The sequence below is a fragment of the Chitinophaga sp. YR627 genome, from assembly GCF_900114995.1.
Lineage (GTDB): Bacteria > Bacteroidota > Bacteroidia > Chitinophagales > Chitinophagaceae > Chitinophaga.
This window is the reverse complement of the sequence record NZ_FOUX01000001.1, coordinates 1,672,470-2,133,842: the sequence shown is the minus strand read 5'-3', so window position 1 is coordinate 2,133,842 and position 461,373 is coordinate 1,672,470. Positions and strand designations below refer to the sequence as shown.

352 protein-coding genes, 4 tRNA genes, 1 pseudogene and 3 riboswitches (2 of these 360 running past the window's edge) are annotated in these 461,373 nt (G+C 46.3%); of the genes and pseudogenes, 184 read left to right on the top strand and 173 right to left on the bottom strand.

What is annotated here, in order from left to right; genetic code table 11:
- From BMZ72_RS07980 to BMZ72_RS07960, 5 genes are all read right to left on the bottom strand, one after another.
- Positions 1-317 carry the 5' portion of an anti-sigma regulatory factor gene (locus tag BMZ72_RS07980; RefSeq protein WP_089806895.1) on the bottom strand. Its footprint begins 97 nt before the window's first position, so the window shows 317 of its 414 coding nt (coding positions 1-317); it begins with the start codon at positions 315-317; its stop codon lies off the left edge, out of view.
- A complete protein-coding gene (locus BMZ72_RS07975; protein WP_089806893.1) occupies positions 314-697 on the bottom strand; it encodes an STAS domain-containing protein in 384 nt (127 codons plus the stop codon). Before BMZ72_RS07975 ends, BMZ72_RS07980 begins: the two co-directional genes overlap by 4 nt.
- 13 nt (positions 698-710) lie before the next feature.
- Positions 711-1,565 (bottom strand): STAS domain-containing protein, encoded by an 855-nt coding sequence (locus tag BMZ72_RS07970; protein WP_089806891.1) that lies wholly within the window; start codon positions 1,563-1,565, stop codon positions 711-713.
- A gap of 84 nt (positions 1,566-1,649) precedes the next feature.
- Entirely contained in the window at positions 1,650-2,261 is a 612-nt protein-coding gene (locus BMZ72_RS07965; RefSeq protein WP_089806889.1) for a rhomboid family intramembrane serine protease, read from the bottom strand.
- Positions 2,262-2,307: 46 nt separating this feature from the next.
- Positions 2,308-2,781: a 23S rRNA (pseudouridine(1915)-N(3))-methyltransferase RlmH gene (locus tag BMZ72_RS07960; protein ID WP_089806887.1), complete on the bottom strand. Its 474-nt coding sequence runs from the start codon at positions 2,779-2,781 to the stop codon at positions 2,308-2,310.
- Between the two features lie 146 nt (positions 2,782-2,927).
- Here BMZ72_RS07960 and BMZ72_RS07955 point away from each other — a divergent pair.
- Positions 2,928-3,001, top strand: a tRNA-Arg gene (locus BMZ72_RS07955).
- A gap of 99 nt (positions 3,002-3,100) precedes the next feature.
- Here the strand turns inward: BMZ72_RS07955 and BMZ72_RS07950 are convergent.
- The 4 genes from BMZ72_RS07950 to BMZ72_RS07935 form a co-directional block, all read right to left on the bottom strand.
- Positions 3,101-3,727, bottom strand: a complete 627-nt coding sequence (locus tag BMZ72_RS07950; protein WP_089806885.1) for an NAD(P)-dependent oxidoreductase — start codon at positions 3,725-3,727, stop codon at positions 3,101-3,103.
- A gap of 12 nt (positions 3,728-3,739) precedes the next feature.
- Positions 3,740-4,540 (bottom strand): inositol monophosphatase family protein, encoded by an 801-nt coding sequence (locus BMZ72_RS07945; RefSeq protein ID WP_089806883.1) that lies wholly within the window; start codon positions 4,538-4,540, stop codon positions 3,740-3,742.
- Positions 4,541-4,623: 83 nt separating this feature from the next.
- Positions 4,624-5,481 (bottom strand): AraC family transcriptional regulator, encoded by an 858-nt coding sequence (locus BMZ72_RS07940; protein WP_089806881.1) that lies wholly within the window; start codon positions 5,479-5,481, stop codon positions 4,624-4,626.
- A 133-nt stretch (positions 5,482-5,614) separates the two neighbouring features.
- A complete protein-coding gene (locus tag BMZ72_RS07935; RefSeq protein ID WP_089806878.1) occupies positions 5,615-6,334 on the bottom strand; it encodes a hypothetical protein in 720 nt (239 codons plus the stop codon).
- 308 nt (positions 6,335-6,642) lie between these two features.
- Here BMZ72_RS07935 and BMZ72_RS07930 point away from each other — a divergent pair, with 308 nt between their 5' ends.
- The 11 genes and pseudogenes from BMZ72_RS07930 (at position 6,643) to BMZ72_RS07885 (ending at position 16,983) form a co-directional block, all read left to right on the top strand.
- Positions 6,643-7,704, top strand: a complete 1,062-nt coding sequence (locus BMZ72_RS07930) for a GlxA family transcriptional regulator (RefSeq protein WP_089806876.1) — start codon at positions 6,643-6,645, stop codon at positions 7,702-7,704.
- Between the two features lie 154 nt (positions 7,705-7,858).
- Positions 7,859-8,281, top strand: a complete 423-nt coding sequence (locus tag BMZ72_RS07925; protein ID WP_255373137.1) for a hypothetical protein — start codon at positions 7,859-7,861, stop codon at positions 8,279-8,281.
- A gap of 9 nt (positions 8,282-8,290) precedes the next feature.
- Positions 8,291-8,617: a DUF3817 domain-containing protein gene (locus tag BMZ72_RS07920; protein ID WP_089806872.1), complete on the top strand. Its 327-nt coding sequence runs from the start codon at positions 8,291-8,293 to the stop codon at positions 8,615-8,617.
- Between the two features lie 174 nt (positions 8,618-8,791).
- On the top strand, positions 8,792-10,753 hold the full coding sequence (locus tag BMZ72_RS07915) for a cbb3-type cytochrome c oxidase subunit I (protein WP_255373136.1): 1,962 nt from the start codon (positions 8,792-8,794) through the stop codon (positions 10,751-10,753).
- A 5-nt stretch (positions 10,754-10,758) separates the two neighbouring features.
- Positions 10,759-11,206: pseudogene (locus tag BMZ72_RS37160) on the top strand (cbb3-type cytochrome c oxidase subunit II); the annotation flags it as partial.
- Complete coding sequence (locus BMZ72_RS37155) at positions 11,185-11,757, top strand: c-type cytochrome (RefSeq protein ID WP_410492754.1); 573 nt, start codon at positions 11,185-11,187, stop codon at positions 11,755-11,757. The pseudogene BMZ72_RS37160 and the gene BMZ72_RS37155, both read left to right, overlap by 22 nt.
- A 7-nt stretch (positions 11,758-11,764) precedes the next feature.
- Positions 11,765-12,022 carry a hypothetical protein gene (locus BMZ72_RS07905; RefSeq protein ID WP_089806866.1) on the top strand — a complete coding sequence of 86 codons (258 nt, stop codon included), beginning with the start codon at positions 11,765-11,767 and terminating at the stop codon, positions 12,020-12,022.
- 4 nt (positions 12,023-12,026) lie between these two features.
- A complete protein-coding gene (locus BMZ72_RS07900; protein WP_089806864.1) occupies positions 12,027-12,437 on the top strand; it encodes a cytochrome C in 411 nt (136 codons plus the stop codon).
- Between the two features lie 215 nt (positions 12,438-12,652).
- Positions 12,653-15,790 (top strand): c-type cytochrome biogenesis protein CcsB, encoded by a 3,138-nt coding sequence (ccsB, locus tag BMZ72_RS07895; RefSeq protein ID WP_089806862.1) that lies wholly within the window; start codon positions 12,653-12,655, stop codon positions 15,788-15,790.
- Between the two features lie 37 nt (positions 15,791-15,827).
- Entirely contained in the window at positions 15,828-16,304 is a 477-nt protein-coding gene (locus BMZ72_RS07890; RefSeq protein WP_089806860.1) for a nuclear transport factor 2 family protein, read from the top strand.
- 124 nt (positions 16,305-16,428) lie between these two features.
- Positions 16,429-16,983 (top strand): dihydrofolate reductase family protein, encoded by a 555-nt coding sequence (locus BMZ72_RS07885; protein ID WP_089807303.1) that lies wholly within the window; start codon positions 16,429-16,431, stop codon positions 16,981-16,983.
- A gap of 100 nt (positions 16,984-17,083) precedes the next feature.
- Here the strand turns inward: BMZ72_RS07885 and BMZ72_RS07880 are convergent, their stop codons facing one another.
- Positions 17,084-17,866 (bottom strand): SDR family NAD(P)-dependent oxidoreductase, encoded by a 783-nt coding sequence (locus tag BMZ72_RS07880; RefSeq protein ID WP_089806858.1) that lies wholly within the window; start codon positions 17,864-17,866, stop codon positions 17,084-17,086.
- 86 nt (positions 17,867-17,952) lie between these two features.
- Positions 17,953-18,342 (bottom strand): helix-turn-helix domain-containing protein, encoded by a 390-nt coding sequence (locus BMZ72_RS07875; RefSeq protein ID WP_089806856.1) that lies wholly within the window; start codon positions 18,340-18,342, stop codon positions 17,953-17,955.
- Positions 18,343-18,449: 107 nt separating this feature from the next.
- Here BMZ72_RS07875 and BMZ72_RS07870 point away from each other — a divergent pair, with 107 nt between their 5' ends.
- From BMZ72_RS07870 to BMZ72_RS07825, 10 genes are all read left to right on the top strand, one after another.
- Positions 18,450-19,004, top strand: coding sequence for a TetR/AcrR family transcriptional regulator (locus BMZ72_RS07870; RefSeq protein ID WP_089806854.1), 555 nt, complete (start codon positions 18,450-18,452; stop codon positions 19,002-19,004).
- Positions 19,005-19,037: 33 nt separating this feature from the next.
- The gene (locus BMZ72_RS07865; protein WP_089806852.1) at positions 19,038-19,880 is read left to right on the top strand and encodes a sialate O-acetylesterase; all 843 of its coding nucleotides are present in this window, start codon (positions 19,038-19,040) and stop codon (positions 19,878-19,880) included.
- A 113-nt stretch (positions 19,881-19,993) separates the two neighbouring features.
- Positions 19,994-20,067: transfer RNA gene (locus tag BMZ72_RS07860), tRNA-Arg, on the top strand.
- Positions 20,068-20,287: 220 nt separating this feature from the next.
- Positions 20,288-21,343: a sensor histidine kinase gene (locus tag BMZ72_RS07855; RefSeq protein ID WP_089806850.1), complete on the top strand. Its 1,056-nt coding sequence runs from the start codon at positions 20,288-20,290 to the stop codon at positions 21,341-21,343.
- Positions 21,344-21,356: 13 nt separating this feature from the next.
- Complete coding sequence (locus tag BMZ72_RS07850; RefSeq protein ID WP_089806848.1) at positions 21,357-22,079, top strand: LytR/AlgR family response regulator transcription factor; 723 nt, start codon at positions 21,357-21,359, stop codon at positions 22,077-22,079.
- Positions 22,080-22,268: 189 nt separating this feature from the next.
- A complete protein-coding gene (locus tag BMZ72_RS07845) occupies positions 22,269-22,748 on the top strand; it encodes a cupin domain-containing protein (protein WP_089806846.1) in 480 nt (159 codons plus the stop codon).
- A 231-nt stretch (positions 22,749-22,979) separates the two neighbouring features.
- Entirely contained in the window at positions 22,980-23,372 is a 393-nt protein-coding gene (locus BMZ72_RS07840) for a winged helix-turn-helix transcriptional regulator (protein WP_218155212.1), read from the top strand.
- A 44-nt stretch (positions 23,373-23,416) separates the two neighbouring features.
- Positions 23,417-23,929, top strand: a complete 513-nt coding sequence (locus BMZ72_RS07835; protein WP_089806842.1) for a methylated-DNA--[protein]-cysteine S-methyltransferase — start codon at positions 23,417-23,419, stop codon at positions 23,927-23,929.
- Positions 23,930-23,943: 14 nt separating this feature from the next.
- A complete protein-coding gene (locus BMZ72_RS07830; RefSeq protein ID WP_089806840.1) occupies positions 23,944-24,621 on the top strand; it encodes a DNA-3-methyladenine glycosylase family protein in 678 nt (225 codons plus the stop codon).
- A 78-nt stretch (positions 24,622-24,699) separates the two neighbouring features.
- The gene (locus tag BMZ72_RS07825) at positions 24,700-25,020 is read left to right on the top strand and encodes a hypothetical protein (protein ID WP_089806838.1); all 321 of its coding nucleotides are present in this window, start codon (positions 24,700-24,702) and stop codon (positions 25,018-25,020) included.
- Positions 25,021-25,125: 105 nt separating this feature from the next.
- On the opposite strand, the gene BMZ72_RS07820 is transcribed toward BMZ72_RS07825, so the two are convergent.
- Both BMZ72_RS07820 and BMZ72_RS07815 read right to left on the bottom strand, forming a co-directional pair.
- Positions 25,126-25,503 (bottom strand): carbohydrate-binding protein, encoded by a 378-nt coding sequence (locus tag BMZ72_RS07820; RefSeq protein WP_089806836.1) that lies wholly within the window; start codon positions 25,501-25,503, stop codon positions 25,126-25,128.
- Between the two features lie 324 nt (positions 25,504-25,827).
- Entirely contained in the window at positions 25,828-26,577 is a 750-nt protein-coding gene (locus tag BMZ72_RS07815) for a hypothetical protein (RefSeq protein ID WP_143087638.1), read from the bottom strand.
- Positions 26,578-26,785: 208 nt separating this feature from the next.
- On the opposite strand from BMZ72_RS07815, the gene BMZ72_RS07810 reads away from it, so the two are divergent.
- Positions 26,786-27,124, top strand: coding sequence for a nuclear transport factor 2 family protein (locus BMZ72_RS07810; protein WP_089807301.1), 339 nt, complete (start codon positions 26,786-26,788; stop codon positions 27,122-27,124).
- Between the two features lie 106 nt (positions 27,125-27,230).
- A tRNA-Arg gene (locus tag BMZ72_RS07805) sits at positions 27,231-27,304 on the top strand.
- Between the two features lie 46 nt (positions 27,305-27,350).
- Here BMZ72_RS07805 and BMZ72_RS07800 read toward each other — a convergent pair.
- The 9 genes from BMZ72_RS07800 to BMZ72_RS07765 form a co-directional block, all read right to left on the bottom strand.
- Positions 27,351-29,177 (bottom strand): glycoside hydrolase family 2 protein, encoded by a 1,827-nt coding sequence (locus tag BMZ72_RS07800; RefSeq protein WP_089807300.1) that lies wholly within the window; start codon positions 29,175-29,177, stop codon positions 27,351-27,353.
- Between the two features lie 91 nt (positions 29,178-29,268).
- Positions 29,269-29,823, bottom strand: a complete 555-nt coding sequence (locus BMZ72_RS07795; protein WP_089806832.1) for a hypothetical protein — start codon at positions 29,821-29,823, stop codon at positions 29,269-29,271.
- A 151-nt stretch (positions 29,824-29,974) separates the two neighbouring features.
- Positions 29,975-30,154: a hypothetical protein gene (locus BMZ72_RS07790; RefSeq protein WP_089806830.1), complete on the bottom strand. Its 180-nt coding sequence runs from the start codon at positions 30,152-30,154 to the stop codon at positions 29,975-29,977.
- A gap of 140 nt (positions 30,155-30,294) precedes the next feature.
- Positions 30,295-30,714, bottom strand: coding sequence for an energy transducer TonB (locus BMZ72_RS07785; protein ID WP_089806828.1), 420 nt, complete (start codon positions 30,712-30,714; stop codon positions 30,295-30,297).
- Positions 30,715-30,859: 145 nt separating this feature from the next.
- Entirely contained in the window at positions 30,860-31,021 is a 162-nt protein-coding gene (locus BMZ72_RS36505; RefSeq protein ID WP_177222720.1) for a nuclear transport factor 2-like protein, read from the bottom strand.
- Between the two features lie 85 nt (positions 31,022-31,106).
- Positions 31,107-31,952 (bottom strand): oxidoreductase, encoded by an 846-nt coding sequence (locus BMZ72_RS07780; protein WP_089806826.1) that lies wholly within the window; start codon positions 31,950-31,952, stop codon positions 31,107-31,109.
- Positions 31,953-32,052: 100 nt separating this feature from the next.
- Complete coding sequence (locus BMZ72_RS07775; protein ID WP_089806823.1) at positions 32,053-32,658, bottom strand: SDR family NAD(P)-dependent oxidoreductase; 606 nt, start codon at positions 32,656-32,658, stop codon at positions 32,053-32,055.
- Between the two features lie 226 nt (positions 32,659-32,884).
- Entirely contained in the window at positions 32,885-33,799 is a 915-nt protein-coding gene (locus BMZ72_RS07770) for a helix-turn-helix domain-containing protein (protein WP_089806822.1), read from the bottom strand.
- Between the two features lie 167 nt (positions 33,800-33,966).
- Positions 33,967-34,329 (bottom strand): winged helix-turn-helix transcriptional regulator, encoded by a 363-nt coding sequence (locus BMZ72_RS07765; RefSeq protein ID WP_089806820.1) that lies wholly within the window; start codon positions 34,327-34,329, stop codon positions 33,967-33,969.
- Positions 34,330-34,433: 104 nt separating this feature from the next.
- Here BMZ72_RS07765 and BMZ72_RS07760 point away from each other — a divergent pair, with 104 nt between their 5' ends.
- Genes BMZ72_RS07760 through BMZ72_RS07750 form a run of 3 tightly spaced genes read left to right on the top strand, consistent with a single transcriptional unit; the run spans position 34,434 to position 36,601 of the window.
- Positions 34,434-35,186 (top strand): glucose 1-dehydrogenase, encoded by a 753-nt coding sequence (locus BMZ72_RS07760; protein WP_089806818.1) that lies wholly within the window; start codon positions 34,434-34,436, stop codon positions 35,184-35,186.
- 14 nt (positions 35,187-35,200) lie between these two features.
- Positions 35,201-35,830, top strand: coding sequence for an NADPH-dependent F420 reductase (locus tag BMZ72_RS07755; protein WP_089806815.1), 630 nt, complete (start codon positions 35,201-35,203; stop codon positions 35,828-35,830).
- A 12-nt stretch (positions 35,831-35,842) separates the two neighbouring features.
- Entirely contained in the window at positions 35,843-36,601 is a 759-nt protein-coding gene (locus tag BMZ72_RS07750) for an SDR family NAD(P)-dependent oxidoreductase (RefSeq protein ID WP_089806813.1), read from the top strand.
- Positions 36,602-36,965: 364 nt separating this feature from the next.
- Here BMZ72_RS07750 and BMZ72_RS07745 read toward each other — a convergent pair whose 3' ends face one another.
- Positions 36,966-37,889 carry an alpha/beta fold hydrolase gene (locus tag BMZ72_RS07745; protein WP_089806811.1) on the bottom strand — a complete coding sequence of 308 codons (924 nt, stop codon included), beginning with the start codon at positions 37,887-37,889 and terminating at the stop codon, positions 36,966-36,968.
- Positions 37,890-38,093: 204 nt separating this feature from the next.
- Between BMZ72_RS07745 and BMZ72_RS07740 the strand changes: the two genes are divergently transcribed.
- Positions 38,094-39,332, top strand: coding sequence for a hypothetical protein (locus tag BMZ72_RS07740; protein WP_089806809.1), 1,239 nt, complete (start codon positions 38,094-38,096; stop codon positions 39,330-39,332).
- A gap of 7 nt (positions 39,333-39,339) precedes the next feature.
- Here BMZ72_RS07740 and BMZ72_RS07735 read toward each other — a convergent pair whose 3' ends face one another.
- Complete coding sequence (locus BMZ72_RS07735; protein ID WP_089806807.1) at positions 39,340-40,701, bottom strand: sulfatase-like hydrolase/transferase; 1,362 nt, start codon at positions 40,699-40,701, stop codon at positions 39,340-39,342.
- A 17-nt stretch (positions 40,702-40,718) separates the two neighbouring features.
- Complete coding sequence (locus BMZ72_RS07730; protein WP_089806804.1) at positions 40,719-42,089, bottom strand: hypothetical protein; 1,371 nt, start codon at positions 42,087-42,089, stop codon at positions 40,719-40,721.
- Positions 42,090-42,323: 234 nt separating this feature from the next.
- On the opposite strand from BMZ72_RS07730, the gene BMZ72_RS07725 reads away from it, so the two are divergent.
- Positions 42,324-42,397 (top strand) — tRNA-Arg (locus BMZ72_RS07725).
- A gap of 102 nt (positions 42,398-42,499) precedes the next feature.
- Here the strand turns inward: BMZ72_RS07725 and BMZ72_RS07720 are convergent.
- Both BMZ72_RS07720 and BMZ72_RS07715 read right to left on the bottom strand, forming a co-directional pair.
- On the bottom strand, positions 42,500-43,300 hold the full coding sequence (locus BMZ72_RS07720) for an aldo/keto reductase (RefSeq protein ID WP_255373135.1): 801 nt from the start codon (positions 43,298-43,300) through the stop codon (positions 42,500-42,502).
- Between the two features lie 25 nt (positions 43,301-43,325).
- Entirely contained in the window at positions 43,326-44,309 is a 984-nt protein-coding gene (locus BMZ72_RS07715; RefSeq protein WP_089806800.1) for an aldo/keto reductase, read from the bottom strand.
- A gap of 149 nt (positions 44,310-44,458) precedes the next feature.
- Between BMZ72_RS07715 and BMZ72_RS07710 the strand changes: the two genes are divergently transcribed.
- Positions 44,459-45,355: a helix-turn-helix domain-containing protein gene (locus BMZ72_RS07710; protein WP_089806798.1), complete on the top strand. Its 897-nt coding sequence runs from the start codon at positions 44,459-44,461 to the stop codon at positions 45,353-45,355.
- A gap of 221 nt (positions 45,356-45,576) precedes the next feature.
- Here the strand turns inward: BMZ72_RS07710 and BMZ72_RS07705 are convergent, their stop codons facing one another.
- The 3 genes from BMZ72_RS07705 to BMZ72_RS07690 all read right to left on the bottom strand — a co-directional run bounded on the left by BMZ72_RS07705 (position 45,577) and on the right by BMZ72_RS07690 (position 50,385).
- Positions 45,577-47,982: a discoidin domain-containing protein gene (locus BMZ72_RS07705; protein ID WP_089806797.1), complete on the bottom strand. Its 2,406-nt coding sequence runs from the start codon at positions 47,980-47,982 to the stop codon at positions 45,577-45,579.
- Between the two features lie 697 nt (positions 47,983-48,679).
- A complete protein-coding gene (locus tag BMZ72_RS07695) occupies positions 48,680-49,798 on the bottom strand; it encodes a FecR family protein (RefSeq protein WP_089806793.1) in 1,119 nt (372 codons plus the stop codon).
- Between the two features lie 53 nt (positions 49,799-49,851).
- Positions 49,852-50,385, bottom strand: coding sequence for an RNA polymerase sigma factor (locus BMZ72_RS07690; protein WP_177222719.1), 534 nt, complete (start codon positions 50,383-50,385; stop codon positions 49,852-49,854).
- Positions 50,386-50,934: 549 nt separating this feature from the next.
- Between BMZ72_RS07690 and BMZ72_RS07685 the strand changes: the two genes are divergently transcribed.
- Positions 50,935-54,318, top strand: a complete 3,384-nt coding sequence (locus BMZ72_RS07685) for a SusC/RagA family TonB-linked outer membrane protein (RefSeq protein ID WP_089806790.1) — start codon at positions 50,935-50,937, stop codon at positions 54,316-54,318.
- Between the two features lie 12 nt (positions 54,319-54,330).
- Positions 54,331-55,740 carry a RagB/SusD family nutrient uptake outer membrane protein gene (locus tag BMZ72_RS07680; protein ID WP_089806788.1) on the top strand — a complete coding sequence of 470 codons (1,410 nt, stop codon included), beginning with the start codon at positions 54,331-54,333 and terminating at the stop codon, positions 55,738-55,740.
- 393 nt (positions 55,741-56,133) lie between these two features.
- On the opposite strand, the gene BMZ72_RS07675 is transcribed toward BMZ72_RS07680, so the two are convergent.
- Entirely contained in the window at positions 56,134-56,385 is a 252-nt protein-coding gene (locus tag BMZ72_RS07675; RefSeq protein WP_089806786.1) for a hypothetical protein, read from the bottom strand.
- Positions 56,386-56,577: 192 nt separating this feature from the next.
- Positions 56,578-57,024 (bottom strand): MauE/DoxX family redox-associated membrane protein, encoded by a 447-nt coding sequence (locus BMZ72_RS07670; RefSeq protein ID WP_089806784.1) that lies wholly within the window; start codon positions 57,022-57,024, stop codon positions 56,578-56,580.
- Positions 57,025-57,518: 494 nt separating this feature from the next.
- Here BMZ72_RS07670 and BMZ72_RS07665 point away from each other — a divergent pair, with 494 nt between their 5' ends.
- A complete protein-coding gene (locus tag BMZ72_RS07665; protein ID WP_089806783.1) occupies positions 57,519-58,238 on the top strand; it encodes a nuclear transport factor 2 family protein in 720 nt (239 codons plus the stop codon).
- A 203-nt stretch (positions 58,239-58,441) separates the two neighbouring features.
- Here the strand turns inward: BMZ72_RS07665 and BMZ72_RS07660 are convergent, their stop codons facing one another.
- From BMZ72_RS07660 to BMZ72_RS07590, 15 genes are all read right to left on the bottom strand, one after another.
- Positions 58,442-59,881, bottom strand: coding sequence for an NADH-quinone oxidoreductase subunit N (locus tag BMZ72_RS07660; protein WP_089806781.1), 1,440 nt, complete (start codon positions 59,879-59,881; stop codon positions 58,442-58,444).
- A complete protein-coding gene (locus BMZ72_RS07655) occupies positions 59,874-61,331 on the bottom strand; it encodes a complex I subunit 4 family protein (RefSeq protein WP_255373134.1) in 1,458 nt (485 codons plus the stop codon). Before BMZ72_RS07655 ends, BMZ72_RS07660 begins: the two co-directional genes overlap by 8 nt.
- 11 nt (positions 61,332-61,342) lie before the next feature.
- Positions 61,343-63,199: an NADH-quinone oxidoreductase subunit L gene (gene nuoL, locus BMZ72_RS07650; protein WP_089806777.1), complete on the bottom strand. Its 1,857-nt coding sequence runs from the start codon at positions 63,197-63,199 to the stop codon at positions 61,343-61,345.
- 3 nt (positions 63,200-63,202) lie between these two features.
- Positions 63,203-63,511 (bottom strand): NADH-quinone oxidoreductase subunit NuoK, encoded by a 309-nt coding sequence (gene nuoK / locus BMZ72_RS07645; RefSeq protein WP_012791451.1) that lies wholly within the window; start codon positions 63,509-63,511, stop codon positions 63,203-63,205.
- A 3-nt stretch (positions 63,512-63,514) separates the two neighbouring features.
- On the bottom strand, positions 63,515-64,033 hold the full coding sequence (gene nuoJ / locus BMZ72_RS07640) for an NADH-quinone oxidoreductase subunit J (RefSeq protein ID WP_089806775.1): 519 nt from the start codon (positions 64,031-64,033) through the stop codon (positions 63,515-63,517).
- Positions 64,034-64,046: 13 nt separating this feature from the next.
- A complete protein-coding gene (gene nuoI / locus BMZ72_RS07635) occupies positions 64,047-64,562 on the bottom strand; it encodes an NADH-quinone oxidoreductase subunit NuoI (RefSeq protein ID WP_089806773.1) in 516 nt (171 codons plus the stop codon).
- A 25-nt stretch (positions 64,563-64,587) separates the two neighbouring features.
- The gene (gene nuoH / locus BMZ72_RS07630) at positions 64,588-65,544 is read right to left on the bottom strand and encodes an NADH-quinone oxidoreductase subunit NuoH (RefSeq protein WP_089806771.1); all 957 of its coding nucleotides are present in this window, start codon (positions 65,542-65,544) and stop codon (positions 64,588-64,590) included.
- A 6-nt stretch (positions 65,545-65,550) separates the two neighbouring features.
- Positions 65,551-68,250, bottom strand: a complete 2,700-nt coding sequence (gene nuoG / locus BMZ72_RS07625; RefSeq protein WP_089806769.1) for an NADH-quinone oxidoreductase subunit NuoG — start codon at positions 68,248-68,250, stop codon at positions 65,551-65,553.
- Positions 68,251-68,261: 11 nt separating this feature from the next.
- Positions 68,262-69,542, bottom strand: a complete 1,281-nt coding sequence (gene nuoF, locus BMZ72_RS07620; protein WP_089806767.1) for an NADH-quinone oxidoreductase subunit NuoF — start codon at positions 69,540-69,542, stop codon at positions 68,262-68,264.
- Entirely contained in the window at positions 69,539-70,003 is a 465-nt protein-coding gene (nuoE, locus tag BMZ72_RS07615; RefSeq protein WP_089806765.1) for an NADH-quinone oxidoreductase subunit NuoE, read from the bottom strand. The genes nuoF and nuoE overlap by 4 nt, the downstream gene beginning before the upstream one ends.
- Positions 70,004-70,018: 15 nt before the next feature.
- Complete coding sequence (nuoC, locus tag BMZ72_RS07610; RefSeq protein WP_255373151.1) at positions 70,019-71,770, bottom strand: NADH-quinone oxidoreductase subunit C/D; 1,752 nt, start codon at positions 71,768-71,770, stop codon at positions 70,019-70,021.
- Positions 71,771-71,868: 98 nt separating this feature from the next.
- Positions 71,869-72,507, bottom strand: a complete 639-nt coding sequence (locus BMZ72_RS07605; RefSeq protein ID WP_089806761.1) for an NADH-quinone oxidoreductase subunit B — start codon at positions 72,505-72,507, stop codon at positions 71,869-71,871.
- The gene (locus tag BMZ72_RS07600; RefSeq protein ID WP_089806758.1) at positions 72,479-72,925 is read right to left on the bottom strand and encodes an NADH-quinone oxidoreductase subunit A; all 447 of its coding nucleotides are present in this window, start codon (positions 72,923-72,925) and stop codon (positions 72,479-72,481) included. The genes BMZ72_RS07605 and BMZ72_RS07600 overlap by 29 nt, the downstream gene beginning before the upstream one ends.
- A 203-nt stretch (positions 72,926-73,128) precedes the next feature.
- A complete protein-coding gene (locus BMZ72_RS07595) occupies positions 73,129-73,560 on the bottom strand; it encodes a CBS domain-containing protein (RefSeq protein ID WP_177222718.1) in 432 nt (143 codons plus the stop codon).
- A 159-nt stretch (positions 73,561-73,719) separates the two neighbouring features.
- Positions 73,720-74,181 (bottom strand): PepSY-like domain-containing protein, encoded by a 462-nt coding sequence (locus tag BMZ72_RS07590; RefSeq protein ID WP_089806756.1) that lies wholly within the window; start codon positions 74,179-74,181, stop codon positions 73,720-73,722.
- Between the two features lie 174 nt (positions 74,182-74,355).
- Between BMZ72_RS07590 and BMZ72_RS07585 the strand changes: the two genes are divergently transcribed.
- Positions 74,356-74,655, top strand: coding sequence for a hypothetical protein (locus BMZ72_RS07585; protein WP_143087637.1), 300 nt, complete (start codon positions 74,356-74,358; stop codon positions 74,653-74,655).
- Between the two features lie 56 nt (positions 74,656-74,711).
- Positions 74,712-75,317 carry an eCIS core domain-containing protein gene (locus BMZ72_RS07580; RefSeq protein ID WP_089806753.1) on the top strand — a complete coding sequence of 202 codons (606 nt, stop codon included), beginning with the start codon at positions 74,712-74,714 and terminating at the stop codon, positions 75,315-75,317.
- 116 nt (positions 75,318-75,433) lie between these two features.
- On the opposite strand, the gene BMZ72_RS07575 is transcribed toward BMZ72_RS07580, so the two are convergent.
- Positions 75,434-77,488 (bottom strand): glycosyl hydrolase family 18 protein, encoded by a 2,055-nt coding sequence (locus BMZ72_RS07575; RefSeq protein WP_177222717.1) that lies wholly within the window; start codon positions 77,486-77,488, stop codon positions 75,434-75,436.
- 337 nt (positions 77,489-77,825) lie between these two features.
- Between BMZ72_RS07575 and BMZ72_RS07570 the strand changes: the two genes are divergently transcribed.
- The 16 genes from BMZ72_RS07570 (at position 77,826) to BMZ72_RS07500 (ending at position 98,029) form a co-directional block, all read left to right on the top strand.
- Complete coding sequence (locus BMZ72_RS07570) at positions 77,826-78,398, top strand: Pvc16 family protein (RefSeq protein WP_012791555.1); 573 nt, start codon at positions 77,826-77,828, stop codon at positions 78,396-78,398.
- Positions 78,399-78,410: 12 nt separating this feature from the next.
- Complete coding sequence (locus tag BMZ72_RS07565; protein ID WP_089806749.1) at positions 78,411-79,220, top strand: hypothetical protein; 810 nt, start codon at positions 78,411-78,413, stop codon at positions 79,218-79,220.
- An 18-nt stretch (positions 79,221-79,238) separates the two neighbouring features.
- Positions 79,239-80,741 (top strand): phage tail sheath family protein, encoded by a 1,503-nt coding sequence (locus BMZ72_RS07560; RefSeq protein ID WP_089806747.1) that lies wholly within the window; start codon positions 79,239-79,241, stop codon positions 80,739-80,741.
- Between the two features lie 48 nt (positions 80,742-80,789).
- Positions 80,790-81,245 carry a phage tail protein gene (locus BMZ72_RS07555; protein WP_012791558.1) on the top strand — a complete coding sequence of 152 codons (456 nt, stop codon included), beginning with the start codon at positions 80,790-80,792 and terminating at the stop codon, positions 81,243-81,245.
- Between the two features lie 6 nt (positions 81,246-81,251).
- Positions 81,252-81,695 (top strand): phage tail protein, encoded by a 444-nt coding sequence (locus tag BMZ72_RS07550; RefSeq protein WP_089806745.1) that lies wholly within the window; start codon positions 81,252-81,254, stop codon positions 81,693-81,695.
- A 6-nt stretch (positions 81,696-81,701) separates the two neighbouring features.
- Positions 81,702-81,872 carry a DUF5908 family protein gene (locus tag BMZ72_RS36500; protein ID WP_177222716.1) on the top strand — a complete coding sequence of 57 codons (171 nt, stop codon included), beginning with the start codon at positions 81,702-81,704 and terminating at the stop codon, positions 81,870-81,872.
- Between the two features lie 3 nt (positions 81,873-81,875).
- Positions 81,876-82,544: a CIS tube protein gene (locus tag BMZ72_RS07545; RefSeq protein WP_089806743.1), complete on the top strand. Its 669-nt coding sequence runs from the start codon at positions 81,876-81,878 to the stop codon at positions 82,542-82,544.
- A gap of 1 nt (position 82,545) precedes the next feature.
- Complete coding sequence (vgrG, locus tag BMZ72_RS07540) at positions 82,546-84,357, top strand: type VI secretion system tip protein VgrG (protein WP_089806742.1); 1,812 nt, start codon at positions 82,546-82,548, stop codon at positions 84,355-84,357.
- Between the two features lie 10 nt (positions 84,358-84,367).
- Positions 84,368-84,670, top strand: coding sequence for a PAAR domain-containing protein (locus tag BMZ72_RS07535; protein WP_089806740.1), 303 nt, complete (start codon positions 84,368-84,370; stop codon positions 84,668-84,670).
- A gap of 12 nt (positions 84,671-84,682) precedes the next feature.
- Positions 84,683-85,111: a GPW/gp25 family protein gene (locus BMZ72_RS07530; RefSeq protein ID WP_089806738.1), complete on the top strand. Its 429-nt coding sequence runs from the start codon at positions 84,683-84,685 to the stop codon at positions 85,109-85,111.
- A gap of 33 nt (positions 85,112-85,144) precedes the next feature.
- Entirely contained in the window at positions 85,145-88,885 is a 3,741-nt protein-coding gene (locus tag BMZ72_RS07525) for a hypothetical protein (protein WP_089806736.1), read from the top strand.
- 6 nt (positions 88,886-88,891) lie between these two features.
- Positions 88,892-89,680: a hypothetical protein gene (locus BMZ72_RS07520; protein ID WP_089806734.1), complete on the top strand. Its 789-nt coding sequence runs from the start codon at positions 88,892-88,894 to the stop codon at positions 89,678-89,680.
- Between the two features lie 9 nt (positions 89,681-89,689).
- Positions 89,690-92,455: a hypothetical protein gene (locus BMZ72_RS07515; protein WP_089806732.1), complete on the top strand. Its 2,766-nt coding sequence runs from the start codon at positions 89,690-89,692 to the stop codon at positions 92,453-92,455.
- Between the two features lies 1 nt (position 92,456).
- Positions 92,457-94,985, top strand: coding sequence for a contractile injection system tape measure protein (locus tag BMZ72_RS07510; protein ID WP_089806730.1), 2,529 nt, complete (start codon positions 92,457-92,459; stop codon positions 94,983-94,985).
- On the top strand, positions 94,970-96,322 hold the full coding sequence (locus tag BMZ72_RS07505) for an ATP-binding protein (protein WP_089806728.1): 1,353 nt from the start codon (positions 94,970-94,972) through the stop codon (positions 96,320-96,322). The genes BMZ72_RS07510 and BMZ72_RS07505 overlap by 16 nt, the downstream gene beginning before the upstream one ends.
- A 102-nt stretch (positions 96,323-96,424) precedes the next feature.
- On the top strand, positions 96,425-98,029 hold the full coding sequence (locus BMZ72_RS07500) for a L,D-transpeptidase family protein (RefSeq protein ID WP_089806727.1): 1,605 nt from the start codon (positions 96,425-96,427) through the stop codon (positions 98,027-98,029).
- A gap of 229 nt (positions 98,030-98,258) precedes the next feature.
- Here the strand turns inward: BMZ72_RS07500 and BMZ72_RS07495 are convergent, their stop codons facing one another.
- The 6 genes from BMZ72_RS07495 to BMZ72_RS07470 all read right to left on the bottom strand — a co-directional run bounded on the left by BMZ72_RS07495 (position 98,259) and on the right by BMZ72_RS07470 (position 108,724).
- On the bottom strand, positions 98,259-99,014 hold the full coding sequence (locus BMZ72_RS07495; RefSeq protein ID WP_089806724.1) for a murein L,D-transpeptidase catalytic domain family protein: 756 nt from the start codon (positions 99,012-99,014) through the stop codon (positions 98,259-98,261).
- A 235-nt stretch (positions 99,015-99,249) separates the two neighbouring features.
- Positions 99,250-101,703: a DUF7017 domain-containing protein gene (locus BMZ72_RS07490; protein ID WP_143087636.1), complete on the bottom strand. Its 2,454-nt coding sequence runs from the start codon at positions 101,701-101,703 to the stop codon at positions 99,250-99,252.
- A gap of 132 nt (positions 101,704-101,835) precedes the next feature.
- Positions 101,836-104,121 carry an ATP-dependent DNA helicase gene (locus BMZ72_RS07485; protein WP_089806720.1) on the bottom strand — a complete coding sequence of 762 codons (2,286 nt, stop codon included), beginning with the start codon at positions 104,119-104,121 and terminating at the stop codon, positions 101,836-101,838.
- A 674-nt stretch (positions 104,122-104,795) separates the two neighbouring features.
- Positions 104,796-105,842: an agmatine deiminase family protein gene (locus tag BMZ72_RS07480; protein WP_089806719.1), complete on the bottom strand. Its 1,047-nt coding sequence runs from the start codon at positions 105,840-105,842 to the stop codon at positions 104,796-104,798.
- On the bottom strand, positions 105,842-106,717 hold the full coding sequence (locus BMZ72_RS07475; protein ID WP_089806717.1) for a carbon-nitrogen hydrolase: 876 nt from the start codon (positions 106,715-106,717) through the stop codon (positions 105,842-105,844). Before BMZ72_RS07475 ends, BMZ72_RS07480 begins: the two co-directional genes overlap by 1 nt.
- 57 nt (positions 106,718-106,774) lie before the next feature.
- The gene (locus BMZ72_RS07470) at positions 106,775-108,724 is read right to left on the bottom strand and encodes a peptidase associated/transthyretin-like domain-containing protein (RefSeq protein ID WP_089806715.1); all 1,950 of its coding nucleotides are present in this window, start codon (positions 108,722-108,724) and stop codon (positions 106,775-106,777) included.
- A gap of 68 nt (positions 108,725-108,792) precedes the next feature.
- A riboswitch (cobalamin riboswitch) is annotated at positions 108,793-109,005 on the top strand.
- A gap of 160 nt (positions 109,006-109,165) precedes the next feature.
- Between BMZ72_RS07470 and BMZ72_RS07465 the strand changes: the two genes are divergently transcribed.
- From BMZ72_RS07465 to BMZ72_RS07435, 7 genes are all read left to right on the top strand, one after another.
- A complete protein-coding gene (locus tag BMZ72_RS07465) occupies positions 109,166-110,221 on the top strand; it encodes a DUF5074 domain-containing protein (RefSeq protein WP_089806713.1) in 1,056 nt (351 codons plus the stop codon).
- Between the two features lie 159 nt (positions 110,222-110,380).
- Positions 110,381-112,393 (top strand): TonB-dependent receptor, encoded by a 2,013-nt coding sequence (locus tag BMZ72_RS07460; RefSeq protein ID WP_089806712.1) that lies wholly within the window; start codon positions 110,381-110,383, stop codon positions 112,391-112,393.
- A 2-nt stretch (positions 112,394-112,395) separates the two neighbouring features.
- Positions 112,396-113,547 carry a YncE family protein gene (locus tag BMZ72_RS07455; RefSeq protein ID WP_089806710.1) on the top strand — a complete coding sequence of 384 codons (1,152 nt, stop codon included), beginning with the start codon at positions 112,396-112,398 and terminating at the stop codon, positions 113,545-113,547.
- Positions 113,548-113,561: 14 nt separating this feature from the next.
- On the top strand, positions 113,562-114,461 hold the full coding sequence (locus BMZ72_RS07450) for a hypothetical protein (RefSeq protein WP_218155211.1): 900 nt from the start codon (positions 113,562-113,564) through the stop codon (positions 114,459-114,461).
- Positions 114,462-114,568: 107 nt separating this feature from the next.
- Positions 114,569-115,720: a family 20 glycosylhydrolase gene (locus BMZ72_RS07445; RefSeq protein WP_255373133.1), complete on the top strand. Its 1,152-nt coding sequence runs from the start codon at positions 114,569-114,571 to the stop codon at positions 115,718-115,720.
- Positions 115,721-115,858: 138 nt separating this feature from the next.
- Positions 115,859-116,062, top strand: a complete 204-nt coding sequence (locus BMZ72_RS07440) for a cold-shock protein (RefSeq protein ID WP_089807294.1) — start codon at positions 115,859-115,861, stop codon at positions 116,060-116,062.
- Between the two features lie 177 nt (positions 116,063-116,239).
- Complete coding sequence (locus BMZ72_RS07435; RefSeq protein ID WP_089806706.1) at positions 116,240-117,325, top strand: NADH:flavin oxidoreductase/NADH oxidase; 1,086 nt, start codon at positions 116,240-116,242, stop codon at positions 117,323-117,325.
- 214 nt (positions 117,326-117,539) lie between these two features.
- Here the strand turns inward: BMZ72_RS07435 and BMZ72_RS07430 are convergent, their stop codons facing one another.
- From BMZ72_RS07430 to BMZ72_RS07410, 5 genes are all read right to left on the bottom strand, one after another.
- Entirely contained in the window at positions 117,540-117,977 is a 438-nt protein-coding gene (locus BMZ72_RS07430) for a bactofilin family protein (RefSeq protein ID WP_177222715.1), read from the bottom strand.
- A gap of 10 nt (positions 117,978-117,987) precedes the next feature.
- Positions 117,988-119,049: a ParM/StbA family protein gene (locus BMZ72_RS07425; protein WP_089806702.1), complete on the bottom strand. Its 1,062-nt coding sequence runs from the start codon at positions 119,047-119,049 to the stop codon at positions 117,988-117,990.
- A 386-nt stretch (positions 119,050-119,435) separates the two neighbouring features.
- Positions 119,436-120,410: a terpene synthase family protein gene (locus BMZ72_RS07420; RefSeq protein WP_143087635.1), complete on the bottom strand. Its 975-nt coding sequence runs from the start codon at positions 120,408-120,410 to the stop codon at positions 119,436-119,438.
- Positions 120,411-120,590: 180 nt separating this feature from the next.
- Entirely contained in the window at positions 120,591-122,351 is a 1,761-nt protein-coding gene (locus tag BMZ72_RS07415) for an ATP-binding response regulator (protein ID WP_177222714.1), read from the bottom strand.
- Between the two features lie 220 nt (positions 122,352-122,571).
- Positions 122,572-125,169, bottom strand: a complete 2,598-nt coding sequence (locus tag BMZ72_RS07410) for a M1 family metallopeptidase (protein WP_177222713.1) — start codon at positions 125,167-125,169, stop codon at positions 122,572-122,574.
- Between the two features lie 149 nt (positions 125,170-125,318).
- On the opposite strand from BMZ72_RS07410, the gene BMZ72_RS07405 reads away from it, so the two are divergent.
- The 4 genes from BMZ72_RS07405 (at position 125,319) to BMZ72_RS07390 (ending at position 129,678) form a co-directional block, all read left to right on the top strand.
- Positions 125,319-126,971, top strand: a complete 1,653-nt coding sequence (locus tag BMZ72_RS07405) for a hypothetical protein (RefSeq protein WP_143087634.1) — start codon at positions 125,319-125,321, stop codon at positions 126,969-126,971.
- A gap of 72 nt (positions 126,972-127,043) precedes the next feature.
- Complete coding sequence (locus BMZ72_RS07400; RefSeq protein ID WP_089806695.1) at positions 127,044-127,580, top strand: carboxymuconolactone decarboxylase family protein; 537 nt, start codon at positions 127,044-127,046, stop codon at positions 127,578-127,580.
- Between the two features lie 12 nt (positions 127,581-127,592).
- Positions 127,593-128,399 (top strand): mycofactocin-coupled SDR family oxidoreductase, encoded by an 807-nt coding sequence (locus BMZ72_RS07395; protein WP_089806694.1) that lies wholly within the window; start codon positions 127,593-127,595, stop codon positions 128,397-128,399.
- Between the two features lie 37 nt (positions 128,400-128,436).
- Positions 128,437-129,678 carry a dicarboxylate/amino acid:cation symporter gene (locus BMZ72_RS07390; protein ID WP_089806691.1) on the top strand — a complete coding sequence of 414 codons (1,242 nt, stop codon included), beginning with the start codon at positions 128,437-128,439 and terminating at the stop codon, positions 129,676-129,678.
- Positions 129,679-129,822: 144 nt separating this feature from the next.
- Here BMZ72_RS07390 and BMZ72_RS07385 read toward each other — a convergent pair whose 3' ends face one another.
- Positions 129,823-130,197: a DUF1304 domain-containing protein gene (locus BMZ72_RS07385; protein ID WP_089806689.1), complete on the bottom strand. Its 375-nt coding sequence runs from the start codon at positions 130,195-130,197 to the stop codon at positions 129,823-129,825.
- A gap of 55 nt (positions 130,198-130,252) precedes the next feature.
- Here BMZ72_RS07385 and BMZ72_RS07380 point away from each other — a divergent pair, with 55 nt between their 5' ends.
- From BMZ72_RS07380 to BMZ72_RS07370, 3 genes are all read left to right on the top strand, one after another.
- Positions 130,253-131,752 carry an OmpA family protein gene (locus tag BMZ72_RS07380; RefSeq protein ID WP_177222712.1) on the top strand — a complete coding sequence of 500 codons (1,500 nt, stop codon included), beginning with the start codon at positions 130,253-130,255 and terminating at the stop codon, positions 131,750-131,752.
- Positions 131,753-132,098: 346 nt separating this feature from the next.
- Positions 132,099-135,233, top strand: a complete 3,135-nt coding sequence (locus BMZ72_RS07375; protein ID WP_089806685.1) for a SusC/RagA family TonB-linked outer membrane protein — start codon at positions 132,099-132,101, stop codon at positions 135,231-135,233.
- Between the two features lie 11 nt (positions 135,234-135,244).
- Complete coding sequence (locus tag BMZ72_RS07370) at positions 135,245-136,669, top strand: SusD/RagB family nutrient-binding outer membrane lipoprotein (protein WP_089806683.1); 1,425 nt, start codon at positions 135,245-135,247, stop codon at positions 136,667-136,669.
- 187 nt (positions 136,670-136,856) lie between these two features.
- On the opposite strand, the gene BMZ72_RS07365 is transcribed toward BMZ72_RS07370, so the two are convergent.
- On the bottom strand, positions 136,857-138,203 hold the full coding sequence (locus tag BMZ72_RS07365; RefSeq protein WP_177222711.1) for a sensor histidine kinase: 1,347 nt from the start codon (positions 138,201-138,203) through the stop codon (positions 136,857-136,859).
- Between the two features lie 151 nt (positions 138,204-138,354).
- Between BMZ72_RS07365 and BMZ72_RS07360 the strand changes: the two genes are divergently transcribed.
- From BMZ72_RS07360 to BMZ72_RS07340, 5 genes are all read left to right on the top strand, one after another.
- Positions 138,355-138,858 carry a DUF4251 domain-containing protein gene (locus BMZ72_RS07360; protein WP_089806679.1) on the top strand — a complete coding sequence of 168 codons (504 nt, stop codon included), beginning with the start codon at positions 138,355-138,357 and terminating at the stop codon, positions 138,856-138,858.
- 93 nt (positions 138,859-138,951) lie between these two features.
- Entirely contained in the window at positions 138,952-139,218 is a 267-nt protein-coding gene (locus BMZ72_RS07355; protein ID WP_089806677.1) for a hypothetical protein, read from the top strand.
- A gap of 125 nt (positions 139,219-139,343) precedes the next feature.
- Positions 139,344-140,216, top strand: a complete 873-nt coding sequence (locus BMZ72_RS07350; protein ID WP_089806675.1) for a class I SAM-dependent methyltransferase — start codon at positions 139,344-139,346, stop codon at positions 140,214-140,216.
- Positions 140,217-140,273: 57 nt separating this feature from the next.
- Complete coding sequence (locus BMZ72_RS07345; protein ID WP_255373132.1) at positions 140,274-140,705, top strand: nuclear transport factor 2 family protein; 432 nt, start codon at positions 140,274-140,276, stop codon at positions 140,703-140,705.
- A gap of 159 nt (positions 140,706-140,864) precedes the next feature.
- Positions 140,865-141,320 carry a PA2169 family four-helix-bundle protein gene (locus BMZ72_RS07340; protein ID WP_089806672.1) on the top strand — a complete coding sequence of 152 codons (456 nt, stop codon included), beginning with the start codon at positions 140,865-140,867 and terminating at the stop codon, positions 141,318-141,320.
- Between the two features lie 87 nt (positions 141,321-141,407).
- Here the strand turns inward: BMZ72_RS07340 and BMZ72_RS07335 are convergent, their stop codons facing one another.
- The 5 genes from BMZ72_RS07335 to BMZ72_RS07315 form a co-directional block, all read right to left on the bottom strand.
- Entirely contained in the window at positions 141,408-141,773 is a 366-nt protein-coding gene (locus BMZ72_RS07335) for an Hpt domain-containing protein (protein ID WP_089806671.1), read from the bottom strand.
- 14 nt (positions 141,774-141,787) lie between these two features.
- A complete protein-coding gene (locus BMZ72_RS07330; protein WP_089806670.1) occupies positions 141,788-143,146 on the bottom strand; it encodes a sigma-54-dependent transcriptional regulator in 1,359 nt (452 codons plus the stop codon).
- Between the two features lie 1,664 nt (positions 143,147-144,810).
- The gene (locus BMZ72_RS07325) at positions 144,811-145,983 is read right to left on the bottom strand and encodes a glycosyltransferase family 4 protein (protein WP_089806669.1); all 1,173 of its coding nucleotides are present in this window, start codon (positions 145,981-145,983) and stop codon (positions 144,811-144,813) included.
- Between the two features lie 114 nt (positions 145,984-146,097).
- Positions 146,098-146,586, bottom strand: a complete 489-nt coding sequence (locus BMZ72_RS07320) for a response regulator (RefSeq protein ID WP_089806668.1) — start codon at positions 146,584-146,586, stop codon at positions 146,098-146,100.
- A 215-nt stretch (positions 146,587-146,801) separates the two neighbouring features.
- Entirely contained in the window at positions 146,802-148,148 is a 1,347-nt protein-coding gene (locus BMZ72_RS07315) for a DEAD/DEAH box helicase (RefSeq protein ID WP_177222710.1), read from the bottom strand.
- 112 nt (positions 148,149-148,260) lie between these two features.
- On the opposite strand from BMZ72_RS07315, the gene BMZ72_RS07310 reads away from it, so the two are divergent.
- Entirely contained in the window at positions 148,261-149,352 is a 1,092-nt protein-coding gene (locus BMZ72_RS07310; protein WP_089806667.1) for a mechanosensitive ion channel family protein, read from the top strand.
- Here BMZ72_RS07310 and BMZ72_RS07305 read toward each other — a convergent pair.
- The 3 genes from BMZ72_RS07305 to BMZ72_RS07295 are packed head-to-tail and all read right to left on the bottom strand — an operon-like array spanning position 149,343 to position 153,457.
- Positions 149,343-149,807, bottom strand: coding sequence for a VOC family protein (locus BMZ72_RS07305; protein WP_255373131.1), 465 nt, complete (start codon positions 149,805-149,807; stop codon positions 149,343-149,345). The genes BMZ72_RS07310 and BMZ72_RS07305 overlap by 10 nt on opposite strands.
- A 15-nt stretch (positions 149,808-149,822) precedes the next feature.
- Positions 149,823-150,386, bottom strand: coding sequence for a T9SS type A sorting domain-containing protein (locus BMZ72_RS07300; RefSeq protein WP_089806666.1), 564 nt, complete (start codon positions 150,384-150,386; stop codon positions 149,823-149,825).
- 2 nt (positions 150,387-150,388) lie between these two features.
- Positions 150,389-153,457 carry an OmpA family protein gene (locus BMZ72_RS07295; protein WP_089806665.1) on the bottom strand — a complete coding sequence of 1,023 codons (3,069 nt, stop codon included), beginning with the start codon at positions 153,455-153,457 and terminating at the stop codon, positions 150,389-150,391.
- Positions 153,458-153,945: 488 nt separating this feature from the next.
- Here BMZ72_RS07295 and BMZ72_RS07290 point away from each other — a divergent pair, with 488 nt between their 5' ends.
- Positions 153,946-156,231, top strand: coding sequence for a GH92 family glycosyl hydrolase (locus BMZ72_RS07290; protein ID WP_089806664.1), 2,286 nt, complete (start codon positions 153,946-153,948; stop codon positions 156,229-156,231).
- A 552-nt stretch (positions 156,232-156,783) separates the two neighbouring features.
- Positions 156,784-157,944, top strand: coding sequence for a FecR family protein (locus BMZ72_RS07285; RefSeq protein WP_089806663.1), 1,161 nt, complete (start codon positions 156,784-156,786; stop codon positions 157,942-157,944).
- Positions 157,945-157,949: 5 nt separating this feature from the next.
- Here BMZ72_RS07285 and BMZ72_RS07280 read toward each other — a convergent pair whose 3' ends face one another.
- Together BMZ72_RS07280 and BMZ72_RS07275 are read right to left on the bottom strand one after the other, a co-directional pair.
- The gene (locus tag BMZ72_RS07280) at positions 157,950-159,563 is read right to left on the bottom strand and encodes a Na+/H+ antiporter (protein WP_089806662.1); all 1,614 of its coding nucleotides are present in this window, start codon (positions 159,561-159,563) and stop codon (positions 157,950-157,952) included.
- A gap of 43 nt (positions 159,564-159,606) precedes the next feature.
- The gene (locus BMZ72_RS07275) at positions 159,607-160,269 is read right to left on the bottom strand and encodes a response regulator transcription factor (RefSeq protein ID WP_089806661.1); all 663 of its coding nucleotides are present in this window, start codon (positions 160,267-160,269) and stop codon (positions 159,607-159,609) included.
- An 838-nt stretch (positions 160,270-161,107) separates the two neighbouring features.
- Between BMZ72_RS07275 and BMZ72_RS07270 the strand changes: the two genes are divergently transcribed.
- A complete protein-coding gene (locus BMZ72_RS07270; protein WP_089806660.1) occupies positions 161,108-161,893 on the top strand; it encodes an SGNH/GDSL hydrolase family protein in 786 nt (261 codons plus the stop codon).
- A 191-nt stretch (positions 161,894-162,084) separates the two neighbouring features.
- Here the strand turns inward: BMZ72_RS07270 and BMZ72_RS07265 are convergent, their stop codons facing one another.
- The 4 genes from BMZ72_RS07265 to BMZ72_RS07250 all read right to left on the bottom strand — a co-directional run bounded on the left by BMZ72_RS07265 (position 162,085) and on the right by BMZ72_RS07250 (position 168,411).
- Positions 162,085-165,141, bottom strand: a complete 3,057-nt coding sequence (locus BMZ72_RS07265; protein ID WP_089806659.1) for an efflux RND transporter permease subunit — start codon at positions 165,139-165,141, stop codon at positions 162,085-162,087.
- 40 nt (positions 165,142-165,181) lie between these two features.
- The gene (locus BMZ72_RS07260) at positions 165,182-166,252 is read right to left on the bottom strand and encodes an efflux RND transporter periplasmic adaptor subunit (protein WP_089806658.1); all 1,071 of its coding nucleotides are present in this window, start codon (positions 166,250-166,252) and stop codon (positions 165,182-165,184) included.
- A gap of 25 nt (positions 166,253-166,277) precedes the next feature.
- A complete protein-coding gene (locus BMZ72_RS07255; RefSeq protein WP_177222709.1) occupies positions 166,278-167,630 on the bottom strand; it encodes a TolC family protein in 1,353 nt (450 codons plus the stop codon).
- Between the two features lie 178 nt (positions 167,631-167,808).
- Entirely contained in the window at positions 167,809-168,411 is a 603-nt protein-coding gene (locus BMZ72_RS07250) for a TetR/AcrR family transcriptional regulator (RefSeq protein WP_089806656.1), read from the bottom strand.
- A 99-nt stretch (positions 168,412-168,510) separates the two neighbouring features.
- Here BMZ72_RS07250 and BMZ72_RS07245 point away from each other — a divergent pair, with 99 nt between their 5' ends.
- From BMZ72_RS07245 to BMZ72_RS07230, 4 genes are all read left to right on the top strand, one after another.
- Entirely contained in the window at positions 168,511-169,470 is a 960-nt protein-coding gene (locus BMZ72_RS07245) for an NAD-dependent epimerase/dehydratase family protein (RefSeq protein WP_089806655.1), read from the top strand.
- Between the two features lie 58 nt (positions 169,471-169,528).
- Positions 169,529-169,639, top strand: a riboswitch (SAM riboswitch).
- Positions 169,640-169,803: 164 nt separating this feature from the next.
- Positions 169,804-170,976, top strand: coding sequence for a trans-sulfuration enzyme family protein (locus BMZ72_RS07240; RefSeq protein WP_089806654.1), 1,173 nt, complete (start codon positions 169,804-169,806; stop codon positions 170,974-170,976).
- A gap of 143 nt (positions 170,977-171,119) precedes the next feature.
- Entirely contained in the window at positions 171,120-172,343 is a 1,224-nt protein-coding gene (locus BMZ72_RS07235; RefSeq protein ID WP_177222708.1) for an amidohydrolase family protein, read from the top strand.
- Between the two features lie 38 nt (positions 172,344-172,381).
- Complete coding sequence (locus BMZ72_RS07230; RefSeq protein WP_089806652.1) at positions 172,382-173,683, top strand: YdcF family protein; 1,302 nt, start codon at positions 172,382-172,384, stop codon at positions 173,681-173,683.
- Here the strand turns inward: BMZ72_RS07230 and BMZ72_RS07225 are convergent.
- The gene (locus BMZ72_RS07225) at positions 173,628-174,890 is read right to left on the bottom strand and encodes a dicarboxylate/amino acid:cation symporter (RefSeq protein ID WP_089806651.1); all 1,263 of its coding nucleotides are present in this window, start codon (positions 174,888-174,890) and stop codon (positions 173,628-173,630) included. The genes BMZ72_RS07230 and BMZ72_RS07225 overlap by 56 nt on opposite strands.
- Before the next feature lie 801 nt (positions 174,891-175,691).
- Here BMZ72_RS07225 and BMZ72_RS36790 point away from each other — a divergent pair.
- A complete protein-coding gene (locus tag BMZ72_RS36790; protein ID WP_218155210.1) occupies positions 175,692-175,838 on the top strand; it encodes a hypothetical protein in 147 nt (48 codons plus the stop codon).
- Between the two features lie 11 nt (positions 175,839-175,849).
- Positions 175,850-176,341 carry a CPCC family cysteine-rich protein gene (locus tag BMZ72_RS07220; RefSeq protein WP_089806650.1) on the top strand — a complete coding sequence of 164 codons (492 nt, stop codon included), beginning with the start codon at positions 175,850-175,852 and terminating at the stop codon, positions 176,339-176,341.
- Positions 176,342-176,851: 510 nt separating this feature from the next.
- Here BMZ72_RS07220 and BMZ72_RS07215 read toward each other — a convergent pair.
- Positions 176,852-177,607 carry a hypothetical protein gene (locus BMZ72_RS07215; protein ID WP_089806649.1) on the bottom strand — a complete coding sequence of 252 codons (756 nt, stop codon included), beginning with the start codon at positions 177,605-177,607 and terminating at the stop codon, positions 176,852-176,854.
- Positions 177,608-177,786: 179 nt separating this feature from the next.
- Between BMZ72_RS07215 and BMZ72_RS07210 the strand changes: the two genes are divergently transcribed.
- The 5 genes from BMZ72_RS07210 (at position 177,787) to araA (ending at position 183,621) form a co-directional block, all read left to right on the top strand.
- Positions 177,787-178,443 (top strand): HAD family hydrolase, encoded by a 657-nt coding sequence (locus BMZ72_RS07210; protein ID WP_089806648.1) that lies wholly within the window; start codon positions 177,787-177,789, stop codon positions 178,441-178,443.
- A gap of 425 nt (positions 178,444-178,868) precedes the next feature.
- On the top strand, positions 178,869-179,573 hold the full coding sequence (locus BMZ72_RS07205) for an NUDIX hydrolase (RefSeq protein ID WP_012791627.1): 705 nt from the start codon (positions 178,869-178,871) through the stop codon (positions 179,571-179,573).
- Between the two features lie 170 nt (positions 179,574-179,743).
- On the top strand, positions 179,744-181,387 hold the full coding sequence (locus BMZ72_RS07200) for a ribulokinase (RefSeq protein WP_089806647.1): 1,644 nt from the start codon (positions 179,744-179,746) through the stop codon (positions 181,385-181,387).
- Positions 181,384-182,085: an L-ribulose-5-phosphate 4-epimerase gene (locus BMZ72_RS07195; RefSeq protein ID WP_089806646.1), complete on the top strand. Its 702-nt coding sequence runs from the start codon at positions 181,384-181,386 to the stop codon at positions 182,083-182,085. Before BMZ72_RS07200 ends, BMZ72_RS07195 begins: the two co-directional genes overlap by 4 nt.
- A 30-nt stretch (positions 182,086-182,115) precedes the next feature.
- Complete coding sequence (araA, locus tag BMZ72_RS07190) at positions 182,116-183,621, top strand: L-arabinose isomerase (protein ID WP_089806645.1); 1,506 nt, start codon at positions 182,116-182,118, stop codon at positions 183,619-183,621.
- 517 nt (positions 183,622-184,138) lie between these two features.
- Here araA and BMZ72_RS07185 read toward each other — a convergent pair.
- Together BMZ72_RS07185 and queG are read right to left on the bottom strand one after the other, a co-directional pair.
- Complete coding sequence (locus tag BMZ72_RS07185; RefSeq protein ID WP_089806643.1) at positions 184,139-184,681, bottom strand: RBBP9/YdeN family alpha/beta hydrolase; 543 nt, start codon at positions 184,679-184,681, stop codon at positions 184,139-184,141.
- A gap of 102 nt (positions 184,682-184,783) precedes the next feature.
- Positions 184,784-185,710, bottom strand: coding sequence for a tRNA epoxyqueuosine(34) reductase QueG (gene queG / locus BMZ72_RS07180; RefSeq protein ID WP_089806641.1), 927 nt, complete (start codon positions 185,708-185,710; stop codon positions 184,784-184,786).
- Between the two features lie 97 nt (positions 185,711-185,807).
- On the opposite strand from queG, the gene BMZ72_RS07175 reads away from it, so the two are divergent.
- The 7 genes from BMZ72_RS07175 (at position 185,808) to BMZ72_RS07145 (ending at position 194,940) form a co-directional block, all read left to right on the top strand.
- Entirely contained in the window at positions 185,808-187,826 is a 2,019-nt protein-coding gene (locus BMZ72_RS07175; RefSeq protein ID WP_089806639.1) for a DUF3858 domain-containing protein, read from the top strand.
- A 3-nt stretch (positions 187,827-187,829) separates the two neighbouring features.
- On the top strand, positions 187,830-189,758 hold the full coding sequence (locus tag BMZ72_RS07170; RefSeq protein ID WP_089806636.1) for a DUF3857 domain-containing transglutaminase family protein: 1,929 nt from the start codon (positions 187,830-187,832) through the stop codon (positions 189,756-189,758).
- A gap of 152 nt (positions 189,759-189,910) precedes the next feature.
- The gene (gene clpB / locus BMZ72_RS07165; protein WP_089807288.1) at positions 189,911-192,526 is read left to right on the top strand and encodes an ATP-dependent chaperone ClpB; all 2,616 of its coding nucleotides are present in this window, start codon (positions 189,911-189,913) and stop codon (positions 192,524-192,526) included.
- 123 nt (positions 192,527-192,649) lie between these two features.
- Positions 192,650-193,213, top strand: coding sequence for a Crp/Fnr family transcriptional regulator (locus BMZ72_RS07160; RefSeq protein WP_089806635.1), 564 nt, complete (start codon positions 192,650-192,652; stop codon positions 193,211-193,213).
- A 67-nt stretch (positions 193,214-193,280) separates the two neighbouring features.
- Positions 193,281-193,610 (top strand): DMT family transporter, encoded by a 330-nt coding sequence (locus BMZ72_RS07155; RefSeq protein ID WP_089806633.1) that lies wholly within the window; start codon positions 193,281-193,283, stop codon positions 193,608-193,610.
- A 192-nt stretch (positions 193,611-193,802) separates the two neighbouring features.
- Positions 193,803-194,282 (top strand): nucleoside deaminase, encoded by a 480-nt coding sequence (locus BMZ72_RS07150; protein WP_089806631.1) that lies wholly within the window; start codon positions 193,803-193,805, stop codon positions 194,280-194,282.
- Between the two features lie 124 nt (positions 194,283-194,406).
- The gene (locus tag BMZ72_RS07145; protein ID WP_089806629.1) at positions 194,407-194,940 is read left to right on the top strand and encodes a hypothetical protein; all 534 of its coding nucleotides are present in this window, start codon (positions 194,407-194,409) and stop codon (positions 194,938-194,940) included.
- Between the two features lie 154 nt (positions 194,941-195,094).
- On the opposite strand, the gene BMZ72_RS07140 is transcribed toward BMZ72_RS07145, so the two are convergent.
- From BMZ72_RS07140 to BMZ72_RS07130, 3 genes are all read right to left on the bottom strand, one after another.
- Positions 195,095-195,277, bottom strand: a complete 183-nt coding sequence (locus BMZ72_RS07140) for a hypothetical protein (RefSeq protein ID WP_089806627.1) — start codon at positions 195,275-195,277, stop codon at positions 195,095-195,097.
- Positions 195,278-195,419: 142 nt separating this feature from the next.
- Complete coding sequence (locus BMZ72_RS07135; RefSeq protein WP_089806625.1) at positions 195,420-197,630, bottom strand: hybrid sensor histidine kinase/response regulator; 2,211 nt, start codon at positions 197,628-197,630, stop codon at positions 195,420-195,422.
- Between the two features lie 200 nt (positions 197,631-197,830).
- A complete protein-coding gene (locus BMZ72_RS07130; protein WP_089806622.1) occupies positions 197,831-198,067 on the bottom strand; it encodes a hypothetical protein in 237 nt (78 codons plus the stop codon).
- Between the two features lie 301 nt (positions 198,068-198,368).
- Here BMZ72_RS07130 and BMZ72_RS07125 point away from each other — a divergent pair, with 301 nt between their 5' ends.
- A complete protein-coding gene (locus BMZ72_RS07125; protein WP_089806620.1) occupies positions 198,369-200,600 on the top strand; it encodes a transferrin receptor-like dimerization domain-containing protein in 2,232 nt (743 codons plus the stop codon).
- 251 nt (positions 200,601-200,851) lie between these two features.
- Here BMZ72_RS07125 and BMZ72_RS07120 read toward each other — a convergent pair whose 3' ends face one another.
- Positions 200,852-201,547: a LytR/AlgR family response regulator transcription factor gene (locus tag BMZ72_RS07120; RefSeq protein WP_089806618.1), complete on the bottom strand. Its 696-nt coding sequence runs from the start codon at positions 201,545-201,547 to the stop codon at positions 200,852-200,854.
- Between the two features lie 127 nt (positions 201,548-201,674).
- On the opposite strand from BMZ72_RS07120, the gene BMZ72_RS07115 reads away from it, so the two are divergent.
- The 5 genes from BMZ72_RS07115 (at position 201,675) to BMZ72_RS07095 (ending at position 208,114) form a co-directional block, all read left to right on the top strand.
- Complete coding sequence (locus tag BMZ72_RS07115; RefSeq protein WP_143087631.1) at positions 201,675-202,034, top strand: hypothetical protein; 360 nt, start codon at positions 201,675-201,677, stop codon at positions 202,032-202,034.
- A gap of 79 nt (positions 202,035-202,113) precedes the next feature.
- Entirely contained in the window at positions 202,114-203,535 is a 1,422-nt protein-coding gene (locus BMZ72_RS07110; RefSeq protein WP_177222707.1) for a TolC family protein, read from the top strand.
- Positions 203,536-203,553: 18 nt separating this feature from the next.
- Complete coding sequence (locus BMZ72_RS07105; RefSeq protein ID WP_089806613.1) at positions 203,554-206,712, top strand: efflux RND transporter permease subunit; 3,159 nt, start codon at positions 203,554-203,556, stop codon at positions 206,710-206,712.
- Complete coding sequence (locus tag BMZ72_RS07100) at positions 206,705-207,793, top strand: efflux RND transporter periplasmic adaptor subunit (RefSeq protein ID WP_177222706.1); 1,089 nt, start codon at positions 206,705-206,707, stop codon at positions 207,791-207,793. Before BMZ72_RS07105 ends, BMZ72_RS07100 begins: the two co-directional genes overlap by 8 nt.
- A 126-nt stretch (positions 207,794-207,919) precedes the next feature.
- Positions 207,920-208,114 (top strand): hypothetical protein, encoded by a 195-nt coding sequence (locus BMZ72_RS07095; RefSeq protein WP_089806607.1) that lies wholly within the window; start codon positions 207,920-207,922, stop codon positions 208,112-208,114.
- Here the strand turns inward: BMZ72_RS07095 and BMZ72_RS07090 are convergent.
- Both BMZ72_RS07090 and BMZ72_RS07085 read right to left on the bottom strand, forming a co-directional pair.
- On the bottom strand, positions 208,111-209,052 hold the full coding sequence (locus BMZ72_RS07090; RefSeq protein WP_089806604.1) for a metallophosphoesterase family protein: 942 nt from the start codon (positions 209,050-209,052) through the stop codon (positions 208,111-208,113). The two genes, BMZ72_RS07095 and BMZ72_RS07090, sit on opposite strands and share 4 nt — an antisense overlap.
- Positions 209,053-209,327: 275 nt before the next feature.
- Positions 209,328-210,200 (bottom strand): phosphatase PAP2 family protein, encoded by an 873-nt coding sequence (locus tag BMZ72_RS07085; RefSeq protein WP_089806602.1) that lies wholly within the window; start codon positions 210,198-210,200, stop codon positions 209,328-209,330.
- Between the two features lie 158 nt (positions 210,201-210,358).
- Positions 210,359-210,444: riboswitch (Fluoride riboswitch) on the top strand.
- A gap of 58 nt (positions 210,445-210,502) precedes the next feature.
- Here BMZ72_RS07085 and BMZ72_RS07080 point away from each other — a divergent pair.
- Entirely contained in the window at positions 210,503-211,789 is a 1,287-nt protein-coding gene (locus BMZ72_RS07080; protein WP_255373130.1) for a voltage-gated chloride channel family protein, read from the top strand.
- Between the two features lie 22 nt (positions 211,790-211,811).
- Positions 211,812-212,765, top strand: coding sequence for an NADP-dependent oxidoreductase (locus BMZ72_RS07075; protein ID WP_089806599.1), 954 nt, complete (start codon positions 211,812-211,814; stop codon positions 212,763-212,765).
- 836 nt (positions 212,766-213,601) lie between these two features.
- Here BMZ72_RS07075 and BMZ72_RS07070 read toward each other — a convergent pair.
- The gene (locus BMZ72_RS07070) at positions 213,602-214,549 is read right to left on the bottom strand and encodes an aldo/keto reductase (RefSeq protein WP_089806596.1); all 948 of its coding nucleotides are present in this window, start codon (positions 214,547-214,549) and stop codon (positions 213,602-213,604) included.
- A gap of 593 nt (positions 214,550-215,142) precedes the next feature.
- On the opposite strand from BMZ72_RS07070, the gene BMZ72_RS07065 reads away from it, so the two are divergent.
- Positions 215,143-217,317: a bifunctional alpha,alpha-trehalose-phosphate synthase (UDP-forming)/trehalose-phosphatase gene (locus tag BMZ72_RS07065; protein WP_089806594.1), complete on the top strand. Its 2,175-nt coding sequence runs from the start codon at positions 215,143-215,145 to the stop codon at positions 217,315-217,317.
- 151 nt (positions 217,318-217,468) lie between these two features.
- On the opposite strand, the gene BMZ72_RS07060 is transcribed toward BMZ72_RS07065, so the two are convergent.
- Positions 217,469-219,271, bottom strand: coding sequence for a glycoside hydrolase family 15 protein (locus tag BMZ72_RS07060; protein WP_255373149.1), 1,803 nt, complete (start codon positions 219,269-219,271; stop codon positions 217,469-217,471).
- A gap of 78 nt (positions 219,272-219,349) precedes the next feature.
- Between BMZ72_RS07060 and BMZ72_RS07055 the strand changes: the two genes are divergently transcribed.
- The 3 genes from BMZ72_RS07055 to BMZ72_RS07045 all read left to right on the top strand — a co-directional run bounded on the left by BMZ72_RS07055 (position 219,350) and on the right by BMZ72_RS07045 (position 223,265).
- Positions 219,350-221,803: an AsmA family protein gene (locus BMZ72_RS07055; RefSeq protein WP_089806590.1), complete on the top strand. Its 2,454-nt coding sequence runs from the start codon at positions 219,350-219,352 to the stop codon at positions 221,801-221,803.
- 57 nt (positions 221,804-221,860) lie between these two features.
- A complete protein-coding gene (locus BMZ72_RS07050; RefSeq protein WP_089806588.1) occupies positions 221,861-222,286 on the top strand; it encodes a hypothetical protein in 426 nt (141 codons plus the stop codon).
- A gap of 70 nt (positions 222,287-222,356) precedes the next feature.
- Entirely contained in the window at positions 222,357-223,265 is a 909-nt protein-coding gene (locus BMZ72_RS07045; RefSeq protein ID WP_089806587.1) for a YihY/virulence factor BrkB family protein, read from the top strand.
- Here the strand turns inward: BMZ72_RS07045 and BMZ72_RS07040 are convergent, their stop codons facing one another.
- On the bottom strand, positions 223,266-223,508 hold the full coding sequence (locus BMZ72_RS07040; RefSeq protein WP_012791660.1) for a hypothetical protein: 243 nt from the start codon (positions 223,506-223,508) through the stop codon (positions 223,266-223,268). It lies immediately after the preceding gene.
- Positions 223,509-223,756: 248 nt separating this feature from the next.
- Between BMZ72_RS07040 and BMZ72_RS07035 the strand changes: the two genes are divergently transcribed.
- Positions 223,757-225,955 (top strand): S9 family peptidase, encoded by a 2,199-nt coding sequence (locus tag BMZ72_RS07035; RefSeq protein WP_089806584.1) that lies wholly within the window; start codon positions 223,757-223,759, stop codon positions 225,953-225,955.
- A gap of 9 nt (positions 225,956-225,964) precedes the next feature.
- Complete coding sequence (locus BMZ72_RS07030; RefSeq protein ID WP_012791662.1) at positions 225,965-226,345, top strand: hypothetical protein; 381 nt, start codon at positions 225,965-225,967, stop codon at positions 226,343-226,345.
- Between the two features lie 74 nt (positions 226,346-226,419).
- On the opposite strand, the gene BMZ72_RS07025 is transcribed toward BMZ72_RS07030, so the two are convergent.
- The 3 genes from BMZ72_RS07025 to BMZ72_RS07015 are packed head-to-tail and all read right to left on the bottom strand — an operon-like array spanning position 226,420 to position 228,615.
- Positions 226,420-227,064: a VIT1/CCC1 transporter family protein gene (locus BMZ72_RS07025; RefSeq protein ID WP_089806583.1), complete on the bottom strand. Its 645-nt coding sequence runs from the start codon at positions 227,062-227,064 to the stop codon at positions 226,420-226,422.
- A gap of 6 nt (positions 227,065-227,070) precedes the next feature.
- Positions 227,071-228,303 carry an ornithine--oxo-acid transaminase gene (gene rocD / locus BMZ72_RS07020; protein WP_089806581.1) on the bottom strand — a complete coding sequence of 411 codons (1,233 nt, stop codon included), beginning with the start codon at positions 228,301-228,303 and terminating at the stop codon, positions 227,071-227,073.
- 54 nt (positions 228,304-228,357) lie between these two features.
- On the bottom strand, positions 228,358-228,615 hold the full coding sequence (locus BMZ72_RS07015) for an acyl-CoA-binding protein (RefSeq protein WP_089806579.1): 258 nt from the start codon (positions 228,613-228,615) through the stop codon (positions 228,358-228,360).
- 130 nt (positions 228,616-228,745) lie between these two features.
- Here BMZ72_RS07015 and lepA point away from each other — a divergent pair, with 130 nt between their 5' ends.
- Positions 228,746-230,533, top strand: coding sequence for a translation elongation factor 4 (gene lepA, locus BMZ72_RS07010; protein WP_012791666.1), 1,788 nt, complete (start codon positions 228,746-228,748; stop codon positions 230,531-230,533).
- Between the two features lie 195 nt (positions 230,534-230,728).
- Here lepA and BMZ72_RS07005 read toward each other — a convergent pair whose 3' ends face one another.
- From BMZ72_RS07005 to manA, 3 genes are all read right to left on the bottom strand, one after another.
- Positions 230,729-230,914, bottom strand: a complete 186-nt coding sequence (locus tag BMZ72_RS07005) for a hypothetical protein (protein WP_089806577.1) — start codon at positions 230,912-230,914, stop codon at positions 230,729-230,731.
- 252 nt (positions 230,915-231,166) lie between these two features.
- On the bottom strand, positions 231,167-231,763 hold the full coding sequence (locus BMZ72_RS07000; protein ID WP_089806575.1) for a DUF6580 family putative transport protein: 597 nt from the start codon (positions 231,761-231,763) through the stop codon (positions 231,167-231,169).
- 35 nt (positions 231,764-231,798) lie between these two features.
- The gene (gene manA, locus BMZ72_RS06995) at positions 231,799-233,025 is read right to left on the bottom strand and encodes a mannose-6-phosphate isomerase, class I (protein WP_089806573.1); all 1,227 of its coding nucleotides are present in this window, start codon (positions 233,023-233,025) and stop codon (positions 231,799-231,801) included.
- 75 nt (positions 233,026-233,100) lie between these two features.
- Here manA and BMZ72_RS06990 point away from each other — a divergent pair, with 75 nt between their 5' ends.
- Positions 233,101-233,457, top strand: coding sequence for a YraN family protein (locus BMZ72_RS06990; protein WP_089806571.1), 357 nt, complete (start codon positions 233,101-233,103; stop codon positions 233,455-233,457).
- Positions 233,458-234,019: 562 nt separating this feature from the next.
- Here the strand turns inward: BMZ72_RS06990 and purB are convergent.
- Positions 234,020-235,360, bottom strand: a complete 1,341-nt coding sequence (purB, locus tag BMZ72_RS06985; protein ID WP_089806569.1) for an adenylosuccinate lyase — start codon at positions 235,358-235,360, stop codon at positions 234,020-234,022.
- Between the two features lie 64 nt (positions 235,361-235,424).
- Here purB and BMZ72_RS06980 point away from each other — a divergent pair, with 64 nt between their 5' ends.
- The gene (locus BMZ72_RS06980; protein ID WP_089806567.1) at positions 235,425-236,168 is read left to right on the top strand and encodes a menaquinone biosynthetic enzyme MqnA/MqnD family protein; all 744 of its coding nucleotides are present in this window, start codon (positions 235,425-235,427) and stop codon (positions 236,166-236,168) included.
- Positions 236,169-236,407: 239 nt separating this feature from the next.
- Positions 236,408-237,067 carry an NADPH-dependent F420 reductase gene (locus tag BMZ72_RS06975; RefSeq protein ID WP_089806565.1) on the top strand — a complete coding sequence of 220 codons (660 nt, stop codon included), beginning with the start codon at positions 236,408-236,410 and terminating at the stop codon, positions 237,065-237,067.
- 618 nt (positions 237,068-237,685) lie between these two features.
- On the opposite strand, the gene BMZ72_RS06970 is transcribed toward BMZ72_RS06975, so the two are convergent.
- On the bottom strand, positions 237,686-239,326 hold the full coding sequence (locus BMZ72_RS06970; protein WP_089806564.1) for a M1 family metallopeptidase: 1,641 nt from the start codon (positions 239,324-239,326) through the stop codon (positions 237,686-237,688).
- Between the two features lie 93 nt (positions 239,327-239,419).
- Between BMZ72_RS06970 and BMZ72_RS06965 the strand changes: the two genes are divergently transcribed.
- The 3 genes from BMZ72_RS06965 to BMZ72_RS06955 all read left to right on the top strand — a co-directional run bounded on the left by BMZ72_RS06965 (position 239,420) and on the right by BMZ72_RS06955 (position 243,139).
- Positions 239,420-241,096: an ABC transporter substrate-binding protein gene (locus BMZ72_RS06965; RefSeq protein WP_255373129.1), complete on the top strand. Its 1,677-nt coding sequence runs from the start codon at positions 239,420-239,422 to the stop codon at positions 241,094-241,096.
- 58 nt (positions 241,097-241,154) lie between these two features.
- On the top strand, positions 241,155-242,042 hold the full coding sequence (locus tag BMZ72_RS06960; protein WP_089806560.1) for a helix-turn-helix domain-containing protein: 888 nt from the start codon (positions 241,155-241,157) through the stop codon (positions 242,040-242,042).
- Between the two features lie 77 nt (positions 242,043-242,119).
- Positions 242,120-243,139: an oxidoreductase gene (locus tag BMZ72_RS06955; RefSeq protein WP_089806558.1), complete on the top strand. Its 1,020-nt coding sequence runs from the start codon at positions 242,120-242,122 to the stop codon at positions 243,137-243,139.
- Between the two features lie 1,453 nt (positions 243,140-244,592).
- Here BMZ72_RS06955 and tyrS read toward each other — a convergent pair.
- Positions 244,593-245,789, bottom strand: coding sequence for a tyrosine--tRNA ligase (tyrS, locus tag BMZ72_RS06945; RefSeq protein ID WP_089806554.1), 1,197 nt, complete (start codon positions 245,787-245,789; stop codon positions 244,593-244,595).
- A gap of 295 nt (positions 245,790-246,084) precedes the next feature.
- On the opposite strand from tyrS, the gene BMZ72_RS06940 reads away from it, so the two are divergent.
- The 4 genes from BMZ72_RS06940 to BMZ72_RS06925 all read left to right on the top strand — a co-directional run bounded on the left by BMZ72_RS06940 (position 246,085) and on the right by BMZ72_RS06925 (position 250,717).
- Positions 246,085-248,100, top strand: coding sequence for a TonB-dependent receptor plug domain-containing protein (locus BMZ72_RS06940; RefSeq protein ID WP_089806552.1), 2,016 nt, complete (start codon positions 246,085-246,087; stop codon positions 248,098-248,100).
- A gap of 2 nt (positions 248,101-248,102) precedes the next feature.
- Entirely contained in the window at positions 248,103-249,188 is a 1,086-nt protein-coding gene (locus BMZ72_RS06935; protein ID WP_089806550.1) for a cytochrome-c peroxidase, read from the top strand.
- A gap of 104 nt (positions 249,189-249,292) precedes the next feature.
- Positions 249,293-249,790, top strand: a complete 498-nt coding sequence (locus BMZ72_RS06930; RefSeq protein ID WP_089806548.1) for a molybdopterin-dependent oxidoreductase — start codon at positions 249,293-249,295, stop codon at positions 249,788-249,790.
- Between the two features lie 156 nt (positions 249,791-249,946).
- Positions 249,947-250,717 (top strand): acyl-CoA desaturase, encoded by a 771-nt coding sequence (locus BMZ72_RS06925; RefSeq protein ID WP_089806546.1) that lies wholly within the window; start codon positions 249,947-249,949, stop codon positions 250,715-250,717.
- Positions 250,718-250,799: 82 nt separating this feature from the next.
- Here BMZ72_RS06925 and BMZ72_RS06920 read toward each other — a convergent pair whose 3' ends face one another.
- Genes BMZ72_RS06920 through BMZ72_RS06905 form a run of 4 tightly spaced genes read right to left on the bottom strand, consistent with a single transcriptional unit; the run spans position 250,800 to position 254,371 of the window.
- Entirely contained in the window at positions 250,800-251,390 is a 591-nt protein-coding gene (locus BMZ72_RS06920) for an HAD family hydrolase (RefSeq protein ID WP_089806544.1), read from the bottom strand.
- Positions 251,387-252,118, bottom strand: coding sequence for an SDR family oxidoreductase (locus tag BMZ72_RS06915; protein WP_089806543.1), 732 nt, complete (start codon positions 252,116-252,118; stop codon positions 251,387-251,389). The genes BMZ72_RS06920 and BMZ72_RS06915 overlap by 4 nt, the downstream gene beginning before the upstream one ends.
- A gap of 34 nt (positions 252,119-252,152) precedes the next feature.
- Entirely contained in the window at positions 252,153-253,484 is a 1,332-nt protein-coding gene (locus BMZ72_RS06910) for an FAD-binding oxidoreductase (RefSeq protein WP_089806541.1), read from the bottom strand.
- Positions 253,484-254,371 carry a decaprenyl-phosphate phosphoribosyltransferase gene (locus tag BMZ72_RS06905; RefSeq protein WP_089806538.1) on the bottom strand — a complete coding sequence of 296 codons (888 nt, stop codon included), beginning with the start codon at positions 254,369-254,371 and terminating at the stop codon, positions 253,484-253,486. Before BMZ72_RS06905 ends, BMZ72_RS06910 begins: the two co-directional genes overlap by 1 nt.
- 145 nt (positions 254,372-254,516) lie before the next feature.
- On the opposite strand from BMZ72_RS06905, the gene BMZ72_RS06900 reads away from it, so the two are divergent.
- The 5 genes from BMZ72_RS06900 (at position 254,517) to BMZ72_RS06880 (ending at position 260,693) form a co-directional block, all read left to right on the top strand.
- On the top strand, positions 254,517-256,214 hold the full coding sequence (locus tag BMZ72_RS06900) for a hypothetical protein (protein ID WP_089806536.1): 1,698 nt from the start codon (positions 254,517-254,519) through the stop codon (positions 256,212-256,214).
- Between the two features lie 70 nt (positions 256,215-256,284).
- Positions 256,285-257,187 (top strand): EamA family transporter, encoded by a 903-nt coding sequence (locus BMZ72_RS06895; RefSeq protein ID WP_177222705.1) that lies wholly within the window; start codon positions 256,285-256,287, stop codon positions 257,185-257,187.
- Between the two features lie 230 nt (positions 257,188-257,417).
- Complete coding sequence (locus BMZ72_RS36300; RefSeq protein ID WP_143087630.1) at positions 257,418-257,600, top strand: hypothetical protein; 183 nt, start codon at positions 257,418-257,420, stop codon at positions 257,598-257,600.
- 942 nt (positions 257,601-258,542) lie between these two features.
- A complete protein-coding gene (locus BMZ72_RS06885; RefSeq protein ID WP_089806530.1) occupies positions 258,543-259,799 on the top strand; it encodes a putative DNA modification/repair radical SAM protein in 1,257 nt (418 codons plus the stop codon).
- 123 nt (positions 259,800-259,922) lie between these two features.
- A complete protein-coding gene (locus tag BMZ72_RS06880; protein ID WP_089806528.1) occupies positions 259,923-260,693 on the top strand; it encodes a TIGR03915 family putative DNA repair protein in 771 nt (256 codons plus the stop codon).
- Positions 260,694-260,718: 25 nt separating this feature from the next.
- Here BMZ72_RS06880 and nfi read toward each other — a convergent pair whose 3' ends face one another.
- Both nfi and BMZ72_RS06870 read right to left on the bottom strand, forming a co-directional pair.
- A complete protein-coding gene (nfi, locus tag BMZ72_RS06875) occupies positions 260,719-261,417 on the bottom strand; it encodes a deoxyribonuclease V (protein WP_089806526.1) in 699 nt (232 codons plus the stop codon).
- Positions 261,418-261,501: 84 nt separating this feature from the next.
- On the bottom strand, positions 261,502-263,547 hold the full coding sequence (locus BMZ72_RS06870; protein WP_089806524.1) for a hypothetical protein: 2,046 nt from the start codon (positions 263,545-263,547) through the stop codon (positions 261,502-261,504).
- Positions 263,548-263,729: 182 nt separating this feature from the next.
- On the opposite strand from BMZ72_RS06870, the gene BMZ72_RS06865 reads away from it, so the two are divergent.
- Complete coding sequence (locus BMZ72_RS06865) at positions 263,730-264,422, top strand: type 1 glutamine amidotransferase domain-containing protein (RefSeq protein WP_089806523.1); 693 nt, start codon at positions 263,730-263,732, stop codon at positions 264,420-264,422.
- A 111-nt stretch (positions 264,423-264,533) separates the two neighbouring features.
- Here the strand turns inward: BMZ72_RS06865 and BMZ72_RS06860 are convergent, their stop codons facing one another.
- Positions 264,534-267,245, bottom strand: a complete 2,712-nt coding sequence (locus BMZ72_RS06860; protein WP_177222704.1) for a patatin-like phospholipase family protein — start codon at positions 267,243-267,245, stop codon at positions 264,534-264,536.
- A 127-nt stretch (positions 267,246-267,372) separates the two neighbouring features.
- Positions 267,373-267,888 carry a hypothetical protein gene (locus tag BMZ72_RS06855; protein WP_089806520.1) on the bottom strand — a complete coding sequence of 172 codons (516 nt, stop codon included), beginning with the start codon at positions 267,886-267,888 and terminating at the stop codon, positions 267,373-267,375.
- Positions 267,889-268,407: 519 nt separating this feature from the next.
- On the opposite strand from BMZ72_RS06855, the gene BMZ72_RS06850 reads away from it, so the two are divergent.
- Positions 268,408-269,685 (top strand): Na+/H+ antiporter, encoded by a 1,278-nt coding sequence (locus tag BMZ72_RS06850; protein ID WP_089806518.1) that lies wholly within the window; start codon positions 268,408-268,410, stop codon positions 269,683-269,685.
- On the opposite strand, the gene BMZ72_RS06845 is transcribed toward BMZ72_RS06850, so the two are convergent.
- Entirely contained in the window at positions 269,667-270,869 is a 1,203-nt protein-coding gene (locus BMZ72_RS06845; RefSeq protein WP_089806516.1) for a DUF763 domain-containing protein, read from the bottom strand. The two genes, BMZ72_RS06850 and BMZ72_RS06845, sit on opposite strands and share 19 nt — an antisense overlap.
- Before the next feature lie 14 nt (positions 270,870-270,883).
- On the bottom strand, positions 270,884-271,552 hold the full coding sequence (locus BMZ72_RS06840; protein ID WP_177222703.1) for an MgtC/SapB family protein: 669 nt from the start codon (positions 271,550-271,552) through the stop codon (positions 270,884-270,886).
- 120 nt (positions 271,553-271,672) lie between these two features.
- On the opposite strand from BMZ72_RS06840, the gene BMZ72_RS06835 reads away from it, so the two are divergent.
- From BMZ72_RS06835 to BMZ72_RS06825, 3 genes are all read left to right on the top strand, one after another.
- A complete protein-coding gene (locus BMZ72_RS06835) occupies positions 271,673-271,924 on the top strand; it encodes a hypothetical protein (protein ID WP_089806512.1) in 252 nt (83 codons plus the stop codon).
- 100 nt (positions 271,925-272,024) lie between these two features.
- Entirely contained in the window at positions 272,025-272,282 is a 258-nt protein-coding gene (locus BMZ72_RS06830; protein WP_089806510.1) for a hypothetical protein, read from the top strand.
- Between the two features lie 392 nt (positions 272,283-272,674).
- Entirely contained in the window at positions 272,675-274,465 is a 1,791-nt protein-coding gene (locus tag BMZ72_RS06825; protein WP_089806508.1) for an ABC transporter ATP-binding protein, read from the top strand.
- Positions 274,466-274,548: 83 nt separating this feature from the next.
- Here the strand turns inward: BMZ72_RS06825 and BMZ72_RS06820 are convergent, their stop codons facing one another.
- Together BMZ72_RS06820 and BMZ72_RS06815 are read right to left on the bottom strand one after the other, a co-directional pair.
- Positions 274,549-275,025, bottom strand: coding sequence for an acyl-CoA thioesterase (locus BMZ72_RS06820; RefSeq protein WP_012791700.1), 477 nt, complete (start codon positions 275,023-275,025; stop codon positions 274,549-274,551).
- Positions 275,026-275,051: 26 nt separating this feature from the next.
- A complete protein-coding gene (locus BMZ72_RS06815; protein WP_089806506.1) occupies positions 275,052-277,526 on the bottom strand; it encodes a TonB-dependent receptor in 2,475 nt (824 codons plus the stop codon).
- Between the two features lie 84 nt (positions 277,527-277,610).
- Here BMZ72_RS06815 and BMZ72_RS06810 point away from each other — a divergent pair, with 84 nt between their 5' ends.
- Positions 277,611-278,432, top strand: coding sequence for a DUF695 domain-containing protein (locus tag BMZ72_RS06810; protein WP_089806504.1), 822 nt, complete (start codon positions 277,611-277,613; stop codon positions 278,430-278,432).
- A gap of 186 nt (positions 278,433-278,618) precedes the next feature.
- Positions 278,619-280,583 carry a BamA/TamA family outer membrane protein gene (locus tag BMZ72_RS06805; protein ID WP_143087629.1) on the top strand — a complete coding sequence of 655 codons (1,965 nt, stop codon included), beginning with the start codon at positions 278,619-278,621 and terminating at the stop codon, positions 280,581-280,583.
- Here the strand turns inward: BMZ72_RS06805 and BMZ72_RS06800 are convergent.
- From BMZ72_RS06800 to BMZ72_RS06790, 3 genes are all read right to left on the bottom strand, one after another.
- On the bottom strand, positions 280,569-282,878 hold the full coding sequence (locus tag BMZ72_RS06800; RefSeq protein WP_089806501.1) for an FdhF/YdeP family oxidoreductase: 2,310 nt from the start codon (positions 282,876-282,878) through the stop codon (positions 280,569-280,571). The two genes, BMZ72_RS06805 and BMZ72_RS06800, sit on opposite strands and share 15 nt — an antisense overlap.
- A gap of 60 nt (positions 282,879-282,938) precedes the next feature.
- The gene (fdhD, locus tag BMZ72_RS06795) at positions 282,939-283,781 is read right to left on the bottom strand and encodes a formate dehydrogenase accessory sulfurtransferase FdhD (RefSeq protein ID WP_089806499.1); all 843 of its coding nucleotides are present in this window, start codon (positions 283,779-283,781) and stop codon (positions 282,939-282,941) included.
- Between the two features lie 1,611 nt (positions 283,782-285,392).
- Complete coding sequence (locus tag BMZ72_RS06790) at positions 285,393-286,259, bottom strand: KPN_02809 family neutral zinc metallopeptidase (protein ID WP_089806497.1); 867 nt, start codon at positions 286,257-286,259, stop codon at positions 285,393-285,395.
- Between the two features lie 171 nt (positions 286,260-286,430).
- On the opposite strand from BMZ72_RS06790, the gene BMZ72_RS06785 reads away from it, so the two are divergent.
- Positions 286,431-288,290: a DUF4132 domain-containing protein gene (locus BMZ72_RS06785; protein ID WP_143087628.1), complete on the top strand. Its 1,860-nt coding sequence runs from the start codon at positions 286,431-286,433 to the stop codon at positions 288,288-288,290.
- Here BMZ72_RS06785 and BMZ72_RS06780 read toward each other — a convergent pair.
- Positions 288,287-290,290 carry a tetratricopeptide repeat-containing sensor histidine kinase gene (locus tag BMZ72_RS06780; RefSeq protein ID WP_089806494.1) on the bottom strand — a complete coding sequence of 668 codons (2,004 nt, stop codon included), beginning with the start codon at positions 290,288-290,290 and terminating at the stop codon, positions 288,287-288,289. The genes BMZ72_RS06785 and BMZ72_RS06780 overlap by 4 nt on opposite strands.
- Positions 290,291-290,531: 241 nt before the next feature.
- Here BMZ72_RS06780 and BMZ72_RS06775 point away from each other — a divergent pair, with 241 nt between their 5' ends.
- The 3 genes from BMZ72_RS06775 (at position 290,532) to BMZ72_RS06765 (ending at position 293,084) form a co-directional block, all read left to right on the top strand.
- A complete protein-coding gene (locus BMZ72_RS06775) occupies positions 290,532-290,810 on the top strand; it encodes an Rdx family protein (RefSeq protein WP_089806492.1) in 279 nt (92 codons plus the stop codon).
- A 33-nt stretch (positions 290,811-290,843) separates the two neighbouring features.
- Positions 290,844-292,010, top strand: coding sequence for a BamA/TamA family outer membrane protein (locus tag BMZ72_RS06770; protein WP_177222701.1), 1,167 nt, complete (start codon positions 290,844-290,846; stop codon positions 292,008-292,010).
- Positions 292,011-292,082: 72 nt separating this feature from the next.
- Positions 292,083-293,084, top strand: coding sequence for an outer membrane beta-barrel protein (locus BMZ72_RS06765; RefSeq protein WP_089806488.1), 1,002 nt, complete (start codon positions 292,083-292,085; stop codon positions 293,082-293,084).
- Here the strand turns inward: BMZ72_RS06765 and BMZ72_RS06760 are convergent.
- Entirely contained in the window at positions 293,056-293,616 is a 561-nt protein-coding gene (locus BMZ72_RS06760; RefSeq protein ID WP_089806486.1) for an NADPH-dependent FMN reductase, read from the bottom strand. The genes BMZ72_RS06765 and BMZ72_RS06760 overlap by 29 nt on opposite strands.
- 450 nt (positions 293,617-294,066) lie before the next feature.
- On the opposite strand from BMZ72_RS06760, the gene BMZ72_RS06755 reads away from it, so the two are divergent.
- Both BMZ72_RS06755 and BMZ72_RS06750 read left to right on the top strand, forming a co-directional pair.
- Positions 294,067-294,621, top strand: coding sequence for a hypothetical protein (locus BMZ72_RS06755; protein WP_089806484.1), 555 nt, complete (start codon positions 294,067-294,069; stop codon positions 294,619-294,621).
- A gap of 1,116 nt (positions 294,622-295,737) precedes the next feature.
- Positions 295,738-296,373: a class I SAM-dependent methyltransferase gene (locus tag BMZ72_RS06750; RefSeq protein ID WP_089806482.1), complete on the top strand. Its 636-nt coding sequence runs from the start codon at positions 295,738-295,740 to the stop codon at positions 296,371-296,373.
- 123 nt (positions 296,374-296,496) lie between these two features.
- Here BMZ72_RS06750 and BMZ72_RS06745 read toward each other — a convergent pair whose 3' ends face one another.
- Both BMZ72_RS06745 and BMZ72_RS06740 read right to left on the bottom strand, forming a co-directional pair.
- Positions 296,497-297,234 (bottom strand): LytR/AlgR family response regulator transcription factor, encoded by a 738-nt coding sequence (locus BMZ72_RS06745; RefSeq protein ID WP_177222699.1) that lies wholly within the window; start codon positions 297,232-297,234, stop codon positions 296,497-296,499.
- Between the two features lie 18 nt (positions 297,235-297,252).
- The gene (locus tag BMZ72_RS06740; RefSeq protein WP_089807284.1) at positions 297,253-298,380 is read right to left on the bottom strand and encodes a sensor histidine kinase; all 1,128 of its coding nucleotides are present in this window, start codon (positions 298,378-298,380) and stop codon (positions 297,253-297,255) included.
- 307 nt (positions 298,381-298,687) lie between these two features.
- Here BMZ72_RS06740 and BMZ72_RS06735 point away from each other — a divergent pair, with 307 nt between their 5' ends.
- The gene (locus BMZ72_RS06735) at positions 298,688-301,150 is read left to right on the top strand and encodes a TonB-dependent receptor (protein ID WP_089806480.1); all 2,463 of its coding nucleotides are present in this window, start codon (positions 298,688-298,690) and stop codon (positions 301,148-301,150) included.
- A 29-nt stretch (positions 301,151-301,179) separates the two neighbouring features.
- Here BMZ72_RS06735 and BMZ72_RS06730 read toward each other — a convergent pair whose 3' ends face one another.
- From BMZ72_RS06730 to BMZ72_RS06715, 4 genes are all read right to left on the bottom strand, one after another.
- The gene (locus BMZ72_RS06730) at positions 301,180-301,866 is read right to left on the bottom strand and encodes a hypothetical protein (protein WP_089806477.1); all 687 of its coding nucleotides are present in this window, start codon (positions 301,864-301,866) and stop codon (positions 301,180-301,182) included.
- A 21-nt stretch (positions 301,867-301,887) separates the two neighbouring features.
- Positions 301,888-304,431, bottom strand: coding sequence for an outer membrane beta-barrel protein (locus tag BMZ72_RS06725; protein WP_089806475.1), 2,544 nt, complete (start codon positions 304,429-304,431; stop codon positions 301,888-301,890).
- 89 nt (positions 304,432-304,520) lie between these two features.
- The gene (locus tag BMZ72_RS06720; RefSeq protein WP_089806473.1) at positions 304,521-305,213 is read right to left on the bottom strand and encodes a response regulator transcription factor; all 693 of its coding nucleotides are present in this window, start codon (positions 305,211-305,213) and stop codon (positions 304,521-304,523) included.
- On the bottom strand, positions 305,185-306,639 hold the full coding sequence (locus BMZ72_RS06715; protein WP_089806472.1) for a sensor histidine kinase: 1,455 nt from the start codon (positions 306,637-306,639) through the stop codon (positions 305,185-305,187). The genes BMZ72_RS06720 and BMZ72_RS06715 overlap by 29 nt, the downstream gene beginning before the upstream one ends.
- 104 nt (positions 306,640-306,743) lie before the next feature.
- Here BMZ72_RS06715 and BMZ72_RS06710 point away from each other — a divergent pair, with 104 nt between their 5' ends.
- Complete coding sequence (locus BMZ72_RS06710) at positions 306,744-307,199, top strand: NanQ anomerase/TabA/YiaL family protein (protein WP_089806470.1); 456 nt, start codon at positions 306,744-306,746, stop codon at positions 307,197-307,199.
- 97 nt (positions 307,200-307,296) lie between these two features.
- On the opposite strand, the gene BMZ72_RS06705 is transcribed toward BMZ72_RS06710, so the two are convergent.
- A complete protein-coding gene (locus tag BMZ72_RS06705; RefSeq protein WP_089806468.1) occupies positions 307,297-308,235 on the bottom strand; it encodes a polysaccharide deacetylase family protein in 939 nt (312 codons plus the stop codon).
- A gap of 3 nt (positions 308,236-308,238) precedes the next feature.
- Positions 308,239-308,637, bottom strand: coding sequence for a DoxX family membrane protein (locus BMZ72_RS06700; protein ID WP_089806466.1), 399 nt, complete (start codon positions 308,635-308,637; stop codon positions 308,239-308,241).
- A 170-nt stretch (positions 308,638-308,807) separates the two neighbouring features.
- Between BMZ72_RS06700 and BMZ72_RS06695 the strand changes: the two genes are divergently transcribed.
- From BMZ72_RS06695 to BMZ72_RS06685, 3 genes are all read left to right on the top strand, one after another.
- Positions 308,808-312,026, top strand: coding sequence for a hypothetical protein (locus BMZ72_RS06695; protein WP_143087627.1), 3,219 nt, complete (start codon positions 308,808-308,810; stop codon positions 312,024-312,026).
- A gap of 10 nt (positions 312,027-312,036) precedes the next feature.
- Positions 312,037-313,695, top strand: coding sequence for an SWIM zinc finger family protein (locus BMZ72_RS06690; RefSeq protein ID WP_089806462.1), 1,659 nt, complete (start codon positions 312,037-312,039; stop codon positions 313,693-313,695).
- Positions 313,696-314,142: 447 nt separating this feature from the next.
- Positions 314,143-315,654: a reverse transcriptase family protein gene (locus tag BMZ72_RS06685; RefSeq protein WP_089806460.1), complete on the top strand. Its 1,512-nt coding sequence runs from the start codon at positions 314,143-314,145 to the stop codon at positions 315,652-315,654.
- A gap of 96 nt (positions 315,655-315,750) precedes the next feature.
- Here the strand turns inward: BMZ72_RS06685 and BMZ72_RS06680 are convergent, their stop codons facing one another.
- Positions 315,751-316,116 carry a toxin-antitoxin system YwqK family antitoxin gene (locus BMZ72_RS06680; protein ID WP_089806458.1) on the bottom strand — a complete coding sequence of 122 codons (366 nt, stop codon included), beginning with the start codon at positions 316,114-316,116 and terminating at the stop codon, positions 315,751-315,753.
- A gap of 261 nt (positions 316,117-316,377) precedes the next feature.
- Between BMZ72_RS06680 and BMZ72_RS06675 the strand changes: the two genes are divergently transcribed.
- Positions 316,378-317,496, top strand: coding sequence for a cytochrome P450 (locus tag BMZ72_RS06675; RefSeq protein WP_177222698.1), 1,119 nt, complete (start codon positions 316,378-316,380; stop codon positions 317,494-317,496).
- Between the two features lie 230 nt (positions 317,497-317,726).
- Complete coding sequence (locus BMZ72_RS06670; protein ID WP_089806453.1) at positions 317,727-319,523, top strand: ATP-binding protein; 1,797 nt, start codon at positions 317,727-317,729, stop codon at positions 319,521-319,523.
- A gap of 31 nt (positions 319,524-319,554) precedes the next feature.
- On the opposite strand, the gene BMZ72_RS06665 is transcribed toward BMZ72_RS06670, so the two are convergent.
- Both BMZ72_RS06665 and BMZ72_RS06660 read right to left on the bottom strand, forming a co-directional pair.
- A complete protein-coding gene (locus BMZ72_RS06665) occupies positions 319,555-320,532 on the bottom strand; it encodes a terpene synthase family protein (protein WP_177222697.1) in 978 nt (325 codons plus the stop codon).
- Between the two features lie 223 nt (positions 320,533-320,755).
- A complete protein-coding gene (locus tag BMZ72_RS06660; protein ID WP_089806448.1) occupies positions 320,756-321,499 on the bottom strand; it encodes an SDR family NAD(P)-dependent oxidoreductase in 744 nt (247 codons plus the stop codon).
- 96 nt (positions 321,500-321,595) lie between these two features.
- Between BMZ72_RS06660 and BMZ72_RS06655 the strand changes: the two genes are divergently transcribed.
- The 5 genes from BMZ72_RS06655 (at position 321,596) to BMZ72_RS06635 (ending at position 327,970) form a co-directional block, all read left to right on the top strand.
- Positions 321,596-321,952, top strand: coding sequence for a winged helix-turn-helix transcriptional regulator (locus BMZ72_RS06655; RefSeq protein WP_012791734.1), 357 nt, complete (start codon positions 321,596-321,598; stop codon positions 321,950-321,952).
- A 43-nt stretch (positions 321,953-321,995) separates the two neighbouring features.
- The gene (locus BMZ72_RS06650) at positions 321,996-323,318 is read left to right on the top strand and encodes a hemolysin family protein (protein ID WP_089806446.1); all 1,323 of its coding nucleotides are present in this window, start codon (positions 321,996-321,998) and stop codon (positions 323,316-323,318) included.
- A gap of 101 nt (positions 323,319-323,419) precedes the next feature.
- Complete coding sequence (locus BMZ72_RS06645) at positions 323,420-325,939, top strand: YfhO family protein (protein WP_089806444.1); 2,520 nt, start codon at positions 323,420-323,422, stop codon at positions 325,937-325,939.
- A gap of 1,083 nt (positions 325,940-327,022) precedes the next feature.
- On the top strand, positions 327,023-327,448 hold the full coding sequence (locus tag BMZ72_RS06640; protein WP_089806442.1) for a hypothetical protein: 426 nt from the start codon (positions 327,023-327,025) through the stop codon (positions 327,446-327,448).
- Positions 327,449-327,658: 210 nt separating this feature from the next.
- Positions 327,659-327,970, top strand: coding sequence for a hypothetical protein (locus tag BMZ72_RS06635; RefSeq protein WP_089806440.1), 312 nt, complete (start codon positions 327,659-327,661; stop codon positions 327,968-327,970).
- A gap of 152 nt (positions 327,971-328,122) precedes the next feature.
- On the opposite strand, the gene BMZ72_RS06630 is transcribed toward BMZ72_RS06635, so the two are convergent.
- The 7 genes from BMZ72_RS06630 to BMZ72_RS06600 form a co-directional block, all read right to left on the bottom strand.
- A complete protein-coding gene (locus tag BMZ72_RS06630) occupies positions 328,123-329,889 on the bottom strand; it encodes a M23 family metallopeptidase (RefSeq protein ID WP_089806438.1) in 1,767 nt (588 codons plus the stop codon).
- Positions 329,890-330,186: 297 nt separating this feature from the next.
- A complete protein-coding gene (locus BMZ72_RS06625; RefSeq protein WP_089806436.1) occupies positions 330,187-331,104 on the bottom strand; it encodes a helix-turn-helix domain-containing protein in 918 nt (305 codons plus the stop codon).
- 33 nt (positions 331,105-331,137) lie between these two features.
- Complete coding sequence (locus BMZ72_RS06620) at positions 331,138-331,947, bottom strand: SDR family NAD(P)-dependent oxidoreductase (protein ID WP_089806434.1); 810 nt, start codon at positions 331,945-331,947, stop codon at positions 331,138-331,140.
- A gap of 145 nt (positions 331,948-332,092) precedes the next feature.
- Positions 332,093-333,067 carry a sugar phosphate isomerase/epimerase family protein gene (locus BMZ72_RS06615; RefSeq protein WP_089806432.1) on the bottom strand — a complete coding sequence of 325 codons (975 nt, stop codon included), beginning with the start codon at positions 333,065-333,067 and terminating at the stop codon, positions 332,093-332,095.
- A gap of 148 nt (positions 333,068-333,215) precedes the next feature.
- Positions 333,216-333,527: a hypothetical protein gene (locus BMZ72_RS06610; protein WP_089806430.1), complete on the bottom strand. Its 312-nt coding sequence runs from the start codon at positions 333,525-333,527 to the stop codon at positions 333,216-333,218.
- A 145-nt stretch (positions 333,528-333,672) separates the two neighbouring features.
- Positions 333,673-334,803, bottom strand: coding sequence for a type IX secretion system outer membrane channel protein PorV (porV, locus tag BMZ72_RS06605; protein ID WP_089806428.1), 1,131 nt, complete (start codon positions 334,801-334,803; stop codon positions 333,673-333,675).
- 51 nt (positions 334,804-334,854) lie between these two features.
- Positions 334,855-347,166 carry an Ig-like domain-containing protein gene (locus tag BMZ72_RS06600; protein WP_177222696.1) on the bottom strand — a complete coding sequence of 4,104 codons (12,312 nt, stop codon included), beginning with the start codon at positions 347,164-347,166 and terminating at the stop codon, positions 334,855-334,857.
- A 250-nt stretch (positions 347,167-347,416) separates the two neighbouring features.
- On the opposite strand from BMZ72_RS06600, the gene BMZ72_RS06595 reads away from it, so the two are divergent.
- The 4 genes from BMZ72_RS06595 (at position 347,417) to BMZ72_RS06580 (ending at position 350,955) form a co-directional block, all read left to right on the top strand.
- The gene (locus BMZ72_RS06595) at positions 347,417-348,043 is read left to right on the top strand and encodes a response regulator (RefSeq protein WP_012791746.1); all 627 of its coding nucleotides are present in this window, start codon (positions 347,417-347,419) and stop codon (positions 348,041-348,043) included.
- 100 nt (positions 348,044-348,143) lie between these two features.
- Positions 348,144-349,325 carry a TlpA disulfide reductase family protein gene (locus tag BMZ72_RS06590; protein ID WP_089806424.1) on the top strand — a complete coding sequence of 394 codons (1,182 nt, stop codon included), beginning with the start codon at positions 348,144-348,146 and terminating at the stop codon, positions 349,323-349,325.
- A gap of 182 nt (positions 349,326-349,507) precedes the next feature.
- Entirely contained in the window at positions 349,508-350,590 is a 1,083-nt protein-coding gene (locus BMZ72_RS06585; RefSeq protein WP_089806422.1) for an AI-2E family transporter, read from the top strand.
- An 83-nt stretch (positions 350,591-350,673) separates the two neighbouring features.
- Positions 350,674-350,955 (top strand): hypothetical protein, encoded by a 282-nt coding sequence (locus tag BMZ72_RS06580; RefSeq protein ID WP_143087625.1) that lies wholly within the window; start codon positions 350,674-350,676, stop codon positions 350,953-350,955.
- A gap of 61 nt (positions 350,956-351,016) precedes the next feature.
- Here the strand turns inward: BMZ72_RS06580 and BMZ72_RS06575 are convergent, their stop codons facing one another.
- The gene (locus BMZ72_RS06575) at positions 351,017-353,743 is read right to left on the bottom strand and encodes an exo-rhamnogalacturonan lyase family protein (RefSeq protein ID WP_089806418.1); all 2,727 of its coding nucleotides are present in this window, start codon (positions 353,741-353,743) and stop codon (positions 351,017-351,019) included.
- A gap of 450 nt (positions 353,744-354,193) precedes the next feature.
- On the opposite strand from BMZ72_RS06575, the gene cysC reads away from it, so the two are divergent.
- The 3 genes from cysC to BMZ72_RS06560 all read left to right on the top strand — a co-directional run bounded on the left by cysC (position 354,194) and on the right by BMZ72_RS06560 (position 358,042).
- Positions 354,194-354,754 carry an adenylyl-sulfate kinase gene (gene cysC, locus BMZ72_RS06570; RefSeq protein ID WP_089806416.1) on the top strand — a complete coding sequence of 187 codons (561 nt, stop codon included), beginning with the start codon at positions 354,194-354,196 and terminating at the stop codon, positions 354,752-354,754.
- Positions 354,755-354,766: 12 nt separating this feature from the next.
- Positions 354,767-355,591, top strand: a complete 825-nt coding sequence (locus BMZ72_RS06565; RefSeq protein WP_089806414.1) for a sulfotransferase — start codon at positions 354,767-354,769, stop codon at positions 355,589-355,591.
- Positions 355,592-355,675: 84 nt separating this feature from the next.
- Positions 355,676-358,042 (top strand): ABC transporter permease, encoded by a 2,367-nt coding sequence (locus BMZ72_RS06560; RefSeq protein ID WP_089806412.1) that lies wholly within the window; start codon positions 355,676-355,678, stop codon positions 358,040-358,042.
- A gap of 97 nt (positions 358,043-358,139) precedes the next feature.
- Here BMZ72_RS06560 and BMZ72_RS06555 read toward each other — a convergent pair whose 3' ends face one another.
- A complete protein-coding gene (locus BMZ72_RS06555; RefSeq protein WP_089806410.1) occupies positions 358,140-358,646 on the bottom strand; it encodes a hypothetical protein in 507 nt (168 codons plus the stop codon).
- Positions 358,647-358,727: 81 nt separating this feature from the next.
- Here BMZ72_RS06555 and BMZ72_RS06550 point away from each other — a divergent pair, with 81 nt between their 5' ends.
- Positions 358,728-359,276 (top strand): putative glycolipid-binding domain-containing protein, encoded by a 549-nt coding sequence (locus BMZ72_RS06550; protein WP_089806408.1) that lies wholly within the window; start codon positions 358,728-358,730, stop codon positions 359,274-359,276.
- Between the two features lie 75 nt (positions 359,277-359,351).
- A complete protein-coding gene (locus BMZ72_RS06545; protein ID WP_177222695.1) occupies positions 359,352-360,158 on the top strand; it encodes a phosphodiester glycosidase family protein in 807 nt (268 codons plus the stop codon).
- Between the two features lie 25 nt (positions 360,159-360,183).
- Here BMZ72_RS06545 and BMZ72_RS06540 read toward each other — a convergent pair whose 3' ends face one another.
- Both BMZ72_RS06540 and BMZ72_RS06535 read right to left on the bottom strand, forming a co-directional pair.
- A complete protein-coding gene (locus BMZ72_RS06540; protein WP_089806405.1) occupies positions 360,184-360,753 on the bottom strand; it encodes a hypothetical protein in 570 nt (189 codons plus the stop codon).
- A 405-nt stretch (positions 360,754-361,158) separates the two neighbouring features.
- Entirely contained in the window at positions 361,159-362,004 is an 846-nt protein-coding gene (locus BMZ72_RS06535) for a glycoside hydrolase family 16 protein (RefSeq protein WP_089806403.1), read from the bottom strand.
- A gap of 238 nt (positions 362,005-362,242) precedes the next feature.
- Here BMZ72_RS06535 and BMZ72_RS06530 point away from each other — a divergent pair, with 238 nt between their 5' ends.
- Positions 362,243-364,474 (top strand): ATP-binding protein, encoded by a 2,232-nt coding sequence (locus BMZ72_RS06530; protein WP_089806401.1) that lies wholly within the window; start codon positions 362,243-362,245, stop codon positions 364,472-364,474.
- 42 nt (positions 364,475-364,516) lie between these two features.
- Entirely contained in the window at positions 364,517-364,735 is a 219-nt protein-coding gene (locus BMZ72_RS06525; RefSeq protein WP_012791759.1) for a YwbE family protein, read from the top strand.
- On the opposite strand, the gene BMZ72_RS06520 is transcribed toward BMZ72_RS06525, so the two are convergent.
- Both BMZ72_RS06520 and BMZ72_RS06515 read right to left on the bottom strand, forming a co-directional pair.
- Complete coding sequence (locus BMZ72_RS06520; protein ID WP_089806398.1) at positions 364,725-369,752, bottom strand: DUF4132 domain-containing protein; 5,028 nt, start codon at positions 369,750-369,752, stop codon at positions 364,725-364,727. The genes BMZ72_RS06525 and BMZ72_RS06520 overlap by 11 nt on opposite strands.
- 23 nt (positions 369,753-369,775) lie before the next feature.
- Positions 369,776-370,201, bottom strand: a complete 426-nt coding sequence (locus tag BMZ72_RS06515; RefSeq protein WP_089806396.1) for a hypothetical protein — start codon at positions 370,199-370,201, stop codon at positions 369,776-369,778.
- 77 nt (positions 370,202-370,278) lie between these two features.
- On the opposite strand from BMZ72_RS06515, the gene BMZ72_RS06510 reads away from it, so the two are divergent.
- Entirely contained in the window at positions 370,279-370,512 is a 234-nt protein-coding gene (locus tag BMZ72_RS06510) for a DUF6965 family protein (RefSeq protein WP_089806394.1), read from the top strand.
- On the opposite strand, the gene BMZ72_RS06505 is transcribed toward BMZ72_RS06510, so the two are convergent.
- From BMZ72_RS06505 to BMZ72_RS06450, 12 genes are all read right to left on the bottom strand, one after another.
- Entirely contained in the window at positions 370,509-371,408 is a 900-nt protein-coding gene (locus BMZ72_RS06505) for a helix-turn-helix domain-containing protein (protein ID WP_089806392.1), read from the bottom strand. The genes BMZ72_RS06510 and BMZ72_RS06505 overlap by 4 nt on opposite strands.
- A gap of 129 nt (positions 371,409-371,537) precedes the next feature.
- The gene (locus BMZ72_RS06500; protein ID WP_089806390.1) at positions 371,538-374,090 is read right to left on the bottom strand and encodes a TonB-dependent receptor; all 2,553 of its coding nucleotides are present in this window, start codon (positions 374,088-374,090) and stop codon (positions 371,538-371,540) included.
- A gap of 83 nt (positions 374,091-374,173) precedes the next feature.
- Positions 374,174-374,539 carry a winged helix-turn-helix domain-containing protein gene (locus BMZ72_RS06495; protein ID WP_089806388.1) on the bottom strand — a complete coding sequence of 122 codons (366 nt, stop codon included), beginning with the start codon at positions 374,537-374,539 and terminating at the stop codon, positions 374,174-374,176.
- Positions 374,540-374,630: 91 nt separating this feature from the next.
- A complete protein-coding gene (gene moaA, locus BMZ72_RS06490; RefSeq protein WP_089806386.1) occupies positions 374,631-375,611 on the bottom strand; it encodes a GTP 3',8-cyclase MoaA in 981 nt (326 codons plus the stop codon).
- Complete coding sequence (locus BMZ72_RS06485) at positions 375,611-376,210, bottom strand: nucleotidyltransferase family protein (RefSeq protein ID WP_089807282.1); 600 nt, start codon at positions 376,208-376,210, stop codon at positions 375,611-375,613. The genes moaA and BMZ72_RS06485 overlap by 1 nt, the downstream gene beginning before the upstream one ends.
- Positions 376,211-376,221: 11 nt before the next feature.
- Positions 376,222-377,340 carry an XdhC family protein gene (locus BMZ72_RS06480; RefSeq protein ID WP_089806384.1) on the bottom strand — a complete coding sequence of 373 codons (1,119 nt, stop codon included), beginning with the start codon at positions 377,338-377,340 and terminating at the stop codon, positions 376,222-376,224.
- A gap of 3 nt (positions 377,341-377,343) precedes the next feature.
- Entirely contained in the window at positions 377,344-378,003 is a 660-nt protein-coding gene (locus BMZ72_RS06475) for a hypothetical protein (RefSeq protein WP_089806382.1), read from the bottom strand.
- A 36-nt stretch (positions 378,004-378,039) separates the two neighbouring features.
- The gene (locus BMZ72_RS06470) at positions 378,040-380,226 is read right to left on the bottom strand and encodes a xanthine dehydrogenase family protein molybdopterin-binding subunit (protein WP_089806380.1); all 2,187 of its coding nucleotides are present in this window, start codon (positions 380,224-380,226) and stop codon (positions 378,040-378,042) included.
- Complete coding sequence (locus tag BMZ72_RS06465; protein ID WP_012791771.1) at positions 380,223-380,696, bottom strand: (2Fe-2S)-binding protein; 474 nt, start codon at positions 380,694-380,696, stop codon at positions 380,223-380,225. The genes BMZ72_RS06470 and BMZ72_RS06465 overlap by 4 nt, the downstream gene beginning before the upstream one ends.
- 473 nt (positions 380,697-381,169) lie before the next feature.
- The gene (locus tag BMZ72_RS06460; RefSeq protein ID WP_089806378.1) at positions 381,170-381,508 is read right to left on the bottom strand and encodes a hypothetical protein; all 339 of its coding nucleotides are present in this window, start codon (positions 381,506-381,508) and stop codon (positions 381,170-381,172) included.
- Complete coding sequence (locus tag BMZ72_RS06455; protein ID WP_143087624.1) at positions 381,505-385,794, bottom strand: DUF6443 domain-containing protein; 4,290 nt, start codon at positions 385,792-385,794, stop codon at positions 381,505-381,507. Before BMZ72_RS06455 ends, BMZ72_RS06460 begins: the two co-directional genes overlap by 4 nt.
- Positions 385,795-386,001: 207 nt before the next feature.
- A complete protein-coding gene (locus BMZ72_RS06450) occupies positions 386,002-386,679 on the bottom strand; it encodes an NAD-dependent epimerase/dehydratase family protein (protein WP_089806373.1) in 678 nt (225 codons plus the stop codon).
- 520 nt (positions 386,680-387,199) lie between these two features.
- On the opposite strand from BMZ72_RS06450, the gene BMZ72_RS06445 reads away from it, so the two are divergent.
- Entirely contained in the window at positions 387,200-390,427 is a 3,228-nt protein-coding gene (locus BMZ72_RS06445) for an RHS repeat protein (RefSeq protein ID WP_089806371.1), read from the top strand.
- An 820-nt stretch (positions 390,428-391,247) separates the two neighbouring features.
- Here BMZ72_RS06445 and BMZ72_RS06440 read toward each other — a convergent pair.
- Positions 391,248-392,057 (bottom strand): tyrosine-protein phosphatase, encoded by an 810-nt coding sequence (locus BMZ72_RS06440; protein ID WP_089806369.1) that lies wholly within the window; start codon positions 392,055-392,057, stop codon positions 391,248-391,250.
- A 30-nt stretch (positions 392,058-392,087) separates the two neighbouring features.
- Positions 392,088-394,973: a TonB-dependent receptor gene (locus BMZ72_RS06435; protein WP_089806366.1), complete on the bottom strand. Its 2,886-nt coding sequence runs from the start codon at positions 394,971-394,973 to the stop codon at positions 392,088-392,090.
- A 704-nt stretch (positions 394,974-395,677) separates the two neighbouring features.
- Here BMZ72_RS06435 and BMZ72_RS06425 point away from each other — a divergent pair.
- From BMZ72_RS06425 to BMZ72_RS06415, 3 genes are all read left to right on the top strand, one after another.
- The gene (locus BMZ72_RS06425) at positions 395,678-396,850 is read left to right on the top strand and encodes an AraC family transcriptional regulator (protein WP_177222694.1); all 1,173 of its coding nucleotides are present in this window, start codon (positions 395,678-395,680) and stop codon (positions 396,848-396,850) included.
- A 20-nt stretch (positions 396,851-396,870) separates the two neighbouring features.
- Positions 396,871-397,275, top strand: a complete 405-nt coding sequence (locus tag BMZ72_RS06420; RefSeq protein WP_089806361.1) for a ribosomal maturation YjgA family protein — start codon at positions 396,871-396,873, stop codon at positions 397,273-397,275.
- Positions 397,276-397,346: 71 nt separating this feature from the next.
- Complete coding sequence (locus tag BMZ72_RS06415) at positions 397,347-399,119, top strand: cellulase family glycosylhydrolase (RefSeq protein WP_089807280.1); 1,773 nt, start codon at positions 397,347-397,349, stop codon at positions 399,117-399,119.
- 101 nt (positions 399,120-399,220) lie between these two features.
- Here the strand turns inward: BMZ72_RS06415 and BMZ72_RS06410 are convergent, their stop codons facing one another.
- Both BMZ72_RS06410 and BMZ72_RS06405 read right to left on the bottom strand, forming a co-directional pair.
- Positions 399,221-399,589 carry a DUF779 domain-containing protein gene (locus tag BMZ72_RS06410; protein WP_089806359.1) on the bottom strand — a complete coding sequence of 123 codons (369 nt, stop codon included), beginning with the start codon at positions 399,587-399,589 and terminating at the stop codon, positions 399,221-399,223.
- A gap of 179 nt (positions 399,590-399,768) precedes the next feature.
- A complete protein-coding gene (locus BMZ72_RS06405) occupies positions 399,769-401,298 on the bottom strand; it encodes an aldehyde dehydrogenase family protein (protein ID WP_089806357.1) in 1,530 nt (509 codons plus the stop codon).
- Positions 401,299-401,455: 157 nt separating this feature from the next.
- On the opposite strand from BMZ72_RS06405, the gene BMZ72_RS06400 reads away from it, so the two are divergent.
- Positions 401,456-402,382, top strand: coding sequence for an AraC family transcriptional regulator (locus tag BMZ72_RS06400; RefSeq protein WP_089806355.1), 927 nt, complete (start codon positions 401,456-401,458; stop codon positions 402,380-402,382).
- Positions 402,383-402,455: 73 nt separating this feature from the next.
- Here BMZ72_RS06400 and BMZ72_RS06395 read toward each other — a convergent pair whose 3' ends face one another.
- The gene (locus BMZ72_RS06395; protein WP_089806353.1) at positions 402,456-404,333 is read right to left on the bottom strand and encodes a M1 family metallopeptidase; all 1,878 of its coding nucleotides are present in this window, start codon (positions 404,331-404,333) and stop codon (positions 402,456-402,458) included.
- A 98-nt stretch (positions 404,334-404,431) separates the two neighbouring features.
- Between BMZ72_RS06395 and BMZ72_RS06390 the strand changes: the two genes are divergently transcribed.
- From BMZ72_RS06390 to BMZ72_RS06360, 7 genes are all read left to right on the top strand, one after another.
- The gene (locus BMZ72_RS06390; protein WP_089806351.1) at positions 404,432-404,650 is read left to right on the top strand and encodes a hypothetical protein; all 219 of its coding nucleotides are present in this window, start codon (positions 404,432-404,434) and stop codon (positions 404,648-404,650) included.
- Between the two features lie 80 nt (positions 404,651-404,730).
- A complete protein-coding gene (locus BMZ72_RS06385) occupies positions 404,731-405,195 on the top strand; it encodes a peroxiredoxin (RefSeq protein WP_089806350.1) in 465 nt (154 codons plus the stop codon).
- A gap of 143 nt (positions 405,196-405,338) precedes the next feature.
- The gene (locus BMZ72_RS06380) at positions 405,339-405,908 is read left to right on the top strand and encodes an RNA polymerase sigma factor (protein WP_089806348.1); all 570 of its coding nucleotides are present in this window, start codon (positions 405,339-405,341) and stop codon (positions 405,906-405,908) included.
- Between the two features lie 99 nt (positions 405,909-406,007).
- Positions 406,008-406,946 (top strand): FecR family protein, encoded by a 939-nt coding sequence (locus tag BMZ72_RS06375; protein ID WP_089806346.1) that lies wholly within the window; start codon positions 406,008-406,010, stop codon positions 406,944-406,946.
- 124 nt (positions 406,947-407,070) lie between these two features.
- Positions 407,071-410,403: a TonB-dependent receptor gene (locus tag BMZ72_RS06370; RefSeq protein WP_089806344.1), complete on the top strand. Its 3,333-nt coding sequence runs from the start codon at positions 407,071-407,073 to the stop codon at positions 410,401-410,403.
- A 19-nt stretch (positions 410,404-410,422) separates the two neighbouring features.
- Complete coding sequence (locus BMZ72_RS06365) at positions 410,423-411,958, top strand: RagB/SusD family nutrient uptake outer membrane protein (protein WP_089806342.1); 1,536 nt, start codon at positions 410,423-410,425, stop codon at positions 411,956-411,958.
- A gap of 26 nt (positions 411,959-411,984) precedes the next feature.
- Positions 411,985-412,854 (top strand): glycerophosphodiester phosphodiesterase family protein, encoded by an 870-nt coding sequence (locus tag BMZ72_RS06360; RefSeq protein WP_089806340.1) that lies wholly within the window; start codon positions 411,985-411,987, stop codon positions 412,852-412,854.
- Between the two features lie 169 nt (positions 412,855-413,023).
- Here the strand turns inward: BMZ72_RS06360 and BMZ72_RS06355 are convergent, their stop codons facing one another.
- A complete protein-coding gene (locus BMZ72_RS06355; protein WP_089806338.1) occupies positions 413,024-413,527 on the bottom strand; it encodes a 2'-5' RNA ligase family protein in 504 nt (167 codons plus the stop codon).
- A 213-nt stretch (positions 413,528-413,740) separates the two neighbouring features.
- Here BMZ72_RS06355 and BMZ72_RS06350 point away from each other — a divergent pair, with 213 nt between their 5' ends.
- Together BMZ72_RS06350 and BMZ72_RS06345 are read left to right on the top strand one after the other, a co-directional pair.
- Entirely contained in the window at positions 413,741-416,794 is a 3,054-nt protein-coding gene (locus BMZ72_RS06350; protein WP_089806336.1) for a sensor histidine kinase, read from the top strand.
- 31 nt (positions 416,795-416,825) lie between these two features.
- Positions 416,826-417,473 (top strand): response regulator, encoded by a 648-nt coding sequence (locus tag BMZ72_RS06345; RefSeq protein ID WP_089806334.1) that lies wholly within the window; start codon positions 416,826-416,828, stop codon positions 417,471-417,473.
- Between the two features lie 272 nt (positions 417,474-417,745).
- On the opposite strand, the gene BMZ72_RS06340 is transcribed toward BMZ72_RS06345, so the two are convergent.
- From BMZ72_RS06340 to BMZ72_RS06330, 3 genes are all read right to left on the bottom strand, one after another.
- The gene (locus tag BMZ72_RS06340; RefSeq protein ID WP_089806332.1) at positions 417,746-419,542 is read right to left on the bottom strand and encodes a cytochrome-c peroxidase; all 1,797 of its coding nucleotides are present in this window, start codon (positions 419,540-419,542) and stop codon (positions 417,746-417,748) included.
- 74 nt (positions 419,543-419,616) lie between these two features.
- Positions 419,617-421,092 carry a PhoX family protein gene (locus BMZ72_RS06335; protein ID WP_089806330.1) on the bottom strand — a complete coding sequence of 492 codons (1,476 nt, stop codon included), beginning with the start codon at positions 421,090-421,092 and terminating at the stop codon, positions 419,617-419,619.
- Between the two features lie 84 nt (positions 421,093-421,176).
- On the bottom strand, positions 421,177-421,854 hold the full coding sequence (locus BMZ72_RS06330; RefSeq protein WP_089806328.1) for a flavin reductase family protein: 678 nt from the start codon (positions 421,852-421,854) through the stop codon (positions 421,177-421,179).
- 238 nt (positions 421,855-422,092) lie between these two features.
- Here BMZ72_RS06330 and BMZ72_RS06325 point away from each other — a divergent pair, with 238 nt between their 5' ends.
- Positions 422,093-423,751 carry a lectin gene (locus tag BMZ72_RS06325; protein ID WP_089806326.1) on the top strand — a complete coding sequence of 553 codons (1,659 nt, stop codon included), beginning with the start codon at positions 422,093-422,095 and terminating at the stop codon, positions 423,749-423,751.
- 109 nt (positions 423,752-423,860) lie between these two features.
- Here the strand turns inward: BMZ72_RS06325 and BMZ72_RS06320 are convergent, their stop codons facing one another.
- Together BMZ72_RS06320 and BMZ72_RS06315 are read right to left on the bottom strand one after the other, a co-directional pair.
- Entirely contained in the window at positions 423,861-424,409 is a 549-nt protein-coding gene (locus BMZ72_RS06320) for a class I SAM-dependent methyltransferase (protein ID WP_177222693.1), read from the bottom strand.
- A 133-nt stretch (positions 424,410-424,542) separates the two neighbouring features.
- A complete protein-coding gene (locus BMZ72_RS06315; protein ID WP_089806322.1) occupies positions 424,543-433,044 on the bottom strand; it encodes a gliding motility-associated C-terminal domain-containing protein in 8,502 nt (2,833 codons plus the stop codon).
- A gap of 578 nt (positions 433,045-433,622) precedes the next feature.
- Between BMZ72_RS06315 and BMZ72_RS06310 the strand changes: the two genes are divergently transcribed.
- A complete protein-coding gene (locus tag BMZ72_RS06310; RefSeq protein WP_089806320.1) occupies positions 433,623-434,123 on the top strand; it encodes a DinB family protein in 501 nt (166 codons plus the stop codon).
- 101 nt (positions 434,124-434,224) lie between these two features.
- The gene (locus tag BMZ72_RS06305; protein WP_089806318.1) at positions 434,225-434,647 is read left to right on the top strand and encodes a VOC family protein; all 423 of its coding nucleotides are present in this window, start codon (positions 434,225-434,227) and stop codon (positions 434,645-434,647) included.
- A gap of 86 nt (positions 434,648-434,733) precedes the next feature.
- Here BMZ72_RS06305 and BMZ72_RS06300 read toward each other — a convergent pair whose 3' ends face one another.
- Both BMZ72_RS06300 and BMZ72_RS06295 read right to left on the bottom strand, forming a co-directional pair.
- Positions 434,734-436,071: an alkaline phosphatase family protein gene (locus tag BMZ72_RS06300; RefSeq protein WP_089806316.1), complete on the bottom strand. Its 1,338-nt coding sequence runs from the start codon at positions 436,069-436,071 to the stop codon at positions 434,734-434,736.
- Positions 436,072-436,195: 124 nt separating this feature from the next.
- Positions 436,196-437,296, bottom strand: a complete 1,101-nt coding sequence (locus BMZ72_RS06295; RefSeq protein WP_089806314.1) for a PQQ-binding-like beta-propeller repeat protein — start codon at positions 437,294-437,296, stop codon at positions 436,196-436,198.
- Positions 437,297-437,488: 192 nt separating this feature from the next.
- Here BMZ72_RS06295 and BMZ72_RS06290 point away from each other — a divergent pair, with 192 nt between their 5' ends.
- Genes BMZ72_RS06290 through BMZ72_RS06280 form a run of 3 tightly spaced genes read left to right on the top strand, consistent with a single transcriptional unit; the run spans position 437,489 to position 442,748 of the window.
- A complete protein-coding gene (locus tag BMZ72_RS06290) occupies positions 437,489-439,288 on the top strand; it encodes a tellurite resistance TerB C-terminal domain-containing protein (protein WP_089806312.1) in 1,800 nt (599 codons plus the stop codon).
- Positions 439,285-440,598 carry an ATP-binding protein gene (locus BMZ72_RS06285; protein WP_089806310.1) on the top strand — a complete coding sequence of 438 codons (1,314 nt, stop codon included), beginning with the start codon at positions 439,285-439,287 and terminating at the stop codon, positions 440,596-440,598. Before BMZ72_RS06290 ends, BMZ72_RS06285 begins: the two co-directional genes overlap by 4 nt.
- Positions 440,595-442,748: a DEAD/DEAH box helicase gene (locus BMZ72_RS06280; protein ID WP_089806308.1), complete on the top strand. Its 2,154-nt coding sequence runs from the start codon at positions 440,595-440,597 to the stop codon at positions 442,746-442,748. The genes BMZ72_RS06285 and BMZ72_RS06280 overlap by 4 nt, the downstream gene beginning before the upstream one ends.
- 41 nt (positions 442,749-442,789) lie before the next feature.
- On the opposite strand, the gene BMZ72_RS06275 is transcribed toward BMZ72_RS06280, so the two are convergent.
- From BMZ72_RS06275 to BMZ72_RS06250, 6 genes are all read right to left on the bottom strand, one after another.
- On the bottom strand, positions 442,790-443,839 hold the full coding sequence (locus BMZ72_RS06275; RefSeq protein WP_089806306.1) for an acyltransferase family protein: 1,050 nt from the start codon (positions 443,837-443,839) through the stop codon (positions 442,790-442,792).
- 152 nt (positions 443,840-443,991) lie between these two features.
- Positions 443,992-444,846, bottom strand: coding sequence for a PKD domain-containing protein (locus BMZ72_RS06270; protein WP_089806304.1), 855 nt, complete (start codon positions 444,844-444,846; stop codon positions 443,992-443,994).
- A gap of 24 nt (positions 444,847-444,870) precedes the next feature.
- On the bottom strand, positions 444,871-446,385 hold the full coding sequence (locus BMZ72_RS06265; protein WP_089806302.1) for a RagB/SusD family nutrient uptake outer membrane protein: 1,515 nt from the start codon (positions 446,383-446,385) through the stop codon (positions 444,871-444,873).
- 14 nt (positions 446,386-446,399) lie between these two features.
- Positions 446,400-449,660, bottom strand: a complete 3,261-nt coding sequence (locus tag BMZ72_RS06260; RefSeq protein ID WP_089807278.1) for a SusC/RagA family TonB-linked outer membrane protein — start codon at positions 449,658-449,660, stop codon at positions 446,400-446,402.
- Between the two features lie 190 nt (positions 449,661-449,850).
- Positions 449,851-450,999: a FecR family protein gene (locus tag BMZ72_RS06255; RefSeq protein WP_177222692.1), complete on the bottom strand. Its 1,149-nt coding sequence runs from the start codon at positions 450,997-450,999 to the stop codon at positions 449,851-449,853.
- 56 nt (positions 451,000-451,055) lie between these two features.
- Positions 451,056-451,601 carry an RNA polymerase sigma factor gene (locus BMZ72_RS06250; protein WP_177222691.1) on the bottom strand — a complete coding sequence of 182 codons (546 nt, stop codon included), beginning with the start codon at positions 451,599-451,601 and terminating at the stop codon, positions 451,056-451,058.
- 120 nt (positions 451,602-451,721) lie between these two features.
- On the opposite strand from BMZ72_RS06250, the gene BMZ72_RS06245 reads away from it, so the two are divergent.
- Positions 451,722-452,636 (top strand): hypothetical protein, encoded by a 915-nt coding sequence (locus BMZ72_RS06245; protein WP_143087623.1) that lies wholly within the window; start codon positions 451,722-451,724, stop codon positions 452,634-452,636.
- Between the two features lie 71 nt (positions 452,637-452,707).
- On the opposite strand, the gene BMZ72_RS06240 is transcribed toward BMZ72_RS06245, so the two are convergent.
- A complete protein-coding gene (locus tag BMZ72_RS06240; protein ID WP_089807274.1) occupies positions 452,708-454,246 on the bottom strand; it encodes a right-handed parallel beta-helix repeat-containing protein in 1,539 nt (512 codons plus the stop codon).
- 219 nt (positions 454,247-454,465) lie between these two features.
- Here BMZ72_RS06240 and BMZ72_RS06235 point away from each other — a divergent pair, with 219 nt between their 5' ends.
- The 3 genes from BMZ72_RS06235 (at position 454,466) to BMZ72_RS06225 (ending at position 456,740) form a co-directional block, all read left to right on the top strand.
- Positions 454,466-454,942: a YMGG-like glycine zipper-containing protein gene (locus BMZ72_RS06235; protein WP_089806296.1), complete on the top strand. Its 477-nt coding sequence runs from the start codon at positions 454,466-454,468 to the stop codon at positions 454,940-454,942.
- 181 nt (positions 454,943-455,123) lie between these two features.
- The gene (locus tag BMZ72_RS06230) at positions 455,124-456,200 is read left to right on the top strand and encodes an alpha/beta fold hydrolase (protein ID WP_089806293.1); all 1,077 of its coding nucleotides are present in this window, start codon (positions 455,124-455,126) and stop codon (positions 456,198-456,200) included.
- Positions 456,201-456,254: 54 nt separating this feature from the next.
- Complete coding sequence (locus tag BMZ72_RS06225) at positions 456,255-456,740, top strand: PPC domain-containing DNA-binding protein (RefSeq protein ID WP_089806291.1); 486 nt, start codon at positions 456,255-456,257, stop codon at positions 456,738-456,740.
- A 7-nt stretch (positions 456,741-456,747) separates the two neighbouring features.
- On the opposite strand, the gene BMZ72_RS06220 is transcribed toward BMZ72_RS06225, so the two are convergent.
- The 3 genes from BMZ72_RS06220 to BMZ72_RS06210 all read right to left on the bottom strand — a co-directional run bounded on the left by BMZ72_RS06220 (position 456,748) and on the right by BMZ72_RS06210 (position 460,745).
- The gene (locus BMZ72_RS06220) at positions 456,748-457,128 is read right to left on the bottom strand and encodes a hypothetical protein (RefSeq protein ID WP_143087622.1); all 381 of its coding nucleotides are present in this window, start codon (positions 457,126-457,128) and stop codon (positions 456,748-456,750) included.
- Between the two features lie 50 nt (positions 457,129-457,178).
- Entirely contained in the window at positions 457,179-458,390 is a 1,212-nt protein-coding gene (locus tag BMZ72_RS06215) for an MFS transporter (protein ID WP_255373127.1), read from the bottom strand.
- Between the two features lie 147 nt (positions 458,391-458,537).
- Positions 458,538-460,745, bottom strand: coding sequence for a hypothetical protein (locus tag BMZ72_RS06210; protein WP_089806285.1), 2,208 nt, complete (start codon positions 460,743-460,745; stop codon positions 458,538-458,540).
- Positions 460,746-461,104: 359 nt separating this feature from the next.
- On the opposite strand from BMZ72_RS06210, the gene BMZ72_RS06205 reads away from it, so the two are divergent.
- Positions 461,105-461,373, top strand: partial view of a glycoside hydrolase family 78 protein gene (locus tag BMZ72_RS06205; RefSeq protein ID WP_089806283.1) — the 5' end (the start) only. 2,461 nt of this gene lie beyond the right edge of the window; 269 of the gene's 2,730 nt are visible here — the first part of the coding sequence; its start codon is at positions 461,105-461,107; its stop codon lies off the right edge, out of view.

The following is a 461,373-nucleotide window of genomic DNA, read 5'->3' as shown; positions in this document are numbered from 1 at the left end:
CCGAGTCCCAGACTTTTGCCGGTGGAAAACCCATCTTTCATGGCTTGCTCTATATTGGGAATACCGGGACCGTTATCTGAGAAAGTGACGCGGACACCGTTCTGACGTTGTGGACCGTTGACTATTTCGATAAGGACAGTACCTCCTCCGGCGTACCGGAGCATATTTCTGGAAAGTTCGCTGGCTGCTGTGATCAGTTTAGTCTGATTGACAAGGCCCATGCCTATTTTAACGGCAAATTCCTTCAGTCTGTTTCTGAAAACCACCATATCCAACTCTTTCAGTATGCGCATGTTGTCGCTGGATAGTACTATCATTCCTCAGATTCTTCTTCTCCGGTGATCTGCAGTTTTTGTTGTAATAATTCCATGCCCTTCTCTACGTTCAGTGCTGTCTGGACTCCTTTTAGCGGAAGGCCCAGTTCTACCAGCGTAATAGCCACGGCGGGCTGCATACCAACAATTACAGTATCTGCATCCAGAACTTTACTCATGCCTGCGATGTTTCCGAGTATTCTACCCATAAAGGAGTCTACAATGGAAACAGCAGATATATCTATTAACACTCCTCTGGCGCCGGTCTTGCTGACAGCCTGTACGAGATCAGCTTCGAGATTCAGCGCAAGGCGGTCATACAGATCGACCTGTATGGCAACCATCAGGAAATGCCCAATTTTAAGGATAGGTATTTTATCCATCAACAAATAACTTTTACTTTGCTACTACTTTTTTCACTTCCAGTTGCAAGAGCGCATACGCATGCCTGAGGGCACTTGCGAGCGAAGCTTTGGTCACTATACCAGACAGGTCGATACCGAGGTGAACGACTGTCTGCGCTATTTCAGGACGGATACCACTGATAATACATTCAGCTCCCATGAGGCGGGTGGCGCTGACGGTCTTGATAAGGTGCTGAGCTACCAGGGAGTCAACAGCAGGAACACCGGAGATGTCGAGGATCGCGATGCTGCTGGATGTATCTACAATTTCCTGGAGCAGGTTTTCCATTACCACCTGGGTACGGGAACTGTCGAGGGTGCCAATGATAGGCATTGCAACGATACCATCCCACACGCGGATAACAGGGGTGGAGATTTCGGTTATCTCGTCGGTCTGACGTAGAATCACTTCCTCTCTTCCTTTAATAAATGTTTCAAAGGTAATGATGCCCAGGCTGTCAATAAGTTTGCTGACTTTCAAACTTTCATCCAGGAGCTGGACAGGATCATTTTTGATTTCCTGTGCCAGGATAGACAATAATGCATCTTTCAGGCTGAAAACAAACATACCAGTTTCCCTTGGAGAATAACCCTGTTTGGCTCGTGAGATCGAAATGCCCTCCAGTACTTCATGCACCGCTTCCAACGAAGAAGCCTGTAGATCTTCCAGATTGTTGCCACTTAAAGTCTGTAGTAATACGTCTACAAGTTCTTCAGACTGCACTGTCAGTTCATCGTTCGACATAAGGTCCTCCCGTAGAGAAAAATCCACTAATTGGTTCTTCATCCACAATTCGAGAATCTGTTTTTTCCTTTTCTGTAAAATTTTAGCTGTGTCTAGCTTCATATGTGTGGCTTGTTTAGCTTTGATGGCGCATATTGTCCAGCATACACCAAGCAAAAAGCAAACCGGAAAAGGAAGAAGCCGCTATTAGAAGTGGTGTGTCAGTTGGTAGAGGAACAGTTGTCCGATCCTTGGTTCAAAGATCAAAGGGAACAGAATTCCGAATACAGCGCCCCAGAGGTGAGCGTCGTGATTAATACCAGTACCTTCCTGGCGGGACATATAAATCGTATAGCCGAGATAAACAACACCATAAACGATAGAGGGCATAGGGATCACAAATACGTATATGGTTGCCCATGGATTGAAGAGAATAGCTGCAAATACTACAGCGGAGACAGCGCCGGAAGCACCCAAGGTCCGGTAATCCGGATTGTCTTTATGTTTAAGGTAAGTAGGAATATCGGAAAGTACCAGAGCCAATACGTAGAATAATAAATAGTAGATCTTACTATGAAAAATCTGTTCAAACATACGTTCAATAAAGCTACCAAAGAAATAGAGCGTAAACATATTGAAGCCGAGATGCATGAAATTCTCATGTATGAGACCCGAAGTGATAAAGCGGTAGAACTGTTTTTTTTCTTTGACCAGGTATGGCCACATAATAAGGTCGTCCTTACGTCTTTCATTTTCGAAAGAGGTAAATGAGATAATACAGGTGATGACAATAATTGATATGCTAAGTGTCAATTCCATTCGAAACGGGTAATTTAATTGATGAGAATGTAATTATACTGAATTTTTACTGATGATGATATTTCTCCCGGTTAATGACTGTATAAGCCCGGTAGAGTTGTTCGGTCATGATCAGTCTCACCAGCTGGTGGGGGAAGGTGAGGGGGGACAGGGACAATTTGAGCTGTGCTCTTTCCAGGACGGCAGTATCCAGTCCGAAAGCCCCGCCGATCAGGAATATCACCTGTCGTGTAGCGGCATTGGCCCGTTGTTGAATGAAGTCTGCCAGTTGCATGGTCGTCTGCATTTTCCCGTATTCATCTAATGCTACGAGGTAATCCTGCGGTTGCAGCATATCCAGTATCATTTTACCTTCCTGTTTTTTCAGTTCGGGCACGGAGAGGCTGGCCGCCTGTTTCACAGTAGGGATCAGCTTTAGTTCAAAGTCGACATAGTGTTGCAGCCGCTTTTGAAAGATGGCGATACCGTCCTTTATATATGGGTCATTCTCTTTTCCTATGCTCCAGAGTTGTATTTTCACTGTACAAATATTTGATCATCTAACCGTCCTGAAAGACGGGTGGTAAATGTACGTAACCTGTATGTTATGAATCAAACAAAAAAAATATTTCAAATATTTGGTGGATATGAAAATATTCTTACCTTTGCAATCCCAACAACGGGAATGGCTTCGTAGCTCAACTGAATAGAGCATCTGACTACGGATCAGAAGGTTTCTGGTTTGAATCCAGACGAGGTCACAGAGAGGGGAACTACTTAAGTAGTTCCCCTTTTTTCTTTTTACCAATTCCTTCCTGTAATTTATTTCAGATACGTGTAACCATGCATCACCGCAGTTACTAATAAGAAAGTGCCACATACCTGCCTAAATACTGTTGTTTTTCAGCTTCCTCTATCAGAAAATGAGCGACATCTTCCCTGGAAATCTTTCCAACCTTCATTCCTTTTTTAAGTTCAGGTAATGCCTTGTACGATCCTGTCAAAGCACCGTTAGTAAGCATTCCGGGTCTGACGATCTCCCATTTGACCTTGCTGGATGCAAAAATTTCTTCCATCAGCGTTTTATTGATGTACTGATCTTTTAAGAAAAGCGTAATAATAGCTTTCATAAAGAAGCTAAGGTGATTTTTACTTTCTCCTGCACCAAACCCGGTAATGGTGATCACTGGTGCGGAAAGATTCAATTCATTTGTTAGTTGAACAACAGTCCGTGCAATATCTGAGAATAAATGGGTCGCTTTTTTATTTTTAGTACCGACTGTTATCAACACAGCATCGGCATCTACCATGGCTTTTTTTACATCTGCTGCAACGGTGGCACTACCTTTTATGATGGTCAGCAATGGATGATCCGGCATTGCTGTAAAGTTGGTTGATAGTGCGATCACTGTATGTCCTTTTTGTAAAGCCTGCATGACTGTCACTAAGCCGATCCCGGCACCGGCACCTATAATTGCAATCTTCATTTCTTTCTTATATTAAGTTAAAGACGTTAAATACAACGCTGCGATTTCTTTTCCGGCAACCAGGAGGTTGTCAGTTCCCCAAATCCAGGGCTGTCCGTCTGAGGTCAGCACCTCTGCTCCGGCTTCCTGCGCAATAAGGATTCCTGCCAGCCAGTTATGCGTATCCAGATCTTCCTGCAGGAATAAGTCAATCCTGCCTGCGCCTACGTAAGCTAACTGTAAGGCATGAGGACCGTAGTTTCTGACCACGCCAAAGTTTTTGATAAGGTGCGCTACAGAACCAGCTATTTTCTGTTCGAAGTTGGCTGTTTTTTTAGCCTGGTGGCCGTATTCAAAAACCGCCACCATGACATCGGTATCTGCTTTTAGTCCGGCTTTGATCCGTGATCCGTTTAGATAGGCGCCTTCCGTTTGTTTGGCGGAAAAAACTTCGTCGGCAACCGGATCGTACACCACAGCAAAGTATGGCTGTCCATTGCGTATAAGTACCAGGTTGATGGTCCAGCCTGGCAAATGCTGGATATATTGTACTGCGCCATCCATGGTATCACAAAGCCAGTATTGCCCGTAATCCGCAGGTTGTAGTTGGGCGTCCGGATCAAATTCATCGTCGGCTACCCAGGGAATATCGGGGTAATGCTGATTTATAAGTGGTTTTAAGAAGTTGAAACAGGTTGTTTCAATCTCTTCGAGCTGTACAAGAAAGGCTTCTTTGGTTGTGGGGATCTCTTTCTTTTTATAACTATCGAGAAACTGTTTGCCAATTTGTTTGACGGCATCTATAATCAGTGTTGTATTGATTTCGTTTTGCATCACCTTGATTTTAGTAATTATTGTGTTGCAAAACTATCGTCCGTTTACTGCGTAGAATAGGCCAAAAGCGGGAAATGATAGTCTTAATCGCGGAATTGCTTTCGGAACGCTAAACAGGTAGTTTGAGTGACTTTTTTGAATAGCTTTCCAAAGTAGACGCCATCATCATAACCGAGTTTAAAGGCGATTTCCCGAACTTCCAGATCGGTAAAGTACAGCAGCCGTTTAGCTTCTAATATATTGTGCTGTTGAATATGCGTCGACGTGGAAAGTCCTGTTGTCGCCCTCAGGATATCATTCAGATGTGAGGTACTAACAGATAGTGCTGATGCGTATTGTCCGGGTTTTTTCCAATCTTTATAATGTTTTTTTAGCAGCTGGAGGAAGTCCTGTTCGATGATATGTCCTCTGGTTTCTTTTGTATCCGGTACTTCCTTATTCTCAGACGTTGATATCAGCAGGCAGAAGAGTGAGTTGATCAGGAATAATATTGATTTGTGGGTAAACACATCAGGGGAATGACTTTGCAGATCAAACGCCAGTTCCATAATCGTTTGAATCCGGGTTAGCAGATCATGTGAATCTTTTAGCAATAAAGGACGGGATAATCCCGTCAGCAGATAGTGTTGTAATTCGGGTTCCAGTATGAACTCTTCTATAGCCAGTACCCACCCGCTTTGATCACTGACTTCAATGAGTTGATGCACCTGGCCGGAGGCGATCTTTAAAACAAATGGGCCTTTCAGCATAACGTCTTCGAAATCTATCCTGAAATGGTAATTGCCCTTGAAGGCAAACATCAGGCTATAATGATCATCCCGGTGTATATCGGTGATGTTATGTCCGGCTGTAATGCCTTCGTGCATGGGGGCAATCAGGACACCTGTAGCTGTATCCGCGGCGAGCTTGAATTGCCTGATATGTTCCTGTTGTTCTTTCAAAGTAAATAATCAGCGTTGATATGACCTGCTGGTCAATATATTTGAAGCACTTTATTGATATCGTGCAAGTTAAAATTAACACGATATCAATAAAGTGCTTCAAATATATTAACAAGTCCTGTTATTCCCCTTTTTATTCCGACTTTAAGGCAGGGTGTAGGAATAGCGTTGTCCAAACGTTTGGCAGGACGGTGCTTTTAATTGCATAATCTTCTGCACTCCAGTTCACCTTTGCAGCTTCTTCGCTTTCTAAAATCGAGGTATACACGATATCGTCGCTTTGGTTGCCATATTTATCTGACATTGGCATATATGCACAGACTGATACCGATTTGATCGGCAGGTTGCTTTTGTATAATTTGAGGTATAAATCGCTCATCTTACTTTTGATGCCGCTCCGTATCATATTCGTCGTAAGATTGTCATTGGCATTAAAATTTATGGTAACAGCTGCAGCCTGGTTTTCCATTGCTACATTGATATCCCGTAAGTATGGTTTGTCATTATTGTTCTCGCCTTTTAGTTCTTCCCTGATGACTGTCTTAATCTTTTCTTCTGGTGATTGTTCGGCCTCCTGGGGCTTAGCTGGCGCAGCTGTCTCGGTCACTGCTGGTTTATCCGTGTTTTTCGCGGCATCTTCGAGTTTCGCCTTTGCCTTCTCTTCCGCTGTTAAGGGCTTAACTACAATGGCAAATAGAATAAAGGAAGCGAGCATTATTCCGGCAAATGTGAGCGAGACTGTTTTCCTGGAGGTCTTTGCTTTAAAGAGCCCCTTAAATGCAGATGGTTTAATCAATCCAATGATAAGGCAGATAAATGCCGTCAGGCATAGCAATACTGAAAATTTTTCCATAGTGGATAAGTTTTGGTGTTAGGTGTCAGTTAATGAATTAAGATTAAGTTTAATGTTTTTGAAGATACTGTTACACCCCATTTTCGTTATTGGGATAAACGTTACCCTTCACGGTAATACTTTTTTTCCATAGTATAACCGGAAGCGTGGCTTATTGTTTACGGATGTTTCAGTTGGATTGCTGGTTTGATTCGATTTTTTTGATTAGTGGTCTTCCATTTTCGCGGTATATCCCCATCTTCCTCCATGTCTCAAAATGTATAATTAATGTCCTTTGAGACAACTGATCCCATACCTAATTTTGCATCATGGACGTTAGTAAAGACAAAGGAAACGCAGCAGGGCAGCGGAAACTGATAGTGATCGTGGCGATGACCAGGCATATGCTGCTCGATTTTACCGGGCCTTCGGATGTATTTACCAATGCTGACAGATTTTTACAGGTTATGGGCGCCAATAATGGGTATGAGGTAAAGGTAGTAGCGCCCACCTATGATAAGAAAGTGACCACTTCCGCCGGTATTGAGGTCAATTGTCAATACTGTGCCATGGATATACAGACGCCGATCGACACCCTGATCATTGCGGGGGATGATTATTGTCAGCTGGCCCTTGATGAGTTCGGACCATTTTATGAGTGGTTATCGGGTATCAATGAACAAAACACCCGTCGTATCGGGTCGGTGTGTGCCGGTACGTTTGCGTTGGCAAAGGCTGGTCTGCTGAATGGGCGTAAGGCGACTACACACTGGGAGGTTACGGAGAAATTAAAAGCGCAGTATCCGTCAATAGATGTTCATGGGAATGCGTTCTTTATCCAGGATGGCTATGTGTATACCTCTGCGGGGGTGTCTTCGGGAATAGATCTCTCACTGGCACTGGTGGAAGAGGATTATGGGAAGGAGATCGCTGTAAGGGTGGCACGACAGCTGGTATTTTATCTGAGGAGGCCGGGTGTGCAGGCGCAATTTGGTAATCTGCTGCCTGTTTATGACAATACCAATATCGGACAAAAGCTGAAGGTCTGGCTGAATGAGCGGCTTCATGAGCCGGTTGATCTCAATAAGATCGCTGAGAACTTCAATATGAGCGTCCGGAATCTGACGCGGGTGTTACAAAAGCATACGGGTATGCCTCCGGCGAAATTTATTGAGAAGCTCCGTGTAGAGAAAGCACGTGTGTATCTTGAGGATACAGATATGCTGCTGGAGAGGATCGTTGAGCAATGTGGGTTTGGTAACCTGGTGACCATGCGACGCATATTTCTGCGACAACTTGCGATTACACCTTCAGATTATCGCCGTGCTTTTCGCACTTCACTGAAAGATGCCGATGACCATGAGGCGTTGCAACTTGAATACTCAGCTTAAGCTATAATTTATCGGCGGCAAGCATCGCTTGTTATTGATGCGCACGGATACCTGTGCGTGCAGGATTCCCTTAGCCTTTTAGATTGTTTCTAAAATAAAATCTCAATACATGTATTTCGTTTTCTTAATACTGCATTCGCTACTCCGGTGGCTGATGTTAGGAAGTCTTTGCTATGCCATTTACACTGCCTGGCGCGGCGTCACTCAAAGGAGGCTTTTTACTGAAAAAGTGAATGCTATCCGCCACTGGACAACAACCATTTCCCATATTCAGCTTGTGATCGGCATGACGATTTATGTTCTAAGTCCGCTGGTAAATATGAAGGTCACCGGTATCCAGGTGGCATCCTTTCCTGAGTATACTTTTTTCAAATACGTGCATATAGCGCTTATGATCCTTGCGATTGTTCTGATCACTATCGGATCGGCAAAGGCAAAAAGAGTAACAGGTGATCAGGAGAAGTATAAGCTACTATTAAAATGGTTTCTGATGGCATTAGGCGTCCTGTTAATTGCTATCCCGTGGCCGTTCTCTCCACTTGCGCAGCGACCCTGGCTGAGATTTTTTCACATTTAAACAGCCGTTATGGAATCTTTATTTAAAACATCATTGGGCCGTCTCCGGCTTGTTAGTTATATGGAGGGCATATCCTTACTGGTATTAGCCGGTATTGCTGTTCCGCTGAAATATTGGGCTGGTAATCCGTTGCTGGTCCGCGTCATCGGACCGGTACATGGTATATTGTTTCTCTTGTTTATTGTGCTGACCCTAAGTGCCGGGGTGGAGCGACAATGGAGCTTCACAAAAACAACTTTTAAGATTTTAATCTCCTGTATCATTCCTTTTGCAACATTTTACGTTGACAAACACATCCTAAAAAAAGAAGCGGAGGCAGCGTCAAAAGATAAATAAATGAAACAACATTGGTTAAAGCGAATCATGCTGACGGTAGCGGTGTTAATAGTCAGCATATATTATGCAGCGGCGCAGACAAAGGGAAAGGCTTTTTTTGCGATGAATTCCACAGCCGGTTTATGGACATGCTGTTTATTACTTCTCGCGGTAATACTGCAATTAGCATTGTATATGAAGTACCGGTTGCAACATGTGATCAGGTTACGGCAGGTAAGACGCCGGCAGGCGCAGGATGAAAGTATTACTGTGCACATCCCACAATTGAACAGGCATCAACTTGAAACATTGCTGAAGGTTAAACAACAGACCAAAATAAAAGTGCTGGTATTAATCGGGCTGGGGTGCAGTTTGTCTGCAGGTGCGCAGGATCTCAAGCCCACTAAATTAATGAATCAGACAGGCATTCTGATCACTATCATCCTGATATTGATACCGGTGCTGGTGGGTATCGCCCTGATGATCTTCAAACTGAGAAGAGTGATTGGTCATTATCGCCGTAAGGTGCATCAGGAGGAGTCTGGTCAACTGGCATCTTATCTGGATGAGATGAATGATACAGAGACATTGCATGCATTGTCGCAACGTAAAATAGCACTCGATTATTCATTGAATGATGATGAACTGGCAGGAACGCAGGCGGCGGATGATAATAAAGGTTTGCTAAGTGATATCAGCAATGCGCCTGACATCAATTTTATCACGCGCAAAAAAGTTGCCGTGGCACGTCCGCCTATTGATCCTGCGCTGGCGAAGCTGGTGCTTTGGTTCCTGGGTACTGCGACTTTCTGGCTTTTGTTTGGTACAACAGTAGGGGAGTATGTCGGTATAAAATTCATCAGTCCTGACGTAGACCATTTAAGTTGGTTGAGTTTTGGCAGATTACGGCCGGTGCATACCAATGCTGTTTTCTGGGGTTGGGCATCACTGGCCATGCTGGGGCTGGGTTATTATATTGTTCCCAGGGTCAGCAATATGCCTATTGCCAGTCTGAAAAAAGGATGGTATACCCTTGTACTTGTCAACGCTGCCGTTGTATCGGGTACTATTACGCTGATGGCTGGTATTAATAATGCGGGAGGAGAGTACAGGGAATATGTCTGGCCGGTGATGGCATTGTTTGCAGCCGGGTTGTGTATTACACTCAGGAACTTTCTTCAGACTATTGCCAGCAGGAAATCCAAAGAGATCTATATATCTAACTGGTATATTGTTTCAGCAGTCATATTTGCTATTGTCATTGTATTGGTAGCGTACTTGCCTTTCTGGCAGGATGGTCTCGGAGAGACGATCGTACAGGGGTATTATATGCATCAGGGAGTGGGGATGTGGTTTATGCTCTTTGTATTGGGTGTTACTTATTACTTCCTGCCACAGCAACTTAACCGGCCTATCTATTCCTATAGCCTGGGTATACTGGCTTTCTGGTCGCAGATCTTTTTCTATACCGTAATTGGTACGCACCACTTCGTATTCAGTTCTATTCCCTGGTGGTTGCAGACAGTCGCAATCGTTGGCAGCGTGGGTATGCTGATTCCGGTAACATCAGGAAGTACCAACTTTTTTATGACTTTCCGTAACGGTTGGCATAAGCTGGCCGGCAGTTATACGCTTCCTTTCTTCCTGGTGGGCCTGGTGTTTTACTTTACCGGCTCTATGCAGGGTACTGCTGAGGCATTCCGTTACACGAATCTGATCTGGCATTTTACGGACTTTACGGTAGCGCATTCGCATATTACGATGTATGGTATCATCACGTTTTTGTTATGGGCCGCTATTTATACGGTTGTACCGCGGTTAACAGGCAAAGAACCGCCGCAGATCACTGTCGGCATTCATTTCTGGTTAGCGCTGATCGGGTTGTTATTCTATACCGTCCCATTGATGTATGGCGCTACCTACAGGGGGATCATGTGGCAATCGGGTAAACCATTTATAGATAGTGTGGTATTTATGGCGCCGTACTGGTTATGGCGTGCAATAGGCGGCAGCCTGATGTGGACAGCCCACATCGTATTTGCCTACAACATGTATAAGATGTTGCTGGCAACTACAATCCCTGATATCAAAGAAGCTGCTTTGAAAAAATTAAGTGAGCAGTATTTAAAGGGCTCCATTTCATCTCCGAATCAATAAACGCTATGGAACTGTTCGATAATCATAAGACATTATACAGCACTGCATTGGGATTGTTTTTAGTACTCACGCTGGGAGTGGCCATATTACCTGCTATTTCCAATGAAAAGAATAATGCGCCGTTACCAGAAGCACCGGTGCTTAGCGAAGACGCAGTAAAAGGAAAGGCTTTGTTTGTTGCCAACGGATGTGTGGCATGTCATACGCAGCAGGTACGTAATGTAGAAATGGACAAGATATGGGGTGACCGGCCAGGTATTGCTGCTGACTATGCTGACAATCATCGTACAGACCTTCTACATAATACCGCTACGTTGATGGGAACTGAACGTACCGGACCTGATCTTACGAATGTGGGGAATCGTCAGCCTTCGCGGGACTGGCATCTTGTACACCTTTTTAATCCGAGGACGGTTGTTGAGCAGTCGATCATGCCAGCTTACACCTGGTTGTTCGAGATAAAGGATTCAGTGCAGGAAGGGGATGTGGTCGTCAATGTGCCAGAAGCCTTTCTTGCGTCAACACATCAGAAAGTAGTGGCTTCCAGGGAGGCCCTGCAACTGGTCGCCTATCTGCAATCATTAAAACAGGTGAAGCTGCCGGGAGAAAAGAGTCCGCTGTTTCTCTATAAACGTGAGCAACCTGCGGCTGCCGGTGATGGGGCTTCTCCTGTACTCAATGGTGCGGAATTATATGCCAATAATTGTCAGAGTTGCCATCAGCCTAATGGTGAAGGACTGAAAGGCGCTTTCCCTCCTTTAAAAGGGAGTAAAATCGTTTTAAATGATGATCCGGAGTTAATGGTGGATATCATTATGAATGGTTATACCGGCAGGATGCAGGAAGGCTTTGGAGAAATGCCGGCTGTTGGTACACTGAATAAATTGACTCCCGGTGAAGTGGCGGCTATCATGAACCATGAAAGAAGTTCGTGGGGAAATAACAGCCGCAAAGTGACCGAAGAACAGGTGAAAGTGATCATGGAAAAGGTAAAAAAACAATAACACGCATATGAAAAGAACTTATCTCTTTATACTGTTGCTGTTCTCCACTTACGCAGCAATGGCATGTCCGGCATGTGAAAAGCAGCAGCCGAAATTATTACGGGGTATCACCCATGGTACAGGACCTGACAGTCAGTGGGACTATGTGATCATTGCAGTGACGGTGGCGTTTGTATTACTAACCTTGTTTTACTCTGTGAAATGGCTGATCCGTCCGGATGAGTCTATGGAAAATCATATTAAAACAAGTATCATAAATCATTGATCCTATGAAAGATCATAGTACTGTCGTCATCTTCATCGATGATGATCAAACACCGGCAGCACAGTTACAGACGCCTGTTCAGTTTAAACTGGACACCAATAAACTGCCAGACGGCATGCATACGCTGAAAATTGTGAGTAAAGATCCTGCTGGTAAGGAAGGCATAAGGCTGATACCTTTTGAAGTACGGAACGGTCCGGCGGTGGCTGTTGAGGGGATTAAAGAGAATGCTGTTGTTGATGGTATAGTACCGCTGATGATAAATGCTTATGGAAAAGGGGATCAGCAATCTTTTATTATAACGGGAAGTGAAACGCCGCAAAGCATCCCTTTCTGGATATATGTGCTGATCATCAGCTTTAGTGGCTGGGCCATCTATTATCTGATCACTTCTGTTTCAATAAAGCTTGTGTAAAGAACGACAGGATAGTTATGTGAATTATAGTTAAAACATGGTCTAAGCTTGATTAGATACATTGAATGACTCAGCCCGAAACCGGGCAGGTTCTCCTGCCTGGTGCTATTTTATATACATCCGGCTACATGGGTCGAAGAGTATTGCATATTCTCTGAAGAACGTAGATAGGTCAGCGGTGTATATAGTTTTATTTGAGGTTTTAGAAATAGCGTATGTTAAAGAAAGTCTTTTTTTCGACGAGGACGATGGGTTTGTTGCTGATCGTATCTGCTTTTGCAATGGCATGGGCAACCTTCATTGAGAACGATTATGGTACACCAACTGCAAAGGAACTCGTATATAATTCCTGGTGGTTTGAGTTGGTGATGTTCTTGCTGGTGAGTAACTTTTTGGGCAATATTGTACGATATAAACTGTATAGAATAACGAAGTGGCCGTTGCTTGTTTTTCATATTGCCTTTTTATTCCTATTCCTGGGTGGAGCGATTACCCGTTATCTGAGTTTTGAGGGAACAATGCATATCCGGGAGGGTGAGCTGGAGAATAAGGTCATCTCCGAAGCGACCTTTTTCAAGGTGCAGATATCCAGGGGAAATCAGATAAAGGAATATCCACTGGCAAAGGCCGCGTTCCTGCCTGCTAATATCCCAGGCTTCTTTAAGTTGTTCCGGCGTCCTTTTGAAGCGGCGTATGACTTTTACGGGGAAGCAATTACGATGCGTATGCTGCATTTTATTCCGAGAGCGCAGGACTCTGTAATGCCGGTTAACGATGCATCAATGATTTTGCACCTCGTTACGATAGAAGACGGTATCCGCAGAAATATTTATATACCAGCCGGTGAGACCCGGTCTTTACAGGGAGTGGAAGTTGGATTTGGAAGGTCTGTGCCTGACGGTGTAGCTATAAGTATGGACAGCGGACGTTTATACATTCATTCTGCACTGGCCGCACGTTATCGTGTGATGGCGACAGGGCAGACTGATTCCGTCAGAATGGTTGAAGGCAGAGACACGTTTCAGTTACGCGCGCTATATAACTTTAGTACGGGCTTATTGATGGTTGTGCCAGAAATGCCGCGGGAAGGCAGAATTGTATATTATGAAGGAGATCTGAAAAAGAATGCGTCAGATCCTGATCTGACAGTGATGGAGATTGCCAGCAGGGAAGGGCGTGATACCGTTTCATTTTATGGCGGCAGGGGATATACAGGTTTTCAGGCAAGCCTTATGTTGCAGGATATGAAGATTGATATAGGATATGGATCCCGGTATTATTATACGCCATTCTTTATTCATCTGGACAAATTTGTACTTGGAAAGTACCCTGGGAGTAATGCGCCTTCTTCCTTTTCGTCGCAGGTCACGGTCAATGATGCTGGTAGTCTGATACCTTATAATATCTACATGAATCATACGCTGGATCATGGCGGCTTCCGTTTCTTTCAAAGCAGTTATGATACTGATGAGAAAGGGACGATATTATCCGTGAATCACGATGTTACGGGTACGAGCCTGACCTATATTGGTTATGTAATGTTATTTGCGGGTATGTTCTTTACCCTGTTCTGGCGAGGGACGAGGTTTCATCTTTTAGGGCAACAGTTGCGGACTACTTTAAAGAAAGTATTGATCGTATTGGGTATTGGTCTGTTATGCGGAAGCTCTGGTTATGCACAGCAGGTACCGGAGCATGTACCGGATAAGGCGCATGCTACTTCTTTTGGAGATCTACCGGTTCAGAATATTGAGGGCAGGATAGAGCCGGCGAATACCCTGGCGCTGGAGATCCTCAGGAAGCTTTACCGTCATGACAGTTATTATACATTTGATGCCAATCAATTTTTACTGGCAGTGACGACTAATCCTGCTGAATGGTTAAATGTGCCGCTGATAAAGGTAAGTGACAGGGGCGGAAAGGCACTGTTGAGTCACACAAAGGCAAATGTGGAAGGCCTGACAACTATTATGCATCTGTTGACGATTGATACTGCAGGTGATGCACATTTTTTACTGGAACAGGAGTATAACAGTGCATTCGCCAGAAGGGCTGCTGATCAGGATAATTACGATAAGGAAGTCATTGAGTTGAACGATAAGATGCAGGTGGTGCAGATGTTATTAAACGGGATGTATCTGCGAGTATTGCCTGTTCGCGGAGATAGTAATAATACCTGGACATCTGTTAGTCTGATGCAAGTGCCGCAGAACAGGGATGAAGAATTAGTCATGCGCTATTTCCAGGCGGTTCAGCATGCGCGGAGAGATGGTAACTGGGAGAAGGCTGACCAGGCGTTACAAACGCTCAAGGCTTTACAACGTTCTGCGGGTGCTGAGGTAATGCCTTCACAGGCAAAACTGAACTGGGAGGTCAGATTTAACTCATGGAATCTGTTTTTTAAACTGATGTTACTGTATGCTATAGCTGGAAGCGTGCTGTTGTTCGCTTCGTTTGCTGCCATGTTTAAGCGCAATAAGGTGTTGCAATATCTGATCCGGATGCTGATAGCACTATTAGTGCTGGCAGCCTTACTGCAAACAGCTGGTCTTATTGTCAGATGGTATATTTCGGGTCATGCACCCTGGAGCAATGGCTATGAAGCTGTCATGTTTATCAGTCTTATCGGTCTTGTGTCGGGATTGCTTTTATATCGTAATGGTAACTCCTATATTCCTGCTGCGGGCGCATTGATTGCTGTTATTTTAATGGGTTTTGCCCATGGCGGCGCTCAGATGAATCCACAGATCACGCCGCTGGTACCCGTTCTGAAATCTTACTGGCTGATGATCCATGTGGCTATCATTACTGCCAGTTATGGTTTTCTGGGACTCAGCGCATTACTGGGTATGTTTGTATTACTGCTGCATGTAATCAATAATCCTGCAAGGCGATCCTTTATGGAAAAGTCATTACGGGAGCTTACTGTTGTCAATGAGCTGTCAATGATCATCGGCATATTTATGCTTACCTGTGGCACCTTTTTAGGGGGGATGTGGGCTAACGAAAGCTGGGGGCGTTACTGGAGTTGGGATCCCAAGGAAACCTGGGCCTTCATATCCGTTATAGTATATGCATTTGTGCTGCATGTGAGACTTATACCGGGTATGCAAAGTAAATTCCTGTTCAATTTTCTGTCGGTAGTATCATTCTCCACCGTGATCATGACCTACTTTGGTGTAAACTACTATCTGTCAGGTTTGCATTCCTATGCCAAAGGTGATCCGATGCCTATACCTGCCTGGATCTATATATCGTTGGCGACTGTATCGCTTGTATCGCTGGCGGCTTTGTTCAGGTATAAGCGTTTAAATAATATCCTGGGGAGGATGCAGCAAGATAAGTCCGCTTAAAACGCTAAATCAATATTTACAATTAAAAATAAACAGCATGAGAAAACTTTTCATCATGGCATTGTGCCTTGCTGGTACGGCATCATTTGCACAAAACCGAAATGGTAAGACGTCTGCACAACAGCTTGCGGCGCCAAATAAGAATCCGAACGAGATTGCCGATTATAAGGCGATTACGGCAGTCATAGACGGATATGTAGAAGGGCTGCGTCTGGGAGATGTAGCGAAATTGAAAAAGGCCTTTCACAAGGATGCGATCATGTATGGATTCATGGGAGTGGGTACTTTGGAAGGAAGTGTCGATAACCTGTATGACTTCGCTGCGAAACATGGTCCGGCTGCTGGCATTACATCGTACATCAGTATCATGCATAAGACTGCTAACACCGCTATGGTACTTGTTGAACTGGAAGGCGTATCGCCTACAGAAAATTCCACCGACTATCTCTCTTTGATGTATAAAGATGGTGAGTGGAAGATTATTTCGAAAGTCTTTCATCTCTGGGTAAAGTAGTTTACAGGGGGATAATTACCAAGGTAGTTATCCCCTTTTTATCTAGTTGTATTTGTTGAAGAATGGAAGTGCCCGGAGCATGTTTCGAAGTGATAAAATTGCTAATTTCATAAAAAGCAATCAAATGGGAAAAGTGATCTTTTCAATCAATATGACATTGGATGGCTGTGTTGACCATACCAAAGGAAACAGTAATGAAGAAGTACATGACTATTTTACGGAGCTACTGAAGGGGATGGACCTGCTTTTTTATGGTCGTAAAACTTATGAATTAATGGTGCCCTTCTGGCCGGATATTGCAAAAAGTCAGTCGGGGGGAACAAGATCGATGAATGATTTTGCACAGACTTTTGATGCTATTGACAGGGTTGTTGTCTCACGATCATTGACACACGTTGACGATCCCAAAACGAGGATCGTTCGGGCGAATCCTGGAGATGAAATACGTAAGCTGAAGCAGGAGTCAGACAAACGGATTGCGCTGGGTGGTGTGGATCTGCCTTCCCAGCTGATCGCACAGGATCTCGTTGATGAGTATTATTTCGTGATTCATCCGGTCATTGCCGGAGAAGGGAGAAGATTGCTTGATCTTACCCATCTGCAAGCGCAATTGCAGTTAAATCTTGTTTCGTCCACAAACCTTGGATCAGGAACTGTTGCACTTCATTTTACAAGATAACTTATAGCACAATTTAGTCAGCGCTGCTGGAGGCGTCCTTGATAGGACCATGGTTGCTAACTGTATGCACGAAAGCATTGTTTCATTCCTTTGGTTGTGATTAATCCTGGAATGGACTGTCCGCGTAGGTTGTTACAGGAAATCCGGAAGAACGGGCTTCAAAGAGGTCATTGACTGGTTGTCCGGAGAGTTCAGGTATTAATTGCGCTGTTGGTCCGAAACCTACAGTAGTTGTTCCTTCTGCTATCAATTTTGGAAAGACGGCGCTGCAGAATGTTTCAGTTGTTGTACCATGTGCGCTGGCCGGATCTGTTAGCGTTGTCCGGACGGCTGGTGGAATTAATTCAACTACGTTGCAGGAGGTACCTTTGAGCGAGTGACGCAGGCTCATCGTATAGCTATGTAATGCGGCTTTACAGGCACTATAGACCGGGGCAAAGATCTGTGGGATATATGCTCCTCCAGAAGTAACGTTGATTATCAGGCTGGGATTTCCATGTGCCAGCAGGAGAGGGATCAACAGGTGATTGAGGTGCACAGGTCCTGAAAGAAGAATATCGATCTCCTGCTGCCGCGTATGCCAGTCGGCGGTTTCCTGTGCCAACGCAATTCTTCGCTGAATACCGGCATTGTTAATTACTATATTGATACCGGGCATTGTTGTTTTTATATGAGCGGCCAGCATTTCTCTTTGTGCGGGGTCGCCTATGTCGTTGACGAAGGTTTTGAGTCCGGGAAGCGCTGTTGCAGCCTTTTCAAGTTTTTGTGCGTTACGACCAGTGATAAGCACTTCGCTACCTGCCTTCCTGAATAGTGTTGCAAGGCCATAACCAATTCCCTCACTACCGCCTGTAATAAGTACCCGAGTTTTTGTCAGCTCCATAAAAAGTCAATTTCAGATGATGATTCTTTATTGTTATGACAAAGCTATTGCAGGAAACCGGGGCAAAATGGTCTTGATTTCAGTATTTATTTGTCAGTATTTAGTTTCAACTGTTTTCTGTATTGCTGAGGCGTACACCCGGCGAGCCGTTTAAACCATTTCGTAAACTGTGAGGGCTCGAATGTTAATAGCAGGGCTGTATCACGGACCGGAAGTGAAGAATCTGACAATAACTTTTTTGCTACCTCCAATATTTTTACCTGATATATTCCACAGGGAGAAGTGCCGGTTATTGTTTTTATGGTGTTACTCAGATGTGTCGGATGAATAAACATTAAACGGGCAAAATCTTCAATTTCAAACATCTCTTCGGCCAGTCCGTTGACAAGGTCATTTAAGTGGCGATCTATCAAAAGACAGTACTGTTCTTTGATCTGTTCGGGTCTTTTGGGAATATCTGTGTTTGATTGAATCATAGATAAAGCCTCGTTTAGTGGTACTTATAACATGATGTAAAGTACAGCATCCGGACTTTTTATACTAAAATGTCACATTATTGTGACATTATTCCTATTTTTGCGTCATGGATACGCGGCAAAAGATAATTGATGCAACCATTACTGTCTTAAATGAAGACTTTTCTGCTCCGCTGGACAGGATTGCAGAAAAGACCGGTTTAAGCCGCCGGACCTTACACCGGTACTTTACAGACCGGGGCGATCTGATAGACGCCTGTCGGGAAGATATGATGCAAACCTGGCAAACAGCCATGTTACAGGCTTGTGATAGTACCCAGGATCCATTGATACAACTGGAGAGGATGCTGTATGCCGGTATAGACTGTGGTGTGCGATATGTCTTCCTGCATAAGTTATTAAGTCATCCGGATGAAGACAAAGCAGGCTATTCCCGGCAAAACCCTTCTTATGAAACTACCCGGGATAACTGGTTTCAGCTGATCCCTGCATTACAGCGTCGGCAGCTGATCAGTGAACATGTCAATGCAACCTGGATAAGGCTTCTGTTTATCCAGATGATTTCAGTCACGGTGCAGGCGTACCAGTCGGGAGATATTGCACAAAATGATATTAAAAAACTAGCGTGGTATTCCTTCCGCAGAAGTATTGGTATGGAGTAGCACCTGCATATCACCAATAATATATTAACACAAATGATCGCTTCTTTTTTACTGATAGGACAGTCGAATATGGCTGGACGTGGATATAGTCATGAGGTTCCTTCTATTATCAATGAGGGTATAAAAGTACTCCGGAATGGGCGATGGCAGCTAATGGCAGAGCCTATCCATAACGACCGCTCCAGTGCCGGAATAGGTTTGGCAGGGAGTTTTGGCGCTGCATGGCGGATGGATCATCCTGATGCGGAGATTGGTTTTATCCCTTGTGCAGATGGCGGTACCAGTCTGGATGACTGGGCGGTTGGTGGTCCGCTGTTTGACCATGCCCTTGCACAGGCCAGGCTGTCACAACGTAGCAGCACCTTAACGGGTATACTATGGCACCAGGGAGAAAGTGATTGTTTTCCTGAAAAGGCAGCAGAATATGAACGTAAGCTACAGGTGCTGATGGATACTTTGCGACAGGAGTTACATGCAGGGGATGTTCCGCTTATTATTGGTGGCCTGGGAGATTTTCTGACCAGTGGTATTTATGGAAAGTATTTTGGTGCTTATCCGCTTATTAATGAGGCTTTGTTACATTATGCACAGACACAGGCGCATTGTTATTTTGCCACTGCTGAAGGGTTAACAGGTAATCCGGACGGGCTGCATTTTAATGCTGCATCTTTACGTATACTGGGTGTGAGGTACTATCAGGCGTTTCGCATGCGACAGTCTGTTACAAAACCTTGGGCAGAAGAGCATCAGTTGCTGGCGGATATTTATAACAGGGCACATACGCAGAAAGAGCGACTCTTTCAGCTGGAGCATCGCTTTGCGACCGGGAAGATAGGTGTGGAGGAGTTTCAAAGTGAATTGGGGAATATGCAATGATGTTCAACCGTGCGAGATTGTCACACATTTATGAGATATTTTTATACAAAAAAGTAAAACTCTTTTTGGAAGTTTGATTTTTTTTCGCACATTTGCAATCCCGAAACGGGAATGGCTTCGTAGCTCAACTGAATAGAGCATCTGACTACGGATCAGAAGGTTTCTGGTTTGAATCCAGACGAGGTCACAGAAAAGAGGGTAATTACCAACAGGTGGTTATCCTCTTTGTTATTTAGCCCATCATGGTTGCTGATAAAGATAGTGCCGCCGATCCCCGGCGCGAGGAACAGAAAAACAGTAAATCAAAATAGATAAGCTATGTTATTTGTCGACCCTGACGGGTCGTTGATCGACAAAGCGTGTAAAATATCGGCGGATGCATATATTTGACTGTAATATTCCAGGTAATGAAGGCTACATATCTCCGGCATTTACTTTTTTGGATTGTCAACATTGCATTGATCACTCTGATATTTGGTGCTCAGCTGCATGGACATTACCTGATTGCGCTGCCAGCAGTGCTTATGGTGGTTCCGGTGCATGCGTTTTATTTCTATGGATTGTCCTACTATATTATTCCCCGATATTTTTTCCGACAGCAGTTTGTCCGCTTATTTATTGCCTGTGTGGTCTGTACGGTCCTTGCGACCTTGTTGTTCCGCGCTGCGGATATTCTTTTCGTAGATCCATTTTTTCTTTCTGTCAGTAATGATCCGGCGAATGATTTCAAATGGCCTGTTGTGCAGGGGGCGTTTGTAGAAAAGCTTTTTCAGCCTGCGGACATTGCGTCTGCGTTTATTGGCAGTAATTCAGTCGTCTGGATAGGGGTTTCGATCAAGTTCATCAAAATGTGGTATGAGAAGCGGGAGACTGCCACCCAGGCGGAGTTAAATTTTCTTAAAAGTCAGATACACCCGCATTTTCTGTTTAATACGCTAAATAATCTTTACGCGTTGTCGTTAGCTCAATCTGCACAAACACCTGCGGTGATATTGGGTTTATCAAGTATCCTTCGTTATATGCTATATGAATGTAATACGGCATTTGTTTCATTGAGAAAAGATATTGAAATACTGAACAGTTATATTGCATTGGAGAAGATCAGGTATGAATCCCGGCTGGAGCTTAATGTTAATATGCACCTGGACGAAGGTGTACAGCAAATTGCGCCATTATTGCTACTGCCACTGGTAGAAAATGCGTTTAAGCATGGGGTGAGTGAGACGGAGGAGTATCCCTGGATTAATATTGAACTGAAAACAAAAGGAGATAAGCTTACTTTTAATGTGTCGAACAGTAAGCCTGAAACAACCCCGGAGAAATCTGCTATACATTATTCAAAAATCGGACTGGCCAATGTGCGTAAACGGCTTGAACTGTTATATCCCGGACGCCATACACTGCAGGCGTACGATGAAGAAGACTGTTTTATTTCAATACTGGAAATTGAATTAACTGACTAGTGCATAAGCGACCATGATGAAGATCAAAACACTTATCATCGATGATGAACCACATGCGATAGCGATTATTCAGCAATATGCTGCTGAGTTCACAGAACTGGAGGTGATCGCCTGTTGCCATTCGGCCTTACAGGCTTTTCGCGTTATGCAGTCGGAGCCGGTAGACCTGGTTTTTCTGGATGTTAAAATGCCCGGTATCAATGGGATTGATTTTATTAAAAGTCTGCCTAGTCCGCCGAAGGTTATTTTCACAACGGCTTACCAGGAATTTGCAATTGATGGTTTTGATTTGAATGCAGTCGATTATTTACTAAAGCCTATTCCGTTTGAACGTTTCTTTAAGGCAATAGGGAAGGTTGTCAACGTATTTAAAGGACCGGTATTGGAGGAGCGTAGTGTTACAGAAGCGTCTCCGGTTGATCCATCACCTCATTATCTCTACCTGCGTATCGATCGTAGGGTAGTAAAGATTGATACGAACGATATTATCTGGATTGAAAGCTTTAAGGATTATGTGAAGGTGGTATTGAAAGACCAGGTACTGTCTGCAAAGCAAAAGATCAGCGTAATTGAAAAGTTGCTTCCTATAGACGGTTTTATGAGAATTCACCGGTCCTTTATAGTGCCGGTCAGTAAAATTGAAAGTTATAATGCCAGTTATGTAAAGGTGATGGGTAAAGAATTTCCTATCGGCCGGCATTATAAAGCGGATTGCCAGCAGCGCCTCAGATTATAATTTCTATCTCTTCTTTGTTAAATAATTTAATGTTGTTAGGCTATTTAAATGTGTTGTTTATCGATACAAACTGTTGTCTATCGACACAGTTTGCGTTTACCGATTTAGGTTGCGAAGTTTGCTGCCGACTTAACAGTTGATAACAATCATCAACTTGTATTGAACCCCAAACCGGATAAATTAAATCGTATGAACGACACAAACTCCATTGAGCCTGTAACGGCTGCCACTGTATATCGTGCATATAATGGCGGATATTTTAAAACCCTGGTTTCTCCTGAACAGACGGACGGAAGCTTTGCTTTGCTGGAAATGGTGTTGCCGCAGGGCGCTGAACCGCCTTCTCATCTGCATGAGCATGAAGATGAGACATTTTACATACTGGATGGTACCGTCAACTTTCGTATTGGCAATAAGATGCACACCGCGGGACCAGGAGAAGCTATTTTTGCGCCCCGCATGATTGCACACGAATTCACGATCACCAGTAGCCAATTGCATTTTATTACACTGCTTACCCCCGGAAGCTTCTGGGGTTATTTCATGGAATTTAGCACTGCTTCTGCCACTGTGCCTGTTGTAAAAGCTCCCGCCGAAGTTCCCCCTGCCGATTTTCTCATGCATTTGATCAACCGTCTCAATAACCAATACGGCGTAAAGTTGGTCTGAAGCGTCTGCTATACCGATCACCACATCACAGCATTTTTTGAAGGCCTTTTCATTCACGAACCCCAAAGCAAGTTGAATAGCCTCTCCTATATAAATAGGGGAGGCTTTTTTGTTTGATAAGATGAAGTTGTTAAAGTAGTATCGATTTGATACTGCTTTTTTGTAACTTTGCAATATTGATTTAATGTTTTATTCTACTATAAAGAATGATGAGATATGAAAGCGACTACCATGAGATCGGACTGTCCTATTAGTTGTACGCTGGACGTGTTGGGAGATAAGTGGAGTCTGCTGATCATGCGGGATCTGTTATTCTTTGAGATCAACTCTTTTGGTGAGTTTCTGCTGTCGGATGAAAAAATAGCAAGGACTATTCTTGCTGACAGACTGGAGGACCTGGTTGAAAATGGTTTTATTGTCAAGGAAGTATCACCGGTTAATAAGTCGAAGTTTTTGTATTATCCAACGCAAAAGGGTGTCGATCTGGTGCCGTTGTTATTGCAATTGGCTGACTGGAGTGAAAAGTATCAAACAGCAGTTGTCAATCCCAAGATGGAGGTAGCAGCGTTTAAGAACAGCAAAGGCAAGGCGATGCAACAGCTCAGAATGAGGATCAGGAATTAGGTAAGATAATCTGTATATAAGAATATTGGCATAATTACAATAAGATGGAAGCGCATAAACAACTTGTATATAAGGATATGTCATCGCCCGTCGGTGCAATCAGGATGATCGCCAGTGAGACCGGTCTTGCGGCGATATTATGGGAAGGAGAGGATTACAAAAGAACAAAGCTATCTTCTCCAGTGAAAGATGACAATGCACCGATATTGTTGCAGGCTGAGGAGCAGTTAAAGGAATATTTTGCAAAGCAGCGAATCGTCTTTGACGTACCGCTTGATTTTAAGGGAACGCCCTTTCAGGTCAGGGTTTGGGAAGCACTGCTGCAAATACCGTATGGCGTAACAAAAACATATGGAGAACTTGCCCGCCTGCTCGGAGATATAAAGACCGTTCGCGCGGTTGGCGGTGCTTTAAATAAGAATCCGATATCTATCATCGTTCCCTGCCACAGGGTGGTAGGAGCATCCGGGAAGCTGGTAGGCTTTGCAGGTGGACTGGAAAATAAATCTATCCTGCTTGACCTTGAAAATGCTCACAAAATGCCCACTCTTTTCTGATCTATATGACACAAATGAAAAAGACAAATACTGCACTTCCCCATAATATACCGACCACTTTCAATGCTGAAAACTATCATCAGTTATGTGACCACCTGGCAGGAGCTGATCATGATCTGAAAGCGATTCTGGATACTTATAGCTACCCACCAATGTGGACAAGGGCAAACACCTTTGAGGCACTGGTGCATATCATCCTGGAACAGCAAGTTTCGCTTGCTTCTGCACTGGCTGCTTTGAATAAATTGAGAGAAAGAACAATTCAACTCACGCCGGATGCGGTTCTTAGTCTGAGTGATGAGGAAATGAGGGCGTGTTTTGTAAGCCGTCAAAAGACCGTTTATATCAGGGGACTGGCCCAGGCCATAAGAGGAGGAGAGATCAATCTTGAGATGCTGAAGCAGCTATCCGATGATGAAGTACGCAGTAAGCTGATCAGTCTGAAAGGAATTGGCAACTGGACTATTGATGTTTATCTCATGTTTGTATTACAGCGGGTGGATATCTTTCCGGTTGGCGACCTTGCGGCAGTCAATGCCTTGAAACGTCTGAAACAACTGCCCGTTTCCACCACAAGAGAACAGGTGCTTGAAATCAGTGAGGGATGGGCGCCTTTCAGGTCCGTTGCTACCATGATGCTGTGGCATTATTATTTATCGAATACTGCTAAGAAGATTGCACCAGTAGATTGACCCACCCCGCTTTCCTGGATTCCGATTTTAGTCCCACAGCTTTAGCTACAACTCCGTAGCTGCTCACCCTTCCTTACGATGAACAAAAGCAGTTCTCAGTATGATCAGTCGGTTGATCTGATCATCCACAAATTCAGGCAGCACAATGGGCAGATTGTGAAATTCTTTGCGGCGTATGATGAGCATTTCTATCAACAGGAGGTTACGTCCGGTAAAAACAGGGCCAGTTATTTGTTGGGGCACCTGGTGGTTGCCAATGACGAGTTGTTCCCGTTTCTGGGTCCTGGTGACATGAGATACCCTCATCTGCTCCCGCTGTATTTCAGCGTGGACAGGGCATATCCTGATAGTGAGTTGCTTACAGTGCAGGCGTTACTGGGAGTGTCCCGGCAGATTTAATCGCGTCTTATCTGGGCATATCATCCGCAGCATTAACACGACTTTCCGATAAAACATAGGCCAGTGTTACTTGTGTCATCTGACCAGCAGCGTACAGGGAGATGATCAGCAATAGCCGAGATCTTCCCATGGACCATCAGGCCAGATACCAAATCCGCGTGGGGTATCTCCCTGTGTCCAGTGTCTGGCACGAAAGAGCTTTCCATTGTATTTCACATAACTGCCACTTGCATAAGCAGTAGCTGATGCCCATTCGGATGCGGTGTCACAAGGTCCGATGTCAGTTTTTGAGGAAAGCAGATCAGTGCCGGTGTAGTAAGTCTGCCAGGAGATCCATTCAGGTGTTTTGTCATAAAGTGGTGTGGCCGGGCTTTTGGTGTTATAGGCTTCTACTGGCTTACTTTCGGGTGATGCTGTAAAGCTTTGTTGTGAGAATAACGTGGTAGCAATCGCATATGCGATAATTGGCATTTTGAGGGGCATGGCAAGAGGATTTTTAATGAAGTTACAGCTATCCACTGCGGCCACCTTGCAATGAAGGATGCCTATAAAATGGGCGATAGGTAGTCGGGGAGGTAACGGAATGATACTATATACATGCTGTATAACTGGTAGAGAGGTGGACTTGATCAGGGAATGCTTTCCTGGCTGATTTTTATGATATTACTGATAATTGTGGGTGCGCTGGAGCATAAGGGCAATACGGGTACGGCAACAGAAGGGATCTGTAGTAGTAGGCATCTAACGGTATTGTTGGTATTCAATGGATAGGGTGGTGCACCAAAATAGATTTCGCTGGCATGGGATTTATTCCCGTTGAATGGTGGTCAGGGGAATGTAAGCGGGAACAAATGCTTTAGCAGCTTTGTATCTGGTCCGTTTTGGATAGGTACGCGTATAACGGCTTTTTGGGCGTTCCTGGTCCATTACGGCGACGATATCGGCTGCCAGATATCGCCGGTTATTGCTTGCACCGTCCTGGTGGATACCTCTGACCTGTAAGGTAACGATTAGGGTGCCGTTGCCGGGTACGTCCAGTGGTATGTCTGTGCCGTTGAAGGGTACTGAAGGATCAATTGTCATAACTATTGCATCAGTGCCGGTAACCTGACGGGTAACGAAATTGACGCGGACGGCTATTACTTTTACCTCCAGCGCTGTAATGCCCTGATAACAGGCGATATACTGTGAGGGAAGGTGTAATCTGCCATCCCGGAACAATTTAGGCGCCACGCTGAAGAAGCGGTTTATGCTGGTATGCTGATTAAACCTGAAGCCGGTTATGTCGCCTGTGTTACCGGCAGCCCTGATGAGCAGTTTATTGAGACGGTTGACATGATTGCTGTCATTGCGGATATCAAGATGAGAGTAGACAGCATGGCGGATGAGCGCTGCTCTCTGGCTGGCGATGCCGAAACGTTTTGCTGCCTGCTGGGTAGCGATGGTCTGGTGTACGATTTCAGGCATACGACGCAGGAAATATTCGCCCCTGCGCTGGTAGCCGATCACATTACCGAGTTTACCGGTAAAGGTCATGATGGATGTTTGTTTTGCCATAGAAATATTTTGGTGCTTTGTAAATATAAGATAATCTACTGCTGAGGGATGGCTGTGCTTTTGTGCACTTTCAGTCCTACCAATATGGATACAAACTTTGCCAGTCCGGCGAATCGGATCTTCTTCAAAAGGGGCAATTTTGTTCTGTCGCGATGAGATGCAACTTGTTGCAGTAAGCACCTGGCGGCATATACAAAAAAAGAAACTTATGGACATTAGAAAACTGATAGCACGCTGGATAGCGGCAGCAAATGCATATGATACCGCTCAATACCTGGACTTTTACCTCCCGGATGCAGTATTGGACGATCCCTCTGTTGGAAGGAGGTTTGAGGGGCATAAAGGTATCGGTAATTATTTTGACAGCTACTTCATCGGCTACAATACGCAGACTGCGTTAGTGGACGTCGTTATTTTGGATGCAACACATGCATATGTGGAAGTTGCTTTTGCGGGTGATTTTCCTGAAGGCAATATCGGAGGGACCTTTGACCTTACCTTCAAAGCAGGTAAAATAGCTTTTGTAAAGGCTGATCTTCTACATTAGAAACGGGGCGCATCACTATATACTACGACTACACGCCAGATCTATTTTTAAATTATTTTTGGAAGTTTAAATTTTTTGTGCATCTTTGCAATCCCAAAACGGGAATGGCTTCGTAGCTCAACTGAATAGAGCATCTGACTACGGATCAGAAGGTTTCTGGTTTGAATCCAGACGAGGTCACAAAAAGAGGATAATTACATTGTAATTATCCTCTTTTCATTTATGGTTACTTTGAACGCGGTTGATTTAATTCATTCCCTGCTTTGATGACTGCTTCGTTTACTGCCTTCACTCTCTCAATATCCATTTTTTCAAAGGCTCTGTCGTAGGTCAGCATACCATTCACTTCATGTTCCACATCGGTGGTTTGTGTATATACTGCAATGCTTAGACCTTTATATCTCATCAGTTGCTCGACCTGGTCCATGAGGAGTACATATCTGTCGGTTAATCTGTCTTTAGTAGGTTCGTATGCATAAGCATTATTTTCAACCGGCCACATATGTCCGCGGACGAACAATCCGACACCACCAAACTCACCTAATGAAGCTGCACGTTTACCATCAGGTTGGGAGGCATCATAAGGACCGACATAAATATGTGTATCTACGAAGTCTCCATTGCCCGGATCTCCTGCTGCCTTTTGGTAACCGGGGTTGTTGTTAAAGCCGGAATTACCATTTACCAGTCTTGACGGATCGAGTTGCTTTACCCAATCGGTGATCTCTTTTACGTCAAAAGCACCCCAGTTCTCATTGAATGGTACCCAGGTAACGATAGATGGCGAATTATAAAGATCGTCGATCATAGCATGTAATTCCTTCCGGAAAGTACTTCTGTTCCTTGCTGTGTCTTCATTTTGATACCAGATAGCGGGCATGTCCTGCCATACCAGCAAACCAAGTTTATCTGCCCAATAGTAGAATCGTTTGGGCTCTGTTTTCATGTGTTTTCTGATCAGGTTAAAGCCGGCTTTTTTGGTAAACTCAATATCGTATTTGAGAGCTTCCTCAGTGGGTGCTGTGAGGATACCGTCGGGCCAGTAGCCCTGATCCAGTAAGCCTACCTGCATCACAAATTTGTTATTCAACAAAGGTCTTACCACACCGTTCACGTTACCCAGCTTAATATCGCGCATACCAAAATAGCTGCTGATCTCGTCGGTGACATTGCCTTTGCTGTCGGTCAGTGCTATTTTCAGATCGTATAGGAACGGGTCTTCCGGCGACCATAGTTTTGGGTCTTTTATTGGAATAAATAGTTTCGTTCCGGTTTTTCCTGTTGCTTCTGCTACTACTTTTTTACCATCCAGGGCAGTCGCTTTTACCTGTGCAGGTGCTGCATCGACCCATACTTCGAGTCTGTTGTTAACGAGATCGGGGAGCAGGCGGATGTTTTTGATGTACTGTTCGCTGACAGGTTCCAGCCATACGCTTTGCCAGATACCTGAGGTAAAGGTATAATCTCCGCGCGGGCCATTCTTACCAGATGGCGTTCTGCCATCATTGGGGTCATGTGCCGCAACGATGATGGTATTGGTACCTGCTTTGAGGAATCTGGTAATATTTAAATGAAAAGAGGTATAACCACCGGCGTGTGTACCGGCTTTTTCTCCATTGACAAATACTGTGGCATCATGATCTACCGCATCAAAGTTGAGGATTACCTGTTTACCGTTCCAGGTTGAAGGAAGGTCGAAGGTTCGGTGGTACCACATGTTTGTTTCCAGGTCACGCCCGATTCCTGAAAGTACGGACTCCGGACAGTAAGGGACCAGGATCTTTTCTGTCTTATCACTAAAAACAATCGGTTTAGCGGGGTTGAGGGCACTGGCAGTCTGTTTGCCACCTATGTAGTCCCATTTCCCGTTTAAACTCATCCATTGTTTTCGCTCCAGCTGCGGCCGGGGATATTCCGGGAATGGTGTGGCAGATGCCATTGCAGCCTTTGTCCATTGGGTTGGTAGCTTAGGGTCCTGGGCGAAGGATTGCTTAACAAGGACTCCATGGAACAGCATGGCGCCTAAAAAAAGCAGGCAGTTTCTTGTTTTCATTATAAATATATGTTTGTCAAGGTTATGCTCCTGACAAAATACATTTTTTTCCTTCAAAATTTAATTGCGTTTGATCGCTGCTACGAGCTCTTTAATATTCAGATGCATGGATCTTATATTCGAAGTTCGTATCTGCTGTATACGCTGGTTCTGAGGCCACTGCGCGGATCATAAACTCAAGGGTAGGTTCCATACCGTTGTCCTGTTTTGACTCGCCTCCGAGGATGGATACTTCATACCAGCCATTGGGTAGGGATAGCTTTGTGCTTCTGTGCAGCACGAGTTTATCAAGTGTTTCTGCTGTGAACTTTCGGATATATGGTATGGTGAAAAGGTAGATCGTACCATATTTTACCAATAGTTTATAACCGTCTTGTCTCAGTTGGAGGCGATTACCTTCCTTCAGCAGTTCAGGAGTGCCGGTCTGGTTAAAGTATACCGTATAAGGGTAGTTTTCAATGCGTGCCAGGGGGATCATCACACCATCTTCTACTATACGGTCTCCGTCAGTACTGATCGTAAAATGTGTGATCAGGTCATCTGGCAAATGGAGTTCGTTCTTGAAGTCCATCAGCAGGAATGGATCTCCTAACAGAAAATAATCTACCAGGTCATTGAGGACTTCATCAAATTTTATCAGGCTCATAATTTATTGAAATATTGATTAAAAAGGCAGGATAACTGCTTACCGTGAATCTTCAACGAAACCGTCTACTTTGAAGTTGAAGGAATCAATATCGATAGCAGGTATCTCCGGCAAGATAGTTACCTTTTGTAAAAGAAACTCATAACCACAGTTAAACGGGTATGATGATCCCTTGTGATATTGCTTTATTACCTGTTTCTGGGTATTCGTTGAAGTATTGTAAGAGGTCCTGGTCAGTGATGCCGTTATCTGTTACAAACTGGTTCAGCACCTGCGGGTTAAAAAGGACGAGTCCCCCGAGGTTGAGGGTGATCTTAGTTTTACTTATCATACAGGGTGTTTATCATTTTTTGACCGGGTTAAAGCGTACGGTAAAAATAGGTATTCCCATTTACAGGACCTTTGTGAGGTGTTTGAACAATAGCGATAGCATCAGTGGCTGGAGCTGGTGATATTGAGGAAATCATACAGCTATTCTCTGATCCGGTAATCGATAGGTATGTATAATAAAGTGCGTACTGTTTTTTTATTGTTCCTGCCTGGTGTCCATCGCGGCATGCGATTGAACATCTTTCTTACTTCGCGCTCAAATGGATCCAATTGAAAGTTAGTGATCTTTACGTTGGATGGCCGGCCATTTTCTTCTATAACAAATGATACGATCAATCTACCCTCGAAGCAGATATCTGCCTGTGGCCAGCTAAGATTTTTGTCGATGAATGTCTGCAGAGCCTGACTTCCTCCCGGATATTCCGGGAGCTCGTCTACGTGGAGAAAAGAGATCGCTTTGGGCGTGTCGATACGATTTTCGCAGCTCGTATAGGGGGATATATTGGTCACGGCAGGTTGATCACTGCTGAGGACTGCAAACAATAACAATGTAGCCAACATCTTTGCGTTGTTTCCTGTGAAGGTAGGATAGTTTCGCCGGTGTATGATACATAATAAAAAAGAAATCTGGCCAATCACAAAGTGTTGACCAGATTCCGGCCGTAATGGCCTGTTATCACGGATGGGAAAGATTCCCGTTTATCATTTATTCCTGCGGGGTAACCAGCTTCATGACGTTTGCGAATTTGATATTATCCAGGAAGGCGGTGACTTTTGTTATCTTACCGTCATGCATTTCCATAAACCAGGCATAAGTTGCGTTATATGGTGTGTTTTCAATGGTTGTCGCCTGTCCATCCCAGAGCACGATGACGATATCTCCGTCGGCATATATACCTCTTACGGTGGGCGTGATCCTTTTGTGTGTACCATTGGTTGTTTTCCGGTTTGAACTATTTTACATCATCATGGTCGGTGCTGGTGATGACCTCATGCCATTCTTCAATCTCTGCGTTGAATTTCTCCATTTTCTGATTGAAGTAGAACAGGGTATCCTTACCCAATGGCAGGTGTACCGGCGGATTTTTAGCAGCAGCCAGTTTAATAATTGCCTGTGCCAGTTTAACCGGATCGCCGGGCTGGTTGTAGCTAACCTGTGGTACGATGTCACGCATTTTACCGGATGTTTCACTATAGTCAGTGATCACTTTTGCGGCGCTGGTCAGGGAGGTGCCATCCAGGAAGTTGGTACGGAAATAACCTGGTTCTACTGCTGTAGCGAAGATGCCCAGTGGTCTCAGTTCATCAGCGAGTGCTTCGTTGATACCTTCTACTGCAAATTTGGTGGACGCGTAGAGACCCCAGCCGGCAGCTGATGCGAGTCCGCCGACGGAAGTAATGTTAATGATATGACCAGCTTTCTGCTGACGCATGTAAGGCAGGAATGCACGTGTTACATGCAGGAGACCGAATACGTTGGTATCGTACATATGACGTACCTCTTTATCGGTACCTTCTTCAACAGCGCTGAGGAGGCCGAATCCTGCATTGTTTACGAGGACATCTATTCTGCCAAACAGTTCGATCGTTTTGCCGGCGGCTTCTATTGCCTGTGCTTCGTTTGTTACGTCAAGTATTACTGCCTGGAAGTTGGGGTGGTTCAGTTCAGCAGACAGTTTTTCCGGCTGACTGCGAACGGTGCCAACAACTTTATCTCCGGCTGCTAATGCTGCTTTTGTGATTTCCAGACCGAAGCCTCTTGATGCTCCGGTGATAAACCATACTTTGTTTGTGCTCATTGTTTTTGAATTTATTTTATACAAATTTCGGTGTCGTTTGTCAGGGCGTCCTTATTGAGAATAAAGGACTATTTATGAATTTCAAAGACGCGTATTGCCTTTAGTTTACAAGTTCATCTCCCAGGGAAAGTAATTCGGAAGGGACCGTTGGTATACCGGTGAATAGCGAACCTGGTGCTACCAGGGTGGATCTTATACCGATGTCCTGTGTATACTGGCCGAGGATATTACAGAAGTGATCGAGTACGGATGTCCTGATGATCTCTATTGGTAGCAGCGCCATTTCATTTTCTGTCTTTAATGAAGAGAAGTTAATGATGTGTGCATTGCTATTGTGACGCATCAGCGGTAATACCTGCCGGATCATGTTTAATGTGGTATTGACGTGTTGTTTCCCGATCTGTGACACTTCTTTCATGCTGAGTTGCTTTGGTATGTTGAGCAGGCCAAAGTCTGCGTTGTTGATCATTACGTCGATGCCGGTATACTTTGCTGCGATGTGTCTGATCACTTTTTGTACGTCTTCTTCTCTGTCTGGATTGAGTTCGATCACTTCCAGACCGGGATTGGATCGCGTTGCATGATCATAGCCATTACTGTCTCCGGAGAGGACGATCACCTGTTGTTTTTTTGATAGCAGGTACCTGATGGTCATATGCACCAGTCCCTGTGCTACACCTGTTATCAGCCAGACTTTCTTTCCCATTTTGTTTGTGTTTATAAGATCACATTTTCAAAGATCACTGGTTACTGTGCGAGTTATTCGTTGTATAACCTGCCTGCGATACAAAGGTAATATGGGGCCGGATGGTGGTTGTTATGCGCAGTAAAGGTCTTTTTATGAATATCAAAGGTGCCTGTCATCATGCCGTAAAAGTAGCAGGGCTGTCCGCTTATAACGGACAGCCCTGCTACTTTTAGTGATCGTCGTATTACACCCGTTCTGCGTAGTGCTTTCTGAAGTCTCTTGGCGTTAAACCAATACTCTTTTTAAAAAACTGGGTAAAGTTTGCCTGATCGGCAAATCCGATACAATAGCCAATGTTTTGTAATGGCCAGTCTGTTTGTAGAAGCAAAGCCTTGCTCTCTTCCAGCAATCGTGTTTTGATATGTGTGCTGATGTTTTGTCCGGTATGTCTTTTCAGCAGTGCATTCAGGTGATTGGGATGGAGGGAGAGGAGGTCGGCAAATTCTTTAGCTGTTTTGATGCGTACGGGTGTATCAATATTGATATTGGAAGCTTCCTGTTCCAGGAGCTGGAAGAAGGTATGTACATGTCTGTACTCGTTGGAGACGCTTTCCGGTTCGGGGAAGTTAGCTTCTCCTGCACTTTCTACCATAATCAGCTGAAGATAAGCCTGAGCGGCATCTTCCGCCAGTGCGCCTCCTTTTTCTACCTGACGGTGCATTTGCATAAAGAAGTTGTCAATAGCATTGGCGGTGTCTTTGCTTAGGTGAATGATGCTATTGGAGCTACTATGAAATAGCTGGTGTTTTTCAATAGCGGCTTTTAATGCCGGGTGTGCCTCAACATATCTTTTCTTGAAGAGAGAATAGTATCCTGTGGAGGGGCCGGAGAGATTTTTCCAGGTGATGATCTCGTTTGGATGCAGGAACAGGATTGTTGGCTGATCGATATAATAGTTGTTTACGCCGATGCTGAAGATACCTGAGCCGCTATTAATGAACAGTATTTTGTAGAAGTCTCTCCGGTTGGGGGAGAGGTAGTTGCTACAATCGATCATACTTCTGTTGACCACCTTGATGTTCCAGGATTCAAAAGACTCGTGGGTGACGGGAGTCGGGATGTCCTGTAGCAGAACGATCTGTTTTATATCGATGTCCATCCTTGATAGTTCTTTAATCAGGTATAAAATTAAGTCGGGATGGGGTAGCCTGTTTTATCGAAATCAAAGGGTTTTTTATGAAAATCAAAGATTGGGTTGCTGAGCAGGGTGATACAGATGAAAGGAGCGTCGCCTTTAACTTTGTATTGTCAGCTTTCGATCTTACACTATTTGGAATAAGTTATTCTATCATTTTCTTTAGGTGTTAAAGCAACCTCATATTTAAGGTTCCATTCCTTGATACTTTCCAGGATTGGTAAAAACGCCAATCCCTTTTCAGACAACCGGTAATCCACCCTTGGTGGCAGTTCCTTATAGGCTATTCTAGTTAGCAGCCCGTCCTCTTCCAGCTCTTTAAGTTGTTCGGTCAGTACTTTTCTTGAAATATGCGGAATAATTGAATCCATCTGACCAAAACGTACGGTACGGGTACCGATTACATTGATGATAATCGGTTTCCATTTATTCCCTATTGTGCCAATTGCTCTCGTAAAGGAGCAGTTCGAAGCGCAAAATCTCTCGTCTCTCATGATTTTAATTTTGTAGTTACCTCGCAGTAACCAGATTCGATCCTATTGGTTACAAATATAAACTATCGATGGTAACTTTGTGAAACAATTAAAGGATAAATAAAATGAGCAGATTAAAAAATAAAGTAGCGGTGATTACAGGCGGTAATAGTGGCATAGGTTTGGGCATTGCGTTGGAATTTAAGAAGGAAGGTGCAATGGGAGTTATTGTCGGCAGAAATCAGGAAACGTTGGACAACGCAGCAGCGAAACTTGGGAATGGTTTTATCGCCATTAACGCCGATGTGACCAAGGTGGCTGACCTGGAAAAAGTATTTGCAGAAACCGCTGAAAAATTCGGCAGGATAGATACCGTCGTTGCCAATGCAGGTGCCGGAGCGGTGGGAACAGTAGCTACTTTTGATGAAAATGCGTTTGATCAGGCTATTGATATAAACCTGAAAAGTGTATACTTCACGATCCAAAAAGCACTGCCCTACATGAATGACGGTGGTTCGATCATTTTAATTGGATCTAATGCTGCCCACCGTGCCTATGCGAATTTTACGCTGTATGGCGCTGCAAAAGCGGCGGTAATATATTTGGCCAAAGGTTTCTCTAGCGATCTTTTGAATAGGCAGATCCGAGCAAATGTAATCACACCGGGCACCACGGATACCCCTGCATTTGACAAGTTTGTTCCCGCAGAGCAAATGGAAGCGGTAAAAAAACATTTTGCTGATCAAATGCCAATCGGCAGGATCGGGCAACCATCTGATATTGGTAAAACAGCAGTTTTTTTAGCCTCTGAAGATTCTTCGTTTATGTTGGGTGCCGAACTCGTGGTGGATGGTGGCATGACTTATTTATCTAAATAATATAAAATTCTCAAATGAATAATCCAGAAAACAATGTAGTAAAAAGCTATGCCATTATCGGCTTTGGCAAGATCGGCAGGGCCTTGGCTAAAGCATTTGTTCGTAAAGGCATCGAAGTCTCTGTTGCTACCACACGTACCCCGGAAAGCTTTGCAGCCGAGGCGGCCGCGATCGGAAAAGAGATCATTCCAGCAACACTGGGGGATGCCGTTAAGGCGGACGTTATCTTTTTGGCGGTACGTTTCGAGTCGCACCCGGACGTTGCGAGAGCGCTGCCCGACTGGGGCGGAAAGATCATCATTGATGTTACCAATGCCTATGGAGTGCCACCCCAGGATTTGGGAGGGTTGGCCTCTGCCAAATTTGTAGCGCAGGCTTTCACCAGCGGGAAAGTCATTAAAGGCTTTAACCATTTGGGCGCTGGTGTTCTTGAAAAGGACCCGGCCGTACATGGCGGCAATAGGGTCGTGTTCCTGGCCGGAGACGATGAAGGCGCGACTTCGGAGGTCGCAACGCTTGCAGAAAAGCTTGGTTTCGCGCCAGTCAAATTAGGCAAACTTACCGATGGTGGACTGCTGGTGCAAGCGCAAGGAAATACCTGGGGACAGCTGATCTTCCAAGACCTGATCAAATTTAAATCTTAAATAACAGGAACGATGAAAAAATTAGAAAATAAAGTAGCGGTAGTGACCGGCGCATCAAAAGGAATAGGCGCAGCGATTGCCAGACATTTTGCAGCAGCAGGCGCAAAAGTTGTAGTTAATTATGCCACCAATAAAGAAAGCGCTGACAAAGTAATTAAGGAAATTACGGATAATGGAGGCACGGCTATTGCTGTACAGGCCGATGTGTCGAATGAAGCGGATGTAAAAAGCTTATTTGAAAATACCCAAAAGACTTTCGGCACACTGGACATTTTAGTAAATAATGCGGTAGCTCAAGGATACGCACCTATTGAACAGATTTCGGTGGAGGCATTTCACCAAAGTTTTAATGTAAATGTTTTAGGGCCGGTATTGACTATCCAGGCGGCACTGAAACTTTTCAGCGATAAGGGTGGAAACATTATTAATATTAGTTCCGGTGCAAGTAAATATCCGCTGCCGAATGCATCGTTATACTCTTCAACTAAAGCAGCACTTGACGCGTTCACTATCGCTTTATCCAAGGAATTGGGTGTTAAAAACGTTAGGATCAATTCTATTCTACCGGGCGCTACGGACACAGAAGGTGCTGCCGCCGCAGGCGTCACTGCCGGCAGCGAATATGAAAAGATGTTTGTTGAAAAAACACCGCTTGGCCGAAGGGGCCAGCCTTCAGATATCGCGAAGGCTGCTGTTTTTCTGGCCTCCGATGAGGCTGCCTGGATCACCGGTGAGCAAATTTCTGTTTCGGGTGGTATGTATGGTTTTTAAATTCATATGCCTGCAAAATGAAAGACCATGGAACCTAATAATTTGTTGACGGTTGTTTCACCCAACAATGCACTAAAGCAATTTTTCAAAGAATAAGTTTCTTTCAACCCCTGTTTCGGAAGATACAGGGGTTTTATTGCTTCAAATGGCTTAATGCTGAGATGGAATTAGTTTTAGAATAGCTTCAGACAATACCTCCTACTGGTATTGCTTATCATAATACTACCAATATTGCACAATGCCATACATAGCTATGTTTTTGAAAATGAAAAAGTTGGCTTCCAAAGCAACTTTGCTCAATCACTACGTTTTCTTTTGACGCAGGTAAATTACGACGAAGCCTTAATTGAAAGTATTATTCCTGTCAGAACATTGGCGGTGCCGGATTCAGATCGGAATCCAGGAAATCGGTGACCATTGGGATGAGCCAGTCTGTCCGCAGCATCATGCCTATATGCGTGGTTCCAGGCAGGATAGCGAGCCGGGATTTCGGGAGTCCATGCATGTCGCCCATTTTACCGCCTCCTTTGGCCCGGAAGAGTGCTAAAGCGTGTTCATACCTTACACCGTCTGCATCGCCGATGGCCATGAATATCGGGGCTTTTATGTTTTTCGCTTCTTTAGACCAGTCGTATGATTTCACGTCCATACTGAGCACTTTTTTTATATAGTCGTCGAAATGGGCGGGATCATTACCAAGGCTGTCGTACTGTTTTTCTATCGGAGAGCCTCTGAACATATCTGCGTTCATCGTACTGAAACTGGCTTCTGCATCCGGCCACCAGCCATCGTGCGCATAAGTACCTGAGAGGATCACGAGGCGGCGTATCTGTTCGGGGTGCCGTATAGCCATCTGGAATGCTACACCGCCACCCATGCTATAGCCCAGTACATCTGCGCTATCAATTTTAAGCTGTTTCAGCAGGGCAGATACATCATCGGCCATGCCTTCGTAGCTAAGCGCCCTGGGGATATCTCTGGTACGACCGTGCGCCTGCATTTCTGCTACGATCACTTTTCGGTTGCCGGCCAGCAGGGGAATGATATGTGACCAGTTCATTGGTATATTCATAAAAGAGCCGTGCAGGAGTACAATGGGTTTACCCTGTCCATATACTTCGTAATACATCTTTAGTCCGTTTACGGCTGCATAGCCACTGTCAACTGGTTTTATCTGCTGATGGGTGGTGGTATCCTCTGATGTTGCTGCATTGATCCGGCTATCTTTGGGATTCGGTTGACAGGACGCCAGTGCGGCGATAAAGGCAATAATGAGGTATCTGGTCATATTGTGTGTTTTGTGACAGGACAAAGCTCGTGAACAATCGCTGGTTGGTGGAGGGGTAGATCCGACATCTACAGGGTTAAAAGCGACATTTCGTGCCGATGGATGTACCCTAAACGAAAAAATACAGGGTATTAACCCCGGCGTTAACCCTTACATTAATGCCAGATCCTTTTCTTGCAATGATTATAGTAACTGATCAACATCATGAGAATTCTTTTTATTGCCATGTTATGTGTGCAGTTGTTGCCAATCGCCGGCGCTGCACAAAAGAAATCCTATCAATTTGGTAAAGCGGGTATATCCAGGGAGGTACTGGAAAATTATCTTGACCGCGCTATTACGATGGTTTATCTGTTGATCCCGGATCGTCCGGAAGGCAGACGTCCTTATTCCTATCATGCAGATGATGTTCGTATGGTAAAGGATATTGGGGCGAAGTTTATCGGACGTGCCATCTATCGCTGGGGAGGTGAAAGTCTGCTGAATAAGGCGGCCTTCTGGGATAGTGCGCGTACCATTATGAAGCGTTTACATGCCAGTGATCCGGAGATGGTTTTTCAGGGGTGTTTATTCGAAATCGTTACGGAGGAGGTGAACGAGGTGCCCGTGCCGGCATGGGTCTTTAAAGATTATGGCTTGCCGGTACAGAGGCGTAATTTTTCTTACCGGGCGATGTTGAACAAGGGAGGAAAGTTTGTTGATCACTGGCGGAAAGGGAGTAGTGTGCCGGATATCAGTGAACAGGAGACGCAGTTATGGTTTTATTTCCTGGCCTGCTCTTATATGAATATTGGTTGTGAGGCATTTCATCTGGGGCAGATAGAGCTGATCGGTATGAATGATCCGGGGAAGAAGGCCTGGGCGGGACTTATCCATAAAATCCGCGCATATGCGGGAAAGCATGCACGCAGGCATTGGGTGATACTGGATGCGCATGTGCCATATGGTGGTATGTTGTATGAGGGGAGTAGTCTGCTGGACTTTAATTCATTTCCCCTGCGTGTGAAGGAGCTCCCTGAAAAGCCGTATGAAGGTGTGCTGGCGGTTAATTTCCTGGATGGTATTTATAATAAAAGCAAGGGCGGTATTACCCCGAGTGGCTGGAAATGTGATCATTTACCGTATCTGGTAGAGTTTGATAATTTTGGCAGAGGGAAGGCGCCTAATGTAGCGGATACGACTGATCATTTTGTATGGGGATGGGATGAGATATCCTGGTTTTCCCTGCAGCCGGCAGACTACCGCAATAGCTGGCTGGCTTATGCGCATCGCTGGTTGCAACAAACAGATCCGAATGGGCATTTACAAATGCCGGGGAATAGAATGATCACTTGTCCGAATGAATCGGAGGGGAGTTACAGGGCGAATACGAAAAGTGCTTCCTGTCCGATTGGCTACGGACAGGAAGAGACGATTAAAGTATTGTGGGATTCCGGGAAATAATGTGTTGTTATTTGAGTTTTGGCATGGCCGTCCACCAGTTCATGAGATCAGTAGACAGCTGTTTGACCATACCGGGGTTGATGGCACTCATGTCGCGTGTTTCTCCCGGATCTAGCTTCAGGTTGTACAAGGCCGGTTCACTATGATCGGCGTTCATCAGGAATTTCCAGTCTCCTGAGCGAATGGCGAGCTGCGGACTTCTGTTCCATGCCACGTCTTTGGGATAGGCGTAGGCGATATTATTACGGCCGTATTCCCAGTACATGTCTTTGTTACGGGGAGATGCTTTTCCGGTAAAGACGGCGGAACGATCAATGCCATCGCTATGGTAGTCGTCCGGTAACTTAATACCTGCCATGCCGGTAAGTGTCGTCAGGAGGTCCAGTCCTGTGAGCATAGAGGTACTGTCGATACTACCCGGTTTGATATGTCCGGTCCAGTTGATGATGAACGGCATTCTTGTACCGCCGTCGTAGAGCGATAGTTTAGAACCGCGTAATTTCAATGTACGGCTATTGTTGAAAGTAGGTAGCGGACCATTATCGCTTGTGAAGATGACGATGGTATTTTTATCGAGACCAGATCTTTTTAGTTCGGCGAGGAAGCGGCCAATCTGTACATCATATTCTTTCAGGACTTTTCTCAGGGCGGCTTCTTCTTCTGGTTTTAAGCGGGTGGTGTCGCCGTCTGACCGGCGGGGTACCCAGGGCGTATGCACATCGTCGGGCCAGAGATTGACAAAGCAGGGCTGGCCGGTATGGTTACGGAGAAAGCTAAGTGCTTTGTCTACAAAATAGGCCGTGCGGTCCCAGCGTTTGATGCTGTCTTTATCAGACCAGATCCAGTTGGTGGCTGTGAGTAGCGGATCCGGGTCCGGGCTTTCATAGGTGCTGGCATGTTCATCGAAGCCATATTGTTCAAAGCCTGGCGCGTTCGTTACATCACGACCTCCGCCGAGGTGCCATTTGCCGAAATGGCCGGTGGCATATCCAGCATTTTTAAAGAAGCGTGCGATGGAGGGTGCTTTCGGGTCCAGGTAATCTGTTTGTTCTGCTGCTTTATTATGTTTTTTGTTGTCCAGATAGGTACTGAAGTTCCAGCGGGCGGGATACATCCCGGTGAGGATGCCAGCGCGGGAAGGTGAGCAGATCGGTGCTGCGCTGTAGTATTGGGTGCAACGCATACCGTTTTTCGCCATGCTGTCGATGTGAGGTGTGGAGATCACGTTACCACCATAACAGCTGATATCGCCGTATCCCATGTCATCGGTCAGTATGATCACCACATTGGGCGGAACGGGCTTTTGACAGTAAGCCAGGTGCGTGTTGGCCAGTAATAAGATCATTAGATAGAAATAGCTTGCCTTCATCTGATTCCGGGTTTTATTTAATGATTCAGGTCTGGCCAGATTTCTTTGAAATCTTCATCAGCCAGTACAAAGCTGTGTTCGTATTCGTGGTAGTCTGTTGTAAAGACTTTTTTGCATTCGGCTAAGATATCAAGACATTGTTGTTTGTTACCCAGTTTGAGTGCCACTTTTGCGAGTCCGCGGTAGGGCTGGTCGTAAAAACCATTACCCAGTTGTTTGGCCGACAGCAATTTCTCTTCTGCTTCCTTCAGGATGTCCGGCGCCTGGAAATTATAGGCCTGTCTGGCGTATTCGATGAGGAATTTGCCCCAATAGTGCATTAGGGTGAAGTCTGGTCCATAAGTGTAGGTGAGGGCAAATAAGGCCTTCCCCTGCTCAAATAAAGGGATCACCTTGTCGGGTGTATCTATACGGGCCATTTCCATTAAGACGTTGGTCGCATAGACCGGGAAAGTCCAGGCAGCAGGGTTGATCTGTTGTCCCTGGGTAAAGAAAGAGAGGGCGGCACGATAGAAATTGAGTCTGGTGGTATGATCTTCTATGCCTTCTGCTACTTTTTCAAATGCCTGTCCGAGGTGGTTCAGGCGTTGTTCGCTTTCCGTTTCATAATCTTTGAGCGGTTCCAGCAGGGCGATGATCTTTTTGTGCAGAACGGTTTTGTAGTCCGCAGGTATTTGATACAGCTCATTTTCCAGTAATCTGCGCAGGATATTGACATATTCCAGGTAGATATATGGGTCTACGGCTGCGAAGGCTTTGAGGTCAGTTTCCAGTTGAGCGAAAAAGCGGTGATGCCAGCTGTTATTTTCATCAAAAGGAAAGTTCAGCAGGCGGAAAGTGCCATGTAGAAAATAGATCAGGATCAGTTCTGAATACGAGATAAAGGCGGTTTGAAATAAATGCAGGATCCCGGTCAGGTCTTTTTCGTTATAGTCCTGTGTGTGCTGCATTTTATTCAGCAAGGCTTCTGCCAGTTTGGCCTGCATTTCCGGGTTTGTGCGTTGTTGCAGTCCGGCGGTATATTCGTCAATTCCTCTTTGGATATAGGCGAGTTTTTCAACCGGAGCTGTCTGCTGATCGGCTATCTGCTCATATAACAGCGCCCGCATGAGGTGATGAGGTGTTTCCGGTTGCACTATTTCCAGCGCCTGTATCAGTTCTGCCAGCATTGCGGTGACGGCGTCCTGGTCTTCCTGTCTTATTTTCCCGAGCTGGAGATCGGTCAGCCAGATGTAAAATACGCTTTCACTGGCTTCTGATAAGGCAGTTTGATGTTGTTGAAGCTGGTCTGGAGGTAGTTGGCGGATCAGCCGGATCAGGCCGTCTGCGTCTTCGTTATCATTCAGTCTGGCAATCTGATCGTTCAGGGTTTCATTCATTTGTTCCATATTGTTTTCCTGGTTGGCAGGATGGAGGGTTATTATCTGGCGCAAATAAGTTAAAAGAATCGAATGGGCCAAAGATTGTCTGGAAGAGGCTGGTTGTATTGTTAAGATCTTTGGTGCTGAGTAGCGGAAAGGTTATCTTTATAGTGGGAAGCAGTGGTATTTTTGAAAAAAAGCTGAGATAGTTTTTGGTGTTTTCGATTTTTTGTCTACTTTTGCAATCCCAACATGGGAAATGGCTTCGTAGCTCAACTGAATAGAGCATCTGACTACGGATCAGAAGGTTTCTGGTTTGAATCCAGACGAGGTCACAACATCTTTCTCCTATCTGGAGGAAATTGTAAAAAGCCGGAGATGATCTCTCCGGCTTTTTTGTTTTGAAGCGTAAGCCAAGCCTGGGTAGGTCCCTCTTTTTAAACGTGATAGATAAGTCCACCACCTCTATCCAGCGATTTCATAGTTATCATATCATCCGCACACAACTCAAAGTCAAATACATTGAAATTTTCAATGATCCTTTTCTCATTTGCTGATTTCGGAATAACTACGATTTCTTTTTGAATTAACCATCGCAGCACCACCTGTGCAATGCTCTTATTATACTTTTCTGAAAGTGTTTTTAAAAGTTCATTATTAAAAAGATTGTTTTTACCCTGAGCAAACGGGGCCCAGGATTCCAGCTGAATGCCTTGTGATTTTAAGGCTTTCTGCATGTCTGTTTTTTGGGAGAATGGATGTGTCTCCACCTGGTTGACTGCTGGTATTATACTATGTTGCTTCATTAAATCCTGCACCTGATCTATATTGAAATTGCTTACACCTATAGCCCTTACTTTATCTTCTTTATACAATTCTTCCATTGCTGTCCAGGAGGCATTTACGTCTCCCTGTGGGAGATGGATCAGGTATAGATCAATATAGTCAAGCCCCAGATTTTTTAGCGATGTTTCAAAGGCGCGCTTTGCTTTTTCATATCCTGCATCTGCCGGCAAAAATTTTGTGGTCACAAAGATCTCTTCCCGTTTGACCTTACTTTTTTTAATCGCGTTGCCCACTGATTCCTCATTATGGTATGCCGCAGCGGTGTCGATCAGTCTGTAGCCGGTATTCAAGGCATGCAGCACAGCATGTTCGCACGCTGAACCGTCCCGAAGCAAATAGGTACCAAAACCAAGCAGCGGCATTTTTATGCCGTTATTTAATGTTATGTTCATCACTTTGTAACTATCTGTATGTTATTTACCGACCTTGCAGGTTTGCGAGGCTTGCAGGGTAACGTTCTCCCTGAAGACTGATATTGTCCAGTGCCTTATTGATGATGGCTAAATCATCGTTGCCTAAGGAGATGTCTGCACCGCCTATATTTTCTTCCAGGCGAGTCATTTTTGTGGTTCCCGGAATCGGTGCGATCCATGGCTTTTGCGCCAGCAGCCATGCCAGTGCAATCTGTGCTGGTGTTGCGTTATGTTCTCCCGCAATCTTTGTTACAAGGTCAACAATGGTTTGATTGACTTTACGGTTTTCTTTGGTAAAACGAGGCATTACATTTCTCCAGTCAGTCTTGTCAAATTCGGTGTCTGCATTCATCTTACCAGTTAAAAATCCTTTGCCCAACGGGCTAAACGGAACGAAGCCAATGCCCAGTTCTTCAAGTAATGGAATGATCTCATTTTCAGGTTCGCGCCAGAACATGGAGTACTCGCTTTGCAGGGCTGCCACGGGTTGCACGGCATGCGCCCTGCGTATACTCCGGATGCCGGCTTCACTCATACCGAAGTGTTTTACTTTACCTTCGGCGATCAAATCTTTTACGGTGCCGGCAACTTCTTCAACAGGCACATCAGGGTCTACGCGGTGTTGATAAAATAAGTCGATATAGTCGGTTCGCAGATACCGGAGCGAGTTTTCCGCCACCTCTCTGATGCGTTCCGGGCGGCTATCCAAACCGTCTGTATTCCTGCCGTTCTTAAAGCCAAACTTGGTAGCGATAATTACTTTATCACGTACATGATGTAATGCTTTTCCTACCAGCTGTTCATTGGCGCCTTGTCCATATACTTCTGCGGTATCAAAGAATGTAGTGCCCGATTCATAGGCTTTTTGAATGAGTGCAATGGCATCATTTTCATTTGTAGCCGGACCGTAGCCATGGCTTAATCCCATGCAGCCGAATCCGAGTTCGGAGACTTCTAATCCTGAGGTTCCTAATTGTCGTGTTTTCATTTTGTATGTTTGTACTGCAAAATTGTAAAGAAAGGGGGAGCCGTTTTGTATACAGATTACAGGGATCCCTACCAATATTACTTATTGGGGGACCGGTATGAAAAAGGATCTATGGAAGCTGTATTTTTGTAGCGATAAAAGAATAGGGTATGGAAGAGATCGTAAAAATCGCCAGCATTGCGCAATACAATACTATGCGGGGCGTAGCTACCAAACATCCGCTGGTTACAGTGATCGACCTTTCGACGGCGCAACCGATGCCCGCCAGATCATTCAATTTTGGTTTGTATGCGGTGGGTCTGAAAGAACTGAACTGTGGTAAATTGCGCTATGGCAGAAAGGACTATGACTATCAGGAGGGGAGTCTGATATTTGTAGCGCCAGGACAGGTAGTAGGTGTGCAACCCGGTGTTGAACCATTTGCGCTGAAAGGCTGGGTATTGCTCTTTCATCCCGACCTGATCAATGGCACTCCATTGGGCAGACACATTCAGGATTATTCTTTCTTTTCGTATGATGTAAATGAGGCGCTTCACCTGTCGGATAAAGAGAAAAGTATTGTGATTGATTGCTTCTCAAAGATCGAGTATGAACTAGCGCAAAATATAGACAAGCACAGTAAAATGCTGATTGCATCCAACATCGAGTTGCTGCTCAATTATTGTATCCGTTTTTATGATCGCCAGTTCATTACGCGCGACAATGCAAACAAAGGAATCCTGGAACGGTTTGAATACTTATTAAAAAGCTATTTTTCATCCGATAAACCGCAGCACGAAGGCTTACCTTCCGTAGCTTATTGTGCCGAAGCCCTGCATTTATCCCCCAATTATTTTGGTGACCTGGTGAAGAAAGAAACCGGCAGATCTGCGCAGGAATACATTCAGGCAAAGGTCATAGATGTGGCGAAAGAGAGAGTGTTTGATACGAATAGATCTGTGAGTGAAATCGCTTATGAACTAGGCTTTAAATACCCGCAGCATTTCACCCGTTTATTCAAGCAAAAAACAGGCGTTACACCGCATGATTACCGGACGATGAATTAAATGAATTTATTTACATTTACCTGATATCCTGCTGGTATTGCAACCGCCTGCATTTAACTATGATAAGGTTAGGATGGGAGAAGATGTACAGCTGACATTGGAGCCTGTTATGCCGGGATACTGGTGTTTACCTCTGCAGATCATCCCCGGACAATCCATGTAGCGAAACCGGACAAGATCAACTGATCTTGTCCGGCGATCTTAATAATTAATCTTCACTCTTATTCTACTACTACTTTCTTTCTGCTATCACCCACTTCGATAACATAGATACCTTTAGGCCATCCGGAGACGTTTACCTGTACCTGGTTTGCACCATTTACTTTAGACTGATAAACCACTCTGCCATCGATGCTGTATGCTTTTAATACTGCCAGTGGCGCTGCGCCTTTGGTCTGTACTGTTAATACATCTGATGCAGGGTTTGGCCAGATGTTTACGGCAAATAATGCTGGTTTTGCAGTGACTGCTTTTTCCGGATTGATAGCAGCAATGGTTTGTCTGCCGGCTGCCGGAGCAGGATATACTTCAAATTCCCAGATAGAGTAGCCGTATGGTGTACCTCGTTTAACACCATGCATTCTTACATAGCGTGCGTTAACAGCAGGGAAGCTGATAGTAGCTGTTCCCACTGCGCCGTCTGTTACTTCTTTCTGTACGGACCAGTTGCTGTTATCCAGCGATGTTTCTATACGATAAGCGCTTGCAAATGCATTTTCCCATTTGAGCACTACTTTAGAAACGCTCTGCGTTGTACCCAGATCAACCGCTATCCATTCACTGTCTGTATAGGCAGAAGACCAGCGTGTGGTAGTGGCATCACCATCGAAAGCCTTAATAGCAGAGAAATCCGTTTCAGGTTCTACAGAAGATGCGCTGACTGTTTTATTAGCCGCGATGTTGTCGGACTGCAAGGTGAAATTGAGCCAGTTGATGTTGAACTCAGCAGCATCAACTACCAGTCGTAATACTTTGGTACCGGTAGTGAGGGCTGGAGTTGTGACATTGACAGTGGTCCATGTCTGCCAGTCACCTGTATTAGGAATAGCAATCGGACCAGAGATGTTTTGTCCGTCCAGTTCTATGTGGAATGATTTACCCGCAGCATTGGTTGCTACCCTGGCCTGTAAGGTGTATACACCGGCAGTGTTTACATTTACGGTGTATTCAAACCATTCACCGTTCTGCACATAACTGAGGTTGTAGCCACCTTCGTTACATGTTTCGATGTCAACCGCTTCAGCAGTACGATACTGACCACCCTGATTAGCAGGTGTCAGGTCATGATAAGCAACACCTTCTCCACCGTTATCGTAGTTTTCCGCTTCTATTTTACCAGGAATTGCCCAGTTGGAACCACCATATGGTGTCTGAGATACGACTGCATTACCGTATACTTCCAGTTCGTAGATAGAATAACCATAGGCAGTTGCTCTTGTTGTACCATTGATACGTACATAACGGCCGGTACCAGCGAGTCCGGTCACATCATTTACGAGTGTGGTATTACCGGTGATTGATCTCAGCGGAGACCAGTTGATGGAGTCAGCAGAGATCTGGATATCATAGGCGCTGGCATAGGCAGCTTCCCAGGTGATCTTCACCCTGTTGACGTTGTAAGTGGCGCCCAGATCAACATATAACCATTGTGGATCAGAGAACGTGGAAGACCAGCGTGTACCGTAGTTACCATCTGTTGCATTGGAGGCTACAGTGCTGGTAGTAGTGCTGACTTCAGTGGAGGATACTACTACGCGTTTGTTAGAGGCAAGGTTCTGTGGTACCGGATTGACATCTCCTTTACAGATGGTGCCAAGCGTGTTGTAGATCGCGTTGATATCGCCGTATTCAGATGCGATATCCCAGATCATGATACCACCGCCGGTAGTTTTCGCCATATTGGCTTTTCTAACGTGTTCCGCGCTGTTATTGTCGGAGCTGTAGAAAGGAACGCCCAGCATTCTTTTGTTCTGCGGTACGCCGCGGGAGGTCCAGTAAGACATCGCGCTGCTGGCCAGGGCATCGTTACCGTAACACATGATGTTTACCAGGTCCAGCATGGTGACGTTATCATAGTTGTTACCATTGTTGTTACCGCTTTCTGATACAGCGGCGGTAAACAGTTTACCCATGCTATGGAGCCGGTTACCTAATGGAACTGCGACAGCGTTCCACCTGGTTTTGGATGTTGGGTATTCCCAATCCAGATCGATACCATCCAGGTTATAGGTGGTGACCATGTTTGCACAGGCGTTAACGAAATTGTTGATCGCTGTGGCATTTGTTGAAATTGCCTCAAATGGCGTGTTGGATGGTGAGGAGGTCAGCCAGCCACCAACGGATAATAGTACTTTTACGTTTGCTGCGTGTCCACGGCTGACAAGGTCTCTCAATGCGGAGGCGTTGTCAACGGACGACATATTTCCGTTCCCGTCGGGGATGGAAAAGGCGTAGCAAATGTGCGTGTACCTGCTGTAGTCAATTTTCGAAGGACTATTGATATAATAGTTCCCACCGGCTACCCAGGAGGGGTAGTAGCCTACTACGTTGTAGCAGGACTGTTGTGCAAATGTTTTCATCGAAAACATCGAGAAAGCTGCAAGAAACAGTAGCTTCAGTTTTTGCATAGTCAAACTGTTGTTTAAATGATTATATGAAGGAAATCTTCCGGATGGATATGGTTATTGCTGGTTGGTACAGACAATAACTATCAGGCTCCCGGAAAGCGCTCAGGGAGGATTTTGTAATGGAATCTATGGCTGTACAATAGTTTGGTACAGGTGCTGCTACGTGGCAGTTGTAAATTGATGGCTTTTCAAATCGGTTATTTTGAGTATAAAAAAATGTAATGGAATAAAAGTTGTATTAATGGCTGCAACACGGATCGGTCAATGGAACTGACAAGGCTTAGATCAGGCTTTGATATTTGTTATCCTACGTTAATCTTACGTTCATGAACGTAGGATTAACGTAGGATAACAAATATCTAAACGGCATCAAATAGTATTTAAAGGATACTTTACCGTATATGGCGTACTTCACGAAGTGTGAAATTATGCAAATCGTAGTATTTGCAATAGGAATTTATTTAATATGGATAGAGGTGAAGGTTAAATGGGTGATTATCAGTGAAAGAGATTGGGATTTGCGGTGTATATACTCAAAAAAGAAGCCGGTAAGAAACTTACCGGCTATAAGATTACTAGCTAAATAAAACTGAGGTTAACAATACAATGGCCCGATGAAAAATCATTATTCATTATAATGGCTTTTTCGAGGGGAATAGAGTTTTCAAGGAATTATATGTACATCATGGGAATAAACTTATTGAACGTGCAGGATACCGTCATCACTGGGCGTTTCTTTGAGATCATGCGGCAGCTGATCTATGAACTCACTTTCTTTTTCACTACGCACAATGTTGATTCTGCCCATGCCTCCCGGAAAATCCCTGTCGATTGACAGTTTTTTACCGTAGTAAATCTCGAAGGCGCTTTCCACCTCCTGTTTACTGGCGTTTGGAAAGAAAACGATGTTTTTCTTCCAGGCGGTGACTACGTCGACATCAAATCTGGCTACTTTGTACCGGCCCTTTATGTAGGTCGCTTTTTGTCCTTCAGAAAGGATGGTAGTAGCGCCTTTGTTGTCGACTCTCACCCGGCCCTCTACGACGGCGACACTGGGCGTTTCGTTATCGTAGGTACGGACGTTGAAAGCAGTGCCTAAAACTTCGACTTTGCCGGTTGGGTAAGTCACAATGAATGGATGGCCGGCGCGGGAGGCGATATCGCAGTATGCTTCACCGCTGATGAATACTTTTCTTTCTTTGTCGGCAAATCGTTTCGGCAATCTGATTGTTGATCCTGCATTTGCGACAATACTGCTGCCGTCGGCCAGTCTGATACTGAGCGTTTTTCTACGGCCTACCTGTATTGCTGCATTGGATCTGGTGAACATTTTTTCCGGTGTGTTCAGCCGGGTATTATTACTGTAGAGTTGTCCATCTTTGGTGATATTCAGTTCTCCATCTTTAATAGACATCCATCGGTTGCCATCAAACAGATAGGTACTTTCGTCGTCTGCCTGTCTGGCCAGTTCGGGAATCTTACTCAGGTAAGACTCATATCCTTTTGTCGCCAGCATGTAAACGCCGAATAGGCTGGCTGCTGCGATGACTGGGATGCGAAGCATGACCAATACGCTTCTGCGTTTATATATTTTACCGGTGTTTGCCCGTGCAATGATACGGCGGACGGACTCTTCAATCTCTTCATTTGTCTTTTTATGAAGTCCACCCAACTGCCCGTATAATCTATCGGATAGTACCTGTATGGCAGGATCATTATCTCTGAGTTCATTCAGGTGCGCCTGCTCTTCAGGTGTGATAGCCTGTGCTATCTCTGCTATTATGAGGGTTTCAATTTCCAGGGGCATATTTTCCATGGTTGTGTATTTAAAAGACAGAACTAAAAATGAAAAATGATCAAGAAACCCGATTATTTTTTAAATATTTTTCTCAATGCTTTGCCAGACCTGACGATAACGCCTCTTAAAGTTGGCAATGAGATATTTAATTCGTCTGCCACTTCCTGTTGTTTACGTCCTTCGAGATAGACCTGCTTCATAATATTTGAATCGGCGGCAGGCAGGTATTTATCCATAGCTATTACTACTTCGCTTGAGAGAGAATCCTTGTGCGCCGACGGATCATCAAAAGGGGGAGCCTCCCGGGAATATTTCTGCTCCCGGTGATAGTCTGTTTTTCTTTTGCTGAGTTTATTGTTGGCGCGGTTAATGGCTGCTCTCATCAGATAGCCGCGGCAGTCCGTATGTACGTTTATCCGCTCTCTTTTTTCCCAGAAGTCGACAAAGAGATCCTGTACGACTTCCTCAGCCTCAATATTATCCCCGAAGAGGTAAGTGATCTTGGCCCTGAGAAATCTTTCGTATCTACTATAAAGTGTGCCGAATGCCTTTTGACACCCATTTTTGATGTCTGAAAGCAATCTGGCATCCTCGATATTCTCCATAGATGTCATATGGTTTAGTGAGTACTAGTAAACACACTATTACTGGAGTTTACCCGATTTTCATTAAAAGAGGAAACAGAAAGGTCAGCATGAGGGGGAGATATCCATACAGCCCTCAAATTGGCATTTCGATATATCTTTCGAAAAATCCCGGCAGTACGCTCATATTTCAATCTAATCGTTATTTCCCAACGTGTACTATACATTTTTCTTCTACTGTTTTGGATGCTAGTAATATAAATTTAGGGGTTCCATAGGAAGTAACAATTGGTTACTTTAGAGGGGACAGTTTTGATATTAAGACAAACCCAAAATCCGATTTCGATCAAAAAAATAATTTTTTTATCAGACTAAAGAATACATGTTAAATTTGACACTAAGATTGTAAGCAGTACTAACCTGTAAGCGGGGAACACTGTGAAGAGAATTGTAATATATGAACCATTAGAGGTCAACAACCGATTGCAACCCCAACGCTTCTTTTTAATTAATGTACATCATCGATACACTGCTATAGTTATGTCTTAAATCATGGGGAATATTTTTTGAATGAAGCATTTTTATGTACGTCATATGCGACTTCAGGAGAAATATGCCAGCATCCTATATCTCGTGCTGCTGTTTTTGTCATTGTTGCTTACTGAAGGTGTTCGTGCACAGCATAGCCCTATGCTGGACGGCAAACTTGTGTCCGTTACAATGAAACGGCAGCCGCTGTCTGTTATTCTGGACACATTACAGGCCCAAACGAGCGTTTTACTCAATAGTTCATTTGAGGGGAAAGAGATATATAGTATAGATGTACATAATAAATCATTACGCTTTACCCTGGAAAAGCTATTTAGGAAAAAACAGCTGAAACTGGAGCCGCTGGAACACCTGAATATGGTGAAGATCCAGCCGCTGGAGGAAAAAGATAAAATGGACAAAAAACCGGAGGCAGATAAAGCTTCTTCATCAGAGATAACCGTTAGTGTTTCACATTATCGTATAACGGGAAAGGTGATCGATGAGGATGGATCATCATTGCCAGGCACGACCATACAGGTGAAGGGAAAGAAGGAAGGCGCCAGCTCGGATACTGCGGGGAATTTCAGTTTTCTCTCCACAGAAGCGAAACCACATGTACTGATTACTTTTATGGGATATGAAGGGCAGGAGCGGCTGTTGCAGTCCGGTCAGAAAGAGGTGATCATTCTCAGACAGGCTGATAACAGCCTTGATGGGGTAACGGTAGTGGGATATATGGGTAACTCAAACCGATACTCGTCGGGTTCTGTATCCAAGGTAACAGCGAAGGAAATTGAAGGCCGTCCTACCGGAAATCCGCTTTTATCATTACAGGGCCGCATACCCGGTATGGTGATCACACAATCAAGTGGTGTTACGGGCGCAGCGATTAAAGTAAATCTCCGGGGCATCAACTCCCTGTTCAATGGATCCGATCCATTATATATAGTAAATGGTACACAGTTGCCCGGTTATGGTGAACGGATCAATCAGCTGCCTTCCATAGCCTCCCAGAGTGAAGAAGGTGGTATCAGTCCTTTTACCATTTTCGGGTTGTATGATATTGAATCCATGTACATCCTGAAAGATGCGGTGGCGACTGCCGCCTATGGCAGCCGGGGTGCTAACGGAGTGGTGATCATCAATACGAAAAAAGGAGAAAAAGGGAAACTGAAGGTGACATTGGATTATATGTATGGGATAAACGCTGTATCCAGCAAACTATCTCTCCTGAATACCCGGCAGTATATCAGTATGCGTAAGGAGGCTTTCCGGAATGATACGATCGATCCCAACGACATACCGGGAACACCCGGCTATGCGCCTGATCTTACTTTGTGGGACACAACCCGGTATACGGACTGGCAGAAAATGCTGAGGGGAAGACTGGCGGGTATGAATGACCTGAATATCAGTATTTCCGGTGGTACAAAGTATACGAGACTATTACTGAGTACGGGGATTTACCGGGAAGGGACAGTCTATTCGAAAGATATGTCCTATCTGCGCAGCACCATCAATCTGGCAGCCGACCATCAGTCGAAAGATGCAAGATTTAAGCTGGGTGTGTATGCTAATTATTCAGTAGATAACAACCAGTTGTTCAGTCCTGCGTCTTCGGGAGAAATGCTGCCTCCGAATGCGCCAAAGCCCTACGATGCGCATCATAACCTGGTGTGGCAGGAAGGAGGAGAATCCTTCGCAAATCCGATGGCGGAAAGACTGAAGCGCTATTCTATGGTCAAGAATAACCTGATCGTTAATGTAACGCCTTCTTACGAGATCCTGCCTGATCTCCGGCTGAAAGCGAATATCGGCCTGACAGGCGTCAATGTATACGAAAACAGCTTATTACCTATTGCGTCCCAGAATCCTTACACCGATAGTACAGTTACCGGTAGCTCATCTTTTGCTACCGGTAAATATAAAAGTCTGATGTTCGACCCGGTACTGCAGTTTGCAAAACATATCAAACAAGGTGATTTTACCTTGCTGGGGGGCTATTCGTTCCAGTACGCCACCTCTAATATATCGTCTGTAACCGGATATGGATATACCGACGATCTATACCTTCGCTTTCCTGACAAGGCGCCGCTGAAGAACAATAATTTTACACCCGAATCGAGTCAGTACAGGTATGGCGCATTCTTCACACAGTTCAACTATAAATATAATCAGAAGTATATCCTTGATATGACCTTCCGCCGGGATGGGAGTAGTAAGTTCAGTCCCGAGCGGCGCTTTGGTAATTTCTGGGCAACCGGTGTGGCCTGGATCTTTTCAAAAGAAAAGTTCTTCCAGCCGCTGAATGGCTTTGTACGTTATGGTAAGCTGCGCAGCAGTATCGGGGTGACCGGCAACGATAAAATTGAAAACTATAAATACCTTGATACCTGGTCGCCGGTATCCGGCGGACCTTATCAGGGTACATCCGGATTGAGACCCGATGCATTGTATAATCCGGCCTATTCCTGGGAAACCTGCCGGAAAATAGAATTCGGACTGGACCTCGAGTTTACGCCGGCGGATATGTATGCTTCACTTGTTTATTTTACGAATCGCAGCTCTAATCAGCTGGTGCGCTATAATCTGCCTTCACAGACCGGTTTTAACGACATTCTCAAAAATATAGATGCTGCTATCAGAAACAGTGGATGGGAGTTTACATTCGATGCGACAATCATCAAAAGCGGCGATTTTAAGCTGTTTACAGGCGTTAATCTGACTGTTCCGAAGAGCAGACTACTCCGCTTTGAGAAACTGTCTACATCTGCTTATTATGGCTCTTATGTGGTGGGTGAGTCCGTGAAAGTGCTGAATAAATTACATGTAGCCGGTGTCGATCCTGCAACGGGACTTTTTGTCATCCAGGATAAGGACGGGGTCAGTGGTTACAGTGTTAATGATTACCAGGTAATAGGTCACCTGGACCCTTCCTGGTTTGGCGGATTCCGTCTGGGATTGAGCTGGAAGGCATTAGAACTGACCCTGCTGGGGGACTTCAGAAAACAGCTGGCGCCCAATTATCTGTATGCCACTTATATCAGAAATGCACTGCCGGGAGCACCGGTAAATCAGGCAGTTGAAGTACTGGACCGCTGGGGCCAATATGGCGATAATGCCATCTATCCAAGATTTTCCACGATGTCGGGCGGAGATGTATACAGCGATCGTACCCGTATTATTAATTCTGACAAGGCTTATTCTGATGCGAGTTTTATGAAACTGAGAAACGTGTACATCTATTATACGCTGCCTCCTCATCTGTTTACCAGGCTTAAACTGGACAACATCAGGATCTATTGCAAAGCACAGAATCTTTTTACCATCACGCGGTATCAGGCAGGCGATCCTGAAACTGCGAGTCCGTTTGCGTTGCCTCCATTAAGAACGGTGGCATTGGGCGTAAGGGCTTCTTTTTAAATACGCGGTTATATGAAAAGAACAGTCATTAAAAGCATTACAGCGAAATATCTCTTATATGTCCTTTTGGGAGTGGTTTGTCTGACCGCCTGCTCAAAGATGCTGGATGTACCTGTACCCGATAATAAGACGATCGGGAAACAGGTATTCGGTAATAAGGATTCTGCGGTCGCAGCGGTAGCCGGTATTTACTCAGGACTTTCATTGTCTACGAATCTGATATCCGGTGCTACCAGCGTTTATACAGGCGTGTATTGTGATGAACTGGCATATACGGCAACACAGCCTTCGATCGTTGAATTTTATAATTCGACATTGTCCTCCGATAATACCACCGTCCGGGAATTTTTCTGGAATGCCGCCTACCGGTATATCTATAGCGTCAATGCCTGTGTAGAAGGATTAGAAGACAGTAAAGAGTTACCTGCTGCACTAAAGAACCAGTTGCTGGGAGAATGCCACTTTCTCCGGGCGTTGATCTACTTTCATCTGAGCAATTGTTTTGGCGCCGTTCCCCTTGTAAAAGTGACGTCTTACCTGGAAAACGAAAAGATGCCCAGGACGGCTATCACGACCGTAGAAGCTTTTATAGAAACAGAACTGATCACCGCAAAGACATTGTTAAGTATAGGATATCCGTCAACAGACAGGGCCAGGGCCAATAAGTGGTCAGCAGGAGCGTTGCTGGCAACCTATTATCTGCATAGGAAACAATGGGCCGCTGCTGAGCGGGAGGCGACAGATGTGATTAATGCGGGTTATTACAGACTGGAAGCATTAAAGGATGTATTTCTGGCAGTTAGTAACGAGGCTATTTTCCAGTTACAGCCGGTATTGACGGGCTATAATACCATGGAAGGTAACTGGTTGATCCCTGCGGGCTCCGGACGGCCGAGTTTTGCATTAACAGATTCATTGCTGGCTGCATTTGAACCCGGTGATAAGCGGCTGACGGAATGGGTGCGTAATAAGGTGGTCGCCGGTAAAGTGTATTATTATCCTTTTAAGTATAAGAAACGGAGTGATTTTTCACCCGGGTTTGTTCCTACGGAGTATACGACGGTGCTAAGGCTTGCCGAAATGTATCTTATCAGGGCTGAATGTCGCTTAGCCGCCGGACAACTACCCGGTGCAATAGAGGACATTGATATGGTACGCAGGAGGGCGGAACTACCGCTGATTGCAGATATACAACCGCTTATTACTGCTGAGGAGCTGTCAGTAAAAATAATGCATGAGCGGAGGATAGAGTTGTTTGCTGAGTGGGGGCATCGTTGGTACGATCTTAAAAGGAGTGGAAAGGTAAATGAGGTGATGAAGGCTATAAAGCCGTATTGGCAGGATACGGATAGTTTATGGCCAATTCCGGTTTCGCAGATCTTGCTGAATCCTGCATTGGAGCAGAATCCGGGGTATAATTGAGGTTGACTGCCTTATGAAGTACAGAAATGCGTTGCTCTATTATCTATTCAGAGAAAGCAAAATAGTCGTCTGTGCGATTTGAAGATGTGCAATAACAATCATAGATAGTTTGCAATACAAGTGTTAGTTGTTTTGCAATGTAGCGTTTAAGAAGATTAAACAGATATTCCGGTAATCATCTCTTATGTCGCTAAGAGATACATCACCGGAATATTCAAAAATGATATAGTAAAAGCAAAAAGAAAAGCAATTCAGGAATAAAAAAATCTTTTCACAACGCGGCCAATCCTGGCTACGTCATGTATACATAAGCTGTTATAAATTATTTAAGAAAGGTTCAGGTACATCAGGGGATGATCAGCTCCCTGATGTATGAAAATGGTTACAGCAAACTCAAGGTAAATATCCATTTGTATGAATATATACATTGTCCTGTGCTCTCAGACAAATGTCTATTGACGATGCGCAGTAAAGGTCTGCAACTGATTTTGGTACGTTTACTAACACGAGGTCGTCATTCCAGTCAATCCAGTTGCGGTTTACTTCCACGGCAGCGGAAGCGCCAGGTTTTCCGGTAGTAGCAATAGCGGTGCCTGCACCTGCTAACACCGCAGTGAGTGCAAATAAGAGTTTGATTCTTTTCATAAGAAGCAATTGACGATTTTTAAGAGGAATGTTTCAGGAAAAAAAAGTGTGACTTACTGCAAAAAAGCTAATGATAGACTATAACATGCTGCTGTTTTAGCCGGCTCTGGGTGGACATGACCCTACCGGGGCCTTGCCGGTGGCAAGACAAAGCGTAGATTGTCCCATAGTGTGAATTTTAGATCAGTAGATTTATTTAGCTAGATGTACGTTCTGTTGTAATGATTCTGCTCGTCGTTCGAGATAGATGCCAAGAAAGCCAATAGCAACAAAGAATAAGTTGAATAATAGGTGCTGCGTCCACGATAGTTTTGATATCGCGCCACCACAGCTACAGGGAATCTTCCCATAGTAATGGAACTGTACCAGTACGATATAACCGGTAAAACAGATCATTAAGGAAGTCGACAGATAAAGCCCAAGTTTACGAAAAGCAGTTGTTACCATCATTATTGCAAACAGTATCTCTGCGGCCGGAATTGCCCACGTCAGAAATTTGCCATATGCATCCGAGAACGGCTGACGTTGCATCTGCACCACAAAAACCTGGTACGTCATTAATTTGGAAACTGCAGCATAAAGAAACATGCTCGTAAACAGAAAATAGCACGCAAGCAAAATAATGTCCCTGGCTTTCATAGCGTAGGTATTGTTACATTGTCCTGAAGTATGAGTTGTTTAATACCTAATTGATAGCCTGATCTTAGCTAAATAAAATAGAACAGTCCCCTGACTTAATTTTTCCTGATAAAGTTCAATGCTTTTTGCGAATGCATAATACAAAAACTATGATCGGCAGTTGTTAATGAATGGTTAAATAAATAAAAAAAGTCTGCGCTACACTTATTCAGTAATTTTTTTGGTGAAAAAGACTGCATGGTCTAAATTTGTTCGATAGAATTAAATTTATCGATCTATTTACAGGACAGCATCCCTGCTGTTTTTTTAAGGCTTTATAAAAGACCAGATAGTCTATTATTGGCCTGAATAACAAACAGTATCACCATGATGTTGGCCTGTCGCCAACGCCATACCAGCAAGGGGATGCTCGAAAGACAGTGTGTTTTTTGGATTGCCGATTTGTAGTTTCATGGGCTCCGGTTCTGGCCGGAGCTCATTCAATAGCCCGCCGGATGCAGAATTTAGAACTATCGAAGAAGGAGAAAGTAGCTGTGCTGCTGACCAGTATGGGTACGGGTATGAAAACGCCGCTGACTTACATAGACGCACAACATTATGTACAACACAACCAGCGCATAGGTAAAGGCTTACAGGGGTTTAAACACTACCTGAAAGAATGGCCCAGGAATGCTTTTGTGCGCATTGTCAGACTCATGGAAGACGGTGACTTTGTATTTGCACATGTTGAATATCATTTTGAAATTGTGATGATCGGATTCAGTGTTTTCAGATTTGAACACGACAGAATAGTAGAGCACTGGGATCATCTGCAGATCTCATCTGCTGAAGATAATATAAGACCATTAAACGCCCGCTCAGTAAATATCACAGAATATCAGCGGACAGCAGAAAACAAACAGCTGGCGAAATGTACCGTGGAAGACGTGCTGGTGAAGAAAGGGGATAACACTGTTTGCTCCCGCTATTTTAGCGAGCAGGCGAAATTTCAGCACTACTCCTGTGCCTGGATACAGGATCAGACCACACCACCCGCTATTCAATATGATAAGATCCACCGTGTACTGGGCGAAGGGAACTTCGCACTTGTAGTCAGTGAAGGCAGACAGTCAGATTGTGAAGCGGCCTTCTATGACCTCTTCAGACTTGAAAACGGTAAGGTCGCCGAGCACTGGAATACCACAGAAGAGATTTCTGCGATGGGAACCTCATAAAACGACAACACCGTACATTGAAATAAAACCGGCCATAATAATATATGCAGTCAGCCGCCCTTTCAAAAGGACGGCTGTGCTGTTTGTATCCCATACCCTAAGTCAATACAATATTAAGAAGCTGCGTATACGCTGGCGTATCATCCCTGGAAAGATGCCTTGTGAGCAAAGAGGGAATATGCTGTACATCTCCCATATTCCAGTTAATGCAATAATAAAAAGCTGCGTATGCCCTGCAAGACCATTCCCGGAAAGACCCCCAGCCAGCAAAGTGCGCCAGCCAGTACTACCAGCGCCGCATAAGTAGAGAAATAAAAGAATGGATGCCTCGGCCCCGGTATATTAACCGGACGGTCAGCTGTGGCGAACAATGTACTGATGATCCGGAGATAGTAGTATAAACCAATAACACTTGTCAGTACCAGCACAATCAGCAATGGCCACTGAGATTGTTGCACTCCTGCTGATAACACCATGAACTTCGCCAGAAATCCTGCCGTTAATGGAATGCCTGCCAGTGAGAATAACGCGACCGTCAGTATTGTACCCAAAACAGGTTTACGCCATATCAGTCCCTGGTAATTCTCTATACGATCTGCCTCTTCATCACCGGTTGATAATAGCACGATTACGCCAAAGGCAGCCAGTAAAGTGATAGAATAAGCCGCCAGATAGAAAATAGTAGCCTCAGTGCCGGCCTTGCTACCTGTTAGAAAAGCGACCAGCAGATAACCAAAATGTGCGATCGAAGAATAAGCTAATAGTCTTTTCAGATTCTGCTGACGTAAAGCCAGCACATTACCCATCACCATAGACGCAACAGCGATCACGGAAAATACCGTTATCATCAGGGGATACTCATGCAGGTTCACGGTTTGCGCAAAGCGAAGTAATACCGCAAAGGCGCCGATCTTTGAGGTGGTGGCAATAAAAGCGGTTACAGGGGAAGGGGAACCCTGATATACATCTGCTATCCAGAGATGAAAAGGGACAAGTCCGAGTTTAAACCCGATCGCTACAATCATCGCTCCTGTACCAAACAGAAACAACGGAGAGGAAATACCGTCTGTCAGCTTCTCTGCAATACCGGGAAACGTCATTGTACCCGTTTCCATATAGATCAGTGCCATGCCGAATAACAGAAAAGCAGATGACATGGCTGCCAGTACGAGGTATTTCATGCCAGCTTCTACCGCATGATTGCGGGTACGCAGATAAGCGATCAGTGCATATAAACTCACACTAAGCAATTCGAGTCCGATAAAGAAGGAAATGAAATGCTGACTGATCGTGAGAATCGCGCCGCCCAGGGTAGCCAGGAATAAAAGGATATAGTATTCCTTCGGATTCTCTTCGCGTTCCTCAAAGTAGATGTAAGATAGCAAACCCACCACCAGGACACTGAAAATGATCAGTCCTGTAAAGAGTGCTGCCTGTCCGTCTACAATAAACAGCGGCGGCACCAGTCTGGGTAAGGTATCTTTCACGTACCAGGTGGCCAGTACAACGAGACACATCATGATAAACCCCGTCACCTGGATCACCGTATGGCTGGCCCGGAATGCGATCAGCAGTATGACGACCAGCGAAGCGACAGCCAGTACCATGAAAGGCAGTAGCGATAGTAATTGCAGTTCACTCATGTAATAAAGGCTGAAGGGTGAACGATAAATGATGTACTGTATCTATGACCGGCTGCGGATATAATCCCAGTGCCACAATACTGACACTTAAGGCAGCCATGATCAGCATCTCCCGGGTACTGAGGTCTCTCACCGGATTGGTGACGACTATCGCCCCCATAAATACGCGCTGTAATAAACGTAAGCCGTACAGGGCGGATAGGACCAATCCGACGGAAGCCAGCACACTAAACAGTACATTCACCGTAAATGTGCCCAGCAGTATAAACAGTTCCGCGATGAAGTTGCCTAACAAAGGCAATCCGGAAGAGGCCATCGTAAACAGAATAGCCGCTCCTCCCATGGCCGGCATGGAAGTCCATAAACCGCCCATTTTTGTAATATCCCTGGTATGCAGCCTTTCTTTCAGCATCCCCGCCATTACGAAAAGCGCTCCTGTACTCAGACCATGGGTCAGCATCTGCATCACAACACCCTGCATCGCGATCTCGCTGAAAGAGAAGATGCCTGTCAGCACAAATCCCATATGACTGACGGATGTATACGCGATCAGCCGTTTGATATCTGTCTGTGAAAAAGCCAGGAAAGCGCCATAAATGATACCGATCACACCGAATAACATCGCCCACCAGGAAATGGCTACAGATGCTTCAGGAAGCAGTGGTAATACGAATCTGATAATTCCATAAGCCCCCGTTTTTAACAGCAGGCCAGCCAGTAAAAGACTACCGGCTGTCGGGGCTTCACTGTGCGCATCGGGCAACCAGTTATGAAACGGCACCATGGGTAATTTGATGGTGAACGCGATCATAAAACCAGCCATGATCCACCATGCGGTACCTGACTGGAATGTTGTACGCAGTAGTTCAAAATAGTCGAAAGTGTATAGCCCGGTTTGTTGACCATGGATGAAATATACCGCGAGGATAGATAACAACATCAGCAGACTACCCGCCTGCGTGAACAGAAAGAACTTATAGGCCGCATAACGACGACGGCTGTCACCCCAGAGAATGATCAGCAGATACATGGGGATCAGCATCACTTCCCAGCAGAAATAAAACAGGAAGAGGTCCATCGCGACAAATACACCACTGATACCTGCCAGTGTCCATAAGAGGTTGAAATAATAGAATCCCGCTCTTTCCCGGATTTCATTCCAGGAACACAGGACTGCCAGGATGCCTAAGAAGAATGTTAGTAATAGCAGCACCATACCGAAACCATCCAGCGCAACGTGCAGACTGACACCCATAGAGGGTATCCAGTTGATCTGATAGTTGATGAACCAGGAGCTTTTATCCGGGAATTCATGATATAACCAGCATAGACAGCAGGCCAGTACCATATCGGCGCTGACTGTCAGCAATGCGGTCCATCTGGCATACCCGGCAGATTGTCTCCCGAGTAACCAGCATAACAGTCCGCCTGCCAGCAATACAATTATCATCCATAGCAGTATCATCGTAGTATTTGTAAAGTGATGATGAATAAGATACCTATCAGCACACCTGCCACATACCAGCGAAGAGAACCATTCTGAGAAACAGAAAGGAATCTGTTCAGCTGCAGATGTATGGTGGCAATGCCACTGTAAATCTTGTCAGTCACATCATTTCTGTTCACCTGTGTGATAAAGACAAACGGTCTGACAAACAGTACATCATACAACTGATCGAATTTCCAGCCGGCATAAAAGAAGTTCCTCACAGACATTAAGCCTTCAGACTCCTTCCAGCCCCTGATCGTATGTGGATAGAGATAGTACAGCATATATCCCGTCATGATGCCCAGTAAAGTGGAGAATATGGCGATGAACTGGAAGATGATCTCTTCGGGATGTGCAGGTTTCAAAACTGTTTCGGGTAATACCTGTGTCAGATGTGGTAAATGGATCCATCCGGCGCCGATGGAGAAGATCGCCAGTATCACCAGTGGAATATTCATAGCGCTGGATGGTAGTTTTCCGGGCGTAGTTTGCCTTTCTCCCCAGAATACGACTAAGATCAGCCGGGTGGAATAGAAAGCGGTTATAAAGGCCCCTAACAGCCCTGTAACCCATAGTAAAGGATGCCCACCCGCTGCGCTCCAGGCAAACCAGAGTATTTCATCTTTACTGAAAAAGCCCGCGGTAACAAAAGGTACTGCCGCCAGTGCTGCCGCACCGATGATGAAGGTGCGGAAGATCAAAGGCATGTCTTTTCTGAGTCCACCCATCTTAAAGATGTTGTGCTCATGATGCAGGGTTTCTATAACCGCACCGGCAGCAAGGAATAAGAGGGCTTTGAAAAAGGCATGCGTAAAGAAATGGAAGATGGCAGCACTCCAGGCACCTACGCCAAGGGCCAGGAACATATAGCCGATCTGACTGATCGTTGAATAAGCCAGTATTCTTTTGATATCTGTCTGTACCATGGCACTACAGCCAGCCACCAATAGTGTCAGCGCCCCAATAATTGCCGTAAGATGCATGGTAAAAGGAGATAGTTCGAAAATGGTATGCATCCTGGCAATGAGGTATACGCCAGCTGTTACCATCGTAGCCGCGTGGATCAGTGCACTGACAGGAGAGGGACCAGCCATGGCATCGGGTAACCAGGTCTGTAAGGGTAGCTGAGCTGATTTACCCATACCTCCCGCCAGTAACAGGAGGGCAATCCAGGTGACAGTTGTATTACCTGTTGTAAAGTATTGTGGCGCGAGCGCCAGTATCTCCCGGATATTCAGCGTACCCAGTTCCCTGAATAACAGGAACAAACCAATGATCATCGCTGTATCTCCGATACGGGTGATCACAAATGCTTTTCGGGCTGCCATGCAGTTGGCCTCACTTTCATACCAGAACCCGATCAGCAGAAAACTGCATAAGCCTACGCCTTCCCAGCCCAGGTATAACAACACCAGGTTGTTAGCCATGACCAGCAGCAGCATGGAACATACAAAAAGGTTCATTGATGCAAAAAAACGCGCATAGTCCCGGTCATGTTCCATAAAGGCAATGGAGTAGATATGTATCAACGCGCCTATAAACGTGATGATGCAGACAAAAACCAGCGACATTGCATCCAGCTGGAGGCCAATATCTGCATGTAGTTTTCCGATATTGAACCAGTGCCATAACTGCTGATGATATACGCCTTCCAGGGGCGGATATAGTAAGAACTGCGCACCCATTGTGATCGCGATGATGGCAGACACGCATATGCTGCCGGCCCCAATCATAGCGGTAACATACCGGGGGAACTGTGCGCCCCCTGTTATCAGTAACAGGAAGCCGATCAGCGGCATTGCCGGAATAAGATAAAGATACTGTTGCATGGCTTAGTCTTTTAATTCTCTCAGATCTTCCACATCCAGCGTCTTATGCTGATGATGGATCTGTAAGACCATCGCCAGCGCCACAGATACTTCTGCAGCTGCCATTGCCAGAATGAACAGGTACATGATCTGTCCGTCGGGCTGCTGCCACCTGGAACCGGCAGCAATGAAGGCAAGTCCGGCGGCATTTAACATGATCTCTATCGAGATCAGCATAAAGATGATGTTCTTCCGGGTGAGCACGCCGGCGAGTCCCAGTACAAACAGGATGGCGGCGACAATAAGGACCGTATGTGCAGAGATGGGTGCCATATGTTATGCTTGTAAAAATCTGTGCAGACTTTTCTTCTTTTGTTTGCCGATATGCGCAGCGCCTACAATTCCCGTCGTTAGTAAAAAGCCGATCAGTTCAACGGCAATAATGTACTCTCCGTATAGTGAAAGCGCCACCTGTTTAGGTGTCACTACGGCTACGGCGACATTTCTTTGCGGAGGCGCCAACAGGAGTATGCTCATTTCCATCAGCAATACCAGCGTGAGTACGCCCGGTCCGATCCATACGGCAGGACGCAGCCAGTCTTTCTCCTGAGCAGCGGTCTCTTTTCCGAGATTCAGCATCATCACCACGAAAATGAACAATACCATAATCGCGCCTGCATACACGATCACTTCTAATGCTGCTGCGAATGGTGCGCCCAGGGAAAGAAAGACCATCGCAATAGCCAGGAAGGATACCACGAGATACAGCAATGCGTGTATAGGATGGTAACGCGTGATGACCATAATCGTAGCAATGATCGCTACCGCTGACGAGAGATAGAAGAGTATCGGCATGGCAATACATTTTTCAGGGTAATAAGCTTTTGATATCTACCGGCGCTTCTTCATTTTCTCCCTTGCCCTTTTCTTTTACGCCGGCACTGAGTCCTGCCATTTTATAGAAATTGTAACCAGGGTATTTGCCCTGACTATCTATCAGCAGGTCTTCTTTTTCGTAAACGAGGTCCTGTCTTCTGTATTCTGCCATTTCAAAGTCCGGGGTGAGCTGAATGGCGTAAGTCGGACAAGCCTCTTCGCAATAACCACAGAAGATGCAACGGGAAAAATTGATCCGGAAGAACTCCGGATAGCGACGTCCGTTTTCGTCTTCTGCCGCCTGAAGGGCGATACAGTCCACCGGACAGGCGGCAGCGCAGAGATAACATCCTACACAGCGTTCTCCACCGTCAGGATCTTTTGTCAATACGATACGTCCGCGCCAGCGGGGACGCATGGCTACTTTTTCTTCCGGATATTGAATGGTTTCCCTTTTGTGAAAGAGATGCAGAAAGACTAACCACATGGTGCGCAGATGACTGATCATTGTTACAGGTTTTTATGTTTATCTGCTAATGTTTCATCCAGAGTGCGATAGCGCCTGTTACCAGTAGATTGACCAATACCAGGGGTAACAGCAGTTTCCAGCCGTATTCCAGTAACTGATCATATCGTGGCCGGGGCAATGAAGCTCTCAGCAGAATGAATAATCCGATGAATACAAATGTTTTCAGAAAGAACCACACAACGGGTGGCAGGAACGCAGGGCCTAACCATCCGCCAAAAAACAGGGTCACTGTCATGGCAGATATGAGCGTAATACCCAGGTATTCCCCGATGAAGAACATACCGAATTTCATCCCGGAATACTCTGCGTGGAAACCGGCGATCAGTTCACTTTCTGACTCCGGAATATCAAAGGGTAAGCGGTGGGTTTCTGCTAGTCCGGCGATAAAAAAGATCACAAATCCGACTGGCTGCAGAAAAACGAACCATACCTTCTCCTGTGCAGCAACAATCTCCGCCAGGTTGAAAGAACGGCTCAGCATAACGACGCCCATGAGTGAAAGGCCCATAAAGACCTCATAGGCGATCATCTGGGAAGCTCCTCTCAGGGCCCCTAACAGCGAATATTTATTATTGGAAGCCCATCCCCCCAGTACAATGCTGTACACACCGAGGGATGACATGGCAAGAAAGAAGAGTAAGCCGACGTTGAGATCGGCCACGAGAATGCCGGGTGCAAAGGGGATGATCACAAAACTCATCAGCACACTGGCCACGACAATAGCGGGCGCGAAGATGAATACCCATTTATCGGCAAAAGGAGGGATCCAGTCCTCTTTAAAGAACAACTTGAGGGTATCTGCCAGCACGATCATCAAACCTAAAGGACCGGCCCTGTTAGGCCCTAATCTGTCCTGCCACATGGCAAGCAGTCTGCGTTCTACCCATATCAGTCCTGCCGCTATATTCAGGAATACGAAAAGTACGCCCAATACGATCCAGATATGTTGCATTACTGTCATGTCGCGTTATTTAAAAAGATTTACCCATGTGCCCCAACTCAATGCGTCCATCCCTTTTAGTCCTGCCGTGAGTATGACGATGCCATCCTGCAGATCATCTCTTGTTTCCAGTGGAAACTGGTAGGTTCTGTTATCTGTCTGTACAGAGAGCAGGTCTCCTGTTGCCATGTTCAGCGAGGCGGCATCCCGTGCAGAAAGAATGGCCCGGGGTTCCGGAGAAAGGGCTGCTATACCTTTGGTATAGATACTGAGTTCGCCTGAGCCGAATAACTGATATTGTGGTAACAGGAACCATTTTCCCTGCCGGGGACTGAAAGCGTCCGGTATATCCTGGAAATAGGCAGGTATAGCACCAGTTTCTCTGAATAAGCGGATACCCGGATCCCCCCCTTTTAAAGCACCCCCTGTTTCCTGCTGGTATTTGTTCACTGCCTGACCAGAATTCCATCCCGGCGCCCAGAAATAAGGGATCAGCGGGGCAGGTGGCATTCCCCGGTAGCCTTCCATGGTAAATGACAGGGGAGAATCATCATCCTGGAGTGGTTTTGGTTCGCTGACGGCTTTATTGGCCTGCATGGCAGTGCGTCCACTGTAACGCTGCGATTCCCGGGGAATACGCGATCCGTGTATACGAAATGCATGTGAGGGGACCACATCGGCAATACCTTTGAACTGCGGATAAGCCCTTTCCAATCCTGCCAGCATTTCGTCCGGATGTACGTCATGACCATTTGAAATGGCTCTGCGTATCACCTTCATCTCAAAAAGCCATTTAAAGGCCTCTTTCAGCACTTTATCGGGAGACATGAATACCTGGTAGCTCCGTTGGGCCCGTCCCTCATTATTGATGAATGTGCCATCGCCTTCTGCGAAGGTGGCTACCGGTATCAATACATCCGCCTTTTCAGTGGTGCGGTTGTGGAGTGTATCCAGTACAACCACCTGCCGGCATTTACTGAAGAAGGTGTCTACCAGATCGGCCGGGATATTCCTGTAGAGGTCATTTTCCAGGATGACAGCGGTGACGTCCGGGTTCTTTTGTACGATCGCCAGCGCTTTTTCAAAAGAAGATGCGCCGGTCATGGCGAGCCCCATGCTATTGCAATCGGGTAATACAAAGGCAAGTCCGGGGTGTCGCTCCTCGTTTTGAAGCGCCGCCGCGATATCATAAGCTGCCCTGATCAGTGCTTCGCTACCCGAAGAGGTACCTGTGATAATTACCGGGTGTCTGGCCAGCAGTAACTGCTGGCTGATCATTGTAGCATTGTGTAGCAGCGTGTCAGCTGCATTGTCAACTGCCGGTAGTGTATTATTCAGCAGGTGTGCGATCTGGAAGCCCAGACGAGCCATATCATCAGGTGTGCCATGTACCTGAACGGCGGCTATCTCATCCAGCGGAGAAGAAAGTATACTCATATTCGCCAGAAAACCCTTGCTTTCCTGGGCCAGTTCTTTTAAGGCGGCATCATGCCAGCCAGGGACGGGTACCTGTTCCTGTACGTGTGCGGCGGCTGTTCTCATAACGGACTGGCGTACTGCCAGTGCCATGATGGGAGCCGTATTCCAGATGTCTTCTCCTAGTACCAGTACGGCGTCCGCCTGTTCGATCTCTTTTAGAGAAGGGGTATGAATAGTGCCTGCTGAAAGGATGTCAGCGATCTTTTGTTCCAGAAATACCTGGTTATCGGGTAATCCCTGGTAAAAACATTCTTTGCCTGCCAGTTCCATCAGGGCATAATTACTCTCGATAGAGGCTCTCGGCGAACCAATACCGATCACCGTATGACCAGTCAGGATATGCGGCAGATGATTCATCAGGGTCTGTTCATCTACCGCTTCCGCTGCACGATGACGGATCAGTGTTTGTGTAATACGGTTTTCACTGTTGACGAATTCATAGCCAAAGCGGCCTTTATCGCACAGGAAATAACCATTGACCTCGCTGTTATAACGGTTGACGATACTACGTAGCTGACCGTAACGTTCTCCGGCAATGATATTACATCCCAGACTGCAATGCTGACAAATGGCGGGTGCATTGGTCAGATCCCATTTACGGGTATAATGCTCTTTGAGTGTTTTATCTGTAAATACGCCGGTAGGACAGACCTCTGCCAGGTTACCGCTAAAAGGACTTTGCAGCACGCCGTCCTTTTCTCTGCCGAAATACACATGATTATGTGCGGAGAATACATTCAGGTCTTTACCACCGGCATAATCCCTGTAGAATCGTACACAACGATAGCACTGTATACAGCGGTTCATTTCATGGTTGATCAGCGGACCAAGATATTGATTGGTATAGGTACGTTTTTTAAATTCATAACGCCGGTAATCGTGTCCGGTCATAACGGTGACATCCTGCAGGTGGCAACTGCCGCCTTCATCACATACCGGACAGTCATGCGGGTGATTGGTCATCAGCCATTCTATTACCTGTGCGCGGAATGCCTTTGCGCCGGGATCACAGACAGAAATACGCAGGTCGTCCTTTACACTTTCCATACAGCTCATCATGATACGCCCTTTGGTATCTTCAGCGTCTTTGTACACTTTGACAGCACATTGCCGGCAGGCGCCGATACTGCCCATGGCAGGATGCCAGCAGAAGTAGGGAAGGTCAATGCCCAGGCTCAGGCAGACCTCCAGCAGGTTCTTACCTGCTTTCACTTCGAAAGGCATATTATCTATGTATATGCGTGGCATTGTTTAGCTATTTAGTCATATGGGCACTTTTTATGCTCCACATGTTTCTCAAAATCCTCCATGAAATATTTTAGTGCGCTTTGTAATGGTTCCATAGCACCGGGAGCCAGTGCGCAGAACGTATTACCCGGCCCCAGGAACTGTGTATGCATCTGTAAGAGTTCAATATCTTCGGGTTTGCCATCACCTTTTTCAAGGGCCAGCAGGATCTTTTCTACCCAGGGTAGTCCCTCGCGACAGGGGGTACACCATCCGCAGCTTTCCTGTGCAAAGAAATGCTGCAGGTTGTGCACGAAACCTACCGGACAGGTACCGGAGTCCAGTACGATCATGGTACCTGTACCGAGGCGGCTGCCTGCAGCTGCGACGGACTTATAATCCATTTTAATATCAAGATGCTGTGTGGTCAGAAAGTCGGTAGACGCGCCGCCCGGTAATACGCCTTTTAACTCATATCCAGATTTCATACCACCGGCATGTTCTTCTATCAGTTCGCGCATCGTCACACCCATAGGAAGCTCCCATGCGCCGGGTCTTTTTACTTTACCACTGACGCCATATACCTTGGTGCCGCCATCTTCGCTGTAGCTGAGTCCCTTAAACCATGCTGCGCCGTTATTGACGATATGCGGTACGCAGCACAGCGTTTCGACATTGTTGACAATGGTGGGTTTTCCAAAGAGTCCGCTGATCTGCGGGAAAGGCGGTTTCGCTCTGGGCGTAGCCCGTTTACCTTCCAGCGCATTGAGCAGGGCAGTCTCTTCGCCACACATATAGCGGCCCACACCTGTATGGAGGTACATTTCGAGATGAAAGCCACTGCCCAGTATATCCGTTCCCAGATAACCTGCGTCGTAAGCTTCCTGGATACTCTTGCGGATCAGTGCAGCTGCTTCATGATAGGCCCAGCGGAGGAATACATAGGCAATATCTGCCTGGATGGCATACGCGGCGAGTATCATGCCTTCTATCAGCTGGTGAGGATTGCCTTCCAGTAACAGGCGGTCTTTGAAGGTACCGGGTTCCATTTCGTCTGCATTGGCGATCAGGTATTTGGGACGTGCTGCTTTATCGTCCATGGGAATCAGACTCCATTTCATACCCGTACTGAAGCCAGCACCACCACGGCCCTTGAGGTTACTGTCCTGCACCAGTTTTTGTAAGGCAGCAGGGTCCATACTACTGCATACTTTTCTGAGGGCCGCATATCCACCGGTTTGCTCGTACTCCTTCAGATTCATCGGAGGACGATCAGGATATATATTTCTTGTAAGCGGGCGTTCTGTCATCATGCATATTTTTTCAGGATATCATCCAGCTGTTCAATCGTAATATCTCTGTAGAGGTCTTTGTCTATCATCATGGCAGGCGCATGATCACAGCAACCCAGACAGGCATTGGGTAAAAGTGTGAAACGGTTATCCGGACATGTTTGTCCGAAACTGATGTGTAGTTTGTGTTGTAAAGCGGCATAGAGACCTTTATATCCCATGACGTAGCAGGAGATGCTGTCGCAGAGTAAGATGACATGTCGTCCGACAGGCTTGCGGAAGATGAGATTATAGAAGGTAGCTACGCTGTCCACCTCGGCCGGACTGATACCGAGGTAGTCAGCAATTTCTTCTACGCTGTCATCGCTGATCCATCCGCGATGTTGTTGTACGATCTTCAGTGCCTCGATGACAGTGGCTCTTTTATGAGGCACCAGTCCGATCTCATGATCGATCGCTTCCTTTTCAGTAGTACTAAGCATAAGCATTTGATTTGACTATCTGTCAATATCTGCCAGCACATAGTCCACGCTTCCCAGTATAGACAGCAGGTCGGCTACCGTATATCCTTTGCTGATATAGGGGACCATCTGCATATGAGGGAACGAGGGCGTTCGTATACGCGTTCTGTAAGAGGAGGTATTGCCGTCACTGATCAGGTAGTAACTGGTAGCGCCTTTAGTGGCCTCCACACAGCTCATGGCTTCTCCCGGCGGAATAACCGGACCCCAGCTGACATTGAGAAAATGGGTGATCAGTGTTTCAATATCCTGCATTGTATGTTTTTTGATAGGAGGTGTGGTGAGCGGATGATCTGCCTTGTAATTGCCCGAAGGCATATTATTCAGACACTGCTCGATGATGCGCAGACTTTGTCTCATTTCTTCTACTCTCACGACAGATCTGTCATAGCAATCGCCATGCTGCGCAATGGGGATATCAAAATCAAACATTTCATAACCGGAGTAAGGACGTTTCTTACGGAAGTCCCAGTCGAAGCCACAGGCACGTAAACCGGGGCCGGTTACACCCCATTCGATCGCTTCTTCCAGCGTATATACGCCGATGCCTTTTGTACGCGCTTTAATAAGGCTATTGCGCAGTACCATGTCATTAAATTCTTTCAGTTTGGCAGGGAAGCGGTTTACAAAATCACGTACCAGTGTATCCCATCCATTGGGGAGGTCCTGTGCCACACCACCGATACGGAACCAGTTAGGATGCATTCTGCCACCGCAGACTGCTTCTATCACATCAAATATCTTTTCCCTTTCGGTGAACATATAGAATACAGGGGATAGTTGTCCGAGGTCCTGTGCAAAGGTGCCGAACCATACCAGGTGACTATTGATGCGGAACAATTCGCAGAGCATCACCCTGATGACTTGCGCGCGGTCGGGGATAGTGATACCTGCCAGCTGTTCTACGGCGAGCAGATAGGAGAGATTATTCATGACACCTCCCAGATAGTCAATACGGTCGGTATAAGGGATGTACGTGTGCCAGCTCTGGCGTTCTCCCATTTTCTCTGCACCCCGGTGGTGGAAGCCAATCTCAGGGACAGCGTCTACAATTTCTTCACCATCCAGTTGTAGTATGATGCGTAATACACCGTGTGTGCCGGGGTGTTGCGGACCGATATTCAGGAACATAAAATCGGCATCATCGCTATGCGTTTGCATACCCCATTCTTCCGGTTTGAAGCGAAGGGCTTCCTGTTCAGCGTCCTGCTTTTCATCCCAGAGACGGAACGGGCCGATTTCAGTGGCACGGGCGGGGTGTTCTTTACGTAAGGGATGTCCCTGCCAGCTTTGCGGCATCAGCAGACGTTGCAGATGTGGATGGCCATCGAAGCGGATGCCAAACATATCGTAGATTTCGCGTTCGTACCAGTTTGCATTTGGGAAGATAGCAGTGATGGAGGGGAGGGAGGGATATTCACCGGTCAGTGGCACTTTGAGTCGGATGAAGTTGTTGTCTTTGAATGAGAAGAGCAGGTAGACTACCGAGAAGTCTGCGACAGGGAGCTGCTCTTTGCGGGCCCTGTCGCGTTCGTCAATACCACAGAGATCGTATAACGACAGGTAAGCGTTTTGTTGCAGGAACTGCACGGTACTGACAATATCGGCTTTGCGAACCCATAAGGTGAGCAGACCATCAGCTGTGTTTTGTTGGTGCAAAGCATCCTGTGCGAGGCATTGCTGGAGAAGTGTTAGTATGTTGTTGTCGGCAGTCTGCATGAGGTCTATTAGTTTAGTGCCTGTATTCTTTTCAATTAGGAATTAACAATTATTAATGCAGCGGAGATCTTCGCGTTAATTCTTAATTCTTAATTCTTAATTGATATTCATATCTCATCAACTCCCCTGAACGTGGTCATCTTCGCACGTTCTTCCCGTTTCTGTTCTTTCATGGAAGGCTGTGCGGGTTTGATCACACCCTGTTCTCCGATCATCCAGCTAAGCGGCCGGGTTTCTTTTCCGACAGCGTCGCCAAGTAATACGAGTCCCTGCATAAATGCATCTGGTCGTGGTGGGCAGCCAGGTACATATACATCCACCGGCAGGAATTTATCTACGCCCTGCACAACACTGTAGATATCATACATGCCTCCGCTGTTGGCGCAGCTACCCATGGAGATGACCCAACGGGGTTCCATCATCTGTTCGTGCAGGCGTTTGATGATGGGCACCATTTTAATAAATACGGTACCCGCAATGACCATGACGTCTGCTTCACGCGGCGTGCCACGGATCACTTCTGCACCGAATCGGGCGACATCATATTTGCTGGTAATACTGGTGGCCATTTCCACGAAACAGCAACTCAGTCCGAAGTGAAAAGGCCACATGGAATTTTTACGACCCCATGCCAGGAGGTCCTGTACGGTTGTCAGCATGATACTTCTGCTGACAGCTTCTTCCATGCTGCCATTGCCTGAAAGATGTCCGGACTGATCACCCGGTTTGCTTAACCACCATTTCATTCTTCTCTTGTTTTTGTTTGTGGAATTTTAAGATCTTTTTGGCGTCAGCGCCGATGTTCAGCGCACCGATACCCCATTCATAGATCAGTACAACGGCCAGCTGACCTATAAATATAGCGGCGCCGATGTAACCTGGCCATCCGAGTTCATAGAACCCGAGTGCCCATAACATAATGAACACGGCCTCCACGTCGAAGATGACGAAGAGCATAGCGACTAGGTAAAATTGTGCGGAGAAGCGGATGCGGGCGCTGCCTGTCTGTTCTATACCTCCCTCATAGGGCCGGTTGGTCGCACGGTCATTGTGATGCTGTCCCAGTATATAGGACAACGTTAGAATGGCGGCGAGCAATACGACTACCAGGCAGGCATATAGCAACAGGGGCCATAAGGGAACACTGACTGATTCGTTTCCCATAACATAAAAATTTTCCCTGAAGATGAATACAATGTATGCTGTCTTTTAACTGAAGAGAAAGGTGATTTTCCAATCATAAAATTTCCCCTGAAGATGAATACAATGTATTCTGTCTTTTAATTGAAAAGAAAGATGATTTTCCAATCTCTTAATAAAACCAATTGACCTTAATAGCGCAGAATGAGTTGTTTTTCGTAACGTGCTTAGCTTACGATGTAATGTTCCAGGTGTTGAATGATGAAGTCTTTGTTGCTGATGACATGCTTAACGATGTCACCGATGGAGATAATGCCGGTCAGTTCATTGTTTTCAATAACGGGGAGATGGCGGATGAACTTATTCGTCATCAATTGCATGCAATATTCAATGTCAGTGTCAGGAGAAACAAATACCGGACTATCCGTCATGATGTCCCTTACGTAAGTTTCTTTTGAGGACCGACCCTTCAGGACGACTTTGCGTGCGTAATCCCGTTCAGTGAATATGCCAATCAATTTTCCACTTTCGTCCACAACTACGAGTGCGCCAAGATTTTTTTCTTCAAGAACTTCCAAAGCTTCGTACACAGTGCAGGTAATGCAGATTGTGTAAATCAGGTTTCCTTTCATCTGCAGGATATCTCTAACTTTATCCATGACAAAAAGATTTAAGGAATGCATTCTACTATTAAGTTATGCCTTTTTTAGCAAAAAACATGAGGTACCCCTGAAAACAATATTATTCGCTCCCGGGGGGACGAAAACAGAAAAGCCGCCTTATGGAGGAGGCGGCTTGTAGTCATATCGGTGAGGGGCTTACTTTTTCCCTTCTTTTTTGTCTTTCTTATCTTTCTTATCCAGTACGTTTTCCAGCACTTTACCATCAGGGCTGAAAGTTACCTTTCTTTCCTCCGGTTTCTTTTGCAGTTCTACTTTATAGGTAACAGCAGTACCGGCAGTGTGTTTGTCAACGTCATGGATAGTATATCCGGCAAATTGCTGCTGAACGGCCTGTTTAACGGCAGCAGGCAGATCTGCGTCTTTGATATCTTCCTTCTGTTTTACCAGTTTACCGCTGGCATCATACCAAACGTCGTGTTTGTGGAATTCGGCCTTGTACTGGTTATCTTTCAACTTCCATTTAACACCTGTGGCAGCGGGAAACTGCTGCTGAAAACTTTTGGTAACGGCGGCAGGTACATTTACCGGTTGATCGCTTTTCTGCGCGTAAGTGGCGATACCGGTTCCCAATAAGAAAATGAAAATGAGATGTTTCATGAATGAGTGTTTTAATTAACACAACAAAATTAATGAAAGAATCAGCACAGCGGCAAAAAGACCGCAGATTCACAACAAAATCCGTCATTTATAAAAGTAAATCCCTGTTTCCTGCTAATTGCCCGGATCTCCGTAACTTTACAGTATCGTTTTTTCTCCCCATAATATAGGTTTATGATACAATTCCGCGCAATTAAAAGGTCGCTTGTACCTGACAACACTATGGCCGACTACATTAACAATCTTCCTGCCCGCTTTAACAACTCGAAAGCAGAGAGAATAGCCGCCTACCTGACCCACCAGTTCAGCCAGGAATGCTGTAAATCGCATCCTGACCATCTGGTGGAAATGAACATCGAATCCCGGTCAGAGGATGGAGACGTAGTGCTTTATTCTTATAGCAAAAGCTGCTGCGATACCTTTACCCTTCGTTTGAAGCAGATCATTGACAAGAGTAAAGATTTATTTCCCTGATCGTATACAATGCGGCGAAAAAGCCGTAACTTTTCCCGATCCTTAACCCTTTATTTATGACACAAACTTATCATAGCGAGCGCGAACAATCAGCTACCCGCGCGAATGCCGCTAATCTGTCTTCACAGGGTATCCAGCGTAAAGCAGTGGAAGCCCGCCTGAAAAGCGAGCCTGTTCAGCAACAGTCACTTCCGGAAGAAGAAATGCCTGCCCAGCTGGCGGGAATAGAAGAGGAGTTGCCGGCACAGATGGCCTCCATGGAGGACGAATTGCCTGCGCAGCTGGCTGCTATTGATGAAGAAGAATTACCGGTACAGGCTAAATCAGCCGTTCAGCTGAAAGCCAATGAAACGGGTATGCCTGACCAGCTCAAGTCCGGCGTAGAAAGTTTGTCAGGTATCGATATGTCAGATGTGAAAGTGCATTATAACTCTTCCCAGCCCGCACAGCTGAATGCCCACGCTTACGCACAGGGTAAGGATATACACGTAGCTCCCGGACAGGAACAGCACCTGCCGCATGAAGCCTGGCATGTTGTACAACAGAAACAGGGCAGGGTACAGGCCACTACCCAGTTAAAGGAAAGTGTACCTGTCAATGATGATCCCGGACTGGAAACAGAAGCCGACGTCATGGGACAGAAAAGCCTTCAGCAGGGTTAAGGTGTAGCTCGTGTGTCAATAAAGAAGTATCAATCATCTTATCATCAATATACCCGGTCCCATGACAGCTGCAGAACAATAGCCGCCGTCATGGGACCGAACACCTTTAAACAGGGTTAAGGCTTATCCTCGTGTGTGAGCATAGGACGGATCAGCAGCCTGGTAATGATCACTCCCAGTATAATACCGACTGAAAATATCAATAGCGCGTCGAGAATTGGGATCGTCACGCACTTCGAGGTTTTATCCAGTTTAGGTGTAATACCAAATGGTACTTCCCGGTTGAGGAATGCTGCCACTATACCAAAGAATGCCGTTACGAATACCGCCCCAACCAAGATCCGCAATACTGTCTTCCGCCATGGCCATGTGGTGCCCTGCATACGGAGATTATATCCGTAGAGAAAACCAATCAGTAAAGTGATAAGCAAACAGCATAAGGCTACATAGAAATAGAAGTCATCATCCTTGTGTCCGTGTCCGTTTTCTTCTTCGTCCAGCTGACACGGATCGGTGAACATCAGTTTCAATACATGCGCTTCATGACCCAGCTTCTGCATTAAGCGTCCCCACCAGCCTAAGGCAGGCTCCGTTACTGGCACGAGTGGAACAGTTGCCAGGAAGGTAGTATCGATGCGCACGAATTTATCTGTCAGCACATCCCATAATTCTCCATAACCATCATCAGCGCCCAGTGGCCAGACTGCCACACCTCCCAGACCTGTATTCAGGATAAGGTCATATTTCACATCCAGGGTGCTGGCATCGTCAAACCATATTTCGGATGTTATAGTACCTGTTGCGTCTCTCTCCCGGATGACAGCAGCTACGGCATCCTCGTCATAATTAACCGAGGTGTCGGAAGGGAAACGTTTTTTGATATCGCTATAAGATACATAGCGGGTGAACAGGTCTCTGCCGTCAGCGCCTTTTTTCCATTCTGTGCCATAATAAGATAACAGCAGGATAAATTTGGAAGGCGGGATCTGCTGATTGAGCAGCCGGGAAATAACTGGTTCGATCGCCTTTCTGGCGTCTCCTTTTATGGGAGATAAAGGACCCGCACTTGTTCCGCTGGCTTTTGTAAAGTCTACCAGGAAATGGGTGGTAAAGTTGTTCAGCGCCCGAAGATCATAAGCCGCCGCATCATCAAATGGAGGTACTGTTACGGTTAAACGGTATTGCGGATTGGCGCTGATCAGGTTATTATATAACAGACCGATAAAGCTTGTAAAGGCGGTTCTTTGTTTACTATTCAATGCACTAAGCCATACATTCACGCCTTCCGCCTGATATTGTCTTAGCAAAAGCAGGAGGGAGTCTACACAATGTAAACGGGATGTTTCATCCTTTAATAATGCATCTATATGGGCCGCATCGGTTTCGTAAAAAGTAAAGGTACGATTGTTCGCCAGGTTGAAGAACTGTATTGAATCCGGTATACGGGCTGTATTTACAGCAGTCGTATAACCGTAATAGTTTGCTTCACTGATGGTCGTATAATTATAGTGCAGGAACTTATCGCTCATCCAGTGAGGATGGATACCGATAACAGCGGCTTTATGTCCCAGTTGCAGGGTATAGGTTTTACCGATAGAATCATTGACAGGCAGTGTGTCTATCTTGTTGGGGTCGCGACCATACAGTTCGCGGACCTTCTGTAATCGTTGCTGCTGGGCGGCGCTGTTCCTTTCTTCCACTTCTTTTTGCTGGAGAATCGGAATGATCTTATTAATGAGCGCTGTTACATCTGCTTCAGAGACGGGCGCAACGGGCGTATCGATCACTTCCTCTTCCGGATTGTCAGGAGTGGGCGCTGGTTCGGGCCGAGACATGATCTTATCGATCAGTGCGTGCAGTGAATCAAAATGCTGATTCTGTTGTAATGATAACTCGGCATTGAGCTTTTTAATATCTGCGGAAGTGGCGACCATAGAATCTGCCATCACTGTTCTGATGATAGCGATCACACGTTGCTGTTCACGCGCCCGGGCATTTCGCCTGAACTGTAAAGCGGAAACAATTTTCTGCAGCAGCTTTACCTTTCCTGTGGTGTCTTTCTGGAAGGCTGGCAGATTGATCGTCTTTGGTTGCGTAGTATCATACCTGGAAGTATGTACATCATTAGCGTATATTTTCGTCCCGGTAAATAAAAAAATAAAGAGGAACAAAAATATCCCAGTGATATTTTTGAAAAGGGAGTACATAAGAATTGAGATTTACCTGACAACGCAAGCGCAAGAGTAATAATAATTTTTAAAAAATAGCTAATTATTCAGTTAAATAAAATTTTTTTCATTTCATTTAACTACTATCTTGTGCCTCAATAGGAAAAACATTATCCGTTAAAAGATCCTGGCACCCTAACTATCCGCCCGGTATATCCGGAGATCAGACCAACGTAAAAAACTAACGTTGCATCATTTATAAAGAAAACATTGTGCATTGCCTCTGGTAACACGTGTGCGCCTCAGCTGAGCTGAGAACTTCCTGAGAAAATTTAGCCATATGATTTACGAAACCCTTTCATGCATCACTGAAGTGATCAACAATCACTTTCGCAGGCAGTTGCATGTAAACGAGGACAAAGTCATACTATCCGGTATAGTAAACCAGGATGGTAGTGTCGCTGTGCAGGGTGAAAACAAGGTACTTGTAACGCTGATCAACATTGAGAAGGAGGCGTTAGGGAAAAGTGTGCCCGGTTACAATGCAGGACTGGTACAGGCAAAGACAACGCCGCCTGTATGCATCAACCTGTATGTGCTGTTTTCGGCATATTTTACCGCGAACAACTATGCGGAAGCATTGCGGTTTATCTCCTTTATCATGGCTTATTTCCAGTCGCGCAATGTGCTTACATCCGACAACACGCCATCGCTGGATCCACGTATCGATAAGCTTGTCTTTGAGATGGAGAGTATGGGTACAGATCGCTTAAACAATCTGTGGGCCACACTTGGCGCAAAGTATATGCCTTCGGTCGTATACAAAATGCGTATGCTCACTTTCGACGACAGTATTATCAGAGAATACAGGCCATCTGTATCGGATATTTCAACTAACGATAAACTTCTGTAAACACTTACAGTAATGGGATTTGCTTTGCTGACGGAGATCTGTTTCCGTCACAGCTACTTTGCTGATAATTGTTTCAGGGACCTACGCTTGCTGCTGCCACAACAAACAGTAACAGAAATGCGGCGTTATGGGTTACTATTCCGCAGATTGCCGGACAGGATCGTCGTGCTCTTCAATGCCGCCGGGACTGATCGGCAGACCCTTTTACAGGAGCGTATTACGCTGCTTTTCGAGTTACATCTACAGGATCAGTATTTCTATAACTACACCGCATTACAGCAAACGGACGTTCCCGGAACAATGCTATTGTTCAGCAATCAGCGTGAATATGCTTCGGGTAAATTGCACAGGCAGGCGCTTGTTTCTGCGGATGATCTCATCCCCGCATCAACAACTGATGGAGGTATCTCTGCCCGTCCGTTTGCCAGGATTGTCTTAACACTCACGCCTGATCTGCTGCCGGTATATGAAATCAGCTTCGCCGCAAAGGCAACAAGGTGGTCTTACTTCCTGATGAGCAACGATCTTGCATCGCTTGCCAAACCATCCATTGTAGATGCCCGTGGTACTATACAATTTGCTGCACCGCAACAGATAACGCTGCCAGACGGAAAACGTGTCTATACACTTATTTCCGAGCAGGCGTTGACGTTATCACAACGGTCAGCCTATACCTTTCAGCTCGTAGAGGGCGGAGGTGACAGTGAGCAATACCGGACCATCATCCAGGCATTACCATCTCCTGATATCACCGCCGTATCCGGCGCAGGTATAGCTGTATATGACCGCACTCAGGCATACTCTGAAATCTTTTTATACTAAACTCAAATCCGCACAGCTATGGCTTCAACACTCATGACTCCGGGCGTTTATATAGAGGAAAAAAACGCCTTCCCCAGTTCTGCCGTCGCCGTCGAAACAGCAGTTCCCGTATTTATCGGCTACACACAGAAAGCCGAACGGTTTGGTAAATCGCTTCTGCAAAAACCAACCCGTGTAACTTCCTTCGCGGAATTCGTGGAACTCTTCGGCGCAGGCTTCCAACCAAAGTTCAGCATCGCTGATCCTGCTGCTGACTATAAAGGCGAGACCTTTATCATCAATGGCGCGTCAAAAGTTGTACAGATCAAGGAAAAGAACACCTTCTATCTGTACAACAGTATCCGTCTGTTCTACGCCAACGGCGGCAGTAACTGTTACATCGTTTCTGTAGGCACCTACGGCGATAAGCCGGATGGTCTGGAAATCTCTCTGGACGACTTTATCGGGTCTGACACCAAACCGGACATCCTGCTGTTGCTGGAAAAAGAGTTTGAGCCGACCCTGGTGGCGATCCCTGACGCTATCGCGCTGGGTGAAGCAGCCTACAACACCATCTACACAAAAGTACTGGCACACTGTGCTAAAACACAGAGCCGTTTCGGCATCTTTGATCTTGCGAAACAAGGGCCGACCGACACGACTGACACCGTTGTAGCCAGCTTCAGAGACAAGATCGGTATCAACGCACTGAACTACGGCGCAGCTTACTATCCATGGTTGAAAACAGCGATCGTACAGAATACGGAAGTTGATTTCGAAAACCTGGATGCAGCTGTTGATCTGGGTGCTTTGTTACCGGAAGATCTGGCGAAACAGGTTGTGAAAGCTTATAAGGCGATTGCTACACCTGACGCCAATGCAAAGAAGAATTATCATCAGTCACTGAAAGCATCCAGTCCGGTATACAACAGTATCCTGGAAGAGATCCGTTCTACACTGAATGAGTTGCCGCCAAGTGGCGCCATCGCCGGTATCTATACACTGGTAGACAGCTCCCGCGGCGTATGGAAATCACCCGCCAACGTATCTATCAGCATGGTGAATGCACCTGCAGTGAACATTTCTGCCGATGAACAGAAACAACTGAACGTAGACGTACTCGCGGGTAAATCCATCAATGTGATCCGTCCTTTCCCGGGTATCGGCACACTGATCTGGGGTGGCAGAACACTGGATGGTAACAGCCAGGACTGGCGTTATATCAACGTACGCCGTACCCTCATCATGATCGAACAGTCCATTAAACTGGCTGCCCGTACTTATGTATTCGAGCCAAATGATGCGACTACCTGGGTAACTGTAAAAGCCATGATCGATAACTTCCTGAACAACCTCTGGAAACAGGGCGCACTGGCAGGAGCTGCTCCGGAACAGGCTTATGACGTACAACTGGGTCTTGGTTCTACCATGACGCCGCAGGACATTCTGGATGGTAAAATGCTGATCACCGTAAGAGTAGCGATCGTAAGACCTGCCGAGTTTATCGTGATCACGTTCCAGCAGATGATGCAGCAATCTTAATCTGACAATCTGAATAACCTATTATTTTACTATTAAAAGCTTATAACTATGGCAGATGACGGCTCTACCCAGGCCCAGTCCACGTGGCCTCTTGTCAAATTTTCGTTCAAGGTCATGTGGGACGGTGCTGAACTGATATTCCAGGAAGTAACCGGATTATCTTCAGAAACCCAGATCATAGAATACCGTGGTGGCAGCAGCCCTGTTTATTCAACGGTGAAAATGCCCGGTATCCAGAAATTCTCCAACGTTACTCTCAAGAAAGGTATTTTCAAAGGAGACAAAGCGCTGTGGGATAAGTATAAAGGTATCACCATGAATACCTACAAACGTATCAATATCGTTGTGAGCCTGCTCGATGAGAAACAGGATATCGCAATGAGCTGGACGCTGAAGAATGCATTCCCATGCAAGATCACAGTAACTGATATGAAATCTGACGCTAACGAAATAGCTGTAGAAACTATGGAAGTAGCGCATGAAGGTTTAACCATTTCTGAATAATAGTCTATGGATCCCGCATACCCACCGGTGGGGTTTTACTACAAAGTAAACTTCATCAGCTATCCAGGTAAGCAGGAAGGCAATTTTCAGGATGTTACCGGTATTTCCGTCAGCATAACGCCGGAAGAGGTCAGGGAAGGGGGAGAAAACCAATTCGTTTATAAACTCCCTTCCCCTCCTAAATACAGTAATCTGGTATTGCGGAGAGGAATGCTTATTGGCTCGGTCGTAACAGAATGGGTCACAAAGAGCCTCTCCACTTTTACCTTCAAGCCGACCACCGTTGTGGTGATGCTGCTTGATGAAAAGGGCAAACCGCTTTCTTCCTGGAAATTCTACGGCGTATACCCGGTTAAAATGGAAGTCTCCGGCTTAAAGGCCATGGGTGCCGGGGAGATCGTGATAGAGACGCTTGAACTGGCGTATAAATATTTTGAAACGACTAAATGATCTGCCATGCCGCTTGAAATAAGGGAATTGGTCATCAAGGTGACTATCTCTTCAGACGCCGCAAAAACAGGGTCTGTGCTACCTGATGAAAAAAGCCTCCGCCACTGGAAAGAAGGCATTATCAAAGAGTGTGTAGAAAATATCCTGAACAGGATGAAAACCGAAGCCGAACGATAAACTATGGGACAGATCAAAAAACTGCAGATAGCGGCTTATGCTGATGCTGCAGGTGTGAACCAGCTGCTCGGTACTATCGCCGCAACAATCAATCCGTCCAGCTACTCGCTGAGTTATTCCGCCCAGTACGAGTTGTCAAAAGAAGACGGATCCAGTAGTCCTACCCAGATCTTTAAGGGGATGGGACAGTCTGATTTTAACCTGGACCTCCTGGTGGATGGTACAGGTATTATTCCTATTCCGGATGGGATGTCGGTGGACCGATATATCGACCGCCTGAAATACCTGATGTTTTCCTATCAGGGAACCGTGCATCGGCCGAATTATCTGAAAATAACCTGGGGGAACCTGGTATACCGGGGTGTATGCACCAGTTTTACAACCAACTATAAACTCTTTAACGCTGATGGCACGGCCCTCCGGGCAGAGGTGAAACTGGTCGTTGCCCAGTCTACGGACTTCAAAGGCAAAAAGCAGAAAGCTGCCAAAGAATCGCCCGACCTGACGCATATAAGAACAGTGAAAGCCGGTGATACCCTGCCTATGATGGCTTATCGTATCTACGGAGATGCTTCCTATTACATGGAAGTAGCAAGGGTGAATGGCCTGAACAGTATTCATGCCATCCGTCCGGGAGATGAGTTGTATTTTCCACCTTTAAAGAAAGTATAATATGCCCGTAAGCCCGACTAACATTACTGATCCTACATTGAAATTCACGGTCTCTGTGGAAGGCACTGCCGTCCAGGAGGCTGTTTTTATATCTTCCATCCAGGTCACGCATGAGATCAACAGGATCTCTTTTGCGGAGATCGTTTTTGTGGAAGGCACCGGTGATATCGGCGCTGCCGGTGATGCCGGTGATTTTCCCGCCAGCGGACGTAAGGATTTTGTTCCCGGTGGCAAGATCGCCGTCACCGCCGGATATGGCGATGACACGGAGCAATCCATTTTTAAAGGTATTATCGTAAAACAGGCACTACGTATTAACAGGTCCACCGGGTTTGAACTGGTGCTTACCTGTAAACACGAAGCGGTGAAGATGACACTTGGACAGAAGGAAGGAGAGTTCGCCGAAACGACCGACAGCGACGTGATGACCAAAGTGATGGGTGTTTATGGCCTGAGCAGCAAGGTGGATAGCACCTCGGCACAACAGGAGATGCTTTTTCAGAAGATGGCGACAGACTGGGACTTTGTCCTGGCCCGCGCAGCATTCAATGGTTTTATCACCACAACGGGTGACGACGGGGTCACGATCGGAAAACCGAATTTCAGTGCTGCTCCCGTGTTGAATATTACTTACGGCGATTCGATCATTTCGTTTAATGCAGAGATCAATGCGGAAAAACAGGCGCCTTCCCTGGAAGCCTATGCCTGGGACCCGCAAACGCTCGCGTTGATCTCTTCAGCAGCAGCTGAACCTACCCTTAATGAACAGGGAGAGATCACAGCCACAACCCTGTCGGGAAAACTGGGACAGACCGCGCTCAAACTGATTTCCAGCGCCCCGCTTGCACAGACTGATCTGAAGATCTGGGCGGATAGTACCTTGCTTCGGATGCGTATGAATGCGATTAAAGGCAACGTATCCTTTATCGGAAACGCTCTGGCATTACCAGGTAAGACCATAAAGCTGGAAGGTGTAGGTCCGCAGTTTGATGGGACGGCATTTGTCAATAAAGTAAGGCACGTCCTGGAGGATGGTCAGTGGACCACACACGTGCAGTTTGGTGTGCCGGACAAACCGATCTTCGAAAAGGAACAGTTTTCCAACACGGTAGCCAACGGACAGATGCCAGCTATCCACGGATTGCAATTAGCCACCGTTGCCAAGATCTCAGAAGATCCTTCGTCAGTATACAGAATACAGGTAAAGCCGGCTTCTAATGCGGAAGGACAAAAAGGTATCTGGGCCAGACTGGCCAGCTTTTACGCTACTGCTGGTGCAGGCGGGGTGTTTTGTCCGGAGGTGGGTGATGAAGTCATCCTCGGTTTCCTGGAAAGCGATCCACGTTTTCCTGTGGTATTGGGTAGCCTGTTCAGTAAGAGCAAAACGCCCCCGGTGACACAGGCCGATGAGAAGAATAATACCAAGGCATTCTATAGCCGTAGTAAACTGGAGATCAATTTTGACGACGATAAAAAGATCCTGAAGATCACGACACCAGGCAATAATATGATCACTCTGAGTGACGATGGAAAGTCGATAGAAATAAAAGATCAGAATAATAATAGCATAAAACTCGACGATAGCGGTATATTGCTGAATTCTCCGAAAGATATTACCCTGAAAGCGACCGGTAATATTACCTTAAATGCGACTGGTAAGGCAGAACTGAAAGCCACACAGGATATGGAGATCAGTGGCATGAATATCAAACAGACCGCCCAGGTGGGCTTTACGGCTAAAGGGACAGCCAATGCTGAACTTTCCGCCTCCGGCCAGACAGTTGTCAAGGGCGGTATGGTGATGATCAACTAAAATTTGTACAATGGGAACACCAGCAGCAAGACTGACTGATATGCATACCTGTCCGATGCAGACGCCAGGACTACCACCTATACCACATGTCGGCGGACCGATAGTTGGTCCGGGCGTTCCAACGGTATTAATAGGGAAGATGCCTGCCGCTGTGCTGGGCGATAACTGTGTTTGTGTAGGTCCTCCTGATGCGATCGTTAAAGGTTCCGCGACAGTTATGATAGGAGGAAAGCCGGCAGCCCGTATGGGCGATACCACCGCACATGGTGGCAGTATAGTACTCGGTTGCCCCACCGTATTGATAGGAGGTTAAACATTCGTAAAAATGGCGATTCACTCTTTTCTCGGCACGGGATGGTCATTCCCCCCGTCATTCGATAAAGCCGGCAGCAGCGCTCTGATGAGCCATGCCGTGATTGATATAGAAGAAAGCATCCGTATCATTCTGGGTACCATTCCGGGAGAACGGTTGATGCAACCTACTTTTGGCTGTAATCTGCACCGGCTGGTATTTGAGCCTGCTGACACGGAAATGATGACAGAGATCAATGACCTGATCTCGCATGCCCTGCTCGACTTCGAACCCAGGGTTCACGTCTCCGGCGCCGATATACTGATGCAGGATCAGGCAGCCGGTATGCTGCACCTTCAGATACATTACACCATCATTGCCACCAACACCAGACATAATATGGTTTATCCGTTTTATTTCCTGGAAGGCACCAACATTGCGTCTCCCAATCTGCTGCCGTAGCGCGTACAAGCGATGAATAAACTATTCGATTATATGAGGGATGGCATCAGCCAGTCAGAGCGCAAACTGGAAGCGCTGCTGCCGTCCTATGTGAAGATTGATGAACGCAGTCGGGAAGACCTGTTGCTATTTCTCTCCGAACTGGCAACGCAATTCAATTACTATAATTTTCAGGATGAGATAGATGGCGACTGGCGGGAGTTCCTCCAGGCCGATATGCTCATTATGATCACGGCTATTTCCCGCCTCGATTTTACCCGCTGGCAGGAAAGACAGTCACGTATACAGGAGTCACTGGAATCTGTGAGCGGAGACGCTAAATTATACGCTTTACTGGCCGAGCTGTTTAACCTGATCTTTACGATTGCCAATCAGCTGGCCGTACACCTGCAACAGCTTAAGAAATCTGACCAGCAGGCCCTGACCTGGATCTACACCGACCAGATCATGGAAAGCATTACGGAAGACGTACTGAAAATGCTGCAGTTTGAAGAACAGGCCATTCTGCTGTTTACACCTGCCACACATTTCCGTACCATCGCCGTCACAGATGAACTGGCGGCTAATTTTCCGTCATTAGCAAAAAAGACAAACAGGATACCTGCCGTTTTCCTGGGTTATCAGTCCCTGAATGAAGTCTATAACGATCTGCGGACGAAATTCTATCAGGTGACCAGCGCCGCACAGTTTTATCTGCGCAGGCGTCCGGACTCCCTGCAACACCATCCGCATATCGGTATGCTGATGGCGTTTACGCAATTGTACGGGCATTTACAGGACAAGCTGAATAAACTGACCGGCCAGCACCAGGATTACTACTACCGCAATGTACTGGGACTGAAACAGAAACCTGCCATTCCCGATCAGGTACATATCTTCCTGGATGCGCAGCCACAGAGTATGCCGGTCACCGTTCCTAAGGGAACCGCGATGGTGGTGGAAACAGGTGCAGGTGCTGCTCCGGTAACCTACCGTATGGCACATGACCTCCGCGTCAGCCATACCAGTATCCGCTCACTCCGGACTGTCTACGTCAATAAATACCGGCAGATAGCCACCGAAGATCCGCACCTGTCAGATATTATGGAAGCACAGGTCTATTCCGCGACACACACTGTGCCGCCGCCTGCTGCTTATATACCAGGCGCATTGCCGGTAGGCTCCTGGCCGATGCTGGGAGAACCGCAACAGGACCAGCCGCGGGATAAACGTACGATGGAAGAAACAGAGATGGGTATGATACTGGCCTCTCCGTTGCTGTACCTGACAGAAGGACAACGTACCGTTGAACTGGACTTTTACTTTGAACCGGCGTCTTATGAAAAGCTGCTGGCGTATATACAGAATTTCGCAGCCGTGACCAATAAACAGGAAACGCTGGTGATGAATGAACTGTTATCGTCTGCATTTGTCATTTCTTACACAACGGCTACCGGCTGGCATAAGCTACCCAAACACAGCATTCGCAGCAGTAACCGTGCAGGTGGGGCAAACGCCTTTTTTATCACCCTGCTGTATGATGTTAATGCACCGGCGGCGGCACTCTATGACCCTGCAATTCATGGCGGCGCTTATCAGAGTCAGCTGCCTTTATTGCGGCTGATGCTTAACAATAACAGTTTCCATCACCCTTATTCCTACCTGCCGATGTTATGGCTGGAAAGAGTGAGTCTGCGGGCACAGGTGAAAGGCTATCGTTCAGTGAAACTGTTTAACAACGCCGGACCACTGAGTCCGGCTAATCCGTTTCAGCTGTTTGGTCCGCAGCCTACTATTGGTTCCTTCCTCGACATTCGCGACAGCAACGTTTTTAACGCCTATACAAAGACTTTCCGTATCCAGCTGGAATGGCTGGAGCTCCCACATGTAGAAAACGGTTTTGATGAGCATTATGCCGCTTATAATGCCGGTATGACCAACGACTCTTTTGTAGCTGGTATCAGTGCATTTGAAAACGGGGAAATACATCCGGAGAGAAATCAGCAGCAACTATTACCGCTGTTTAAAACATATACCGACGAAAAAGGAAGGGTTATCCTTTCCGATAAGTCAACGCTTAAAAATATCGATCTCAGAAAGATCCATTTTCCGAACAGGCCTTTAATGGATAAAGAGCCTTTTATCGCAGATGGATTCTATAATGATGGCGCTATCAGGTTAGAACTGGCAGGGCCGCAGGACGCGTTCGGACATAAAGCCTACATGAAGCTGTTCCCTGAAGTGATGGCCCATAATGCCAGCAGATGGGGCAGAAAGAAGCCTATTCCGAATATGCCCTATACGCCGCTGGTCAAGTCTATTTCCATCGACTATGTGCTGGAACAGGCAGAGATCCTGAAGCCGGAAAAAGCAGGTGAGGAGGCGCAGACACTACAGATCTTCCACCTGTATCCTTTTGGACACCGGCAGGCCTATCCCTCCTCTTTTCAGGGTGATTTTACGCTGTTGCCCACCTTTGAAGACAGGTCCAGTCTGTATATAGGGCTGGATGGTATGCAGCCACAGGAGGAAATCTCCCTGCTTTTCCAACTGGAAGAAAAGCACCGCAATCATACACGTATCAATAAAAAGCCTGACCTGCACTGGAGTTACCTTTATAATGACCGTTGGGTGCCTTTTAACAGTTCGCATATACTGACAGATACGACACAGCTATTTCTCAATAGTGGTATCGTAAGTCTGAAAACGCCTCCGATCAATTCTGCCGGTAACACCCGGCTGGATAAACAGCTTCAATGGCTACGGTTGTCCTCCCCGGAGGAAATGCAGTTTCGTCCGATGATCAAAGGACTCTTCGTCAATGCTGCGATTGCCTGTCGTGACCAGTCAGATACGATTGTATCCACTTCATTGCCTTCCATGTCGATCAAGGCATTGCAGCACGAATTAAAGGGCATACAGCGCGTATGGCAGTTGTTCCCTTCCTTTGGCGGCAGACCAGCAGAGACCACAGAAGAGTATTATGTGCGTGTCAGTGAGCGCCTGCGACACAAGAACCGGCCGATGTATGCTATGGATATCATTCAGCTGATCCTCGAAGCCTTCCCGGAGATCCTGATCGTAAAATGTGCCACTAATATCGCCGCGTCAGATGTACAACTGGTGATAGTACCAAAGCCATTTAACGGTAAATACGAGAATACAGAGCCACATGTAGATATTGTAACGCTTTATCGCATCCATGGATTCATTGCCAACCTGCTGCCTCCCTTTATCAAAGTGACCGTCCACCACCCGGTATATGAAAAAGTGAAGATCATATGTGATGTGCGCTTTATTGATAAGGCAAGTCTGACAGACAAAAACTACTATCTTACCCAGTTACAGAACGATATCAGCCGTTATCTCACGCCCTGGCTGTTTGATACACATACAGAAGTAAAAATGGGCGGTACGCTGTATACGGCCGACGTATTGAGTTATATCAAAAAGTTGCCTTACATCTCCTATGTAACCGGTTTCTCGATGGTGCATTTTTTTGAAGAAGACGATCCTAATGGCGATTATATCCATTGCATGCTGGATACGGCTGTCAGCAATACGGAATATGTCAGGGCTTCTACTGCTGAAGCTGTGCTGATTCCTGCGCCGCATCATTCCATCCGGGTGATAGACGAATGGGGGTACCGCGAACCGGAACCGATCGGTATCAGCGGTGTGATCACCGGGGAAGAGATGATCGTCGGACAACATGAAAGGAATAGCTATAAGGATGATGACGATTCTCATTATGCAGACGGAGAAATTATTTCACTCACCATACAACCTAAATAACCGACTATGGCGACGAAAAATAACACCAAAATATATGGCAGGGAAGAGCTGAAGGAGCATTTCCGTAATGGAAGACTGCCAACAGAACACCACTTCGCACACCTCATTGACTCTACCATCAATAAACAGGAAGACGGTTTTTCAAAGGATGAGGAGAACGGGATGCTGGTGGCTGCCCTGGGTAGTTCCAAACGCCTGGTGTCTTTCTATCGTACCAACGATGACCTGGAACCTTTCTTTCTGATGGAGAAAGACGAGCGGGAGAATCCGGGCTTCCGTATGCAGCCGCATACCAATGGCGCGGACGAACCTTCCACCGATGCAAAGAGTTTTTTCCTGCATCAGAATGGAAATATGGGCGTAGGTACCCGGTGTAACCCCTGTTATAAAATGGAAGTGACGGGTTTCATCGCCATGGAAGGAAGGGTGGGAACCTACCGGATAGGGAAAGTGCCTGCGGATGGTAAATGGCATGAGATCATCGGCGGACTGGATAACTGTCAGGCCTTTGAAGTGATTGCCAGGACTGGCAGACGCAATTCCGGCCGTTTTGCGATTATGCATGCCTATGCCGTGAGCGCTTTCAATAAATGGTCCTGGGGAAGGATCAGAAAGACCTCCGCACACTATGGCTTCTTCTGGAACCGCCTGCGTTTGCGCTGGAAAGGAAGTACCCATCATTATGGCTTACAGCTGCGTACGAACAGCAACTATGGACCTGATGTAGAGATCTATTATCGTATCACCCGTCTCTGGGATGATACCGCGTTTATGCCGAAGGAATACTACCACTAAGTTTTGTCAATGAAGCATATTCCCCTACAGATCAGCCGTGACAAAGAAAGGGATAATACCCTTGACTTTACCAGACTCAGAGCGGAAGCCCTGACCCTGGTACAGGAACTATCCGGCCATGTCTGGACAGATTATAACCTGCATGATCCCGGTGTCACGATACTGGAACAGCTTTGTTTTGCCCTGACCGATCTGGCGTATAAGACAGATTTTCCTATCAATGAAATTCTGGCCGATAAAGAAGGCCGTATCAGTGCGCGGCATAACGTATTCTTCAGCAAATCAGATATACTGAATTCCGGTCCGATCAGCGTATCCGACTTCCGGAAGCTGGTACTTGACCAGATAGATCGTGTGGAGAATGTCTGGATCGAACCCATTACATCCGACTATACACCCGGCGCTTCCAAAGGCGTATTCAGGGTATTGATCCAGCCAGATGATTCGCTGACCAGGGAACTGGAAACCAATATCGCTGCCGCGGAGAAAATGGTAGAGGTGGTGCGGAACTGTCTGATGCGGAACAGGAACCTCGGCGAGAATTTCGAAGAGATCTCCATCCTGAAGGCACAGCATATCTCTATCAAGGCCACGATCATGGTAGATGCGCATTACCCGGTAAAGGAGACGCTGGCTCATATATGCAATGCTATAGAACAGGTTGTACATCCGCCGGTGCGGTTTATTTCAGAAGCAGAGCTGCTGGAAGCCGGTTATGCCACAGAAGATATTTATCAGGGACCGGAACTGAGCAAAGGATTTGTGCCGGATGAAGACCTGCGGGAAAGAAAACTCCAGGTAGATCCTTCTGAAATGGTAAAGGCCATTTCTCAGTTAGCCGGCGTTATCCAGGTGAAATTCTTACATGTTTCTTCCGATGGGGTGAACTTCAGCAGTAAACCTATCATCATACAACCTGGTTATTATCCTTATGTCGATATCACTGATACAAGGAATGATATCGGGATCTTTAGTGATCAGTTTGAACAGCATTCACGTGATGCTGTGTTCTGGAATGTGTTCCGTAAGATCAGAGAGACGCGGAAGCGGCATTATACGGCACAGGAAAAAGGACTGACAGATCATTCACTGGAAGGTGCTTATCGTAACAGTACCCAGTATTATTCATTACAACATTTCTTTCCGGCGATTTATGGTACGGGAGAGGAACAGCTGTCCAGTCATGAACCCCCGCTGCGAATCGCACAGGCGAAGCAACTGAAAGCTTATCTGTTGTTCTTCGAACAGATCCTGGCCGACTATCTGGCGCAGCTGGGTAATCTTGCTGCTGTCTTTTCTCCGGATATAGACAGTGTGCCCGCTTCGACTTATTTCTCGCAACCGCTATATGATGTGCCGCATGTAAAACATCTGCTGAAAGCATTTACGGAAAGCGGTAAGACATGGGAAGATTTCAAGAAAGATAAAGACAATGATTATGTAAGCGCCCTGCGGGAAATGTCCGAAGGTGACGCCTTATACCAACAAAGAAAGATCCGCATCTTTGATCACCTGCTGGCACGTTTCAATATCGTGGTGCCGAGATATCCTGTCAGTCTGTATGATCTCCTGTATCATCCACCGGATGAAAAGCTCCGCATCAATTGTGAGTTACGCTGGAAGGCCGGTATCCTGCAACAGTTACCGGTATTGCTGAAAGGAAAGATCCAGGGTTATAACTATATGATGGACCCTGAGATGAGTGGTGTGTTTTCCGGTTATCAGCAATGGATCTATAAGATGCTGCATATCGAACGTGATGTGAAACAACCGCTGACGGCAGTATTCGACAGGGATCATCTGGATATGAGTGTATCCGGTGCCTGGCATCCGGTGCCGATTGCCAAACAATTGCAGGTAAACGGTGAAAGCATCTGGTTCAATGATGATATTCCGGATACGGCGATCGATACAAAGCAATATCACTTTGGTCATCAGCCGATCTCTCTGTTGAAGTTTGGGGCCGATCAGTCTAACTACCGGATCGTTGAAGATGAGGCTAATGGCTATTATGTCGTATTATACAAAGCACCCGGTCAGCATACCTGGCATGCTGCTGCCAAACACAGGGACCGTGAAGGCGCTATCGCAGCGCTGCATCAGATGATCCGGCATTTGCAGGTGATCAGTGCCGATTCGGAAGGTTTTTATATTGTAGAACATACCCTGCTGAAACCGACGCTGCGTATGAGAGCTTACGGTTTCAGACTTTTGTCCTTTGGTGGCAGATTACTGCTGGAACTACGGCTGATGCGTACGTTCGAAGAGCGGGAAAGTATCCTTAAACGCCTGCTGGAAACAAACTGGGAGGCGATGTCTCCTGCGGATATGTACCAGCAGCTGACCACTGAATGTCTGTTGTATACGCAAACGGCCAGTTTTGACAACGATATGCAGGAGATTGCACGTTGTTTGTCGATGATCGCTGCAGGACATGATGCACAGTATCCGAAGATGGAATACTATGTCGATTCCGGAAACGGACAGGCCTTACCCGATTCATTTTACCGCCCTGCTATTACGATCGTGCTGCCTTCCTGGCCGGCAAGATTTCAATATGCGGAGTTCAGAAAATTCACGGAAGACCTGATCCGCGAACAAACACCTGTTTACTATAAAGTATCCTTCCGCTGGCTGGGGATTGCCGATATGCGTCATTTCGAAAATATCTATTTCCCCTGGCTGAAAGCAGTACCTGATCTCTACCTGCGTGGAACGATCCCTGCACAACGCTCCAGGATGCTGGACTTTCTGACCAAAAACAGAAAACCATAGGATGGCGGATGCAGAACATATCATCCGCCGCTGGACATTTGATATCCAGTACGCTGACAAGGACAGCGCAAAGGGCTTACAGGATAAAGTCAGCAGCCTGTTCAATCTTCACTTATCTGCCGCAGCAGAAAAGGTCATAGACGCGGTGTTATCTCCCGGAGAGAGTATCCTGGTACATCAGTTGGAACTGGACCTGGGAACATTGCCTTACACCAATTTTGAACAGGACCTCCTCCGTTTATTGCCGGAGGCCCTGGAAAAAGCATTACGTGAGCGTATCGCACAATCAGGGCAATATAATAATACTGAGGGGCGCCCTTTGTACTTCAGGACAGAGCAGGAACGGCATTATGCTTTACTGGGCCATTATCTGTTGAGTGGGAGTATGCCCTGGTGGTCTACACTGGAAGAAAGTAATACACTGGAAGCGATCCTCCTGCAACTGATCGCAGCTTCACCTTCACAGTTTGCTACCTTCATTGTACAGGTTGCACAACAGGAGTATGTACTGCGAAGGATTGCCTGGCATTTCTCCAGACAGGCGGTACAACAGATCATTACTTCCCTGGAAGAAGAACAGGCGACTTTTATATTAGGTTACATTACCGGGGTGATAACCCTGCATCATAAACAGGCGCTGGTAACACATGCACAGAATGAGTTTGAACGCGCGGTGTGGTTGTTTGTACTAACTTACCTGGTGACAGACAACAGCGGACAATTCAACCGTAAACAGTTCATCCGGCGTCATCTCGAAAGACTGGCGCGTCACTTCAACGCTGACTATATACACCTCCTGTATATTTTCCGGAGAGCGATAGACCTTTACAGACAATACATTCCTTCCGATTCTTTCGTCACCTTCATCCAGGTACTGTATGAAGAGAATGCGGCTTTGGGGATTCACCCGGAGAATGCGCAGGACTTTGCCGTATTGCCCTATAGCGGTAATGAAAACGTCAATGTGCCAAGACTGCTTCCTTTGAGAGGGGTGCCGCATACGGATGTGCCGCTGCCTTTATTATGGATCAACTATGATACAATTCCTATAAGAGAGGACAGGGAGGAGGTATGGCAACAGGCAGTGAATCTGTTTCGCTCTTTTATCGTCGGACAACCCTTACCCGTATGGTTCAGCAGACTACAAAAAGGCCGGCAGGATATATTGCTGAAACAGGCCGTTATCCTGCTTTTCCGTAAGCGGCCCATGTTACTGGCCGACCTGTGGGACCAGAAGCCTCCACTGATACAGGCCCGTTTACATGTACATCAGTTATTTGATAAACCGGTTACACCGCTGGAAGAGAACATCCGGCATCAGCTGCAACGCTATACAGAACAGGATACCATCCAGTTCCTGCAACAGGCCTTACCACATACCTTCATTCACCACAGGGATAGTTTCCGGGAAATCTGGCTACAGTATAAACAGCGTTCTCATAGCGAGAGACTGGCTTTTTACCGAAATGTATTGTCTCCGGTCGCAGTACTGCAACAGGTTGCCATTCACACGACAGAAGACGATTTCTGGACAATGATGCGTGACGCAATGCCTTTATTGTGGGGGAATCACACGATTGTCGCGCTACAACAGTGGCAGCAGTTACTGGAGACGCTGGTAAGCGATAACCTGGAAAGAGAACGGGTAAAACTACTGTTCCGCCGTTTCAATCTTTTATGGTTATCCGGCAGGATCCAGATCAACAATAGTGAATCTTATATCAGTCAGCTGGCGCAGTTTCTGACCGGTTACGGCGAAACTACCGTGCAGAAACTGTTACAGAATATCGTGCAGTATGATATGGCGACTGTGACTTCATTGACACAGATCCGGAGTGCATTGCCGGTTCTGCAACAGGTCACTGTCGCTCTTATCAAATCAGAAAAACAAACGGTCTTACCTGCACAGACGGAAACCGCCAGTCCGGCAGTGGTTCAGCCTGAAAGGGCGTTGTCACCAACTGCACCACAACCCTATGAAAGCCTGTTTGGCCGCCCTTTGCAGCCAGCTGCTTCAGAGCTGGAGGCGATTACAGTACAGAATGCAGGTCTGGTGTTGTTACATCCTTTCTTTTCTACTTATTTCTCCCGGCTGGAACTGCTGACGAAGGGTAAATTTAATGATGAAAAGGCCCGTCAGAAGGCAATCCGTTTGTTACAATTGCTCGTAGACGGACAGACCGGACATGCGGAACACACGTTGATGCTGAACCGCGTATTATGTGAAGCTTCCTGGGAACAACCATTAGACCCGGATATCGAAATCACTGATGCAGATAAACAGATGGCGCAGGGGCTTTTAGGAGCTGCTATGCAGCAATGGCCCAAGATGCGTAACAGTAGTGTGGAGGGTTTCCAGGCATCCTTTCTGCAAAGAGAGGGGCAGTTATGGCAGACAGATGAAGCCTGGATACTGCGGGTAAAACAACGCAGTTACGATATTATTTTACAGACATTACCATGGAGCTATGGACAGATGCGATTCTCCTGGCTTGCTAAACCTTTATATACGGAATGGACACTCACCTGATAGCCAATAATGCGGCGGCATTACATGATGAACTGCTGTGGTTTGCACAGATCCTGCAATTGCGGATGAAACAGTATTTTGAAGAAGCGCATACGCAGGTGGAAGAGGAGCCGGCTCCACCGGCATTGAATAACGATGCCGTCTACTCTCAGATTGTAAGACACTACAATATGCAGGTCCCCGAACGGCTTGTGCTGTTGCTGGCACTATGTCCGCACCTGCAACCACAGTTACTGGATATCTTCTTTGTGAAAAACAGTACCTATGATCGTGGCTTCACAGAGTTTGGCGGTATCAAGGGTAATCAGCACGGCGGCTTTCTCCCTACAGGGGAAACAGCCGCATTTTTACTGGCGGCAAACGATCTGCAGCAACGTTTGCAATTGCAGAAAATGTTCACGCCGGATCATTTCTTTGTAAGGGATAATATCCTGAAGCTTGCTTCTGTACATGCAGATGAACCTTTGCTGAGCGGCGGGTTACAACTGACGTCGGAATACCTGAGTTATTTTACTACAGGAAAAGCTTATCAGCCACAATATAGTACACAGTTTCCCGCTAAACAGATACGTACCGCACTGAATTGGAGTGATCTTGTATTGGATCCGCATACGATGCAGGAGGTGGAAGAGATCCGTACATGGATAGAGCATGGTCCCGCATTATTGCGTGACTGGAAAATGGAGAACAGGATCAAGCCTGGCTACAGGGCCTTGTTTTATGGCCCTCCGGGAACCGGTAAGTCATTCACGGCTTGTTTGCTGGGAAAGACTTTTAACATGGATGTCTATCGTATCGATCTATCCATGATCGTATCCAAATATATTGGTGAAACAGAGAAAAATCTGGCGGGGGTATTTGATCAGGCAGCCAATAAGAACTGGATCTTATTCTTTGATGAAGCAGATGCACTATTCGGCAAAAGAAGTGCGACCAACTCCTCCAATGACCGCTATGCAAATCAGGAAGTAGCTTATCTCTTACAACGTATAGAAGACTTTCCTGGTCTGGTGATCCTGGCAACGAATCTGAAAGCAAATATTGATGAGGCATTCGGAAGAAGGTTTCAGTCCATGATCTATTTTCCGGTACCAGCTCCGGCACAACGTCAGCGTTTATGGCAACAGTCATTTCCACAGGAAGCTGCGCTGGATCAGGATGTCAGTCTCGAAGAGATTGCCAGGAAACATGAGCTGGCAGGCGGAGCGATTATCAATGTGGTGCAGTATAGTTGTTTGTCTGCTTTAAAACGTAATAGCCGGACAATTCTCCTGAAAGACATACAGACGGGCATTCGCAAGGAATTTAACAAAGAAGGAAAGACATTGAATCTATAATTTGTTGCGCTTTGTGTGAAGTTTTTTCTACAAAAAAGCGGATTTGCAGTCCGGTCTGCCTAGTATAAATGCAGAGGCACGTGTTTTGCAACCGGGGTTAGCATGAAGAATAATGTTTTATTGATCTTAACTGCTTTTATTATAGCTGCCTTTTCTTATAGCTGTGAAACGAGTACCAGGCGGACAGAAAAGGAGGCCATTGTTATTACTCCCAGAAATACAGAGATAACAGCAGCGAATGCTTACAATAATCTCTTTCTTGATACAAGCGACGTCAATAAATTCATTACTACACAGAAACTGAATGATACACTGGCAGCGAGACTGCGTAGTTTCTATAACGCACGTAATTTCCAGTTTGCCTGGTTTGATAATACCGGTCTCAACGAACAGGCTTATGGTTTTCGTAGTCTGTATGATTATAGTGTAGATACGAGCGAAGGCAACAAATCATTAGAATATCGTCTTAACGCATTGATGAACGGAGATGTAGATTCTGCTGTTTCTCCGAAGGATGCCAATATCGTAAAAACAGAATTACAGTTAACACAGCGTTTTATAGATTATTATCTGCATAATAGTGAAGGTAACATTGAAGAGCTGGAACATGCGGTGCCACTGACTAAATCAGAAGTGCTGAAAAAGGCGGCGGCTGTATTGGCAGATAAAGAAACGACCATGCGTGGGCAAAGTTATTCTGCACTGCACAAATCGCTGCAACAATATGTTGATATTGCAGAGAAAAGTGCCTGGGACACGATCACTGTAGAAAAGAAAAAGCGATATAAGAAGGGAGATAGTACGGCTGTGATAGCATGGGTAAAGCGCCGTTTACAGGCAACAGGAGAGTATACCGATAAGGATACCTCTACGGTCTTCAATGACGCGCTGGAAACTGCTGTAACCGCTTTTGAAGCAACCCATGGTCATACGCCCAAAGGAGTGATCACAGATACCTTACTGCGCGAAATGAATGTGCCTGCTATAAAACTGGTACAGCGCATATTGATCAACCTGGAAAGAATGCGCTGGGCGCCGGCTAATCCGGAAGGACGGCTTATCCTGGTGAATATTCCTGAATTCGGTTTACATGTCTGGAATGGCGGTAAGAAAGAGTTTGATATGCCGGTGGTAGTAGGTAAGGAGGGTAAGAGTACCACGATGTTCTCCGGTAAACTGGATCAGATCGTATTCAGTCCTTACTGGAACCTGCCAAACAGTATTGTGAAGGAGGAAATATTGCCGGCAATAGCACGTAATAAAAGCTATATTGCCAGCAAGAATATGGAGATCACCGGTGAGCGTAATGGTTTGCCGATAGTACGTCAGAAACCGGGTAAGGACAATCCTTTAGGAAAGGTGAAGTTTCTTTTCCCAAACAGCTTCAATATCTACTTCCACGATACCAATCAGAAATATCTTTTTGACAGGGATCAGCGGGCATTCAGCCATGGTTGTATTCGTCTGGGAGATCCGGTGAAGATGGCCAATTACCTGCTGGCAGATAATCAGAACTGGTCAGCCGAGCGTATTGACAGTGCCATGAATAGTGGAAAGGAAAAGTATGTGAGAGTGAAAGATCCCGTGCCGGTGTTAATCACGTATTATACGACCTGGGTAGATGAGGCAGGAAAACTGCAGTTCAGGGAAGACATTTATGATCATGATACCTATATGGCGGGTAAGCTGTTTACAGACGCTAAGTAATTCATATAAAGGGGCAATTTGACATCCTCCTTGCCCTTTTCGGTACGCGCGTTATCTCCATGCAGAGGCGATAATGTTATGAGCGTGAGAATTTATTTAATTGAGCGCATTTTGTGTGTATTGAAAGGGGGCCAGGAGGAGTTGGGGCCACAAAACGAAAGGGCGTTCACCATGGTGAACGCCCTTTGCTTATAACAATATTTTTATCAAATCAATTCCTTATTCAACTTTACACGATCGTCGTATCGATCTCCGGTGTGGCCAGCATCTTAGAATTGGCCATGTACGCCTTATCCGGACTATATAAAAACAGGCAGGTACCGTTTTTTATCACCTCAATGATCTGACGATGTATCTTCTCAGGAATCGCAGGGCATCCCAGGCTACGACCGATATACCCCTGTAATTTTGCGATCTGTTCGTTCACATATGCTGCGCTGTGCATCACGATGCCGCGGCTCATTGCATTGTCATTGATACCTTTTTCTTCACCTTCCAGGCGCAGGGAGTAACCATGCTCACCTTTGTAGGTAGCGCCGGTTACATAAAATCCAAGACTGCTTTTAAAGCTCTCCGGAGCATTGGAAAAGTTGGTGGCCAACCCGGTACCGGAATTTCTTCCGTGTGATACCAGGGTGTTGAACAGTACTTCTCCTTTTGCCAGGTCAATCACAAACAGTCTTTTCCTGCTGGAGGGTAAACTAAAGTCAGCAATGGTGAGTAGGTCCGGATTGCTGAGTTTACCTTCTCTTTCGAGTTTTTCCATACCAGCCAGCGCAAAAGCAAAAGCTTCTTTAGACAATCCCAGGGAGTCAAGTTTCAGCTGAGAGAACAGGGCCATTCTGGCGCCTAGTTTATTCTCTGTCAATGCGACTACTCTGGTACGATTGCCCGCGGTGGGGGATGCAACTGCGAAAAGAATGCCTGAAAACAGGCCAGCGGCAAGTGTGAGTCTGAATACGGTCTTAAAAACAGGTTTCTTCATCAATGGAAATGGCTAGGTTTTTACTTAAAAATATGCCGGGCTGATGGTTAGTCCGGCGTTTGCTTCTTTTGAAATACTGATGCAAATTTAACCCGGAAAATGCTAAAGAAATGTGAAAGGGGGCAATTTAAGCTCGTCTGTTGCGGGTATTTTAACAGTTTCATGACACTTAATCGATTGAGTAGCAGACGCTGCTGTGTAAATCTCAGATAGATAACCAGGAAGGGCCCGGTACTTAACCGATTTTTTCCAGGTATATGATTTTCCATTTCTCACCGGAATAGATAGCAGTGGCCTTTACGCTACAATCACTCGTAATGTTGTGTTTGTCCAGCAAATATCTGGGAACGTAATAATCACCGACAAAGGCAAAGTCTGCTTTAGCATGTTCAAATTCATCATTATCAAGTTCGGTCATTTCAAATGTCTGGCCCCGAAGCTTGAATTTTAACTTCAAATTGCCTGTCAAATTTTTTTTTAGGGCATTGTTTTTCTCGTCAGTAGGTGTAACGTGTAATATTCGTAGCCGCAGCTTCTTGTCTTTGTCAGTCCGGGTTACATAAGACAATCTGATAAAATCTCCCTCCTGAGGCCTTATGTCAGTCTCGACATACCTGATGACACCTTGTAATGATTGATTGATGACAAAGTGAAAGACTTGTTTTTGATCATTTATGCTATCTATGATGGCTAATTTATGCTGGAAATGTTGAATTATTTCTTGTTTCTGCACCTGCTGGATGTCCTGTAGTTCGATCCTGTTTTCCTCTTTTACTTTTTTGGTGTAAAACCTGGCTTTAATAAAAGACCCAGCTTCCAGTGGCTCTTTTGTTTGGGGGAAAAAAACCTCTTTATTGGTATGTGTCAATGCATGGATGATATTTCGTTCTTTATTTACGTAGTCAACAACAGCAAATGTAGTTTCTAAGATTGACCAGGGAGTCTTATCTGTTCTTTCCGCCATTAGCGGAATATATTTATGATTTTTAAATTTAACATCACCTAACCAGGAATATTCATAATTAAGATCTTCATCGTCTGTTTCCTGTATATGTAGTCTAAATTTAAGTACCTCACCACGTTCAGCTTCTCTTAATATAATAAAGCGATGTGCACCTGTTGTGAAGTGAATTGACTGACCATTTGATAGTGCGGCTTTTTCCCGTCCTTTCTCATCTTTCCATTTGTTGATAACGACAAGATCGGTCCAGGCAATATGGCTGTATGCAAAATTTTCCGCCAGCGGAATATATTCTCTGTAAAGTGATTTGTTATTCGTAAATCCATTCTGAGAGGAGCGGCATTTTTCATATAGTGATTCAAAATCAGCGGAGAGCCGCCAACCTTTGAGCTCGCGATGTTTTTTATAAGTTTCAAGTTCAATAATTGCGTTGCCGGGTAAATTCTCCCGAATCAGATGTCTGGCCAGATCAATACGTATCTCCCCCAGGAAGTCTTCGTTTTTTTCCAGACTTAATGCCTTTGACAACATGCCTATTTTGATACGGGTGTCAGTAGCAAAACAGCTGGAAAACTCCTGCCATATATAATGTTTATCTCCTAATTCCAGTACCAGTTCCCTGTAAATACCAATTGCAGCGTCTATTTGTTTACAGCGCATATGTAATAAAGCTTTTTCGCGCCTCAACCATTCATCCGCAGCATCCAGCGTAATTGCTTTTTCGTAAAGTGGAAATAACCATGTGATGTCTGTGTCCTGCCCCTTGGTTTTAATGATATCGAAGGTTTTTTTTATTGATTTTATAGCCAGGGACTTATAGGTGTTGCCATCACGGGCCACTTCTTGCCAATCCCCGTCCATAAAGCATTGTGGGTCCCAGTTTTGTAAGAATTCCCAGAAGCGCCATTCGTCATTTTCTTTCATAAATCGTTCTGCGAGACTCAGGATATCTGAATGCCATTTGGACTTACCATATTTTGCATAACGTGCGCAGTATTCTTCAAACATTTTCCACAGATCGGAAAAGCGGTTTTCTTTATGTGCATTATAAAGCGTCCAGAAAACAGGTTCTCTAAAGAAATCGAGGATCTGTTCTCGTGGTAGGGCTATATGTCTGATGATCGCTTCATCTATTTCAACTGCAACATTTGAAATGGCTATTTCTCTACAAATTCTTGAAATAAGAGAAGGAATAGTACTTCCTTCTTTATTTCTGTTATCATAGAGATCGTCCAATCGGAGGTTTTTAGGATTCCAGAGCAGGAAGAAGTTATAGAAATTGAAATCAGGATGATTTTTTGAATAATTAAGCGCAAAGTTAAGAAACATGGAATGAAGAAGGGAAGGCCGCTCATTGGCCAACTGCATATAATCTCTTAAAAAGGTTCGTATTTCAACAGATGACAGATTACTCTCATTTGCCTTGATGCACCTGTAAATTATCCACCCATATGACTCATGATGCAACGTCGCTAACTGACCGGCGGAAATCATACTACTGATCAGTGTCAATGCCTGTTGATGTTCACCTGTCTTACTCAGCTGATCTGCCTGGTGGATGATAGAGAAATGAGGATCTATTTTAGGTTTAAGATAGATGATCTGTTTTTTGATCGTCTCAACAAAGTCATCCTGCCAGGAAAATTCTATAGCGGATAACTGTTGATGAAATACCTGCGCTTCGTCAAACCTGTTTTCTGAAATTTTCTTTTTACAGATATCGATCAATGTCCAGGAATATGCCTTTTTAACATTTTCGTCAGTTGGAGAAAGCTTGTATAACTGAAATGAGTAGTCATAAGCCTCTTCGATCTTTCCGGCTTTTCTGAGTGCATATACCTGGGATGTAGTCATAACTTGTTATTTGGATAATAGTGCATTTATTTCATCTGTCAGCCCTGTCGTCCTTGCCGGGATAATTTCCGTTCTTGTGAAAATATTTTTACCGTCATACCAGAATTTATAGGTAGCTGTATGCCCATTTTTCTTTATCTCATATATCTCGTGATATTGCTGGTGTTCAATTTTGGTGATATGTAAGTTTGCCGTTGCCAGTTTGGTGCTTATAATGTCATAAAACTCTTTCATGAATGGCTGCTTAAATTCAAAGACAACCGGTGGTTGCAGGAATTCCTGCTCTTCAATGATAATCGTTTTATGCTGAAGTGGTGTGAGCTTTAAAAAGATATCCCTGATAAATTCTGTATCGTCAACTGGTTTTTCGATCCTGGTTATTTTATATTGGCCATTGTAATGTACTTTGAAGGTAGCTTTATCAATACCTCTTATAAACGTGTAATGCTCCAGGTACTTAGTGTGTCTGATAGTATCTATGAGGACATTTTCGTCTTTGAGATATTCTGTTATCGCCAGATAAATATTTCTGATGGCAGATTCCTGTTCAGAGAAGTCAAAAGGCATTTCCTGTTCCAGGAGTTCATTGTTTAGTATAATGATATCCTGGTTTAATGAAACGTTATCGACTTTTGGAGGCCTGAGATTACTATCAATTGTGAAATGAGGAGTATTGACTACAAAAAGATTTTCTTTAGATCGTGTAATACCAGTATAGAGCCAACGGAAATAGCTTGCATTCAGATAGCCCATATTGGTACGGCAATTTAAAAAAACGTTGTTCCATTCACCGCCCTGGGCCTTATGACACGTAACGGCGTATCCAAATTTTATCCGCAAAGCATTAAAATATGGATCAGACCTCAGGGCATCTTTAAGTATAAAAATTGATATTTCTCTGATCCTTTGTGCGTCCGGCTGCTGAAAATATTCTTTCTGAAGCCACTTTATCTTTTTCATCGCGTCTGCGGTTATCTCTTCCGGAGATAACTGACTAATCAGCTCATTCAGTTTATCGTAATTGGTCGATTTGGCATAGAGTAATTGTCTTATCTGATTTAACTTCGGATTTCTAATCCAGAAGTCGATATACATCGCCTTTTGCTCATACGGCGAAATATCCCTGTGACTAGAGTAAAGAATATTTTCGGTGATTTTACAGCTAATAATATGCGGTTTTCCGTCAATATCTTTGAATTCAATTTTGACATCTTTATAAGAGACCGACACAGGAATCTCTCTTGTTTTTTTATCCTTATCAGCAATCTTAAGTGTTGTCGTTCTTGTTTCCTGTTTTTCAGAAACTTCTTTAATCATCCCGAAGTCTCCGTTCAATAATTCAATTACATGGTTATAATTATTATTGACAAGGAGAATTTTATCGCCTTCTGTAATATGCGGTTTGTCAGGAAAGAAATGTGTTCGGATAAGGTCATTGTACTGCCTGACGTCTGCATTTGAGTAGGCAATAACAATCGTTTCTTCATCAATAGTGTTGTTGCAGGTCCGAAGATATTTCTTCAGAAAATCTTCGTGTTCGAAAGTATGGATATCCTCAAAATTGACATTAATGTCGATCTTATTATAAAGATTAGCCTTTAATGAGTCTCTGATTCTTCCTGCATTGTATAATATACCACTTTCGCTTTTTTGTCTTAAGACCTCCGTGAGTTCAAATTGTTTTGGCGTAAGTCCATAATTCGCTTGCAAATATTCAGCACTCGTGGCAGGAGAGAAGCTCATGTTAACAGGGGGCAACTGTGCATCGTCTCCAATAAAGATTAACTTTCTATTATTGTAATTGTTGAAATCTATATATTCAAGTAGATCCCGCAAGAGAAACCCACTACCAAATCGGAAAAACTCACTCTCAGAATAGACGTCTGAAAGCATAGAAGCCTCATCTACGATGTATACGGTATCAGCTGCATCCGAGTTGTTTCGGAGTTCATAGAAGAATTTAAAGCTTTCTGTTCCATCTTCATCTTCGGTCTTATACTCCTTCAGGTCCTTAGTGGAGTAGATTGTTTTGTGTATTGTATAGGCGTTAAGTTTTGTCTTCCTGGAAATAATTCTCGCTGCTCTTCCTGTGGGGGCAGCAATTCTGAATTCTCTTCTACTGTTGACCAGGAAGTTTGTTAGTCCCTGCGTCATGAAAGTTTTGCCAGTGCCCGCATATCCTTTCAGAAGAAAGCAATTTGAATCGTTTGAGAGAAAGTTTTCTAAATCGTCTAATAATGCACTTTGTCCAGAAGTAAGCGTATACGCGGAGAAGAATGCCTTTAATGTCATTAGTGGTAGTGGTTTAACAGTCCAGGTCCTCTTAGTTGATATATAAATTTAAATTAAACTTTGGAAAATATAAGTTTCCACGCGTAATATTTATTTCCCAATCAATTTGTAGTCAGTTGATTAGCGTACCGATGTCTTAGGGAGCATTCTTAGGTGTTGGTAAACAAATGATTATATTTTATTGGGGGTGCCCCTATATTATAACTGTGAAATATTAAACAGGACTATCCAACAATTGTATAATCCTTATGACACTATACGTTACAAGGTCTTTATCAGGGCTGTGTCTGGAACATTATCCACAGATAAGCAGTAGATAATTCGTAGATAAGCCGTAGATAACCCGTATCTATAAGAATGGCTCATATACGGGTTATCTACGGCTTATCTACGGGACACCTACAGCTTGTGTTCCTGATAAAGCAACGTTGAAGCCGGTTTCGGACTAGTCCTGATATAAGTTTACACTGTCTGCCCCAACGTATGGTAGCTATAAACAGGGCGTATACATGCTTCATACACGACGCATCCGTGGACTTGATACATAGAAGTCTCTTTGGCAGCGGTTTTCAGGGTGGTTTTACCCATATATTGCGCTGATAGTATATGCCAATAAAAAAACCAGCACCATTGAAAATGATGCTGGTTTATATAAAAAGTAAACTTTAATCGTTTTACACCGCAGGTTCCTGCTGGCTCAGGCAATGGAAGCTGCCCAATCCCCAGATAATCTCGGTAGAATCGATACCTACCACCTCGCGGTCTTTGAAACACTCGCTGATGATACGCAGCGCCTTGTCATCATTTTTACAGTTGAAAACAGGCACGATCACGTGTTTATTGCTGATGTAGAAGTTCGCATAGGAAGCCGGCAGACGCTGGTCTTCATAGACCACAGCATCCGGCATCGGCAGTTCTACCACGTTCAGCTGTTTACCATTCAGCAGGCGCATTTGTTTCAGCTGCTGAAGGTTCTGCTGTAACAGGTCGTAGTTTTCGTCCTGTTTGTTGTCTTCTATGACAGTCAGGACGGTATCTTCATTGACGAAGCGTACGGTATCATCGATATGACCGTCGGTATCATCACCGATGATGCCTTCGTCTACCCATAATACCTGGTCAACGCCGTAGAAGTCCTGCAGGTAACCTTCGATCTGCTCCCTGTTCAGGTGCGGATTACGGTTTTCATTCAGGAGGCAGCAACCGGAGGTCAGTACGGTACCTTTACCGTTGAACTCTACGGAACCACCTTCCATGATGATGCCGGGGTGATATACCGGCAGATTGAAATGTTCTGCGATACGGGTAGGTACTACGTCGTCCTTGTCAAAAGGAGGGTATTTACCGCCCCAGGCGTTGTAATTCCAGTCTACGATCACTTTTTTCTGTGTGGCCGGGTTGATCAGGAACGCCGGACCGTGGTCACGGCACCAGGCATCGTTGGTCGGGTTGAAATAAAATTCAACTTTGTCCAGATTGACGCCTGCTTTCTGCAGGTGACCGGTTGCGAAAGCCTTCATGGCTTCATCATTCACATTGATACGGACGATTTCACTTTCCGCCAGGTATTTGATGAACTGGCTGTAATAAGGATAGATCGTATGGATCTTTCCGGGCCAGCTGGCTTCTTTATGCGGCCAGCTCAGCCAGGTGGCGACATGCGGATGGAATTCGGCAGGGAAAAAGTATCCCTGCTGTTTCAGAGTAGGTTGTCCGTTCATTATGCTTCGTCGATAAATCTTTTGGTGATGGGAGCGTAAGAATCAATTCTTCTGTCACGCATGAACGGCCAGTGTGTACGGTATCTGTCGGTCTGACCCAGGTCCAGTTCCTGTACGAACACTTCTTCGTTTTCGTGGGAAGCCTGGTAGATGATCGTGCCGAATGGATTGGCGATGAATGAACCACCCCAGAATTTCATAGCACCTTCCTGCTCGAAACCTACACGGTTTACGCTTACCACGTGAATACCGTTGGCAACGGCGTGGCTACGCTGGATGGTTTGCCATGCGTTGTATTGCTCAACGTTGGTTGCCTCATCCTGGCTGGTTGCCCAACCAATAGCAGTTGGATAGAAGAGGATTTCTGCTCCCATGAGGGCGGTGATCCTTGCTGCTTCCGGATACCACTGATCCCAACAGATCAGCACACCGAAAGTGGCGAATTTTGTTTTGAAAACTTTATAGCCAAGGTCACCGGGAGTGAAGTAGAATTTCTCGTAGTATGCCGGATCATCAGGAATATGCATCTTACGGTATTTACCCAGGTAACTGCCGTCGGCATCCAGCACGGCGGTAGTGTTGTGATAAAGACCCTGTGCACGCTTCTCAAACAGAGAGGCGATGATCACAACGCCCAGTTCTCCCGCCACTTTCTGCAAAGCATCGGTAGATGGACCAGGAATAGGTTCTGCCAGGGAGAAATTATCATAATCCTCCACGTCACAGAAATAAAGGGAAGTAAACAATTCCTGCAAACATACAATCTGTGCACCTTTGGCAGCAGCTTCACGTATACGCTCCGTAGCCTTGGCAAGGTTTTCAGCCTTATTGCCGCTACAGGACATTTGCACAAAACCTACTTTAACTTTTGACATTACCTGAGTTTAGTTTAACCGTTTTTAAAAATGAAGCTGCAAAATTACCAAAATATCCTAGAAAAACCCGACGCCTATATGCCAGCCGAACCAGGCGGTCACTCCGCCGCCTAAAGTAAACGGACTGTAATGCGCCGGTACCTTCGCATCGTACTTCGGATCTACCACGTCCAGCTTGTCGCTGTAGTAGATAGTAAAGGATGGGCCGGCAAACAGTGTTATGTTTTTCAGGAGTTTGTAATTCCAGGCGGTTTGTAGTCTGACCATGGAGTTAGTAGAGTTCCAGTTGCCCACATACAGGAACTGTGAGGTGAGTTCTGTTGTGATCTCTGAGCGGTCTGACATCGGAAACGGATGTCCGATACCGTAGCCCAGGCCGTAAGCTTTCTTCGGACCGAGTTTCATCCCTGCCAGCAGCAGACTGTATAACTTCCTGTTGCCAGATTTATAGGCAATATTGAGGTCGAGCATTTCATTATTATAGATCAGGACCTGGTGATAGCCTTTTCTGACGATATTGATCAGGCCAAGGCTGTAGCCATCGGAGGAATCGGCATAGTTGAGGAGACCGATCTGCACACCTTTCAGCACTTTGGTATAGTTGGCTAAACCGGCGATCTGCGCACCGGTGGTGGTATCCAGACTGACATTGAGTGCCCCTGCTATTTGCGCACCGCCCATTTCCTGCTTACTGATGTTCACTCCACCCGCGATCTGCGCACCTTTTATATGCTGCCAGCCAACATTCACCGCACCACCGATCTGTATCCCGTCAACCGTGTCCCGTCCGAAGTTAATAGCCCCGGAGATCTGTGCGCCTTTAACAACTCCCAGCGTACTACTGAGAACACCGCCAATTTGTGCACCTTTCATATTTCCCTGAACAAGATTAATAGCGCCGGCGATCTGGGCACCTTTAACAGGGCCACCTGTATTATTTAATATCCCGCCGATCTGCATCCCTTTACCACCATCACCGGACTGATTGTAGATACCACCTATCTGTGCGCCGCGGAAATCATATTTCAGGATATTACTGATCCCACCTATCTGCAGGCCTTTCAGGGAATCCATAATGTGATTATGTATACCTGCCACCTGTACGCCGCTGAGGTGTCCGCCTACGATATTAAAAACACCTGCTACCTGTACCCACCTGACCGCTTTCTGGTCAATATTGAAGATACCCGCTATTTCAACACCATTCAGACCGGCGGTATAACCGCCTATCAGATTCATGGAAAATTTATTGACCACCTGCGACCCCAACTTTCCATGTGTACCTAAAGCAGGTAGCAGGGAGTACTGATAGGGTTGGCGGGTAAAGAAATCACTCAGGTTCAAACTCTGCATCCGCTGTTTGGAAGAGAGAAAGAAACGGCCAAAGAATGTCTGCTCTACGTGTGTATGCTGGTTGACGTCTACTATTGATAACTGAATAGGGGCAGCGGGTTTGATAGTGGCATTCATTTCCTGATCATGCCCGCCAGGCACCAGCATGATGGTGTCGCGGTACAGTTCCTTGCTGACAGTCAGCAGGGCTGCGGTTCTTTCCTTCTCACGGAGCCGCAGCCTGAAATATCCCTGATCATCGGTCAGGGTAGAGATCAGCTGTACGCCTTCATAAACGCTGGCATTTGCGATGGGACGCCCGGTGGCAGCGTCTTTGATTTGTCCGCTGACCACATACCATTTCTCTTTTGAAGAGGTCCCGGGTTGTATAATGATCTGATTACCGATCTCGCGAAACTGGAAATTGCCCTGAAACAGGATGTCAAGTACCTGTTTGACAGAGCGCTTGCTGACATTGACGGTAACCAGGCTATCATCATGAATAAACTCCTTCACATAAGAGAAATGGAACTCGCCCTGCATACTGATATCGTCCAGTACAGCGGCCAGGGGTTTGCGGTCTGCGCTAACTGAGACGGTTTTATTAAGCGGGCTTTGGGCATAGCTGGAGTAACTTCCGAAGAGGAATACTACTATCAGAAATAGTTGTTTCAACAGAACAGTTTTGAATTTGCGGCAAGATACTACCTATTTTTCTTTTTGGATATTTAGTACTCATACAGTAGGTTTGTGCCGCATTTGGTTTCGCCGGAAGGCGAATTAATAGGGAATCCGGTGTAATTCCGGAGCTATCCCCGTAGCTGTAATCCTGTATCGCGATATGCGTTCGTTTTTTCCGGTATCACTCTTCAATGCCACTGTCCGCCGCAGGCGGAACGGGAAGGCCCGGGAAAAGCAGGAGAGCCAGAAGACCTGCCAGCTGCAACAGCTATATCGTGTCTTCGGGTGAAAAGCGCTGATGTTGTAATAGCCGACAGGCTTATTCAAATTGTTTACAAGTCCGCTGGTGAGATATGCCCCAAAGACGGTTTGACGGCCGTTTAGTAAAATTTATTGTCCTGATTAAACTTATCTATTGTAACAAAAATTCGATGTATGTATAAAAATTTACGCCTCTGGTTATTAGGTGGTCTGATGCTGGCCGCCGCTTCCTGTAAAACAGATGATGAAGTGGTTGTCCCTACAAAGTACGGCACCGGCTTCCTGATGGTATCAGAAGGTAACTATGGTAAAAATGCGGGGGATCTTAACTACTATGATTACAACAGGGATACTGTATTGCCATATGTCTACAGTGCTGAAAATCCGGGTAAAACATTAGGCCCTAATACCAGCACGATGGAATTCGGTACCATCTATAACAACAAGATCTACCTCGTTGGTAAATATGGCGCTCCGTTCGTAGTACTGGATGCCAGCACACTAAAAGAAACCAATCGTATTGACGCTTTACCGGGTGACGATGGCCGTGCATTTGTAGGGATAGATGAAACAAGAGGATTGTTAAGTACCAGTACCGGCGTTTTTCCCGTAAACCTGACCAATCTTACGCTCGGCGCAGCTGTCTCCGGTGTGACAGGAGAAGTAACAGATATGTTCAGAAGTGGCAATCACATTTTTCTGCTGTCCATTAAAGATGGTATCGTTGTACTCAACGCAAATGATTACAGCATAGCGAAGAAACTTGGTACGGCAGTATCTGGTTTCGTACAGAGCCAGGATGGTAATGTATGGGCTGCCTCCAAAACACAACTCAAGAAGATCAATGCAAGCTCCCTGGCTGTAGACAGTATCACGACCAACTTCCCGGTGTACTTTAATGAATTTACCTATAACAGCAGCTCTATGGTCGCATCTCCGGCAGAAAATGCGATCTATATTATATCCGGCGCCAATAAGGTCTATAAATACCTTCCCGGACAGGCATCATCGCTGAACACACCGTTTATTACATTACCTGCAGGACAGTATTTCTACGGAAAAGGTATCTGGTTTGACCGTATCAGAAATATACTGGTGCTGAATAGTAATACGAATATGTACGGCGCTGATATCAATAATCAGCTGTATTTGTACAGTGCAACGAGTGGCGCGCTGCTGCATTCGTCAACTTATAAGGGTTATTTCTTCCCAGGCATGATCCTCAATTAGGAATGAGGAATTTAAAATTAAACATTAAGAATTGGAATGCCGGGGAGATCGGTGCGACTGACAAATGTGGTGGGTAGCAGGTTACGGGAATAATTCTTAATTCTTAATTTTTAATTCTTAATTGCCTTCTATGTCTTTTGTAGTTAAAACAAGGTTTAATTGACTTACCGTCTTCTCATATTACTTTCATGTCTACCGCTTTCCCTGTTTGCACAGGATAAAGCAAAACCTGTATCCCCGGCAGTGGTATCAAAAGATACTGCTGCCACCCGGATGTTACAGGGTGTTACCATCTTTTCAAGTAAGAATAATTCCGTTTCTCCCGTACAAACATTGAGCGGAGTGGCACTGGAGAAGATGAACAGCTTATCTGTGGCAGATGCAGTGCGTTTCTTTTCGGGGGTGCAGCTAAAAGATTATGGCGGATTGGGAGGGCTGAAGACCCTGAACGTACGCAGTATGGGAACAAACCATGTGGGCGTATTTTATGATGGTATACAATTAGGTAATGCGCAGAATGGCACGGTCGATCTGGGTCGTTTTTCGCTGGATAATATTGAGCAGATCGACCTTTATAATGCGCAGAAAGGCGCGATCCTTCAACCTGCAAAAGGGTTCTCTGCAGCCTCCTCTATTTACCTGCAATCCCGGAAACCTACTTTTCATGAAGGCGAAACCACACATGGAAAAGTAGCTATTAAAACGGGTTCTTTTGGGATGGTTAACCCATCTGTCAGACTCGAACAAAAGATCACCAATAGCCTGTCGGCAGTTATCAGCAGTGAATGGCTGCATGGTAACGGGAAATATAAATTCAGGTACACCAATGGTACTTATGATACCACCGCTGTCAGGGAAAATGCTGGTATAGATGCCACCCGTGTGGAAGGAGGTCTCTACGGACAGTTTAAAGACAGCAGCAGCTGGCACGCGAAAGTCTATTATTATAATTCTACCCGCGGACTGCCCGGCGCCATTGTCAGTAATAAGTTCTACAATGGACAACACCAGTGGGACAGGAACCTGTTTGTACAAACCTCTTACAATAAGAAATTCGGCAAGCGGTACACTATGTTGCTGAATGCCAAGTATATGTATGACTACGTACGTTATCTAGATACGTCGATCATCACGGATTACGGTCCACTCATGAACCGCTATCGCCAGCATGAATATTATCTTTCCTCCGCGAATCAGTATAAACTGACTTCTTTCTGGGATGTGGCCCTGTCGGCTGACTTCCAGCTGAATGAAATGACGGCTGTTAACCTCGACCATTTTGCGATTCCCACCCGTTATACCACCCTGGCCGCAGCAGCTACACAACTGCACCTCGGACAGGTGGAAATGCAGGGAAACCTGTTGGCGACCTTTATCAATGAAAAGACGAAACTATATAATTCCGGACATGATTACAGTGCACTCAGACCAACGATCCTGGTGTCCTGGCAGCCATTCCGGCAGGAAGATCTGAAACTCCGTGCCTTTTACAAGAGCATCTTCCGGATGCCTACCTTCAATGATATGTACTATAGTACGGTAGGGAATCCTGATCTGAAACCGGAGCATACCCGGCAATACAATGCCGGAATAGGGTATACCCACAATTCCAAAGGCTTCCTGCAATTCTTCTCCTTACAAACAGACGTGTATTACAGCCATGTAAAGGATAAGATCGTAGCAGCGCCGGGCCGTAACTTCCAGTGGATGATGCAGAACATCGGCGGGGTTGATATTTATGGAGTAGATGCCAGTGTGCAGTTGTCGCCCAGATTGCTACAACAGGTTCAGACGGACTTTTCCGTGAAATATACCTACCAGAAAGCACTGGATGTCACCGATCCGCAGGAAGTCAATTATAAAGACCAGATCGCCTATGTACCCGTACACAGCGGTTCCTTTATCGCACACGCTTCCTGGAATAAATGGGATATTAATTATAGCTTTATATACGTCGGGGAACGTTATTTCCTCAATACCAATGTGCCATTATATTACCTGGAACCATGGTATACCAGCGATCTGTCAGTATCCACCAGCTTTCTTTGTCAACATAAGCTGATCAAACTAACAGGAGAACTTAACAATGTTTTTAACCAGTATTATGACGTTGTGATCAACTACCCGATGCCGGGTCGTTATTACCGTCTGACCGCGAGCGTAAATTTCTGATAATGCGAATTTTATCCAGGCTTATATCATGTCGTAATTTATTGCTGCTGTTGTCGGCAGCTATTATCGGACTGAGTGCCTGCCGTAAAGGCAACGGGATCATTCCCGGAGAAGAGACACAGGTAGGGCAACCGGATACCCTGCGAAATGGATTCTACCTGCTGAATGAGGGGAACATGGGCATGAACCTGTCCACACTGGATTACTACGACAGAAGTACGGGTATCTATAAAAGCAATATTTATAGTCAGATCAACCCCGGTGCAACCAAGGAACTGGGCGATGTGGGCAATGATATCGGGATCTATGGCAGTAAGTTGTATGCCGTGATCAATATGTCAGATAAAGTAGACGTACTGGACACACATTCTGCTAAACGCATTGGTCAGATCAGTATCCGAAATTGTCGCTATGTCACTTTTTATAAAGGAAAGGCATATGTAAGTTCTTATGCTGCTACTATAGGCGATGCGAGTGCCGGTGCCGGTTATATCGCAGAAGTGGATACAGCAACTTTACAGATACTGCGTACCGTAACCGTCGGCCGTCAGCCGGAGGAGATGGCGATAGTAGGAGATAAGCTGTATATCGCGAATTCGGGAGGGTATAGTCCGCCGAGATATGAGCGGACCGTTTCCGTGGTAGATATGAATACCTTCAAAGAAATAAAGCGCATCGATGTAGCGATCAACCTGCATCGCGTAAAAGCAGATAAATACGGAGATGTGTATGTAACCTCCAGGGGAGATTACTATAACATCCACTCTAAGTTATATGTGATCGATACGCAGAAGGATATTGTGAAGGATTCGTTTAACCTGGCGGCCAGCAATCTGGCAATAGCAGGTGATTCGGCCTATGTCTATAGTGCGGAGTGGAGTTATATTACGAACAAGAATACGGTGAGCTACGCGATTATCAATGTAAAAGATGAAACAAAGGTAACGGATAACTTTATTACGGACGGTATAGACAAGGAGATCAGGACGCCGTATGGCATCGCTATTGATCCGGAAAACGGCGATATTTATGTAACGGATGCAAAAAACTACCTGCTTCCGGGCACGCTTTATTGCTTCAGCAAAGCGGGCAAAAAGCGCTGGAGCGTAACGGCAGGTAATATACCCGCACATTTTGCGTTCATACCAAGATAAATTAACCCATGACCATGCGACTGAAAAAGCTATTATTTCCTGTTGTATTTGCCGTTGTCTGCTTTTCCTGTAAAAAGGACGAAGAAGGGGATAAGGGACCTAAGATCAGGCCTGTGACCGGCAGCAGCAGCCGTTTTATAAATAAGATATTTGAATATTCTCCGGCTCCGGGACAATTTATCGGAGAATCAACAGGAACGCCGGAAGGAGCTAACAGTATTGTTGGTACCAGAAGCGGTCTGGTATCACTGGGCGCCTATGGCGGTTATATCGTGTTTGGCTTTGATCACTCGATCCTGAATCAGACCGGCGCCGATCTGGCTATTTATGGTAATCCGATCCCTGAACCAAAGGCCTGGTCAGAACCAGGCGTAGTGATGGTGAGTCAGGATGAGAACGGGAATGGTTTGCCTGATGACAACTGGTATGAACTGGCGGGTTCCGCATATGTGAGTCCTGTTACGATCCGCAACTATAAGATCACCTACTATAATCCGAAAGGTATTAGCCGGGTGGCCTGGAAAGACAGCAAAGGTCAGACGGGCGCTGTAGAGATCAATGCGTTTCACGACCATTCTTACTACCCATCTTTTGCAGCTAACCAGGATTCCCTCACGTTTGAAGGTACGCTGTTAGTGCCGACATTCGGAGAGCAGGATGGTATTTACGTTAACCAGGCGCTGGTCTGGGGCTATGCCGATAACTACAGCACGGATGACACGAAGGATCCGTATGCGAAGAATCAGTACAACTCTTTTGATCTCTCCTGGGCCATTGATAAAAATGGTGTGCCGGTTACACTGAAAGCCATTGACTTCGTAAAGGTCTATACAGGGCAGAATAGCGTGGGTTCTGACATTATGGGAGAAGTATCTACAGAGATCGGCGGCGCCGCTGATCTGAATATGAAATAATTTACAGCATATTTTTATTACTTTTCAGGGGCTATCCGCAACACGGATGGCCCTTTCTTATCTAGTTCACGTCTTAAACGATTTATTCCATGCTTAAAGCCACATTTATGAGAAATGTGCTCCTGCTTTGCCTGTTAGGAGCAGCGTTGACTGCCTTCAGGTCATCATCATTTCAGCAGACGACCCTCAGTAATGCACCTGTACCTGACAGCATTTTGCCTGTAAGAGGATTCTGTATTGGAGCACCCCGTAAACCAGCCCTCGATGCTTTTATCAAATTTATCAAAGAGGAACTGGCGCCGCGCAAGGTAAACACCCTGGTGCTGAGAATAGAGTACAACTATCAGTATGAAAGTTATCCGGAGCTGCGCGACTCAGCTGCATTGTCAAAAGCTGATATCAAGAAGCTGGTACAGGTATGCCGTCAGAACGGTATTAGTCTGATCCCGCAGTTGAACCTTCTTGGACATCAGTCGTGGGCGAGCCACACCAACAACCTGCTGGTGAAATATCCGCAGTTTGACGAAACACCCTGGGTGAAGATGCCGGAAAAGTATGAATGGCCTAATGCGGATGGTCTGTATTGTAAAAGTTATTGTCCGCTGCATCCGGATGTACACGCTGTTGTGTTCAAGCTGATGGATGAACTGTGTGACGTATTTGAGAGCAAGGCGTATCACGCCGGACTGGATGAGGTGTTTTACATCGGAGAATCCAAATGTCCCCGCTGTGGTGGCAGAGACAAGGCGGAGTTGTTCGCCGGAGAGGTGACATTGTTACGCAATCACCTGGCAGAAAAGGGCAGAAGCCTCTGGATCTGGGGTGATCGTCTGATCGATGGTAAGACGACCGGTATCGGTATGTGGGAAGGAAGTCTGAATAATACTTACCGTGCGATCGATATGATCCCTAAAGACGTAACGATCTGCGACTGGCATTATGATCGTCCTGACAAAACGCCTGTTTATTTCGCTATGAAAGGACTGAAAGTGATCACCTGTCCATGGAGAAAACCGGAGTTTGCGTCTATACAATTGAAAGATATGCTGGATTTCAGAGCAACATCTACCCCAATTATGAAAGATCGTTATCAGGGAATGATGCAGACAATCTGGTCAGGAGCGGAAGATTTCATGGATGAATACTACGGCAGGAAGGCACCAGGAGTTGAACAGCCAGGAAAGCCTGTAGATACGCTTCATACTCAAAGTCGTTGCTTTAAGCAATTATATGACGACATCGCTAAAGCCACTTTATGATTTTAGTTGACAGTAGCAAATATTGCATATGTAAAGCACTGAAAATTGCGGGAAATATTGAAAGTTAGAGAGTTTTATTTGGAAGGGCAGTCTTTTAAGACTATCTTTGGTTTTTACAAATTTTCACAATTTTCACAAATGACAACAAAATACCAGGGAACTGTAAAGTTCTTCAACGAGACAAAAGGATTTGGATTCATCATTCACGAAGAGTCTGATAAAGAAACTTTTGTTCACGTTAATGGTCTGATTCACGAAATCCAGGCTGACGACAGAGTAGAGTTTGAACTGCAGGAAGGTCGTAAAGGTATGAACGCCGTTAACGTTAGACGTATCGACTAAGCTTGCTTTTTCTATACAATTAGCAAAACCCCCAGGCAATGTCTGGGGGTTTTTGTTTTTATTACGGCATTGTATGTCAAAACCCTCACTATCTGCTTCTTCTGACATATCGAAGGATTTCAATTTGCCCTGATTTGCTTACCTTTTGACCCGAAACGTAATTTAAACAGCAGACCGATGGCAGTATTATTCTCACCCTTACAGATAAGAAACATCACATTCAGGAACAGGATCACGATTTCACCCATGTGTGAATACAGTGCTGAAAACGGCTTTAGTAATGACTGGCACCTGGTACACCTGGGCAGCCGTGCGGTAGGCGGGGCTGGTCTGATCATTACAGAAGCTGTAGCAGTAAGCGCGGAAGGCAGGATATCCCCCAGGGATCTGGGCATATGGGATGATGCGCATATTGCAGGGCTGAAAAGGATCACAGATTTCATTTCCGGACAGGGAACAGTACCAGGTGTCCAACTGGCACACGCAGGCCGGAAATCGAGTACGGAAGTGCCCTGGAAAGGCATTCATCTGGTAGCTCCGGAAGATGGTGGCTGGAAAGAGATCTATGCGCCCAGCGCAATCCCGTTTTCTGACAAATACGGACTTCCCATCGCACTTACTAAAGAAGATATCAAAAACGTTATACAGGACTTTAAAACGGCCGCGTCCCGGGCTTTGGCTGCCGGGTTTAAGGTAGTCGAACTACACGGTGCGCATGGTTACCTGATCCATCAGTTCCTCTCACCACTCAGTAACCAGCGTACCGATGAATATGGGGGCGATTTTACCAACAGGGTCCGTTTCCTGCTGGAGATCGTAGCTGCTGTACGTGAAGTATGGCCGGCAGAACTTCCTTTGTTTGTCAGATTGTCGGCGACTGACTGGGCAGATGGCGGCTGGAATCTGGAAGAATCAACTACGTTGGCGCTTCTCCTGAAAGACAGGGGAGTGGACCTGATAGATACTTCTTCCGGTGGTCTTACACCTGCACAGAAGATCGTTCTGGGACCATTATACCAGACGCCATTTGCGGAGCATATCCGTAAGGAAACAGGCATGATGACCGGCGCCGTAGGACTGATCACTACACCGGAAGAAGCGGAATCGATCGTGGCAGAAGGGAAGGCGGATTTGGTGCTGATAGCAAGGGAGTCTTTGCGTGATCCGTATTTTCCGATGCATGCAGCGCATGCGTTAAAGGATGAGTCGCATGTGTGGCCCGTGCAGTATGAGCGGGCGAAACCCAAAACAATTAAGAATTAAGAATTAAAAATTAAGAATTGTAGTTGGTCAAAGCTACTGCGTAACTTCTTTTCTGAAATAGATAAGGTCCTTAACTAAAACAAAGGGCGTCCGCTTGTAGTGGACGCCCTTCTTATAAAATCAATTATTGAATGACTGAGACGATGAAGATCGCATTCCCACCGATCTACGCTGTATTACAATTCTTAATACTTAATTTTTAATTCTTAATTTATTAAAACCAGCTGCTTGCCTTTTCCTCATCCTCCTCCGGCGCGGGTTTCACCTCATCTTCTTCTACCGGTGGCGGTATTACATCATCTGCCTCAGTAGGATGTTTACGGATCGCGCCTTCTATCACGGCATCCTGTTCCACCTCTAAAACCAAAGCCGTCACGTCGCCTTTGATATATGCCTTGTTGCTGATAATAGCTTTATTACTTACAAAAACATCCCCATATACTTTTCCGAAAGCTTCGAGATCGGTCGCATAGATATTTCCGCGGATAGTGGCGGTTTTACCGATCACGAGTGTACCTTCCGTACGCACATCACCTCTCACATTACCATCGATACGCCCGGGGATGGTAGATTCAATAGCGCCCTGTACGGACACCTGGCCTGGGATCAGGAACATGTCCTTTCCAAAGGCCTTTTTAATTAAGTCTTTCAAGGGAAGCACATCACAGATTTGGTCCAGCAGATAAGATTTCTTTTTCGTCTTCAAACACGGAAATGATCGAAGAGGCATTGCCCAGATCAAGTCCTACGCTACGCTGATGTTTATCGTCTGAAATTCTTAAAGAGTTGTATAAATAACCGATGCTGACAAGATTTTCAGGGTTTGGCGCTACTTCTACAGGAATGAAGTCTTTGAATTCTTCCAGGAAAGCATCTGCCAGTTCGCGGTAATGTGCACCGCCACCCATCAGGTAGATCTTGCTGCAGTTTTCAAAGTCCTGATCGGTAAAGTAATTCCTCATCAGCGGAGACACGACTTCCTTGTAATACTGGGTCAGCAGTGCCTTACGGATATCCTTGAGGTCAAGGCGTTTTCTGTTGGTAAAGATAGACCCTTTCATGAAGGCATCATCCAGCTGATGCTCATTTTTCATGTCCAGGTAGTATTGTTTATTCAGTTCACGGGCCAGGTTGTTGATGGCATATTTGATACCATGGGAACTGAAGCAGGTACGGTGGATGAGACCATCCGCCGTTGCCATGCCACCTTCGATGGTGCCAAAGCCAAAGCTGACAGCGATGAAGTTTTCTGTTTTAGGATCATTGACAGTCTTTTTCAGACCGATAATACCTCCTACGATCTCCGGAATTACCTCAAAACGTTCGATATCCAGCATCCCTTTTTTGACAGCGCCCTTGTTATTGAAAGTATGTGTATCGTATTCTATCAGGAAATGGCGTTTGTTGAGGAACTGCTCTGCCGCGCCTTTATAGATGTTATAGGTGGAAAAAGGGAATCCCATGGTAAGGGATAAAGGTTGTTGTACCTTATCCAGCACATTGACCATGGCAGCCTTGAAGAGGATTTCGTAATCATCTTCCTGCGGAGCAGCATTCGTGACACGTCCGGGATTGATACCCCCACGTCTCGCCAGGTTTCCGACAATATACCAGTTTTCGTCTTTTTTGATCTTCAGGCCATTCAATAGGTCTTTTGAGGAATTCTCCGTGTTACCATACGCAGTTTCGAAAACACTCGGAAAGCTGATAGGTGATACTTTCATGATCGCAGGATTATATATGTATGATTAAAATTTCGATTTGAGTTTTCAATAATTCGGCTCGGTCACAAAGCAAACAGGGTATAAAGAGATTCAATCGGGAAGGGTTTTGAGTAACTCCCGCACTACAACTGCATTTAAATATATAAAATAATATTAAACATTACCAAACACAAAATGCCAGCTTTTCAAATATATTGATAATCAGCAACTACGGGTATTAAGAAATTGTCAATAGGTGTGCTTTGTAAGGGTTTATCCGCCATAACCGATCACAACAGAAATGCCTGTTATAACGGCTATCATCAGGAGTGCTAATCAGTGTGCGGCCTTTGTTTTTGAAAGGTGTGAGCCTGACAGGAACCCCTTCCTGTCAGGCATAAGTGACATCAGCTGGCGGTATAATTAAACTCATACCGTGCGGTGTCATAAATAGACCAGTCCATAAATCCCCGTACCATAGTGCCCAGGGCGTCCAGGTGCCGCTGGATGGCCAGATCGATGTGCATACCAAAGGATGGCAGCTGACTTCTCAGTTCGTTGAACTGTGCGATCTCGCGGTTGTGAATAGCCGCCGTCTGTGCAATGGCTTCATCCAGGGTGATCTGCTGTTCATGCCCGATCACCATGACCAGGTTGTGTTCATCACCATGTGCCAGTTCCTTGGATAAGGAGAAGAGGTCATTGGCCCAGCATACGGCTCTGCGGGCCAGGTCCACCAGTTTCTGGAACTGTTCATTCTGGAGGACGAACACGGGCAGATAGGTACCTGCGGCTACTTCCAGCATGTCAGTACCCAGGTTGGCCCCGCTAAAGAAAGGACGCATCTGCATGTACTGGAAAACGGAAGGATGCCTGTGTTGTTTGGCATTTTCGGCTTCCCATACGGCGGCTTCGAAAGTGGCCTTCAGACTGAGCGTAAACTGGCACTGCCAGGAGGCCGTACTCAGCTGGCGCATCTTGTTCCAGAAGTCGCTGAGGGCTGCCAGTACAGGATTGCTGACCCTGTCAATAGAACGGTCATACCGAAGCACACTGACGAAATCAGTAATGACCTGCTGTAGCCATGCCTGTTCGCGGTAATTCGCTGTTTCCGGTTTTACGTGGTCCAGCAGATCGTCCAGTACAAACAGCCAGGTGTTAAGGTCATTGGCCGTACAGAGGAAGGCCAGGTCAGCATCCGGGTAAGTACGGGCCGTCATCCAGGCAAATTTGTACTTACGAAACCGGTCATACGCTTCCTCTGTTTGCAGCAGATTGAATTCATGCAGCCAGGAGGATGTGTGCTGGTCAATCTCATTCACAAATGGACTGATCTTCGCCTCAAACGGGCAATGGAGAGTTGGGACAGTAATTTGTCGCATAAAAATGGATTTTAAAATGAGAGGAGAAAAAACTAATTAAGACAAAAATGTAATACGATGATGCGACATCTCCGCAGGTAAACCGGCGGAGAATATGGAGAATAAGTGCTTATGCTGTTATCAGGGGACGAAAACAGGCAACAATGGAACAATAAGGACAAGAAGGACGGGTAACTACAATTATAACAGCGCAGGGCTGTTCAGGCATTTGGTTAGCGTGATATTCAGCAGCTTGAAGTCAATGGGTTTGATCAGGTAAGCAGTGGCGCCGGCTTCGAGCGTGGCGACTTTGTCTTCTTCAAATACATCACCGGAAATGACGATCACCGGTACACGCTGTAGCAACGCTGCGCTTTTTACATAAGTGAGGATTTCCTCTGCATCCATGTCAGGTAGATGCCTGTCGGCAAGAATGATATCAGGAATAAAATGTTGCAGTAATTCCAGGCTTTCGATACCCGTGCCGGAAGACTCCACTTCGCAGCCCAGACGGCTCAGGTATTTTGTCAGATAGATACGGCTCATATCATCGTCTTCAATGATCATGACTTTCACGCCCGCATAAAGTGATTCATCTGCGCGCGTTTCTTCCAGCTCCGTCTGTACCGGCATGGCACAAGCCTGCAGCGGGAAGTTAAAACTGAAGATGGTGCCTTTTCCAACAACGCTTTCCACAGAGATCATACCTCCCAGTAAGGTGGCCAGGTGTTGCGCAATGTGCAGCCCCAGTCCTGTACCGCCGGAAAAGCTGTTCCATTCGGTAATGAAAGGGTCAAAGATGGGCGCGATTTTCTCACTGCTGATGCCGGCTCCCTGGTCTCTTACACTAATGCGGCACTGGTCGTTCTCTACGTTGGCAGAAAGTGTTACGGTGCTGTTATTCGCAGTAAATTTCACGGCATTGAACAGCAGGTTATTGATGATCTGTGTCAGTTTGATCTTGTCTGAGACCAGATGAGAAGGCAGCTGTCTTCTGTTGTAGTCCAGTACAATACGGACGCCTTTGGTCTTGGCGATGTATTGTCCGGTGCCCACAATATTCTCCAGCAGGTCCCTGATGGCAAATGCTTCGTTGTGGACCTCATGCAGTTTGCCGGCCTCAATACGTGAGAGTTCCAGCACATTGTTGATCACATCCAGGGTCTGGTGACTGGCGGCACAGAGATGTTCTGCATGTTTGATATATGCGGTATCATTATTCCGTTCGGCATCCATCAGTAACAGCTGACTGATAGAGTGGATGGCATTGAGTGGCACACGGATCTCATGATTTGTTTCGCGGAGGAAAATACTTTTATAATGATTCGCTTTTTCCAGTTCGCCGGTCCTGTTCTGCACCTGCTGCTCCAGGTTTTCGGCATGTTCCCGCTGCGCTTTCAGTAAGGTGTCATTATGTTTGACATAAAACATGATGATGAGTATATTCAGCGAAACGATCACCATAATAGCGGAATAGTGGATCACTACCGTAGTGAGTGGATTGAAATCGTAAGGAGGGATGATACCGGCAAAACGGTTCACTTCCAGTAATACCAATGTAATGAGCGCTACCACGATACAGGTAGTGCGGAATAATTTATCTTTTACAATGAGTAAAGAGGTACCAATGAGGAATATGGCCAGCAGACTGGCTTCTACAACATTTGCGAGTATACAGCCGAAATAGAGGGTAGCCGTATTGTGTATCATCTGCAGATAGAAGGCAGAGATATCGTACTTCCGTTGTTTGTTGAGATAGATGACATAGAAACATGCGCTTCCTTCCACCAAAGTGCCAAGAAAGATGCTGAGTTTACCTGAGATGATATAGAATAATGTCCCAAAGAAAAATGCCATAACACCTGTAACACAGGCGAGTATGTTTACTTTGATGATTCGGCTCCTTTCATTCCGTTCAATGTTGTCTGCACCGGTCAGGGTAATTGCTCTAAATATCCCCATTGTTGTCATTCGCGTTGGGTTTAAAGGAATTGCTTCCGGGGTTGTTAGTGTTGTTATAGGTTCGAGATATAGAAAGTTGTCCTGATTAGTTATGTCTGCTGATTCAGCCACAATATAGACATTTACTCCCAAAAAAGAACAAAGGAGAAGCCCTCCTGCCGATATTGGAACATATCAACAGGAGGGCTTCTCCTTCAACAAATTATCTTTTCTCTATACGTTATTTAAAATCAGCATCTGTCAGACCGCTGTTCACTTTAATATCGTCTACCTTGAAATCAATCTGTTGTCCGCTAATGGTATTTTTCAGCAGGAATGGGAATTTCACGCCACCTACCTCTTTATACTCACTGGTTTCAATAGCGCCGGTGATCTGGTCGCCGTTGTAACTGATCTTCTTTGAAAGCAATCCGGTCGTTACATCGTAGTACAGTTCAGTCCGGGTTGTTTCATCTTCTTTTACAATCACCAGGTAGTTGTCTTTGCCATTATCGTCTGTAACGATTTCCGGAGACAGCTGTAAGTCAACGCCACCTTTCAGGTAGTCCAGTTCAGGTATCAGCACCATGTTCGCTTTTACGCGTTCTTTAGCTGCTGCATCCAGCGGCACCGGGGTACCCATCTGGATAGCAGTGATGCTATCACCATTGATAATCAGTTTGCTTGCGTGTACATTCATCATCGGGATGAATACATCCAGCAGGTATTTGTTGGGTGATTTGATCTTCTTGGTCATCTTGATATCGGTACCCTGTACGGATCCGGTAGCAGCGATGGTCTGGTCTTTAATTGCCTGGATCTTATCGGTACCGCCGATTGCCTGTAAGTATTTTTTCAGTACTTCATTGGCAGTCAGGCCGGCAGGTGCTTTCTTGCTGGAACCGCTCCAAACGTTGTTGGAAGGATCAACATCAGGGAACGCTTTATCCGGATCGATCACTACTTTGGTCAGTTTGGAATCTGAATCAAATTTGAACGTCCAGGTACCACCACGTTGCCATACTTCTGCCGGCAGTTTTACGGTATCAGTTTTACCCTTGCTGTCAGTGATTGCCAGGATCACCGGTAATGCCATCTGCTCCAGGTTTTCTACGGTGATCAGTGCGCCTTTGGAAGGGTCATTGCTTACGTATTTTACATCTTTCACTGCCTGGTCTAATTTCCAGGAGTTCAGGTACCAACCTCTCCAGAACCAGCTCAGGTCTTCACCTGCCACGTTTTCCATGGTACGGAAGAAATCCCAGGGTGTTGGATGTTTGAATGCCCAGCGGTCGATATAGGTACGGAACGCGTATTCAAAACGCTCTTTACCCAGGATATAGTCACGCAGGATCATCAGACCCATAGAAGGTTTGTAGTATGCCGCGATACCCAGGTAGCTGCTCTGGATCACGTCTGGTGTACTCATGATCGGATCACCGCTCATCGCACGGCCCATAGACTGTCCCTGCTGTTTCTGATAGTATTCGCCGTTATTGAATGCTTTGCTGGAACCATCGTTGATGAAAGTATTGAAGCCTTCATCCATCCAGGCATATTTTCTTTCGTTGGAACCAACGATCATCGGGAACCAGTTGTGACCGAATTCGTGATCGGTTACACCCCATAATCCGCCGCCGGTGCTTCTGTAAGAACAGAATACGATACCCGGATATTCCATACCACCTACGATACCCGCTACGTTAGTTGCTACGGGATAGGTGTATTCAAACCATTGTTTGGAATAGAACTCAATACAGCCTTTTACGTATTCGGTAGAACGCTGCCAGGCATTGCTGGTCTGCATGCTTTCCACCGGGTATATGGACTGCGCCAGGCATTTTTTGCCACTTGGCAGGTTAATGCGGGCTGCATCCCAGATAAACGCGGTAGAAGCCGCCCAGGATACGTCACGTGCATTTTTACACTGGAAATGCCAGGACTGCATACCAGTACCTGGTTTTGCAGCAGCCACTTCTGCGCTATCTTTGATCATTACGGTCTGGTCGCTGTTACGCGCCTTCGCCAGCTGTGCCTGTTGTTTTGCGGTCAGTACCTGCGCCTCGTTCACGAGTGCACCGGAACCAGCCACCACCATACCGGCAGGAGCCGTTACGGTATAATCGAAGTCGCCGTATTCCAGGTAGAACTCTGCAGCACCCTGGTAAGGGATAGAGTTCCAGCCCAGTACATCGTCATATACTTCCATACGCGGGTACCACTGCGCAATTTCATAAACCCAGCCATATTTCGTTTTCAGACGGCCGGTACGGTCTGTACCATACTGTGGCACTTCGTAGGAATAATCCACGTATATTTTCACTACGCCACCTTCTGCTTTCAGGGCTTCCGGCAGGATCACCTGCATACGGGTGTCGGTAACAGTGTATTTAACTTCGGTTTTCTTTCCGCCGATGGCAACGCTTACAGACTTGATCTTGTATCCTTCTGTAAAACTACGGTTGGCAAAACGGCCACCTGTAACAACGCTGGTGGCAGCTCCTCTGGAATCTTCCTTATAAATATTCTGGTCCATCTGCAGCCAAACAAAAGGTAATTTGTCAGGGCTGCTGTTTTTGTAGGTGATGGCAACGGAACCATCTATGCGGTGACTGGCAGTGTCGAGTACGACATTGATCGTGTAGTCAGCCCGGTTCTGCCAGTATTTATGGCCAGGGGCGCCGGATGCACTGCGATACTCGTTACCGTTGGCAGGGTAAAACAGGGGGCCGAAAACTTCATGCTGATCGTACTTCGAAGTAGCGGTCTGTCCCACAGCGACGTTCCCGAGGGAAGCCAGCAGGACGCCTGAACAAAGCAGGATTTTGTTGATTGTCATTAGCGTTTCAATTTGGAAATAGCCATAAATATAGCAAAAGCGCTTTAAGCACAAAGCGGAAAAAAGGATAAAGGGTTTCATTTTGGGTAGGAGTCCGGCACACATTTAAAAATTATTATATCTTTACGGGTAGATCGATACTTTAACCTATGAAATACTTACGGACAGGCATGGGCCTGTTTTTCCTGCTATTTGCCAGTCAGACATATGCACAGACTCCTGCACAAGCCCCTTCCGTACAGCTTAGCGCCACATTTCCGGAACCGGGAGAAGGTTTTGATAAAATTCTGCTATTGCCCAATGGTAATACCTGTTACCTGCATTTTGACAAGAAACAGGGTATCGTTACCAGTCTGTATGATGCAAAGCGCGCTCCACTCGCCACGGAAGCTGTAAAAGGTCAGTTGTGGGACGCTTCCGGTCTGAATGACACGGAAATTGACGGTATTTTCGTTATCAATGACCAGGTGGTGGTTTTCCTCCAGCAGCTGGTAAAATATAAGCCGAATCTGTACCGCCTTGTACTGGACGGCAGCACCGGAAAGCTGGTGAAAGAAGATAAACTGGGCGAATTACCTACCGTATTACACAGAGATGTAGCGGTACAGGATAACTTCGCTTCGCACGACTTTCACGTATCCGTAGACGCCGGCACCGGTTATTATGCCGTAGCGGCTTTCGCTGGTGGTGAGTTACAGCGGAAGGAATCTCCGGCCGAAAGAGTACAGATCTCTCATTATAGTCCTGATCATCAGCTGATCAGACAGCGTTATTTTACCGTTGCTGAAAATGACTATCCTTACCTCGCTTACCTGGATATGCTGGTAAGTGGTGGCGATAAAATATACCTGGCTACGGCCGCATTGAACAACAGCCGTAAAAGCACGAAGGATACCAGTGCGCTTGTAGCCCTGTCTGTATGGGGTAAAGGCGATGCTAACTTCAGTCATATCACGCTGCCTTATACGACTAACTTCACAGACCTCCATGCCACCCTGCAATATGTACCAGGTACCAGTACCTTACAGGCCCTGATCACTACTGCGAATAACCAGACTGCAAAAGCACCGGTACCTGCCGCCTATATCAACTACCTGGATGCCGGTACGCTGGCACTGAACAGTTATACCGCGCTGCACAGCGACAAGATCACTGCTTTTGCACAGGAGAAAATGAAATATACCAGTCCTTTCAGCGGACAGCCACAGGCATTGATCGCACATGCGGATGGCAGCAGTACCGTACTGATGGAGTCTATGTCCATTTTTGCTTCAACCGGCAGCAATTCCTGGAATAAGATGCATACCAATCTGAATGATATCGGTGTGACCGAACTGGACGCGCGTGGCCGCGAACAATCAGGTTACGGACTGACTAAAATGCAGATAGCAAACGGTACTTATGAGCCGCTTTATTTTCAGCGCAGAAAGAAAGGTCAGTGGATCTTCCGTAACCGTATCCAGGTGCTGAATACCACCCCTTACCTGTCATATGAATACCTGCCAACTGCTAAAGCGACTTACATCATCTTCAACGATTATCTCGCTTACCTGGACCAGGGTGGTACCTTCACCGACAAGAAGCCAATGCGTTATCTGACAGAAGCAAATACCGTTTGCTACAGATGTACACCAACAGGCCAGGAAAGACTCTTCCTGTTTGGTACACCTGAGACTTTCAAAGGATATTATTGTATGCTGGGTGCGTCTGATTTCGATGAAAAAAAGGGCACTTATGCAACGTTGATGATCACCCGGAAAGGAGAAGAGAAGAAGGCTTGTGTAGCCTGGGTGAAATTCTGATGACTAAATTCTGATTTCTCTACTGGATTTGTAGGTTATTTTCGTATTTTCAGTTAATAACCTACAAATCTTATGGCACGTATTAACCCGCTTTCCCCACAGGACACCCCTGTTCCCCTGCAGTCAGCTTATTCGCTGCATACCACTACCTGGAACGCACGTATTACAAATATGAAAGCCACGCTGGGGCATTCCCAGACCGCTTTTGAAGTATATATGGAATGGTACCGCTTATATGACAGTATTAAGCGTTTCCTGGGCCTCCGGCCTGCCTATCTGTTTGCGTACACCGTCTCTGTGGGTAGTAACTGTCCGCTCTGCACCACCTTTTTCCGTAAGATCATCATCGACAATGGCGAAGATCCTGCCGCTATCGTTTTCAATGAGCAGGAGCAATTGCTGATGGATTTCGGCAGCGCCATTGCACAACAGCAGGGTAGGATAGAAGATGCGTTATTTGCCAGGATAAGTGCAGTGTATACAACGCAGCAACTGGTAGAGCTGATCGCTTTCGCCGGACAAATGATCGCTACCAATATCTTCAATAACGTCGTGGAAACTGAGATCGATGAATATCTGTATAATTATCTACCCCTTACCCAAAAATAATCATACCCATTTATGACACAGGATCTGAAAAACAAGACCGCTTTTATTACAGGCGCTGCTCACGGACAGGGACGCGCTGCTGCGCTTGCACTGGCAAAAGAAGGCGTGCACATCGCCGCTTTTGATATTGCCCGTCAGCTGGATTATCCCGGTTATACGCTGGGCTCTTCATCTGAACTGGATTCCCTGAAAACAGCCTGCGAAGAGCTGGGGGTACAGTGCCTGACCTTTACCGGCGATGTGCGGGACAATGCCGCCGTAAAACAGGCGGTAACAGCTACTGCGGACGCCTTTGGGCGGATCGATATCCTGTTTAACAATGCAGGGATCTGTGCTTATGGGCTAACGCATGAAATGCCGGAGGAGGAATGGGATGCTATGATCGATATTAACCTTAAAGGCGCCTGGATTGCCGGCAGACATGTCATTCCGGTGATGATCGCGCAGCGGAGCGGGGTGATTATCAATAACTCCTCTATCGCCGGATTGAGAGGGATGAACCGCCTGAGTCATTATGCAGCCTCTAAATGGGGGCTGACAGGACTAACCAAGTCCTGGGCCATCGAACTGGCGCCCCATAATATCCGGTCTGTCGCCATACATCCAACTGGTGTGAATACCCCTATGAACGACGGACTGGCCGCATTAGAAGGCGCGACCCCGCAGGAAATAGCCGAACGGTCTGCCGGAAACCTCATCGATGTACCCTGGGTAGAAGCAGAAGACGTAGCCCATATGGTGGTATTTCTTGCTTCGGATAAAGCCCGCTACGTTACCGGGGCCTCTTTTGTACTGGATGCAGGTCTGCTCACCAGATAGGCCCCTATCCCCGTTCTTATCACTACAAATCGCAGGTATGACCCCATCTACCGGACAACACTTTTTCCGGCATTACCGGGATATTATTTTCTTATTATCGGGTATTATTGCAGGTTCTCTGGCAGGGCTCCTGTTACAGGAGCAGGTACTGGTGTTAAAGCCGATAGGAGATATCTTTCTGAACCTGCTATTTACTGCGGTAGTGCCCATGGTTTTCTTTGCCATCTCTTCAGCGGTAGCCATACTGGATAACACCGGCGTAACCGCCCGGCTGGTATCTGCCACGATCACTGTCTTTATCATCACGGTATTACTGGCAGCGATCATCGCTGTTATAGGCGTCCGTTTGTTTCCTGTTACCCAGCACCTGGAAAGTATCGCTACAACAGTAGAAAAGACGGAACCGCTGGGAGAGCAACTGGTCAAACTGGTATCTGTGGGAGAATTCTATGAATTGTTATCCAGAAAGAACATGCTGGCATTGATCATTTTTTCCCTGCTGACCGGTATTGCCGCCAGAAAAGCCGCGCTTAGCGGAGAATCCTTTAGGCGTTTATTACACTCAGGTAACGAAGTGATGAAACAATTGCTGGGGCTGATCATGTTACTGTCCCCCGTGGGACTGGGCGTTTATTTCGCCTGCCAGGTAGCGGTAACGGGGCCTCAGTTATTTGGCGACTACGCGCAATCACTCGCTACGGGACATATCATCTCCGTTTTCTACTACCTGATCGTCTTTACCGCATATGCTTTATTATCCGGGGGATGGTCAGCCGTACAACGATACTGGCGTAACAACCTGCTGCCATCTGCCACTGCCCTGGGTACCTGCAGCAGTGTGGCCACCATTCCCGCTAATCTGAAAGCGGCAAAGGATATGGGGCTGCCTGCCCCTGTAACAGATATGGTCATCCCTTTAGGCGCTTCCCTGCATAAGGAAGGATCGGCTATCGCTGCCGTTATTAAGGTGGCAGTCGCACTGGCATTGGCTGGTCGTGCTATCGAAGGGATTGATACGATACTGCTGGCTATGCTGATTGCGGTATTGGTGAGTATTATCGAAGGAGGTATTCCCAATGGAGGCTATGTCGGACAGTTACTGATCGTATCTGCCTATCAGTTGCCCGCTACGGTATTACCGGCTATTATGATCATTGGGACCTTGCTGGACCCTGTTGCGACCTTATTGAATGCTACAGGGGATACAGTGGCGGGGTTGATGATCAACAGGCTGGTGACGGGGAATCCGGCGAAGCTGGAAAGACTTAATAGAAATTAAGAATTAAAAATTAAGAATTGCCGTTTAAATGCCATCATAGTTAGCATATGTTGCTTATTTATTTAACGGGAAGAGGCGCTTCAGTTGATAGGGCGCCTCTTCCCTTTGTCAGTCAACAAATTCTTAATTTTTAATTTTTAATTCTCAATTGAATATGCTTCTGAGCACAATTAACAACAACGTCACCATCGCTGGCAGTGCCTGTACGAAAAATATACGCTTACCTGCTGTCAGTGCGCCATAAATACCTGCTACAGCGATGCAGCTAAGGAAGAAAGTGGCTACGTGCATAGCCCATTTGCCATCCTGGATAAAGAATGACCAGATCAGTCCTGCGGCCAGAAAGCCGTTATACAGCCCCTGATTACCAGCGAGTGTTTTTGTTGGTTCAAAGAGATGAGCAGGCAGTTGTTTGAAGACTTTAGGCGCTTTTGTGGTCCAGGCGAACATTTCCAGCCATAGGATGTATAAGTGCTCCAGCGCACAAAAGCCTATGAGAAATTTAATTAAGATCAACATAAGTAGTATTTTTACTGTAGGTTTTCGATGGACTAAGATATATAATTCCACGTGCATGCTGGCCTGTGTTAGAAAAAGTATCGTAACGATACTACTATGCTGTTACTGTACATTGGGGCTGATCGCCCAGAACCTGGTGCCAAACGCTTCCTTCGAAGATGTAAATATCTGTACGGAATATACAGCTCCCTGTGCTCCATCCGCCTGGCTTTCGGTTGCGCCGGAGGTTGCGAGGATGAAATACCTATGTAATGGCGCCGCCTTGCAGGGGCAACACCATGTCAATCTCCTCCAGGAAGGCAAGGAAAATCCCGATTTAAGAGCATATATACAGACCCGGCTGCTTTGTGCGCTGGAGAAAGGCCGTACCTACCGGATCCGTGTCTACATGAATACGGATAACTACCCTTTACGGGCGGGTATCCGCTTTGATACCGCATTTGTATTTACCCAGAGTGGTAGTTGCCTGAAAGCACCTGCCAGTCTCGAACTCAATGAAAATGACGTTCAGAAGAAACTATTCCGCCTGAATCATCCCTGGTATATGCTGGAAAAGACCTATGTGGCTTCGGATAATGCTACTCATCTGCTGATCGGTAATTTCAGGGCGCCACAACGAAAGGAAGGCGCAGGCGGCGGTTATAGTAATGCACAGTTACTCATCGATAGTATCAGTATAACGCCGGAGGGTGGTCCGCCGGTTTGTCCGAATGCAGATAGCACCATTAACCTGTTGTATACAGAGCATCACCGTCATACGATCCCTGAAAAATTCATTGCTTCCGGTGATCTGATCCATCGGCTGGACGGGGCTTCCGGATGTGATACCATCATCCTGAAAGATGATCTTTTTACGGTGGATAAAAACAGCCTGAATGACCGTTATAAACAACAGATAGACGAAGCGCTGAACCGTTACAAGGGCAATCGTGCCCGTATCCAGCTGATCGGATATGCGTGGCAGAAGGCTTCTGAAGAATATAACAGGATCATATCTGCGGATAAGGCCAAAGCAGTCGCTAATTATCTGGTGTATAATGAGGGCTATAGCTTTGATGATTTTGATGTACAGGGAGCTGGTAAAACCAAACCCCGGTATGATACGGCAGGCAATACAGCCGGAGAGAATAACCGGGTGGAAATGATCATCTGCCGTCCGCCGCTGGCGAAAGACACGATGCGCCCCCGTCCCGTCGTACATCAACCGGATACGCTGGTTATTCCGGATATTCTCTTTAAATTCAATAGCAGCGAACTGAATAAAAACCTGTATAGCTCACTCGATAGCCTGATCAAAAGAATACCCCGTGATGGCAGCATACAGTTACAGGTAAACGGACACACAGACAATGCCGGTACCTCTGCTTACAACAATTCGCTGTCGATGAAGCGAGCCAATGCGGTTGCCGGTTATATGCAGGAACATGGCCTTGGAAATGATATCCGGCTGATCACAGGTGTTGGCGAAAGTCAGCCGGTGGCCAGTAACCAATCCGCAGAAGGACGAAGAAGAAACCGCAGGGTAGAGATTATCATATTCTACAGCCCGGATTGACGCGCTGCGCGCGAATTGGGAATTAAGAATTAAAAATTAAGAATTTAGGGCAATTGTGTTTCGGTTAATCCAATTTTATCAGGAGAATTATTTTACCGGTGAAAACCTTGCAAAAGAATGTTTGTTTTTATATTTTGTCTGTTCAGGAAGTAACTGTAATTGTTTAACCAGGGAAAACTCAACATCTGATAACAGGAAATTGCTTATGTCGATGACACACTTAACAATCGTATAACAGACTCCGGGGATCACTTTATTGAACAATCAAACCAAAATCATGGCGTACTGAGGTATAGCCAGGAAGTTTCATGCTTTTTCACATCACTTACTCTAAACTTAACAGCTTATGAAAATTGCTACAGGGCTGATGCTGATCGTGCTATTGGCGGTCTGCGCTACTACCTTTGCCCAGAAGGGCAGGACCCTCCGTGGACAGGTCGTTGCAGGGGATACACAGCAACCACTGGAGCGGGTGGTCATCGTAGAGAAAGGCTCCCAGAACCACGTGTTTACAGGCCCAACTGGTGACTACTCCATTACCCTCACCGGTGATAATGCAACACTCATTTTTTCCTATGTCGGCTATGCTACACAACAGTTACCGGTTGGTACAGGCGATGTGCTCAATGTTACCCTGCAGGCTTCCCAGAAAGACCTGAATGAGGTGGTGGTCACTGCTTTTGGCGTAAAAAAGGAAAAGCGTGCTTTGGGTTACACGATCCAGCAGGTGGACAACAAAGACCTCAACGTGAACCACCAGCCTAACGTTGTCAATGCTCTCCAGGGAAAGGTCGCAGGTGTACAGATCTCCAGCTCGGGGGGCGGTCCCGGTCAGGGTTCCCGCATTATTATCAGAGGAATTAACTCTATTTCGGGTGACAGAAACAACCAGCCTTTGTTTATCGTCGATGGGGTGGAAATTGATAATAATACCTATACCACCGGCGGTGCAGAAACCCGTGGTATGAGCAACCGCGCAGCTGATATAAACCCCGATGATATTGAAAGCGTCTCTGTACTGAGAGGTGGCGCTGCAACGGCTTTATACGGTATACGTGCGGCTAACGGCGCGATCGTGATCACGACAAAATCAGGTAAAGCAGGCAAACTTCAGGTGACCTACAGCGGTATGTATGGTTTTGATAAGGTGAATAAGACGCCGGAGGTGCAGTCGAAATATTCGCAGGGATATCTGGGCGAATATGATCCGGCCAGTTTCTGGCCCACATTCGGACCTACGGTAGAAGAAGCAAAGAAACTGGATGATACGCATCCGGACCAGCTTTATAATAACTATAAACAGGCCTTTAAAACAGGTATGCAAACCCGTCATACTGTTAACCTCAGCGGTGGTACTGATAAGGCACAATTACTGGGATCTATGTCTTATCTGGATCAGGATGGCGTGATCCCTTTCAGCACCTTTACCAGTTACAATGCCAGGATCAATGGTCAGTTTAAGATCAGTGAAAAGTTCAGTGCAGGCGTGTCACTGAACTATATCAATTCCGGTGGTAACAGGGTGAATGCGGATCGTTATGGTGAGCAGATCATCTACTGGTCTCCTCGCTGGGATATGAAAGATTATGTCAAGCCGGACGGTACACAACAGACTTACAGCAGTGGTACGAACAACCCGATCTATACGCTGTCAACCAACAAGTTCAGAGATAATGTGAACCGTACTATCGCCAGTACATTCATTACCTACAAACCAACTTCCTGGCTGAATTTCTCCTATCGTGTCGGTAACGATTTCTATACGGATGGCAGGGTACATCAGGCGCCTGGTCCGCTGGGGCTTGTGGGTGAAGCACCTAACCTGGATGACAATGAATACGGTTTTATGTATGAATATAATCTCCGGAGCCGTACCCTGACGTCTACTGTAATGGCGAATGTCACACATACATTTAAAGAAAAATATTCGATCGATCTGAAGATCGGTCATGACCTGCGTGATCAGCGTGTAAGAAGGAACAGTGTGATGGGTGATACGCTGGTAGTACCGGATCTGTTCCTGCTGAATAACGCTAAACGCGTGACCGCTGAATCCTATATTTCCGATTACAGGAACTATGGTTATTTCGCTGATCTGACCCTCGGACTGAATAATTACCTGTTCCTAGAACTGACCGGCAGGAACGACCTGACGTCTACTTTATCTGTCAATAACCGCAGTTATTTTTATCCGTCTGTCAGTCTGAGTTACATCTTCAGTGATCAGTTCAAACTACCCGGCTGGTGGACCTATGGTAAGTTCAAAGCTTCCTGGGCGAAGATCGGTAAGGACGGTGATCCCTATTCCATCACCAATGGATATAAGGCCGGTACGACCATCGGTTCCAGTGTGCCTTTCTATCAGAACAGGACCCTGGGTAATCCTAATCTGAGACCGGAGTTTACACAGACAACGGAGCTCGGTACAGAGCTGAGATTCCTCGAAGGCAGACTGGGGCTGGAAGCAGTCGTTTATCAGCAGCAAAGTAAAGACCTGTTGGTACCGGTAGACGTATCTACCACGACGGGTTTTGACAAAGCTTATGTGAATGCCGGTGAGATCAGCAATAAAGGGCTGGAAGTGACCCTGTCAGTTGTGCCGGTGCGTACAAAGGACTTCAGCTGGGATTTCCGGGTGAACTTCTCCACCAACAGCAACAAGGTGAAGAAACTGAATGAAGAGCTGCAGTTGAGTGAGATCGTATTGTCCTCGCAATATGGTTATCTGAGTTCGACGGTGACCACCAAACTGGTACCCGGACAGTCATATGGAGCGCTCTATGGCCGGACTTACAAGCGTTATTATGGCAATGAAGTGGATGATAAAAAGACATTGCGTACAGATCTGCCTTTGCTGATAGGTGCAAATGGTTTCCCTGTGCTGGATGATGCTTCCAATCAGCGTTATCTGGGTAGTACATTGCCTAAATGGATCGGTAGTACTACGCAGACATTCAGGTATAAACAACTGTCATTGTCTGTATTGCTGGACGTACGTCACGGGAATTACAAATACAATCAGCTGTCTAATTTCCTGGCTGCATTCGGTGAGTCAAAAGAGACGGAGAACCGCGATCAGACGATGGTGTTCAATGGCGTACTGGCGGATGGTACTGCGAATACGAAACCGGTGTACCTGGGACAGGCGAAAGGTCCGGATGGTGTAGATTATGGCGCTGGTTTTTACCGGAACTACTATCGGGGTGCGAGTGAAAACTTCATTGAAGATGCTTCCTGGGTAAGGTTACGTTCCCTGTCATTGTCCTATACATTGCCCACACAGTGGCTGACACCGACAAAGACGATCAGCGGAGCGACGGTATCCTTCACCGGTAATAATCTCTGGCTGCATACGAAGTACAGCGGTTTTGATCCGGAAACCAGTTCTTCTCCTTCCGGCAGCAATGCTTCCGATTCATTCTCCGGATTTACCTATCCGGCTACCCGCAGCTTCCTGTTCAGTCTTAATCTTCAATTCTAAATCTGTCTTTCATGAAACGTACATTTCTCAGCATATATACACTGGCACTGGCGGCAGGACTTTTCTGCGCGCTGCCTGCCTGTAAAAAAGGTTACCTGGATATTAACCAGACCGATCCTAATCTGACGCAGCGGCCGCCTATCAATGGGCTGCTGGTGGCAACGACTTATCAGTCGGCGATCAATGTATATTCCACCGGTTATATTACCTCCTATTATGTACAGCAGCTGGCTTCTCCCAATACCGGCAGTGGCTCGGATATCTATGATGATGTGGACAGGAGTGCCAACTGGCGGGCTGTTTATCTGAATGTGACCGATATCCGTCAGATGAAACAACTGGCCGTGTCACAGCGGGCCTATGAACACCTGGGTGTAGCTGATATCCTGGAGGCACTGAATATGAGTATGGTGATCGATCTGTATGGAGATGCGCCTTATAAGGAAGCCTGGTCAGAAGGAGAGAACCTGCGGCCAGCATATGATGGTGCAAAGGCGATTTATGACAGTTGTTTGTCCCTGATCGATCAGGGGATAGCGGCGTTGAATCTTCCGGACCCGCTCGTGGCGCTGGACCCGGTAAATGACCTGGTACATGGAGGCAATAAAGCGGCCTGGATAAAGACGGCGTATGCACTGAAGGCCAGACTGCTGAACCGGAAGAGCAAACTACCCGATTATGATCCGGCGGCTGTACTGGCTGCGTTGGAACTGGCTTATGATAGTAATGCCGATGATGCGCAGATCACGCGTTTTGAGAGTCTGAGTCCCTGGAACAGCGTAGCGAAAAATAACGCCAGCGGTACCCTGGATGGCTGGCTGAGCGCTACTTTCGTAAATGCCCTGAATGGTACTACTTATGGTGTAGCTGATCCCCGTTTACCGTTGATCACTGACCTGACCCGTTTCGGCGATTACAGAGGGACGGTGAACGGCGTCGGGCGTACGGGTTCCGGCACTGATAACTCACAATGTGCTTTATCGGTAAATGGATTCTATTCCCGGGGCGGAGCACCTCTTTTGATGTTAACCTATGCCGAAATGAAGTTTATCGAATCTGAGGCTTCTTTTGCGGCAAATAAGGCAGGATCTTATCAGGCATACCTGGATGGTATTGCTGCGCATATGGATAAGTTAGGGGTGGCGCCTGCGGCGAAACAGGCTTACGTGAGTAATCCGGTGGTGGCCGTAGGACAGGCTGCGTTTACCAAAGACCTGCTTTTCAAGGAGAAATACGTAGCGACCTTCCTGCAACCGGAAACCTGGACAGACGCCCGTCGTTATGATTATAAATACAAGAATTTCCAGTTACCACAGGGCGCCCTGTTAAATACCTTTATCCGCCGGGTGGGATATCCTACTTCCGAGACAAGCCGGAACCCGGAAAATGTACCACCGGTAGGTTCCCTGACGGACCATTTGTGGTGGGATAAATAAATATGAAAACAATTGATAGTTATTTAGATAGGGTTTAAACTATAGTTACTTTACGTTCAATCTTTCGTTCTGAAAGGAGCATTAACGGAAGGTAACTATAGTCTGACTAAAGCCAGACCAGAGACAGTCACATCACCGGAAATCAGTTCCGATGATAAAGTTTTACAACCATTTGGTAAGCAATTATTTATGCTGAAAGTGTGTTGCCCGTCACCTTCATCTGGCTGAGCGGGAAACTGGCAAAAAAGGTGGTGCCTTCACCGGGTGTGCTTTCAAACCATAATTCGCCATTCTGAAGAGAGAGGAGTTCTTTGCAGAGCACTAATCCGAGGCCGATGCCTTTTTCGTTGTTGGTACCGAAGGTGGACTGTGTTTTCAGGGAGAAGATTTCATCATGATGATTGGGATCTATACCAATGCCGTTATCAGAGATCATCAGGTGACAGTATTCATCATTGAGCCGCAGGTCGATGGCTATTTGTCCGCCGGAAGGCGTGAATTTTATCGCATTATTCACCAGGTTTCTGATGATCAGTTCCAGCATGTTATGATCCGCGGTAATATACACATCCGCGTCGACGCGGGAAGTGATGCTGACAGACTTCTTGTCAGCCAGCAGGCGCTGGATCGTCAGTACTCTCTCTACTGCTTCATGAACATTTTCGGCAGATAATCTGACACCTTTTCCATCCATCTGCAATTTTGACCAGGTCAGGAGGTTGGTCAGCAGACTGGAGGTGTTTTTAGTCAGGGTCAGCAGTTCATCCCCTAACATCTTCTTTTCTTCTTCCTCCAGATCGTATTCTGCGATCAGGTGGAGGGTGGTGATGATTGAATTGAGTGGGCTCTGGAGGTCATGCGCGATAATCGAGAACAGTTTGTCTTTTTTCTGGTTGGATTGCTCCAGTTTAAGATTCTGGCTATCGATTTTATCGGCGCGTTCTTCTGCATTGCGCTTTTCTCTTTCGTAGTTATTTCTCAAATAATTGGTAATGAGATAGATACAGGTCAGTGTGATCAGATAACTGGACAGGATATCAACGTATCTATACTCCGCACTGGCATAACTATCCCTGATCCAGGCGGGGTTGTAGTATTCTTTTGTCAGCAGGATCACAGGCAGCAGCAGGTGCAGACAGGCCCACATCCAGTGGCGGCTGCGCGGACTGAAAGCGATCAACAGGTTGAAGGTCAGGAAAAACAGCAGCAGGGCAGGGCCATGGCTACCGGAATTCAGATAGAAGGTGGCTGTCAGCGTAATATAGCTGACAATCGCGTAGGCCAGCATGCTGACATGGTAGACCTTTTTATAGCGGGATAGGTAAAAGAAAAATACCTGTAACACCAGCAGGGTCGCTACAATAACCCATACAAGGGTAAGTCCCAGCCACATGTTGAACGGCAGTAATACCGTCAGCAGCGCCATGGTTACAACACTGATCGAGTTGAAGGCACGGTTCTCCAGCGAGAACGATGCAGGGGCCCCTACCAGTTCTTCCCAAATGTTGGCTAGTTTACGTGCGATTTTGTGCAAATGCTGGTTTTTATTAGTATACGCTGATAATCGATAAGTTATGCAAAGGTCTACGTTTAAATGCGAATATTTATAACACATACATGTTATAAGGGATATGGTGGACAAAATGTGGAATGACTTTCGCACGTTATATAGAAAATCAGTTTTTATGAAAAGTGTTCAAAGTAAGGTGATAACAGTGTTATTGCTGATAGTGGGATTGTTTATCAGTAATTTACAGGCACAGGACAAAAAGAGCGAAAAGCAACAGGCAGTAGAAAAAATGGTGAGCGCACGTAATTATGTATTCAAGGTACAGACGGTCCAGCCAACGAATCCGTCGCCAAACAGACAGATCACATCAGATTATGATGTGAAGATCACACCTGATAGTGTTATCAGTTATTTACCGTACTTCGGTCGCGCCTATACGGCGCCGATGGACCCGACAAAAGGAGGCATACAGTTTACGTCTACCAGATTTGACTACAAAGAGGAAGCAAGAAAAAAAGGCGGCTGGGACATTACCATTAAACCACAGGATACACAGGATGCGAGGCTGCTTTCACTCACTATTTCCGACAATGGTTTTGCTTCCTTACAGGTGATCAGCAACAACAGACAACCTATTTCTTTCACGGGATATATCACTGAAAGGAAAAGTAAAAGATAACTAAAGAATACGTTAAAATTATCTTAACGCTGATAGATTCTGGCATATGGGAACAGTTCTTGTTTTATATCTATCGAACCAAAAATTAGAACTATGTCCAAGAATAACAGAGAAGGCGTTAAGCATGAAATCCAGGAGCTCGCGATGGGTAATTACAGGAGCTATCCTGAAGATTACGGTGTAAATGTGCAGGATGCATCTGCTAATGTAGAATCTTTAGCCAAGGGCTATTGGGATAGTCGTGAGGTCAGGGAAGTTCACCGTGATGAGAAACTGGGCATCAATCTGAATGATTATGAACAGTGGACGAAGGAAGCATTCGCCGAATTCGTGAAGAGCAATGAGTACTCTTTAAGTTAACGTATAGTATCTTCAAAAGGATACGCGTTTTGTCAGCTGCGGCAGATATTGTTAAAGACAGTATCTGCCGCAGTTTTTTTATGCGTCTTTTTGTTATCTTTAGATAAACCCATTTCCCGTTCGTTATGAAGACAGACACTGCCAGTCGTACGGCCCAGTATATGGCGTTGTTCCGGGCGTTGGAGACTAACCGCCCGTCCGGAAAAAGACTGTTTACCGATCCTTATGCTTTTTCTTTTCTGACAGCCCGCTTTAAGTTCATCACCCAGTTATCTGTAATACCATTTATCCGGAATCTGGTCTACCGGATCATCCGCAAAAGAATTCCCGGGGCATTGTCATCTGGTGTGGCACGCACGCGGTATATTGACGAATTAGTGCAACAGGCAGTACGTAATGGCGCGAAACAGGTCGTCATTCTGGGCGCCGGTTATGATACCCGCGCTTTACGGCTTGGTTTTCTGCGTGCGCTACCGGTCATTGAGATTGATCATCCTGCCACGGCGAGAGCCAAAAGAGAACGGATCATGAAGAGTCTCGGACGTCTGCCGGATCATGTTCGCTACCTGGAGATCGACTTTAATGAGCAAAAGCTTGAGCAACTGGCGGCTGCGGAGCAGATAGATCTTTCCCGGCCTACTGTTTTTATATGGGAAGGTGTGACTAATTATCTCTCACATGAAGCGGTGGCATCCACCTTTGCTTTTATGGGATCATTTGCAGCCGGTAGTTATATTATTTTCACTTATGTTGATGAAAAAGTGCTGCGTTATCCGGCTGCATTTTTCGGTGGAGAGAAATTAATACAGGATCTGCGACAGATAGCCGAAAACTGGACCTTTGGTCTGGAACCCGTTCTGGTAAGGCGTTATCTGGATGGCTTCGGTATGGAACTGCTGGAGGACTACAGTGCAGTGGAATACCGGAATCATTATCTTCCGGAACGCACGGAAAAAGGATATGAGTTTTACAGGGTCGCATTTGCTGTAAAAAGATAGTGTCACACTAAGAATTTAAATATCAATTCTATATTTTTATTGAATAACTACTCCCGTATGAAAATGTATTCTATGCTACTGGTGTGTTGTATGCTGTCAGGCATTGCATTCGCACAATCCAAAGAAGAAAAAGCGGTCGCTGCACAGGTGGAATCATTGCGGAAAGCGATGGTGGATGCGGATAAGGCGACGCTTGAAAAAGTATCTGATGAAAAACTGTCCTATGGACATTCCAGTGGAAAGATTGAAGACAAAACTACTTTCGTCAGCAATATCGTCAATGGTAAATCTGATTTTGTAACGATCGATCTGAGTGAGCAGAAAATTGCGATCACGGGTAATACCGCTATTGTGCGTCATACATTCAGTGCGGACACCAATGACGGGGGAGTAGCGGGGCATGTGAAGCTATATATTCTGCTGGTATGGGGCAAAGAAGGAGGTCAGTGGAAACTGCTTGCCAGACAGGCAGTTAAGGTTCCTGCCTGAGCCCGTCCGCTATTTTACACATAGTGGCGATAAGCTTACACCAGGTTCTACGTTGTACATCATGCCTGTATAGGAGAAATGTTTGTGGCATAGTTTTGTACCTGTTATTGGTAAACAAAGAGGCGGGACAGCCTTATCTGTTAACCAAAAACTTATTTTATGCAAGCTACAATTGAAACTATCGAAGTACTGAATGATCTGATCCAGATCAATAATGACCGTATTGAAGGTTATGAAAAAGCACTGAAGGAACTGAAGGAAGAAGATGCTGATCTGAAAGCATTATTCTCTTCTATGATCAGCGAAAGTCATGAGATCCGTCTTGCATTAGGTACTGAGGTAAACTCACTGGGCGGCGATATGGAGAATGGCACAACTACAAGTGGTAAGATCTATCGCGCCTGGATGGATGTGAAGGCTGTATTCACAGGTCATGACCGTCACACGGTATTATCTAATTGTGAGGCAGGTGAAGATGCGGCTCAGCGTGCTTACAGAAGTGCACTGGAAGATGAAGAGTTACCAGCTTATGTGCGTGAGATGATCGTGGAACAGCAGCGTACACTGAGAAGTTCTCACGACCAGATCAAGGCGTTACGCGACGCTAATAAATAGGACTATAAAGCGGGTTGAAAAAATTAAAGGCATATACCTGTCTGCGGACAAGTATATGCCTTTCTTTATTGTGCTACCTGAGGGTATTCAGGATACTTCTTTGCTTAATTCGTGGAGGTCTTGCTCCATCAGAGGTTTGATCTCCTTCAGGGTGTTCGTGAGCTGGCAGATACTGTCACTGGTGGCGGTTGTCCATATATCGGACCCGCTGACCCTGCTAAGGATCTCACCTGCTCCCTTTATCTCCAGGTTCATCATACTGGGTTTCATTTTATGCAGTACTTTTTTGAGTTCCTGGAGGTTTTTGCTTTGTAGCAGGAGTTCCAGTTCAGCCACGTATTCATCCAGAGAAGAGACGAACAGTCCTATCATTTTGTGAATGAAGGAGGGACTTGTACTGGTGATTCTGTACAGGTAAGAATAAGAATAGAGTTGATGTTCCGGTTGCATCATAGTTGATAGAATCTTCAGGCGCCCTCTATTTCGCCTGTCTGTAACATTTTATAAATAGTAGACTTACCGATATCCAGTTTTTCGGCTACCAGCAGTACGTTATCGTCATATCTTTTAAGATAGTTACGGATGATCAGTCTTGTGTATTCGCGTAAGGTCAGTTCGGTATTCAGTACGGTATCCACATCGTGATTATTACCTGAGAGGAAGGTAATGTCTTCCGGTTCAATACAATTGTTTTCAGACATTACTGCAGCGAGTTCCACGACTGATTTCAGTTCGCGGATGTTACCCGGATAGGCATAGCTTACCAGCTTATCCCTGGCGGCAGGAGAGACTTTGATCTCTGCGACCTTGTTTTCTTTGCAGTAAGCGGTCAGGAAATGCTGTGTGAGCAGCAGGATATCTTCTTTGCGTTCGCGAAGGGGAGGAAGGGTTACGGGAAGACCGACGATACGGTAGTAAAGGTCTTCACGGAAGTTCCCTTTTTTCACTTCATCCGCGAGGTTTTTATGCGTGGCGACCACCAGTCTGAAGTCCAGTTTCACCTTGGAGGTACCTCCGAGGCGGGTCAGTTCTTTTTCCTGGAGTACGCGTAAGAGCTTGCTCTGGATATTGAGGTCCATTTCCCCGATCTCATCGAGGAAGAGGGTGCCTCCGTTTGCTTCTTCGAAGCGGCCGATCTTTTTATTCTGAGCGCCGGTGAAAGCACCTTTTTCGTAACCAAAGAGTTCACTTTCGACGAGTTCCCTTGGAATGGCGGCCATATTGACCGGAACGAAAGCGTGGCCGCTTCTGGCGGAATTATAGTGTACGGCACGGGCTACCAGTTCTTTACCGGTACCAGTTTCTCCTGAAACGGAGACATTGATCAGGGAGCCTGCTGCTTTATCGATCATTTTGAAGACCGTTTGCAGTGCGGGGCTGTTCCCGATAATGGACCGTGAATAGTCGTATTTCGTTTTGAGTTCCGCTTTCAGTTCGGAGATCTCGTTTTTAAGGGAATTATTTTCGCGCAGGCGGATGATGGCTTTCCACAGCAGTTGCTGGGTGTTGTCATCTTTTACCAGGTAGTCTTCTGCCCCCATTTTGAGGAGGTCTACCGCAGTGGTGATCTTTTCTTGTGCGCTGATGATGATCACAGGCAGATTCGGTTGCGCCTGTTTGATCTTTTTGTACAATTCCTCCCCATTCATATCGGGTAATCCGAAATCAATGGTCACGAGATCCGGTTTCCGGTGCAGCTGGGCCAGGCATTCCTTGCCTGAGCCAATCAGGGTTACTTCGTAGTCGGGGTTCTGACTAAGGTAATGATGCAATAATCCTCCGTACCACTTATCATCCTCTACTATAAAAATCTTGAAATCGAGCATTCATGGAATTTTCCGTTAATTTAGGAAAATTTTCAATCATCAAAAGGTCTCCCTTACCACACTTTTTTAAAAGTGTAGTGCAGAAGACCTTGTGGGTTATTATGAAATAGGCAAGCACAAACTAAAAAAAGGGCCCCTTTGCCTCCACAGAATCAAACCGCATCGGGGCCATGATCAAGCACTCTCAAGCCGGTAATGGTCACATCCACATTAATTTCTTTTGCTATCATCGCCTGGCCCCTTCTATTCTCACTGACAGCAACTGCACCGGGGCCGGGATGAAAGTCTACATACTCAATACAAATATTTTTATACGTTAAAGATCTTTTTTGGGTCGCATCGCCTGGCCCTGCTTTTCTTCACAATTGCTTTTTCAACAGGGCCGGGATAGCGACATCTTAATTGGCATTGGTCAACCACATATTCACCACGTTAATTTCTTTGCTGTTATCATCTCCGGGCCCCGTCTAATCTCACTCAGCGCAACAGCACCGGGGCCGGGATGAACGTTCACATGCTCAACACAATATTTTTGATCTAAAATTTCTTTTGTTTTGCCTCATCGCCTGGCCCTGCCTTACTTTCATCTTCTCATTTTCACCAGGGCCGGGATGACGACACTCTTAAGCGGCATTCGGCATTCGTTAACCAAATATTTATTCACGTTGTCCTTATTCTCTTTTTATTATCATCTCCGGGCCCTGCTTTCGGCACTTTCCATTTTCACCAGGGCCGGGATGACCACTCTAAACTGGCATAGGGGTCACACCACATCCTTAAATAATATCTTTCCTCATTCCATGATCATCTCCAGGCCCCGTCTGATCTCACTGACAGCAACAGCACCGGGGCCGGGATGAAACGTTCACATACTCAACACAATATTTTCAATAACTAAAGATCTTTTTGGGTATCCTCTCCAGGCCCTGTCTGCTGCACATTATCAATTTCACCAGGGCCGGGATGAACACACACTAAGTTGGTATAGGCATAAACCACTGTTCCCGAATAATATCTTTTCCCTGTCAATTGTCATCTCCAGGCCCCGTTCTAATCTCACTGACAGCAACAGCACCGGGGCCGGGATGAACGTTCACATACTCAACACAATATTTTCAATAACTAAAGATCATTTCTGGTATCATCTCCTGGCCCTGCTTGCTGCACTTTTCAATTTCACCAGGGCCGGGATGGTACACGCTAAACCGGCATAGGGATAACCCCTCAAATAATAATTTTGTCATTCCAACTGTCATCTCCAGGCCCCGTCTGTTTCCACTGACAGCCGCTGCACCGGGGCCGGGATGAAGTCCACATACTCAACACAATATTTTCAATAACTAAAGATCTTTTTTGGTATCATCTCCAGGCCCTGCTTTTATCACTTTTTCAATTTCACCAGGGCCGGGATGAGCACACTTCAAATTGGTATAGGAATATCCCCGTTCTCAAATAATAAACTCAGTTCATTCAACATTTGCTTTGACTCATTGCCTGGCCCCTCTGCTTCACGTTTTCCGGTACACCGGGGCCAGGATGAAATGTTCACATACTCAACACAAAACCTCTAAAAAAAACCTCAAAAAACCCCTTGAAAAACCTCAAATAAACCCTCAAAAAAAACCATGGATTGTTGTCATATTCCCCCTAAGTAATATCGTTAGCTAGTTTCTTGCATTATTGATGTATTCCTGTAGTGCAGCAGGGTAGAGCAGTACTTCTGCCAGTTGTTCCTTTTTACGCGGCGTAAAGTAAGTGCCGTCTGCAAAGAGGTCTTCTACCTGTTGCTTAAAGAATTCCGGTTTGAACTGAAAGGCAACCAGTTGTGCAGCGCAGCTCATATCGGCGTAGAGTGGTTTGTTGCTCAGCAGTTGCTCTACGTGTTTGCGCACTTTGTCGATATAATTTCCGCTGATACGATAGCCGTTCCATCCGTGTGCGACCAGTTCATTAGCGCCTCCGGCAAGCGGTACGATCACCGGGCGGCCGTAACTCATTGCCTGCAGGATGTTGAAGTCGAATGTATCCTGATAATGCTCTGTGTTAGAGAGGTTCAGGACCACAGCTGCCCGCTGGTAAAAAGGGTGCAGGTTCAGCTGTGTGCCATAGACCATCAGATTGTCAGGGATAAAATAGTTACTGAAATAAGCGTCTATCTCTTTCTGACTTGCGTCAATAACGAGCTCAAATTTTGTGGAGGACATCTGGTTAGCCAGTTCGAGTAGTTCCGGTAACCCGCTTTCCTTTTCCAGCGGCGCGATCATCAGTACGGTCTTACGGGAACCATGATTGGCGTGCAATACGGCTTCCTGTACGAAGGACTGCGGCAGGCAGCTGTGTACGATGTGTTTCTCGGCTTTCGGGAAACTGAATTTTGCCTGTAGGTAACGGGAGCCAAAGACAACCTGTGTGGCCGTACGTCTGGCCGTATTCAGCAGAAACGAGCGGAGCTTTGGAAAATCGATCGCTGTTTCGTGAATGTGGTAAGTGATCGGCGCCTTCTTCAGCCTGCCAGCCCATGCTGCACCGAAAGGCAGTAGTGTATTGATGTACACTTTTGCTTCCGGCTCAAGCAGCCCCCAAACTTTCCTGAAAATGACCATCTGGGCCAGCAGGAAACTGAAGAATATCCGCCATTTGTTCCCCCGTTCTAAATAATTTATGTAGTGGTATTGTACACCTGGAATACCGGACAGGAACCCAGGTGTATCACCGGTACGATTCGTGATAAGATGTACATCCAGCCCTTTCTCTGTTAATGTTTCCAGTGACTGACGGAACACCATGGTGTTGCCGTGTCTGTCGTTATGAAGGTGTACTGCGATAATCTTGTTCATAAAGGATGCATTAAAATATGTTATCTAGGTATAGGGATAAACAGAACGCTTCTTAACAGTTGTCGGTGTAAACAGGCGCTATGTGTTGTGGTGCCCGCAGGCGGTCGGTGTAGGTTATGAAGATCTCAATACTTCATATAAATAACTGAATAGTGAACAGGAGGCGAGGACCAGTCCGGAGAAGAGGAAGAACCTGTTATTGATCTTCTTCTTTTTCAGATAATCCGAAACGATAAACAGTTTGTCCAGCGTTCCTGTGATGTGTTCCAGTACACTATCATCTTTAATAATGTAGTCAAACGCGCCATTCTTTAATGATTCAGTAGCGATCTCCGGTTGCTGACGTGAGCTGGCGAAGATGACAAATATGTTGGTGTTAAAGCGTTTGATCTCTTTCAAAACTTCCAGTCCGGTCATATCGCCGAGGTCGTGATCCAGGAGGACTACATCCGGCTGGCCTTCCAGTTCGGCGAGGAAGTCGGCGCCTGATAAGAAGCAGTGTACGTGTTCGTAACCCTGCGCTCTCAGGTGTTTATCGTAAGTGGCGAGGCAGAACGGATCGTCATCTACTATGTATATCTTGCTTTCGAACTTGTTAGCCATTTGCTGTCGTTTGGTATAATAGAAACCATTTAAATGCCAGTTTCCGGGAACGTTGCCAATTGGCCATGGTGGCGGGTTTCATGTTTTGGCATACCTGTCGGAACGTCTACTTTCAGGAAAAAATTCCAAAAAATGGAAAAATGGAATGGAAAGGGCATAAAAAAACGCCCCGGGGGATGCCGGGACGTTCGGAAGAGGTCGGTCTGACCAGTTATTTATGGTTGGGTGGCAGGTTTGCCGCCGCTGTTATTTTTGCTTTTATGGTGCTGTGGGTGGCCTCCCTGTGGGCGCTGACCCTGATTTCCCCCTGGTTTATGGCTGTGATTACGGTTACCGCCGCCACTGTTACCGCCGCCCGGGCGTTTTTTGCCATGAGGGCGTTTGCCGCCGCCACCTGAACGGAATGGTTTAGGTGAATATTCCGGTACCGGGCCTAATGCGGCTGGTACTTCGGCTTTGGTCACCGGTTTACCGAGTACTTCTTCAATACGGGCAAATTTGCGCTGTTCCTTTTCGCTGATGATGGTATAGGCGGTACCATCAGTGGCTGCTCTGGCAGTACGGCCAATACGGTGGATATAATCCTCCCCGTCGTTTGGCACGTCATAGTTGATGACGAGGTCTATATCTTCTATATCGATACCACGGCTCAGGATATCTGTTGCCACCAGCATTTTCAGTTTCTTATTCTTGAAATCCATGAGCACCTGCTCTCTCTTATCCTGTTCCAGGTCAGAGTGGATCTCTTCTACGGAGAAACGGGCCTTTTTAAGCTCGTAGGTCAGCTGTTTTACATTCTGCTTACGGGAGCAGAAGATAATGATACAACCGAATTCCTTGCGTGCCAGAAGCTGTTTGATCAAACCGATCTTTTGCTCCTCGAACACGACAAAAGCTTCCTGTACGATCTTTTCAGGAGGTTTGGAGATAGCGATATTGATCTCTTCCGGCTGATGGAGGATCTTCATGGCCAGTTTGCGGATCTTATCGGGCATGGTAGCAGAGAACAGCAGGTTCTGTCTTTCCTTTGGCAGGGTAGACGTGATCCTGATGATATCATCATTGAAACCCATGTCCAGCATACGGTCTGCCTCATCGAGCACGAGATATTTGACCGCGTCCAGCTTTACGTATCCCATGTTGAGGTGGGCGATCATACGACCAGGCGTACAGATCACGATATCAACGCCGGAGGTCAGGGCCTTTTTCTCGGCGGCGAACAGGGCGCCGTTGCTACCACCGTATACGGCGATAGAGCTGACGGAGGTAAAATAAGACATACCCTCCAGTGTCTGGGCAATCTGGACTGCCAGTTCACGGGTCGGTACTATAATCAGTGAGTTGATTTTACCTGCATCATGGGGCTCAGTGATCAAGCGGTGCAATATAGGCAGCAGGAAAGCGGCTGTTTTACCGGTACCAGTCTGGGCACAGGCCAGAATGTCCTTACCTGCTATAATCGGGGGGATAACTTTTTCCTGGACTGGCGTCGCCGTCGTATATCCCATCGCATCTATTCCATCCAGGACCCTGTCGTCCAGGTCAAATTCATCAAAATACAAAGTGCTTATATGGTTTTAATTCACAAATATATACGCTAAAGATACGTAATTGTAATCAGAGCACATACGGTATGTTCTTTGCGGGAAATGCGGGAACCAATAATTAACCGAGATGCTGGAAAATTTACAGAAAGATCTTCATTTACCGCCGATTGTATGGAATATTTTGCTTGGCTGTGCCGCACTGATTACGGGTTTTCTCTGTAAATACCTGCTCGCGCTGATCCTGAAGCTGACGGCCGGTAAGAACGCGACGGACTATTCCCTGATCAGATCTATTCTGAAAAGACTGGGAAAACCGATCAATTATTTTTTGCCGGTATTGGTATTGGATATGGTGCTGCCGTTTATGGAACTGGCAAAAAAGCCGATGGATGTATTAAACCGTATCGTGGAGATCTCGCTGATCATTGCCTTTGGATTGATTCTGGCTGGACTGGTAAAGGTTTTTGAGGATTATGTGATGCATGCCTATGACCTGAAAAAAGAGGATAATCTGCGTGAGCGGAAGATGCGTACACAGTTACAGTTTGTGCGTAAACTGGCAATCAGTATGATATTTGTGCTGACCCTATGTGCCGTGTTGCTGAGTTTTGATAGTCTGCGGAAGATTGGCGCGGGTTTACTGACCGGTGTGGGTGTCGGTGGTATCATTGTGGGTTTTGCGGCGCAACGTTCCTTATCCAATTTCCTGGCGGGAATGCAGCTGGCTTTTACACAGCCGATCCGTATTGATGATGTACTGGTGGTGGAGGGAGAATGGGGCAGAGTGGAAGAGATCACCCTGACCTATGTGGTACTGGGGATCTGGGACCAGCGTAAACTGATCTTACCGATCAACTATTTTATAGAAAAGCCTTTCCAGAACTGGACCCGCACCGGGTCGGCGATACTGGGTACGGCATTCCTGTATCTGGACTATACAGCGCCTATTGACATCCTGCGTGTGGAGTTTGAGCGGATCTTAAAGGATCATCCTTTATGGGATAAGCGGGTGCAGGTGATGCAGGTCACCAACATTACAGACCGTTCTGTGGAGGTCAGAATGCTGGTGAGTGCGAATAGTTCGGGTAAAGCATTTGACCTGCGCTGTTTTCTGCGGGAAAACATGTTGTCCTTTATACAGGCGAATCATGCTTACTGTCTACCGAAAACGCGTGCCTTACTGGAAGAAAATGAGCAGAAATTACTGGCTCAGGGATGATCGTCATTGATCTCTACCCAATAGCCATCCGGGTCGGTGAAATAGATCTGTTTGATGCCATCGACCCGGAGGGTTGGCTTATCCGCTTCACCCTGCCAGCTCTGGAAAGGGATGTGGTGCTTACGCAGGCGGGCCATAAATTCGTCTACTGAGGAAACGCTGAAGCAGAGGTGTGAGTTTTTATCGTGGGGTACGATTTCCTTTGCTCCTGAAATAATGTGCAGATGACTGTGTTCAGCCACTTTGAACCAGGTATGACGTCCATCGTGGAAGGGCTCAGGGATGGTATCTATCTGGATAATATCCCTGTAGAAGGCCGTACTTTTCTGAAGATCAAAAACATAAAGCGCTATGTGATTTAACATGGCGCTTTTTCGTTGTTGTGCGGAAGCGGTCATATTGGAGAAGATCATAACAGCCGCCAGCAAAAGCCAGTGTGGAATCCGTTGTTTCATTCTCCAATATACTCACTACTGATCGAATTTTATGAACTTTCTTGTCACCTTGATACCTGTATCGAAGATGATGGTGACGAGGTAAACGCCTGGTACATAATCCTGCACATCCAGTTTGTACTCATACATGGTACCGTAGCTGGCCAGCGGCGTATTCGATTCTGAGAATACCATACGGCCGTAGAGATTGATCACGCGTACGTCCACTCTTTTCACACCCGGGTCCAGGTTGTATTTGATGTTGATCTCTCTGTCAGTAGGATTCGGGTAGACCAGCATTTCATCAGCATTCAGCTTAGGGACCGACAATGGACCCTGCTGATAGCCCTGTTGTACGTAGGCATAGTCCGGATAGCTGAGCGCTTTCACCATAATATCACCGATGGTACAGTCAACTTCGTATTCGTTTGATGTGCTGCCATCCAGGTCAGTCAACCGTACCACAAAGCCTTTTCCTCCGCTGGCAGTGACCTGACGTTCGATCTTGGGGATCAGTGCAGATTGCGCGTGTGCCATTCCCGGAAAGAGGAATGACACACACACAGCACCTGCTGTAATTATTTTACTGATTGTTTTCATTATCAAGGTTTTTCGGCAGTGAAGATCTCCATCTCAACTCTTCTGTTCTTTCCTCTGCCAGCTTCGCTACTATTGGTAGTGAGTGGTTTGGACTGACCATAGCCTTTGGTGGTAATTCTTTCAGCGTCAACACCTTTGGTTACGAGGTATTGTCTTACTGCTTCACTTCTTTTTTCTGATAAAGTCTGGTTAAATGTTTCCGTGCCTTCATTGTCTGTGTGGCCGCTCAGCAGCAGCTGCCATTCCTGATGCGCCTGCAGTAAAGCAGCCATTTTATCGAGGGAAGGAAGGGAAGAAACTGCGATTTCAGCTTTTGCACTTGCAAACTGAAGATTGGAGAATGCTTTATTGATTACTTCTTTTTCGTTCTTTTTCAGTTCTACTGTTTTCATTGCTGGTTTTGCCGGAGCGGCAGCAGCTGAATCAGCAGAAGGGGTTAAGTCGGTCATTGGTAAAGGACCAGGACCTACAGGGAAACGTCTGTCGGAGTAAGGCAGTACGGTACCGTCAGCCAGTACTTCGTCTGCACGGGAAGCAACGATCTGCCATGTGAAAGGCACATTTGATTTACCACCCTGTAACTCTTTTACGTCGAAGCCTTTAGCGGATTTATTGGTAACATATACACCATTACACTCGCCTTCCAGCTGGATAAATACTTTCATTGGATGTTTCGCATCGACACGGATCACTTTTGCCAGCAGATCTTCGAGGTCGATATGTGCAGCACCGTTTTGCAGTTCACCGGTACCGAAGTCCTGGAACAATACTTCAGGCGCTTCCGTACAGAACAGCAGGCGGTTTTCGCCAGCCTGGTCTTTCACCACAGTAGATTTTGTACCGTTGGAGATCATACCGTACATGCCACTTGAGTTAGCACCAGCGAGGTAAGTATAGGTATGTACCACGGAAGCGGAACTACCGAATTCGAATACACCACCCCAGCGATCAACGTCTGTAGCAAGGCCTTTTGCGAAACCAACCACACCTACACCAGGATACTGGCTGGTACCTGTACCACCGGCAACACCTACAACACCTGCACCACCATGGGTAGGCAATACGGTCACCTGGTTGTTACCAACACCCATTACACCGATACCTACGTTAACGGTTGTACCGAAACCGATGGTACCTACGCGCGTACCCATACCCATTACACCCGCGCCAATTTCAGGCGTGTTGGTAATAGTCTGGTAGTCAACGTTGTTACCTGCACCAACTACACCCACACCAGAAGCGTGTGTAGACAAACCTAACACACCACCGGAACGGAAGGTATTGGTAGCTTTATAAGGGGAGTTGGTCATACCGATCACACCCACACCACCGCTGGTAGAAGAGTTATAACCTCTTACACCTTCGTTGAAACGGGTGGTACCGGAACCGTATACACCGGAACCTACCTGGGTGAAACCTTTCACGCCGTAACCGTTACTTGCGTTGTAACCAGCTACACCTGCGCCGGTACCGCTGTTTGCGTAACCGATGATGGCGTTTGTATAAATAGGCTGGTCATTTACGATACCGGTAGAGTGATCTCCGGAGAAAACGGTGAATACACCTTTACCGAGAGAAGTACCAGCATCATCAGTACCGTTTACAATGATCTGCGGTTTATCAGGGAAGATGCGCATTTTTTCAAACTGAGGACCTGTACCACCGGCCTTGATGATGAAAGGATTATCATCAGTAGTACCGATAAAGTCGAGTGCCGGGTTAGTGTCAGCGTTACCTCTGATCAGCCATGCCCTGTTAGCAGATTTTAAAGTATCTGTGTCAGCAGTAGTGGCCAGTCCGATAGAACCATCCGGTTTGAATTCCAGGTTGGAGAGGTTCCAGCCTGTACCACCTTCAGCGAGTACTTTCCAGGTACCGGTACTATCATATATATAGGCAGTTCTGTCGGTGCTGTTATAGTAAGCCCAGTTCAGGGAAGGCGTAGCCGGAGCTGCTGCCATTGAACCCTGCCAGCTGATGGAGGCGCCGTCTTTACCGATCGTTCCGTCCTGTGCGAGTACCTGCCAGGTGCCGGTGCTATCATATATATAGGCTTTCTTATCGGTGCTGTTATAGTAAGCCCAGTTCAGGGAAGGCGTAGCCGGCGCTGTAGCCGCTGTACCCTGCCAGCTGATGGAGATACCATCTTTTCCGATCACACCTGCAACGCCGTCTGCGCCATCCTGTGCAAGCAGTTGCCAGGTGCTGGTGCTGTCGTAGATGTAGGATTTCTTATCTATTGTATTGTAATAAGCCTGATTGATGGTTGGGGTTGCAGGAGCAGCGGCCAGGGAACCTAACCAGCTTACGCCCGTACCTACACCATTGGTACCATCTACACCGCTTTCAGCGAAAACCTGCCATGCAGATCCGTCGTAGATGTAGGCTTTTCTGTCGGTCATGTTGTAATAAGCCTGATTAGCCCCACTTGGTGTTGGTTCAGCTGTGAAGGAACCTAACCAGGAGAGTGCGGGACCAGGAAGACCGTCAGTACCGTCCTTTGACATTATCTGTGGCTGGAGGTTGGTATCGTAGATGTAAGATCTCTTATCTGTACTGTTATAATATGCATTACCAGCAGCAGGTGCAACAGGAGCGGAGGTCAGTGTACCGAGCCAAACTACGTTGACAGTGGGGCCACCGCCGCCACCGGTACCACCGTTGACAGCATACAATGCATACGGAACGGCCATAAATGGCATAGATCCGATGGGAACAAAGTCGTTGTTACCATTTTTGTCCAGTTCGACTTTCAGATACTGGTTAGCCGCGCTCCAGGGGATCGTCGCAAAGGAGCCGGTTTCTACAGTACCCTGACCAATAACCAGGTTGAACAGGCCCTGTGAGTTGGTCACAGCGGTCTGTCTTTCCACATAAATTGCTGGTCCGTCGGGACTTCCGGTAAGAATACTAAACCTGACCTGAATAGCTTGCAGTTTTAAGGGTTCGCCCTGGTTGGAAGTTCGGGCAAGAGCCTGGTAGTTGAAGCCTGTCAGACCCGATTGTGCTCTTGCGATGAAGCTCGAACAAACAAAAATGGGGACAAGTAAAATGAGTAAAATTGCTTTCATCTCATACGAGTTATAACAGTAATAAGTCAATAAGTATATAATATTATATTATATCTTATATTATATTAAGTAAAGATATGACTTAATTTCTATTTATTCTTATTTTAATGTATTGTTTACACGAATCACACAGACGTAGCATGGTTATCTATGGAAATTGTGTTATTTAAATAGGGTGAGACCCCTCACTTTTGTGTTATGTCATATTAGAAAAAATAGGAGGTAACACCTGGTAGCGATCTGATTATCAATTCCAGAAAATGGAACTATTGCATAGCGATCTGGTCAGAGGAGAGGTTATTCACCCAAAAGTGGTATTTCTGAAAAAACTGACGCAAAGACAGGACTCCTGACAAAAATACTTTTCTGCACAAAGTTGCCCGCGGAATATGTTGGTGATTTGTTAACATCGGGTAATAGTATTTTCGCTGGTGTTCCTTTTCTGCATTCCGCTGCGTATCTTGCTTCCCTTAAAGGAATTTAGAGATATGCAATTGGGACTTAAGCATTACCCTGTGCTGGCTGCCTCACTTCTACTGGCCGGCATGCAGGTAAACGGACAAGACAAGAAACCAACTTTTACTTCAGGAAAGGAGTTTAAGCCATCAGAGTACGTAAATCCATACATCGGTACCGGTGGCCATGGTCACGTATTCCTGGGCGCAAGCGTGCCTTTTGGTGCAGTACAGGTTGGGCCGACCAACATCGTGAAGGGTTGGGACTGGTGTTCTGGTTATCATTATTCTGACAGCGTGGTGATAGGTTTCCCGCAGATGCACCTGAGTGGTACGGGTATCGGTGACCTGGGCGACGTATTGATCATGCCGTACACCGGTAAGATCAGAACGAATCATGGTTCACAGGAGAATCCGACCACCGGTTACGGATCCCGTTATACACATGCGCATGAAACGGCTAAACCCGGTTATTACGCAGTACAGCTGGAAGACTACAATATCAAAGTGGAACTGACAGCTTCCGAAAGGGTTGGTTTCCATAAATATACATTCCCGGCGGGTCAGGAAGGTCACATCATCGTTGACCTGAAAGAAGGTATCGGCTGGGATGCACCCGTAGAAACTTTCATCCAGAAGAAAGACGAGTATACCCTGGTGGGCTACCGTTACTCCAAAGGATGGGCGGAAGACCAGCGTCTGTGGTTTGCGATCAGGAGCAACGTGCCTGTAAAGGATTTTGTTGTATTTGACGGCGACAAACAACTGTCTGGTACTGAAGGAAAAGGTAAGACCATCAAGGGTGTTATCAATTTCGACAAAGCGCCTGCAGAAGCGATGCTGAAAGTTGGTATTTCTCCGGTAAGCAGCGAGAATGCACTGGCTAACATCAACAGCGAGATCCCTTCCTGGGACTTTGCCGGTACAGTGAAAACAGCTACTGCCAAATGGAACAAGGAACTGTCCAAGATCCAGCTGCAAACAAAAGATACTGCTAACAGAAGCATTTTCTATACAGCCATGTATCATACCATGATCGGTCCGGCACTGTTCAATGACCATGACCGGTCTTACCGTGGTACTGATAAGAAAGCATATCCTAATCCGGGTTTTGACAACTATACCGTTTTCTCCCTGTGGGATATCTATCGCTCCTGTGCGCCACTGTATACGCTGACACAGCCGGAAAGAGTGAGCAGTTTTGTAAACTCTATGCTGACCATCTACAAGCAGCAGGGTAAACTGCCTATCTGGCCACTGGTGGGCAGCGAAACAAACTGTATGGTGGGATACCATGCTGTACCTGTTATTGCTGATGCTTATCTGAAAGGCTATAAAGGCTTTAATATCAATGAAGCGTTTGAAGCAATGAAAGCTTCTGCTACCAGAGATGATCTGGGTATGAAGGATATCAAGGCAAAAGGATATATTCCTGCTGATAAAGAATACGAATCTGTATCCAAGGCAATGGAGTATGCGATTGATGACTGGTGTATCGCTGCTGTAGCTAAAAAGCTGGGCCGCACCGCTGATTTCGAGTATTTCTCCAAACGTGCAGGTTACTATAAAAACTACTTCGACAGCACTATCAAGTTTGTGCGTCCAAGAATGGATGACGGTAGCTTCAAAACACCATACGATCCATTCCATTCCATCCATGAGAAAGGTGACTTCACCGAAGGTAATGGCTGGCAGTACACCTGGCTGGTGCCACAGGACGTGGAAGGTCTGATCAGCCTGATGGGCGGTGATGATGCGTTCACTAAAAAACTGGACAGCCTGTTCGTTGCAAGCGGCGATATGGGTGCAGAAGCATCTAATGATATTTCTGGTCTGATCGGTATGTATGCACATGGTAACGAGCCAAGTCATCACGTTACTTACATGTATGCTTACGCTGGTAATCAGTGGAAAACATCTGAGAAGGTAAGACAGGTAATGAGAGACTTCTATACCACCACTCCGGAAGGTCTGGCAGGTAATGAGGATGTAGGTGCGATGTCTTCCTGGTATGTGCTTTCTTCTCTGGGCTTCTATCCGGTAAATCCTGCAAAAGGGATCTACGTGTTTGGTAGTCCGCTGTTTGAAAAAGCCAGTCTGAAAGTACAGGGTGGTAAGACCTTCAATGTTGAAACTATCAACAACAGCGCTGAGAACATCTACATCCAGCAGGTCACGCTGAATGGTAAGCCATACAAAAACAGCTATATCCGTCATGCGGATATCCTGAAAGGCGGTACACTGAAGATCACAATGGGTAACAAGCCTAATTATGATTTCGGTAAAGCGGTAGCTAACCGTCCGGATTCAAAATACTAGTCATATACTGATATGAGGGGGGCCGGCTGTGATTTACAGCCGGCCTTTTTTATATAAATTAGGAATTAGGAATTAAGAATTAAGAATTGGAATGCAGCGAGGATTTACGGATTTGCGGTGAGCTATGGGAATTTATGGGGATCTGCGGAGAGGGAGCTAGGGGAGCTGCGGGAATTGCCGGGAGTTGAGGCTGGATAATGATACATAATTGAGTAGCATATCTTTGTTAATCAATGGTTTAATTTCATGGCGAGATCTCAGGATGAGGCATGTATACGCCAGGTGGATGGTGTCATTGCAATGACCTTTTATGTTTATTCAGGTTCATTCGCTGATTGTTAACAGCGTTAATAATAGTTTATCTCTTTCTTACTCAATCGTTTACTTTTATTTTTCATTTATATTCTATAACAATTTGTTAGCAAATGCATTAACCGGTAATTAACAGTTTAAATGAACAGATGTGCGTAGCTTCATGCAATAGATTGCAAGACCTGTAGTTTGTATATTCCACGTGCGGAGCCATCTACCAATCATTGAACAGTAAGAAAGATGAGTGAAAATCATGAACACATATACCAGTTGTTGTTGCAAAAGCGCAACGGTACAATCAATGAATCAGACGATCAGTATGTATCAGCATTAATCAGCGGCCACGAAGATGTTGAATTAATGTGGAGGGCTCTGAAGCATAGTTTCTCACTGCCCGGGGAGGAAAAATTCTGGCAACAGATCGATGTGACGAATGCCTGGAGTGCTGTCAGGGAAGAGTTATCAGTAAAGAACACGAATATACGCAGTATCAGAAAGTGGCTGTTTGCAGCTGCTGTAGTAACCGTTGCGATGACGGGCATCAGTCTGATATGGAAAAATAATCATCAGCAGTCATCCGAGACGGCTGGCCTGGCGCCATTCAGTAAACCTGCGGCGCCCAAAGGTGGTCTGCAGCTGCAGCTGGCCGGAGGAGAAACCATTGCGCTGCCTTATAATCAGGCGGGACAGGATATCAAGGCCGGAGATGTGCAGCTGAGTGCCGGCGCCAAGAAGTTACAATACACCAGCGGCACAGGGATGGGGAGCGGCTACAATACGTTGACCGTACCACCTAAAATGGACTATAAACTGGTCCTTTCAGATGGCACGGAGGTATGGCTGAATGCTACCTCCCGTTTGCGTTTTCCTTTCAATTTTACCGGAGACAAACGCGAGGTTTACCTGGACGGGGAAGCCTATTTCCAGGTGACTAAAAATGAGTCCAGGCCATTTGTTGTACATACAGAGAGTACTGATATCCAGGTACTGGGTACCAGTTTCAACGTAAATGCCTATCGTGATGGCCAGACCCGTACTTCACTGGTGAGCGGCGCTGTGATCAGCAGGGCTGAAGGTAAAGAGGTACAGCTCAAGCCTGGTCAGGAAGCCATTTATACCAGTGAAAAAGGCTATAAAGTGACTGATTTTGACGACAGCGAAGTACTGGCCTGGATGAAAGGCGTGTATGTATTTCACAATACTTCCCTGTCAGAAATTGCCAGCGTAATAGAGCGCTGGTATGGCGTTCAGGTGGTATTTGACAATAAGGAACTTGCCGCTAAGAAATTTACCGGTGGATTAGAGAAACTGCAACGTCTCGATTATTTCCTGGAAACCCTGGAGCTGATCGGCGACGTCCATTATACTTATGACGCGAATGGTGTATTACACCTGAAATAAGGGCTTTAGTGACTACTTCTGCTGTTTATTTCCGCCTCTTCAAGATCTAATAATGCCTCTTGTTTACGGAGCACCTCATCATCATAGAGGTGCTCTTTTTTTAACCTGAATAATTCCTTCCGCTGTAAGGCAATCAGGTGTTTTTTGACCCCATGGAAACGCTCTATTTCGTGTAATTCTGTATCATCACATTCCAGCGATGCCAATTTGGTGGCAGACAGCGAGATGCCGCTTTGTAACTGCTGCTGCAGATTAGCCACCAGTTCATTTTCTTCGATATCTTTCTGATAAGTATCCTGCAACTGTTTATGGGCAACCTTCATGAGTTGTAATCTGATGCCCGTTTCCTGCTCTACTTCGGGTACTATATTATCAATCTCCTTTACATTCAGCATGCGGGTGATGAGTGGGAGGAGCAGTCCCTGGATGACCAGTGTAACGAAGATCACTACGAAGGTGATGAAGAGGATCAGGTTGCGGTGAGGGAAATTGGTACCGTTGTCCAGTGCCAGTGGAATGGACAGGGCAGAAGCCAGCGATACTACGCCACGCATACCTGCGAGTGCGATCACCAGCGGCGCTCTCCAGCCAGGATGATTTTCCTTTGTACGGATAGATTTAAAGAGTATACGGGGGATGAAAGTGGCCGGGTACATCCAGAGGATCCGGATCACGATCGCCAATACGCTGATGATCACACCATAGCGGATGGCTTCCCCGAGGGAATAATCACCCAGACCTTCTACGATTTCCGGGAGTTCCAGTCCGATCAGGATGAAGACAATCCCGTTCAATACAAACGCGACCGTCTTCCAGACGCTGACCGCCTGCATACGGGTATTGTAGTTAAAGATCTCATGCGAGCGGAAGGAGAGGAATAATCCACCGCTTACAACGGCCATTACACCGGAGAAGTGGAAGGCTTCTGCTCCGATATACATAAAGTACGGTGCCATAAATGTCATCGCTGTTGATATGCTCGGTGTGGTGGGAAACCAGCGGAGGATCGCGTAAAATACGTGTCCGATGGCCAGTCCGGTGAGGATACCCATGATCGTTACCAGGAAGAAATCGGTGGCTGCCTCGTGTATGGAAAAAGTACCGGACACGATAGACAGTAACGCGAACCGGAAGACGATCAGACTCGACGCATCATTCACCAGACTTTCTCCTTCCAGGATATAGATCGCCCGTTTAGGTAGTTTGATATTCTTCAGGACGGCGGTTGCGGCGACGGCATCCGGCGGGGAAATAATCCCACCCAGGAGGAAGCCTAAACCCAGTGTAAAACCGGGTATCATCGCATTGGATACATAGGCAACGATACACGAAGTGAACAGTACCAGTCCGAATGCCAGCATTGAAATAGGCCGTTTCCATTTCCAGAAGTTGTGCCATGACGTATACCAGGCCGCTTCAAATAAAAGCGGTGGCAGGAATACAAGGAACACTAATTCGGGTTCCATTTTAATACGTGGCACTCCCGGAAGGAATCCGATCACTAATCCTCCGAGCACTAAAAAGATCGGATAAGACACTTTGAGTCGCTGGCCGAGCATCATCAGCATGAAAACGACAAACAAAAGCGATAAAATCAACAACAGATTTTCGTAAATCATATATACCTGGCTTATAAGGGGAAATGCTTTCCCAGAGCCAAACTTAAGACAATATTTTGTATTGCTGTGTGAGGTTTTTTATGGCATATTTGATCAGCGAATTATGACCTGTGAGGTTTAACTTTTTTGAAATGTTATGTCTGTGATTCTCGACAGTTTTGATACTGATGTTCAGTGATTGTGCAATCTCTTTCGTGCTCATGCCTTCAGCGATCATCTGCATGACCCTGAATTCTGTTTTGCTGAGTTTGTGATGGGCTTCCTGTGGTATAGCGGGCACAGAAATAATGGTTGTGTGTTTATCCCTTTGCTGTACATTGAAAATGGTAAAGCGTGTAAGCCTTGACTTAATACTCATCAGCAGTTCCTTGCTTTTGAATGGCCTGGACAGAAAGTCATCTGCGCCGAGGTTCATGCCCATGCGCATATCTTCTTTTCCTTCTTTACCGCTGATAAAGATGAAAGGAATGTGTTGCAGGGAGGTATCGTTGCGTAGTTCCATCAGGAAGTGAAATCCGCTGCTGCCACGCAGTTTTACGCCGCAAACAATAATATCGGGCCTGTACTGGCGGCAGATGTAAATACCTTCTTCAGCAGTGCTGGACGTATGTACGTCATAGTGATGCAGGGTTAATAACTGTTGAATCTTTCTTATTAAAGCAGCATCTTCTTCAATAACCAGTATTCTATAATTTGACTCTTTCATTGGCTATCTTAATTTGAGGCAGTTTGTTCGTCCCCGTTAGTCGTGTGTCCCTTATGAGTACAGTTTGCCGAATATTCGCATGTAGTTTTTTCATTTAACGCATAACTGCTGCTAAAATTGGCAGGGGCAAAAAAATCTCTCCACATAGTTATAGGTCCCTATAAAGTTTTATGATCAAATAAGTCGTTTTAATGATCGGTGAACAATTCACTTCCCGTCGGGCCCGTAGCAATGTAATACCGGCCAGACAGGGGTAACATATCAAATGTGGTTTTTCAAGGAAAGGTTGGGTATTAACAGCCAGAAACAGCGGGCTGCACGTAAATATGCGTCAAATATTGGGGCCATAATAGCCTGGTCCGCTGCGCTTTCTGAAAATAAGTGTTTTCACCTAGAAACATGTGTGTCCTTACTCATTTTCTATATCTGGTTCCGAAATTTACGAAATCGACCGCAACAATTGTACATCTTTACGTAAGAATTGCATAAATCATTTAGCATGAGGTGAGTTTGAAGTAAGATTTAATATCAATGTGCGCTAAATTTTATATGATTAATCGAGATATCTCACATTATTATAATTCTGCCATATCCATATCCATAATAAAGCCACAAATGGTTTCGCAACCTGCGTATGCTGATTATGAGAATGTATACCAGACGAATGCGAAGATTTTTTAAACACAGGTTTTCATAGGATAGATAACTAAATTGCCGCTCATTCCTGAGCGGCATATTTATTTTTATTATTAATATTTATTAGCTTTAATCCCTACAGGTTTCGCCATTAGCGTGGTTATAACCAGCCACTAAATCCATACTTAACTATCATAATTCCATGGAACAACAAAAGAATTCCAACCGGAGGAGCTTTATCCGGAATGTGTCACTTGGTAGCCTGGCTGCCCTTAGCCTTCCTCAGCTTGCGTCAGCAGCGATAAAGTCCGCCGAAAGTGAAAGCCCGGCCCGTGCCAAGAAACTGACACTGAAGAAAGACGCCGTTATCCTCTTCCAGGGAGACTCCATTACAGATGCAGGACGTAAACGCGATAAAATGGACCCTAATGATCAGGGGGCACTGGGTAATGGCTACGCCTATCTGGCGGCAGCAACCCTGCTGACCGAATTTCCGGACAAAAACCTGAAAATTTATAACAAGGGCATCAGCGGTAACAAGGTATACCAGCTGGCAGAAAGATGGGATGCCGATTGTCTGCAACTGAAACCAGACGTGCTCAGCATTCTTATCGGTGTAAACGATTACTGGCATACGCTGAACGGTAGCTATAAGGGTACCGTGAAAACTTACCGTGAAGACTTTATCAAACTGCTGGACCGCACTAAACAGGCGCTGCCTGAAGTACAGCTGATCATTGGTGAACCTTTTGCTGTCAATGGCGTAAAAGCGGTGGATGATAAATGGTTCCCTACGTTTAATGAATACCGTGTGGCAGCAAAAGAGATCGCTAGCCAGTTTGGGGCTGTGTTCCTGCCATACCAGACGATCTTTGATAAAGCACAGCAACATGCGCCAGGTTCTTACTGGACAGGGGATGGTGTGCATCCGGCTATTCCTGGAGCAGGCCTGATGGCGGCTTCATGGGTGGAGATGGTGAAGAAGTAGCTTCAATCCAGCTTATAAACGAAAGGCGTCCGCTGATAGCGAGACGCCTTTTTCGTTTTTGCTGGTCTGTAATCCAGTCCTTATTCCTAATTGCACACTGTTCCTGCCTGCTGCATATCGATTCTTAATTCCGGGCTATTGATTTCTAACTTATCATTCTTAGGTCCTTATACTTAATTCCTGCTTTGTTTTTAGCTCTTAACTTCCTGGTTACCTGTTCTGGGTGGCATAAGTTTGTATACCACCGGTGTTACAATCCTTGACAGGAGGGTAGAACTGATCAGTCCTCCGATCAATACGATCGCCAACGGGGCGATCAATGGATTGGTGGAGACTGCTATCGGCATCAGGCCACCGATGGCTGTCAGGGAAGTAAGTACGATTGGCAGGAAGCGGATCTCGCCGGCTTCTCTGATCGCATCTTCCAGCGATTTACCTTCTTCTCTCAGCTGATTTGTAAAGTCAACGAGCAGGATAGTGTTCTTCACTTCTATCCCCGCCAGGGCGATCATACCGATAATCGCTACGAATGACAGGGAATTGCCGGTCAGCCATAAAGCAACGGCAGCGCCTACCACACCCAGTGGAATAACCGATAATACGATCAGGGTGCTTTTGAAGGTTTTAAACTCCAGTACCAGTACCGCCACGAAGAGGAAGATTGTAACTATGATGATGCTGAGGAAGCCGCCGAATGAATCCTGACGGGCTTCTACCTCGCCACCCATTTCGTAATTGTAACCGGCTGGTAGTTTGAAAGTGTTCATTTTCGCAATGGTGCTGTTGATCACACGGTCTGCCAGGAAACCTTCCTGTAAAGAGGCTGTAACAGATACCACGCGTTTCTTTTCCTGGTGATTGATGTGCAGGGGAGAAGCTTCCATTTTCAGGCTTGCTACCTGTGACAGCGGATAAGGTTTGTCGTCCTGGTTGTTTACATACAGATTGTTGAATACTTCCATGGTCGGACGACCGTCTTTATTTCGTGTCAGCAGTACGTCGTAGTCATTGTCGTTCTTATCGGCATAATGGCCGAGGTTGAGGCCTGCTACTGCCAGGCGCACTGTACGGTCGATATTCACGCTTGGAATGCCCAGTAATTGTGCTTTCTCTTTATCGATATCTACACGGATATCTGTTTTCAGCAGTTTCACCGGATTGTTCACATAAATGGCGCCTGGTACCTTTTGCAGCATGATCTCTACCTGGGCGGCCAGATTACGGAGGGTATCCAGGTTGTCTCCGAATAGACGCACTTCTACCGGCGCTGGTGCAGGAGGTCCCTGTTCGAAGTTGATCACTTCTACTTTTGCACCGGGATATGGCGTCCAGCGTTTACGCAGTCTGTCGATCAGTTTAAGTTTTTTATCAGGCGCTGTGTGCTCGTCCAGCTGTACGAAGATCTGTGCGTAGTCTGTGCGTTCGTGTTCCTGTATAACGTTATAGTAGACACGGGGGTTACCTTTACCTACGTTAGAGGCGAAATACTGAATGGACTTTTCATTCTTCAGTTCCTGCTCTACCTGTCTGGCGATACTTTTGGTGTAGTCAAGGCTGGATTGCGGCGGTGTGGTAATGTTGATCAGGAACTGTGGCTTTTCTGACGCCGGGAAGAGGCTGAAACCTACGATCTGGAAGATAAACATGGAGGCGCCAAAGATCAGTACGGTCACGATAATCGTGATCACGGGTCTGTTCAGTGCTTTATCCAGTAAGCGGGAGTAACTGCCGTGGATGAGTTTCTTCAGCGTACGCATGAAGATGTTGCCGTCCGGATGACCAGTGTGTTCTGATAACAATTTGCTGGACAGGAAAGGAATGATGGTGAGTGATACCAGCATAGAAGCGAAGACGCTCAGGATAACAGCCATCGGTAAACCACGGATGAAGTCACCCGCACCTTCCGGCAGGAATACCAGTGGCATAAAGGCGATCATGAGTGCGGCTGTGCAACCGACTACGGCCTGTCCGATCTGTTTGGTGGCTTTCAATGTAGCCTCCATTTTTGTATGACCTTCCAGGATCCAGCGTTCGATATTTTCCACCACTACGATACTATCATCCACGAGCAGACCGAGCGCTACTACCAGTCCGACGATACTCAACTGATTCAGGTTAAAACCAAATACATTCAGTAATACTACGCCGATCGCCAGGGACAGCGGAATAGAGATCATCACGATCAGTGCCGGGCGGAAGCCAAGTGGGAGCAGTGTAACAGCTACCAGGAGGATTGCGATGAGAAAGTCTTTTCCGAGTCCGCCGAGACGTCTGTTCACATTATCTGCCTGATCAAAATGCTGTATCATATCGATATTGGAAGGCAGCGTTTTCTTGAAAGCAGTCAGCACCGGTGCATATAATTTCTTCGTCTGACTGATATTCTCACCTTCCTTCTGAGCTGCTACTACAAAGGCGCAGCGGCGGCCGTTCAGTCTTGTTTCGTATTGTTCATCGGCAAAGCCGTAATAGATATTGGAAACGTCCCGCAGGAAGATATTCTTTCCTTTGCTATTGAATACAACGGTGTTTTTGATCTCTTCCAGTTGCTGGTAACTACCACTACTTTTGATATTATAGCTACGGTTACCCGCTTCCACACTACCGCCCGGGATGTTGGCCATTTCATTCTGGATGCTGGAGATCACTTTGTTGACAGGTAATCCGAGCTGTGCGATCTTTTCCAGGTTCAGTTCTATTTTGACCTGTCTGCCGGGAATACCGTGAATCTCTACGTTCTTCAATGCTTTTATATTTTCCAGGTCGTCCTGCAGCTTTTCGGCGTAGTACTGGAGTTTGTCTTTGGGAGCGGTTTCCGATACCAGGGCGATCTGCATGATGTTTACATCACTGGGCTGTACGCGTTGTACGTCGATATTGATATTATCGGGGAGTTGTCCGCGTTTACCATTGACTACGCGCAGTACTTCCTGGTATTTGTCGTCTACGTTGCTGTTGTACTTGTATTCTACGCGGATGACAGCCAGACCGTCGCCGATATTGGTACGTACGCGTTTGATATTTTCCTGAGAGGAGAGTTCTTTTTCCAGCGGATCTACGACCAGGTCTTCCATGTCTTTGGGACTGGTACCGGGGTATACCACCACTACGCTGAACATGGGTGATTTTACCTCCGGGTCTTCGGAGCGGGGCATGGAAAGGATGGTCGTCAGACCTAATACGATAATCATGATAAAGATGACCAGTGTAAACTGGTAGTTCTTTACCGCGTATGAAGAAATTTTCATGATTCGGTGAGTTTAAAGGAGTGCGTGTTCGGGAGCTGCGTTATTTAACGTTGATGGTGCTGCCTTCTGTGAGGTAGGCGCTGCCGGAAATGATCAATGCAGCTGCTTGCTGGAGGCCATCGCTGATGATGACCTTATCGGCTTCCATACCCGAAATGGTTACCGATACTTTATGCGCGGTTTTGTTATCGTTGGTGATGAAGACAAATCCTTTATTACCGTCGCCTTCCAGTAAGGCATCGTAAGGGATGGCCCATGGACCGTTAGCGGAGGTTGCGGTAACCGTTACGGGTGTAATGACTGCTTTACCGAACATGCCGAAAGCGATCGCGGAAGGCTTTTCGCCTGTCAGTTTAATATCCGCAGTAAAAGAACCGCTCTGTGGCTGTATGCCTTCGGATTTACGGGATACGCTACCCTCAAAGGTTTTACCCGGAACGGCTTCTACTTCTACGTTAGCTTTGTCCTGCATGCTGATGGCTGCCCATTCCTTGTTGCTTACGTTTACACGCAGGAGCCAGTTGCCGGATTGTGCGCCATTGGTTTCCAGTACGGGCGTACCAGGTTGTACGAGCTGGCCTTCGCTGGCGAGTTTACGCAGTACGTAACCGCTGGCAGTGGCTGTGATCTGTGAGTGTGTGCGATTGAACTGTGCTGTTTTGAGCTGTTCATTTGCTATGTCCAGTGCGGTTTTGGCGTTCTGTAATTGTTCGAGTGTAGCCACGCTGTCCTTGTATAAATTATCGACACGTTTGTAGTCGCGTTGTGCTTTTTCAAAGCCCAGTTGTGCCTGTTGCACCTGTGCATTGATCTCTACCGGATTCAGAATGGCCAGTACCTGACCCTGTTTTACGGCATCGCCTTCTTTTACGAGAATACGCTGGATGATTCCACCGGTTTTGAAAGAGAGCAGTACTTCATCATCGGTAGTGAACTGTCCGGATACGGAGATGGCTGGATGCGCATTCAGCTGGCCATTGAGCGGGAGCAGTTTTACCGGGATATCGGCGGACTTATTATCGTTTTTATTTTCAGCAGCGCTGGGTGCTCCGCAGGATATTACCAGGCAGGAAAAAGAAGCCAGCAGTGAGAAGGTGAGAATATTTTTCATGTTGAATATTTTTAAGGAGGATGTGTTAAAGTTTATAGGAAGCCTGTGCGCGTTCGATATCTGCGAGTGCTGTCTGTACCGCTGCGAAAGCCACGGAGAGCTGCAGCCGTGCGTTGGTCAGCTGGTTCTGGGCATCGAGCAATTCTATATAGAGCAGCTGTCCTGCTTTATAGACCTTGGACTGGTCGTTATAATATTTTTCAGAGAGTTGTAATTGTTCGTGTGCGCTGTTGAAGTTAGCTACAGCGGTGTGGTAATTGTTTTCCGCTGTCTGTTGTTCCAGCTGGAAAGAGAGGCTGGCTTCATTGTAAGCAGCCTGTATGTTGCTGACGTCGATCGCTGCCTGTTGTGCTTTGTATTTGCGTTGTCCGGCGGCAAAGAGGTCCCATTGCAGATTCACGCCCCACATGTAATACCTGGACTGGCTGTTTACTTTGAAGTTAAAGTCCTGTGAACCGAAATCCAGGAAGGTACTGAGTTTCGGTACGAGGTAAGACTTTGACTGGCGGTAGGTGAGGTCTGCTATTTTCTGTTGCTGGGAGAGTTGTTGTAATTCTTCCCTGACATTGGCAGTGCCGGCAGGTACTGAGGAGATCTCTTCCGGCAGGAAGATGGTGCTGTCCAGTACGATACCGGATTTCAGGTCTCTGTTCAGCAGGAAGTTGAAATAAGCCGATGCATTTTGTTTTCTGTTTTCTGCTTCCGTGATAGAGGCTTCGATTCTCTGTAATTCTGCTTTAGCGCGGGTGAGGGCGGTGCTGTTGGTCACACCATTGGTCAGGAAGCTGGTGTTCACCCGAATATTCTCCTGCACCTGTGTGCGTGCGGTATTGTAGATGTCCACTGCTTTCCCGGCCTGGTAGTATTGATAGTAAGCTGTTTTGATATCTCTGACGAGTCTGCGTTTATAGACGTTTACACCTGCCTGCTGGAGACTGATGTTTTCGCGGCGGATCTTTTGTGCGTACCATATTTCGGTATTGACCAGGGGGAGGGTCGTACGAAGGTGTACGTCATAAAAGTTGTCCGGATTCAGCAGGATGGATTGATTTTCCAGCTGCGGGAATTTGGAGGAGTTGGTCAGCTGGTTCAGGGTACTATAAGCCGGATTGAGCAGGTCGCCGATCGGAATATCGATGGTACGGCCGCCACCAGCTTTGGTATAGTTACCTGTCAGGCCTACCTGTGGGTAGAACAGGCTTTTTGCTTCCTGTAATGCGTAAAGTGATTTATCCAGCTGGAAATGCTGCTGTTTCAGTCCCTGATTCTGTGCAAAAGCGCTCTGAATATAGTCATCCAGCACCTTGCTCTGCGCAGATCCCTGCTGCGCGGACGTCCACATAATAGCCATTAGTATTATGAACGTTTTTCTTTTCATGATGGCAGTTGACATAATGAACACTGTTTAGTAATGACGGATAAAAAAAGACACGTGAAGTGTCAGTTGAAAATGTGATTGATTTTGACGGCGTCAGGTAGTACGACGATTGAGACGCGGCAATATTGTATGAAATTGTAAGAAAATCGATAGCGTCAAAATAAATGACGCTATCGTCTTATTTCTTAATGAGTCGGAGGTGTTCGTTTACGGTGCTGGTGATCAATGCCCGTTGTTCTTCGTCATTCAGGTGCATGACTTTGATGCGTTGTCTGATGAAGAGGGAAATGAGTCCGTGTCCTAATGCCCAGATGGACAGTGATGCTACGCCGGGATCGGAGAAGCGCAGCTGATGCATGCAGGGCGTTATTGTCTTTAAAAGGAACTCGAAGGATTCATCACAATTGGGCCAGTCTTCGCTTACTGCTTTCATTGGAGAACGCAGTATGAACATCAGGTCATAGAGGTCCGGATGTTCGAAGCCAAATTTGACATAGGAGTGGAGCAACTGTTCCAGTTTTTCCATCGGATCGGTGGAGGTAGCTTCTTTTTCGAATGCTTTGTATAATTCTGCAAAGGCTTCTCCCTGGACTTCGTATAACAGCTCGTCCTTGTCTTTATAATAGAGGTAAATGGTGGCAGGGCTGTATTCTATCTTTTCGGCGATGTTCCTGATAGACGTTTTTTCATACCCATCATGAATGAACATGTCCATCGCGGTGCCGATGATCAGTTTACGCATCTCCTGTTTTTCCCTTTCCTTACGGTCACTAATACCCATGTTAATATCTTTACGATGCAAATTTACTAAACACTGTTTATAAAATAAAATATTTTCAATAGTTTTACGTCACTATCTTATAAAACAAAGACGCCTTTTATGACCAGCACAGCATCAAACGTATCAGAATCAGGGGTTTATACAATTTTAGGAGCCGGTGGAATTATTGCGAAGGAGTTGACATCCGTTTTATTGGAAAATGGGAAGCAGGTACGTCTGGTGAGCCGGAAGGCACAGGCGGTGGACGGAGCAGGGGTGATGGCGGCTGATATTACAGATCCTTTACAGACCCGGAGAGCCATTAGTGGTTCTTCAGTGGTTTTTTTAGTGGTGGGGCTTACCTATAATCATAAGGTATGGCAGGAGGCCTGGCCGAAGATAATCCAGAATGTGATCCATGCATGTAGCGAGGGAGGCATTCCACTCATCTTTTTTGACAATGTATATATGTACGGACTGGTGGATGGGAAGATGACGGAGGACACGCCATTTAATCCGCGTAGTAAGAAAGGTGAGGTGAGGGCGTTGATAGCAGGTAAGATCATGGACCGGGTAAAAGAGGGCAGGCTGACGGCGACGATTGCCAGGGCGGCGGACTTCTACGGACCGGGTGCAGATACGACCGGTATTCTGAACATGATGGTGATCGATAAACTGGCGAAAGGTCAGACGGCGAACTGGCTGGGGAATGATCATGTAACGCATAGTTATACGTATACGCCTGATGCAGGTAAGGCATTGTATATGCTGGCGTCAGATCCTTCGGCATATAATCAGGTATGGCATCTGCCGACGAAGAATCCTGCACCTAACGGAAAGGAATATGTGGAAATGGTAGCGGCGGCATTACATACGAAGCCAAAGTACATGAAGCTGGGTAGCTTTATGATCAAGCTGGCAGGCTTTTTCAACACTACGATCGCAGAGTTGCATGAGATGATGTATCAGACAACGCATCCTTACATTTTCGATAGTACGAAGTTTGAAAAGCATTTTAATTTTACGCCTACTTCTTATGAAGATGGCATTGCTGAAATTGTAAAAAAGATCAAGGCTTAGAAAAATAAATTTGGAGATATAAGATTTCCATCTATATCTTTGCATCAGTTCTTTAAGATTCTTATCAAGAAAGGCAGAGGGAAATGGCCCTGTGAAGCCTTAGCAACCATCCGGAACCACCAAACCGGAAAGGTGCTACATCCAGCCCGCATAGCGGGAAAGATAAGTCAGTAGGTTTGATCGATATTTTAATCAAAATATATTCAACTCACCTGGCTACCAGGTGAGTTTTTTTGTTTTAAGACCTTCCTGTTTTCTATCTGCCATCTCTGATAAGTGCCTGCCGAGGACCTGTTTAATCAACAATTTTCATCAAACTCAAAAACACAAGAGATGAGCACAATCACACAACTGATCCATTCCATTCCCGTAGATCCTCAGACTGGCGCTATCGCAGTACCTATTTACCAGACATCCACCTTTGTGCAGGAGGCGCCCGGCGTCAACAAAGGGTATGACTATGCCCGTACGAATAATCCGACCCGTGAAACCCTTGAAAAGATTGTGGCTCAGCTGGAAGACGGCGCTACGGGTATTGCGTTTTCAAGCGGTCTGGCCGCTATTGACGCTATTCTGAAACTGCTGCAATACGGAGATGAAATTGTGGCAGTGGATGACATTTACGGAGGTGCTTTCCGGTTATTCAACAAGGTCTATCAGAAGTTTGGTATCAAAGTAACTTATGTAGATACTTCAGATACGCAGGCAGTATTCAATGCGATCACGCCAAAGACGAAACTGATATGGCTGGAAACCCCTACCAATCCGACTTTAAAGATATCTGATATCGCTGCTATTGCGAAGATAGCAGCGGCCAATAAATGTCTGTTCTGCGTAGATAATACCTTTGCATCACCGGTATTACAACAACCGTTGAACCTGGGGGCAGACATTGTCATTCACAGTGCTACTAAATACCTCGGTGGACACAGTGATCTGATTGCCGGTGTGGTGGTTGCAAAAACACCAGAACTGGGTGCAGAGATCAAGTTTTACCAGAATGCCTGCGGCGCTATTCTTTCGCCTTTTGACAGTTTCCTGCTGATCCGTGGTATAGAGACACTGCATCTGCGTGTAAGGCAGCATTGCAGCAATGCGCAGATCATTGCGGAGTATCTCGCGGAGCACCCGCTGGTGGATAAGGTATTCTATCCTGGGTTGAAAACACATCCCGGACATGAGATCGCGAAGCGGCAGTCAAAGGGCTTTGGCGGTATTGTTTCGTTTACGCTGAAGGAAGACACGGAAGCGGCAGCACTGGCATTTGTGACCAGTACACAGTATTTCAAGCTGGCAGAGAGTCTGGGTGGTATTAAAAGTTTGTTATGTCATCCGGCGGGTATGACCCACAAATCTATCCCTGATGAGACCCGGAGAGCCGCCGGGGTAGCGGATAGTCTGATCCGTTTGTCTGTCGGACTGGAGGAGCCGGCCGATCTCCTTTCAGACCTTGATCTTGCCTTTCATAAAATTCAGCAGGCGACCGGGTCTGTTTTAAGTTTATAGTTTCGTAGTTTGCAGTTCTGGAATGCTCAAACTGCAAATTGTTAACTATGTTAAAACCGATGTTTTTAGGTGTTTGCCTTTCCGCTGTATGTTTCCATATTAATGCACAGGACAACACTGCCATAATAATTAAAGATGTTACCTTGATTGACGGGAGCGGGGGGGCCGCCCGTTCCCATGTCAGTCTGCTGATAAAAGACGATACTATCGCCGCTGTATTACCAGCCGGCACCAATTATCCCACCAAAGGCGCAGAAGAGATCAACGGCAGCGGTAAAACGATCATGCCACTAATGGTTGATGCGCACAGTCATCTCGGTCTGCTGAAAGGCACTGAAATATCTGCTCAAAACTTCACTCCTGATAATGTAAGCCGTCAGCTGAACCAATACCTGAGTTATGGTGTGGGGACGGTGTTGAGTCTGGGTACGGATCAGCCTACCGGCTTTTTCATGCGTGACGCTTCCCGTGCGGGCATGATGGGTGGGGCTTCTTTTTATACTGCTGGTTATGGTTTCGGAGCGCCCCGTGGGACGCCGCCGGTGGCATTTGGCCCCAGTATTCTGCGTCCTGTCAATGCAGACCAGGCATTAGAGGAAATCCGCACCCTGGCCAGTCTGAAGCCTGATTTTATAAAAATCTGGGTGGATGGCAGTCCGAAACTCCTGCCTGAAATATACCGTGCTATCATCGCAGAGGCACACACTCACAATATCAAAGTAGCCGCTCACGTTTATTATCTGGAAGATGCTCATCAGCTGGTGGATGCCGGTATTGATGTACTGGCGCACAGTATCCGTGACCAGGAGGTGGATGATGCGCTGATCAGGGCGATGAAGCAGAAGAACGTTTATTATATCCCCACCCTTTGTATAGAAGATTTTGGCCTGTCCTATGGTCTCATTAGCCCCGGATGGTTTACTGATCCGTTTTTTATGCGATCGCTGGAGCCAGGCGTATGGGATATGCTGAACAGCGATGATTATCGTAAAAAGCAGGCTGAGGACAAAGACAAGGCCCGCAAGATACAGGCGTTTGCCACTGCGAAAAGGAATTTTCAGAAAATGGATAGCGCGGGTGTGAAAATCGCTATGGGAACAGATTCCGGTGCACAACCGGTAAGGGCGCAGGGGTTTTCTGAACACCGTGAGTTACAGCTGATGGCCGAATTAGGTATTCCTGTTGTAAAGGTGATCAGTTATGCTACCCATGGAGGCGCCGCTTTATTGGGTATTGACGCGGAAACCGGTACTCTGCAACCAGGTAAAAAAGCAGACTTTATGGTACTTGATGCCGATCCACAACTTGATATCAGGGCCACCACAAATATCAGTTCCATCTGGAAGAACGGAAAACAGATACAATAATCAAAATAAGGCGTCGCCAACGCGCCTGGGGAAACAACATGAGATCAGCATTCAACATTGGCCTGTGCCTGTTATTGTCTTTAACGGCATTAACAGGATACGGTCAGCACAAAAAGAAAAAGACTGTAAAAGCTAAACCGAAGGCCAAAACAGCAGTCGTTGCGAAGGCAGTCGGACCTGCTTATACCTCCGCACAGCAGTTGCAGATGCGCAAATCATTCTACCTGTTATATGTGCTTGAAAGAAACGGCGCTGCGCACAATGTCGTGGTGAAGGATGCCGCATTAAATGCTATTGCAAAAGACAGACAGGAACGTCTGGCTGCGGCTTATGCGTCCTGTGGCGATGGGACGTGTATGGGACAGGCATTTGCCTGGACGCCGGAAGAGATCAGCGCTGTTGCTGATGAATTCAAGCGGCTGACGGTAAGTGACAATGACATGGCGCAGATCGTGGAGCGACTGAAGATAGAATCCCGTTATCCGTTGTACAATAACGATGCGGATACCACTTTTATCAGAAAGGCCTGGGAAGATGTTGCTGCGGGTATGAACCATATTTTCAGGGTGTATCTGCAGGGGGGTGCCCCCCGTTATCCGAAGATAGATTCCATTTCCTTCCGCCCGAATGATGCTGCTTTTGTGCAGAAAGTAAAAACGGCTACACAGCAGGTAATGGCTGTTGGCGCAGGTAGTACTTTCTTCAAACAGCCGCTGATGGGATCACTGGAAGCGCTGGAGATCAATGGCAGAGATGAGGCTATCCGTTATGAACCTTTATATAAGGGTGCAAATGCGGCACCTTTTGCCAAGTCAAGAAGGATCAACTGGAATGCCTATAAGTTTACGTCTATTATGGTGCCGGGTAGTGGTCCGGGTAAGCCGGGTAAGACCATGGATACCATGGGTATGTACCGTTGCGGATTGGCGGCCGATATGTATAATAAAGGTATAGCGCCTTTCATTATTGTTTCCGGTGGACATGTGCATCCTTACAAGACGCCTTTCTGCGAAGCGATAGAGATGAAAAAGTATATGGTGAGCAAGCTGGGTATTCCCGACAGTGCGGTGATCATCGAGCCACATGCGCGGCATACAACGACCAACATCCGCAATGCCGTAAGACTGGCCTATCTTTTCAATATGCCGGCAGCCAAACCGATGTTGATCGTGTCTGATCAGTTCCAGTCACTGGCAATCGAAAAGATGGCCATCCGTTTTATGAATGAATTAGGCTATCTGCCATATGAAGGATTGGAGAGGAAGAGTCCTACGGAAAATGTGATCATGCCTGACTTGCGGGCATGGCAGCAGGATCCGGAAGATCCGCTCGATCCTTAAGCCAGTTCCGACCCTTCATCACCCTGGTTACCATCATGGCTGCTACTGTATCTCCGGTGGCGTTCAGAATGGTAGCCAGGGGATCGACCAGGGTACCAATGACCATCACCGCCGGTAGGGCCTCTATCGGAAAGCCATAAACAGACATTACTAGCAGTTCCCCGATATAACCTCCGTTTGGAATACCCCCTTCCACAATACTTACGATCACAGTTACCCCTAATGCCAGCAGTACGGTATCTATGCCTGTCAGCGGACGGCCAAACATTGCGAATACCACTCCGATCTTAATGATGGAAGAGATGCTGGAACCGTCCTTGTGTAAGGTGCCTCCCAGTGGCACTACTACGTTCCCGATGTGTTCAGGAATACCCATGCGCTGTGCGGCCGTCAGATTGGCCGGGATGGTGGCAATACTGCTACAGGAGCCTAAGGCAGTAAAGGTAGGAATGAGGTTATTTTTCCAGTAGATCTTCACGCCTGCAAAGCCTCCCGCGAGGAAAGCGTAGACGCTGAAAAGTACGATGAAGTAAAAGAGACCGAATCCATAATAGACGGCCATAGAGCTGGCGTAAGTGCCAAAGAGCTGCGGACCGAGTGTACCCACCTGGTAAGCGAAATAAGCCCCCAGACCGACAGGTCCGAGCACCATGATAATGTCCAGGAGGGATTTCATGACCTCGTTGCCGGAGTGCAGAAAATTGCGGAATGCCTTGCCTGCTTCACCCGCTTTCAGGGCGGCAAAGCCCGTTAGTGCGGAGAAAATGATGAAGGGCAGCATATTTTTCCTGGAGAGGAGTTCGAAGAATTCGCCGGTTGTCAGCAGTTTTACGATCTGTTCACCAAAACCAGCCGGATGTGTGTTTTCGTCCGGAACGAAGGTCCCCGGCGCTACAGCTTTCAGTGGGAAGATCCAGACGGCTACGATGGTCAGGAATGCCGATACCAGTACGGTACCAAGGAAAACGAAAGTCATGACGGAAATGACCTTACCCAGCTTTTGTCCGGGGTCTATATTGGCAATCGCAGAGGAAATAGCGAAGAAAACCAGCGGAATGACCGCTGTAAAGAGCAGGTTGAGGAAGATGTCGCCTATTGGTTTGATCACTTCCACCCGTTGCCCGAAGATCAGTCCGAGGATACTGCCGGCAATGATACCGCCGAGTAGGGTCAGCAGGCTGCTGTAATTTTTAAGAATGTTCCGCATATGGCGTCAAATATATCGAAAAGTCCATTCAATAGCCAGGGAAGTAGTTTGGGCGGTAAACATGCGCAATAGCTTGACTGATGCAACTATATCCAGGTAGTGTGCGTCTTCGGGAAGCGGCTTTTACAGACATCTGAATGGAGGGTTTTATATAGGGTTTGGGCAATAATTTTCCTGCTTCATCTGCAATAAAAAATATAATTGTTAAATTGACATTTATCATTAACTTGCGTTAAGTAGCGATTGATTTTGTAAAGATCGGGTAACCCGGTTATTCCACTGTTATAGAAGACTTATCCGCCAGATATTCTCTTCTGATTTTATTGTTCAATACATACTGATATGCCGGTTGTGCTTATCGGGATTGTTTTCATATGTGAGTTGAATGGATGTGTGCGTCCGGCGCTATGAAAACGCTTGTATGATCGACAAAGGTTTCTGCGAGCTGCATGCAAATTTCCCAGGTAATTTTTGCCGCATGCGGCCGATTCAATAACGTGAACTAGGTCGGCGAAGGTCGAATTCATTCGACCTTCTTCTTTTGTCTTTTTTTCTGATGCGTCTTTCACGGGTAATGTTTGTTAGGTAGTGTTTTTATGTGCTATCATGAACTGTTCATTCCTGTTATAGGATTTTCTATCAGCGATCATCATCTTACGGTGATTTACGAAGGGCAGAACAGTGTTCACAACACCAGGCGATATCGTCCTTAACCTGCTCTTTGCAGCGATTATTCTGCTGCTTTTCTTTGCCACCTTGCTGCAATTGCCAATATGTTTTTTTCGATATGCCTGTTACCATATGCGGAACATTCTTAAAAGCTATTGCTGTCTGCTGATCCTGCCTGGTGATATTATTGGCTTCAGCATCCCCCGGGCTGATCTTCTGGTAACGGGTGGATTTGCCCAGGACATACTGATAATTGCTGCTTTCCTCAGAAAGAGATAATTTTAGCCCTTATGACCGACGACGAAATATTAGCAGCATTCAAAGAGAGGAGAACGACTTACGATACTTATCTTCAGGCGAACGAGATTCAATTGTGTACCTGTCCGGGTTGTGGTTTCCCTTCACTTACTGACCGGGGAGAGTTCGAGATCTGCATTATCTGTTTCTGGGAGGATGATGGCCAGGATGACCATGCCGATAGCATATTAAGCGGATTATTTGAAGAGCTTCAGTTGTCCGGACCTAATGGTAAGCTTTCTCTTATAGAGACCAGGATCAATATCGGGCGCATACTGGAAAGTAATGCTGATATGATCGATGGTGAAATTGATCTGGACACTGCCCGGGTGTTAGAGACGATTGCTTTTTATCAGCTGCGCAGAATGGATATTGAAGGCAGAATGACAGGAGAAGAGTCGGCGCAGGATCATATCTGGCTGGAATGGCAGGAGGTGAGGAAGGATTTGCAGACAGCTCTTGTTGTGCCGAAGCAGCAGGAATAGCGATATATGATCAGTTGCGCAATATGGATATTGAAGGCAGTGTGACAGCGAGCGTATTAGTGCGGGAGCCTATCTGGTTGGAGTGGCAGGAAGTTAGGAAGGACTTGCAGACGGCTCCTATTATGCCGAAGAAGTAGGAATAGCGGATATTTATCAGTTGAGAAGAATGGATATTGACAGCTGGATGATGGGGAGAGCATTCGTGCAGGAGTGTATCTGATTGGATTGGCGCGAACTGAAAGGGGAACTGTGTAATGCCTTTGTTATACTGAAGAAAGTAAGATGACAGCCGTTAAATAGCTCGCTGCCCGGACGAAAACGTGGACTTGATCCGGTACTGATATGGTGATGCCTGAAAGCTGTTATCTAAGTGCTGTTGCTACAGTCAGAAAGGGCAGGGACATGAAGGGCTGGCTTCTGCAGGATGCAAAAGCGAAAAAGAAGGTTTTATTTTCGAAACAGTTAACGGAAAAATACGCAGCAAAATATAACAGGACGGTAGGGAAGGGTTTATTCTAACTGCGTGATGCCCGGATAACGGTGTGTAGCTGCCGGGATGTACATAGTGCGTGTGCGTACTGATGTACGCTGAGGATGCGAATGTACTTTCAGGCGTTTTGCTGTTTCAGGGGGTATTACGGCAATGATATCTGCCGCTGAATATCGCTGATCATGGGATGGGCCATCACTAAGCATACCTCTTACCTGTAAGGTCAGGACCAGTGTTCCTTCTCCGGGAACAAACAGGGGAATGGTCAGACCTTCGAAAGGCTTTCCCGGATGTATGGTGGTAACAAACGTATCTGTACCTGTCACACGGCGTGTGTCGAAATCAATCCGGACAGCAATGACTTTTATTTCCAGGGCGCTAAAGCGACCGTATTGTGATATCTCCTGTGCGGGGATCTGTACTGTTCCGTTTGAGGACATGACAGGTGGTACTGTCAGGAAACGATCTATGCCCGTTTGCTGGTTAAAGCGGAAGCGGGTTAATGTAACATGATTTCCTGTAGCGGCGATCAGTAAACTGTTAAGGCGATTTACATGACTGCTGTCGCAGCGGATGTCCAGTTCGTGGTAACAGGCATGGCGAATAAGCCGGCTTTTTCTGCTGGCCAGGCCAAAGCGTTTGGCGGCGCTGCGGGTAGCGATCGTCTGACGGACTATTTGGGGTGCGCCGCGGAGGAAGTATTTACCGTTGCGCTCATAGCCAATCTGCTGACCGAGTTTACCGGTAAAGGTGATAATGGATTGTTGTCTTGCCATCGATGTTGATTTTGTGCATCATGAATTTAATCATAATCCGCGGTCGGAAGTCCTTTGGTACCCGGGAGATTGTCCACTAATTGCAGTAACGGATGTGGAAAACCGGAGCGGCCTGTTTCCGTTTATGGACTCTTCCCTTAATTTGCTAGCTTTGGACCTGCAAATCGTAAAACAGGTATATGAAAAAGGCATTTATTTTCGACATGAACGGCACTATGATCGATGATATGGCATATCATTTAGAGGGCTGGTTTAATATTCTGAATGATGACCTGGGGGCAGGTATGACCCGGGAGGCGGTGAAGAAGGAGATGTATGGTAAGAATCAGGAGTTGCTGATCCGTATTTTCGGGAAGGACCGTTTTACGGAGGCAGAGATGGATGCATTATCCATGGAAAAGGAGCGGAAGTATCAGCAGGCGTATCTGCCGCATCTTCGTTTGATTCCGGGGCTGGATGCATTCCTGGCGGCGGCTGAGCAGGAAGGGATCCTGATGGGTATCGGTACGGCGGCGATTCCGTTTAACGTAGACTTTGCGCTGGACAATCTGCAGATCCGTCATTATTTCAAAAGTATCATTACTGCGAATGACGTTGCTACGAGTAAACCGAATCCAGAGGTTTTTCTGAAGGCGGCAGAGGAACTGGGGGCAGATCCTGCAAACTGTATCGTATTTGAAGATGCGCCAAAAGGAGTGGAGGCTGCTGCGAATGCGGGTATGAAAGCAGTGGTGCTGACCACCATGCATACTGCTGAGGAGTTCATTGGCTTTGACAATATCCTCACGTTTGTGCCTGATTATACGACACTTACCACCGGTGGTTTGTTCAGATAATTGTAGTTGTCTATCTGCCTTACGGCAATGATAAATAGTTGATGGTCCTGGCGATAGCCAGGGCCATTTTTATTGCAGGCCGGTCTCTATCAGAAAAGATAGTAAGTCCCGGTCAGTTGTTTTACCCGGTTAACTAACGGCGTTTGCGGTCTGACGGTACGAAATTCATCGGATATATCTCCGGTCTTTACCGGAAATATGTGCTATGATGATAAGGCATTCAAAGGCATGCTCAGTCTGCATAAGCAGCTATTTGTACACCTACTGTTCCTGCTGTATTGCAGGCTATTTTAATCATTGGTAAAAATTAATTGTAAAATTGACATTTATATTTCTATATTGTGCTAAATAAGCAGTCTGTAGTTTTAAATGCTGGCAATATCAACACTCTGTTTTATATTAGCGGAATTAAATTCCTGCAAAGTATGACACGTTATTCCCGGCAAACCCGGATGCTGGTAGCTGTAGACTGTATTATTTTCGGTTTTGACGGACAGGATCTCAAGCTTTTGCTGATCAAACGCGGCTTTGAGCCGGAGAAAGGGAAATGGAGCCTGATGGGAGGTTTCGTTCAGCCTGATGAAGATCTGGAGCAGGCAGCGGCCCGTACGCTGACTAAGCTGACAGGACTGGACGGGGTATACATGGAGCAGCTTGGCTCTTTCGGTCATCCCGGCAGGGACCCGATGGAAAGGACGCTTTCAGTAGCCTATTTCGCCCTGATCGACATCAATCAATACAAACAGCAGATCACCGATGAGTATAAGGCAGAGTGGTTCCCACTTAAAGATGCTCCTAAACTGATCTTTGATCACGCCGATATGGTTGAAGAGGCCCAGGCCAGATTACGTTACAAAGCGGCGATCCACCCGCTGTTGTTCGAGCTGCTACCTACCAGATTCACAATTCCGCAGTTACAGATACTGTTTGAAGCAGTATATGATGCCGGCTTTGACAAGCGTAATTTCAGCAGGAAGGTTTTATCTACCGGCTTGCTTGTCAAACAAAAAGAAAAAGAGAGGGCTACTTCCAAAAGGGGAGCATTCTATTATAAGCTGGATAAAAGAAAGTACAGCGCCAAATTCCACGCCTTCCTCAATTTTGTTTCCGATCCGGGAAATTTGAAATAGGCCATCACTGATATGATGGTCACTGTTTACACAGTGATAATCATATCAGCGTTTTTTTGCCTTTTTTTATAATTGTCTTTTTGACAATAAAGTATATACGAACAATTATTCATTTTTTAAATTAAGCGGCTGTTTCCTGCCAGGCGGGAGGCATGTCAGGATTGTACGTTATGGAAAATTCATTTGTAATAGGTGTCGACTTCGGTACCGATTCGGTGCGCTCCCTCGTTGTAAATACGCAGACAGGACAGGAAGCCGGCAGTGCAGTGCATTATTACCCCCGCTGGCAGAAAGGATTATACTGTGATCCGGCTACTCAACAATACAGACAGCATCCGCTGGATTATCTGGAAGGGTTGGAGCATAGCATCCGTGAGGCATTACAGCAATGTCCTCCGGGTACAGCTGCCCTGGTAAAGGGTATTGCTGTAGACACGACCGGTTCTACGCCGGGCCCGGTGGATGAAACCGGTACGCCACTGGCGCTGGTACCGGGATTTGAAGAGAATCCCAATGCGATGTTCGTCCTCTGGAAAGATCATACTGCTAATAAAGAAGCGGCCCTGATCAACGAGATCGCGCATAGCAATGGGATGGACTATACTCAGTATAGTGGTGGTATTTACAGTAGTGAATGGTATTGGGCCAAGATATTGCACGTTATTACAACGGATGACACCGTACGTGAAAAGGCTGCTTCCTGGGTAGAGCATTGCGACTGGATCCCGGCAGTACTCACGGGCAATAAAAGCCTCGGCACGCTCTTACGCAGCCGCTGTGCCGCAGGTCATAAAGCAATGTGGCACGCCTCCTGGGGTGGCTTACCTCCGCGTACTTTCCTTGAAAAACTGAGTCCTGCACTCACAAAATACGATCAGAGCTACACGGATACCGTTGAAGCGACCGTACCTGCGGGTACTATTAGTGCTGCATGGGCGGAGAAGCTTGGTCTGCCGCAGGATGTAGTCATCGGTACCGGTGCATTTGACGCACACATGGGCGCTGTAGGTGGTGGTATCCAGTCCTATTCCCTCTGTAAAGTGATCGGTACCAGTACCTGCGATATCCTCGTGGCGCCTATGGAAGAAGCCGGACACCTGTTTGTGAAGGGTATCTGCGGACAGGTAGACGGATCGGTTATACCGGGTATGCTAGGACTGGAAGCAGGGCAATCCGCCTATGGCGATGTATTCGCCTGGTTGCGCAAACTGATCATGGGACCGATGTATGCCCTGTTACCGGATGAGCAGGATAAACTGGCTGCGGTAGAAGGGAAGTTATTAGGCTACCTTTCTGCACAGGCGCAGCAATTACCACTGAAAGACAATGATCCATTGGCACTGGACTGGTTTAACGGCCGTCGCACGCCAGACGCTAATCATACACTGAAAAGCACCATTACAGGTTTACACCTCGGTATAGATGCGGTACAGGTGTTCAAGGCACTCGTAGAAGCTACTGCATTCGGTGCGCAAAGCATTGCAGAACGCTTCCAGAAAGAAGGTATCGCTATCAACGAAGTGATCGCACTGGGTGGTGTGGCCAAGAAATCGGGTTATGCCATGCAGGTACTGGCTGATGTCATGAACCGCCCGATCCGTATTGTGAACAGTGAGAATGCATGTGCACTGGGGGCGGCTATGTTTGCAGCAGTAGCGGCAGGCGTATATCCTGACATCGACCAGGCGCAGCAAGCAATGACCTCCGGATTTGAAACAACCTGGCAGCCCCGCCAGGAGAACGTGGCCTATTATGCAGCCCGTTACCGCAAATTCCAGGAACTGGGCGCTATCACCGAAAAATTATACGTATGAGCAAGCAATATCAGGGCATAAAAGAACAGGCTTACGAAGCCAATATGCAATTGCCTGCATTGGGACTGGTGCTCTTTACATTTGGAAATGTAAGTGTAGCAGACCGTGCTGCCGGCGTATTTGCCATCAAACCCAGCGGCGTGCCTTATGTGCAGTTGTCGCCGGACCAGATGGTGATCGTTGACTTTGATGGTAACACGGTTGAAGGCAGCAGCCGTCCCTCTTCAGATACCAAAACCCATGCGGTATTGTACAAGCACTGGGAAGATATCGGCGGTATCGTACATACGCATTCTACGTATGCGACTGCCTGGGCACAGGCTCAACGCGATATCCCCGTATATGGCACCACACATGCCGATCATCTCACCGCAGACGTACCCTGTGCTGCCCCGATGAGTGATGAAATGATCAAGGGTAACTATGAATACCAGACCGGTTTTCAGATCATGCAATGTCTGCAGGAAAGAGGGCTTTCTCATAAGGATGTAGAGATGCTGCTGGTCGGTAATCATGCGCCTTTTACCTGGGGTAAAACGGCAGATAAAGCAGTTTACAATGCCGCCGTGCTCGAGGAAGTAGCACGTATGGCGTTTCTGACGGAGAGTATCCGTCCGGAGTGCCCCAAGCTGAAAGAGGCATTGATCAGAAAACATTTTGAACGCAAACACGGGCCCGATGCTTATTACGGACAATAGCGCAGGTCATCACCTATAAATTCCAACAGCATGATACAGTTGAAGCAATTTGAAGCCTGGTTCATCACAGGCAGCCAGCATCTTTACGGAGAAGAAACTTTAAAGCAGGTAGCGGCGCATGCTGAAAAGATCGCGCAGTCCCTCAGCAATGAAGCCAATATACCAGTACGTATCGTCTTTAAACCAGTTGTAAAGACGCCTGACGAAATCTATCGCATCTGTCAGGAAGCAAATACAGCGCCTGATTGTATCGGGGTGATCGCATGGATGCATACTTTTTCTCCTGCGAAAATGTGGATCGGCGGACTGAAAATATTACAACGTCCGTTGCTGCACCTGCATACCCAGTTTAACCGTGACATCCCATGGGGAGATATCGATATGGACTTCATGAACCTGAACCAGTCCGCCCACGGCGACCGTGAATTTGGTTTTATGATGTCCAGAATGCGTATGGATCGTAAAGTAGTGGCAGGCCACTGGCAGGATCCTGACGTAGTAGCAGAAATAGGTGTGTGGCTGCGTGCCGCAGCCGGCTGGTTCGACTGGCAGGGTGCACGTTTTGCCCGTATAGGCGATAACATGAGACAGGTGGCCGTTACCGAAGGCGATAAAGTGGAAGCTGAACTGCAATTCGGCTATTCTGTAAATGGCTATGGTATCGGTGATGTCGTGAAATATATTAAAGGCATCAGCGACGCCGCTATCGGTACACTGGTAGAAGAATACCACGATACCTATACGCTGGCGGCCGGCTTGCAAAAGAACGGTGCACAGCATGCTTCTTTGCTGGAAGCCGCTCGTATTGAGTTAGGTCTGCGTGCCTTCCTGGAAGAGGGTAACTTCAAAGGGTTTACCGACACTTTTGAAGACCTGCATGGCATGGAGCAATTACCGGGGATAGCGGTACAACGTCTGATGGCAGATGGTTACGGTTTCGGTGGAGAAGGCGACTGGAAAACAGCGGCGCTGGTGCGGGCCATGAAGGTGATGGGCAGCGGTCTGCCGGGTGGTAACTCCTTCATGGAAGACTATACTTATCATTTTGATCCGGATAACAGACTGGTGCTGGGTGCGCATATGCTGGAGATCTGTTCTTCCATTGCGAGTGGTAAAGCTTCCTGTGAGATACATCCGCTGGGTATTGGCGGGAAGGCGGATCCGGTAAGATTGGTGTTTAATGTCGCTGGTGGACCGGCTATTAATGCTTCTGTGATCGATATGGGTAACAGATTCAGGTTGCTGGTGAATGAAGTGGAGGCGGTTGCGCCGTTGCATGAATTGCCTAAACTGCCGGTGGCGAGGGTGTTGTGGAAGCCGTATCCGGATATGCGTACGGGGTGTGCGGCGTGGATCCAGGCTGGGGGAGCGCATCATACCTGTTATAGCCAGAATCTGGGGGCGGCGCATATGCAGGATTTTGCGGATATGGCGGGGATTGAGTATGTGAAGATTGGCAAGCAGACGGATTTGTATCAGTTCCGGAATGAGTTGCGGTGGAATGATGCGTTTTATCTGATGAAAGGATTTAAGTAATTAAAGATCGATAGGCTGAATAAGCCAATGATGACGTGGAATATCAATCGCCGGTCCGTTTCGTACGGACCGGCTTTTTTATTTAGAAGTCGATGTGGGTTGGGTTGTTGCTGGGTGCGTTGCTGGGTGAGTTGCTGCGGGTTGAGGTGGGACGCCGGGCTGACGCCCTTTTTCGAGGCGTGCTATTGGGCGTTGGGAGGTCGTGTTGGGCGTTGGGATGGGGATTGAACCCCTGTCTGGCGGGCGGGCTCTCAAAGGGCTAAGGCCCTTTGTCTCCACCTCAACCCCTCCGCTGGTAGTCCCTGCCAATTGGACAAAGGTGTTTAGGTAATTAATGAGGTGTGCGTTGTTCTTTTAAATTTTAGCTCTTACTCTCTACTCTCGCTCTCAGCTCTTAACTCTTAACTCTTAACTCTTAACTCTTATCCTCAATTCCTAACTCTAAGCCTAACTTTCAATTCCTAACTCTTAATTACTCACTCTTAATGCTTAATTCCTGATTCCTAATTTCTAATTTTTACAGCGTTTGCCAATTTCTTACCAACTCCGTTAAAAGTGTCTGACCGGCTGGCCAGTCTCCCAGGTTGGAGTCGGCGTTGATATGTCCTTTTTCACCGGCATTGACAAAGCGGCTTCCCCAGGCATTGGCGAAAGACCGGGAGCGTTCCAGGGTGGCGTATTGGTCGTTGGTGCTGGAGACCACAATACTTTTGAAGGGTAGAGCAGACATGGGGATGGGTGAGAAGCCATGCGCTTCTTCCGGGAATCCGGGCCTTTCCGCGTCTGCGGGAGCTACCAGCAGTGCTCCTTTGATACTGAGTTTTGTGTGTTGTGCCCAATGGGCGAGTGCAATACAACCCAGGCTGTGGGCGGCAATAACAACATCGGGACCGGCTGCAGCAACGGCTTCCTCAATTGTCTGTATCCACTCTGTCATTTCCGGTGTGTCCCAATTTTGCTGATCTATACGTTTGTATCCGGGGTTGTGTTCCCAGATCGTTTGCCAATGCAATGGCCCTGAACCATGTAAACCTGGTGCAGTCAGTACGTTAACTTCCATAAATATCCCTTTTTAAAAAATACTCCCTTTAGCAAGACAGATGATGGTATAATTGGCACAGTGTCCAACAATGTACAAAAAAGGAATAAAAATGCAAGTAGCTCAACCGTTAACGAAACGCAAATTTCTGCGGATACCGGCATATTTTGATCGCTTCATGGGAGAGCGGCGGAAGATGCGTTTGAATTCCTCTTCGGTTAGTTCTTCCCAGTCTTTGGTCGAGAAATTAAGTATTTCGGGGATGGGGGTGAATTCGGTGGTCTTATTGGGTTTGGAAAAACGATTCCAGGGACAGACGTCCTGGCAGGCGTCACAGCCAAACATCCAGTTATCAAACTGTCCCTGCATGTTGTCAGGGATCAGTAATTCTTTCAGTTCTATCGTAAAATAGGAGATACAACGGCTACCATCTACGACACCTGGTTCAACAAGTGCGCCGGTCGGACAGGCATCCAGACAACGGGTGCAGGAACCGCAGAAATCACCTACTGGTCCTTCATATAATAGTTCCAGGTCGGTAATAAGGGTGGCAATAAAGAAGAAGGAGCCCGCCTGTTTATGGATCAGATTCCCGTTTTTACCCAGCCAGCCCAATCCGCTGCGTTGCGCCCAGCTTCTTTCCAGTACAGGGGCTGAATCTACAAAGCCTCGTCCGCTCACAGCGCCAAACTCCTCCTGCATTCTTGCCAGCAGGGTGTTCAGTTTTGCTTTGATAACTTCGTGATAGTCATGCCCATAGGCGTATTTAGAGATCTTAGGCGTATCCGTGCGCTGTTGCTCCTGCGGATAGTAATTCAGGAGCAGGGTAATAACGGATTTTGCATTATCGACGAGTTTCCGGGGATCCACCCGTTTGTCGAAATTGTTTTCCATATAATGCATAGAGCCATGCATTCCCTTATGCAGCCACTTTTCCAGGCGACGGGCATCGTCATCCAGCTGCATAGCCTGCGCAATGCCGCAATGATCGAAACCGAGGTCGGCAGCATGCTTCTTTATAAAGTCTGTGTATTTTCCCCTAAGGTCCATGAGTGGCTGCAAGTTACATAAAAATAAAAGTATGCTATAGCAAGTGTTGGAATATCAATTTTACATACCTTCAACTAAATAATCCTTATATCCTGATATGCGTAGCAGATCTATTGTATTCCCCCTGCACCTTATAGTAGGTTGCCTTATCTCTTGTACAGCATTCTCACAATCGAAAATTAAATTCGGAAAGATCACACCGGAAGATTTTAAGCCCACATCAGCAGAAAAAGATACATCAGCACATGCGGTGATCATTGCAGACGTCGGGTCTTCTGAATATGAAGTAGACAGAGACGACCTCAATCTGATCTTTAAACAATACAAACGTATAAAGATCATTGATAAGAATGCCTATGACGAGGCCACTGTCAGAGTGGGGCTCTATCATGTCGGTTCAGCAGAGGAGAAATTACAGAACGTAAAAGCCGTTGCCTATAACCTGGTAGACGGCAAGGTTGTCGAAACCAGAATGGACAGCAAAAGTATCTTCAATGACAAGGTCGGGAAGTCGGTGAACGTTAAAAAGTTTACTATTCCCGATGTAAAAGAAGGTACCATTATCGAGTATTCCTATACCGTTAACTCCCCATGGAAGTACGATCTGAAACCCTGGACTTTCCAGAACGAATATCCGGTGTTGTTCAGTGAATACACGGTAGAGATCCCGGAATTCTATGACTTCGTTTTCCTGAAACAGGACGTTAACGGGTTGATGAAACACAAGGCGGACGTTGACAGAAAGACGTTTAATCTGACATATGAGTCCAGCCCTACGGCTGCGGCTGAACATTACAGTATGTCCGCGAATACCGTTAGAAACGTCTGGTCCGCAGAAAACGTACCGGCATTAAAAGAAGAAGGCTATACCACCTCTCTTTCGAATCATATTACCCGCATCGAATTCCAGATCGCAGCTTTAAAATTTCCTAACACGCCTGTGAAACCGATGATGGCGACCTGGGAGAAATTCTCAGAGGAACTGTATAAGAGTGAAGATTTTGGTGCCGACCTGGGTAAGAACAACGGTTACCTCGGCGATGTGGTAGACGGTCTGATCGCCGGTGTGAAGGAAGATACCGCCAGGGCGCGGCGTATTTACAACTATGTACGTATGAACTTCACCTGTACTGACCATGATGGATTATACCTGAGTAAGCCATTGAAAACGGTATTCAGTTCTCACAACGGTAATGAGACGGATATTAATCTGCTGCTGATCGCCATGCTGCGTCGCGCCAAGCTGAAAGCTGACCCGATGATCCTCAGTACCCGTGATCACGGTGTTACCAATGAAATGTATCCACTGGCAGCACGTTTCAACTATACAACGGCAGTACTGACAGTTGATACCCTTTCTTATTTCCTGGACGCGTCTTTATCCTATCTTGGATTCGGCCGTCTGAGTTCATCCTGTTATAATGGGCATGCCCGTGTTTTGGTGGAGGGCTCCACACCTGTACCCGTTTATCTGAATCCGGATGATCTGCTGGAGCAGAAAACTACTTATGTAATGGTCATGGGCGGTGAAGGCGGTTCCCTGAAAGGCAGCTATCAGCAGGTACCTACCTATTTTGAATCCTGCTCCATGCGGGCTGGTATAAAGGATAAGGGTAAGGAAACTTATTTTAAAGGTCAGGAGAAAGACTTTGGCGCTGAGACCACCATTAGTGGCGTAGAAGTGGAAGATATGAATGACAATGAGGTGTCCCTGAAGGTGAAATACGACTTTGAAATGAAGCCGGACGAATCAGGTATGTTGTATATCAATCCGCTGTTTAAAGAAGCGACCCTGAAGAATCCTTTTCTGTCTGAAACGCGTTTCTATCCGGTAGAAATGTCACATGTAATAGACGAAACCTATACACTGAATCTGTCGGTACCGGAAGGTTATGAAGTGGAGGAACTGCCAAAGTCCGCTGTAGTAAAACTGAATGAGACAGATGGGATTTTCCAGTACCTGATCCAGGCGAGTGAAAACACGATCCAGTTCCGTTCCAGGATCAAATTGAGCCGTGCTGTATTTGCTCCGGAGGAATACCCGGAACTGCGCAGATTCTATGACATGATTGTAAAGAAACAATCAGAACAAATTGTACTGAAAAGAAAAAGCTAATCAATGTTTTCGTTTTTAACCAAAAAATACGCTTACGCGGTTTGTTACTGTGTATGCGTTTTACTGTCCATTGGGCGCGCTTTTGCCGGAGACCCGATCTATCCGGCGATGCTGATACCCGACTCCCTGAAGAAGAACGCGCACATGGTAAAACGTATGGAGGAAGTTACCGTAAAGATCAATGATCCGGCAGATGTACGGGTAACGACCCATTACGTAATTACGGTGCTTGATCCTAAAGGAGAGGAATTCGCCCATATGGTTGAGCGCTATGATAAACTGAGAGAAATCCGTTCCATAAAAGGTACACTCTATGATGCGCTGGGTTTGCCTGTAAAAAAGCTTAAGCAGAGTGATATACAGGACGTGAGTGGCACCGGAGGGGACCTTATGACGGATGACCGTATCAAGCATCATTTCTTCTATCACAATCTGTATCCACATACAGTGGAGTATGAGGTAGAGGTCAGATATAATTACTCCTATTTTCTTCCGCATTGGCAACCACAGCAAGATGAATCCATTGCCGTAGAGCAGAGCAAACTGACGGTGACCGTACCGAAGGATTATGTACTGCGTTATAAAGTGTTGAATTACAGCGGAGAGCCAGTGCAGCGGAACGACGGTGCTGAACGTAGCTACACCTGGGAGGTAAAGCAACTTTATGCAGTTCCCGGAGAGATCTATTCTCCATCCTGGGACACCAGAACGACGACGGTACTACTGGCCCCGGCTTCGTTCGAGATGGGGCATTATAAGGGTACGATGAATACCTGGGAAGAGTTTGGCAAATTCTCTTATATCCTGAATCAGGGAAGAGACGTCCTGCCGGATAATATAAAACAGACTGTTCATCAGTTGACCGATGGCCTCGGGCGTGAACAAAAGATCGCAAAACTGTATGAGTATCTGCAGCAGCATACCCGTTATATCAGTGTCCAGCTGGGGATTGGTGGCTGGCAGACCTTCGATGCCGCTTATGTGGCCGCAAAAGGTTATGGTGACTGTAAAGCCCTTTCCAATTATATGTGCGCGATGCTAAAGGAAGCCGGTGTTAAAGCTTCCTGTGTGCTGGTGTATGCTGGTGAAGGTAAGAACGATATTACACTGGCGGATTTTCCATCATCAAGATTCAATCACGTCATCGTATGCGTGCCTGATACAAAGGACACTACCTGGCTGGAATGCACCAATAGTAAGGTGCCAATGGGATACATGGGAAAATTTACCGGTAACAGACCCGTATTGATCGTAGACGAAAACGGCGGTAAACTGGTACGTACGCCAGGCTATTCTATGGAGCAGAATGTACAGATCCGTCGCATAGTGGCGAAAGTAGAAGAATCCGGAGAAATGACAGTAAAAGCCAATAGTCATTACGGCGCGCTGCAAACAGATGACCTGCACGGCCTGTTGAACAGTCTTACTAAAGAGAAACTGATGGAAGGACTGAAAGAGGCGGGCTTTTTCCCGAGTTATGAGGTGAAAAGTTACGACTGGAAAGAAACCAAATCGGTGCTGCCATGTATTGATGAGCAGATCGAAATCAACGCCCGTAACTATGCTACGATCACGGGTAAACGTATGTTTATCGAACCGAATCTGATGAATAAGGCTTCCAGGAGATTATCCGTTGATTCTGCACGCCTGGCAGATATTTACCTGAGCTATTCCTATCGGGATATCGATACGGTAACGATCAATATTCCGGAGGGTTACACACCTGAGGCAATTCCTCCGCCAACAGCCTTACAGAGTCCTTTTGGGGTATATACTTCAAAAGTAAGTATTGAAGGGAATGTGATCACTTATATCCGTTCTATCGATCATAAGGGCGGTACTTACCCGGCCAGTTCCTATGGTGAGCTGGCAAAGTTCTACAATAGTATGTTTAAAGCAGACAGGAGCAGGATCGTTTTTGTAAAAAAGTGAAATAATTGCAGTCCGGTGCCGGAAAAGCTGTAAAAACAGCAGTCCGGCACCGTTATTTCTGACAAAATGCCCCAACTGTTAACCTTGGACTAGGTTTTGTTGTTCTCTATATGACGTTTAGAAAGACGAAAAAAGGAGAAAATAAACTGTATATGAATCTGAACAACTTCACCATTAAATCGCAGGAAATACTGCAACAAGCGCAGCAGCTGGCCTTCAATGGACAACAGCAGGCTATTGAGACAGGGCACTTGTTAAAGGCGCTGCTGGAAGACCAGGACAGTGCTATCGACTATTTACTTAAGAAGAACAATATAAATGTGAACTTCCTGTCTTCCAGACTGGAAGATCAAATAAAGAAATACCCCCGCATTTCCGGAGGGGAAGCCGGGCAGGTATTAGGCCGTGATGCAAATAACGCCATGCTGAGAGCTGGCTCCAGCATTAAGGAATTTAAAGACGAATTTGTCAGTGTGGAACACCTGTTACTCGGCATACTGGGTGGCAGTGATGACACTGCCAAATTGCTGAAAGATGCAGGTTTGACAGAGAAAGGCCTGAAGGCAGCTATAAAAGATCTGCGTAAGGGTAGTACAGTAAATTCTCAAACTGCTGATACCCAATATAATTCCCTGCAGAAATATGCAAAGAACCTGAATGAGCTGGCCCGTGTCGGTAAACTGGACCCTGTCATAGGTCGTGATGAGGAGATCCGCAGGACGCTGCATATCCTTTCCCGCCGTTCCAAAAATAACCCTATCCTGGTCGGAGAACCGGGTGTAGGTAAGACGGCGATCGTAGAAGGGCTGGCGCACCGTATTATCAACGGAGATGTGCCTGAGAACCTGCGTTCCAAGATCATTTACGCCCTTGATATGGGTGCATTGATGGCGGGCGCTAAATACAGAGGGGAGTTCGAAGAAAGACTGAAATCAGTGATCAAGGAGGTGACAGAAAGTAACGGAGAACTGGTGCTCTTTATCGATGAGATCCATACCCTGGTAGGTGCAGGTGCGATGGAGGGAGCGATGGACGCTGCCAATATCCTGAAACCTGCCCTGGCCCGCGGTGAACTGCGTGCCATTGGCGCCACCACACTGACAGAATACCAGAAATATTTTGAAAAAGATAAAGCCCTGGAACGCCGTTTCCAGAAAGTGATGGTAGACGAGCCAAATGTGGAAGATGCTATATCCATCCTCCGTGGTCTGAAAGAGCGTTACGAAAGCCATCACCATGTGCTGATCAAAGACGAAGCGATCATTGCAGCGGTTGAATTATCTCACCGTTACATTACAGATCGTTTCCTGCCGGACAAGGCGATTGACCTGATCGATGAAAGCGCGGCTAAACTCCGCCTGGAAATGAACTCTATGCCGGAAGAACTGGACGAACTGGAACGTCGTATCAGACAACTGGAAATTGAAAGAGAAGCGATCAAACGCGAGAACGATGAAGACAAGTTGCGTGAGCTGAACGGGGAGATTGCCCGTCTGGGAGAACAACGCAGCACTTTCAAAGCAAAATGGCAGGAAGAGAAAGAGGTAGTGGACAAACTGCAGGCTGCCAAAGGTGACATTGAAAATCTTAAGCTGGAAGCAGAGCAGGCAGAGCGTAACGGGGAATACGGCCGTGTAGCTGAAATCCGTTATGGAAAGGTAAAAGAACAGGAAGAACTGATCGCAAAATACACTGCGGAGCTGAATGAAATGTCAACAGACCATAAACGTCTGCTGAAAGAAGAGGTAGATGCAGAGGATATTGCGGAAAACGTTGCCAAAGCGACAGGTATTCCGGTTTCGCGGATGTTGCAGAGTGAAAGAGATAAACTGCTTAATCTGGAAGACGAACTCCACAAACGTGTAGTAGGTCAGGAAGAAGCGATCATCGCGGTATCTGATGCGATCCGCAGAAGCAGGGCAGGGCTCCAGGACCCTAAACGTCCCATAGGTTCGTTCATCTTCCTGGGTACGACCGGTGTCGGTAAAACTGAGCTGGCGAAAGCCCTGGCAGAGTACCTGTTTGACGACGACTCTATGATGACGCGTATAGACATGAGTGAATACCAGGAAAAACACGCTGTGAGCCGTCTGGTAGGTGCGCCTCCGGGATATGTGGGATATGAAGAAGGCGGACAGCTGACAGAAGCCGTAAGACGTAAACCTTACTCTGTCGTGCTGCTGGATGAGATAGAAAAGGCACATCCGGATACTTTTAACATACTCCTGCAGGTATTGGATGACGGCCGTCTGACGGATAACAAAGGTCGTGTGGTGAACTTTAAAAACACCATTATCATCATGACCAGCAATATGGGTAGTCATATCATCCAGGAGAATTTTGAAAGGATTGAGGAAAATAACCGTGAATATATAGTTGATTCGACCAAGGCGGAAGTGATGAATTTGCTGAAACAGACCATCCGTCCGGAGTTCCTGAACCGTGTGGACGAGGTGATTATGTTCCAGCCGCTGCTTCGTGAAGAAATTAAGGGAATAATTAACATTCAGTTACAACAGTTAAAGAACCTGGTAGCACAAAATGGCATGATATTGGAATTCTCTGATTATGCGCTTGAATACCTCGCTGTTCAGGGTTATGACCCGCAATTCGGGGCAAGACCACTGAAAAGGTTGATACAGAAAGAGATCATCAATCTGCTGAGTAAAAAGATACTAACAGGAGATATTGATAAGACCAAGCCGGTGTTGATTGACGTGTTTGACGGAGTAGTAGTAATAAGGAACAATCACACAGTAGGCGCGTAACAAAATTTTCTATTCAAATACGACGATATACAGTTACGAATACCCGGGTAATTCTTTATCCGGGTTTTTTTATGCAATTCCGATCATAGCGATCTTTCCTATCTTTATAACCAATTGGATTTAATGACCATTCAACAAATACTGTGTAATATCTATCCGTTACCGGCTGAATCTTTGGTTCAGTTAGAAAACATTGCTGAACAAAAAAGCTACCCCAAAGGACATTTATTACTAAGGGCCGGACGGATCGAGGATCAGGTGTATTTTATCAGACAGGGCATCGCCCGTGCTTTTTCGGAGAAACGTGACCGGAACGTCACTTTCTGGTTTGGACAGGAGGGAGATGCCGTTGTATCCATGCGCAGTTATGTTGAACAGAAACCCGGATACGAGCATATTGAGTTGCTGGAAGACTGTGAATTGTATCAGATGGAAGCGGCAAAACTCCAGGCTTTATATCGGGAGGATATCAATATTGCCAACTGGGGAAGGAAGTTTGCCGAAAAGGAGATCATCAAAACGGAAAACAGACTGATCAAGTTGCAGATCGGCAGCGCCAGTGAAAGATATAAGGAATTCATGGAAGAAAACCCTGCCTTACTACAGCGGGTACCGCTTGGGCATATCGCCTCCTATCTTGGTATATCAGCAGTCAGTTTAAGCCGTATCAGGGCCGAAAAAGGTTAATTATTTAACATTTGTAAAGTCCAGGCGTCTATACACGGTCTAATTTTGTCCCGAAACAAAAAGGACTATGAACTGGATCATTCTGATAATCGGCGGCCTATTCGAAGTAGGATTTACTTTTAGCTTAGGGAAAGCAAAAGAAACGGCAGGGAATACTGCGTATTTCTGGTATGCATGTTTTGCAGCCTGTCTGACACTCAGTATGTATATGCTGATGAAGGCCACGCAAACCTTACCACTGGGTACTGCCTATGCTGTATGGACAGGTATTGGTGCTGTAGGGACTGTGTTGGTAGGTATCCTTGTGTTTAAGGAGCCGGCTACCTTTCTGCGTGTATTATTCATCACTACCCTGATCGGCTCTATAATCGGCTTAAAAGTGGTATCACCACACTAAATAGTAGTTGTCTTCAATAACTGACCTGATGGAGGAACATTTTGGACGCAAAATGCCAGTTCCATCAGGTCTTTTTTATCACGGCTTCCTGTCATGGCTCCCCTCTGTAGCACTATACCTGTAATAAAACCAGTATTTACCCTGTACTCACGGCGCGTCATTTTTCTGTATTTTTGGTACAAAGCAACATTTATGATCGGAGAAAGAGAAAAACGGTTTATGCAGATGGCGGTGGACCTTTCCCGCGAGGGAATGGAAAAGGGGGACGGCGGTCCTTTCGGCGCTATCGTTGTACGGGGAGACGAGATCGTAGGACGTGGCTGGAACCAGGTATTGTCATTCAACGATCCTACGGCGCATGCGGAAGTCGTAGCGATCAGGGATGCCTGTGCCAGGCTGAATACTTTCCAGCTGCACGATTGTGAGATATTTACATCCTGTGAACCCTGCCCGATGTGCCTGGGGGCTATTTACTGGGCCAGACCCCAACGCGTGTATTTTGCCAATACAAAGGACGATGCCGCAGCCATTGATTTTGATGACTCATTTATCTACCGGGAGATTCAGGTACCACACTCAGATAAGAAGATCCCGTTTATAGCGTTTCCGTCTGCATCCGCTGCTGCGGTGTTCAGGGACTGGCAGATCAAAGGAGACAGAACGCTGTATTAATTAAGAATTAAAAATTAAGGATTAAGAATTGGAGGCCGGATTGAAGGAAAAGGCTTTGGGGAAGCTATGTCCTGTTGGTTTTTAACAAAGGATATGTAATATTTGCATCTCTATACGCCGACTGATGAAAATAAATAAACAGATCATTGTTTCGAACGTCATTTTTTACATAGCCTCTTTCAGTTTCATTGTGGCCGAGATGTGCAACTACAATAGTGATGATCCATTTGACCAGAAATATCGTATGTTTTTGTTTACGTTCTGGGGAGTATGGACATGTGCATTGATATTCATGTTAGCAAAAAAAGTGATAAGCGTATATTCACTGGCGGACAAAATAGGGGCTTTTACGTCTTCTCCTGTATTGTTTTTTTTGCTGCTGGCTTGGGTTGAAAGTCGTGAAAGAGAAAAAATATGTTCGGTAGGCCGTACCTTAGGTGACAATAGGATTGAATTGAAGGAGGTATATGTGTGTATGTCGAACTCTAGCCGTAAAGTAAGGCTGGAGAAGTATAAGCGTCCTTATAGCCCATTGATGGAGGAAGACTGGGTTAAAACAGGTACCTGGCTCTATTTTTCACCTTCTGGGGATACAATTAAGCGTGTTATTTATGAGAACGGGATCATCGTAGCGCAATCCACCGATCTATCCGAATAAAACAGGAGATTAAAATAATTAAAGGGGGCTGTCTGTATTATCAGACAGCCCCCTTTATTATTTTCTATCAGGAATTGTTCACCGTACTTATGTAGAGAGGCTTTCTATTTAAACGTATGGCAAGCTGAATGCGTAATTCCTGATTGAAATCAGATTAAGCAGCTTTTTTAGGAGCAGCGTGATGAGCTTTATGCGCTTTAGCAGTTGTGTCTGCAGCTGGTTTCTCGGTTTTAGCTTTTTCTTTCTTAGCAGGTTTCGCAGCTGGAGTCTGTGCGAAAGTGATAGCGCTAACACTCATAAATACCGCTGCTACAATAAGACCTTTTTTAATGTTCATGATCGTAAGTTTTAAAAATGTGTTTGAGAGATGAATTGTTTTCAATTACTGAAGTAAAGGTACTGCCGGAATGAGCGCGTATCGGGCGGTTTCGGTGAAAAGGGTCTAAGTGTCGTTGAAAAGCCCCAATTGGGAGTCGGGCTTAGAAAAGCAATTGCAGTGTTTCCTGCAAAGCCTGTACACACAAGCGTTTCAGCGTATTGAACTGATCGGAAACCAGGGCTTTGTCGTAGTTAACCTCCACGCGTTCAAGTGATTCCAGGATCGGATACAGATGTGTTTCCAGTCCGATAAAGGAAATAGTGGTTTTCAGCGTATGTGCGGTACGACGTATATCCGTAGCAGCTTCCTCATCAATCGCCTTTTTAAGCATAGAAAGATCTTCCGGTAGCTGTGTGACGAACTGTGTCAGCATATTCTGTTCAAATGCTTTATCTCCGCGGGACAGCTGTTGCAGGTACTCCAGTTGTACCAGGGAGGATTCTCCGTTATACGGGTATCCGTTGTGCTGATACTGGTGTACATAATGCTCCGGCGTACTGCTTTTGCCGGTAAAGACCTGTATCATCCGGTAGAGTTCTTCTTCCCGTATCGGTTTGGCCAGGTATTCATTCATACCTGCCTGGAGGCACTTTTCTCTTTCTCCGGCCATGGCGTGTGCGGTCATGGCAACGATCGGAATATTGGAGTGTAATTCTTCCCTGATCTTTCTGGTAGCGGTATAACCGTCCATTTCAGGCATCTGAAGATCCATCAGGATCAGGTCGAAATGTTGTTTTGAGATGGCATTGAGGGCCTCCTGTCCGTTAGTGACCAGCTGATAGTGTAATTGTCTGTTACCCAGTAAGTGCTTCAGCAGGTTCTGGTTCATACGGTTATCCTCTGCTACCAGCAGGCGTATATCCGGCTGCTGTGGCAGGGTGAAATGTTCCTGAGAATAACCGGAATGGTCGGTCCCTTCGGCCAGCAATTCACCTTGTGTATAGGGGAGTTCTACCAGGAACGTACTTCCTTTTCCAGGCTCGCTCTCTACCCTGATGGCGCCATGCTGTAGTTCTACCAGTTGTTTTACGATGGTGAGTCCTAATCCGGTGCCCCCGTATTTACGGGTGATATCGGCTTCTGCCTGGTTGAAGCGGTCAAATATGGTAGCCAGTTTATTGGGAGAGATGCCAATACCGGTATCTGCGATGGTGAATAATAGCCGTACGCCGGCTTCATGTCCGCTGACCGGTGAGACCCTGACATTCACCTGGCCCTGCGGGGTGAATTTAATGGCATTGTTGATCAGGTTGACAAGTACCTGGGTGAGGCGCATGACATCCCCGTAAAGGATATCCGGTACGCCGGCCTCTATGTGGACGTTCAGGTCCAGTAATTTCTCCTGTGCTTTGGGCTGGAACATCAGTTGCAGGGAATGCATCATTCCCCTGAGACTAAATGATACCGGTTCCAGGCGCATCATACCTGATTCTATTTTGGAGATGTCGAGTATATCGTTGATGATATCCAGCAGGTTTTCGCCCGCGTGCTGGATAGAAGCCACATATTCCCTGGACTTTTCATTCAGGGGTTGTTGTTGCAGCAGATGGGTGAAGCCTAATACGGCGTTCATGGGCGTCCTGATCTCATGGCTCATATTGGCGAGGAACTGGTCTTTGACCACGGTGAGCTTCTTTTCCTGTTGCTGCGAATGGTCGAGTGCTTCAATCAGCTGTTCCTGCTTATAAATACGGCTGGTGATATAGAGGAATGACAGCAGACTGGATAAACACGCAAAAAAGAGCATGATGGTGCCCCAGTTTAAGGCTTTTTGTCCGCTGGTGTCAATCAGGTGTGTTGTCCGGTTCACTTCTGTCTGCCGGGTACTATCCAGCGCATGTAATATCACGTTGATCGCTTCGCCGAGACGTTTACCTTTCTGGGCATTGATCATCCTTTCGGCGGACCATTTCCCTTTCAGATAAAAGCTATCCAGTACGGCTACATTGAAATTATTTTTCTCGTCTACGAGGTAGTTCAGCTGGGTGAGGAGTTTTTCAGTACTGTCATTCAGGACCAGTTTATTGATCTCGCCGAGATCGGCTTTGATAACGGCGACTTCTGCTTCAATACCGGTGATATTGAGGGTATCCTGCGAAATAACGGTGCCACGTACTTTACTATCGGTTTTGGCTATATTGGTTTGAAGTTTCTGGAGCTCATTCTTTACGTTGAGTTCATCCAGCAGCTTTTCGTTGCCGGAGATGAGCTTACGGATGTTCTGAGCTGAGTTGAATTGCAGCACTATGAACAGTACGAGGCCTATTACGAACAGGCCCAGCAGGTAGTATTTGATCAGCTTTGGCTGCATAGTGCTCTGCGGTGTTTTGTTAAAATTACGAATTTGTACAGTGTATTTCTCTTTCGGGGAGAAGGTAGCTGGTTGACGCCATCGTACAGTAGGCAGGGATGATGATTTTCTCACAATGCGAATGACGAATCACGAATGTTGTAGCATTCGTCACCCGTCATTCGAAATTTTGAACCAAAATCCTATTTGTCGACAGCCCCTTATTTAGTGGCTTTCTTAGCGTGATGTTTCTTATGCATTTTTTTTGCGTGCGTCGCAGCCGCTGGTTTGGCAGGTTCCTGTTTAGCGTTAACAGTTGTAGCTTTAGTTGCTGCAGGTTTTACTGTTGCGTGTGCAGTTGTAGCTTTAGCTTTTGCGGTATGAACCGGAGTAGCAGCAAAGGTTGCGGTACCAGCGAAGATCATGGCAGCTGCCATCAGTGTTCCTAACTTTTTCATGACTGAATGTTTTGTTTGTGATTAACTAGTTTATAATTAGTAGTCCTTTTTAGCATGTTTGCATCAGCAATCGTACTGTTTTATTGTGCTTTTGTTTTTTGTTGTCCTTTTCTGTTGTTGTTTTCAGCACGATTGCCTTTGTTTGATTTGCTGACTCAAAGATAAGACGCCGCAGCCCAGTGTCCGGGCGCATTTGGGTTAACAGGCACGAGTCATCGGTGGAAAAGGACGAACTGTCGACGGGATACATTATATTTGTTCGCCACCGCTTTATCTCGACCAAAAAAATCCTCTTTTTACAATGAATCTGAAGACAACTGCCAGCAGTATTGCCTTGTTTTTGTTACTACAAAGCTCCTATGCACAACAAAAGCTGAGTGGTTTTAACGGTGAACATGCGCAACAGCAACAGGATCTGGAAGCCCGTTTCGACAAAGTACTGAGCGCTGCCGCTATCGGCAATAACATTAAGACGCTGTCGGCCAAACAGCATTATCTGGGCATGCCCCGGGATAAATGGGTGGCTGAGAATATCCTGCAACAATTCAAAAGTTATGGCTGGGATGCCCATCTGGAGACTTACCAGGTATTGTTTCCTACTCCGAAGACCCGGGTGCTGGAAGCCAGCTATCCTGCGGGTTATAAAGCTGTGCTGAAGGAGCCTGCACTGAAGGAGGACGGAAGTACGGGACAGCCGGATGAACTGCCTACCTATAATGCCTGGAGTGCAGATGGAGATGTGACGGGAGAACTGGTTTTTGTGAATTATGGTCTGCCGGAGGACTATGAATACCTCGAAAGACTGGGAATCGATGTAAAAGGGAAAATAGTGATTGCCAAATATGGCCGTTCCTGGAGAGGGATCAAGCCGAAAGTAGCACAGGAACATGGCGCGATCGGTACCCTGATCTATTCTGATCCGAAAGATGACGGATATTACCAGGGGGATGTGTACCCTGTGGGTGCTTATAAAAGCGAATACGGGGTCCAGAGAGGCTCTGTTATGGATATGGTGATATATCCGGGCGATCCGCTGACACCTGGCGTAGGAGCGACGGAAAATGCCCAAAGACTGGAAAGGTCTGCTGCTACTAATCTGTTAAAGATCCCGGTACTGCCCATCAGCTATCACGATGCTGCTCCCTTGCTGGCCGCGCTGGAAGGTCCTGTAGCACCGGAGGCCTGGAGAGGTGCTTTACCATTTACCTACCATATCGGCCCCGGAAAAGCAAAAGTGCACCTGAAACTGGAGTTTGACTGGAAAATGGTGCCTGCCTATAATGTGATCGCTACGATGAAAGGAAGTCAGTATCCTGACCAGTGGGTGATCAGAGGTAATCACCATGATGCCTGGGTATATGGGGCAGCTGATCCTATCAGTGGACTGTCCTCCCTGCTGGAAGAAGCAAAAGCGATCGGTGAACTGGCAAAAAACGGCTATAAACCGAAAAGAACGCTTGTGTACGCTGCCTGGGATGGTGAAGAGCCTGGTCTGCTGGGATCGACTGAGTGGGTAGAGGCCCATGCCGCTGAATTACAGCAGAAAGCAGTCGCTTATATCAATTCTGATGGTAACAGCCGCGGATTCCTGGGAGTAGGTGGTTCACACGCACTGGAACCTTTTATGGGTGAGATTGCCAGGAGTATCAGTGATCCGCAGACGAAAGTCAGCATTTTCGAAAGAAAACAGGCTTCCGACCTGGTATCTGCTGCCACTACGAAAGCGAAGAAAGATATCCTGGCAAAGAAAGAGATGACGATCAGCGCACTGGGATCAGGTTCTGATTATTCTTCCTTCCTGCAACACCTGGGTATTCCATCCCTGAACGTAGGTTTTGGGGGAGAAGGCGCTGGTGGTGAATATCATTCCATTTATGACACTTATGAGAATTACTCCCGCTTTAAAGATCCGGGATTTGAATATGGCGTAGCCTTGTCCCGTCTGGCCGGACATGCGGCCCTCAGACTGGCTGATGCAGATATGCTGCCATTTGATTTTCGCAGTCTCTCCAAAACGATCAACGGTTATACCACTGATCTGCTTTCCCTCGCAGAACAGATGAGAGAAAGCACCGCTGTAGAAAATCAGGTGATCAGCAATAATGCTTATCAGCTGGCAGGAGATGCTACCAAACCATTAAAGGCGCCTGTTGCTAAACCGGAAGTGCCTTATATTGACTTTTCGAAATTACAGAATGCCCTGGTTGCCCTTGATAAAACAGCACAGCATGTGCAGGATGCAAGGAAATCATCGTTGCCGGTTGCTAAACTGGATGTACTGAATAAAGCCCTGTATCAGGCGGAACAGCAGTTACTGCATGATGCCGGTTTGCCTAACAGAGCCTGGTATAAACACGTGATCTATGCGCCGGGATTTTATACGGGTTATGGTGTGAAGACAATGCCGGGCATCCGCGAAGCGATCGAACAACGCAGATGGAAAGAAGCGGAAGAACAGATCGGTATTGCGGCAACAGCCATTAACAGACTGACAGATTATCTGGAAAAGACACTTAATTCAATTAAGAATTAGGAATTAAGAATTAGTGGTAATTGTTTGCCGGTTTATTTCCAGGCGGACTGTTATCCAACAGCAGGAAGATACTGCGCAGAAAGAGGTGGCTTTTAGTCCACCTCTTTCTGCTATAGTCAGGTTATACTTACCTTCCGTTAATGCTACCTTTTTTACGCAGCACTAACGGAAGGTGAGTATAGTCAGACTATACTCAGACAATACACAGGCAGGCATATGCTTGTTAATCAGCCTCCCTTTTAAGAAGATCCTTACAGGAGATTTAGTTTGCTATTCAGTGCTGCGCGATAGGCATCTGCCACCGGCACTGCATTCTTCGCAATTACAATTGCACCATCCTCTATTGAATCGATCTTGTCCAGTGCGACGATATAAGAGCGGTGTACTCTCATGAATTTTGTCGCTGGCAGACGTTCTTCTATTGCTTTCAGGGTAGAATGTACCGCATGAAATTTCTGTGCAGTATGTAGTTTTACATAGTCACCCATCGCTTCCAGGTACAGGATATCATCCAATTTAACGCGTTTCAGGATGCCGCTGTCTCTGATGAAGAGGAACTCATTGTCTGTATCATGTACTTCCTTCGTACCGGCCTGTTGTAATTCCTTTGCTCTTTCAATGGCCTGGATAAAACGGGCAGGAGTGACCGGTTTGATGAGGTAGTCTGCTACGTGTAGTTCGAAGGCCTCTACGGCGTAGTCTTTCTTTGCGGTGGTGAAGATGATCACAGGGCCATTCTTACCTATATTCCGTGTTAGTTCTAAACCGTTCATACCCGGCATTTCTATATCCAGGAGAAGCAGGTCTATCTTTTCTTTCTGCAACATATTATATGCCTCTATGGCACTGGCGCATTCACCGGCGACCTGTAATTGGTCTACATGGCTGACCAGTTGTTTCATGGCGGTACGCGCCAGCTTGTTGTCGTCTATAATAAGGCAGTTCATACCACAAATATACTGAACCCGGTAACGTGGAATCAGACACAAGATTATAATTCCCTTAAAACATCACAGGAGGCTATGTATTATAAATTTGTTTAAATATCTTGCATGCGTATAAATGGGTCTCAACTTGAAACAGCTCAAAAGGCTTTTACTTTTTATTTCCTGTATCTTCCTGCTGCCTGCATTGCAGGGAGAGAGCCCTTTTACATCCTACTCTTCACATACTGTTTTACGGCCGACCAGCGTCAATACCATACATACCGAACAGGCGAAGGATCATGCTGTTTACAATATAGCTAATAGCCCATACCGGTATAAGCACCGTACAAGGGCGCTGAATGACTTCCACGAGTTATGTCTGTTCGTATCCAGTATCCGTATCAAAACGATACTGATCTATATCCAGCCGCATTACAAAGGATATAAAGAATCTTATATCAGCGTTGCTGTCACCCTCAGTGACTGGCGTGGGCCTCCTGTAGCCTGATCTTTCTGCTTTTTTCAAACATTTTTTTATTAATGCTGTAGGCGATTGTCTGCAGCCGGTTTAACACATGCTGTCAGTTATGAGTATGAAACATGCTGCAGGGATGTGGGTGATATTGCTATGTCTTCTGACAGGCCCGTCATCGCATGTCCGTGCACAGACGGAAGGGGAACATCTGCCTTTAGAAAAGGCGATTGCGCTGACCCTTCAACATTATCCGTCTTTAAAAGCGAAACAGACATTATCACAGGCAGGCGTCGCCCATACGACAGACGTCAGCCATAACTGGTGGCCTTCCGTAAAACTCGTGGAAGAGGCAACCGTTGGCACTGATAATGGTATTTATGGATCTTATTTTCCATTGGGGACGATCCCTTCCACATCAGGTGGGATCCGCGAAGCGAACCGCAGTGATGTGATGAGTGGTAATATCGCACTGGCACAGGTGCAATGGGAAGTCTACAATTTCGGCGCTTACCGTACCCAGCGGGAGGAAGCTATACAGCAACAGAAAGTGGCCGGTCTGGATGCTGATATCACCGCGAATGACCTCACTGTCGCTGTCGTACGTGATTACCTGGGTATGCTGCAATACCGGGCACTCATGCAGATTCAGGAGGACAATATAGAACGTACCCGTTCCGTACAAAGAGCGGTTACGGCCATTGTATTGCATGGTTTGAAACCGGGGGTAGACAGTTCTGTTGCTGCTGCTGAATTATCCAAAGCGAGACTTAACTACATCGATATACAAAACGCCTATAACAGTGTGCGCATGCATATGAGTATGCTCACCGGGCTTGACACCAGCGCCATCCGGCCGGATACGCTGTATAATACCGGTCTGCTGTCCTTACTGGCTGGTACTTCAGATACCTCTTCCGTGGCTATCTCTCATCCCGTATTACAGTATTATAACGGATTGCTGTTGCAGCAGGAAAAACATGGTGAAGTGATCCGTAAGGCAGCTTTACCGAAGGTCTCTATTCTGGCTTCGGGCTGGATGCGTGGTTCCAGCGGAGAATTCAACGATATCTATGGTAAGAACCTGCTGAACGGATTTGGTTTTAAGCGCTATAACTATCTCACAGGACTGGCATTGACTTACAACCTGGCGGATATCGGTCATACGAAAGATAAAATGCGGGAACAAACCTTAAAAACCCGTGCTTCCGCAGAGCAACTGCAAACTACACAGCTGGTGCTGGATAATAGTCTGCGTCAGGCGAAACTCAATATCCATACGGCGCTGGACAAACTACAGGAAATGCCTGCTCAGTTGAATGCTGCGAGAGCCGCCGCCTTACAAAAGATGGCGTTGTACAAGGGGGGACTGACCAATATTATCGAGGTAACGAATGCCCTGTATCTGTTAAACAGGGCAGAGACCGATCTCGTACAGACACGTAATGCCGCCTGGCAGGCGCTTTTTACGCAGGCATTTGCCGCGAATGCTATACAGGAACTGGTGCAACAACTGGAGCAGTCCCGTATGCAATAACATCAAAAACCGATTATTATGTCATTAGTTACCAGTGCACTGAAAAAGCCCTTGTCCGTAGTGGTGCTCACCCTCGGCATGTTCCTTTTTTCATTGCTGGCAGTTTTTAATATTCCTATTGATATCTTCCCCAAACTGAACCTGCCGACGATCTACGTCATAGAACCCTATGGCGGTATGTCTCCACAGCAGATGGAAGGTTTCTTTGCGACCCGTCTCCAGGATCAGTTCCTGTATGTGAACGGGATCAAAAATATCAGCAGTAAGAACATCCAGGGCCTGACCATGATCAAGCTCTCGTTCTACGAAAGTACCAATATGGCCGAAGCGTCTGCGCAGGTAGCCTTGCAGGTGAACAGGGCCATGAAATTCTTCCCGCCGGGCGCATTACCGCCACAGGTGGTACGTTTTGATGCGTCCTCTTTGCCGGTTGGACAGCTGGTGTTCAGTTGCCCGAACCGTTCTCTGAAAGATATCTATGACCTGGCTAATACGCGTGTCAGACCTATGTTCGGATCTGTACCCGGACTCTCCGCACCGCCGCCGTTTGGTGCGAACTCCCGTTCTGTTATTGTGAATGTGGACCCTAACCGTCTTCGTAGTTATAACATGAATGCCGATGAGGTGGTGGAAGCGATTGCCAGGAACAACGTCATGACGCCTTCCGGTAACATCCGTATCAACAATACGATGTATGTAACCACAATTAACTCGCTGGAAAAAGAAGTACAGGATTTCGGAGAAATCCCTATTACGACAAATGGTAATTCTACTGTCTTTATCAAAGACGTAGCTCGGGTATCTGATGCAGCCGATGTGACGGTGGATTATGCCCTGGTGAATGGTAAACGTTCTGTCTATATCCCGGTGGTGAAAACGGCGGATGCCTCTACCTGGGATGTGGTAAAACAGCTGAAGGCAAAATTACCTGAGATGCAGAGCTTATTACCAGAAGATGTACAGGTGACCTACGAATTTGATCAGTCGGTGTTTGTGATCAATGCGGTGAAAAGTCTGATGACAGAAGGTTTATTAGGCGCCCTGCTGACCGGTCTGATGGTGTTACTCTTCCTGAAAGACCTGAGAAGTTGTCTGGTGGTGGTGATCACCATTCCTATCGCCATCCTGGCGGCCGTACTGGGGCTGCAATTAGCCGGACAAACCATCAATCTGATGACACTCAGCGGACTTGCACTCGCCATCGGGGTACTGGTCGATCAGGCCACGGTGACGATCGAGAATATTCACCAGCACCTGGAAATGGGTAAATCGAAACGACAGGCTATTTATGAGGCGAGTGAGGAGATTGCCTTTCCGCTGTTGCTGATCTTATTGTGTATCCTGGCTGTATTTGCGCCTTCACTGATCATGTCGGGTGTACCTAAGGCGATGTTCCTGCCCTTGTCCCTGTCTATTGGTTTTGCCATGATCGCGTCTTATTTCGCTGCACAGTCACTGGTGCCTGTACTGGCTAACTGGTGGCTGAAAGAAGGGAAATTTACGCAGCATAACCACAATCATGAAGGGGGCTTTGAACGTTTCAAAAATCGTTTCGTAGCACTGGTGGAATGGCTGGGAAGACGTTCCCGTCTGGTGATCGGTGTGTATATACTCGTCGCTTTCGGGGCCGCAGGACTTGCCTTTATGACAATTGGTAAGGACCTGATGCCACATGTCAATACCGGACAGTTCCAGCTGCGTTTAAAACAACCGGATGGTACCCGTCTGGAGAGAACGGAGGAGAAGGTGCATCAGGTATTGCAGCTGATAGACAGTACCACTAATGGGAATGTAGCGATCAGTTCTGGCTATGTGGGATTAATTCCCAGCAGCTATGGTACCAGTAACCTGTACATTTTTAACAGTGGTACCCATGAGGCGGTATTACAGGTTAATCTGAACCAAGACTACAAGGTAGACATAGAAGAGCTGAAAGATCAATTACGGGACGTTATAAAGGCCCATATGCCCGAAATGAGGGTGAGCTTCGAACCAGTGGATATGACCGAAAAAATCATGGCGCAGGGGGCAGCAACACCTATTGAGGTCAGGGTTGCCGGAAAGGACATGCGGCAGATCGAAGGATTTGCCAATCAGCTGGTAGATAAACTGGGTGAGGTGGACTTCCTGAGAGACGTACAGATCGCGCAGCCACTGCATTATCCGGTGATCAACATCAATATCGACCGTTTCAAGGTGGCGCAGATGGGACTGAACATGTACCAGGTGGCCCGTTCGGTGACTGCCTCCACTTCTTCCAGCCGTTTTACGGAGAAAAACCAGTGGCTGGATGAGAAAGTGGCGTATACCTATCAGGTGCAGGTGCAGATACCGGAATATATCATGCAGACGATCAACGATCTGAAAGAGATCCCGCTGGTAAAGGGACAGGCCAGACCTGTACTGGGAGATGTGGCGACCTTCTCCAACAGCGAGATGCCGGGAGAATTTGACCGGGCAGGTACCAGGCGTTTTGTGACCGTGAGTGCCAATATTAAGGGCAAAGACCTGGGCGCGGCAACCAAAGTGGTGGAGGAAGCGATCCGTGAAATGGGTGATCCGCCGAGAGGATTGAAAGTCGAGATCAAAGGGAGTTCCAGTCTGCTGACAGAAACACTCGGCAGCCTACAGAATGGCCTCTTACTGGCAATTATCGTGATCTTCCTGTTGCTGGCGGCTAACTACCAGTCCTTCAAGGTGAGTTTTGTAGTACTGGTGACCGTTCCTGCGGTAATAGCCGGCGCTTTGCTGATGTTGCTGGCCACGGGGGCTACGCTTAATCTGCAATCCTATATGGGGATGATCATGTCAACGGGTGTATCAGTGGCCAATGCGATCCTTATTGTGACCAATGCGGAAAAGCTCCGGCTGGAATATAAAGACGCCTATAAGGCAGCTATTGCGAGTGCCGGATTGCGCTTGAGACCTATTCTGATGACCAGTCTGGCGATGATCGCCGGTATGATCCCTATGGCGACCGGTATGGGTGAATCAGGTGATCAGACGGCTCCGCTGGGGCGTGCGGTGATCGGCGGACTGATAGCTTCTACTGTTGCCGCCCTGCTCATATTGCCGCTGGTATATGCTGCTGTACAGCGTAAAGCATCTTATGAAGATCCTTCTCTGCTGCCTGAAAACAAGATCGACGAACCTAAAACTGCTAATATCCATGTATAAATATGTCTTCATTATAACATTGTCGGGCGTGCTGTTTACCGCCTGTCACCACGAAACACCTAAAAAGAAAACCAATGCTGCAAAAGACAGTAAAGGGAAAAGGTATGAACTGGTTTCGGTGGTAAAAGAACCTTTGTCTTCCAGTATACAATTACCCGCCGTGCTGGAAGCCTATCAGAAAGTAAGCATCTTTCCGAGGGTGAACGGATTTGTAAAGACGGTCAACGTAGACCGCGGTAGTGCTGTGCGTAAAGGGCAGGTGCTGATCACGCTGGAAGCGCCGGAGATCATAGAACAGTATTTTGCAGCACAGTCAAAGTACCTGCAGGCCAAAGCAGTATTTGCGGCATCTAAAGACAACTTCCAGCGAACCCTGGCGGTGAGCGAGACACCGGGTACTATTTCCGCACATGATGTGGAGGTAGCCAGTGCACGTATGGAGGCAGACAGTGCTATTATGAACAGCGAACTGGCCAATTTCAGGGCACTGGAGGCGACACGTAGTTACCTGACGGTGACGGCGCCGTTTGATGGTGTGATCACTGAAAGGAATGTGCATCCGGGAGCATTGGTAGGGCCTGGTACCCGTGTAGAAGGTGGTCCGATGCTGATGCTGGAGCAGGAAGACCGGTTGCGTCTGGTAGTACAGGTACCGGAGGTGTATAGTGCGCAATTGTCTGCCAGCAGACAGGTAAGTTTTCACGTAAATGCGTTGCCGGGTAAGTCTTTTGCCGGTAATATCAGCCGGCAGGCGGGCTCATTGAACGACCGCTACCGTTCAGAGGCAGTGGAAGTGGATGTGGTGAATAATCAGCACCAGCTAAAGCCGGGAATGTATGCGGAGATCTCTATTCCTGTGACGGGTTCGGTACAGGCGATGGTAGTACCGGCGAGTGCGATCGTCACTTCTACAGAGAAGAAGTATGTGGTGGCTATCAGAGATGGCCAGACCCGTTGGATAGATGTGCAGGAGGGAAATCATCACAGCGATTCTACAGAAGTATTCGGGAGTTTATTGCCCGGAGAAAAAGTAATTCTCCATGCCAACGATGAGATAAAAGAAGGGATCAAAATAGATTGAGTACGATAGGATGATTGAATAAACACCGAAGGTTGTATCATGTGATACAACCTTCTTCATTATGGTTCCCGTTTGTCTGTTTTTGCTCCGGCAGCATTTTTGTATCCACTTAAGAAAACGATTCATATGACACTGAAGAAATCAACAACACAGCGACGCGTGATCAAAGAGGTGAAACGTAAAAATGCTGGTGATACCAGCACTGCCAAAGCAGCTCCTAAGAAGGAGTTCAACGATGACAGGAATAGTACGCTGGAAGGGTATGATGAGAATGAATTTGATCCTAAGGACAAGGCCGACGAGCAACGAAAAAAGGCTTAGACCGTCCAGCCATAAGGGATGTATTCATTGTCGAAGGTACCGTCTTCATATAGATTGACCATTGCATATCCATTGTCTGTACGATACCGTTTTCCTTTCCACCAGTTGCCACTGACAGCGCCGTTGCTGATGTAGGTCACGCCATTGTACTGTATCTGCTCATACAGGTGAATATGTCCGCTCATACAGAGTTTTACATTCGGATGTTCATCAAAGAGGGCTACCAGGCGGGCAGAATCTGTATGCATAGAGCCCAGTCCCAGTTCGTAACCTACATCTTCTTTGAACTTATTGTCTACTACCACGGTTGCGGCAGACACGACCGGTACGTGTGAGAAGATCGCAACGGGCAGTCTGGTATTTGCTTCGAGGTCTTTTTGCAGCCAGTCAAACTGTTCATCGTCCAGTTTGCAGGTATACCATACACCGTCTTTTTTCGGCTGGATACTGTCCAGTACGATAAAATGCCATCCGGCTCTGTCGAAGCTGCGGTAAGGCTTTTCCAGGTGCATCATTTCCAGGGCGTATTTCTTACCGTAGAGGAGATCGGTTGTTTGTCCGGCGCCCCAGCAGTCATGGTTCCCGATACAATATTCTATCGGCAGACTGTTATCACTTTTCATCAATCCATGCCAGAGATTCCACTGTACTTCTACGCGGTCTTTCGGTTGCTTTAATGCATCCATGATACAATCGCCGGTATTCATGATAAAAGAAGGCGCATCTTTCTGTGCCTGTATATGGTGCAGGCATTTGGCGAGTCCTTCGGGTGCGTGCATTTCCGGTTCCAGGTGTACGTCGGTCAGGTGAGCGAAACGTAATACCCGTTTTTTCGGTTTGATGATATCAGATGTGTTGGCGGCAAGTATGCGGGAGCCGGGAATAGCGCCGATCAGTGCGCCGAGGCCGAGGTTTTTCAGTAAGGAACGACGATCCATATTTTCAATTAAGAATTAGGAATTAAGAATAAAGAATTGCAGTTGAATAGCCGGCTAAGGGTAATACTGGCTGACTGTTCGATGGTGCAAACTTATTGGCTGGCGGGTTCAGATGACAGTGGGAGCGTGGTTATTAATGTAAAAATAATATGAAGCGGTGAGGGGAATGATGGAAGGAGCTGGTAGAAGATTGAGTGTTTTGCTGTGGCTTATCATGCAATAAAAAAAGCAGGACCCTTTAAGGGAGTCCTGCTTCAAAAGCGTAAACTGACTAATTACTTCATCATCAGCACAGCGGAAAGTCCTACGGATTTCCATTGTGTGTTGTAGTTTGGCATAAGGATCGCGCGGGTATTTGGTTCGCGGTCACGGTCTTTTGGCGTAAAGAGGCGCTGGATCTTAGGATAAGCCCAGTAAGCTGCTTTTGTGCTGAGGATACCGAGGCCTGCACCGGCAACAACATCACTTAACCAGTGACGGTTGTTATAGATGCGCAGTACACCTGTAGTAGTGGCGACAGCATAACCTGCCACGCCGTACCACGGACTAACATCTTTGTATTCCTCCCACATGAACTGTGCAGTCATGAATGCAACAGAAGTGTGACCGGAAGGGAAAGAGTTGTAAGTACTACCATCAGGACGCAGGCGACCTGTAGCATTTTTGATGAAAAAAGTAGAGGAAGTCACCAGAACGGACGACATTCCCAACAGGATGGTACGATCTGCGAAATTGTGTTTACCCTTTATACCAGCCATATTCAGTGCGTATACAGCTGCTGCAGGCACATATTTCAGATAATCATCGATGCTGGTGCGGAAGGTCGGATGATCTTCCATGATCTCGTTCTTGGTGCTACGGTCCAGGGAGCGCAGGCCTCCGCTGGTCAATGACACGGCGCCATAAGTGATCATGGCGGTTGGGACGATGATGCCGGCAAGTCTGGACGTATAATTGGGAACGTTGCGTTTATAGTTCAGGTTTGTGTTAAAAACCGGAACAGGTTCCATGACCTTTTCTGATGTTGTTGGCACATCATTTGCGTGATGGATAGTCGTATCCGCATTCACGTTCACAATTGCTGTGTCAGCAGTAGCATAGACACAGTACGTCGACAGTTGCAGGCTAAGCAGTAAGAACAATCTCATGTTTGATGCTGGTGAATTCTTTATGTTACCGTTAATACTATTTAAATTACTACAAATTTCACAAAAGATTCTGTAGAGAATCTGAAAATCCCCCTTCTTTAACTATATTTTCACTAATTTTAACATGTAACTGGTATATTTGTGTTATATCAGTATCACCTTTTACAGGAAATGGTGTCTTCCTGCACAGAACCGTCTTCGCCCTGATCTTATCTCCGGCAAGTCTGATGGCGCCTACAAATAAACATGGATCTTTCTGCGCATATCGGGAAGATGATAAATTTGTATTTATTTGTAGGCTAATGAAATATATCAAACATTCTGTTGAACAACTGACTATTGCTTACCAGCTTCTCCGCTGGACAATCATCATTGTTCCCGTCTCTCTTATTGTAGGTTCTCTTGTCGCTTTATTTCTCTGGTTACTGGAACAGGTAACATTAATACGCTGGCAACATGGCTGGCTGCTTTTTTTATTGCCCATAGCGGGTATATTGATCCACTTCCTGTATAAAAAGCTGGGAGGTAAATCAGAAGCAGGTAATAACCTTATTATGGACGAGATCCATCAACCCGGTGGAGGCGTCCCTGCCCGTATGGCGCCATTGGTAATTGCTACTACTATTATTACCCACTTATTCGGCGGATCAGCCGGAAGGGAAGGTACGGCAGTACAGATAGGCGGGAGTATGGCGCATATGCTGGCCCGCTGGTTTCGTTTGTCTGCCGCAGACGTAAAGATCATCCTCATGACGGGTATCGCTGCCGGCTTTGGTGCGGTATTCGGTACGCCGCTCACAGGAGCCGTATTTGCGCTCGAAGTACTGGCTATCGGTCTGATACGTTACGACGCACTGATCCCCTGTCTGATTGCCGCTGTATTCGCAGATATCGTGTGTTCCGCCTGGGGGATCCATCATACACATTATCAGATACTTTTTGAAAGCAATCATATCTCCTTTCACTTCGTTCACTTCGATCTGATCTTACTGATCAAAGTAATTGCCTGCGGTGTCGCATTCGGTCTGGCCAGCTTCCTCTTTGCCACCTGCATGCGTAATATCAAAAGTTATGCGAAAGCATGGATTAAAATCCCCTGGCTGATACCCGCCATCGGTGGTCTGATCGTCATCGGCGGCTGCTATCTGCTGGGTACCCGCGACTATATCGGACTGGGAGTGACCACACCCGATCCTGATGGCGTCAGTATCGTTAATGCCTTTACCACAAAAGATATCTCCTCCTGGGCATGGCTCTGGAAATTACTCCTCACCGCTATCACACTCGGCATGGGTTTCAAAGGTGGTGAAGTCACCCCGCTTTTCTTTATCGGCGCAACCCTGGGTCATACGCTTGCTGTTTTAATGGGCGCACCGGTGGATTTGTTTGCAGGTCTCGGATTTATTGCCGTATTTGCAGGAGCCACCAATACTCCCATTGCGTGTACGCTGATGGGAGTCGAACTTTTTGGCACAACTCATGTGCTATATTTTGCTGTAGCGTGTTTCACCGCGTATTATTTCAGCGGGCATGCGGGTATTTACAGTGCGCAACGTATAGCCGTACCAAAGAACCATCATATTGACTAACCACACAACTGAATTTTAGCTTATGAAGGCTGTAGCCGTTCAGCAATTTAAGGGCGTTCCTGAAGTAATGGAACTGCCACGCCCGGAGGTAAAACCAGGAACTATCCTCGTACGTGTAGCCGCTGCTGGTATGAATCCTTTTGACTGGAAACTGATCGACGGCATTCTCGATGGGAAAATGCCGCATAAATTCCCGCTGGTCTTAGGGGTTGATGGCGCAGGGACTGTCGAAGCAGTAGGTGACGGCGTAACCCTGTTCAAACCCGGTGATCAGATCTATGGTCAGTTTATCCATTCTCCTGTCGGGGAAGGGTCTTACGCGGAATATGTCGCCGTACCGGAGAAGGCGGCCATTTCTCATGCGCCGAGTTCTATTTCCCTTGTGGAGGCGGCCGCTATGCCGACTGCGGGGATGACGGCACAGCAGATCATCGAGCGCTCCGGATTGAAACATGAGCAGATATTATTGCTGGTGGGTGCTACAGGCGGTGTAGGTTCGTTTATTGTACAACTGGCTGCCATGCAGGGGATCTATGTGATCGCTACCGTGAGTAGTGAGGACGATGAGGTGCGGATGAAGAAACTGGGAGCGAAAGAGACGATCAATTATAAGAAATTATCGATAGAGAAAGAGATAGGGAGCCGTTATCCGTCCGGGGTAGATGGGTTGATAGATCTGGTGAGTCCGGCGGCGGTGTTTAAAGGGCTGACGGAGTTAGTGGCGCTGAAAGGGGTGGCGCTGACGACGGCGTTTGTGGCGACGGCAGAGGTGTTGAAAGCGAGAGGGTTGAGTGGTGGGAATTTTGAGACGCAGGGGACGCCGGCGAGTTTGGATGCGTTGACGGATGCGGTGGATAATGGTGCGTTGGTGGTGCCGGTTGGGGAGGTGATTGGGATGAAGGATGTGCCGGGGGCGATATCGGAGAGTCGGAATCTTAAGGGGAAGGGGAAGACGGTGATAAAGATTGGTGAATAAGGGGAAATGGCTTCTTGGGCTGCGGTGGTAATTGTGTGGGTCTTACTGCGTTCAAAGCAGAGGGGACCACAGGCTGTGGTTCTTTGAAGTTTCTTGATATTTGGCTTTGGGGGATTAAGGTCGGTTTAAGGTAATTGGCTTCTTGGGCTGCGGTGGTAATTGTGTGGGTCTTACTGCGTTCAAAGCAGAGGGGACCACAGGCTGTAGTTCTTTGAAGTTCCTTGCTATGGGGCTTTTTTATGGAGAGTTGGGCGGTGGTTTGGTGGATTAAACCCCTGGTTGCAGGGGCTGAGCGTACTTCAAATAACTAAGGCCAGTGGTCTCCCTCTGCATTGAACGCGGTTGGCGACTGAGTGCCTGGCGAAGGTCCTGAAGTCGGAATTGTGTGGTTGTATTACTTTGCTTTTCTTTTCTCAGGTTGTGTTTTAAATAATTAGGGCCAGCAGGTCTCTCTTGTTCAATGTTGGGAGAGGTCTACTGGCCCTTTATCGTGTTTTGGTTTATGCGTTTTTTTATTGCCTCATATTATTCTTATCATCTTCATCTTCCTTATCATAAGGAATTATAGGCTTAATAGCTAATCTTATGACACTTATCATTGTCGATCATTTCTATCATGCCTGTTGCTTTATAAGAGGGTATTCCAGGCTTTGATAGCTACTCGTATGATGCCTGTGGTAGTCGACATTTCTATTACGCTCATTCCCTTATTAAAGGCTGTCACAAGCTTTACTGTTAATCGTATAGTACTTATCATAATTACCGCATCTCATCGTCCTTATAATCTATGCTACCTGTGTAACCTGCATCACACTATATCATATCATAAGCGCTCACTACTCCTCATAATCGCTGGCGATATTCAGCTTTTCTATGGCGCCTGCATCGAGGCCTAACTGGGTGGCTTTTAGCAGGTCTTCCAGTTGTTGGGTGCTGGTGGCGCTGACGATGGGAGCTGTGATGCCAGGGTGCTGGACGAGCCAGGCGATGGCGACACTGGTAGGTGTTGTTTTGAAGTCGGCGGATACTTCGTCGAGGGTTTCGAGGATGCTTTGTCCGCGTTCGTCTAGGTAGCCTACTGCTTTGTCACCACGGGCGCTTTTGGAAGCGTCTTCCTTTGTTCTGTATTTGCCGCTCAGGAAACCGCTGGCAAGGGAATAGTAGCTGATAACGCCAAGATTGTAGCCCTGGGTGACCGGCTGGTATTCACGCTCGAATTTCTGGCGGTCGTAGAGGTTATATTCAGGTTGTAAGGATTCATATCGGGGGAAGCCGTTCGTTTCACTGGATTCAAGTGATTGTAACAGCCTTTCGGGACTGAAGTTGGAAGCACCGATCACACGTACCTTGCCCGCTTTTACCAGTTTGTCATAGGTGGCGAGTGTTTCGTCGATAGGTGTTTTGAGATCGTCATAGTGCGACTGATACAGATCGATATAATCTGTCTGTAATCTGCGCAATGATTCCTCTACTGTTTTTTCTATGTAGGCAGGAGAGAGGTCCTTTACCTTTCCGCCGCCAACTTTGGTGGCAATGACCACCTGATCACGTTTGCCGCTTTTCTTTAACCATTTACCAATGATCGTTTCTGATTCACCTCCGCTGTTGCCCGGCGCCCAATGAGAGTAGGAGTCTGCTGTATCAATCAGGTTAAAGCCTCCTGCCACAAAAGCGTCAAGTAAAGCGAAAGAAGTAGCTTCATCTGCTGTCCAGCCGAAAACATTTCCGCCAAAAGCCAAAGGTGCCACCTGTAATGCCGATTTTCCCAATTGTCTTTTTTCCATTATGCTGCTTTGATTTGGTTTATAATGAGTGAAATAGGTACTGTTTGTACAGTATATATGGTGATTGCTCACCGTATTGTTGCTGTTGTTTTATTGTGCATTTTTTGTATAAACAATTTGTAAGCGCAACAAAAAACTTCATTTATTTTCTGCGTGTATGATGCATTTTATTTTATGTATTGTGTGATTTTTTTTTCTTCTGATGCAATGAAAAGTATCATCGCCTTTTTTTTATTTACACCATACATGATTTTTTATACTCTTATTACTGCTCTTTATGATGACAGTGCTGATCCTTTATCGATAGCGTGTTTCAGTATGTTTAAAGCGTTTTTCAGCATGAATGATCTTACTGATTTTTTCTTCATTCATACTTCAATGTACGAGTTTGTTTCAAAACGAATACCATAAATTTCCGTATATTGGCAGCTATTGTCGTCTATTTGTCGTCGAACACCCGCAGTCATTGTTACCTATTTTATCAGACTGCTTTCTTTCCGTATCTATTTTCAGGTGCGTTTTTTGTAAAGTGCTTTCCGTATATCGGGACAGGCATTGATATCAGCATAGATTTTTTGATTTAAAACTGTATTATGAGTAAAACCATTATTGTATCGAACAGGCTACCGGTAAAGATCACTGAAAAGGATGGAGACTACGTGTTGAATCCCAGTGAAGGTGGTCTGGCTACAGGCTTGGGTTCCATTTACAGGCAAGGCTATAACATCTGGATAGGATGGCCGGGCATAGATGTGAGTGAGGCTGCACAACCACAAATTACTGAACAATTAAGTGAGATGAATCTGATGCCTGTGTACCTGACACAGGAGGAGATCAACAACTATTATGAGGGATTTTCAAACGAGATACTGTGGCCTGTTTTCCACTATATGTCCGTTTATGCCCGCTACGAACAGGTATATTGGGATTTTTATTATCAGGTGAACAGTAAATTCAGAGACGCAATTTTAAGGGTCGCTGAACCAGGTGATGTGATCTGGATCCATGACTACCAGTTATTATTATTGCCAGGCATGATCCGCGCAGAAGTGCCGGATGTAGCCATCGGTTATTTTCAGCATATTCCTTTCCCGTCGTTTGAACTTTTCCGCCTCATACCATGGCGTGTAGAGTTGCTGGAAGGTATGCTTGGCGCAGATCTTTTAGGCTTCCATACCTTTGATGACAGCCATCATTTCCTGAACGCTGTTACCCGTTTACTACCAGTAAATGCATCGGCTAACGTCGTGACTGTGAATGATCGCGCAGTGATCGCTGAAACCTTTCCAATGGGTATCGACAATGAAAAGTTTGAACAACTTTCCTACGATCCCGAAGTATTACGACAACTGGAAAATCTCAAAGAAACATTCCATGATACACACCTGGTATTGTCAATCGACAGACTAGATTATAGCAAAGGCATCATCCAGCGTTTACAGGCATTCGAACTGTTCCTCCAGCTCTATCCGGAATACACAGAGAAGGTCGTACTGTATATGATCGTTGTTCCTTCCAGGGACACCGTTCCACAATACAAGGAATTAAAAGAGGCTATCGATATGCTCGCCGGTGGTATCAACGCGCGTTTCCGTACCATGAACTGGCATCCGGTGAATTATTTCTATCGCTCATTCCCGGTGGAAGTACTGTCTGCGTTGTATAACTTCGCTGACGTCGGACTCGTAACGCCGATGCGTGACGGAATGAACCTTGTGAGTAAAGAATATGTAGCCAGCCGGAAAGATAACGATGGTGTACTGATTTTAAGTGAGATGGCTGGTGCATCTAAAGAACTGATTGATGCATTGATCGTAAATCCTAATAATATCGGCGCTATCGCAAGAGCTTTACATGAGGCAATCAATATGCCACTGAAAGAACAGGAACGTCGTATGAAATCAATGCGGCAGGTGGTACAGAAATTCAATATTTCCCACTGGGTAAAACTGTTCATGACACGTCTGCAGGAAGTAAAACAACTGCAACAGTCTATGCTGGCCCGCCGTATGAGTATGGATATGCAATCACAGGTACGCAATCATTATAAGAAAGCGCCTGAACGTGTCATCTTCCTGGATTACGATGGTACACTGGTAGGCTTCCAGGCCAATATAGATCTGGCCTCTCCCGATCAGGAACTCTATCAGCTACTCAAAACACTCACACACGATAAAGCAAATCATGTGGTGATGATCAGCGGTCGTAAACACGAAACGCTGGAAGAATGGCTCGGACAACTACCATTAGACCTTATCGCAGAACATGGCGCATGGCACAAGAAATATGGTGAAGACTGGCAGAAGATCCCCGGTTTGAATGCTCACTGGAAACAGGATATCATGCCTATTCTCGATACCTATATGGACCGCACGCCGGGTTCATTCATCGAAGAAAAAAGTTATTCCCTCGTATGGCACTACCGCAAGGTGGAAACAGGTTTGGGTGAATTGCGTGCAAATGAACTGATGAATACCCTTCGCTATTTTACCAACGATATCGGATTACAGATACTGCCAGGTGATAAAGTGATCGAAATAAAGAATGTGGAGATCAATAAAGGGAAAGCTACACTGGCCTGGTTGCAGGACAGAAAGTTTGATTTCACACTGGCGATCGGTGATGATCATACTGATGAAGATATATTCAAAGCCCTATCCGGTGATGCTGTGACTATCAAGGTGGGAAGCCAGGTGTCCGCAGCAAGATATTATCTGAGAAACCATCACGAAGTAAGAGCATTTCTGAGAACGCTGGTGGCAGGATAAACCATTCCGCAGATTACTAATGCAACATAAAAAAGGGCTTCGCTGTATGCGAGCCCTTTTTACGTTTTACCGTTTTATTCAGCTAGTATAAAAGGAGGATGCCCGTATTCATCATGGGCACCCTCTTACTTCAACAAAAAATATCTTACTATTAAAGAAAGATCGGTACATCCAGTTTCATGGAGATCCTGTACGCTGCATTCATCAGGCCCACATGACTGTACGCCTGCGGGAAATTACCCCACTGGCTGCCACTCTCTTCCACCACATCTTCACTGAATAACTGCAGGTGATTGGAATATTGCAACAGGCTCTGAAATTCCCGTACAGCATCATCGATACGTCCTACACAAGCCAGCGCTTCCACATACCAGAAGGCGCATACCAGGAAGGTTGCTTTCGGTTTCCCAAAATCATCTGAGTGCAGATAACGATAGAACAATCCCTTTTCCGTTTTCAGTTCTTTCTCCAGTGCTGCCAGATGATCGCGTGCTTTTTCTGAAGCAGGGTCCAGGTAGTTCATCATGATCAGCTGTAAGGTACTTGCGTCCAGATGCTGACTGCCGGCTGCATTGGTATATACTTTCCTGACAGGATCATAACAGCTTTCGATATGCGCTGCTGCACGGTCTTTTAATGCAATGGCTTTTTCTACCAGTTGCTGGTTACCGATGGTACGCGCCATTTTCTCTGCTGCAGCACAACCGGCCCACTGGAACAGGTTGCTGTAACAGTGAATATTGGCGAAGTTGCGGAACTCCCAGATGCCCGCATCCTTTTCATCAATCGTGTGCTCGATCTTATTGAGCAGGTATTCCAGCCACCATGCGGAATCCTTTCTTTCTGAGAAGACGAAACGATGGTCCGTATACAAGGGCAGCATGGAGATCAGTACCTGTCCGTAGATATCGTTCTGTATATGTTCATACGCCTGATTACCGATACGTACAGGCTGATTGCCTTCATAACCATCCAGGTGAGGCAAGATCTGCTCTACGAGGTTCTTTTTGCCGGTAATGCCATATAAAGGCTGATAACGGTAGTCGCCCGAGAAGGAGATATCAGCAACATAACTGAAATACTTCTCCATTTCCTCAAAATGTCCGATATGGTTCAGTGCGGTGATCACATAATAAGTATCCCGTAACCAGCAATAGCGATAATCCCAGGTACGTCCGCTGCCCGGATATTCCGGCAAACTGGTCGTACTGGCGGCAATGATGGCGCCGGTATCTTCATACTGATGGATCTTCAGGGTGAGGGCAGAACGGATGACAGCCGGCTGGTAGAAATTGGCGATGTTGGAGTGTTTGATCCAGGTACGCCAGTAAAGGGTGGTTTCGCGGAGAAACCGCTCTGCTGTAGCATTCAATGGCGCCTCCAGCGGATGACCATAGGTCAGCAGCAGGTATTTTTCATCATTCAGGACAAAAAATTCCTCTTCGAAGAGATAACTGATGGGAATGTTGGTAGTGAGACGTAAGGTTTCCTCACATCCCAGGAATTCAATGTGGTTGCTACCCCGCTGGGCCTTCAGAAAACCACTGCCGTAATCACATACGGGTTTACATTTCACCTTCACACGTGGATTGCCCTCCAGCGGCTCTATCTTGCGTATCAGCATAAGCGGTTTGAAATACCGTTCATACTGATAAAAACGGGGTGCAAAGTCCGTAATACGGTATTTTCCACTCTCACTGGTGATTTCCGTACACAGTACATTGGTGTTCTCCAGATAATACTGCCTGGACGTATACTCACCGGAAGGGCGGATATAAAATTCTCCCCCCTTATTCTTATCCAGCATACCGCCAAAGATAAAGGAGCTGTCCATTCGTGGCCAGCAAAGCCAGTCTATGTTCGTGTTTAGATTGACATGTGCGAGGTACGCACAATTGCCAATAATGCCTGTCTGATACGTATGTCTTTCCATAAGTGATTCATTAAGACACAAAAGCCATTCCAATACGGCACATTTTGTGTTAATTAAGAACTAAAAACCTTCTTTTTTGATTTCACGTAAATTCCCTACATGCAGAAATGGCTTCGTATAACCCTGATTGTTTCCGGTAGCCTGATTGGCCTCCTCATATTGCTATGGCTCGGACTAGCATGGCATATCCGGCATAACAAAGACCAGATTCTGCGTCAGATCAGCGATCGGCTGAATGACAGACTACATGGAGGAGAACTGTTGATAAAAGACATGGAACCTTCGCTGGTGCGCAGTTTTCCGAATGTATCGGTCGCGCTGGAAGGGGTGAGTGTTAAGGATAGTCTGTGGAATATACATCATCATCCCTTAGTTGATGTTGCACGTATCTTCGTAAAAATAAACACTTTCTCGCTACTTAAAAAACAATTGGATATCAAACAGATATCTTTAGAGGACGGAAATATCTATTTATTCACTGACAGCACGGGTTACAGCAATGCCGGCATGCTGAAAAAGAATACGAAAGTAAAGGCAGAAGGTGGGAAAGGCATGGCCGCTGATATTACCCGTTTTCAGCTGAGTAATGTCAACCTCGTGATCGATAATCAACAGAAACATAAATTATTCAGTTTTGCCATACGGGACCTCAGAGGGAACCTCCGCAACAATGACTCCGGCTGGGTGTGTAATATGCGCACCGCCCTGCAGGTGGCCAGTCTGGCGTTCAATACAGAAAGGGGAAGTTTCCTCAAAGACAAATCCCTACAGACAGACCTGGAAATTACCTATAACAGCAACCGGAAACTCCTGGTGATCCCGCAACAGGTACTATATGTGGCCGATCAGAAGATCACCGCAGGCGCCTCTTTTTCTTTTGGTGATCAGCCCCGCCCATTTACCGTGCATATTATTGCCGACCAGATACCTTTTCGTCTTGCCACGTCCATGCTGACGCCAAAGATCACCACCAAACTGGATAGTATACTTGATCTGGAGAATCCGCTGGATGCGGATTGTGTGATAAAAGGGCAGATGCAAGCAGGTGATCAGCCAGGGGTAAATGTGACCTGGAAAACAGAGAATAATCATGTAACGACCAAAGGCATGGAATTGCAGGAATGCAGTTTTACAGGCCGTTTTTCGAATGAATGGCAACCAGGTGAACATACAGATGAGAATTCTGTGGTAAGCCTTTACGGGTTAAAAGCACGTACCTATGGCATTCCTGTAGCTGCCGATACGATCGATATCACCAACCTGCGGCACCCCACACTGGCGGGTTATTTCAGGGCAGACTTTCCGCTGACGGATCTGAATGATGCGCAGGGAGATGAAGGCGTGTTCAAATTTACCGGTGGAACGGCTAAAGCAGGATTGTATTATAAAGGAGGGATCACTGTCGGGGATACCATTATTCCCTATCTGAAGGGGAAGGTCCAGCTGAAAGACGGGGCAATGGAATACACCCCCAGGAATCTGCAATTCAGTGCCTGTAATGCCCTGATGAACTTTAATGGGACGGATCTGTCCATGGAGAATATTTCCATAAAGACACAGAAGAGTAGTCTGCAGATGGAAGGAAGCGTCCGGAATATCGCCATTTTATACTTTTCCGCACCGGAGAAACTGGAACTGGACTGGAAAGTGCGCAGTACCGGCATCGATCTGAATGAATTCAAGGCTTTTCTTGGTAAACGGCGGCAGGGCAAACGTACAAGTGTAGCGGCCAACAGACGTAAGATCAGCCGTATTGCCAGTCAGCTGGACGTGATGCTCAGTTCCTGTATCATCAATATCAGTGTGCAACTGGATAAACTGACTTATGGGAACTTTATGGCCCAGCAGGTAAAGGCAGATCTCTCCATGAAGGAGAGTAATGTCAATCTGCGACAGGTTTCACTGGCCCATGCGGGTGGCAGTATCAATATGAGCGGAGTGATGACACAGGACGGGATCAATAACCGTTTTAAGATCAATACAGGTATCCGGAATGTACACGTGGACCAGTTGTTCCATGCGTTCAATAATTTCGGTATGCAGTCGCTGAGTTCCAAAAATCTCAGGGGGATCTTCTCCGCAACCGCCGCCATCAGCGGTAATATCCTGGATAACGGGAAAATGTCACCACAGTCGATGTACGGTACCTTGTCCTTTGACCTGCGACAGGGTGCACTGGTACATTTTGAACCACTGGAGGATATCGGGAACCTGGTATTCCGTCGCCGTAATCTGGACAATATCACCTTTGATAACGTGAAAAATACCCTGACCCTTCAGGGGAATAAAATCATTGTACCACCCATGCAGATCAATTCCAGCGCCCTGTATATGGACATTTCAGGGGTGTATGCCATGACAAAGGGGACGGATATGTATATCACGGTGCCTTTGCGTAATCCGAAAAAGGACGAGGACCTGGACAAGGAAGAAAAAAAGCTGCGGAGGAAAAAAGGGATTGTCCTGCATTTGCATGCCATGGATGGGGAAGATGGAAAGGTAAAGATCAAATTAGGGGGCAAAAAGGACAAACCGGAGGAAGCAGAATTGTAACTTTTTGAATTGAACAGCCGTTTTATAGTAATTTAGCGCCTGACAATCAATTCATCTATGAAAAAACTGCTGGTTTCGGCATTGTTGCTTATTGCCGCCTGTAAGAAAGACGACACAACAGTCAACCAACCTGGCTATGATGGTAAATGGTACATCCATCAGGTTATTAATAAGGAATATACCATCGAGAATGGGGATACTGCTTTTACAAGATTCGATGTCGTAAATCGTCCTGGTACAGATTATATTGATTTTCAGATCAATGCACAGGGTAAAGGAGATGCGGTGATGCTTTGGGATAACAATTCCAGTACCCGGCCTTATGAAGCGGTGACACACGCCTTTTTCAAACTGGATACCACGCTTTGTGAGGTGACCCATCTCACGGACAGCAGTTTTCAGTTCAATAGTATACATTTTGATGGCGTCACGATCCCTGACAGGGTAAAGGTGACCCAGAACTTTTTCATCCTCGGGCGTTAGTCCGGGTGCTTTTCACCTTAAAAAGGCATGGTTTTTATACTTTAATGAGCGGACCATGTTTTCGTAATTAATGTCCAGAGACTATTTCAAGAGCATTATACGCACACTGCGTGTGTCATTTCAGGTATTACAAAATAACGACCCGTTACGACTGGCGGGAGCGACCGCTTTTTTTGCCAGTTTCGCGTTACCCCCGATTCTGTTGATCTTATTGCAGGTATTCGGACTGCTTTTCGACCGCCGGTCTATTGGCAAACAGCTTTTTGAGCGGCTGGGAGAACTGGTAGGAAAAGACAGTGCCCATCAGGTGGTGATCACCCTCAGAGGTTTCCGCGGACTGGCGCAAACCTGGCCTGTTGCCATTATATTATTCATCTTCCTCTTATTTGTAGCGACTACCCTGCTGAAAGTGATCAGAAGTTCTCTTAACCAGTTATGGATGATACGTATTCCCGTCAGGGAAAGCTTTCTGGAATCGCTGCTTGGCCGCCTGCGTTCACTGATCGTTATCGGTGCTGCCGGTATTTTGTTTCTGGCCAGTCTGATGGCTGAAAGTGCGCATGCCTTTCTGGGTAACTATGTCAATGAATTATTTCCCAGCGCTGCCTTTATATTCAGCGGGGTGTTTACACAGCTGGTGTCTCTGCTGATCGTTACCTGCTGGTTTGCGGTACTCTTCCGCTATCTGCCGGATGCCCGGCCGACATGGAAAGTAGCTTTCTCGGGAGCGCTGCTCACGGGAGTACTTTTTAGTATCGGTAAATTAGTATTACGCCGTCTGCTGTATGGGGGTAATATTGGAATCCTGTATGGGGCTTCAGCCTCCGCTGTGCTGTTGATGCTGTTTATCTTCTATAGTGCTATTATCTTCTATTACGGTGCTGCATTTACCAAAGTCTGGAGCGAGTTTAAACATCGTCCGATGCAGCCCCTGCGTCATGCTACGTTTTACGAACTGGCTGATGTGGAGGCCCGCTGATTATTCTCCACGTAAAACCATTTCTATCTGGTCTTTCACAGGATTACTGAAACCTTCAAGTTCGATTTTCGGATGCTGATCAAGATTGATACGGATCTTGCCTGTTTCATTCACAAGAGAGTCGGAGAGAGGTTCCAGTAATGCGTGCATTTGTCTTACGCCCAATTGTACCAGCTGATTCATAAAAGAGTCTTCCAGTTGAAGGAATTCACGGTTCTTGTAGGTATACGTTACCTGGATCATGGTGATGCTGTTTTTCAGAGGATATTAAAAAAAATAAAGTTTGATTAAATTAGAATATACGTATTCGGCGAACATTCACAGAAATTTATACTGCAATTTTCATGCACAATTTAACGGTATAAATATATTAATTTAAGTAATAACTTGTTGTATCTCACTTGTATAAAACTTTTCCACAATAGGTTTTCCACAAACTGGGCGCGCCTTTTTCCTGCCAATGATTTATCTTGCCGTTTCAAATTTACCAGATGCGTTTACGTTATTTCAGCTGCCCTGGAAGCAGGGTACTCACTTTTTTAGTCTGTATGGTCGCAGGTAGTGCCAGTGCACAGCCATGGAAACATGTCAAATGGTCCAGCGACGGAAAGACCTTTTACCAGACGGAAGACAATGGCGGTATTGCCGCGTATAGCGCCAAAGACGGCCAGTCTACCCGGAAGATCGCGCCGGCGCTCCTGACACCTAAAGGTCAACCGGCGATCGAAATAGAAGATTTCTCCTATACACCGGATGAGAAAAAGTGGCTGATCTATACAAAAGCGCAGAAAGTATGGCGCTATAAGACGCGTGGCGACTACTGGGTGCTGGATATTGCCAGCGGCAAACTGGTACAATTGGGTAAAGGATTACCCGCCTCATCCCTCATGTTCGCGAAATTTTCTCCCGATGGGCAGAAAGTCGCTTATGTCAGCGAACACAATCTCTATGTGGAAGAACTCGCTACCAATAAGATCAAGGCACTGACGAAAGATGGTTCCCGCCGTCTGATCAACGGTACTTTTGACTGGGCATATGAAGAGGAGTTTGACTGCCGGGATGGTTTCCGCTGGAGTCCGGACAGCCGTGCGATCGCTTACTGGCAGATCGATGCGCGTAAGATCAGGGATTTCCTGATGATCGACAATACCGATTCCCTGTATTCCTACACTGTGCCGGTTGAATATCCGAAAGCGGGTGAAAGTCCGTCTTCCTGCCGCGTAGGTGTGGTGGATATCACTACAGCTAAAACAACCTGGGTACAGGTACCGGGTGATGCGCAGCAACATTATATTACCCGTATGGAATGGAATCCTGCCCGTACCGGTCTGATACTGCAACAACTCAACAGAAAACAGAACCAGAGCATCCTCTACACTGCGAATGCGACGACCGGTAAAACCACAGAACTCTATAAAGAAAGTGATTCTGCCTGGATCGATATCCGTTCCCGCTGGAATGATGAACTGACAGGATGGGACTGGACCAAAGGTGGTAAATCCTTCATTTGGGTGAGTGAGAAAGATGGCTGGAGACACCTCTACAGCATCGATATGAATGGTAAAGAAACCCTGATCACTCCGGGCCAATATGATATCATCAACCTGCTGCGTATCGACGAGGCACATAATCAGGCTTATGTACTGGCGTCTCCTGAAAATGCGACCCAGCAGTATCTGTACAAAGTATCCCTGGATGGCAAAGGTCAGCCGGAAAGAGTCTCTCCGCTGGCAGAATCAGGTACGCATGAATATGAGATCTCTCCGACTGCGGACTATGCCCTGCACAGTTTCTCCAATCACTACTATCAGCCGCATTCAGAACTGGTATATCTGCCGGAGCATAAAGATGCGACCAACAGCCGTATCATCCGTGACTTACAGACATCCCGTTTTGCGATCCGTCAGGAGTTCTTCCAGGTGACCACTGCTGATGGTGTGACGATGGATGGCTGGATGGCTCGTCCGGCTAATTTCGATTCTACGAAGAAGTATCCCGTAGTATTCTATGTATATGGTGAACCGGCAGCTGCTACTGCAAAAGATGAATATGGCGCAGGACGCAACTTCATCTATAATGGCGATATGGCGGCAGATGGTTATATCTATATTTCTATGGATAACCGTGGCACGCCTTTACCGAAAGGCCGTACCTGGCGTAAGGCAATCTACCGTAAGGTCGGTCAGGTAAATATGCAGGATCAGGCAATGGCAGCAACGGAGCTCTTCAAACGTCATGCTTATCTGGATACCTCCCGCGTAGCGGTATGGGGCTGGAGTGGTGGCGGTGGCATGACGCTCAACCTGCTGTTCCGTTATCCGCAGATCTACAAAACAGGTATCGCTATTGCAGCGGTAGGAAGTCTGTTCACGTATGATAATATTTACCAGGAGCGTTATATGGGATTACCACAGGAAAACCGTGAAGATTATGTCAATGGTTCTCCGGTAACTTACACCAAAGGACTGGTGGGTAATCTGCTGTATGTACACGGTACAGGTGATGACAACGTACATTTCCAGAATGCGGAGTTGCTGCAGAATGAACTGATCCGTAACGGCAAGCAGTTCCAGTTTATGTCTTACCCTAACCGTACGCACAGTATCAGCGAAGGGGCAGGTACTTTCCAGCACCTTTCTGCATTATATACTAATTACCTGAAAGAGCATTGTCCTCCGGGAGCGAGATAATAACGAATTATGAACAGAGCAAATATAATAGGATTAGTTTCAGTGATCGTAGTCATAGTCAGCGCATTTTTACCATGGCTGACTATTGAAAGTAAACACCTGGCTTTCACAGGTCTGAATACTGTTGGTTCCAGTTTTGGTGAACCAGGTAAATTGAATATAGCCGTGGCCGTGATGGCAGGTGTGTTGTTTGCGTTACGCGGTAAATGGTTTGCACGTATCAATCTTTTCATCACGGCATTTCTGGTGGCCTGGACGTTCAGGAACTTTATATTGTTCTCCAGATGTGAGATGGGTGTTTGTCCGGAGAGAGAGATAGGATTGTACCTTTCGATACTGGCAGCGATTGTAGCGTTTGTGAGTGTGATATTCAGTAATGGAAAAAAGTAATCACAAGTCTTATAAATGAAAAAGGCGTCGACCGTTGGTTGACGCCTTTTTCGTTTTATAGACTTATGCTTTATTTATCTGAATATCGTCAGCATGATATATGCTCCCAGCCAGACAGCTCCGGTATATGCCAGATTGCGCAATATGATTGGGATGGGTGGCTGACTGGTCATACGTGACTTAAGAAAGCTGAAAACCGTCATAGTCAGGAAGGTAATCATCACACTTGCAGATGCTGCCATGGCAAAGTTCTCGTTCCGCAGATAGGAGATGAAGGGTAGCATTCCACCTATGAGGAAGAAGAGGCCTGTTAAGAGTCCGCTGCGAAGCGCTGTCGCGAAACTGAAATGACGTTCCTCCACATGTTCATCCCGCAGGGTCTGTTCCCACTGTTGGGCATCTTTCTGCATTTCGTCTGCGATGTTCCGGATAATCGGCTCACTGATATTAAGCTTTTCCAGTTTTTCCCTTTCTTCCGGAGAAAGCGTGCTTTCGTCATGTTGCGTATCGCCCCGACTGGCCTGGAAGGCGGTAATTGTCACAAGGAGGCTGCCCGCCAACCATATGCAGGTATTGATGGTATAGAATAGTTGTACTGTTATTGGCAATCCCTGTGAGAGGAAGGTGGTAAACAACAGTAATAACAATCCTTCAGGAAATCCGATCAGGAAATCTGTTTTCCAACCGCTGCTACGGATGGCTTTCTGCTCTTTGGACATGCGCGGCTATAATATTTCAAGACTTTTAGCAATAATGGCGACAGCTTCTTTCACCTGTGCTGCTGTGATCAGCAGTGGCGGTGCGAAACGGATCTTATCGCCATGGGTCGGTTTGGCCAGTAAGCCATTTTCCTTTAGTGCCAGGCAAAGGTCCCAGGCGGCTTCCGGATGGTCGTGATTGATAACGATGGCATTCAGCAGGCCTTTTCCGCGGATGGTACTGATATGAGGAGAGTTGAGTGCAGCCAGTTCATTTCTGAGCAGTTCACCCATTGCGGCTGCGTTTTCCGTCATCTTTTCTTCTTTCAATACGGTCAGTGCTGCGATGGCTACTTTGCAGGCCAGCGGGTTACCGCCATAGGTGCTGCCATGTTCACCAGGTTTAATCGTGAGCATGATCTCATCGTCCGCGAGTACGGCGGCTACCGGCAATATGCCTCCCGAAAGGGCCTTACCGAGTATCAGGATGTCAGGACGTACGTTTTCGTGGTCGCAGCAAAGCATTTTACCGGTACGGGCCAGTCCCGTCTGGATTTCGTCTGCGATAAATAATACGTTGGCATCTTCACAGTACTGACGGGCTTTGGAGAGGTATCCGTCATCCGGTACCATCACACCCGCTTCTCCCTGTATCGGTTCTACGAGGAAGCCGGCGACATTTGTATCCTGAAGGGCTCTTTCCAGGGCCGCCAGGTTATTATATGGAATCACTTCGTATCCCGGCATAAACGGACCGAAGTTCGTCCGGGAAGAAGGATCTGTACTAAAGGAAATAACATTCAGGGTACGGCCATGGAAGTTATTGGCGCATACGATGATCTTTGCCTGATTTTCGGGAATACCTTTCACCACGTAACCCCAGCGACGGGCCAGTTTAAGGGCTGTTTCCACGGCTTCCACGCCGGTGTTCATCGGCAGTACCTTATCGTAGCCGAAGAAGCGGGTGATAAAGGCTGCGTATTCACCGAGCAGGTCATTGTGAAAAGCACGGGAGGTAAGGGTCAGTCGCTGTGCCTGTTCGGTCAGGGCACGAATGATCGTCGGGTGACAATGCCCCTGATTCACCGCGGAATAACCTGACAGGAAGTCGAAATAACGTTTACCGTCAACGTCCCAGAGAAAAACACCTTCTCCACGATCCAGTACTACGGGCAATGGATGGTAGTTGTGAGCCCCGTATTGTTCTTCGAGGTCCAGAAAATGCTGGGTCTTTTCACTGATATTAAATGTGTGTAACATACTCCCCAAAGGTAAGCAAATGGCTGAGCAATTGAAGGGGACAGCGATTAAGAATTATCCTTTCAGTTTATTCACCAAAGCAATATATTCCTGCTGGGCAGTTTCTTTCGCTTTTCCCTTTAGTTTCTCCCAGGCTTCATACTTGGCTTTGGCCACAAAATCAAATGGGTTAGCGGGCGGTTCACTGTTGATATCACCTTCAGTTCCTTGTTTATACAGTGAGTAGAGTTGCAGAAGGGTCTCATTATCAGGCTTTTGGGTCAGGGTTTTGCTGGCTGTAGCGGCCGTTTCAAACTGTTGTTGCAGATCCATAAGAAAGATTTTTCTTAAATGTAGATAAAATAGTACCAAATCTGACGGCCGGCACTATCCGGGTATAGCAAATTTTAAATAACTTTGCGGCTTGACGCGGGGCGTTAAACGCCTGGTTTTAAAAGCATATATGAAGAATATCAGGAATTTTTGCATCATTGCACACATCGACCACGGTAAAAGTACATTGGCTGACAGGCTGTTAGAGCATACAAAGACGATCTCAGACAGAGAAATGCAGGCTCAGGTATTGGATGACATGGATCTGGAAAGAGAGAAAGGTATCACTATTAAAAGCCATGCGATCCAGATGAACTATGTTCAGGACGGAACGTCATATGTATTTAACCTGATCGATACTCCCGGTCACGTGGACTTCTCTTATGAAGTATCCCGTGCACTGGCTGCCTGCGAAGGTGCACTGCTGTTGGTTGATGCTGCTCAGGGTATCCAGGCACAAACTATTTCCAACCTCTATCTGGCGCTGGAAAATGACCTGGAGATCATCCCCGTGATCAACAAGATCGATATGGACGGTGCTATGATCCCGGAGGTAAAAGACCAGATCATAGAACTCATCGGTTGTAAAGAGGATGAGATCCTGCTGGCTTCCGGTAAGACGGGTATTGGTATCGAAGAGATCCTGGATGCAATCGTGAAACGTGTTCCAGCTCCAAAAGGAGATCCGGAAGCACCATTACAGGCCCTGATCTTTGATAGCGTATTCAACTCCTTCCGCGGTATCATCGCTTACTACAGAATATTTAACGGTACCCTCAAAAAAGGTGATAAAGTTAAATTCTTCAATACGGATGAAGAATACTTTGCTGATGAAGTAGGTATTCTGAAACTTGGTCTGCAACCAACACAGACCGTTAAGACCGGCGATGTAGGTTACATCATCACCGGTATCAAAAATGCGAAAGAGGTAAAAGTGGGTGATACCATCACTACCAGCGCGAATCCTAGTCTGGAGTCAATCAACGGCTTCGAAGAGGTGAAACCAATGGTATTCGCAGGTATCTTCCCGGTAAATACAGAAGACTTCGAAGAGCTGCGTGACTGTATGGAGAAACTGCAGCTGAACGATGCCTCCCTGACTTTTGAACTTGAAACATCTCAGGCGCTTGGCTTCGGTTTCCGATGCGGATTCCTCGGTATGCTGCACATGGAGATCATCCAGGAACGTCTGGAAAGAGAGTTCAACCAGACAGTGATCACCACCGTTCCGAACGTAAGCTTCATCGCTCACACCACCAGAAAGGAAACCATCATCGTGAACAACCCTTCTGAAATGCCGGACCCAAGCACACTGGAACGCATTGAAGAACCGTTCATCAGAGCACAGATCATTACCAAACCGGATTATATCGGTAACATTATGACGCTGTGTCTCGGTAAGAGAGGTCTCCTGATGAATCAAAGCTATCTGACCCCAACCAGGGTTGAACTGATATTTGAAATGCCACTCACAGAGATCGTATTCGATTTCTATGATAAGCTGAAAAGCCAGACACGTGGTTACGCATCCTTTGACTATGCACCGATCGGTTACCGTGACAGTGACATCGCGAAGATGGATATCCTGCTGAACGGCGACAAGGTGGATGCGCTGAGCGCCCTGATCCACCGTGGTCGCGCACAGGACTTCGGTCGTAAACTCTGTGAAAAGCTGAAGGAACTGTTGCCTCGTCAGCAATTTATGATTGCGATCCAGGCAGCGATCGGCGCCAAAATTCTGGCCCGTGAAACGATCAGCGCTATGCGTAAGGATGTTACTGCCAAATGTTATGGTGGTGATATCTCCCGTAAGCGTAAACTGTTGGAAAAACAGAAAGAAGGTAAGAAGCGTATGAGACAGATTGGTAATGTGGAAGTACCGCAGGAGGCATTCCTCGCTGTACTCAAATTAGATTAATACGCCAATACATCAAATTTTGGGAAATTAAAGCGGCTGGAGTGATCCAGTCGCTTTTTTATTTATTTATAGCCCTGCGCTGTTACATGGTCCTTAATTAGTTATGTGGGTTTATTTGCTTAATGGCAGGGGGGATGCTTCGGATTCAGTATGGGATTACGGGCTGTAGTTCTTCGAAGTTCATTGTTATTTGGCTTATTTTGGAGAGTTGGGCTTTGGTAAGGTGGAGTGAACCCCTGGTTGCATGGGCTCAGCATACTTCTCAGAACTAAGCCCGTAATCTCCATCTGAACCCTGCGCTGCTATGTGGCCCTTAACTAATTTTAGATAAGCTATGACCATGGCCTTTATAATATTTGTTTCTTCGATGTATACCGTCATTACGCCGTTATTATGCCGGTATTGCTTCGCTTCCAGGCGTACGGGTAGCGGCGTAATAGCGGTATACCTTCGGTGTAGAGCGAAGAAAGAAGCCTTATCTGATTAATAATCAGTGAGTTTGGTCTGTTTTGAGCGAAGAAATGTTGTAATGTTCTTGTATTCAATAACTTATGGGTGGGTAAAAACAAAAAAAGCCGGCAGAAATTGTATCCTGCCGGCTTTTTAATATGATTTGTGATTTGCTCGATTCGATTAAGCTAACTGGCTTTTTGGAACAATTACTGACGATTTCAGGATGCTCCATACGCCGAACAGTACTGCTGTAAAGAATACGTTGCCCATCAGGCCATTCAGTGCGAAACTGCTGAACATATCGCCTTCTTTGTAGAAAGGAATACCGGCAGCGTAGCAAGCCAGCAGGCCAGCACCTGTTTTAGGATACATGTCTGTGGTGAGGAATGTGCCCAGGTTCGTGATCAGGAAGAACAGGACGCCGGTACCGATAGAAGACAGCAGGAGTGTCAGGGTGTTCACTTTTCTGATACGGGTACCAACGAAGGCGATCAGCATAAATGCGCCATACACGAAGAACAACTGTCCCAGGTAGTCACGGTTCAGCGCCTGAATGCTGGTGAACAGCTGCAGGAAAACGTCTGAAAGGAATAAAGACAATAGCGGAATGATATACGCCAGGCGTTTATCTTTCAGAACGATACCGCCGAAGAGGGCTGCTGCACCAATGGCGTTGAAATTCCACAAACCAGCCTGGTTTGTCAGAATGCGGCAAAGGGCAGACAGGAATATCAGCAGGCTGATGATCAGTATTTCCTGGATAGAATCCTTTTTCATAATGGGTCAATTATTTATATCAAAGATAATTGATTTTAAATAGATTGAACAGGTACGCTTGCTTTAAAGATCACAGCGCCTGCATTGCTCTGGATATCATAGGTCGCATCGAAGTACGTTACCACTGATTCTCCCTTCTTCAGGTGGATCGCTTCACCGCCCTGTTCTGTAATGATCGCAGCGCCTTCCATTACCAGCATGATCTCAGTCGCCTCGCTCGTATGCTCATAACGCTGACCGTTCTGTAAAACGATACGGCTTACTACGAAATCAGGCGCCGGAGAATGGTAGATCATTTCCAGTCCGCCGCTGATGCTTTCGCCTGTCAGGATCTTCGGATGCACCGGCTCAAAACGTGTATGTTTCAGCAACTCCGGTACATCAATATGTTTAGGCGTCAGTCCGCCACGCAGCACATTATCAGAATTTGCCATCAGTTCCACGTTCTGTCCTTCCAGATAAGCGTGCGGAATACCTGCGTCCTGGAATACTGCTTCACCCGGATGTACTTCCATGATGTTGAAGAAATAGATAGAGAAGATACCTCTGTCCAGATTCTCCAGTCCCTGTGGATCATTCGCGATCGCTCTGCCTGCCCAGAATGCCGGATCAGATTTCGCCAGACGGTTGTTCTGATATGCTTCTGATACGGCTTCTGCCAACGGACGCAACATCGTGTTCACTTCCGCCTGTGGCATTTCCATTACCGCTTTATATAAACCATAGTAACCCTCTTTCTCAAAGATCGGCGCCAGTGGTGCAAATGCATTTACAGTCTCTAATACCTTTCTCAGCTTGTCTTCCGGCAGGAATCCATGTAACAGCCAGAATTCACTGAGTGCCACCATGATCTCCGGTTTGTGGTTGGCATCTTTGTAATTACGATGAGGTGCATTCAGCGGAATGCCTGCTTCGTTTTCACGGGCAAAGCCTTTCTCTGCTTCTACTTTTGTAGGATGTACCTGGATAGAGAGCATATCTTTTACGTCCAGGATCTTCAGCAGATAAGGTAATTCGCCGAAACGCTTCCATACTTTAGGTCCGAGTACATGTTCCGGATTGGCCTTTACCAGCTGATCCAGCGGGGATGATTGTCCGTTGGCAGCAATGACTGATGGTGCGCTCTGGTGTGCGCCCATCCAGTATTCAGCGCTTGGTTTGCCGTTTTCCGGAATGCCTAATAATGCAGGGATGTAGTGATATCCACCCCATGCATAGTTCTGTACCTTACCGTCCAGTCTGAATAATTTCTTCTCGCTCATGCGTAATATTATTTATTTTCCTGTGATTGTTAACCTGTTGTTTTTCCTGATGGAAGAGCAAAAATAGTCAAAACAATGGCATCCCATATAGCTCTGGGCAAAAAAGGGGAGTTGATTGCATGCGGGCATCTCCGGCTGCATCATTACGAGATCATAGCGGTTAACTGGCGGCATCGGCGGAAGGAGATAGATATTATCGCTTCGCGGGATGGTTGTCTGGTGTTTTTTGAGGTGAAGACGCTGGCGAGTGATCTTTATGGCTGGCCGGAGAAGCATGTTACGGCGGCGAAGCGGCGGAATATACAGGCAGTGGCATCTGCGTATATGGATCGGATGAAGCAGCTGCCGAAGGTCATACGGTTTGATGTGATTGCGATTACTTTCCAGCCGGATGGTACTTATGAGCTGGTGCATTTTGAGGATGCGTTTTAGCTTTCATCTCGGGTGAGTGTTTTATTGCTGACTGGTTGTGAATGTAGCCGGGCGGGAATCGTATGCCCTTATACTTTGTGTAGTTAGTGTTTTCAGGCTGTTGGTTGTCAGAGGCAGGGGGGAATGCTCCGGATTCAGTATGGGATTACGGGCTGTCGTTCTTAGAAGTTCCTTGCTATTTGGCTTTATTTTGGAGAGTTGGGCGTTGGTTTGGTGGATTAAACCCCTGGTGCATGGGCCGGGCATACTTCTAAGAACTAAGGCCCGTAATCTCCATCTGAACCCTGCGCCTCAACGCCGCTGCTGATTAAGTTTAGGGGTGGTGGGTAATGCAGTTGTACAGTCGTATAGTTATGCAGTTGTGGCGTCATGCTGCTTTGCATTCTTCATTGTATATCGATATATCGTGGTTGTGATTGTATCAATGCGATTGCATCAAATAAAAAGACGAATTACATTGGCTTGCGCGTTTTGTAATTCGTCCTTTGTTTATTGACTTTAGAGAAAGGATCAGGTGGTTGCGTAATTCCTAATTCCTAATCCTCAATCTCAATCTTATTCCTTATCCCCAGATACCGGTGTAGTTATGAGGAGTGATCGCTTTCAGTTCTTTTTTCAGGGTGGCGCTGATCTTCAGTCCGTCGATGAACTTGTGCATGGTTTTCTGGTTGATGTTCTGACCGCCACGGGTGAGTTCCTTCAGGGCCTCATAAGGTTGAGGGAAGTTCTCACGACGGAGTACGGTCTGGATCGCTTCAGCCACTACAGCCCAGTTGTTTTCCAGATCGTCCTGGAGTTTGGCTTCGTTCAGGATCAGTTTACCAAGACCTTTCTGAACGGATTTCAGGCCCAGGACAGTGTGACCGAATGGAATGCCTACGTTACGGAGAACGGTGGAGTCGGTCAGGTCACGCTGGAGACGGGAGATCGGCAGTTTGGCGCTCAGGTGTTCGAAGACGGCGTTTGCCAGTCCGAAGTTACCTTCTGCATTTTCGAAGTCGATCGGGTTTACTTTATGCGGCATCGCGGAAGAACCTACTTCGCCAGCCTTGATCTTCTGTTTGAAGTAATCCATGGATATGTATGTCCAGATGTCACGGCAGAAGTCGATCAGGATCGTGTTGATACGTTTCAGGGTATCAAACTGAGCGGCGATGTTGTCATAATGTTCGATCTGGGTGGTATATTTCATACGCTGCAGACTGAGGGTATTGTTGACGAATTTGTCGGCGAATTTCTCCCAGTTGGTTTTAGGGAATGCCACGTAGTGTGCGTTGAAGTTACCGGTAGCGCCACCGAATTTAGCTGCGAAAGGAATATCTCCCAGCAGTTTCACCTGACCTTCCAGTCTTTCTACAAACACCAGGATCTCTTTACCCAGGATGGTCGGAGAAGCCGGTTGACCGTGTGTACGGGCCAGCATTGGTATCTTCATCCAGCTCTTAGCCATCTTTTTCAGGTCCAGGATCAGATTAGCGATCGCCGGCATGAAAACATGTTCTACAGCTTCTTTCCAGAACAGCGGCGTAGCAGTATTGTTGACGTCCTGGGAAGTCAGACCGAAGTGTACCCACTCCAGTTTATCTTCCAGGCCGAGCGCTTTCAGCTCATTCTTAACAAAATACTCAACAGCTTTTACATCGTGATTGGTTACTTTCTCTGTCTCCTTGATCAGCTGTGCATGCTCAATGGTGAACTCCTGGTAAATCTTACGCAGGGCAGGCACCTGAGATTTGGAGAGCGTAAATACCTTCTGCTCTGACAGGGCGATAAAGTATTCTATCTCTACCAGTACACGGTAACGGATCAGTGCAAACTCGGAAAAATAAGGTGCCAGTTCTTCCAGTTGTCTCCGGTATCTACCATCCAGCGGAGAAATGGCGGTTAAAGCTTGTAATTGCATAATGTTATTTGATTAGTGAGCGTTTATCACTTTTTGCCTAATTTAGCCGGCAAAATTACAGAAATTGGAACGGAAAGTAAAAGTAGCGGCAGTAAGTTATTTGAATACCAGGCCATTATTGTACGGATTCAGGGATCATCCCGTGATGAATATGCTGGAACTGAGTGTTGATTATCCTGCTAAGATTGCACAGCAACTGATTGATGGAGAGGTAGATGTGGCGCTCGTGCCAGTAGCGACCATCCCAAAACTGAAAGAATATCATATCATTTCTGATTTTTGCATCGGTGCGGAAGGTGCAGTAGCTTCCGTTTGCCTTTTCAGTGAAGTTCCCCTTAATGAGATCAAACGGATCTACCTGGATTATCAGAGCCGTACCTCAGTTGCCTTACTGAAAGTGCTGGTACGTGAACATTGGAAACTGGACGTTGAACTGATCGATACCACCGGCGATTACCAGGATAAGATCAAAGGTACCGACGCCGGACTGGTAATCGGCGACCGTGCACTCGAACAGCGACATGTATCTCCTTATATATATGACCTCGCTGAGCATTGGATGAGATTTACCAGTCTGCCATTTGTATTTGCAGCCTGGATCAGCAACAAGCCTTTACCTGCAGAGTTCATTCAGCAGTTTAACAATGCCAACAGTCTCGGTATCCATAATATTCCAGCTGTCGTAGCAGAGAATCCTTATCCGCTGTATGACCTTACAACGTATTATACACAGAATATCAGTTATCCGCTGACACCGTCCAAACGCCAGGGCTTACAGCGCTTTCTGAGTTATCTGATCAACAAATAAGCAGTAAAGTATTACAATACAGCTGAGAGCAGAAAAGGTTGGCAGAACATTGCCGCTGCTTTCATGTTATAATAATGAACAACATTCATACAAAGGTACTTCTCTCAGAGAGGTACTTTTTTTATTTAAAGAGATAAACTGTACGCTGAAAACTACTTATGCCAGAATTTTAAATTCTTAACTCTTAAGTCTTATTTTCTTAAATTACTATCCCATCTGTTCACACAAACGCCTGTAACATGAAAATTGGCATCCTGGGTAGTGGTCCTGTCGGACTTACGTTAACGGAAGGATTGATCATGGCCGGTCATGACGTCATACTCGGCACCCGCAATCCGTCCAAGGAATCGCTTCAGCAATGGATCAAAAAGAAAGGAGGTGAGCATGTGACCGCCCTGCCATTCCGCGAAGCGGCCGCCCAGGGAGAACTACTGGTGATCTGTACCAACTGGTCAGGTACCCAGAAAGCGATCGAGTCAGCAGGGTTGTGGAATTTCAAGAATAAAGTTGTTGTAGACGTAACCAATCCCCTGGATGGAAAAGGGCCCGATCAGCAGGGAAGACTGAGCTTCTCCATTGGACATACCAATTCTGCGGGGGAACAATTACAAGCCTGGTTACCGCCAGATGCACACGTAGTGAAAGCCCTCAGCTGTATCGGACATGAATCCATGTTCCGGCATCAAACGGAGCAGGAAACACCGACCATGTTCATCTGTGGTAATAAAAGAGCGGCCAAAGCAGCCGTTACTACACTCCTGAATGAAATGGGCTGGAAGGATGTGGTAGATATGGGAACGATCGAAATGAGTCGGAATATCGAGCCGCTGAGTATATTGTGGTATGCCTATGGTTTCCGCACAGGCACCTGGAGCCATGCTTTCAGGTTGGTGAAGTGAGATAGTGCTGTTGAGTGAGGTGTTGGATATGAGGACTCTTGAGATGAGCCGCAATATAGAGCCGCTGACTTAGTATGTCGTGTCAGACATTGGCAATAGTTATTGAATTGCTGTGTAAATTCCTAAGGTCAGGGTGTCTATTTTAAGACTTTCGCCGTAACGGGACTGCTGATAGGATCATTTCTCTTGAGTGGTTTAGTTTTAGGGCTGGGTCTTACGCTTCGGTTTCAGATGGGACCTCTGGCTGACGGTCTTTGAAGTTTACATGGATTGGGCCTGGGGAGATTGTATTGGGCTTTGGGAATATCGATTTAACTCCTGCGTACTTCAAAGACCTAAGGCCAGGGTCTCCATCTGAAATCCTTCGCTGTGACGGCCCTGCTGACTAGTTAATCAACCTCCTGATGTTACTGAGTATATTACTATATGCTTATGGTTTCCGGGGAATGTGGGGGATGCTTTCAGACTGGTGAAGTGAGATTAATAATTAGGCTTCCGGAAGTTACATCTTATAGGAGATAGCGGTCTGTGTAGGCTGCGGATATTATAACTATAAATCACAAGGGTGTCCGTCATATGACGGACACCCTTGTGATTTATAGTTAGTTGGCGTGATGCCTAGATCTCCTTCACGTTGATATAGAAGTTTGGATCAACTTTAAACTTCTTACGATCTGACAGGGTCATTGTCATTGACTGCCAGTTTCTTCCCGGATAGATAAATGTATAGCCGTTATCGGTCAGGGTCACCTTTACCGGCATGTTGAAGTTCTCTACATCAGTTACCCAGCGGAATTTCAGCTGAGAACCTTCAAAATGATACTCCAGCGTCGGCACGGAAGTGTGCGTCAGGTACTGTTCAAAGACCTTGTTGAAGTTCATATTCGTTTTCTGGTTGAAGAATTCCTCCACCTGACGGGTAGTGACTGTCTGATGGTAGAAGGTCTTGTTCAGTCCACGCAGGATCTCACGGAACATGTCATCGTTGTTCACGATCTGACGGATGGTGTGGATCATGTTCGCTCCCTTGTAATACATATCGCCGCTGCCCTCATTGTTCACATCATAGGCACCGATGATAGGAACGTCATTTCTGATGTTCTTCCGGATACCGGTGATATAGTCAAAAGCGGCTTCTTTACCGAACTGGCATTGCATGAAGAGCGTCTCGGAATAATTGGTAAAGCTCTCATGCACCCACATATCGGCGATGTCTTTAGTGGTGATATTGTTACCAAACCACTCGTGACCGCTTTCATGTATGATGATGAAATCCCATTTCAGGCCCCATCCGCTGCCGGAAAGGTCGGTACCCTTATAACCCATCTGGAACTTATTGCCATAAGCAACAGCGCTCTGGTGTTCCATACCGAGGTGCGGAGACTCTACCAGCTTATAGCTGTCTTTATAAAAAGGATATTTACCAAACCAGAATTCGAAGCATTTCAGCATGTCTTTAACGACTGCGAAATGTGTTTTGGCGGTATCAACGTTATAATCCATTACCCAATAGCCCAGTTCCAGTTTACCACCTTCACCGGAGTAGGTGTCTTTGAATTCGGTATAGTGACCGATGTTCATTGCCACATCATAGTTATTGATCGGGTTGGAAACGTACCAGGTCCATACCATGTTACCGTCGCGGTCCAGTGCTTTCTTTTTCAGACGGCCGTTAGATACATCTACCAGATCGGGTGGTGTGGTTACGCTGATGGTCATATTATCAGGTTCATCGCTCTGGTGATCTTTGTTAGGCCACCATACGCTTGCGCCAAGTCCCTGACAGGCTGTAGCCACCCAGGGTCTGTTCTGCTTGTCTTTGGTCCAGACCAGTCCACCGTCCCAGGGTGCATTTTTTGCTACACGTGGTTTACCGTGGTAAGCAATGTAGATCTTATTTGTCCTACCCTTGACCTGCTTCTTTGCCACCAGGTCGACCAGGATGACATTCCCTTCTCGTTTGAAAGGGACAGCCTGTTTGTCCTGCAAAATACTATCTACCTGGAGTGGTTCCTGGAGGTCGATCTGCATGATACTATCTACCTTCAGCACTTTGTAGGTAATGGTGTTGGACCCGGAAATGGTACTGTCGCTGAGGGAAGGTTTTACCCGCAGATCGTAGGATTTCACATCCCACCACGCACGTTCACGGGTAATGGATCCCCGTAGGGTATCTGCCCGGGTAAATGTCGTTTGATGTTGGGCACCGGCAGACAAAGCCGTAAGCAAAACCAATAAAAGCATAGGAATGCCGCGCATAGAAATTCTTATTTTATGCCGGAAAGGTATTAATTTTCGTTTAATAATGCCTAACGCTGAACGTTTAATGCTTAACGCTTTATACCGATATCCATGAGCGGCAAGCCAGGGACGTTCAGTGGCCGTAAGACCCTTCGCATGTACAAGAGACTATTCTGCATACCGTTTATCGTATTAGTGGCTGCCTGCGGACGTCCCGCTTCTTCCGGCAAACAGGTGTTCCGGTACAATGTACCGGAAGGGATTTCCTCCCTGGATCCTGCATTTGCCAAGAACCAGGCGATCATCTGGCCAGTCAGACAGCTCTATAACACTCTGGTAGAACCGGATGAGCAACTGAACATCCGTCCCTCGCTGGCAAAAGGCTGGGATGTCTCTGCAGATCATAAGACTTTCGTCTTTCATTTACGGACGGACGTCCATTTCCATGATAATGAGATCTTTCCGGAAGGGAAGGGCCGTCTGATGACAGCGGCGGATGTGGTGTACAGTCTGCAGCGTATCATGGACCAGGCTACCGCGTCCCCAGGCGCCTGGATCTTTAATGGTAAGGTTGACCCGGTCAAGGGTTTTCAGGCAATGAATGATTCGACCTTTCAACTGAACTTATTACAACCGTTCCATCCGATACTGGGCATTCTGAGTATGCAATATTGCTCTATCATCCCACATGAGGCAGTCGAAAAATATGGGAAGGACTTCCGTAAGCATCCCTGCGGAACGGGTCCTTTCAGTTTCTCTTTCTGGGAAGAAGGACAAGCTTTGGTGTTGCACCGTAATCCGCATTACTTCGAAAGAGACAGTGCCGGACATGCATTGCCGTACCTGGATGCGGTGAAGGTCAGTTTTCTGGATAGCAAGGCGACCGAATTCCTCTTATTCCGGCAGGGACAGCTGGACTTTATGAATGATATAGACGCATCTTTTAAAGATGAAGTGCTGACGAAAAAGGGAAAACTGAAGAAGGAATGGGAGGGAAAACTGATCCTAGACAAGAGTCCTTATCTGAATATAGAATATTTCGGTTTTCTGCTGGATACGAGCAAGTCTGCCGTAAAGCATTCACCCTCAGCAATAAAGAAAATCAGACAGGCCATCAACTACGGTATCGACAGAACGCGGATGATCACGTATCTGCGTAACGGTATAGGTTATCCGGCTACGGCTGGCTTTGTACCCATGGGATTACCGTCTTTTGATACTGCCAAAGTAAAAGGCTTCCGTTATGACCCGGAAAAGTCGAGATCCCTGCTGAAGGAAGCCGGATTCCCGGAAGGAAAAGGACTGGCTCCGCTCAGGTTACTCTCTATCCCTGTCTATGAGGATTACGCCAATTATGTGGCTAACCAGTTACAGCAAGTGGGTATCCCGGTGCAGGTGGAAGTAATGCAGAAAGCACTCCTCCTGGAACAGACGGCAAAGTCAGAGGCGCTGTTTTTCAGAGGTAGCTGGATGGCAGATTATGCGGATGCCGAAAACTACCTCGCCGTGTTTTACAGTAAAAATCCGGCGCCCCCTAACTATACCCGTTATGTCAATTCGGCATTTGATAAACTATATGAAAAGTCGCTGAGTGAAAACAACGATTCGCTTCGTTCGCTTCTTTATCAGGAGATGGACCGGATGATCATTGACGATGCCCCCGTCGTTCCATTATTCTATGACGAAGTCATACATCTGGTGCAACCCAACGTTCAGGGATTTACAAGCAATGCCCTGAATCTCCTTGAGCTTAGAAAAGTAAAGATTCGTTTGTCCCCTAATCCCTGAGAAAATACCTGTGTGATATTTGCCGGCAAAGTTTGAAATTTGCAAGAAAGTAATTGTCATGAATGGTGTGATGCATCCCTGGGAATCTCCTCATTTTATGGTTGGCGGCGATCATCAGTCGCCCCGTTTTAACGCGTTCACGATAGAAGAACGGCTGGCTTCCGGCATCACTTACCCTACCTTCGTCCGCCGGGATTTTTATAAAATCATGTTCTTTCATGGGGACGCCGTATTCCATTTCGGCGACGAAAGTATTGCCATCAGCGGTGACACTTTGTTGTTCTTTCACCCCCGGTTACCTTACACCTATGGAGAGATCAAAACTGACATTTCGGGGTACTGCTGTGTGTTCACGGAAGCGTTCTTCCAGGAGTCTTTCAGGGGTAAACTGGACGACATTCCTTTATTTCAGCCAGGAGCGAAGCCTGTATTTTCACTTGAAGCTGAAGCGATTAAAGAAATAACTACTTCTTTTGATAAGATAATCAGAGAGTTAAGGAGTGAATATGTGTTCAAATTTGAACTGATCAGAAGTTATATTATGGAGCTCATATATAACGCCATGAAGCTAGCTCCCTTCAAAAATACCCTACCTGAAACGAACGCAGCCGCCCGCATAACCGCCGTATTTTCAGAGCTCCTGGAGCGACAATTTCCGGTAGATGTTTTCTCGCCAAGAGTGCTCTTACGGACCCCAAAAGACTTCGCTGAACGACTAGCTATCCATGTCAATTACCTGAACCGGGCGGTCAGGAAAGAGACCGGTAAGACGACCTCCGAACTCATTTTCGACCGACTGATCTCAGAGGCAAAAGGGATGCTCCGGCATAGTAATATGAACATCGCCGAGATCAGTTATGCCCTCGGTTTTGAAGACCAGGCACACTTCACCACCTTCTTCCGGAAGCGGACCGGCATGAGTCCGTCGGCATTCAGGCAGGTTTGAATTTCACAAACATTGGTTTGAAGATCGCAAAACACATGTAGATAGTCGTCCTACCTTTGAAGGGTAAAAATGAGACTATGGAACAAATAAAAGCACGCACTTTACAGGCGCCTATCGACTCCCCATTCGACGGCGCATCGACAGCTTCGGATGTAATTAGTGGTATCGATCTGTCCGGAAAGACGGTAATTGTCACCGGAGGCTATGCCGGTATCGGCGCCGAAACAACAAAGGTTTTGGCAAAAGCCGGTGCAAAAGTGATCGTACCAGCCAGAGATATCAGCAAGGCAGCTGCCGCATTGGCAGTTATTCATGGAGTGGAAATCGAACAAATGGACCTCATGGATCCGGCATCCATCTCCGCATTTACGGCCAGATTTCTGGCTACCGGACAACCCTTACATATCCTTATCAACAGCGCCGGTATTATGGCCAACCCACTTACCCGGGATACAAGAGGCTTCGAATCACAATTCGCAACTAACCACCTTGGACACTTTCAATTGACCGTCGGGCTTTGGCCGGCTTTGAAAAAAGCACAGGGCTCCAGGATCGTCGCCTTGTCTTCCTGGGGACACCGTTATTCACCGGTCGTATTTGAAGATATCAATTTTGAACACCGGCCGTATGACCCGTGGAAAGCATATGGTCAGTCGAAAACAGCGAATGTCCTGTTTGCTGTAGAAGCAGACCGGCGGGGGCAGGCAGATGGCATACGCGCCTTTGCCGTGCATCCGGGTAGTATCGTTAGTACCGATCTGAAACGCTATATACCTGAGGAACAATTGATTCAGATGGGCGCTCTGGACAAAGACGGTAATCCGGTTATTGATCCCGCCAGACAGCTGAAAACGATTGAACAGGGAGCGGCGACCAGCGTATGGTGTGCAACCAGCCCTTTGTTACTCGGAAAAGGCGGTGTGTATTGTGAGAACTCGGATATCTCTCCGGTGACGGAAAGTGATGGTACACAGGGGAGTAATGACCTGACTCAGCGGAAAGCGTCGAAAGCGTTCGGGGTGTTGCCGCATGCGATTGCTGCGGATGATGCTGTGCGTTTGTGGGAGGTTAGTGAGAAGCTGATTTCCAGGCATTAGCGTTCTGGAATTGTGATCGTCTTTTCAGGGCTGGTTGTTACGCTTCGGTTTCAGATGGGACCTCTGGCTGATGGTCTTTGAAGTTCTCGTTGCTAGGGCTTGGGGAAGTCTTATCGGGCTTTGGAATATCTATTTAACTCCTGCGTACTTCAAATACCTAAGGCCAGGGTCTCCATCTGAAAACCTTCGCTGTGATAGGGCTGCTGATAGGTTAATTTCCTTACGAGTGCTTGATTATCAGGGCTGGGTGTTACGCTTCGGTTTCAGATGGGACCTCTGGCTGACGGTCTTTGAAGTTCTCGTTGCTAGGGCTTGGGGAAGTCTTATCGGACTTTGGAATATCTATTTAACTCCTGCGTACTTCAAATACCTAAGGCCAGGGTCTCCATCTGAAAACCTTCGCTGTGATAGGGCTGCTGATAGGTTAATTTCCTTACGAGTGCTTGATTATCAGGGCTGGGTGTTACGCTTCGGTTTCAGATGGGACCTCTGGCTGACGGTCTTTGAAGTTCTCGTGCATGGGGCTTGGGGAAGTTGTATTTGGCTTTGGGATGTCTATTTAAGTTCTTCGTACTTCAAATACCTAAGGCCAGGGTCTCCATCTGAAAACCTTCGCTGTGACGGGACTGCTGATAGGATAATTTCCTTATGAATGCTTGACTGTCAGGGTTGGGTGTTACACTGCGGTTTCAGATGGGCCTTCCGATTGACGGTCCAATTACCTGGAACTGGTTAATTTTCAGGTATGGGAACTTTCGTTTCGGTTTTAGACGGCTGTAGTCATCAACCTAATAGAAAGCGTTATAGGTATTTAAGGAGCAGTCACATCCGATTTCAGCAGAGAATTCAGCTCGTTTAAGAGCGTTGAATGAGTCGCTGATTCAATCATCAATCAAGCATCAGGAATTTTAATTGTAAACAGCTCTATCACAGCGAAGGTTTTCAGATGGAGACCCTGGCCTTAGGTCTTTGAAGTTCGCCCATCCGACTGACCAGCATCCAATAGAATTTCCAAAGCCTAACACGCCCCATCTAAGCTAAATACTGAACCTTCAAAGACCGTCAGCCAGAGGTCCCATCTGAAACCGCAGCGTAAGACCCAGTTCAAAAAACAAAGACGACAATTGCAAACGATAACCACGCCCCATCTAAGCTAAATACTGAACCTTCAAAGACCGTCAGCCAGAGGTCCCATCTGAAACCGCAGCGTAAGACCCAGTTCAAAAAACAAAGACGACAATTGCAAACGATAACCACGCCCCATCTAAGCTAAATACTGAACCTTCAAAGACCGTCAGCCAGAGGTCCCATCTGAAACCGCAGCGTAAGACCCAGTTCAAAAAACAAAGCCGACAATTGCAAACAATACTCACACCCTTGCAAAGCATATTACTGGAAATAACTTTCGAACACCCGAAAGCCATTTACAGTAATAATCAAGTGATTAACCTAATCATACAAGTTCAATAAAAAGCCGTCTTCCAATCTTAATTTTAATGCCAGCACGTAATTCTACCCGCTGATTAGGATCGAGCAGCTTCTCGCTATCTACGGTAACTGCGCCATTGATGATCAACCTTCTAATGCCACTTCTGGTTTCGTCAGTCTTTAACTGATGACAGAGGTCCAGCAATGTAACAGTACACTCCGCCAGGGAGGAGATGGGTACCTGTCCGAAGGTCTTCTCTTCGAATGCCTTATTCTGGAACTGATTGATAAAGAATGCTTCAGCAGAAGCCGCGCTGTCCGCATCATGGTATTGTGTGATGATATTCGCAGCAATGATCTTCTTGATATTCATGGGGTTCTCACCAGCTACTAATAGCTGTTTCAGGGTAGCCTTTTCCGCCGGAGAAAAGTCCGTGGTGAGATCAATAAACTCATTGATCAGATGGTCCGGGATGGACATGGTCTTCCCAAACATATCGTTAGGCGTATCTGTCAGACCGATGATATTATTCAAGGACTTACTCATTTTCTCCTTTCCGTCCAGGCCTCTTAGCAGTGGCATACACATCACGACCTGCGGGGATAGTCCGTGGGCTTCCTGCAACTGTCTGCCCATGGTGCAGTTGAACAGCTGGTCTGTACCACCCATTTCAATGTCTGCGTTAATCTGCACAGAATCAAATCCCTGCAGAATAGGGTACATCAGTTCGTGCATAGCGATGGGCACGTTTTCCGTAAACCGTTTATTGAAATCGTTGCGATGCAGCAGCTGGGCGACGGTTACTTTAGACAGCAACTGAAGGATCTCGGGGAAGGACAGTTTATCAAGCCAGTCGCCATTGAACAGGATCTGACATTTATCTGTGTCAATGATCCGGGACAGCTGACGGATGTAGGTATCAGCATTCGATAGTACTTCTTCCTTACTTAAAGGCTTGCGGCTTTTATTCTTGCCGGTGGGATCTCCGATCTGTGCGGTGAAGCTACCGACGATAATAACGATCTGGTGACCCTGATCCTGGAATATACGCAGTTGTTTTAGTACCACGGCATGTCCGAGGTGGAGATCAGGGGCGGTTGGGTCAAAGCCTAGCTTGATGACCAGTTTACGTTTGTCTTTTTCGGCCTGTTTGATTTTTTCGGTAAGGCCGTTCTCAGGCAATATGACTGCTGCATTTGCCATTTGGAGTGTTGTTGTCATGATTGATAGAAATAAAAAAGCCCCGGACAAATGAATGTCCGGGGCTCCAGTGAGCTATGATGGTATATCTTATTTACAATAATCGTTTCGCATACTGCAAGACATACCTCTCCCGAACAACTACTGTATAATAGTATTCAGAGAAGAAAGGCAGGCGTAATATGCTATTTAAAAACTTCATTGGAAGGCAAATATACAAACAATTATTGCTATGACTGATAATCCTGTTTCAGTGAAGTAATTATAATAAGTGCTGAATTCGTTATATTTTTGAATACACAACGAAAATACCCCCATGAGAATTGCATTAATCATTTGCACAAGTTTTATCAGCCAGATCATGAACGGGCAATCTTTAAGCTCCCGTCAGACGCAACAGGACACAACCAGACCAGGCACATTTTCGCTGGGAGAAGTGGAAGTTATCGGACGGCATAGCGGTAACATCAATACTACGATCGATTCGCGTCAGATCCGGCTATTTGCCAAAAACGACGTTTCCAGGGCATTGAATGTACTGCCGGGCGTGAATCTTTCTGCTGTTGGTCCGAGGAATGAGGCCATGGTATATGTCAGAGGTTTTGACCTGCGGCAGGTACCCTTACTGATTGACGGTATCCCGGTCTACATACCTTATGATGGTTATGTGGACCTGGCCAGATTTACCACTTTCGATCTTTCCGCTATACATGTCTCCAAAGGATATACTTCGGTGCTTTATGGTCCGAATGCTTTGGGTGGCGCTATTAACCTGATCAGTCGCAGACCTGAGAAGCCATTTGAGTTCAATGGTGCGACGGGTTGGTTATCAGGTGGATACAGGTCGAATATCAATATCGGAAGTAATCTCGGAAAGTTCTATATTCAGGCAGGGGCCTCGAAGCTGAAACGGGATTCTTTCCCATTGTCGGATAAATTCATCCCTGGTAAAAATGAAGACGGCGGTGACAGGAACAACTCTTACAGTACAGATGAGAAGTACAATATGAAGGTGGCCTATACGCCCAATGAACGTTCGGAGTATGCATTGAGTTATGTTTACCAGCATGGCAAAAAAGGAACACCGGTTTATACGGGAACGGATACGCTGAACAGTCAGTTTAAGAGTCCGCGTTTCTGGCAATGGCCTTATTGGGACAAACGCAGTCTTTACTTTATTTCCAATACTACGATCGATAGCAGTCAGTATGTGAAGACGCGCTTCTATTATGATAAGTTCAAAAATGAGCTTGATTCCTATGACGATGCGACGTACACAACGATCTCACGTCCATATGCTTTTAAGAGCTTTTATGACGATTATACATTAGGCGGCATTGTGGAATATGGTAAGACCTTTTCGAAATGGGATGATCTGAAACTGACCGTACAATACAAAAAGGATGTGCACCGGGAGAATAATGAAGGCGAACCGGTACGTACCATGTCGGACCGGACCTTTACCGCGGGTGCTGAAAATGCGCTGAACCTGACCCATGGTCTGACCTTACTGACGGGTTTCAGTTATAATAATCGTACGAGTATCGAAGCGCAGGAGTATGTGAGTGCGACCAAACAGGTGAGAGACCTGCCTTCCAATAATAACAACGCTTTCAACATTCAGGGAGGTTTGCTGTATCAATTAAATGATAATCAGTCTTTTAATGCATCTGTAGCGCGTAAGACGCGTTTCGCTACCATGAAAGATCGCTACTCTTACCGTATGGGAACAGCGATTCCTAACCCGGATCTGAAAGCAGAGACTGCAGTCAACTATGAGCTGGGTTATAAAGGAAGGTTTATTGATAAGATAGAATTGCAGGCAGCTTTATTCTACACAAAGATCAACAACACCATTCTTTCTGTATCTAATGTATTATATGATTCTACGCGCAACGTATGGCAGTCACAGTTACAAAATGTGGGAGAGTCGGAATATCTGGGTGGAGAGATCGGTATCAGTTACCAGATCAGTGCTTCTTTTAATGCTGGTTTGAACTACACTTATATTAAAAGGAACAACCTGACGAATCCAAAGCTGTATTTCACAGATGTACCCCGGCAGAAGGCGTTTGGTTTTGTGCAGTATCAGCTGAAAGATCTGTTGTCCGTGCAGGTGAATGCTGAGCATAACTCCAGACGTTATAGCACGACGTATGGTACTTCAACAGGGAACTTCACCCTGCTGAATACTTCAGCGACGGTGCATATCTGGCGTTGGTTCTCTGTAGAGGGAGGTATTAATAATATCACCGACAAAAACTATTCGTTGGTAGAAGGTTATCCTGAACCAGGACGTAACTATTTTGCCAATGTTGTATACCGTTTGTAAACATGCAGGTAAGCGGGTATAAAATATTGATTTCCATATTACTGGTGGCCGGATTGTCCATCGCAGGGTTCCGCAGGCAGGGACCTGAACCCCTGCGTATTGACTATCCGGCTTACTTTGGTAACCGGACCTTTGTGCCGGATGACAATCCAACTACGGTGGAAGGTGTGGCGTTGGGCAGACGTTTGTTTTATGAAAAGAAGCTGTCCGCCAGTCAGCAGATATCCTGTGGTACCTGTCACCGGCAGGAACTGGCGTTTACAGATGGGAAAGCGTTTAGTACCGGAGTAGATGGGAGTCCGCAGCCCAGGAATACCATGTCGCTGGTCAACCTGCTCTGGGTACGTAACTTTTTCTGGGATGGCCGGGTCGCCGGACTGGAAATGCAGGCAGCAGTACCATTAACGAATGCCCATGAAATGGGGCAATCACTGGAGGTCTCTGCGGCGCTCCTCTCGAAAGAGGTAGTGTATAGATCCTTATTCAGTAAGGCTTTCGGGACGGACAGTCTAACAGGAGAGGGGATTGTAAAAGCCCTTTCGCAGTTTGAACGTACACTGGTTTCTGCGGATGCGCCTTACGATCGATACCTGCGTGGCGATTATCAGCCGACAGCTGCTGAGTTGAACGGGATCAGTCTTTTCTATGGCAATCCGGATGCTGCCAGGAACATACGCGGTGCTGGTTGCGCACATTGTCACGGCGGACCGAAGACATATATCGAGTTGTACCATAATAATGGACTGGACACAATACCTGCAGATTCGGGCCGGGAAAAAGTAAGTGGTCAGTCTTATGATCGGGGACGTTTCCGGGTGGTGTCCTTAAGGAATATTGCCCTGACGGCGCCTTATATGCATGATGGCAGGTTCAAGACTTTGGAAGAAGTTTTGTCTCACTATAACGAACATATTAAACCGAGCAAAACACTCAGTCCGTTTTTACAGGGAGTGGGTAATTCGAATGCCTCGGATGGCTTGACGCTGGGATTGACGGATCGTGAGAAAAAGGACTTGCTGGCATTTCTGCATATACTGACGGATTCGACTTTTATTACAGATAAAAGGTTCTCAGATCCCTTTAGATAGCAGTAACAATAAAAGGCTGTAATTGAATCAGGTAAAAGGTTCATAACGAATGAGTTCAGCAGCCGGTTTTCACAATACTTAATTTTAATTCTTAATTCAATATCATGAACATTTTCCGTAGTGCCATATTCCTGGGTTTGCAGCTGACATTTGTTGTTTCTGCTTATGCGCAGACTAGTCCTGCTGTGAAGATCAGCGGAGAGGTGACAAAACCGTTGACATTCTCCGTAGACGATCTGGCTAAAATGAAACGGAGCACAGCGGTACTGACTGACCGGGACGGTAAGGCGCATAGTTACCAGGGTGTTGCATTACAGGAATTACTGGAGCAGGCAGGGGTGACAATGGGTAAACAACTGAGAGGCGAGCAGCTGACAAAATACCTGATGGTGAAATGTGCAGATGGGTATGAGGTGTTGTTTTCACTGGCGGAACTGGACAGTAGTTTTACAGACAGGGTGGTAATACTGGCTGACAAACTTGAAAATGGTCCTTTGCCAGATGGAAAAGGTCCCTTCAGACTGGTAGTGCCAGGTGAGAAGAAACCGGCCAGAAGCAGTTTTCAGGTGGTGGAAATGGTGATCAGGTATGCCAAAGATTAAGGCTTTTTATAATTTTAACATTTCTTAAACAGGCCGCTGTGGCTATGCTACCGATGAATAATCATCCTTTATACGTGATAAGTAATTATTTATGAGGCTTCCCGCTCATTTTAGTCTAACTTAGCCCTCTAATTCAATTACGTTTAAAGAGAGAAAATGACTGCGATTCTGATATTCTTTTTTTCCCACTGGTTTTTGTCGTTGTTCTTTCACACCTTTTTCCTGCATAGATATGCATCCCATCAGATGTATACTGTAAGCAAAGGTTGGGAGAGAATATTCTACTTCTGCACCTGGTTTTTCCAGGGGACTTCTTACTTAGTACCAAGAGCATATGGCGCTATGCACCGCATGCACCATGAATTCAGCGATACTGAGCATGATCCGCATTCTCCACACTTCTTTAAAGATGTATGGTCAATGATGTGGCAGACACGTAAGCTGTACAACGACATCTATCATAAGAAGGTTGTTCTTGATGAGAAGTTCACTAAAAATCCTCCTTTACCGGTATGGGATGCGCTGGATCGTTTTGGCGATTTCACTGGCACACGTCTGGCATGGGCAGGTCTTTATATCGCTTTTTATGTAGCGTTTGCTCCAGCCTGGTACTGGTTCCTGCTGTTGCCTATCCACTTCCTGATCGGACCTGTACAGGGTGCTGTTGTGAACTGGTGTGGTCACAAATATGGTTATCAGAACTTTGACAATGGTGACAAATCCCGCAATACTTCTCCATGGGGTATCCTGCTGCTGGGTGAGCTGTTCCAGAACAACCACCACAAGCATGGTGACAGTCCGAATTTTGCAAAGAAATGGTTTGAATTCGATCCAACCTATCCGGTAATGAAGTTCTTCAACTTCATCGGTATCATCAAACTGAAGAAAGCCGAAGTGAAAGTGGTTAACATGAAAGCGGCTGCTTAAACAGATAGTAAGTAGAAATAGATAGATACGCTACAGGCCATCAATTATAGTCAGACGACTATGATTGATGGCCTGAGTGTTTTTAGAACTTCCTGAAATATCCAAAGGTTGCCATCTGCAACATAGGTTTATCGCCGTTGGTGTCACCGTAGGCGTAAATATCTCCATAAGTCGGCAGGTCGTATTGCTGACGTATCCGCCGTACTTTTTCTTCTCCGTTACAATTGATCCCCTGAATGCGGCCGGTCACTTTTGCATTGATGACCTCCAGTTGCGTACCGATGCATTCGATGCCCATACATTCCGCCCAGGGCTTTACCCATTCCTGTGCGGAAGCAGTTACTACGACTACACGGTTTCCTTTTTTGAGGTGTTGCTGTATTTCCTGCTGCGCATTTTCCCTGATCATTCCGGGAAGTGCATCTCTGCAGAAAGCGGCACATTTGTCCCGGAACTCTTCAATAGGCATACCCTTAAAAAAATGACGCAGGACGATCTCTTTACCTTTCTGTTTGGAGATCAGTTTACATTTCATCATGACAAGTGCCGGTGCTAAGAATGCGAGTCCGGCGTATAGTGCAGCATCTCCTTTCTGAAACCGGATGATCTCAAAGAGGGTATCCCGGTGGGTGATGGTGCCATCAAAATCAAAGAAGGCAATGGCGGGCTTCATAATTTGAGCTTTTTAAACATGAACTCAGGTATCGATTTGATAATGAGCATGATATAACGCCAGAACCATTTTGTATAGATGGTGTTCTTTTTCGCTTTAGCGGCTTTGTAAATATCTTTTGCCACATCCTGGGGCTGTGCCGTCAGCATAGGCGGCAGTTTCAGGTTTTCCGTCATACGGGTGTAGACGAAACCAGGTTGTACACTGAGTACGTGTACACCCTTGTGGAACAATCGGTTACGTAAACCGCTGAGATAGGCAGTAAAGCCAGCTTTGGCGCTACCGTAGAGGTAGTTACTCTGACGGCCACGTTCACCTGCAACGGAGCTGATGCCAACGATGGTTCCTGCGCCACGGGAGGCATAATCCTCCGCTACGACGTTCAGGATCGAGACAGCGCCGGTATAATTGGTGTGCAGGATTCGGGCGGCCTCTGTCCAGTCGGACTGGCCTTGTTCCTGTGAACCCAGGTAACCGAAAACGGCGATAGTGATATCCGGTTTAACCGGCAGGGAGTTATAGAAAGCCGGATGGCTATTGAAATCGGTCGCGTCAAAGGCATAGGAACTGGTCTGTACCTGGTAACGGATGCGCAGGTCCTGCTCGAGGGGAGCGATGGAGGCAACGTTACGGGCGGCCAGTTGAATATCGTATTTGTTACCGGCAAACTCGCGGGCTATGGCAACAGCCATATCCGACCCAGCTCCCAGAATAAGAACAGTAGGCATATAATTGATCTCGGTATTTTAAGGTAGCAGTGTTTTATTGTGTTAATAGCAGTCTGTCGGACTGTATTGAACGAAACAGCTTTTTACCGTTGTATGTTTTAATGATATCGGCAAATTTTTGCGCGTTGGGGTAGCTCTGCCAGAATACCTCCTGTTTCATACGGGCGTCTTTGGACAGGTAGAGGCGTCCGCCGTATTGCAGCACGATCTCATCCAGTTGATCGAGGAATTCGAACAGACCTTTACGAACAGGGAAGTCCAGCGCCAGGGTATAGCCTTCCATCGGGAAAGAGATCAGGCTATCCTGTTTACCGAATACTTTCAGTACGGCGAGGAATGATCCCAGACCGGCGTCGCTGATCTTTTTGAGGATAGCGACAAGGCCATCTTTCTTTTCCAGCGGCAATACGAACTGATACTGTACGAAGCCTGCTTTACCATAACCACGGTTCCAGTGCAGGATAGCATCCAGCGGATAGAAGAATGGTTCGTAGGGAATGACGTTATTGATCTCCCTTTTCGTATTCTTCAGGTAATAAAGCCAGTTAAATGCCTTAACAGTCAGTGTGTTGAGTGTGAAAGACGGGAGGTTGAACGGCATGGACAGTTTGCGTTTCTGCGCCAGCTGAAGTGGGGCTTTACGTTGCTGTTCACTCAGTTCCTGAGGGGTAGCGTGTTCACCTACGATGAGGATACCACGGCCGAAGGAATCACCTTTCTGCAGGCAATCGATCCAGGCCATGGAGTATGTGTAATCTTTATATTCTTCGAAGAGACGTATCAGATCTTCCAGGTTTTTGGCCTTGATCTGTTTCTGACGGATATAGGCAGTATCGATCTTTTTGAGACCGAATTTCACACGGGTAATGATACCGGTGAGGCCCATACCACCGCAGGTCGCCCAGAAGAGGTCAGCTTCGATACCAGCGGAACAGGTGATCGATTCCTGGTTGCCCGTGATCACGTCCATATCGATGATATGTCCGGAGAAGGAGCCATCCACGTGGTGATTCTTCCCATGTACATCAGAGGCTACCGCACCACCGATGGTGATGAACTTGGTACCTGGTGTTACCGGAAGGAACCATCCCTGAGGAACGATAATATCGAGGATCTGATCGAGTGTGATACCGGACTGGCATTCAAAGATGCCGTTTTCGATATCAAAAGCCAGCACCTTATCATATTTAAGGGTGGAAACACTGTGATTGGCAAGAGAAGCGTCGCCATAACAGCGACCGTTTCCACGGGCGATAACAGATGAATGAGAGGATATAAAATCCTGTATTTGATCTTCCTGCGAAAACGATGTCTCATCGCAGGAGATAGCGGGGTAATTTCCCCAGTTTGCTAACCGTTTTTCCATTACTCAAAAAAACTTTTGTTAGTGGGTAAATAAATAATCACATAAAAACTCAGCACCCACAGGAGTATGGTTAATTGAATGAAACGGTCTTTGTATAGGATTTTGGTTGGAGAACCTGTATCGTTCTCCACATATGTTATTTGCAAATATCGTAATAATCCACCAATTACAAAAAGACATGTATAATAAAGGCGGTAAGTATGAAAGCGTGCCATCGTTTCGGGGGCCATGGTATACATCAGATAGGCGACGATGATGACGGCTGATACCAGCGCAAGCATCACATTCATAAAATCCATATTATAACCTTTGGAAGCCTTCCGCATTTCTTTACCCGACTGGGTTTTGATCAGTACGTCGTCTCTTCGTTTAGCGATGGCCATGAAGAGCGCCAGGAGGAATACCATGATCATCAGCCATTCGGAGGAGGCGATATTGGCCGCGACGCCACCGGCTTTTATTCTGAGTACGAAACCAGCTGATAAGATCAATATATCCAGGATGGATATATTTTTCAATCCGAAGGAATACAACAGATTGAGAATAAAGTAAATGCCTACTACGAATGCGAATTTTGGTCTGACATAATATGCCAGGACACCACCAATCCCCAGGCATAATACAAAGAATACGAGGGCGGCGGGTTTAGAGACTGCACCGGAGGCAATGGGGCGTTTACACTTTACCGGATGGGCCCTATCGGCTTCGACATCCATGTAATCATTAATAATATAGATACTGCTGGCAACGAGGCTAAATGCGAAAAAACCGATTAGTAGTTCGAGTACTTTAGGTAGAATAAAAATCTCGCCCGCAAAGAAAAGGGGGATGTACAAGAACAGGTTTTTTGCCCAATGGGAGGGTCTTAACAGTTTTAAATATTGCACGGGGATAGACTTATAATTGACGCCAAGATACGCACTGATTACCGAACAGCAATGCTAAGAAATGCTTATTTCGGGTAAATTCTACTATTTTTGGGCCCGTTCGTGTTAAATTATACTCGATTTCATCATTTTATTATCCCCTTTTATGTCGTCAACTTTTGCTCCGTTCAGCCGTAAAAGTGCCTTTATTACGGAACTACTGATTATTATCGGTCTGGCTATTGTACCGTTGTTTGTCATATTCCCTTACCGGGTAAATATCTTCCTTTCCTGGGAGGGTGCTTACAGATTATCCCAGGGGCAGGTGCCTTACAAAGATTTCGGATTGCCATTGGGTTATGGTTTCTGGCTGATGCCTGCATTGTTTTTTAAGATTTTTGGTGCGCAGCTGATCACATTGGTGAAGGCACAGGTGGCGATGAACATTATTGCCGGATTGTCTTTCCGTTTTATTTTGAAAAGTCTGAACGTAAAAGCGGGCATCCGGGTCTTGTCGGTGTTGCTGTTTGTATTGTCGTATTCCTTTTTCAATTTCTGGCCCTGGTATAACCAGACCGTGATTGTATATGAACTGGTGGGATTGGCTTTTCTGTTTCGTTTCCTGACGGGACCGGCAGGTAAGATCCGTTATCTGTTCCTTTTCCTTGCAGCGTCGTTCACTTTCCTGTCGTTTTTTACCAAACAGGATGGCGGCGGACTGGCATTGCTGTTATCATTAGCATTGCTGGCATATAATACGCTGGAGCGGAAAAGCTGGCTGGATATTCCGGTGTTCCTGGCTTTTTACGCACTGGTGGCAGCGGCTGTTATTGTTCCTTTGCTGCCTTACGGTTTCGGTTATTGGTTTAACCACGGACAGGCGCCGCACAATTCGCGTTTATCCTTATATGATATTATTACAGAGGTGATGGCTGCTTCGCAGTGGATCAAATTCTATGTGGTGATGGTGGTGCTTTGTCTGGTACCGGCATTTGGCAAATGGCAGCGTTTCTGGAAGGACCGTGAGTCCATGTTATTCACCCTGCTGACCCTGGGTATACTGGTGGAAGCGGCTATTTTCCAGGTAACCAGTTATACGCCGCCGGATAACAATATTTTCTTCCACGCCTTTGCTTTTGCATTCATTGTGAGTCGTTTACAGCAACAGCTTGATCTGAAGCTGGAACGCTGGTCATCATTTGGTCTGGCGACAGTGCTGGTGTTATTATGGTGGTCTGGTTCCTTCTGGAAATACCTGGACAGGGTTGTCTCACGTATCGTACCACATGAGCAGGTAATAGCAGGTAAGGGTGATGGTCAGGCGATAGATAGCAGCAACTATGCGATGTACAATCCACAGATCAGTGCGACCGGCGAGAATGTGGTGTCCCGTAATAATTTCATGCTGAATACGGATACGACAGATGTACCTACCGATAAATGGATCTTCTCTGATCTCTGGGCTTTTAAGAAAATCTATATGCCGCCTTCTACGGTAGAAGGGATGAACCGTTTGATGGCGATGCCTGTTGTAAAGGAGAAGAAAGGCGATCTTAAACTGCTGAATATGACCGAATTAACACCACTCGCGCAGGCGATGCCCTACAAGCTGGAAACGGGCAGTGATTACCCTTTATGGTATCATCTGGGAGTGGGTATGTTTAATCGTCAACTGGAAATGTTCAGTAAAAAAGTCAAAGGACATTACTACGATGTTGTACTTTACGAATATGCGGCTGGTAATAACAACTTTTATCCGTTTGCATTGAGATATGAGCTGCAGAAGCACTACCGTAAGGTAGATGAATTCCTGGCGCCACGCCGTCCGACGAATGCTATTATCGAGGTGTTTGTAGCGCAATAGTGGGTTAGTTTTCAATGCTTTGTGTGGTATTTCTTTACCCTTTACGCTAATTCACGTGAAAACTGATACTGTGCAAGGCAAACCAGACAATACAAAGCTCTGGTTATTTCTGTTTGCTGTATATATTATCTGGGGATCTACCTACCTGGGGATGAAAATCGCCACGGAGGTAGTTCCCCCTTTTTTATTATCTGCTTTTCGTTTTCTGGCTGCCGGGACGATATTAGGATTGATCAGCCGGGGAAGTGAAAGGCAATGGCCGACGAAACAGCAGGTGTTATCCGCTGCTTTTGTCGGATTGATGCTGATAGGTATTGGTAATTCCTGTACGGCGCTGGCGGTGCATTATATGCCTTCCGGATTGGTAGCGCTGATCGTGGCGGCTATCCCGGTGTGGTTTGTAGGATTTGACTGGGCTTTCTTCAGCAAGCAACGCCCTACGATCATGACGTTTACCGGTATCCTGGTGGGTTTAGTGGGCTTATTCCTGTTATTCAATCCTTTCGGGGCGGATCACCAGAGCCGTTCCTATCCGTTATGGCCTATTGCGATCCTGGCTGGAGGTTGTGCCTGTTGGGCGCTGGGATCACTATCCGTGTCTAAACTAGTGATGCCTGCGCCCATGACCTCTGCTGCTTTGCAGATGCTGACAGGTTCGGTGTTTTGCTTTATCGTGAGTTCCGTGACTGAACCAGGTGCCTGGAGTACATTAGGGCATCTGAGTACCCGGACGATCAGCGCCTATCTTTATCTGGTGTTTATTGGTTCGCTGGTAGGGTTTACTTCTTATAGCTGGCTGACCCGCAATGCGCCACCGGGGTTGTTATCGACGTATGCGTATGTAAATCCGGTGGTAGCGTTATTTCTGGGCTGGGCGATCGGTCATGAAAGTTTGACTTCACAGGCATTGATGGCTTGCGGGATTGTGATTGGCGGGGTGGTGCTGATGACATTGGGGAAACGGAAAGTTTAAATAGCAGTTATTTTATCAACTACGTTGTTTATGGCCTATGAACGTTTTGGAGGACAGCAGGTTTCAGGAGCCGGTTTGTCTGCAGCCAGCAATCAAGCTGCAGGCCGTCTTGCACGACCTGCGGTTAACCCATTGCTGACAGTGTCCGCAATGCCCGGAGTACCGGTACAACGGTATACGCGAAGCGTGGGCCGTGGGCGCAGCCGACCAAAACATCTGACGATGGGAAGATGGAGGTAGTAGGTTCAACAACAGGGAATACCCTCTATGCAGACCCTACGTTGATAACAAATGCGTCTAAATTATTGACGACCGCGAAAGCGGGCATCAGATTGAAGGCTGGCAGTACTACACGAAGTGTAGCACATCCGGAGACCGGTGACGCTAATATGCTACCTATTCCCGGCTTTTGACATAGCTTATACATGCTTTATACACGGCTTACAGGTGGACTTGATTCGAAACTCGGGCAATTGGTCTTGCCGTTATCCCCGGCTTTGACATAGCTTATACATGCTTCATACACGACGTATAGGTGGACCTGATCCGAACCTCAGGTGATGGGTTTGGCCGTTATCCCCGGCTTTGACATAGCTTATACATGCTTCATACACGACGTATAGGTGGACTTGATCCAAACCTCAGGTGATGGGTTTGGCTGTTATTCCCAGGCTTTCACATGCCTTATACATGCTTCATGCATGGCGTATAGGTGGACTTGATGCGTGACTCTTTCGCCAGAGATTCTGTTGATCGTTTTTGTATTATGAGCATATTATGGGAGGTTTTTTGATAGGTATATGTGGAGGTGGGGGAGGGAAGTGTGTAGGGCTGCTTTTGCTGTGGTTTCAGATACCTGACGGACTGACGCCCGCTTTTAAGATGATTGGGCAGTGGTGGTATGGCTGGGCGGGGGAGCTTTGGGGGGCTGTAGCTGGATGCAGGGGACGAGCTAAGGTCCGTCAGGTATCTGAAACCGCCGCTGTAAGAGCCGGATGATCAGGTAATAGGGAGGTGAAGGGAATTGGGGTAATATGGGATGATATAGGATGGCGATATAGGGTGGTGATATGAGTAGTTGATGTGGATAGTTGATTTGGGTAGATGATATGAGGGCAAGGTGATATAGGGAATATGGGTAATACAGGTAATATGGGTATGGGGAGTATGAGAATGGAGGTAAAGTGGGTGATATCCTATTGAGTGGAATGATGGTGGTTGAGGTAATAGGCTGTTTTTATTATAAATGTCGCGTTTGGTAGCTTATGGCAGTCTCTTCGTGTGCATAAACTGTCAACTAATTTATTTAGTAATTACTAAAATAGTTAGTAATTTAGATGTACAGTTGAATTGTTATGGAAAGGATACAGGAGAAACTTGCAATACTGGCAGATGCGGCGAAATATGATGCGTCTTGTGCCTCAAGTGGTAGTAACCGGAAAAACGAGACCAAGGGCTTGGGTAATGCGCATCCGGGTATGGGGATCTGTCATTCTTATACTGCTGATGGTCGCTGTGTATCGTTACTGAAGATATTGCTGACGAATGTCTGCATTTATGATTGTGCTTATTGTGTGTCGCGTAAAAGTAATGATATTAAACGGGCTGCCTTTACGGTGCAGGAGGTGGTTGATCTTACCATCAACTTTTACCGCCGGAATTATATAGAAGGGCTTTTTTTGAGTTCCGGTATTTTCAAAGATCCGGATTATACGATGGAGCGGCTGGTAAGGGTGGCCAAGAAGCTAAGAACGGAGCATAATTTCAACGGATATATCCATTTAAAGGCCATTCCTGGAGCGAGTGATGAATTAATGCGGGAGGCGGGGCTGTATGCAGATCGTCTAAGTGTGAACCTGGAGTTGCCGACAGAAGCAGGATTAAAACTGTTGGCTCCTGAGAAAAGCCGGCCGGCGATGATTCAACCGATCCGGTTTTTGCAGAATGAGATCATTCGGCTGGAGGATGAACGGAAGGTGCTGAAGAAGGTGCCGACCTTTGTTCCGGCGGGACAGAGTACGCAGGTGATTGTAGGGGCAGCGGGAGAGTCGGATATGGAGATCATGCACCTTGCTTCCCGGTTTTACAGACAGTTTCAGTTGAAGCGGGTATATTATTCGGGATATGTGCCTATCAGCAATGATAACAGATTGCCCGCCTTGCATAGTCAGGTGCCGTTGATGCGGGAGAATCGTTTGTACCAGGCTGATTGGCTGTTACGGTTTTATGGATTTGAACCCCATGAATTATTGAATGAGCGTCATCCAAATCTGGATACGGATATCGACCCCAAACTATCCTGGGCATTACGTAATCTGGACAGTTTTCCTGTAGATATTAATAAGGCCGATAAAATGCTGATTGCCAGGGTGCCGGGTATTGGTATTGAAAGTCTGCGTAAAATCTGTGCAGCACGCATGCATGGTACCCTGAATTGGGATCAGCTGAAACAAATGGGTGTTCAGATCGGTAAAGCGAGATACTTTATTACCTGTAAATCCGGTCCTTTTGAAAGACGTGACCTGACACCGGAACAGATACGTCAGCAACTGTTGGCACAGTCCCACAGTAAATGGGCGAAAGCTCATAGTCCGCAGTTGCAGTTGTTTTGATTGAACGAAGAACGATAATCAATATACTGAGTCTATGCTATGAATTCCTCAATAACTACCGTCTGGCGGACTATCACGTGCTGTGGTTGATAGTTCGCCGATGGTAGTCTAAATGTTACTAAAATGACTACGTGGTTGTATGATGGAAGTTTTGATGGCTTCCTTTCTGCAGTATTTGATCTGTACTGGCAGAAGAAAACGGATGTTACTATCCGGAAGGAACAGGATCATGTCCAGGGTTTGTTTGAGAATGTCATCTTTATGCCGACGATAATGGCCAATGCCGATAGAGTGTGGGTAGGTTTAAGCAGGAAATTATCAGAAGAACATTTGCAGCAGTTGTTTTGCTGTTATCTTTCAGAACTTGCTGGAGAAGAGGATCATATGGTGGGATTTATACGGCATGTGTTCTCCAGTGAAAAAGATATTACCGGCGATTTTGGGAATAAGTATATACTGCATGTGGCACAGACAGCGCGTAAGGTACTACGGGAAAAACACAGGATGGAGGCATTTGTGCGCTTTCAGCTGACAAAGGACAATATCTACTATTCACTGGTTGCGCCGGATTACAATGTGCTACCGCTGATCGCGAAACATTTTAAGGAACGGTATGCGGATCAATACTGGATCATTTATGATGAACGCAGGCGGTTTGGAATCTATTATAATCTCGAAAAAGTAGAGACTATCCGTTTGCAGTTTAATACGGAATATGATCCGCATTATCATACTACTGGAAATGTATGGGCGCCGGAGGAAGAATTGTACCAGCAGTTGTGGAATACATATTTTAAAGAGGCGAATATTGTGGGTAGGAAGAACCCGAGATTACAGTTGCAGCATATGCCACGGAGGTATTGGAAGTATCTGACAGAGATGCGGTTAGATTGAGTGGTTTGAGGTCGATATGGTTTGTTTATGTTGTTAATGCGGTATAACCTTCCGGTATTTCTCCCAGTCTGAATTGATTCACTACATTATGTGCTAAACGCGTCGGTTCGGGAATGCGATATCTGCCTATACATTGTTTGATGATATCCACCGCGGATGGTACATCCATCATATGCCCCGGTGAGACGAATACTGGCTTGACGGCATTTTTCGTGCGTAATACAGCACCGACAATTTCCTCTTTAAATATCAATGGTGAGCTGTTGCCTGTTGTGTAAGCAGGTTCTTCGTATTGTCCGCAAAGGAGTGTTTTGGCACAGCCAACAGTCGGTGTATTGGCTAATACGCCAAAATGAGATGCAATACCCATGCGGCGGGGATGTGCTATACCATGTCCATCTACAACAAGCAGGTCGGGCTTTTGCGGGAGATTTTCCCAGGCGTCCATTAAAGGAGGTACTTCGCGGAAAGCAAGGTAACCGGGGACGTAAGGGAAGAGGACTTCTCTTTTTATCAGGGAGTAGCCAATCGGAAGTAGTGCAGGAAAGCTTAATAAGATAATGCCTGCGTAGACGCTGGTGCTGAATTTATTGAAAGAGATATCCGCACCGGCGATGACGTTAATGGGGAAATTGCGAGGCTGGATGAGGATGTTACTGCGGAGGGTATTCTGGATGATAGTGGCATCCTGAACTTTGAGATGGTCGTAGTTTAGATGTTGCATATGGAGGAATTGTAAGACGTAGAAGGAGGCAAATTTAGGTCCAAAAGCAAATGTTCAGTATGGGAAAAGACATGCGACTGGCAACTACAATGCACCGCCTGTTAATGAATCAAAATGGTTAACACCATTGTAGTAAAGTACACATGGCAGTCCGCCCGCGCCGGAGCGTGTTACATCATTAAATTCCATCAAACCACCATCTCCGGTAGCTGCCCATACATTCAATGATAGATTAACTGCCGGTAAACGGATCACATTTGTTATGTAGTCCTGAGCAGCGGTAAGCATTGCCTGTCCCTGTGCAACGAGGTCGATCATAGAGTCCATGGGTCCGCCGACGCGGGCTCTTACATGGTCAATAAATGCCGCCTGGTTAGGGATGGCTAGTCTATGACGGGAGGTCAGCTGGTGATGTAAGGAGTAAATGGCACAATTGTTTTCATCGCCGGGTTGAATTTCGTAGCCAAAACCAAGTGCTGCAATCGTCACTAAAGAGCTGTCGCCAGCATTTTTAGGCAACAGGACTTTTCCCATAATCTTAAACAGCTCCTGAGCCATCCAGGCAATTTTAGAACTATGTCCATTTGTATGAGGAACAAGTGCAAATTGCATTTCCAGCGTTTTCCGTTTTACAACATCCGTCACTTCTTCACCGGCTCCCTTCTCGGCCTTCAGATAATTCAACAGGTCGACCACGCCACGGGCTCGTCGGGTCATGATTTCCCTTTCTGCTACTTCTGGAATGCTCAATGTCTCACTACGCATGATCTCCGGACCGCCTTTGCCCGCAAATAATGGACGTTCTTTACCTGATCCTGTAGCAAAGGAGTCATATAGCCCTGGCTCTGCAGTTCCGTCTGGTCTGCTTGCAACCGCGTGGAATGCAGCGGCGGCAGACACCAATGCAATAGAAGACCTGGAAAATTCCGCGAAAAGTATAATGGCTATAATTTTATGTGCGTGCCCTTTAACCAAATCGGAAAAGTCTGCAAAAGCATCTGCACCTGACATTTCTCTTATAAACAGATTTGCGATAACTTTATCGACGTCCTGATCTTTACTGGTCAGTTCTCCTGCTATCAGTTTTATCAAACCATCCATCAAAGGTGCATAATCTGTTGGCAGACTACCTCCGAGAATAAAGTTGTTAGCCTTTGGACTTATTGTGCCTTCATATGTCCGGTAGCGGATTTCATATCCCGGCAGATCGCCTGTTCCCGCACGATTCTTTTTACGTCTCCTGATTGGAAGAAAAGTCTTTTCATCCTCTATATCAGTGCTTATCAGGTCAGTAGCAAAGCTTGCCTCCCTTCTCAATTCAGGTAACATTAACCGTAGGCCTTTTTCCTCTTCGGTGCCCGGATCACTATCTTTCACCTTTTCCGCATCATCGCCTGAGACTACCATTTTCATTGCATCGAATCTTCGCTTACGTCTTTGCATCTCTTCAGGTGTTCTGCTGGCAATTGCGGCATTGATCTGTTGTTGTCTGCTCGCTGCAACAGCAAGGTGCCCCCAGGTGTGGAAACGGCGATCTTCAAGAACATCATCGGTTAGCCAGGACTCAATAACCCTGGTAATAGCCTCTGCTCGTCCATCAAACTTCTTGTTTGTCAGTGCTTTAAATAGTTTATCCTTGCTGATGCTCTTCGGAAATCCCACTATACTTTTAACCTTCCAATAAGTGCGAACAGCCTTCAATACAGCAAGAATGTGGTCTGGAGCCGATGGTTTTTTATTCCGTCCAATTATAACATATCGCTGTACAACGTCAGTGCCAGTCTTCGGGGATGTGTTATCTGCATTATCTTCCAAACTCATATCATCCTCTTCCTCATCTTTTAACTGAGCAACAGTTTGTGACGATAGCTGCGTTTGTTGAGTGGTATGCCATGCCTGCTGAGGAACTGCTCTGTTTTGATTGTCAGTGACTGTCTCCGGCATAGAATCGCTGTCTTCTTTTAGCTGAAAAGGAGCGGGATGACGGGACTTTAAGACGCTCACCTGATTATTCCGTGATAAAAATTGTAAAGCAGGTACTGCAGGAAATCCAGTTGCCGACGCTCCGATTGCTAAGGCGCTCGGCTGCGATGTAGACGGAGTACTATATACTTTTGAGTTTTCCTGCATCAGGTCTAGGTTGAAAGGGTTTCCTGGTATCGGCAAAGATTAACAAATAAAACTGATTGTAGTGCTTTTATAGTAGTTGTTGTGAGTAGTTCGCCTGCTTGTTCGCTGGTCAGAGGTAATAATGTTTGCAAAGACAGGCAAACTTTACCTGCACCCAAATGTTAATCTAAAAAACACAACTTATGAAACTAGATAACGTTCTATTCGTCGTTACCTCTCATGATGAGTTGGGCAATACCGGTAAGAAAACCGGCTTATGGATCGAGGAATTCGCCGCTCCTTACTACAAGTTGCATGATCTTGGAAAGAATGTCGTCATCGCCTCACCAAAAGGTGGACAGGCGCCGATTGATCCCAAAAGCGACCTTCCGGAAAACAAAACTGAGGCCACCAGAAGATACTACAACGACCCCGAAACACAGGATAAGCTCAGTCACACCGTCCCATTAAATACCGTTTCAGAAAGCGATTACGACGCTGTTTTCTATCCTGGTGGACACGGACCAATGTGGGACCTGCCAGACAACCAGGATTCTATAAAACTGATTGAGGATTTCTACAATCACGGTAAACCTGTAACACTGGTTTGCCATGCACCGGTTGCCTTAAAAAATGTAAAGACACCTGATGGGGAATGGCTGATAAAAGGTAAAAAAGTAGCTGCATTTACTGATACGGAAGAAGAAACCGCGCAGCTCACCAAAGTGGTCCCTTTTCTGTTGGAAGATATGCTGATTGAAAGAGGCGCCGACTTTCAGAAAGGAGATGACTGGAAGCCTTTTGTTACGCGGGAGGGAAACCTGATCACCGGACAAAATCCAGCGTCTTCTGTACTCGCGGCTGACACTTTGTTAAACTATGCCGCACAGGCATAAAAGGTAAAAGATGGTAAAACCGAAACACCTCCGTAGTACTACGGGCAAATCATATGTGATATCTGGCAAAAGCGCTGGAATGTCGATTTCCGGCGCTTTTGCTGACTATGTCTATCTATTCTTCTCATAGATCCTCCTCACCAGCGAGTCTATCTTCCTCCTGTTTTCCGGATCCCGGATGCTCTTATCCATATACTCCAGCGCATCATCTGATATCTGCCATCCCAGCGGTAAAACCGGCTTATAGGCTGTTTTATCATCCGGTTCTGACGGTCGTATCAGCTGATAGATATAACCCTCTTTCTGCTGCAACATGGCGTTTATGCTATCTGCTTTATAAGTATTCCCCACCCAGTTGTTCATTAAAGCTGTAAAAGGCGCTGTCAGTTCAAATACGTTCTTCGCCTTTCTGATGGTATCCGTTTCTTTAATGGCATTTGGCAGCGACAGCATATAGAACTGTATCGAACTATCTTCTCGTCCGTCAGCCGACATGGCGGCCATCTCCAGACAACGCCTGATCTCTGCTGCTGTTTCTGCACCGGAGTTTTCTTTTAGTCCGCCGTCCAGGAAATGATGCTGTCCATCATACTTTCCCTCCGGACTTATATAAGGAAAACGGGCGCTCAGGAACGCGCCTGTGCTAAGACGCAGCTGACGTCTGTCAGGAAAGGAAGTGTCTTTATTGTATTGTTCCAGTTCATCGTTCATGCGAAAGGCCACGGGAAAGTCGGTCGGAGACAAAAGGACAGGGGCAGTGATCCCTTTTACACCCTGGTCGATATCATAAGTATTGGCAAATAGCAGAGGAACTTCATATCTGAGAACAGGATTTGCATTGTACCAGTAATTCCGGAAGGGCAGTCCATAGTCGAAACCAGCCTTTTGCCGGGCATGGAGTTCCCAGGTACGTTCCTGGATACGGGCGCGGTCATCCGGGAGTTTAAAACCAAGAAATGACAACCAGATATCTCTGCCCAACAAGGGGATAAGCACAGGTGTCAGGAAGTCGTTTTTATAGAAAGCGGCATAGTCAGCGGGAGATTGCTGCGGGTGTTCCAGCTGGTGAAAACGCTCCGCGCATAATACAGAAGCCCCGATCGTGCCGCCGGATGCGCCGGAATAAGCAAAGACATAATGCTGGAAATCATATTTGAATGCTGCATCTTTTCTGTCGTGTAATCCTGCTGCAAGCAAGGCTGTATCGATCGCATGTATGACTTTGCTTGTCCACGCAGCTGCTCTGATGCCGCCGCCATAAGCATTGATAATAAAGATCGGATAAGGTCTGTGATAACGCGTATTGTAAGCGCTTATTTCCGTCCGGCGGACTGTCAGCCATTGCTGTGCATATTGATGCAGACTGTCGTATAAAGGAGGCGCTGAAAGGGTATCTTTCTTTATCTCGATGAACCGGATGTTATGGTATTCATTATTGCTGGCCACCGATCTGACGAGTGCCGCAATCAGCAGAAAGGTAATGAACTGGATCTTGTACCGAAGCCCTATTATCAGCAACATCGATAAGACAAAAATATAGAAAATTATACCGCAGAAAACGATCGGCAGTGTCAGGAAACGATACCCACTATTAAAGGCAAACCAGGTTGGATTAAGGTTGGCCACAAGGAAAAAGACGGCAACGGCCATCAGACTGAACATGATATAAGGCGTGATGATCTGCTGGTTCAGGCCTTTTCGGATATTGGTGTACAACAGAAATGCAAAGGACAAAAGGAAGAAATCCAATGCGAAAAAAGCCAGGAAGTAAGGCTTATCATTATTATCCTGAAATCCGAAGGCTAATACGGTGCAAAAGACAACAAGACAGATAATTGCCACCAGTTTCCGGTTACAGAACCAGCCATATTTCAGGATGAGATAGTATAGGATCGTCAATATGATCAGCAGCATAAAGGGGTTGATAAAGTCCAGCCAGTAACCAATACGAAAAACCTGCATCGCATTCAGCACGCAGGCACCCGGCAACATAAAGCTAAGCGCACCCAGTAATCTGCCTGTAAATGTCTTCTCCCGGTGTTGCGCTGCTTCGTAATCCCAGCTACTAAAAAATACATTATGGAGCGTGAAGGTTGTCCGGGTATTTGTATCATAGTATTTTGGGAAATACCAGTTAGCCAGCGCAAAGAGGGTGATAACCAGTAGCGTCACCGCCGGTCCTACACGATGACTGTTGATACTTAACAGCAGATCCTGTCCCTGGTCCATCCCCCATAAGATCAGCAATGTAAACAGCAGACCAATAATGACAATACGGAAGGTCCAGATAGTGCGTAGGATAAGTGACACGCTGAAGGAGAGGAACCTGAGCGATCGATATAGTACCGCAAGTGCAAGAATGCCCAGCAGACCAAACTTGATAAACGCCGGGATACTGACACCGAGGGCGAGGTAATGCGCTTTGTTATATGCGGCCAGCAGGATAAATATATTCTCCACGATATCCAAGCATCCCGCCACAAGGGCCATCAGCACGCCTGCTTTGAGAAAGAACGATGCGGGTTTTCCCGGCTTGCTCAATGTGCGGTATAGCAGTATACAGGCGAGTAAGGTATAAATAATGATAAAAAGAAAATCCCAGTAGGTCTGGTATTTTACAAGATGGAGTGTCTGTTGTTCTTTCCAGGTCTCCAGCATTTTTTCTCCTGTATGCTGGCTGGTATTGAATTCAAAAGAAAGGATACCGTCCGGACTTACCTTATTGGTAATCCCAGTATCAAAATGCCCTAGCCAGGCAGAAAGCAGCAGGAAGGCGATCAATGTGAAGAGTAACCATAACTCATTACCAGATATTTTCTTCATCGGAAAAGCAGGGGGTGACAGTTGTAATTGATTATCAATACTCCTGTTAACATAGGTTGTACCAAAAATGTTTTGGCTGCTTATGTTGGCTGCTTTATCCGGTTTGGGTGGTGCGCTAATCAGGTTGTCAGGTGTAATAGCCTCCATTCCAGGGAGCAGTAAAACCAATGGTGTTACTGGGATACAGATTGATGTAACCGGAAGGAGGATGTGGTATCAGGCCGAATGTATAGCCATCAATTTTAGTCTGAAACAGGCAGATCTCAATATCACATAATTCGTAGTTACCCAATTCGGCAGCCCATTGTTCAAGCATTTCGTCTTCATCTATTCCTGTCAATACACCATTTCGCATTGTGCAACAGGACTTACTCTCTATGTACCTGCCATTCGCAGTAAAGAAATGCATTACTGCATATTCCTGCCGGAACTGCATCCAGTCTTTCCCCAGCTCCCCTAGAGGGCGGGAATATAGGAATGTAGTATATCCCCAGAACAGACTTCCGTCTTGCGCTCTTCCCAGATAATGGGTATGATAGTCTTCTATTTGTTCGACAGGTAATTTATTGGGAAGGAACCTGCCATTCCTTAAGAAGTAATGGAGATTGGTGAACAGGCCAGATAAGGTGAATTTATATTTCATCAGGTTGATAATCAATTTAATAACGTTGTGCGAAAATAGTAAAACTCAGCCGGTACAAAAACGCCACCGATAATTTGGGCATAAAATCCTGAAAGCTGAATGCCATGGCTCATCCAGCAGACATAACAGTGCTATTCTGGCACGGAATTCGTACTATAATCAGCAGAAGACAATTTCTCTTTCTTAGCCTAACAGGGTGGCTACAAATGGTAGCCTCAGATGAAGCCCTTCTTTAATTTTGATCTGAACTGGGTAATGCCAGCATAGAAAAATAGGAAAGAACAAGGGTGGTTGCAAATCGCAGCCTAAGATGAAAACCCTTCATTATCGGAACTGGCTTACGCCAGCGTATAATCAGGAAAGAGAAATTTTTCAGAGGTCCCGGCTTACATGCCGGGATTTCTGTTTTATAGCAACTACTAACAGATGATGAAATTTTATATATTCGCGTATCCGTTTAAAGTGAGCAGTTGCTAATCAATTCATTGCAATCACCGCTGCTCCTGCGGAGTCTGATAAATGGAGAATTACAGCGTTGTTATTCTGATCCTGGCTATTATGATCGGTCTGTCAGCAGTTGCTAACAAGATCCGTCTGCCATATCCTATATTGCTGATCACTGCGGGTATTGCTGTGGGATTTATTCCCACAATGCCGGTCATCGAGCTAAACCCGGAAATCATCTTCCTGATCTTTCTGCCGCCACTGCTATATGACGCGGCCTTTAATATGCCCGCCAATGAGTTCCGTACACACTTTAATACGATCACATCGCTCGCCATCGGACTGGTATTCATTACCACCCTTGGGATCGCTGTTATTGCCTATTACACCATCCCGGGAATGACCTGGCCACTGGCGTTTGTACTGGGGGCGATTCTATCAGCGACAGACGCTGTCGCAGCAATTGGGATCACAAAAGGGCTGGGATTGTCCCATAAAACAACGACCATTCTTGAGGGGGAAAGTCTGGTGAACGATGCTTCCGCGCTGGTGGCTTACCGTTTTGCGGTAGCCGCTGTAACAGGAACTGCTTTTGTTTTCTGGCAGGCGTCTTTACAGTTTGCGATCCTGCTGGCAGGAGGCTTTGCAGTAGGATTTGTGATCGGTAAACTGCTCTCGTTTATACTTGCGCGTATACATGGCAATGTGATGGTGACGATCAGTTTTATGCTGCTCATGCCTTTTGTGGCTTACCGGATTGCGGAAGAGTTGCACGTTTCCGGTGTGATTGCTGTGGTGGTATTAGGCTTAAGTATTTCCCGCTTTAGTAAAAAGATCTTCCCGGATAGTCTGAAAGATCAATCGAAAACGATCTGGGATGTGATCATTTTCCTGCTGAATGGTTTGATCTTTATCCTGATTGGATTACAATATCCTTATGTATTAAAACATATTGATCAGAGCCAGGTACTTCCTTATCTGGGTTATGCCTTCCTGATCACTATTGTGGCGTTAGTACTTCGTATGGCGAGGGTATTTTTGCAGAAGGTCAATCTGCAACGGGCATTCCTGTCATCCAAACATCGGAGACGGCATAAGATGACAAGGGATACTTTACTTGACTATCCTACCAGTGTGATCATCAGCTGGTCCGGTATGAGAGGCATTGTATCACTGGCTATCGCGATCGGTCTTCCGGAGAAGCTTGAAAACGGAGCGCCGTTTCCATTGAGGAACGAGATCATCTTTATATCAGTAGCTGTTGTATTGTTTACGCTGATAGGTCAGGGCCTGACGCTGCCCCTGATCGTGAAGATGATGAGTAAATATAAGCGTCAGAATAAACTCAGCTGATCACCCCCTTTTTTCTTTGGCGGTTGTGCTTTACCCATTACGGTACGGCCACCATATTGCCAGGAATGATCTCTTTCTTCCTGGATCAGTTCTTCCAGCCGCGCGTTGGGAATAAAGTCCTTTTCAACCTGTTGTGACAGCATTGATAATTTGCGGATGGCGTCCTGTTTATCAGACTGGCCGATCTTCGCTTTATTAACGGCATCTTTTAATACACTGATCGTTTCGTCATATACGTTCACCGGAACAGGGAAGGGGTGGCCATCTTTTCCGCCATGTGCGAAGGAAAAACGCGCAGGATCGGTAAAGCGGGATGGCGTACCATGGATCACTTCACTGACAAGTGTCAGGGATTGTAAGGTACGGGGACCAACTCCCTCCAGCAATAATAAAGATTCGAAGTCATGCAGCTGACGTTCATGCGCTACTGCCAGTACACTTCCCAATCGTTTGAGGTCCACATCCTTTGAGCGCACATCGTGGTGTGAGGGCATGATCAGATTTCTGATCTCCGGCAGCAGGTGTGCCGGGTTTTCCTTTACCAGTTCGAGCATACCGGCTTTGGTGGATACGGCTTCCCTGTCTGTGAGATTAAGAATGAGTCCCTGATTTTTACCATAGATAAATGTATGCGGAGATTCGGTGTATTCCTTAAAGGCGGCCGAGTGCCAGTGATAACGGCGCGCCATACTACTGGCGTCATTCATACCCTGTTGTACGATAGCCCAGTCGCCTTCGTCTGAGACGATGAAAGAGTGCAGATATAACTGAAAACCGTCCTGTATGGCCGTATTATCCACTTTAGCCGCCAGTTTGCTGCTGCGTACGAGTTCCTGTCCCGGTAAGCCGGTACGTTCTGCAATGGCCAGTAATTCCGCGGGTGTCTGACGGGAATGTTTTCCCTTTCCTCCGCAGATATAGATACCCAGTTCCTGTGCCCTGGGATTCAGTGCTTTTTTTAAGGCGCCCATTACACTGGTTGTGATGCCTGACGAGTGCCAGTCCATCCCCAATACACAACCCAATGCCTGGAACCAGCAGGGATCACTCAGCCGGCGGATGACTTCTCCTTTTCCGTAATCCGCTACAATGGTTTCGACAATAGCGCCTCCCAGGAGGCTCATTCGTTGTGCCAGCCAGGGTGGCACATGTCCGTAATGTAATGGAAGATCGGCGTGCGACATGTCTCTTTCTCCTTCTAAAGTGGGTTTGCCTGAACGGCAAAATGGTGAATATTTTTATCTGACAGCAGGAAATCGGTGATAGCGGCCATTGCGTGCGGCTTACCACTCACTTCGTATTTATTTTCTATCAGTGCATCTTTCTTCGATTGCAGCAGCAATTTGAATGTAACATTATGTTGGCGGAAAAGAGCCGTTAACTCCTCTGCTTTGTACTGGTCAGCCGGATAGCTGATCGTATAGGTGCGTTTCTCTCTCCACCTGCCAATGTTGCCTTCCAGGGCTTTTAATCCCATTAATAGTAATAGCACCATTGCCAGAGAAAAGGCGGCCAGCACATAATGGCTCATTCCAATCGCGATACCCAGGGCAGAGGCGATCCAGATGGTAGCAGCGGTGGTGATACCGTCTATGGTAAAATCACCTTTGAAGATCACGCCTGCGCCGATGAAGCCTACGCCGGTCAGTATATTGGATGCAACACGATCCGGACTGGATGGATATCCCAGTTCTACGGAAAGGATCGTGAAAAGCGTACTACCGAGACAGATCAGGGTCAGGGTACGCATACCTGCTGCTTTATGCCGGTACTCCCGTTCCAGTCCGAGCAGTCCGCCAATGACGATCGCTACAATTACTTTAAGTAACTGGTGTTGTTCAATATTCTGAAAAATAGCGTGTTCCATATGCATGTCGTGTCACAAATGTAAGCCTTGGCATAATTATTTATGCATTTAGCAGAAATCATACTCTTTATTTAGTTATTATTTAGTTATTGTTTAACCTGGATAAATATTTAGTTAATCATGAGAACGCAAAACAAAGACCTCGGTAATAATGCTATAACCTTTCGTCTGGCTTTATGTAAGATCGGTATTACAACGTGTCTCGCTATTATACTGAGTCTCTTCCTGTTTTCCTGTGGTAGTTCAAAGGAAAGTGGTAACACGACAGACAGTTCCTCCATTATACAGTCTGACACAACCAGTACAGTCGACACTATGAACAGGACAATGGATACCTCATCCGTAAGACCTGATTCTATGCCGATTAAGTAATATTGTGTGTTAGCCGTTTACTTTCGTCCACTATTTGTGGAAAAAAATGCAGGGACATATATGTAGCAACTTGTATTTGTTAACTGACAAAAAGTAGTTTATGAAAAATACTCAAGTAAGTAGATATAAATACCTGTTATATACACTGTTAGTAGCAGGAGCAACAAGTTTTATAGCATGTGGTGGAGGTGCTGGCAGTCATAGTGATTCAACCACTGTTGGAGGCACCGAACAACCCACTGTTACACCTGATACAGCTCCGGCAGCAGAAGTACCGCCGGGAGCTATTAATCCCGGAGAAGATTCTTCCCGTTATGGAACAGGTGTAGCTGATTCCAGTAAGAACAGACAAAAGTAATGTTGATTACGAGTGGTATTGCAGATACGTACAGTTACCTTCCGGTAATAGCTTAGCACAGGCTTTTGTTGGAGATGGTCAGAAAACAAGCCCCGTAAACGAATTTAACGACGCAGATTGGCTATTTAAGTCGTTGTTTTTCAGAAATATCAGCTGTGTTTGTAATCGGATTGATGTCTTGTAGCAAGCTCAGTTCTACGTCGTAACAGACGTACATTCGTAATTGACTATCGTCTTTTCAGAAAGGAGGTCCTCAGCGGCCTCCTTTATTTGTTATCCTAAGGATAAAATATTTACCTTGCCTGCCCGTCATAACCTATACGACTCAGAGCGAAACTAAGAGACAATTCCGGATTGTTTATTCCTCCTTATTGATAATTCTTATCTAACTGATGCAAGACGACAGTACACAACAAAAGAAGCCACTCCGTGCAGCTGCATTAAAACGCACGTTCAGACTCTATAAATATGTCAAACCATATTGGCCGGCCTTTGGACTCGGTCTGCTTTTTCTCTTTATTTCGAGTGCTGCCAACCTCGCTTTTCCCAAACTGCTCGGGGAACTGGTTGATGCCGCCGGGGGACATCGTGTGACGACTGATCCACACCGGATCAACCAGATCGGACTTTTACTGGCCGGGATCCTGATTGCCCAGGGAGTTTTTGGTTATCTCCGGATAATGCTATTTGTTAACGTAACAGAACGTTCGCTGGCCTCCTTACGGCAGCATATTTATAATCACATGATCAAACTGCCCATGCGCTTCTTCCTGAACAGGCGTGTGGGGGAATTAGGCAGCAGGATCTCTTCGGATATTTCCCTTTTGCAGGAGACGTTTACTACGACAGTTGCGGAGTTTATCCGTCAGCTGATCATTATTGTCGGTGGACTGGTACTGCTGCTGCATACCTCCGTACAACTCACCCTTCTGATGCTGACGACGTTGCCGGTGATCATGGTGATCGCTTTCTTCTTCGGACGTTTTGTGAGACGTTATTCCAAGCTGGCGCAAAGTCAGGTGGCAGAAGCGAATACGATCGTTGAAGAAACCCTTCAGGGCGTATTAAATGTCAAAGCGTTCGCGAACGAATTCTTTGAGATGAAGCGCTACCACAAGAAGATCCAGGAAGTAGCAGCTACCGGTATGAAGACCGGAAAGTTCCGGGGCGCTTTCGCTGCCAGTATGATAGTGGGCGTGTTTGGTGCGATGATCGGTGTGATCTGGCGGGGTGCTTTACTGATCGCCGAAGGCAAAATGGATCCGGGCATGTTGTTGTCATTTGTGCTGTATTCCAGCTTTATTGGCGGGTCTGTTGCTGGTCTGGCGGAAGTGTACACCAGCATTCAAAAGAGCATTGGCGCGACCGAGCATCTGCTCGAGATCCTCGATGAACCGGCAGAACCAGTGGAGGAGATGACTACCGTTGCCCCACAGGATCAGCTGACAGGCCAGCTCTCCTTCAACGATATTTCTTTTCATTATCCCACCAGAGAGGACCAGGAGGTATTACAACATGTTTCCTTTGATATAGCACCCGATCAGCAGGTGGCCCTGGTAGGTCCCAGCGGGGCGGGTAAGAGTACAGTCGTTTCCTTACTGTTACGCTTATATGATCCGCAACAGGGTACGGTGCGCTTTAACGGGAAAGATGCTGCCAGTTTTCCTTTATCAGCCCTGCGTAGTCAGATGGCGATCGTACCACAGGACGTATTTCTCTTTGGAGGAACGATCCGCGAAAATATTGCCTATGGTAAGCCCGGCGCGAATACAGAAGAAGTGAGAGCAGCGGCAGAAAAAGCGAATGCCTGGGAGTTTATAGAACGTTTTCCTGATGGACTGGATACAATAGTAGGAGAAAGAGGCATCCAGTTGTCCGGTGGTCAACGTCAGCGTATTGCCATTGCGCGGGCGGTGCTGAAGAATCCGCGGATACTGATCCTGGATGAAGCTACTTCGGCACTGGATTCTGAATCCGAAAGACTGGTACAGGATGCGCTGGAGAAACTGATGGAAGGCCGTACCTCTATTGTCATTGCACACCGTTTAAGCACTGTGCGTCAGGCAGATAAAATCATTGTGCTGGATAAAGGGAAATTGGTGGAAGAGGGTACGCATGAGGAGTTGGTGCTGATGGATGGTGGATTATACAGGAATCTGAGTGAGATGCAGTTCTCACATTAGAGACTATACGTTAGCCGGCGATATTGTACAAAATAAAAAGAGGAACCAGTCAGTTCCTCTTTTTTATTGATAGTAATTGAAAACTACATATATGGTTTCATCTCTTCCTCGATATTTTGTCTGAGATGCATCAGCTTCTTTGCGTAATTCTCCATCTCAATAGCAGCGGGTGTTTCAGGCACCCATTTCGGAACAGGTACTGTTTTACCTGCATCATCCACAGCTGCAAATACCATCACACAGTGCGTTGTTTTTATCCGCTCTTTACGACGGGGATTTCCTGCCTGTACATTAATAGAGATGTGCATGCTGGAGTTGCCGGTATAGATAACGGTAGCTGTGATCTCCACCATGTCACCGATGGAAATTGGCTTAAAGAAGCGAATACCACCCACATATACTGTCACACAATATTGTCCGCTCCAGTTGGCCGCGCAGGCATATCCTGCCTGGTCAATCCATTTCATTACGGCGCCTCCATGTACTTTACCGCCAAAGTTGACGTCAGATGGCTCGGCGAGAAAGCGGAGCGTAACGGTATTGCTGATAGTATCGATCATAAGTATTCGGTTTTGAGCAGGTAAAATTAAAATTCTCCCTGATTGTTTTCCTGCTGATCTTGTTTTTTACCGTTTTTACGCTCTTTTGTATCCATTTTACCGAATCTGTAAGATACATTCAGACGCAGTTCGCGGGTAGCGCGCTTGCGGTATCTTTCCTGCTCGGAGAAGGCCGTATTGGTAAATGACAGGTTACGATCTGTATTAAAGATATCATTCAGTGCCAGGGATACTACCAGGTTCTTTTTCTTCAGGAATTCTCTGCGTAAAGCCACATCCGCAGAGTACTGCGCCGCTCTTTCGCCCTGTGGCAGGATCTGTCTGGATTCGTAATTACCCGTTAACTGCAGCGTGGTATTCCATGGCAGTTTGGTATTACTGTTCACTTTACCAAACCAGATAAAGCCCTGATTAGTAAGGTTGCTCTGGAGGTTACCGGCATTGATCTTCTGTTGCGCCAGGTTTAAGTTGGTGGTGATATCCCAGCCTTTCAGGATCTGGTTACGTACGGTAAATTCAGCACCGTATGCATTACGGGTGTTGGCATTCACCGGGTAGGACAATACCACTTTCTGATCCTGACCGTTGATGTTCAGGGTTGTATCTGTATAGAAATCAGTGATAGCTTTTTCAGTATTTCTGAAGTAAAGCGACACCAATACGTTATGTTTTCGATTGAAATCCTTCAGATAACTTAATTCAAATGAGTTGGTAAACTCAGGACGCAGGGCCGGGTTACCACGGTTTGCGCTCTGTGCGGTGTATTCCAGGTTAGGCAACAGGTCGCGGAACCATGGGCGACGTACACGACGGCTATAGTTCAGCTGCAGTTCGTGATCTCCTTTGAATTTCTGGGAGAGGAACAGGCTTGGGAAGAAACTGATCGGATAATCGATTTTATAGCTGCTTTTGCTCAGTACCCTTGTTTCACCGTCATAGAAGGACTGTTCTGCACGCAGACCACCCTGGTAACCAAAATTACCGATCGTACCGGAGTAGCTGGCGTAAGCGGCATTGATGGTTTCAGAATAGCGGTAGTCATTGGAGAGGGAAGAATCCAGCACATCATGACCGGTAGCGAAGTCTCTGCCCATGGTTGTCAGCTCGTTATTGAACTTACGCGTCGTGGTACGGAGACCTGCTTCGATCTTGGAGTTTTCTGTCAGCGGGTTCACGTAATCGATCTGGCCAGTAATATAGGTGGTATTACCACCGCCGCGGCCATAGCGGGCCTGCGGGATATTCGGAGAATCGATCGGCTGATGACCCAGACTGTAATATTGTAAGGAATAGTCGGAATTATCTTTGGATGTCGCGTAGTTATAGTTAAAGTCAGCGGTCAGCTCGTGGCCCTGTTTGGCGAAAGTGTGCTTATAACCGATCTGGGTGCTATAGTTACGGAAGTTGTGATTGGAATTATCGATACCTGTACCATAGCGCACCTGGTTGCGGTTAGCGTCCAGGTCATATAATGTCAGGTCGCTGTTGTCTTTGAAATCACCAGCCATGATACCCTGAGCGATGGTGAAGGTATTGCGGTTGTCCATGAACCAGTCAAAGCCGATACGGCCAAACTGGAAACGACGGCCATTTTCTCCTTCATTATATTGATCCAGGAAAGTAGTGGTATCTGCGCCGATGTTTTTACGGAACAGGTGGGAGCGGGCATTACCCTGACGGCTTCTCAGGTTATAGCTGAGGGACAGATTGTATTTTTCTCTGCGGATGTTGAGGTCTGCACCTACGTTACCGCCACCGATAGAAGAGAGACCACCGGTCACCTGACCATTGATCCCTGCTTTACGGTTCTTTTTCAATACGATATTAAGGATACCGCTGACACCTTCCGCGTCATATTTGGCGGAGGGGTTGGTTACCACTTCTACGGAGGCGATCGCATCAGCCGGGATCTGGTCCAGGGTCAGGGTAGTAGGACGGCCATCCACGAAAATGGTTGGGGAGCCGTTACGTACGCTGACGTTACCATCGATGTCTACGTTTACGGAAGGCACCTGTTTCAGTACATCTGTTGCTGTACCGCCGACGCTGGAGATATTTTTATCCACATTGAAGACGCGTTTGTCGATCGCCATCTGGAAAGAAGGTTTCTCTGAAACGATCTCTACACCGGCCAAAGATCTTACATTGGCACTCAATTTAATATTACCAATATCTATACTATTATTTTTAGCCGTAATTGAAATTGTTTTATAAACGGTTTCATACCCGATAAAATTTACCTTCATGATATATTTACCTAAAGGAATTTCAGGAAAGTTGAAATCACCGTTTGGTTTTGACAACATACCGGTGGCAACACTGGAATCTGCCGCGCGAAGCAGGGCAACGGAAGCATATTCAACGGGAGCGCTGGTTGTTGCATCAACGAGTTTTCCGTATAGAGAGCCGTTTTCCGCCGGTTTTTGACCCGGTTGCTGTGCGTGGACGATCGAAAGGAATGTGAGCATCATTCCCAAACATAAAGAGACAATTTTCTGCATGATCCAAAATACTTTTCTTATAATAGCCTGTAACTGACATAAAAGTAGCCCGATTTAAAAAAAGATTGCGGCACTAATGGATGAATGGCGCGTAGGGTTATGTATCTTTACAGCCGACAGTTACATTTTTCGAATCAATGCATTATGCCTGACGCTTACCAACCTGACTGGGACATATACACTTGCCATATAGAAGACAAACCGGCTATAATAGGGCTGGACCTTGGTTTACGACGTTTTGCGCCCTTAACCAGGAAGCCGTACTCTATATTTATATCAGTGTATCTGAAGCATCCCCGGCCAGACGGATTTCCACATGGAGACGAATTCTCCAAACTGGGTGTGATAGAGGATTGTCTGGTACAGCAACTTGAGACCTCGTTAAACGCACATTTCGTAGGCCGTACGATATCAAACGGTGTGAGAGATTTTTATTTTTATAGTTCCAATACCTCCGGATATGAAGAGTCTATCGCGGAAGCGATGGCGCAATTCCCTGATTACAGGTATGAATGCGGCATGAAGGAGGATAAGACCTGGGAGTTATATTTCGACTACCTGTTCCCTGATACACAGGAGTTACAGCGTATTCACAACCGCAAAGTGTTGCGTACGCTGAAACAACATGGGGACATTGCCGAAAGAGAACGTCTCATAGATCATTGGGTGTATTTTTCTGCTGAAGCTGAAAGAGAAATTTTCGGACAGCAGGTAGAACGGCTGGGCTTCAATATTGAAGGACGCCCGGTGGACGAAAAAGGCCCTCAACCTTATGGATTGAAGCTTTCCCGTAATGACCGTACCGACGAGGAAAGCATAGACTCAGCAGTAATGATGCTGTGGGAGCTTGCTCAGGAGGTGAATGCACGTTATGACGGATGGGAAACCGTGATAGTGGCACAATAATTAGTTAACTTGTTACAACTGTTACATATTCTTTACGTTAGTAAAGAAGAAGCTTGCTTATACTTCTAAGATCGAGTGAGAAAATCTGTAAAAATATTATTATATTTTTTGATTTGCTATTGCCTGGCCTTCGAAATTTTAGAGGCACATGGTCATCCCGTACGGACATTTTCCCACCATCCCGTTTTGCGTGATACCATTCCCCCGGTAAAGCCCTCCGTTCCGGCCATGCCGGTCCCGGAAGAGGATACCCTGTTTCCGATACTCCCGATGATACCCACGGTACCTATCGTACCGACTATCCCGGGAGATACGATCGTTCCTGGCGATATCATTTTACAGGGGGATACCGTTCCGGTCTCTAAGAAGTATTCCAATTCCTGGTTCAACCGCATGCGGGTATACCAGGACTCACTCCGTAGCCGGCAATACCGGAACACCCTTATCAGAAAGGTAACCCGTCAGGATGTGCCGGAACCTTCCGGAACGGATAGCAGCATTATCAAGAGCGAACAGTATTTTAAGCCCTTCAGCGGAAAGGTGATCAGAGATATCTATTTCCGCCGGGTGAATGTATTTGGTCCCAGCAATATCAAGGATACTACCTTTTCCACCTCAATGAAACTGGTGCACCTGGCCAACCGGCTGCACTTCAATTCGGAAGAGTGGGTGATACGGCAACTGCTGTTTTTCCAGCAGAATGATACGCTCAATCCTTTTGAAATGTCAGATAATGAGCGTTATCTGCGTAGCCGCCCCTTCATTCAGGATGCCCGCTTATATATTATTAATACAGGTCCTTCTCCGGACTCCATTGACCTCCTGGTAGTGACAAAGGACGTATTTGAATACGGTTTTGATCTGTCAAGGCTCAGTACCTCAGGTATCAGGGCCAGTGTGTCCAACGATAACCTTTTTGGTGCTGGTCAGGGTGTCAGGATCGGTGGCTCCTGGAGCGGAAATGATAATCCGCCTTTTGGTTCGCAGGCACGCTATACTAAAAACAACATCCTCGGGACCTTTATTGACTTTTCCGGGGGATATACCACCCTTAATAATATTAATACCCTGGACTCAGGGACTTATGAGGGAACTTACTACTTTGCTTTTGACAGACCTTTATATAAAAGTGGCGCTAAGTGGACGGGGGGGATCGGTTTCAGCAGCAATTATTCCATCAATATGTTCAACCGCTCGGATACCCTGTATCGCGATTACCGGTATAATATCCTTGACATCTGGGGTGGTTATAATATCCTGAAACAGGACAGCCGCAATCCGGGTTCACGCCGTCCGAATCTGGCGTTTCTTGTCCGGTACTTTAATCTCCTCTTCACCCAAAGGCCCTGGCAGGAAGAATATAAATTAGATCCTGTATACAATAATCATCGTTTTTACCTGGCGCAGGCGGTCGTCTTCAGACAGGAGTTCTTCAAAACAGATCATTTCTTTGGATTTGGCAGAACGGAGGATATTCCGTTGGGTTATACCGCATCGGCTACCGCTGGTTGGGAAACATGGAAGGGCAGGACGAGGGGTTACGTCGGACTGGAAGCAGAGAAATTCTGGGTAACCGGTTCAAAGGGAATTATCTATGGACAGGCAGGGATCAGCACTTTTTACCAGAATTATGCTTCAGAGGATGCCGTCATCCATGCGAAAATAGAATACTACAGCCGCGCATTCAGATTTGCCGGAGGAAAGCTGCGTCAGTTCTTATACTTTGATTATCTGGGTAATCTGAATAACTACTTTTACAGACCACTGAATATCAACCGTGATCTTGGGGTATGGGGTTATAAGAACGTTCCACTAAGTGGTTATCAGCGATTAAATCTGCGTTCAGAGACGATTTATTATAGTCCGCTGAAATTACTGGGTTTCAAATTTAACTTCTTCACGTCTGTACAGGCATCCCAGCTTTCCATCAAAAGCAGTAATCTGTTTAAAAACCCGATATATTCCGGCCTGGGCCTGGGATTCAGGTTAAGGAACGAAAACCTCTCCCTGAATACCCTGCGGCTGTCTGCCAATTATTATCCGAATGCGCCGTATCCGATGCAGACTGTTTTCTGGGAAGCGACCACGGTGGTTGACTTCCGTTTCAACATCTTCTCGCTCAGAGCTCCATCATTTTTACAATTCAGATGATTTCCGCACTTTAATGATCACCAGTTTGGAGGTAGGCGTATTACTTCTGTCGGCGACACTATTGAGCGGCACGAGTGCGTTTGTCTCCGGGAAGTAGGTAGCAGTACATTTTTCCGGGATGCTGTATTCCACTACCAGAAACTTATGTACGATCCTTTCCTGTCCTTCGAAATTATTGATCAGATCAACGACATCGTTTGCCTGTAATCCGGCAGCCTTTATGTCCTTTGCATTCATCAGGATCACCCTTCTTTCCTGGTAGATACCGCGATAGCGGTCGTCCAGTCCGTAGATCGTTGTATTGAACTGATCATGGCTACGGATGGTCATCATCATGTATTCATCTGCCGCCAGTTCCTGTTTGATGATCGTGGCGACATTGAAATTAGCCTTACCGGTTGTGGTATTGAATTTCCCGTTACGGGCATTATTTGGCAGATAGAATCCGCCGGGCTTTCTGACGCGGGTATTATAATTATTAAATCCCGGGATCACTTTTTCGATATCCTCGCGGATGTAATCATAGTGACGCATGTAATGCTGCCAGTTGACCTTTGACTGTGCTCCCAAAGTAGCCAGTGCGAGTTTGCAGACGATGACAGGTTCGCTCAGTAACTGATCGGAGACCGGCTGTAAATTTCCTTTGGACATCTGAATGACGCCCATAGAGTTCTCACAGGTCACAAACTGTTTTTCTCCCTGTTGGAGGTCCTGATCGCTTCTTCCCAGGGTAGGCAGGATAATGGCTTCCTGTCCGTGTACCAGGTGACTGCGGTTCAGTTTTGTAGAGACCTGTACGGTGAGTGCGCAGTTCCGTAGTGCCTGCGCCGTTACTTCGGTATCTGGTGTGGCAGACAGAAAATTACCACCCATTGCAAAGAATACTTTTGCTTTACCGTCGCGCATCGCCCGGATGGCATGTACGGTATCATATCCATGTTTACGCGGTGGTTCAAAACCGTATACGGAACGAATGCCATTGAGTAAGACTTCTGGGGGTTTTTCATAGATACCCATGGTTCGGTCGCCCTGTACATTGCTATGTCCACGTACGGGGCAGGTGCCCGCGCCGGGTTTGCCGACACTTCCTTTCAGTAGTAGTAGATTCACGACCTCCTTGATCGTGTCAACCGCATTTTTATGCTGTGTGAGTCCCATGGCCCAGCAGGCTACGATCTTCTTTTTATGCATCAGCATACTGGCGGCTTCCTGGATCTGTTCTATGGATATACCCGCAGCCTCAGATAAGTTTTCCAGTTGCTGTTGGCGGATATGCTGTATATAGGCATCATATCCGTTTGTATTAAGCTGAATGAACTGATTATCAAATACGGATCCCGGTTGTTTCTCTTCTTCCTGCAGCAGCAGCAGGGCGATAGCCTGTAACAGCGCCATATCTCCGTTGATCTTTACCTGCAAAAAGAGATCGGTCAGGTGTGTCGGGATATGCAGCATACCTTTCACTGTCTGCGGATTCATAAAGTTCAGCAGTCCGGTCTCTGGTAATGGGTTTACAGAGATGATCTGTACGCCGTTTTTCTTTGCTTTTTGCAGGGCAGTCAGCATACGCGGGTGATTCGTACCAGGATTTTGTCCGAGTATAATGATCACTTCCGCCTGATAGAGGTCATCCAGCGTCACCGAACCTTTACCAATACCTAATGTATCAGATAAGGCTACGCCGCTGGATTCATGGCACATGTTGGAGCAATCGGGCAGGTTGTTGGTGCCATATTCCCTTACAAACAACTGATATAAAAAAGCAGCTTCATTGCTTGTGCGGCCGGAGGTATAGAAGATCGCTTCATCGGGCGAGGAGAGTCCTTTCAGGTGTTGTGCTATCTTACCGAAGGCATCATCCCAGGAAATGGGCTGGTAATGTGTTGCTCCTGGCGCCAGGTATACGGGTTGCGCTACACGTCCTTTTTTGCCGATCTCATAGTCTGTTAGTCCTGCGAGATCAGCGATACTGTTTTTCGCAAAGAAGGCCGCATCCAGTTTCTTACTCGTCGCTTCTTCCGCCACGGCTTTTGCGCCATTCTCACAGTATTCCGCAATAGAAGAGCGTTCATCATCCGGGTCGGGCCATGCGCAACCGGGGCAGTCGAATCCGCTTTTCTGATTGAGTTTTAAGAGCGCTTTCATACCGCGTACGGCATTCATTTCCTGCAGGATATGTTTTGCGCTGGATATTACGGCTGGTATACCGGCGGCAGCTGTTTTGGGTTTGCCGAGACGGACGTGTCCTGTAAAATGTTCAGGATTCTGAGAAGCGTCGGTGTATTCGTTGCTCATGGAAGCTTGTTTCTATTGCGTATTTATATATAAACGAAAAGGTAGTCAGTTTATGCAGACTTACTCATTCGCAATAATGATCCTTTGTTCTCCGGTATAGATGTTAAATCGTTGTTGTCTGAGAAAGCCTATCAGGGTGATATCCCATTCTCCGGTCATCTTTACAGCCATTCCTGATGGTGCACCCACAGCAGCTATCACTTTGATGCCTGCCATTGCTGCTTTCTGGATCAGCTCAAATCCTGCACGTCCGCTAAGGAGCAGCAGATATTGATCCATCGGGAAAAGCTTTTGCTGCAAAGCTGCTCCGATCAGTTTGTCGACGGCGTTATGTCTGCCGATATCTTCGCGCATCAGTAATAAGTTCGCTGCTCTATCAAACAGTGCTGCTGCGTGAATACCACCGGTGTCATCAAATAGCTGTTGCTGTTTTCTTAACATATCTGGTAGTCTGGTGATCATTGCGGAAGACCATTTAGTCGTGCTGCCATTCGATGTCTCTTTTGCAACAGGTGTATAAATGGAAGCAATGTCGGTCTTTCCACATACGCCGCAGCCTGCATTGGACACGAAGTTACGCTGTGTTGTTTTCAATACGGGACATACCTGTTCGTGCAGGCTTACGAGTATCGTATTCGTTACCTCACTTTCAGAGCTGATGGCCTTAATATCTTCATCTCCCCGGATGATCCCTTCGGTAAAGAGGAAGCCTGTTGCCAGTTCGGGATCCCGACCTGGCGTACGCATCGTGACAGAGATGCTTTGTTGCTGTCTGTCAGCTGCGGGGCCGTAGATCAGCTGTATTTCCAGCGGTTCTTCTGCGGCAAGCGCGTCTTCTGTTGCAGTAACAATTGTATCCTGTACTCTTGTTATGCGTGTGTAAGAAATAGCAGGGTTGGGCATGCTGTAAAGTTACGGAAATTAAGGTACGGAGAGATTTGTCTGTCTTCGGGTTTATATTGTCAGTTTTTGCTGTTGCCTGTTTGGATTATGTTAAGGCAGATGTCGGGCGTCTTGCTGCAGGTTGAGGTGGGACGCCGGGCTGACGCCCTTTTTCGAGGCCTGCTATTGGGCGGTGGGAGGTCGTGTTGGGCGATGGGATGGTTGATTGAACCCCTGTCAGGCGGCGCAGGCTCGAAAAGGGCTAAGGCCCTTTGTCTCCACCTCAACCCCTCCGCAGATCAGGCCTGTCGTTTAGCCAATAGCCACTGAATTGTAGTAGTCTGTTGAACGATAGATAATTGTCATTATCGTATTGATATTCACTGTCATTGATTAGGTTATTATTTATTGGAAATCTATCTGTATCTATCACTATAGTAATGAATAGTCTGTCAATCTTTTATGACATTATTGAAAGTTGATAGTCTCTTCACAGCGAAGGATTTCAGATGGAGACCCTGGCCTTAGCTATTTGAAGTACGCCGAACCGCCTGATAGAAGTTCAATAGATATTCCCAGGCCCAACACGCCCTTCCCAAGCCCCATGCATGTGCACTTCAAAGAGCGTCAGCCAGAGGTCCCATCTGAAACCGCAGCGTAAGCCCCAGATATTAAAAAGCGAATGACAATTGCAAACAAGGATTGCCCAAAATCAAACCAGCAAGAACAGAATAGTCGATCACATCCATAAGAATAACCACTATCACGTAAGACACTATTGACAGAAACACTATAGAAAATCGACAGTCTCTTCACAGCGAAGGATTTCAGATGGAGACCCTGGCCTTAGCTATTTGAAGTACGCCGAACCGCCTGATAGAAGTTCAATAGATATTCCCAGGCCCAACACGCCCTTCCCAAGCCCCATGCATGTGCACTTCAAAGAGCGTCAGCCAGAGGTCCCATCTGAAACCGCAGCGTAAGCCCCAGATATTAAAAAGCGAATGACAATTGCAAACAAGGATTGCCCAAAATCAAACCAGCAAGAACAGAATAGTCGATCACATCCATAAGAATAACCACTATCACGTAAGACACTATTGACAGAAACACTATAGAAAATCGACAGTCTCTTCACAGCGAAGGATTTCAGATGGAGACCCTGGCCTTAGCTATTTGAAGTACGCCCGCCCGCCTGATAGACGTTCAATAGATATTCCCAGGCCCAACACGCCCTCCTCAAGCCCCATGCATGTGAACTTCAAAGAGCGTCAGCCAGAGGTCCCATCTGAAACCGCAGCGTAAGACCCCAGCATTAAAAAGCGAATGACAATTGCAAACAAGGAAATCCAGAATCGGAAAATATAATGGATAACAACAGACTTTCAACCCTAAAGACAAGGCAGCAAAAAGAGGAATTTTAAGCCATGAAGCGCAAAATCAAACGATCATTAGCTTCAATAGCTGAAAGTGATAAAAACGAAGCACAAAGGAAGAAATGTAACAAAACAAGAAGCAGGTAAAACGCTTTATCAGATAGCTATAGAGGAAACGCAAGGAGATAAATGCAGAACGCAAAGGAGGGAAAAAGAGAAGAAAAAAGCCGCCTCAAAAGAGACGGCTTAAAGAATATTAAAGATCTGTCGCATTAAACGTGTCACCTTGTTTAACATCACCGGTTTCGAAACCTCTCTTGAACCACTTCATACGCTGCGCAGACGTACCATGCGTAAAAGCATCCGGAACAACATGCCCGGAAGCAGCTTTTTGCAGAGCATCGTCACCCACAGCACTGGCTGCATTCAAAGCCTCTTCAATGTCACCTGCTTCAAGGATATTCTGCATTTTCTGTGCATGATGCGCCCAGACACCTGCCAGAAAATCCGCCTGCAATTCAAGCTTAACAGATAATTTATTGTATTCACGCTCGCTGATCTGAGAACGCATCGCCTGTACTTTACGGCTGGTACCAAGGAGATTTTGTACATGGTGACCCACTTCATGCGCGATCACGTAAGCCATAGCGAAGTCGCCTGCTACTTTGAAACGCTGCTCCATTTCATTGAAGAAACTGAGATCAAGGTAAACCTTCTCATCTGCAGGACAATAAAAAGGGCCCATAGCAGATTGCGCTGCACCACAGCCAGACTGGTCATAGTCTGTATACAGTACCATGCCTGGATCTTTATATTGCTTATTCATTTCGGCAAACAGCTTCTCCCAAACGTCTTCGGTATCTGCCAGGACAGTCGATGCAAACCGGGAAATCTCGTCGCTGTTATTGGTAACGGTTTTGGATTCAGTCTGCTGAGCACCGCCAGTACTTTGTTGAACGGATTGCAAAGCCTGTTGGGGATCCTGGTTGAATAGCAGGGCCAGAACAATGATAATGATACCACCGATACCACCACCAATGCCGATGTTCCTCATTCCACCACCACCGCCGCCACCACGACGGTCTTCTACGTTGTCGCTTAATCTTCTGTTTTGCCAGCGCATATTTTATTTGTTTATATGTCGAAAGTACAGAAATTTTAATACCCTTCCATCATAACAATTTCCCTGCCTGATTCATCCGTAGGAAAAGCTTCCTTTTTTTTAATCCCTGCTTTTTTAATAAATTAGGTGACGCTGACACCCTCATTGTTATACCTCTACATCATTGAAGCTATGCAATTTACAGACTTCTGGATCGGAAAAATACAGGCAGACAATTTACCCGAAGCCATTGATGCTGCGGGATTGATCAAATATCTTTCTGTGTTTACGTCGGATGAGCAATGCTTCCATATTATCTTCCAATGGCACGAAACAACGCTCAGAAGGACGAATGACTGGTGGTTTCCCCGCCAGGAACTGTTTAAGCTGATCCAGTCCAAGGTGAATAAAAAAGGACGGTTGACAGAAACCCTGATGCATTGCCTTGAACTATTGGATACCTCTGAAAAGAAAAGTGTTACGGTGGCCGAGGATAGGGTAAATATCCAGATCGATATATTGATGCATGGAGGTCCGGAGCCGCTGGTAAGCCGGAGGGACCCGCTGGGGATTCTGGTAGTGGAATTTCTGTCTAATATCCGGAGTACGCGGCAGCAGGAGTACTGGACGTCTTTTGTGGAACATTGTCTGAATGCAGGGGAAGGTAATATGCCTGCCCTAAAATGGTGGAACAGGGCGAAGATATTGGTGAACAGGATCGATCCGGATTATTTTATCATGCGGATGAAGGACTGGGTATCCTTTTGCCAGGGGCAGATGATGTCGATACATGCAGGTAGAAAACACAGTTTTGTAGACTATAATATCAGCTATCTCAGCGCGATCAATCACAATATGCTGAAGGCATTTATCTGGTGCTGCGCAATACCTGATAATAAGGCGCTGATGGATCTGCTGGAGGCATATGCGCCCTGGGCTTATAAGAAAAAAGGGAACGCCGGACCATTATCCGCCAAAACCGGTACTGCTTGTCTGTATGCATTTACCTGTTTACCTTTTAGTCAGGCGCTGGGCAGGATCGCGCGTCTCCGTGGACTGGTCAGACATGCTGCTACCTTGAAAAGTATTGACAGGATACTTCAGTCGCTGGCACAGAAATATGGTGTGCCGCTGCATGAACTGGATGAATATATGGTGCCGGATTTCGGGTTGGATCAGCAGGGAAGTCTGCGGATCTCAGTAGGAGAACTGACGGGTGTTTATACCTTGCAGCACTCCGGTAAACCGACCCTTTCCTGGGAAAAAGATGGGAAAAAATCAGGGAAAGGACCCGCGGTACAGAGTGCTGGCCTGAAGGATTTTAAACGGCTGATACGGGAAATTGATGATGCGCTTTCGGCGAATGCCATCCGCCTGGAACGTTCGTTTTTACGGCAACATCCCTGGCAATATACCCATTGGAGGGCTGTCTATCTGGAACATCCGCTGATGAAGACGCTGGCTAACCGGTTGATATGGCGGTTTCAGAACAATGGACAACATACGATCGGCTATTGTATGGATGGACATATTGTTGATCATCTGGGCAAACCGCTGATACTTGGTGCCGATACGCAGGTTACGCTGTGGCATCCGATGAATGAGCCGGTGAAAACGATCAGGGCGTGGCGTAGTTTTTTGTCCCGGCACCATATTGACCAGCCATTTGAACAGGTGAACAGAAAGATCTATACTCCCAGCAATGAAGAGCTGGCAGATTGCTATTACTCTTCCCGTTTTGCCTGTCATGTGCTGAACAGGCAGAAGTTCAAACACGTGATTACACAGCGGGGGTGGACTTTACGTCAGAAAGCAGAACACAACTGGTCTTATGTGCCGCATATCACGCTGGCGGACTGGGATATCCGGGTAAATTTCTTTGCTGATACAAAAGAGGAGGATACTGTTGTGACGGACCTGCTCAACTTTTATAAAGATGGAGAGCCATTGCCATTGGGTGATGTACCGCCCGTAGTCTTTTCGGAGATGATAAGGGATATTGGCCTGTTTGTGGCCACTGCCGGAACGACTGAGTTACATAAGCGTCCTTAATTGTTTCCCAGGACGTTTTCTCTGTATTGTTGTCCTTCTTTTACGATGATGGTATACCCTCTGCTATACGGTTCTTCTTCCGCGCTGAGCGGCAGGGTAAAATGGAAACTGGTGCCTTTACCAAAGACACTGTTAAACCAGATCTTCCCATTGTTGCGTTCAATGAAATCCTTTGACAACGGAAGCCCCAATCCACAGCCTTTCTCATTCTGTGTGCCACTGGTAGAATAGTAAATATTGGAGAATACTTTCACCTGATCTGCCACCGCAATACCGATACCTGTATCCTGTACAACGATCTCAATCTTTTCAGGCAACAGCAGATAGCTAATGCTAACGCTTCCGTTAATGGGCGTGAATTTGATCGCATTGCTGATCAGGTTTCGGAGTACCAGGCGGATCATATCAGGATCTGCATAGACCATCAATGGTCGCTGCAGTTCGTGCGTCAACGTTATTTCCTTCTGACGGGCTAATGACTGCAATAATTCGAACTCATTTTTCAGGATATTACTGATGTCAAAATCGTCTGGCGTAACATGGATACCCTTCATCTGGCTACTGGCCCATTGCAGGAGGTTATCCATCATATAGGCTGTATTTTTCACATCCCGCCAAAGTTCATGAGAGAAGATCCTGAACTGTTCCTCCGACATTTTCTCATCTCTGAGCAGGAACAGCAGACCTTCCAGGATGGCCAGGGGAGAGCGCAGATCGTGGGAAATCACGGAGAATATTTTATCCTTGACCTGGTTCCCGTTGCCGAGGGCCGTATTCTGTTCCAGGATAATCATATTCTGCTGCTGTACCTGTGTATTCCGGTGATTCAACTGTTTATAGAGGTCCTGCTGACGTCTGTACATGAGGTACAATACGGCGGTGATGATGAACAATCCGAGCAAGAGCATACTGCAGAAAATCACCAGAATGCGTTGCTGGTGGATGGTGGCGAGATGTAGCTGCTGTTCCTTACGGAGGAGCTTATTCTCGTGTTGTTTCTTTTCTGTTTCGTATTTCTCTTTGGTATTGGCAATGAATTTAGCTTTCTCCAGACTAAACATCTCTTCATTAAGGATGCTGAATTGCCTGAAATTAGCCAGTGCGGCGGCATAATCTCCGCGGGCGGAATCCAGGGTGGCCATGTTCTTATGATAGACCAGCGTGTTTTTCGCGTTCTTCAGGGTGGTGTTTAACAACGCCGCTTCTGACAGATGTTGCTGTGCTTCCTCATAGTGATGCAGCATGGTGTGTGCCAGTCCGATATTCAGGTGTGATTTTACCAATCCGTTCAGGTGATCGGATTCCTTGTAATATTGCTCTGAAATATTGAAATAGGGGAGTGCCAGCGCGTATTTCTTTTGCTGGAGGTAGATCAGGCCAATGTTCTCATAAGTAACAGCAAGCCCCTGGCGGTCATTCAGGGCCAGTTTTATCTTTTCAGATTCCAGCATAAAATGCAGTGCAGAATCAGGCATATTCATCCTGATATAGCTACTGCCAATGCTGTTGAGCGTTCTGGCAATTTCACCAGGCTGTCCCAGTGATTGTTTGATACGCAATGCTTTTTTCTGATAATGTAATGCCTGTCTGGGTTGATCCTGTTCTACCAGTATATTGCCGATATCTGTATTGAGAATCCCTGTTGCATGCAGGTCATTGAGTTCTTCTGCAATTTTCAGGGCGTTGATGGTGAGATCGAGTTGTTTTTCTAGGTTACCCTTTCCATTTTCCGACAATGCGAGATTACGGGTGGCCCACATAATGCCCTGTTTAAAATGAAGGCTGTCACTGAGCGCCATAGCGGCATGGGCATATTCCTCAGTCCTGGCGGGATTTTTAGGAAAAGCCTTACGGGCTTCCTCGTTCAGTAAGCGCACACGCACGGTATCCCTTTGGGGATGCGTGGACAGCTCACTGTTTTGTGCAAAGACAAAATTCGTCCATACACATAATGAGGCCAGATATATATAAGTATATAAGTTAGTTCGGACAATCCGCATAGAGTCTATTTGTCGGCACAAACGTTCTTTAAGGGTAACCTGAATGCTGTGCTAAAATTATAAAAAAAACGGATGCAAATTTTCAAAATCTGAAATATTGTGATTCGTTGTATCTTTCAGTTGGAATATTGCTACTAATGTAAGGAATATATCCGCAGTATTAATTCCATGTATCCGTTGTTTTGTAGCAGGAGTGACTACATTGCGGTTACATTTCATATGTCATTAATTATTTTACAAAATGAAGCCAACGATAACGATCGAATATTGCCCAAAATGCGGATGGATGATGCGTGCAGCCTGGATGGCACAGGAACTGCTGACGACTTTCGCAGATGATATCTACAGCGTGACCCTGCAACCGAGCGAGACCAATGGCAGCTATATCATTTATGTAGATGGTGTCGCAGTGATTAACCGGAAGGAACTTGGTCATTTCCCTGAGATCAAGGAAGTTAAGCAGGTGATCAGGGATAAAGTAGCTCCTGAAAAGAGCCTTGGCCACAGTGACCGAAAATAGGATAAAAGTCGTTTCTTTGCATCCCGGATGAGTATGCAAAGAACAATCATTTTTACGACGATATTACTGGCGTTCAGCCAGGGACTGGTAGCGCAGCAGCAATTGCAGGATACTGTAAAACCGCAACAGCAGGACACCGCTGTTATACATAAACGCAGTTTCTTTCCGTTGCCAGTGGCAGGATACTCTCCGGAGAAAGGACTGGAAGTGGGCGCTGCCATGTTATATTCCTTTTATACCTCAAAGGACCCGGTTCTTCGTAATTCTACTATCAATCTTATTCCTACTGTTACAACAGAGAAACAGTTTAAAATAGACCTGAAGACAGATATCTGGACAGATGCTAATAACTGGCATTTCAGGAGTAACCTCCGGTATCATGACTTTCCGATCAATTTCTACGGACTGGGTGATACGACCCGTAAGGCAGGCGCAACATTGCTGGATAACAGACGTTATAAAGTACAACTGGAAGGCGAACGACGTATAGGAGGACACTTTTATGCAGGTATGTCTGTATTGTATCAGCATGATACCTATAGCAGCAAAGATACCAAAGGCGTTTATCCGGGTATGTCACTGGTGGACAAGAATGGCGGTCATGTCACTTTTATTGGAGCGACGGGTATCTATGATAACCGTGACAACCAGAACTATACAACAAAAGGTAGCTGGGTACGCCTGAACGTAGCATTTGCTCCGGCTTTCCTGAGTAAACACGCACTGTGGAAATTCGATGGTCAGGTACGTCATTTTGTACCGATCTCACCGAAGAGTACAGTAGGTTTCAACGGATTATTCAACTCTTTGCAGGGAAGTGTTTTACCTTTTTATCTCTTACCTGAATTGGGTAATGACCTGATGATGCGTGGCTATTATACAGGTCGTTACAGAGATCAGAACTATCTCGCAGGACAGGTGGAATATCGTTATTTCCTGGACCCTAAGATACCCATCAATATCTGGTTCCTGCATATGCAACCCAAGTTTGCACTGGCTGCGTTCGGCGGCTCTGGTGCAGTATTTAACAACAGGGACATCGCAATGTCGCACTTCAAACCAAGCTACGGAATGGGCGTACGCTGGTTCTACGATGAAGGCGCAAAGCTGACTGTTCGTATTGACTACGCATGGGGAGAGAAACGCACTGGAGAGGAGCGTCAATCCGGATTATACCTCTCACTGGCAGAAGCGTTCTAGACCATCTCCACGGGCATTGGGCACGTAAATTGTTAACTGATTTGTAACTATAGTTGATCCAAAAATTCCTTTATGAAAAAAAGTGCAGCCCTATTCTGCGCACTCTGCGCAATTGTGTCCACCCAAAAAATCATGGCACAGGATGTTAAATCTACGTCTAAGTTTTATGTAAAAGTCACCGGCAGCTATTATTTCAGCGTATTCCCGGGTCAGTTCCCCAAGGTTGGCAGCTACGAGCCACATGATGAACACCTGGTATACAATCCTGCAACCGGCGCCTCTACAACTGTATCAGAAAAAGTATTGACGGGATCGTACGGAGCTGGTGGGAGGGGAGGACTCTCCTTCGGCTGGAACCTGAACCAGTACATCGCTGTGGAAGCCTCGTTTAACTATTACCGTAGTAAGAAAAACCTGATGACACGCGAAGAAACTACGGTGATCAATACCAGTCAGACCGTTGGTAAGGTTGAATCGCATGGTTTTGTAGATGCGATCGATTTTGCACCTGGCGTGGTGATCAGTCCGGGATTCAAAAAAGTCAATCCGTATGTTCGCTTTGGTATGGTCGTACCACTGTGGGGTAATCTGAAAATTGAAACAGATGCAAGCCGCAGCGGAACCGCTACAGTTGGCGGTCAGACCGTATTGACACAGCTGACTGTTCATCGTAATGAAACAGTAAAACCAAACATTACACTGGGCTTCCAGGGGGCTGTGGGCGTTGCTTTTCCGATTGCGAAAAAACTGGATATCATCGTAGAAGCTGAATACCGCAATATTCCAGTACGCAGTAAAGAAAAAGAAGTGACCAGCTATGATGAAACTGTCGCACTGAGAAATCCGGCGACCGGAGCTGTCATCAGTACACAGCATCGTGGTTTAGATGATCTGTCAACAGCGGAACGTCATACGAAATATGTGACAACCCTTGACCAGAGCTCCAATACACCTGTAGGTCAGCAAGGCGCTGAAGTTAGTTACCGGGATGACAACAAGCCTGCGAATGACCTGAAATCTTATATTAATATTGGCGGTTTAGGTGCTAATGTTGGTCTTCGCTGGCGTTTTTAGCTGCTGCGAGATCCGTCATCAGCGTCACTAAAGTCTTTTCCAGCATTGCATCTGTTAGTGCGCCTTCGGTGTTCATTTTTGTACGTATCAAAGGGATAATCAGCTTATATTCTTCACGGATATCAGCTGTCATCACAGTTAAAGTCTGCACCAGTGAAGCATGCGCTTTTTCGCCTCCCGTAGCAAGCGGAGATGCGCTGATCACAGCAGTCGGCTTATGTGTAAAATCGCCCGAAGATACCAGCCAGTCCAGTGCGTTTTTCAGTACGCCCGGTATGCCAAAAGCGTATTCGGGTGTACTGAATACAACCGCGTCAGCCGCTTGTACATGTTGTCTGAGATCGGCTACTGTCAACGGTGCTGTGGATTGTTCGGTATCCAGTTCCGGACTGAAATAAGGCAATTTATCAAGTCCATCATAAATAGAAAATTCTATATCTGCAGGCGCCATTGCTGCACAGGCTCTTAATAAAGACGTATTTGAAGAAGCGCTCCGGAGACTGCCGGAGATGCCCAGAATCTTGAATGCCATATGTTTCCGTTTAATCCTTTGTATCTGATATAAAGCTGATGTAGTCGCCTGAAGCGATCCGTCAGAAGTCCTGCCATTGAAAGTTATCGCTGAATATGTCCATCTCTGCGTATGTCAGCCCCTCAAATCGGGTGGCAATATCCGGCAAGTTTAGTAACATTTATTGAGAAAATATTACTATTGTTTATGTAGATGATGCTTCAAAATTGAAGCTTTTTTATATATTTAGCCCCGGTTTATCCTATGAGTGTTTAGAGAAAATGCAATACCAATTCAAACTGCGTATAAACATATAAGTAAGTGGAATATTGCACTATATCGTTCATGGAACTGAATCTTCATGAAAAACCTCAGTTCAGATGTTAGCGACGTGATACCCATAGTTAACCTCCAATTCAATCGGGAGAAAATGCCTCCTTTATTACAAAACCTCTTAAATACAAAGTTTCCATGTCAGAACTGCGTTCACTGTATGTGAGCATCAAAACTAAGAAAGAAAATCTGGAACGTTTTTTCCAGGCAATTCCGGTAAAGCCTGTAGTAGATCAGGATTGGACCAACTGGTGGGATAGCCGCGAAATGTATTCCAAATCGGCACTGGATGAGATTCCATTTTTTAATAATGCTACCAATGGAGCGATACTAGAGGAGTACAAAGATAATCTGCAGACAGCTGGTGTAGAAACCTGGGATGAAGCTGCAGGTACCTGGACTTTTGACGTCCTGTTCCTCAGTGAGAATTATTATGAAATTATGCCCGTACTGGCATGGTTGAAAAACATGGCGCCATTTCTGGAATCCGGAGATGAAGGAGTTGTCATTATCTATGATTATTTCTGGGGTGATAAGAGTGTGATGGCACATATGGAGTTTAAAGATCAGCAGGCGACGTTTAAAACGACGCGGAATGCATCCGGGCTCGATAAGAAAGTGCTGGCTGCTGCAGAGGAAACATTGCAGCGTTCATATGATCGGATGGCCGAGATGTATAAAGATGCTGATTGAGGAACATCAGATGAATTTATAGAGACATTTCAGGGGCATATTTGAGGTCCAGGAATGACTCACGATAAAAAAATTAATCCCGGAAGCCGATCAGCTCCGGGATTTTTGTATAGTTCAATTTATTAATTGTGTGGCGTATTTTGGCTGAACAATAGTAAACAGAATGAACAAAATGACTGACAGGTCATTTCAGGGTTTAGCAGTAACTTACGGATAATATGAGACGTGCGTGTGGATGTCCCGGCGTTTGGGTTATACGCGTTATTGGGTGCGCGTAAACGCAGGCCTGTTAATTTGATTAGCATCTTTATACATCCCGGTCATCCGATCATATGAACGCTGCAACAGATGCTAAAGGAATGCATTTTTAAATGTTGATTGTTTCAATCATTGCACTGGTGTCACTAGTAGTTAGGCACAGGCATGAAGACAATGAAGTGAATTTATGGCTGACTTTCAGATACTGATTCATGGGTTAATTTACATCCTTATAAGTTCTTGCTAATCTATTTCTATGAGATACCTATAATTTATATTATGTTAAATAGACTTTAGAGAGTTATTCCCCACTGTGTGATTTTCTCTTCTTATTATATTCTCTTCTTTGTGGCCTATCATGTATTAAATCCTGCATCATTGTTAATCCTATGGGTGATATCCGAGGCATCTCCACTATTGCTTTATAACCTCTCTAATGCCTGGACGTGTCCTGAAGGATCATCCGGGACGAGTGTCTCATGAATTTCTACTAATGAGTGTTTTGTAGTATATCCTGGCCTTGTAGTTACCTCATCTGTGTAAACCTATTTCAGGATCATACAGATGCCGTTTTAATAATGCTTATCCTACGTTAATCCTACGTTCATGAACGTAAGATTAACGTAGGATAAGCATTATTAAAAGGACGTCAAACCATCACATAAACACAGTATTTATGCTATCCACAATCCTTATTTTAATCTAATCACTTTCCTTGCAATAGTTTGTAATTGTAGCCTGCTACTTATAAAGACCGTCTAAATCCATGGCTGGTTAGCCTCGCTCCCATGCCCCCTTTTTCAATTTTTGACATATTGTTGCAAAAATGTAAATTACGCCTTCAAAAGACAAGGATATATGGCAAACGAAACAGAAAAACCTGAATTTTGGGAGAAAAGCTTCACTGAGAAACAGGAAATGTGGGGCTTTGAACCTTCAAAATCAGCGGTATTAACTAAGGACTTCTTTCTCGGACATTCGGTGAAAAATATACTCATCCCTGGTATTGGCTATGGACGAAATGCCCAAATATTCAGGGAAAACGGGATCGGTGTTACAGGAATCGAAATATCAAAGACAGCCATTGATTTGGCAAGAAAACATTATGGTCCGGAGATGACCATCTATCACGGCTCTGTAACAGAGATGCCTTTTGATAAGGGCTTGTACGACGGTATATTTTGCTACGCTCTTATCCATTTGCTGGATAGCAATGAGCGTGCAAAACTGATCCGGGATTGCTATAATCAACTGACGGAGGATGGTTACATGATCTTCACTGCTATTACAAAAGAAGCCCATACCTACGGACAGGGAACGTTTATCAGTAAAGATCGTTATGAAATGTTCGGTGGTGTCAGGATGTTCTTTTATGACAGGGAGTCGATCCAGGAGGAATTTGGCAATGCCGGGTTATTTGAAGTAACAGAGATCACTGAAAACTATCCGTTCTTTTTGATCAAATGCAGAAAGAACGAGCAGAAGATTGTATAATATGATTCTTTAACCATTTTGTTCATTTTTACATTTAGTTGTTCAGTCTCCAAAACGCTAAGCAATCCCATTTCAACATATGAAAAAATCCCGGAGCTGATTAGCATCCGGGATAAATTTTAATCAGGAGAACCTGATCTTATCCCACAACTTATTCTTCACCACCTGCTCAATCACCATATCATGATAATTCCTGCTGATAGGAATCTTATTCGACTGAATAAAGATCTCGTTCCCTTCAATTCCCTCAATCTTACTGACAGCAACGATATAGGACTTATGCACCCTGATAAACGCCTTCCGGTCCAGGTTCTCTTCCAGATTCTTCAGATACAATAGTGTCATGTATTTACCCTTACGCGTATATATTGTGACATAGTTCTGCATCCCCTGCACATAGAGAATATCATCAAAGAAGATCTTTTCGTATTTGCTGCCGCATTTAATAAAAAAGTAGTCCTCCGTTTTTTCTGTTTTCGCCGTTTCCCCGGCTGGTTTATGTAATAACTGATAATAATCTTTGGCCTTATTCGCAGCTTTAAAAAAGCGATCAAACGTAATGGGTTTCAGTAGATAATCCATCACGTTCAACTGAAAACCCTCCAGCGCATAACTGGGGAATGCCGTGGTAATGATGACCATCGGCGGTTTCTGTACGATTTTGAGAAAGTCGATACCATTCATTTTGGGCATCTGGATATCGAGGAAAATAAGATCTACCGGATGTTCATCCAGTAATTTGATCAGTTCAACAGGGTTGGTACAGGTAGCGACCAGTTGCAGGAAATCAACCTCCCGGACATAACTCGAAAGTCCTTCCCTGGCCAGCGGCTCGTCATCTATAATTACACAGTTCATCATTGTATCGGCTGTTTATTATCAGGCTATTTTCTGTAAAGGCTGAGGCATTTCCAGTGGAGAAAGCCGCAGTTGAAGATGTACGTCAAAACGGTGCGCATCCTGCTGAATATCCAGCTGGTACTGCCCTGTATAGATCAGGTCCAGTCGGCGCTGTACGTTTTTGAGTCCGATACCGCCAAATTGCACCACATCTCTGGAGGCTACGTCAGAGGTGCTGTTGGATACCTGGAACGTCAGCGTATCTCCATGTTGTTCCAGCTCAATGCTGATCCAGTTCGGTCTGTCCATATGCCGGGATACATGTTTAAAAGCGTTCTCCACAAAGGTCATCAGAATAAACGGCGCAATACCCCATTGTCCGGCGTCTTCCTGTTCAATCTTCACGTCGAGTTCCATATTGTCATTCTGCCGCAGGCGCTCCAGTTCGATAGAGTTTTCCATATAGGAAATTTCCCTGGCCAGCAGGATCTGCTTGTCATTGCACTCATACAACTGATAGCGTAACAGTTCGGAGAACTTCGCCAGGGATGCCGAAGCCATATCCGGGTTCTTATGTATCAGGAAAAAAATGGAATTGATGGTATTAAACAGAAAATGAGGGTTGAACTGGTGCTTCAGGAAATTCAGCTCTGTCTCCAGTTTTTCCTTTTCCAGCAGCTGCTGTTTTCGCTGCGTCTGCAACCAGTTTTTACCCAGTTTGATACTCATGGCAAGTGTCATGGCTGCCAGTGTGGATGGGATCGAATTACCCAGGAACTGATAAAAACAATCGCCGTTATTGCCGTAGGCTTCCTGCATCGTTTTCCCCGACAAAAATGCACTGAGATAATATCCGGGAACGATCAGCAGCGAAGCCATGACGATCGTCAGTAAAAGATAGCTTATATAGCGTGTAAAGCGGCCTTTTTCGAGATATTTCGGGATCAGGTAATAGAGATTAAAATACGCTGCCAGGGCCTGAAAAACGACGTAAAACAGGAATTTCATCACGTAGGGCGTCAGGAAGATGGCATCTGCCGCCTTAAACGGATTCCCGATGGCGACTGTCCACCACATAAAGTGATAGGCAGCCCAGAATGGAATGTGGTAAAGTTTGTACCGGTAGAGCCAGTTCAGCCTGGAAGGATTATTTACAAAAGCGTTCATCTCACCTGTATTGATCAGCACTGATTATTGAAAAATGGCCTTTTTAGAAAGTTACGCCAGTTTTGAGTCATTATGAAGCTCCAATACCTGAATGGTATGAAATAATTGACCAAATGCAGCCTCCCGGGCAGGAGAGACCCCTCTCCCACCAAATTTGCCCTTTTTTGCCACGTATGGCGCTTTTTAGGCCACTTCATCAATCGGTTGGCACAGGTGGTCATTCAGGTTTTTTCAGCCTCTCCACAGCCTGTTTCTTTGCAAAGAAAGATCGGAACAGTGCGAATGTTTTCCTTAAAACCAATGAGATATGAAACAACTTTGCATGTGCCTTTTAAGCTGCATTCTCGGACAATCTGCCATCGCACAGATCACAGGCAGCTTTGTAAACAACGGTGGACAACCCATTCCATTTGCCAATGTTCTGCTGCTGAACGGGACCGATACAACCCTCATAAAAGCCGCGCTGACAGATGAAAAAGGTAGCTACAGCATCACCTCTCCTCCGGCAGGTAAATACCTGCTTCGCTTTACCGGTATGGGTTTTCAGACATGGAACTCTCCCCTGTTTGATATTACCGCTGCCAGGAGAAGCCAGTCATTCGGACCAATCACTATCAGCGAATTATCACAGCAACTGGGCGAAGTCGTCATTCAGGCTGAAAAGCCGCTCTTTCAGCCGCAACTGGAAGGTATGGTGGTCAATGTGCAAAGCAGTCTGCTGACAAAAGGCAGTTCCGCCTTATCTATCCTCGAAAGATCCCCTGGTGTTATGATAGACTACCGTAACAATAGTATCGCGCTGAATGGTAAAAACGGGGTGATGGTTATGCTGAATGGAAAACTCTTACGTATTCCCATGGAACAACTCGTGAATTTGCTGAATGGTATGAGTGCCGATGATATCGAGAAGATCGAGCTCCTGACATCTCCTTCCGCTAAATACGACGCAGAGGGTAGCGCAGGTCTTATCAATATCGTGTTAAAAAAAGATAAGCAGCAGGGTACCAATGGCACCTTATCAGTGACGGGTGGATATGGTTACCGGGAGAAGGCAACTGCGGGTATTCATCTGTCACATAACGCAGGAAAGATCAGTAGTTACGGCTCTTATACCTATTCGCGTAACCGGACCTACAGCGATATCTACATTCTTAGTTACCAGGATATGCCTGTCTTTGGTGGCAGAATGGAGGTACTCGGATATGATACTACCCGCCTGCTTCAACATAATCACGATGCAACCCTGGGTATAGACCTGAAAGCCAATGAAAGAACAATCCTGGGCGCCAGCGTATCCTATAACGGCAGCAGTGCGGATGTAACAGACAATAACTATGGCCGCTATCTGTTATACCCGGATTCTGTGCTGACTTACAATGGGCAGATCATCAGGCATACACAATGGCGTAACCTGGTATCTTCCGTATATTTTGAACGAACGCTGAAGCACGACGACCGTCTGAATATCAGTGCAGATTATCTCTATTTTAAGAATGATAATCCCTCACAGGTACAAAGCAGTTTCGTCACCAGTCACGGAAAGCAGGTAACCAGCAATGATAGCCTGTTTGCGCCCAGTCAGCGGGGCATGGCCAATACCGTTATCCGGGTAGGTGTGCTGAAAACAGATTATAGCAGACAATTAAACAGCAGGATAAAACTGGAAGCAGGACTGAAAGGAACCTATACCGTCAGTAACAGTACCTCCCGTATTGAAAGTCTGATAGATGGAAAGTGGATCGGCAGAACAGAAACCATCAACGATATGAGGATGCGGGAAGGTATCGGTGCGGCGTATATCTCTGCGAATATCCAGTTGTCTCCATCACTCAGCCTCACCACAGGTACCCGCTATGAATATGCAAGAACTATCATGACCAATGAGCGCACAGGAGAAAGAACGGTTGATCGTACATTATCCACCCTGTTCCCCAATGTGGCGTTTTCCAAGAAGCTGAATGACCATACAGAAATGCAGCTGTCTTATACCAAGAGGATCAGCAGGCCTTCTTACAACGACCTGGCTGCCTTTGTAGGCTATAGTGATCCCACAGCGGTGTATACCGGTAATCAGTTCCTTCAACCTACTATTACACACAACATCAAGTTGGGGTATAATTATAAAGCATATAGTTTCTCCCTGTTATTCAGCCGTGATGATAACCCCATTGCGCGGTATCAGCTCACACAAAGTCCCGCCGCCAATCTGTTGTATGTTTCTCCGCAGAACCTGGCTTATCAGAACAATATCACCCTGCAGGCTACCCTGCCATGGAAGGTAAGCGACTGGTGGGATATGAGTTACAATTTTACAGGCGGATATCGCCAGTTCAGAGCGGATTATCCCCTGGTACCTGTTACAAAGAGTTACTTTGGCTACTCCGGGAATTTTACAGAATCATTCAGATTACCCAAAAACTTTGGCCTCGAACTGACAGGATGGTATAACGGGAATTCCTATAACGGGACGATCAAAGTCGGACCAATGGGCACACTCAGCGCAGGTCTTAAAAAAGGGCTGAAAAACAATGGCGGAACACTGCAATTATCGGTGGCCGATCTCCTCAGCACCATGAAGATCAATGTCTATTATGGCACCCTGACAGACGAAGCTTTCTACATTAAAAACCATGTAAAGATCAATACGGAATCCAGCAGATCGCCTGTTTTCAAGCTGTCCTATTCCAGATCATTTGGTATGGGAAGCGTTCGTCCAACCAGACAAAAGGAAGGATCAAAAGACGAAAGAGACAGGATCAGGAAGGATTAAACCCCTTCCCTCCTGTCTCTTCCTGTTTGCTACTTTGCAGACTGGTCCTGCGTTTTCACTATTTTCATGTCAGCAGGGGGCATCACCTCTTTTTCATCCACAGTAGTAAAATCAATCCCAATGGCCTTAAAACTGGCCCGTTTGCTTTCCATGGCAAGTACGACTCCTTTGTCAGTAATACTGCCAAACGGACTACCCGCCTTCAGCGGTAATTCAGTCGTATACCAGATGGTCACTGTTCCATTTTTCTTTGTTTTTAGTAATAACTTTTTACAGTTATAATCGAGGATCTTGCGGGTTTCTGTTGTTTCCTGCGCTTTCTCTTCCTCATTAGCTGCCATCTCTTTTTCTACCAGTACAGGTGGATTCTTCTTCCGATCCACCCACCATATCTTTTTAGCTTCGATATCGGCATAACGCTCACTGCCTTCCTCGGTATCCACGCGGATACTGGTTTTATGACCATCTTCTTCCTTGTTTATTTCGTCAGGGAAGAACGATTTTAGGTGTTGCCCATTGTAGATCAGTTCTGCTTTGTCTACCAGCGTCTCCGGAACCAGGTCTTTATATTGCAGCTGATCCGGTTTCATAGAGGCATGCAGATTAAAGGTCAGTTCGTAGTGTATCTGCCCCTGCGTTTTGTCTTGTGCGTAAGCTGAGTTGCCCATACCGCTGATGCCCGTTGCCAGTACCAGCATGCGAATGATGTTGTACATATGTGTGTTGTTTAGTAATGACTATTTTTTGAATTTTTTGATCTTGCAGATCAGACTGAGCATATAATACCTGCCCAGGACGATGTTCTGTCTGTCTTCGATATAACCGTTTCGGGTAATCCTGCTATAACTGTTATTCTGATTCAGCAGATCTCTGGCCTCCAGACGGAGCGCATATGTTTTACCAATGTCTTTGGTCAATGCGAGATTGAGCAGGGAAACCGTATTGTTAAAGGACTGGTTCAATCCGGTAGTGGTGTAACAGTCCAGTCCTGCTTCCGCATTCATTTTCCATGGCAGAGAAGCCAGGAAGTCGAGGCTATAGTTGAAGAACCAGTATTGCTGTCCGGCGGTTTTATTTACTTCACTGCTCCTGTTATTCCAGGTGGCATTTCCTTTTAAATTGATAACCAGGGCGTTAATTGGATAATAACTGAAGTCAAAATCGGGAGTTATTGTCCACTGACGGATCATATCCGATATCGCGTTAAAGTAGCTGGGATACTGATTGTAGCCCACTTCTGTGCCCAGTGTCAGAGAGGACCCGTTGCCGATCACCGGGAAGGAATGTTCCCCATGCAGACTACCATTGTAATAGCCATTTGCATTTATCGGAGCAATGAGCTGTCTGCCTGTACTATCAATGGTATAGGCATCGGTAAACTGTTGTCTGATAGCTGATAAACGAAGCTGCACATTACTGAATGTACGACGGTACATATTGTTGGTGAGGAAGCCAATTGTCAGTGTATGGTTCACTGCCTGCTGCAGATCCGTATTGCCTTTCCTGATATATAACGGATCACTGATGTCTTCAATCGGACGTAATTGATTGATACCTGGCAACGAAGCCTGACTACTGTAGCGCAGCATCAGCTGTTTGGAACGGGAAAAGCGGTAGCGGGCATACAGGTGAGGCAAGAGCGTGTTATAATGATCTTTCAACTGATAGTTTCTGTAATCTGAGTGCGCCTGCTGTATGCTGTTCTCCAGACTAAGTCCGGCGGTATAGGTCAGATTCTTATAATTCCCTGCGATAGATACATCTGCGACATTTCTTGTGATCGTATTGTCGTAGATATCGCTATAGCGGGAATCAGCCACATTATAATCGCCATCTGCATGGTTATAATTAAGTGCTATCTGTTCATAGTCACCTTTCGTTATGTTGAATTGTTCTGTAAGTCGAAGCGCTGTATGTCGGGAAAGCTGTTCCGTGTAGACAAGATTGTTATTCAGCGAATAGCTGTCTGAATGGCCTGTAATCTGCTGATTGATACTGTCTTCCTGATGTAGATTGAGGTAATGGTTATGCGATATATTTAGGCTGTTGTTATTCAGTTTGAGGTATTGTGGTGTCACCGTCAGTGACAGGGTACGTCCAGGTTTCTGAAAACGATGACGATAAAGGATATCTCCTGAAATGCTGTTATTGGTGGTATGGGTATTGAGTTGCTGGGTACCTTCATTCAATAGTTCTTTGCCATCAGCGCTGGTGGACCGGTAACTACGGCTACTTCCAAGATCAGCGGTATTGCTGTTGAATACAGGAGAGATCTTGATGGAGTTGTATTTATCCAGTTTTACATCAAATGAACCATTTACCCGGTGGTTGTTATTTTCCTGTAATGATCGTCCCTGTTGCAGATAATTATAAGCAGTATCGGGTAACTGATAATGCCTGTCATAGGTGTAGTTATTCGCAGATGTAAAACGATTATAGAAGTAGCTGCTGCGCAGTTTTAGTTTGTCGGACCAGTCATTATTGTAATTGACGCCACCATATTGGGTGTTATTCAATCCGGTAGGTCTTGCCAGTTGTACCTTTTCAGCAGGATCATCACTGGAGATATGGATGCCTTTCATTTTACTCAGTTCGGCGATAGCAGAAGGCGGCAGACTGTTAAATAGCTCCGGATTGGCGCCCAGCATCCTGACAAGCTCTGATGCCGAGAAACCTGATTTGTTGACGTTATTGGCTTTGAATAATACAGAGAACTGCTGTTCACCGGAAAAGCTGTTTACATTCACACCACCCTCATATTTTCCGTCAGGACCAATGCCCGCTGAGAGGTTACCGAAGTACCCTTTCTTACGATCCTTCTTTGTGACGATATTGATCGTTTTTGTTTTGTTGCCATCATCTATACCGGTAAATTCTTCCTGGTCACTCATTTTATCCAATACCTGTATCTTATCTACCATATCGGCTGGCAGGTTTTTGGTCGCAATAGCAGGATCATTCCCAAAGAATTCTTTCCCATCTACCAGTATCTTTCCTACAGTTTCCCCTTGCGCAGTGATGTTACCACCCTGATCTACTTTCATGCCAGGGAGCTTTTTCAGGAGATCTTCGACGACCGCATTCTCTTTTGTTTTGAAATGCGCGGCATTATACTCTACAGTATCTCCTTTCATCCTTACTGGCGGACGGCTCTCTACCACTACTTCTTTTAAGGTTTTGGATCTGATACTCGTATCGGCTGGAGGTACAGGCTTTGTCTGTGCAGTTAACTGCGCAGACAAAGCAAGAAAAGGACTCAGAATGGCGGTAAAGTTTCGCATGGTATCTTGTTAGTGACCATACAAAACTAGGACTGCGCAGCAGGCGACTGGGTTAACGAACCTTGTTATATAGTTAATGATTGTTAATACTAAAAGACGAGTTTATATCCCAGTCCCCTGACATTGATCAGTTGTACAGCAGGATCGTGTTGCAGGTATTTCCTGATCTTGCTGATATAGACGTCCATGTTACGGGCATTGAAGAAATTATCATCGCCCCATAGATCCAGCAGGATGTTTTTACGATGTGTGGTGATATTTGGCTTTTCAGCCAGCATTTTCAGTATATCTGCCTCCCGCAGGGATAAGCGGATCTGCTCCTTTTCATGCCGTAATTCCTGGCGGTTATAATCGAAAATGTACGTTCCCATGAAGTAGATGCCATTGTTGCCGTTGGAGGCCGTCTGCAGTGGCTGGGTGCGTTTCAGCAGGGTTTTAATCCGCAGGATCAGTTCTTCAATACTAAACGGTTTTTTAATATAATCATCCGCACCGGTCTGTAAACCTTTAATAACATCCTGGGTTTCGCTTTTGGCGGTCAGGAAGATGATAGGTGTCTGCTCATCCACGCTGCGGATATCCTTTACCAGCGATAAGCCGTCTTTCCGGGGCATCATGATATCTACAACACAAAGTTCGGGACGGAAGGACAGGTATTGTTCCCATCCCTGCTGACCGTTTTCGGCGTGACTGATCTGAAATCCGTTTGCTTCAAGGGTTTCTTTGACTACGCCAGCCAGCACAATTTCATCTTCAACCAGCAGTAGTTTGATCTTTTTCATATTTCGGCAATTGGAAAGTAAAGGTACTGCCATTACCAGGTGTACTGGTAACGGTGATACTACCGTTGAGTTGTTGCAGGAGTGCTTTTACATGACTGAGCCCAAGACCATAGCCTTTGGTGTCATGTGTATCGCCCTGTACGACACGGTAAAATTTATCATATAGAAACGGAAAATGCTGCTTTTCAATACCGTTTCCATTGTCTTTTATACTGAAGGTATAATGTCCAGGATGCTCTTTTGCAGCGATCAGCACTTCCCGGACAGATTTGTCATTGTATTTGACTGCATTGTCTATCAGGTTGGTGAGAATGGTCGTAAAGGCGGCAGCATCCGTGAAGAGACGGGGATGTGTAATCTCTACGTGCTGCTTTATGCTTACCTGTGGAAGGTGACCGAAGCGATTGATACTCTCGTCTATCAACGTTCCGATATCTGTTTCCGTGATATGCAGGGGCTGTTGTTCCTGTTCTTCCCTGCTCACCTGCATGATCTTGTCAATCAGGTCCTGCAACCTGTTTAATTCAGCCCTTGAATGACGCAGGTAACGGGCTGTTTTCTCGGCGTCATGCATGCCCTGAAAGCTTAACAATGCCTCGTTGGTAGCCTGCAGAATAGAGACCGGTGTCTTCAGTTCGTGCGTTACATGGCTGATAAACTCCCGCTTCATCCGTTCCAGTTTTTCCTGCCGGAGAATAATACGCCATAGCGTCCAGATACAACCAGTGATCAGAAAGGCAATAAATACAGACAGGATAATGGCGCTGCTCATCTTCTTTAACAGGTATCCGGGTAGTCCTTCAAACGAGACACCTATAAGCTGGTCGGGTTTATTGAGGCCAGGACGGATGATCAGAGAGGGACGTTTATTGACAGTATCTATTTCGTTACTGTTCGTCTGTATGTTGAAAGCCAGGGGTATTTTTTGCTGATTAAGCTCAGACCTGTAATATTTACGCAGGGTGTCTTTATCCGGTACGACGTCCGTGAAAGAGGAAAAGATAGTGGACACAAAATGAGCCAGTGAAGGTGGTGTTTCATCAAGGCGCATCTGCTGATTGGCCATTGTGCTATCGATATGAATGTCTTTCGGTCCAATGGGAGAAAGCCCCCCGGGACTCGTATCATAACGGATAACCCGTTTGGCCCTGGGCACCCCTTCTGACTGCGTATTGCCACTTTCGTCGAGGTCAATGGTGGTTTGTATGGAATACCGTCTTTTCTCCTTTGGTTCTACACCTGCTTTAAGACGGGCTGTGATAATGATGGAATGGTCATAGGCACTGTGGAATGCCTCCGTTGCAGTAGCTACGAATGCTTCCTGCTGCGACCGGTACGTTTGCCGTAACCAGTATAACTGGAACAGTAATGCGGCCAGTAATGCCGGCGTAGCGATCCACCATATCTTTCTGCTAACCTTGCCCATATTCCGGCAAATTTAACTTTCTAATACGTCTGCAGGCGGATTCTTTAACAATCATTAACGTTTCTTCCCATTAGGTCGTATCTTGCCCGGCATAATAGACAGACATGATTATCGATACTTTACAGAATGCCGGACTTTACCATGGTCTGGGAGCCAGGTTTGTAAAAGCCTTTCAATATCTACAGGAAACTGATTTTTCCAAAGTGGAGAAGGGACGTTATGAAATCGACGGTAGTAATATTATTGCCATTGTAAATGAGTATGATACAATTCCTACGACCGGCGAACAGATGGAATCTCACAAAAAGTATACAGACATACAGTATATCGTTAGCGGAGAAGAACTGATCGGACATGATTTCCTGCAGGAACAGACGCCTTCCAAAGTTTACAGTGAAGAGGAGGATTTTATGCTGTTTGGCGAAGCGCCGGTGTTTTTCTCCAGATTACAGCAGGGTATGTTCGCGATCTTCTTCCCTACAGACCTTCACATGCCGAATATTAAGGTGAATGAACCGGTGAAGGTAAAGAAGGTGGTGATGAAGGTGAGTAACAATTAAGAATTAGGAATTAACAATTAAAAATTAAAAATTACTGCGAGGATCTCCGCTGCATTCAAATTCTTAATTCATAATTGTTAATTCTTATTTTTTATATCTATTCCCTGATGGTGGTCTTATCACTCAACGCCATCCTGGCAATTTCATCTTTCCTTCTGAATGTCACCCCCTTATGCTGCTGCATATAGGTAAACAATTCAGTTGCCGCCCGTACCATCTGTGGCGTACCACCGATGCGGTCATGAAAGCTAACGGACATCATCCTTCTGCGATTAGCGGATTCCTCATATAACTGATCGAACTCCATTTTTACCTGCTGCAGGAATTGATCGGTAGAGTACCATTGACCGGAGACCAGTACAATATCGTTGTTACGTAAGGTATAAGGTACTACGACAAAGTCTTTGTTATTCACCTGGATGATGAAAGGTTCATCCCTGCTAAGGTCGTCAATATGATAGGTAAAGCCCAGCTCCTGTAAGATATTCAGGGTATTCTCCCCTCTGCGTAACCAGTTGGCATTGTAGCCTTTGGGTGTCATCCCTGTTACCTGTTTTACGGCTTCAACGCCATCCTGTATGAATTTCTTTTCTTCCTCATAGGGCATGGTATACTCGGTAGCCCAGTCTCTGCCATGTGCAGCAGCTTCATGTCCGCGTTGTACTATTTCTTTCGCCAGGGCGGGATTCTTTAATACGGCGGATCCTACCATGTGAGAAGTGACTTTGATACCCAGTTTATCCCAGGTGTCGAGCATACGGGGAATGCCTTCCTTGTAACCGTATTGGTACCACGTTTCAGAGGGGAGGTCTTTATATCCTTTGACCATATTCTGCGGAAACGGACTTTCGGCATTTACCGGTTGACCGCCTGCTTCAAACTGCATGGAGACACTTACAACAAGGCGGGAACCATCGATCCAGGAAGATGCTGGTTTTTTCTGTTGGGCAGGAGCTGCCATCAGTGCAGCAGGGCCTACCATACCAGCCATGCCTAAGAGGCCGGCTGTTTTCAAAAATTCTTTTCTTGTAGCCATATACTATTTTTTGAGGAGATTATCGACTGCATAACTGTTATAGGAAATACTGCTCAGCAGCAGGGCGAAAATGGCTGCGTGCAGCAGCTGTGATACCAGGGCTTCCCAGTTTTCTATCAGCGTAGCACCTAATATGAGTAGTATCATTACAATACCTCCTGCCACCAGCGTTTGTCTGGTGAATAATCCGATGATCAGCAGGAGGCCGATCAGGAATTCTGCTACAGGCAGCGTATAGCTGAAGGGAGTAACGAGTGCGGAAGGCAGCATGGAGTCTTTGAAACTACCGACCATCCATGCACTGAATTTATCCAGTTTTGGTAATCTTACGAGTCCGTGTCCAAACATGCTGGCGCCAATGGCGAGGCGTACCAGCAGAAAGGAGGTTGTGTTGTTGATCATGATGAGCTGTTTTTATCTGTTTGATGAGACAAAGTTCGGATAGCGGATCAATGTGTTCCTTGTACGATTGACGGATATTTCTGTATATTTTTAAGATACCTGAAAAAATAAAGGTTTAGATATTAAGAATAATTAATTATTTTGGTCGCCGTCTTTAATGTTGTTAGCTCATGCGATTTATAAAGCAAACAAAGCTTTTTTTCAGAGAGGGGAATTCGGACAAGACCTATGAGATTGATTTATGTGAAGTTGGCCCCGGACAATACGTCGTTAATTTCCGCTACGGTAAGCGGGGAAGTGCGTTGAAAGAAGGTAGTAAAACCGTGAATCCTGTAGACCTGCCAGCTGCTACAGCCATCTATGATGCCCTTGAAAAGGAAAAACGCTCCAAAGGATATGCGGCGGAACAGGATGCTGGTCCGGTTGCAGAATTTGTCGCTCCAGACACTTCTCAGGTAACTGATCCTGTACAGGTAGCCATTCTCAAAAGGCTGGAATATGCCCTGAAAAGAAATTCCCGGTTCAAGACGGAATGGAAAACTTCCCGTGTGATCTGGAAGGCAGGCGAACTGCGTCTGAAAGAGGCTGCTCCTTTTATTACCAAACTCATAGAGCGGGAAAGCGCCATGCAGCGTTACTCCTCCCTGTGGGCATTGGGCCGTTGTGGCAGTGAATCGGATACGGGTACACTGAAAGCCTATGCGGAAAATAGCACTTACCCTTATTATCAGCGACAGATTGCTGTCCATGCCCTGATATTATTGTTGCCGGAAGCTGCAAGGAAGGAATACATTGCGCAGTTTGAAAAAGGCCTGGATCCGGAGATCCAGAATGTTATTAAAAACGGTAACAGAGCCGATCTGCTGACGGAGATCAACCAGCGTGTCAAGGTATTGGTACAACCAGCCTACCCTGTGCTGGAGGAACTGTATGTGGTAAGTATCATCAATCCGATGGTGCGGGAAGTACTCCTGAAATTCATAACAGAACTGCCGTTTAAACGGAACTACTTCCAGCATGTACGTCATCTGTTCAAACAGGCGGAGCTCAGGGATGATCATGAACTGGTTGCGCTGTTAGGCGCCCGCTTTGAGTGGGAGGAAGACAATAAGAGCGATCCGTATGCCCGCAACAGCAGCAGGGCTTATACCAAGACGACCCGCGCTTATCTGCGTCGCCGCGTATTACGGCGGGTGAAGCAGATGGGTAAACGCAATGATATGCAGTACGTCCGACTGGCAACAGCCCTGCTGTTACAGTACGACGCCGCTAAACATAATAAACCGGAGTATAGTACCAGTACATATGTCTGGAACACAAACAGCCGTTCTTATGCGTATGTGACAACCGGGTTTCCCAAGAATGCTGGCGCTGTTTTCCTGCATTATATCTTACAGGGTAATAATAAAGCCCTTACACTGAATACCAGCAAAACGATCTGGTACATCACACCCGCTCCGGAAGGGACTACCCAGGCGCCTGCGCCGGAACAATCCCGTAAAGGAGAAAACCTCTTACAGAAAGTAGCTTCTCTGTTCCGTGGCCGTAAACATGCGGATGTACAGCCGGCTGTTTCGGCTGAACAGGTAATAAAAACCACATCGGAGACAGAAAGCGAAGTGCCTTTCCTGCATTTATGGCGGCAGTTACCACAGGCGTTTATACAATTGCTGATCAAAGGCAGCATGGAGGAAGTCCATGATTTCGCCCTGCATCAGTTATTGCAACATCCTGATTATAATACGCTCAGGGAAAGGATGGATGGAAATGTGATCCGTGCCTTACTGGGTAATCCTTTCAGACTACCACAGGAATACGGTTTACAGCTGGCGAGAGAGAAATTCAATATCAATGCGCCTGACCTTTCTATTATACAGGCATTGCTGAATGGTATTTCCGAAGAAGCACGTCAGCAAGGTATGGAATGGGCGGAAGCAAGACCGGATATCTGCCTGGCAGACGTTGGGTTTATTCAGGAACTGCTCTTCAGTAAACATAAGGATGTACGCGATTTTGCCGTGAAATTGCTGCCAAAGGCCACGCTCTCTGAAGAACAGACAAAAAAGCTGATTATTAACACGATCGCTTTTCTCTCGTCCTTCCCGGATCTGGGACAGGAAACGAATGATATCCTTACGGAGGGTACCCGGATACTGGAACAGTTCTTTGGTGCTGCGCTGATCCAACTCGACTTTAACCTGATAGAGCAGCTACTGCAGGCAGCATCGCCGGCAACACAAGCTTTTGCTGCCCGTTTATTGCTGCTTAAAAAACAGCAGTTCAAACTGGATCATATTAATGACAGTCTCTTACTCCGTTTACTGGAAAACAGTTATCAGCCAGTAAGAGCGGCTGGTGTAGACATACTTTCTGCTATCAGCGATGAAGAACTGGTAAAACGTCAGGGCTTATTGTTGTATAGTTGTACGGCGCCGTATACAGATGTAAGAAATGCCATCAGGCCATTGATAAAACGTATTGCTGAGCGGGAAGCCTCGCTGGCGGTATGGCTGGTGAATGAACTGGTGCCTTTGCTGATGCGGAAAGAGACTTCTGAAGGTCTGCATGAGGACCTGGCACTGGTACTCAGCAATGAACTGGTATCACATCTGCAGGATATTGATCAGGCAACTGCATTACGTTTACTTTATTCTAATTATCGTCCGGCACAGGCATTTGGTGTGCTGGTACTGGATAAATATATACCTGCAGAAGGCCTGACCATCAAGCAGGTGATAGCAGCAGGCAATCATGAATTGCAGGCTGTCAGGGAATGGTGCTGGCGCTTCTTTAATCAGCATGTGGCACGTATCAAATATGAAAGAGATGCGGCCGTAGCACTGCTGGATGCTACCTGGGAAGATACCCGCAACTTTGCAGCTGAATACTTCCGTACACAGTTTCAGGCAGAGGATTGGTCACCGGAATCACTGGTAGCAATTGCTGACAGTGTGAATCCGCTGGTACAGGCATTTGGTCGTGAATTGCTGACCCGCTTCTTCCGTGAAGAAGATGGTACCGTGTACCTGATGAAACTCAGTCAGCATCCGGGTGTAACCATGCAGTTATTTGCCACCAATTACCTGGAGAATTACGCGAAGGACAACCTGGCTTATATGAAAGACCTGGAGCATTATTTCAGATCTGTATTATCCAGGGTGAACAAAGCGCGTGTCGCCAAGGAAAGGATCTTTAATTTCCTGGAGAAGGAATCCGTAAAAACAGCTGAAGCAGCTGAATACATTGGTAGTATCATTGCTGATATTTCCGCTACGGTAGCCATTGGCGATAAAGCACGCTGCATCAGTATTATGCGTAATATTCATCAGGCATATCCAGATGTGTTGCTGCCAGTGCGCTTTTCCGAAATTCCCATGAAACATTTTTAAACCCTGAAGGATGTTATTTAACTATAGATATAGCGGGCAGACAGAGGTATACAGCAACGCCACATCGGCGGGTATCTCCTTTGCGCCTGATACTCACCGGGAGCCTACTTTCTTCAATGGCAAACTGCGTAAAAAGCTCGCTTTCCGCGAGGCTATTTCCGCTTTGCATGATGTGGTGGTATCCGACCTGCGTTTCAAACCCAAAGACAAAACAGCTTATAAGGAATGGGCTGCCCAGCAGGAATCTGTCTGGCTGGCAGAAGCCATGGGGCATTATGATGCCGCAGCAGCGGAGAATCAGATGAAAGCACTGAAAGATGAGCTGAACAACATCTACCAGGAGAAAGAAAAGGTAATGTCGCCTTATTATAAAGCGCGCCGTGCTTATTTCGATTATCTGTATCAGAAGGACAGAGATGCCTGGTTTGTACTGGACCCCGTGATCAGCGTACATCCTGATGAAATCTTTTTCGAGTGTTTCAGTCAGGACGAATCAGCTTATGGTAAGCTGAGCGCTAACTACAATGTATTTAAAGAAGTGAACGAGTTTCAGTGTGGTACGACCAATATTGACTACTCGGCGAATCTGTATAACGAATTCCAGAAGATCCGCGATTATAAGGAAACCACCTTCTCTGTAGATCCGGGCGGTTTCTCCGTTCAGACGACCCAGGAGGAGATGTTCCGTGAGGTAAAGATCGACTTGCCAGATAGCTGGGTACGCGGCTTCCTGCAGGTAAGTTCAGCAATGACATTACCAGCGGCCAGTTTTGATCTGCATCCGATGGATGTATATAATTTCTGTAGCTGGCTGCGTCGTTTTAAAGAAAAGAATGGTCCCCGCTCCATCCGTTTCCTACTGGAACCAGGTAAACCAGTGAGGGCGATCTTCGAACCCTGGAATAAGGAAATTGTTTGCGCAAGATCTATTTATACTGGTCCGCAACGCCGTGAGATCCGTATATGGGGACGCAGAAGAATGCTGATCCTGGAGCGTCTGATCCCTGTGGCAAAGAAATTCACTGTACATCTGACAGGTAGTGGCTTGCCATCCTTCTATGTAGCAGATCTGGGTGATATGCAGTTCACGCTGGGCCTCTCCGGATGGACCGCGAATGACTGGTCACGCGCAGGACAATTCGATCTGATGGCGCCACGCGCTGAAGTCAGTGACATGACGAAAGAGCTCGTTTATAATGAACTGAAACAAACCTGGATGGGGAAAGCGGAAGAAATTGCCGCTAAAACCGGTCAGCCATTACCATCAGTACTGGCGGCGCTGGGTATCTATACACAGGCGGGTAAAGTGATCTACGATCTGCATACCGGTTACTACCGTTTGCGTGAACTGAGCAGAGAACCATTACCATTGGATCAGCTGCGTTTCTCCAATCCGAAAGAAGCATCCGCAACCCGGCTTGTAACAGACGGGAAAATTACCTTCTCCGCACAAGAGGTGCCGGGTGTGGGTACGCAGGTAACCGGTGAGATCACAGTAGCACGTCGTCCGTATCATCCTGTCATAGTAATTGATGGAGATGAACGTATGAGCACTGCACACTGTGACTGTTACGACTACCAGACCAATAAGTTATATAAAGGCCCCTGCGAACATATGCTGGCATTACGTATGGCATATGAAAAGCAAAAGGCTAACAGTAACGCATAAGCTGTAAAAAGAAAAGGTGAGAGCGTGAAGAAAAAGAAAGAAAAAAATGCAATATGTGTTTGTTCTTTTAATAATTCTCTCTATCTTTCAGGTCAGAAAAACAATAGTTCTTTGTAAAGAGGAAATTGATTGCACTTGCGCCTGGTTTCAGGAAGAGTGATGTTTCGTCACTCAGGTAACATGACATTATCATGCTTCACTAAATGCAATCTTTACTTTGGGCGGGGCGTACCTACTAGTGATTTACGGTACGAGCCCCGGGGGCTCCAAATCACCAGTAGGTACGCCCCGCCCTGGAGTTGATTGATTTAGTCAATGGCTTGCACGAAGGCCGGTTTCCTCTTTACATTGTTTTTTCTGTTAACCTCTTCTCCCCTTATCTTTTTTCCGCTTCACTTTATTTATCAACGAACTATCTTTTATCAGCAATAAACCGTCTGAAAGATTATGGCAGTAGGATTGACGCGTCAGGAATTATATGACCGTATCAGATCATCCACTAAAGATGAAGTTATTCTCGAAGAGATGACCCGCCTCGGTTTCTGGGCAAAGAACACAAATATGCCCTCTCCTTCGGAGGTGCTTATCCGCAGAGAAAGTGAGTTACGCAGAGAACTGAATAAGTTAGTAGAGGAAAAGCAACGTTACCGTAACCGTGAGCAGATGCTGAACGAAATGCGCAAACAGCGTATGGCAGCAGCAAAAGCCAAAAGAGTGGAAACGAAAAAGCGAAATGAGGAAAAGCGTAAGGAGAGAGCCGCACAATGGGCAATCGAGAAAGAAAAGAGTATCGTATACCTGGGAGAAGAGGTTTCTGCCGGTTTAAATAAAGTGGTTTCTGACGAACAGAAGCTGATCACCGCAGGTTTACCTGTATACCATGATGGTATTGCACTAGCAGCTGCTATGGGTATCACTATCGGAAAATTACGCTTCCTCTCTTTTAACAGGAAAGTTGCCAGTATAACACACTACAGGCGCTTTTATATTCCTAAGAAGTCAGGCGGTAAACGACTGATCTCAGCGCCAATGCCACAGTTAAAAGCGGCGCAATACTGGATCCTGGAGAATATCCTTTATAAGGTAAAGCTTAGTGATGCTGCGCATGGATTTGTGCCACATAAGTCTATTGTGACAAATGCAGCTAATCACGTCGGACAGGATATTGTCATCAATATTGACCTGCGCGATTTCTTCCCTACACTCGACTATAAACGTGTGAAAGGAATGTTCAATAAGTTTGGCTATAGTGAGCAGGTAGCCACTATCCTGGCATTACTGTGTACGGAGCCGGAAATGGAGCCGGTTACACTGGACGGTAAGGATTATCACGTTGCTACTACAGCACGTCACCTGCCACAGGGTGCGCCTTGTAGTCCGGCGATCACCAATATCATTTGTTATAAAATGGACCGCAGGTTTGAAGGACTGGCGCGTCGTTTTAATTATACTTATACCCGTTATGCAGACGATATGACTTTCTCTGCGAAAGAGGGCGCTGCTGCTGATGCCGGTAAACTGATATGGGGTGTTAAACAGGTGGTAAAAGAAGAAGGATTTGTGATCCACCCTGACAAACTGAAGGTGATGCGCAAAGGCGATAAACGGGAAGTGACAGGTGTGGTGGTAAATGAGAAGCTGAGTATAGACAGGGAGACGCTCCGAAAGTTCAGGGCCCTGCTCCACCAGATTAGTATATCTGGCATTGCAGATAAACAATGGGGCAAGGGCGGTATCATCAACAGCATAGAAGGTTATATCAACTATGTACAGATGGTAAAGCCGGAAGCTGGTCAGCAACTGAAAACGAAATGGCAGGCCTTGCTGGGTCGGGAAGATATAAAAAGCCAGGTACGTGCATCCAATACGAATGCGGCGTCTGTCGTTATTCCTGCAGTACCGCCACCGGTGCAGGATACGCCGAAAGATGGTGAAAAACCATGGTGGGATGTTATGTAGTGCTTTAATCGGAACTAAAAGCCCCGTATACAAAAAGTATACGGGGCTTTTTTATGATGGAGGTCAGTAAATCAACAGGTATAAATTTAGGCAATTTTATTGATTAAACGGATGCATATCGACAACGGTATCATTTCTATAAAAAGTCCCCAGTTGTCTTTGCCCTTTTTCGTTGAAGGTGATCGTCGGCCCATGCTTCTTATTACTCTTATAAAACTGTACAGCCGCGATCTGCTGGTCGTAGTTAAAGACCTTCACATAGGACAACGCGGTGTCTTTTGGATTGGTATAGACCTCTGTCTTGAAATATACGCCTCCCTGCCCCTGTAATGTCTCTGTTAGCTTGTAATCGGCGGTATCAGTCAGCGCGTAGGGATCATTGCTGACAGAAGATGATCTGGACTGACAGGAGTAACAGGCGATGATCATCGCGACAATCTTAACGGATGTATAGCATCTCATAATGTGGTATTGTAGCGGCAATCTATTCTCTTTTTCTGAAAGAAGTCATGCTGAAGGGCAAAAATAATTCCTCATTAACAACGAGTTAACTATTTCCTCAACACATTGATCTATTTTAGACATGTGTATGTACATCGCCGCAACGGCATCTCGTTTTGATCTTATCTTATTACATTTTACTGGGACTAACCATCATCTGACTTTACAACTTATTGTATGACTCCATCTACGTTAAAATCCCCCCTATCCTGGCATCAGCAAATGCAGGATGAACAAGCAGTGTATTTTGATCCGGCATTCAGGTTTTATTTTGGTGGCCAGGGCGCCTGGCAGGTATTTCATCACAAAGACGTACAACGGGTACTGAGTGATCATGAAGTTTTTTCTAATGAATATATGCCTAAGTCAGATGATAATCTGCTGGGCAGCAATCTAAACCAGACCGATCCTCCGCGTCACCGGCAGTTACGAGCATTGGTGACGAAAGCATTTGCACCTGCTATCATCACAGCACTGGATGCCTGGATCCATCAGGAATGTAAGGAACTGTTGCAGGCTGTCCGGGAGAAAGGAGAAATGGATTTCGTAAAATCATTTTCCATTCCCCTACCCGGCCGGGTTACTGCCCGGTTACTGGGTGTACCTGATCAGGATCATGATCAGGTGAACGCATGGATCAATGCTATTTCCGGTGATCCGGCCGTTATCGGTATGGATGCCTATTTTCAGGCACAGCAGGAAATGGGCAGGTTATTTACAGGTTTGCTTGAAGAGCGCTCTAAATCGCCCCAATCTGACCTTATATCACATCTCCTGCAGGCAGAGATAGATGGTGAAAGACTGAGTATGCCAGATACCCTTGCTTTTTGTATTGCTTTGCTGATAGCTGGTAATGAGACAACCAATGGTTTCCTGGCCAATGCCATGTACACTTTTGCCACAATGCCGGAGGTACAGGCGCATCTCCAGGCGCACATGGAAGACCTGCCAGCAGCTTTAAATGAAGTATTACGCTATGAGCCTCCGGTACAGAGTATGTGCCGTATTGCAAAGATGGACGTTGAACTGGGTGGACAACTGATCCGCAAGGGTGATCTGATGAATGTATGGTTATCAGCTGCTAACCGTGATTCTTCTGTATTCCATAATCCTGATACTTTTGATATACACAGGGACAATATAAGAATGGTCAGCTTTGGTCATGGCGCACATTACTGCATCGGTGCCATGCTGGCGAGAATGGAAGCGAAGATCGCTTTTGAGACCATATTTTCTGCAATAAAGAACATCAGACTGAAACCGGGCGTCCTGCCTGTCAGGAACCCGAGCACCATCGTGGCAGGCTTTCTGGAACTGCCGATTGTATTTGAACCAAAATAAATCTGAGGGGGACACTAAAGAAAAATGAGAAGTATACTCACTATACTAAGTGATATATTTTTGAATGTCCGTAAATTGCAGGTAGAACTAGCTAAAGCCCCATAATTTATAATAACCCTACCTGCAGAACGATTATCTGAATTGGAAAACACTGAATGGCGCTATGTACATGCTGGGAACCTGTATGTAGCCCATAGTAGTAATGTTCCGCAAACGTAAATGCCCGGTACATGAGTCTATTTCAACACATCTCTACAACTGGCTATCATAGAGTGACCGATGAAGACCAACGACGATCACTGAAAATTGTAAACACCCTGGCACTTGTAACTGCGTTGATGGCAGGTATCTTTGGCCTTGGTTGTTACTTTATGACATGGGATCTGCAGATGTCGGCACCTGCGCTCATCGAATCTCTCCTGCTTTCTGCAGTTATAGTCACCAATCGTCTGGGAAAGTTCACCACAGCCGGACTGGCCCTCATCCTGATCAACAATCTTAGTATTCAGTATTACAGCGCGATCATGGGACGGGTAACGGAAGTACATCTTCTTTTTATCTTTCTGGTAGGCCTCTCGCTGCTTGTATTTGAGAAAAACAGGCGGATGCGTGTGCTCAGTATTGGGTTGACAATCCTGGCCTTCCTCGTCGGTGAGATCAATATGTACAATGGTTTTATTACACCAGTCGTTAGGCCTGAAGCACATTCTCCGGTACAGTTCGTTATCAGATGGGTGACTATCCCCAGTATACTGATCCTCGATCTTATGGTGATCTATTACTATGTCAGAAATATGGAGCGCCAGCGCAAAAAGGAAATGCTACAGGTACAGGAAATGCTGCAAACCGTTAAAGAACATAACAGGGAACTGGAAATACTGACCGCACAACTGGCCAAAGCGACAGATGCTAAAACGGTGTTCGTAAGAGAAACCAGTCATGAGATCCGTACGCCGCTGAATGCCATTTTCGGGATCAGTCAGCTCTTACAGCTGAAAGTGGAACAGGATCGCTCCCTGGCCCCTATCCGTCAGCTGGCAGATCATCTGTATGCTGCCAGTTACAACACCCGGGAGATCATCAATAACGTACTGGAATTCTCCCGTATTGAAGCGGGTAAGATCGATACGCCGCAACTGGAAACATTGAATGTACGGGAATGGCTGGATGGAATTGTTAATATGCACCAGTATGTCGCCAGCGTAAAGACAGTGCGTATCAGGATCTCCGTAGCAGATGACATCCCGCAGGTGATCAGCGGCGATAAGATCCTGTTGAGTAAGACATTGAATAACCTGCTATCCAACGCGATCAAATTCACTGCACAGGAAAGCACGATCTCCCTGGATGTTTTCAGGGATGATAATAAATGGTGCCTGCAGGTCACTGATCAGGGAGAAGGCATCCGGGCTGACCGCTTATCTACCATTTTCAATGCCTTTGTAACTGAACGGAATATCTTCCTGGAAGGTACCGGTCTGGGATTGCATATTACCCGCCATCTGGCTACCCTGATGGGTGGCGGTATTAAGGTATACAGTGTAATGGGTAAAGGCACGACATTCACTGTTCATCTTCCCCTGGAGGTCCCTGCCGAGACAACCTGTGCCAATGATAGTGACATAGATGCAGACCCGTGTAGTCTGACAGATACCAGCATCCTTATTATTGAGGATGATAAGATGAGTCAGATGATCCTGTCGCGTTTTCTTAGCGAACTGGGAAGCCGTATTATCGTAGCCGGTGATGGCATGGAAGGACTCCTCCTGGCAAAGACATCCCGACCAGATATCATCATACTGGATTCTCATATTCCTGGTCTGAGTGGTAAGGATACGCTTGCACAGATCCGTGCGGATGAATTGTTACAGCATATTCCTGTGATCATAGCCAGCGGTGATGCATTTAAAGAAAACCGTGAAGAACTGTTACAGGCAGGTGCAGATGATTATCTGGTTAAGCCAATTGAGTTTAAAGCTTTGCAGACCACACTCTCCAAATACCTGAGGGTAAACGCCCACCCCTGATCCCCTGTCATCAGTGATGGGCGCCTGGTAATTATACCGTTTGCATAGTAAAACGATACCTGGCGGTGTCTTTTACACTCCATTCGATATTTCCTTTCATCATGATGGATAAAGCCGAGATGTAGCGGCTTAACTGTGCATCTGTGACGGCGCCGAAGGATGGCAGTTTCGCGGAAAGGCGTTTAAACTGTCTGACCTGGTCGTCGTGGATCGCTACGGCTGCTGCAATGGCATCTTCTAATGTACAGTCCCGGGTATTACGGATCAGCATGACGATATTCATTTCGTCGCCCTGTTCCAGTTCCTTGTTGAATGAAAAGAGGTCATTGGCCCAGCAGATTGTATTGCTGCATAGCATGATCAGCTTTTTAACTGTCGCGTCCAGGAATACATAATCAGGCAGGGAAAATGCTTCGATCGCTTCCAGGAGATGTGCAAAGAAGCTGGCGCCACTGAAGAAAGGACGCCATTTCATGTATTCTTCCAGTGTGGGTAGCTCTCCACGGCTCACCTGCTCTATACGCCAGAGATTCGCCGCAAAAGCCTGTTGCAGACTTTCGATAAATCGTACCTGCCAGCCCAGATTACCCAGTTTACGGATGCGTTTCCAGAAGTCGCTGACTGCGCTGAGTACCGGACCACCTTTTTCGAGCGATATCAGGCTATTGTGTTTCATAATACCGATCAGGGCATGTACCAGCCGCTCAAATTGTTCTTTTTGTTTAATGGCGGCGGAGCCTTCTCCATGTTCGTCAAACTGGTCATCGAGTATAAACAGCAATGTGTTGAGGTCTGCCGCAATGCTAAGGGCATTTAAATCGGCGGTTGGGAACATCCTGGCAACCATCCAGGTAAATTTTTGTCTGCGGTAAGATGACCAGGTTTCTTCACTGGTCACCAGCTGTTTTTTCTTCACCCAAAGTGTCGTGTGTCTGTCAGCTTTTTCTACATACTGGTTTAAAAGGGACGGAAAGGGGCAATACAAGCCCGGCAACTGCTGTGTGTACATAATTGATGATTGGTTTTTAATGAGAAATAAACAAACACTACACAGGGGCTTGTGCATCATATGAGAAGGTAAGCAGTACGTATCCAGTAAGGACTTATTGCTGATTGCTGCCAGACAGGTATTTTGACAACAATAGGATGGAATTTACAGCTTTATAGGGAAAACGGTATTAATAATCCCTGCTGTAATTGTTGCTTCAACAATTACAGCAGGGATTAATATTTTAGGCATTTGAGCCGCCATCTATTGTCAGCGCGCTTCCGGTAATAAACCCGCTATCGGGTCCTGCGAGGAAGTTCACCAGACTGGCGATATCATTCACATTGCCAAAATGCGTCAATGCGAGACGAGCCACCTGACCAGCTGCATAAGCGCTATCGGCAGGGTTCATATCCGTATCAACAGGCCCGGGCTGAATGAGGTTGACCGTGATAGCTTTTGGTCCAAGTTCACGGGCCATACCTTTCGTCATGCCTACTAATGCTGATTTACTCATAGAGTAGAGCGTTGCACCGGGATGCGCTACGCGATCGGCCATATTACTGCCAATGCTGATGATACGTCCGCCTGTTCTCATGTATCTGGCGGCGGTTACCGAGGCTACGTATACAGCTTTTACGTTGATGTCCATCATCTGGTCATAGTCAGCCACAGTTTGCTCTTCAAACGGTCTTTCTCCATATACGCCAGCGTTATTGACCAGGATATCGATACCTCCGAGTTGGGATACAACGGTTTCAATGGCCGCCGCAACAGCGTTATGGTCAGCGCTGTCTACCTGTAACGCCAGTGGTTTTTGTCCGCTGCTTTGTTCGATAGCATCAGCCAGTGCTCCCGCCTGAGCTGCAGAACGTACATATGTAAACGCAACCCTGGCACCAGCAGCTACCAGCTGTTTTACGATGGCGGCACCCATGCCACGGCTACCGCCTGTAACCAGTGCGACTTTGTTTTCAAGATGTTTCATAATAACTTTTTTTCTTAATTGTTTGTAAAAGTAAAGCGGTAGCCGTAATTTTACAGGTACTGACAAGATTATTAAGTACTGACTAAAATGTAAGTAATGAGAAAGGAAAGCTCAACTAATACATTGAACAGGAATAAGATACACTTAAATTGCGGCATGGCCTATACGCTGGATCTGATAGGTGGAAGGTGGAAACCGAACATCCTTTGGGCACTGTTGGATGGCAAATTGCGGTATAGCGAACTAAAAAAAGTGATTCCTGACGTATCCGAGCGCATCCTTGTATTGCAGCTGAGAGAGCTGGAAAAGGACGGTCTCATCACGAGACTGGTGTATGCAGAAGTACCACCAAGGGTGGAATATGAGCTCACAAACGACGGACAATCAATGAAGCCGATGTTGGAATGCATCTCTGACTGGGGTGATAAACATAGGCCTGAAAAGACAAAATAGTACTATCTTAAGAAACTTTAGTTTAAAATAAGACACACCATACATGACCTTAGACATATTTTTCACCATCTTTCTGGTGCTGCTGAACGGCTTTTTTGTAGCGGCAGAATTTGCGATTGTGAAAGTCCGATCGTCGCAGATCGAAGTAAGTGCGGGCCGCAGTAAGACGGTTTCGCAGGTAGCCAAAAACATTGTCAATAATCTGGATGGTTACCTAGCTGCAACGCAGCTGGGTATTACGCTGGCGTCTCTTGGATTAGGCTGGGTTGGGGAAAAGGTAATGACGACTCTGATCCTCAATATTTTCCATGCACTTAATTTCAACATGGAAGATGCTGTTGCTCATAAGATCGCTATTCCCATAGCGTTCCTTGGAATTACTATCCTGCATATCGTATTCGGGGAACTGGCGCCAAAATCACTGGCCATCCGCAAACCTGTCCCTACTACCTTTACAGTGGCACTGCCCCTGAAATTATTCTATGTAGTATTCAGACCATTCATCTGGATACTGAACAGCTTTGCTAACGTGATCCTGCGTATGGTGGGTATTCGTCCGGTGCATGAGCACGAAGATATTCACACAGAGGAGGAATTACGTGTAATCATCGCGGAGAGCCATCAGGGAGGTGTTATTGAAGAAACAGAAAAGGCGCTTATCCAGAACGTTTTCAATCTGGGTGATCGTCATGTATCTGCCCTGATGACCCCTCGTAATGAGGTGGTATGGCTGGACGTGGATGATGATCCCGAGGTGAATAAGGCGAAGATCCTGACACAGAAACACACCGTGTATCCGATCGCTAAAGGTGATCTGGATCATACGACCGGTTTTGTGTATTCCAAAGACCTGCTGAGCGATAACTTCAACGGAGCTGTCAATAACCTGGAAGCGATCAGCCGTAAACTGCTGGTGGTAACAGTACACAACCGTACATACCAGTTGCTGGAACTGTTCAAACGTGAAAGGATCTATCAGGCAATGGTAGTGGACGAATTTGGGTCTATTAAAGGCCTGGTAACGATCAACGATATCGTGGATGCATTGGTAGGGAATATCTCTGAAACGAACGAATTTGAATATGAGGTAATCCGCAATGAAGATGGGAGTATACTGGTGGACGGTCAGTTGCCATTTGTTGAATTCCTTGAAATGATGGGAATCGATGCTGATCCGCAGAAGGTGAATGTGACAAATTTCGTGACCCTGGGTGGTTTTATCCTCGACAGAATGGGTAAGATCCCTGAGGCGGGCGATAGTATCAACTGGCGTAACCTGAAGCTGGAAGTGATCAAAATGGACCAGCATCGTATCGCAAAGGTACACATCTGTAATTTCGATAAAGACAAGGATGACGATAAATAATCCATTCTGCTAAAGATATGAGAGCACCATTGTTAAAATGGTGCTCTTTTTTTGTGCCGGAAAATTCTATCTTGAAAAGTAAGTACCCAATAATATCCTGTATGATCAAAAGACTACAATCACTGTTACCACATGCACTTGCCATACTGGCTTTGCTGCTGCTTTCAATTATTTATTGCCGGCCCGCTATAAATGGGAAGATACTCAGCCAGAGTGATAATGTACAATGGCAGGGTATGGCAAAAGAAGCGATGGATTATAAGCAGGCGCATGGTATTACCCCATTGTGGACGACCAGTATGTTTGGCGGCATGCCGACCTACCAGATCGCACTGGAAACGCCTTACGACTTTGTTAATTACATACCCGCTATACTGACACTGGGATTGCCGAAGCCTGTGAATGTCCTTTTTCTCTCAGCGCTTTGTTTCTACTTTTTATGTATAACGCTGGGAGCAAATCCCTGGCTGGGATTTCTGGGAGCAGTGGCATATACCTATGCCAGCTACTCGCCTATCATTATTGTAACGGGGCATGAAACGAAGATGCTGGCGATGGCGTATATGCCGGCGGTAATCGCAGGTCTCGTTTTGATTATCCGTCAGCGTTATCTGCTGGGGACTGGTATCATGGCACTGGCACTGACCTATCTGATAGGAGCAAATCACTTGCAGATCACCTATTATTTTTTCCTGATCCTGGGCGTGATTGGCGTGGCTTATGCGATATACAGCATCCTTCAGAAGCAATATAAACAACTGATAACAGGTGGCTTAGCCGTAGTACTGGCAGTAGGACTTGCATTGGCAACAAACGCAGTAAGTCTCTGGACAACCTACGAATATTCAAAGGAAAGTACCCGTGGAGGTACTTCAGAATTGACGCCATTAGCGACTGCGGCTGCGGCAGATAAACCTCAGGGAGGACTGGAAAGAAATTATGCTTTTGCCTGGAGTTATGGGAAGTTTGAAACGTTTACGCTCCTCGTTCCTGATATCTATGGCGGTAGTTCTTCCGGCTCATTAGATAAAGATTCGGAGACGTTTAAGAAACTCTCGGCGATGGGCGTACCGGAAAATCAGTCAGAACAACTGATCAGACACTGGAATCTTTATTGGGGAGATCAGTCGGTATTGGGAACCTCCGGACCTGTTTATTTAGGTATTGTGATCTGTATGCTGGTATTACTGGGGCTTTTCATCATCAGATCCTGGCATAAATGGTGGCTGATCGCTGTCAGCGTATTAGGCATTCTCCTGGCCTGGGGTAGTAATTTCCCGGCATTCAACTATTTCATGTTCGATCATTTCCCGTTGTATAATAAATTCCGGGCGCCTTCCCAGGCTTTGATCATTCCACAGTTCTCCTTTGCGTTGCTGGCAGTACTAACCTTACAGGAACTGATCAGCGGTAAAATAACCAAAGAAGTATTGCTGAAGAAACTGAAATGGACTGGGCTGATTATGGCAGGTTTGCTGGTAATCATTTATGCGGGTTCTTTAAGCGCCAATTTTACCAATGCGACCCATGATCCGCAGAATCCGGGCGGAGATGACAGATTCCAGTCCGAACTGACACAGATGTTGCAGGGCAATACGCAATTGAGCGGAGAACTAATGAGCGCTTTATATGCCGACAGGGAACAGCTTTATCATCATGATGTATGGCGTGCAGCGTTTCTCGCGGGCCTGGCCTTCCTGTTATTATGGTTCTTCCTGAAAAAAGGATTCAATACAACTTATTTGCTGGCGGGTATTGCGATACTGGCGGTGACAGATCTATTACAGGTAGATAGCAGGTATCTGAACAGCGAGAGTTTCATGGACGAGAGCAGTTATAGCAGGCCATTCCAGGCTTCAGCTGCTGATCAGCAGATCTTACAGGATAAAGATCCTCATTATAGGGTATTTAATCTGACTGCGCATCCATTTGACGATGCGATGACGTCCTACTTTCACAAAAGTGTAGGTGGGTATCACGCAGCAAAACTGCAACTTTACGCCGATCTTATTGAACGGCAGATCAGCAGAAATAATCTACAGGTACTCAATATGCTCAATACGAAATATGTGATTGTTCCCGGAGCAGATGGTCAGCCGGTAGCACAACGTAATTCCGAAGCATTAGGCAATGCGTGGTTTGTAAAACAGATCGTGTGGGCAAAAAATGCGGATGATGAGATGAGTATGCTGGATCATATGAATACACGAGACTCGGTAGTAATAGATAGCCGTTACAAAAGCATGGTAAGTGCCAGCCCGGTATTTGATTCAGCAGCTACGATCAGTCTGATTGCCAATAACCTGAATGAGATCAGTTATAATTCCAATACAGTGAGTCCACAGTTTGCGGTATTCTCGGAAGTTTACTACAGTCAGGGTTGGAAGGCGTTTGTAGATGGTCAGGAAGTACCGTATGCAAGGGTGAACTATGCACTGCGAGGCATGTCGGTACCAGCAGGTAAACATACTATTCTGTTCAGGTTTGAACCGGCTGCATACTATACTGGTATGAAGTTATCGATCAGCAGTTACCTGTTCATGTTATTGCTACTGACCGGAGGCATTGTGTTGAATTTTAGAATGAACAAAGTGAATGAAGAGAAATCAAAAAGTGTTTAATAATTTTGATGCAACGATGGCAATCATAGATGGCCAGAGTGTATAAAGCGTTGAGGAGTTTGTTCAATAGCAGTATCCAGATATTAAAAGGTCAATATAAAAGGGTATATCTGCTTAGTATTTTGTAAGCAGATATACCCTCTTCCAGAGAATTACCAACCATTTTATAAAGGACATCTTATGGCAAAACATCGTATGAAAGGCTTCAGGAAGCGAAGGTTCCGATACAAGCCGTTACATTGGAAGGAAGTGGTGATATTTGTTGAACAGATTCACGTATTGGAAGGAAATTAAAAGAACAAAGGCATCAAAGCAGATGCAACAGTATACACTTGTTTGTACCCCCTATCTTAAATACCCAACTGTAGTATTCATCTGCAGTAACAATCATGAAATAAGGAGTGAAAGATAACGAAGCTCAGCGTCTTTAGGCGATGGAAGGACTTGTCGTGTCTATGATATGGTTAATAAATCTGTGGAGTTATTCAGTAGGATTATTGGCCGTGGGAATTGCCGTTGCCAATACAGTTGCAGCGTCGAATTGACATTGTAATTGATATCGTAATTGACATAGTGATTGACTTGTTGCTGTCATTGCCAGTTGCCATCAATTACTATCAACTGATATTAATTGTTATCAATTAAGACAGCCATATTGGACGATTAAAGGTATTGAGATGATGGGTCGTATTATTCAACTGACATCAATTATTATCTATCAAGACGGCCATAGTGGGCGATTAAAGGTATTGAGGTGATAAGTCGTATCATTTAATTGACATCAATTGTTATCTATTAAGACGGCCATAATGGGCGATTAAAGGTATTGAGGTGATGAGTCGTATCATTTAATTGACATCAATTGTTATCTATTAGGACTGTCATGCCGGGCATTAAATTGATAGCAATATCGTTAAGAAAGGCGGCATTCCGGTACTGATTACAATGTTGTATTCATAACTCTTATTGTCCTGCCCCAGCCGTAATACGGATCGGGTGTTTTTATCACTGCTGGCCAGCTGAGTACTATGTTGGGGCCAACATTACAAGATTATATTCAGGAATCATTTAAAAAGAAAACTAATGAAAGAACGCAAATTTAGTAAGCAGATCGCGGGTATTGTCCAGGATAAATTCCAGGAACTGGATGTATCGTTCGCTAAGCTGCTGATTACATTTAGACAGCTGTATGAAAATATTGTAAGTCATGATGAAAGGATCCGGAAAATAGAGCATACCATGCAGACTATAAAGACGGATCAAACAATATTGCAATCAAACCTGATAACGATGCTCCTGAGGAATCATAAACTGAAGCGCCAGCTGAAACATGCTAATGTCCGGGCTGATTTTATTTATAGTAAGACAGTGGCATTTGGAAATGAGCTGGCCGAGGTCAAAAATGAGCTGCTTGCACTAAAGGCGACCAATGTGGCCACAACGATGGAGAACGGTGAAGAACAAAAGGCACCGGGGGAAGAGAATGCAGTAAGCGATGTAGCGGCATGAAATGCGTATGAAGTTGCTTATAGCATTCTGGCGTATCAGGTGAAGGGAATGTAGCCGAATGCTTATCGGAGTAGACAGAAAGCCACCCACTGCAATTATATCAAATAGCTTCGCGCGGCCCCTGTTTTTTTATTGAGAAAAAGAGATACGGAGTCGTTGTAGTGACAAAGGGAATGGGGACCGTGCGTGCTAATTAATCAAATATTTTTTATGGCTGATGTGTCCAATGAAACGATAGACATGCTTATTTCCCGGATATCCGCATTGGAAAAAACGGTTAAAGAAGGGTTTAAAACAATGGATGAAAGATTGACATCTCTCGAAACTAAACTGACCGGTATTGGAACGAGGTTTAACAATATGGAGTCCAGGATGATTGATATAGAACAAAGGCAGATCGCACATGAGATCCAGATTGAAAGCCGTTTCTATTCTATTGAAGTGCTCCTGGATAGAAACACGGACCCTAACGCTGGCCGGAATAAGCATACCGGTAAAACGCTTCCCAAAGGCAGAGGTTAAGGTGTAACCGGTATCATAAGAGGACCGGACCGTGTCTGAAAGGCCGTACGCTGAGCTATGGAAACTTCTTTATAGTGTATAACAAACCGAATGATAGGCTGACTTTATCAAAGATGCGTCCGATAGCTGATGCAACGGACGCATCTCTTTGATTATTTTCCCCATACTGCACTAAAGCGTGCATTATCGTCATAGTTCTGGATTTTTAACAGACGCAGACCCTGTGAGGAGAACTGATCGAATTTAGATTGGTAATCTGATGATGACATACCATAGTAGGCGGCATAGTTGTTCTTTTTAGGACGCCATACCCCTCCTACTTTGCTGCCATTCACACAGATACTTTTCAATTCCCAGTTTGGATATAATTCATTGAACTTATTATTGAAATCGGTGGAGTTCATACCGTAGTACAGGTAAAATCCGTTGTCATCTGGCTTGTTGACAAATACTGCCGCATGCATTCTTTTTCCGCTCACAGTGTAGTCAACATGCTCCTGTACGTGCCATTTTTTGGTGGTAACATATGTTTTCCAGGCATTGTCAAAAGTTGCGTCATCTGCATTGTGAACAGAGTAAGCTGCCTGTCCGGCCGGATTCTTTTCCCATATTACAGAGAAGCGTGGATTACCACTACCGTCTTTGGTCACAGATATCTGACGTGGGCGCATACCCTGTGCGTTATAGGTATTGAAATAATTCTGATAGGTGGAACCTGTCATATAAAAACGGGCATACCAGGCTGTTGACAGTCCCCACTGGAAGGAACCTGCTGCATACAGGGAGCTACCATTACGGTCTACGCTGACAGTCTGGAGTGCCATACCCATACCCGTGTAGTAAGACCAGTACTTGTTTACCAGGTCCAGAGGTACGTTGTGGAAGCTTGGATAGAAGGGTGCAAAAAGGCGTTCATAAGGAGTCACTGCGCCCAGGTCATAACAACTTACGCCGCTGTGGTTGTAAGTACCATAAGGGTCTACATTCACCCATTCTCCACTATGACCAGTCCGGGTATCCGGTACGCTTACCTCAAAGTGGAGGTGTACATTGAATGATTTGGTATCAGCGTTTTTCAGGGTACCGTCATCGTTCAGAATGACACCGATGCCACCTGAACCGGTATTACCAGAATAGGCAATGAACTGTCCGGCCTGTACCATATCATTCTTTTTCACCTTGATGGTCTGGCTATTGGTACCCCAGCACAGGTTACTGCTGGTACCGCTGGTAGCAAATGACTTGTATTTGGCAGTCGGAGAGTTTTTCGCTAAACCACGGTCATTGTCATAACCGTTGCGTAAATGCAGGTAGCGGCTGCGGTATTTGAAGCCGTCCGGAGCGGTATGTTCAATAACTACGATATTACCACCGCCATTGGACCAATAAACGTCAATTACCTTACCGGGAGCAATGGCATAAACACCAAAGGTTGGGTCCTCATTAGATGCTACAGATGACTTGCCATAATCAATTGCACGGTGAGGGTCTTTAGCGCCATTATTGTCATTGTCCCAGCTGTAATAAAAGCCCTGCCAGATGCCTACAGTACCGTTTTTGTAAGGCAGGTATAAAGGCATATGTGCTTTTACACTACTGTATACCGGATCGAGGCCATCTTCTACTACGGGAGGCGCACAGCTACCGCTACGGAACATCGCAATGCCAGGTGCGTCTGCTTCAGTAAAGATCACCTGTTTTTGGGCTACTATCTTTCTTGAAGGAGTGATCGTCCTGAATCTGCTGACAGCAGGTCTGTTGCTGATCTCATCTCCATCAGCGCCCTGCGGAACAGATAAGGTTGGTCTCTGGATAGCCTTATACAAAAGTTCAGGCGATTCCTTTTCTTCTTGTTGTGGATCCTGCGCAAATGTCTGCATACATAATAGTGCAGCTGCCGCAGAAAGTAAAAGTTTCATAAAGTGAAATTTTCGGGGTTAAAAATTATTACGAAGGCAAAATAAGGACATCCTTCAGGCAAAGAAAAATGCCAATTCCTATCTGGCGAGATTTAAATGGTAAATGGCGGTATTGAGAAAATAAGAGGTGGGAAACGTATGTTGGTAAAGGGTTTTGCGGGAAATACGCATTTCGGGAAGTACGTAGTATACAGGTATTTCAGGCAGTATTTGATGTACGGGACATCTTGATATTGACAATAAAGGGATAAATGCGGTGTATAGGAAAGTCAGGAAGTCTGGCATTACGTACCATCGTCAGTTGAACAACTGTCTATATTCCATAGGAGACATAGCCGTTTTATTTCTGAATAGTTTATTGAATGCCTGCGGATAAGCAAATCCCAGCTGATAAGCGATCTCTCCTACCGAAAGACGGGTCCCTGCCAATACTTCTTTGGCTTTCTTTATAAGACAGTCATGAATATGCTGTTGCGCACTTTGTCCGGTGAGTTGACGCAGTGTATCGCTCAGGTACTTGGGAGACATATGCAGCTGTCCTGCAAGAAACCTGACTGTAGGTAAGCCCTCAGCTGCTGTCTGATCATTCTCAAAATAGTTATTCAGTATTTGTTCTACTTTTTCGAGTAAATCACTATATGCGGGCTTACGTGTAATGAATTGTCTGTTGTAAAAACGATTACTGTAATTCAGTAATAGCTCCAGCTGATTGATAATAATATCCTGACTGAAACGATCGATTGGCTGCAGATATTCCTGTGCAATACCTTGCAGAATACCGTTGATCATCGCTTCCTCCTGTTCGGAGAGGATCAGCGCTTCATTTATCGCGTACTGAAAAAAATCATATTGCTTCATTTTTGCATCCAGTGAGGTGTTCCTGATAAAGTCAGGATGTATATTGAAGCTCCAGCCGGCTGGCGCAATTGCATCACCAGCTTCCAGGGTATGTATCTGATTGGGTGCAAAGAAAGACAAGACACCCTGGTTAAAGTCATAGGTAGTTTGACCATATTTCAGCTTACAGGGACAACCGTGTTTCAGCGCAATTGAATAAAATCCGGTGGTAAACCGGAGTGTCTCTCCTATTTCCTTGACAGGTACCTGTTCTAATCTGAAAATGGACATTAAAGGATGACGTGGGATACTTATGCCTGTCAGCTCCGCCTGCTGTATGATGGTAGCGACATGAAACGGTATATTCTCTCTTTTCATACGAAAAATGTTATGTGATGAATATACAAAGAATTAAGAGGATGCCTGTTGCTGGAAATGTGGCCTGAAAGCATTTGCGAAAATACGGGTGATCATCTTATTAGGGAAAAAGTAGGCGATTCTGATCAGCAGCAGGTTTTTGAGTCCGGAGATGGCGATCAGTTTTCCTTTTCTTAATCCTTTCAGCGCGGCTGTCACTACCTCGTCTGGTGTTTGTAGCTGGGCATTGCCCAGAATGGTTTGCCGGTCTTCTTTTTTCATTTGTGCATTATCAAAGAAACTGGTTTCAGTAGCGCCGGGACATAACAGCATAACCTGTATGTTGAATGGTTTGTTTTCTTCTGCAACCGCTTCTGTAAAAGAGCGTACAAATGCTTTACTGGCGGCATAAGTCGCCATAAAAGGGGATGGCTGAAAACATGCCATAGATGCTACATTAATAACAGTCCCTTGTCTGCGTTTCCGCATCGGGATAAGGTAATGATGGGTCAGTGCAACCAGGGCCTGCATATTCAGTTGCATCATACGTAATTCGCTGGCAAGTGGTAAACAGGTGAAATCGCCGGCGCTGCCGATACCCGCATTATTAATCAGCAGATCGACCTCTAACCCTTTATCAGATACCTCGGTAATCAGTTGCTGATCTGCATCCGTAATCGACAGGTCAAGTGACAGGTAATATATCTTAACCGGGTGTTGGGTCATTAGCTGTTCGCTTAAAGCCTGTAATTTTTCTCCATTACGGGCAACTAACATAAGGTGATGCCCTGCGGCTGCTAATCGTCTGGCAAAGGCCTCACCGATACCTGTGGAGGCCCCTGTTATCAAAGCTACTTTCGTCATTTGTTGTTCTTTGATACAAAGGAACAACAGAGTGGGAAGCACAATGTATCCATATGGCTGATTATCGTATCCGAAAAAGAAAACGGGTAGTAGTTACGTCATTCCGCAACTACTACCCGTTTTCTAATTATGTATACGCCGGACTTTATCGTCTCAGCAAATTGCTCTTTACATAGCCATAGCTCTTTTTGATACTCTCGAAAGGATCAATAGAGATCTGGTCCTGTTCTACAAAGGCGTATTTAACACCCGCAACGCTGGCATTATCGAAGATTTCCTTAAACTTCACAGCTCCTGTGCCTACCTCAGCAAATTTCACTTTAGGTAGTATTTCCATGGACGTTTTCTTATCATTGTCGCCGCCCGCAATCTTTTCCTGGGCTGCTTTGTCAATATCTTTCACATGCCACATCGCAAAGCGGCCAGGATGCTCCTTAAACAGCTTTACCGGATCCATTCCTGCTTTGATAGCCCAGAACAGGTCCAGTTCGAATGCAACCAGTGAAGGGTCGGTACCTTTTAGCATAATCTCGTAACCAGTGGTATTAACGTCCGGTTGATTCCTGAATTCCCAGAAATGGTTATGATAACCCACCTTCAGGTCAGATTTGCCAGCCAGCTCCCCTGCCTTATTCAGCTGTTCGGCAATGAATTTGTAGTCGTCTGCGGTCAGTTTGTCCCACAGCGCGATTGGCGGCACAGGCACAACGAGGTATTGTTGTCCCAGTTCCTTCGCAATGTCAATCTGGACTTTCAGTGCTTCGTCGTTACCATTGCCGCGGGTCAGGTAGTCATTCAGCTGATAGTGGCCACTGTGAGTGAGCAGGTGATGTTCTTTCAGTAAAGCTTTCAGCCCTTTGGGATCCAGTCCCCAGAACTGGTCCTTCTGATCGGGCGCTTTGTAGCCGTAGAAGGTTTCTACATGGTTGTAGCCTATTTCTGCTACCTTGGTGATGGTACTTTTGACATCCTTCGCGAGCTGATCGCGCAGGGTGTACAATTGAATTCCTATTTTGTTCACTGTATTTTCTCTGCCTCGACTGAAAATACCTGATGGATTGATCATCAATCCGGCTGCTATTAAGCCAGCCTGCTGCATAAAGATTCTTCTTGAGCTCATATTTTAGTTTTTTTAACGTGGCATGGTGCGGCACTGAAAATACAAAAAAACGGTGATGACAAGAAAAGTATAGGAAGAACGGGCCTAAAATAAGAAAGGGAATACCCCCACGGTATTCCCTTTCTTATTTTTAAGCGGTAAAAAGTGCTTACATAAAGATCTTTACAAAAAGCAATCCAACTGCAATCACAATAGGGCCTGCGAATGCCAGCCAGCCCATTTTAGGCCTTTGTATAGCATTCAGAGCTGGTAATAATTCACTACTTACTTCGTACAACTTGTTGTCGGTCTTGCGTACACACCACATGGAGCCTATCGGAAACATTGGTATCCAGTACAGATGCGCATACTGTTGTCTGTATTCGAACTGCACAACGCCGGGTACTGATTCATGAATGCCAATTTCCGCCAGTTGCACAGCCTTTACTTTAAAACTGTTGCGGCCATAAAAGAAGATCATAGAGGTTTTGGGTTTAGGTTTAGGAGATATAGATATGCTGATTAGGCCCGGCAATATATGAACATTTTTAATAATAAGCAAGAAGGTCCACCGGGTGGCAGACCTTCAGATAGGTGTAGGTATATACAGGATTGAGGATACTAAATTATTCCCAGGGGAGATCGACTGTCACGCCAAAACGAAGGGTGTTCGACAGCGGACTACGGTTAAAACCATTCCCGGAGGGTACGATATAGGCAACATTGATCATCGCGGAGCCATATTTATACCCCAGTCCGGTGGTAACGTATTTACGATCACCATGGGTCTTGTCTTCCCAGAAGTAACCTGCTCTTACAAAGAACTGGTCGTTAAAGCTGTACTCCCCTCCCAGTGAAACCTGGAAGGACTTGAAGCCTCCATTGGCACTACTGAAAGACTTGAACCAGCTTTTTACTACGCTGTAGTCATAGTAAGAAACAATACCAGCGGAATCATTAGGTACGACAGGCGTCAGTAATTTGTTGAGTTCCAGTCCGAATGTTATTTTATGACCTTCCTCCATCGGCAGTCTGTAGGCAGCGCCCAGACCAAAGTTGGAAGGCAGATATTCCCTGGAGGTGCTGTTGTTGCTGTAATTCACCCGGGAACCCAGATTGGTGATAGTTGCTCCCATTGTCAGTCCCTTGCCGTCTTCGTCAACCATGTTATAGGTCATGGAGAGGTCCACGCCAAAAGCATTACCCGCTTTATAGTTAACACCTGAGTTATTTGCATTGCCACTGGCGAGTTTAGAATAGATGTAACGGGCGCCCAGGGCCAGACTGAAATGTTCTCCCAGTTTGCGGGCATAGCCTCCTTCCAGGGAGAATTCCCGCGGACTGGAACTACCCAGGGCATTGCCAAGCGCGTCGGCAAATTGCACATTACCCAGGTTGAAATAGCGTAAGGAGCCGCTAATGGCCTGGTCGTCATCCAGTTTGTGGTATCCGCTGACAGTAGCGAGATAGATCTTGTTACTGACTTCTCTCAGCCAGGGAACATAGGATACAGCCAGACTATTCGGCGCCTCAGCGAATGCAATTTTAGATAAGTTATAAAACGGGGAATTGGCATCCGCCTGCGTAGCAATGCCCATGTCTCCCATACCACCTGCACGTGCATCCGGGGATACGCGCAGGAACGGAGCGGCGGAAGTTGCCACATTCAGGGTTTTGTCCTGTGCCTGTGATATTGCAGGCAGGCCTGTTGCCAGTAAAAAAGCTAATGCTGCAGAGCGGAAACGGAAGCGTATCATCTCAATTTTTTTATAAAGCCCCGGCAGATCTTACCGGGGCTATAAGTGTGTTTATCTTGCTATTACAATAGTAGTCGTGAAAGTCTTTTCTTTCAGTCTGATTAACAGTACATAAGTACCGGAAGGAACACGCTGTGTATTCAGGGTCAGAATGTTGGTTCTTAAAGCAGCATTCTGCTGTAGTACCACCTGTCCTGCCATGCTTGTCATGGTTACATTCGCGTCGCCATCGTCTACTCCGCTGAAGCGTACATTCACGATATCTGTTGCCGGCTGTGGATATACCATTTCAACACCCGCTCCGAATTTCACCCGCAGCGCGATCGTGCTGGATACCCTGTTGCCATTACCTGCGAGATCGGTAGCTCCATCAGCAGGAACGTTCACCATCATGATGCCTTCTCTTTCCGGTACGATGATCACTGCATAGGTGCCTGGCGTCAGTTGCTTAAATTCTGTCACCTTACCTCCCACTACATTGATATCAGCGGATTCAAAGCCGATTACATCTTCTGTGAATGTGAACATGAACGTTACAGGTCCGGATAATGGTTCGGCGCTCAGTGTAACAATCGCAACGTCTGGTCGGGTAATATCGACAGTCAGGATCACTTCACGGCTATGACCACTTTCGTTACCCAGTTCGTCGGAAGCCGTTACAGTTATTTTGTGCGGGCCTTCTTTCAGCGGAGGATTATAGGTATAAGACCATTCTCCGTTTGCTTTCACCATCGCAGATCCGATCGCTTTGCCGTCTGTATAGATGATGATCAGTGTACCAGGTTCACCTGTACCGGTGATAGTAGGCTCAGTTGTGTTCACCAGGCCTGGTATATTGATACCTGGTAAGATTGGTGGAGCTGGTACTTCCGGTGCAACCGCATCAATCGCAAACTTCAGTGGTGCACCTGGTAAGCTTGTATTACCGGCAGCATCAGTAGCGGTTGCTGTGATAGTATGAAGACCCTCTGATAAACCAGGGTTGAAGGTGTAAGTGTAGTCACCATTGGCATCTGCAGTCGCTGTGCCTACCGCAACACCATCCGCATAGATCGTTACGGTGCTGTTTGCTTCAGCTACACCGGTGATTGTTGGTCTCGTAGTACTTACCACACCCTGAACAGCTGGTGTTGCCAGAACGACTGTCGGAGCCGCCGGCGCCTGTGTATCGACCGTGATGTTAAGCGTAGCTGATGGTACGCTGGTATTACCTGCAGCATCAGTTGCTGTAGCCGTTACACTGTGACCACCATCTGCCAGTGCAGGGGTGATGGTGTAGCTGTAGTTGCCGTTGTTGTCAGCGGTAACGGTACCAGCTGGTTTGCCATCAACATATACTGTTACGGTGCTGTTTGGTTCAGCTTTACCCGTTACAGTTGGTGTGTTGTCGTTGGTCAGCGTTTTGTCGGTTGTTACCGTTGGAGCAGCTGGCGCCTGTGTATCTATTACGAAGGACAGTGCCGGACTTTGACCGCTGGTGTTACCCACCGCATCGGTTGCTGTTACTGTTACATTGTGCTTACCGTCTGCCAGTGCAGGTTCGATGGTGTAGGTATAATGACCGTCAGCATCTGCTTTGGTAGTACCGACTGCCTTACCATCAACATACACCGTCACGGTGCTGTTAGGTTCAGCATCACCTCTGATAGATGGCGTGGCATCATTGGTGATGCCATTCTTGCCATCAATCAGTTGAGGCGCAGCTGGCACTGGAGGCACAGTTGCATCAATGGTGATATTCAAGGCCGGGCTTTGTGCACTGGTATTACCTGCGGCGTCGGTTGCCGTCACGGTAATAGCATAGCTGGCGTCGGCCAGAGCTGGATTAAATGTATAAGTATAGTTACCTGCCGCATCTGCTTTTGTTGTGCCTACCGCATTACCGTTCAGATAGATCGTTACGGTGCTGTTAGCTTCAGCAGTACCCTTGATATCTGGTGTGGAATCGTCAATCAGGCCACCAGTTCTTCCATCAGCCAATACCGGCGCAGGAGGTGTCGCTGGTGCATGTGTGTCGATGTTAATTGGCAGTTGATTACTCTTTCCACTTGTATTACCCGCTGCGTCTGTTGCAGTCGTGGTAATATTATGTGTACCGTCAGATAATGCAGGATTGAAAGTATAAGTATAGTCGCCATTTGCATCTGCAGGTACTGTACCTACAACGGTATTGCCATCATAGATTGTCACTGTGCTGTTTGGCTCTGCTTTACCGGTAATTACTGGGGTATTGTCGTTCGTCGGATTCTTATCGGTTTTCACGGTCGGAGCAGCTGGCGCCTGTGTATCAATTACCATGTTCAGGGTAGCGCTGGATGCACCGGTGTTGCCACTGGCGTCTGTCGCCCTTGCCGTAACGGCATGTGTACCGTCTGCAAGCGCTGTACCGAAAGTATAGGTATAGTTACCACTTGCATCTGCGCTGGTCGTTCCTACTGCCGTACCACCTACATAAATGGTTACGGTGCTGTTGGCTTCCGCTTTACCGGTTACAGTAGGTGTATTGTCATTTGTAGGGTTCTTCGCAGTAGTGATGGTCGGAGCCGCCGGCGCGTTTGTATCAATGTTGATATTCAGCGGAGCGCTCATTGTGCTGGTATTACCTGCTGCATCTGTGGCAGTAGCTGTAATGGCATGGTTACCATCCGACAGTGCCGTACCGAAGGTATAGGTGAATTTACCGCTGGCATCAGCTGTGGTTGTACCTGCAGCAGTACCATCTGCATAGATCGTCACAATGCTATTCGCTTCGGCCGTACCAATCACGGTTGGCGTGTTGTCATTAGCTGGAGTCGTTCTGGCAGTTACTACCGGAGCCGCCGGTGCTTGTGTATCAATTACAAGATTCAGGACATTGCTCTTCGCACTGGTATTACCACTTGCATCTGTTGCTGTTGCAGAGACGGCATGTGTTCCGTCTGAGAGTGTTGTGCTGAAGGTGTAAGTGTAGTTACCACTTGCGTCGGCACTTGTCGTACCCATAGCGATACTACCTACATAGATGGTTACGGCGCTGTTAGCTTCCGCTTTGCCACTTACAGTTGGGGTATTATCATTTGTAGGGTTCTTTGCCGTAGTAATTGTTGGTATGGCTGGAGCCTGTGTATCTATTTTCAGGCTCAGGGTAGCACTTGGTGCACTGGTGTTACCTGCCGCATCCGTTGATGTAGCGGTTACCGCGTGAGTGCCATCTACCTGTACTGGTAAGGTAAATGTATAGTTACCGCTGGCGTCAACTGTGGTTGTGCCTACTGAAGTACCTCCAACATAGATGGTCACAGTGCTGTTAGCTTCTGCTGTTCCGCTTACATCTGGCGTATTATCATTTGTCGGATTCTTAGCCGTAGTAATAGTTGGTACTCCTGGTGCCTGTGTATCTATTTTCAGGTTCAGGGTAGCACTTGGTGCACTGGTGTTACCTGCTGCATCAGTTGATGTAGCGGTTACCGCGTGAGTGCCATCTACCTGTACTGGTAAGGTAAATGTATAATTACCGCTGGCATCAGCTGTAGTTGTACCTACTGATGTACCTCCAATATAGATGGTCACGGTACTATTAGCTTCCGCTGTACCACTTACATCCGGCGTATTATCGTTTGTCGGATTCTTAGCCGTAGTAATAGTTGGTACTTCTGGTGCCTGTGTATCTATTTTCAGGTTCAGGGTAGCACTTGGTGCACTGGTGTTACCTGCTGCATCCGTTGATGTAGCGGTTACCGCGTGAGTGCCATCTACCTGTACTGGTAAGGTAAAGGTATAATTACCGCTAGCGTCAGCTGTAGTAGTACCTACTGATGTACCATCTACGATGATGGTTACGGTGCTGTTAGCTTCTGCTGTACCACTTACATCTGGTGTGTTATCGTTTGTAGGATTCTTAGCCGTAGTAATGGTTGGAACAGAAGGAGCCTGCGTATCTATTTTTAGGTTCAGAGTAGCACTTGGTGCGCTGGTGTTACCTGCTGCATCCGTTGATGTAGCGGTTACCGCGTGAGTGCCATCTACCTGTACTGGTAAGGTAAAGGTATAATTGCCGCTGCCATCAGTTGTAGTTGTGCCTACTGAGGAACCATCTACGATGATGGTCACAGTGCTATTAGCTTCTGCTGTACCACTTACATCCGGCGTGTTATCGTTTGTCGGATTCTTCGCTGTAGTAATGGTTGGTACAGAAGGAGCCTGCGTATCTATTTTCAGGTTCAGGGTAGCACTTGGTGCACTGGTGTTACCGGCTGCATCCGTTGACGTAGCGGTTACCGCGTGAGTACCATCTACCTGTACTGGTAATGTAAATGTATAACTACCGCTGCCATCAGCTGTAGTTGTGCCTACTGAAGAACCATCTACGATGATGGTCACAGTGCTGTTGGCTTCTGCCATACCACTTACATCCGGCGTGTTATCGTTTGTCGGATTCTTAGCCGTAGTAATAGTTGGTACTCCTGGTGCCTGTGTATCTATTTTCAGGTTCAGGGTAGCACTTGGCACACTGGTATTACCTGCCGCATCGGTAGATGTGGCGGTTACCGCGTATGTACCGTCTGTCTGTACAGGCAAGGTAAATGTATAGTTGCCGCTGGCATCAGCTGTAGTTGTACCTACTGATGTACCTCCAATATAGATGGTCACGGTACTATTAGCTTCCGCTGTACCACTTACATCCGGCGTATTATCGTTTGTAGGATTCTTAGCCGTCGTAATGGTTGGAACAGAAGGCGCCTGTGTATCTATTTTCAGGTTCAGGGTAGCACTTGGTGCGCTGGTGTTACCTGCTGCATCCGTTGACGTAGCGGTTACCGCGTGAGTACCATCTACCTGTACTGGTAATGTAAATGTATAACTACCGCTTGCATCTGCCGTAGTTGTGCCTACTGATGCACCATCTACGATAATCGTTACAGTGCTGTTAGCTTCTGCTGTACCAGTTACATCTGGCGTATTATCGTTTGTCGGATTCTTAGCCGTAGTAATAGTTGGTACTCCTGGTGCCTGTGTATCTATTTTCAGGTTCAGGGTAGCACTTGGTGCACTGGTGTTACCTGCTGCATCCGTTGATGTAGCGGTTACCGCGTGAGTGCCATCTACCTGTACTGGTAAGGTAAATGTATAATTACCGCTTGCATCAGCCGTAGTTGTGCCTACTGATGCACCATCTACGATGATGGTCACAGTGCTATTAGCTTCTGCTGTACCAGTTACATCCGGCGTATTATCGTTTGTAGGATTCTTAGCCGTAGTAATGGTTGGAACAGAAGGAGCCTGCGTATCTATTTTCAGGTTCAGAGTAGCACTTGGGACACTGGTATTACCTGCTGCATCCGTTGATGTAGCGGTTACCGCGTATATACCGTCTACCTGTGCTGGTAAGGTAAAGGTATAGTTACCGCTTGCATCAGCTGTAGTAGTGCCTGCAGATGTACCTCCAATATAGATGGTTACAGTGCTGTTGGCTTCTGCTGTACCGCTTACATCCGGCGTATTATCGTTTGTTGGATTCTTAGCCGTAGTAATGGTTGGTACTGTCGGAGCCTGTGTATCTATTTTCAGGTTCAGGGTAGCACTTGGCGCACTGGTGTTACCTGCTGCATCCGTTGATGTAGCGGTTACCGCGTGAGTGCCATCTACCTGTACTGGCAATGTAAAGGTATAATTACCGCTGCCATCAGCTGTAGTTGTGCCTACAGATGCACCATCTACGATGATGGTCACAGTGCTATTGGCTTCCGCTGTACCTGTTACATCCGGGGTATTATCGTTTGTCGGATTCTTAGCCGTAGTAATAGTTGGTACTCCTGGTGCCTGTGTATCTATTTTCAGGTTCAGGGTAGCACTTGGTGCACTGGTATTACCACTTGCATCCGTTGATGTAGCAGTTATCGCGTATGTACCATCTACCTGTCCTGGCAGCGTAAAGGTATAGTTGCCGCTGGCGTCAGCAGTAGTTGTGCCTACTGAGGAACCATCTACGATGATGGTCACAGTGCTGTTAGCTTCTGCTGTTCCGCTTACATCTGGCGTATTATCATTTGTCGGATTCTTAGCAGTAGTGATAGTTGGCACAGACGGAGCCTGTGTATCTATTTTCAGATTCAGGGTAGCACTTGGCGCACTGTTATTACCTGCTGCATCAGTTGATGTAGCGGTTACCGCGTGAGTGCCATCTACCTGTACTGGTAAGGTAAATGTATAATTACCGCTAGCGTCAGCTGTAGTAGTACCTACTGATGTGCCATCTACGATGATCGTTACGGTGCTGTTAGCTTCTGCTGTACCCGTTACATCCGGCGTATTATCGTTTGTAGGATTCTTTGCCGTGGTGATAGTCGGTACTGCCGGTGACTGTGTATCTATTTTCAGGTTCAGGGTAGCACTTGGTGCACTGGTGTTACCTGCTGCATCCGTTGATGTAGCGGTTACCGCGTATGTACCATCTACCTGTACCGGTAATGTAAATGTATAATTACCGCTTGCATCAGCCGTAGTTGTGCCTACTGAAGAACCATCTACGATGATGGTCACAGTGCTATTAGCTTCTGCTGTACCAGTTACATCCGGCGTATTATCGTTTGTAGGATTCTTAGCCGTAGTAATGGTTGGAACAGAAGGAGCCTGCGTATCTATTTTTAGGTTCAGAGTAGCACTTGGGACACTGGTATTACCTGCTGCATCCGTTGATGTAGCGGTTACCGCGTATATACCGTTTACCTGTGCTGGTAAGGTAAAGGTATAGTTACCGCTGCCATCAGCTGTAGTTGTGCCTACTGATGCACCATCTACGATAATCGTTACAGTGCTGTTAGCTTCTGCTGTACCCGTTACATCTGGCGTATTATCGTTTGTAGGATTCTTAGCCGTTGTGATAGTTGGTACAGAAGGTACCTGTGTATCTATTTTCAGGTTCAGTGTAGCACTTGGTACGCTGGTATTACCTGCTAGATCGCTTGATGTAGCGGTTACCGCGTATGTACCATCTACCTGTATTGGTAAGGTGAAGGTATAGTTACCGCTGGCGTCAGCTGTAGTTGTGCCTACTGAGGAACCACCAATATAGATGGTCACAGTGCTGTTAGCTTCTGCTGTACCGCTTACATCTGGCGTATTATCGTTTGTAGGATTCTTAGCTGTTGTAATAGTTGGTACTACCGGAGCCTGTGTATCTATTTTCAGGCTCAGAGTAGCACTTGGGACACTGGTATTACCTGCTAGATCGGTTGATGTAGCGGTTACCGCGTGAGTGCCATCTACCTGTACCGGTAATGTAAAGGTATAATTACCGCTGCCATCAGCTGTAGTTGTGCCTACTGAGGAACCATCTACGATGATGGTCACAGTGCTATTAGCTTCTGCTGTACCGCTTACATCTGGCGTATTATCGTTTGTAGGATTCTTAGCCGTTGTAATGGTTGGTACAGAAGGTGCCTGCGTATCTATTTTCAGGTTCAGGGTAGCACTTGGCACACTGGTATTACCTGCTAGATCGCTTGATGTAGCGGTTACCGCGTATGTACCATCTACCTGTATTGGTAAGGTGAAGGTATAGTTACCGCTGGCGTCAGCTGTAGTTGTGCCTACTGAGGAACCACCAATATAGATGGTCACAGTGCTGTTAGCTTCTGCTGTACCGCTTACATCTGGCGTATTATCGTTTGTAGGATTCTTAGCTGTTGTAATAGTTGGTACAGAAGGTGCCTGTGTATCTATTTTCAGGTTCAGAGTAGCACTTGGGATACTGGTATTACCTGCTGCATCTGTTGATGTAGCGGTTACCGCGTATGTACCATCTACCTGTACTGGTAAGGTGAAGGTATAGTTACCGCTGGCATCAGCTGTAGTTGTGCCTACTGAGGAACCATCTACGATGATGGTTACAGTGCTGTTAGCTTCTGCTGTACCACTTACATCTGGTGTGTTATCGTTTGTAGGATTCTTAGCTGTAGTAATGGTTGGTACAGAAGGTGCCTGTGTATCTATTTTCAGATTCAAGGTTGCACTTGGAGCGCTGGTGTTACCGGCTGCATCCGTTGATGTAGCGGTTACCGCGTATGTACCATCTACCTGTACTGGTAAGGTGAAGGTATAGTTACCGCTGGCATCAGCTGTAGTTGTTCCTACAGATGAACCACCAATATAGATGGTCACAGTGCTATTAGCTTCTGCTGTACCGCTTACATCCGGTGTGTTATCATTTGTTGGGTTTTTCGCCGTAGTGATACTTGGAGCGGCTGGCGCCTGTGTGTCCACAGTGAAGTTCATCACAGCACCCATGCCACTGGTATTACCTGCTGCATCAGTTGCTGTAACTGCCACGGTATGAGGACCATCCGCCTGAACCGGAAGTGTATAAGTATAATTACCTGCTCCATCAGCTGTAGTTGTACCTACAGAAGCTCCATCCACATAGATCGTAACAGTACTACCTGGTTCCGCAATCCCCTTAATATCAGGGGTAGCATCATTAATCAATCCACCTGCTCTGCCGTCTGCATAGGTTGGTGCTGCTGGTGTAGCCGGTGCCTGTGTATCAATCATGATATTCAGGGCAGCGCTTAGAGGGCCTGTATTACCTGCTGCATCGGTTGCTGTTGCTGTAATCGCACGCAGACCGTCAGTCAGTGCACCTGTAAAGGTGAACATAAATGCACCGGAAGCATTTGCAGTCGTCGTACCGGCAATGGCACCATCTGAATAGATAGTCACTATGCTGTTAGCCTCAGCCGTTCCGATTACAGTAGGTGTGTTGTCATTCGCAGGTGTTGTCCTGGAAGTAACAACCGGCGCAGGCGGCGCCTGTGTATCTACTGTAATATTTAATATGTTACTGGACGGGCTCACATTGCCAACTGCATCTTTTGCTGTAGCAGATACGGCATATGTGCCATCGGCCAGTGTTGCAAATGTATAGGTGAAGGTTCCACCGGCAGTGGCAGTTACCGTACCAACTGCTGTAGCTCCTCTGTAAATCGTTACTGTGCTGTTAGCTTCCGCAGTTCCGGTGATAACCGGTGTATTGATATTGGTAATCAGCTTGCTGGTAGTAATCACTGGTGCAGCAGGTGCTGTTGCATCTACTATCAGGTTCAGTGGAGTACTTGCATTGCTCACATTACCTATTGCATCTTTTGCAGTAGCAGTCAGTGCATAGGTACCGTCAGCCAGCGCCGGACTAAAAGTATAAGTATAGTCACCGCTAGCATTTGAAGTAACTGTTGTAACTGCAGTACCATCTTTATAAATTGTTACGCTGGTATTCGGATCTGTTTTTCCTGTAACTGTCGGCGTGTTATTACTGGTAGGATTAACAGCGGTGGTCAGTGTTGGCACTGCCGGTGCCTGTGTATCAACAGTAAAGACTAAGGTCCCGCTTTTCGCGCTGGTATTGCCAGCAGCGTCAGTCGCAGTCACACGGATTGTATAGGAACCGTCTGTCAGTGTCGGGAAGGTGAATGTATAATTGCCGCTGTTATCAGCGGTGGTAGTTCCTACAATAGTAGTACCACTATATATAGTTACTGTGCTATTCTTCTCCGCAGTACCCTTAATGTCCGGGGTATTGTCGTTGGTAACATTACCAATTCCTCCTACCAACGTTGGTGCAGGCGGCGTCGGCGGAGTCGTAATATCTACTGTCAGCGGGAAAGGATCACTCGCAACACTCGTATTACCAGCAACATCTGTTGCCGTTACGGTGATATTATGGAGCGATTCGGTCATAGTGGGCGCCGTCATTGTCCACTGACCGGAAGCATTTGTTGTAGCAGTACCGATCTGTGTAGCGCCGTCAAATACCTTTATCTGTGAACCTGGTTCAGCGGAACCCGTCAGATCAGGCGTCACATCATTAGTTGCGCTGCCACTGCCAGATGCTGCTCCCAGTGCTGGTCTTCCTGGTTTAGCAGGGGCTGTCAGATCCACTGTTACTTTGAACACAGGACTTGCAGCACTGGTATTACTACCTGTTTTTGCTGTCGCAGTAAAGGAATATGTACCATCTGTAAGACTCGTTCCCGTATAATCGAATGTCCAGGTACCATCAGAAGCCACAGTAGTCGTACCTAATGAGGTAGATCCCAGATCAGCTCTGTACACATTAATGGTCGCAGATGCCTGACCTGTACCGTTCAACTTCAATGTAGCATCATTGGTAATGGTATCAGTTGGACTGAGGCCCGTATCATTGGTAATGGAAACGATATTGGGCGCAGGAGGCGCATTCGTCACTACCCTGCTGTAATCAATATTCAATACAGGATCGGAAGCGTATCCGCCATATTCCACCACATAACCCAGGTTGTTTGAGTTATTCAGGTCATTCCATCTACCCTGATTGGTAGAATAGAGCTGCATGTAACGCTCATCCGTATTTTGATAGTTGTTTGGTTCCGCTCCGTTCCATTTCATATAGGCGCCATTCACCGCGACAGGATTCACCAGTCCCGTAGAAATAGCTGTTCCTTTTTCTGGTCCGGTTACCCAATAATAAGCACCGTAGGCAGATGCCTGGTCATTAAAGACCGTATGGCCGACAGCACTATTGACATATAGATAGTCACAGGAACCACCCACCCATCCATCACTAGATAGTTTGGAGGTAATAAAGTCGTTTTCAATCTGTGCCGTGATAGTTGCCAGGTAACCCTGCAATCCATAAAGGGTGCGGGCTTCTGCAGCTGCTTTCGCCGCTGTCCAGCTCATTGTGGTAGTAATATACTCGTAGTAGTGTGGTTTGGTACCTACGGTATAACTTACCACATTACCCAGTACAAAACGTATGGTCCTGTTAGCCGTATTACCGCTGGTCGTACTGAACATGACCGTGCGGTAAAATGCCTGCCATGCGGTAGCTGTTGCAGAACCGGTAAAAGTAGCGACACCGGTTGTCGCATTATAGGCAGCTGTGACACCGGAAGGTAATGTTCCCCAGGAGATTACATCTCCTGCAACAAATCCGGTATCTATATATACACGTCCGTCTGTTACGTTGGAAGCACCCTTTACCAGGATCTGATCATCGATCACTGTAGGGGCGGTAAACAAAGATTTCTGCTGAATGCCTTCATTCGCGGAAGTGATCTCTGAAGCAACACTGGTCGAAGCTCTGGTGGCCAGGGTAAAGTAGTCGCCCTTGGTCAGGTTTACACCAGATATACATACACGGTTCACCAGAATGGTGACACCGCTGCTGATGGCAGTAGCATTACTGAAATCGCCGTCTTTGTCGATCAGTAAGGCAAAGTTGCCCGAGTTGGATACATCGATACCCAGTCCTGTCAGTTCAAAACAAACATCCACCGTACCGATATTACCATTCAGGTCAGCTCTCCATACCTGTTGCAGACGGGAAATGTGGGAAGACGGGGTTTGAGAAGACAGCCCGTATCCTGCGCGGTCATTACCAAAGCTCAGTACCACGTTGGTATTGGTCTGGGAAGGATTGGTCACCGACAGGATGCCACTGAAAGAGGCACTCATATTATAAGTGCCTGAACAGGCAGAGGTACGGATACCTACACCATTGATATCATTATTATATGGAATACCGAGCGTGTAGTTAGACGCCATATCGGTAAAATCCGTTGTATACTTATTGGCAAGATAAATATTGATCTTTTCTATATCACATGCACTCAGTTTCGTGTTGTAAACAATCAGTTCACTGATATCACCATTAAAATAATTATTATCTCCATCCGAACCTATTCTCAGATCAGCCCTGCCCGTGGCATTGGCCGTATTGTCTGTAAATGCAGAAATCAGCTTACCGTTCAGGTAAACTGCAGATGCGTTACTCGTTCCTTTACTATAGACGGCCGTGACCAGTCTCGTTTCTCCGGATTTTGCGCCGCCGGGTATGACGACCGCGGTCCCTCCCGTATTCAAACTTGCATCCGTCGTTCCGGTGGCAGCTTTGTTGTTGAAGTAGCGCTGCTGGGTGGCCCCGACATCTGCTCCCCAGACTGCCTGGGCATTACCATCGTTCGTCCCTGGCCGGTATACTGCGAAGATGGTGACATCGGCCAGCGTACCAGCTCTTATATCCATCCCATTGACAGTCATACCCGAACCTGCACTGGCAGATGTCCGGTTAAAATGAACAACCGGACGGTCATTGGCGCCGCCGCTATTGTAAATCACGGGGTTAGCTCCTGAGCTGACAGCATTATGCCCGCTACCTGATTTATCATACCAGGTAGAAAGCGTACTGCCATAAGCGGGTGCAGTCGCTCCTGCCAGTACATCATTTGCGTCCAGCCACAACACAACGCCGTTATTAACGCCCGCAGGTCCTGTCTGTGCAAATAAAGAAATACTGAAGAGGCAACACAAAAGAATGCAGCCCAAGCATTTACGTAGAAATAATTTCATCTGAAAATAATTGGTGAAGTTGTATAGGGAACGGGATACATTGCCAGGGTCTCCCGGATCACTCATAGGTATATGCTAGTTTGGTGTCAAAAGACGGTTTTCATATGTTACAAATTTATATACTTGTTTGATTTAATTATTTAGAATAACTTGTATTAATATGTAGTAGTTTTACTACAAAATCTGGTACAGTACATTGCACGCTTTGTTTATTTAAGCGTTGTAACGTACTTTTACACAATTACTTACTATGCCTAATATACTTGTTGTAGATGATCAGGAGGTAGTTCGTTACGGCACCACGCTTATCCTGCAGAAGTCAATCGACGACGCGCAGGTCAGTGAAGCGGGCAGTTTTGAAGACACCCTGAAGATATTATCTACTAAAAAATTTGATCTTGTCATCCTGGATATCGATATGCCGGGGGGAAATAATCACCAGATGCTGGATGTGATTCGTTTACGCCATCCGGATATCAGAATACTGATTTTCTCCAGCTACGATGAACAGATCTTTGGATGGAGGTACCTGGAAGCAGGTGCTGATGGATTCCTGTCCAAGAAAACTGGTATAGAAGAAATCAAAAATGCGGCTAAAACGCTGCTCAGAGATGAAAAATACCTCAGTCCTACCCTGAAACAGACATTATTAAACAACTTCACTAATAAGAAAAGCGCGACAAATCCTATTCAACGCCTGTCCAGCCGTGAGAATAATATCATGCAGCTGTTGATTAAAGGCTCCAGTGTGGCTGAAATAGCAGATAAACTCAGTTTACAGATATCGACTGTCAGCACCTACAAGAAAAGGATCTTCGAAAAATTGCAGGTCTCCAATGTCATAGAAATGATAGAGAAAGTACAGCTCTACTCATAATCCCTCTTTATTTTATTAAAAAAAGTTTTTATATTCAGCCCCGATTACACAACTGAAATCTTTTTAAGTACGCATTAATCATTATTCCGACCACGACCCTATGAAACGACTACTTGTTATCGTTACAGGCATTGCTGTAACCACGCATTCTATGGCCCAGGAGAAAAAGGGACCTTTCCAGTTAGATGGCACAATTACTGGAAAAAACAGCGGATTTGTTCACCTGCGCTATGGCAACGGCTTTTACATGGAAGATAGCTGCGCTGTTAAAAATGGCAGTTTTTCCTTTAAAGGCATGCTAAGTGAACCCGTGATGGCGACCATCAGCAGTGATGGCGAAGATGGCTATGATTTTTACCTTGATCCGGGTCAGATGACGATCAATGTAAAGTCTCCCGCTTTCGAAGACGCTGCCGTCACCGGTTCCGGCTCCCAGACTGAATATCTGGAGCTATTAACCGCCAGGGCAGATGTACAAAGAGAGATCGCTCCCCTAGCCAAATCACTGGAAGACGCCAACAGACAGTATCTGAGCGCCATTCAGTCCAGAAAATCGGATGCGGAACTAGCCGCATTGAAGTCAAAGGCTGATGTAGCCAAAGGCAGTCTTGCGCCCCTTGAAGAAAGGGCACGCGAAGTCAGCTACGATTTCTTCCGCTCCCACCCGGCTTCTTATGTAACGGCTGCAGAATTGCGCTACTTTGCTGCTTATATGAAACCAGGGGATCTGAAGGCCCACATTGGCAAGCTCGCACCTTTCCTGCAAACCAGCATCTACGGACAGGAATTATCCGACATTCTGAACAAACTCCAGAATGGAGCACCGGGTAGCCAGGCACAGTTATTTAGTCAGCGGGACATTAACGGTAAGGCCGTTACACCGCTTGACTTCAAAGGGAAATACCTGTTGCTGGACTTCTGGGGCAGCTGGTGCCTTCCCTGCCGGAAAAACAATGTACATCTGAAAGAGCTTTACGCCCGCTACAAAGACAAGGGATTCGCCATCATTGGTATTGCTGATAATGACAGCAAACCGGATGACTGGAAAAAAGCGATCGACAAAGATGGTATTGGTATCTGGGCGAATATCCTCCGCGGACTGGACGCCAACAAGTTCAAGGAAGACGGCAAACCACAACCGGGGGATATCTACAGTATGTATGGTGTACACGCCGTACCAACGCAGATCCTGATCAATCCTGAAGGGATGATCATTGCGCGATTCGGCAGCGGTGGTGAAAACTACGAACTGCTGGACACCAAACTGGCTGAAATCTTATAAATATCTCTTATGTCGCTTATATCATAGTCGTTTTTCGTTCAATCCTGCGTGATGAGCGGAGCACTAACGGAGGGTAACTATAGTATAACTATTATCATACAGGTATTTACAACGGGTACTGCTGCAGAAGTTGGCATGATTAAGGTATAGGGATCAATACAAGCTGATCCAAAATATATCATATGCAAGCTAACGCTAACAGACAGTACCCGTTCCTTATTAAAGCACCCCTGATCCTCATCGGACTTTACCTCTTCTTTTATTTTCTCTTCCTGCTAAAAGAAATACTGGTACCTTTTGCTTTCGCAGGACTCATCGCCATTCTGCTGAATCCTCTCTGTAACAGACTGGAGAGAGCCCGGATTCCCAAAGTGTGGGCAATTTCCCTCAGCTTGCTGATCGCAGCATTACTGCTGGCTGGCCTGCTGTATTTTCTGTCTTCACAGATTAGTCAGTTCGGAGAACTCGTCCCCACATTGAAAACCCGCTCGCAGGAACTGATGGGAGAATTGCAGCAATGGGTTGCACTAAAACTCGGTATTTCCATGCAAAAACAGACCGATATGCTGCATAAACTCACCGATAATGGTCAGCAATATCTTGGACAAACACTGGGGTCTATTTTTGGCGTATTGGGCGTGTTTTTTCTGTTACCCGTTTATACATTTCTGCTCTTGCTATATAAGAATCAGTTAGTCAATTTTATATATGAAAGCTTCGGTTCTGAGCATAAAGATCATGTCCAGGATGTACTGCAATCAACAAAGGGAGCGATCCAGAGTTATATCGCCGGACTGCTCATTGAAACGGCTATCATCGCAGTGCTTAATTCTGTTGCATTGCTCATTTTGGGTGTAAAATATGCTATCCTGCTTGGCACGATCGGCGCTATTCTGAACCTGATCCCTTATATCGGAGGATTGATCGCAATTGCACTGCCTGTTATGATCGCCACAGTGACGAACGATAACTTTACAACCCCTTTACTGATAGTAGGTGTTTATCTACTGATACAGTTCATTGATAATCACCTGATCGTGCCAAAAGTAGTCGCTTCAAAAGTATCGATCAATGCGCTTATCTCTATCGTGGTAGTGCTGATGGGAGGTGCATTGTGGGGCGTCAGCGGTATGTTCCTGTCTATCCCTTTTGTGGCTATTCTGAAGATCATTTTTGACCATATCGACGGACTAAAACCCTGGGGTAAATTACTGGGTGATAATAACCCTGGCAACCTCGTCAGATCAAATCATAAAAAAGAGTAAAAGTTGTACTAAATGGGTAGCTGTCCGGGCCGAAATTGGTAAATTTATAGTCAGTTTCGTTAATGGCCTAAATGACATATCGTATGGAAACAACCTTTCACATTTTGTTACACCTGAAGACATCTGACGGACATGAAAATCTCGGCAGATTTTTCCTCGGAGGAGACAGAACGATGGCAGATAAACTCTTTAGCCAGTTAAAAGGAAATCCAGATGTCACGGATCAATGTGGTTTGTGTATTGAGTTTGTAGAACTGCGCGACAGTCTACCGTATAACGTGGAAATGCTGAGTTGCACATTAGACCAGCTTGCAGAAAACTGTAAGATCATTACCAAGGCAATCTTTAAGCGATTTGCTGTATAACTTTATTGTATTGAGGTGATCTGAAACTGGCTGATCTCCTGTCTCGACCAGGTAAGGTAGATCATGTATGCGGATATGCTTCATTTACGTAATCCAGCAGGGCCATTGCTGTCAACCCCCATTGTGCTACAGCATTGGTAGAAATATTATCAGCTTCTGTGATCGTATTCAATACCAGGGGACCATTCAGGGCACGTACCTCTCTGGATAATTTACGTATACCTGCTTCTCCTCCCAGGAATTCTTCCCAGGCTCTCTTTGCCAGCTGCGGATCGTTTTTTCTGATGGCGGCGAATGCAGTCAGCCGTGCATGCCCCTGTTTCAGGTTTAGTTTACCCAATGATCTTCCGAGGGCTGTTTTCTGTTCTTCTTCTGTTGCATTGTATAATGTACAGTATTGCAGCCAGGCTTTTTCAAAAGCGGGCATATCGATCAAAGCAATGAGTTCTGCGGCAATCTCCGGTAAGCCAAATACGGCGCTGAGATGAGATACGGAGAACTGATCCTTTGGCGCTATCTGAAATTTACCCGTAGCCAGTTCCATTGCTGCACTACCTGTAAAAAATCCATTGGGTTGTGCAGCGATCGTCTGCATACTATTCAGCAAGCGTTCTTTAGCAGTTTTATTACCACTCCGCTCCCATTCTGTTAACCACGCAGCGGCCAGTGAACCCCAGTCGGTACCAAATGAAACACCCGCATATTTGCCATCGGGATCACCTTGCTGCTGACCGATCTTACGACCAGGGACAATGGTGCGCAAGGTATCCGCAGCATCTATTTCTGCGTGCATCAGGTCACCTATCCTTTCATCTGCGGTCAGATAATAATAGAATCTTCTGTTGGCGACAGTAGATATACGCAGCTGTTTGGCGCTACAACCCCAATGCTGCACATTATGCCTGGAACCCAACGGTGCAAAACGTCCGATATGATGTACATCGACTTCTCCCGTATGCCGTGTCATTGCTTCTGCCATGCGGAAGACATCCTTACGACCGGTATGGAGATAGTAATACCAAAGCCATAAGTCCGTCGATAATTCTGAGTTATCCCATGCGAAGCCACCCACATCATAGCGCCAGACATGCCTGTCGGTATCATAGGAATGCATCACATCACCATAATTCCAGAAGCCGTACCAGTGCTGATCATCGACTTGTCTGTGGTAGTAATCGAAATAGAAATCCAGTTGTGCGCGGATGTTTTCTTTTTCTGCGGATGGTGTCTGTTGTCCGATCCAGCTGCCGCCAAATACACCCGCTTTTTTCCATTGAGCAATATCAAAAGTAATACCCGCCGGATCCTGTATATAGGCTGCTATTTCACTTAATTGCTCATTGGTGGGTGTTGCTGCCAGTACCCAGATCTGTGCTTCTGAAGTACGGGCAACACCATAGGGAGTACCAAATTCGGGTTCATAATCTTCATAGGTAATTTCAAGCCCTTCCCGTTGTTTTTCGAAGGTATCCTGTCCCATGCCATCATGATAGAAACGGAGGTCCATCGGAGCCGCTTTAGGCGCCCAGAACCACATCGTAACTGTTGCTTCATCTGCATGTGCATTCCGGATATCAAGTTGTGCAGGATGGCTTTGCCAGAAATTACGGATACCAAATGCGAGTCCGCCGGAGGGTGTACCCAGATAAGCTGTTCCGGACGATCTTTTACCATAGGCAGATTGGATCCAGCCATATCCTTCCCTGGTCCGTTTTTGTATATCAAATGCATCTGGGGTTGGCTGAAACAAGGTATAATCGCCAAAAGCGGGAATGTATTGTAAGCGGTCACCCACAGCCGGCGGTAATGGACCGCTTACCGCCTGTCCATTGATCTGTGCACTTCTTACGGCAGCACCAGGATCACGGCGCAGGCCAGTCAATCCTTTTACAGCTTCTGCAAAGACGCCTTTTTCATCACCTGTAAAGCGAATATGCCGGTTGTAGGTTTCGGCCTTTAAAGGGAGGGCAAAACGAATGCCCAGTCCGCGGATAAAGTCCGTTTGCTCATCGCCATCAAATACAATGGTATGCATTATACGGATTGATTCAGCACCTTCATAAAAGTAAAGCCTTACCGTAAAGGGCAACCAGGCCCGTTGCTTTGTATTCAGATGGTTTCCTTCAATCTTTACCACTGCCCTAACGGGCCCTCCCTGCTCCAGGGTAACATGGGTGATATTACTTTCGAAGACATCCTGTTGTGGAGAAACCCCATTTCCTTCATCTGGTTTATCCTGTGTCAGCAATACCAGTTTGCCTTCGCTGGATATCAGTTGCGCCTTCCGCTTCAGTGTCCGCACTACAACCGGTCCGGATCTGGCGATTTCACACTGTATTACGCCTGTATCTATCAACAGATGATCCGGATAGTCACTAACCTTAAGATCGCCTTTAACGGGGCTATTTTTAGCTAAAGACAAGGTCAGTTTATCCGTGTTGCGTCCTTTGCCGGCTCCTATCGCATGAGCACTCCATTTTACGGAACCATCCGGCCATGTTGCCAGAGGCCAGGACTGCATATTTACGCTTGCTCCTCCGTTGTCAGACAGTACAAAACCTGACTCTTTTTTTACAAGCCCTTTTGGCCAGGGTACGCCCCAGGTGCTACCTGCTGATATTTTAGGGGCGGCACCACCCAACCACTGTAATGCGGCAATGCTGGTATCATTATTAATATATTGTTGTGTTGTAAAGGCAGGTAAAGACGATATAACAGGCCATCCGGCAGTTAATAATCCCGCGTTTTTTACAAATGCACGTCTTGATAAGCTTATTTTTTTCGGCATACCGCATTGGCTGGGTTAAATGAGTTGAGTGGTAGGGTTATATATTCTCCTGTCGTCAGGACAGTTAATAGTAAAGTAACAAAAATTGATATTCATTTGATTTTTTTCAGAAAAAGTCCGGCATATAAATGAAAGTCTGCAATTTAAGTAGCCATGTATATATCATAAGATTGATATCAGAGCATGTCTTGACAAGCGGCTTTTATTGCTGAACAATTTTGCCGTACATCGGCAGATTTTTGCATTTCATCTATAAATTGTTACCCGTTGGCACTAAACGAACTATATTAGCATTACTGTCATACGAGCACTATATGTGACCCACCATTATCCTATAACTGCACACGAGCAAAGAGCACTAGCATACTCATATTCCTGCCATTCGCCTATAACATCTGTCCATTTACCCTGATACTGCTGTCAGCTGTTCAACCTGTAAATCAATATGCGATGATTATACAACTATGTGGCCTATCCGGCGCAGGAAAAACAACTATTGCCAGAAGCGTACAACAGAAAGCTTCCACATGCGGAATTCCTATCGAAATTATTGATGGTGATGCTTATCGCGAATCTCTTTGCAGAGATCTTACTTTTTCGAAAGAAGACCGCTGTGAGAATATCCGCCGGCTGGGTTTTGTGGCCAGTCGTTTATCCAGCTATGGCATTACCTGTATCATCAGTGCCATCAATCCCTATGAGGCCGTACGCCGTGAACTGGCCATGAAATATGCGCAGGTAAAAACCGTGTACATTGATTGTACCCTTGATGAATTAATAGCGAGAGATACGAAAGGTCTCTATAAAAGAGCACTGTTACCTGGGAATCATCCTGACAAACTCAATAATCTGACAGGCGTAAACGATCCATTTGAGGCGCCTGTAAATCCTGATCTGCATCTGAGGACAGACAGGAATAGCATTCAGACATGCACAAACACCCTTTTTCAACTTATTCAGCAGGCATTAAAAAAACAGGAGACTAAATACAGCCACGCGGCCTCAATTTAATAGAACAGACATATGGACAATAACGTTTTGGTTATAACGGGCATGCACCGTTCGGGCACCTCGTTGCTTACACAATGGCTTTATAAATGTGGCCTCCATGTAGGCGACAGATTCCTTGGTGCTGGTATCGGCAACAATGATGGTCATTATGAGGATATCGATTTTTATAACTATCATCAGCAGGTATTGACAGAGCATGAATTGCCTTCCGACGGACTGGCGACAGCTTCTCCACAGGCGCTTACAACCGCGCAGCGTACCTCGCTGAAAGCGCTGCTGCATCGTAAAGCCGCCGGTAATGCACAATGGGGATGGAAAGACCCGCGGACCTGTTTATTCCTGCCCTTTTACCGGGAGACATTGCCTAACGCACGTTACCTGGTAATCCTGCGTGATTATAAAACTGTCGTGAGTTCGCTGGTACAACGCTTATATACATTACACGCCTGGAAATATGAACAAAGTGACCTGATCACAAAACTGATCTGGCGGTATTTCAAAAAACCTTACAGGAAGAAAAAGCTGTTAAAGCAATATTGTGATGAACACCTGGCCGTCTGGATCACTTATAATGAAGCGATTCTTAAACACCTGCAGCAACTGCCTGCAACGGCTTATTTGGTAGTAGAACATACGAAACTGAAGACCAGTAATAAAGAGGTATTTAAGCATCTTTCCGGTAACTGGCATTTTGACCTGCAATACCATGATTTTGATACCCTCTATAAAGAGAAACTGGTCAGTGATCCACTGGATATTGTCCATTATGTGAAAGATCCGGCGCTCCTGCAAAAGGCGGCAGAGATCCAATACCGCCTGCTGGCGCTGGCCATATAAACAGCCGGTCTGTAGAAATGTTTATGGAAAATAAACGACGGTGCATCTATAGCAATAGTACGTACACATAAATAGAGCCCTGTTATGTTGAGCAACTATTGCCGTATTTCGCTCCGTCGTCTCTGGAACAGCCGGCGGTCAACTGCCATCAATGTGATCGGTCTGACCATAGGCTTATCCTGTGGCATCCTGATCTTCCTGCTGGTCAGCTACCTGTTCAGTTTTGACCATTATCATCACAAAGCAGACAGGACCTTTTGGATAGTCACGGATATCCGGCGGGAAAACACTTTACATGCAGACGCTACTCCCCGCCCCTTAGGAAAGCTCCTGAGGGAGGATTTTACGTTTGTAGAAACTGCCGTGCGCCTGGAAACGCTTTTCGGACAAACTATCACCGTTCCCGGAAGCACGCGAAAATTTGAGGAATCCCGCACTATCTGTTTTACAGAGTCCCAGTTTTTCCAGGTATTTGATGTGGACTGGAAAGCAGGTGATCAACACAAGGCTCTGGATGCTGCTGATGGTGTTGTGTTATCTGAACGGTATGCCCTCAAATACTTCGGAACAACGGATGTAATTGGCCGTACCCTGCGCATTAATAATCAACGCGAACTGACTGTAAATGGACTGATAGGTGATCCTCCCTCCAATACCAGGCTGGGATATGATATGATGGTATCCTACAAGCTCATTGCACAGCCGCAGCAGATCATTGATAGGGCAGACTGGAACAATACGCCTTCGCTCTGTTTCGTTACTCTGAAGCCGGCACAGTCCATCGGACAATTACAGCATGCACTTGAGACGATCAATCAGCAATATCTTTCCGCAGAGCAGGCCCGCCTATTGCATTTTCAGGCGCTTCCACTGAGCGAGCTGAGTCACAATACCCAATATGGCGGTACTGTGCCCCGCCCTTTACTTTATGTGTTGATGGCGATCGGTATACTGCTCGTATGTACTGCCTGTATCAACTTCGTCAATATGGCTACGGCGCAGTCGATCAGGCGTTCGAAAGAAACGGGTATCCGTAAAGCGATTGGCAGCACCCGTATACAGCTTGTGACCGAGTTCCTGATAGAAACCGCGATGGTCACATTTGCGGCCGTTATACTGTCTGTAATCATCGTACAATTATGTCTTCCCTGGTTGAACAATGCCCTGTCGGTATTACGCGCAGATATGTCTGTTTTATGGCTGCTCAGGCCCCGTTTTCTGAGCTGGTTCCTGGCTTTGATAGCTGGTGTTATCATCCTTTCAGGATTATATCCTGCACTGGTGCTGAGCCGTTTTACACCCACTGCAGTACTACAGGGGCATGTGAACAGCATCCGGACGAGAGGTTCCTCTCTGAGAAAAGTACTGGTCGTTACACAATTCTTTATCACGCAGTTCTTTATTATTGCCGTGGTTGTCATGAGTGCACAGGTGAGGTATATCCGTCAGACAAACCTGGGTTTTAATAAAGAAGCAATACTGACTGTCCCTGTCGTTTCCGGTAACACTCAACGGGAAACTTTACGTCAGTTGCTTGAAAATACATCCGGCGTTGAACAGGTATCCCTGGCCGCCGAAATTCCCTCCTCCTTCCGCAATGATCCTGTTCCCTTTACCTATGAGACCCATAACGCGGGATTTGCTGTCAATGTGAAAATCGGTGATTCAGCCTATGCCAGGTTATTTGGTTTGCAATTGCTTGCAGGCACTAACTTTCATAATAACGACACACTCAATGATGAAGCGCTGGTGTCAATGATGACTGTAAAGCAGTTGGGACTTTCCTCTCCGGGAGAGATCATCGGAAAAAGGATCAATATATGGGGCAGCGATAAACGCATCGTTGGTGTAGTAGCGGACTTCCATTCGCAGGATCTTCATCATGCCATGCGACCGGTTATCTTATTAAATCTTCCGTCTGAATACAGTATTGCTGCTATAAAAATAGGCGCTGCGGATGCTACTCCGGGAATAGAGAAGGTATGGAAAACGCACTATCCCGATCAGGTATTCAGCATGTATTTTGTAGATGATATGCTGGCCCGGTTTTATCTGACAGAGAATATACTACTGGGACTGATTCAGGTGTTTACCCTTGTTGCCATACTACTGGGATGTCTGGGATTATATGGATTGGTGCTGTTTATCTCAGCGGCAAGAAATAAAGAGATCAGTATCAGGAAAGTATTCGGCGCCTCGGTTACCAGTATGGTGGCTATGTTAGCGAAAGATTTTATTAAACTGGTTGCTATCGGGTCATTTATTGCGATGCCACTGGCTTATATGGCTATGAATAAGTGGTTGGAAGGATTCGCTTATCGGATTAGTATTCAGTGGTGGATGCTACTGTTGTCTGCAATGATTGTTATACTTATTTCACTATTGACCGTGGGATGGGAAGCATTCAATGCGGCAAGGAAAGATCCGGTTAACGTGTTAAAGGCGGAATAGGATCAGTATTCTTATAAGTAATGAAAATCAGTCAATAAGACTATTTAACTAAACGTCATGAAGTATGCTGTTTGCATGACTTCATGACGTTTCTTTTTTACATACTTTCAAGCGTGTTTTTCAAAGTACTCTTCTCATCATCGCTTACTTTTTCATCGGCAAGCATACCTTCCATCAATACTTTCAGGACGCTGTCTTTTCTACCTGTGAGATATTCGAATTCCATCATATCACTAATCGTATTGAATTCGTCTGCACTCATCGCAAGTTCTTTACGTGCCTCATTAAGAAAACGTACCTGATTAGCATCGATCTGACGGTTACGTTGCTCAAATTCTTTATGCGTACCGAATAAGGAAATGATCAGCGGATGTATTTTCTCGCGTTCTGTCTCCCATCTGATGTACTCTTCACGTTGAAGCGGATAGTCGTAATGATAACACTCTCTGAACATAAAAATGGCAAGTGCGGTATCCGGATTGCCAATGCGCATATACGTTGCCGTATCTGTAATGCCCTTACCTGCTACAGTTTTTACTTGCTTTGCATCAGAACAGGCCAATGCACAAACAAGCAGGGCTATAGGAACAGTTAATTTTTTCATGGGCGGCAAAAATAGCTAATTTAAAAATATCTCTTTCGTATTATTTATGGTTTAGCGTAACTTCAGTAAAACTGATATATTATGCATATGCGGCGCATTCTCTGGAAGGGAATTTATTACAAGACGCTGGAATATCTTCATATCCAGTCAGATACAGCTCATGTCATTGAAGGCAATATCACCGGTCTGGTGAATGAGCAACCATTGCATGTACGCTACAAGATCGAAGCAAACACACAATGGGAAATGAGTAGTGTGCATATTACTGTTTTAGAACATACAGAAAAGGAATTACAATTTGTGCGGCGGGATGGGCGCTGGCATGATAAACAGGGAACGATTCATGGGATATTTGATGCCTGTATTGATATAGACATTTCCTTAACGCCGTTTACCAATACGCTACCGATAAACAGATTAAAATTACCTGTGGGCGCATCTGAGGAAATAACCGTGTTGTATTTTGATCTGCCGGCAATGGATGTAAAGCCGGCGAAGCAGCGGTATACAAGACTGGCGGAAGACAGGTATCGATATGAGAGTCTGTCTTCCGGGTTTACAGCCGAAATAGTGGTAGATGAAGGAGGAATAGTGACGCATTATCCGGAGATCTGGGAGCGGTTTTATTAGCACCCTTATCATAGCTATTTTTTGTATCCGGGTTCTAAAATTTGCTATATTCCTCCTGCTAAACTTATGATAATAATGCCTCGTTTTTTTAACATACTGCTATTTATACTACCTTTCAGTTTCACCCCGGATAATCACGATTGTCCCTTCCCTGAATCCAACAGACTGGTCCATGATACTACATTTGTTGATCATATCGGTGAAATTACATTCACTTATAATGGTCAGCAATATGACGCTATCGTTGTCAATCCTTCCGTTAGCGATATCTCCCTCCATTGGTTATCAAACGACCAGACACCTTACAAATCCATCCAGGTATTACGGGATGTTTTACTGGAGAAAAAGAAAGACATCCTGATGATCACCAACGGAGGGATGTTTATGAAGAATAATATACCAGTAGGTTTGTTCATCTCGTCAGGCAGGGAACTACGCCCGCTTGACACAGCCACTGATCAGCCGGGTAATTTCTATATGCAGCCCAATGGCGTGTTCTATCTTGATAATACCGGCGCACATGTGAGTACTACTGCTGATTATCTCAAAAGGTCCGGTAAACACAACAAGATCGTACATGCAACACAGTCAGGCCCTATGCTTATCAGCAATGGAGTCATCAATGGGAAATTCAATCCAGCGTCTGTCAATCGTAACCTCCGGAGTGGCGTAGGCATACTACCTAATGGGAACGTCGTTTTCATTATATCAAAAGAAGCGCAAACCGCTTTTTATGATTTTGCGGCCATCTTTAAAGCGCGTTTTGGCTGTAAAGATGCACTGTATCTCGATGGCGCTATCTCAAAGATGTATCTGAAAAAAGGCAGACCGGATGAACTGAACGGAGATTTTGGCGCCATCATAGCCGTGACGGCACGATAACAATATTGTTACTATTCCCATCACATTACATATCTACCCATACCCTGCCAGATACATGTGTGACGCCGTGTTCTTTCAATGCAGCTGTCCTCACTTCAGCTGACCGGGAGAGGTCCATGGCTGTGGAATCATTGATAAATTCCATGCGGGGAATACTATCTGTTCCCAACATCACCAGTACTGAAAAACTGGAACTGGTTCCCATTACCAGGCGACAAAAATTTGCATCCCGGCGGTGTGCAAAGAATGCCAGACCATATTTATTTTTTGCTGCGGATAACATTTTTTGCAGCACACGTAGTGCCGGTGCATGGTAGATGGAATCAGTTGACAAAAACCGAAAGCTATCGGACTTTATATTGTATTCAGCATTAAAATTATATTTATTAAAGCCACAGCTATCGAAGGTGGCTCCCAGTCTGGTAAAATCAGTTATATACCGTTCTACAAATTCATTCGTTGTTTCCTGTTTTACAGATGGCTCAATATCGGGTTCATCAGGTTGATTGATCATCACCAGTATAAGCGTAATGAAAATCAATCCAAGGGAGATAAGGAATATCTGGCGTATTATTTTGTCGTTTGTGTCATTCATCGGTTGGTAGGTGTTGTATCTTGTCCGGAAATCATTGATGATAACGCTGCACAATAATGCGGCGCTACTATGTAGTACATTTTATTAATGTAGTCAAAGCCTGGCTGGTTATTCTGCCAATCCTACATTTGAAATGGCAAGAATGAACGAAAGAGCATTGTCGTCAAATAAGCCTCATAAGGATATATAGGTTATCCGGCCCAGATAAAGGGCGAATAGGTGTATCTGGACAGTCTTTTGTCCCCGCAGGTGTTCCGATGAAATAATTCAGGCATGTGCATTCTCTTAGGTATAAGGTTTAGTAATCGAGGCAGGTGCAATTAAATGGGAGGTTAACAGCTGACACAGCTGCCGCGTCAGGCAAACATAATCATTTTTTTATATAACACCACAGGCTTCTCCTTTTTAATAGGCCCTTGTTCTTCCTATATAAATATTCCTGGCATTCAGATAGGTGTCTGCCGACGGGCCTGGACTTCCACTGGAGCCTTCCATCTGCATATTAATGATCACATAGAGTGGTTTACCCACAAAATTCGCATTGTGCACTGCTTTCCATACACCATCGATATAATAGTGAATATCTACATTCGTGGCACTGACTTTTGTGATCCAGGCCCGATAGGTATGCCAGTTGCCCGGCGACGCGACAGTAGTCAGTGTGCTGGATACGTCAGATGGCGTCCGGAACGTATTCTGCCAGTTTGTGGCATTTCCCTTGAATTCCATAATGTCGCTTTCCGGTGGCCAGCTGTTTACGCCGGTCAGCCAGAAAGCGGGCCAGGAACCGGTGACAACAGGCACCTGAAAATCGCCTTTTACTTCCCAGTTGGGAAACTGGTCATTAACGACAATATGTTCTTTGGTATTGACAGCGCCGGAATGGTAGCGGATGGGCAGATATGGGTCCGAGCTGCTGTTTCCTTCATTCCAGGTGATACGTGTCGCTTTGATGGTTAATACTCCGTTGTTGAGATAAATATGGTTATGATCTGTGGGACTGCCATACATACGGGCCGTACCGTTATGATCAGAACCCCAGGGGTAGAGGTAATTCCAGTTTGCTTCAAAAGCGGTATAACTGGCAAAGCTGGTGTTGTCGATTACTGTTTCCCAGGTATCAGCCGCTACAGCAGCCTGTTGCTGGTCATGCAGTGTGAATCCCGGTGTTTGCTCAATAGCGACCTGCTTCTGGCAGGCAAACAACAATGGGCTCGCCAGGGCCATTAGAAGTCCTGTTAGTGTTTTCATAATGTGGCATTTAAGAATGAGTAAAATCATGCAGGGTTGTATTAGGAGAAAAGCCTGTGGCCGCTAAGAATAAGTTAACAATGAGACAGATATTCTTTACATTTAGGTGTTGAATCGATTATTTACCAATACCTATATGCAAATTTTTAAAGTGAACAACGGGTAAACGGTCATTCAATGAACGCCAGTCCGAAGGATTGGAAAGTAAAATATTTTCCTGAACAATTTCAAGTTGTTAATGAATATCAGAAGTATTGTCAATAAGGATAATATCAACTTATTGAACTGTGAAAGTGAACCGATCCACATTCCGGGTTGTATTCAGGAGCATGGCTTCTTATTGGGACTGGCAGCGGATTCCCTGCTTATCAGATATAGCAGCGAAAATGTATTAGCATATACAGGGTTTACACATCAGCAGCTTTTAGATAAACCCCTGCAACAATTATGTAGTGCAGAACAGGAAGATCTGCTACGCGAATTTCTGACAGCCGCATCTTTTGACCAGAGCCAGCCATTTGTCTTCACCATCAACAATGTAAAATACAATACAAAACCGCATATCAGTAACAGTACTGTCATCCTGGAATTTGAACCTTTTCCGGATGGTAGTCTGGACCTCCCCAACCTTTATAAACAAACACAACAGTTCGTTTCTTATCTCAATGATGCGCAGGACCTGCGGCAGCTGTGTCAGTCCATTGCACAGGAAACCAGGGCCATTACCGGTTATGACCGCGTAATGATCTACCGTTTTGACAAGAATTACAATGGGGAAGTGATCGCGGAGGCAAAGAAAGACGACCTGCTGCCATTACTGGGACATAACTATCCGCATACGGATATTCCCGCACAGGCACGGGCGCTTTATCTGACCAATATGCTGCGCATGATCGTGGATGTAGATTATACGCCCGTTCCGCTGTATACCATTGCTGATGAAAAGGAAGAGCAGCACCTTGACCTTAGCTTGTCCATTCTCAGAAGTGTATCTCCCATACACATTGAATATCTGAAGAACATGGGTGTTAAGGCAACACTTACGATCTCTTTGTTACAGGATAATAAACTCTGGGGACTGATTTCCTGTCACCATTATTCGCAGAAAAATATTCCGCATTATACGCGACTTTCGGCGTTATTACAGGGATATTTTTTCATGTCCCAGATCAAGGTCAGACAAGCGGCTGATGAATATAACTACGCACAGCATATCGAAAACTACATAGCGCCGTTGCTGGAGCTGATGTCTACGGGAGACAACTTTATCGGGCAGCATTATCATAATCCGCTGCTGAAAGATTGTATACGGGCTTCAGGATTTGTCATTGTGCAGAATGATACTATTCTCAGAAATGGGAATGTGCCACCTGATGAACAACTACTCCCTTTACTGGAATGGTTGAAGGAACACGCCAACGGCGGACAATTCTCCACCGATCACCTGATAGCAGTCTACCCTCCTGCTGAGGCCATGAATGATACGGCAGCCGGTCTGATCTATCATGCTTTGGATTCAGGTGGTAAAAACTGTGCGCTCTGGTTACGTCCGGAAATGGAGAAATCGATCAACTGGGCAGGTAATCCGAGTAAGGCCGTTGTAATGGACTCAGCCGGCGCCAGACTCTCGCCCCGTAAATCATTTGAACTGTGGAAGGAAGTCGTAAAATATTATAGTGAAGAGTGGGCCGCACCAGAATTAACTACAGCTGCACGTCTGGCCAGCAACCTGCAAAAACAGGCCCATCTGGCGGATATCAGAAGAGAAGAAAAGCGCTATAAAGAACTGGCGGCAAAACTGGAGGCTGCTAACGCAGAACTGGAAAACTTTAACTGGATCAGCGCACATGACCTCAAAGAGCCACTGCGTAAAATACAGCTTTTCGCTTCCAGGACCTTCTATTCAGAAGTCTCACTCGAAGTGTATAAGGACTCACTGGTCAAAATACAGCATGCGGCCTCCAAAATACAGCTGCTGTTGGATAGTATGCTGTCTTTTGCAACCATGAGTAAGTCCAACGAAGAATTTGAGAAAATAAACCTCAATAATACGCTCACACAGGTACTGGGGAAATACCGGAAGGAGATCAATGCGAAAGAAGCGGTTATCACGACGGATGCTTTGCCGCAACTGAGTGTATTGCCTTATCAGGCGGAACAGCTGTTCTCCAACCTGATATCCAATTCCCTGAAATTCTCAAAAGAGAATGTACCCCTGAAGCTGAATATCCGGTATCATCGCGGTCCGCAGCATCATATCATTTCCTTCACCGATAACGGCATCGGCTTTCATAACAGGTATGTGGACATCATTTTCAAGATCTTCCAGAGCTTAAATAAGGAGAATCAGTCTAATGTTGGTATCGGACTGGCGATCTGCAAAAAGATCATGGATAATCACAACGGGATGATCACTGCGGAAGGCCAGGAAGGCCATGGTGCCGTGTTTAGTGTCTCCTTCCCTTTATGATCGGGCAAAATACCTACCTTTGCGTCCACAATTACTAAAAATATGGACGGTCAATACAGAAAAGATATATACCCGGGACTGGGAGTGGCGATCATTCTCAAAAAAGACCAGCGTAGCGGTAAGCTGACGTATGGTATTGTTAAGAGCATTCTTACTTCTGCCACCTTCCATTCCCGGGGTATAAAAGTCAAATTAGAGGACGGTCAGATCGGCCGCGTTGCCGCTTTTGCCGATGACGACGAAATAGTTGCTAATTCGTAAACCGCAACTGACGCAGGATGGTCGGATCCTGGATCTCCTTATCTCTTGCCAGTAACAGCACTTTAGACATCAGTTCAGCCGATTTTGGATCATCATCTGCGAAAGGCAGGAATAATCTGCCCCGCTGCTGCGAATGCACGGGTAAAATAGACAGGTATTTACCCGGCATCTGGTGTACAACCGCACTGCCCAGATGTACGCTGTATTCGCCATATTCACCCACGATCTTCGCATGGTTACCGCTGATGGTGACATTGTCCAGTTTAAATAATCGGGCACTTTCCTGCAGCAATACCGTGCGCATTTCAATGGTGGAATGGCTTGCCTCAGGATCCACACCACCGGCATGTGCCACGCTTACCACCAGGTCTATATCACGCATCACCTCACTGAAGATCAGCGGATCGATCGTTTCAAAAGCTACATTCTCCCAGGTCTTGATATTGTGGAAGATGATCTCTTCCAGTACCGGACTTTCCACTTCCGCCGGAGAGAACCAGTTCGCCTGCGCATACATTTTCACCATAAAGCCCTGCTTGTGGAACACCTTCTGTAATCCTTCCTCATAATCCACTTTCCAGCCCCTGGATTTCAACAATGCCACTGTTTTGGATGGTTGTACCTGGTGACCGGCATAACGGCGGGAAACAGACCTTTCCTGCAGTTCTTCGGCTATTGGCACATAGAGTTCCCGGAAGATCTGTTTGAACGGCTGCTGTACCTGTTTTTCGAAGCAATACTGCTGGTATTCGCTCCAGCTGCCATTAGCATGTAAATCGACGCAGTGTGCAATACGGACCTGCTCGTCTGCCGCTACTTTTGTCGCTTTACCTTTAGCCGGCGTCAATGCGCCATCTTTCCAGAAACCATGTCCTTTTGCCGTGATAAACACCAGCTTTTCCAGGTGTCTGGCGATAACAGGATGCGTAAACAGATTGCTCAGTTCTTCTGCCTCAAAAGCATCTCCCCTTACCATGGCCTCTTCCAGCGCTTTACGGGAACGGCGGAATTGTTCCCTCAGGGTCTTTTTAAACTCCTGTAGCTCCAGTACTTTTGTGTCCTTTTTGTATTTGGCAGGCACACTGGCAAGTTTTTTATCGTCTTTGAATGCTACCACATCCGCTTCACCATCATCTCCGATGATCAGACCGATCAATACGTCATCGTATTGTACCTGTGTTTCTTTGGAGAGGATCTGCTGCACCTGTTTGGTTTCCATGGCCCAGGTCAGTCGTTGCGGATCTGCATAACCCGCATTTCTGGCCAGATTTTCCATAGCGATACGGATAGCAGTTCCTTCACTGGTTTGTTTCTGGGCGCCAAACTGTTTGCTTTCTTTTTTAAACTGCTGAATGTATTCGTAGCGGACCAGGATATCCTTTTCTGCGTTGGATTTGTTCAATGGGATCAGACCATAAACACGCAGGTAATCCTGGTCACGTTTATCTTTTACTTTCTCTGTAACTTCCTTGATCTTCAGGTCGCCGGTCATGACGTCTGCGTACAGTCTCGCTCTGCGGTGACCATTACCATCGCTGATATATTTAGCCGCGTCATAAACCTTCTGCCAGCGCTCCTGCCCTATTTCCCGGTAAGCCTGTTCGAACCATTCCTTGTCAACAGCACCGTCTTTGAAGTCCTGTACATCAATGGTAGAATAACGTGCGATCTCACTTTCTGCCTCAGCCGTTTTTTCTGCGTAGGTTGAAGTCTTTGTATGTGCGTGCATCCACCAGATGGCAGTATCCAGTCCTTTCCAGCTGAGGTATTTGCTCACAAATTTCTGCCATTGCGGTGCATATACGGCCGCTTCCAGCAAACGTGTTTCTGTTACCTTGATACGCTTCATAGCGGTTGCAAACAGTTCGTCCGTATCGGTATCCAGTGGGAAACACCTCTTCAGCAGAGTGCTGAACAATTGCTGTTTATTTTCACTTTCGGACGAATAGATATAGCCTTTGTGCAGTGTGGTTTTACCCATCCCTGCGAGGATGTCCGCAAAACGGTTGATACCTTCCAGTGATTCCAGTTCCTTCACGAAATCAGTTACTGTCGTAGCGGTATCGCCGCGTTTCAGTTCTATATCGAGCAGGTGTTCCCGTACGCGGATAAACATATCCCGTAAGAAAGGATATTTTTCGAAATAGCTTTTTTCATGCTGCGCGCGCGTTCTTTTGGAAAGTTCCATGATATTGTCACCAGAGAGAATACCACGGTACATCTCACTTTCAGAGATCATTCCGCGCTGGAAGACTTTGCTAAAAAGTTCCAATGGAGGTAAATAGTATTTACTGTTTTCGGGCAGGCCGCTGAACTGACGCCAGTGATATAAATCCCAGCAGCGTGCCAGCAGTTCTTCCGGCAACTGACTGATCGATATCTTATTGATATACCAGTTCAGGAGGGTATCCTGTTGCCAGCCACCGCCATATTTATAGTAGCTGTACTGTTCAATATTTGTGGACAAAACCTCTTCCGGTAGCGCCGCAAAGGCCTTAGCGGTAGCGCCTATCAGGAATGGTTCGGTCTCTGCAAAAGGATGGATGAGCCGTAATGCCTGCATGATCTGCAGTAATGGGTTCGACCATCGGTAGGCGTATTCGCCCGGCATGTTTTCAGGCATATAAGCCGTCAGTTCTGCTATAAATGGTTTTGCCGCCCGGTTATCCCTGGTAAATTCTTCATACTCGGATTGGATGGTCAGTTCCGTCAGAATATAGAGATCTCTTGCTATCAGTCCGGATTGCCCGTACCATTCTTTCCAGAGCTCCGGCAACGGATAGGTAGCGTACTCTTCTTCAGGGGAAAGCGTGGTTTCCGTTATTCTTGACGTTCTGGAGAAAAGTTGCCCCAGTAATACCGTTTCTACGTTATTGTTATAGCCCTCTACCTGGTATTCGAAGTTTTTGTTCTCGATGAATAGCTTGTAGAGGTCAAGTAATGCCTGTTTGATCTTTTCCGCTGGTTGTGACAAGCCAAAGTCTCCCTGGGCTAAACATTGGTGATAAAAATCGGTTGGATCGGGAACAGGTTTTACAATTGGCAATATAGCCTTCGGATCATACAAACCGTATCCGTTACTGCTGTCATAAACAATGGTGCCGGTCCCTTCTGAGGATAGCTGTCCGAGTATGATAGCCTCTTTTTCCGGAATGCTCTTTCTGCTCTTAAATGTTTCCAGTAATGGTTGCAGGGCATCCAGTAATCGCTGCTGCTGTTGCAGTTGTAAGGCGATATCCAGTCCGGCCAGACGTTGTTCTCCGTCTCCTTCCAGCAATTCTTTGAGTATGCTGATCAGCAGGGTGTCCGGCTGTTTCAGCAGGATACCGATGATCTGATTACGTATGCCGCCGCTTTTGCGTTTAAGGAGGTCTTTGAATACTTTCAGTTCTTCTGTGTTCAATTCTACTGTGGCCAGGGCTTTGAAACCGGCATTTTGCAGAGATTCACCCCTTTCCCGGATGATACGCATACTAAAGCCACGCTGGAAGCTGGTGACAGGCTCCAGTTTTTCCGGGTCTTCATAGTATGATTTTGCATATCCTTTCAGAATCTGTCTTGTCATGGTTGATTTCACATCCAGGTCCATGTCGTCAAAATAAGACATCATCAGGTCCAGTCTGTCCTGCTGATCAAATATCAGCGGTAGCATTGCCTGTAATACATCACTACGCTTATATTGATTACTCATCCAGTTGAAAGGTAATTTATCAAAGGTTTTCTCTTTGACATCGGAGCGTAAAATGACAGCATGCAGTTTATCAAACAGGTCGGGATACTGTTCGTTATAACGTTTAGGATCATCGGCAATCGGCTCACGCAGTACGGCGGTCGCCAGGGCAACTACTGCTAAACTTTCATCTTCTATCCCTATACGGCCGACGGACAGCATCAGCTGATAGTGGCTGGTATCATCCACAAACTGCTGCGCAATACTACGCTTCTGCATGGAGGAGCTGCGGGCTAATTCCGTCAGATAGGGTAAGGTCTGCTCGACATCGTATACGCCCTGCACCCACAGACCCATGTATATATCAGCGAAGTCGTCACTGTTAATGGCCGCGGGGATCAGTGACGGATCAGACAGATAAGTATGTGCTTTCTGGAGGAAGCGGATAACAGCGGATTCTTTTTCAGATTCCCAGTTGATACCGGCCCATACGTCCAGTGCTCTTACCACAGAAGAAAACCTTGTCAGTTTGTTATCTACGACTACTTTGATCATGTATTTCAAAGCTCCGGTACTGCAATCGTCAAGTGCTTCAAGTATTGTTTGCCGTAATCCCTCCTGTCTTTGTGCTGACAACAGCAGTTTTTCCACCAGTTGCCAGGCATCTTCGCGGTCGCTTAATAAAAGCGCTCTGATGATACCGTCGCTGACCTTACCTTCGGGATCTTTATTGTAAATAATATCTTCAAATAGTTTAAATATCTCTTCATTACCCAGATCGATGGCTGCCGCCCACATATTATAGAGATATTGTGTGTCATGCTCATGGTCTACGATGATCTGTTCTCTGATAGTGAGATCATAGCACTCGTACTGATAATGTGTGTCGATGCCGTAAACGTGCACCTGTAGCATGATCCCTTTCAGAAAGGTGAGCTGATTGGGCAGGTATTTTTCTCTGTTGCCGGGTGCGCGGAAGGAGCGGCGATTCCAACCGGTCATATACATCAGGCTGGGAAACTTGCTCCAGGCATGTTTTACATAAACGGCTTTTTCATCACCAAAGAGAAAACGTAAGAGGTTGTATAGTTCTTCATTGTCCCATTCATTTCCGGTGGGCAACAATTCCACTATTCGCTCATAGCGATCAGCTGTTAATGCATAAGCGACAAAGCTGACCTGCTCTTTTTCCTGCAGTTTCCCCATCAGCTGAAGGGCAATTTCTGCGGTCCTTTTGGTCAGCAGTTCGTGGCTGGCAGTTCCATTGTACACGGATTTCAGGGTCGAAACAAGGTTTGTTTCAAAATCAGGGATAATCTTCGTGGGGAAGAATTGGTGAATGTCCATTCTAAAAGTTTAAGGTTTTTCAGTTACCAGTAGCTACCGGCAAGAAATGTTAATCGGATAAATGTGATTACGGTGGCCGGTTGCAATACAAAATGGTCAGAGAGCGATTTTAATTCCTCTTCGTCTGCGAAAACTGCAAACATGCCATCTTCGAAGGCCTGTAATGCGGCTTCCTGCGCTTTGGGGAGGTCTGCTTTCTGTTCATTGTAAATGCTGCCGAATCCGACTTTACCAGTGGCAGTTTGTCCCTCTATCTGCTCAGTGGTAAGAAAGGGTAACACATTTTTTTCGAAGGGTTTATTGTTATAAGCGATCACCTGTTGGGTTACAACGGCGGTGATAAGTTCCCGAACAGTAGGGTTACTACCAATGTCATCAATCTCTATCGGCTTCTTCTCTAGTATGGCATGTTTCCGTCCCGCTACTTTTATATTGATTATCAGCTCCATCAGGGTCAAAAGGTTAATAATAGCGCTGCCAAGATAAAAAAATTAAAAGAAATAACTGTTCCGGTTATCTTTGCGCGATGAAATATGCCGACAAAGAGATCCAGGAGATGGAAGAATTTTTCAAAACAGCTGAATTACCCCAGACGCTTACTTTAGGACCGGGCGTGGTTATTACAGACCTGAAAGCCTTTGCGTTCAGTCACCTTCAGATTATGAAATTAAGACAGGGGGTGGGAATTTTCGAGGTATTTTACGATCGTCTCGTACAGGTAAGAAATATATTATCAGCAGCAACACAGGAAGTAGCTTAGATACTTCCTGTTGTTACTAATTTGGCAGACCGGGGTGTCATCCCCGTCTGTTTTTTGAAAAAGTTATTGAAATAAGCCGGATAGTCGAACCCCAACGCGTAAGCGATATCTGCTATACTCCAGTCTGTATTTCTCAGCAATAATTTAGCTTCTGCAATAATACGCTCCCTGATATGCACGGTAGTGGCTTTGCCTGTTACATCTCTCACTGCGTGATTGAGGTGATTGACGTGGATGGCCAGGTTTTTTGCATAATCGCCTGCTGTTTTCAGTTCCAGTGCCTGTGAAGGTGTCAGTACCGGGAATTGTTTTTCCAGCAGCTCCATAAATGACATCGTGATACGTACCGCCGCGCTGGTAGGCCTGCTGACAGGCGTTGCCGGTTGCATACGTAAAGCTTCATGGATGATGAGGTTCACGTAGTTTTTGATGACTTCGTATTTGTGTACGTAATCGGTGGCTTCTTCTTCGATCATTTTTCTGAAAAGAGACGCTACATTGGCGTACTGTTCTTCAGACAAAAAACAAACGGGATTACCGCCTATTTTGAACAAGGGAGAATCCTGGAAGGAGAGGTTATTGCGTTCATGGATGTTCATGAACTCTTCTGTAAACTGACAATAGAATCCGTTCCAGTGGTCTGAGATAGGTTCCCAGCTATAAGGCACCAGTGGATTGGAGAATGTCAGTGCGGGTCTGTCGATGAGGATGCCAGTATCTGCATAATGCAGTCTGGAAATACCTTTGAACAATGTTATTTTGTAGAAATCCCTGCGGATATATGGAGAAGCGGCTTTATATTGATTACTGGCTACATGTACTTTAAAATTACCATTCTCAATCCTTACTCCGTCACATCCAACAAATCCCTGACTCCTGTGTGCGTTGGCTTCCATATTATCAAATTTGAGATAAGACTAATCTAACATAAATCTACGTTAAAATAGTCTTACTCAAATCGTTTTGCATAAAATCCGCAGGAATCCGTAGCTGATTTTAGCAGCTATTTAAAAGGATAGTCCTTATTAGCGTATGCCATACGTCAATGTCAGGTAATACATCCCTCCGATGGATGGTCCGCCGAGGAAGGAGTAATAATACTTATTCAACAGGTTACTGGCTCCTAGTTTGGCCTTACAGTTGATCTTGTCAAATAGATAGGTTACCTGTGCATCGACCGTAGAATAAGCGTCCACATCGCCATTTACGAGGAAAGACTGCCAGTAGTAACTGCTCTGCCATTTCCAGGAAATACCGGCGCCTGCATGCTTTAAGATGCGCTCCTTTGCTACGGAAACATTCAGGGTCCAGGAAGGGGTATTAAATCCATCTTCCAGTCCGTCTTCCTTATCCGACATTTTCAGTTTAGCATAGGTCACATTTGCATTGGCGACATAGCCTTTTTCGGTATAAGTCAACCCGAGACTACCACCGTAGTTATTCACTTCTGTCTGTGAATTCGTCCACATACGGTAAGGACTCTGTTTGCTCTTGTTATAGAGTGCATAAGGAATAGAATCGGCTACTGCCGTATTTGGCACATTCATATTCGCCTGTGCGATAAAATTTTTGTACTTATTCAGGTAGGCTTCTGCGTCGATAAAGAATCTGCCGTCATCGAAGATCCCTTTATAGCCTATTTCCATAGATTTCACGTGTTCGGCTTTGATGTAGGTGTAAGGATTTTTCTTCAGCAGACCTTTATTCTTTTCGATCGCCTGATTTTGTGTGAGTCCGGCGGTATTGACGTCATTCAACACGGCTTGCTGGAAAGAAGTAATAGAAGATGCCAGCCAGGCATTTTCAAAGATCCCCTGTGACATAGCCGGCAGACCGCCTACACGTTTCACACCACCGCTATTTACATTAGAATAGGCTTCAAAGATGCTCGGATAGCGGTAGCCGCTCTGGTAAGATGCCCGGAAATGCTGTGTATTTACCGGAGAATAAACAGCGGTAAAGCGAGGCGTGATCATCAGGTCAAAATAGTCATTCTTATCGCCTCTGAGGATAGCGCCCAGTTTCAGATCACCGTCTAACAGTGTTTTGGTAACAGATACAAAACCGCCTGTTTTTGCATAGTGAATATTGGTGTATTCTTTCCCTGCCTTTGGATTGATGAAGTAGTTGCCATCCGGTTCAATGATATAGGTCCGATGATCGCCACCCACCAGGATCTGCAAACCTGCTTTTTCTTTCAGACTGCTCAGCAGGTCCTGGGTAAGGTCTACCTGTCCTTCTGCGTGAATGAAACTGGCTTTTACTTTCAGGGCTGCGCCGATATCCCAGTTATTGATCTGGGCAAGTTGGGTCAGACTATTAGAGAATGCTGCTGTACCAGGTAAGGGACGGCCTGCATCAGCTGCTATCCTACCCTGTCTGTGTGCGTCTGCAACAGTCGCACCTGCGCCGGTGGCAGTATTGAATGCGGTGGTATAGTCAGCATACCATAGGTTGTCCGGTTTGTAGTTACGGTCAATATTCTCCGCCATGGAACGAAGGTTATAGGAATTACCTGTATTTTCTCTGTTCAGATAGACCTTCAGCTGTACGCTGTTGGACTGGAACTGTATACCGTGTTGCTGTACGAGGTAATCTTCCAGACGAAAGCGGTTAGCACGCTGGTATACATTGTCCAGCAGGGCCATATGATAAAGGTATGTTAATGTCATGCCTGGTTTCAGCTGATAATAAATACCCGCATCCGCTTTGATATTACGCAGGTCATAATCTACGACGTCCTTCTCATCATAACCGGTACGCGCTACAACATAATTGCGGCCACCAAGGCTGATCGTTTTTCTGTCCGATGATTCATTCCCATAACTGCTTAATGGGTCCTGTGCAGGGTTGTCTTTGCCCAGCAGACCGGTACTGGCATTCGCCTGACCATTCAGTTCCCGGTGATCATTGGCTACCCAGTCATAACCCTGGTTAAAGGTACCATTGATCTTAAAAGCCAGCTTCGGACTGATCACCTTTGCCCATCTGATACTTGTTTCAGTATAGGCTTTTACGGCGCTGTTAGCGTCACCCAGGTGTGTCAGGGCTGTTTTTTGCTGTATGCTTAGTCCTTCTGAAGTAAAAGGGTTTTTAGTCGAAATATTCGCCAGACCATTCACGGTGTTCATTCCATAGAGTGCGGATGCTACACCAGGTAATATCTCTACGTTGGTAACATCCAGGTCAGAGGGTCCAAGGGCATTGGCGATTGGTCCGCCGATATGCGGAGATGCTACATCCATTCCGTCTACTAATTGCGCAAAACGTACATTGGTAGTATTGGCGAATCCCCGTGCATTTAACACTTTAAAGCCCAGGCTTGGGGTGATCAGCTGTACGCCCTGTAAGTGTTCGAGTGCGTCATAGAAAGAAGGTGCGGCAGACATACGAAAGTATTGTTCACCTGCTTTCTGAATGCTCACGGGAGAACGGAGCAGGCTTTCCCTGGTGCGGGATGCAGATACGGTTACTTCTGATAATATCTTCACAGTAGTGTCTTTCTGTACATAAGACGCATCCTGTGCGTACGCACCTGTACTGACAAAGCCGGAGACGATGATTAGATATTTGGTCATAATAGTTATTTGTTTCGTTGTATCCTTTGGGATATAACGAGCAGGTAAAAAAAGCACATATCGGATGTGCTGTGTGCGAGTTGTTATTTTAAGCGTTGTGTCTCTTCTTCGAGAAATTTGCTGAACCGGACCCTCAGTTCACGATGGTAAGCGATCAGCTGGAGGGCTTCTTCGGAAATCGCAGAACCTCCCCCGTTATCGCCGCCGGTACTGGTAATAACCAGTGGCGTGCCTGCCATACTATTCAGATTGTTAATCAGTTCCCAGGCTTTCTTGTAAGACATCTTCATGCGTTTGGCGGCCTGGTTGATAGAGCCGGTTTCCTGTATGAGTTCCAGTAATTGTACAGGTCCGGGACCAAAGAAACGTTTGCCGTTACCTTCCAGCCATAAACTGCCATTTACTTTTAATACGCCGTTAGAGAGAATGTCTTTGATTGCCTTTTCCATGATTCAGATGCCGGTTGTGCTTTTAGTGCTTATTGTTGCGTGTAGCGATGCTCACTGTCCGGGCTACACATATACCGATGATGGTTATTGTTTATCCGCCGATGGTGATCATACTTCTGTTTTCGATCAGTTCTGCGTGTACGTCTTCCAGTTTACCGGTGAATTGTCCACCGAGTTCTTTTGCTTTACTCAGAATGTTCGTCTGTATGAGTGGCAGTATTTCTTCCTTGTTCCGCAGGGCGGTCAGCAGGTCTGTTTCTCCTTTGGAGAAGAGGCAGTTTTTCAGTTTGCCGTCAGCCGTCAGCCGCATCCTGTTGCAGGTACCACAGAAAGGTTCGGTCATGGTACTGATGACGGAGAATGTACCAGCGTGTCCGGGTACGATGAATCCTTTAGCTGTATCATGCGCACCTCCTTTCAAAGGTAGGAAATCATATTCGGCACTAATGGTGTGCAGGATTTCCTGGAGTGACATGACCTTGTTGCTGGTCCAGCGGTTACCGCTGAAAGGCATGAATTCAATAAAGCGCACGTGTACAGGCGTGTGTTTGGTCCAGGCAATGAAATCATTGATCTCGTTATCGTTCAGGCCTTTCATCATCACTACATTGACTTTCACACGGATGCCCATGTTGAGCAGAAGATCTATATTGTTTTTCACCTGGTGAAAGAGGTCACGGCGGGTGACCAGCATAAATTTATCTGCCTGTAATGTATCGAGACTGATATTCAGGGAACGTATGCCGGCTTCCTGCAGTACATCGGTAAATTCATGCAGTCTTGCGCCGTTGGTGGTCATGGTCAGTTCTACCGGCAGGCGGGAAAGGGAAAGTATGATCTTTGCGGCATCTTTCCTTACCAGCGGCTCACCACCGGTGAGTCTGATCTTACGGACACCATTGGCGGCAAAAATGCCTGCTAAAGTGGCTATTTCGTCGGCCTGCATTAACCGGGAAGCTGGCGTGAAGTCATAGTCTTCTTCCGGCATGCAGTAAAAACACCGCAGGTTACAGTTATCTGTCAGGGAAATCCGCAGGTAATCATGCACACGGTTATACGAATCAATTATCATCAGTTTGCAACTTGCCCTGTTAGTAATCGCTGATAATCTTCAGCGGTATCTATATCCAGCGCGCCTAGGGGAAATGGCACAAGTGCCAGGTCATCGGTAGACTGCTGTAATATCTTTTTAGCGCCCTGCTGTCCTTCGAGAGCGGTCAGTGCGTCAAAATAAGTATTGCTGAAAAGAACGGGAGTGCCGGCTGTATTATCGTATGTGCTGGCGATGATGCCTTTTCCGGCGATCGTCTGCTGATCTATCAGTTGTTGCAGGAGTGCTGCATTCACAAAGGGTTGATCACATACCATAATGATGACGCCTGCAAGACCGGGATGTTTGGCGATGGCTTTCATTCCGGTACTGATGGAAGAGCCCATCCCTTCCGACCATTGTTCATTCTCTATTATTTCGATGGCGAATCCGCACAATTTCTCCAGTATCTGGGGTGCATTTGCACCTGTTACGAGTACAACGGGACTTCCCACTGCGGCTATTGCCTCTTCTGCCATCTGACAGATCAGGGTTTTACCCTTGTACATCAGCAACTGTTTCGGCTGTCCCAGGCGGGAGGAATTACCCGCCCCCAGAATGATTACACCGTATTTTTCCATATCCATACGATTTACAAAGTATGTATCGGCCCGCTTTTATCCCGGAGAGGAATGCCGGTCCTCTCTGAAAGTACGCTTTTTATTTCAGCCGTCACAGACAATGCAATTTCCTCAGCTGTTTCTGCGCCTATGTCCAGGCCCACGGGACCGTGAATCCTGGCCCTGTCTTCTGCACTTACGGTGATGCCTTTGGCCGCCAGTTCATCCAGCATGCGTTCCAGCTTTGTCTTTGGCCCCAGCGTACCGATGTAAGTTACTTCTTTTTGCAGCAGTAATTCCAGCAGTGCGAGGTCATAGTTGTAATTGTGCGTCATCAGCACGAATACCGTTCTTTCATCGATTGTCACTTTATCCAGTACTTCTTTCGCTTTACTGACGATCACCCTGCCGGCTCCTGGGAATCTGGCTGGTGTGGCATAGAGTGGTCTTCCGTCTACCACAGTGGTATGCCAGCCCTGTATGCGGGCTATTTCCACGAGTGGCATAGCGTCGTTTCCGGCGCCGGCGATGATCAGGGAAACAGGCGGTTTCAATAGTTCCACGAACCCATGGAGTACTGGTTTTTCGTCACCGTACTGTTTTACCATCCCCTGTCTGGTGCTGAATACTTCCAGCACGTCGTTCATGATGGTGGTTTTCAGTTCACCGTCTTCCAGGCTGCCTGCGAAGGTATTACCAGAATAGCGCAGACAGGTACCAGGCTGCTCAGCAGCCTGGTTTAACCTGAAAAGCGTTACTAATACGGCGTCCTCGCGTTTCTCCAGCACCTGTTCCAGCAAGCGGATGGCATTATGTGACGCTTCCGGATCAATGGGTTCGAACAGTATATGTACGATCCCGTTGCAACCCAGCTGTACACCGATCTTTGCGTCATCCTCATCCGTTGTATCGTAGGTCACCAGCTTATTCTGCTGCTGGATGATGGCCAGCAATGCCCTTCTTAAGGCATCCCCTTCCAGGCATCCGCCGCTGATAGCGCCGGTCATCTCTCCGTCTTCCGTTACAAGCATTCTTGCTCCCGGACGACGATAAGAAGAACCTTCCACGTGTACAACGGTCGCCAATGCTACCTTTTTTCCCGATTGCCGGGAAGCTTTGTACGCTCGTATGATATCCTCGATTTCCTTCATTCTTTATTTCTCCGGCAGATAAGCACCCTTATCCAGCCATGTTTTGAAATGTTTCACAAATTCTGCGCGGGTCATTGGCAGGTGAGCCAGGCCTTCGGCCGGATTCCATCCGCTACCTACGAGAGAATCTTTGGATACGTGCTCGATAAGGTCTTTGAAGTCCTTGTGACCATTCAGATTTTTATCCAGCATGGTTTGCGCCAGTTCTCTCGGAGATTTACCCTGGAATACCATTTTCATATCAGCAGGTGGCAGGTGCCAGTTCGGATTACCCGGAGGCATATGCAGCCCTGGTGTATTTTGTGGCTGGTGGCAGTTGGAGCATTTCATGGCGTAAAGCCCTTTACCGTCCACACCACGCTGTACATTCATGGTATGTATGTGACTGTCGTCCCCCTGTAATGGTCTGTCTCCGGTTGGGTGACAGTTCATACAGCGCGGGTGCATCAGCACCTTATAAGCCTGCAGAAAGGCCTTTTTAGAGATCACACTGTCCGGCTCTGCGGCTTCCGTTACCGGTGGCGTCACTTTCTCCCCTCCCGGGACCAAATTGAACGCATCCGTACGGAAAGATACTACAACCGAAGAAATTGCCGTTACAGCGAACAGAAGGTAAATAGCCTTCTTTTTATTAAAGTTCTGGTTTTTAGTTGATTGTGCCATAACATCGCTTTACGTGTAAATAATCAGGACGAATGCCTAAGCATGCAGGATCGTCTTATTGAAAGGCAGATCTCTCAGGCGCTTGCCGGTAGCAACGAAGTATGCGTTAGCAATAGCAGGAGCTACAGGAGGTACGCCGGGTTCACCGACACCGCCCATTTTGCCTGTACTGTTCACAATATGCACTTCTATTTCTGCCGGTGTATCAAACATCCTTGATACCACGTAATCGTTAAAGTTGCCTTGTTGTACGCGGCCATTTTCCAGGGTGATTTCACCCAGTAACGCACCGGATACCCCGAAGTTGATACCGCTCTCTATTTGGGCTTTCACACCGTCAGGGTTTACTGCCAGTCCGCAGTCAATAGCACTCACCACTTTATGCACCTTAATAGTACCGTCGTTGTTGAGGGAAATTTCTACCACGTGTGCTACATAGCTCTGGAAGGACTCGTGTACGGCAATGCCTCTGAATCGTCCGGCAGCTACCGGCTTACCCCATCCTGCTTTTTCAGCAGCCAGGTTCAGCGCAGCGAGGTGTCTCGGATGTTCTTTCAGCAGTTCCTGGCGGTATGCCAGCGGGTCTTTACCAGCGGCATGTGCCAGTTCGTCGATGACGGTTTCCATGACCATACCGGTGTGGGTATGACCAACAGAACGCCACCAGAGCACGGGTACTGCATTTTTAGGCGAGTGCAGGGTTACCAGTCTGTCAGGAACCGCTTCCACGTAAGGAGAATCAGCGACCCCTTCTACGGAGGCGGCATCGATACCATCTTTGATCATAGCCGCGAAGAGGGTGCCTTCCATAATGGATTGTCCGACGATGTTATGTTGCCAGGCGATCGGCATACCATTGGCATCCAGCCCAACTTTCACATTGTGTACGAAAGCCGGACGATAGAAACCGCCTTTTACGTCATCTTCGCGTGCCCACACCATTTTCACGAGTGGTTTGCCACTTGCCTTGATGATCTGTGCGGCTTCGATGACGAAATCGGATGCCGGTGTAGCCCTGCGGCCGAAACCACCACCCAGGAATGTGGTATTTACCCTTACCTGTTCGGGCTGGAGTCCGAGTACTTTTGCGGCTGCCACCTGATCCATACCTGGCATTTGTGTACCACACCAGATCTGGCACTGGCCGTTTTTCAGTTCGATGGTCACGTTCAATGGTTCCATCGGCGCGTGTGCCAGATAAGGGAAGCTATATTCCGCTTCGACTGTTTTAGCCGCTTTGGACATCCCTGAGTCTACGTTACCCGCTTTGCTGGCCGGAGCGCCAGGCGTTTGCGCCAGCTTTTTATATGCTGCCAGCATGGCTTTGGAGTCAACCTGTGCACCTGGACCCAGGTCCCAGTCAACTTTCAATGCTGCGCGGCCTTTTTTGGCAACCCAGTAGTTGTCCGCCAGCACAGCCACCCCTGAAGGGATCTGTACGACCTGTTTTACACCGGGAATCGCTTTGGCTTTAGTTGCATCCAGGGATTTTACTTTCGCGCCGAAAACAGGTGCATGTAAAACAACCGCTGTGAGCATGCCAGGGAACTGCACATCCATACCGAATTTTGCAGTACCGTTTATTTTAGCCGGTGTATCGAGGCGTTTAACACCTTTACCGATGTATTTCCAGTCTTTTGCGTCTCTTAGTGGTACGTCAGCCGGAGGCGTTAGTGTGCCCGCTTCAGTGGCCAGTTCGCCGTAAGTGGCGCTTTTACCACCTGCAGTGACTACACCGTTTTCCGTCTTACATTCAGACGGACTTACCCCGAATTTCTTCGCAGCTGCTTCTACCAGCAGCACTCTGGCGGTCGCACCGGCTTTACGGTATCTGTCGAACTCAGAATAGGTCGTGCTGGAACCACCGGTGATCTGAATACCAAACAAGGTGTGGTTATACGGTTTCCATGCGTCCCCGTGTTGTACAACCATCTTAGTGATGTCTACGTCCAGTTCTTCAGCGATCAGCATTGATAAGGTGGTCCAGATACCCTGTCCCATTTCAGCATGGGCGAGGTATACCAGGATCTGGTTATCAGCAGTGATATGCAGATAGGCGTTAGGTGCAAATGCAGCTCCGCTCTGAGGACCCAGCATAGAAGCCGCACCAGCGGCGGCAGCCTTCTTTGCTCCAGGAATGGTAAATGAGATCAGGAGACCGCTACCCAATACGGCGCCGGTTTTCAGGAAATTACGCCTGCTCGTGTTTGTTGTTGTACTCATTTTCCGTTACCTCCTTCCCGCTGCATTTGTGCGGCTAAGTGAATAGCCCTTCTTATACGGGGATAGGTGCCGCAGCGGCAGATATTCCCGGACATTGCGTTGTCAATGTCTTCATCTGTAGGATTCGGATTTTCTCTCAATAATACTGCTGCGGACATGATTTGTCCGGACTGGCAATAACCGCATTGCGGAACATCGATTTCCAGCCATGCTTTTTGCAGGTAATTGGTCGGATCTGCAGAGAGTCCTTCAATTGTAGTGACTTCCTTCCCGACGGCTCTTGACACCAGTGTCACACATGAACGTACTGCTTCTCCATCCAAATGCACGGTACAGGCGCCACATTGCGCCATTCCGCAACCGAACTTGGTACCAGTCAATCCCAGTACATCCCTTAATGCCCATAATAATGGCATGTCAGGGCTGGCGTCCACTGAATACTCTTTCTGGTTGATTTTAAGCTTAACCATAAAGAATTGCTTTTCTGTAAATAATAGATCTAAATAGGTTGACGTGCGGCAGGGGGATTGACAGCGAGTAACCCGCATACGGTGTATAGTACCGCAGGCTTTCTTACGGGTAATCCTTATCAAACTTGACCTTTGCTTCCTGAATCGTTAACGTTTAAAAGCAAATTTAGTTCGAAGAGGCGTTATGAGAATTGTAATATTCAAACAGATAACTATAAATTTCAAAGTTTAGAGAGAGAGGATATGGTTGATAATAGCGTGTTCGTTATGTTTTTAAAGAAATAACGGGTGCTATGATGGTTGTAAAAATCAAACTGAGTGAGGGTGATGGGAGTGCTTGAATAAGGGATAGTTTCGTTTAGGGGAATGGGTGGTTCTCTGCGACGGTTACCATTTAGTTTAATCGTCGCAGAGAATTTAGTACGGATTACGGCTTATCTGGTTGAAAGATTAATCAACACTTTGATAAGTGGTCAAAAATAGAAATAGACGCCGGTATTGCGTTGAAGGGCCTCTTGGAAGAGGTTTTTTATTTGGTTTAGTTTGTCAACGAGTACAGGTTTATTGAATATATCACTATCAAGAACTAATTGAATCTTTTCTTTGTCTGTTATAGCTTCTGATTCATATTCATCAATCAAGGCATCTGCAATAAAATTCAATTCTTGAAAAAAACCTGCCCTGTATAGTTCCATGAACTCAGTTTGGTCCAAGAATACCTCAATCAATTGCTCAGTAGTCGCGGTATCGTAATCTAATGCAACTTCACTGTCTTTGTCCTTAGGAACAGTTATAATTTTTCTCTTGCTCATTTAGCATCTGTGTTTTTAAAGTGAGTAACTTGCTCATATTCAGATTGGTTTCTTCCCATTTGTTTTCCATTAACGATCTTATTGTTCGGAATTCGTCCATTCATATCCAAATAGGTTCTTTTACCTGATAATCTTGTATTCTCGATTCTAAAATAATCACCCAAGTTATCGTACACTACTTGAATCCCACTTTCCTCATTAAGGAAAAATGTTTTTTCTTTAGTTTCACTAATGACACCTTTAGAACCAGGAGCAAACTTTTCAATTGCGTCATTCAAACTAATGCAATCCCACTGATTCTTATACTTAGCCGCCCTACCCGCACCATCCAACTTTCCCGACATCTTCGCACTCCTTTCCACACTCTCTCCCACCTTACCTCCTGTATTCGCTACCTTAGACGTCGCCACAAATTCCTCCGCCGCAAATGCCGCACCTCTTAACTCTAAACCTCCCAAACCAGTAACAGCCGCAAGGGGGTTCTCTCTCAGCTCTTTATAAATCAATTGCGGGGTAGTCGTTCCAGTGGCTATCCGCCCTTTAAAATTCCCTATTCCCTTATTAACCGTGTTCCGGACGACTGTCATATTCTCCCTCCGGTTTTCGGCAGCCATCCGGGATATATTGCCTGCCATTATATTGGCCAGCGCTCCTAATGCTTTAAAGAACCCCTTTATTGGACTCGGCTCATCTCCCAACAGGTCACTATAACGCATCGGGTTATTAAAATTCGAAGCATAAGGTGACCATGCTTCCATCTTTTCAATCTTAGGATCAATCTGTTTCCATCTGCCAGTCTGCGGGTCTAATGTCCTGTAAAATGCATCGTATTCATTCAGATCAAGATCTGTATTCAGTTCGATACCATTATATCGTTTTTTATTTACCGGATATGTACTTTCTTTTAATGCGGAAGAACTGATACCTGCCATGGTAAGCCCGAAGGGATAATAATGGGTCTCCTCTAACAACGGACTACTGATCCGCGTAACTGTCAGATTATCAAAATATACATCCCGCGCACTTTCATTGCTGGTATAAATATAAAGATATCCGCTCTTTTGTATTCGCAGGGAAGGTGATACCAGTGTTTGTAATACATCCGTTGCACGCTGTACCTGTTTTGCTCCTGCATTCTCACTGATCAGATTGAACTGTTCGTCAAATGCTGCAAAGCACAGATAAGCCTTTGGGTTATCCGATAGATTTTCAGCAGGGTCTTTTTCTTTTAGCTGCGTATAAATGCTGCCGTTGATTCCCGCAGATGATGGGATGTTATCCATCACATCAAACTTGTTTTCCTTTCCAATATCTCCACTCAATGCACGTAATAAAGCAGCTGCCATCTCTTCTGCATTTACGCTGCTTTTTGAAGCTCCGGGGTCTTTCAGAAAGGCCCTCACTCCTATCCGGATGCTGTCCCCTGCCATTACGCGCAGTACCAGCGCCGGACCTATCTTTTGTCCGTTTGCTGCATTCAGTCTGGCGACATACGTATTTACATCCGTCGTTTTATCTTCAGGACAGCCAACAGGTTTAGGATTTCGTGTCAGTTCTATGTTACTGAAAAGCGCATTTTCCTTTGCAGCTGTTGCTGTTTCCATTGACGCCTGGTAGATCGTCGTGTCACGCCTGGTACCAAGCAGTATCCGAACGTTCCCCAGATTGTCCTTTATGCAATAGTCGATTGTATATTGAACAGGCTTACCAGGTTGATATATTGGTCTTATACGTCCTTCTTCCTGGTTGATGAACCGTAGGGTGTCCTGTTCATATTGAAAACCATTGATATAATTTGTCACACGAAACAGATGTGGCCTTATGCTTGTGTCAGATACCATTTTTGCCAGCAGATCATGTTGTCCTGCGGCATACAGGTAATGGATGGACGCTTTCCGGTTTTTCGCCAGCAGGATTGCGGGTAATTGCTGATAGTTATACAATACGGTGTCAACGGATTTGTTCTTATCTTTCGAGACATTTCCATTAGGATCATACCAATAGTCCTGTGTTTCCCGGTTATCCTGTTCATGGAAGTCTCCTAATATACTTGTGGGATCGTTTGTTCTGTCTGTGACGTAATTCAACCGGTTACTGTTTGCAAAATAGCCATACTTCAGACTATCAATCGTTCTCACAGCAGTGCCATTCAGCCCCTTCTGATTCATGGACAGTATATTTCCCCCTCCATCGTATGCTAGTCCGGTAACAGAAAAGTCAACTTTGTTATTAGTCCACAGGCCGTTACCGGCTTGCTGTTGCGTGAAGCTTGCATACGTCAGGCGATCTATTCTGTCATAGCCCATGCCGTAGGCACGGGCAATACCATCGGAGCCGCTTTTCCATTTAATACCAGCGATGTTGCCCGTGTAGGCTGTACTGTCAAAACCGTACTCATAACAATATTCCTGTCCGAACCAGTTAGTGGTGGAATTCGGCGTATTTACAAATGCGCCGTTGACAGACTTCAACCACCCTCTTGTATTATACTCATATTGTAATGTTTCCAACTGAGTATTTACGCCTGTAACATCCAGCCTTTTGCTGCGCAGTCTGCCCAATTCATCGTAAGTATTGACAGCGATGGTACGCTCATTCGCTACGTCATCATTGATACGTTTCTTTATTGAATCCAATCTGCCCCTGGCATCATAATCAAACATTGTCAGCACTGTCGTCTGTGGTGTCAGTATACTGCGCGGATTGGTATGTCGTATATAGGTACTGAGGACTTTCCCACTAAAATCATAACGGTTACTGGTAACATCCTTCCCTCCTGCTATGTTATTGGCAATCGTCTGGATGATACGTCCCTTATGATCATAGTAAATGGAAGATGTAATAAACTGCTCTGTCGCTTCTATACGGACCCGCTTGGCAGTTGTCAGGCTTTTAGTCCGAGTACTGGCGGAAGCCGGCAGCGTCTCCGCATATTGGTTAGCCCCTGCGGATAATTTGGTCAGATCGGCAGTGTTATATGCCTGTCTGTCCGGGAAATTGTAATTATCGTAATAAGTATTTGTTAGTATGCGAATCTGAACGGCGCTGAGAAAGGAAAATGGGTCCTGTGCTCCGGGGGATATCAGGTCAATACGTTGTTGTAAAGCAGCTCTGCTCTCAACGAGATTGATCAATCCTGTTTTCTGCTCTCTGTTCAAAGGATCGTACCACAATGCATGCCATTGTCCCATTACTTTCATAATGCCATCCCTGCTGGCCACAAGCCTGTCGCGTTTATCATATATCATCTCCACACTGTCAGCTCCTGGCATCTTTCTGACAATCATACGCGCGCGATTGTCATAACGGTATATAAAACACAATTCACTGGCTACTGTGGTGGAAACAGCCCAATTTCCCCTGATGATGTCTACGGCTTTGGGCGGGATTACAAATCGCAGATTGCCAATGTTGTCGTAAACGTAATAGGTACAAAGCCATCCCACGTGCGCACTTCCAGGATTGGCAGCGAGTTGTGTTTTCGTCAGGATAATATGTTCTTCCAGATCCCGATAGGTCACTGTTTTGACCCCGGCTTCATTGACCGTTACATCTTTATACAGGCTTCCGCTATTATATATACTACCGCTTACTGGTAATACGGTTGTGGATGATAATCGCCAGCATCTCACAGAATCATTGATCGTGTTGATAAGATAGAATTGCTTTATCGGCCGGTTGCCACCCTCTTTTGCCCAGGCATTACCAGGAGACCAGGTCTGCATTTCCCTGTTTAATGGGGCCGCTTCATATAATGTCTGTGCGTAATAAATACTATCGGCACCCGTACCGGGAGATAATCCAATATCCCTGTAAAACTCCTGCTGTGCGTTAAACGGTGTTTGTTTAAACAGTCCGTTTTGTGTCCCATTTTTTTGTGTATAAGGCAGATAACTAAACTGTTCTCTGCCAAAGGCATCGTACACGCAGGGTATGACCAAATCTCTACCTGTCGGACTGGCCTGCTTGTCTACCGTTTGTAATAAACGCCCCAGACCATCGAAATACCTGGTTTCCAGCCTTACTTCTCCCACTGTCCTGGAATTGACAACTACCTGTCCCGGGTCTGTCAACGGCCGGGAAGGTGTCCAGCTGCGTATACTGTTCACCGCAGATAATACATAAGACGGAGGCAAAGGGACTGGTTTGGCAACAGGTATTCTGGTGGCAGCTGGTTTATTTTGCGCCAATAAATGTTGTCTGACTGTTGTCGTCAATATTGCCGTCAGCATCATCAGACGCATGACCCGCGTGATATATGGACAAATAATGGATCTTAACTGCATAGAAAAAGCAGATTGGGAACTAACAATGATTAATAAATAAATTCCAGGAAACCGGATTAACAATATAGGTAATGATATGGTCGTGTCATAAGTACAAAGCAATGGTATAATGAAAACGAAATAACGTAATCTTTTTCAATAAGAAGTTAACGCGAGGTTAATGCAAAAAAAGAGGTGATATTCGATATCACCTCTCCTCTATATGCTTTATTTAGTACCCATATGTGCCTTTCCTGCTGCAATAATATCCTTTCCCTCCAGCACCCGGGTTTTATATCCCTGTAATGTGACCTGCATCATAGCATGGGCCAGTTCTTTCATTGTACAGAAGCCTCCCGGAGCCAGGAATCTTCCAATCGGGAACACCCAGTTTATATACTTATAGAATTTATGTACATATTGCTGTCCGTCCAGCTTTTTGATAAATCCCGGACGAAAAGCATACGCCGCTTTAAAAGGCAATTTCATCAGGTCATTCTCTGTTTTTCCTTTCACTCTGGCCCAGTGCATCCTGCTTTTTTCAGCCGAATCGGTACCACCGCCTGATACATAACAGAACGTCATGTCATGATTGAGTTCACTCAGCACATTTGCCACATGTAAGGTCAGCGTATAGGTGAGCCGGTAATAGGTATCCTGGTCCATGCCGACTGAAGACACTCCCAGACAGAAATAACAGGCATTGTACCCGCTTAACTGCGCGCGGATAGGTGACAAGTCCAGGAAATCCTGGTGGATAATCTCCTTTAATTTGGCGTGCGTCACGCCGCAAGGTTTCCGGTTAATAACCAGGACAGCTGCTACATCAGGGTTTTGCAGACATTCCAGCAACACTCCTTCTCCTACCATTCCCGTAGCACCTGTAATAATGGCTTTTATTTTCATCAGGGGCAAGATAGTATAAATCAGTTAATGATTTGTCAACAGTCAGGTCATCTGGCTGGCTATGACAGGGCTTTGTCAGGGATGTATTTCATAGATAATTCGTAGATAAGCCGTAGATAACCCGTATATACTCCATTCCTATAGATACGGGTTATCTACGGCTTATCTACGAATTATCTACAGCTTACCTGGGAGTTATCTACCTTATATAACTGATACACAGTAGGTTTCGGGATAAAGGTTTTATATCGCTCCAGGTCTTTACCGGGTATTGGGGATGATGGGCGCTGATTTTTTTCATTCACATCGGATTAACGTTTTCGTAATAAAAAATTCCTTTATTTCGCTATCGTACTGTTTCAGCATCACACATTGTTAGCCTATGAAACAGCTACACCGTTTTTCTTAACCATATTGCTTGTTAACCGCCTGCGCCATCGTGCACAGGTTAACCGCATCACATTAAAGTCCCGAATAGATTGTTATGCTAACTGTTTGTTCATTTCTACGGAAATGCTGTATGCTTTTCTTATTGGTAGCTGCCAACGATAGCTATGGACAGGAACGGTCTTCTTTTGATATGACAGCGCCAACGACTGTCTACAAGCCGTCTTCCGCTGCCAGCGAACTGGTGAAGGTCACTGATATTCCCGTTAGCACTTACAGCGGTACGGCCAATGTCAGTTTTCCGTTGACAGTCATCCAATCTGGTACCCTTCGTCATTCAGTCACGTTGAGTTACACAGGTGGCGCCGGAATTCCTGTTGATCAGGAAGGTAACTGGGTAGGACTAGGCTGGGACCTTTCTGTAGGGGGTGTTATCACCAGGTCTGCTATGGGAAAGAATGATGAGCTGGTGACTACACCGGGTTATACTGCCGCTGCGAAATCAACGAAGCTGCCACTTTATACGGACAGCAATCCGACCAACTGGCTGAATGGCCTCAGCACCTGTAACAAAAAAGACATAGGCGAAGGAAGACTGGACCTTTCACCGGACCTCTATTTTCTAAATTTTGCTGGCTATGCGGCCAAAATGTTCTTCGATAAAAATGGTCAGGTTTTCTTCTCTCCATATAAAGCATGGAAACTATCAGGCAATCAGACCACCGGTTTTACTATTGTAACAGAGGATGGTAACAGGTATGAATTCAGGAACATAGAACATTCATCTACCAGTTCGGAAACTTATCCCGGGGACGCAATTAGTGTTAATGCAGGTAATTCCGCGTGGTTTCTTACCAGAATAGTTTCCGCTACTTTACGCGATAGTATCACGTTCAATTATACACCGCTGACATACACTTATGAGGACGGGATACCCTCCTATACCGTTTATGATCTGTTGCCCGGGCAAAGTAATACGCCCTGCTCAGGAGGTGGTCTGATGGATACGCATAGGGAAAGTTATACGCTGAATTATCAGACACTCCATACGCATGTACTGAATAGTATCACCTGTAACAGCGGGAAAATATTGTTTGCAATCAGTAATGATCGTAAGGATGTTAACTCAGGTAATAAATACAGATTAACGGGGATGGAAATTTATGCAGGATCGACACTGTATAAAAAGATGCTGTTCAATCAGCAATATACAAATGCCACAAAATCAGACCCTTTGACTAAGCGAATGTTATTATCTTCATTCTGTGAAACAGGTGGCAATGATACGCTGAAATACCTGTTTTCATACATTGATCCGGAGGCACTGCCTTCTAAAAAATCATTGTCACAAGATCACTGGGGATATTTCAATGGAGAAAACAACAGCACGTTAGTACCTGCCTATGATGATAATATGGGTAATGTTTTAGCGGGTGCTAACCGTGAACCAGACGCTATTTACATGCAGAAGGGCCTGTTAAAGGCAATAAATTATCCCACTGGCGGCGTAGCAACGTTTGATTATGAACCTCACCGGTATTCGTACTATAATGCACAGTATCAGTATTCACCGAAAGGGATAGACTCCGTTATGACAGATGCTTCCCTCACTGCCAATACGAACGCCGTCAAGACAACATCAGGCATAGCTGCGGATACCGTGATGATTATTGTACCTGATATCATCGGACAAAAAACAACGATTACCTATTTTGTAAAAGGAAAGATTGCGGGTGATGCATTGGCGGAAGTATTGGTCTATGATGCTAACTGGCGCTTAAAAGCAGCGGCTGGAGACTCACGTAATCAGACACTTACAATGGCGTTGACGCTAAACAGAGGACAGCGATATTATCTGATAGCACGACGTGATCTTGTTACAGAGCAGGCCAGGATCAGCGTGTATTATAAGAAATACGATTACTTTCCTGTTCCTGCTATATATAGCAGGACGGCGGGTGGAAACAGAATAAAACGAATAACATTATTTGATGGAATTGATCACCGTAATGATATTGTCCGGCGGTATGAATATATGCTCAATGATAGCATCTCATCCGGTGTATTACTCGATCTGCCTAAATATGAGGATGTTACATTCACTGCATACTATTGTAATGTCTCTACTTCGGAGGGCGGCGGACAGCCATATAAGACAGGTGATCTGCCGTATTTTACCAGATATTCTACTTCGTTAAATTCCCTGGGACGAACGCAGGGATCTCCTGTGGGGTATTCCAAAGTAAGCATATTCAGTGGTGAACATGGGGAAAATGGCAGAGAGGACTTTTTCTATACAATCACCGGTTTGTATGACGAAGGTGGTAACGGGTATCCCTATGCGCCTAAATCCAGTAAAGAAGACCTGAGAGGATTATTGCTGGCACACAAAATTTACAATGCGGCGGGTAATATACTTAAAGCGACGACAAATGAATATGCAATGAACAACGCAACAGGAGCCCGGAATTTTGCCTGGATATGGGGTGCGAAGATCGGTATCCGTAAATCAGATGGCTATCCGACAACTATCTGTCCGGAAGGCAGTAAATGGAGCTTTATTGGCAGTATGTATAAACTTTATCAATACTGGCCGGTGTTGGGTTCGAGAACGGATAGTACTTATGATAACGACGGGAATGTACTCATCAGTAAAGTAAGCTATCAATATAATCCATATAATTTACAGATAATCAATGAGACATCCGTCAGCAGTGATCTGAGTGTACTTTCTAAAACTTATAAGTATCCGACTGACTATAGAGGGACGGCGGTATATGATAGTATGGTCGCCAGGAATATCCTGAATGAGAAAATAGAAACAGTCATCACACGTGATAACGAGCAGATTTACCGGGACAAAACAAACTTCGGTTTCTTCCATACTTTCAATGCGCCGGTTTCAAAAGAATTGATCAACGGTGATGGTCCGATGGAAAGTCGTTTACAGTTTCTGCGGTATGATACTGATGCTCATTTACTGGAACAGGCCAAAACGGAAGATGTACATGAAGTATATCTATGGGGATATCGCAATGAGCTTCCGGTGGCGCGCATAGTTGGCGCGACCTATAATGAGGTAGCCGGACTGGTAAACGCCAGCGTGCTTAATAATCCAGCTTCTGATCAGGCATTACGGGATGAAATTAATAAGATCAGGACAGCCCTGGCTGATAGTAATACACAGGTGTATACATATACCTATTCTCCACAGGCAGGTGTGACCAGTGAAACGGATCCTTCAGGGCGTGTAATATATTATCAGTATGATGGTTTTCAGCGACTGGCGACAGTAAAGGATGTCGACGGGAATATTATCAAACACTTTGATTACAGATACCAGCATCCTGTTAATCAGTGAGTTGCTCAGGATGAATTGTCGAGGGTATACTGTAGATAATTGCCGGGTGCGCTGTGCTTCGTTCAGCAAAATACCTAAGAAGTGTTTGTCATTGATAAGGATGATTTCATCATATATTCCCAGGTTGTCGCAGTGGTCTTTGCGCTATGGCTAGCCAGATGCCTAAGAAGTAATTTGTCACTGATAAGGATGATTTCATCATATATTCCCAGGTTGTCGCAGTGGTCTTTGCGCTATGGCTAGCCAGATGCCTAAGAAGTAATTTGTCACTGATAAGGATGATTTCATCATATATTCCCAGGTTGTCGCAGTGGTCTTTGCGCTATGGCTAGCCAGATGCCTAAGAAGTAATTTGTCACTGATAAGAATGACTTCATCATATGCCCTGAAGTAGCTACAGTGGTGTACTTGTGAAGAGGCGCTGTTCTTTAGGCAGCAGTTTGCTTAGGTGGTGATTTGTCATTAATAAGGATGATTTCATCATATATTCCCAGGTTGTCGCAGTGGTCTACTGCGCTATAGTCAGCAGAATACTTAAGAGATGGTTTGTGCGATATATGGAAATGATTTGAGAGTATGTCCCAAAAGTAACGGCAGGAGCTTACTGTTCAATAGGACGCGCGTAATGTTCAGGAGTTGATTTGTGGAATTCATAGAGGGCATTTTAACACGTTGAGATGATATATGGTATACTGAGCATCCATCAAATCATTAACGTATCCCAAAAACAACCGCAGGAACCACCCATTCCATTAGGAAGGCAATTCCTGCGATATCATCCATGCCGATAAAGGCATTTTATCAGGGTTTCAATATTGTATTAAATGGTATACTTCTTCTTTAACTCTTTCAGTTGTGGCGCTCCAACACCCAGCTCTTTCTCAAAGAAGTTCTCTACGGAACCATACTTTGTTACGATAGCGGCGAACATAGCTCTGATGTACGCTGGTCTGAGTTCCATTGCTTTACGAACAGTCTGTTCATCCAATCCGGTGCCTGTCGTAAATGACTTGAACATACGGGCATTCATTGGTTCCAGGTACACATTGCTCGCTACATAGTCAGCTTCGATCGTTTCCTGTGGCACGCCGAGGGCATACAGGAAGAGTGCTGTTGCCATGCCGGTACGATCGCGGCCACCGGTACAGTGGTACATGATCGCTTCGCCTTTAGGCAATGCCAGCAGCTGCTGGAACAAAGGTCTGTAGCGTTCGCCGAGTGGAGCGGTATTGCTATAGAATTTTTCGAGGAAGCCACCTTCTTTGATTTGCTGGATGATCTGTCCTGCGCCTGGCAGACTATCGCTTCCCGCCGGACTGAGGGTATATTTAGTACCCGGCAGCAGATGATCAGGAGCCGCGGCTGATTCTTTGACACCACGGAAATCGATCACAGTATGAATATTACGTTTTTCCAATGTAGCCAGATCCTGTTCCGTCAGCTTGCTGACATCAGCAGAGCGGTAGACTCTACCCCAGGCAACAGTTTTACCGTCTTTGGTAGTGTATCCACCGGCATCACGGAAGTTGACGGTGCCCTGCATCTTTACCACACGTTTGGAGCTATCTGCCAACTGGGCAAAGGAAATATACGGCGCCAGCAAGGCGCAGGCCAATACTAATTTTTTCATATTACAGCTGTTTTGTTTTTTTATAGAAAGTTATTTGATGATATCCCAACGAATACCTGCCTGTCCACGGCTACCGTACCACTCTGTAGAGGTTACACGGCGTTTATCACCCATGTATAATCTGAGTGGTTCATTGGTGAGATTGTTCAGTTCTACGAAAACACGCAGGCTTTTGGTAATGTTGACAGTAGCAGAGGCATCGATGGTGAAGTTCTTATCTGTCCATACGAAGAAGTCCTTACCTGCTGCCTGATTGATCGTTTCTACAGACGCGCCGCGGTAGTTGCCCGCCAGACGTACCATTACACCATTACGCTCGTAGAACAGGATACTGTTGAAGATGTTTTTGGACTGATTCGGAAGACTTGTTTTGTCTGACAGACCAGTACCTGTTCTTGGTACTTCCACTTCTGAGTGGATATATGTATAGTTGAATTCTACGCCCAGACCAGCAAGGATACCTGGCAGGAAACTCAGGCGTTTATTGATACCGCCTTCAAAACCAAATAGTTTGGCGTCATTTAAGTTTCTTGCCTGTGTCACTACATAACTGCCGCCATTCTCGTTATAGGTAGTTCTGTCGGAGAAGATGACGTCTTTGATTTGTTTGTAGAACACGCCTCCGGATAACAAACCGATGTTACTGAAATAATATTCTCCCATAACGTCGAAGTTGCTGGAGAAGGTCGGTTTTAAAGCAGGATTTCCTCTGGTGATGGTTACGGGTGATTTTGAATTATCGATCGACTCACCTGGTGTCAGGTCAGTGAAGTTTGGACGGATAAAAGTACGGGTATAAGCAGCACGCAGGTTCGCATGATCGTTGAGTGCATATTTCAGGTGCAACATTGGCAGCAAGGCATTGTAGTTGTTTTTTACAGCTACATCGCTGATTTCAGTGGCACCATTTGTGGCATCTTTGGTCGCTTTGGAACCCCGCATATTCAGTGTGGTATACTCGTTGCGTACACCAGCTACGATCTTCAGTTTGTCGGTAGCATCTATTTCGGCCATCGCATAACCTGCAGCGACGTTTTCTGTACCGGTATAGAGGTTAGTTGCATTCGAAGCGGAGGTATAGTCACCGAAACCATTGGCTCTCAGAGTAGCAGGATCGTATAAATTGAAAAGCTGCTCTTTGGTGATAGGGTCTATCATCATATTATCATGATTGCTCTTCAGTTTTGTGAAGAAACCCGCTTTTTCCGGGAAGGCTGTGCGTTGTAACTGAGAAAGTGTCAGCAAAGCAGGTGAGTTCGGGATACCCAGGGCTGCTCCCGGCAGGTATACTATATTGGACCCGAAAGTAGAAGTACGGTCTTTGTGACGGTATTTGCCCCCGAATTTCAGGTTTACTTTAGAAGCCACATTGACTTTAAAATTCAGCTGTGCAGTCTTGTCGTGTTCTTTAGTATCCAGCTGAGAGATTACCAGCTGCTGTAAAGTCAGTTTGGAGGCATCCATTACTTCAGAAGGGTCTTTCAGACCAGCATCAAAATGCAAAGGATCACCACCAATGCCGTCTGGAGAGTCAAATCCCCAGTAACGTTTACCGTCAGCGGAGAGATTTTTGAATCCACCGTTGATCTTTTGACGGAATGTTGCAATAGGTAAGCCTTTGTTGTTATTGGTCGGTGGTGTTTCCAGGAAGAATTTTGTGTAATAGTCGCTCACTGCCCAGTCCATTTTGATGCGGGAAGACAACTGGTGCTCACCTCCTAATTCGGCGCCATTTAATGTGGTCTGGTAGTAAGAATAGCGGTAGTTATATTGATAACGGCTGTTATTATAGTCGACATAAGATTCATATACCGGACGGATATCATTGAACTTGTCCATCAGTCCGCGGAAATAGATCTTATTGCTGGTGTTGAATTTATACTCCAGCCCTACATTACCGCCATAAGTCTGGCGACGTCCCATATATCTTTTCAGCATCACGGTACTGATGGATTTCTGTTGGGTCGGATCGGCCAGACCGGTATTGTACGCGATATCATAAGAGTCGGTACCCCATTGCCTGTCCCAGATGGCACCAGCGACCATTACACCCAGTTTACCTTTAAAAAAACGGTCGCCATATACAACCGAGCCATTATAGGTACCATTCTGAGAGAAAGTATTATAACCACCAGCGGCGCTGACATTCAACTGTCTTTTCGCCGGAGCGGTACGGGTAATGAAATTGATACTACCACCAATGGCATCACCTTCCATATCAGGAGTCAGGGCTTTGGCGACCTGTACATACTGGATCATTTCAGAAGGAACGGCATCGAGCACAGAGTTACGTCCGCCGGTTACATTGGCACTTGGCAGACGACTGCCATTAAACATAGTAGATGTCCAGGCGAAAGGCGTACCTCTTACGGTCGCCGCATCTGCCTCTCCATGGTAACGGGCTACTGCAACACCCTGTACACGCTGTACGGCTTCTGCAGCATTACGATCAGGCAGTTTCCCGATCGCATCTGCCGCGATCACGTCCATTATAGCGAGGGAATTCTTTTTGATACTCAGGGCTTTGATCTGAGAAGGCGCCATGGTGCCTTTTACCAGTACCTCACCCAATTGCCCTTCTGTAGGTGTCAGTATGATCACACCGGCATCATTGATACCAGTTTTAATATCGAGTTCTATTTCTTTTGGTGTATGTCCTATATAAGATACCAGGACCTTTACCTTGCCTGTTGTATGTGTGTTTAGGGTAAAACTTCCGTTCAGGTCAGTAGAAGTGCCTTGCTTTGTGGCAGGGCTCTGTATCGACGCACCAGGTAATTGTCCTTCTTTACCTGACACGGTTCCTTTAATTGTCTGCGCATTTGCAAACACCGTGGGTAAGACCATGGCTGACAATATTAACAGTCTTGCCGGCGATATTACCTGTGTTGTTCTCTGCTTAAAAAGAAAATACATGTCGTATGATTTTCCACAAAATTGCCTCATCCCGGATGGCTGTGCGACCGTATGCAACGAATGCTACCTACAGGCGTTCTTTTCAGTCGAGACGTACGTGCAAGTATTGAAAATCAAATACTTAAACAAGGTTAAGAAATCGTTACGGAATAGTTTTACGGGGGGTGAGAACGCGTGTTTCGGTGATTAATGTGATCAGTAATTATTGTTTTCTCTTGTGGGACTTCGGGCTTCGTAGCTTACTTATTTTAGTGCAGGGGGCTTACGCTGCGGTTTCAGATGGGACCTCTGGCTGACGCTCTTTGAAGTTCCTATCTATTGAACTTGGGAGGTCGTGTTGGGCGTTGGGAATTTCTATTTAACCCTTGTTTGGCGGTGGGCGTATTTCAAATAGCTGAGGCCAGGGTCTCCATCTGAAATCCTTCGCTATGACCTGACTGTCTCAATTCAATAGACTTACAAGAGACAAGTGTCTTCATAAATCACGATTGTTCTTGTGGATATGACTGAAAATAAGTCTCTGTTACTCAGCTGATTCTCATCAAGATAAAACTGTTCTATGCACTTACCCCGCTGTGTAATTGACTATGAGAGGCATAAAACACCGATTTCATCCAACTAACACAATTGAAAATCGCCCCTGTTACCATCAAGATAACATTGTGATAACATTGCTTTTATATTTTAGCGACACGAGCACACATATGATCTATGTTATTGCAATAGGGACGTTCCAGGCATTTACAGCCGTTCTATTACTATGGACGAACAGATTGAAAAGCAAAGCAGACGCCTTGCTTATTCTACTGCTGTTATGTATTGCCGCACATCTGGCAACGAAATTCTATATCTACACTGTTGTCAGCGATGCGCATATCCGGTTCCAGATGAACACCTTTATTGGTTTCTGTTATGGTCCACTGCTCTATCTATATGCACTTAAAAACAAAGACGAATCATTCATACCTGCCTCCCGCTGGTATGTATTTATCCCGTTTATATTAGGAGCGATCGGTTACCTGACTGTCGTATGCGTACTGGAATTCTCTTTGCAGGCGGGATATGCCGCTTTGCAGATCTATAACCAGACCTCCACCTGGAGTATGCTGGCTGCGGGTACTTTTTTCCCATTGCTGGCGCTTAACGTTGCCAGGAAATATTTGCAACAGAAACCACAGGAACGACAGCTGATAGAATGGATTTCTTATTGCCTGCTAACGATCAGTGCTGTGGCACATGTTTTTCAGGGTATACATGCATTGAACTGGGTGGAAGATAAAGACCTGATCTTCTGCAGGGATATTGTGTATTCGATCCTCCTGATCGTGTGTTTTATCATTATCCGTTATAAATACGTGGCGGTTGTTCCCACGGCCACCGTGCATAGTATATATAGTGAAACCGTTGCGGGAAGAGATAAGCAGGAACAGATATCGGCAGAAAAGGCAGATCTGATAGATATACGGGAACAATCCTCCCCTGTTCGCAGAACCCAACTCACCACTACCGAGCATCGTGAGATCATGGACAAACTGGAGCAACACCTGCAACGGACGAGGATATTTACTGATGCAGACCTGAATATGGATAAACTGGCCGGTTCTGTTGGCATCAGCAAATACCATCTTTCTGAAGCGCTGAATTCCTATGCCTCCAAAAGCTTTTACCAGTTCATTAATGAAATGCGCATTGAGCGTGCCATTCAACAGATGCAGTTTATGAGCAGCAAGGCACTCCCCGTTAATGTGCTCACACTCGCTTTTGACTGCGGCTTCAAAGCCAAGTCCTCTTTCAATCAGTATTTTAAGAAGATCACTGGTCTGACGCCTACAGCCTACCTCCGTTCTGTAGCTGAGATGCGGGCTGAAACATTGTAATCTTTCCTATCTTTGGCTATATGAGCCCTATCAAAACAAGGAAAGTCCTCCTTTATTTCGTACTGTTTTTACTGACCATCCCATTAGGCCTGGCTACACGGCGTTATCCCGGTTATTTTCCGTCTATCATAAGTGTGTATGGCGGCGATGTACTATATGCCACCTGCCTGTTCTTCCTTTTACGCTTTCTCTTTCCGGTGACAGAACTGCTGAAAATCGGCGTTATCAGCTATCTCGCCTGTATCGCCATTGAATTACAACAGCTGTATAAAGCCCCGTGGATCGTGGACCTGAGAAGGACCTTCCCTTTCGGATTGATACTAGGTTATGATTTTGCCCTGAGTGATTGTGTCTGCTATTTTATAGGCTGTGTACTCGGACTGGCTATCGGTTGGCTAGTGGAACGACGTAGTCCTGCTCACTAAACTCCTTTCCTGTTTTCCCATAAATGCCTATTTTCTCCCGTGTCAATTTTATTCGTTATAATAAATTGGTTATGAAACTATTTAAAAGCGTCACGTTATTATTACTATCATCCATCTCCCTCAAACCATTACAGGGATGGAGCCAGGGATTTCTTGCAGCCCAGGGCACCAAAATCGTAAATGAAAAAGGAGAAAATGTACTGTTAAGGGGTATCGGCCTGGGTGGCTGGATGCTCCAGGAAGGATACATGCTCCGGGTAAATGGCCAGGGCCAGCAACACAGGATCCGCGCTGGTATTGAAAAGCTGATCGGTCCGGAGAAAACACAGGAGTTTTATGACGCCTGGCTGGACAATCATACCACAAAGGCAGATATCGACTCACTGAAAGCCTGGGGATTTAATTCCGTTCGTTTGCCCATGCACTTTAATCTGTACACCTTGCCGGTTGACAAAGAGCCTGTCGCCGGACAAAACACCTGGCTGGAAAAGGGATTTACCATGACAGATAGTTTATTGTCATGGTGTAAGGCCAATCATATGTACCTGATCCTGGATCTGCATGCAGCACCAGGCGGACAGGGAAACGACCTGAATATCTCCGACAGAGACGGTGCTAAACCTTCTTTATGGGAAAGTGAGCCCGATCGCCTGAAGACCGTCGCGCTCTGGAAAAAACTGGCAGAACGCTACCGTAATGAGCCGTATATCGGTGCTTACGACATCCTGAATGAACCTAACTATGGTTTTGAGGATCCGGACAGCGATAAAAATGGTCTGAAGGAGCAAAACAACGTTCCGCTGAAGAAACTTATGCAGGATATTACCCGCGCGATTCGTGAAGTAGATGACCGTCACATCATCATCATTGAAGGAAATGGCTGGGGAAACAATTACAACGGTATCCTGCCGACATGGGATAAAAATATGGTGCTGAGTTTCCATAAATACTGGAACCTCAACGATACCAAATCCATTCAACACATCCTGGACTTCCGCCAGAAATACAATGTGCCGGTATGGCTCGGTGAAACCGGTGAAAATTCCAATGTATGGTTTACAGAAGCGATCCGCCTGTTTGAAAAGAACAATATCGGCTGGTCCTGGTGGCCTTTGAAGAAACTGGGTGCCAATAACCCGCTGGAGATCAGGGCAAATGACAATTACATGCGTGTGATAGACTATGTGAGCGGTAAAGCCAGTGCGCCATCCGCAGATATTGCCTATGAAGGCCTGATGGAAGTTGCCAGGGCAGCAAACATCAACCGTAATATCCTGCACCGGGATGTGATCGATGCGATGATCCGCCAGCCGTTCAGTGATAAAACGCTTCCATTCAAAACCAATAATATCAATAACAAAGGTGAGATCAAAGCGGTAGATTATGATCTGGGAGCCCTGCGTGCCGCTTATTTTGATACAGATACTGCTAACTATCGCATTTCCAATCCAAAATGGACCGGAGGTAACCGTGGCAGGACGTATCGTAACGACGGTATTGATATTGTTGCTGATTCGGCAGAAAAGGATACGTATTATGTAACCGATATTGCTACCGGGGAGTGGATGAAGTATACCGTGTCTGTACTGCTGAAAGGCAAGTATAATATCTCCTTTGTGGCGGCTCCTGGTAAGACGCCGGGTAAACTGGCGCTGAGCATTGATGGTAAACCGGTAGGAAAAGTAACGGTGATCCCTGCAAAAGAGAACACCAACGGTGCCTGGCAGACTTACACACTCAATAACGTACCATTAAAGAATGGCCGCCAAACCCTCCGCTTATCCGCCGAGTCGGGAGGATTTGACCTGAAAGCCATCCGTTTTGAGAAGTCCCCTGTCCCATAAACGCCTTTTATGCTTTTGGGTAAAGCAAAGACGATAACGATATCAATAAAGTTGTGTTAAAGGAAAGTCCTGTCGGTCAATACTGACAGGACTTTTCAATTTCAGGAGTGCGATTGTCCCTCTAACTCCGCTATCTCTTCGTCAGTAAACACCCGGGAACGGGTATGAAACCTGACCCCCAGCGGAATTTCCAGTGAAAAGCTACTACCACGCCCTCTGATGACGTCCAGAATCAGCTGCGTGTGTTTCCAGTAGTTAAACTGGTCCGCACTCATATAGAATTTACACCCGGCGACCTCGCCCAGGCATACATCCGATGCGCCCACTTTAAACTCCCCTTCCGGAAAGCACATCGGTTGAGATCCGTCACAACAGCCCCCACTCTGGTGAAACATGAGGGGGCCATTCGTGTGACGGAGCTCATTGATCAAGGATATGGCTTCGGCTGTTGCTATGATTCGAGCGGTCATGAATATCAGTTAGCAATTAAGTATTAAGAATCAGGGATAAGAAAGAAATGCAGGAGTCAGTAAATCAGGACGTTACGAGTCAAACATCTGCATCGATATCTTTTTTAAGCATAATAGAAGCCTTTATTCACCGGTCTTCACTGCATTTCAATCCTTGATTTTTAACGCTTAATCAGTCATTAAAAGAAACCTAATTTCTGTTTGCCATAAGAAATCAGCATGTTTTTGGTCTGACGATAATGATTCAGCATCATCTTATGCGTTTCTCTGCCAAAACCTGATTTCTTATACCCGCCAAATGGTGCGTGTGCAGGATAAGCATGGTAACAGTTCACCCATACCCTACCGGCATTGATCGCCCGGGGTACCTGGTACAGTTCATGCGCATCTCTGGTCCATACACCTGCCCCTAAGCCATACAGGGTATCATTGGCGATAGCGATGGCTTCTTCTGTTGTTTTAAAGGTCGTTACACAGGCTACCGGTCCGAAGATCTCTTCCTGGAACACCCTCATTTTGTTGTTTCCCTTCAGCAGGGTCGGTTGTACATAATAGCCATTTTCCAGGCCGCTGTTCTGACGGAAAGCCTCACCGCCTGTCAGCACTTCTGCACCTTCCTGTTTACCAATATCCAGGTAACTAAGGATCTTCTGGTACTGGTCTTCGGAAGCCTGTGCACCCATCATGACGGTCGCATCCAGCGGATTACCCATTTTAATAGCTTTTGTACGCTGGATCACGCGCTCCATAAAACGGTCGTAGATATGTTCGTGTACAAGGATACGGCTGGGACAGGTACATACTTCACCCTGGTTGAGGGCGAATAATACGGCTCCTTCCACTGCTTTATCGAAAAAGTCATCGTCTGCGTCGGCGACACTTTCGAAGAAAATATTCGGACTCTTACCTCCCAGTTCCATGGTCACAGGAATCAGGTTTTCTGAGGCATACTGCATGATCAGTCTACCGGTAGTTGTTTCACCGGTAAATGCAACTTTCTGCACTTTTGGAGAGGATGCCAGCGGTTTACCTGCTTCTACGCCAAAACCAGTCACGATATTGAGCACCCCTTTCGGCAATACCTGACCAATCAATTCCATCAGCACCATAATACTGGTAGGTGTCTGCTCCGCGGGTTTTACTACTACGCAGCAGCCGGCAGCCAGTGCAGGCGCTATTTTCCAGGTAGCCATCAGGAGCGGGAAGTTCCAGGGGATGATCTGTCCGACAACACCGATCGGCTCATGCAGATTGATGCTGACAGTAGTTTCATCGTGTTCGCTGATGGTGCCTTCTTCGCTGCGGATCACACCGGCGAAATAGCGGAAGTGATCAACAACCAGTGGCAGATCTGCCGCTTTGGTTTCCCTGATCGGTTTACCGTTGTCTATTGTTTCAACGACAGCCAGGTAATCCAGGTTGTCTTCCACGATCTGTGCAATTTTGAGCAGGAGATTACTGCGGTAGGAAGCAGCTGTTTTACCCCATGAGGTGAAAGCAGCATGCGCCGCATCGATGGCTTTGTCAATATCCGCAGCATTCCCCCTCGCAGCCTGTGTAAATACTTTACCATCAATTGGGGAAATGTTATCGAAATATTCACCGCTGGATGGTGGCGCCCATTCACCGTTAATGAAATGATCATATCTGGGTTTGAATTCAGGACGTGCTGCCAGGGTCGAAGGGGCAGCAGATGTGGCAATGCTCATAATAGTGGAATTTGGTTTAACATGAAATAATACTGCTAAGATCACGAACTAAGGAGAAGACGCGGATATTTTTGTACTTATTTATAGCACGATCGTACCTTAATTTTGAGAAGGCGGGAAATTTGGTTAACTTGTTAATAGTAAATAGATTACTCTTATGCAGATAAAAAATTATTTGCAGAAAATTGACCTTACCGTTCCACGTGAGTTACAGGCGTTAGTGGAGAACAGACGCGTGTTCAATCTGCGCAATTGTGAATTGAATATTTTTGAAAGTTATGAGCAGGCGTATCACGTACCACTCACTTTCAATGACCTCGTCATAACCAGCATGATAAGAGGCAAAAAAGTGATGCATCTCTCTGATAAACCTTCCTTTGATTATCTGCCGGGAGAAACCGTTATTGTACCTCCGCAGGAAACAATGATCATTGATTTCCCTGAAGCCACTGCAGAGAATCCGACACAGTGTATTGCCCTCGCCATCGATGACGTCTACATCCGTGAAACGGTGGATTATCTCAATAATTACTATAACAGCGGAGAAGGCAGACAAAATTGGCAACTTTCCTTCCACCAGTACCATTTTGAGAATAATCATGAGATCACAGAACTCATCAATAAACTGATCCGTATCTGCACCAGTGATGATAAAACCAAGAATATCTATGCTGATCTGCAACTGAAAGAACTGTTGATCCGGCTCCTGCAAAGCCAGCAGCTGGGGCAGGCCGTAGACGGCAGTGTAACAGATAATAATGGGAATCGCCTGAATTTCGTATTACACTACATCCGTGAACACCTGACAGAAAAGATTGCGGTGGATGCGCTGAGCAGAAAAGCTTATCTGAGCAGGAATCTGTTCTTTAAATGGTTCAGAGAGCAGTTTGGGATTACGCCGGTGGAATATGTCAACAAAGAAAGAATCAAACTGGCGAAGGAATTATTAGCAAAGCCGCAAAGCTCCATCTACGATGTGAGTAAGCTATGCGGCTTTACCGATGTGAATTATTTTATAAGAGTATTCCGAAAGATGGAAGGTACAACGCCTAAAGCCTATCAATCGTTAGGAATTAAGAATTAACAATTAAGGATTAAGAATTACCGCGGAGATCTACGCTGCATTCCAATTCTTAATCCTTAATTCTTAATTGTTCTTACTTCTTCCATTCGTTATCCGCAGGCGTATAATCCATATAGATAATACCATCCAGCTTTACAGCCGTCACACTTTTACTAACCGGCACATTCACCGTAATACGTTTGCTGCCGTTTTTCCATACCGCAGGCGTCTGGTGTAATGTTTTGCTGCTACCATCCTCAAAAGTCACTACCACATCAAAAGGAATCGCGAATCCGCCGTTATTCAGGACGGTCAGTTCTGCGTTGTCTTTCTTCGTCTTTACGTCTGCCAGTTGCAGGTCAATATAGTTATTGCTAAAGAACCAGTTATTCCAGAACCAGTTCAGGTCCTGCCCGGAAGCTGTATTAATGGAATTGAAGAAATCCCAGGGCATCGGATGTTTGCCATTCCAGCTGTTCATGTATGCATGCAGTGATTTACGGAATGTCTGATCGCCCAGCAGGTCTTTCAGTGCGAGGTATGCCAGGGATGGTTTACCATAGGCATTATTGCCATAACCAACACCACTTAACTGGTGAGATTGTGCAATGATCGGCTGATCTTCTTCCGCGGAGGCATCGTTGATATAAGATCGTACACGGAATAACTGATAGAATCTATCTGCTGCGGCTTTTCCTTTCTCCGCAATACCGATCAGGTATTCGAAGGTAGTCGCCCAGCCTTCATCCATGAAAGCATAACGGCTTTCGTTAATACCCATATAGAAAGGAAAATACGTATGTGCGATTTCGTGGTCCTGTACCAGCTGTGCAAAGCCTAATTGCTGGCCGACAGTCGCATCATTGACCATCATCGGGTATTCCATATCAGCAAAACCCTGGAAAGCGGTCATCGTCGGGAAAGGGTATGGTATGCCCGGCCAGTTGCGGGAGAACCAGTCCAGCGCATAGCGGGAAAAATCCACAGAATGGTGAAAGTCCTCGGCAGCATCATCGTAGGCGGCCTGAACACTGGTGCGTCTGCCGATGGTGCTATCTACCACTACGCTGGAAGCATCCCATACATAATGATTGCTGGTACCGAAAGTAACATCGGCGATGTGGGAGGCGGTGAATTTCCAGGTATTCCAGTCTTTCTGCTGTGTCACCTTGCCATTGCTCATTTCTGTTTTGCTGGCAATATGCATCAGCTGGTCAGCTGTATAAGAGTCTTTCAGCCTTTTAGCGATCTCCGGTTGCAATACATCCGCAGCATTCTGCAATACGCCTGTTCCCCAAACCACATAGTTTTTAGGCACTGTTACAGCCACATTATAGTCATTGAAATCACTGTAGAACTCTACCCTGTCCATGTGTTCGATCAGGTCCCAGCCATTGTAGTCGTCATATACAGAGACGCGTGGATAGGCATAGGCCAGGAAGAAAGTAGTACTGTCTATTTTACCTTCTCTTCCACTTTGTTTTGACAGCGTATAATGCCAGCTCACGTGCAGGTCCAGACTGTCCTTTGCATTCAGCGCCGATGGCAGTTTTACATTACCTACGGTGGCGATATCGTTGTCAAAAGGCACATTCGCACCGTTAACCAGGAACGTATCGATAATAACGCCTTCTTCTGTCAGGAAGTCCCTGCCGACATAACCGGAGCGGGGTGCGTTTACTTTATGCAGATTACAGATCAGGCGGATCACCAGACTGCGCAGTGTATCCGGACTGTTGTTGATATAGCGGATGTTCTCCTGGCCGTATACCGCGCCGGAAGGGGCATTGACCTTTAACTGTATATCATAACGGCCTTTATTCTGCCAGTAACGTTCTCCGGGTTGTCCGTTCTTTGATCTTGTCTTATTGGCATAGGCCTTTTTAATGTTGCGGGGTACATACAGCTCCTGGGCTGAAGCCATGCCGGCATAGCCGAGCATCAGCATCAGAGCGATCAGCATTCTGGTCATAAGTAGTATTTAGATATCCTGCAAATATACATCCCCCTCAGAATAGTAGGATGAAACAGGCATAATGATTGTACCACTCATCATAAAAACAGATACACATGAGTACTTTCACCATTGATCACAACAACAGCCCATTGACGATCGAACAAGCCGATAAGCACCGTTTTAAGGTAGACTTGCCCGGCAAGACCCTGGTCCTTTTCCTGAAGCAGGATAATGAAGGCGCTAACCACTGGTTTGAAGACGGTACAGATAATGAAACACCTGAAACAAAGGAAATTGGTATGGCGATCGATAATTATCTGGCGAAACAATGATTTTAACCTGGGTTAAAATGTTTCTGCGTTATTGCTGGTAGTTTTGCTGTATCAATTACAAACACAGTAAAACCACAGCAATGGCAACGACAAAAACATTAACTACCGGCGATCGTATTCCTGAATTCAGTTTACAGGATGAAAAAGGCCAGACATTCAATATCCGGGATTATATCGGCAAAAAAAAGCTGGTGATCTATTTCTACCCGAAAGATGAAAGCGGTATCTGTACAAAAGAAGCCTGCTCCTTCCGGGACAGTTATGCCGACTTTACAGATGCCGGCGCCATCGTGATCGGTATTAATGCCGGTAGCGTGGAAAGTCACCGTTCATTTAAAGAACATCATCGCCTGCCATTTACATTACTGAGCGATCCGGATAATAAGGTGCTGAAACAATTTGGTATTAAAAACATACTGTTCCTGACAGGTAGAGAAACATTCCTCGTAGGACTGGACGGAAAGATCGAAGCCAGTTTCAGAGGCTTTCTGAAAGGAGATGCACATGCGGAAAAAATGCTGGAGATGTTGCATGTTAATGTTTAGCTGACTACATACTGCCTGCATAGGGTTAAGGCCCTATGCAGGCATTTTTTCTATGCCTCCCTCCCGGCTGCTCACAATTATTTAATATAAGAATTAGCGGCAGCCCTATTACTTTTGGGCCACGTAAACAAAGATGCTGCTTTATGTCAGGCCAAGTAAGTGAATGGGATGACAACCAATTATTCCGGGAATTTCAGCATGGCGACACAGCGGCCTACGGAGAGATCTACAGGCGCTTTTCCGCTGTTCTTTATCAGCATGCATACCGTATGCTGGAGAATGATGCGGATGCACAGGATGTGGTACAGGAAGTATTTGCCAATCTGTGGACAAAAGGCGCAGCCCTCCGGATCAACGGATCACTCGGGGCATACCTCTACATCAGTACGCGCAACAGGGTACTAAACCTGATCTCCAGTCAACGTTCCTATCAGCATCATCTTGACAGCCTCCGCCAATTCATTTCAGAAACAGATACCAGCACTATAGAACAGTTGAACGAAAAAGAACTCATTTCCTGTATAGAAAAGGAAGTGAGTCTGCTACCCGCAAAAATGCGGGAAGTATTTGAACTGAGCCGTAAAGCAACCCTGTCCCACAGAGAAATAGCCGAACACCTCGACCTGTCACCCGATACCGTTAAAAAGCAGGTCAGCAATGCAGTGCGCATTCTCAAACACAAACTGGTACATTTCATTTTTATGCTTTTTTAGGCGCCTTTATCGCTTAACATTAAGTTAATACACCTCCTCTACTCCCTCCTTCTTTTTGCCCTGTCATTTATATGTACGCACACGAAAGTGCGGCACTATATGGATAATCAGGCACTCAGGCAATTAATACAATCTTATATTGATGGTACATGTACCGCAGAAGAGCGGTTACGGGTTGAGACATGGTATAAAAACCAAAGTGAAAAGAATCGTTCGGGCGTACCGGAAGAACAGATTGCTGCAGCCCGGCAACAAATCTGGGAGAAACTGCAACCACCGCGTATCCGCAGGATGATCCCGATATGGAAAATAGCCGCCGCCGTACTGTTCCTCCTGGGAACAGGTTATCTTTTATATCTCCTGTTATCCGGACCCAAACATACCTGGAAGGATCTGTATGCAGAAGGAAATATCCCCTATCACCTGCAACTACCTGACGGATCGGACGTATGGCTGAACGCAGGCAGTCATCTGCGTTATCCGGCAACTTTCAAAGGGAATGAACGGCGGGTGGAGCTTGTCAGCGGAGAAGTATGCGTTCATGCAACAGAAGATGCTGCCCGTCCTTTTATCATTACATCCGGACATTTACATACAAGAGTACTGGGTACTATTTTTAACGTACGCTCTTACGCCGGTCTGCCTTTTATACAGGTCAGCGTACAGGAAGGAAAGGTAGCCGTCACACAGGATGGAGATGCCAACGCCATGATATTATTGCCGGATGAAAGAGCCACCTTGTATACAGGCATAAAAGACCTGGTAAAAGACACCGTAGAAGCAGCTGCGATCAGCGGCTGGACAACAGATCAGCTTTTGTTTAATAACGAAAGGCTGGATATGATCGCCGTATTACTGGAGAATAAATATAATGTACATATTTCCTTTGCGGACACTGCCTTATCTGCCTACAAAGTAACGGCAGGATTTGCAGCGAAGGACAGCATTCAGGAAGTATTGGAGGTACTGAGCCTGGCCAATAATTTAACCTACAACAGGAAGGGGAACAACATCGTGTTCAATAAACAATCGCAATAAAAAACCGGTAATTGGGTCGCTACCGGTCAGGACCGGGAAACATCAATCAGTAACTGCAATCACATATTGATCTTCCCGGCTGGATTCATTATGATTTAATCAAAATTAAAACCAGCGCAAAGGTATGAAAATTTGTACCAGCAACGTCATGTCGCTTATTCAGCGGCGTGCAAAGGCAGGCTATTGCCTGATCATTCCCGTATTGCTGGCCGCACAACTATCAGCTGCGGGCCACCAGCAAACAACATCTGATCCTGTTTTAAAGGAGACGATCGACTGTACCATCGAAAGAAAATCATTGAAAGAAGCACTGGCCATCGTACAAAAGAAAAGTGGCTACCTGTTTATCTACAACGAGAAACTGCTTTCTCCGTACACGGCTGTCAGCGTAGATGCAAAACACCAGTCGGTAGCAGACGTAATTTCCACGCTGCTGCGCAATCTGCCCCTGACCTATAACATCCGTAACGGGAAGGTGATCATCATGGAAAAAGCCGGGGCTAAACGTCCGCAGACAGCCAATGATATCAGTGGCAACGAGGAGAAGGTAAAAGGGAAGATCACCGACGAAAATGGCGTTCCATTGCCGGGTGTAACTATTCTCATCAAAGGAAGTAATAAAGGCGCTATCAGCGATGGGAACGGCAACTTCTTTGTGACCGTAAACGATGATGAAACACTGGTGTTTTCCATGTCAGGATACAAATCGAGGGAACTGTCCGTGGAAAAAGAAATGAAGGTGACACTGACAACGGATATCCGCGGACTGAACGAAATGGTCGTAGTCGGATATGGTGCACAGAAGAAAAGTGACGTTACCGGAGCCGTAGCTTCTGTGAAGGCAAAAGATATCGCAGAACAGCCGGTTTCCAGCCCCATAGAGGCGTTAAAAGGTAAGGTCGCGGGTCTTGATATCGCCAATAGTGGTAATGAGCCGGGTGCAGGTGCCAGTATCGTATTACGTGGTCAGCGTTCTATTTACGCGGGCAACTCTCCCCTGATCGTACTGGATGGTATTCCCCTGGCCAGTACTGACCCGATCAATAGCCCGAATGTCAATCTGAATGAGATCAATCCGAATGATATCGCCAGTATTGAAGTACTTAAAGATGCTTCCTCTACCGCTATCTATGGTTCCAGAGCGGCAAACGGGGTGATCCTGATCACGACAAAGCGAGGTACTGCGGGGCAGACCAACGTGTCTTATGACGCCTATTACGGTACTACCCGTATCACGCGTAAACTGGATGTGATGGATGGTCAGCAGTTTGCACAACTGAGAAGAGAAGCTGCCAGGACGAATGACCCGAATAACGCCTATCCTGCGGATGCTACCCTGTTTGACGATATCGCACTGAAATCACTTGCTACAGGTCGCTCTACCGACTGGCAGGATCTCGTCTACCAGGCCGGTTCCAAACAGAATCACCAGGTATCGGTAACGGGTGGCAAAGAGCGCACACAGTTCGCCGTATCCTTCAACTATTACAGGGAAAACGGCGTGGTAGAGAAGGCGGATTATTCCCGTGGCTCCCTGCGTATCAACCTGGACCACCAGGTCAGCAAAAGCCTGCGTTTCGGGGTTTATTCCTTCCTGACACGTTCCGCCGAAAATACGGTCAGCAATGACGTCTTTGACAATATGCTGCGTAATAACCCGCTCGGTGTTGCATATGACAGTCTGGGTAATCTGCTGTTCCGTCCCAATAACGACGAAGGACAGCGCGTGAACCCATTAATGGATATAAAGAACTATACCGATCAGACCTATAAAACCCGCATTTTCAGCAGTCTTTACGGGGAATGGGATATCACCAAAGGCCTGAGTTACCGGCTGAATGTTGGTCCGGAGATAGAGAACGACCGTAACGGCGCATTTGCCGGTAGTCAGACGACCACCAACCAGGGTGGTACGCCAGCTGCCAGTGTATCCGACCGTGAATTAACCTCTGTTACCATCGAGAATATCCTGAAATATGACCGTATGTTCGGGAAAGATCATCACCTGAATGTGACGCTCTTACAAAGCTCTCAGCAACAGGAACTGAGCAGCACCAGTACGACCGCCAATCAGTTGCCTTATGAAACACAGAGTTATCATAACCTGTCTTCTGCCGGACAGGTGTTAGGGATCACCAGTGATTACCAGAGAAGCCTGCTGTTGTCTTACATGGGGCGTATTAACTACGATTTCAAAGGCCGTTACCTGCTGACACTCACCGCCCGTAAAGATGGATCATCCGTATTTGCTGCAGGTCATAAGTGGGAATCCTTCCCATCCGCCGCTTTAGCGTGGCGAATAGATGCCGAGCCTTTCATGCAGCGTGTAACCCCTGTTTCCGCGTTAAAACTGCGTCTGAGTTATGGTAAGACCGGGAACAACGGTATTCCGCCTTATGGTACTTTCAGCATACTCGCGCCTAATCCTTATGGTTTTGGCAATACCGGCGCCAGTGGCTTTATTCCTTCTACTATTTCCAATCCGGACCTGAAATGGGAAACTACCAGAGAATTCAACGCAGGTGTTGATTTTAGCCTCTTTAAAGACAGGATCTCCGGTGCGGTAGAACATTATATCGCCAATACAGCTAACCTGTTGCTGACACGTGGTATCCCTGGTAGCACCGGTTATACAAAAGTGTTACAGAACATTGGCGCTACGCGCAATAAAGGATGGGAAATAACCCTTTCAACTGTCAATATCAGAACCAGAAGCGGTTTCCAGTGGAGAACAGATTTCAACTTCGCTACCAACAGGAATAACATCATCCGGCTTTATGGCGACGGCAGAGATGATATCGGTAATGGCTGGTTTATCGGAGAAGCGATCACCTCTATCTATAGCTATAAAAAGATCGGTATCTGGCAGACCAATGAGAAAGACCAGGCTGCTACCTATGGCTATAAACCAGGTATGATCAAACTGCAGGATATCAACAATGACAAGGTACTGGATGATAAAGACCGTACGATCCTGGGTTCAAGAACGCCTTCCTGGACCGGTGGTATTACCAACCGTTTTTCTTACAAGGGACTGGAGCTGACAACGGTAATCAACACCAGACAGCATTACCTGACCATCTCCCAGTTTTACAATAACAACAACCGTCTTGCAGGACGTTACAATAACCTGGATGTAGACTACTGGACACCGGAAAATCCGACCAATGAAAACCCGCGTCCTGACAAGAACCAGGAAAGTGTATTCATGGGTAATACGCTCCAATACCGCGATGCCAGCTTTGTACGTATCAAAAACCTGTCCCTGTCATTTACACTGCCAGCCAGGATGCTGCGTGGCGCAGGATTAAAGAATCTGCGCCTGAGTCTCAGCGCTGAAAATCCGTTCACATTCACTTCCTACAAAGGACAGGATCCGGAGTTTGAATCAGATGGTACCCGTGCGATGTATCCTGCGGTGAAAATGTATGCCATCGGACTGAATGCATCCTTTTAATCATTAAACCGATCAGAAAATGAGAAATACATACAAAACACTCTTTGTGCTGCTGACGGGCGTACTCGGTTTCAGCTCCTGTAGCCTGGACGAAAAACAACTCTATAAACCTTTCCCGGAAGCAATTTTCAGTAATGCCGCTGGTATCAATAACGGCGTGAGCGGAGTATACAGTTCCCTCCGCCAGTTATATGGTTCTGAGCAGGGATTTACCGTTACGGAAATGGGTACTGACCTCTTTCAGCACGGAAAGGATGGCAGCTATAAATTCATGGACGATTATTCCACTGCTTTCAATCCGAATAACAGCTATCTGAGCCGTATCTGGAATGGTTGCTATATCGGGATCAATACTGCGAATACGGTGCTGGACAAGATAGATGCGGTGGATATGGATGCGACGCTTAAAAACCGGTACAAGGCAGAAGTACGCTTCCTGAGGGCGCATTACTACTACTGGCTGACCTTACAGTTTGGCGATGTGGTGTATTCAGAACATGAGACCAAAGGTGTGGTAACAGACGCCGGCAGGGTCAACAGAGATACGATCTGGCGGAAGATGCAGGAGGATACAAAATTTGCAGTTGACAACCTGGGCTGGACGACCAATGAATATGGCCGTGTCACCAAAGGAGCTGCCTTACATCAGTTGGCGAAAATAGATCTGTTGCTGAAGGATTATAAAGGTGCCTCTGATGCTGCCCTGGAACTGATCAATAATGGCCCTAATAAATTACAATCCATGTATGCAGCGGTGTTTGATTACAGCAACCAGGTAAATAATGAGATCGTTTTCGCCGTACAATATCTCAACAATGCATTGTACAATGGTCCGGGCAACTCCGGACATGCGTTCTTTACGCCCGCTTATGACCAGTTTGCCGGTTTACAGCGTGACCTGACACAAGGTGGCCGTCCTTATACCCGCTTCCGCCCTACTCCTTTCTTCAGGAATTTGTTTGAAGCTAATGACAGCCGCTTTGACGTCACATTCCGCTATACCTGGATCTATAACAACACCGCCACGTTACCGGCCGGGAAAAAGATCGGAGATACCGTTGTATGGACGATCAGTCCGGGTGTGACCTCCACGATCGCACCGAATACTGATAACATGCATTGGGGCATTAAAAAGCATGATGATGCCACCCGTTCCAGCGTACAGGACCTTTCCGGTTTCCGCGACTTCTTTGTATACCGGCTCTCCGAAACTTATCTGATCGCAGCAGAGGCTCTGATGATGCAACAAAACAATACAGAGGGCGTAAAATGGCTGAACAAGGTAAGAGACAGGGCTGCTAAAGCAGGTACGACCCTTACGCAGCTTAGTCCCGCGCAACTGGATATTGATGCCATACTGGACGAACGTGCCCGTGAACTGGGTGGTGAAGAAGACCGCTGGATGGAACTGACGCGTACTGGTAAGTTACTGGAGAGAGCGGCCAAATACAATCCGAATGCCGCTAATATCAAAGCCTATCATGTATTACGCCCTATTCCGCAGGAACAGATAGACTTGTCCACCAACGATTTCAGACAGAACACAGGTTATTAGTAAAACATTAAAAACAGACGAAATATATGAAGCAGTATCTTTTGCTGATGTTACTGGCAGGCACAGTATCCGCTCAGGCACAACAATCCCAACCGGTAGACGCTATCCTGGATGAATTTTATCATCATCCCGAGCATATTATGGTGACTGCACACCGTGCGGCGCATAGCAAATATCCGGAGAATTCACTGGCCGCAGTAAAAGAGGCGATCGCTCAGGGTATTGACATTGCGGAAATAGATGTCAGGGAGACAAAAGACAATATCCTCGTAATAATGCATGATGCGGATATCAAACGTGTAACAGGTCATCCGGGTAAAGTACGAGATTTTACCTATGAAGAATTACAGCAGTTCCCATTACTGTATAATGGTCAGCCGACTACTGAAAAGATCCCGACATTCGACGCGCTGCTGAAACTGACAAAGGGTAAGATCATGGTAGACGTAGACTTTAAAGAAGGCAGAAAAGAACCCGCACAACAGGCTATTGAGCTGATCGTCGCGAACCATATGGAGTCTCAGGTACTCTTCTTTTTGTATGATCATCGTTATGCGCCATTGCTGCATGACTGGAATTCTGCTATCCCCATTATGCCGCGTGCGCACAATGTGGCAGAGATTCAGGAGATATGGCAGGTGGGTGAAAAACAGGGCAAATTCCCTGCTATTCACATAGATGATTCTTTCTATTCCGATAGTTTGATGCAAAAGATCACCAGTAATGGTTCCAGGATCTGGACCAATGCCCTGGGCAAGTATGATGATCTGGAAGAAAAGGAAGCGAACAGTGGTTTTGATCAGTTACGCAAGGATGCAAAATACGCTAACGCTATTCAGACAAACTACCCTGAGAAGCTACTGGCTTATCTGAGAAAAAAAGGATTACATAAATAGTTAATGAATGATGGAGTTGCAGACCATCAGGAGGGTAATCTTGTAGTTGGACTATGCTTATCTTACGTTAATGCTACGTTAAAAAGGGAGCACTAAGAGAAGATAAGTATAGTCTGACTATCCTCAGGAGATAGCAAAGAGGAATAGCAATATACTACATTAAGTAGTATTATGGTGTTATAAACGGGAACATTTTTTCAGCCTTCCAGGGCCCGTGCAAATAACGCCATGTCTTCAAACCCGTTGTTTGTATCTCAACAGGGATAAAGTCCTGCGACAAAACTTCGTGTAGTTGTTGTGCTTTAAAATTCGTCACTTTATTCTGTACTGTAATATGTGGTCTTAACGTTTGTTTATCCTGTCTGATCAACCATGGCTCAAACGCCTGTTGCAGGCCCGCATGTAATGATTGTAACTCATCCGATTCCAGTCTGTAAGCCACTCCATTCCCAAAATGTACAATCCCTGCTACTTTCAATGTCATAGGCGCTCTTTGTGCCGCCTTCTCCAGCGCTGCTGTAATTGCACTTTCACCTGCCGGTAAGTGATGGAATAATGTAATATGTGCGTCCAGGTAATTGGCATGCGCAGGGAAGTATTTCCTGCGCAGATCACTAAAATGTCGTTGATACACTTCTTCCATCTCTATTGTAACGATGAGGATACTACTCATTTTCTATATTAAATTCTACTCAATATTAAACGATTCTGTGTAACAAAGATGCGATGAAATCCGTTACTGATAAAGATTATAGGAAAGCGTATGTTATAACACGCATAACAAATTAACGTAGACGGCTTAAAAAATGAACAGCAGGTTACAATTTAATATTATTAAACGCTTAATTTTGAGGATGCAACAAAATCAGCAGAGAAAGAACCTATCATGAGAAAAGCTTACCTATTACTGGTAACGATCATCATGTTAACCCAAACCATTAGCGCACAACAAGAGACGCCTTATTTCAATACGCTAAGGACTGAAAACGGGCTTTCCCACAATAAAGTTAACTGCATCCTGCAGGACAAAAGGGGATTTATATGGTTTGGCACAGAGGATGGACTGAATAGATACGACGGTAAGTATTTTACCGTATTCAGAAAGACTCCCGGAGATACGACCTGCATATCGGGTAATATCATCAGCGACCTGCTTGAAGACGAGAATGGCATTATCTGGATTGCAACAGAGGATGGTGGTTTAAGTGCATACGACTATAGCCAGTCCCCGGATAAACAATTCAGACAATACCGTTATACAGACGGCAGTGAGAAAAGTATTCCAGAGAATCATGTGAATGCGATCGTGGATGATCAACACGGTTATTTGTGGGTGGGTACCGGTAACTATCGTACCAGAAGATTTAATAAAAAGACAGGCGAGTTTTCACATCCGGTGAAAACCGGCACTACAGCCATTCTGTCACTGAGCATGGATGCAAAGGACAGTGTATGGGTGGGCCGGGCAGGCGGTGGATTGCTAAAGATCAATGCGCGTACGCTGAAGTACTCGGACGACAGACGCTATGACGATCTGTATGCGAAACTGTCACACGTATCCGTTACAGCGTTATTCCGCGACCACAATAACGATATGTGGTATGGCGCCTGGGACAAGGTCCTGTATCATTATGACCACGTCCGGAAAACAGAAGAAAGCTTCCCTTATATACCTGGTAAAAACTCCTTCCCGAATGACGAGGTCAATGCCTTTGCAGAAGACAGGAATCATTGTATCTGGATGGGTGGGCGGGATTCCGGTCTGATCGTCTATGACCCCGTACAGCATCATTTCTCCCATTACCGGCATCAGCCTTTTGCAGATGGTTCGATCGTCAATGACCATATCAATGACGTCTATATCGACAGGAATAATATCATATGGGTGGCGACGAATAATGGTATCAGCTATCATAATCCCCTCTACTACCCTTTTAAACAGGTCTTTCTTCCGCGAACGGGTAAGGACATCAGCATCTATGATTTCTACAAAGATGCCGGCGGCAGATTGTGGATAGGTACCAATGACGGGATCTTTATCAAAGCTCCCGGTAAGCAGTCATTTGAACACAGGCAATTAAGCTGGAAAGGACAACCCCTGAGTGTGACCAAGTTCTTCCAGGATAGCAATGGCTCTTTTTATATCGGCACTGATTACACGCTATTTGTATATGATACACTGAAAAAGACACTTTCTACGCTTCCCAATACAGAAAGTGATCCGGTAATGAAAAAGCTGCTCTCCTCCAGGATCGTGTCTATTGTTAAAGACACCATGGGTACACATCCTGTACTTATTGTATCGCCATATGGACATTATCTGAGTTATTATGATTTTACAGATCAGCGTTGGGTGACACGTAGTGACTCCGTTCATGCGATATTAAAAAAGTATAATATCAGGGATAACCTGATCCGTAAAATGTACAAAGGTATCAATGGTAATATCTGGCTGGCCACGACCCGGCATGGGCTGGGAGACTGGCCTCAGAAGGACGGTCAGCAGGTGAAATACCTTACAGGTACCAGCAATGAAGATGTATATGATGTACTGGAAGGACAGGGCGGGCATATATGGGTAAGTACTTATGGCGGCGGACTGAATTATCTGGACATACATACGCAGCAGGTGCAGCATATCCCTGAATCGAGTAATCTGACTGAAGGACTGCAAACAGACAAGGATGGTAATGTGTGGATGGTGTGCAACGGACATATACACAAATACGACCCGGCCGCAAAGATCTACAGCTGTTATGACCCTCCGGTACTAAAAAAGGATGGAGGGGTGAATGGCTACATGTACAAGGATGATAGCGGGAATATTTATGTGGGTGGTACGAACTATTACCTCAGTTTTCAGCCTGAAATGATCTCGCTGATCAATGTCGAACCAGCTGTATACCTGACCGATTTTAAGATCTTCAACAACTCTTACAGCGGTCTGCTGCAAAAACAGACCATTGAACTGGACTATAAACAGAACTATTTTTCCATAGAGTTCTCTGCACCGGAATTCAGCGGAGATAATATACAGTATTGTTATATGCTGGCGGGTGTAGACAAGACCTGGAACAATGTCGGTAAACGCAATTTTGCCTATTACTCCAATCTGAAAGGAGGCGATTATACCTTCCTTGTCAAAGCGAGCAACTGGAAAGGCGTATTCGGCAGCAGGGTGACGACACTACATATCACCATTATCCCTCCTTTCTGGACCCGCTGGTGGTTTTACCTGTTATGTACACTGGTCATAGCGGCGGCTATTTATCTGTTGTACCGTTACCGGATCAATGAACTGCTGAAAAGGCATGCTATAAGGAACGGCATTGCGCAGGATTTACATGACAGTGTTGGTTCTACATTGAGTGGTATATCCGTCTATAGCGAGGTAGCTAAGATCTATAACGATCAGCAAAAGACAGAACAACTGAAAGAGCTGCTGAATACCATCGGTCATACGGCCAATGAAATGATCTCGGAAATGTCGGATATCGTGTGGGCGATCAATCCGAAAAATGACCATGTCAGCAGTATTGTAAAACGCATGGAATCTTATGCAAAGCCGCTGTGCACGGCCAGGAAGATCCAGTTCATCTTCAGCTGCGATCAGAAAATAGAAGCCCTGAACCTGGCGATGAACCAGCGGAAGAACTTCTACCTGATATTCAAGGAAGCCGTTAACAATGCGTTGAAACATGCAGCCTGCAGCTTTATCAAAGTCAATATCAGCTACCATAAAAACATGCTGGAGCTGGATATTGAAGATGACGGTATAGGATTTGATCATGATGCGGTACGCGGCCCGGATGTGCTGACACTGTCTGGTAATGGTCTTAGCAATATCCGGCACCGGGCCAGCGAAATGAACGCTGACCTGGGTATAGAAAGTGAACCATTAAAAGGGACATATTTAAAATTAAGCTTTCCGGTTACCTGATTTCACCCGGGTAACAACAAAAAAACGAAACATGAGTATACGCGTTGCCATTTTTGACGACAACAAAAACATTCGCAACAGCATCAGGCTGTTACTGGATACGGCGCCTTCCATTGAGGTGGCAGGCGTGTTCAGCGACGCCCGGAATTGTGTGAACGATGTACTGAACTGTAGTGCTGACATTGTACTGATGGATATTGAAATGCCGGAGATCAGTGGTATTGAGGCCATCAAACAGCTTAAAAAAGAAGTGCCGCATGTACAGATCCTCATTCAGACGGTATTTGAGGATGACGACAGGGTATTTGACTCCATCTGTGCCGGGGCTTCGGGATATATCCTGAAGAATCACCTGAACACACGACTGATTGACGCGATCCAGGAACTGCAAACAGGTGGTTCTCCGATGAGCCCTTCTATTGCCCGCCGTGTACTCAATCTTTTACAGAAAAGTGCAGTACAGAAGCCGGAGCCGAACAATGATAGCTATAATCTGACGGCCAGGGAGAAGGAAGTGCTGACCTGCATTGTCAACGGACAGAGTTACAAGATGATCGCCAGCGACCTGAATATCAGCTATGAAACGGTACGCAGTCATGTGAAAAAGATCTATGAAAAGCTGCATGTAGCCTCCCTGACAGAGGCGGTTGCGCTGGCCATTAATCAACGTATCGTATGAGTACTTTCTGCCGGGATGTGCCATGAGCGGTCGCCTGTCTCCCCGATTTAGGTGATTTTCTGACATGCGCAGATAGGCTACCTTTGGCAGGAAATTACAAAAGAACCATTAAAAATTGGAGCGTCGGTATCCTTAAATGGCACCAGATAGCGCCAATTGAAAGATATACTCCGACAGGAGACAAAAAACTAAATGATCTGTTTACGTTAATTTATCTGGTGTAGCCCTGTTCTCAGGGCTCTTTTTTTTTACCTTATCTGGTATCCGGTCTTTTAGTGATCCGTCAGGGACTCCATAAAAGCAATGATGCTTTTCTTTTCTTCTTCGGATAAATGCAAAGGATCTGCAGACAGCGTCTGCCCCGGCAGATCAATACCGTAACCGGCAGCACCTCCGCTGTTATAGAATTCCATTACCTCGTCCAGGGTCTTATAAGCGCCATTGTGCATATAAGGAGCCGTTTTAGCGATATTTCGGATAGTAGGCGTCTTAAAGGCATATTGCAGTCCTTCCAGTTGTGTATGCGTATACCTGCCCATATCAGGGTCAAGTTTTGGCACACCCGGCCTTGCCAGTACACCGAGTACTTCCGACTCAGTGGTAGCAAATGATGGCGCGGCTGTACCATTGAAAAGCGGCATAAAATGACAGGTGGCACAACGCGCTTTTCCCATGAAGAGATTCAAACCTCTTTTCTGCTGACCCGTCAGGGCATTGCTATCTCCTCTCATATAGCTGTCCAGGTTTGAGCGGAAAGGGTGTAATTCACGGATATAGGCAGCGATCGCCCTCGTGACGTGTCTTGGTGGTATCGAATCCTGAATGTCCGGAAAAGCGGCTTTAAATTGCGATTTTAAGGCATACTCCCGATTCAGCCAGGTGGCTACTTTCTCCGGAGAGGACTGCATCTCTGCTTCGTTATGGAGCACGTCCAGTATCTGGTTCTCCAATGTAGGGGAACGCATATCATAGAATTGTGCCTGCTGTAAGCCGGCATATAATAAGGTCGGGGTATTGCGCAGTACGGTGGCACTGCCGTCAAGAGAGCTGTTTTTAGCAATTCCATCCGTCAATGCCTTTTCCGGCATGTGACAGCTGCTACAGCTTCGCTGACCGTTACCAGCCAGTCTGTTTTCATAGAACAGCATTTTGCCCAGGGCGACCTTTTCCGGTGTAGGGACCGCATCTGCATTGTGTACGAAAAAAGCGGTATTGAAGGCGCTGCTATCAAACATTGTACGTGCTGTATTCTTCAATGCCTGGGGATATGCGATAGGTTGTAAACCGGCGCTGTAAAACCAGTCCGTCATAGCGGCCGACAGTGGATTTAACTGTTGTGACATGAAATGTGCGTAGTCAAATTCACCGGCAGACGTTGGTTGCTCCGTAATAGCGATCACCTGATCCAGTCGTTTCAGCAGACTATCCGGCGCTGCTATCAGGGCCATCATTTCCTTTACGGCAGACAGTGCTACACCTGTTTCAGGTATCCCCCATCCACATAAAGGCGTATCAAAACCACTGATACCTAAAGCTTCTACGCGGAATACTTCCATTTTACAGGCATCAAAGATATGGGCAGTATCAAAGCGGGTATTTTCAATGGTATGTCTAAGGGGAATCAGACTGGATAGCAGCCCTTTTGCTTCCTTCAACAGCGCAGCTGATGCGCTTGTATCATAGGGGAATAACAGCTCCTCCATGACCTGCAGCCCTGCAGGATCACTCATCTTATTCTCTTCTACTTCTATTTCCGGCAGAGGTGGTCCGTTTAACTGGCGGGAGGTAGCCGGTGCATAATAAACACTGAACCATTCCAGTTGCTTGAACAGCCGTCTGCAATCTTTAAAGGCAATACGCAATTCTTCTTCCGATGCAGATCTGAGTGCAAGCGACTGGAAACGGGTAGCGCCTGCTTCCATTGAGTCCAGACGCCGGGTGAGCCATTGGTGAACATGGCTGTCCAGCTCCTGAGAATCGTTTGCTGTAGTGGACGGCGTCGTATTGGTGCAGGCTAACCAGGTACTGATGATCACTACGCCGGCGGCCAGATATCTGCTGAATTTCATACGCGATATAATGGCATACAGTTTCCCTCCTTACGAAGGGAAACTGTATGCTTTAGGATAGTAAAACAACGTTATTATTTTTCGATACCGGTGATGATCACTGTCTGACCACCTTCTTTGTTGGTTGTCAGTCCACTACCATCTGCATTGGCAAATTTATTGTCAGTCCAGGTGTGCGGGTGAATATTTACCACGAAGGTATTTGGCTTACCAACCAGGTCAGAAATATCATACATAGCACCATATTCCCATGAACCCAGACGGGTTTCATTAGCCGGGTTGTATTTGGTGTTGAATGCAGCATCGTTACGGCGCTGATCCATTTCCAGCATAGGTCTCAGTAATTTGGTCGCGATATTGTACTGCCAGATACGGCCGTCATGTTTATTATTTACATAGTAAGAATCGCCATCTTCCTGGATGTATACGAAATTCTCGGTTACACAAAGGTTATCAGGATTCACTACGCTGTTACCCGGATCAACATTACCATCCAGTAATGGGGTCAGCTTACCTTTCAGCGGATTAGCAGCATCCAGTACCAGCTGGTATACGCGGCCCCACATGGTCAGACCGGCAACAGGTGTTTTCTTGTCAGCCTGGCTTACACCGGTAGCTGTGAAGTACAGTTTACGGTTGTTCTCAACAGAACCTTTACCATAATCCAGGTCTTCCACACGGGCAAACTGGATCGCTTTTTTAGCTACCGTCTGCGCTGCAAGTTCAGCACCGGTGCTGGCAGCTACGTTCTCATAGGCTACGAATTCCACATCATAGGACCTGCCTACTTCCATGTCAGTTTCAACGATGTTCTGGTCGACACGACGCAGCATATAGAGTGTACCGTTGCTCAGGTTGCCTATGCTGTCGGACAGGTACAGGTTCACCTGACCCAGGCCCTGACGGGTGCTTTCATCTTCGCCAATGAAGATAGCAGTCTTACCAGGGAAGGCATTTTTTGATAAAGGCACAGCATTTTCAGCTGAGCATTTACCTAAAGCAGGTTTGGTGCGGTTGGACTTTTTCAGGTCTGCAGAACCCAGTGGATCGATCGCGTGGATCATCGATTCTCCATCCGTTTCACCCGCTGTAAGGAACATCGGACCAAAGCCATGTTCAGCGAAACTGGTCAGTGTAGCAGAACAAAGACGCATGTTACCACCTTCAGCGTCTACGATGTATTCGCCCTTTACCGGCTTCAGGAACTTATCCAGGTATACGCGTGATACGGAAAAGAGGATCTCATGGTTGTTGATCATGATGTAACCATCTCCGTTAGGATCTTTCATCATACCGGCGCCATCAGGTTGCGCACCGTATCTGAAAGCCGGTGAACCTGACAGGGTATCATCACTGCTGATCAGCGGATAAATTTTCAGGTTGTTAAAGCCGGAGAGTGATTTTACCAGGGAAGGTGTGTTAGAGTGTGCCTCAATGCCTGATCCTGTTTCAGGCGTTTTGATGTTTTCGTTTTTGTCGCTGCTACAGCTGGCTATCAGTGCCGCTGCCACCAGCGGACTGATACGGGTCATCAGAGAATTAAGCTTCATGGGTTGATAGATTTGAGACTCGCAATATCAAATGCCCATGTTGCTGTAATGTTAAAACGCTATTAAATGAATGTGAAGAAAAAATCAGGAATTCCTAATTCCTGAATGACCAGCTGCTATGTCAGGTGTACGATAAAGCGATTCCGGAATCTCCGCCAGCGTGGAGGCGTGTACTTTCTCTCCCAGTCCGTAAAACTCCTGGAAGCTCATGATCAGCGGCCGCCATTTATCCGGATCTACCTTATTTTCCTGTCCCTGCATGAGTATATTTTCCTCCAGGTGCACCCTGGTAATACGCATTTCCAGCGTAAGTATTTTACCCCTTTGCGCCTCACTCTGCTGTGCCAGTGCGTAGGTGCCTTCTAATACTGCCTCCAGGTGTACCGGGCACTCTGATACCCTGGGAGCCGATACCGTGTCTGCTGTCAGAGGCGTCAGACCGGCAGTAGCAAACTTATTCGGTTCGTATCTGTATCCCTTTTGCAATTTACCAGCGGGTACCGGATCGCTGCCGGTAGTACGGGCCAGGCGGTTGACTGCCGCTACCTGTTCCACTGAGGGCAGATTGAGTACACATTCTCCCGTCCGGAGGATGTTCTCTGTAGTTTTGGACAAAGCGGACAAGCCCAGCATACAACGCCATCCCAGCCAGAAGACAGAGGACATGGGCGCGAGATTATAAGAGCCATCTTCGTTGCAGGTACTGATCAGAACAACCGGTGTACCAAAGTAAAGAATGGAAGGTTCAGAACGGAGATGCATAATAAACTAATTTTGACAAATCGAAGGTAGAGCGACCAGTAGTCGCATGCAACCCGGTTCTTGCGATATCATAAATTATCTTATACCTGCCTGCAATATTCCCGAACGTGTTGCCGTTAAAGTAACGCATCCTATAATTCCATCGTTCACGTTGTAACCATATACTTTTTATTTACTGATTTTAAACCCTCATTCTCCAGATCCATTACCGGTAAATTCCGAACAAAACACACATACTATGAAAATCAGCAATCGTGTACTCGTAGCGATCAGTCTCCTCTTTGCTATCAGTTGTACCAAAAAAAGCCTCACTGAGGCTGACACACTCTCCGGCACAAAAAACATGTTGGCAAACGCCCAGGCATCTCCTGTAGGAGATGTGGTCGGGAAAATCACCGTCGGCTACCAGGGATGGTTTGCCTGTACAGGAGATGGCTCTCCTATCAATGCCTGGTGGCACTGGACGCAGAACTGGGGTCAGTCACCCTCTGCCACCAACAACGGCATCAAATCCTGGCCTGATGTAAGGGATTACAGCAACACTTACACAACCGCATGGCCTGCGCTGAACAACGGACAACCTGCAAAGCTGTTCTCTTCCTTCTCTGACCAGACGGTAAATACCCACTTCCTGTGGATGCAGCAGCACAACATCGACGTTGCCGCATTACAGCGCTTCAACCCGAATGGACAGGAAGGTCCGGTAAGGGATGCCATCACCGCCAAGGTGAAAACAGCCGCAGAAGCCTATGGCCGTAAGTTTTACATTATGTATGATGTAAGCGGCTGGACCAACATGCAGTCTGAGATCAAGACTGACTGGACCAACAAAATGTCCGCTTATACATCCTCTACTGCCTATGCTTATCAGAATGGTAAGCCGGTGGTATGTATCTGGGGTTTCGGTTTTAATGACGACAATCACCCCTGGTCAGCAGCTGTTTGTCTGGAGGTGATCAACTGGTTCAAGAGCCAGGGTTGTTATGTGATCGGCGGTATTCCTACGCATTGGCGGAATGAAACCAGCGATTCCAGACCAGGATTCCTGAACACCTACAAGGCGCTGAATATGATCTCTCCATGGATGGTGGGACGTATTGGTAATGTCAATGATGCGGATAATTTCTATACCAATGTCAATACGCCTGACCAGGCATATTGTAATGCAAATGGTATTGATTATCAGCCATGCGTACTGCCCGGCGACTTGCAGGAAAGACAACGCGCACATGGAGATTTTATGTGGCGTCAGTTTTACAATATGATCAGACTGGGATGTCAGGGTATTTACATCTCTATGTTTGATGAGTATAATGAGGGTAACCAGATCGCCAAGACTGCCGAGAATAGCAGCCAGATACCGGCAGGTTCCGCTTTCCGTACATTGGATGAAGATGGTACTGCCTGTTCCTCGGATTACTACCTGCGTCTCACCGGTGATGGTGGTCGTATGCTGAAAGGACAGATCGCCCTGACGGCTGTACGTCCGACACCGACCATTCCCGGTGGCACTGTCATTCCTATTGGTCAGACGGTGACCATCAAAGGCTTTAATAACCTGTATGTATGCAGTGAAGGCAATACACAGCCAATGATCTGTAACCGTACCGTGGCACAGTCATGGGAACAATTTACCGTGGTTGATGCAGGTGGTGGCAGGATCGCACTGCGTAATCAGGGTAATTATGTGTGCTCTGAGAATGGTACACAGGCGGTGAACTGTAACCGCGTATCGATCGGTCTCTGGGAACAGTTTGAATGGATCAGCAACAGTGATGGTACTATTTCTTTCAGGGGTAACAACGGCGCTTATCTGTCAGCAGAAGACGGTCTGGCCCGTATGACCTGTACGAAGACTACCATTGGCTCTTCAGAGAAGTTCAGAATCAATCAGTAATAAACAGGAGGGTGTATCATACTTTTGATACATCCTCCTGTTATCCTGTTGGGCATGTGTAGTTATTTAAGCGATGCTCCCGATGGCCGTTTATTGTTGATGTACCGCTTTATTTAAAAGGTTTGCGACCCAGATACTCCGCTACTCCCCTTTCCTTTACCGGTCTTTCCGCATAGCTGATCTGCTCCAGTCCTTCCGTTAGCTGCAGTAACTCATATTCCTGTAAGGCGTGGGGACTTGCCGGCTTTCCAACAGCCTGTTTACTAATGAGTAAACCACCGGGTTTTAGCGCAGCACTTACAGCGCCAAACAGTGCCCGGTCAAAGTGATAATACAATACGATCAGGTCAAAAGCAGCAACTGGAAAAGTGTACTCCGCCAGGTCTGCACAGGTCGTTTGTACCAGCCCTCCGTTAGCTTTCTCCGCCAGTCTTTCCATCGCCACATCTGAAATATCCACTGCACTCACCTGCCAGTTGGCCGCTGCAAGGTATAAGGTATGCCTGCCTGTACCTGCCGCGAGGTCTAAGGCAGTCCCTCCATTGGGAAACACCTGACTGATATGCTCTTCATACATTTTCACAAAAAACGGGTCTGGTATTTCCAGCGCAGCTAATCCTTTGGTATATCGTTCATTCCACAACATTCTGTTATCCATAGCCAATCGTAAATCGGTAAAGGTAACGTATTCCATCTCAAAATCTCTCCCTCAGACCAGTCCGGGTTCCCCATTAAAAAAAGGCGCCCCGTGATCAACCCGGGACGCCTTTGCCTATTGTACTTTACACTTCTTATCTCAATAAAGTGATCTGTCCTTTCAGGACGATCTTCGGACCATCTCTCTTGTCTCTGTATCCCATTACCCAGATGTATGATCCGCTATCCACGAGTGCTCCGAGGTAACGGCCATCCCATCCAAGTCTGGATTCAACGGTACGGAATACCAGGGTACCCCAACGGTTGTAGATGCTTAACTCATAGTCGTACATCGGACCTTTAACAACTGGTCTGAACACATCGTTTTTACCATCACCGTTAGGTGTAAAGGCGGTTGGTAAGCCTGGTTCAGGTTCACAAGGTTTGAAGGTCACGGCTATCTGGTCAGATGCGGAACCGCAATCGTTAGATACCGTTACTGTATAATAACCGGTGCTGGTCACTTTATAGGTGCTTCCTGTTGTACCATCCTGCCAGCGTACCTGGTTGCCCACGCCTGCATCTACTCTCAGGTTCAGTACGTTGTCAAGACACAGGGTGGTATCGCGGCCCAGATCGAATGGCGGTATACCTGCTACTACTACATCCACGCTATCCATGGTGATCGCAGAACAGAATCTGTCCATTACGGAAACGGTATATCTGCCAGGTGTTGTTACTTCTTTTATCGGATTGGTATCACCGTCGTTCCACAGGTAGGATACTGCATCGTCGTTGGTAGCATCCAGTACTACACGGCCACCGGCACAGATATCGCGCTGAGGTCCGATATTGATATTCAGCTTGGACTTCAGGGTTACTTTCACGGTGTCAGTTACCACGCAATTGTTGCGGTTTACTTCTACCCAGTAATCACCCGGTCTTGATACCACGATGGAGTTGGTGATGTCGCCGTTATTCCAGCGTACCCTGCCACCATCCGGATCAACTGTCAGCATCGCTGTTTCATTAGGACAGATCTCAACATCGTCTGTCAGGGTGATGTTTGGTCTGGTTGCCACAGTTACATCCAGTTCGTCGTGTGTCGTACAGCCATTCAGCGTTACGTCCACGGTATAGGTACCCTGCATATAAACATCGATGAAAGGCGTTGTTTCGCCGGTGCTCCATACATAGGTGGCGCCGGAAGTGGTCGCATTCAGACGGAGAGTGCTGCCTTCACAGATAGTGGTATCAGCCATATCGATGGTCGGCGGATTGTTCACGCTCAGTTTTACAGAATCGGTTGTTGCACAGATACCGTTGAATACAGTAGCATAATAAGTACCAGGTGTATTCACCACGATGGTCTGGGTAGTCGCACCTGTTGACCAGCGGATGTTATAACCCGCATTTGCAGCACCTGCATCCAGTGTTACGGAACCACCATTACATACCGCCACATCTGCGCCCAGGTCTACTACCGGTTTCTCGATATACTGCAGATCGTAGGTTACGGTGTCAGAAGAACAACCGGTATTTCCGTCGATCACAGCGAAGGTAGCCTGTGTTGCGCCATTCAGGTCGAACACGTTACTGTTCTGCGTCAGCGGCGTCGTTACTGCTGTAGCCGGGATGACGCTGATCAGGGTGAATTTAGGTTTGCTTACTTTATTCTTTAAGAGCACTGCAAATTTGGTGTTGGAAGAGCAGTTCGCTGGTAAGTTCGGATCCAGTTCCGGTCTCGGACAAGGATTTACCGTGATGGTCTGTACTCTTTCAATAGCCGCATTACCACAGGCATCTGAAATATTCCATCTTCTTACGATTGTATATCCGTTACACTTGTCTACTACGAATGGATCCTGTACCATGGTGACTTTCTTAGGGAAGTTCACATCACAGTTGTCCACCGCATAGAGCGCTGCTGCACCCGGGATAGCATCGCTGCAGCCGATAGTAATATCAGCAGGCGCCGGATCGATCAGCGGAGCAGTAGTATCTGTTACGGTGATCACCTGACGGGCGATGGTCGCATTGTTACAGGCATCTTTCGCGGTCCAGGTACGGATCAGGCGGTAGTTACCCGCACATCCGCCAGGGATGGTTTCGCGTGTCTGTGTGTATGCGATCTTCACGGTACCGCAGTTGTCTGTTGCTCTGAGGGTCGTTGGAGGACCTGGTACAGCGTTACAGCTAACAGTTGTATCGGCAGGAGGCGCTACGACGAATACCGGTTTAGTGGTATCCTGTACGGTCACTACCTGTTGCATGGTAGCGGTATTACCGCAATTATCGGTCGCGATCCAGGTACGGGTCAGTTTATAGCTGTTCAGACAGGAGCTTGACAATGATTGTTTTGTCTCGGTCAGTTTCACAGATACATTCGGCGTGCAATTGTCTGTAGCCGTTACGCTTTCCACACCAGGTACCTTATCACAATCAACAGTAACAGCAGCAGGTACGATTACGGAGAATCTTGGTCTGATGGTATCCTGTACGGTGATAGTCTGGGTCAGTACTGTTTTATTACCACAAAGGTCAGTAGCAGTCCAGGTACGGATCAGCTGGTAGCTTTCGTTGCATTTGCTACCGGAGATGGCCTTACGGGTATCTACCGGATTTGAGGTAAGCACACCAGGCGTACAGTTGTCTCTCGCGGTCATTGGTGCAGCTGCAGGCACTTTATCACAATCAACGGTGATATTAGCCGGAGCAGGCGCATCGAATACCGGCGGCGTCATATCTCTGACATTGATGATCTGCATCAGGGTATCGCTTCTATTGCCACAGGCATCGACAGCAACCCATCTGCGCACCAGGATATAATTACTAGGACAGCTTGCGCCCGCATCCTGTCTTTCTTCAATCGGCGCGATCGTCATTGTACCCGCACAATTGTCAGTGGCTGTCAGTGATACGGCAGCAGGTACTGCATCACAATTCACTGTTACGTTAGCCGGAGCAGTTGTAGTGAATACAGGTTTGGTTTTGTCTGTGATAGTGATCACCTGTTGTGCCTGGGTAGTCAGACCACAACGGTCAGTTGCTGTCCAGGTACGGGTAACAGTTGTCGCACATGCATCTATTACGGTGGTCACATCATTATAGGTGATGGCCAGTGATTCGTTGTCATATGGCGCATGACTGAATACAGGTGTTCCGAATTTAGTAGCAGGATCCACACCACCTGCGCAATCAATAGAAAGCGGATCAGGAACGGAGATCACTACCGGTGGAATATTCATCAGGGTGAGCATCACTGCGTTACTGATGTTACCGGTACATGCACCGGACATTACCACACGTCTGTACCAGGTATGGCGGGTAATAGCCGGAGGCGTAAATACTTCATTTGTACCATCTGCTGCCATTACGTTTGTGAAGCCGGTGATAGCACTAACGGTGCTCACCTGCCACTGGAAGGTATAAGTACCAGTACCACCGCTGATGGTGCCACCACTCAGGGAGGCAGGCGCATCACTTGCACAAAGTACCTGATCGGCAGTGATGGTATTACCCAGGATAGCAGGCTGGTTGGTCAGCACTACATCATCCGGTGTAGAAGCACATAATCCGTTGGTAATGCTCCAGCGTAAAGTCACCGTACTACCTGCTGTAACAGTTACGGCAGATGTTGCGCTGTGGATATCAGCGATAGTCGCGCTACCACTGATAATACTCCAGGTACCGATAGCAGCTGCCGGAGAAGCGTTATTGGCATTCATTGTGAAATTCGCATCATCACAATGTACCTGGTCGTTACCGGCAACTGCGTTGTTTGGCATTACACTGTTGGTGAGCGTAATACTGTCCACCGAGTTACAGGTACTGTTGGAGATCACCCAGGCCAGGGTAACACTTGTACCCGCAGGTACGGTTACGACAGCAGCAGGGTTGTTTCTGTCAGCCGCTGGAATACTTGCAGTTGTTCCGGCAGGCAGACTCCAGGTAGCAGTACCTGTTACCGGTGTGTTAGCGGTCATGTTGAACAGTGCATTTTCACAATGCTGCTGATCAGGACCGGCGGTCGCAGTTGTAGGTCTAGGAATGCTTGTTAAAGTGATGTCATCGGAGCTTGTACAGCTACCGTTGGTGATAGACCAACGTAAAACAGCTGTAGCGCCAGATGCCAGTGTGATATGCGCGGTATCCATACTGGCCTGACCGGCAGCGATAGTGGCGGAACCACTTACCAGTGTCCAGATACCAACAGCACCTGTTACAGATGGTTTGTTGGCAGCCATGATAAAGTCGAGGCCTTCACACTGGGACTGGTCAGCACCTGCAGCAGCCGCATTTGGCTGTGCATAGTTGCCCAGTAATACAGTATCGCTTGTTGTACAACCACCATTGGCGATCGTCCATTTCAGCGTCAATTGGGTACCCGCAGGTATATTAATATTAGCGGTAGGATTAGCTACGTCCGCAGCAGGGAAAGTATAACCCGCCGGAGAGATCACATCCCATCTGCCTGTACCACCAGCTGCGCTGTTTGCAGCGAGGGTGAAGGCAGCCACGTTACATTTGGTCTGGTCAGGACCGGCAGCCGCAGGATTAGGCGCCAGGCTGTTGGACAGTACCACATCATCAGAAGTAGCACAACCTCCGTTGGAGATCGTCCAGCGTAATACGACTGTTGTTCCGGCAGGCAGACTGAGTGTAGCTGTCGGATTGTTAGCCACACCTGCTGGCAGTATGTAACCTGCAGGCGTAGAAGAGGCTACGGTCCAGATACCGGTACCGATGGTAGCGGTATTAGCAGCCAGTGTAAAGGCGCCGTTACCACATTGTGCCTGGTCAGGACCGGCAGCTGCTACGGTTGCAGCTAAACCGTTGCTCAGTAATACGGTATCAACGGTGGTACAGGTACCACTGGAGGTTGTCCATATTGCAAAGGTGTTCGTGCCTATAGGTAAAGTGATGGTTGCATTCGGATTGCTGGCCTGTCCTGCAGTAATGGTAGCCGGGCTACCAGCAGGCAGGGTCCATGTACCCGTACCGGTAGTTACCGGTGTTGCTGCCATGATGAAGTTATTATTACCACATTGTGCCTGGTCAGGACCGGCATTTGCGGTGGTTGGTCCGGCTGTGCTGGTCAGCACAACGGTATCACTTGTTGTACAAAGGTTATTGGTGATCGTCCAGATGGCTCTTGTTGTAGAACCGGTTGGCACATTGATCACAGCTGTTGCGCTGTTGGCCTGTCCGGCAGTGATGGTAGCTGTACTACCTGCTATCAGGGACCATACGCCAGTACCTGTTACCGGCACATTAGCAGCCATGGTAAAGGCCGTGTTGCCACATTGTGCCTTATCCGGACCGGCGTTAGCCAGTGTTGGTAATGCGTAGTTGATCAGTCTCACCGTGTCATTCGCCACACAGGTACCATTTGTCACACTCCATACTGCGTCTACTGTGATACCGGCAGGTACATTAATAACAGCAGCAGGATTGTTGCTCTGGCCTGGTGTAACGGTAGCAGTTGTACCGGCAGGCAGTACCCATGTACCTGTACCAGGCGTTGCTGCGCTGGCTGCCATTGTAAAAGCAGTGGTATTACATTTTGACTGGTCAGGACCCGCATTTATAGCAGCCGGCATACCGGTGAAGGTAACTGTAGTGCTTACACAGGCAGTTGTATCACAGGCGCCCAGACTTTCAGCTCTTACATAGAAGGTAGTTACAGCTGTCAGCGGTACTGTAATGGTCGGACCAGTACCCAGACGGGTACCTGTACCACAACCACCCGCGTACCATGCCCATACGGCATTAGGTGTTACACCGTCAGATTGCAGACCAAGACCACCACCGTTTACGGTAAGTGTAGCGGAACCGCTGCCACATACGCCCGTGGTGCTGGAAGTAATGCTTGTTGCTGCTGTTGGTGCAGTTTCTACATTCACAGTGAATGGAATGGTAGAATCACAACCTGATTTAGCTGTTCTGTAGCTCAGGTTAAAGTTATATGTACCCGGTGCAAGATTAGTTGGGATGTTCACCCGCAGTGGCCATGATAATGGCTGATTGTTCACTGCCACAAATCCTGGCATTGCCGGTGTAGCTGTTGCAATAGAGTAGATGGTTGGCGTTCCTTTGGTAGATAAGGTGTCCAGCATGAAGAACCCTTTGCTGGTACAGGCCTTCGCAGGACTTGCCAGTCTGATGATCGGTTTACCGATCTTATGCAGGGTCACCATATCTGTATTCGCCACACAACCACCAAGGTTGGTGATCGTCCAGCTCAGGACGATATCGCCTTCCGGATCGAGGGCTGTTACAGTTGTATTATAAGCAGTATCGTAAGCAATTGTTGCGTTACCGGAGATCAGCGTCCATTTACCTCTTTCCTCAGCCGCTCCATACAGTTCTGTTATAGGAGCAGGTTTGCTGGCGTTCATGGTAAAGACGTTATCGGTACCACACTGGGTTGTATCCGGACCGGCATTTGAGTAGGTCGGATCGAGCAGCAGGTTCAGGGTATCCAGTACCACAGTCGTACAACCTGCGTTAGCCGCTGTTCTGAGTGTCCAGGACAGTACTACGGAAGTACCTGGTTTCTTGATCGTCACCCTTGTTCTTTCAGCCGATGGCAGCAGAATTCTCACATAGTCATCAATTACATCGTCGGTTACCGCCGGGCCGAAGATCTCTTCTACTCTCCAGGTACCAGCAGCGCCAGTTACCTTGTCTACTTCCACGGTGAAGTTACCCGATGCATTCGTGCTTGCGCAGAAAGTATTCTGGTTAGGTTTCAGCTGGGTGATTGGTGTAACAGAGGACTTAATAATAATAGGATCAGATTCCACCACACAGATATCAGACGGATCACTTACCACTACACTGAACACACTGTCAGCAACAGAACCGATCTGGTACTGGGTGATCTCGGTGAGACCATCGTACTCAGGCATCGCTACTTTGTTACCGCTGGCGTCAGGACCTCTGAACCAGTGAATATTGTAACCACTCAGTACACTGTTGATCTTCATGTCAATTGACTCGCCGATACAAACATTTGAGTTGGATACGAAAACGTCCAGTACCGGATTACGTACGGTACCGATGAAAATGCTGTTTTCATCCTGACAGGTATGACCATCCGCATAATTCACATAACCAAATACTGTGATGGCTGTGTCCTTGTCTACCAAGATGGTACGGGTGGTACCAGTATAGCCAGGTAAATCTTTCCAGCTATAGGAGTCGAATCCACCGGAAGCTTCCAGGTCGACGTTATCGCCTGCACACACCTGGCTGGCAGTCAGTGTCAGGTTTGGCATTGGCAGGATCGTCAGCCTGATCTCAGAAGAAGGAGATGCACAGGTGCTTTGATCGCTGCCTCTTTCATATATAATGGTACGGAATAAATAATCGGACGCCACTTTCCGTGTGCCCTTCAGTTCTCCGTCGCCAATAATCAGTTTATTTCCTGTAGTTGTTCCGAATGGTACAGGCAACCATGTTTTACCTTCGTCATCACTCATCTGCCACTCAAACACCGGATCAGTGAAGTAGTCCGCAGGCGCATAGCTGGAGGTCAGTGTAATAGGTGCGCCTTCACACAATACCTCTGCAAGGCTTTGTTTGTCGCCATCTATTTCTGAAATGATGTTAGGGCTACAATAAGAAAATTCGATATCGTCAACAGCGATATCGTTTCCGCAACCTCCCGGTTTATTATTGACTATATATACTATTACAGAGTCTACATCCGACGGTACGACGAAGGTACCTCCGTAGCGCTGCCAGGTTGGCCCCTTAGCGCCCAGCATCATCGATACAGAACGCGTATCAAATGCATTCAGTACCCTTGTCGGTGTTTTGGCGTCTACCACTTTGAAAGTAACACCTGCATACTGATAGTTACCACAGTCGGTCAGGTCGCTTCCCGTATTGACGTTCAGCAACCAGGCGCTGAAGTTATATATAGAACCCGGACAAAGACCAGTAACCGTCTTTGAATAGAACTGACGCGGTGTAATAGAGGAATTAACTACGAGCATACCGCCACGGAAGCCGCCGGTATGGTCAGTTACATTCGCCCAGGTATCTCTCGCCAGTCTTGGGTTATTTGAAATCACATAATTATCTTCCATCAACGCACCGTTCGGCTGGTAGGTATATAATACAACACCATCCACCGGATAGTTTCTACGGTCAACCCCCAGATTCATTGCTCCAAAATCTTCCGAAAAACCTGCCATTGTTGATGATCCATCACCACAGGTAGTGATCGTACAGTTGACAGCATGCAACATTCTTGTCTCAACCACGGTTCTCGTTACACCGTCAGACCCGGTATAGGTCATTGTGGCTTTGAAAGTGTAGTTACCTGGTACCAGGAACTGCAAAGTCAGTGTTGAGGTGTTCTTGAGTTTCGTGGGCTTATCAGCGGCCGTATTCTCAGAATAGAGTACTTCGTAGTCAGCATCGGTACCGTTGGGCGTCGTGATCTCCCACGTCGCTTTTTGGGTTACGGTAATACCGGCGCCAGTTACTCTTGCATTCATACTTGAGAACTTCTGCTGATTCGCTGTCGCATTGGTTGTAGACATACATACCGTGTCCGGTACGTTGACATACACTGTCTGAGCATGCACCATTTCAAATGCACCAACCAGGAACAGGCATAGGAGTATTAGAAGCTTTTTCATCAATAGGGATTTCGTAAATAGTCGACCAACAGTTCAAATTCAAAGCGCTACTATTAGTTGACGGACAAGGTTTTAATGTTTGAAAAAGCCCCATTCTCCATTCCCATCGATATGTAACAGGAGACGTAGAGAGTGTTCATAGGCATATGTGGTATAGCTAAAAAATATTACTATTTTAAAATTAAAAGTATAAATAATATGAAAATATTAAAAATGCGTACTGTAATATAATATAGGCTTCACATGTAGTGAGGGAGCGGACTCTGGTAATGAAATCTGATAGTCAGTCGTTTAAAAACCAAACGTCTCATTTTAAAAGTTATCCACATATGAGTTATCCACATTACCTGTAGAGGGCGAATTAACAAGCCATATTGGGCACTTTATTTCCAACTTGCTTATAATCAATCATCACGATAAAAACAGCCTTATTTTGCCATTTCCTGCCTTCCCGTGAACCAGTACCCCCCTATCTGTGTTTTTTTCCATAGCGCTGGAATACTACTGACATAGGGTTGTCACGCTGCCTGATTTTCTTTGTATTGTCAAACAAACATTCACTACTAAATTATCTGAACATGACACAGGAACTGATCAGCACACCATCTGTTATTAGCCCTGCGGAACTGCTTACCCACTGGCAGGGACACCGTACATTAACCCGTAAAGTCATTGAAGCATTCCCGGAGAAAGACCTGTTTTCCTTTTCTGTTGGCGGTATGCGTCCCTTCGCAGAACTGGCACTGGAGATGATCAGTATGGGCGATCCTGGTATTGATGGGATACTTACCGGTAAATGGTCAACCGATTTTTCTACGTATGAAAACGGGCGTGGTCCGAAGACAAAAGCCGATCTGCTGGCGCTCTGGGATCAACTAACGGAAAAGCTTAATCGTTTATGGCCACAGATACCTGTCGAACGTTTTCATGAGATAGATCTGGCCTTTGGTCAGTGGGAAGGTCCTATTCATTTTATCCTGTTTTACTGGATCGACAATGAGATCCATCACAGGGCACAGGGATATGTATATCTGCGGGCGCTGGGTATCGAGCCGCCTGCTTTCTGGGACAGACAATAAACTTGTCCTGTTCTGACCGTGTTTATGTCTTATTCAACCCTCCTTACAAAGCGGAGATCATGGTAATTTTAATGTATTGTATAACTCTCAAATAAACTGATATGGCTTCATTGAATCCTTACCTGCTTTTCAATGGCACCTGCGAGGAAGCATTTAATCTTTATAAGTCTGTGTTTGGTGGAGAATTCCAGATGATCTCTAAATTTGGCGATATGCCTGGCGAAGGAGTAGATCCACAATATGCCAATCAGATCATGCATGTTGCATTACCTGTGGGGGGTAAAGACATCCTGATGGGCAGTGATTGCGGTCCGGAGAACGGCAATATTCAGATCGGCAGTAACTTTTCTGTTGCGATCTCCACTAGTTCGGAAGAAGAAACCAGGAAGATCTTCGACGGACTGGCAGCCGGAGGTAAAGTTACCATGCCACTGGACAAAACTTTCTGGGCTCCTTTATTTGGTATGGTCACCGACAAATTTGACATCAACTGGATGGTGAGTTTTGACGTACAACCCCAGTAGACCTTTCCTGATCACAGGTAAAAGCCTTAAAGTTCAATGAAGAACTTTAAGGCTTTTTTTATTGGGTTTCTCACAGGCAGGGTTAATTATTTCAGTACACCGGCAGGCACTTTACCGTCGGCCGTGTTGAATTGTAATCCAAGCAGTTTTGCGATCAGCGGTGCTACATCCGTCAGGTCCATTTCCTTCAGGTTATTTCCTTTGGCAATACCAGGACCATATGCTACAAAGCCGGTCTGTATTTCATGGAAATCAGGATAGTAGCCATGTGTTCCACCTTTTGCTTCTTTCAGTACGGCACCTTTTACAGCGCCACCGATGGTCACACCCTTAACAGCTGCCAGTGCAAGTACGGCATTCGGATCTGCACCGATCGCATCCAGCTGTTTGCGGTCGATCACCCTGAATAACTGTTGCTGATCGGCTGGCAGATGCGCAAGTATTCCTTTTACTTTTTCCAGTGATTGTTTGTCGTTCTTATCTTTCAGATGCAGGAATGCAGAACCGCCGGAAGCATGGAAACGGGCTTTCCAGTCTGCCTTATCGATATCTTTGATCAGTCCTGCTTCTGCCAGCAATACGTTTGGAGAAAATGACTGTTTGATATCTACAAATCCATGATCGCCTGTGACGATAACAGCTGTACTATCATCAATACCTGCTCTGATCAGCGCTTCCAGAATGGTACCGATCGCTCTGTCTGCACCGGCTACCGCTTTTCTTACCAGCAGGCCATCCCGGCCCTGCTTATGCTCATAGTGGTCAGCACAGGCGAGGTGTAAGGTGGTAAATGCAGGCTTGTATTTAGTGATGATATAAGCACCCATTCTGGCTACGTTTTCATCCATCACCAGTTCTTCGCGTACCATGGTGAAGTCCTCAGGACCGAGCTTTCCGGTAGCATTATCCTGTATTTCCTGCCACAGTGACGCAGGTGTTGTCGCAGCAGCAGTCGCTACTCTCCTGTCCGGATTTTTACCCAAAGGCCATACATCAGGGATGTTATAATCTACCGGTGCTCCTACAGATACCGGCCAGATCACGTTGGCGTTGGTCTTACCAGCAGCATGCACCGCGTCATAGAGTGTTGGCACCTTGATCGCGTTATAATACCAGTACCATTTACCGCTGGCTTTTCCTTCTTCAAAAGGCGCATTGTAATAGACACCGTGTTTAGCTGGTTTTACCCCTGTAATAATAGTGGTATGGTCCGGATAGGTAACGCTTGGGAATACACAGTTCACACCATCTGCGGCTACCCCGCTGTCCTTCATCATACGGAGGTTGTTCATCCCCCAGGAAGCATCCTGGTAGAAGTCAGGACGGAAGCCGTCAATAGTGATCAGTACTACGTGGTTTACCTTTTGTGCGGCGGCTGACAATGTTAACAGCAGTCCGCCTGCGATTGCATAGAAACGCTTCATTTCGCTGTCGTTGTTTTATAAGAGAACCGCAAAATGAAGTGTGTACCGTCAGCGTGGAAGGTTAAGAAATTGTTATGTGTTGATGCGCTGGCAGATCAGTGGCGGCACATTATAATTGATCTTTTTATAACTCAATTACCAGCACCTTGTTGTAGCTGTCATTATCTTCCAGCAGGATCAGATGACCATCCTGCATGGCCGTATCACGCTGAAAGCTCTTTGTATGCGAATAACTATCGATGAGCGTACCGGTGTTTTTGTCCAGTTTAAACAATTTTCCCAATTGCGGTATAGTCAGATAGAGAAAGGCGTTTAATACAGCTATTTTAACCTCATAGAATCCTGCCGGTACCGGTTCATCAAAAACAGTGGTTGACAGATCCTTTTCCAGTACTAACGTACCATTTCTGCCATCCAGCACAGTAAGCCAGGGAACATTGACCTTTGTATTCCTGTCAAATGCGGTTCTTGTTATATAAATGAGATCATCTTCGTCCGGCACTACGCTGTAAGGCCTGGGCATTTCAACCTGGTATTCCCATTTCTTTTCACCGGTAACAGCATCCAGGGCAAACAATACACATCCCGGATAACAAAACACAAAGAGATTGGAAACAGGCAGATAGTTAACGATGGTGGCCCGGCGTTCATTACTGACAATACCCCCTGTCAGCACATCGTCAATTTTAACGGACCACAGGCGTTGGCCATCTCTGGAATAGCGATAAATAAAGAGATCTTCTTTGCGCGTATGCTCAGTTAACAGGATCTTATCGTTATCGCCGTATGTACACCAGATCAGGTTATCAAAATCTAACTGCAGGCAATCTTTATTGGCAATCGCATCATATATCACAAAGGAGTTTCCTGTATGATTCAGTCGTATCCCATTGTATTCGTTTCCACCTAAGGCAGTCCCATATAAAACAATATCAGCAGCGTGAGGTTCTGACCATATGCCTGTAGCTGTATCAAACAGTGTGATTTGATTTACGGAAGGTTTACGGTGCAGCAATGACTCCGAACGCTGGAAAATCATTATTCCATCATCCGTTGTGCCGGAATGGTAAAGCTCCCTGTTTTCCGGAAATAATCTGTTGATGGAAAGATTGCTGATAGCTGCAGACCAACGGACGCCATCATCCTCCATAATAGTAGTATAAAGTCTTCCCCGAAAATCACGGAGGATGTGAACGTGTTCGGGAAGGGTTTTCAGTAATTTCATAGTATAGTTATCTGCTGCAAATATAGGCACATATGTTATTCTCTCCTATCAGGTAAGCGGCTGACTTTCACAGTTCGTTAACAAGGTATTAACGAATTACTCGGAAATTAATATTAAACTAGCGGAAGCAAGACAACCACGTACTAAGTGTCAACAAGATAATCCCTTTACTAATACCCGAGATTGCACAAAATGATAGATGGATTTTTTAGGGAGGAATGGACAAATTACCTCAGATCTTATGGTTTTCCGGACAACCCGAAAGAGAACTTTTACGAGATAGCCAATAAAACGGTCTCCCTGCTCCATAAGGATGAGATTACGCTTTTAAACAAGGCTTTATTACATCAGAAGGTATATACCGGCATAGCGCCCGTAAGGGTCATCCCCTACGAATATGACTGCTTATTTGAAGGTACACTCAACCTCCTGCTGACGGATCGTTATGACGAACAGCAACTGGCCACCGTGTACAAACAGGTAATCGGTTATCACCGGGAACGGCAGCAGCTTGCCGGTACAGGCGCGGCTGCTGTATCACCTGTTCCTGCCTATAACGGTATTGACGTGATCGATATCAGCCAGGAAGGCAGCACGATCGATTATAGTGAAGCACCTGCGCCAGCTGTTACTGCTGATACCACTCCGGCTACGGATAATACGCCCAGCTATTATGATGAGAACGCCAAACTGGGGCATCGGTTCAAAGAGAAACTATATCTCAATGTGCGGGAGGCTGACTGGCTGAATAAGTTCTGGAACCCGGATAATATCTTCCTGTCGGTAGAAGGCTGTTGTATTGCCGTTATTCGCTTATACCTGGCCTGTATCAAGGCCGTTGATAAAGAATATAAACAAAAAGATAGCTCCTTTGAAACCTGTATCAGCGAACTGACTGATAACGCTATGCAGGTACTCTATCCGGGTAAATCAAAGAACGATGCGGTATATTACCGGGAAAGACTGGAGAGCGATATTTACCTCACTATTTTTAAACGGGCGGAAAACGCTGTACGGGAGAAATACCGTCAGAAAAGAAAGCTGAATGAGGATTTCCCTTATGATAAATACAGTGCTGCTTTTGAAGATCAGATAGGCAGGTTCGTCTCTGAGGCAGTTGTCAGCAGAGAAAAGGCCATCCCTCCTGCTGACAGAGTCACTGAAATTCAGCTGAATGCCCAGAACAATACCCGGTGGCGTGTATTCTTCGACGAGATCGAACAGAAAGTCAGCAAGGATAATTATGCTGCATGTATCGGCGAAGTAGTACAGCTGGCAGCATTGAATATCAATAATCCACAAAAGGAAAATATCTTCTTTGAAGCCTCCAAACTCTTTGCTTCCTATGACCGCCAGGATGCTGTCAGGTTCTATCTGAAGTACCTGCATGCCGATCTGCGGTCAGAAAAAGCAGACCAGAAACAACTGCCTAAAAACATCCATAAAAGCCTGTTTAAAACGGAACAGGAAAAGCAGTCTTTTGAACTGGTGGCAGGAAATCTGGTGCAGACGCTTAATCTGAAAGCGGCACTGGAAGAAGTACCTGGCATCTTCGCTAAAAAGAGAAGGACCGTACAACTGGACGCCGCTGCCATTGAAGCGGTCATCTCGGCGCATAATGAAACCGTAGAAAGCCTGAATAAGCTCCTACAGGACGATGAGCAGGAGGAAGCGCCGGTCTTACCTCCGGTAGCCTCCATTACACTGCTGCCGCCGGTGGTAGAAATAAAAACGGAAAACGCCATCGCCTTTGCGGATGGGATTGTGCTCAACAACCATCAGGAGGAACTGCTGTCTGTATTCAAAGAAAATGCCTTTTCCCTCCCCGCAGAAAAGGTCGGTCATTTTGCCAAAGAAAGAAAACTCTTCCGCGATCAGCTGATCGAAAGTATCAATAGCAGCTGTTATGAAGTGCTGGACGATCTGCTGATCGAGGAGTACGACGATACGTATACCATCACCGAAAGTTATTTTCAAACCATTACCGTATGATAGAAAACATTAAACCCCGGGAAGCCACCTCCATTATAAACTCGCTGTTAGGCGGCGTTGTGCCTAAAACCGGTGTACAACATATCACCGTAGGCCGTTCAGCAGAAATACAGGCATTTATCAACGCTTTGGAAGACGTGAAGAACGGACATAGCATGGTTAAGTTCTGGATTGGCGATTTTGGCTCCGGTAAGTCATTTATGATGCACCTGCTGAATACCGTAGCCATGAAGCAGAAGTTTGTAGTGGCCAACGCTGATTTTACGCCGCAGAACCGCATATATGCCAATGATGGTAAGTCCCTGGCGCTATATACCGCCATCATCGATAACCTGGCGATACAAACCAAACCGGAAGGTGGCGCATTGTCTACCCTGATGGAAAAATGGATCGAACAGATCATTACCAAAGCAGCGCAGGAAAATAATATCTCTATCGAAGAGATCAGAAATGAGCAGTATGAAAAACTGATCCAGGACTATATTATGCGCACGGTGAACGAATTAACCGATGTAGGGGGCTTTGATTTCGGTCTGGTGATCATGAAATATTACCAGGGCTATATCAAGGATGACGAATTACTCCGCAAGAATGCCCTCCGCTGGCTGAAAGGAGAATATCATACAAAAACGGAAGCCAGACAGGACCTGGGTGTAAGAGATATCATCGGTGATGATAATTTCTATGATATGCTGAAGAACTTCTGTAAACTATTTGTCAGCATCGGCTATAGTGGTTTTATGATCAACCTGGATGAAGCGATCAATCTCTATAAGATCCCTACTGCCGCCATGCGGGAGAAAAACTATGAGAAGATCCTGAGTATCTATAATGACTGTTTCCAGGGGAAGGTCAGCAACCTGTTCTTCAACTTCGCAGGCACCCGTGAGTTCCTGGAAAATGAAAGAAGAGGCTTGTTTAGTTACCAGGCGTTGAAATCACGACTGGAGACAAACAAGTTTGAATCACAGGAAATCAGGGACTTCGCACAACCTGTGATCCGGCTGATGCCATTGAATGCAACAGAGATCTTTGTATTGCTGCAAAAGCTGAAACAGGTGTTTGACATCAATTACAAAACCAATGTAGACATTACCAGCGAAGACATACAGCTGTTCATGGAGGAATTGTTCAACAGACCAGGCGCCAGTGAGTTCCTGACGCCAAGGGAAGTGATCAGGGATTTCCTGAATATTATGAGCATCCTCCGGCAAAACCCTGGTTTTGACAAAGCAAAACTCTTTGCTGATATCGAGGTAAAAGACGAAAGACCCGTAGAGGAAGACGTTGAAAATATCAAGGAAATATGAGTGAATTTGCCCTGCTCTCAGAACCGATACGCCGGTATATCAATGACAAAAGATGGGAGTCTTTCCGGCCGATCCAGTCCGCCGCTATCAAGCGGATCATGGGTACGGAAGACAATTATATACTCGTCTCCAGAACCGCTTCCGGCAAAACCGAAGCGGCCTTTCTACCGATCCTTTCCAAAGTTGACTTTAAAGAGCCGGGCGTACAGGTATTGTACGTCTCCCCGCTGATCGCACTGATCAACGATCAGTTTTTGCGTGTAGAAGACCTCTGCCGCTATATCGACGTCACTATCACCAGGTGGCACGGAGAGGCCAATCAGGCAGCCAAAAAGAAACTGTTAAAGCAACCGGAAGGCGTATTACTGATCACGCCTGAGTCAATTGAGGCTCTTTTTACCAATCATCCGGAACATGCCAAAGCGCTGTTCTCCCGGTTGAAGTTCATCGTCATAGATGAGATTCATACCTTCCTGGGCAGCGACAGAGGCATGCACCTGCGTTCCCTGCTTTCCAGGATCAATGATCTGGCAGCTGAAAAGAAGCCCCGTATTGTTGGTCTTTCTGCGACGGTAGGCGACTATGAGGAACCGAAGCGTTTTACCGGTGATCCTGCCAATACAAAGGTCCTTATCGATCCTACAGCGAAAGGTATCAATGCCCGTTTCAAATACATCGAACAGGACGCTGAATATACGTCTGCGTTTATTGAAGAGTTGTATAATCAGGTAAAGGACAGTAAAGTACTCATCTTCCCAAATACCCGCGGGAATGCAGAGGAAATAGCCGTGAAACTCAAACGCATGTCCGAACGGAAGAAAGGACACCCTTATTTCTTTTCACACCACTCAGCCGTCGACAAAGAGCTAAGGGAATATGTGGAAGAATTTGCAAAAACCAACAAACGCAACAACTTTTGTATTGCCTGTACCTCCACGCTGGAGCTGGGTATCGATATTGGTACCGTGGAAACCGTGATACAAATAGACGCCACACATTCCATCGCATCTCTCATCCAGCGGGTAGGCCGTAGTGGCAGAAGAGAGGGCTTTGAAAGTCAGCTGTTATTATATGCCACAGAACACTGGTCCACCCTGCAATCTTTTGCCTGCTGGGAGTTGTTCAAAGAACAGTTTGTCGAGCCGGTCTATAGTCCGGAAAAGCCATATGACCTGTTGTTTCATCAGACATTATCCATCCTGAAAGAAACAAACGGTTTGTCCAGACAGATACTGTTGCAAAAGCTGCAGAACAATCCTGTATTCAGCCGGTTTACTACCTCTGAGGTGGATTTCCTGCTGGACTACATGATTAAGTCGGAATACATAGAGGACCTTCGCAGGGAATTGATTGTGGGAGTTGAAGGAGAAAAACTTACGACTTCCCGGGACTTTTATTCCATGTTTATGTCTGCTGTGATGCTGAAAGTGATTCATGCAGGCGTCACTATCGGAGAACTGGAATTAACGCCATGGCTGGCCGTAAATGACAATGTACTGTTAGCCGCTAAGATCTGGAAAATTGCAGATATTGACATGAAGGCGAAGAAGGTATTTGTCATACCTACGAATGACGGCAAGAAACCGGCATTTACCAGCGGCAGCGGAGATGTACATCCCCGTATCAGGCAGAAAATGATGGAATTACTGAATACCGAATTAAACAAGGATGAGGCGGACGATAGCGCGATTGACAGTGTTAATGAGATCAGGCTGTTATTCAAAGACTTCAGACTGGACCATCTATCTACCGTACGACCGGCTATAATAAGGCATAAGGAGATTGATATCTACACCTTCACGGGGACAAGGATCAATAAAACCTTGTTCTTTCTTACCAGGACGCTGCATCTTGAAGCTAACCTGGATGACAAACAGAGTAAGATCATATTGACAGCTACCGCTGTTAATATGTCTGAACTGGTGGAGAATATGCGTCATCAGTTAATCCATATAAAACAGCATGTAAGATCGTTGCTTGAAGACATGCCTGACGCCTTTCCTTTAAGCAAATGGGGCGTTTATCTGCCTGTTGAATTAAAGGTGGAATATGTATTGCATACCAGCTTTGATATACCCGGTACTACTGCTTTCCTGGAGGGACTGCAACTGGTTACACCTATTCCGGCGGACGCGGTTATCAAAGAATAAATAACCGAAAGGGGCTGTCCATTATAATGAACAGCCCCTTTTTATAACTTGAAAAAGATCCCTTTCTTATACAACCAGTAGCACAACCCCCACTCCAGTCCCCAGGTGACAAATGCCGCCGCAATATGCCAGGGAATAAAGATCGCTACAACTCCATTGACCCATTGCGCACCTACCGTTTCAAAAAAGACATAGATAAAAATGGCATTCATGCCAACCACTACGGGGATCCAGGTATAACGCTGGTGATCTTTTATGTCAATCCACCAGTATAAAAACGCCAGTATCAGCAATACCCAGCCTGCAGATGCCATTACAAAGCCTGCGGTACTGATCCTTTTGATAATGGGCGAAATACCAGTTAAGTCCACTCCAAAGCCTAAAACGAGCAATATGGCGCCCGCTATCGCCAATATGGTGATCTTACGGCTGCTATCCATGGCTGAGGACAATAATTTACCTGCCGTTACGCCCCATATGGTATGTGCTGCTGTCGGAATGATATTGATCGCTACCCAGCCATCCTGATTGATCTTGCCCATCAGCAGGGTATCCATATAAGCCCCGAAATTGTGATATTCCACAAAGGGCTGGTCAAAGCCAGGTACCAGGATCGTCCGGTATAATATGTCATTGAGTAATATCAGCAGGAAACCTGTAGCGATCTGAAAAGTATAAGACCGTCCGATGACCAGATACGCGATGATACCCGTCACGGATAACTGTGTCAGCACATTCCAGAGCTCCCATACCAGCTTACCTGCATAGACACAATGTAAGCCCGTTCCCAGCAGAAAGAGTTTCAGACTACGGATGAGGATGTGTTTGAAGTTCTGCGACCAGGAAATGCCTTTGCTCAGTTTACGCTGATACGAAATATACATCGCAGTACCCGCCATCAGCATAAACGCCGGCTGTACCAGATCCCAGAAGCGCAGGCCATGCCAGGGATGATGAAAGAACTGTGTGATAAAAGCGTTGTCATTCCATTCGTGGAGCGATTCATACACCCGGCAGCTCTCTCCCGCCAGTAATATCATGATCAGTCCACGCATGACATCCAGCGATAATAAACGACCGGAATTACCCATGAAAAATTAGGAATTATGAATTAAGAATTAAGAATTGCAGGACCATGTCCATCCCTGGTATCTATAGATATCCGCAAAAAATCCCATGCCAGAGATTCTTTGCGGACATACCCATGCTACACTATTCTGCATTCTATAGGTACACTCACATATTACTCAAAATTGATCAATACAGAAGTGCCACCGTCTGGTATATTACCCAGGGTAGCTGACCAGTCCCCTTTTGTGGCCTGAATACCGATGCGCAGGGCCGTCGTAGCTGCCAGCCCTTTCAGTTTTGCGCGGGACAGGCGTAATTCAAACTTCAGCACATTTCCTTCCTGCTGTGTGGTGCCGACAGTCACGAACTCTGTCACACCGGAGGCATCAAACGTAAAAGCGTTCTGATCTCCCTTATGATAGAAAGCATCAAACCAGTCATCCAATACAGCACCCTCCAGCAACACATCATAACCTCCGCCGGAGAATGTGCCTAACAGCAGACCTGTACCCGGGTTGTTATCCGTATCCATATAGAAGTCATAGATATCTTTATTGTCCGCTTTGGAATTCACTTCAAGATAGACGTATACATAAGACGCATCATAATCGAATTTAGCCTTCCTGAAATAGGTTTCTCCTGCACCGGAGGTAAACTGGTAGTCCGTCACCTCATCCCAGTCAGACAGGGTATTGTCATTCATTTTCACAGAGGAAGACTTTGCAATATAGACAACGGTTGATCCTTCCGTTACCTTGCCTTCTTTTGTCGTGGCATACAGGGTTGGTACGTATTTTCCCTTACCGGGATAGGTATGCACCGGACTTTCCTCTTCGGAGCTTGTACCATCGCCAAAATCCCATTTGTAGGATACAGCACCGGATGTTTTATTGTTGAATGTGACGTCATTCCCGTTAATACTGATTTCGTAGAACAGGTCAGCATCTGGTGTTACTTTGTCATCGTCACCGCATCCACTGAGTAATGCGACTGTTATAATGCTTAAAAAGAGATATCTGAGTTGCATAATGATCAGGCATTTAAAGATGAATTAAGGATTCTGTGAACACAGTTTATTGGTCTGTATCTCATCGATGGGAATGTAGTAGATCACCCGTTTGTTATTTGGGTTAATGACCATATTCTCATAGCCCGCAGGACGCTTACTGAGGTCTATATCCGACTCTTTCAGTCCTGGCAGGTGGTATCCCCAATAGGTCCTGTTCATAGCCTGTTTATTACGATAAACGTCATAAACCCGGTGTCCTTCGAAAGCCAGTTCAATCCTTCTTTCTTTTAGTACGGTTTCGAGAACGGTCTTACCGGCAGGCACTTTTCCGCCATATAAGGCATTCTGTAAACCCCTGTTTTTCCGGATCAGGTCCACGTCATCTAAAGCACCGGTCGCATTCCCGGCCTTCGCTCTGGCTTCTGCCCTGTTCAGGTACATCTCTGCTAAACGGAACATGATGGGGGAACTCAGCGTCGGACTACCTGCCTGTCCGGAGAACTTCATAATGTAGTAAGTCTCAATGCCATTCTTTTTCTGCAGATTACCACTACCATCCTTTAAAGGAAGAATATAAGCCCAGCGGGCGTCTTCCGGATAAGCAGCCATGGTATCGCGCAGCGATTGCGAAGCAAATTCCTCTCCCCAGCCCGAGTTACCGTCAGAATAGATCATAGAGGCAATAGAACCTGCTTTTCCATAATCATCCACCGTTGTAAAGGCTACGCAGAAGATCGTCTCTTTACTACCCGTCGCATTAGCAAACATGGTCTTAAAACCTGTCGTATCTGTCAGCCCAAACCTACCTGAATTAATGACTTTATCGCTATAATAGATCGTGCTGTCATTCACGCCTTTATATAAATACGCCCTTGACAGCAAAGCCCAGGCAGCTTCCTGTGAAGCGTACTGTACACCACGTTGTTGCTGCATGAGGGAAGCCCCTTTTTCCGCATCTCCAATCACAGATGCGTAGACTTCAGCTACGGTAGACCGGGCTTGGGTAGAAGGATCACTGGTAGAAGTACGTAGTATCACACCGTCAGCAGCCGGATTTTCTGTATAAGGACGGGCATATAGTTTTACCAGGTTAAAATGGCAGAAAGCCCGCATAAAGTAACATTCTCCCAGCAGCTGTTTAATTGTGGCGTCCGGATTCTGGACAGCTTCTGCCGCCTCGATCACTGTATTGACATCATTGATGATCTTATAGGAGATGTACCAGAAATAACGGCTGTTCGTCTGCGTAGGCGTATGATTCAACGAAAAGCTGTAATACAGCGGATCCGTTGTGGTTTGCGCGCAGACAATATCATCGCTGGCGAAATCGCTCATCTGAAAATACTGGCGCAGGTACATATTATTCAGATCGGTAGTGCCATTAAACTCCACATGATCTTTAAATAAAGCATAGGCGCCGTTTAATGCCTGTTTCAATCCCTGCGCAGTTTGTGTCAGCGTACCGGTAGTCAGTGAATCGCTTGGATTCACGTCTTTCAGACAACTGCCAAACAGCAGCGGAAAAGCAAATATGAGTAAAAGAGATCTGGTTGTCATGAGCTGTAAGTTTACTAGAACCTGATGTTGATATTGAACAGAAACTGGCGGTTATTCGGATACTTAAAATCCGATACACCAGGCATTACATAACTGCCGGAGGTGATCGTTGTGGCAGGGTCCTGTCCGAGGAACTTAGTGAATGTGTATACGTTATCTGCAGTCAGCGACAGTGTTACTCCATCCATATGCCAGCGGCTCATCCAGGCTTTTGGCAACCTATAGGACAACGCGATATTTCTGATGGCCAGGAAGTCGCCGTCTTTCAGGTAACGGGTAGAGGTTTCTGTGGAATTGGCCGCATTCTGCGGACTTGGCTCTGTGGCATCATCACCCGGATGCGTCCAGATCTTGTAACCCGAAGGCAGGTTGATCTGGTTGTAATAGGGCTCATTGCCGTCATTCATCACAAAACGCAGACTATTGCTGAATACCTTGTTGCCTGTCAGGTAATAGGCATTGACGCTCAGAGAGAGGTTTTTGTAGGTCCATTGTGTGGTAAAACCTCCCTGCAGCTTCGGCAGAGCAGAACCTACTTCCTGATAGGTGGCACTGGCGTAGTCTGATGTGGCAGACCTGGAGATCTCCTTACCGTTGGCATCCCTGTTGATCACTTCCCATTGTGGCGCGCCTGTTTCCTTATCTACGCCTAACCATTTCGGCATGTAGAATTCATACAGATTACCATCATTGCGATAGATCTGGGAGATGCTCCAGGTAGGTTGTGTACGGGTAATATCGCTGGGTAATTCCTTCAGTTTGTTGGTGTTATAGTTGATATTGAAATCAGTGGTCCACTCAAAATCTGCTGTCTTGATATTGACAGTATTGATGCCCAGTTCTATCCCATTATTGATCACCTTACCTACATTCTCCCAGCGTTGTTCAAAGCCTACGGAGAGGGGTTGCGGTACCTGTAAGAGCAGATTGTCTGTCACATTATTATAAGCGTCGATTGTCAGGTTGATCCGGTTAAATAAACCAATATCCAGTCCGGCGTTCAACTGTTTTTTACTCTCCCAGGTCAGGTTCGGACTTGGCAACTGAGAAGGCGTTGCTGCTGTTCCGCCGTTATACTGACTGCTTAATGCATACAATCCGAGGTAACGGGAAGAACCTATATCCTGTGTACCGGTTACCCCGTAACTGGCACGTACCTTCAGATTGCTGAACAGTTTACTGTGCAGCAGGAAATCCTCATGACTGATCTGCCAGGCAGCAGATACTGCGGGAAAAGAACCATAGCGGTTACTGGCCGGGAAAGCGGTTGATCCATCTACACGGTAAGAACCGGTCAGGAAGTATTTGTCCTTATAACCATAACTTACCTGTGAGATAAAGGACTGGATGATCGCCTGGTCATAGGAGCCGGTTACCAGCTGGTTGTTGGACACTACATTCAGCACGGACAATCCCTCCGGCAATCCCTTACCGGAAGCGCCCAGGATCTCCGTTTTGCTGTTTTCAATAGCAATACCTGCCAGACCACTGATGGTATGATCTCCTTTGTGGAAATTGAATTTCAGCAGGTCGTTGGAGATCACCCCATAGGATAAGGTACTGAGTTCATTCAGGTAACCGGTGCTGTTATACAAACCGGCGACTACCGGAGAGTAGTAGTCTGATCCTTTATTATAGCTGACAGCTGCCCGGTTACTACTGGAGAAAGACAACCAGTCGGTGATATTGATATTGAGTCCGAGATCGTAGTTGACGTCGAAGTTCTTATAAGGGTGATTGGAGTTTTTGATGGTATGGATCGGATTTACCTTATCCCTGGACCACCATTTGAAGCCCACGTTGCCATCTACATATACCGGATTACGGTTGGCGTCGTAGGGATTGTCCCAGGGCATGTTCAGATAAGCGTAGTAAACATCCTCATAGTTGTAGCTATTACCGGTAGAACCGCTGATATTGATATTATTGGTAACACTCACATGTTTAGAGAAATGGTAGGTAGAATTACCACGCAGGTTGATACGCTGGAAGCCGGTATTCATGAAAGTACCTCTTTCATTGTAGTACGACAGCCCCGTGTAGTATTCGCTCTTTTCGGAAGTACCACTGGCAGCAATATAGACGTTTTCTACGGGAGCAGTCCCAAACATGGTGGTCAGCCAGTTATAGTTCTGCTGTTGCAGTGTCTTTGGTCTTTCCGCATAGAATTTCAGGATGTCTACTTTATAGGAGTTATTATCGGTACCGGGGATATAGTCACGGTAAAACTCTTTATGGCGATCGTACAGTTCACTGCCATTCATCATTTCCATCTTGCCGAAATCCGGTTTGCGGAAGCCGGTAGTGACCTTTGCCTCAAAACGCGTCTTCCCCAGTTTTGCCTTTTTAGTAGTGATGATGATAACACCCGCATTTGCCTGAGAACCATACATTGCGGTGGCGCCGGCATCTTTTAGTACCGTAATGCTTTCTACGTCATTCGGATCATAATTACCACCGATAATACCATCTACCACAAAGAGTGGCGTCTGGGAGGCATTTACGGAAGATACACCACGCAGTCGCAGTTCGGCAGCTGTACCCGGCACACCGGAACTGTTCACCACCTGGAGACCAGCCACCTTACCCTGTAACATGCTACCCACGTCGTTGGTGGTGACGTCTTTCAGTTTTTCAGCTGACACCACGCTTACGGCGCTGGTCAGTTCACTTTTCTTTTTATCGCTATAGCCGACTACAATGACCTCATTGAAGTTGCGGGTATCTTCTTCGAGCTGTAAGGTCACCTGTTCAGTTGCAGCAACTTCCCTGGTAGTAAACCCTATGTTACTGATGATCAGGATGTCCTGTTTGCGTACACCAGTCAGGGTAAATTGCCCTTCTCCGTTGGTCTGTGTACCTTTCCGGGTGCCTTTGACCAATATGGTCGCACCAGGTAATGGACCACCTGCGGCAGCGCTGACAGTTCCCCTAACGGTAATGGTCGTATCTGCCTGCGGGGAGGCGCCGGGCAACAACGGGATGATTTTCTTGATAACAAAGTTTTTTCCTTCGAGTGTGTAGAGGACCTGTTGGTTGCGAAGGCAGAGGTCCAGCACTTCGCGTACGGAGGCATCTTTCACATGGAAAGTGACAGGGGCCGTATTGGCCAGTACATTTTCAGAGTATACGATGGATACGCCTGTCTGTGTGATAATTTCGGTAAACACATCACGGAGCGGCATATTCCTGGCCGTCAGCGTCACTTTCTGGGAATATCCTGCGGCGCTCACCTGTAGGATGATCACCAGTAGCAGGAATGTGGTCAGTTTCATAACCAGGCAAATTTTGGTTGATAGCCCGCGCAGTGTGCGGGCCTGTACATAACAGTCGAATTGCATACTTTTGCAGTGTTTGGTAGTACTTAAATGGTCTTTACAGCGATTATTGAGGATGCCAGATAACTGACCGGGGATGTTGCGAGCATCTCCGGTTTTATCAACGCATCTTCCTGGTTGATACTAATTATGGTAATACAATTACTTTTCTACCTTCAATCCTGAAATGATTAAAGCCATTCCCTTCCAGCAGGGCCAGTACGTCTGCCAGCTGCAGGTCCCTTCCTATACCGCCTCCGTATAATTCCGCTCCGGGGCTGGCTGTATAAACGATGTCTACATCGTACCAGCGGGCTACTTCTCTTAAGATGGCGGGTAAAGCCATGTCATTGAAAACAAACATGCCGTTCTTCCACGCGGTTACTTTTCTGATGTCAGCTGTTTTGACTGTCAGCTGATGATCCTGGTTGTCTACTACTGCCTGTTGTCCAGGTCGTAACAATTGTTTTGTGTTGCCTTCCTTCACCAGTACGCTACCGGTGAGCAATGTGGTATTAACTGAATTTTCATCCCCATAGGCCATAATATCGAAGTCTGTGCCCAGTACAAGCACCTCCATGTCACGTACCTTTACTTTAAATGGTTGCTGCGCATTGGCTGCGATCTCAAAGTATCCCTGTCCGTCCAGTTCCACTACACGTTCCTTTCCTGAGAAAGTGGTAGGATAGCGTAACATGGAAGCAGAGTTCAGCCATACTTTGGTACCGTCAGGCAATACGAGCCTGAATTGTCCTCCTCTTGGCGTGGTCAGTTTGTTATAGTGAATATTGCCATCCGTTGGCTGACTGGCATATAAAAGCTGTCCGTTTTGTTGTCTGATCGCCACATTCCCCTGCTGAATCAGCTGTTTCCCTGTACTGTCCAGCGATACTGTAGTACCATCCGCCAGTGTCAGCATGGCTTTATTGCTCGCCGGCAGAATATGCTGCTGAGCAGGCGTTGCTACCACCAGTGGCTGTTTGGCTGTCCGTTTGTGGGGTAGTAACCAGTAGGCAGTACCAGCCAGCAGCAACAGTGATGCTGCAATAGCGATCCTTTTAAAGGGAATGGTCTTCCGTACCGGAACAGCGGGTTTGATCTGCTGGTAGACCGCCTCATAATCAATCTCGGGGGCAGGATGTGCTGTATGCCATACATCCTCCAGCAACTGTTCGAGTCCTTCGGGATCATTACCCTGACCAATAGTAGCAAACAGTTCATCCAGCTCTTCCCGGCTGCATGATTTATCTGCATAACGTGCTAATAAATAAGCAATTCTTTGTTGGTGATCAGGCATATAACTATAAAGACGAACGTGAGAGAATAAAGGACCGTGGTTTTGGACAATTTTTTTCAGAAGTTGCTCAACAGGCATAAAAGCAACAGAAATTCAGCATGTTGTGACAGGAACTGACGGATGAAACGGAGTGTTTCCACCTGTACATTTTTAACCCTGCTTTTGGATAAATGCAGTTTGCCTGCGATGGTGGCATGGTCAAGCCCCTCCTGTCTGCTCAGGCGGAAAATGGTACGTTGCTGCTCGCTGAGCCTGGAAAGGGCCGTATTGATCAATTGCTGGCTTTCCCTGGCATCCAGTTCCAGGTCGAGGGCATCTGCTGTAGCGGTAATGTTAGCCCATACATGGTCCACCAGTTTCTGTTGGCGCGCTATTTTACGGAGATGATCCAGGGTTTTATTCCTGGCAATGATAAAGATATAACCGGAAGGATTGACGATAGCTGGTAATTGCTCCCTGCTGGTCCAGAGTGTGAGGAATGTCTCCTGGAGAATGTCTTCTGCGTCAACCGCGGAATGTGTCAGGTGGAAAACAAACGCAGCCACCTGCCTGCTATGCCGGTCGTATAGCTGCCGGAAGGCGCTTTCGTCGCCTTGCCTCATTTTTTGTAACAGTTCGGTATCGGTATCTGGCTGCATGCGTAAAACCCGCTGTCTCCCTTTAGCTGCTTTAAAATGTTAACTATCTAAAAATACAAAAAAACTATACTTATCCTTCTTATCTTGCATACAGATTTATCTTTATTCAAATACCATATCCCTATGCATGCTGCTGGTACTTTCTATAAGGCCTCAGGATTGATTAAGCCTAAACGACTGTTACTTTCCTTATTTGGTGGTATTTCTCTTTCCGTACTGATCGGCTGGTTGTTTTACTTTCTCACCAACTTTATTTCTTTCATTTATCTGAACTTTATTTTCCTCTTTGGTGTACTCTGCGCCAGTATTGTCGCTTTTACCTTACTGCGGCTTTTCAGTAAAAGCAGGCATCATATCCTGAATGTATCACTGGCAGGACTGTTCTGCTACCTGACATGGTCAGCTCAGTGGACTTTCTATAACCAGCAATGGAATTTCGGATATTCTTTCCTGGAAGGTGTCTTTAATCCTTTTGCAACTTTCGAGATCATCGCAAGACGGATCGTGCAGATCGATACGGATCATGCTAACCAGGCAGCAGGACGTTTTCCTTTTAGCGGTGGACTGGCAGGTTTCTTTTACGTGATAGAGTTTATTGCTTTTATATTTCCGGTTAAGTTCCTGCTGGAGGACAAACAATATTACTGTGAAGGATGCGACCGCTTCTATGATGAGAAAGATGCTTTTGTGACAGAGACAGGCGCATTCTATGCTGTCATGGGTGGAGCGGGAGAAAATCATGTATATAATTTTCTGCCGGAAGTGAGTTACTACAGCAAGCTCGCACCTATCTATGCAAGAACAAGAGAGATCGTTAAGGTGACAATTCATTATTGTCCGAAATGTCTTGATAACAATATTATTTCCGTATCTGCGTTTGAACAACAACCTGATAGTGGTAATCAAAATAAGGCGCCGTTATCCAATGAAATTGAAATAACTCGTGGAATGTATATAGAAAAAGATACAGCGCATTTATTAATTCGTAAATTCGCATAAATTACCATCCCAATAAATTCAAAAAAGGTCCGCAATTGCGGACCTTTTTCTTTCCAGCTACTTTACACGTATCATAATGCTGTTTCGTCTGCGCCTATATCCACTCTGTTATTCTGCTTACGTGACTGCTTATCGATATCCAGTTCTCCGGATGCGGGCACAAAAGCAGGATCACCGGCGTTAATACAGGCCGACCCACTTGCCAGATGCAGGTTCAGTGTAGCCAGTGTACTGTTTACAAAAGAAGGAATACCATAGGTACTGCTGGCATCCAGTCCGGTACCGCTCTTAAAGGTAGCCAGCGAGCCATACGTCGTACCATTGATACCGCCCCAGTCAAACGTGATCGTATTGGCTGTGCCGGAAGCCGTATAATATTTATTATAGTTCATGGCAAGATTGGTGCTGGTATATCCCAGCAGGGCAATCACTACGATGTTACTGGCCGACTGTACGATATTATTTGAGAGAGTGATATGATCTGTATTCTGCAGACTGATCTCTCCTCCCCATCCGCCATTAGTGTAGTTCTTAAACAAGGTATTGTTAGTAGCTGAAGACCAGGCTACTTTACTACCTGCTGCATTCGAACCAATGACAATACCGGCTTCTTTATTATTGTAAATAAAGTTGTTGCGGATATTGATACCTTCTGCCGTGTTGTTCGCATTCTCACAACCCACCGTGATACCTGCGCCATTATTAAAACTGGTATTCCCTTCGATGTTGATCCATTTGCCACCATCTACATAGATACCGCCACTGGTAGCAACCGGAGATACACAGTTATAGACCACGTTATTTTTCACATTCCCGTTACGTGCAAAGTTTACGCTATCGGGAGCACCGGTCCAGCTATAATGTCCGGTCATATCTATACCGATGTTTTTGATATGGTGTACAATGTTACTCTCAATCAGGAAGTTGTTGACATTACCTGACATCGTCAGTGCTTCGCTATAGCCGGTGTTACAGGCATAGATCTGATTACTGCCGACATAGATCTGCGAATAAGCGGTTTGTCCGGTACCGACTACTACCAGCGGATTAGCATTATTCGCAGAAGAAGGAACAGCCGTAGAGTCGCTTGTCCAGCCGACATTATAAATACGGCAGGAAGTGATCTGTACATCTGTACCTGAACCGCTCACATAGATCCCGGAAGCAAAACTCCTGATGTTGTTGGCAATACGGATGTTATTGATCCTCAGGTAGCTTTTACTGCTCACATTGATCATGGCGTTCTGGGTACTATTGGTCGCACTGACACCATCCAGTATGACGGTGCCGCCGCTGTAGTTGGTCAGCGTAATAGGTTCGGCAGCAGAGGCGCCTGAATGCGGCCAGTTAAGCCGTTCCTTATAGGTGCCACCTGCCACATAAATAGTACTGCCAGCTCCTTCAGTGGTCTTGTTAAGTGCGGCCTGGATCGTTTTCAGGGCAGTAGCGGCAGTTGTGCCGGCATTGGCATCATTTCCTGAAGTACCGTTGACATAGTAACTGGTGATGGCCAGTTCGGGATGAGCATCAGGTGTTTCCTGTAAGTTGTCTTCTTTCTTACTACAGGCAATCAGGGTTGCCAGAAACAGGCATGCGATGGCATTCTTCATATTGGTTTGTTTTGTGATGAGGGAAAAGTTCATCAGTAAAGACGCATTTGGGGCTACAAAAGGACCGTCATAAAAACATAATTATCTGAAAATAAAACGGATAATAAAAAACTACTATCTACATAAAATTAATTTCCAGCATAATTAGGAAGATTGATAAAAAATGGCATAGTTTTGTCTACTGTACTGTATAAATTGATAACCATAAAAAGTCAGGCTATGAAAAAGTTATTTTTGAGTTTAGCCACCGTAACGGTGCTATTCGCCTGTAATAACAAACCGTCACAGGAAGAAGCTATTGAAAGTGCCAGACAGGCGGCTGTAGATTCTGTTAATAATGCAAACGCTGTAAACGAGGCAAAACAACAGGCGATAGATTCCATGAAAGCAGTTGAAAAAGCACGCGCAGGCAATGCACCGGCAACTGTAAATCACAGTAATAGTAACAGTTCAGATAACAGCGCTCCTGCTGCTTCTACTGCAACCACTACTACTGAGAAGAAAAAAGGCTGGAGCCACACTGCTAAAGGCGCCGTTGTAGGTGCTGGTACCGGTGCGGTAACAGGTGCGATCATCAACAAGAACGACCGTGTGAAAGGTGCGGCAATCGGTACTGTAGTAGGTGCTGGTGCAGGTGCTGGTATCGGTGCGATCGTTGATCACGCTAAAAAGAAAAAAGAAGCTAACAAGCAGTAATTGCTTGCAGGAATACATTTTTTGAGGTCCCGGACGTATCACGCGTCCGGGATTTTTTATTTATCCCCTTTATAAGCCCTGTTTTGAACGATTCCTGCTCTCCGGGTAAATATGACAAACGGTTATAAAAACCGCGCTATTATGGCTACTTTTCGGCTTCCTGTAAACCAATCCGATCACCATGCTGAAAACGTATACACTGCTCCTCTCCCTGTTCTTATCTGTCTATACCTTTGCACAAACGGCCTATCCCAACCTCAGGGAAGGTAATTATACCATTACGCATTATACTTTTGAGAACGGACAGGAACTGGCGGCACTCAATCTGCACTATTATACTATTGGTACCCCTCAAAAAGGAAAAGATGGTAAAATAGCCAATGCGGTGCTGATCATGCATGGGACCACTTCTTCCGCCGCAGCCTTTCTTTCAAAACAGTTTGCCGGGGAACTATTCGGTCCGGGACAATTACTGGATGCCAGCAAATATTTCATTATACTACCTGATGCGATCGGTCATGGTAAGTCGAGCCGTCCGGGTGACAGTCTGCATATGCACTTCCCAAATTATACTTACAATGACATGGTCACTGCTGAGCATGAACTGGTCACCAAACATCTGGGGATCGATCATCTTCGCCTGATCCTGGGTACATCTATGGGTGCGATGCATGCCTGGGTATGGGGATATACCTATCCGGATTTTATGGATGCGCTCCTACCATTGGCCTGTCAGCCTGCGCATATTGCTGGCCGTAACAGAATGATGCGTAAAATGGCGATCGACCTGATTAAAATGGATCCTGCCTGGAATAACGGGGAATACAGCACACAACCTGTACTGGGTCTTACAGGTGCGTTGTCTTCTTTTTTCTTTATGAACAGTAGTCCGCTGCAATTACAACAATCCGCTTCTACCCGCGCCGCTGCCGATACGCTTGTAACACATATTAGACGTGCTAATCTCGCTGCCCTGGATGCCAATGATGTCATCTACGCCCTGGAGGCCTCGCGGTTTTACGATCCCTCTCCTTATCTGTCAAAGATAAAGGCTACTGTATATGCCATCAATTCGGCGGATGATGAGATCAATCCTGCGGAACTGGGTGTAATGGAAAGAGAGATCAAAAAAGTAGCTCATGGCCGTTATATTCTGCTACCTATTACGGACAAAACAGTGGGGCATGGCACCAATTCCCTGCCCGCAATATGGGGTGGATATCTGAAAGAATTACTGGAAGTATCTGCAAAGCAGTAGCTTGTCCTCACCGGTGGCACATTATTCGTTCCTGATGATGTGAAAAGCCGTATTATGAAAAAGATCGCTTACTTCCTGGTACAGCTGCTAACGGTCGGACTGGCAGCCAATGCACAATCTCCTTATGTGAAAGTACCCGCAGGGTATCTCATGGTATTACAGCAGGGTGATGACCTTTTTGCCCAACTTGAAGCATTTATGCTAAAGGAGAAGGTCCTGGCAGCTAACTTCACCGGAATGGGCTTTGTAAATGCGAAATTTGGCTTTTTTAATCAGCAGACAAAGCAATATGACCCAAGGTCATTTGATAACGTAGAACTGGCCAGTATGCAGGGGAGCATCGCCTGGCAACAAGACTCCGTATCCATCCATGCGCATGGCGTGGTCACCGATAAGACCTTTCAGGCTTATGGTGGACATATGCTTGGTGCAACCGTCAGTACAGGGTCTGTAGAGATCATGATCACCGTTCACGACAAGCGGTTTAAAAGAGTAAAGAATGAGAAAATTGGGGCTAATGTGTTGCAACTAAAAGAGTAAGCCGGACTTACTCAAAAATAGCCTTTTCCATATCAAAAAGACTATCAAAATGCATATTAAACTCGCTGAAATCTCCACGGGCCAATATCAGGCCACCACCTGCAATAACCTTAAAATCAGCACTTTCGTCTGAAATAATTATAATACGCTCATTATGCTCATTGACCGCTTCTCTCACGGTGATATCAGCATTTTCCCTATCAATATAACCCTGTATATAACGCGTGCCTGCTGTCAATAACAGGAACTGTTCCCCGTTAATATCCATCCATAAACGGATGGCCATACGTCTCAGAGAAACGCTATAAGCCCAGAGTTGCGCATTACACCCTTTATACTGCCGGAGTAATTCATTAATACGATCGATGTCTTTTACGATTGTAACCATAGGATGAAAATATATCATTCATTCCAACTATCAATATGCTTAACGCAAACTTAAACCGTCGGTTTTCTACCTGCACTGAATACCAGACCTCCGCCTGCCAGTACCAATCCCAACAACGCCACAATAAACAATTCCCATCCCCAGCCTGTCAGCACAACACCTGTGGCAGTACCGATAAACGACGACCCTGCATAATAAAACAACCAATACAAAGACGTAGCCGTACTCTTCCCCTCTTTTGCCTCCTGTGATATCAGTCTGCTGGCCAGTGTATGTGTGGCAAAGAAACTAAACGTAAATACGCCCAATCCCCCGGCAGTGGAGATCAGTTCGGGTATCAGCATCGGCAATAAACCTGCTCCCATAATAGGAATAAAGACCCTTATCAGCCTTGCAGGCGGGATTCTGTCAGAGAGCCGTCCAGCGACCATCGTTCCTAAAACGCCCACCGTATACATCAGGAAGATACCCGCAATCACATAATGCGGCAATGAAAACGGAGGTCCTTCCAGGCGGAAGCCCGTATAGTTATAAATACTCACAAAGGCGCCCATCAGCAACGAAGCAGCAAAATAGACCAGCACCATCACCCGTTGCCGGAAAAAGGAACCCATCTGCTGCCATTTCTGACCCACATTCACAGGTAAGGCTACAAAGTGTTTAGACGCAGGAAGCCTTTTAATAAAGAATAAACCCAGTATCAGACTTGAAGTACCAATACACCCTGCCGCCCAGCGCCAGTCTGCCCATCCGGCTATCAGCATCACCACGATCCTTCCTGCCATCCCACCGATCGCATTACCACTCAGATACAAACTGATGGCGAGACCCAGCGAAGCACTGGCCACTTCTTCTGATAAATAAGCCAGTGCCACAGCTGTCACACCGGACAGTATAGCGCCTTTCAGAAAGTTCACCGCTATCAGCAGATGAAAATTATGGATGAAGACAGATAATAAGGTCAATACAGCTGACCCCAGCATCGCAAAGCCCATCAGGTGCTTACGGGGTACCGCATCTGCCTTGAAGGAGAAGATAAACAAACCTACCGCCATCCCCATCGTCGATGCTGACACCGCCCAGCTGCTCTGTGCCGGTGTCACACCAAATTCCTTACATAATAGCGGTAATACGGGCTGAAAAAGATATAACTGGGCAAACACAGAAAGCCCTGAAAGAAAAATACTGTTCTTGATACGCCGGAAGCGGACACTGCCCCTTTCGGCTTTTGCCGGTGTAGATATAGCTGTTCCTGTTGTCATTGTTCCCATTACGGTTGATCCAAACTCCCGGCAAAGGTCAGTACATTGACTGAATTTAAAAATGATATTTTACGGTTTTAGTTAACACAAACACGCGGAAACAGCCTTTTGCTGCTCCCGCGTGCGTTTTCCTGATCATTCCCTATTTTACGGCAACACCGCAAAACCCAGGTATTTTTCCGCATAGTGACTGGTCAGATTGTAGATATAAGAGCCATCCAGGAAGACGATCTTATACCCCAGCAGGGACCTGTCTGTAGCGCTCAGACGGATGGTATATCCGCAGGATTGCAGGTATTGCGTGTTAATGGTAAAGGCAGTTCCATTGTCGCCATTATCCGCCAGACTCACCACCGTTCTGGAAGCAGGCGCAATAAAGGTGCTCAACGGTGTACCTAATGGTACGATGTGTGCCGCAGGCTGCAGACTGAAACTCCATGCGCTGAAGTATTTGTCCAGCACCTTCAGCTGACCGCTGATGATATCTCCTTTCTTGTAGAACTTACAATCACCGCCGGCAATGATCACATCCAGTGTGCTGCCAGGATCGAGTGTAGAAGAAGGCGCTCCGTTAACGGTATAACCGGTATTATCCAGATAGATAAATACTTCGGAGGAGTAATTGATATTCACCGGATTAAACAATGGATCTTTGGTGAACAACACCCTCAGTTTATGCAGTCCGTTGCGGCTGCCGCTGTCCCAGAATGCCAGCAGGGAAAGCTTTTCTGCCTTCGCAGGCACGGCAGGAAGGTAGGTCAGCCAGCCTCCTGTTGTAGAAGGATCCTGGTCATGCAGTGTCTGTACACTGCCTTCAATGATCTGGAATTTCTGTTTATCCATCACATCCTGCCAGGTTCCGCTACTGGTATCGAGGAACTGTACTTTATAGAAAGTAGTACCGGATGCGCCACTGTTGGTCAGCATACCACTCAGTTTGATCAATCCGCCAAAAGGATAAGCCGCGTTCGGGAAACTCGCGCCTGAATAAGCTAACCCTCTTGTAGAAATAGCTACCTGGTCAATGTTGCTGATAGCGACACCATTCACATCGAAGATGTTGATACCCAGTTTACCGCCATCCAGCTGACCTGGTCTTACCTGTACCCGTACATCAATACGGTTACCATAGTAGTTGAGTGCATTCGGATCGCTTGTAGAAGGTAATGTCTGCCATGACATCACCGCACGTATCCTGATGATATTCGGTGTTTCGCAGCTTCTCAGCCGTTTGGTCAGATCAACCGGCAGGGCCACATTGTAGTACAGTCCATCTTTCGGAATGTTGCTGATATCATGTACTACCACACTGGCAGTACCCAGGTATTCATCGAAGGTGCCGTCATTATTCCAGTCAGCCCAGAAAGCGACATGCTCTTTAGAACCAGCGGTACACATATTACCACTGAAGCCACTGGATTTCTTGACCTTAATGACTGCACCCAGTGTATCGGTATTGGTGTTCAGACCTACACAGGTCATTTCCTCATAGTTAACATTGGCTTTGTTGTTATCAAATATGGGACTCAGGATCAGCTTTGTCAGGTCTGCGATCTTGATACCCAGTTTGCTGACAGCCTCCAGGTCATAGGCCGGTTCCGGCGCCTGTAACTTGGCCACTTCCGGTATATTCGGTATAATGCTGGTGAAGAAAGTACGATGGTCCTCCACGCCGGCAGACTTATACGCCCGGTAATACTGTTCGATTGGCGGAAGTGGTTTGTCAATCACAGGTACTTTAAACTGCTCATCGATATGTGGCAGGATATCCAGTTTTTCCTGAATGCCCAGTTCCTTGATAAGATCCGCCCAGATGATGATCCGTTTTCTTTTCAGCTGAATGTCGGCGTTTACGACATTACCGAAATGGGGTATGTCATTGGGATTCGGAGAAGGAACAGTATTCCAGGAAAGGACAGCCCTTACAGTAGGTATAATGGCGGTATCGCAGTTAGTGAAACGGCGGTGTGCCTCATCGTTCAGGAACAGGTACACCATGTAGTGCAATGGATGTTTGGTTTGTGGTGCAGGATCGGGAATATCTGCTACTTTAAAGCTGGTAACACCTGCATCCTGGAAGCCGGCGCCATCATGATAATCTACAAAGAAGCGTACAAACTCGTGAGAGCCGGCGCTACATAATCCACCGCTGTAGCCGAAAGCCTGCTTCACACTGACTACTGCTTCCAGCCGGGATACATCGGGATTAAAGCCGACGCAAAGCAGTTGTTCCCAATAGGTAATACTGGCCGTCTGCTGGGGCAGGAATTTAGATAACAATAATAATTTACGGTTTTCCAGATACAGTTTCACCTGTTCTTCAGGCAGGTTGTCTGTCAGAATTGCTTTCTCCATGTTGTTTGATTTTTGAGGTTAAAAACAGAAAAGAAATGAGTGACATAACAATGCGAAGCGCACTGTGTATCACATGACAATAGCTATCATTCTTTGAGGCGGATGGCGTCTTTTGGGGTAAGGCTGGTGTTGTGATGAAAATTTGTGTATTGATAATGTTATTGGAACTCTCTTATCCCGCCGATACAAAGGTCTCTTAATGTTTGTTCACTTACAAGCGTATTAATACCTGGTTTATACGTAGCAAATACCGGAATCTTATCCTCTTAGTGTCAGATGACAATAGGACAGTACAGGACAGTTTAAGATGAACTTTCTCTATATTCAAGTTCTTAAATACTAACCACAATTTCCGCGTCATGTACAAAACAGGTCTTTTATGCTTCCTGCTGGGATTTTCCGCTGCGGATATTTCCGCACAAACAAAGGTCGATTCGCTGCTCTGCGAGAATCGCCATAATCCGGAGGGAGTCGATGTGACACATCCCCTTTTCAGCTGGCAATTGTCAGGCAACAGGCGAAATATCCGGCAGTCCGCCTACGAACTACGGGCAGGCACTTCCCCCAAACAATTGAATCAGGGTAAAGAACTCATCTGGCAGAGTGGTAAGATCACTTCAGATCAGTC

Coding starts and splice junctions, on each gene's coding strand:
- BMZ72_RS07740 (WP_089806809.1), top strand. CDS start 38,094: ATGAGAATTCTTTTTATTGCCATGTTATGTGTGCAGTTGTTGCCAATC.
- BMZ72_RS06715 (WP_089806472.1), bottom strand. CDS start 306,639: ATGGGCAAGGTTAGCAGAAAGATATGGTGGATCGCTACGCCGGCATTA.
- ccsB (WP_089806862.1), top strand. CDS start 12,653: ATGTTAAAGAAAGTCTTTTTTTCGACGAGGACGATGGGTTTGTTGCTG.
- nuoJ (WP_089806775.1), bottom strand. CDS start 64,033: ATGCCGATACTCTTCTATCTCTCGTCAGCGGTAGCGATCATTGCTACG.
- BMZ72_RS07350 (WP_089806675.1), top strand. CDS start 139,344: ATGAAGACAGACACTGCCAGTCGTACGGCCCAGTATATGGCGTTGTTC.
- BMZ72_RS07070 (WP_089806596.1), bottom strand. CDS start 214,549: ATGGAAAAAAGACAATTGGGAAAATCGGCATTACAGGTGGCACCTTTG.
- BMZ72_RS07435 (WP_089806706.1), top strand. CDS start 116,240: ATGGCAGTATTATTCTCACCCTTACAGATAAGAAACATCACATTCAGG.
- BMZ72_RS06840 (WP_177222703.1), bottom strand. CDS start 271,552: ATGGAACACGCTATTTTTCAGAATATTGAACAACACCAGTTACTTAAA.
- BMZ72_RS07275 (WP_089806661.1), bottom strand. CDS start 160,269: ATGAAAGAGTCAAATTATAGAATACTGGTTATTGAAGAAGATGCTGCT.
- BMZ72_RS06310 (WP_089806320.1), top strand. CDS start 433,623: ATGACACAGGAACTGATCAGCACACCATCTGTTATTAGCCCTGCGGAA.
- BMZ72_RS06720 (WP_089806473.1), bottom strand. CDS start 305,213: ATGAAAAAGATCAAACTACTGCTGGTTGAAGATGAAATTGTGCTGGCT.
- BMZ72_RS07030 (WP_012791662.1), top strand. CDS start 225,965: ATGAACAGAGCAAATATAATAGGATTAGTTTCAGTGATCGTAGTCATA.
- BMZ72_RS07820 (WP_089806836.1), bottom strand. CDS start 25,503: ATGCCCCTCAAAATGCCAATTATCGCATATGCGATTGCTACCACGTTA.
- BMZ72_RS07285 (WP_089806663.1), top strand. CDS start 156,784: ATGAGTGAAAATCATGAACACATATACCAGTTGTTGTTGCAAAAGCGC.
- BMZ72_RS07865 (WP_089806852.1), top strand. CDS start 19,038: ATGATCGCTTCTTTTTTACTGATAGGACAGTCGAATATGGCTGGACGT.
- BMZ72_RS06505 (WP_089806392.1), bottom strand. CDS start 371,408: ATGGAAGCCAACGCACACAGGAGTCAGGGATTTGTTGGATGTGACGGA.
- BMZ72_RS06340 (WP_089806332.1), bottom strand. CDS start 419,542: ATGAAATTCAGCAGATATCTGGCCGCCGGCGTAGTGATCATCAGTACC.
- BMZ72_RS06280 (WP_089806308.1), top strand. CDS start 440,595: ATGAGTGAATTTGCCCTGCTCTCAGAACCGATACGCCGGTATATCAAT.
- BMZ72_RS07125 (WP_089806620.1), top strand. CDS start 198,369: ATGAATCTGAAGACAACTGCCAGCAGTATTGCCTTGTTTTTGTTACTA.
- BMZ72_RS06545 (WP_177222695.1), top strand. CDS start 359,352: ATGCCTCGTTTTTTTAACATACTGCTATTTATACTACCTTTCAGTTTC.
- BMZ72_RS07255 (WP_177222709.1), bottom strand. CDS start 167,630: ATGAAAAGAAAAACGTTCATAATACTAATGGCTATTATGTGGACGTCC.
- BMZ72_RS07090 (WP_089806604.1), bottom strand. CDS start 209,052: ATGGATCGTCGTTCCTTACTGAAAAACCTCGGCCTCGGCGCACTGATC.
- BMZ72_RS07335 (WP_089806671.1), bottom strand. CDS start 141,773: ATGATGCAACCGGAACATCAACTCTATTCTTATTCTTACCTGTACAGA.
- BMZ72_RS06260 (WP_089807278.1), bottom strand. CDS start 449,660: ATGAAACTGACCACATTCCTGCTACTGGTGATCATCCTACAGGTGAGC.
- BMZ72_RS07950 (WP_089806885.1), bottom strand. CDS start 3,727: ATGAAGATTGCAATTATAGGTGCCGGTGCCGGGATCGGCTTAGTGACA.
- BMZ72_RS07160 (WP_089806635.1), top strand. CDS start 192,650: ATGACCATTCAACAAATACTGTGTAATATCTATCCGTTACCGGCTGAA.
- BMZ72_RS06665 (WP_177222697.1), bottom strand. CDS start 320,532: ATGTACACACAGCAGTTGCCGGGCTTGTATTGCCCCTTTCCGTCCCTT.
- BMZ72_RS07875 (WP_089806856.1), bottom strand. CDS start 18,342: ATGATTCAATCAAACACAGATATTCCCAAAAGACCCGAACAGATCAAA.
- BMZ72_RS07675 (WP_089806786.1), bottom strand. CDS start 56,385: ATGAAAAGAATCAAACTCTTATTTGCACTCACTGCGGTGTTAGCAGGT.
- BMZ72_RS06395 (WP_089806353.1), bottom strand. CDS start 404,333: ATGACCAGAATGCTGATCGCTCTGATGCTGATGCTCGGCTATGCCGGC.
- BMZ72_RS06640 (WP_089806442.1), top strand. CDS start 327,023: ATGAAAGAACGCAAATTTAGTAAGCAGATCGCGGGTATTGTCCAGGAT.
- BMZ72_RS06765 (WP_089806488.1), top strand. CDS start 292,083: ATGAAAAAAAGTGCAGCCCTATTCTGCGCACTCTGCGCAATTGTGTCC.
- BMZ72_RS06320 (WP_177222693.1), bottom strand. CDS start 424,409: ATGGATAACAGAATGTTGTGGAATGAACGATATACCAAAGGATTAGCT.
- BMZ72_RS07480 (WP_089806719.1), bottom strand. CDS start 105,842: ATGAACGGACAACCTACTCTGAAACAGCAGGGATACTTTTTCCCTGCC.
- BMZ72_RS06660 (WP_089806448.1), bottom strand. CDS start 321,499: ATGAAACATCTTGAAAACAAAGTCGCACTGGTTACAGGCGGTAGCCGT.
- BMZ72_RS07195 (WP_089806646.1), top strand. CDS start 181,384: ATGAGCAAGCAATATCAGGGCATAAAAGAACAGGCTTACGAAGCCAAT.
- BMZ72_RS06820 (WP_012791700.1), bottom strand. CDS start 275,025: ATGATCGATACTATCAGCAATACCGTTACGCTCCGCTTTCTCGCCGAG.
- BMZ72_RS07730 (WP_089806804.1), bottom strand. CDS start 42,089: ATGGAACAAATGAATGAAACCCTGAACGATCAGATTGCCAGACTGAAT.
- BMZ72_RS06230 (WP_089806293.1), top strand. CDS start 455,124: ATGCTGAAAACGTATACACTGCTCCTCTCCCTGTTCTTATCTGTCTAT.
- BMZ72_RS06580 (WP_143087625.1), top strand. CDS start 350,674: ATGGAAACAACCTTTCACATTTTGTTACACCTGAAGACATCTGACGGA.
- BMZ72_RS07050 (WP_089806588.1), top strand. CDS start 221,861: ATGAAAAAACTGCTGGTTTCGGCATTGTTGCTTATTGCCGCCTGTAAG.
- BMZ72_RS07780 (WP_089806826.1), bottom strand. CDS start 31,952: ATGAGCACAAACAAAGTATGGTTTATCACCGGAGCATCAAGAGGCTTC.
- BMZ72_RS07565 (WP_089806749.1), top strand. CDS start 78,411: ATGGGATTTGCTTTGCTGACGGAGATCTGTTTCCGTCACAGCTACTTT.
- BMZ72_RS07475 (WP_089806717.1), bottom strand. CDS start 106,717: ATGTCAAAAGTTAAAGTAGGTTTTGTGCAAATGTCCTGTAGCGGCAAT.
- BMZ72_RS07835 (WP_089806842.1), top strand. CDS start 23,417: ATGGAAGCGCATAAACAACTTGTATATAAGGATATGTCATCGCCCGTC.
- purB (WP_089806569.1), bottom strand. CDS start 235,360: ATGCAATTACAAGCTTTAACCGCCATTTCTCCGCTGGATGGTAGATAC.
- BMZ72_RS07105 (WP_089806613.1), top strand. CDS start 203,554: ATGTCATTAGTTACCAGTGCACTGAAAAAGCCCTTGTCCGTAGTGGTG.
- BMZ72_RS07560 (WP_089806747.1), top strand. CDS start 79,239: ATGGCTTCAACACTCATGACTCCGGGCGTTTATATAGAGGAAAAAAAC.
- BMZ72_RS06290 (WP_089806312.1), top strand. CDS start 437,489: ATGATAGATGGATTTTTTAGGGAGGAATGGACAAATTACCTCAGATCT.
- BMZ72_RS07040 (WP_012791660.1), bottom strand. CDS start 223,508: ATGATCCAGGTAACGTATACCTACAAGAACCGTGAATTCCTTCAACTG.
- BMZ72_RS06700 (WP_089806466.1), bottom strand. CDS start 308,637: ATGATCAACAACACAACCTCCTTTCTGCTGGTACGCCTCGCCATTGGC.
- BMZ72_RS07320 (WP_089806668.1), bottom strand. CDS start 146,586: ATGGCTAACAAGTTCGAAAGCAAGATATACATAGTAGATGACGATCCG.
- BMZ72_RS06255 (WP_177222692.1), bottom strand. CDS start 450,999: ATGCCTGATCACCAACAAAGAATTGCTTATTTATTAGCACGTTATGCA.
- BMZ72_RS06435 (WP_089806366.1), bottom strand. CDS start 394,973: ATGTATTTTCTTTTTAAGCAGAGAACAACACAGGTAATATCGCCGGCA.
- BMZ72_RS07325 (WP_089806669.1), bottom strand. CDS start 145,983: ATGAACAAGATTATCGCAGTACACCTTCATAACGACAGACACGGCAAC.
- BMZ72_RS06675 (WP_177222698.1), top strand. CDS start 316,378: ATGCAGGATGAACAAGCAGTGTATTTTGATCCGGCATTCAGGTTTTAT.
- BMZ72_RS07265 (WP_089806659.1), bottom strand. CDS start 165,141: ATGAAAATTTCTTCATACGCGGTAAAGAACTACCAGTTTACACTGGTC.
- BMZ72_RS06520 (WP_089806398.1), bottom strand. CDS start 369,752: ATGGACATTCACCAATTCTTCCCCACGAAGATTATCCCTGATTTTGAA.
- BMZ72_RS07880 (WP_089806858.1), bottom strand. CDS start 17,866: ATGGAGCTGACAAAAACTCGGGTACTTATTACAGGCGGTAGTGAGGGA.
- BMZ72_RS06750 (WP_089806482.1), top strand. CDS start 295,738: ATGGCAAACGAAACAGAAAAACCTGAATTTTGGGAGAAAAGCTTCACT.
- BMZ72_RS07720 (WP_255373135.1), bottom strand. CDS start 43,300: ATGAACATAACATTAAATAACGGCATAAAAATGCCGCTGCTTGGTTTT.
- BMZ72_RS07655 (WP_255373134.1), bottom strand. CDS start 61,331: ATGATAATTGTATTGCTGGCAGGCGGACTGTTATGCTGGTTACTCGGG.
- BMZ72_RS06405 (WP_089806357.1), bottom strand. CDS start 401,298: ATGAGCATTGCCACATCTGCTGCCCCTTCGACCCTGGCAGCACGTCCT.
- BMZ72_RS07330 (WP_089806670.1), bottom strand. CDS start 143,146: ATGCTCGATTTCAAGATTTTTATAGTAGAGGATGATAAGTGGTACGGA.
- BMZ72_RS07925 (WP_255373137.1), top strand. CDS start 7,859: ATGTTAGGAAGTCTTTGCTATGCCATTTACACTGCCTGGCGCGGCGTC.
- clpB (WP_089807288.1), top strand. CDS start 189,911: ATGAATCTGAACAACTTCACCATTAAATCGCAGGAAATACTGCAACAA.
- BMZ72_RS07085 (WP_089806602.1), bottom strand. CDS start 210,200: ATGAGATTGTTCTTACTGCTTAGCCTGCAACTGTCGACGTACTGTGTC.
- BMZ72_RS06780 (WP_089806494.1), bottom strand. CDS start 290,290: ATGCGGATTGTCCGAACTAACTTATATACTTATATATATCTGGCCTCA.
- BMZ72_RS06530 (WP_089806401.1), top strand. CDS start 362,243: ATGAATATCAGAAGTATTGTCAATAAGGATAATATCAACTTATTGAAC.
- BMZ72_RS06940 (WP_089806552.1), top strand. CDS start 246,085: ATGAGAATTGCATTAATCATTTGCACAAGTTTTATCAGCCAGATCATG.
- BMZ72_RS06725 (WP_089806475.1), bottom strand. CDS start 304,431: ATGCGAAACTTTACCGCCATTCTGAGTCCTTTTCTTGCTTTGTCTGCG.
- lepA (WP_012791666.1), top strand. CDS start 228,746: ATGAAGAATATCAGGAATTTTTGCATCATTGCACACATCGACCACGGT.
- BMZ72_RS06755 (WP_089806484.1), top strand. CDS start 294,067: ATGTCAGAACTGCGTTCACTGTATGTGAGCATCAAAACTAAGAAAGAA.
- BMZ72_RS06550 (WP_089806408.1), top strand. CDS start 358,728: ATGCATATGCGGCGCATTCTCTGGAAGGGAATTTATTACAAGACGCTG.
- BMZ72_RS06560 (WP_089806412.1), top strand. CDS start 355,676: ATGTTGAGCAACTATTGCCGTATTTCGCTCCGTCGTCTCTGGAACAGC.
- BMZ72_RS07065 (WP_089806594.1), top strand. CDS start 215,143: ATGAGTAAAACCATTATTGTATCGAACAGGCTACCGGTAAAGATCACT.
- BMZ72_RS07830 (WP_089806840.1), top strand. CDS start 23,944: ATGAAAAAGACAAATACTGCACTTCCCCATAATATACCGACCACTTTC.
- BMZ72_RS06705 (WP_089806468.1), bottom strand. CDS start 308,235: ATGGCTACAAGAAAAGAATTTTTGAAAACAGCCGGCCTCTTAGGCATG.
- BMZ72_RS06250 (WP_177222691.1), bottom strand. CDS start 451,601: ATGAGGCAAGGCGACGAAAGCGCCTTCCGGCAGCTATACGACCGGCAT.
- BMZ72_RS07520 (WP_089806734.1), top strand. CDS start 88,892: ATGGCGACGAAAAATAACACCAAAATATATGGCAGGGAAGAGCTGAAG.
- BMZ72_RS07590 (WP_089806756.1), bottom strand. CDS start 74,181: ATGAAACATCTCATTTTCATTTTCTTATTGGGAACCGGTATCGCCACT.
- BMZ72_RS06370 (WP_089806344.1), top strand. CDS start 407,071: ATGAAAATTTGTACCAGCAACGTCATGTCGCTTATTCAGCGGCGTGCA.
- BMZ72_RS07840 (WP_218155212.1), top strand. CDS start 22,980: ATGAGATCGGACTGTCCTATTAGTTGTACGCTGGACGTGTTGGGAGAT.
- BMZ72_RS06915 (WP_089806543.1), bottom strand. CDS start 252,118: ATGCCTACTGTTCTTATTCTGGGAGCTGGGTCGGATATGGCTGTTGCC.
- BMZ72_RS06225 (WP_089806291.1), top strand. CDS start 456,255: ATGAAAAAGATCGCTTACTTCCTGGTACAGCTGCTAACGGTCGGACTG.
- BMZ72_RS06835 (WP_089806512.1), top strand. CDS start 271,673: ATGAGAACGCAAAACAAAGACCTCGGTAATAATGCTATAACCTTTCGT.
- BMZ72_RS06380 (WP_089806348.1), top strand. CDS start 405,339: ATGTCAGGCCAAGTAAGTGAATGGGATGACAACCAATTATTCCGGGAA.
- porV (WP_089806428.1), bottom strand. CDS start 334,803: ATGATACGCTTCCGTTTCCGCTCTGCAGCATTAGCTTTTTTACTGGCA.
- BMZ72_RS07450 (WP_218155211.1), top strand. CDS start 113,562: ATGCGACTGAAAAAGCTATTATTTCCTGTTGTATTTGCCGTTGTCTGC.
- BMZ72_RS07795 (WP_089806832.1), bottom strand. CDS start 29,823: ATGAGCCTGATAAAATTTGATGAAGTCCTCAATGACCTGGTAGATTAT.
- BMZ72_RS07845 (WP_089806846.1), top strand. CDS start 22,269: ATGAACGACACAAACTCCATTGAGCCTGTAACGGCTGCCACTGTATAT.
- BMZ72_RS06590 (WP_089806424.1), top strand. CDS start 348,144: ATGAAACGACTACTTGTTATCGTTACAGGCATTGCTGTAACCACGCAT.
- BMZ72_RS07500 (WP_089806727.1), top strand. CDS start 96,425: ATGAAGAATAATGTTTTATTGATCTTAACTGCTTTTATTATAGCTGCC.
- BMZ72_RS07150 (WP_089806631.1), top strand. CDS start 193,803: ATGATCGGAGAAAGAGAAAAACGGTTTATGCAGATGGCGGTGGACCTT.
- BMZ72_RS07310 (WP_089806667.1), top strand. CDS start 148,261: ATGCTGGAAAATTTACAGAAAGATCTTCATTTACCGCCGATTGTATGG.
- BMZ72_RS06500 (WP_089806390.1), bottom strand. CDS start 374,090: ATGACCAAATATCTAATCATCGTCTCCGGCTTTGTCAGTACAGGTGCG.
- BMZ72_RS07760 (WP_089806818.1), top strand. CDS start 34,434: ATGAGCAGATTAAAAAATAAAGTAGCGGTGATTACAGGCGGTAATAGT.
- BMZ72_RS06935 (WP_089806550.1), top strand. CDS start 248,103: ATGCAGGTAAGCGGGTATAAAATATTGATTTCCATATTACTGGTGGCC.
- BMZ72_RS07600 (WP_089806758.1), bottom strand. CDS start 72,925: ATGGGAAACGAATCAGTCAGTGTTCCCTTATGGCCCCTGTTGCTATAT.
- BMZ72_RS06615 (WP_089806432.1), bottom strand. CDS start 333,067: ATGAGCTCAAGAAGAATCTTTATGCAGCAGGCTGGCTTAATAGCAGCC.
- araA (WP_089806645.1), top strand. CDS start 182,116: ATGATACAGTTGAAGCAATTTGAAGCCTGGTTCATCACAGGCAGCCAG.
- BMZ72_RS06495 (WP_089806388.1), bottom strand. CDS start 374,539: ATGGAAAAGGCAATCAAAGACATTCTCTCTAACGGCGTATTAAAAGTA.
- tyrS (WP_089806554.1), bottom strand. CDS start 245,789: ATGACAACAACACTCCAAATGGCAAATGCAGCAGTCATATTGCCTGAG.
- BMZ72_RS07970 (WP_089806891.1), bottom strand. CDS start 1,565: ATGAAGCTAGACACAGCTAAAATTTTACAGAAAAGGAAAAAACAGATT.
- BMZ72_RS07355 (WP_089806677.1), top strand. CDS start 138,952: ATGTCCAAGAATAACAGAGAAGGCGTTAAGCATGAAATCCAGGAGCTC.
- BMZ72_RS06860 (WP_177222704.1), bottom strand. CDS start 267,245: ATGAAGAAAATATCTGGTAATGAGTTATGGTTACTCTTCACATTGATC.
- BMZ72_RS07380 (WP_177222712.1), top strand. CDS start 130,253: ATGCTGGCCTGTGTTAGAAAAAGTATCGTAACGATACTACTATGCTGT.
- BMZ72_RS07200 (WP_089806647.1), top strand. CDS start 179,744: ATGGAAAATTCATTTGTAATAGGTGTCGACTTCGGTACCGATTCGGTG.
- BMZ72_RS07280 (WP_089806662.1), bottom strand. CDS start 159,563: ATGATTTACGAAAATCTGTTGTTGATTTTATCGCTTTTGTTTGTCGTT.
- BMZ72_RS36500 (WP_177222716.1), top strand. CDS start 81,702: ATGCCGCTTGAAATAAGGGAATTGGTCATCAAGGTGACTATCTCTTCA.
- BMZ72_RS07825 (WP_089806838.1), top strand. CDS start 24,700: ATGAACAAAAGCAGTTCTCAGTATGATCAGTCGGTTGATCTGATCATC.
- BMZ72_RS06955 (WP_089806558.1), top strand. CDS start 242,120: ATGGAACAAATAAAAGCACGCACTTTACAGGCGCCTATCGACTCCCCA.
- BMZ72_RS06885 (WP_089806530.1), top strand. CDS start 258,543: ATGGAAAGGATACAGGAGAAACTTGCAATACTGGCAGATGCGGCGAAA.
- BMZ72_RS07120 (WP_089806618.1), bottom strand. CDS start 201,547: ATGAACTGCCTTATTATAGACGACAACAAGCTGGCGCGTACCGCCATG.
- BMZ72_RS07695 (WP_089806793.1), bottom strand. CDS start 49,798: ATGGAAAATATGCCCCTGGAAATTGAAACCCTCATAATAGCAGAGATA.
- BMZ72_RS07395 (WP_089806694.1), top strand. CDS start 127,593: ATGACACAGGATCTGAAAAACAAGACCGCTTTTATTACAGGCGCTGCT.
- fdhD (WP_089806499.1), bottom strand. CDS start 283,781: ATGCCCAACCCTGCTATTTCTTACACACGCATAACAAGAGTACAGGAT.
- BMZ72_RS07790 (WP_089806830.1), bottom strand. CDS start 30,154: ATGATAAGTAAAACTAAGATCACCCTCAACCTCGGGGGACTCGTCCTT.
- BMZ72_RS06565 (WP_089806414.1), top strand. CDS start 354,767: ATGGACAATAACGTTTTGGTTATAACGGGCATGCACCGTTCGGGCACC.
- nuoL (WP_089806777.1), bottom strand. CDS start 63,199: ATGCAACAGTATCTTTATCTTATTCCGGCAATGCCGCTGATCGGCTTC.
- BMZ72_RS07510 (WP_089806730.1), top strand. CDS start 92,457: ATGGCGGATGCAGAACATATCATCCGCCGCTGGACATTTGATATCCAG.
- BMZ72_RS07525 (WP_089806736.1), top strand. CDS start 85,145: ATGAGGGATGGCATCAGCCAGTCAGAGCGCAAACTGGAAGCGCTGCTG.
- nuoF (WP_089806767.1), bottom strand. CDS start 69,542: ATGATGACAGAACGCCCGCTTACAAGAAATATATATCCTGATCGTCCT.
- BMZ72_RS07800 (WP_089807300.1), bottom strand. CDS start 29,177: ATGAAAACAAGAAACTGCCTGCTTTTTTTAGGCGCCATGCTGTTCCAT.
- BMZ72_RS06800 (WP_089806501.1), bottom strand. CDS start 282,878: ATGAGCAACGAATACACCGACGCTTCTCAGAATCCTGAACATTTTACA.
- BMZ72_RS07920 (WP_089806872.1), top strand. CDS start 8,291: ATGGAATCTTTATTTAAAACATCATTGGGCCGTCTCCGGCTTGTTAGT.
- BMZ72_RS07385 (WP_089806689.1), bottom strand. CDS start 130,197: ATGTTGATCTTAATTAAATTTCTCATAGGCTTTTGTGCGCTGGAGCAC.
- vgrG (WP_089806742.1), top strand. CDS start 82,546: ATGCCCGTAAGCCCGACTAACATTACTGATCCTACATTGAAATTCACG.
- manA (WP_089806573.1), bottom strand. CDS start 233,025: ATGAGCGAGAAGAAATTATTCAGACTGGACGGTAAGGTACAGAACTAT.
- BMZ72_RS06600 (WP_177222696.1), bottom strand. CDS start 347,166: ATGAAATTATTTCTACGTAAATGCTTGGGCTGCATTCTTTTGTGTTGC.
- queG (WP_089806641.1), bottom strand. CDS start 185,710: ATGGACCTTAGGGGAAAATACACAGACTTTATAAAGAAGCATGCTGCC.
- BMZ72_RS06465 (WP_012791771.1), bottom strand. CDS start 380,696: ATGGTTAAGCTTAAAATCAACCAGAAAGAGTATTCAGTGGACGCCAGC.
- BMZ72_RS07155 (WP_089806633.1), top strand. CDS start 193,281: ATGAACTGGATCATTCTGATAATCGGCGGCCTATTCGAAGTAGGATTT.
- BMZ72_RS06240 (WP_089807274.1), bottom strand. CDS start 454,246: ATGAAGAATGCCATCGCATGCCTGTTTCTGGCAACCCTGATTGCCTGT.
- BMZ72_RS07375 (WP_089806685.1), top strand. CDS start 132,099: ATGAAAATTGCTACAGGGCTGATGCTGATCGTGCTATTGGCGGTCTGC.
- BMZ72_RS07005 (WP_089806577.1), bottom strand. CDS start 230,914: ATGACGGTATACATCGAAGAAACAAATATTATAAAGGCCATGGTCATA.
- BMZ72_RS07185 (WP_089806643.1), bottom strand. CDS start 184,681: ATGGAAGTTAACGTACTGACTGCACCAGGTTTACATGGTTCAGGGCCA.
- BMZ72_RS07900 (WP_089806864.1), top strand. CDS start 12,027: ATGAAAGATCATAGTACTGTCGTCATCTTCATCGATGATGATCAAACA.
- BMZ72_RS06295 (WP_089806314.1), bottom strand. CDS start 437,296: ATGAAATTACTGAAAACCCTTCCCGAACACGTTCACATCCTCCGTGAT.
- BMZ72_RS06385 (WP_089806350.1), top strand. CDS start 404,731: ATGGCAACGACAAAAACATTAACTACCGGCGATCGTATTCCTGAATTC.
- BMZ72_RS06515 (WP_089806396.1), bottom strand. CDS start 370,201: ATGGAGCTGATAATCAATATAAAAGTAGCGGGACGGAAACATGCCATA.
- BMZ72_RS07735 (WP_089806807.1), bottom strand. CDS start 40,701: ATGAAGGCAAGCTATTTCTATCTAATGATCTTATTACTGGCCAACACG.
- BMZ72_RS06285 (WP_089806310.1), top strand. CDS start 439,285: ATGATAGAAAACATTAAACCCCGGGAAGCCACCTCCATTATAAACTCG.
- BMZ72_RS06990 (WP_089806571.1), top strand. CDS start 233,101: ATGGCATCCCATATAGCTCTGGGCAAAAAAGGGGAGTTGATTGCATGC.
- BMZ72_RS06345 (WP_089806334.1), top strand. CDS start 416,826: ATGAGTATACGCGTTGCCATTTTTGACGACAACAAAAACATTCGCAAC.
- BMZ72_RS06265 (WP_089806302.1), bottom strand. CDS start 446,385: ATGACAACCAGATCTCTTTTACTCATATTTGCTTTTCCGCTGCTGTTT.
- BMZ72_RS07220 (WP_089806650.1), top strand. CDS start 175,850: ATGACCGACGACGAAATATTAGCAGCATTCAAAGAGAGGAGAACGACT.
- BMZ72_RS06555 (WP_089806410.1), bottom strand. CDS start 358,646: ATGAAAAAATTAACTGTTCCTATAGCCCTGCTTGTTTGTGCATTGGCC.
- BMZ72_RS06630 (WP_089806438.1), bottom strand. CDS start 329,889: ATGAAACTTTTACTTTCTGCGGCAGCTGCACTATTATGTATGCAGACA.
- BMZ72_RS06855 (WP_089806520.1), bottom strand. CDS start 267,888: ATGAAATATAAATTCACCTTATCTGGCCTGTTCACCAATCTCCATTAC.
- BMZ72_RS07370 (WP_089806683.1), top strand. CDS start 135,245: ATGAAACGTACATTTCTCAGCATATATACACTGGCACTGGCGGCAGGA.
- BMZ72_RS07775 (WP_089806823.1), bottom strand. CDS start 32,658: ATGGGAAAGAAAGTCTGGCTGATAACAGGTGTAGCACAGGGACTGGTG.
- BMZ72_RS06620 (WP_089806434.1), bottom strand. CDS start 331,947: ATGACGAAAGTAGCTTTGATAACAGGGGCCTCCACAGGTATCGGTGAG.
- BMZ72_RS07095 (WP_089806607.1), top strand. CDS start 207,920: ATGACACTGAAGAAATCAACAACACAGCGACGCGTGATCAAAGAGGTG.
- BMZ72_RS07295 (WP_089806665.1), bottom strand. CDS start 153,457: ATGAAAGCAATTTTACTCATTTTACTTGTCCCCATTTTTGTTTGTTCG.
- BMZ72_RS06635 (WP_089806440.1), top strand. CDS start 327,659: ATGGCTGATGTGTCCAATGAAACGATAGACATGCTTATTTCCCGGATA.
- BMZ72_RS07175 (WP_089806639.1), top strand. CDS start 185,808: ATGCGTAGCAGATCTATTGTATTCCCCCTGCACCTTATAGTAGGTTGC.
- BMZ72_RS06825 (WP_089806508.1), top strand. CDS start 272,675: ATGCAAGACGACAGTACACAACAAAAGAAGCCACTCCGTGCAGCTGCA.
- BMZ72_RS06685 (WP_089806460.1), top strand. CDS start 314,143: ATGGCAGTAGGATTGACGCGTCAGGAATTATATGACCGTATCAGATCA.
- BMZ72_RS06760 (WP_089806486.1), bottom strand. CDS start 293,616: ATGGCATTCAAGATTCTGGGCATCTCCGGCAGTCTCCGGAGCGCTTCT.
- BMZ72_RS06420 (WP_089806361.1), top strand. CDS start 396,871: ATGAGCCCTATCAAAACAAGGAAAGTCCTCCTTTATTTCGTACTGTTT.
- BMZ72_RS07455 (WP_089806710.1), top strand. CDS start 112,396: ATGCGAATTTTATCCAGGCTTATATCATGTCGTAATTTATTGCTGCTG.
- BMZ72_RS06470 (WP_089806380.1), bottom strand. CDS start 380,226: ATGAGTACAACAACAAACACGAGCAGGCGTAATTTCCTGAAAACCGGC.
- BMZ72_RS07360 (WP_089806679.1), top strand. CDS start 138,355: ATGAAAAGTGTTCAAAGTAAGGTGATAACAGTGTTATTGCTGATAGTG.
- BMZ72_RS07170 (WP_089806636.1), top strand. CDS start 187,830: ATGTTTTCGTTTTTAACCAAAAAATACGCTTACGCGGTTTGTTACTGT.
- BMZ72_RS06270 (WP_089806304.1), bottom strand. CDS start 444,846: ATGCAACTCAGATATCTCTTTTTAAGCATTATAACAGTCGCATTACTC.
- BMZ72_RS06770 (WP_177222701.1), top strand. CDS start 290,844: ATGCAAAGAACAATCATTTTTACGACGATATTACTGGCGTTCAGCCAG.
- BMZ72_RS07545 (WP_089806743.1), top strand. CDS start 81,876: ATGGGACAGATCAAAAAACTGCAGATAGCGGCTTATGCTGATGCTGCA.
- BMZ72_RS06910 (WP_089806541.1), bottom strand. CDS start 253,484: ATGGAAAAACGGTTAGCAAACTGGGGAAATTACCCCGCTATCTCCTGC.
- BMZ72_RS06625 (WP_089806436.1), bottom strand. CDS start 331,104: ATGAAAAGAGAGAATATACCGTTTCATGTCGCTACCATCATACAGCAG.
- BMZ72_RS37155 (WP_410492754.1), top strand. CDS start 11,185: ATGCCAGCTTACACCTGGTTGTTCGAGATAAAGGATTCAGTGCAGGAA.
- BMZ72_RS07580 (WP_089806753.1), top strand. CDS start 74,712: ATGACACAAACTTATCATAGCGAGCGCGAACAATCAGCTACCCGCGCG.
- BMZ72_RS06810 (WP_089806504.1), top strand. CDS start 277,611: ATGGCGCGTAGGGTTATGTATCTTTACAGCCGACAGTTACATTTTTCG.
- BMZ72_RS07770 (WP_089806822.1), bottom strand. CDS start 33,799: ATGGACATCGATATAAAACAGATCGTTCTGCTACAGGACATCCCGACT.
- BMZ72_RS07705 (WP_089806797.1), bottom strand. CDS start 47,982: ATGCAAAAACTGAAGCTACTGTTTCTTGCAGCTTTCTCGATGTTTTCG.
- BMZ72_RS07485 (WP_089806720.1), bottom strand. CDS start 104,121: ATGACATTAAAGGCATTCTTCTCCGCGTATACGCTTACTTCTGGACAA.
- BMZ72_RS07270 (WP_089806660.1), top strand. CDS start 161,108: ATGGAACAACAAAAGAATTCCAACCGGAGGAGCTTTATCCGGAATGTG.
- BMZ72_RS07100 (WP_177222706.1), top strand. CDS start 206,705: ATGTATAAATATGTCTTCATTATAACATTGTCGGGCGTGCTGTTTACC.
- BMZ72_RS07550 (WP_089806745.1), top strand. CDS start 81,252: ATGGATCCCGCATACCCACCGGTGGGGTTTTACTACAAAGTAAACTTC.
- BMZ72_RS07885 (WP_089807303.1), top strand. CDS start 16,429: ATGGGAAAAGTGATCTTTTCAATCAATATGACATTGGATGGCTGTGTT.
- BMZ72_RS07855 (WP_089806850.1), top strand. CDS start 20,288: ATGAAGGCTACATATCTCCGGCATTTACTTTTTTGGATTGTCAACATT.
- BMZ72_RS07905 (WP_089806866.1), top strand. CDS start 11,765: ATGAAAAGAACTTATCTCTTTATACTGTTGCTGTTCTCCACTTACGCA.
- BMZ72_RS07035 (WP_089806584.1), top strand. CDS start 223,757: ATGCGTTTACGTTATTTCAGCTGCCCTGGAAGCAGGGTACTCACTTTT.
- BMZ72_RS07045 (WP_089806587.1), top strand. CDS start 222,357: ATGTCCAGAGACTATTTCAAGAGCATTATACGCACACTGCGTGTGTCA.
- cysC (WP_089806416.1), top strand. CDS start 354,194: ATGATTATACAACTATGTGGCCTATCCGGCGCAGGAAAAACAACTATT.
- BMZ72_RS06575 (WP_089806418.1), bottom strand. CDS start 353,743: ATGCCGAAAAAAATAAGCTTATCAAGACGTGCATTTGTAAAAAACGCG.
- BMZ72_RS07110 (WP_177222707.1), top strand. CDS start 202,114: ATGAGTATGAAACATGCTGCAGGGATGTGGGTGATATTGCTATGTCTT.
- BMZ72_RS06585 (WP_089806422.1), top strand. CDS start 349,508: ATGCAAGCTAACGCTAACAGACAGTACCCGTTCCTTATTAAAGCACCC.
- BMZ72_RS07570 (WP_012791555.1), top strand. CDS start 77,826: ATGATTTACGAAACCCTTTCATGCATCACTGAAGTGATCAACAATCAC.
- BMZ72_RS06790 (WP_089806497.1), bottom strand. CDS start 286,259: ATGCGCTGGCAAAACAGAAGATTAAGCGACAACGTAGAAGACCGTCGT.
- BMZ72_RS07585 (WP_143087637.1), top strand. CDS start 74,356: ATGATACAATTCCGCGCAATTAAAAGGTCGCTTGTACCTGACAACACT.
- rocD (WP_089806581.1), bottom strand. CDS start 228,303: ATGTTACACACATTTAATATCAGTGAAAAGACCCAGCATTTTCTGGAC.
- BMZ72_RS06730 (WP_089806477.1), bottom strand. CDS start 301,866: ATGTACAACATCATTCGCATGCTGGTACTGGCAACGGGCATCAGCGGT.
- BMZ72_RS06360 (WP_089806340.1), top strand. CDS start 411,985: ATGAAGCAGTATCTTTTGCTGATGTTACTGGCAGGCACAGTATCCGCT.
- BMZ72_RS06355 (WP_089806338.1), bottom strand. CDS start 413,527: ATGAGTAGTATCCTCATCGTTACAATAGAGATGGAAGAAGTGTATCAA.
- BMZ72_RS07850 (WP_089806848.1), top strand. CDS start 21,357: ATGATGAAGATCAAAACACTTATCATCGATGATGAACCACATGCGATA.
- BMZ72_RS07715 (WP_089806800.1), bottom strand. CDS start 44,309: ATGAAAACACGACAATTAGGAACCTCAGGATTAGAAGTCTCCGAACTC.
- BMZ72_RS07140 (WP_089806627.1), bottom strand. CDS start 195,277: ATGAACATTAAAAAAGGTCTTATTGTAGCAGCGGTATTTATGAGTGTT.
- BMZ72_RS06375 (WP_089806346.1), top strand. CDS start 406,008: ATGGATAATCAGGCACTCAGGCAATTAATACAATCTTATATTGATGGT.
- BMZ72_RS07400 (WP_089806695.1), top strand. CDS start 127,044: ATGGCACGTATTAACCCGCTTTCCCCACAGGACACCCCTGTTCCCCTG.
- BMZ72_RS07710 (WP_089806798.1), top strand. CDS start 44,459: ATGGAAGAGATCGTAAAAATCGCCAGCATTGCGCAATACAATACTATG.
- BMZ72_RS07145 (WP_089806629.1), top strand. CDS start 194,407: ATGAAAATAAATAAACAGATCATTGTTTCGAACGTCATTTTTTACATA.
- BMZ72_RS07245 (WP_089806655.1), top strand. CDS start 168,511: ATGACCAGCACAGCATCAAACGTATCAGAATCAGGGGTTTATACAATT.
- BMZ72_RS06440 (WP_089806369.1), bottom strand. CDS start 392,057: ATGAAAAAATTAGTATTGGCCTGCGCCTTGCTGGCGCCGTATATTTCC.
- BMZ72_RS06920 (WP_089806544.1), bottom strand. CDS start 251,390: ATGAAGCCCGCCATTGCCTTCTTTGATTTTGATGGCACCATCACCCAC.
- BMZ72_RS07425 (WP_089806702.1), bottom strand. CDS start 119,049: ATGAAAGTATCACCTATCAGCTTTCCGAGTGTTTTCGAAACTGCGTAT.
- BMZ72_RS06450 (WP_089806373.1), bottom strand. CDS start 386,679: ATGAAAATAAAAGCCATTATTACAGGTGCTACGGGAATGGTAGGAGAA.
- BMZ72_RS07210 (WP_089806648.1), top strand. CDS start 177,787: ATGAAAAAGGCATTTATTTTCGACATGAACGGCACTATGATCGATGAT.
- BMZ72_RS06655 (WP_012791734.1), top strand. CDS start 321,596: ATGAGAAAGGAAAGCTCAACTAATACATTGAACAGGAATAAGATACAC.
- BMZ72_RS07555 (WP_012791558.1), top strand. CDS start 80,790: ATGGCAGATGACGGCTCTACCCAGGCCCAGTCCACGTGGCCTCTTGTC.
- BMZ72_RS07680 (WP_089806788.1), top strand. CDS start 54,331: ATGAAAAGAACAGTCATTAAAAGCATTACAGCGAAATATCTCTTATAT.
- BMZ72_RS06785 (WP_143087628.1), top strand. CDS start 286,431: ATGCAATTTACAGACTTCTGGATCGGAAAAATACAGGCAGACAATTTA.
- BMZ72_RS06900 (WP_089806536.1), top strand. CDS start 254,517: ATGTCGTCAACTTTTGCTCCGTTCAGCCGTAAAAGTGCCTTTATTACG.
- BMZ72_RS06315 (WP_089806322.1), bottom strand. CDS start 433,044: ATGAAAAAGCTTCTAATACTCCTATGCCTGTTCCTGGTTGGTGCATTT.
- BMZ72_RS07445 (WP_255373133.1), top strand. CDS start 114,569: ATGAGAAATGTGCTCCTGCTTTGCCTGTTAGGAGCAGCGTTGACTGCC.
- BMZ72_RS06235 (WP_089806296.1), top strand. CDS start 454,466: ATGAAAAAGTTATTTTTGAGTTTAGCCACCGTAACGGTGCTATTCGCC.
- BMZ72_RS06680 (WP_089806458.1), bottom strand. CDS start 316,116: ATGAGATGCTATACATCCGTTAAGATTGTCGCGATGATCATCGCCTGT.
- BMZ72_RS06415 (WP_089807280.1), top strand. CDS start 397,347: ATGAAACTATTTAAAAGCGTCACGTTATTATTACTATCATCCATCTCC.
- BMZ72_RS06535 (WP_089806403.1), bottom strand. CDS start 362,004: ATGAAAACACTAACAGGACTTCTAATGGCCCTGGCGAGCCCATTGTTG.
- BMZ72_RS06390 (WP_089806351.1), top strand. CDS start 404,432: ATGAGTACTTTCACCATTGATCACAACAACAGCCCATTGACGATCGAA.
- BMZ72_RS07135 (WP_089806625.1), bottom strand. CDS start 197,630: ATGCAGCCAAAGCTGATCAAATACTACCTGCTGGGCCTGTTCGTAATA.
- BMZ72_RS07420 (WP_143087635.1), bottom strand. CDS start 120,410: ATGCGACAAATTACTGTCCCAACTCTCCATTGCCCGTTTGAGGCGAAG.
- BMZ72_RS07405 (WP_143087634.1), top strand. CDS start 125,319: ATGAAATACTTACGGACAGGCATGGGCCTGTTTTTCCTGCTATTTGCC.
- BMZ72_RS06350 (WP_089806336.1), top strand. CDS start 413,741: ATGAGAAAAGCTTACCTATTACTGGTAACGATCATCATGTTAACCCAA.
- BMZ72_RS07495 (WP_089806724.1), bottom strand. CDS start 99,014: ATGAAGAAACCTGTTTTTAAGACCGTATTCAGACTCACACTTGCCGCT.
- BMZ72_RS07660 (WP_089806781.1), bottom strand. CDS start 59,881: ATGAGTGAACTGCAATTACTATCGCTACTGCCTTTCATGGTACTGGCT.
- BMZ72_RS07505 (WP_089806728.1), top strand. CDS start 94,970: ATGGACACTCACCTGATAGCCAATAATGCGGCGGCATTACATGATGAA.
- BMZ72_RS06745 (WP_177222699.1), bottom strand. CDS start 297,234: ATGATGAACTGTGTAATTATAGATGACGAGCCGCTGGCCAGGGAAGGA.
- BMZ72_RS07785 (WP_089806828.1), bottom strand. CDS start 30,714: ATGTTGGCTACATTGTTATTGTTTGCAGTCCTCAGCAGTGATCAACCT.
- BMZ72_RS07290 (WP_089806664.1), top strand. CDS start 153,946: ATGCAATTGGGACTTAAGCATTACCCTGTGCTGGCTGCCTCACTTCTA.
- BMZ72_RS06330 (WP_089806328.1), bottom strand. CDS start 421,854: ATGCATCTCCGTTCTGAACCTTCCATTCTTTACTTTGGTACACCGGTT.
- BMZ72_RS07665 (WP_089806783.1), top strand. CDS start 57,519: ATGCAGAATTTAGAACTATCGAAGAAGGAGAAAGTAGCTGTGCTGCTG.
- BMZ72_RS07915 (WP_255373136.1), top strand. CDS start 8,792: ATGAAGTACCGGTTGCAACATGTGATCAGGTTACGGCAGGTAAGACGC.
- BMZ72_RS07130 (WP_089806622.1), bottom strand. CDS start 198,067: ATGAAAAAGTTAGGAACACTGATGGCAGCTGCCATGATCTTCGCTGGT.
- BMZ72_RS06210 (WP_089806285.1), bottom strand. CDS start 460,745: ATGGAGAAAGCAATTCTGACAGACAACCTGCCTGAAGAACAGGTGAAA.
- BMZ72_RS06965 (WP_255373129.1), top strand. CDS start 239,420: ATGAGCGGCAAGCCAGGGACGTTCAGTGGCCGTAAGACCCTTCGCATG.
- BMZ72_RS36300 (WP_143087630.1), top strand. CDS start 257,418: ATGGAGGTAGTAGGTTCAACAACAGGGAATACCCTCTATGCAGACCCT.
- BMZ72_RS06455 (WP_143087624.1), bottom strand. CDS start 385,794: ATGCAGTTAAGATCCATTATTTGTCCATATATCACGCGGGTCATGCGT.
- BMZ72_RS06850 (WP_089806518.1), top strand. CDS start 268,408: ATGGAGAATTACAGCGTTGTTATTCTGATCCTGGCTATTATGATCGGT.
- BMZ72_RS07870 (WP_089806854.1), top strand. CDS start 18,450: ATGGATACGCGGCAAAAGATAATTGATGCAACCATTACTGTCTTAAAT.
- nuoK (WP_012791451.1), bottom strand. CDS start 63,511: ATGGCACCCATCTCTGCACATACGGTCCTTATTGTCGCCGCCATCCTG.
- BMZ72_RS07250 (WP_089806656.1), bottom strand. CDS start 168,411: ATGGGTATTAGTGACCGTAAGGAAAGGGAAAAACAGGAGATGCGTAAA.
- BMZ72_RS07750 (WP_089806813.1), top strand. CDS start 35,843: ATGAAAAAATTAGAAAATAAAGTAGCGGTAGTGACCGGCGCATCAAAA.
- BMZ72_RS06335 (WP_089806330.1), bottom strand. CDS start 421,092: ATGAAGCTTAATTCTCTGATGACCCGTATCAGTCCGCTGGTGGCAGCG.
- BMZ72_RS07305 (WP_255373131.1), bottom strand. CDS start 149,807: ATGAAACAACGGATTCCACACTGGCTTTTGCTGGCGGCTGTTATGATC.
- BMZ72_RS06305 (WP_089806318.1), top strand. CDS start 434,225: ATGGCTTCATTGAATCCTTACCTGCTTTTCAATGGCACCTGCGAGGAA.
- BMZ72_RS07515 (WP_089806732.1), top strand. CDS start 89,690: ATGAAGCATATTCCCCTACAGATCAGCCGTGACAAAGAAAGGGATAAT.
- BMZ72_RS07810 (WP_089807301.1), top strand. CDS start 26,786: ATGGACATTAGAAAACTGATAGCACGCTGGATAGCGGCAGCAAATGCA.
- BMZ72_RS07390 (WP_089806691.1), top strand. CDS start 128,437: ATGACCCCATCTACCGGACAACACTTTTTCCGGCATTACCGGGATATT.
- BMZ72_RS07685 (WP_089806790.1), top strand. CDS start 50,935: ATGAAGCATTTTTATGTACGTCATATGCGACTTCAGGAGAAATATGCC.
- BMZ72_RS07015 (WP_089806579.1), bottom strand. CDS start 228,615: ATGGATCTGCAACAACAGTTTGAAACGGCCGCTACAGCCAGCAAAACC.
- BMZ72_RS06220 (WP_143087622.1), bottom strand. CDS start 457,128: ATGGTTACAATCGTAAAAGACATCGATCGTATTAATGAATTACTCCGG.
- BMZ72_RS07075 (WP_089806599.1), top strand. CDS start 211,812: ATGAAGGCTGTAGCCGTTCAGCAATTTAAGGGCGTTCCTGAAGTAATG.
- BMZ72_RS06880 (WP_089806528.1), top strand. CDS start 259,923: ATGACTACGTGGTTGTATGATGGAAGTTTTGATGGCTTCCTTTCTGCA.
- BMZ72_RS06670 (WP_089806453.1), top strand. CDS start 317,727: ATGAGTCTATTTCAACACATCTCTACAACTGGCTATCATAGAGTGACC.
- nuoE (WP_089806765.1), bottom strand. CDS start 70,003: ATGCTTAGTACTACTGAAAAGGAAGCGATCGATCATGAGATCGGACTG.
- BMZ72_RS06870 (WP_089806524.1), bottom strand. CDS start 263,547: ATGCAGGAAAACTCAAAAGTATATAGTACTCCGTCTACATCGCAGCCG.
- BMZ72_RS06485 (WP_089807282.1), bottom strand. CDS start 376,210: ATGGAAAAATACGGTGTAATCATTCTGGGGGCGGGTAATTCCTCCCGC.
- BMZ72_RS06595 (WP_012791746.1), top strand. CDS start 347,417: ATGCCTAATATACTTGTTGTAGATGATCAGGAGGTAGTTCGTTACGGC.
- BMZ72_RS06275 (WP_089806306.1), bottom strand. CDS start 443,839: ATGGGTAATTCCGGTCGTTTATTATCGCTGGATGTCATGCGTGGACTG.
- BMZ72_RS07055 (WP_089806590.1), top strand. CDS start 219,350: ATGCAGAAATGGCTTCGTATAACCCTGATTGTTTCCGGTAGCCTGATT.
- BMZ72_RS07690 (WP_177222719.1), bottom strand. CDS start 50,385: ATGGAGAATATCGAGGATGCCAGATTGCTTTCAGACATCAAAAATGGG.
- BMZ72_RS06815 (WP_089806506.1), bottom strand. CDS start 277,526: ATGCAGAAAATTGTCTCTTTATGTTTGGGAATGATGCTCACATTCCTT.
- BMZ72_RS06460 (WP_089806378.1), bottom strand. CDS start 381,508: ATGAGCAAGAGAAAAATTATAACTGTTCCTAAGGACAAAGACAGTGAA.
- BMZ72_RS07230 (WP_089806652.1), top strand. CDS start 172,382: ATGAGATCAGCATTCAACATTGGCCTGTGCCTGTTATTGTCTTTAACG.
- BMZ72_RS07670 (WP_089806784.1), bottom strand. CDS start 57,024: ATGAAAGCCAGGGACATTATTTTGCTTGCGTGCTATTTTCTGTTTACG.
- BMZ72_RS06960 (WP_089806560.1), top strand. CDS start 241,155: ATGAATGGTGTGATGCATCCCTGGGAATCTCCTCATTTTATGGTTGGC.
- BMZ72_RS06740 (WP_089807284.1), bottom strand. CDS start 298,380: ATGAACGCTTTTGTAAATAATCCTTCCAGGCTGAACTGGCTCTACCGG.
- BMZ72_RS06400 (WP_089806355.1), top strand. CDS start 401,456: ATGCAGATAAAAAATTATTTGCAGAAAATTGACCTTACCGTTCCACGT.
- moaA (WP_089806386.1), bottom strand. CDS start 375,611: ATGATAATTGATTCGTATAACCGTGTGCATGATTACCTGCGGATTTCC.
- BMZ72_RS07080 (WP_255373130.1), top strand. CDS start 210,503: ATGAAATATATCAAACATTCTGTTGAACAACTGACTATTGCTTACCAG.
- BMZ72_RS06300 (WP_089806316.1), bottom strand. CDS start 436,071: ATGAAGCGTTTCTATGCAATCGCAGGCGGACTGCTGTTAACATTGTCA.
- BMZ72_RS07465 (WP_089806713.1), top strand. CDS start 109,166: ATGTATAAAAATTTACGCCTCTGGTTATTAGGTGGTCTGATGCTGGCC.
- BMZ72_RS07000 (WP_089806575.1), bottom strand. CDS start 231,763: ATGAAAAAGGATTCTATCCAGGAAATACTGATCATCAGCCTGCTGATA.
- BMZ72_RS06325 (WP_089806326.1), top strand. CDS start 422,093: ATGAAAATCAGCAATCGTGTACTCGTAGCGATCAGTCTCCTCTTTGCT.
- BMZ72_RS06845 (WP_089806516.1), bottom strand. CDS start 270,869: ATGTCGCACGCCGATCTTCCATTACATTACGGACATGTGCCACCCTGG.
- BMZ72_RS06710 (WP_089806470.1), top strand. CDS start 306,744: ATGATTATCGATACTTTACAGAATGCCGGACTTTACCATGGTCTGGGA.
- BMZ72_RS06215 (WP_255373127.1), bottom strand. CDS start 458,390: ATGACAACAGGAACAGCTATATCTACACCGGCAAAAGCCGAAAGGGGC.
- BMZ72_RS06975 (WP_089806565.1), top strand. CDS start 236,408: ATGAAAATTGGCATCCTGGGTAGTGGTCCTGTCGGACTTACGTTAACG.
- BMZ72_RS07535 (WP_089806740.1), top strand. CDS start 84,368: ATGGGAACACCAGCAGCAAGACTGACTGATATGCATACCTGTCCGATG.
- BMZ72_RS07345 (WP_255373132.1), top strand. CDS start 140,274: ATGAAAATGTATTCTATGCTACTGGTGTGTTGTATGCTGTCAGGCATT.
- BMZ72_RS06540 (WP_089806405.1), bottom strand. CDS start 360,753: ATGAATGACACAAACGACAAAATAATACGCCAGATATTCCTTATCTCC.
- BMZ72_RS06830 (WP_089806510.1), top strand. CDS start 272,025: ATGAAAAATACTCAAGTAAGTAGATATAAATACCTGTTATATACACTG.
- BMZ72_RS06445 (WP_089806371.1), top strand. CDS start 387,200: ATGCTTTTCTTATTGGTAGCTGCCAACGATAGCTATGGACAGGAACGG.
- BMZ72_RS07935 (WP_089806878.1), bottom strand. CDS start 6,334: ATGGAAAAATTTTCAGTATTGCTATGCCTGACGGCATTTATCTGCCTT.
- BMZ72_RS07930 (WP_089806876.1), top strand. CDS start 6,643: ATGGACGTTAGTAAAGACAAAGGAAACGCAGCAGGGCAGCGGAAACTG.
- BMZ72_RS07205 (WP_012791627.1), top strand. CDS start 178,869: ATGACACGTTATTCCCGGCAAACCCGGATGCTGGTAGCTGTAGACTGT.
- BMZ72_RS06695 (WP_143087627.1), top strand. CDS start 308,808: ATGCGATTTATAAAGCAAACAAAGCTTTTTTTCAGAGAGGGGAATTCG.
- BMZ72_RS06925 (WP_089806546.1), top strand. CDS start 249,947: ATGACTGCGATTCTGATATTCTTTTTTTCCCACTGGTTTTTGTCGTTG.
- BMZ72_RS07965 (WP_089806889.1), bottom strand. CDS start 2,261: ATGGAATTGACACTTAGCATATCAATTATTGTCATCACCTGTATTATC.
- BMZ72_RS06410 (WP_089806359.1), bottom strand. CDS start 399,589: ATGACCGCTCGAATCATAGCAACAGCCGAAGCCATATCCTTGATCAAT.
- BMZ72_RS07340 (WP_089806672.1), top strand. CDS start 140,865: ATGCAAGCTACAATTGAAACTATCGAAGTACTGAATGATCTGATCCAG.
- nuoI (WP_089806773.1), bottom strand. CDS start 64,562: ATGATCAGTCATCTGCGCACCATGTGGTTAGTCTTTCTGCATCTCTTT.
- BMZ72_RS07530 (WP_089806738.1), top strand. CDS start 84,683: ATGGCGATTCACTCTTTTCTCGGCACGGGATGGTCATTCCCCCCGTCA.
- BMZ72_RS07745 (WP_089806811.1), bottom strand. CDS start 37,889: ATGACCAGATACCTCATTATTGCCTTTATCGCCGCACTGGCGTCCTGT.
- BMZ72_RS07765 (WP_089806820.1), bottom strand. CDS start 34,329: ATGAGAGACGAGAGATTTTGCGCTTCGAACTGCTCCTTTACGAGAGCA.
- BMZ72_RS06775 (WP_089806492.1), top strand. CDS start 290,532: ATGAAGCCAACGATAACGATCGAATATTGCCCAAAATGCGGATGGATG.
- BMZ72_RS06690 (WP_089806462.1), top strand. CDS start 312,037: ATGTTATTTAACTATAGATATAGCGGGCAGACAGAGGTATACAGCAAC.
- BMZ72_RS07605 (WP_089806761.1), bottom strand. CDS start 72,507: ATGAAATGGTGGTTAAGCAAACCGGGTGATCAGTCCGGACATCTTTCA.
- BMZ72_RS06930 (WP_089806548.1), top strand. CDS start 249,293: ATGAACATTTTCCGTAGTGCCATATTCCTGGGTTTGCAGCTGACATTT.
- BMZ72_RS36790 (WP_218155210.1), top strand. CDS start 175,692: ATGCGGAACATTCTTAAAAGCTATTGCTGTCTGCTGATCCTGCCTGGT.
- BMZ72_RS07755 (WP_089806815.1), top strand. CDS start 35,201: ATGAATAATCCAGAAAACAATGTAGTAAAAAGCTATGCCATTATCGGC.
- BMZ72_RS07890 (WP_089806860.1), top strand. CDS start 15,828: ATGAGAAAACTTTTCATCATGGCATTGTGCCTTGCTGGTACGGCATCA.
- BMZ72_RS06475 (WP_089806382.1), bottom strand. CDS start 378,003: ATGGCACAATCAACTAAAAACCAGAACTTTAATAAAAAGAAGGCTATT.
- BMZ72_RS07300 (WP_089806666.1), bottom strand. CDS start 150,386: ATGAAAACAATCAGTAAAATAATTACAGCAGGTGCTGTGTGTGTGTCA.
- BMZ72_RS07975 (WP_089806893.1), bottom strand. CDS start 697: ATGGATAAAATACCTATCCTTAAAATTGGGCATTTCCTGATGGTTGCC.
- BMZ72_RS06650 (WP_089806446.1), top strand. CDS start 321,996: ATGACCTTAGACATATTTTTCACCATCTTTCTGGTGCTGCTGAACGGC.
- BMZ72_RS07410 (WP_177222713.1), bottom strand. CDS start 125,169: ATGACAATCAACAAAATCCTGCTTTGTTCAGGCGTCCTGCTGGCTTCC.
- BMZ72_RS07815 (WP_143087638.1), bottom strand. CDS start 26,577: ATGGCAAAACAAACATCCATCATGACCTTTACCGGTAAACTCGGTAAT.
- BMZ72_RS07025 (WP_089806583.1), bottom strand. CDS start 227,064: ATGTCCAAAGAGCAGAAAGCCATCCGTAGCAGCGGTTGGAAAACAGAT.
- BMZ72_RS07595 (WP_177222718.1), bottom strand. CDS start 73,560: ATGGATAAAGTTAGAGATATCCTGCAGATGAAAGGAAACCTGATTTAC.
- BMZ72_RS07440 (WP_089807294.1), top strand. CDS start 115,859: ATGACAACAAAATACCAGGGAACTGTAAAGTTCTTCAACGAGACAAAA.
- BMZ72_RS07225 (WP_089806651.1), bottom strand. CDS start 174,890: ATGCGGAACATTCTTAAAAATTACAGCAGCCTGCTGACCCTACTCGGC.
- BMZ72_RS06365 (WP_089806342.1), top strand. CDS start 410,423: ATGAGAAATACATACAAAACACTCTTTGTGCTGCTGACGGGCGTACTC.
- nfi (WP_089806526.1), bottom strand. CDS start 261,417: ATGCAACATCTAAACTACGACCATCTCAAAGTTCAGGATGCCACTATC.
- nuoH (WP_089806771.1), bottom strand. CDS start 65,544: ATGACAGTAATGCAACATATCTGGATCGTATTGGGCGTACTTTTCGTA.
- BMZ72_RS07240 (WP_089806654.1), top strand. CDS start 169,804: ATGAGCACAATCACACAACTGATCCATTCCATTCCCGTAGATCCTCAG.
- BMZ72_RS07945 (WP_089806883.1), bottom strand. CDS start 4,540: ATGCAAAACGAAATCAATACAACACTGATTATAGATGCCGTCAAACAA.
- BMZ72_RS06970 (WP_089806564.1), bottom strand. CDS start 239,326: ATGCGCGGCATTCCTATGCTTTTATTGGTTTTGCTTACGGCTTTGTCT.
- BMZ72_RS06425 (WP_177222694.1), top strand. CDS start 395,678: ATGATCTATGTTATTGCAATAGGGACGTTCCAGGCATTTACAGCCGTT.
- BMZ72_RS06645 (WP_089806444.1), top strand. CDS start 323,420: ATGATCAAAAGACTACAATCACTGTTACCACATGCACTTGCCATACTG.
- BMZ72_RS07215 (WP_089806649.1), bottom strand. CDS start 177,607: ATGGCAAGACAACAATCCATTATCACCTTTACCGGTAAACTCGGTCAG.
- BMZ72_RS06610 (WP_089806430.1), bottom strand. CDS start 333,527: ATGATCTTCTTTTATGGCCGCAACAGTTTTAAAGTAAAGGCTGTGCAA.
- BMZ72_RS06480 (WP_089806384.1), bottom strand. CDS start 377,340: ATGAAGGAAATCGAGGATATCATACGAGCGTACAAAGCTTCCCGGCAA.
- BMZ72_RS06510 (WP_089806394.1), top strand. CDS start 370,279: ATGAAATATGCCGACAAAGAGATCCAGGAGATGGAAGAATTTTTCAAA.
- BMZ72_RS07415 (WP_177222714.1), bottom strand. CDS start 122,351: ATGGGGATATTTAGAGCAATTACCCTGACCGGTGCAGACAACATTGAA.
- nuoG (WP_089806769.1), bottom strand. CDS start 68,250: ATGCCACGCATATACATAGATAATATGCCTTTCGAAGTGAAAGCAGGT.
- BMZ72_RS06525 (WP_012791759.1), top strand. CDS start 364,517: ATGGACGGTCAATACAGAAAAGATATATACCCGGGACTGGGAGTGGCG.
- BMZ72_RS07260 (WP_089806658.1), bottom strand. CDS start 166,252: ATGAAAAATATTCTCACCTTCTCACTGCTGGCTTCTTTTTCCTGCCTG.
- BMZ72_RS06865 (WP_089806523.1), top strand. CDS start 263,730: ATGAAACTAGATAACGTTCTATTCGTCGTTACCTCTCATGATGAGTTG.
- BMZ72_RS06735 (WP_089806480.1), top strand. CDS start 298,688: ATGAAACAACTTTGCATGTGCCTTTTAAGCTGCATTCTCGGACAATCT.